This window comes from Virgibacillus dokdonensis, assembly GCF_900166595.1.
Taxonomy (GTDB): domain Bacteria; phylum Bacillota; class Bacilli; order Bacillales; family Amphibacillaceae; genus Virgibacillus; species Virgibacillus dokdonensis.
Map to the genome: position 1 here is coordinate 1211101 of NZ_LT745763.1, position 461373 is coordinate 1672473.

The 461373-nt window shown below is 36.2% G+C and carries 426 protein-coding genes, 1 tRNA gene, 3 rRNA genes, 7 pseudogenes, 3 riboswitches and 3 other annotated features (2 of these 443 cut by a window edge); of the genes and pseudogenes, 289 read left to right on the plus strand and 148 right to left on the minus strand.

All coding sequences use genetic code 11. From position 1 onward, the window contains the following. Positions 1-87, minus strand: partial view of an IS30 family transposase gene (locus tag B2C77_RS07155; RefSeq protein ID WP_077702006.1) — the start only. Its footprint begins 885 nt before the window's first position; the window shows 87 of its 972 coding nt (coding positions 1-87); it begins with the start codon at positions 85-87; its stop codon lies off the left edge, out of view. 484 nt (positions 88-571) lie between these two features. On the opposite strand from B2C77_RS07155, the gene map reads away from it, so the two are divergent. Further along, positions 572-1324: a type I methionyl aminopeptidase gene (gene map, locus B2C77_RS07160; protein ID WP_077703002.1), complete on the plus strand. Its 753-nt coding sequence runs from the start codon at positions 572-574 to the stop codon at positions 1322-1324. Between the two features lie 308 nt (positions 1325-1632). Here map and nhaC read toward each other — a convergent pair whose 3' ends face one another. Beyond that, a complete protein-coding gene (gene nhaC, locus B2C77_RS07165; RefSeq protein ID WP_077703003.1) occupies positions 1633-3009 on the minus strand; it encodes a Na+/H+ antiporter NhaC in 1377 nt (458 codons plus the stop codon). A 725-nt stretch (positions 3010-3734) separates the two neighbouring features. Between nhaC and B2C77_RS22490 the strand changes: the two genes are divergently transcribed. After that, a complete protein-coding gene (locus B2C77_RS22490; RefSeq protein WP_367112729.1) occupies positions 3735-3974 on the plus strand; it encodes an AzlC family ABC transporter permease in 240 nt (79 codons plus the stop codon). Between the two features lie 408 nt (positions 3975-4382). On the opposite strand, the gene B2C77_RS07175 is transcribed toward B2C77_RS22490, so the two are convergent. Beyond that, on the minus strand, positions 4383-5255 hold the full coding sequence (locus tag B2C77_RS07175) for a cation diffusion facilitator family transporter (protein WP_077703004.1): 873 nt from the start codon (positions 5253-5255) through the stop codon (positions 4383-4385). A gap of 317 nt (positions 5256-5572) precedes the next feature. Here B2C77_RS07175 and B2C77_RS07180 point away from each other — a divergent pair, with 317 nt between their 5' ends. Continuing rightward, positions 5573-5806, plus strand: coding sequence for an IDEAL domain-containing protein (locus B2C77_RS07180; RefSeq protein ID WP_077703005.1), 234 nt, complete (start codon positions 5573-5575; stop codon positions 5804-5806). A gap of 110 nt (positions 5807-5916) precedes the next feature. On the opposite strand, the gene B2C77_RS07185 is transcribed toward B2C77_RS07180, so the two are convergent. The 3 genes from B2C77_RS07185 to B2C77_RS07195 are packed head-to-tail and all read right to left on the minus strand — an operon-like array spanning position 5917 to position 8297. Continuing rightward, the gene (locus tag B2C77_RS07185) at positions 5917-6942 is read right to left on the minus strand and encodes an alpha/beta hydrolase family protein (protein WP_176087290.1); all 1026 of its coding nucleotides are present in this window, start codon (positions 6940-6942) and stop codon (positions 5917-5919) included. Then, positions 6939-7547, minus strand: a complete 609-nt coding sequence (locus tag B2C77_RS07190) for a GNAT family N-acetyltransferase (RefSeq protein ID WP_077703007.1) — start codon at positions 7545-7547, stop codon at positions 6939-6941. Before B2C77_RS07190 ends, B2C77_RS07185 begins: the two co-directional genes overlap by 4 nt. Before the next feature lie 21 nt (positions 7548-7568). Then, the gene (locus B2C77_RS07195; RefSeq protein ID WP_077703008.1) at positions 7569-8297 is read right to left on the minus strand and encodes a MerR family transcriptional regulator; all 729 of its coding nucleotides are present in this window, start codon (positions 8295-8297) and stop codon (positions 7569-7571) included. Positions 8298-8679: 382 nt separating this feature from the next. Between B2C77_RS07195 and B2C77_RS07200 the strand changes: the two genes are divergently transcribed. After that, on the plus strand, positions 8680-9975 hold the full coding sequence (locus tag B2C77_RS07200) for an MFS transporter (protein ID WP_077703009.1): 1296 nt from the start codon (positions 8680-8682) through the stop codon (positions 9973-9975). 26 nt (positions 9976-10001) lie between these two features. On the opposite strand, the gene B2C77_RS07205 is transcribed toward B2C77_RS07200, so the two are convergent. Beyond that, the gene (locus B2C77_RS07205) at positions 10002-10916 is read right to left on the minus strand and encodes a zinc dependent phospholipase C family protein (RefSeq protein WP_077703010.1); all 915 of its coding nucleotides are present in this window, start codon (positions 10914-10916) and stop codon (positions 10002-10004) included. A 787-nt stretch (positions 10917-11703) separates the two neighbouring features. On the opposite strand from B2C77_RS07205, the gene fumC reads away from it, so the two are divergent. Next, entirely contained in the window at positions 11704-13089 is a 1386-nt protein-coding gene (gene fumC, locus B2C77_RS07210) for a class II fumarate hydratase (protein WP_077703011.1), read from the plus strand. Between the two features lie 446 nt (positions 13090-13535). Further along, positions 13536-13733: an alpha/beta-type small acid-soluble spore protein gene (locus tag B2C77_RS07215; RefSeq protein ID WP_073006037.1), complete on the plus strand. Its 198-nt coding sequence runs from the start codon at positions 13536-13538 to the stop codon at positions 13731-13733. Between the two features lie 303 nt (positions 13734-14036). Here B2C77_RS07215 and B2C77_RS07220 read toward each other — a convergent pair whose 3' ends face one another. Both B2C77_RS07220 and B2C77_RS07225 read right to left on the minus strand, forming a co-directional pair. Then, complete coding sequence (locus B2C77_RS07220) at positions 14037-15134, minus strand: ABC transporter ATP-binding protein (protein WP_077703012.1); 1098 nt, start codon at positions 15132-15134, stop codon at positions 14037-14039. 90 nt (positions 15135-15224) lie between these two features. Beyond that, complete coding sequence (locus tag B2C77_RS07225) at positions 15225-16124, minus strand: PucR family transcriptional regulator (protein WP_077703013.1); 900 nt, start codon at positions 16122-16124, stop codon at positions 15225-15227. Between the two features lie 159 nt (positions 16125-16283). Here B2C77_RS07225 and B2C77_RS07230 point away from each other — a divergent pair, with 159 nt between their 5' ends. Together B2C77_RS07230 and B2C77_RS07235 are read left to right on the plus strand one after the other, a co-directional pair. Then, positions 16284-16637: a YlbF/YmcA family competence regulator gene (locus tag B2C77_RS07230; protein ID WP_077703014.1), complete on the plus strand. Its 354-nt coding sequence runs from the start codon at positions 16284-16286 to the stop codon at positions 16635-16637. Positions 16638-16820: 183 nt separating this feature from the next. After that, on the plus strand, positions 16821-17594 hold the full coding sequence (locus B2C77_RS07235; protein ID WP_077703015.1) for an enoyl-CoA hydratase-related protein: 774 nt from the start codon (positions 16821-16823) through the stop codon (positions 17592-17594). A gap of 97 nt (positions 17595-17691) precedes the next feature. On the opposite strand, the gene B2C77_RS07240 is transcribed toward B2C77_RS07235, so the two are convergent. Further along, entirely contained in the window at positions 17692-17877 is a 186-nt protein-coding gene (locus tag B2C77_RS07240; RefSeq protein WP_077703016.1) for a YhzD family protein, read from the minus strand. Positions 17878-18146: 269 nt separating this feature from the next. On the opposite strand from B2C77_RS07240, the gene B2C77_RS07245 reads away from it, so the two are divergent. The 7 genes from B2C77_RS07245 (at position 18147) to B2C77_RS07275 (ending at position 26227) form a co-directional block, all read left to right on the plus strand. Beyond that, entirely contained in the window at positions 18147-18356 is a 210-nt protein-coding gene (locus tag B2C77_RS07245) for a helix-turn-helix transcriptional regulator (protein WP_077703017.1), read from the plus strand. Then, a complete protein-coding gene (locus B2C77_RS07250; RefSeq protein WP_077703018.1) occupies positions 18346-18669 on the plus strand; it encodes a hypothetical protein in 324 nt (107 codons plus the stop codon). The genes B2C77_RS07245 and B2C77_RS07250 overlap by 11 nt, the downstream gene beginning before the upstream one ends. 345 nt (positions 18670-19014) lie before the next feature. Beyond that, a complete protein-coding gene (locus tag B2C77_RS07255; protein WP_077703019.1) occupies positions 19015-19911 on the plus strand; it encodes an ABC transporter ATP-binding protein in 897 nt (298 codons plus the stop codon). After that, a complete protein-coding gene (locus tag B2C77_RS07260; protein WP_077703020.1) occupies positions 19904-21154 on the plus strand; it encodes an ABC transporter permease in 1251 nt (416 codons plus the stop codon). Before B2C77_RS07255 ends, B2C77_RS07260 begins: the two co-directional genes overlap by 8 nt. A 274-nt stretch (positions 21155-21428) precedes the next feature. Beyond that, positions 21429-22652 (plus strand): metallophosphoesterase family protein, encoded by a 1224-nt coding sequence (locus B2C77_RS07265; protein WP_077703021.1) that lies wholly within the window; start codon positions 21429-21431, stop codon positions 22650-22652. Between the two features lie 9 nt (positions 22653-22661). After that, positions 22662-25622: an ATP-binding protein gene (locus tag B2C77_RS07270; protein WP_077703022.1), complete on the plus strand. Its 2961-nt coding sequence runs from the start codon at positions 22662-22664 to the stop codon at positions 25620-25622. Between the two features lie 59 nt (positions 25623-25681). Then, positions 25682-26227 (plus strand): GbsR/MarR family transcriptional regulator, encoded by a 546-nt coding sequence (locus tag B2C77_RS07275; protein WP_237342715.1) that lies wholly within the window; start codon positions 25682-25684, stop codon positions 26225-26227. Positions 26228-26511: 284 nt separating this feature from the next. Here the strand turns inward: B2C77_RS07275 and B2C77_RS07280 are convergent, their stop codons facing one another. After that, positions 26512-27732 carry an HD domain-containing protein gene (locus B2C77_RS07280; protein ID WP_077703023.1) on the minus strand — a complete coding sequence of 407 codons (1221 nt, stop codon included), beginning with the start codon at positions 27730-27732 and terminating at the stop codon, positions 26512-26514. A 309-nt stretch (positions 27733-28041) separates the two neighbouring features. On the opposite strand from B2C77_RS07280, the gene B2C77_RS07285 reads away from it, so the two are divergent. Then, positions 28042-28239 (plus strand): sporulation YhaL family protein, encoded by a 198-nt coding sequence (locus B2C77_RS07285; RefSeq protein WP_077703024.1) that lies wholly within the window; start codon positions 28042-28044, stop codon positions 28237-28239. Between the two features lie 50 nt (positions 28240-28289). On the opposite strand, the gene B2C77_RS07290 is transcribed toward B2C77_RS07285, so the two are convergent. The 3 genes from B2C77_RS07290 to B2C77_RS07300 form a co-directional block, all read right to left on the minus strand. Next, positions 28290-29180, minus strand: a complete 891-nt coding sequence (locus B2C77_RS07290) for a peptidylprolyl isomerase (protein WP_077703025.1) — start codon at positions 29178-29180, stop codon at positions 28290-28292. Between the two features lie 111 nt (positions 29181-29291). Then, complete coding sequence (locus tag B2C77_RS07295) at positions 29292-29477, minus strand: hypothetical protein (protein WP_077703026.1); 186 nt, start codon at positions 29475-29477, stop codon at positions 29292-29294. A gap of 357 nt (positions 29478-29834) precedes the next feature. Further along, complete coding sequence (locus B2C77_RS07300) at positions 29835-30386, minus strand: DUF3267 domain-containing protein (protein ID WP_077703027.1); 552 nt, start codon at positions 30384-30386, stop codon at positions 29835-29837. Positions 30387-30909: 523 nt separating this feature from the next. Between B2C77_RS07300 and B2C77_RS07305 the strand changes: the two genes are divergently transcribed. After that, a complete protein-coding gene (locus B2C77_RS07305; RefSeq protein WP_077703028.1) occupies positions 30910-31245 on the plus strand; it encodes a DUF1878 family protein in 336 nt (111 codons plus the stop codon). A gap of 100 nt (positions 31246-31345) precedes the next feature. Here the strand turns inward: B2C77_RS07305 and B2C77_RS07310 are convergent, their stop codons facing one another. Next, on the minus strand, positions 31346-31831 hold the full coding sequence (locus tag B2C77_RS07310; protein WP_077703029.1) for a GbsR/MarR family transcriptional regulator: 486 nt from the start codon (positions 31829-31831) through the stop codon (positions 31346-31348). Positions 31832-32158: 327 nt separating this feature from the next. Between B2C77_RS07310 and B2C77_RS07315 the strand changes: the two genes are divergently transcribed. The 4 genes from B2C77_RS07315 to B2C77_RS07330 all read left to right on the plus strand — a co-directional run bounded on the left by B2C77_RS07315 (position 32159) and on the right by B2C77_RS07330 (position 36250). Further along, on the plus strand, positions 32159-33388 hold the full coding sequence (locus B2C77_RS07315; RefSeq protein WP_438272957.1) for a quaternary amine ABC transporter ATP-binding protein: 1230 nt from the start codon (positions 32159-32161) through the stop codon (positions 33386-33388). Continuing rightward, positions 33381-34238 (plus strand): ABC transporter permease, encoded by an 858-nt coding sequence (locus tag B2C77_RS07320; RefSeq protein ID WP_077703031.1) that lies wholly within the window; start codon positions 33381-33383, stop codon positions 34236-34238. The genes B2C77_RS07315 and B2C77_RS07320 overlap by 8 nt, the downstream gene beginning before the upstream one ends. A 68-nt stretch (positions 34239-34306) precedes the next feature. Beyond that, positions 34307-35206 carry a glycine betaine ABC transporter substrate-binding protein gene (locus tag B2C77_RS07325; protein WP_077703032.1) on the plus strand — a complete coding sequence of 300 codons (900 nt, stop codon included), beginning with the start codon at positions 34307-34309 and terminating at the stop codon, positions 35204-35206. Positions 35207-35377: 171 nt separating this feature from the next. After that, the gene (locus B2C77_RS07330) at positions 35378-36250 is read left to right on the plus strand and encodes a glycine betaine ABC transporter substrate-binding protein (RefSeq protein ID WP_077706854.1); all 873 of its coding nucleotides are present in this window, start codon (positions 35378-35380) and stop codon (positions 36248-36250) included. Positions 36251-36496: 246 nt separating this feature from the next. Here the strand turns inward: B2C77_RS07330 and B2C77_RS07335 are convergent, their stop codons facing one another. The 7 genes from B2C77_RS07335 to rbsK all read right to left on the minus strand — a co-directional run bounded on the left by B2C77_RS07335 (position 36497) and on the right by rbsK (position 43862). Next, complete coding sequence (locus B2C77_RS07335) at positions 36497-36856, minus strand: YtxH domain-containing protein (RefSeq protein ID WP_077703033.1); 360 nt, start codon at positions 36854-36856, stop codon at positions 36497-36499. Between the two features lie 277 nt (positions 36857-37133). Then, positions 37134-37655: a tryptophan transporter gene (locus tag B2C77_RS07340; protein ID WP_077703034.1), complete on the minus strand. Its 522-nt coding sequence runs from the start codon at positions 37653-37655 to the stop codon at positions 37134-37136. Between the two features lie 256 nt (positions 37656-37911). Then, complete coding sequence (locus B2C77_RS07345; RefSeq protein WP_073006088.1) at positions 37912-38340, minus strand: HIT family protein; 429 nt, start codon at positions 38338-38340, stop codon at positions 37912-37914. Positions 38341-39182: 842 nt separating this feature from the next. After that, positions 39183-40196, minus strand: a complete 1014-nt coding sequence (locus B2C77_RS07350) for a LacI family DNA-binding transcriptional regulator (RefSeq protein ID WP_077703035.1) — start codon at positions 40194-40196, stop codon at positions 39183-39185. 366 nt (positions 40197-40562) lie between these two features. Next, positions 40563-41984 carry a C4-dicarboxylate transporter DcuC gene (gene dcuC, locus B2C77_RS07355; protein WP_077703036.1) on the minus strand — a complete coding sequence of 474 codons (1422 nt, stop codon included), beginning with the start codon at positions 41982-41984 and terminating at the stop codon, positions 40563-40565. Positions 41985-42008: 24 nt separating this feature from the next. Beyond that, positions 42009-42935: a ribonucleoside hydrolase RihC gene (rihC, locus tag B2C77_RS07360; RefSeq protein ID WP_077703037.1), complete on the minus strand. Its 927-nt coding sequence runs from the start codon at positions 42933-42935 to the stop codon at positions 42009-42011. Positions 42936-42941: 6 nt separating this feature from the next. Next, positions 42942-43862, minus strand: a complete 921-nt coding sequence (gene rbsK, locus B2C77_RS07365; RefSeq protein WP_077703038.1) for a ribokinase — start codon at positions 43860-43862, stop codon at positions 42942-42944. Positions 43863-44696: 834 nt separating this feature from the next. On the opposite strand from rbsK, the gene B2C77_RS07370 reads away from it, so the two are divergent. Together B2C77_RS07370 and B2C77_RS07375 are read left to right on the plus strand one after the other, a co-directional pair. Further along, a complete protein-coding gene (locus B2C77_RS07370; RefSeq protein WP_077703039.1) occupies positions 44697-45443 on the plus strand; it encodes an ABC transporter ATP-binding protein in 747 nt (248 codons plus the stop codon). Next, the gene (locus B2C77_RS07375) at positions 45436-46647 is read left to right on the plus strand and encodes an ABC transporter permease (RefSeq protein WP_077703040.1); all 1212 of its coding nucleotides are present in this window, start codon (positions 45436-45438) and stop codon (positions 46645-46647) included. Before B2C77_RS07370 ends, B2C77_RS07375 begins: the two co-directional genes overlap by 8 nt. Before the next feature lie 145 nt (positions 46648-46792). On the opposite strand, the gene B2C77_RS07380 is transcribed toward B2C77_RS07375, so the two are convergent. Further along, entirely contained in the window at positions 46793-47962 is a 1170-nt protein-coding gene (locus B2C77_RS07380) for an amidohydrolase (RefSeq protein ID WP_077703041.1), read from the minus strand. A 520-nt stretch (positions 47963-48482) separates the two neighbouring features. Continuing rightward, entirely contained in the window at positions 48483-48917 is a 435-nt protein-coding gene (locus B2C77_RS07385) for a ferritin-like domain-containing protein (protein WP_077703042.1), read from the minus strand. 125 nt (positions 48918-49042) lie between these two features. Between B2C77_RS07385 and B2C77_RS07390 the strand changes: the two genes are divergently transcribed. From B2C77_RS07390 to B2C77_RS07425, 8 genes are all read left to right on the plus strand, one after another. Then, positions 49043-49690 (plus strand): phosphatase PAP2 family protein, encoded by a 648-nt coding sequence (locus tag B2C77_RS07390; protein WP_237342716.1) that lies wholly within the window; start codon positions 49043-49045, stop codon positions 49688-49690. 180 nt (positions 49691-49870) lie between these two features. Continuing rightward, positions 49871-51103 carry an MFS transporter gene (locus B2C77_RS07395; RefSeq protein ID WP_077703043.1) on the plus strand — a complete coding sequence of 411 codons (1233 nt, stop codon included), beginning with the start codon at positions 49871-49873 and terminating at the stop codon, positions 51101-51103. 15 nt (positions 51104-51118) lie between these two features. Continuing rightward, positions 51119-51868, plus strand: a complete 750-nt coding sequence (liaF, locus tag B2C77_RS07400) for a cell wall-active antibiotics response protein LiaF (RefSeq protein ID WP_077703044.1) — start codon at positions 51119-51121, stop codon at positions 51866-51868. A gap of 16 nt (positions 51869-51884) precedes the next feature. Next, on the plus strand, positions 51885-52916 hold the full coding sequence (locus tag B2C77_RS07405) for a sensor histidine kinase (protein WP_077703045.1): 1032 nt from the start codon (positions 51885-51887) through the stop codon (positions 52914-52916). 14 nt (positions 52917-52930) lie between these two features. Next, positions 52931-53566 (plus strand): response regulator transcription factor, encoded by a 636-nt coding sequence (locus B2C77_RS07410; protein WP_077703046.1) that lies wholly within the window; start codon positions 52931-52933, stop codon positions 53564-53566. Between the two features lie 175 nt (positions 53567-53741). Then, positions 53742-54173, plus strand: a complete 432-nt coding sequence (locus B2C77_RS07415) for a disulfide oxidoreductase (RefSeq protein ID WP_077703047.1) — start codon at positions 53742-53744, stop codon at positions 54171-54173. Positions 54174-54198: 25 nt separating this feature from the next. Continuing rightward, positions 54199-54804, plus strand: a complete 606-nt coding sequence (locus B2C77_RS07420; protein ID WP_331805636.1) for a thioredoxin family protein — start codon at positions 54199-54201, stop codon at positions 54802-54804. Between the two features lie 144 nt (positions 54805-54948). After that, positions 54949-55233: an iron-containing alcohol dehydrogenase gene (locus B2C77_RS07425; protein ID WP_077703048.1), complete on the plus strand. Its 285-nt coding sequence runs from the start codon at positions 54949-54951 to the stop codon at positions 55231-55233. Between the two features lie 24 nt (positions 55234-55257). On the opposite strand, the pseudogene B2C77_RS22495 reads toward B2C77_RS07425, so the two are convergent. The 5 genes and pseudogenes from B2C77_RS22495 to araA all read right to left on the minus strand — a co-directional run bounded on the left by B2C77_RS22495 (position 55258) and on the right by araA (position 59683). Further along, a pseudogene (locus tag B2C77_RS22495) lies at positions 55258-56515 on the minus strand (ISL3 family transposase). Between the two features lie 203 nt (positions 56516-56718). Then, the gene (locus B2C77_RS07435; protein ID WP_077701821.1) at positions 56719-57477 is read right to left on the minus strand and encodes an HAAS domain-containing protein; all 759 of its coding nucleotides are present in this window, start codon (positions 57475-57477) and stop codon (positions 56719-56721) included. Next, positions 57467-57814, minus strand: a complete 348-nt coding sequence (locus B2C77_RS07440; protein WP_077706857.1) for a PadR family transcriptional regulator — start codon at positions 57812-57814, stop codon at positions 57467-57469. Before B2C77_RS07440 ends, B2C77_RS07435 begins: the two co-directional genes overlap by 11 nt. A gap of 190 nt (positions 57815-58004) precedes the next feature. Beyond that, entirely contained in the window at positions 58005-58136 is a 132-nt protein-coding gene (locus B2C77_RS22340; RefSeq protein ID WP_303046200.1) for a hypothetical protein, read from the minus strand. Between the two features lie 122 nt (positions 58137-58258). Then, positions 58259-59683, minus strand: coding sequence for an L-arabinose isomerase (gene araA / locus B2C77_RS07445; protein WP_077703049.1), 1425 nt, complete (start codon positions 59681-59683; stop codon positions 58259-58261). 511 nt (positions 59684-60194) lie between these two features. Between araA and B2C77_RS07450 the strand changes: the two genes are divergently transcribed. Both B2C77_RS07450 and B2C77_RS07455 read left to right on the plus strand, forming a co-directional pair. Continuing rightward, a complete protein-coding gene (locus B2C77_RS07450) occupies positions 60195-61583 on the plus strand; it encodes a sugar porter family MFS transporter (RefSeq protein WP_077703050.1) in 1389 nt (462 codons plus the stop codon). A 43-nt stretch (positions 61584-61626) separates the two neighbouring features. Further along, on the plus strand, positions 61627-63222 hold the full coding sequence (locus tag B2C77_RS07455) for a xylulokinase (RefSeq protein WP_077703051.1): 1596 nt from the start codon (positions 61627-61629) through the stop codon (positions 63220-63222). Between the two features lie 228 nt (positions 63223-63450). On the opposite strand, the gene B2C77_RS07460 is transcribed toward B2C77_RS07455, so the two are convergent. After that, positions 63451-64563: a GntR family transcriptional regulator gene (locus B2C77_RS07460; RefSeq protein WP_077703052.1), complete on the minus strand. Its 1113-nt coding sequence runs from the start codon at positions 64561-64563 to the stop codon at positions 63451-63453. A 111-nt stretch (positions 64564-64674) separates the two neighbouring features. Then, a complete protein-coding gene (locus tag B2C77_RS07465) occupies positions 64675-65373 on the minus strand; it encodes an L-ribulose-5-phosphate 4-epimerase (RefSeq protein ID WP_077703053.1) in 699 nt (232 codons plus the stop codon). Positions 65374-65508: 135 nt separating this feature from the next. Here B2C77_RS07465 and B2C77_RS07470 point away from each other — a divergent pair, with 135 nt between their 5' ends. Continuing rightward, positions 65509-66555 carry an aldose epimerase family protein gene (locus B2C77_RS07470; RefSeq protein ID WP_254844035.1) on the plus strand — a complete coding sequence of 349 codons (1047 nt, stop codon included), beginning with the start codon at positions 65509-65511 and terminating at the stop codon, positions 66553-66555. Positions 66556-66651: 96 nt separating this feature from the next. Here B2C77_RS07470 and B2C77_RS22500 read toward each other — a convergent pair. The 3 genes and pseudogenes from B2C77_RS22500 to B2C77_RS07485 all read right to left on the minus strand — a co-directional run bounded on the left by B2C77_RS22500 (position 66652) and on the right by B2C77_RS07485 (position 69208). Continuing rightward, positions 66652-67909, minus strand: a pseudogene (locus B2C77_RS22500) (ISL3 family transposase). Positions 67910-68112: 203 nt separating this feature from the next. After that, on the minus strand, positions 68113-68871 hold the full coding sequence (locus B2C77_RS07480; RefSeq protein WP_077701821.1) for an HAAS domain-containing protein: 759 nt from the start codon (positions 68869-68871) through the stop codon (positions 68113-68115). After that, entirely contained in the window at positions 68861-69208 is a 348-nt protein-coding gene (locus B2C77_RS07485; protein ID WP_077706858.1) for a PadR family transcriptional regulator, read from the minus strand. Before B2C77_RS07485 ends, B2C77_RS07480 begins: the two co-directional genes overlap by 11 nt. A 182-nt stretch (positions 69209-69390) precedes the next feature. On the opposite strand from B2C77_RS07485, the gene B2C77_RS07490 reads away from it, so the two are divergent. Beyond that, positions 69391-70374: an iron-containing alcohol dehydrogenase gene (locus B2C77_RS07490; protein WP_303046196.1), complete on the plus strand. Its 984-nt coding sequence runs from the start codon at positions 69391-69393 to the stop codon at positions 70372-70374. An 82-nt stretch (positions 70375-70456) separates the two neighbouring features. Here the strand turns inward: B2C77_RS07490 and B2C77_RS07495 are convergent, their stop codons facing one another. Then, positions 70457-70954 carry an antibiotic biosynthesis monooxygenase family protein gene (locus tag B2C77_RS07495; protein ID WP_077703056.1) on the minus strand — a complete coding sequence of 166 codons (498 nt, stop codon included), beginning with the start codon at positions 70952-70954 and terminating at the stop codon, positions 70457-70459. Between the two features lie 735 nt (positions 70955-71689). Here B2C77_RS07495 and B2C77_RS07500 point away from each other — a divergent pair. The 4 genes from B2C77_RS07500 (at position 71690) to hemY (ending at position 77387) form a co-directional block, all read left to right on the plus strand. Next, positions 71690-73867, plus strand: a complete 2178-nt coding sequence (locus B2C77_RS07500) for a transglycosylase domain-containing protein (protein WP_077703057.1) — start codon at positions 71690-71692, stop codon at positions 73865-73867. Between the two features lie 102 nt (positions 73868-73969). Then, positions 73970-75010 (plus strand): uroporphyrinogen decarboxylase, encoded by a 1041-nt coding sequence (gene hemE, locus B2C77_RS07505; RefSeq protein ID WP_077703058.1) that lies wholly within the window; start codon positions 73970-73972, stop codon positions 75008-75010. Positions 75011-75043: 33 nt separating this feature from the next. Then, entirely contained in the window at positions 75044-75985 is a 942-nt protein-coding gene (gene hemH / locus B2C77_RS07510; RefSeq protein WP_077703059.1) for a ferrochelatase, read from the plus strand. Continuing rightward, a complete protein-coding gene (hemY, locus tag B2C77_RS07515) occupies positions 75978-77387 on the plus strand; it encodes a protoporphyrinogen oxidase (RefSeq protein WP_077703060.1) in 1410 nt (469 codons plus the stop codon). Before hemH ends, hemY begins: the two co-directional genes overlap by 8 nt. 46 nt (positions 77388-77433) lie before the next feature. On the opposite strand, the gene pepF (B2C77_RS07520) is transcribed toward hemY, so the two are convergent. Both pepF (B2C77_RS07520) and yhfH read right to left on the minus strand, forming a co-directional pair. Continuing rightward, positions 77434-79245: an oligoendopeptidase F gene (gene pepF, locus B2C77_RS07520; RefSeq protein WP_077703061.1), complete on the minus strand. Its 1812-nt coding sequence runs from the start codon at positions 79243-79245 to the stop codon at positions 77434-77436. A 495-nt stretch (positions 79246-79740) separates the two neighbouring features. After that, positions 79741-79869, minus strand: coding sequence for a protein YhfH (gene yhfH, locus B2C77_RS07525; RefSeq protein ID WP_077703062.1), 129 nt, complete (start codon positions 79867-79869; stop codon positions 79741-79743). Between the two features lie 731 nt (positions 79870-80600). Here yhfH and lplA point away from each other — a divergent pair. The 3 genes from lplA (at position 80601) to B2C77_RS07540 (ending at position 84356) form a co-directional block, all read left to right on the plus strand. Beyond that, a complete protein-coding gene (lplA, locus tag B2C77_RS07530) occupies positions 80601-81596 on the plus strand; it encodes a lipoate--protein ligase (protein WP_077703063.1) in 996 nt (331 codons plus the stop codon). 331 nt (positions 81597-81927) lie between these two features. Further along, positions 81928-83463, plus strand: a complete 1536-nt coding sequence (locus B2C77_RS07535; protein ID WP_077703064.1) for a fatty acid--CoA ligase family protein — start codon at positions 81928-81930, stop codon at positions 83461-83463. Between the two features lie 362 nt (positions 83464-83825). Beyond that, complete coding sequence (locus tag B2C77_RS07540; RefSeq protein WP_077703065.1) at positions 83826-84356, plus strand: competence protein ComK; 531 nt, start codon at positions 83826-83828, stop codon at positions 84354-84356. On the opposite strand, the gene B2C77_RS07545 is transcribed toward B2C77_RS07540, so the two are convergent. Then, a complete protein-coding gene (locus B2C77_RS07545) occupies positions 84292-84687 on the minus strand; it encodes a YhjD family protein (RefSeq protein WP_077703066.1) in 396 nt (131 codons plus the stop codon). The genes B2C77_RS07540 and B2C77_RS07545 overlap by 65 nt on opposite strands. A gap of 401 nt (positions 84688-85088) precedes the next feature. Here B2C77_RS07545 and B2C77_RS07550 point away from each other — a divergent pair, with 401 nt between their 5' ends. From B2C77_RS07550 to addA, 5 genes are all read left to right on the plus strand, one after another. Next, on the plus strand, positions 85089-85745 hold the full coding sequence (locus tag B2C77_RS07550) for a TVP38/TMEM64 family protein (protein ID WP_077703067.1): 657 nt from the start codon (positions 85089-85091) through the stop codon (positions 85743-85745). 55 nt (positions 85746-85800) lie between these two features. Beyond that, complete coding sequence (lepB, locus tag B2C77_RS07555) at positions 85801-86352, plus strand: signal peptidase I (RefSeq protein ID WP_438272958.1); 552 nt, start codon at positions 85801-85803, stop codon at positions 86350-86352. 512 nt (positions 86353-86864) lie between these two features. After that, entirely contained in the window at positions 86865-87980 is a 1116-nt protein-coding gene (locus B2C77_RS07560) for an IS4 family transposase (protein WP_077703069.1), read from the plus strand. Between the two features lie 193 nt (positions 87981-88173). Beyond that, positions 88174-91671, plus strand: coding sequence for a helicase-exonuclease AddAB subunit AddB (addB, locus tag B2C77_RS07565; RefSeq protein ID WP_077703070.1), 3498 nt, complete (start codon positions 88174-88176; stop codon positions 91669-91671). Continuing rightward, a complete protein-coding gene (addA, locus tag B2C77_RS07570; RefSeq protein WP_077703071.1) occupies positions 91665-95384 on the plus strand; it encodes a helicase-exonuclease AddAB subunit AddA in 3720 nt (1239 codons plus the stop codon). The genes addB and addA overlap by 7 nt, the downstream gene beginning before the upstream one ends. 186 nt (positions 95385-95570) lie before the next feature. Here addA and B2C77_RS07575 read toward each other — a convergent pair whose 3' ends face one another. From B2C77_RS07575 to B2C77_RS07600, 6 genes are all read right to left on the minus strand, one after another. Beyond that, positions 95571-95789 carry a spore germination protein gene (locus B2C77_RS07575; protein WP_077703072.1) on the minus strand — a complete coding sequence of 73 codons (219 nt, stop codon included), beginning with the start codon at positions 95787-95789 and terminating at the stop codon, positions 95571-95573. Positions 95790-95957: 168 nt separating this feature from the next. Next, positions 95958-96341, minus strand: coding sequence for a spore germination protein GerPE (locus B2C77_RS07580; protein WP_077703073.1), 384 nt, complete (start codon positions 96339-96341; stop codon positions 95958-95960). A gap of 11 nt (positions 96342-96352) precedes the next feature. Next, positions 96353-96529 carry a spore germination protein GerPD gene (locus B2C77_RS07585; protein WP_073006137.1) on the minus strand — a complete coding sequence of 59 codons (177 nt, stop codon included), beginning with the start codon at positions 96527-96529 and terminating at the stop codon, positions 96353-96355. A gap of 2 nt (positions 96530-96531) precedes the next feature. Next, complete coding sequence (gene gerPC, locus B2C77_RS07590) at positions 96532-97110, minus strand: spore germination protein GerPC (RefSeq protein WP_077703074.1); 579 nt, start codon at positions 97108-97110, stop codon at positions 96532-96534. Positions 97111-97183: 73 nt separating this feature from the next. Continuing rightward, positions 97184-97384 (minus strand): spore germination protein GerPB, encoded by a 201-nt coding sequence (locus B2C77_RS07595; RefSeq protein ID WP_077703075.1) that lies wholly within the window; start codon positions 97382-97384, stop codon positions 97184-97186. 24 nt (positions 97385-97408) lie between these two features. After that, positions 97409-97621 carry a spore germination protein gene (locus tag B2C77_RS07600; RefSeq protein WP_077703076.1) on the minus strand — a complete coding sequence of 71 codons (213 nt, stop codon included), beginning with the start codon at positions 97619-97621 and terminating at the stop codon, positions 97409-97411. 388 nt (positions 97622-98009) lie between these two features. Between B2C77_RS07600 and B2C77_RS07605 the strand changes: the two genes are divergently transcribed. Continuing rightward, on the plus strand, positions 98010-99218 hold the full coding sequence (locus tag B2C77_RS07605) for a DUF418 domain-containing protein (protein ID WP_254843952.1): 1209 nt from the start codon (positions 98010-98012) through the stop codon (positions 99216-99218). A 257-nt stretch (positions 99219-99475) separates the two neighbouring features. Here the strand turns inward: B2C77_RS07605 and B2C77_RS07610 are convergent, their stop codons facing one another. Further along, positions 99476-100672, minus strand: coding sequence for an ornithine--oxo-acid transaminase (locus B2C77_RS07610; RefSeq protein WP_077703077.1), 1197 nt, complete (start codon positions 100670-100672; stop codon positions 99476-99478). Between the two features lie 259 nt (positions 100673-100931). On the opposite strand from B2C77_RS07610, the gene B2C77_RS07615 reads away from it, so the two are divergent. Continuing rightward, complete coding sequence (locus B2C77_RS07615) at positions 100932-101300, plus strand: YisL family protein (RefSeq protein ID WP_077703078.1); 369 nt, start codon at positions 100932-100934, stop codon at positions 101298-101300. A gap of 207 nt (positions 101301-101507) precedes the next feature. Further along, on the plus strand, positions 101508-102992 hold the full coding sequence (locus B2C77_RS07625) for an alpha-amylase family glycosyl hydrolase (RefSeq protein ID WP_077703080.1): 1485 nt from the start codon (positions 101508-101510) through the stop codon (positions 102990-102992). A 185-nt stretch (positions 102993-103177) separates the two neighbouring features. Here B2C77_RS07625 and B2C77_RS07630 read toward each other — a convergent pair whose 3' ends face one another. Next, entirely contained in the window at positions 103178-104050 is an 873-nt protein-coding gene (locus B2C77_RS07630) for a DegV family protein (RefSeq protein ID WP_077703081.1), read from the minus strand. 182 nt (positions 104051-104232) lie between these two features. Here B2C77_RS07630 and B2C77_RS07635 point away from each other — a divergent pair, with 182 nt between their 5' ends. From B2C77_RS07635 to B2C77_RS22345, 3 genes are read left to right on the plus strand one after another with little or no spacing between them, the layout of a single operon-like run. Beyond that, complete coding sequence (locus B2C77_RS07635) at positions 104233-105075, plus strand: YitT family protein (protein ID WP_077703082.1); 843 nt, start codon at positions 104233-104235, stop codon at positions 105073-105075. 21 nt (positions 105076-105096) lie between these two features. Next, positions 105097-105387, plus strand: a complete 291-nt coding sequence (locus B2C77_RS07640; protein WP_077703083.1) for a hypothetical protein — start codon at positions 105097-105099, stop codon at positions 105385-105387. Then, on the plus strand, positions 105381-105512 hold the full coding sequence (locus B2C77_RS22345; protein WP_303046176.1) for a hypothetical protein: 132 nt from the start codon (positions 105381-105383) through the stop codon (positions 105510-105512). Before B2C77_RS07640 ends, B2C77_RS22345 begins: the two co-directional genes overlap by 7 nt. 239 nt (positions 105513-105751) lie before the next feature. Here B2C77_RS22345 and B2C77_RS07645 read toward each other — a convergent pair whose 3' ends face one another. From B2C77_RS07645 to B2C77_RS07655, 4 genes are all read right to left on the minus strand, one after another. Further along, positions 105752-106015 carry a NifU N-terminal domain-containing protein gene (locus tag B2C77_RS07645; protein ID WP_077703084.1) on the minus strand — a complete coding sequence of 88 codons (264 nt, stop codon included), beginning with the start codon at positions 106013-106015 and terminating at the stop codon, positions 105752-105754. Positions 106016-106268: 253 nt separating this feature from the next. Continuing rightward, on the minus strand, positions 106269-106475 hold the full coding sequence (locus tag B2C77_RS07650; protein ID WP_077703085.1) for a DUF3813 family protein: 207 nt from the start codon (positions 106473-106475) through the stop codon (positions 106269-106271). A gap of 1 nt (position 106476) precedes the next feature. Then, complete coding sequence (locus B2C77_RS21600; RefSeq protein WP_176087292.1) at positions 106477-106626, minus strand: hypothetical protein; 150 nt, start codon at positions 106624-106626, stop codon at positions 106477-106479. 250 nt (positions 106627-106876) lie between these two features. Then, positions 106877-107698 carry a Cof-type HAD-IIB family hydrolase gene (locus tag B2C77_RS07655; protein WP_077703086.1) on the minus strand — a complete coding sequence of 274 codons (822 nt, stop codon included), beginning with the start codon at positions 107696-107698 and terminating at the stop codon, positions 106877-106879. 327 nt (positions 107699-108025) lie between these two features. Here B2C77_RS07655 and B2C77_RS07660 point away from each other — a divergent pair, with 327 nt between their 5' ends. Together B2C77_RS07660 and B2C77_RS07665 are read left to right on the plus strand one after the other, a co-directional pair. Continuing rightward, a complete protein-coding gene (locus tag B2C77_RS07660; protein WP_077703087.1) occupies positions 108026-108787 on the plus strand; it encodes a prolyl oligopeptidase family serine peptidase in 762 nt (253 codons plus the stop codon). A gap of 154 nt (positions 108788-108941) precedes the next feature. After that, positions 108942-109253: a metal-sulfur cluster assembly factor gene (locus B2C77_RS07665; protein WP_073006171.1), complete on the plus strand. Its 312-nt coding sequence runs from the start codon at positions 108942-108944 to the stop codon at positions 109251-109253. An 80-nt stretch (positions 109254-109333) separates the two neighbouring features. Here the strand turns inward: B2C77_RS07665 and B2C77_RS07670 are convergent, their stop codons facing one another. After that, entirely contained in the window at positions 109334-110158 is an 825-nt protein-coding gene (locus B2C77_RS07670; RefSeq protein WP_414930302.1) for an undecaprenyl-diphosphate phosphatase, read from the minus strand. Between the two features lie 293 nt (positions 110159-110451). Here B2C77_RS07670 and B2C77_RS07675 point away from each other — a divergent pair, with 293 nt between their 5' ends. Then, positions 110452-110790, plus strand: a complete 339-nt coding sequence (locus B2C77_RS07675; protein ID WP_077703089.1) for a hypothetical protein — start codon at positions 110452-110454, stop codon at positions 110788-110790. Between the two features lie 179 nt (positions 110791-110969). Here the strand turns inward: B2C77_RS07675 and B2C77_RS07680 are convergent, their stop codons facing one another. Next, complete coding sequence (locus B2C77_RS07680; RefSeq protein ID WP_073006176.1) at positions 110970-111143, minus strand: DUF2929 family protein; 174 nt, start codon at positions 111141-111143, stop codon at positions 110970-110972. Between the two features lie 361 nt (positions 111144-111504). Here B2C77_RS07680 and B2C77_RS07685 point away from each other — a divergent pair, with 361 nt between their 5' ends. The 6 genes from B2C77_RS07685 to B2C77_RS07710 all read left to right on the plus strand — a co-directional run bounded on the left by B2C77_RS07685 (position 111505) and on the right by B2C77_RS07710 (position 117296). Further along, positions 111505-112131, plus strand: a complete 627-nt coding sequence (locus B2C77_RS07685; protein WP_176087293.1) for a hypothetical protein — start codon at positions 111505-111507, stop codon at positions 112129-112131. 254 nt (positions 112132-112385) lie between these two features. Continuing rightward, positions 112386-113345 (plus strand): BMP family ABC transporter substrate-binding protein, encoded by a 960-nt coding sequence (locus B2C77_RS07690; protein ID WP_438272959.1) that lies wholly within the window; start codon positions 112386-112388, stop codon positions 113343-113345. Positions 113346-113754: 409 nt separating this feature from the next. Continuing rightward, positions 113755-114696, plus strand: coding sequence for a beta-ketoacyl-ACP synthase III (locus tag B2C77_RS07695; protein WP_077703092.1), 942 nt, complete (start codon positions 113755-113757; stop codon positions 114694-114696). A 26-nt stretch (positions 114697-114722) separates the two neighbouring features. Beyond that, on the plus strand, positions 114723-115964 hold the full coding sequence (fabF, locus tag B2C77_RS07700) for a beta-ketoacyl-ACP synthase II (RefSeq protein ID WP_077703093.1): 1242 nt from the start codon (positions 114723-114725) through the stop codon (positions 115962-115964). 206 nt (positions 115965-116170) lie between these two features. Continuing rightward, the gene (locus B2C77_RS07705) at positions 116171-116374 is read left to right on the plus strand and encodes a YuzI family membrane protein (protein WP_077703094.1); all 204 of its coding nucleotides are present in this window, start codon (positions 116171-116173) and stop codon (positions 116372-116374) included. 166 nt (positions 116375-116540) lie between these two features. Then, the gene (locus B2C77_RS07710) at positions 116541-117296 is read left to right on the plus strand and encodes a YjbA family protein (protein ID WP_077703095.1); all 756 of its coding nucleotides are present in this window, start codon (positions 116541-116543) and stop codon (positions 117294-117296) included. A gap of 314 nt (positions 117297-117610) precedes the next feature. Here the strand turns inward: B2C77_RS07710 and trpS are convergent, their stop codons facing one another. The 3 genes from trpS to selD all read right to left on the minus strand — a co-directional run bounded on the left by trpS (position 117611) and on the right by selD (position 121053). Further along, on the minus strand, positions 117611-118609 hold the full coding sequence (gene trpS, locus B2C77_RS07715) for a tryptophan--tRNA ligase (RefSeq protein ID WP_077706860.1): 999 nt from the start codon (positions 118607-118609) through the stop codon (positions 117611-117613). A gap of 55 nt (positions 118610-118664) precedes the next feature. Beyond that, positions 118665-118846 (minus strand) — a binding site (T-box leader). Between the two features lie 91 nt (positions 118847-118937). Beyond that, entirely contained in the window at positions 118938-119981 is a 1044-nt protein-coding gene (mnmH, locus tag B2C77_RS07720; RefSeq protein ID WP_077703096.1) for a tRNA 2-selenouridine(34) synthase MnmH, read from the minus strand. A 22-nt stretch (positions 119982-120003) separates the two neighbouring features. Next, complete coding sequence (gene selD, locus B2C77_RS07725; RefSeq protein WP_077703097.1) at positions 120004-121053, minus strand: selenide, water dikinase SelD; 1050 nt, start codon at positions 121051-121053, stop codon at positions 120004-120006. Between the two features lie 344 nt (positions 121054-121397). Here selD and B2C77_RS07730 point away from each other — a divergent pair, with 344 nt between their 5' ends. Then, on the plus strand, positions 121398-122600 hold the full coding sequence (locus tag B2C77_RS07730) for a putative glycoside hydrolase (RefSeq protein WP_077703098.1): 1203 nt from the start codon (positions 121398-121400) through the stop codon (positions 122598-122600). Between the two features lie 275 nt (positions 122601-122875). Here B2C77_RS07730 and B2C77_RS07735 read toward each other — a convergent pair whose 3' ends face one another. Beyond that, positions 122876-123706 (minus strand): IS4 family transposase, encoded by an 831-nt coding sequence (locus tag B2C77_RS07735; RefSeq protein ID WP_077703099.1) that lies wholly within the window; start codon positions 123704-123706, stop codon positions 122876-122878. After that, entirely contained in the window at positions 123607-124563 is a 957-nt protein-coding gene (locus tag B2C77_RS07740) for an IS4 family transposase (RefSeq protein ID WP_077703100.1), read from the minus strand. The genes B2C77_RS07735 and B2C77_RS07740 overlap by 100 nt, the downstream gene beginning before the upstream one ends. 523 nt (positions 124564-125086) lie before the next feature. Here B2C77_RS07740 and B2C77_RS07745 point away from each other — a divergent pair. Next, positions 125087-125671, plus strand: a complete 585-nt coding sequence (locus tag B2C77_RS07745) for a GNAT family N-acetyltransferase (RefSeq protein WP_073010764.1) — start codon at positions 125087-125089, stop codon at positions 125669-125671. Between the two features lie 85 nt (positions 125672-125756). Here the strand turns inward: B2C77_RS07745 and B2C77_RS07750 are convergent. Then, positions 125757-126723: pseudogene (locus B2C77_RS07750) on the minus strand (IS30 family transposase). A gap of 747 nt (positions 126724-127470) precedes the next feature. On the opposite strand from B2C77_RS07750, the gene spxA reads away from it, so the two are divergent. The 4 genes from spxA to pepF (B2C77_RS07770) all read left to right on the plus strand — a co-directional run bounded on the left by spxA (position 127471) and on the right by pepF (B2C77_RS07770) (position 132789). Beyond that, complete coding sequence (gene spxA, locus B2C77_RS07755) at positions 127471-127866, plus strand: transcriptional regulator SpxA (RefSeq protein ID WP_073010767.1); 396 nt, start codon at positions 127471-127473, stop codon at positions 127864-127866. A 523-nt stretch (positions 127867-128389) separates the two neighbouring features. Continuing rightward, the gene (gene mecA / locus B2C77_RS07760) at positions 128390-129073 is read left to right on the plus strand and encodes an adaptor protein MecA (RefSeq protein WP_077703101.1); all 684 of its coding nucleotides are present in this window, start codon (positions 128390-128392) and stop codon (positions 129071-129073) included. 558 nt (positions 129074-129631) lie between these two features. Continuing rightward, a complete protein-coding gene (locus B2C77_RS07765; RefSeq protein WP_077703102.1) occupies positions 129632-130822 on the plus strand; it encodes a competence protein CoiA in 1191 nt (396 codons plus the stop codon). Between the two features lie 158 nt (positions 130823-130980). Beyond that, positions 130981-132789 (plus strand): oligoendopeptidase F, encoded by a 1809-nt coding sequence (pepF, locus tag B2C77_RS07770; RefSeq protein ID WP_077703103.1) that lies wholly within the window; start codon positions 130981-130983, stop codon positions 132787-132789. 164 nt (positions 132790-132953) lie between these two features. On the opposite strand, the gene B2C77_RS07775 is transcribed toward pepF (B2C77_RS07770), so the two are convergent. The 4 genes from B2C77_RS07775 to B2C77_RS07790 all read right to left on the minus strand — a co-directional run bounded on the left by B2C77_RS07775 (position 132954) and on the right by B2C77_RS07790 (position 135837). After that, entirely contained in the window at positions 132954-133139 is a 186-nt protein-coding gene (locus B2C77_RS07775) for a hypothetical protein (RefSeq protein ID WP_077703104.1), read from the minus strand. Between the two features lie 720 nt (positions 133140-133859). Then, a complete protein-coding gene (locus B2C77_RS07780) occupies positions 133860-134750 on the minus strand; it encodes a ClpXP adapter SpxH family protein (protein WP_077703105.1) in 891 nt (296 codons plus the stop codon). Between the two features lie 17 nt (positions 134751-134767). Beyond that, complete coding sequence (locus B2C77_RS07785) at positions 134768-135151, minus strand: globin domain-containing protein (protein ID WP_073010782.1); 384 nt, start codon at positions 135149-135151, stop codon at positions 134768-134770. A 119-nt stretch (positions 135152-135270) separates the two neighbouring features. After that, on the minus strand, positions 135271-135837 hold the full coding sequence (locus B2C77_RS07790; RefSeq protein ID WP_077703106.1) for a CYTH domain-containing protein: 567 nt from the start codon (positions 135835-135837) through the stop codon (positions 135271-135273). A gap of 168 nt (positions 135838-136005) precedes the next feature. Between B2C77_RS07790 and yjbM the strand changes: the two genes are divergently transcribed. The 3 genes from yjbM to B2C77_RS07805 all read left to right on the plus strand — a co-directional run bounded on the left by yjbM (position 136006) and on the right by B2C77_RS07805 (position 138534). Then, positions 136006-136614: a GTP diphosphokinase gene (gene yjbM, locus B2C77_RS07795; protein WP_077703107.1), complete on the plus strand. Its 609-nt coding sequence runs from the start codon at positions 136006-136008 to the stop codon at positions 136612-136614. A 203-nt stretch (positions 136615-136817) separates the two neighbouring features. Further along, the gene (locus B2C77_RS07800) at positions 136818-137624 is read left to right on the plus strand and encodes an NAD kinase (protein ID WP_077703108.1); all 807 of its coding nucleotides are present in this window, start codon (positions 136818-136820) and stop codon (positions 137622-137624) included. A gap of 16 nt (positions 137625-137640) precedes the next feature. Then, positions 137641-138534 carry an RluA family pseudouridine synthase gene (locus B2C77_RS07805; protein ID WP_077703109.1) on the plus strand — a complete coding sequence of 298 codons (894 nt, stop codon included), beginning with the start codon at positions 137641-137643 and terminating at the stop codon, positions 138532-138534. Here the strand turns inward: B2C77_RS07805 and prpE are convergent. Further along, positions 138500-139246 carry a bis(5'-nucleosyl)-tetraphosphatase PrpE gene (prpE, locus tag B2C77_RS07810; protein ID WP_077703110.1) on the minus strand — a complete coding sequence of 249 codons (747 nt, stop codon included), beginning with the start codon at positions 139244-139246 and terminating at the stop codon, positions 138500-138502. The genes B2C77_RS07805 and prpE overlap by 35 nt on opposite strands. A gap of 170 nt (positions 139247-139416) precedes the next feature. On the opposite strand from prpE, the gene mgtE reads away from it, so the two are divergent. After that, the gene (gene mgtE / locus B2C77_RS07815) at positions 139417-140802 is read left to right on the plus strand and encodes a magnesium transporter (protein ID WP_077703111.1); all 1386 of its coding nucleotides are present in this window, start codon (positions 139417-139419) and stop codon (positions 140800-140802) included. A 517-nt stretch (positions 140803-141319) separates the two neighbouring features. Further along, positions 141320-141781 carry a CotO family spore coat protein gene (locus B2C77_RS07820; protein ID WP_077703112.1) on the plus strand — a complete coding sequence of 154 codons (462 nt, stop codon included), beginning with the start codon at positions 141320-141322 and terminating at the stop codon, positions 141779-141781. A gap of 103 nt (positions 141782-141884) precedes the next feature. On the opposite strand, the gene B2C77_RS07825 is transcribed toward B2C77_RS07820, so the two are convergent. Next, positions 141885-142343: a CotY/CotZ family spore coat protein gene (locus B2C77_RS07825; RefSeq protein ID WP_077703113.1), complete on the minus strand. Its 459-nt coding sequence runs from the start codon at positions 142341-142343 to the stop codon at positions 141885-141887. 473 nt (positions 142344-142816) lie between these two features. Here B2C77_RS07825 and B2C77_RS07830 point away from each other — a divergent pair, with 473 nt between their 5' ends. The 3 genes from B2C77_RS07830 (at position 142817) to B2C77_RS07840 (ending at position 143713) form a co-directional block, all read left to right on the plus strand. After that, positions 142817-143053, plus strand: a complete 237-nt coding sequence (locus B2C77_RS07830; RefSeq protein ID WP_077703114.1) for a hypothetical protein — start codon at positions 142817-142819, stop codon at positions 143051-143053. Positions 143054-143164: 111 nt separating this feature from the next. Continuing rightward, positions 143165-143368, plus strand: coding sequence for a hypothetical protein (locus B2C77_RS07835; RefSeq protein WP_077703115.1), 204 nt, complete (start codon positions 143165-143167; stop codon positions 143366-143368). 84 nt (positions 143369-143452) lie between these two features. Continuing rightward, positions 143453-143713: a hypothetical protein gene (locus B2C77_RS07840; protein WP_077703116.1), complete on the plus strand. Its 261-nt coding sequence runs from the start codon at positions 143453-143455 to the stop codon at positions 143711-143713. Between the two features lie 45 nt (positions 143714-143758). Here the strand turns inward: B2C77_RS07840 and B2C77_RS07845 are convergent, their stop codons facing one another. The 6 genes from B2C77_RS07845 to B2C77_RS07870 all read right to left on the minus strand — a co-directional run bounded on the left by B2C77_RS07845 (position 143759) and on the right by B2C77_RS07870 (position 150408). Next, positions 143759-144469, minus strand: a complete 711-nt coding sequence (locus B2C77_RS07845; protein ID WP_237342717.1) for a DUF421 domain-containing protein — start codon at positions 144467-144469, stop codon at positions 143759-143761. Positions 144470-144935: 466 nt separating this feature from the next. Next, positions 144936-145361: a GNAT family N-acetyltransferase gene (locus B2C77_RS07850; RefSeq protein ID WP_077703118.1), complete on the minus strand. Its 426-nt coding sequence runs from the start codon at positions 145359-145361 to the stop codon at positions 144936-144938. Next, entirely contained in the window at positions 145358-145876 is a 519-nt protein-coding gene (locus B2C77_RS07855) for a YjcG family protein (RefSeq protein WP_077703119.1), read from the minus strand. Before B2C77_RS07855 ends, B2C77_RS07850 begins: the two co-directional genes overlap by 4 nt. A 133-nt stretch (positions 145877-146009) precedes the next feature. Further along, complete coding sequence (locus tag B2C77_RS07860) at positions 146010-146735, minus strand: alpha/beta hydrolase (RefSeq protein ID WP_077703120.1); 726 nt, start codon at positions 146733-146735, stop codon at positions 146010-146012. 129 nt (positions 146736-146864) lie between these two features. Further along, positions 146865-148682 carry an ABC transporter ATP-binding protein gene (locus B2C77_RS07865; RefSeq protein WP_077703121.1) on the minus strand — a complete coding sequence of 606 codons (1818 nt, stop codon included), beginning with the start codon at positions 148680-148682 and terminating at the stop codon, positions 146865-146867. Further along, positions 148672-150408, minus strand: a complete 1737-nt coding sequence (locus B2C77_RS07870; protein ID WP_077703122.1) for an ABC transporter ATP-binding protein — start codon at positions 150406-150408, stop codon at positions 148672-148674. The genes B2C77_RS07865 and B2C77_RS07870 overlap by 11 nt, the downstream gene beginning before the upstream one ends. Positions 150409-150712: 304 nt before the next feature. Between B2C77_RS07870 and B2C77_RS07875 the strand changes: the two genes are divergently transcribed. The 4 genes from B2C77_RS07875 (at position 150713) to B2C77_RS07890 (ending at position 155257) form a co-directional block, all read left to right on the plus strand. Beyond that, the gene (locus B2C77_RS07875; protein ID WP_077703123.1) at positions 150713-151771 is read left to right on the plus strand and encodes an AEC family transporter; all 1059 of its coding nucleotides are present in this window, start codon (positions 150713-150715) and stop codon (positions 151769-151771) included. Between the two features lie 25 nt (positions 151772-151796). Then, the gene (locus tag B2C77_RS07880) at positions 151797-152810 is read left to right on the plus strand and encodes a 2-hydroxyacid dehydrogenase (protein WP_077703124.1); all 1014 of its coding nucleotides are present in this window, start codon (positions 151797-151799) and stop codon (positions 152808-152810) included. A 279-nt stretch (positions 152811-153089) separates the two neighbouring features. Continuing rightward, positions 153090-154145, plus strand: coding sequence for an AEC family transporter (locus B2C77_RS07885; RefSeq protein WP_077703125.1), 1056 nt, complete (start codon positions 153090-153092; stop codon positions 154143-154145). Between the two features lie 86 nt (positions 154146-154231). Further along, entirely contained in the window at positions 154232-155257 is a 1026-nt protein-coding gene (locus B2C77_RS07890) for a 2-hydroxyacid dehydrogenase (protein WP_077703126.1), read from the plus strand. A 218-nt stretch (positions 155258-155475) separates the two neighbouring features. Here the strand turns inward: B2C77_RS07890 and B2C77_RS07895 are convergent, their stop codons facing one another. Then, entirely contained in the window at positions 155476-156198 is a 723-nt protein-coding gene (locus B2C77_RS07895) for a response regulator (protein WP_077703127.1), read from the minus strand. Beyond that, positions 156176-157774 (minus strand): ATP-binding protein, encoded by a 1599-nt coding sequence (locus B2C77_RS07900; protein ID WP_077703128.1) that lies wholly within the window; start codon positions 157772-157774, stop codon positions 156176-156178. The genes B2C77_RS07895 and B2C77_RS07900 overlap by 23 nt, the downstream gene beginning before the upstream one ends. An 860-nt stretch (positions 157775-158634) precedes the next feature. Between B2C77_RS07900 and B2C77_RS07905 the strand changes: the two genes are divergently transcribed. Further along, positions 158635-159630, plus strand: coding sequence for a tyrosine-type recombinase/integrase (locus B2C77_RS07905; protein ID WP_141130702.1), 996 nt, complete (start codon positions 158635-158637; stop codon positions 159628-159630). Positions 159631-159750: 120 nt separating this feature from the next. Then, entirely contained in the window at positions 159751-160467 is a 717-nt protein-coding gene (locus B2C77_RS07910; protein WP_077703129.1) for a hypothetical protein, read from the plus strand. Positions 160468-160828: 361 nt separating this feature from the next. Here B2C77_RS07910 and B2C77_RS07915 read toward each other — a convergent pair whose 3' ends face one another. Continuing rightward, positions 160829-161404 (minus strand): site-specific integrase, encoded by a 576-nt coding sequence (locus B2C77_RS07915; protein WP_077703130.1) that lies wholly within the window; start codon positions 161402-161404, stop codon positions 160829-160831. An 869-nt stretch (positions 161405-162273) separates the two neighbouring features. Beyond that, complete coding sequence (locus B2C77_RS07920) at positions 162274-162960, minus strand: Rv1352/Rv1906c domain-containing protein (RefSeq protein WP_077703131.1); 687 nt, start codon at positions 162958-162960, stop codon at positions 162274-162276. A 96-nt stretch (positions 162961-163056) separates the two neighbouring features. Between B2C77_RS07920 and B2C77_RS07925 the strand changes: the two genes are divergently transcribed. Further along, the gene (locus tag B2C77_RS07925; protein ID WP_303046197.1) at positions 163057-163596 is read left to right on the plus strand and encodes a DUF3102 domain-containing protein; all 540 of its coding nucleotides are present in this window, start codon (positions 163057-163059) and stop codon (positions 163594-163596) included. 306 nt (positions 163597-163902) lie between these two features. On the opposite strand, the gene B2C77_RS21605 is transcribed toward B2C77_RS07925, so the two are convergent. Both B2C77_RS21605 and B2C77_RS07935 read right to left on the minus strand, forming a co-directional pair. Beyond that, positions 163903-164331 carry a hypothetical protein gene (locus tag B2C77_RS21605; protein ID WP_176087294.1) on the minus strand — a complete coding sequence of 143 codons (429 nt, stop codon included), beginning with the start codon at positions 164329-164331 and terminating at the stop codon, positions 163903-163905. A 334-nt stretch (positions 164332-164665) separates the two neighbouring features. Further along, positions 164666-164884 carry a helix-turn-helix domain-containing protein gene (locus B2C77_RS07935; protein WP_077703133.1) on the minus strand — a complete coding sequence of 73 codons (219 nt, stop codon included), beginning with the start codon at positions 164882-164884 and terminating at the stop codon, positions 164666-164668. Between the two features lie 249 nt (positions 164885-165133). Between B2C77_RS07935 and B2C77_RS21610 the strand changes: the two genes are divergently transcribed. The 16 genes from B2C77_RS21610 to B2C77_RS08010 all read left to right on the plus strand — a co-directional run bounded on the left by B2C77_RS21610 (position 165134) and on the right by B2C77_RS08010 (position 175164). Then, entirely contained in the window at positions 165134-165370 is a 237-nt protein-coding gene (locus tag B2C77_RS21610; protein ID WP_176087295.1) for a hypothetical protein, read from the plus strand. Continuing rightward, positions 165364-165660: a hypothetical protein gene (locus B2C77_RS07945; RefSeq protein WP_077703135.1), complete on the plus strand. Its 297-nt coding sequence runs from the start codon at positions 165364-165366 to the stop codon at positions 165658-165660. The genes B2C77_RS21610 and B2C77_RS07945 overlap by 7 nt, the downstream gene beginning before the upstream one ends. A gap of 2 nt (positions 165661-165662) precedes the next feature. Further along, positions 165663-165890: a hypothetical protein gene (locus B2C77_RS07950; RefSeq protein WP_077703136.1), complete on the plus strand. Its 228-nt coding sequence runs from the start codon at positions 165663-165665 to the stop codon at positions 165888-165890. A gap of 1024 nt (positions 165891-166914) precedes the next feature. Beyond that, complete coding sequence (locus B2C77_RS07955) at positions 166915-167148, plus strand: helix-turn-helix domain-containing protein (RefSeq protein ID WP_077703137.1); 234 nt, start codon at positions 166915-166917, stop codon at positions 167146-167148. Beyond that, complete coding sequence (locus B2C77_RS07960; RefSeq protein WP_077703138.1) at positions 167138-168088, plus strand: hypothetical protein; 951 nt, start codon at positions 167138-167140, stop codon at positions 168086-168088. Before B2C77_RS07955 ends, B2C77_RS07960 begins: the two co-directional genes overlap by 11 nt. A gap of 25 nt (positions 168089-168113) precedes the next feature. Beyond that, positions 168114-168527, plus strand: a complete 414-nt coding sequence (locus tag B2C77_RS07965) for a hypothetical protein (protein ID WP_237342718.1) — start codon at positions 168114-168116, stop codon at positions 168525-168527. Then, positions 168520-168744, plus strand: coding sequence for a hypothetical protein (locus tag B2C77_RS07970; RefSeq protein ID WP_077703140.1), 225 nt, complete (start codon positions 168520-168522; stop codon positions 168742-168744). The genes B2C77_RS07965 and B2C77_RS07970 overlap by 8 nt, the downstream gene beginning before the upstream one ends. Before the next feature lie 18 nt (positions 168745-168762). Then, entirely contained in the window at positions 168763-169140 is a 378-nt protein-coding gene (locus B2C77_RS07975; protein WP_077703141.1) for a hypothetical protein, read from the plus strand. A gap of 45 nt (positions 169141-169185) precedes the next feature. Then, a complete protein-coding gene (locus B2C77_RS07980) occupies positions 169186-169653 on the plus strand; it encodes a hypothetical protein (protein WP_077703142.1) in 468 nt (155 codons plus the stop codon). Then, complete coding sequence (locus B2C77_RS07985) at positions 169646-170323, plus strand: hypothetical protein (RefSeq protein WP_077703143.1); 678 nt, start codon at positions 169646-169648, stop codon at positions 170321-170323. Before B2C77_RS07980 ends, B2C77_RS07985 begins: the two co-directional genes overlap by 8 nt. A 46-nt stretch (positions 170324-170369) precedes the next feature. Continuing rightward, positions 170370-170492, plus strand: coding sequence for a hypothetical protein (locus B2C77_RS22350; RefSeq protein ID WP_257790345.1), 123 nt, complete (start codon positions 170370-170372; stop codon positions 170490-170492). Between the two features lie 21 nt (positions 170493-170513). Continuing rightward, a complete protein-coding gene (locus B2C77_RS07990; protein WP_077703144.1) occupies positions 170514-170825 on the plus strand; it encodes a hypothetical protein in 312 nt (103 codons plus the stop codon). A 98-nt stretch (positions 170826-170923) separates the two neighbouring features. Then, complete coding sequence (locus tag B2C77_RS07995) at positions 170924-173233, plus strand: phage tail tape measure protein (RefSeq protein WP_176087296.1); 2310 nt, start codon at positions 170924-170926, stop codon at positions 173231-173233. A gap of 277 nt (positions 173234-173510) precedes the next feature. Beyond that, positions 173511-174266 carry a hypothetical protein gene (locus B2C77_RS08000; protein WP_077703146.1) on the plus strand — a complete coding sequence of 252 codons (756 nt, stop codon included), beginning with the start codon at positions 173511-173513 and terminating at the stop codon, positions 174264-174266. A 147-nt stretch (positions 174267-174413) separates the two neighbouring features. Continuing rightward, positions 174414-174486 (plus strand) — tRNA-Val (locus B2C77_RS08005). A 186-nt stretch (positions 174487-174672) separates the two neighbouring features. Continuing rightward, positions 174673-175164: a MepB family protein gene (locus tag B2C77_RS08010; RefSeq protein WP_101933718.1), complete on the plus strand. Its 492-nt coding sequence runs from the start codon at positions 174673-174675 to the stop codon at positions 175162-175164. A 159-nt stretch (positions 175165-175323) separates the two neighbouring features. On the opposite strand, the gene B2C77_RS08015 is transcribed toward B2C77_RS08010, so the two are convergent. From B2C77_RS08015 to B2C77_RS08025, 3 genes are all read right to left on the minus strand, one after another. Beyond that, a complete protein-coding gene (locus B2C77_RS08015; protein ID WP_077703148.1) occupies positions 175324-177480 on the minus strand; it encodes an RNA degradosome polyphosphate kinase in 2157 nt (718 codons plus the stop codon). Positions 177481-177822: 342 nt separating this feature from the next. Next, a complete protein-coding gene (locus B2C77_RS08020; RefSeq protein ID WP_254843954.1) occupies positions 177823-179454 on the minus strand; it encodes a Ppx/GppA family phosphatase in 1632 nt (543 codons plus the stop codon). 67 nt (positions 179455-179521) lie between these two features. Beyond that, entirely contained in the window at positions 179522-180472 is a 951-nt protein-coding gene (locus B2C77_RS08025) for an L-lactate dehydrogenase (RefSeq protein WP_077703149.1), read from the minus strand. Positions 180473-181022: 550 nt separating this feature from the next. Here B2C77_RS08025 and B2C77_RS08030 point away from each other — a divergent pair. Continuing rightward, positions 181023-181637: a sterol desaturase family protein gene (locus B2C77_RS08030; RefSeq protein ID WP_077703150.1), complete on the plus strand. Its 615-nt coding sequence runs from the start codon at positions 181023-181025 to the stop codon at positions 181635-181637. Between the two features lie 225 nt (positions 181638-181862). Here B2C77_RS08030 and B2C77_RS08035 read toward each other — a convergent pair whose 3' ends face one another. Further along, a complete protein-coding gene (locus B2C77_RS08035; protein ID WP_077703151.1) occupies positions 181863-184916 on the minus strand; it encodes an ATP-binding response regulator in 3054 nt (1017 codons plus the stop codon). Between the two features lie 728 nt (positions 184917-185644). On the opposite strand from B2C77_RS08035, the gene B2C77_RS08040 reads away from it, so the two are divergent. From B2C77_RS08040 to B2C77_RS08050, 3 genes are all read left to right on the plus strand, one after another. Beyond that, positions 185645-186775, plus strand: coding sequence for a response regulator (locus B2C77_RS08040; protein ID WP_077703152.1), 1131 nt, complete (start codon positions 185645-185647; stop codon positions 186773-186775). A 323-nt stretch (positions 186776-187098) separates the two neighbouring features. Continuing rightward, complete coding sequence (locus B2C77_RS08045) at positions 187099-187683, plus strand: class D sortase (protein ID WP_077706863.1); 585 nt, start codon at positions 187099-187101, stop codon at positions 187681-187683. 150 nt (positions 187684-187833) lie between these two features. Continuing rightward, the gene (locus B2C77_RS08050) at positions 187834-188508 is read left to right on the plus strand and encodes a LuxR C-terminal-related transcriptional regulator (RefSeq protein ID WP_077703153.1); all 675 of its coding nucleotides are present in this window, start codon (positions 187834-187836) and stop codon (positions 188506-188508) included. Between the two features lie 34 nt (positions 188509-188542). On the opposite strand, the gene B2C77_RS08055 is transcribed toward B2C77_RS08050, so the two are convergent. Next, a complete protein-coding gene (locus B2C77_RS08055) occupies positions 188543-189403 on the minus strand; it encodes a DMT family transporter (protein ID WP_077703154.1) in 861 nt (286 codons plus the stop codon). 322 nt (positions 189404-189725) lie between these two features. Here B2C77_RS08055 and B2C77_RS08060 point away from each other — a divergent pair. Beyond that, positions 189726-190012, plus strand: a pseudogene (locus B2C77_RS08060) (aldehyde dehydrogenase family protein); the annotation flags it as partial. A gap of 297 nt (positions 190013-190309) precedes the next feature. On the opposite strand, the gene B2C77_RS08070 reads toward B2C77_RS08060, so the two are convergent. Next, entirely contained in the window at positions 190310-191491 is a 1182-nt protein-coding gene (locus tag B2C77_RS08070; RefSeq protein WP_331805240.1) for an MFS transporter, read from the minus strand. Positions 191492-191679: 188 nt separating this feature from the next. On the opposite strand from B2C77_RS08070, the gene B2C77_RS08075 reads away from it, so the two are divergent. The 16 genes and pseudogenes from B2C77_RS08075 (at position 191680) to B2C77_RS08150 (ending at position 211107) form a co-directional block, all read left to right on the plus strand. Continuing rightward, positions 191680-192099: a SpoIIAA family protein gene (locus B2C77_RS08075; RefSeq protein ID WP_077703157.1), complete on the plus strand. Its 420-nt coding sequence runs from the start codon at positions 191680-191682 to the stop codon at positions 192097-192099. 436 nt (positions 192100-192535) lie between these two features. Continuing rightward, on the plus strand, positions 192536-193447 hold the full coding sequence (locus B2C77_RS08080) for a peptidase U32 family protein (protein WP_414930270.1): 912 nt from the start codon (positions 192536-192538) through the stop codon (positions 193445-193447). 187 nt (positions 193448-193634) lie between these two features. After that, positions 193635-194867 (plus strand): peptidase U32 family protein, encoded by a 1233-nt coding sequence (locus B2C77_RS08085; protein ID WP_077703159.1) that lies wholly within the window; start codon positions 193635-193637, stop codon positions 194865-194867. 523 nt (positions 194868-195390) lie between these two features. Then, positions 195391-196946, plus strand: a pseudogene (locus B2C77_RS08090) (BCCT family transporter). Between the two features lie 473 nt (positions 196947-197419). Further along, positions 197420-199498, plus strand: coding sequence for a BglG family transcription antiterminator (locus B2C77_RS08095; RefSeq protein WP_077703160.1), 2079 nt, complete (start codon positions 197420-197422; stop codon positions 199496-199498). Further along, entirely contained in the window at positions 199495-199761 is a 267-nt protein-coding gene (locus B2C77_RS08100; RefSeq protein ID WP_077703161.1) for a PTS sugar transporter subunit IIB, read from the plus strand. The genes B2C77_RS08095 and B2C77_RS08100 overlap by 4 nt, the downstream gene beginning before the upstream one ends. A 272-nt stretch (positions 199762-200033) precedes the next feature. Next, positions 200034-201311, plus strand: coding sequence for a PTS ascorbate transporter subunit IIC (gene ulaA / locus B2C77_RS08105; protein WP_077703162.1), 1278 nt, complete (start codon positions 200034-200036; stop codon positions 201309-201311). A gap of 6 nt (positions 201312-201317) precedes the next feature. Beyond that, positions 201318-202013, plus strand: coding sequence for a tryptophan synthase subunit alpha (locus B2C77_RS08110; RefSeq protein ID WP_077703163.1), 696 nt, complete (start codon positions 201318-201320; stop codon positions 202011-202013). Positions 202014-202231: 218 nt separating this feature from the next. After that, positions 202232-202666 (plus strand): universal stress protein, encoded by a 435-nt coding sequence (locus tag B2C77_RS08115; RefSeq protein ID WP_077703164.1) that lies wholly within the window; start codon positions 202232-202234, stop codon positions 202664-202666. 173 nt (positions 202667-202839) lie between these two features. Beyond that, positions 202840-203766 (plus strand): c-type cytochrome, encoded by a 927-nt coding sequence (locus tag B2C77_RS08120; protein WP_077703165.1) that lies wholly within the window; start codon positions 202840-202842, stop codon positions 203764-203766. A 222-nt stretch (positions 203767-203988) separates the two neighbouring features. Further along, positions 203989-204804 (plus strand): sulfite exporter TauE/SafE family protein, encoded by an 816-nt coding sequence (locus B2C77_RS08125; RefSeq protein ID WP_077703166.1) that lies wholly within the window; start codon positions 203989-203991, stop codon positions 204802-204804. 14 nt (positions 204805-204818) lie between these two features. Next, positions 204819-206216 (plus strand): bifunctional metallophosphatase/5'-nucleotidase, encoded by a 1398-nt coding sequence (locus tag B2C77_RS08130; protein WP_077703167.1) that lies wholly within the window; start codon positions 204819-204821, stop codon positions 206214-206216. A 221-nt stretch (positions 206217-206437) separates the two neighbouring features. Continuing rightward, the gene (gene yunB, locus B2C77_RS08135; protein WP_077703168.1) at positions 206438-207211 is read left to right on the plus strand and encodes a sporulation protein YunB; all 774 of its coding nucleotides are present in this window, start codon (positions 206438-206440) and stop codon (positions 207209-207211) included. Positions 207212-207258: 47 nt separating this feature from the next. After that, a riboswitch (Lysine riboswitch) is annotated at positions 207259-207439 on the plus strand. A 161-nt stretch (positions 207440-207600) separates the two neighbouring features. After that, positions 207601-209157, plus strand: a complete 1557-nt coding sequence (locus B2C77_RS08140) for a Na+/H+ antiporter NhaC family protein (RefSeq protein WP_077703169.1) — start codon at positions 207601-207603, stop codon at positions 209155-209157. A 314-nt stretch (positions 209158-209471) separates the two neighbouring features. After that, positions 209472-211001 carry a sodium-dependent transporter gene (locus B2C77_RS08145; protein WP_077703170.1) on the plus strand — a complete coding sequence of 510 codons (1530 nt, stop codon included), beginning with the start codon at positions 209472-209474 and terminating at the stop codon, positions 210999-211001. Position 211002: 1 nt separating this feature from the next. Beyond that, a complete protein-coding gene (locus B2C77_RS08150) occupies positions 211003-211107 on the plus strand; it encodes a methionine/alanine import family NSS transporter small subunit (protein WP_077703171.1) in 105 nt (34 codons plus the stop codon). Positions 211108-211306: 199 nt separating this feature from the next. Here the strand turns inward: B2C77_RS08150 and B2C77_RS08155 are convergent, their stop codons facing one another. Together B2C77_RS08155 and B2C77_RS08160 are read right to left on the minus strand one after the other, a co-directional pair. Beyond that, positions 211307-212230 (minus strand): M23 family metallopeptidase, encoded by a 924-nt coding sequence (locus B2C77_RS08155; RefSeq protein WP_077706864.1) that lies wholly within the window; start codon positions 212228-212230, stop codon positions 211307-211309. A gap of 388 nt (positions 212231-212618) precedes the next feature. Next, complete coding sequence (locus B2C77_RS08160) at positions 212619-213152, minus strand: YhcN/YlaJ family sporulation lipoprotein (protein WP_077703172.1); 534 nt, start codon at positions 213150-213152, stop codon at positions 212619-212621. A 135-nt stretch (positions 213153-213287) separates the two neighbouring features. Here B2C77_RS08160 and B2C77_RS08165 point away from each other — a divergent pair, with 135 nt between their 5' ends. Continuing rightward, complete coding sequence (locus B2C77_RS08165; protein ID WP_073010949.1) at positions 213288-213563, plus strand: YutD family protein; 276 nt, start codon at positions 213288-213290, stop codon at positions 213561-213563. A gap of 11 nt (positions 213564-213574) precedes the next feature. On the opposite strand, the gene B2C77_RS08170 is transcribed toward B2C77_RS08165, so the two are convergent. Both B2C77_RS08170 and B2C77_RS08175 read right to left on the minus strand, forming a co-directional pair. Beyond that, positions 213575-213829 (minus strand): hypothetical protein, encoded by a 255-nt coding sequence (locus tag B2C77_RS08170; RefSeq protein ID WP_077703173.1) that lies wholly within the window; start codon positions 213827-213829, stop codon positions 213575-213577. Positions 213830-213939: 110 nt separating this feature from the next. After that, positions 213940-214209, minus strand: coding sequence for an SAV0927 family protein (locus B2C77_RS08175; RefSeq protein ID WP_077703174.1), 270 nt, complete (start codon positions 214207-214209; stop codon positions 213940-213942). Between the two features lie 109 nt (positions 214210-214318). Here B2C77_RS08175 and B2C77_RS08180 point away from each other — a divergent pair, with 109 nt between their 5' ends. Together B2C77_RS08180 and B2C77_RS08185 are read left to right on the plus strand one after the other, a co-directional pair. After that, complete coding sequence (locus tag B2C77_RS08180; RefSeq protein ID WP_077703175.1) at positions 214319-214771, plus strand: DUF86 domain-containing protein; 453 nt, start codon at positions 214319-214321, stop codon at positions 214769-214771. Between the two features lie 96 nt (positions 214772-214867). Next, on the plus strand, positions 214868-215644 hold the full coding sequence (locus tag B2C77_RS08185) for a TIGR01457 family HAD-type hydrolase (RefSeq protein ID WP_077703176.1): 777 nt from the start codon (positions 214868-214870) through the stop codon (positions 215642-215644). A gap of 159 nt (positions 215645-215803) precedes the next feature. Here the strand turns inward: B2C77_RS08185 and B2C77_RS08190 are convergent, their stop codons facing one another. Next, a complete protein-coding gene (locus tag B2C77_RS08190) occupies positions 215804-216316 on the minus strand; it encodes a phosphatidylglycerophosphatase A family protein (protein WP_077703177.1) in 513 nt (170 codons plus the stop codon). 144 nt (positions 216317-216460) lie between these two features. On the opposite strand from B2C77_RS08190, the gene B2C77_RS08195 reads away from it, so the two are divergent. Both B2C77_RS08195 and B2C77_RS08200 read left to right on the plus strand, forming a co-directional pair. Further along, positions 216461-217432, plus strand: a complete 972-nt coding sequence (locus B2C77_RS08195) for a YutH/CotS family kinase-like spore coat protein (protein ID WP_077703178.1) — start codon at positions 216461-216463, stop codon at positions 217430-217432. 266 nt (positions 217433-217698) lie between these two features. Further along, positions 217699-218670: a 2-hydroxyacid dehydrogenase gene (locus tag B2C77_RS08200; protein WP_077703179.1), complete on the plus strand. Its 972-nt coding sequence runs from the start codon at positions 217699-217701 to the stop codon at positions 218668-218670. 207 nt (positions 218671-218877) lie between these two features. On the opposite strand, the gene B2C77_RS08205 is transcribed toward B2C77_RS08200, so the two are convergent. After that, positions 218878-219102, minus strand: coding sequence for a NifU family protein (locus B2C77_RS08205; RefSeq protein ID WP_073010972.1), 225 nt, complete (start codon positions 219100-219102; stop codon positions 218878-218880). Positions 219103-219252: 150 nt separating this feature from the next. Between B2C77_RS08205 and B2C77_RS08210 the strand changes: the two genes are divergently transcribed. The 3 genes from B2C77_RS08210 (at position 219253) to B2C77_RS08220 (ending at position 221031) form a co-directional block, all read left to right on the plus strand. Further along, positions 219253-219585 (plus strand): YuzD family protein, encoded by a 333-nt coding sequence (locus tag B2C77_RS08210; protein ID WP_077703180.1) that lies wholly within the window; start codon positions 219253-219255, stop codon positions 219583-219585. A 6-nt stretch (positions 219586-219591) separates the two neighbouring features. Beyond that, entirely contained in the window at positions 219592-220464 is an 873-nt protein-coding gene (dapF, locus tag B2C77_RS08215; protein WP_141130704.1) for a diaminopimelate epimerase, read from the plus strand. Between the two features lie 210 nt (positions 220465-220674). Then, on the plus strand, positions 220675-221031 hold the full coding sequence (locus tag B2C77_RS08220) for a HesB/IscA family protein (RefSeq protein WP_077703182.1): 357 nt from the start codon (positions 220675-220677) through the stop codon (positions 221029-221031). Positions 221032-221153: 122 nt separating this feature from the next. On the opposite strand, the gene B2C77_RS08225 is transcribed toward B2C77_RS08220, so the two are convergent. Then, entirely contained in the window at positions 221154-222140 is a 987-nt protein-coding gene (locus B2C77_RS08225; protein ID WP_077703183.1) for an NAD(P)/FAD-dependent oxidoreductase, read from the minus strand. A 533-nt stretch (positions 222141-222673) separates the two neighbouring features. On the opposite strand from B2C77_RS08225, the gene B2C77_RS08230 reads away from it, so the two are divergent. The 4 genes from B2C77_RS08230 to spsC all read left to right on the plus strand — a co-directional run bounded on the left by B2C77_RS08230 (position 222674) and on the right by spsC (position 226853). Then, positions 222674-223903 carry an NAD(P)/FAD-dependent oxidoreductase gene (locus B2C77_RS08230; RefSeq protein WP_367946661.1) on the plus strand — a complete coding sequence of 410 codons (1230 nt, stop codon included), beginning with the start codon at positions 222674-222676 and terminating at the stop codon, positions 223901-223903. Positions 223904-224074: 171 nt separating this feature from the next. After that, positions 224075-225190 (plus strand): IS4 family transposase, encoded by a 1116-nt coding sequence (locus B2C77_RS08235; RefSeq protein WP_077702325.1) that lies wholly within the window; start codon positions 224075-224077, stop codon positions 225188-225190. 543 nt (positions 225191-225733) lie between these two features. Further along, positions 225734-226045 (plus strand): YuiB family protein, encoded by a 312-nt coding sequence (locus tag B2C77_RS08240; protein ID WP_077703185.1) that lies wholly within the window; start codon positions 225734-225736, stop codon positions 226043-226045. Between the two features lie 109 nt (positions 226046-226154). Next, positions 226155-226853 (plus strand): stationary phase survival protein SpsC, encoded by a 699-nt coding sequence (gene spsC / locus B2C77_RS22355; RefSeq protein WP_077703186.1) that lies wholly within the window; start codon positions 226155-226157, stop codon positions 226851-226853. Positions 226854-227066: 213 nt separating this feature from the next. On the opposite strand, the gene B2C77_RS08250 is transcribed toward spsC, so the two are convergent. Both B2C77_RS08250 and B2C77_RS08255 read right to left on the minus strand, forming a co-directional pair. Next, complete coding sequence (locus B2C77_RS08250; protein ID WP_077703187.1) at positions 227067-227543, minus strand: divergent PAP2 family protein; 477 nt, start codon at positions 227541-227543, stop codon at positions 227067-227069. Positions 227544-227822: 279 nt separating this feature from the next. After that, a complete protein-coding gene (locus tag B2C77_RS08255; protein WP_077703188.1) occupies positions 227823-228422 on the minus strand; it encodes a biotin transporter BioY in 600 nt (199 codons plus the stop codon). A 306-nt stretch (positions 228423-228728) separates the two neighbouring features. Between B2C77_RS08255 and B2C77_RS08260 the strand changes: the two genes are divergently transcribed. Then, positions 228729-229985, plus strand: coding sequence for an IS110 family RNA-guided transposase (locus B2C77_RS08260; protein ID WP_077703189.1), 1257 nt, complete (start codon positions 228729-228731; stop codon positions 229983-229985). Between the two features lie 591 nt (positions 229986-230576). Here B2C77_RS08260 and deoD read toward each other — a convergent pair. Continuing rightward, complete coding sequence (gene deoD, locus B2C77_RS08265; protein ID WP_077703190.1) at positions 230577-231284, minus strand: purine-nucleoside phosphorylase; 708 nt, start codon at positions 231282-231284, stop codon at positions 230577-230579. Positions 231285-231546: 262 nt separating this feature from the next. On the opposite strand from deoD, the gene B2C77_RS21615 reads away from it, so the two are divergent. Together B2C77_RS21615 and B2C77_RS08270 are read left to right on the plus strand one after the other, a co-directional pair. Then, positions 231547-231732 carry a hypothetical protein gene (locus B2C77_RS21615; protein WP_176087297.1) on the plus strand — a complete coding sequence of 62 codons (186 nt, stop codon included), beginning with the start codon at positions 231547-231549 and terminating at the stop codon, positions 231730-231732. A gap of 72 nt (positions 231733-231804) precedes the next feature. Then, entirely contained in the window at positions 231805-232068 is a 264-nt protein-coding gene (locus B2C77_RS08270) for a phosphocarrier protein HPr (protein WP_077703191.1), read from the plus strand. Between the two features lie 117 nt (positions 232069-232185). Here the strand turns inward: B2C77_RS08270 and kapB are convergent, their stop codons facing one another. Beyond that, entirely contained in the window at positions 232186-232563 is a 378-nt protein-coding gene (gene kapB / locus B2C77_RS08275; RefSeq protein WP_077703192.1) for a kinase-associated lipoprotein KapB, read from the minus strand. Between the two features lie 224 nt (positions 232564-232787). Between kapB and B2C77_RS08280 the strand changes: the two genes are divergently transcribed. Both B2C77_RS08280 and B2C77_RS08285 read left to right on the plus strand, forming a co-directional pair. Then, positions 232788-232967, plus strand: a complete 180-nt coding sequence (locus tag B2C77_RS08280; protein WP_073011010.1) for a hypothetical protein — start codon at positions 232788-232790, stop codon at positions 232965-232967. Positions 232968-233225: 258 nt separating this feature from the next. After that, positions 233226-233795 carry a superoxide dismutase family protein gene (locus tag B2C77_RS08285; RefSeq protein WP_077703193.1) on the plus strand — a complete coding sequence of 190 codons (570 nt, stop codon included), beginning with the start codon at positions 233226-233228 and terminating at the stop codon, positions 233793-233795. A 109-nt stretch (positions 233796-233904) separates the two neighbouring features. Here B2C77_RS08285 and B2C77_RS08290 read toward each other — a convergent pair whose 3' ends face one another. Together B2C77_RS08290 and B2C77_RS08295 are read right to left on the minus strand one after the other, a co-directional pair. Further along, positions 233905-235074 (minus strand): MalY/PatB family protein, encoded by a 1170-nt coding sequence (locus B2C77_RS08290; protein ID WP_077703194.1) that lies wholly within the window; start codon positions 235072-235074, stop codon positions 233905-233907. A gap of 549 nt (positions 235075-235623) precedes the next feature. Then, entirely contained in the window at positions 235624-236970 is a 1347-nt protein-coding gene (locus B2C77_RS08295; RefSeq protein ID WP_077703195.1) for a glucose-6-phosphate isomerase, read from the minus strand. A gap of 145 nt (positions 236971-237115) precedes the next feature. Between B2C77_RS08295 and B2C77_RS08300 the strand changes: the two genes are divergently transcribed. Then, positions 237116-237355, plus strand: coding sequence for a DUF378 domain-containing protein (locus tag B2C77_RS08300; protein ID WP_077703196.1), 240 nt, complete (start codon positions 237116-237118; stop codon positions 237353-237355). 38 nt (positions 237356-237393) lie between these two features. Here the strand turns inward: B2C77_RS08300 and yugI are convergent, their stop codons facing one another. Then, positions 237394-237759 carry a S1 domain-containing post-transcriptional regulator GSP13 gene (gene yugI / locus B2C77_RS08305; RefSeq protein ID WP_077703197.1) on the minus strand — a complete coding sequence of 122 codons (366 nt, stop codon included), beginning with the start codon at positions 237757-237759 and terminating at the stop codon, positions 237394-237396. A gap of 185 nt (positions 237760-237944) precedes the next feature. Between yugI and B2C77_RS08310 the strand changes: the two genes are divergently transcribed. Beyond that, positions 237945-238364, plus strand: a complete 420-nt coding sequence (locus B2C77_RS08310) for a YugN family protein (RefSeq protein WP_077703198.1) — start codon at positions 237945-237947, stop codon at positions 238362-238364. Here B2C77_RS08310 and B2C77_RS08315 read toward each other — a convergent pair. The 3 genes from B2C77_RS08315 to B2C77_RS08325 form a co-directional block, all read right to left on the minus strand. Beyond that, positions 238335-239348 carry a potassium channel family protein gene (locus B2C77_RS08315; RefSeq protein WP_254843955.1) on the minus strand — a complete coding sequence of 338 codons (1014 nt, stop codon included), beginning with the start codon at positions 239346-239348 and terminating at the stop codon, positions 238335-238337. The two genes, B2C77_RS08310 and B2C77_RS08315, sit on opposite strands and share 30 nt — an antisense overlap. 339 nt (positions 239349-239687) lie before the next feature. After that, the gene (locus tag B2C77_RS08320; RefSeq protein WP_077703200.1) at positions 239688-240245 is read right to left on the minus strand and encodes a thioredoxin family protein; all 558 of its coding nucleotides are present in this window, start codon (positions 240243-240245) and stop codon (positions 239688-239690) included. Between the two features lie 155 nt (positions 240246-240400). Further along, positions 240401-240622, minus strand: a complete 222-nt coding sequence (locus B2C77_RS08325; RefSeq protein WP_077703201.1) for a hypothetical protein — start codon at positions 240620-240622, stop codon at positions 240401-240403. Positions 240623-240814: 192 nt separating this feature from the next. Here B2C77_RS08325 and B2C77_RS08330 point away from each other — a divergent pair, with 192 nt between their 5' ends. The 4 genes from B2C77_RS08330 to B2C77_RS08345 all read left to right on the plus strand — a co-directional run bounded on the left by B2C77_RS08330 (position 240815) and on the right by B2C77_RS08345 (position 249290). Further along, positions 240815-241873 (plus strand): M20/M25/M40 family metallo-hydrolase, encoded by a 1059-nt coding sequence (locus B2C77_RS08330; RefSeq protein WP_077703202.1) that lies wholly within the window; start codon positions 240815-240817, stop codon positions 241871-241873. A gap of 778 nt (positions 241874-242651) precedes the next feature. Then, positions 242652-246983 carry a S8 family peptidase gene (locus tag B2C77_RS08335; RefSeq protein WP_077703203.1) on the plus strand — a complete coding sequence of 1444 codons (4332 nt, stop codon included), beginning with the start codon at positions 242652-242654 and terminating at the stop codon, positions 246981-246983. Between the two features lie 113 nt (positions 246984-247096). Next, positions 247097-247237, plus strand: a riboswitch (FMN riboswitch). Positions 247238-247403: 166 nt separating this feature from the next. After that, positions 247404-248000 (plus strand): ECF transporter S component, encoded by a 597-nt coding sequence (locus B2C77_RS08340; RefSeq protein WP_414930268.1) that lies wholly within the window; start codon positions 247404-247406, stop codon positions 247998-248000. Between the two features lie 318 nt (positions 248001-248318). Next, positions 248319-249290 carry a P1 family peptidase gene (locus B2C77_RS08345; protein ID WP_077703204.1) on the plus strand — a complete coding sequence of 324 codons (972 nt, stop codon included), beginning with the start codon at positions 248319-248321 and terminating at the stop codon, positions 249288-249290. 182 nt (positions 249291-249472) lie between these two features. Here B2C77_RS08345 and B2C77_RS08350 read toward each other — a convergent pair whose 3' ends face one another. Genes B2C77_RS08350 through B2C77_RS08360 form a run of 3 tightly spaced genes read right to left on the minus strand, consistent with a single transcriptional unit; the run spans position 249473 to position 251192 of the window. Next, the gene (locus B2C77_RS08350) at positions 249473-249826 is read right to left on the minus strand and encodes a TraR/DksA C4-type zinc finger protein (RefSeq protein ID WP_077703205.1); all 354 of its coding nucleotides are present in this window, start codon (positions 249824-249826) and stop codon (positions 249473-249475) included. Between the two features lie 25 nt (positions 249827-249851). Beyond that, a complete protein-coding gene (locus tag B2C77_RS08355) occupies positions 249852-250238 on the minus strand; it encodes a hotdog fold thioesterase (protein WP_077703206.1) in 387 nt (128 codons plus the stop codon). A 15-nt stretch (positions 250239-250253) separates the two neighbouring features. Beyond that, positions 250254-251192, minus strand: coding sequence for a 1,4-dihydroxy-2-naphthoate polyprenyltransferase (locus tag B2C77_RS08360; protein WP_077703207.1), 939 nt, complete (start codon positions 251190-251192; stop codon positions 250254-250256). A 217-nt stretch (positions 251193-251409) separates the two neighbouring features. On the opposite strand from B2C77_RS08360, the gene B2C77_RS08365 reads away from it, so the two are divergent. From B2C77_RS08365 to ytkD, 12 genes are all read left to right on the plus strand, one after another. Further along, positions 251410-252804, plus strand: coding sequence for an isochorismate synthase (locus B2C77_RS08365; RefSeq protein ID WP_077703208.1), 1395 nt, complete (start codon positions 251410-251412; stop codon positions 252802-252804). Beyond that, positions 252801-254549, plus strand: a complete 1749-nt coding sequence (gene menD / locus B2C77_RS08370) for a 2-succinyl-5-enolpyruvyl-6-hydroxy-3-cyclohexene-1-carboxylic-acid synthase (RefSeq protein WP_077703209.1) — start codon at positions 252801-252803, stop codon at positions 254547-254549. The genes B2C77_RS08365 and menD overlap by 4 nt, the downstream gene beginning before the upstream one ends. Beyond that, positions 254549-255349: a 2-succinyl-6-hydroxy-2,4-cyclohexadiene-1-carboxylate synthase gene (gene menH / locus B2C77_RS08375; protein ID WP_077703210.1), complete on the plus strand. Its 801-nt coding sequence runs from the start codon at positions 254549-254551 to the stop codon at positions 255347-255349. Before menD ends, menH begins: the two co-directional genes overlap by 1 nt. Before the next feature lies 1 nt (position 255350). Further along, the gene (menB, locus tag B2C77_RS08380; protein ID WP_176087298.1) at positions 255351-256205 is read left to right on the plus strand and encodes a 1,4-dihydroxy-2-naphthoyl-CoA synthase; all 855 of its coding nucleotides are present in this window, start codon (positions 255351-255353) and stop codon (positions 256203-256205) included. Positions 256206-256605: 400 nt separating this feature from the next. After that, entirely contained in the window at positions 256606-258054 is a 1449-nt protein-coding gene (locus B2C77_RS08385) for an o-succinylbenzoate--CoA ligase (protein ID WP_077703212.1), read from the plus strand. Positions 258055-258368: 314 nt separating this feature from the next. Next, the gene (locus B2C77_RS08390; protein ID WP_077703213.1) at positions 258369-258809 is read left to right on the plus strand and encodes an OsmC family protein; all 441 of its coding nucleotides are present in this window, start codon (positions 258369-258371) and stop codon (positions 258807-258809) included. A 285-nt stretch (positions 258810-259094) separates the two neighbouring features. Further along, positions 259095-259289 carry a helix-turn-helix transcriptional regulator gene (locus tag B2C77_RS08395; protein WP_077703214.1) on the plus strand — a complete coding sequence of 65 codons (195 nt, stop codon included), beginning with the start codon at positions 259095-259097 and terminating at the stop codon, positions 259287-259289. Then, entirely contained in the window at positions 259290-259757 is a 468-nt protein-coding gene (locus B2C77_RS08400; RefSeq protein ID WP_077703215.1) for a hypothetical protein, read from the plus strand. A 417-nt stretch (positions 259758-260174) separates the two neighbouring features. After that, positions 260175-261524 (plus strand): MATE family efflux transporter, encoded by a 1350-nt coding sequence (locus B2C77_RS08405; RefSeq protein WP_077703216.1) that lies wholly within the window; start codon positions 260175-260177, stop codon positions 261522-261524. Positions 261525-261781: 257 nt separating this feature from the next. Beyond that, a complete protein-coding gene (locus B2C77_RS08410; RefSeq protein ID WP_077703217.1) occupies positions 261782-262093 on the plus strand; it encodes a hydrolase in 312 nt (103 codons plus the stop codon). Positions 262094-262228: 135 nt separating this feature from the next. Then, positions 262229-262759 (plus strand): hypothetical protein, encoded by a 531-nt coding sequence (locus B2C77_RS08415; RefSeq protein WP_077703218.1) that lies wholly within the window; start codon positions 262229-262231, stop codon positions 262757-262759. A gap of 243 nt (positions 262760-263002) precedes the next feature. Beyond that, positions 263003-263470, plus strand: coding sequence for an RNA deprotection pyrophosphohydrolase (gene ytkD, locus B2C77_RS08420; protein ID WP_077703219.1), 468 nt, complete (start codon positions 263003-263005; stop codon positions 263468-263470). A gap of 218 nt (positions 263471-263688) precedes the next feature. Here ytkD and B2C77_RS08425 read toward each other — a convergent pair whose 3' ends face one another. The 4 genes from B2C77_RS08425 to pckA all read right to left on the minus strand — a co-directional run bounded on the left by B2C77_RS08425 (position 263689) and on the right by pckA (position 268296). Beyond that, positions 263689-264489, minus strand: coding sequence for an ABC transporter permease (locus tag B2C77_RS08425; RefSeq protein WP_077703220.1), 801 nt, complete (start codon positions 264487-264489; stop codon positions 263689-263691). A 3-nt stretch (positions 264490-264492) separates the two neighbouring features. Beyond that, positions 264493-265284, minus strand: coding sequence for an ABC transporter ATP-binding protein (locus B2C77_RS08430; RefSeq protein ID WP_077703221.1), 792 nt, complete (start codon positions 265282-265284; stop codon positions 264493-264495). Positions 265285-265296: 12 nt separating this feature from the next. Next, positions 265297-266286, minus strand: a complete 990-nt coding sequence (locus tag B2C77_RS08435) for an ABC transporter substrate-binding protein (RefSeq protein ID WP_077703222.1) — start codon at positions 266284-266286, stop codon at positions 265297-265299. A gap of 423 nt (positions 266287-266709) precedes the next feature. After that, positions 266710-268296, minus strand: coding sequence for a phosphoenolpyruvate carboxykinase (ATP) (gene pckA / locus B2C77_RS08440; RefSeq protein WP_077703223.1), 1587 nt, complete (start codon positions 268294-268296; stop codon positions 266710-266712). A gap of 326 nt (positions 268297-268622) precedes the next feature. Beyond that, a riboswitch (SAM riboswitch) is annotated at positions 268623-268735 on the plus strand. 335 nt (positions 268736-269070) lie between these two features. Between pckA and metK the strand changes: the two genes are divergently transcribed. Next, positions 269071-270276 (plus strand): methionine adenosyltransferase, encoded by a 1206-nt coding sequence (metK, locus tag B2C77_RS08445; RefSeq protein ID WP_077703224.1) that lies wholly within the window; start codon positions 269071-269073, stop codon positions 270274-270276. Positions 270277-270849: 573 nt separating this feature from the next. Next, positions 270850-272751, plus strand: a complete 1902-nt coding sequence (gene asnB, locus B2C77_RS08450) for an asparagine synthase (glutamine-hydrolyzing) (RefSeq protein ID WP_077703225.1) — start codon at positions 270850-270852, stop codon at positions 272749-272751. Between the two features lie 233 nt (positions 272752-272984). On the opposite strand, the gene B2C77_RS08455 is transcribed toward asnB, so the two are convergent. The 3 genes from B2C77_RS08455 to B2C77_RS08465 form a co-directional block, all read right to left on the minus strand. Further along, complete coding sequence (locus tag B2C77_RS08455) at positions 272985-273842, minus strand: C39 family peptidase (protein ID WP_237342721.1); 858 nt, start codon at positions 273840-273842, stop codon at positions 272985-272987. Positions 273843-274172: 330 nt separating this feature from the next. Continuing rightward, positions 274173-275390: an ISL3 family transposase gene (locus B2C77_RS08460; protein WP_077703226.1), complete on the minus strand. Its 1218-nt coding sequence runs from the start codon at positions 275388-275390 to the stop codon at positions 274173-274175. Positions 275391-275685: 295 nt separating this feature from the next. Beyond that, entirely contained in the window at positions 275686-276198 is a 513-nt protein-coding gene (locus B2C77_RS08465) for a gamma carbonic anhydrase (RefSeq protein ID WP_077703227.1), read from the minus strand. Between the two features lie 84 nt (positions 276199-276282). Here B2C77_RS08465 and B2C77_RS08470 point away from each other — a divergent pair, with 84 nt between their 5' ends. Continuing rightward, positions 276283-277374, plus strand: coding sequence for a tetraprenyl-beta-curcumene synthase family protein (locus B2C77_RS08470; protein WP_367946639.1), 1092 nt, complete (start codon positions 276283-276285; stop codon positions 277372-277374). Positions 277375-277455: 81 nt separating this feature from the next. On the opposite strand, the gene adhE is transcribed toward B2C77_RS08470, so the two are convergent. Further along, positions 277456-280053 carry a bifunctional acetaldehyde-CoA/alcohol dehydrogenase gene (gene adhE / locus B2C77_RS08475; protein ID WP_077703228.1) on the minus strand — a complete coding sequence of 866 codons (2598 nt, stop codon included), beginning with the start codon at positions 280051-280053 and terminating at the stop codon, positions 277456-277458. A gap of 565 nt (positions 280054-280618) precedes the next feature. Further along, the gene (gene mnmM / locus B2C77_RS08480) at positions 280619-281215 is read right to left on the minus strand and encodes a tRNA 5-(aminomethyl)-2-thiouridylate-methyltransferase MnmM (RefSeq protein WP_073013390.1); all 597 of its coding nucleotides are present in this window, start codon (positions 281213-281215) and stop codon (positions 280619-280621) included. A 102-nt stretch (positions 281216-281317) separates the two neighbouring features. Then, positions 281318-281537 (plus strand) — a binding site (T-box leader). Between the two features lie 127 nt (positions 281538-281664). On the opposite strand from mnmM, the gene leuS reads away from it, so the two are divergent. After that, positions 281665-284079 carry a leucine--tRNA ligase gene (gene leuS, locus B2C77_RS08485; RefSeq protein WP_077703229.1) on the plus strand — a complete coding sequence of 805 codons (2415 nt, stop codon included), beginning with the start codon at positions 281665-281667 and terminating at the stop codon, positions 284077-284079. Positions 284080-284290: 211 nt separating this feature from the next. Here the strand turns inward: leuS and B2C77_RS08490 are convergent, their stop codons facing one another. Beyond that, positions 284291-285043 carry a YybI family spore inner coat protein gene (locus B2C77_RS08490; protein ID WP_077703230.1) on the minus strand — a complete coding sequence of 251 codons (753 nt, stop codon included), beginning with the start codon at positions 285041-285043 and terminating at the stop codon, positions 284291-284293. Between the two features lie 157 nt (positions 285044-285200). Between B2C77_RS08490 and B2C77_RS08495 the strand changes: the two genes are divergently transcribed. From B2C77_RS08495 to rrf, 4 genes are all read left to right on the plus strand, one after another. Next, entirely contained in the window at positions 285201-285503 is a 303-nt protein-coding gene (locus B2C77_RS08495) for a rhodanese-like domain-containing protein (protein ID WP_303046177.1), read from the plus strand. A 378-nt stretch (positions 285504-285881) separates the two neighbouring features. Beyond that, positions 285882-287446, plus strand: a 16S ribosomal RNA gene (locus B2C77_RS08500). 408 nt (positions 287447-287854) lie between these two features. Then, positions 287855-290774 (plus strand): 23S ribosomal RNA (locus tag B2C77_RS08505). Positions 290775-290931: 157 nt separating this feature from the next. Then, positions 290932-291047 (plus strand): 5S ribosomal RNA (gene rrf / locus B2C77_RS08510). The 16S, 23S and 5S rRNA genes sit together here, the layout of an rRNA operon. Before the next feature lie 487 nt (positions 291048-291534). On the opposite strand, the gene B2C77_RS08515 is transcribed toward rrf, so the two are convergent. From B2C77_RS08515 to B2C77_RS08525, 3 genes are all read right to left on the minus strand, one after another. Then, a complete protein-coding gene (locus tag B2C77_RS08515; RefSeq protein WP_077703231.1) occupies positions 291535-292722 on the minus strand; it encodes a dicarboxylate/amino acid:cation symporter in 1188 nt (395 codons plus the stop codon). 320 nt (positions 292723-293042) lie between these two features. Continuing rightward, positions 293043-293243, minus strand: a complete 201-nt coding sequence (locus B2C77_RS08520; RefSeq protein WP_077703232.1) for a hypothetical protein — start codon at positions 293241-293243, stop codon at positions 293043-293045. A 78-nt stretch (positions 293244-293321) separates the two neighbouring features. Further along, positions 293322-294587, minus strand: coding sequence for a BaiN/RdsA family NAD(P)/FAD-dependent oxidoreductase (locus tag B2C77_RS08525; protein ID WP_077703233.1), 1266 nt, complete (start codon positions 294585-294587; stop codon positions 293322-293324). 341 nt (positions 294588-294928) lie between these two features. Here B2C77_RS08525 and B2C77_RS08530 point away from each other — a divergent pair, with 341 nt between their 5' ends. From B2C77_RS08530 to B2C77_RS08550, 5 genes are all read left to right on the plus strand, one after another. After that, complete coding sequence (locus B2C77_RS08530) at positions 294929-296539, plus strand: putative polysaccharide biosynthesis protein (RefSeq protein ID WP_077703234.1); 1611 nt, start codon at positions 294929-294931, stop codon at positions 296537-296539. Between the two features lie 14 nt (positions 296540-296553). Next, entirely contained in the window at positions 296554-297264 is a 711-nt protein-coding gene (locus tag B2C77_RS08535; RefSeq protein ID WP_077703235.1) for a pseudouridine synthase, read from the plus strand. Positions 297265-297309: 45 nt separating this feature from the next. Then, positions 297310-297867 (plus strand): RNA 2',3'-cyclic phosphodiesterase, encoded by a 558-nt coding sequence (gene thpR / locus B2C77_RS08540; RefSeq protein ID WP_077703236.1) that lies wholly within the window; start codon positions 297310-297312, stop codon positions 297865-297867. Positions 297868-297911: 44 nt separating this feature from the next. Beyond that, positions 297912-298847, plus strand: a complete 936-nt coding sequence (locus B2C77_RS08545; RefSeq protein WP_101933752.1) for a hypothetical protein — start codon at positions 297912-297914, stop codon at positions 298845-298847. A gap of 352 nt (positions 298848-299199) precedes the next feature. After that, a complete protein-coding gene (locus B2C77_RS08550) occupies positions 299200-300012 on the plus strand; it encodes a phosphotransferase family protein (RefSeq protein ID WP_077703237.1) in 813 nt (270 codons plus the stop codon). On the opposite strand, the gene B2C77_RS08555 is transcribed toward B2C77_RS08550, so the two are convergent. Further along, positions 300004-300291 carry a YtzH-like family protein gene (locus B2C77_RS08555; RefSeq protein ID WP_077703238.1) on the minus strand — a complete coding sequence of 96 codons (288 nt, stop codon included), beginning with the start codon at positions 300289-300291 and terminating at the stop codon, positions 300004-300006. The two genes, B2C77_RS08550 and B2C77_RS08555, sit on opposite strands and share 9 nt — an antisense overlap. Positions 300292-300367: 76 nt before the next feature. On the opposite strand from B2C77_RS08555, the gene trmB reads away from it, so the two are divergent. Beyond that, positions 300368-301024 (plus strand): tRNA (guanosine(46)-N7)-methyltransferase TrmB, encoded by a 657-nt coding sequence (gene trmB, locus B2C77_RS08560; protein ID WP_077703239.1) that lies wholly within the window; start codon positions 300368-300370, stop codon positions 301022-301024. A 357-nt stretch (positions 301025-301381) separates the two neighbouring features. Further along, complete coding sequence (locus B2C77_RS08565; RefSeq protein ID WP_077703240.1) at positions 301382-302224, plus strand: YtnP family quorum-quenching lactonase; 843 nt, start codon at positions 301382-301384, stop codon at positions 302222-302224. A 94-nt stretch (positions 302225-302318) separates the two neighbouring features. Here B2C77_RS08565 and B2C77_RS08570 read toward each other — a convergent pair whose 3' ends face one another. Further along, the gene (locus B2C77_RS08570; protein WP_073009893.1) at positions 302319-302633 is read right to left on the minus strand and encodes a PepSY domain-containing protein; all 315 of its coding nucleotides are present in this window, start codon (positions 302631-302633) and stop codon (positions 302319-302321) included. 457 nt (positions 302634-303090) lie between these two features. On the opposite strand from B2C77_RS08570, the gene B2C77_RS08575 reads away from it, so the two are divergent. Both B2C77_RS08575 and B2C77_RS08580 read left to right on the plus strand, forming a co-directional pair. Further along, the gene (locus B2C77_RS08575) at positions 303091-304158 is read left to right on the plus strand and encodes a M42 family metallopeptidase (RefSeq protein ID WP_077703241.1); all 1068 of its coding nucleotides are present in this window, start codon (positions 303091-303093) and stop codon (positions 304156-304158) included. A 23-nt stretch (positions 304159-304181) separates the two neighbouring features. Continuing rightward, positions 304182-304682 carry a DUF84 family protein gene (locus B2C77_RS08580; protein WP_077703242.1) on the plus strand — a complete coding sequence of 167 codons (501 nt, stop codon included), beginning with the start codon at positions 304182-304184 and terminating at the stop codon, positions 304680-304682. A 266-nt stretch (positions 304683-304948) separates the two neighbouring features. Here B2C77_RS08580 and B2C77_RS08585 read toward each other — a convergent pair whose 3' ends face one another. After that, positions 304949-305389 carry a YtoQ family protein gene (locus tag B2C77_RS08585; RefSeq protein WP_077703243.1) on the minus strand — a complete coding sequence of 147 codons (441 nt, stop codon included), beginning with the start codon at positions 305387-305389 and terminating at the stop codon, positions 304949-304951. 438 nt (positions 305390-305827) lie between these two features. On the opposite strand from B2C77_RS08585, the gene B2C77_RS08590 reads away from it, so the two are divergent. The 8 genes from B2C77_RS08590 to B2C77_RS08625 all read left to right on the plus strand — a co-directional run bounded on the left by B2C77_RS08590 (position 305828) and on the right by B2C77_RS08625 (position 314712). Continuing rightward, positions 305828-306145, plus strand: a complete 318-nt coding sequence (locus tag B2C77_RS08590; RefSeq protein ID WP_077703244.1) for a thioredoxin family protein — start codon at positions 305828-305830, stop codon at positions 306143-306145. A 30-nt stretch (positions 306146-306175) separates the two neighbouring features. Next, positions 306176-306985 (plus strand): DUF1444 domain-containing protein, encoded by an 810-nt coding sequence (locus B2C77_RS08595; RefSeq protein WP_077703245.1) that lies wholly within the window; start codon positions 306176-306178, stop codon positions 306983-306985. 21 nt (positions 306986-307006) lie between these two features. After that, positions 307007-307609 carry a YtpR family tRNA-binding protein gene (gene ytpR, locus B2C77_RS08600; RefSeq protein WP_077703246.1) on the plus strand — a complete coding sequence of 201 codons (603 nt, stop codon included), beginning with the start codon at positions 307007-307009 and terminating at the stop codon, positions 307607-307609. Between the two features lie 364 nt (positions 307610-307973). Beyond that, entirely contained in the window at positions 307974-310550 is a 2577-nt protein-coding gene (locus B2C77_RS08605; RefSeq protein WP_077703247.1) for a DNA translocase FtsK, read from the plus strand. Between the two features lie 378 nt (positions 310551-310928). After that, entirely contained in the window at positions 310929-312041 is a 1113-nt protein-coding gene (locus B2C77_RS08610) for a nicotinate phosphoribosyltransferase (RefSeq protein WP_077703248.1), read from the plus strand. 168 nt (positions 312042-312209) lie between these two features. Beyond that, positions 312210-313508 carry a UDP-N-acetylmuramate--L-alanine ligase gene (gene murC / locus B2C77_RS08615; RefSeq protein WP_077703249.1) on the plus strand — a complete coding sequence of 433 codons (1299 nt, stop codon included), beginning with the start codon at positions 312210-312212 and terminating at the stop codon, positions 313506-313508. Positions 313509-313864: 356 nt separating this feature from the next. Continuing rightward, positions 313865-314269, plus strand: coding sequence for a DUF948 domain-containing protein (locus B2C77_RS08620; protein WP_077703250.1), 405 nt, complete (start codon positions 313865-313867; stop codon positions 314267-314269). Positions 314270-314292: 23 nt separating this feature from the next. Further along, a complete protein-coding gene (locus B2C77_RS08625) occupies positions 314293-314712 on the plus strand; it encodes a YtxH domain-containing protein (protein WP_077703251.1) in 420 nt (139 codons plus the stop codon). 213 nt (positions 314713-314925) lie between these two features. Here the strand turns inward: B2C77_RS08625 and pilM are convergent, their stop codons facing one another. Next, entirely contained in the window at positions 314926-317055 is a 2130-nt protein-coding gene (gene pilM / locus B2C77_RS08630; RefSeq protein WP_077703252.1) for a pilus assembly protein PilM, read from the minus strand. 295 nt (positions 317056-317350) lie between these two features. On the opposite strand from pilM, the gene B2C77_RS08635 reads away from it, so the two are divergent. The 4 genes from B2C77_RS08635 to motS all read left to right on the plus strand — a co-directional run bounded on the left by B2C77_RS08635 (position 317351) and on the right by motS (position 321386). Then, entirely contained in the window at positions 317351-318421 is a 1071-nt protein-coding gene (locus tag B2C77_RS08635; RefSeq protein ID WP_077703253.1) for a bifunctional 3-deoxy-7-phosphoheptulonate synthase/chorismate mutase, read from the plus strand. A gap of 328 nt (positions 318422-318749) precedes the next feature. Next, positions 318750-319700 (plus strand): catabolite control protein A, encoded by a 951-nt coding sequence (ccpA, locus tag B2C77_RS08640; RefSeq protein WP_237342863.1) that lies wholly within the window; start codon positions 318750-318752, stop codon positions 319698-319700. A gap of 59 nt (positions 319701-319759) precedes the next feature. Beyond that, positions 319760-320590 carry a flagellar motor protein MotP gene (gene motP, locus B2C77_RS08645; RefSeq protein WP_077703255.1) on the plus strand — a complete coding sequence of 277 codons (831 nt, stop codon included), beginning with the start codon at positions 319760-319762 and terminating at the stop codon, positions 320588-320590. After that, a complete protein-coding gene (motS, locus tag B2C77_RS08650) occupies positions 320580-321386 on the plus strand; it encodes a flagellar motor protein MotS (protein WP_077703256.1) in 807 nt (268 codons plus the stop codon). Before motP ends, motS begins: the two co-directional genes overlap by 11 nt. Before the next feature lie 131 nt (positions 321387-321517). Here motS and B2C77_RS08655 read toward each other — a convergent pair whose 3' ends face one another. The 5 genes from B2C77_RS08655 to B2C77_RS08675 all read right to left on the minus strand — a co-directional run bounded on the left by B2C77_RS08655 (position 321518) and on the right by B2C77_RS08675 (position 328242). Then, positions 321518-322693, minus strand: coding sequence for an acetoin utilization protein AcuC (locus tag B2C77_RS08655; RefSeq protein WP_077703257.1), 1176 nt, complete (start codon positions 322691-322693; stop codon positions 321518-321520). Next, the gene (locus tag B2C77_RS08660; protein WP_077703258.1) at positions 322690-323343 is read right to left on the minus strand and encodes an acetoin utilization AcuB family protein; all 654 of its coding nucleotides are present in this window, start codon (positions 323341-323343) and stop codon (positions 322690-322692) included. The genes B2C77_RS08655 and B2C77_RS08660 overlap by 4 nt, the downstream gene beginning before the upstream one ends. Further along, positions 323343-323996, minus strand: coding sequence for a GNAT family N-acetyltransferase (locus tag B2C77_RS08665; protein ID WP_077703259.1), 654 nt, complete (start codon positions 323994-323996; stop codon positions 323343-323345). The genes B2C77_RS08660 and B2C77_RS08665 overlap by 1 nt, the downstream gene beginning before the upstream one ends. Positions 323997-324229: 233 nt before the next feature. Further along, positions 324230-327274: a transglycosylase domain-containing protein gene (locus B2C77_RS08670; protein ID WP_077703260.1), complete on the minus strand. Its 3045-nt coding sequence runs from the start codon at positions 327272-327274 to the stop codon at positions 324230-324232. Positions 327275-327810: 536 nt separating this feature from the next. Then, complete coding sequence (locus B2C77_RS08675; protein ID WP_077703261.1) at positions 327811-328242, minus strand: DUF4064 domain-containing protein; 432 nt, start codon at positions 328240-328242, stop codon at positions 327811-327813. Positions 328243-328595: 353 nt separating this feature from the next. Here B2C77_RS08675 and B2C77_RS08680 point away from each other — a divergent pair, with 353 nt between their 5' ends. Continuing rightward, positions 328596-328880: a DUF6544 family protein gene (locus B2C77_RS08680; RefSeq protein WP_367112742.1), complete on the plus strand. Its 285-nt coding sequence runs from the start codon at positions 328596-328598 to the stop codon at positions 328878-328880. Between the two features lie 322 nt (positions 328881-329202). Here B2C77_RS08680 and rpsD read toward each other — a convergent pair whose 3' ends face one another. After that, entirely contained in the window at positions 329203-329805 is a 603-nt protein-coding gene (rpsD, locus tag B2C77_RS08685; RefSeq protein ID WP_050353389.1) for a 30S ribosomal protein S4, read from the minus strand. A 388-nt stretch (positions 329806-330193) separates the two neighbouring features. Between rpsD and B2C77_RS08690 the strand changes: the two genes are divergently transcribed. Continuing rightward, positions 330194-331948 (plus strand): sensor domain-containing diguanylate cyclase, encoded by a 1755-nt coding sequence (locus B2C77_RS08690; protein WP_176087300.1) that lies wholly within the window; start codon positions 330194-330196, stop codon positions 331946-331948. Positions 331949-332059: 111 nt separating this feature from the next. Here B2C77_RS08690 and B2C77_RS08695 read toward each other — a convergent pair whose 3' ends face one another. Then, complete coding sequence (locus tag B2C77_RS08695) at positions 332060-332566, minus strand: GAF domain-containing protein (RefSeq protein ID WP_077703264.1); 507 nt, start codon at positions 332564-332566, stop codon at positions 332060-332062. Positions 332567-332681: 115 nt separating this feature from the next. On the opposite strand from B2C77_RS08695, the gene refZ reads away from it, so the two are divergent. The 5 genes from refZ to B2C77_RS08720 all read left to right on the plus strand — a co-directional run bounded on the left by refZ (position 332682) and on the right by B2C77_RS08720 (position 338506). Then, positions 332682-333302 carry a forespore capture DNA-binding protein RefZ gene (gene refZ, locus B2C77_RS08700; RefSeq protein WP_077703265.1) on the plus strand — a complete coding sequence of 207 codons (621 nt, stop codon included), beginning with the start codon at positions 332682-332684 and terminating at the stop codon, positions 333300-333302. 451 nt (positions 333303-333753) lie between these two features. Then, positions 333754-335448 carry a septation ring formation regulator EzrA gene (gene ezrA, locus B2C77_RS08705; RefSeq protein WP_077703266.1) on the plus strand — a complete coding sequence of 565 codons (1695 nt, stop codon included), beginning with the start codon at positions 333754-333756 and terminating at the stop codon, positions 335446-335448. Positions 335449-335700: 252 nt separating this feature from the next. Continuing rightward, on the plus strand, positions 335701-336840 hold the full coding sequence (locus tag B2C77_RS08710; RefSeq protein ID WP_077703267.1) for a cysteine desulfurase family protein: 1140 nt from the start codon (positions 335701-335703) through the stop codon (positions 336838-336840). Positions 336841-336847: 7 nt separating this feature from the next. After that, complete coding sequence (thiI, locus tag B2C77_RS08715) at positions 336848-338041, plus strand: tRNA uracil 4-sulfurtransferase ThiI (protein ID WP_077703268.1); 1194 nt, start codon at positions 336848-336850, stop codon at positions 338039-338041. 261 nt (positions 338042-338302) lie between these two features. After that, a complete protein-coding gene (locus B2C77_RS08720; RefSeq protein ID WP_073010034.1) occupies positions 338303-338506 on the plus strand; it encodes an alpha/beta-type small acid-soluble spore protein in 204 nt (67 codons plus the stop codon). 105 nt (positions 338507-338611) lie between these two features. Here B2C77_RS08720 and B2C77_RS08725 read toward each other — a convergent pair whose 3' ends face one another. Then, complete coding sequence (locus B2C77_RS08725) at positions 338612-339409, minus strand: NAD kinase (protein WP_077703269.1); 798 nt, start codon at positions 339407-339409, stop codon at positions 338612-338614. A 170-nt stretch (positions 339410-339579) separates the two neighbouring features. On the opposite strand from B2C77_RS08725, the gene B2C77_RS08730 reads away from it, so the two are divergent. The 5 genes from B2C77_RS08730 to B2C77_RS08750 all read left to right on the plus strand — a co-directional run bounded on the left by B2C77_RS08730 (position 339580) and on the right by B2C77_RS08750 (position 343682). Beyond that, the gene (locus B2C77_RS08730; protein WP_077703270.1) at positions 339580-340146 is read left to right on the plus strand and encodes a DUF2953 domain-containing protein; all 567 of its coding nucleotides are present in this window, start codon (positions 339580-339582) and stop codon (positions 340144-340146) included. A gap of 15 nt (positions 340147-340161) precedes the next feature. Next, positions 340162-340617 carry a GerW family sporulation protein gene (gene ytfJ, locus B2C77_RS08735; RefSeq protein ID WP_077703271.1) on the plus strand — a complete coding sequence of 152 codons (456 nt, stop codon included), beginning with the start codon at positions 340162-340164 and terminating at the stop codon, positions 340615-340617. A gap of 245 nt (positions 340618-340862) precedes the next feature. Beyond that, on the plus strand, positions 340863-341363 hold the full coding sequence (gene tpx, locus B2C77_RS08740) for a thiol peroxidase (protein WP_077703272.1): 501 nt from the start codon (positions 340863-340865) through the stop codon (positions 341361-341363). Between the two features lie 126 nt (positions 341364-341489). Then, the gene (locus B2C77_RS08745; protein WP_077703273.1) at positions 341490-342485 is read left to right on the plus strand and encodes a class I SAM-dependent methyltransferase; all 996 of its coding nucleotides are present in this window, start codon (positions 341490-341492) and stop codon (positions 342483-342485) included. A 6-nt stretch (positions 342486-342491) separates the two neighbouring features. Then, positions 342492-343682 carry an acetate kinase gene (locus B2C77_RS08750; protein ID WP_077703274.1) on the plus strand — a complete coding sequence of 397 codons (1191 nt, stop codon included), beginning with the start codon at positions 342492-342494 and terminating at the stop codon, positions 343680-343682. 116 nt (positions 343683-343798) lie between these two features. On the opposite strand, the gene B2C77_RS08755 is transcribed toward B2C77_RS08750, so the two are convergent. Continuing rightward, a complete protein-coding gene (locus tag B2C77_RS08755) occupies positions 343799-344230 on the minus strand; it encodes a universal stress protein (protein ID WP_077703275.1) in 432 nt (143 codons plus the stop codon). A gap of 178 nt (positions 344231-344408) precedes the next feature. Here B2C77_RS08755 and B2C77_RS21620 point away from each other — a divergent pair, with 178 nt between their 5' ends. Further along, positions 344409-344573, plus strand: coding sequence for a hypothetical protein (locus tag B2C77_RS21620; protein WP_164085509.1), 165 nt, complete (start codon positions 344409-344411; stop codon positions 344571-344573). Positions 344574-344855: 282 nt separating this feature from the next. Continuing rightward, positions 344856-345974, plus strand: a complete 1119-nt coding sequence (ald, locus tag B2C77_RS08760) for an alanine dehydrogenase (RefSeq protein WP_077703276.1) — start codon at positions 344856-344858, stop codon at positions 345972-345974. Between the two features lie 285 nt (positions 345975-346259). Here the strand turns inward: ald and B2C77_RS08765 are convergent, their stop codons facing one another. Beyond that, entirely contained in the window at positions 346260-347357 is a 1098-nt protein-coding gene (locus B2C77_RS08765; protein ID WP_077703277.1) for a M24 family metallopeptidase, read from the minus strand. 353 nt (positions 347358-347710) lie between these two features. Between B2C77_RS08765 and B2C77_RS08770 the strand changes: the two genes are divergently transcribed. From B2C77_RS08770 to B2C77_RS08785, 4 genes are all read left to right on the plus strand, one after another. Continuing rightward, positions 347711-348391, plus strand: a complete 681-nt coding sequence (locus B2C77_RS08770; RefSeq protein ID WP_077703278.1) for a metal-dependent hydrolase — start codon at positions 347711-347713, stop codon at positions 348389-348391. Between the two features lie 414 nt (positions 348392-348805). After that, a complete protein-coding gene (locus B2C77_RS08775) occupies positions 348806-349570 on the plus strand; it encodes a prepilin peptidase (protein ID WP_254843956.1) in 765 nt (254 codons plus the stop codon). A gap of 41 nt (positions 349571-349611) precedes the next feature. Continuing rightward, positions 349612-349842, plus strand: coding sequence for a hypothetical protein (locus B2C77_RS08780; RefSeq protein WP_077703280.1), 231 nt, complete (start codon positions 349612-349614; stop codon positions 349840-349842). A 72-nt stretch (positions 349843-349914) separates the two neighbouring features. Further along, positions 349915-351222 (plus strand): DRTGG domain-containing protein, encoded by a 1308-nt coding sequence (locus B2C77_RS08785; protein WP_077703281.1) that lies wholly within the window; start codon positions 349915-349917, stop codon positions 351220-351222. A 272-nt stretch (positions 351223-351494) separates the two neighbouring features. Here the strand turns inward: B2C77_RS08785 and B2C77_RS08790 are convergent, their stop codons facing one another. After that, on the minus strand, positions 351495-351791 hold the full coding sequence (locus B2C77_RS08790) for a YtpI family protein (RefSeq protein WP_077703282.1): 297 nt from the start codon (positions 351789-351791) through the stop codon (positions 351495-351497). Positions 351792-351942: 151 nt separating this feature from the next. On the opposite strand from B2C77_RS08790, the gene B2C77_RS08795 reads away from it, so the two are divergent. Beyond that, positions 351943-352890: a DHH family phosphoesterase gene (locus tag B2C77_RS08795; protein ID WP_077706870.1), complete on the plus strand. Its 948-nt coding sequence runs from the start codon at positions 351943-351945 to the stop codon at positions 352888-352890. A 160-nt stretch (positions 352891-353050) separates the two neighbouring features. On the opposite strand, the gene B2C77_RS08800 is transcribed toward B2C77_RS08795, so the two are convergent. Next, positions 353051-353248 (minus strand): YtzJ family protein, encoded by a 198-nt coding sequence (locus B2C77_RS08800; RefSeq protein ID WP_077703283.1) that lies wholly within the window; start codon positions 353246-353248, stop codon positions 353051-353053. Between the two features lie 342 nt (positions 353249-353590). Here B2C77_RS08800 and B2C77_RS08805 point away from each other — a divergent pair, with 342 nt between their 5' ends. After that, positions 353591-353770: a hypothetical protein gene (locus B2C77_RS08805; RefSeq protein WP_077703284.1), complete on the plus strand. Its 180-nt coding sequence runs from the start codon at positions 353591-353593 to the stop codon at positions 353768-353770. 124 nt (positions 353771-353894) lie between these two features. Here the strand turns inward: B2C77_RS08805 and ytrI are convergent, their stop codons facing one another. Together ytrI and ytrH are read right to left on the minus strand one after the other, a co-directional pair. Further along, positions 353895-354398, minus strand: a complete 504-nt coding sequence (ytrI, locus tag B2C77_RS08810; protein WP_077703285.1) for a sporulation membrane protein YtrI — start codon at positions 354396-354398, stop codon at positions 353895-353897. Next, on the minus strand, positions 354398-354730 hold the full coding sequence (gene ytrH / locus B2C77_RS08815; protein WP_073010088.1) for a sporulation membrane protein YtrH: 333 nt from the start codon (positions 354728-354730) through the stop codon (positions 354398-354400). Before ytrH ends, ytrI begins: the two co-directional genes overlap by 1 nt. Before the next feature lie 368 nt (positions 354731-355098). Here ytrH and dnaE point away from each other — a divergent pair, with 368 nt between their 5' ends. The 8 genes from dnaE (at position 355099) to B2C77_RS08860 (ending at position 366574) form a co-directional block, all read left to right on the plus strand. After that, complete coding sequence (gene dnaE, locus B2C77_RS08820; RefSeq protein WP_077703286.1) at positions 355099-358464, plus strand: DNA polymerase III subunit alpha; 3366 nt, start codon at positions 355099-355101, stop codon at positions 358462-358464. A gap of 298 nt (positions 358465-358762) precedes the next feature. After that, a complete protein-coding gene (gene ystJ / locus B2C77_RS08825; RefSeq protein WP_077703287.1) occupies positions 358763-360001 on the plus strand; it encodes an NADP-dependent malic enzyme in 1239 nt (412 codons plus the stop codon). 20 nt (positions 360002-360021) lie between these two features. Continuing rightward, entirely contained in the window at positions 360022-360645 is a 624-nt protein-coding gene (locus B2C77_RS08830) for a FadR/GntR family transcriptional regulator (protein ID WP_077703288.1), read from the plus strand. Positions 360646-360913: 268 nt separating this feature from the next. Further along, a complete protein-coding gene (accD, locus tag B2C77_RS08840) occupies positions 360914-361774 on the plus strand; it encodes an acetyl-CoA carboxylase, carboxyltransferase subunit beta (RefSeq protein WP_077703290.1) in 861 nt (286 codons plus the stop codon). After that, on the plus strand, positions 361771-362727 hold the full coding sequence (gene accA, locus B2C77_RS08845) for an acetyl-CoA carboxylase carboxyl transferase subunit alpha (protein ID WP_073010095.1): 957 nt from the start codon (positions 361771-361773) through the stop codon (positions 362725-362727). Before accD ends, accA begins: the two co-directional genes overlap by 4 nt. Positions 362728-363319: 592 nt before the next feature. Next, positions 363320-364279 carry a 6-phosphofructokinase gene (pfkA, locus tag B2C77_RS08850; protein ID WP_077703291.1) on the plus strand — a complete coding sequence of 320 codons (960 nt, stop codon included), beginning with the start codon at positions 363320-363322 and terminating at the stop codon, positions 364277-364279. Between the two features lie 37 nt (positions 364280-364316). Next, positions 364317-366077 (plus strand): pyruvate kinase, encoded by a 1761-nt coding sequence (gene pyk, locus B2C77_RS08855; protein ID WP_077703292.1) that lies wholly within the window; start codon positions 364317-364319, stop codon positions 366075-366077. A 107-nt stretch (positions 366078-366184) separates the two neighbouring features. Continuing rightward, positions 366185-366574, plus strand: a complete 390-nt coding sequence (locus tag B2C77_RS08860; protein ID WP_077703293.1) for an FxsA family protein — start codon at positions 366185-366187, stop codon at positions 366572-366574. Positions 366575-366576: 2 nt separating this feature from the next. Here the strand turns inward: B2C77_RS08860 and ytvI are convergent, their stop codons facing one another. After that, positions 366577-367683 carry a sporulation integral membrane protein YtvI gene (gene ytvI / locus B2C77_RS08865; RefSeq protein ID WP_176087301.1) on the minus strand — a complete coding sequence of 369 codons (1107 nt, stop codon included), beginning with the start codon at positions 367681-367683 and terminating at the stop codon, positions 366577-366579. Positions 367684-368275: 592 nt separating this feature from the next. Here ytvI and citZ point away from each other — a divergent pair. The 23 genes from citZ (at position 368276) to B2C77_RS08980 (ending at position 392646) form a co-directional block, all read left to right on the plus strand. Further along, a complete protein-coding gene (gene citZ, locus B2C77_RS08870; protein ID WP_077703295.1) occupies positions 368276-369394 on the plus strand; it encodes a citrate synthase in 1119 nt (372 codons plus the stop codon). Between the two features lie 152 nt (positions 369395-369546). Next, positions 369547-370818: an NADP-dependent isocitrate dehydrogenase gene (icd, locus tag B2C77_RS08875; RefSeq protein WP_077703296.1), complete on the plus strand. Its 1272-nt coding sequence runs from the start codon at positions 369547-369549 to the stop codon at positions 370816-370818. A gap of 131 nt (positions 370819-370949) precedes the next feature. Then, the gene (gene mdh / locus B2C77_RS08880) at positions 370950-371888 is read left to right on the plus strand and encodes a malate dehydrogenase (protein ID WP_073010117.1); all 939 of its coding nucleotides are present in this window, start codon (positions 370950-370952) and stop codon (positions 371886-371888) included. Positions 371889-372221: 333 nt separating this feature from the next. Beyond that, a complete protein-coding gene (locus tag B2C77_RS08885; protein ID WP_237342724.1) occupies positions 372222-372707 on the plus strand; it encodes a MaoC/PaaZ C-terminal domain-containing protein in 486 nt (161 codons plus the stop codon). A gap of 192 nt (positions 372708-372899) precedes the next feature. Then, positions 372900-373592, plus strand: a complete 693-nt coding sequence (locus B2C77_RS08890) for a response regulator transcription factor (RefSeq protein WP_077703298.1) — start codon at positions 372900-372902, stop codon at positions 373590-373592. Next, positions 373592-374977: a two-component system histidine kinase PnpS gene (pnpS, locus tag B2C77_RS08895; protein ID WP_077703299.1), complete on the plus strand. Its 1386-nt coding sequence runs from the start codon at positions 373592-373594 to the stop codon at positions 374975-374977. The genes B2C77_RS08890 and pnpS overlap by 1 nt, the downstream gene beginning before the upstream one ends. 255 nt (positions 374978-375232) lie before the next feature. Continuing rightward, positions 375233-377875 carry a DNA polymerase I gene (gene polA / locus B2C77_RS08900; RefSeq protein ID WP_077703300.1) on the plus strand — a complete coding sequence of 881 codons (2643 nt, stop codon included), beginning with the start codon at positions 375233-375235 and terminating at the stop codon, positions 377873-377875. Between the two features lie 12 nt (positions 377876-377887). Then, positions 377888-378721, plus strand: a complete 834-nt coding sequence (gene mutM, locus B2C77_RS08905) for a DNA-formamidopyrimidine glycosylase (RefSeq protein ID WP_077703301.1) — start codon at positions 377888-377890, stop codon at positions 378719-378721. A 4-nt stretch (positions 378722-378725) separates the two neighbouring features. Beyond that, positions 378726-379331, plus strand: a complete 606-nt coding sequence (gene coaE / locus B2C77_RS08910; protein ID WP_077703302.1) for a dephospho-CoA kinase — start codon at positions 378726-378728, stop codon at positions 379329-379331. A gap of 486 nt (positions 379332-379817) precedes the next feature. Beyond that, positions 379818-380849 (plus strand): glyceraldehyde-3-phosphate dehydrogenase, encoded by a 1032-nt coding sequence (locus tag B2C77_RS08915; protein ID WP_077703303.1) that lies wholly within the window; start codon positions 379818-379820, stop codon positions 380847-380849. Between the two features lie 337 nt (positions 380850-381186). After that, positions 381187-381558, plus strand: a complete 372-nt coding sequence (gene speD, locus B2C77_RS08920) for an adenosylmethionine decarboxylase (protein WP_077703304.1) — start codon at positions 381187-381189, stop codon at positions 381556-381558. A 404-nt stretch (positions 381559-381962) separates the two neighbouring features. Beyond that, complete coding sequence (locus tag B2C77_RS08925) at positions 381963-382355, plus strand: cytosolic protein (protein WP_077703305.1); 393 nt, start codon at positions 381963-381965, stop codon at positions 382353-382355. A 27-nt stretch (positions 382356-382382) separates the two neighbouring features. Next, complete coding sequence (gene nrdR, locus B2C77_RS08930; RefSeq protein ID WP_077703306.1) at positions 382383-382865, plus strand: transcriptional regulator NrdR; 483 nt, start codon at positions 382383-382385, stop codon at positions 382863-382865. Continuing rightward, positions 382866-384206 carry a replication initiation and membrane attachment family protein gene (locus B2C77_RS08935; protein WP_303046178.1) on the plus strand — a complete coding sequence of 447 codons (1341 nt, stop codon included), beginning with the start codon at positions 382866-382868 and terminating at the stop codon, positions 384204-384206. It begins immediately after the preceding gene. Between the two features lie 23 nt (positions 384207-384229). Then, positions 384230-385156 carry a primosomal protein DnaI gene (dnaI, locus tag B2C77_RS08940; protein ID WP_077703307.1) on the plus strand — a complete coding sequence of 309 codons (927 nt, stop codon included), beginning with the start codon at positions 384230-384232 and terminating at the stop codon, positions 385154-385156. Positions 385157-385823: 667 nt separating this feature from the next. Next, positions 385824-386678, plus strand: coding sequence for a putative sporulation protein YtxC (gene ytxC, locus B2C77_RS08945; RefSeq protein ID WP_237342864.1), 855 nt, complete (start codon positions 385824-385826; stop codon positions 386676-386678). 322 nt (positions 386679-387000) lie between these two features. Then, a complete protein-coding gene (gene thrS / locus B2C77_RS08950) occupies positions 387001-388947 on the plus strand; it encodes a threonine--tRNA ligase (protein WP_077703309.1) in 1947 nt (648 codons plus the stop codon). Between the two features lie 278 nt (positions 388948-389225). Continuing rightward, on the plus strand, positions 389226-389981 hold the full coding sequence (locus B2C77_RS08955) for an aminoglycoside phosphotransferase family protein (protein WP_077703310.1): 756 nt from the start codon (positions 389226-389228) through the stop codon (positions 389979-389981). 103 nt (positions 389982-390084) lie between these two features. Continuing rightward, positions 390085-390209 (plus strand) — a sequence feature (ribosomal protein L20 leader region). A 131-nt stretch (positions 390210-390340) separates the two neighbouring features. Next, on the plus strand, positions 390341-390844 hold the full coding sequence (gene infC / locus B2C77_RS08960) for a translation initiation factor IF-3 (protein WP_116278245.1): 504 nt from the start codon (positions 390341-390343) through the stop codon (positions 390842-390844). A gap of 35 nt (positions 390845-390879) precedes the next feature. Next, positions 390880-391077 carry a 50S ribosomal protein L35 gene (rpmI, locus tag B2C77_RS08965; protein ID WP_073010155.1) on the plus strand — a complete coding sequence of 66 codons (198 nt, stop codon included), beginning with the start codon at positions 390880-390882 and terminating at the stop codon, positions 391075-391077. 60 nt (positions 391078-391137) lie between these two features. After that, positions 391138-391494, plus strand: a complete 357-nt coding sequence (gene rplT / locus B2C77_RS08970; protein WP_073010158.1) for a 50S ribosomal protein L20 — start codon at positions 391138-391140, stop codon at positions 391492-391494. Between the two features lie 162 nt (positions 391495-391656). Beyond that, positions 391657-391938, plus strand: a complete 282-nt coding sequence (locus tag B2C77_RS08975; protein ID WP_077703311.1) for a DUF1294 domain-containing protein — start codon at positions 391657-391659, stop codon at positions 391936-391938. Between the two features lie 123 nt (positions 391939-392061). Beyond that, positions 392062-392646, plus strand: coding sequence for a TVP38/TMEM64 family protein (locus B2C77_RS08980; RefSeq protein WP_077703312.1), 585 nt, complete (start codon positions 392062-392064; stop codon positions 392644-392646). Between the two features lie 507 nt (positions 392647-393153). On the opposite strand, the gene B2C77_RS08985 is transcribed toward B2C77_RS08980, so the two are convergent. Then, entirely contained in the window at positions 393154-393546 is a 393-nt protein-coding gene (locus B2C77_RS08985) for a sigma-w pathway protein ysdB (RefSeq protein WP_077703313.1), read from the minus strand. A 120-nt stretch (positions 393547-393666) separates the two neighbouring features. On the opposite strand from B2C77_RS08985, the gene B2C77_RS08990 reads away from it, so the two are divergent. Together B2C77_RS08990 and B2C77_RS08995 are read left to right on the plus strand one after the other, a co-directional pair. Further along, the gene (locus tag B2C77_RS08990; protein WP_077703314.1) at positions 393667-394152 is read left to right on the plus strand and encodes a dUTP diphosphatase; all 486 of its coding nucleotides are present in this window, start codon (positions 393667-393669) and stop codon (positions 394150-394152) included. A gap of 196 nt (positions 394153-394348) precedes the next feature. Continuing rightward, entirely contained in the window at positions 394349-395434 is a 1086-nt protein-coding gene (locus tag B2C77_RS08995; protein WP_077703315.1) for a M42 family metallopeptidase, read from the plus strand. Positions 395435-395591: 157 nt separating this feature from the next. Here the strand turns inward: B2C77_RS08995 and B2C77_RS09000 are convergent, their stop codons facing one another. The 6 genes from B2C77_RS09000 to sspI form a co-directional block, all read right to left on the minus strand. Further along, on the minus strand, positions 395592-396218 hold the full coding sequence (locus B2C77_RS09000; protein WP_077703316.1) for a lytic transglycosylase domain-containing protein: 627 nt from the start codon (positions 396216-396218) through the stop codon (positions 395592-395594). A gap of 67 nt (positions 396219-396285) precedes the next feature. After that, entirely contained in the window at positions 396286-396957 is a 672-nt protein-coding gene (locus B2C77_RS09005; protein ID WP_077703317.1) for an ABC transporter ATP-binding protein, read from the minus strand. Continuing rightward, positions 396950-398080: an ABC transporter permease gene (locus tag B2C77_RS09010; RefSeq protein WP_077703318.1), complete on the minus strand. Its 1131-nt coding sequence runs from the start codon at positions 398078-398080 to the stop codon at positions 396950-396952. Before B2C77_RS09010 ends, B2C77_RS09005 begins: the two co-directional genes overlap by 8 nt. Next, positions 398077-399291, minus strand: a complete 1215-nt coding sequence (locus B2C77_RS09015; protein WP_254843957.1) for an ABC transporter permease — start codon at positions 399289-399291, stop codon at positions 398077-398079. The genes B2C77_RS09010 and B2C77_RS09015 overlap by 4 nt, the downstream gene beginning before the upstream one ends. Before the next feature lie 42 nt (positions 399292-399333). Continuing rightward, entirely contained in the window at positions 399334-400896 is a 1563-nt protein-coding gene (locus B2C77_RS09020; RefSeq protein WP_077703320.1) for a DUF6583 family protein, read from the minus strand. Positions 400897-401404: 508 nt separating this feature from the next. Continuing rightward, positions 401405-401629 (minus strand): small acid-soluble spore protein SspI, encoded by a 225-nt coding sequence (sspI, locus tag B2C77_RS09025; RefSeq protein WP_073010190.1) that lies wholly within the window; start codon positions 401627-401629, stop codon positions 401405-401407. 237 nt (positions 401630-401866) lie between these two features. Between sspI and B2C77_RS09030 the strand changes: the two genes are divergently transcribed. The 3 genes from B2C77_RS09030 to pheT all read left to right on the plus strand — a co-directional run bounded on the left by B2C77_RS09030 (position 401867) and on the right by pheT (position 406440). After that, the gene (locus B2C77_RS09030) at positions 401867-402613 is read left to right on the plus strand and encodes a TrmH family RNA methyltransferase (RefSeq protein ID WP_331805154.1); all 747 of its coding nucleotides are present in this window, start codon (positions 401867-401869) and stop codon (positions 402611-402613) included. A gap of 348 nt (positions 402614-402961) precedes the next feature. Next, positions 402962-403996 carry a phenylalanine--tRNA ligase subunit alpha gene (pheS, locus tag B2C77_RS09035; protein ID WP_077706873.1) on the plus strand — a complete coding sequence of 345 codons (1035 nt, stop codon included), beginning with the start codon at positions 402962-402964 and terminating at the stop codon, positions 403994-403996. A gap of 14 nt (positions 403997-404010) precedes the next feature. Next, the gene (gene pheT / locus B2C77_RS09040; protein ID WP_077703321.1) at positions 404011-406440 is read left to right on the plus strand and encodes a phenylalanine--tRNA ligase subunit beta; all 2430 of its coding nucleotides are present in this window, start codon (positions 404011-404013) and stop codon (positions 406438-406440) included. Positions 406441-406737: 297 nt separating this feature from the next. Here the strand turns inward: pheT and rnhC are convergent, their stop codons facing one another. Further along, a complete protein-coding gene (gene rnhC / locus B2C77_RS09045) occupies positions 406738-407676 on the minus strand; it encodes a ribonuclease HIII (RefSeq protein WP_077703322.1) in 939 nt (312 codons plus the stop codon). Positions 407677-407939: 263 nt separating this feature from the next. Between rnhC and zapA the strand changes: the two genes are divergently transcribed. The 12 genes from zapA (at position 407940) to uvrC (ending at position 421343) form a co-directional block, all read left to right on the plus strand. Then, on the plus strand, positions 407940-408200 hold the full coding sequence (gene zapA, locus B2C77_RS09050) for a cell division protein ZapA (protein ID WP_073010200.1): 261 nt from the start codon (positions 407940-407942) through the stop codon (positions 408198-408200). Between the two features lie 22 nt (positions 408201-408222). Beyond that, entirely contained in the window at positions 408223-408768 is a 546-nt protein-coding gene (locus tag B2C77_RS09055; RefSeq protein ID WP_077703323.1) for a CvpA family protein, read from the plus strand. Positions 408769-408802: 34 nt separating this feature from the next. Next, the gene (polX, locus tag B2C77_RS09060; RefSeq protein ID WP_077706874.1) at positions 408803-410521 is read left to right on the plus strand and encodes a DNA polymerase/3'-5' exonuclease PolX; all 1719 of its coding nucleotides are present in this window, start codon (positions 408803-408805) and stop codon (positions 410519-410521) included. 124 nt (positions 410522-410645) lie between these two features. Further along, positions 410646-412988 carry an endonuclease MutS2 gene (locus tag B2C77_RS09065; protein WP_077703324.1) on the plus strand — a complete coding sequence of 781 codons (2343 nt, stop codon included), beginning with the start codon at positions 410646-410648 and terminating at the stop codon, positions 412986-412988. A gap of 30 nt (positions 412989-413018) precedes the next feature. Continuing rightward, complete coding sequence (locus B2C77_RS09070; RefSeq protein WP_414930266.1) at positions 413019-413429, plus strand: DUF350 domain-containing protein; 411 nt, start codon at positions 413019-413021, stop codon at positions 413427-413429. Positions 413430-413745: 316 nt separating this feature from the next. Next, entirely contained in the window at positions 413746-415431 is a 1686-nt protein-coding gene (locus tag B2C77_RS09075; protein ID WP_077703326.1) for a long-chain-fatty-acid--CoA ligase, read from the plus strand. 119 nt (positions 415432-415550) lie between these two features. Continuing rightward, positions 415551-416135, plus strand: coding sequence for a fatty acid metabolism transcriptional regulator FadR (gene fadR / locus B2C77_RS09080; protein WP_077703327.1), 585 nt, complete (start codon positions 415551-415553; stop codon positions 416133-416135). Between the two features lie 29 nt (positions 416136-416164). Continuing rightward, a complete protein-coding gene (locus tag B2C77_RS09085) occupies positions 416165-416941 on the plus strand; it encodes an enoyl-CoA hydratase (protein ID WP_176087302.1) in 777 nt (258 codons plus the stop codon). A gap of 19 nt (positions 416942-416960) precedes the next feature. Next, positions 416961-417734 carry an electron transfer flavoprotein subunit beta/FixA family protein gene (locus tag B2C77_RS09090; RefSeq protein ID WP_077703328.1) on the plus strand — a complete coding sequence of 258 codons (774 nt, stop codon included), beginning with the start codon at positions 416961-416963 and terminating at the stop codon, positions 417732-417734. Between the two features lie 26 nt (positions 417735-417760). Further along, entirely contained in the window at positions 417761-418747 is a 987-nt protein-coding gene (locus B2C77_RS09095) for an electron transfer flavoprotein subunit alpha/FixB family protein (protein WP_077703329.1), read from the plus strand. 373 nt (positions 418748-419120) lie between these two features. Beyond that, positions 419121-419435: a thioredoxin gene (trxA, locus tag B2C77_RS09100; RefSeq protein ID WP_073010223.1), complete on the plus strand. Its 315-nt coding sequence runs from the start codon at positions 419121-419123 to the stop codon at positions 419433-419435. A 117-nt stretch (positions 419436-419552) separates the two neighbouring features. Next, complete coding sequence (gene uvrC / locus B2C77_RS09105; RefSeq protein ID WP_077703330.1) at positions 419553-421343, plus strand: excinuclease ABC subunit UvrC; 1791 nt, start codon at positions 419553-419555, stop codon at positions 421341-421343. Positions 421344-421559: 216 nt separating this feature from the next. Here uvrC and B2C77_RS09110 read toward each other — a convergent pair whose 3' ends face one another. After that, positions 421560-422003, minus strand: a complete 444-nt coding sequence (locus B2C77_RS09110; protein ID WP_073010228.1) for a YslB family protein — start codon at positions 422001-422003, stop codon at positions 421560-421562. 695 nt (positions 422004-422698) lie between these two features. Between B2C77_RS09110 and B2C77_RS09115 the strand changes: the two genes are divergently transcribed. The 8 genes from B2C77_RS09115 to B2C77_RS09150 all read left to right on the plus strand — a co-directional run bounded on the left by B2C77_RS09115 (position 422699) and on the right by B2C77_RS09150 (position 431353). Further along, positions 422699-423313, plus strand: a complete 615-nt coding sequence (locus tag B2C77_RS09115) for a succinate dehydrogenase cytochrome b558 subunit (protein WP_101933801.1) — start codon at positions 422699-422701, stop codon at positions 423311-423313. A 30-nt stretch (positions 423314-423343) separates the two neighbouring features. After that, positions 423344-425107: a succinate dehydrogenase flavoprotein subunit gene (gene sdhA, locus B2C77_RS09120; protein ID WP_077703332.1), complete on the plus strand. Its 1764-nt coding sequence runs from the start codon at positions 423344-423346 to the stop codon at positions 425105-425107. Between the two features lie 2 nt (positions 425108-425109). Continuing rightward, positions 425110-425874 (plus strand): succinate dehydrogenase iron-sulfur subunit, encoded by a 765-nt coding sequence (gene sdhB, locus B2C77_RS09125; RefSeq protein ID WP_077703333.1) that lies wholly within the window; start codon positions 425110-425112, stop codon positions 425872-425874. A 388-nt stretch (positions 425875-426262) separates the two neighbouring features. Next, the gene (locus B2C77_RS09130; RefSeq protein WP_077703334.1) at positions 426263-426703 is read left to right on the plus strand and encodes an acyl-CoA thioesterase; all 441 of its coding nucleotides are present in this window, start codon (positions 426263-426265) and stop codon (positions 426701-426703) included. A 426-nt stretch (positions 426704-427129) separates the two neighbouring features. Then, complete coding sequence (locus B2C77_RS09135; protein ID WP_077703335.1) at positions 427130-427294, plus strand: helix-turn-helix domain-containing protein; 165 nt, start codon at positions 427130-427132, stop codon at positions 427292-427294. A gap of 574 nt (positions 427295-427868) precedes the next feature. Beyond that, on the plus strand, positions 427869-429488 hold the full coding sequence (locus B2C77_RS09140) for an ABC transporter substrate-binding protein (RefSeq protein ID WP_077703336.1): 1620 nt from the start codon (positions 427869-427871) through the stop codon (positions 429486-429488). 56 nt (positions 429489-429544) lie between these two features. Continuing rightward, positions 429545-430525: an ABC transporter permease gene (locus tag B2C77_RS09145; protein ID WP_254843958.1), complete on the plus strand. Its 981-nt coding sequence runs from the start codon at positions 429545-429547 to the stop codon at positions 430523-430525. Beyond that, positions 430526-431353, plus strand: a complete 828-nt coding sequence (locus B2C77_RS09150; protein WP_077703337.1) for an ABC transporter permease — start codon at positions 430526-430528, stop codon at positions 431351-431353. A gap of 149 nt (positions 431354-431502) precedes the next feature. On the opposite strand, the gene B2C77_RS21385 is transcribed toward B2C77_RS09150, so the two are convergent. Then, a complete protein-coding gene (locus B2C77_RS21385) occupies positions 431503-431682 on the minus strand; it encodes a hypothetical protein (protein WP_141130707.1) in 180 nt (59 codons plus the stop codon). Positions 431683-432072: 390 nt separating this feature from the next. Here B2C77_RS21385 and B2C77_RS09155 point away from each other — a divergent pair, with 390 nt between their 5' ends. The 5 genes from B2C77_RS09155 to B2C77_RS09175 all read left to right on the plus strand — a co-directional run bounded on the left by B2C77_RS09155 (position 432073) and on the right by B2C77_RS09175 (position 436649). After that, complete coding sequence (locus tag B2C77_RS09155) at positions 432073-432996, plus strand: ATP-binding cassette domain-containing protein (RefSeq protein WP_217697381.1); 924 nt, start codon at positions 432073-432075, stop codon at positions 432994-432996. Continuing rightward, a complete protein-coding gene (locus B2C77_RS09160) occupies positions 432983-433603 on the plus strand; it encodes an ABC transporter ATP-binding protein (RefSeq protein WP_217697382.1) in 621 nt (206 codons plus the stop codon). The genes B2C77_RS09155 and B2C77_RS09160 overlap by 14 nt, the downstream gene beginning before the upstream one ends. Before the next feature lie 905 nt (positions 433604-434508). Further along, positions 434509-434730 carry a hypothetical protein gene (locus B2C77_RS09165; RefSeq protein ID WP_077703340.1) on the plus strand — a complete coding sequence of 74 codons (222 nt, stop codon included), beginning with the start codon at positions 434509-434511 and terminating at the stop codon, positions 434728-434730. Between the two features lie 43 nt (positions 434731-434773). Continuing rightward, positions 434774-436312 carry a DEAD/DEAH box helicase gene (locus tag B2C77_RS09170; protein ID WP_077703341.1) on the plus strand — a complete coding sequence of 513 codons (1539 nt, stop codon included), beginning with the start codon at positions 434774-434776 and terminating at the stop codon, positions 436310-436312. 151 nt (positions 436313-436463) lie between these two features. Beyond that, positions 436464-436649, plus strand: coding sequence for a hypothetical protein (locus tag B2C77_RS09175; protein WP_077703342.1), 186 nt, complete (start codon positions 436464-436466; stop codon positions 436647-436649). 73 nt (positions 436650-436722) lie between these two features. Here the strand turns inward: B2C77_RS09175 and B2C77_RS22505 are convergent. Further along, positions 436723-437013: pseudogene (locus B2C77_RS22505) on the minus strand (helix-turn-helix domain-containing protein); the annotation flags it as partial. Positions 437014-437676: 663 nt separating this feature from the next. Between B2C77_RS22505 and B2C77_RS21625 the strand changes: the two are divergent. Next, a complete protein-coding gene (locus B2C77_RS21625) occupies positions 437677-437841 on the plus strand; it encodes a hypothetical protein (protein WP_162985790.1) in 165 nt (54 codons plus the stop codon). Between the two features lie 945 nt (positions 437842-438786). On the opposite strand, the gene B2C77_RS21865 is transcribed toward B2C77_RS21625, so the two are convergent. Next, positions 438787-439035 carry a hypothetical protein gene (locus tag B2C77_RS21865; protein WP_217697383.1) on the minus strand — a complete coding sequence of 83 codons (249 nt, stop codon included), beginning with the start codon at positions 439033-439035 and terminating at the stop codon, positions 438787-438789. A 1216-nt stretch (positions 439036-440251) separates the two neighbouring features. On the opposite strand from B2C77_RS21865, the gene B2C77_RS21400 reads away from it, so the two are divergent. From B2C77_RS21400 to B2C77_RS21640, 18 genes and pseudogenes are all read left to right on the plus strand, one after another. Continuing rightward, the gene (locus B2C77_RS21400; protein WP_141130709.1) at positions 440252-440440 is read left to right on the plus strand and encodes a hypothetical protein; all 189 of its coding nucleotides are present in this window, start codon (positions 440252-440254) and stop codon (positions 440438-440440) included. A 477-nt stretch (positions 440441-440917) separates the two neighbouring features. Continuing rightward, entirely contained in the window at positions 440918-441250 is a 333-nt protein-coding gene (locus B2C77_RS21405; protein WP_141130710.1) for a hypothetical protein, read from the plus strand. 79 nt (positions 441251-441329) lie between these two features. Further along, positions 441330-443894 carry a type I restriction-modification system subunit M gene (locus B2C77_RS09195; protein ID WP_077703344.1) on the plus strand — a complete coding sequence of 855 codons (2565 nt, stop codon included), beginning with the start codon at positions 441330-441332 and terminating at the stop codon, positions 443892-443894. After that, positions 443894-445114, plus strand: a complete 1221-nt coding sequence (locus tag B2C77_RS09200) for a restriction endonuclease subunit S (RefSeq protein ID WP_077703345.1) — start codon at positions 443894-443896, stop codon at positions 445112-445114. Before B2C77_RS09195 ends, B2C77_RS09200 begins: the two co-directional genes overlap by 1 nt. A gap of 15 nt (positions 445115-445129) precedes the next feature. After that, on the plus strand, positions 445130-448213 hold the full coding sequence (locus B2C77_RS09205; protein WP_077703346.1) for a type I restriction endonuclease subunit R: 3084 nt from the start codon (positions 445130-445132) through the stop codon (positions 448211-448213). Positions 448214-448324: 111 nt separating this feature from the next. Continuing rightward, positions 448325-448495, plus strand: coding sequence for a hypothetical protein (locus B2C77_RS21630; protein WP_176087303.1), 171 nt, complete (start codon positions 448325-448327; stop codon positions 448493-448495). Between the two features lie 172 nt (positions 448496-448667). Next, positions 448668-448805 (plus strand): hypothetical protein, encoded by a 138-nt coding sequence (locus B2C77_RS22040; RefSeq protein WP_254843959.1) that lies wholly within the window; start codon positions 448668-448670, stop codon positions 448803-448805. Then, the gene (gene mobL / locus B2C77_RS22045) at positions 448802-449272 is read left to right on the plus strand and encodes a relaxase MobL (protein WP_254843960.1); all 471 of its coding nucleotides are present in this window, start codon (positions 448802-448804) and stop codon (positions 449270-449272) included. Before B2C77_RS22040 ends, mobL (B2C77_RS22045) begins: the two co-directional genes overlap by 4 nt. Positions 449273-449301: 29 nt before the next feature. Then, positions 449302-449400 (plus strand): hypothetical protein, encoded by a 99-nt coding sequence (locus B2C77_RS22510; protein ID WP_367946640.1) that lies wholly within the window; start codon positions 449302-449304, stop codon positions 449398-449400. A gap of 11 nt (positions 449401-449411) precedes the next feature. Continuing rightward, complete coding sequence (gene mobL / locus B2C77_RS22050; RefSeq protein WP_254843961.1) at positions 449412-449690, plus strand: relaxase MobL; 279 nt, start codon at positions 449412-449414, stop codon at positions 449688-449690. 196 nt (positions 449691-449886) lie between these two features. Continuing rightward, a complete protein-coding gene (locus B2C77_RS09215) occupies positions 449887-450348 on the plus strand; it encodes a restriction endonuclease (protein WP_438272961.1) in 462 nt (153 codons plus the stop codon). A 62-nt stretch (positions 450349-450410) separates the two neighbouring features. Beyond that, entirely contained in the window at positions 450411-450575 is a 165-nt protein-coding gene (locus B2C77_RS21635) for a hypothetical protein (RefSeq protein WP_176087304.1), read from the plus strand. Between the two features lie 221 nt (positions 450576-450796). Continuing rightward, positions 450797-451000 (plus strand): hypothetical protein, encoded by a 204-nt coding sequence (locus tag B2C77_RS22055; RefSeq protein ID WP_254843962.1) that lies wholly within the window; start codon positions 450797-450799, stop codon positions 450998-451000. Positions 451001-451260: 260 nt separating this feature from the next. After that, on the plus strand, positions 451261-451899 hold the full coding sequence (locus B2C77_RS09225; RefSeq protein WP_077703347.1) for a pentapeptide repeat-containing protein: 639 nt from the start codon (positions 451261-451263) through the stop codon (positions 451897-451899). Between the two features lie 103 nt (positions 451900-452002). Then, positions 452003-452635, plus strand: a complete 633-nt coding sequence (locus tag B2C77_RS09230; protein ID WP_077703348.1) for a CatA-like O-acetyltransferase — start codon at positions 452003-452005, stop codon at positions 452633-452635. Positions 452636-452995: 360 nt separating this feature from the next. Continuing rightward, positions 452996-453211, plus strand: a pseudogene (locus tag B2C77_RS09235) (JAB domain-containing protein); the annotation flags it as partial. A 25-nt stretch (positions 453212-453236) separates the two neighbouring features. Continuing rightward, a complete protein-coding gene (locus B2C77_RS09240; RefSeq protein WP_077703350.1) occupies positions 453237-455378 on the plus strand; it encodes a type IA DNA topoisomerase in 2142 nt (713 codons plus the stop codon). Positions 455379-455638: 260 nt separating this feature from the next. Then, a complete protein-coding gene (locus tag B2C77_RS21640) occupies positions 455639-455827 on the plus strand; it encodes a hypothetical protein (RefSeq protein ID WP_077703351.1) in 189 nt (62 codons plus the stop codon). A 289-nt stretch (positions 455828-456116) separates the two neighbouring features. On the opposite strand, the gene B2C77_RS09250 is transcribed toward B2C77_RS21640, so the two are convergent. Then, complete coding sequence (locus B2C77_RS09250) at positions 456117-456431, minus strand: hypothetical protein (protein ID WP_077703352.1); 315 nt, start codon at positions 456429-456431, stop codon at positions 456117-456119. A 17-nt stretch (positions 456432-456448) separates the two neighbouring features. Beyond that, entirely contained in the window at positions 456449-457711 is a 1263-nt protein-coding gene (locus tag B2C77_RS09255) for a Tle-like phospholipase domain-containing protein (protein ID WP_077703353.1), read from the minus strand. A 101-nt stretch (positions 457712-457812) separates the two neighbouring features. Between B2C77_RS09255 and B2C77_RS09260 the strand changes: the two genes are divergently transcribed. From B2C77_RS09260 to B2C77_RS09280, 5 genes are all read left to right on the plus strand, one after another. Then, positions 457813-458094 (plus strand): hypothetical protein, encoded by a 282-nt coding sequence (locus B2C77_RS09260; protein ID WP_077703354.1) that lies wholly within the window; start codon positions 457813-457815, stop codon positions 458092-458094. 392 nt (positions 458095-458486) lie between these two features. Continuing rightward, the gene (locus B2C77_RS09265) at positions 458487-458777 is read left to right on the plus strand and encodes a DUF1433 domain-containing protein (protein ID WP_176087305.1); all 291 of its coding nucleotides are present in this window, start codon (positions 458487-458489) and stop codon (positions 458775-458777) included. Between the two features lie 780 nt (positions 458778-459557). Beyond that, complete coding sequence (locus tag B2C77_RS09270) at positions 459558-459932, plus strand: HTTM domain-containing protein (protein ID WP_077703356.1); 375 nt, start codon at positions 459558-459560, stop codon at positions 459930-459932. Then, positions 459932-460375, plus strand: coding sequence for a thiol-disulfide oxidoreductase DCC family protein (locus B2C77_RS09275; RefSeq protein ID WP_077703357.1), 444 nt, complete (start codon positions 459932-459934; stop codon positions 460373-460375). The genes B2C77_RS09270 and B2C77_RS09275 overlap by 1 nt, the downstream gene beginning before the upstream one ends. A 5-nt stretch (positions 460376-460380) precedes the next feature. Further along, positions 460381-461373 carry the 5' portion of a serine hydrolase gene (locus B2C77_RS09280; RefSeq protein ID WP_077703358.1) on the plus strand. It continues 84 nt past the right edge of the window, so 993 of the gene's 1077 nt are visible here — the first part of the coding sequence; its start codon is at positions 460381-460383; its stop codon lies beyond the right edge, outside the window.

The window sequence follows — 461373 nt, forward strand, 5'->3', positions numbered from 1 at the left end:
ATTGGCAATTTTTCGACCAGAAAGGCCGAATTCATGATATTCCTCTATGAATACCAGTTCTGTTTTGGTAAGATGGGTGTAGGACATGTCAGATACACTCTCCTTAACTTTGGTTGGTTATTCGTTGAGTATATCATGACATGTCTTTTTTGGTGTCTCGCTTAATTTTACAATCTAGGGTTTAAGAAAAACTATAGCTTTTACCATAATACTTGGCAATAAGTCAAGCTACTCGTATGCATACTTATATTGCTATAATGTATCTAATTCGTTTTAGATTTTCTTCATTTATGATACACTTTTATATGGGTGAAAATCGCAAACGAAAAGTACAATCATTCACTAGTACGTTATCCTACAATTCTCTGATTGTAGACTACAAACTTGTTTATTACTGGCAGTTGGATCATCTGCAACTTCTCCTGTTTAATGAAGTAGATGTCTTACTGCCAGTTGTATGCACAAATGTAATAAAGTGACGGTGTATTTCTATTGTATACGTACCTTGAATAGTTGCTTTAAGGCAAAAAAATTGACTATCTAAAGACGAACAGGAAAGAGAGGAAATGTAATGATTACAAGAAAAAGTAAACGTGAAATAGAAAAAATGCAAAAAGCTGCTGATGTGTTAGTAAAATGCCATAAAGAAATTGCCAAAATAATAAAGCCTGGAATTACGACGATGGAGATTGATGCATTTACAGAATCATTTTTAAAGAAACATGGTGCAACTCCTGAGCAAAAAGGGTTTAATGGATACCCTTATGCTATATGTGCCTCCATTAACGATGAAATTTGTCATGGTTTTCCTCGCCACGAAAAGCTAAAGGATGGGGATATTGTAACGATTGATATGGTTGTAAACGTCGATGGAGGGCTTGCCGACTCTGCATGGACATATGCGATTGGGAATGTAGATGAGAAAGGTCTTCGATTGATGGAAGTTACAAAAACATCGCTGTATAAAGGGATAGAGCAAGCACGTGCTGGCAAGAGAATTGGCGACATCGGCCACGCCATTCAGCAATATGCAGAAGGGGAGGGCTTTTCCGTTGTGCGCGATTTCACTGGTCACGGTATTGGTCCAACCCTACATGAAGATCCACACATCCCTCATTTTGGGTTACCAAATAAAGGGTTACGTTTAAAAGAAGGGATGGTTATTACAATAGAACCGATGATTAATGAGGGAAGCTGGCATAGTCAAATGGATAGCAATAATTGGACTGCCAGAACCATTGATCAGGGTCGTTCTGCACAGTATGAGCATACGATAGTAATAACAAAAGATGAACCCATTATACTTACAGAGCAAGATAAATGATTTTTAGAAAAACTACGGCGATCGCCAAGTTGTTATGGCTGTAGCCGTATTTTTTCTTATATTATAAATTAAAAAAACGTATAATTTTCTATCCCTTTCTCCAATTATTTTATATCAAAAAATTGGTTATGATAAAGTCGATGTAGCAAATGTGAAATTTGTAAAGTCGCATTATTATAATTTCGCTTGAGTTTCATGAAAAAGTCGCTGAAGTTCACAACTATCCACGAGTTGCTACATCTTTTTATCATTGCTACTGTTTTTTATTGCTTTGGTTTCATACGGTATTGAAAGTGAAAGCATCTTGTTTATTTTTTAGAAGCTTCAAAGGACTTCCCGCTGAAAAACATCGTAATAATTGGGCTTAACAGGCAGAAAAAAGCAAATGGTAAATAGGTTAAGACAGAGACACCTAGAACATCAGCAATAAATACCCCACATACACTCCATGGTACGAGTGGATTAATAACTGTCCCAGCATCTTCTAAAGTACGTGCTAGCACTTTTTTCGGTAGTTTCGCTTTTGTGTAAATCGTTTTGTACGTTTCGCCTGTTAGCATGATCGAGAGATATTGTTCACCAATTAAAATATTAACTCCAATAGCTGTTGCTGCTGTTGAAACGACAATAGAACGGACGCGTTTTAATTTTTCTTGTAATGCTAATAGTAATGTAGGAATGATTCCAGTTACAAATAATAGCCCACCAAACCCTAAAGCCAAAATAACTAAGGAAATCGTAAACAGCATACTGTTAATTCCACCTTTTGTAAGTAGTGAATTAACTGGCTCAAAATCTGTTGTTGCAGTGTAACCATTAAACCAAATGCTCCAAATTTCATTCCACGCTAGATTGCTTGTAATGGCGGCAAAAGCCGTAGCAACTAAGCTACTCAGCGAAATAGAAATGAAAGCTGGTATCCGGAAATACGTACAAATTATTAGCACAATTAGAGGAATCCAAGAAGTCCAATGAATTAAATTCGTTGCCTCCAAAGCTTCTTGATACGCTTTTCCACTTCCGATAGATGTTGAAGTTGCTTCTGGTGAGAGAAGAGCGAATATAATAAACGAAATAATAAAGGCAGGAATTGTCGTTAAACTAATATGCTTAATATGCTCAAACAAATCTACACCTACTACAGTTGATGCAAGATTTGTCGTATCGGAAAGGGGTGACATTTTATCTCCAAAAAAAGCTCCTGAAACAATAGCACCTGCTGTAATTGCCATCGATGCTCCCATAGCATCCCCCATACCAATAAAAGCTACTCCAATTGTGGCAGTTGTTGTTAATGAACTTCCCATAGAGACGCCGATGATTGCTGTAATCGAAAATACAACAGAATAGAACCAAGTAGTGCCAATAAAAGAAAAGCCAAGGTTAATGAGTGCTGGAATAGTGCCACTAATCATCCAACTGCTAATTAGAATACCGATGACAAAAAATAGAAATACAGCACCCATTCCCGTTTTAGCACCTTCTACTAGACCATGTTGTAAATCAATAAACGATATCTTGCGAATAAGACCGTAGGCAAGTAATAGAAAAATACCTAAAATAATTGGAATATGTGGATTTGTCCCCAACTTAATAATAAAGAAGCTAATTAAACTAACAATGATAATAAAAAATGCAATGGCACCTACTAAAGTTGGTTGATGTTTTGGTTGAATTGGAAACATGATTATCATTCCTTTCTGTCTGTCTTTGAAGTTATTTTTTTGCACCATAGGCAAGCATAAGATTTTTAGTTTGTAGTATAAGAAAAAACAAGGCTATCTTCATCAAGGCTTGGCGATAGCCAAGTTTTTCAAATAATTGTTAGATGTATATAATCGTATTAATGCGAAAAAGGCATTATTTAAATACAAAAAAGCCCCATCCCTAATGAAGGGACGAAGCTTAACTCCGCGTTACCACCCAACTTGCTGGTATATACACCAGCCGCTCGATTTATTCTACCTTTTACAAGCGAATGTGTACTTCGATCAAATTCCTGCCAGAGTTTACACCAACCACTCTGTCTCTATCATAGCTGCTCAGAAAATGTCTACTAAATCATTCAAGGTTGTATTATGTTGTTTTCAGGTAAGTCATATTTGATGTTTAAAAATTCTGTGTCCATTCAAATGAAGCGTGCACGCTTATTTTTACACTATAGCCAAATTCTTCAAAAATCATTGTTGCAACAAAATAATTTTTGAAGATTATTATTGAATATAACTGTGAATTGCAATTTTGTCAATACAAAATATACAGAAGTTAATCTTTTTAATTTATTTACTTTAAGGTATAATAGCAAGAATTATATTTTGGGGGGGGAACGTATTAGGTACAAAATATACAGAAGTATATAATGAATCTCATCAGCTATGATACAAAGAGGTTTGTTAAGGGCTTTCCCATTATGGTTGGATATATTCCAATAGCAATTACATACGGTGAATTGGCAAAACAGGCAGGGGCGTCGCTAACAGAATGGACATTAGTGAGCGTGCTTGTGTTTGCTGGAGCTAGTCAATTTATGGGGGAGAATATGATAGCGGTAGGAGCCGGAGCACTTGAATTAATTGTGCTCAATTTTCATGAGTTTGTCTTTTATGATATTAAAATGGAAACTTCCCATGTCGATGGGGCTAACAGATGAAATTTTTGCAGTTACAGCTATGTATCCAAAAAAAGCAAGCATCAAGCATGGCGTTTATTTTTATGGTGCAATTTTTCTCACTGCCTTTTTCTCATGGGTTATCGGTTTTTGAATTTGGAGGTAGGTCTATTTTTGAGCTTATGTATGTGCTTGTATACATGACCTTCCTCTAAAAAATGCCATGTCTTGTGGTGAGGGTAGAAGTGCGTAACATGCAAAAACCCACCACTCAAAAATTTCTCTTACAGAACTAGACAGGGGAACAATGTGCTACTACTGACACCGTAACAAGACATAGGGGATGGGGTAAGCAATACAGAAGAACATTCCCCCCACCGTCAATTTTAAACCTTTTACTTTCTTCTGTGGAGAACCTATAAGATTTAATTTAAAAATGATCGATTTTTTCTAAAAAGTTTGGTAAGGTTCAATGTGAATTTGCGCATGAGTAATATGGTGTTCTTTATATAAATATCTTTCAATTCGTTCGGTAATAGCATGGCTTTCTTCTACATTAAGGTTTGGGTCAACCAATATTGTAATATCAATAAATGCTTGATTACCGTGAATTCTTCCTTTAATATCATACAACTGTTTTACATCAGGGTCTTTTAATACACTTAATTTTATTTTTTCTATTTGTTTCTCATCAAAACCATCTGTTAATGTATGTGTAGCATCTTTAAAAATATCCCAAGCTGTTTTACAAATAATAAAACCTACAACTAATCCTGCTATTGGGTCTAGCCAAAACAAGCCAAACTGAGCACCGATAATGCCGATAAAAGCACCAATACTAACTAATGCGTCGGAGCGGTTATCTTGAGCAGCCGCATATAATGCAGAACTTGCAACAGCTTTGGAAAGACGTAAATTGTAAAAATAAACCATAAACATGATGATAGCAGCTACTAGTGCTGTCCAAGCTGTTAGCATATCAGGCTGGACATAATGTTGCTTTAAGATAGATTGGACTGTTTCTATAATTACTTGAATTCCTACTAACATCATAATAAAAGCAGCAAATAAAGAAGCAATCGTTTCTGCTCGGAAATGCCCATAATGATGATCCTCATCTGGTGGTTTGCGAGATATTTTTAGACCGATTAAAACAGCTATGGAAGCAACAACATCTGATGCGTTGTTTAATCCATCGGCACGTAAAGCTTCAGAATTTCCAAGTGCAGCAACTACTAATTTGCTAGCAGCCAATACGATATATGCAAAGATGCTTATCCAAGCCCCTTTTTCTCCCTTTTTTAAGTTATCCGAATGATTCATTATACGGACCTCCTGTTTTCTGGCACATAACTGCACGTTTGATGTACGATTTAGTTTCAGCTGAACATATGTGAACGATACATCTTTAAACAACTTCTTTCCCTATTCGAAAGTCCCCAACTATACCTTTAAGATTCTACCAAAGGCGGTGCTGGTGAGTCTAGAGAAAAATTGAAGCATGCAACTATATGTATTGAGTGAGTGGAAGGATGTTTCATTAGGGAAAAAGAGGAAATTTTGCTTTTTCGTCACTTACCTATTGAAATTTTTCTAAAAATTTAGGATAATAGTGAAAAGGAACAAGGGGGAAGTGTTCCATGAAAAAGCAGAAGATTGTATACCAATTCTTTCGATACAATGGAAAAAAGGTAAAAGCGAAACGAGAAATTACGTTTGAACTGCGATTGTCTAGTCGTCTGCTTTTGGATGAAATATGTTTTAATTATAATAAGGCATATCTTGAGAAACAAATTAATCGTTCCATTGATGAAGGGAATAAAAATGCTTTTGTGAAATGGAGTAAAGCGTATAAAACCTTCCTTTGGGAATAATTAGTAAATGTAGCTGCCTTGCCAGTTTGGTAGGGCGGCTTTTTTGGTGATTTTTATCAGATATGAATGGAAAGGTAAATTAAACGTTGAATATGCCCTTCTTTTGAATGTTAATCTACGGTCTTTTGGATCCAATCTACTAACGTAAACAGCGCCCCATCCGCATAAATCCGATCTCCCCATAAAAGAGCGTCACGTGTCAAGTCTTCCCGTTGTGTATTATATTTAGCATCTAAAAGTTCGTGAGTAGCATTCGGTAGCATCACCAATTCATAATTTGTCTTGCCCATATCATTGAAAATCGCTTTATATGTGTTATAACTCTCTTGTGCGTCCACATTTAAGTCGTTTTCACCGAATAATCCAAGAAAAGGTACTTGAATATCTTTTATACCATCCGTTGCGTTTGCCTCGTGGTTAAGATAAGTAAATTGAAAACGCTCTTTTGACATAGATTTTCCATAAGCCATGTGGTTTACAAAATTCACGTAGTCTTCATACGCGTTTTGTGCAATTAAAGTATCTAATTTTCTAATATCCTTTAAATATGCCAGCTTTTCCTGTTTAGTAAATCCTTTTTGATTGGCGATATGACTTTCATAGTAAATGTGTTGCTCCATCCAATCGATAGCTCCACCAATAACGACCATGAAATCCATTTTCGTTTTATCTTTTGCGAGTTCAGATGTTACCCATCCGCCTTGCGAAAACCCTATAACGCCAATGGTATTAACTTGCGTTTCTTTTCGAAGCATTTGCATAGCAGATTCAATTTCCTTTGCCCTATCTTCCATAGTTTGAGAGAGCCAATCGCCTTCAGAGTCTCCTATCCCTGCTTTATCAAAAGAGAAACAAGCAATATTGTTTTTTAATAAAGCGTTCATTATAAATGCATAGTCCCCATTTGAAGTCCGATTTTGTGGTCCGTCTCCATGTATAAACACAGCAACATCATATGGTGGGGGGGACTTAGGTAAATATAACGACCCGGATAACTTTACTCCAGAAGCTTGGAACTTCATAGGAACTTCCTGTTGGGATTGAATCTCGAATTCATTAAACCGAGAAATAAGGAAAACAACAATTAAAATTACGCCAATACCTACGCCTAATGTAAGTTTTGCACGAATGTTCATTTCTTTTCCTTTTCGCGTATTGGTAATACCATTGCTGAAAATCCGCTTACACCAAATAAATCTGCCGCCCATCGAGGCATTTTTTCGTGTTTTTTTTGTACAAGTCCAAGCCGTTCGTAGAGTGCTTTAGCCCGTGGGTTTTCATCAATAACGTGCAATTTTATACTTTCATACCCTTCTGATTTTACAAAGGTGAATAACGCTTCGAAAAGTTGACTACCGATGCCTCTGCCACGATAAGTAGACTCAATAGCAACACCGTTCATTAGTAATTGTTTGGCATTGTCCGATTTGTGATTAAAAAGCAATTGTAATAAAGATGCTTTATAGATCCCTCGAATAGCACCAAATGTTTTAATGAAGCTAGAAATCTTTAATTTTATCAAAGCTTGATTGTCAATGTGAAACCCCATTAGTCCTACCAATTGGTTGTTTTCGTTGTAGGCACCAAAACAAAACTGAGAATCCATACATTGTTCAAGTAGACCTTCAATAACCTCTCTATTACCCACGACTTTGGAAAATTTTCGCTCAAAAGCTTCGCTATATAATTTTGCTGCTCTTTGTCTATTGGATTCCTCAAACCCTTTTTTAATCGTATACATTTTATAGTCTCCTTTAATAATTTAATTGTGTAATGCCAGCATAAGGCGTCCTGCTAAATGGTGCCCTAGGGAAATGGATGGTTTCGACAATACCGTCAAAAGAGCATAATCTTTCGTATTATACTTTTTATTTGCCGCATAAGCGAGCAACTTTTTTAAGGATTGTTCGATTGCTTCTTCATTATTAAATGAAAAGTAACAGCATAAATATAACTGATCTTCCAGTGAAAGGGAGTCTTCCGATTCTTGTAATGCGTTTATTTTTCCCATAACAAATTCCTCATCTTGGAGAAGCCAAGCTGTATCGTCATCCTCTAAAAAATCAGTTAGAGAAATTTCATTGTTAAAGTAAGGGTTAAACCACCCTGTAATTTTTTCCATTACAATCGAAGAGCTAGCTTTAGTATGGAAATTTTTTGAGGCAATAATTGCTTCATCCAGCTCTCTTTTTATATTTTGAAGCTCCGTAATATGACTTTCCAGCATTTTAGATGTATCTAGCATTAAATCAAGATTATTTTCAATAGAATTATCTTGATGAATTTTCAAGATATTATCTATGGACATTCCGCACGCTCTAAGCAAAACAATACCTTTTAAGCGTAATATTGATTCTGTATCAAAATAACGGTAACCATTTTCTAATCGATCTATTTTAGGAAGTAAACCAACTTTTTCATAATAGTGAATGGTATGAATCGAGATTTGAAGCAGTTTTGCTACTTCGCCAATAGAGTATGTATCTTTCATCTTGGACCTCCTCGTAGATGTGTTATTCCGTTGTCTGTTTACAATTTGTCGTATTATCGTACGTCTTTGGCTTATAGTATATACCCTAGAGTTACTCTAAGGTCAATAGCAAAAAATCGAATCGTACAAAAAATTTCCATTTATAATACGTCATTGTTAAAATATGAGTAAAAACAAAATCATTAGAATATTGTATAAATATAACTGTTCATGTATTAAAACATGGTTTACAATAAAAATAAAGTCCTGCATAAGAACAAGAAAAATATATCTATAACGTGAAAGGAGATGTTACTTTGGATAGAAGTGTTAAATTTTTGTAAATAACCGACGTTTTCATTCGTACTTTTGTTATGCTAATTGAAAAGGAGGTTGAAGCAAAATGAAGAAAAAGACCACCCTTAGTTGGGTGCTTTACGATTTTGGTAATTCTGCTTTTGCAACAACGGTTATGGCGGCGGTTTTACCGGTTTTTTATTATGATGTCGCAGCAGTTGGTGCAAATCAAGATTTAGCGGCTAGCTTTTGGGGGTATTCTCAATCTATTGCTGTGTTAATCGTAGCTATTTTAGCACCAATCTTAGGGGCAATTAGTGATTATTCAGCTGCGAAAAAGCGTTTTTTGCAGTTTTTTGCATATATGGGAATGATCGCTAGCATTTTACTTGCTTTCGTTGGTGAAGGAGACTACATATTTGCATCTATACTACTCATTATTGGAACGATTGGGTTTTCAGGGGGGAATGTTTTTTACGATGCATTTTTACCTGAAATCGCCAAAGAAGGCGATATGGACAAAGTGTCTGCTGCAGGTTTTGCTTGGGGATATATAGGTGGCGGAGTGCTCTTAGCGATTAACATACTAATGATTTTAAAGTTTGATTGGTTTGGAATTGCAAATGCTACAGCGGCGAGTCAGCTAGCTTTTGTAACCGTCGGAATATGGTGGTTTTTATTTTCACTTCCACTTTTTCGTAATATTCACGAAGAAAAGAAACAAGTTGTAAAAAGGGATAAATCGTATGTAGCTATTGGTTTTTCTAGAGTTGTTACTACATTTAAAGATATAAAACAATACAAGCAATTATTAATCTTTTTATTAGCTTTCTGGATGTATAATGATGGCATCTCTACTATTATAAAAATGGCTACCATTTATGGAAGAGACATTGGAATAGATGGAAACAGTTTAATTGTAGCTTTATTAATTACTCAATTTATAGGCATTCCTTGTACTTTTTTCTTTGGGTGGCTTGCGAGTAAAATAACTGCAAAAAAAGCCTTGTTGATTTCTTTATATGCATATACAGGTATCGTATTACTTGGATATTTCATGACATCAGCTTTGCATTTTTATTTGCTTGCTATTTGTGTAGGGGTTGTACAAGGGGGAGCACAGTCATTAAGTAGATCGATTTATGGTCGTATGGTCCCGGAACATAAGCACGCTGAGTTTTTTGGTTTTTACGGTATTTCCTCTAAGTTTGCTGCTATTTTTGGGCCGTTCTTATTTGGACTTGTGGGGCAGCTTTTAGGATCAAGCCGTTATGGAATTATCTCTTTACTCGTCTTTTTCATTGGCGGTATCCTTTTATTAAGGTTTGTGAATATAGAAAAAGGTATTGCGGACGCTGCAAGGCAAAACCCCGCTTCAGAAGCTGGGGTTATACTAAAATAGTTACATGCAAAGTGCATGATATGTACCTATACGATTGGATCAGCATATTGGTTGGCTAGTTTTAGCGCAAGACTCTTGCCTGTATCATAAGATATATTGCCAATTTGAAGAGCTAACTCATGATACAGCTCATCATGTTGTTCTTTCCAATAACTATGAACAGTAGTTAAAATTTTTACCCCTTCTGCTTTTGCCTGTTGATATAGTTCAATAAAGCTTTTGTTGCTTGGTTCTCTTGTTGCGGGGTGATACCAAGTATTTTTTTGCTCATTTAAATAATCCTTCTTATTTTCCACTGGTTGTTGATGAGAATAGGATGAAATAAGGGAAGGGAGAAGACGGTTCTTCCACCCATATGGATCTGATAATATTTTTAAGGCTAATTTCATATCTTTATATGATTTTTGAATATAGAATGGAGTTGCTTTTAATTCTGGATAGTGTTTATTAATTATTTGATAAAGTAAGTGAACAATTTGTTTATCTAATTTTCTTCCAACGTCAATTTCTTTATAAACCGGCGTTTTCCATGTCTTTAAGTTGTTGAACTTATGCAGCATCAACGTATCAATAATGATTTCTAATTTTTGGTGTTTATTCCCTTCATAACCTGCGTAGTAATGAATGTATGGATGTGTATTGCGATCCAATATATGATGTGTAATAAAGCCAAATACATAAGCTTTTACTTGGTTATCCTTTCTTTTAGCTGTGTGTATTAAATCAAGTAAAAATGGCCCACATTTTGTTTCATGTAATGCTAAGCCTATTTCTTGAGCTTTTCCTTCTTTCATCCATGGCCAAAAACGGTGATAAAAGAAAGGATCAGGCCCTTGGGCGCCTAATTTCATCATGGGTTCGTAACTTGGAAATTGATGTGTTTTTGTTACCGCATCAGCCATTTCTTCACAAAACATAATATGAGTCCAAATATTGGGCACGATTGAATCCTCCTTTAAAGTATTCTCTAACAAAAGCAAATATCCTTACTGTGCATAAAATTTATGGAAGGCATCTTTTACATATTATAAAAGATATTCTTCAAAGAAGGGAATAAAAAGCCCGTACAATTTTGTGTCCTATAGAAAAACTTGGCTTGTCACCAGAAAGTTTTGTTTTTTTAAAAGATAAGAAAAAATATAAAATTTGTTGCTTTGGCATACGGATTTAACGAAATAGCCTCGTCCGGCTCCAGCGCTCAGCAACTAGGTGACTTCACTCCATTGTCCTAAGATAAGTCATTCATCGGTTCGTTCCTCACCCTGATTCCTTTATCTCAGTTGATTCGTTCCACTCGCTACGTTGCTAACCGTGCGCTTGCGCCTTTGTTCCACTATAGGAAAGTATAAAAGTTTAAAGGTTTATAGTATAAGAAAAACTACGCCTTTCGCCATCAGGGCTTGGCGATAAGCCAAGTTTTTCTAATTTAATACTTTCCTATAAGTGTAAAAAACAAATGTATAAAGTAAACCTGTAATCAGCGCGGTTTCTTTTATTTCCAACCCTTTGTTTGTAACCAACAGGTATGACCTTTAGACCTTTTATAAAAAAGGGATTAAGGTATTGTTATTTTTTACTTACCCAGATATCTTGTAGTGGTAGTCTTACAACACTTTATATCCAGAATAAATTTAAAACCTTGTTAATGTAGGCAGGCTTTATAATTAAATTTAAGCTATTTTCTGATACAATAGAAATGGAGTATTTAACATAGGGAGGATATGTACAATGGAGTATCGTATAGAAAAAGATACGCTTGGAGAAATTCATGTACCAAAAGAAAAATATTGGGGAGCGCAAACACAAAGAAGTAAACAGAACTTTCCTATTGGTAAAGAGACAATGCCATTAGAAATAATTAAAGCGTTTGCGATTTTAAAAAAAAGTGCAGCTCTTGCAAATAAAGAACTAGGTCTTATGGAACCAAAAAAAGCGGAAGCAATTGAAGTAGCTGCAGATCAAATTGTTCGAGGGGAATTAACAGAACACTTTCCTTTGGTAGTATGGCAAACAGGTAGCGGTACACAATCAAATATGAATGTGAATGAAGTTATTGCACATGTAGGGAACAAATGGTTGAAAGAACAAGGAAGTGAATGGACTTTACATCCTAATGATGAGGTGAATAAGTCTCAAAGTTCCAATGATACATATCCTACAGCTATGCATATAGCATTTGTTTTGAAGCTGGAGGATAAAGTTCTACCTGCTTTACGTACATTAAAAGATACACTTAAAGTAAAGATGGACAACTATCAAGATATTGTGAAAATTGGCCGGACTCACTTGCAAGATGCTACGCCACTAACGTTAGGACAAGAAATTAGCGGCTGGCACCGCATGCTTGAAAAATCAGAAATGATGATCGAGCAAAGTACTACTTATTTAAAAGAATTAGCAATTGGTGGCACCGCTGTTGGTACAGGTTTAAATGCTCATCCAGAATTTTCGGAGCGAGTGTGTAAGCAGATAAATGCCGCTACCGGTAAAAACTTTATCTCCGCTCCGAATAAATTCCACGCTTTAACGAGTCATGATGAGTCTGTTTATGCACATGGCGCTTTAAAGGCATTGGCTGGTGATTTAATGAAAATAGCTAATGATGTGCGCTGGCTTGCTAGTGGACCAAGATGTGGAATTGGCGAAATTAATATTCCAGCGAATGAACCAGGAAGTTCCATCATGCCAGGCAAAGTAAACCCAACGCAAAGCGAAGCAGTTACGATGGTTGCTACCCAAGTGATGGGAAATGATGCAACTATTGGTATTGCAGCTAGTCAAGGTAATTTTGAATTAAATGTCTTCAAACCAGTAATCGCATATAATTTCTTACAATCTTGTGAGCTTCTGGCAGATAGCATATTATCATTTGATGATCGTTGTGCAAAAGGAATTGAACCGAACTTAGAGAATATTGACAAAAACTTAAAAGATTCTTTAATGTTAGTAACAGCATTAAATCCACATATTGGATATGAGAATGCAGCTAAAATAGCCAAAGCTGCTTTTGAAAATAATGCAACATTGAAAGATACAGCAGTCAAATTAGGCTTACTTACCGAAGAACAGTTCGAACAATATGTAAATCCTAAGGAAATGACTTATCCAAAGTAAATGAAAAATCGGCTGTTGCACCACAGATGTCTGATGGTGCAACAGCTTTTTTTAGTCTAGGAAATTATAAAAATTTTGCACGCTGTGGATAAACTTACTAAGTTATTTAGCCACGTCCGGCTCCAGCGCCCAGCAACTAGGCGACTTCACGAAATCGCCCTACGATAAGTCATCATCGGTTCGTTCCTCACCGTGATTCCTAAAACTTTAGTTGCTTCGTTCCACTCGCTACGTTGCTAACCGGGCGCTTGCGCCTTTGTTCTACTATAGGAAAGTCTAAAAGTTTATAGTATAAGAACAGCATTTTAGATTATACGAAACAAATACATAGCTATTGGGTCTAATTACATATCCACTTTATAAAAAACAACCCTATTATTTACCAACTCTATTTCATCATAAGTAAAGAAATTTTGCTCACACTAAAGGTACAGGAGGTGATAAATATGGCTAGAAACAGTTCAAATCAGCTAGTCGTTCCTGGTGTACAGCAGGCTCTTGATCAAATGAAGTATGAAATTGCTCAAGAATTTGGTGTGAATTTAGGTCCAGATTCTACTTCTCGTGCTAATGGATCAGTTGGAGGAGAGATTACGAAACGACTTGTGCAAACAGCACAACAACAATTAGGACCAAAAGCATAAATATGAATGGTAAAAAGGGAAAAGCCTCATAAAAGAAGCTTTTCCCTATTTTTAAAAGATAAGAAATTATAAAATGGGGTGCTTTTGTATAACGAAATAACCGAATAGCCCTCGTCCTGCTCAAATCACCCAGCAACGAGGCGACTTCACTCCATTGTCCTAAGATAAGTCATCATCGGTTCTTCCCTAAGAGGAAGGTCGCCCGACGTCGGCGTACACTGTTTTAGTGGCATGATTCCTTTATCTCCGTTAATTCGTTTCAGTAGCTACGTTCCTAAACGGGCGCCCCCCGATCATTTGTTCTTAATGAATACGCAATTCTGTTTCAATATCAAAAAAGTGCGCTTTATTCATATCAAGTGCTAAATCAATGTTGGAGCCGACATTAATATCTGTTCTTGAGTCAATGCGAGCGATGAAATCTTGCTCATTAATTTTGGAATAAAGGAAGGTTTCAGCACCCATTAAATCAGCCACTTCTATGGTAGCGGTAATTTTTGTGTCTGGAGATGATTCAATAAACACCGGCTCATCATGAATATCTTCAGGTCGAACACCTAATGTAACATCTTTATTTATATATCCTTGTTCACGTAATGGTTTTAATTTACCTTCAGGAACTGCAATTTTCGTATTACCAATTTCAAAATGTGTTTCTGATAATTTTCCAGTAAAGAAGTTCATAGAAGGTGATCCGATAAAACCACCGACGAATACATTATCAGGATTGTCATAAACGTCTTTTGGGGCACCAATTTGTTGAATAATTCCGTCCTTCATAACAACAAGTCGTGTTGCCATTGTCATCGCTTCTGTTTGATCATGTGTAACATAAATAGTAGTTGTTTGCAAGCGACGATGTAGCTTTTGAATTTCGGCACGCATTTGAACACGTAGTTTTGCATCAAGGTTGGACAAAGGCTCATCCATTAAGAATACTTTTGCATCACGAACGATAGCTCTTCCTAGCGCTACCCTTTGTCTCTGTCCCCCGGACAATGCTTTTGGCTTACGATCCAGGTAAGGTTCTAGCCCTAATATTTTTGCAGCGTTCTTTACACGCTTATCAATTTCATCTTTTTTAAATTTTCTTAGCTTTAAGCCAAATGCCATGTTGTCATAGACATTCATATGAGGGTATAGCGCATAGTTTTGAAATACCATTGCAATATCTCGATCTTTAGGTGCTACGTCATTCATTTTCTTATCGTCAATGTAGAAGTCACCATCGGAAATTTCTTCTAATCCTGCAATCATACGAAGTGTTGTTGATTTACCACAACCAGATGGACCAACAAAGACAATAAATTCTTTATCTTGGATATGAAGATTAAAATCATCAACGGCAATATTTTTTTTGTCGTAAACTTTTTGAATATGTTCTAAGCGTAGTTCAGCCATTTCTATTCCTCCAATTGAAAGCGTTTGATTAGCTAACTTAAGTATAAATAAAAGTTTTGAAATCGAAAACAGCAAACATGCACAAAGATATCATTCGTCTTTGTGCATGTTTGCTAGAAGTGCAAAATAGACAGTAACGGCCTCGTGAAATTGTCGAAGATCAATTCCAGTTTTTTCAATAAATTTATCTATTCGATATTGTAAGCTATTTCTGTGCATATATAATTTTTTGGCTGTAACGGAAATATTCAAATTACATTGTAAAAAAGTACGTATTGTTTGTAAAAAGTCTTTATCGGTCGCAAATTCCTGTAAAGCCACTTCAGACAAGTGATGTTGAAATTTGTCATCCGTTTGTTCTAACAATATGTAGGGCAATGCTTCTTGATATTTTAAAACGGCTTTAGGTGCATATTTGAACGCCGTTTTCGCGTAGGCTAATATATGCATATATTGATCACTTGCTTGTTGATAGCTATTTAAATAAGGTCCAACTAAAAATCGTATATTTACAGATAAGTCATTCATTAATACATCAATGATTTGTTCATATGGAATGCTTTCATCCTGAGCTCCCATCTTTTCTTCAATAAATACCCCTTCATTTCTGTTTTTCCATAAAATGGCTATTTCATAATTGAATAATGTTTGAACCGATTCTTTAAACATCAACGGTTCAATTTGTTTTTCCTTCATAGAAAAATAAACAAATCGGTAAGAGGTTAATGGCTCAGTTGGAACGTGTTCAATGGATTGTTGGACAATGCTTTGCCATCGTATTTCTTTTTTCGTGGGATGTGGCAGATCGGCTCGGTAAGGGGTAAGAAATGTTGCTAATAAATGTATATCTTTATCTGTTAAGTCTTGTTTAGGTATACCTACTTTCGTACCATTTTGTAATAAAAACCATTTATACACAGTTGATGTTGGCGAGGCGTCTTTTGGTTCCACAATAAGATTAGGAAATATTTTTTTCAGACGTTCGTTCATGTTGAAAACCCCTTTTTAAGAAGCTGTTTTTTTTATTATAGCAGTAAAAACAAGTTTAAAAAATAAAATACCTAATAGCCTGTCTATAAAACAAACGGTATACATGAAAGGCTTCGTTTGTTATAGTAAATGAGAAAGTGATTCGAAGGAGGAACAATTTTGCCAAATATTTATGATAGTGCATATGATTTAGAAACAGCAATCCGTGAAAGTGAAGAGTTTAAGGCTTTAAAACATGCTTATGATGAAGTGATGAACGACTCATCTGCTAAACAGATGTTTGATAACTTTCGGGAAACACAAATGACTTTACAAGAAAAACAAATGCAAGGTCAGGAAATATCGGAAGAAGAAGTAGAAAAAGCAAGGCAAGTTGTTGAAGTTGTTCAGCAACATAAAGCAATTTCTAAATTGATGGAAGAGGAACAACGGCTTAATATGGTAATTAATGATATTAGTCGGATTATTACGAAACCTTTAGAAGAGCTTTACGGCCCTGAAGCAAACGCATAGGACACCACAACAAAGGCGCTTGCGCCTTTGTTCATTTAGTGTAAGAAAAATTACTATTTCCCCCATAAAGCGTTGACAATAAGGTAAGTTTTTCTAAGAAATGAAGCAGGAATATGAAAACCTTTACCGAATAAAAGGAAGTAATGAAGTTTATTATGTAGTTAAAACAAAGGGGGAGTGGAAATGGGAACGACAGTTATTTATGAAAGTAAGGAAGGAATTTCGTATATTCATTTGAATCGTCCGGAACGTTACAATGCGCTTCATTTAGAGATGTTAGAAGAGTTATTAACGACGATTGAAAAAGTGGAGGCAAATGATGATAAAGTTGTTATTCTTTCTGGTGAAGGAAATGCATTTTGCTCAGGTGGAGATATTTCCATGATGAATCAATTAGCAGATTATAACGATTTTGCATCCATTATGGATTTAATTGGTAAGATTACGTTGAAGCTATTTATGATGCCAAAAATAGTAATCAGCGCTATTCAAGGGTCAGCTGTAGGGCTAGGGCTGAGTTATGCATTGACTGCGGACTTTGTTGTAGCACAGCAAGAAGCAAAGCTCGGTATGTTGTTTATTGGCATTGGTTTAGCTCCAGATGGAGGGGGGCATTTTCTGTTAAAGGAGCGAATTGGAGTGCAAAGGGCAAAACAATTTATTTGGAGTTTACAACAAATGGATGCTAGCAGCGCTAAAAAAATTGGATTGGTCGATGAATTAGCGCCAGAACGCGTGATGCCATATGCTATTCAATTGGCAAATAAATTAAAACAGACACCAATACTATCTATGGTGGAAACAAAGATGATGTACCATTCACACCAAAAAGAAACGCTTCTTGATTTTTTAGAAGCGGAAAAAGAGGCACAGTGGAAGTTACGACACACACAAGATCACGAAGAGGGTGTACAAGCTTTCTTAAATAAACGAAAGCCCGAATTTCAAGGGATTTAGGTGAGGTGAATAAACCGACTGTTAAATGAAAAGGTCGGTTTATTCGTGTAGTTTTATAGATTTTCGTACAGACGATACGTTTTTAGTATTCCATATGTCAACGATGAAACAAAAGAAGTTTAGCATCTGGTGTAACACAACGGTGTGTATGTTCGGAATAACCTTCCTTTTCTAATTTAGCCGTACCGATTTCTTTCGCTTCTTCATCGTTTGTAGCTGTAAAAGTTTCATCTAACAACTTTTCTCCAGACGGATCAAACACAGTCAACGTATAATGTCGCATGGTATCTTTCTCCTTTATAACATGTTAAAGTCTTAGGGGTCGGTCTAGCTGTTCTATTTCAAAACAGTGTTAACTAAAATCCTTGATGTAATGTGCTTTGGCTCTATAGTGTTAATTCGACAAAGAAAAGTAAACTCCTTCTTTCTATTTTATCCATAGAAAGTATAAAACGATGGGAGAGGTATTGGGGATGATAATCTTTTTTCTAATCTGTCTCTCTTGACACCATAATAAATGTAAAGTTTGCTTTACTAATGAGGTTGAGAAAAGTGAAAACACTTATTCGTGAAAAACGTATTCAGTTTGATATGACGCAAGAAGATTTATCACATAAGTTGAAAGTATCAAGACAAACGATCATATCCTTAGAAAAAGGAAAATATAAACCGTCGCTCATACTGGCTCATAAATTGGCACAGACATTTAACTGTACCATAGAAGATATTTTTATTTTTGAGGGGGATGAGAATGTTAAGTGACATATATCTCGAAAAACCTATTGTAATTTGGATATTTCTTGTAGGAAATTTGCTTTTACTTCCGATTGTTTATTTTATCACCCGAACTATTGGTCAAAAAAAACGTTTATTTGATGAACGACATAAAGAAATGATGAACCAAGCAAAAGCGAAGTCTTGGAATATTACTTTTTTTGTCCTTTTAATCGCCTATATTGTTATGATGCTGTTGAATTATTATTATCTGCATCTCATTGTAATGTCTATTATATTCCAATTACATTGTGGATCTTTTATGGTTGCTTCCGTTTATTTTAGATCAAAAGTAGAATGATGTGAATCTTTTGCCGTTATTTTACGTATATGCTATTAGAGGAGTGAATGAATGGTTCCAAATAATCCTAAGATCAATATTTAGGTACATCTCAGAAGTGTCAAAGGATTTGATATATCCCGTAATAGTAGGAGCAGGTAATCAATCGCTTGGAACTTAATGTGGTGACTCCTGCGGGAAAAGCATGAGCTTGGCGTTTTTTGCGAGTGAGGAGGATCAAGCCATGCCCTGAGGAAAGCAACGGGTTCAAGCACCTATACAATTACGATTAGGAAAACAAATAAACTGTTAGCAATAATAGGCGAATATTAACGCCTAAATATACGATTAGAGAGGAGAGGAAATATGTTACAACTAAAAGAAGTGACAAAGAAATTTGGGACTCATACTGCTGTTGACCAGCTGTCCTTGGAAATACCTGAAAGAGAAATGTATGGGTTTTTGGGCGGAAATGGTGCTGGGAAAACGACAACATTTCGCATGATTTTAGGATTATTAGACAAAACATCTGGAGACATATCGTGGGAGGGAAAGGCAGTTAATTATGAAAAGAGTCATTTAATTGGCTATCTTCCTGAGGAAAGGGGACTTTATCCGAAGTTAACTGTGAAAGATCAACTTACTTATTTAGCGAGGCTTCGAGGAATGGGAAAGACAGAAGCAATTAAAGAGTTAAAATCCTGGCTTGATCGATTTCAAGTTCCAGAATATCTAAATAAGAAAGTTGAGGAATTATCCAAAGGAAACCAACAAAAAATTCAGTTTATTTCAGCGGTCATCCATAAACCGAAACTATTAATTTTAGATGAACCTTTTTCCGGACTGGATCCAGTAAATGTGGAAATGCTAAAAGAAGCAGTGGTGGATTTAAAAGAAAAAGGGACATCGATTGTTTTTTCTTCTCATCGCATGGAGCATGTTGAAGAGCTTTGTGAGCATTTATGCATATTACATAAAGGCAAGCAAGTCGTTCAAGGGTCATTACGGGAGATAAAACGTTCCTTTGGTAAGAAAAACTTAAGTGTTTATGCTGACTTTTCCGTTGATTTTCTTAGAGATTTTCCTGGTGTTACGAAATATAAATCCGTTATGGATGGGTGCGAGTTACAAATTGAAAATGAAGCAGTGTCTCAAGGAATTTTTACTGCTATACAAGGTAAGGGGTTTGTAAGAAAATTTGAGTTGGAAGAGCCGTCTCTCAATGATATTTTTATTGCGAAAGTAGGTGCTTCCTATGAATAAGTTTTGGATTATTTTAGGGCATACGTATACGACTAGAGTGAAATCGAAATCATTTATCATTACAACACTCATTACACTCATCTTTATATTTGCTTTAACGAATATAAAAACGATTATCGATGTTTTTTCTGATGGGGAAAAAGATCAAATTGCTGTTATTGATGAGACAGATGAACTATTTAAGCCACTTGCCGAAAATGTGGAACAAGCCAATGAAGATATAGAACTTGCGCTTTATGAGGACACAGAAGAAAAAGCAAAACAAGCGGTAGAGGAAGAAGACTATGCAGCGCTTATCCTTTTGAGTAAAAATGAAAAGCAACTGCCAGAAGCAACTTATTACGCGAATAGTATTTCCGAATCAAGTTTACAAACGACATTAGAGCAACAGCTACAGCAGCTGAAAATAATGTATGCTACAGAGCAAGCTGGTGTTGATCCAGCGACACTAGCTATGATTAATGAACCGGTAGTGTTTGATACCATTGCTTTAGATGAATCAGCTAAAACGGAAGAAGAACTGAATCAAGCTCGCGGCATTGTATACATCATGTTATTTTTGTTATACATGACTGTTATTATGTATGGCAATATGATTGCTACAGATGTAGCAACGGAAAAGTCATCCCGAGTAATGGAAATTCTTATTTCCAGTGCACCGCCTGTAACACATATGTTTGCTAAAATTATTGGTGTTGCATTAGTCGGCTTAACACAAATAGTTCTGTTTTTAGGTGCTGGTTATGCGCTTATTACTGCCAAAGATGAAGCAACTAAAGAACTATTTGCACAGTTTGGGATTGGCTCTGCTTCTACATCGATTTATATTTATGCTATCGTATTTTTTATCTTAGGCTATCTTCTCTATGCGACACTTGCAGCCATGTTAGGGTCGTTGGTGAGTCGAATTGAAGATGCGCAACAAATCATTATGCCGATGACATTTTTGATTGTTATCGCATTTGTTATCGCAATGAGTGGCCTTTCTACACCAGATGCTGGGTTTATTAAAATCACTTCGTTTATTCCATTTTTTACACCGATGATTATGTTTCTCCGTGTAGGTATGTTAGATATTCCTGTTTGGGAAATTGCCTTATCTATCGGTCTTTTAGTTGGAACCATCATTATTTTAGCGATTCTCGGAGCTAAAGTGTACCGTGGAGGAGTTCTCCTGTATGGTCGATCTAGTTCACTAAAAGATTTAAAAAAAGCACTAGCATTATCAAAAAAAGAAAAATAAATTACTGAGAATAATACAATATGTGTCGAAGCTCTGCTTTAAGGCAGAGCTTTTTCGCACTAAAAGGAAGTATGAATGAAGAATAGGGGGTTTTAGCAAAAATTTTAAAGAGAATTTGTTGAAAAGTAGTCAACCAAACCAACGTTTTCTTAGAGTTTTTTGAACGAGATAGGAATTCTTTTAGGAATGGGAGCGACAGTGATTCTAACAAATTGACGAACGTGCATTCTGATAATGAATTTGCTAAAATAGTAAAGGAAATGGAGGTGGAAATGTGTCAGAAGAAATTACGTTTATTCATGCGGCTGATTTGCATTTAGACAGTCCATTTAAGGGGTTAGCTTCTGCACCTGAAGCTATCTTTCAAGAAATACGGAAAAGTACATTTACAGCTTTGGAACATTTGGTTCATAAGGCGATTCGATATCAAGTAGATTTTATATTACTTGTAGGAGATTTGTTTGACAATGAACAACAAAGCTTGCAAGCACAAATTCGATTAAAACGAGCTTTTGAAACGCTTCAACAATATAATATTACCGTGTTTTTATCTTATGGAAATCATGATCATGTGGAGGGGAATCCTCGTTTTGTTCCTTATCCTAATAATGTGATTGAATTTTCAAATGAAACGGTATCTTCGTATACATATGTCAAAAACGGCGAACCCGTTGCAGAAATTTACGGCTTTAGTTACGAAAAACGAGCTGTGTTAGATAATAAAGTGGCCGAATATGAGATAAAAAATCCAGCTGTAGCCTTTCATATTGCCATGTTACACGGGAGCGTGCAAAGTAATACAGAGCACGATACGTATGCCCCTTTTAAAATATCGGATCTTACAGAAATAGATATGGATTATTGGGCGCTAGGACATATTCACCAACGACAAATAGTAAAACAAACACCTCCAATCATATATCCGGGAAATATTCAAGGTCGACACCGTAAAGAAACAGGTGAAAAAGGTTGTTATCATGTTCGCCTTACAAAAAATGAAGCACAGCTGGAATTTTTGCCGCTACAAGCTATTCAAATTAAGCATGCATCCGTAGACATAACAGCATGTGACACGGTTTTTGATATGGAGAGCGTGCTATTAGCAACACTAAAAGAGATGACAGCTGTAACACCACAGTTAATCGATGTACAACTAGAAAGTAAGTATGAGCATATTTATGAATGGGAACGCGATGGACACATAGAAGATGTAATAGATGTAGTCAATGAAACGCTTCAACAATTTCATCCTTGGTCGTACATTTTTCATTTTATAATTTACGGGCAAACAAATATTGATGAAACTTTATATTATGGCAATCATTTCATTGGTGAAATGCTCCGTGAAGCTGAAAAACAGCCAGTGCAACCGTTGTTAACAGACCTTTATAAGCAACAGCAAGCACGCAAGTTTTTACCGTCGTTAACAGAGGAAGAACAACAAACAATCAAAACAGCGGCAAAACAACTTCTTGTTCATGAACTGTTAAAGGAATGAGGGAGAAATGTGATTATTCAACGAGCAACCATTTTCGGGTTTGGAAAATGGGTGAATGAGACCTTTGATTTTTCTAGTCGTGCAGTCCATTATATTTACGGAGAAAATGAATCAGGCAAGTCTACTTTGCATACATTTATCCTATTTATGTTATTTGGCTTACCACCTAAACAATGTGAATTATATCGCCCGAAAACAAGTGGACAGTTCGGAGGCAGATTACATGTTTCCCTTCATGGAGATATGTGTATGATTGAACGTTTATACAAAGGTAGGCATAGCGAAGCAGTTATTTATACATCAGATGGGGATGAAAAAGGAGAAGTTTGGCTTCAAGATAAGCTTAAAGGAATGACGTTGGCAACATATCAGTCTATATATTCTTTTTCTGCTAAAGACTTAATGGGCATTTCCGACATGCAGGCGGATGACCTAGGAGAGATTATCCTTGGAATTGGGTTAACAGGGGTGAAGAATTTATATACAGTAGAAAAACGATTGGATCAGCAACTAGGATCGTTATTTAAACCATCTGGAAAGAATCCGCTTATCAATCAACAATTGACGAAGCTTCAAGAAATTCAAACAAAGGCCAATGATTGGAAACGGATAGAATTAACGTACCAAGAAAAACAAAAGCATATAAAGGAATTAGAGCAATCGTTAAGGGATATAAAACACAGTATTAGTGATCAATATGAAGAACGATTTTCTATAGAAAAACAAAGACATGCCTTGCCAACAATTCAAGCTTTTCAATCTATCCATAAGCAATTAAAACAGATGCCAGAGAGAATTTGTTTTCCTGAAGCGGGAATAGAGCGCTGGGAGCAGTTAAAAGAGAAGCTCTTGCCTTTAAAGAGTAAACAAGCCGTTTTAGAAGCAAACCAATCGCGTTACCATAACAAAATAAAATTATTAGACGAAACACTATTACCAGTGGATTTGAATGACGATGGTAAAAAAATGATGGAAGAAATGGGCCGTTATGAACAGTTCCAGGATCAAATAGATAATTTGTCGCAATCATTACAAAAACAGCAACAACAGTTTAATACCATTTGTAATGACCTCCAATTACCGATAAATCGTGAAGAAGTAAGTAAACTAGAGTTGTCTATCTTTACGGAAAAGAATTGGAAGAAAATAAAAGAGGATTTAGACCAATTAGATGCAAAACAATTGCAACTACAGCTAGAAAAACAACAATTGGCAAAGCATCGGCAGAAACTGATGGAAGAAAAACAAGCTATTCAAGAACGGATGGCTAAAGAACATCAATTAAAGCAATGGAAAGCACAGCTACAACAAGCACAAACGTCTGATTCTTCCTTATCCATGGATCAACAAAAAAGGAACGCAGCTAATTGGCAGCAAGAAAAGCAGCGAAAACAAAAGCAAACACGATCATTCTTTCTTAGCGGGATTATTGTTGCATTCGTTTTAGCATTTGTGGGCAGTGTTACGGATTATAACAAGCTTCTATTTGTGGCTCCGTTTGTAGTGGTTTTAGCTTTCTTTCAATGGAAGATGCGAGCACAGTCGATAAAAGAGATGGACAGATGGTTTACAGCGTGGACAAGTGAGCTGCATTATTCTATAACAGATGACGAGAGAGTGCGTCTAGAGCAATCTGTGGCTCAAGAATTACAGTTTCGCACAAAGCTTGATGCAATGGAAGAACAATTGAAATCGGTCGATGTAAAAGCGTTACAACAAGAAGAACAGCAGTTACAATTATCGGAGCAAATGAGACGCATGGATGAACGTATTCTTGCTGAGCAACGTATTTATCCATTTTTAGCACAACTTGCTCCCCAATATTGGATAGATGTCTTTCATAGTTTAAAACAGTTACAGTTTATTCATAAAAGAATGGAAGAAGATGAAACAATTTACAATAAACAAGCACAACATATGCAAACAATTCACACGAAACTGAGTGCGTTTATCGAACGTATAAAAGGAGAATGGTTGGAGCAGACTGTTCAAACACAATTTCAATATGTAGAAGACTCCTTGACAAAAAATGAAGCACATCTGAACCAACGATCGTATTATGAAAATCAGTTAGCTGAAAATGAATGGGCATTGCAACAGATATACGAACAAATGAAGCCTTTAGAATTGGAAATGAATCACTTATTAAAAGCAGCTCTGGTAGAAAGTGAAGAAGTGTATTACGAGAAAGGAAAGCAGAAACAACGATTGCAATCACTCAAGAAGCAAGAGGAAGAATTAGTAGCTCAGCTTGATTTCTTGTTTCCTAAAGAAAAGTGGCAAGCATTGCTACATAAAACCCCTTCTGTTTTTGAGTTGGAACAGGAAGAGAAAAAAGTACATCAAATCATTACAGAGTTGGAGGCGCATGTAGACGAACAACAGCAAAAATTAGCAAAGTTTCATACGGAAGTAGATATATTGGAGAAAAAAGAAGATTATTCTACATTGATTCATCAAAAAGAAATGGAACAGGAAGCATTACATCAGCAAGCTAGACATTGGGCGACATTAAAAGCGGCAAAAGAAATGCTATTACAGGCGAAGCGATCTTATCAGAGTAAATATATAAGTAAGGTGATGGAAAAAACCTCATTATATTTTCGCGAATTAACCGCAGAGAACTATCGCTGTGTTTACCCACCGACTGTAGGGCGATTATTTACGGTGGAAAAAGAGGATGGTACACGTTTAAATGTGAAAGAGTTATCTCAAGGTACGATGGATCAATTATATATCGCATTACGTTTTGCGGTTAGTGTAAGTATGAGTGAAGAACATGCTTTACCGTTTATCCTTGATGATGCTTTTGTACATTTTGATTCGGTGCGAACAAAGCGTGTTGCAATGCTACTTGAACGCATTGCACAAGAGCAACAAGTGATCGTTTTCACGTGTAAACAAGACCTTATTGAAGTAGCGAAAAAAAGAAGTTTTGTTCAAATGTTAAATTCTATTCGCATTCATTAACAATAAATGATAAACTATTTGCAGATTATATGATTATAATGCATGTGGAGGGACATCCAGTGCCAGAGAAAAATGAATACAAAGACTGGGAAAAATATGATGAAACAATTGAAAAATTCATTCAAGTCATTGCTAAAAATATGAACCTTTACGGCCTTACTTCTTCAGTGGGCAGATTATATGGTGTATTATATTTCTCTAATAAGCCAATGACTTTAGACGATATGCGTGATGCACTTGAAATGAGTAAAACAAGCATGTCGACAGGTGTAAGGACGCTGTCTGAGATGAAAATGGTGGAATCCACTTTTAAACGTGGTATTCGGAAAGACCTTTATCAATCTGAAGAAGATTGGTATAAATCTTTTACTTCTTTGTTTGGCAATCGTTGGCGTCACCATACGGAAACAAATATTGAAGAAGCGGAAGAAGCGATGGCGGAGCTTCAACAGATAGCAAGAGAAACAGAAGATGAGCAATTAAAAGCAAAGATTCATGCGGATATAGAACGGTTAGAGTATGCTAAAAATTACTATGAATGGTTAATGAAATTTATCCAAGTGATTGAATCAGGTGAAATATTTAACTATATACCAAAACATTAATCATTTTTCAAGGTAAAACAAGTATCCGATGTCTCCTTACCATTGATGGAAAAAAGCCTTGCTTCTCATTTATAGCAAGGCTTTTTATACTTATAGGAAATTACTAAGTTTTTTAGGTTTAAAGTATAAGCAAAATGACGGCGTTTTTTCCGCTATAAGAATTGGTGAAAAGCCAAGTTTTCCTAAGTTTTTTTTACTGTGTACTTTAAAAAAATAGTTTTCTCCATAAAGCATTGACGGCAAGCCTAGGTTTCTCTTGATAGGAACAAATAGAAAATGAAGAATTACTTTATCTCTTCAGCATTTTCATATCGGCTGTCTAAAAAATCCACAATATGAATAATATACCCCTCAATAGATTGCGGTTTTCGAACACAGGCTCCCCATTCTGGTAGCCCGTGATGGCAGAGGATGCAATGTGACATTTGATGAATAGCTCCTAAAGATAATTCTATGCCTTCTGCTTCGATCATCTTTGTAAGGATCAGTACGCCATAAGGAATATGACCAACCATTACTCCTAATTCATCCATTGTAATTCCCGCTTGCTTTCTATTTTCTAAATCGGAATGGTCAGCTGTAGGGAAGAGAAATTTAAATGCTTCAAATGTTTTTCCAGCATGGTCATACTCTATTAACTTACCAATATCGTGAAATAGAATGCTCGTCATGATTACATCATAGTTAGGTTCTTGTTCCTTATAGGCCATCATACCTTGCAACATATCGTAGAGGTGATCTATGGTACCTTTCCAGATAAGTTGTTGATTTTCACTTGTTTGAAATTGCGACCATAATTCATTTTTAAAAGCTTTTTCTACTACATTAATTAGCTTCATGACAGCTTTATAATGATTTTCTTCTATTTTAATTATATATCTAGCAAATCTCATTAGGCCAACCGTATGTTTTAATAGGCCACCTAAATAATTATGGTGGAACCCTTTTGCGGCAGGTCTAATTCTAAACTGATCCCAAAATTGACGCATTGCCCCTAATGCGATGTCTTTATATGGTATTGCTAATTCATTTAGATAGGAAAATAATTCAATAGTTAAATCGTCTATATTTTGTTGGGTGTAAGCTAATAATGAAAATGGGTCTATCTCTTCTGTGCAAGGAGTTAATTGATGAATTGTTAAAGATTTATGTCCGCGAAAATCATCGACTATTCCTTCAATGTCAAAAACAGCGTATTTCTCTAAAATAGGTTGATGCCTATCGACAGCACCTTGATTATCCCACATTTTTGTATTTATCGTACCAGCATTATTGCTAAACAGCATTTTAAGATACTGTTTATTTGTTTTTGTTTTTTGTACATGAAATTCATTAAGAAGTACTCGAACTTTCACGTGGTTACCAGGAGATGCATCTGCTATGTTAAAAAACTCCGTAGAATCAGGTAAAACAGGCGCTGGGAATTGGTTAAGAATTTCTTTTCGTTCTGCTTCATTGCAGTTAAAGGTGATAGGAACAAAATTGTAAAAATAAGACAATGTCATTATGTATCATCACTCCATTTTACTAAGCTGATTTAAGTGTATCTTAAATCATGTTTTATCGAAAATAATTTGTTATAAAGACTTGGCTTATCGCCAAGTTTTTATAGCGGAAAACACCTAAATCAAATAAATGTATACTTTCTTATAGTGAAAAAAGCTCTTAACTTCGCTAGGAAAATCCCCTTTGCTTATGCATCCTTGTTTTTATCAGCATAGATATTAGCTTTGATAAAGTGATATTTCATATCGAAGTTATTTTTTTCTGTAGTAAACATATACTTGTACAAGAGACAAGTAGGAGGAGATAATATGATACTCGGTGTACCTTGGTGGGTGTTTGTTATGATTTTACTAATTTTTGTTAGCGGGTATATGGCTTTTCGGGGAATGGTTGCTGAAAGAAGAATGGAACAGCATTTCATTGAGCAAGAAGGGGAAGTTTACATGGAGCGTGTTAGAAAGGGGAGGGAGTTGAAAGAAAGGGGGAAACAAGCAACTGATGAATAAACAGAGGCTAGTGCCAACGAATGGCCTAGCCTCTGTTTTAAATGGGTATATTAACCTTTTGCTTCTGTATCTTCAGATTCTTTATTCTCGTCTTGTTTAAACAAATCTTTGTATTTGTCAATTTTTACTTTAACGTCTGCGTCTTTAATTAGCTTATCAATTTTTTCTTGCATTTTAGCAGGATCCATTTTCTTTGTTAATAGCTCACGACGTAAGTCTTCTTTTACATCTTCATATTTTCCAAGTTGTTCTTCTTTATCGCGAATATCATTTACTTTAATAATATGAAAACCATGTTGTGTTTTGACTGGATCACTAATTTCATCCTTTTTCATACTATAGGCAGCATCTTCAAATTCTGGCACCATTTGTCCCGCAGAGAAGTAACCTAGGTCGCCACCTTTTTCAGCACTTCCATCTGTAGAATATTCTTTTGCTAAGTCACTAAATTTTCCGCCATCGTCTAACTTCTTCTTGACTTTCTTAGCAGTCTCTTCGTCTTCTACTAAAATATGCTGTGCTTGTATTTCTTTGTTTTTACGGTCGTAAAGCTGTTTAAGTTCTTTTTCTTTAATGTCTACATCTTCAGCGATCGCTTCTTCCTGCAATAAGCTAATTTTTATCATGTTACGCAATTCGTCTTCACTACCAAATTGCTGTTCAATAGCCATATCATATTGCTCACCAAGTTGGTCTTTCATTTTTTCAACTTCTTTATCAACTTGATCGTCAGAAACTTCGTACTTATCGTTAAGTACTTCTACAGTCACCAATTCCTGTAAAATTTCTTCGCCATGGCGATCCTTTAGTACTTCATAAAACTCATCTTTCGTTATATTTCCAGCTCCAGTTTCAACGACAGCTTCGTCATCTCCAGAACTACACGCGCCTAGTGCTAATACACTAGCAGTTAACGTAGCAGCAATTGCTATTTTCTTCATACTCAAACACTCCTAATCTGCTTGTACAATAATTCTCCCCTAGCAATTAATATAACATAGAATGAAGTTAAAAATACAGTTCATTTCTAAAATAACAACAAAAAATTTTGGTTATACCATTGCGTTCATCAATCGCAAGTAGGAACTGACGAGAAGAATAGTAATCATTAGATTAATTACTCGAAACATCTTCCCTTGTTTTAGTGCTTCCATTTCCAGTTTAATACATAATTTATGCGTTAAAGAGTTAAAAATAAGAAATATTATAAATCCATAAATGAGAAAAATGATATTCATGGTACCCCCCCTATATTTAAAGAACAGATTATACTTATTGGCTCTAAAAAGGAACGACGAAGGGCTCTTAATCTCCTTGTCATTTTAAAATATCATATTCTTTACTGTACCAAAAGTTTAACCATCTGAATAGGGGTAATTGGTTTCTTTGTCCGATTAGAACATCATGGTGCCCTACCATCTAAGCATGAAACAATCCTACTAACGTAGAAAATAGGGGATGAACAAGTAAGATATAGCAAAAGCCGAACAATAAAATTGGTATTGTTCGGCTTTTTAACATTATAGAGAGTATACAATTAGCAGGTTGAAGTTTTTTAATTAGCTGTTTGGATAAAACTTAAGCACATCTTTAGGTTATGAACCTTGAATTAGTATATCTAAGCCATTACCGTCTTCATTATTCTCTATGAGTGAACATTTGGGCGCTTTCCAGAGCTGACAAATATATAGTAAATCAATGAAAGCAATACCGATATTTACGGATGTAAGTAATAAAATGTACACTGAATAGGAGTGAAAGTAATAACTGGCAACAACTCCTGGGATAGTTAATAAAGCGGTTGGTGCTATAGTTGCAAGTAAATACGCTTTTTTGGTTAAGTGATATTTTGTATAATAATAGAACACAGGAAAGCATCTATTTTTAAATTTAAATACGATTCTCATACGTTTATTCATTAGAATTAAAGGAAGTATGTGCATGGACGAATGAACCATTGGTAAAAGCATGAGAAATAGAAAGAAAGGTAAAATTCCGACCTCACTAACTTCTGCTGTTGAACCTTGTGCCATGGTTATTACTACATATAAAAGAATAAAAGAAAACAACGTAATTAAGCTTGACATAAGAAATAATCGATTACGACCAAAGTCTTTTGCAAGGTTAATGGATTTCCAACAATTCATGTGGATCCCTCCAATTCCTATAAAAAGTTACTTATCCTTCAAGAATCATAGTAAAAATGGCTGCAAAAAGCAATAGGTTTGAAGCAGATTTTTTACTTGTTAAAAAATGTTTAAATTTCTTTCCTAAAAACAGTAATTTTGTTATATAGAGCGGCTAAATTATAAAAGTTAAAATGCTGTTTATTTTTACACTATAGGAAAGTATAAAATTAGTTGCTTGTGGTGTGGATAACGAAATAATCGATTAGCCACGTCCATGCTCCATTGCCCTCGCTAAGTCATCATCGGTTTGTCCCTAAGGCCAACTAAAAACGGGTTTGCCGTCCGACGTCGGCATACCTCTGTTTTAGTGACATGATTCCTTTATGTCCGTTGGTTCGCTCCATTCGCTACGTTACTAAACGGGCGCCCCGCGCTTTTGTTCTTGAAAACATTAGACGGGAACGGCTTTTGCCATACGGGTGTGCTCCTACATATGCTATAATAGAAAAATAGGCTGGAAAGGAGAAACGAGGGAATACCTATGAAAAATGAGGCAGAAACGGTTGCTTTTCACTTGCATTTACTTTCCAAAATTATTGATAAGGAAGCACACCCGTTTATAAAGCTAATTATAGAACAAGGTGTAACAGAAGATGAATACAATCACTTAATTCGCTTACTTGATCTGCTAGAAGATCAATTAAAAAAACAAAAAGAAGCAGGATTATTAGATTTTTCTTCCTTATTGATCCATTTTGCTGGTATGCTAACTGAAAAATTAGCACCTCATCAAACTATTTATGCACTAAAAAAAGAAGGATATTATCCTTCTTTAATGAATGAGTTTTTAAAAATCATGGAAAATCTAGGGGATTAGCATACAAAATACATGTGTTTTCTTCTGAGAAGCTGGCAATCTTATTTTACGGTAAAATAATGAATTCCACTGCCTGCTTTACAGATTTATTGTCATTTTGCTAATCCTTTTTTACCTCACGAAATACATCTTCCATTTCCTGGTGAAACTGAATAATTTCCTGAAGACGTTCTTCCGTAGCTTTTAATTTTAAATTAGTATGATTCCTCTTTATTTCTTTCATCATTTGCTCCAATTCTATAAATGCGCTTTTTTGTTGATTCACTGCTTCCACCCACTTGTTCAAATAAGAAATCATAAATGCTTTAAATAATTGTGTATGCGCTTTATAAAGACTTTTACGCACTCCTTTCTTCCAAACGCGTGTGACTAAATTTTGGTCTGCGAGCGTTCGAATACTCGTACTCATCGCCGTTTTACTTTTCCCTAGTGCCTCCGCCATATCATCTAGTGTCATCGGTTTGTCAGCTAAATATAAATATGTAAATAGTCGTGACTCTAATGGTGTTAGTCCAAACATTTCGATGGTCTTTGTAAATTCAAGTAAAATTTTATTGTTTATATTCTCTTTTTGAGGTTTATTCATAAAATCCTCCTAAAACCTTGATATATAAAGGTTACACTAAATAGAAAACGATTAAAACTTTGTCATTGGGTAGTAATTTAAAGCATATTGAAGTTATATAAAGAATAACGTACATATTTTTTATTCAGTTTTAACTGTATAAAAAATATGTACAAAACTTAAAGAATTTAAAGTTTGTGTTGTAAAAACAAAATAGTTATAGTTGTAAAGTAAGTAAATGACATGTTCCGGACTGTTGGAAAACTATGAAACCTTCATGCTAGTTTTTCAGGGGGCTTGGTATGTAGTCGCAATGATCAAAAAGTAGTAGTACGATTGCACGATCATTTGCGCAAACTAAATAACGAGGTGAAAAGTGTGCCGGTAGTAATAGAGGCAAAGAATGTATCTAAAATATTTGGGAAGAACCCGAAGCAATCCATTAAGTTATTGGATCAGGGCTTATCGAAAGAAGAAATATTGAAAGAGACTGGTAATACAGTTGGAGTCAATCGAGCTTCTTTTTCGGTAGAGCAAGGTGAAGTGTTTGTGATTATGGGGCTATCTGGTAGCGGGAAATCTACTTTAGTTCGAATGCTGAACCGACTCATTGAACCGACAGAAGGTACGATTTTAATTGATGGTGAGGATTTAGTAGCAATGGATAAACAAGCGCTACGTAATGTTCGTAGACAAAAGCTAAGCATGGTTTTTCAAAACTTTGGTTTATTTCCTCATCGCACCATTTTACAAAATGCTGAATACGGTTTAGAAATTCAAAAAGTGGATAAAGAAAAACGGCAAAGCAAAGCAAAAGAAGCATTAGAATTGGTAGGATTAGGAGATTATATGCATCAAAAACCTAACCAGTTGTCAGGAGGTATGCAACAACGCGTTGGTCTCGCACGTGCGTTAGCGAATGACCCGGAAGTGCTGTTAATGGATGAGGCTTTTTCTGCTTTAGATCCGCTAATTCGCAAAGAAATGCAAGATGAATTAATGGATTTACAAAATAAAATGCAAAAAACGATAATCTTTATTACGCATGATTTAGACGAAGCATTACGTATTGGTGATCGAATTGCACTTATGAAAGACGGGTCGATTGTCCAAATTGGTACACCGGAAGAGATTTTAGTTAATCCAGAGAATGATTATGTAGAGAAATTTGTGGAGGATGTTGATCGTTCGAAAGTGTTAACAGCACAACATATCATGAAGCGACCGGAAACCGTTAATTTAGATAGACATGGACCAAGAGTTGCGCTGGAGCGAATGCGTGAAGAAGGGTTGTCAAGTATATTTGTTGTAGATAGTAAAAGAAATCTTAAGGGGTATATCACAGCAGATGATGCATCTGAAGCAAGGAAATCAGAGATCAAGGATTTAAAAGAAATATTGAAAAATGATATTCCAACTGTAGAAAAAGAAACACCGATGCATGATATTTTTGATTTAATTTATAATTCACCTATTCCAGTTGCAGTTGTAGACAATGAAAAGTTAGCAGGAGTGATCGTTAGAGGGGCAGTAATTGCCGCTTTATCCAGTGAGAATGAGGTGAATTTGCATGCTTAATAATATATTAGATGTTGTACCAAATATGCCATTAGCTAAATGGACTGATAATGCTACAGATTGGATTACAGAATCATTTTCCTTTCTATTTGATCCTGTGAAAGAACAGTTTGAAAAATTTATGGATGTTACTTCTGAAGCCTTGATGGGTGTCCCACCACTTATTATTATTCTTGTTGTAGCAATTATAGCGTTCTTTATATCAGGAAAAAAATTTGGGCTTACTACATTTTCCATTGTTGGTCTGTGGTTGATCTACAACCAAGGATTATGGGATCAGTTAATTAATACATTTACACTCGTATTGTTGGCGAGTATTTTATCCGTCATTATTGGTGTTCCTATCGGTATTCTCATGTCTAAAAGTAATATTGCAACCGCAATTATTACACCAATTCTCGATTTTATGCAAACCATGCCAGCCTTTGTCTATTTGATTCCGGCAGTAGCGTTCTTTGGCATCGGAATGGTACCGGGTGTGTTCGCTTCCTTAATTTTTGCTACACCACCTACTGTTCGTTTTACAAATTTAGGGATTCGTCAAGTTTCTGCTGAGTTAGTAGAAGCTTCAGAAGCTTTCGGTAGCACAGGTGCTCAAAAGTTGTTTAAAGTCGAACTTCCAATGGCGAAATCAACCATTATGGCAGGAATTAACCAAACGGTAATGTTAGCCTTATCTATGGTTGTCATTGCATCTATGATCGGAGCACCTGGTTTAGGTAGAGACGTTCTTTCAGCATTACAGCGTGCAGAAGCGGGAGCTGGGTTTGTTGCAGGAATTGGTATAGTGATTTTAGCGATCATTATGGATCGTTTTACGCAAAGTATGAATAATCGGAAAGAAAAATAAGCTCATTGGTATCTTTTCTTAAAGAAAAGTTTCCATATAACAATGAAGAAAAAGGGGAGTATTAGATTATGTTAAAATTTAATTGGAAACGTCTCGGCTTAGTTGCTGGGCTTTCATTAACTTTATTTGCAGCTGGTTGTGGATCAGATGATGAATCCTCTGATTCAGGAGAAGGGACATCAGGCGAAGGTGAAAGTAAAGAAATAGAATTAGTCTATGTAGAGTGGGATTCTGAAGTAGCTTCTACGCACGTAATTGGAAAAGTATTGGAAGATCAAGGCTTTGATGTTACGTTAACCCCACTAGATAATGCCGTTATGTGGGAAGCAGTAGCTAATGGAGAGGCAGATGGTATGGTAGCAGCATGGCTTCCTGGTACACATCAAAGTCAATATGAGCAATATGGCGACCAAGTAGTTGAATTAGGCGTGAATTTGGAAGGTGCAAAGATCGGCCTAGTTGTACCAGAATATATGGATGTCAATAGTATTGAGGATTTAGATAAACAAGCTGATCAAACTATTACTGGTATTGAGCCGGGAGCGGGTGTCGTAGCTGCTTCAGAAAAAGCGGTTGAGGACTATGAGAACTTAAGTGATTGGACCGTACAGACCTCTTCAAGTGGTGCTATGGCAACGGAGTTAGGATCTGCGATTGAAAATGAAGAGGAAATTGTAGTAACAGGTTGGACGCCGCATTGGAAATTTGCGAAATATGACTTGAAATATTTAGAAGATCCAAAAGGTTCATTTGGAGAGGCTGAAACCATTGAAACGATGGTGCGTGAAGGATTGGAAGAAGATATGCCAAATGCATACCAGATTTTAGATCAATTCAACTGGACGGCTGAAGATATGGAAGCTGTTATGCTTGAGATTTCAGATGGCGCTAAGCCTACAGAAGCTGCCGCGAATTGGGTAGAAGAAAATCAAGATAAAGTAGACGAATGGTTAAAAGGTGTAGAGTAAGTTGAATTATATTTTGCTTAAATAACGGCAACAAAGAAATATATATGTGAAGCTGATACTATTCTGTATCAGCTTTCTAATAAAAATTATAATAAGGGGTAAGGAGAGGATTTAGTGCAGAAAGCAAATGGCTGGAGTAAACTGTTATTATTTGGTTCAATTATTGCCGTGATGCTACTAGCGGCTTGCGGTTCTGAGGAGAAAGAAGGAGGCAATGCAGCAGGCGATTCAGGTGAGACGAATTATGGAGAAGAAATAGATTATACCATTACGGGGATTGAGCCCGGAGCGGGGATTACAGTAGCAACAGAGAAGGCGATAGAAGAATATGATAGTTTGTCAGGTTGGGAGCTTGAACAGTCTTCCACGGCAGCCATGGTAACGGAATTAGAAGAAGCGATTGCAAGTGAAAGCCCAATTATTGTAACGGGGTGGAATCCGCATTGGAAATTTGCAAAATTCGATAATCTGAAATATTTGGAAGATCCAAAAGGTATTTATGGTGACGTAGAGGTTATTAAATCACTAGCAAGAAAAGGGCTAGAAGAAGATAAACCAAATGCTTATAAGCTAATTGATCAATTTAAATGGTCTGTGGAAGATATGGAAGGAATTATGTATGAAGCTTCTGAAAGCGGGAAAGAAGTTGCTGAAGTAGCAAAACAGTGGGTTAAGGATAATCCGGATAAAGTAGAAGCGTGGACAGAAGGAGTAGAAGATGTGGATGGTGTTGAATTCGAACTTGTTTCTACACCTTGGGATTCAGAACGATCTTCGGCCAATGTTGTCGCTGAAGTCATGCGTCAAAAAGGGTTTAAGGTGACAATTACTCCTGTAGATGTCGCCGTCATGTTTGAAGCAGTTGCTAATGGGGATGGAGATGCTACATTAGCTGCTTGGATGCCAGCAACCCATAAAGATTTTTATGAGAAGTTTAAAGGTGATTTTGAAGATTTAGGAGCAAATTTAGAAGGGGCAAAGATTGGTTTAGTTGTACCTGATTATATGGATGTAGATTCTATTGAAGATATACAAGCTAAATAGATCTAGAAACAGAATGAGCTATTATGAAATGCTCGTTCTGTTTTTATGAAACAATGATGTAACCCAGTCTAGCCAAGGGAATATAAGAAAAACTAGTTTAGTAAACAAGCCTTATGGAGACAACTGTATTTTGCTTAAATCCCATGCTAGAAATTTCACCATTTTTGCATGGGAGTATAAACTATTTTGTGTACACATATAAAAAGCTTTCCCTTTTGAGAAAGCTTCTCACCAAATATATAATGTTTATTGTTTTTTTATTTTATTTTCAAGGTCATTTAGGCTGGATTCAATCTGCGCCAAATATTGATGAATATTCTCTTGATGAGGCTCTACAGTTGTTTTCCATTCCGATACGGATTTTTTCATATCTTGCGTGAGCTCTTTAATTAATATGGCGCCTTCCTGTGAAGTTTCCTTAATTTGATTCTTTAATCGAACGCCATCCTGCTTTAAATGTAAAAGCATATCTTTCCACTCAATACTTTTTTCCTTCATTTTCACCCGAAGTTGTTTTCCAGAAGCTGGTGCACTTAGCAGCGTAACAGTTGCACTTACAGCACCGCCGACTGCAATTCCTAACCATAGTGATTTCGCATTTGTCATTCATTTATCGCTCCTTTCTATTTGTTTAAGAGTTAAAAGGGACTTTTGTATATTTTGTACTGTAGAAAAGTATAAAATATAATTACTAGAGGAAAATATGAAATTTTTAGCGTCTATAGTACAAGTTTTTCTAAAGGTTTATCGTACAACAAAAATTGTGTACTTCACCGTAAAAGTTTGGCGATAGGCTTCGTTTTCTACGAACAAATATTGTTAAACTTCTTATGTTTTGATTAAAAAACCCCCTGGACAATCCAGTATGTCAGAGGATTTTAATTCATGTCATCATTAATTGCGGTGTTCTTTTTAAAATCCTTTGTACAATTGGATAAACAACAGCAATAAGAATAGAGTTTAATAATGCTGCTGGCAATACGGCTATGCTAAACATCGCTACGAATGAACCCTCCATAATCCCAATTAAAAAGAGTGCAACGCTTAAAAATATAGCACCAGAGATCATTGTCCCAATTGCAGTTAAAATAACTGCTTGTGGAAGCGGACGCAATGTTTTGGATATAATGAAGAATAAACTAAGGAAAATAATAGCTGTAATAGGTTTATCAATCATGTTAGCTATTTGACCGCCAGGTGCACTTGTTGTTAAAGCAGATATAGCTCCAGTAGCAATGGAAAGAATAATGACGTATTTCAGTTTAGGAAATAATAAAATTCCTAAAAACATCATAGAAAGCAGCATGTCTGGCTTCACTCCAAAAATAACTGGTGGTACAATAGCGTGTAATACAGCGCCAATCCCTATCAGTAGCGACAAAATCATTAAAATTCGAATATTCATTTGTAAACTCTCCTCTACTCAACTTTTCTCAAACTATCATTCCTCAATTGTACAACTCTTTGCCAATTGCAAGAACTTACGTTTATTATAACAAAGAATTTATAAAATAAAAAGCTGTAAAAAACACTTATTTCCTTATTAAAATACAATTCTTAGTATGGAAGGATAATAAATATGGTGGGAGTGCGTCTTAAATAATCTTATATACTCAGACGTTTAAAAACCAGTGAGTAGGAGGCTCACTGGTTCTACACTTTTAATCCATATGGTTTGTTATCGTTCCTGCGATTTCTTGCAAATCACTGGCACTATAATCATCTGAGTGTACTTTCCAATTAGAGGAAAAGCCGTCGTTTTTTCCGTATCGTGGAAGAAGGTGGATATGTAAGTGAAAGACGGATTGATCGGCTGGCTTTTCATTATTATTAAGTAAGTTCATCCCTATTGGCTCATAAGCTGATTTAATTGCATTTGCCACTTTTGGCACCTTTTCAAAAAGAGCAGCGGCAACGTCAGATGGAGTTTCATAAATGTTTTTAACATGTACTTTAGGAATAATTAATGTATGCCCCTTTGTAACTTGACTGATGTCTAAAAAGGCATATACATGCTCATCTTCATACACTTTAGCTGAAGGAATTTCTTGATTAATGATTTTACAAAATATACAATCTTCATGACTCATTATGATCTCACCTTTCTTTTCCATATTATTTCTATTGTATATAGGAATGGATGGGGTTGTAAAGCAAACTCCTTAACTTATTACGGAATGTTAACTAGCAAAAAATCGCTAAGAAATTTTTGTTTGAACCCCATGTAAATCCCTTATGTAAGCGAGCCTTAGTAAGAGCAAGAAGCGCTGTTGTTTTCTTACACTAAAGAAAAGTATAAGATTTTTTGTTTATAGTATAAGAAAAATAAAGGCTTGTCGTCATAAGACTTGGCGACAAGCCAAGTTTTTCTAATAGAATATACATTTATCCCGGTGCTATAAGACTCCCACAACAATTGGAAGCTGTGAGCTGAACAAGTCTAAGTGGGAATAACAGCACCTAAATCCCCATTTCGTTTATCTGAAAAATCAGTGGAGGTTTAAAAACCCCCCAGATTGAAGACTCACTTTATCATATGAAAAAAAGAAAACCCAGTCCCTAGGAGGGGACTGGGTTTGAAGGCAAGAAGGATAAAGCCTTTGCTAAAGGTAAATTGTAAAGTCAATAAGCAATTCAGCTTGGTTGATGTTTTACATTTCCTTTAATGGACTTCTCGGAAGAAGTGGCTTAACGAGTTAGTGTGGCATTTTATTGCCGTTTGCAAACACCTCATTTTGTGTTCTTTTTTTGAAACACAGTTAAATATCGATCGCAGACACCTCATTTTCATGAAGGTTAGTTCGAAACTTAGCTCATTTCTCATTAAACACGCAAATTGTTTGCTTGATAACTTTTTTAATCCTTTTGCCTACAAAGATTAGTCTGTGTAATGTGCTAAGAAATATACATAGAAGAATAAAAATTTCTTATGCTAAGCATGTATGGTTTTTACACTTGTTCTTGCGATAAGTTCAGGCTGTAAACAAGTGTTTTTGGCAACATTATCTTTTTTTTGTATTTTTTGAAACAATTGTTTGAAAGCTGTTTCACTTAATTTCTTTACATCTTGTTTAACAGATGATAATTCAACACCAAATAAGTAAGGGTAAATGGTGTTATCATAGCTGATAACAGAGTAATCGTCGGGTATTTTTTTGTTCTTCTCATAAATGCTATGAATAAAACCAAGCGCCATCATATCATTTGTAATAAATATAGCTGTTACATCCTTGTTTATTATTTTTTGGCCTGCTAGATAACCACTTTCTTTCTTATAATCACCTGTTAAAATGTTGTTATAATCAATTGGGATATTAAATTCTTTTAAAGCTCGCAAATACCCGTTTAAACGAAATTGTCCATTAATAAAACTGGAACTGGCAATGCAGGCGATTTTTCGATGGCCATTTTCCAATAAGTATTTCACAGCTATATAAGCTCCATATTCATTATCAAACCAAACTTTATCACAAGACAGGTCAGAAAATACACGATCCAGCAAAATATATGGGACAGTGAGTTGCTTTAACTTTTCGATTAGCTCTGTTTTTTTTAGCCATGATGCACTGGCTGGGATAAGAAATATACCTTCTACAGAACGCGATAATAATAAATCGAGTAATGCGATATCATTTTCAAATTGGTCATTGGAATTGACAATGATTAATGTGTAACCGTGTATACGGCATTGCATTTCGATATGTTTGGCTAAAGAAGAAAAAAATATATTTTCAATGTCAGGTATAATTAAGCCGAACGTTTTTGTTTGTTTTGTAACAAGACTTCTTGCTATTTGATTTGCAGTATAGTTTAGCTCTTTGGCAATTTGTTTAATTTCAGCTTTTTTTTGTTCGGAAATACGGCTCGGTCTATCATTTAATACTAATGAAACGGAGCTTGGAGAGACACCAGCTTTCTTGGCAATATCTTTAATAGTTACTTTCACTAAAAATACATCCCCTATAAATTTAATCGTTTAATTTTGGCTTAAACCAAAAACTATGATGGAATAACTAGATGTAAGTGAGCTTGTGAGTTCGATTCAAGGTTAATCTGTAGCATTTTTGTTGCTATCATCTTCCTGTTATACTTGTCGCATTTACAAGGAATTTGCTTCAGAGGAGATCACACGAAGAAATTTGTATTATTCATTTGAATAATCTCTGTGTGCTGCTCCCCCTTAAATCTAGTGTAATGCCATATTACCATCTGTTTAAGGACACTGCACCTTAATATCATTTTACTAAATAAAACAGGGAATATCTTATTTATAGCATAAGAAAAAACTACAGCTTCTACTATAAAAAGTTGCCTATAGAAAGATGATCATTGAAAGTACGAACATGAAAACGACGCCGGAGATCATTGGCACAGATGTACGTTTAATAATGTCTAATGGATCTACTTTTAATGTGCCGGCAATAATTAACACAACAGCTGCTACAGGAGATACTGCACGGAATAGGTTTCCAGCAAGTCCCATTGGTATGGAAATAGCGACTGGACTTATTCCTGCTGCTTCTGCTAATGGAACCATCAAAGGGATCATTGCAAAGAATAATGCAATACCACTTCCACTTAATAAGACGATAAGCGCAGTAAAAAGCACTAATATAAGTGGTAAGATAAAATCTAATCCTTGTCCGTGAAAGTTTTGCATAGCCGTCTGTAACGTGTCTAACAAGCCGATGGACTTTAAACCAGTAACAAATACGGAAGCAGCAACAATGAGCGCTACGATAGGAATAGCTTTCCCCATCCCTTCGAAAAACTTCTCTGTGTTTGATAAAACCGCCTTATTACCTTTTTTACGTATTAATTCACAAACAACAGCGAGGATGAGTGAAAAAAGCACGGAATTTTCTACGCTAAGGGAGATCGTTGCATTTGTAGTCATTTCCAAGATAAAAGAAATAAGCAAAAGGACAATTGGAAAGATAGGTAGTACTGCATATACAACTTTGAATAATTTACCACCAGTTATTTCTTCTATATTTTCTAATTCCACTTCCTCTTTCGCTTGAGAAGCTAACGTTTTTTTATCCATCCATTTTTGCCAAAAATAATGAACTATTGCTATAAAAATTAACGTTGGTATAGAGACAATAGCGTGGTATTGAAACACGTAATCGGTTACAGATAAGTCAGTAAAAGCAGCGAATTTCGCCAACTCTTCCGACACGGCGACGTTATCACTTCCTAATGGTGTCGGAATTATTGTAGCTGAAGTAGCGATAACTGCAGCTATACTTAGTACCGACATTCCAGCTCGCTTTAACACAGGATATAAAGTAGCCAATAATAAAATAGCTAATGTGGAAGCGCTTGGAATAACGAGCGATAATAAGTTTCCGAGCAAAAACACTGCTGGAACTAAAAAATAAACAGATTTGATCTTACTAATTGGTTTTGTTAGAACTTGTACAGTAACGTCGTTCGCACCAATAGAAGACATATATGCTGTATATCCGCCAAGCATGAGAATAATAAGTCCTGCTTTCGTAAAGGTTTCCTTAAATTGCTGGACAATAACTTGCAATGGGTCTAGTAATGTAGAACCGGTTGTTTCAAAGTCGGCCATTGGAATTTCATTGCCCATACTCGTCCCTATAAATATTAAAAGTATACCAATCGAAAATAAAGCGACTTTTATGTCCATTTTCTTTACTAGCATATAAATGACGATAATAACAGCTAGGATTGCTGAGCTATACATAATTAAGTTATCTGTCATGGTGTTTCCTCCTGTTTGAGTTGTTTAGTTGCATTTTTGTAAACTATCCAAAAACCATTGTTTAAATAATTTTTCATCAATGTCTAAACAAACGGTCGCATTACTTGGCATATTTAAGTATCCTTTCAAGTCAGTAACAGTACCCCCCTTTGTTAAGGAGCCATTTAGCTCAATACCTACATAAGCTTTTTGTGTAGTGAACATCTGTGGACATAGCAAGTAGGCTATAGCACAACTATCATACATTTTTAGTCCAGTTTTCATACTACCACCACGATATTTTTGGAATAAATGGTAAATCATATGACCGGTTTCGTTTAATGTTTTCAATTTTTCACTGTCTTCAGGGTAAACGAGTGCTTTCCAACCGACATCTAATCCAACCATTACAATGGGTACGCCACTGTTAAATACAATACTTGCGGCTTCGGGGTCAGCATGAATGTTAAACTCAGCCATGACTCCAGAATTCCCTCGCGTTGTAGATCCGCCCATTAATACGATTTCTTTAATATTTGTTTTCACTTCTGGATACAATCTTATAAGTAGTGCAATATTGGTTAATGGTCCAATGGGTACAAGCGTAATTGGCTTATTGCTTTGAAGAATAGTTTTGTACATCGCGTTAACAGCATGCTCTTTTAATAAGAGATTTTCGTTAGGCTCTGGAAAATTATAACCATCCATACCTGTTTCACCATGAACATTACTCGCATCTATCGGTTCTTTAATTAGCGGTTGGTCTGCACCAGCAGCAACAGGAATTTCTTTTTTGAAAAATTGTAATAGCCGTAACGTATTGTACGTTACTTTTTCGAGACTTACATTACCAGCAACTGTCGTAATCAATTTAATATCCAATTCTTTACTAAATAATGCGGCAGCAAGGGCTACAGCATCGTCAATTCCTGGATCTGTATCAATAATAATAGGTGTTTGGTTGTCATTCATCAATATCTACTCCTCTACATATTTGGAATCAATTAAATCTTGTCTAGTAGGTATGGATTTCTGTGCACCGGCTTTAGATACGGTTAACGCTGCGGCACACGTAGCATATTCCATACTTTTTTGAATTGTTTTTCCATGAGAAAGTTCACAGGCAAGCGCCCCAATATAAGTATCTCCAGCAGCGGTTGTATCTACAGTATTTACAGAGAGACCAGGCACGAAATGGATGGTTGTATCTTCACCAACTATACTCCCTTCCGCTCCTAAGGTAATCAGTACCGCATGAACTCCTTGTTGCTGAAAGTATTGTATTGCTTTTTTGTATTCGCTTTCTTCGGATGGGTATATTCCCGATAAAAATTCACACTCTGATTGATTAATGATAAGTAAATCAATATGAAGATAATTGGCTTTAGCAATATGTTTAGCTGGTGCAGGGTTTAATATAGTAAAAAGTCCCTTTTCCTTTGCAGCTTTTAGTGAGTGCAAAGTGGTTTCGTAATCGTTCTCAAATTGCGTTAAAAAAATATCTCCAGGACGACCGATATCTTGCAGCATTTTGTTGACGTCTTGGAAATCAACGTCGTCATTGGCTCCATTGTCTAAAATAATTCGATTGTCTCCATCATTTCTAATGATCATGGCAATTCCGGTCGTTACACGTCGGCGCATTTTTATATAATCACAATTCACCTTATATTTTTTTAGCGTTTCTACTAATTTGTTCCCATATAAATCTGTGCCTACTGCTCCTGCTATCCAAGCATTTGCTCCACTTTTAGCGGCAGCTACAGCTTGATTTCCCCCCTTACCTCCAGGGGATAGGAAAAAGTCTTTTCCTTGTATCGTTTCTCCGTTATTTGGAATGCGATCGGTATAAATGGAAAGGTCCATATTTAAGCTTCCAAAAATAAGTACTTTCTTCAATATATTCCCTCCTTTACGTAAAAATTGTTTTTGATAAAACGTTTTATCATAATAAATATACAACGTGCACATAAAAATAGTCAATACAAATATCGAATTTTGTCGAATGAATGTTAAAGTTTTTAATTTGAATCAATAGTTGGAATGAGTAAAAAAGGGAGGAAGACATAGAAGAGCTGGCCTTATTAAGGACCAGCTCTCTTGAAGGAGAGGGTTCTTATGCATTGTGAAGTAAACAGTACACTTCATAGAGCGGGGTTTGCTTCATAAAGTTGTTTACATGATCATTAGTTAGTTCCAGCTAGTGGAACAGCATAAAGACTGGACAACGTATCCTTCAAGAAACAAATTACTAAAAAGAATCTGTGCAGACAGTTAGGACTGTATACATTTTTCTTGTATTAATAAAATGTTTGGAGGATATTTATAAGAACTTTTTCTCCTTCGCTACTTATTATTAGCAGTAATCTACAAAATATACGTGCACAAAAAATATTTTTTGTACTATAGGAAAGTGTAAAAGCTTAAAGTAAAGGTTTATAGTATAAGAAGAACTACGCCTTCTTGGCGATAAGTCAAGTTTTTCTAAGACCCTAGGAAATGATGGAGATTACAGTACAAACAAAACGAAGAATATTCGACTAAAGGTGATAACCCAAGACCTCTAATACTATAGGAATTATTATGACAACTTGTATATAGAAGGTAACATTTTGCTGTAAAAACCTTGTGACAAAGGCAAACTTATATTTGTCGAAAAAAAGCATACTGTTTACTTTGTTTTTTATATTGAGCAAGTGCTAAAATATAAACAATAGAAGAGGAGGGGCATTTGTGGAATCTTTACTACATATTGAAAACCTTTATGGAGGATATACGCATAAGCATGTGTTACAAGGTATTTCCTTTACGGTACATACAGGTGAAATCGTTGGCTTAATTGGTTTAAATGGAGCTGGGAAAAGCACTACTATTAAACATGTTATCGGGTTAATGCAACCAAAAAAAGGGATGATTACTGTAAACGGAACAACATTTCAAGAAGATACGGAGACATACAGGAATCAAATGGCTTATATTCCTGAAATGCCTATCTTATATGATGAACTGACATTGTATGAACACTTGCGTTTAACAGCTATGGCTTATGATATTTCGCAAGATATATTTGAAAAAAGGTTAGAGCCTTTATTAAAGGAATTTAGAATGGAGAAGAAGTTGAACTGGTTCCCTGTCCATTTTTCCAAAGGTATGCGTCAAAAGGTTATGATAATGTGTGCATTTTTAATTGAACCACCATTATATATTGTAGACGAGCCTTTTGTAGGGCTTGATCCGTTAGGTATTCAATCTTATTTACAGCTAATGAATCAGATGAAAGAAAATGGATCGGGTGTGCTGATGTCTACCCATATTTTAGCAACAGCAGAGCGGTATTGTGATCGCTTTGTTATATTACATGACGGAACGATACGAGCTGATGGCAGTCTGGATCAATTAAGAGAGAGCTTTAAAATGCCCCATGCTACTTTGGATGATTTGTATGTACAATTAACAAAGGAAGAAAATAACCATGTTTAATTCTCACCATTTTTTCAAGGAACGGTTTTCAGCGCATTTAAAAGAGACAAGTCGTTATTTACGCTATATATTTAATGGTCATATAGCTATTGCAATGCTATTTTTCATCTCTGCGTTAGCTGTTTATTACCAAAAGTGGTTGCAAGAGATCCCAGATGATTTTCCTGCTGCTTGGGTTATATCCATTGTTTTTGGCTTGATAGCAAGTTATAGTCCAGTGCGCACCTTGTTAAAAGAGCCAGATCTTGTATTTTTAATTCCAGCAGAACAGAAAATGAAAGCTTATTTTCGTAATGCTATTGCATACAGCTTTACGATTCAATTGTATTTAGTATTTTTAGCTGCTGCAGCTTTGGGCCCGTTATATACAACTGTTTTCGCCAATCGTGCTGGGGTTGTATATCTCATAACCATTGCATTGTTGCTTGTATTTAAATTCGCCAACCTAATTGCGAATTGGTGGATGCTCAAAGTGAGGGAACGTGATTCTCGGTTAATTGATACAGTCGTTCGTACTGTGTTAAATATAGCTGTCTTTTATTTTTTTATATCTGGCAGCATGTTATTAGCCGGTATCACAACATTGCTTTTTGCCATTGTGTTTTTGTATGATTATCAAATAGCGAGTAAACGTCCTGGATTACTATGGGATTTACTGGTGGAAAAAGATCAAAGTCGTATGCAAGCATTTTACCGATTAGCGAATATGTTTGCAGATGTACCTCATTTAAAAAGTCGAGTGAAAAAACGGCATTGGTTGGTCCGTATCGTTAGTATAGTTCCTTTTACCCGAACAGCTACGTACGATTATTTATATCGAATTACTTTGATACGAAGTGGTGATTACCTTGGTATGTATGTGAGATTAGTCGTTATAGGTGGGGTACTTATTTATGTGATTCCACCATTATGGTTGAAAATTATCTTTGCTTTATTGTTTTTATATTTAAGTAGTTTTCAAATGATGACCTTATATCAGCATCACCGTACTATTTTGTGGCTGGATCTCTACCCAGTTTCTCTGCAAATTCGCCAACAATCATTATTAAAGTTACTATTGCAATTAAGTATCGTACAAGTGATTTTATTTACGGCAGTGTTTATCGTAATGGATATATATATAGGGGCCATGATAACATTTGCAGGTGGGATTATATTTTCTTGGTTGTTTGTAGATGGCTATGTGAAACGAAAGCTTACGTAAAAACACATGAGGGGTATGTTACCTCATGTGTTTTTTATGTGCATTAGTCTAAATTAACAGCTATAAATAGGATGATAGATGATACGGTTGAATGAGATTTTGCGTAGTATCATTATACCTTCAACATCTATTTTAAAGGGATGTATTATCTAGTTTGATAAGCTAAATAAGCAGTTATTAGTGTTTTGGCAGCTATTGGCATAGCCTGTTCATTAAAATCAAATTTTGGATGGTGGTGTGGAAATGGTTGTTTATCTTTTTGAGCGCCTGTAAAAAAGAACGCTCCAGGTTTTTTTTGCAGATAATATGCAAAGTCCTCACCAGCCATAGAAGGCTCAATCGTTTCGGTTTTTGTAATCTCTTTGATATGTTGATCCAATTGTAACAAAAGTGCTGCTTCTTCCTTGTGATTAATTAAAGGGGGATACCCTTTGATGTAATCAAATCTATAGGTGGCATCTTGACTCATACATATTCCTTTAATGACTACTTCCATTTCCTTCATAATTATTGCTTGTAAGGCAGGGTTTATATATCGTACCGTTCCTACAAGTCTTGATTTGTCAGCTATTACATTAAATGCTTTACCAGCTTCAAAAATGCCTACGGTTATAACCGCTGTATCTAACGGGTTAATTCGTCTGCTGACAATTTGTTGTAATTGCGACACGATTTGTGATCCAATAACGATGGCGTCCTTTGTTTCATGTGGATACGCGCCATGACCACCCTTGCCTTGGACTTCTATTACAAAGCGATCTGCTCCGGCCATAAAAGCCTGTTTGGATGTTTGTAACACCCCAAGTGGCGTTGTGGCCCATAAATGGGTGCCAAAAACAGCGTCAACATGATCAATGGCACCTGAATCGATAATGGGTTTTGCTCCTCCAGGTGCATATTCCTCTGCATGTTGATGTAAAAAAACAATCGTCCCAGGCAATTCTTGTTTGTACGTTATTAATGCCTTAGCTAAAGCTAGCAATGTAGCTGTATGACCGTCATGCCCACATGCGTGCATAATGCCTTTTACTTTAGAACGATAGGGGACATCTTTTTCATCTTGAATGGGAAGCGCATCAAAATCGGCTCGCAATGCAATTTTCTTTCCTGGCTTCCCACCTTTTAAAGTTGCAATGACACCATTACCTCCGATGTTTGCTTCATAAGGTATACCTAGTGTTTTGTAATAATTTGCAATATAGGCAGCTGTTTTCGTTTCTTGAAACGATAGCTCTGGATATTGGTGAAGATGTCTCCGAATATGTACCATTTCTTCATACAAAGCTTCAATGGAGTGATTTATTTGTTTTAACAAAGAACGTACCTCCAATGTTTTTAGTTGTAATTATACCATTAGCAATGTATAAAAAGAATCTATTTTTTGAAAAAATAAACAAAGGTGATGTATGTACTTGCTCGATGAAAGTACAAAAGCATGCTGAGGCATATCATCTACAGTAACTTTTGGCTAAATAAAAGTATAAGACGTGCGGAAATAGTGGATGTAGGAAAGTATACCGAAAAGACTTGGTGATAGACCAAGTCTTTTCTAAAAAGATAAGAAAGTATAAAGTGAGGTGCTTGTGTATAACGAAATAACCGAATAGCCCTTGTTCGGCTCCATCGCCCAGCGACTAGGCGACTTTACGAAATTGCCTTAAGCTAAGTCATCATCTGTTCGTCCCTAAGAGGAAAGCCGACTAAAGAAGGGCTTGCCTCCGTATGTTGGTATACCCCTGTTTTAGTGGCATGATTCCTAACTCTTTCGTTGATTCGTTTCATTCGCTACGTTGCTACACTGGCGCCCTGCACCTTTGTTTAAATATTAGGATTGACTATGCTAAGCGTGGATCAGCTAGTAGTCGCTCAATTTCTTCTTTATGATGTGTTTCATCAGCAATCATATCTTCTAATTTTACAACAAGTTCCGTGTAGCCTAATTTCTCAGCTTGCTCTTTCCTTTTTTCATAACGTTTAATTGTATCTGCTTCTGCTTGTAATGTTGCTTGTAATAGATCCTTAACGTCTGTAGGTTGTGGAACGTCAGCTGCTTTAGTTGTAGGTGTGCCACCTAAAGAGCTGATTTTTTCGGAAAGGTATAAAGCATGTCCTAATTCATCTGTCACTTCTGCTTCAAAAAAAGGTTTTAATGCAGAACGATATAGTCCGCTAACTACGGAGGCACTATACGTGTATTGAATAGCTGCGCCATATTCATTTGCTAAGTCTTCATTTAAACCATCAATTAATGTTTGTAAGTCTTGTTCCATTTGCAATCCATCCTTTCATAAACTTCTTTAAATACTCCACATATCTATTACCCTCCTCTGTTTTTTTAAAACGTAAATTCGGGTATGATGTGAAAAAAGACAAAAATTAAGGAGAGGATCTGGTTATGAGAAGAAGTATGATGTATTTGTATGCGATCGTATTTTTCATTGGGGTTGTTCTCACATTGCTGTGGGGTTATAAAGTGGCAAATCAAACAATGCCATATGTCGATCAATGGACACGTGATGTAGTAGAGAGATTAGATAATACAGCCATTTACACTGCTTTTCGCTGGATTACAGAGCTGGGTTCATCGTCTTTTACAATTCCGTTTGTCCTTGTAATGGCATTTGTTTTTTGGTGGATATACCGTAGTATAATACCTGCACTAATTTATAGCTTAGGGACACTTTCAACGCATTATTTTAACATAGCCATTAAACATTTGGTGGAAAGAGAAAGACCGAGTGTACTCGTTGCAGCAAATGCAGAAGGACATAGTTTTCCTTCTGGCCATGCTATGATTTCAATGGTTTGCTACGGCTTAGTTGCGTATTTCCTGTCCAATCGTCTAAAGCAAAAGACAAAAAAATGGCTCATCCAAGTCTTTTTTGCCGGTTTGATACTATTAATAGGCATTAGTCGATATATCATTAATGTCCATTATTTAACGGATGTTCTTGCAGGGTTCTTTATAGGTTTTTTATGCTTGGTTGGTTTGGTATATCTCTATCAGTTAACAAGCAGACAAAGTTCTCCGTCTAGAGGCTGAGAAGAAAGCAGTCCATAGATCGTTCTCCTCGCTTCCTTTTTACTGGTAGGATAAATATAACAGAGATGCTGATGCGTTTCGTGAAGGTTTTGCTAGCATTAGACTACCATAGCAACTTCCAATTGGATGAAAAGCTTCATTGTTCTGAGCATCTCGTTATTTATGAGAGGAGAAATGAATATGGAAGCAATATCTGAAACAAGTAAGACAGTACCAGTATTAAAGAATAGAAATTTTTTGTTATTATTTATTGGCTCTATTTTTTCTGCACCTGGGTACTACATTTATTTAATCGCAGCAGAGTGGTTAATGTTAACGATTAGCGAAAATAGAGTTTATTTTGGCATGTTGTTTTTCGCAGCTTCTGTTCCGCGATTGTTACTATTAGCAGTTGGTGGGGTTGTTGCTGATAGGTTTAATAAACGAACCATTTTATTTATTGCTGATTCGCTTAGGGCTTTATTCATTGCTGCGCTTTTATTATTCCTCTATCTTAATATGGTAACAGTTTGGCATTTAATCATTTTAGCTGCATTGTTTGGGATCGCTGATGCTTTTAGTTACCCGGTTACAAACTCCATGACACCATTATTATTGGAAGAGGATCAATTGCAACAAGGTAATTCATTCATTCAAATGACCATGCAAATAAGCCCTATTTTAGGTCCTGCTTTAGGAGGCGTATTATTAGCTGTATTAGGTTTTAAGGGGGTTTTTTCTGTTGCTTGTGTTATGCTATTGATAGGAGCTTTAACGGTTCTTTTTATTCAATTAAAACAAGAAAAAGAGGAAAGTGATGCACATTCCCCTTGGAAGGATTTAAAGGAAGGGTTCCTGTATGTACGTCAAAGCGATTTTATCGTATCTATTATGTTTATCGCTTTTTTTATTAACTTTTTCTTTTCAGGTCCTTTTTCCATTGGAATGCCGATCATTGTAAAAGATGTTTTTGATGGAAGTGCTATTAGTTTAGCAACAGTTCAAACAGCGATGGGGCTCGGTGCAATGCTAGGAGCGATTCTTTTAGCAGTGAAAAAAGTAACAAACTACAGAAAGGTGATATTAGTAAGTTTATTAGTGGTTGGGTGCCTCTATACGTTTATTGGAATGTCCAATCAACTGTATATGAGTGCTATTCTTGTATTATGTATGGCAGTTTTATTGCAATTCGTTAATATTCCGATCTTCACTATTTTGCAAAAAACAGTAGACAAAAGTATGTTAGGGAGAATTATGGGGCTTTTAATAACCGTAACTACAGGTTTAATTCCAATCTCTTACGTAGCAACTTCTACGCTAATCGCGTTAGGTGTAGATATACGGTATATTATGATAGGTGGTGGGATTTTTATTGTCATTATCGCTATGATTAGTTTTAATTTCAAGCGCCTTCGTAACCTTGAAATCTCATAGAGGGGATATCTATTTATGAAGAATATAATTCGTTTGTTTTCAGCAGTTTCCATTATTAGTATTGGAATTATACTTGTTCTGTTTAATCTAGGTGTGATTGCTTTTGATGTGTATGAGATATGGGTTTACCTTTACCCCATTTTCTTTGTGCTAGTAGGCATAAAATGGATTATTCAAGATTTTCGTAAAAAAGGTAAGAGCTGGGAAGTGGGGTCTTTTTTCCTTTTGTTTGGCCTTTTGCTCTTACTCGATAGGCTTGCCATATTGTCCTTTCATTTTTTTGATGTATGGAAATTATGGCCGCTATTCATTGTTTATATAGGTGTTTATTTCTTAAAACGGGATAAAAGTTATTCGGATACACATTGGAATAACATTGAACAAGAAGATAATAGTGCTACTTTTTCCAAATTTTCCATTGGAACTTATGAATATACGAAGCCGAATTGGAGAGCAGAACCAACCAAATTACATGCGTTGTTCGGAGATTTTTATTTAGATTTTTCCAAAGCTTTTATTCCGGAGCACGAAATACCATTTAGCATCCGCTCGTTAGCTGGTGATGTTACCATTTTAATACCTGAGCATGTCCCATTTCGTGTTCAAGCGGTGGTGCGAGCTGGAGAAATTGAGATCGTTGGCAAGCGTGTGGATGGAGTTCATCGAAAGCTTTCCTTTCAAAGTGATAATTACGAGCATGCTATTCGGAAAATTGATTTTATAATTAAGCTCGAAGCTGGATCCATTCGGATTGAACAAGTGTAAAAAAGGGGGGACTTCTATGCGTCAACGTTTTGCAAGTATACGGTATAGTTATATTATCTCCCATCTATACGGACTGTTTTTAACCTGTATTATTTTACTCGCCACGTTATTAACCATATACGTTTTACTCGAACCTATTTGGCTAACCATAAAAGGGATTTTCTTATTTATCGTTCTATATCTCCTTATTGCATTATTGGTTTCTATTTATGCTGGTTTTAAATCTGGTGGTAGCTTGAAGTATCGCTTTGATTATATATCTACACAGATTACTCAATTTGCACATGGAAACTATCAATCTCGCTTGCATTTCCAAGAAGGAGATGAGATTACGAGAGTGGCAAATGAAATGAATGCATTAGGAGAGGCGCTACAGGATCAAGTCAAGTCCTTGCAGCGAATGGCTGATGAAAGAGCAGATATGGCAAAAAACTCCTATAAAACAGCGGTAATGGAAGAAAGGCAGAGGATCGCACGAGATTTGCACGATGCCGTGAGCCAGCAATTATTTGCGCTCACTATGTTTTCTGAAGCGGCAATAAAGCAGTTGGATAAGGCTCCTAAATTAGCAAAAGAGCAAATGATGGAGGTATCAAAGGCAGCGTTACAATCACAAACGGAAATGCGTGCTTTGTTATTACATTTACGTCCCGTCTATTTATCTGGAGAACCATTACATAAAGGGATACTGAAATTGGTAGAAGAGTTACAACAAAAAAGCAGAATTGAGTTTCAAGTTTCAATATCGGATAACTTGGATGTTTCGGATACAATTGAAGAGCATGTATTCCGTATTGTTCAGGAGGCACTTTCTAATATATTACGTCACTCCAATGCATCCAAAGTCATTATTCATATTTCTAGTCGTTCCAATGAGTTATTGGTACATATTGGTGACAATGGTCAAGGGTTTCATGTGGAAGAAAATAAGAAAGCGTCTTATGGTTTAAAAACGATGAAGGAGCGCAGTGAGGAATTGGGGGGAACGTTTCACATTCGCTCTAGTGAACGAGAGGGGACTTATGTTGATATTCGTATACCTTGTTAGAGGAGAGGAAAATGATGATTCGTGTCGTAGTCGTTGATGATCACGAAATTGTAAGAAAAGGAATTATTGCGTATTTGCAAACCGATCAAGAAATCGATGTGGTTGGTCAAGCAAAAAGCGGAAAAGAAGGAGTGGAGGTTACTTTACAAGAACGTCCAGATGTGGTTCTAATGGATTTAATAATGGAAGATGGTAATGGAATAGAAGCAACAACACACATTACGCAGCAGTTTCCATCGTGTAAGATTATCATTTTGACAAGCTTTTATGATGATGAGCAAATTTTCCCTGCACTTGAAGCGGGCGCGTTTAGTTATTTATTAAAAACATCCTCTGCAACAGAAATTACCGAAGCAATAAAAAAGACCTATCATAACGAAGCAGTGATTGAACCGAAAGTGGCTGGTAAATGGATGAGCAATTTTCGCTCTGTAGAAAAAAAGCCTCACGAATATTTAACGGAACGAGAGTTGGAAGTTTTACTATGTATTGGAAATGGTTTGACGAATCAAGAAATTAGTGAACAACTATATATTGGTATTAAAACAGTAAAAACGCATGTGAGTAATATTCTATCAAAACTGGAAGTGAGCGATCGAACACAAGCTGCAGTTTATGTACACCGTAATCGATTGTATCAGCAAAAATAAGATCTATTTGCTATACTGACTGTACTACATAGTTTAACAACTTTTAAGCAGCCATTGGATATATGTCATTTTTTCTTTTTGCTAATTTTCTCTACTGTTTGTATAATATTATTAACACATATTGGACGAGAAAATTTAGTCGTAATAGCGATGGGGATAGGGGAAAGGATTATTTATGGTGAAACTTTCAAACAAACAAGAAAATTTATTATTATTTATTTGGGCGCCGTCTATAGTTGCTCTACTTGGAAGTCTGTTTTTTTCTGAAATAATGGGGTACCCGCCTTGTGATTTATGTTGGATACAGCGAATATTCATGTACCCACTTGTTATTATTTACGGTACAGCATTATGGAAGAAAGATATATCCATTGCGTTACCAGGTTTGTTTTTGAGTGGGATAGGAATGCTTGTATCCATATACCATTATCTAACGCAAAAACTCCCAGCCTTACAAAAGGCTGGCGATGCATGTGGTCTGATCCCATGCAATACTATCTATATTAATTGGTTTGGTTTTGTGACAATTCCCTTTTTAGCAGGTACAGCATTTATCTTTATATTTGTATTACATATAATATTAATACGATCTAGACGGATGTTATAGCTGTGAAAAATAGTAGATAAAAGAAATGGATGGTAAGGAAATGACATTTAAAGATGTCAATTGTTTTAACGGGGCAAAGAAAATAGTGATTTACGAGAATGATATTGTAGTATATAATGTCGAAGAGTCTTTCACAAAAGGAGTTGAAATTATGGCTAAAAAAATATCCATTTTTATTGGTGTTATTGTCGTTTTATTTGCAGGTCTATATTTTGTTGTTGACTACAAAAATAACCAAGCTGTTGAAGATAACAACAACCCTTATGGAGATAAAGAGCTAGAACAGGGCACAATTGATCAATTAGATGATCCAAACTATCAGAATCAGATTATGCCAGATGAGCTCAAAAAGAAAGTAGATAGTGGTGATCCTGTAACGGTTTATTTTTATAGTCCAACATGTTCACACTGTCAATCAACTACTCCGTATCTTGTGCCGTTAGCAGAAGATAATGACATCGATATGAAAAAAATGAACTTACTTGAGTTTAAAGATGAGTGGGAAGTTTACAGAATAGATTCTACACCAACTGTAGTCCATTTTGAAGATGGCAAAGAAGTTTCACGTATTGTTGGTGATCAGGGGGAAGCTAATTTTCAAACCTTCTTTGATGAATATGTAAATAGATAAAACAGTAACATGTTATAGAGTTTGACATGTAGAATCGAAAAGCCAGCTATTGAATAGTTGGCTTTTCTAAATAGTAAAGGCATGGCGATTTAATGGGATTATCTTTTTAGAGTGTGAAGTCTACTAATTATTAGGAGGGGTATCTTGTTTTATACATTATATTGCCGTATGTATCAACAAAAAATGAAGATTGCAAGTAAATGGATACATTGGCGTACACCCATATTAATTAAAGGTGAAAATAGTCTGCAACAATTACCGAAAGTGTTGGAGCAAAATAAGCAAACACGAGTACTCATTGTAACGGATAAAGGATTAAGCGAATCAGGGTTACTTGATACTTTATGTGCTGATTTACAATGTGCTAACATTGATTACGCTATTTACGATAAAACAGTCCCTAACCCAACTGTTAGAAATATTGGGTAATCGGAAAATAGTGTGGAAAGAGGATTAAAAGGTACCCTCTTCCATAGCCTTGATCAGTGTGGAAATATCAGCCCCATAGATTTCCTCATACACCCATTCATAGCCTGCTTGTTCCAAATTTGGAAATTGATCAGGCAACATTTTTCCAAAAGTAATCTCAACTTCTTTGAATTTCTTTTTCTTTTTTATTTTACGATAGCCTTGTGTAAATAAGATTTTTGCTCTGAGGGCTTCAAAAGAGTAACCACGACCAACATGGTTCATTGTCTTAATTAAACGATTCAGGGATTCTGTATAGGCGTTTGTAATTGGAGAATTGAAATAGTTGAATATCTCTTCTTCCCAATTGTTCACTGCTTTTATTAGATCACCAAAATAAGCCATCAATTCTTTAGGTATATTTGAAAACCAGTTTTGATACAGTTTATAGGCTTCGTTGATTGATTCAGCCTCATAAATGTCAAAGAATTGCTCTTTAAGCTCATATGCTTGACCAAGTAACGGGAATGTATCAGTCCATATTTGTAATTTTATTTGGTCATCAAAGTCATTAAGGTCTTTACGTCTTGTTAGAAGTACGTAACGGTCTCTCATGAGTTGCCTACGTTCTTTGGACATTCTGGCGATTAGCCTTTCGTATCTTTTCCAGGGCTTCATTGGCTAATTTAACAACATGAAACTTATCAATTACGATTTTGGCATGTGGTATCACTGATTTAACAGCACTTTTATAAGGATTCCACATATCCATTGCTACAAGTTCAATTTTATCAATGTCTTTGAGTCTTGAAAGATAACTGATAACCACATCTTTATTCCGTTTACGTAAAATATCAATTACCGACTTGTTTTCAACATCAGTGATGACACAACGATAATTTTTAAGCAAATGAACTTCATCAATACCAAGCCATTTAGGAGTTCTGAAATCTGTATGTGCTTCAAGTTCAGAAACATAATCATTGAATATGTTTCGAACAGTTTTTTCATCTACACCTATATCATCTGCAACGCTGGTAAAGGTCTTTTCGAGACTTGCTTCTTGAATCCAATCTATAAGTCTATTAGTAACCGAACGACTAACGTCCATATCGGGAAGGTTCTCAAAAAACGTTTCATTACACTCCCTACATTTATATCTTTGGCGATTGACATAAATACCAACACGTTTAGCGTGCATTGGTAGGTCGAAATATAGTTGTTGTTTCTTACCATGTTTGTATAAGTTTGCAACAGTACCACACTTTGGACAATGTGAAGGGGGGTAGTGTAGTAGACTCAACTAAGAATCTATAATCATATTCGCTTTCTTTCATATCCAGAATCTTTAAGTTTGGTAGATTGAGCATATTGGTTAACATTTACTTTTTCCTTTCAAAGTTTAGAATTAAAATAGAAAACTAATGAAAACAGCTCGTGAAAACCTAAATTAAAATAATGGTTTGACATAGGTTTCCACGAGTCTAATGTTATATTAGTTAATCTTCACTTACTTTTTTCCAATTTAGACAATATCCAGAGGTAAATGGCAATTCCTCCAAAAGTTATGATTGTACTAACGATTAGTTGTGTTTCGTATTGCAATGTGGTCAGATTTAGTAAATAATCAGGAAGTGTTAACAATGCTATTATAATGATTAAAGTCCATGATTTTGCCCAAATGGAAAAACCTATTATAAATAGTACTGTGATTACACCAATGATTAGGCTTCCAGTATTGCCGAAATAAATGACGGGAGTGTCGATGGCTCTATTTAGGTAGATTAACCCAATAAATAGAGCGATGGGCAGTATCGCTATACCAGCCAATATCAACCCCTGTCTTTTGAGAGATTGATTTGATGTAGAAATATATTTAAACCCTGTGAAAACAGAAGCAATAAATATTGCACCAATTATAATATGCCCGATAATTTCCAAGATAGAATAGGAGAGGTTGCCTTCTAATAAGTCAGGGAAAATTGTAATAGAAAATGATCCAAGAATGATTAGGCAAATGTATTTAAACCATGTTCTATAGTCAATTAACATCTCGTTAGAAACCATCTCCATATATTCTTTCGGAGATTTTCCAATAATTTTTTCAATGGATTTTCCGTTTTTTTCGGCTTCGGACAAATGGATTTCTAATTCATTCACAATTTCCTCAATTTCATCCCATTGTTTTCCACTTGAAAATAAGTATACACGTAAGTTTTCCAAGAACTCTTGGCTTTCTTTAGAAAGTTTTAACTTATTCTTCAATGATGTCATCTCCTTTTGTATATTTTGTATCTGGCTCAAAACACAACACTTTGTTAATATTAGACTGTAAATTATTCCAGCGTTCTATAAATTTATTCAATTCTAACTCCCCCTTTGGAGTTAGTGAATAATATTTTCTCCTTGGTCCTGCTGTGGATTTTTTTAAGGTAGATTTAACTAATTCTTCTTTTTGCATCCGCAATAACAATGGATAAATTGTACCCTCACTAAAAGAGTGGAAACCATAACTTTCAAGTTTTTCTGCCATTTCGTAACCATATACTTCTTTATCCTTGATAATTGCCAGCAAACAGCCATCAATGATACCCTTCAGCATTTGTGTTGTAGACAAACTTCCCCCTCCTTTCTCACTAACTTGTAATACAAGAGTTATGTTTATAAAGTATCATGCATTACATGATATATATGAAGAATAGCATTATTAGTCTTGTAATGCAAGGTATAATTCAAAGAAAATCCATATAGAAAAGATTCCACACGATTATCCGATTCACGAGGATAAAATACTATATATATAATAGAAGTTTTCCATATGATAATCCGAATACCCCTTTTTCTTTTATTTCAAAAGTAATATCTTCAAAAACCATATTTCCACCATACATTTTTGCGATATGATTCACACTGCAAATAATCATTTTCCTTCCTCCTCGTAATGGGACAAATGCTCTGCCCCCATGTCCCAGTCCGCATTAATACCTTATGTCCGTTCAACTAACAATCAGCGGGGATAAAGCGCCCCGCTGATTGAAGTTTTACTTTATCGGATTGTTACACATTCCAATCCGAACATTTTCGCTAAATCTTCTATTTGTTTAGCTGTAACTGCAAATGATAGAACTGTATGGTGACCTCCACCATATTCAACCCATTTTTCCACGCCATGCTGGAATCCGGCATTTATAGTCACCATTTGACGAGCGACCGGAAGATGCGGGGCAGGTTCCGCTGGGATACTTCCTTCTACTTCGTACATTACCATTCGGAAATGATCACCAAAGTCGGAAACAGTCAAGTTCACACCTTCTCCTTCCACTCCATCAAACACTAAGCGTGCAGGGTCTTCCTTATCACCAATACCTAGTGGGTGAACTTCCACACGTGGCTTCGTGCTTGCTAAGGTCGGATCAACTTCAAGCATATGCGAGCCTAGAATCGCTTCCTCACCTTTCACTAAGTTGTACGTATAATCTTCCATAAAGCCTGTCAACTTGTTATGAGTCATAATCTTAATTAAACGGTCAAGTGCTGCTGTTTTCCAGTCACCTTCACCAGCAAAACCAAACCCAGCTTCATTCAGACGCTGTACAGCCATACCAGGGAGCTGCTTCATACCCCATAGATCCTCGAAGTTCGTCGTGAATGCAGTATAACCACCGCGCTCTAAAAATCTCTTCAATGCGATTTCAATCCTAATTTGTTCTTTCACTTGGTTTTCGAAAAATGCTGGATCATTTTCACCTACTACAAATTCGTATTTCTCTTCACACTCTTTATAAACCTCATCAATCGCTTCATCCGTCACTTCATTCATTTCAGCGACTAAATCACCAATACCGAAGTAATCGACTGTCCAACCGAATTGAATTTGTGCTTCAATCTTATCCCCGTCCGTAACAGCCACATTACGCATATTGTCACCAAATCTAGCAACTTTAATGTTGAAGCTTTCATTATAAGCAACAGCAACATCCATCCACTGTTTAATTTCCTTCTGAACATCTTCATCTTTCCAGTGGCCGACAACAATTTTATTATTTTTCTTCAAACGAGCATTAATGTAACCATACTCTCTATCCCCGTGTGCACTTTGGTGTAGGTTCATATAGTCCATATCAATGTCTTTCCATGGAATATTATTCGCTAACTGTGTATTCAAATGGAGCAACGGCTTTTGAAGTAGCTTCGTCCCTCTGATCCAGTTTTTCGCTGGAGAGAATGTATGCATCCACGTAATAACACCAGCAACACGATCATTATAGTTAATTTCCTTCATAACCTCTGTGATGCTATCGGCAGTCGTCGCAACTGTTTTAAATACAATCGGATAAGGGAAATTACCCTTTTCATTTAATTCATTCATGATTTCTACCGCGTTTTCCTTAACGGCATTCAATGCTTCTTCCCCATATAAATGCTGACTTCCTACAATGAACCAAAATTCATATTGATTTATTTCCAACATAATAAAGACCTCCTTGAATTAAATATCTTAAGTTTCCCCTGCTCCATTCACATGGTTTGAATCTCTTTACAGTACTGTACGTTTAATATTTTGTAAATCGCTTACAACTTGTATTGTATATTAATGATACGCACAAGTCAATAATAAGTTTATTTATACGTATAAAAGATAGGTGAATCATCTCTGTAAAACAATAGAACCCTTAATAAATCCACGTGTTCCAAAGCATATGACACTACACTATTTATACGAACAAAAATATTTTAGTTGATTTGTCTGTACAATAATGATATTATTTATTTGTGAAAGCCTTTACTTCCAGCTGAAAGTAACCATATAAAAGAGGAGGTACATTAGTTATACGCAATTAATTCATATTTTTTAACATAGTTGTACTGATAAATAATTCCATTCACTTGCTAGTACTCTCATTACGTTCTTGTTTGTAAGCCTTTACGATTTTAAAGAAGTTATTTTCGAGAAATGTTCTACACCTAGGGAGGGAATTTAATTGGTAAAAGAAAAAAAGATTTCTCATAAGTTTATCTATTTCTTTGGAGCTTTTGGAGGAATATTATTCGGTTATGATATTGGTGTTATGACAGGAGCGCTTCCATTCCTGCAGCAAGATTGGGGACTGCAAAATGCGGCAACAATTGGTTTGATAACTTCTTCTATTATGTTAGGGGCAATCTTCGGTGGTGCTCTTGCAGGACAACTTTCGGACCGTTTCGGGCGCCGGAAGATGATTCTAGCTTCTGCGATTATCTTCGTTATTGGATCAATCCTTTCGGGAATTGCACCGCCTAATGGTGATATCTTCTTAATTATCGTTCGGGTCTTTCTTGGTCTTGCCGTTGGTGCAGCATCTGCACTTGTTCCGGCCTATATGTCAGAGATGGCTCCAGCCAAGTTACGGGGACGCTTATCTGGGATAAACCAGACAATGATTGTTTCCGGGATGTTACTGTCCTATGTTGTTGACTTTTTACTAAGCGGATTACCAACGACGATGGCTTGGCGCTCTATGCTTGCGATGGCAGCGGTACCAGCTATCATTCTGTTTCTCGGTGTATTAAAGTTACCGGAATCGCCTCGTTTCCTTATTAAAAATAATAAGATTGGCGAAGCTCGTCAGGTACTAAGCTATATTCGCCCAAATAAAGAAGCAATTGAAACCGAAATCAAAGAAATTCAAGAGAGCAGTAAGCAAGAAAATCAGAAAGTTTCTTGGGGTGCTTTATTAAATAGTAAATATCGCTATTTAGTTATTGCCGGTGTCGGTGTCGCAGCCTTCCAGCAGTTCCAAGGAGCTAACGCGATATTCTACTATATCCCGTTAATCGTAGAATCAGCTACTGGACAAGCAGCAAGCTCTGCATTGCTGTGGCCGATTATCCAAGGTATCATTCTAGTAATAGGTTCCTTAGTGTTCCTTGTCATTGCGGATAAATTTAAGCGTCGGACATTGTTGACCCTCGGGGGTACAGTAATGGGGCTTTCCTTTATCTTCCCGGCGATCATCAATTCCATTGTTCCAGATGTGAACCCGATGATGATTGTTGTGTTCCTAAGTATTTATGTCGCATTCTATTCCTTTACATGGGCACCTTTAACGTGGGTAATTGTCGGAGAAATCTTCCCGCTGCTCATCCGCGGACGTGCATCCGGTTTGGCTTCATCCTTTAACTGGATAGGATCTTTCCTAGTCGGATTGCTCTTTCCGATTATGACTGCATCGATGGCACAGGAAGCTGTATTCGCTATCTTTGGTATCATTTGTCTACTCGGAGTCGCCTTTATCCGTATCCGTGTACCAGAAACTCGCGGCCGCACATTAGAAGAAATTGAGAAAATCGGTGAAATGAAAGGATTGGCAAAGAATAATAAAACAGCCTAAAATGAAGAGAGAACCAGAATAATAGATTTTGGAGGTAATTTTTATGAATCTTACAGAGACGTCCACAGCGATTCAGCAAGGCGATGTATATCTCGGGATTGAATTAGGTTCTACGAGAATCAAAGCTGTCCTAATTGACAACGATTTCAATACGATTGCTGCTGGAAACTATGCCTGGGAAAATAAATTCGAAAATGGCATGTGGACCTATTCCCTTGAAGATGTTTGGAAAGGGATTCAAAGCAGTTATCTTCAACTAGCTGCTGACGTAGAAAGTAAATATCACACAACACTTTCAAATATTCGTTCCATTGGGGTAAGTGCCATGATGCACGGCTACTTACCCTTCTCAAAAAATGATGAATTACTAACACCGTTCCGTACATGGCGGAATAATACGACAGGACAGGCGGCACATGACTTGACCGAACTATTCCAATTCAATATTCCGGAGCGCTGGAGTATTGCCCATCTATATCAAGCAATCCTTGATCAAGAAGAGCATGTACGTGAGGTTGATTTCATTACAACACTTGCAGGTTATGTCCACTGGAAGTTATCTGGAGAAAAAGTGTTAGGTGTAGGTGATGCTTCCGGCATGTTCCCAATTGAAGAATCGGGTTCTTATTCCGATAAGCATATAAAGCTGTTTGAAAACCTGGAAAATGTCTCTCAATACGACTGGAACCTTCTTGATATCCTCCCAAAAGTATTACAAGCAGGGGATCATGCAGGCACATTATCAGAAGCTGGTGCCAGATTACTAGATATAAACGGAAACCTTCAAGCCGGTAGTATCATGGCTCCTCCTGAAGGGGATGCGGGAACTGGAATGGTTAGTACGAATAGTGTTCGGAGACGAACTGGAAATATTTCCGTCGGGACTTCTGCCTTTTCCATGCTTGTCCTTGATAAACCATTACAGAAAGTCTATAAAGACATCGATCTCGTGACAACACCAAATAATGAGCCTGTTGCGATGGTCCATACGAATAATTGCTCTTCCGATATTAATGCTTGGGCTGGTATCTTTCAAGAATTCGCTGAACGTCTTGGCGTTAACCTTGATGAAGGCCGCTTATTTGAAATCCTATTCCACTCAACAACAAGATCAGAACCGGATGCTGGCGGATTAGTCAATTATAGTTATTTATCTGGTGAAAATATCACGAAAATGCCAGAAGGACGCCCTCTATTCGTAAGAGATGTCAATAGTTCCTTCACACTCGCTAACTTCTTCCTTACGCAGTTGTATGCAGCATTTGCTCCACTGAAAATTGGAATGGATATTTTAATTAATGAAGAAAAAATCGAGACAAATGTTTTAATCGCACAAGGCGGCCTATTTAAAACACCTGTCATCGCCCAACAAATCCTCTCCAATGCACTAAATATACCGATTACGGTTATGAAAACGGCTAGTGAAGGCGGTGCTTGGGGTATGGCAGTACTTGCAGCTTACGTGAAGCAAGGAAATAAGGAAATCAGTTTAGAGGATTTCCTTGACCAATACGTATTTACTGACCCGCAAAGTTCTACATTAAGCCCAGAACCTGCGGGGGTGGAAGGTTACGAGCAATTCATTACGAAATATAGGGCCGGACTACCAGTTGAATTAGCGGCAATTGAACATATTTAATCCATGAAAAATCCGAATGATCTTCCCTCCTCCCTTAGAGTATAAGGTAAGGCTGAATCATTCGGACTTTTTATCACGCATTAACGGTCTGTAATACCCCCCACTTCTAAACACGAGGGAAGCCCAATATGTGAAGGTGGGGGATATACAGTCCGTAAATACCTGATTCTGTTCAACTAACATTCAGTGGGGGGTAAGGAATTCCCCACTGAATGAAGTTTCACTTTACTATCCCTTCTTTTCCTGAAGAGAACCGTTAACTACCTCTAATTCTAGAACGGAATCGCGTTCGATCAACTCCGGCTCATAAACTTTGGAACGGACTTCCTGTTTATTAATCATATCAATAATCATTTTCCCTGCATCAAATCCCATCTTTTCCTGAGGATGGCGAATCGTCGTCAAGCTTGGATTCGTGTATTTGGAAAACGGGTAATCATCCACGCCAATAATCGAAATATCTTCTGGGATTTTTAAGCCAATCTCTTTTGCGAAATTCATAATTTGAATTGCCAGCTGATCATGGTAACAAACGATTGCCGTTGGAGCATATTTAGAACGCGTCAGCATCGTGTGCAGCTTTTTGAAGATATTATCTATTTTTTCCTCTGTCTGGTACATCATCATATCGCCCATATTCGAGATTTCCGGATGGTCCTGATAAGCTTTGATAAAGCCATTCATCCGGTCAACCCCTTGCTTATCATCAACCTTGAATATTCCTACAATCTGCTGATGACCTTTAGAAATTAAGTAATTGGTCGCCATCTCCCCTGTTTTCACATCATCCATCACTAAATACGGAATATCGAGATCATCGTACGTCGCGTTGATCGATAACATCGGGATACCCATCGCTTTTATATTATCGTACATATTTTTATTGAGATTATTTCTCGCACTCTTTGTCGGCTCGATAATAAATCCTGACAATTGGTTGGCTGTCAGATTCGTTAAACTTTTCCGTTCTTTCTCTGGATTGTTCTGAGTATCGGCAATAAGTATCGAGTAACCGTATGCGGAGATATAATTATCGATGCCGCTGATGATATTCGGGAAAATATAATCCGTTATATGTGTTGATATGAGCCCTATCGTTTTATTTTGAATTTGCTGCTTCGGTTTACTTTTCCAGTCATTTACAAATATCCCGGCACCTTGAATCCGGTAAACGTAATTATCCTTCTCCAGCTCATCAATTGCCCGGCGCACCGTGAAGCGGCTTACTTCATACATTTCCATTAATTCTGATTCCGTCGGTAACTTATCACTCACCTGATAAGTACCCGATAAGATCTTCTCACTTATATCTATTTTAATTCGTTCATATTTTTTAACCATGGCTAGATCCCCTTTTATATCATGACAAATTTATTATATCACAAAGAAAAAACGCTGCCTTGAAGAAGTAATTGATACACTCTTCAAAACAGCAGCGTTTTATTCAAGTTATCATTTATTTTGTCCATAATAAGCATTTTTTCCATGTTTTCTTAAATAATGTTTATCTAATAGGTAGGAATCCATGTCGATCTGATGGGGGTTCAATTGCAATGTATGATACGCCATCTTGGATACCTCTTCTAAAACAACTGCATTATGGACCGCATCCTCTGCTGATTTACCCCATGTAAATGGACCGTGATCGTTGACGAGAACTGCTGGTACTTCTAACGGATTAATTTTTCTTTCTTCAAAAGTCTCGACAATTACGTCACCCGTCTGCTTCTCATAATCATGGACTACTTCCGATTCCTTCATTTTTCTCGTAACTGGAACCGGACCATAAAATGTATCCGCATGTGTCGTGCCAGCAGCTGGTACATCAAGGCCGGCTTGCGCAAATGTCACTGCCCATGGCGAGTGGGTATGAACGACTCCTTGGATTTCTGGAAAATGTTTATATAATACAAGATGAGTTGCTGTGTCACTCGATGGATTTAAATCACCTTCCACAATATTCCCTTCCAAATCAAGAACAACCATTTGCTCTGATGTTAGTTCCTTATAGGCCACACCGCTCGGCTTAATGACGACGAGATTTTTTTCCCGATCAATCCCGCTGACATTTCCCCATGTGAACGTTACAAGATTATATTTTGGCAGTAACATATTCGCTTCATAGACTTCTTGTTTCAATTTTTCCAACATCGAGACTCATCCCCTTACAGAATTATTAACTACCCTCATCTTACATCACTTGTCCGTATAAGTCAAAGGTAATTGACTTTCATACGTATAAGTGATACAATTGCATTGTAACCGTTTACTCAATCTAGAAAGTTGGTGCTCATAATGGTGACAATTACAAAAGAAAAATTAAACGCTCAGACAGACATTCCCTTAATGAAATATACGGTGGACAAAGGAAATGGTTATTCCTTTTCCTGTCTTAATGTCGGCGCTGCATTAACGTCGCTAACAATGCCAGATAAAGACGGCAAGACTAGTAATATTTTACTTAGCTTCAATGACCCGGAGGATTTTATAACAGATCAGACGTACTTCTTTGGTAAAGCAATCGGCAGGGTCGGCGGAAGAATTAAAGATGGAGCTTTCCAGTTTAATAATGAATATATTCAATTGCCGCAAAATGAAGGTAATAACACATTACATGGTGGCAACAATGGATTCCATAGCTTATGGTGGGACGTTTCCGAACTTGAGAATGGCATAGTTTTCACGAAAACCATTGATCCTGAGATGGACGGCTTCCCCGCTGAACTCGCTGCGTCCATTTCATACACTTGGATTTCCGGAAATCAGTTACAAATTGAGTTTACCGGTGAAAACCAATCCGAAATGGCGACCTTGTTCAATCCGACTACCCATAATTATTTTAATTTAAACGATAATAAAACAGCTGGACTCAAAAGTCATCTATTAAGCATTCCTGCGCGTGAGACGGTGGAGCTTGATAAGAACCAAATCCCAACTGGTAAACTACTAAATATTTCGGGCACAGCTTATGACTTTAACAAGGAAAGTAGTCTCTTAGAAAAATTAGAGTCTGTCAAACAAATTGGAGCATCTGGCTTTGATGACCCTTATAAGGTAACGGATTCAGAGATTGCCGTATTAAGGAATTCGGATAATGGACGATATATTCGCATCCACTCAGATCGAAATGGACTTGTTTTCTATTCTCTAAACGCGACTGAATCAAAGGAAATCGTAAATGATGGGCATGCCTTATCCCCGCATATGGCTGTTGCACTCGAGCCGCAAACATTACCTGGTGCAGTTCATCATCCGGATTTTGGTAATATTGTGCTTGATGCAGGTGATAAAAAGACATATCGGATTATTTATGAATTGTCAGTTGATGCGTGATTTTACGGGATAAACTCAATCGTTAGGAGCAGAGTCCAAACGCGCTCCCAGCCACTTATAAATAAGGGGTAATCGGAAAATAGTGTGGAAAGAGGATTAAAAGGTACCCTCTTCCATAGCCTTGATCAGTGTGGAAATATCAGCCCCATAGATTTCCTCATACACCCATTCATAGCCTGCTTGTTCCAAATTTGGAAATTGATCAGGTAACATTTTTCCAAAAGTAATCTCAACTTCTTTGAATTTCTTTTTCTTTTTTATTTTACGATAGCCTTGTGTAAATAAGATTTTTGCTCTGAGGGCTTCAAAAGAGTAACCACGACCAACATGGTTCATTGTCTTAATTAAACGATTCAGGGATTCTGTATAGGCGTTTGTAATTGGAGAATTGAAATAGTTGAATATCTCTTCTTCCCAATTGTTCACTGCTTTTATTAGATCACCAAAATAAGCCATCAATTCTTTAGGTATATTTGAAAACCAGTTTTGATACAGTTTATAGGCTTCGTTGATTGATTCAGCCTCATAAATGTCAAAGAATTGCTCTTTAAGCTCATATGCTTGACCAAGTAACGGGAATGTATCAGTCCATATTTGTAATTTTATTTGGTCATCAAAGTCATTAAGGTCTTTACGTCTTGTTAGAAGTACGTAACGGTCTCTCATGAGTTGCCTACGTTCTTTGGACATTCTGGCGATTAGCCTTTCGTATCTTTTCCAGGGCTTCATTGGCTAATTTAACAACATGAAACTTATCAATTACGATTTTGGCATGTGGTATCACTGATTTAACAGCACTTTTATAAGGATTCCACATATCCATTGCTACAAGTTCAATTTTATCAATGTCTTTGAGTCTTGAAAGATAACTGATAACCACATCTTTATTCCGTTTACGTAAAATATCAATTACCGACTTGTTTTCAACATCAGTGATGACACAACGATAATTTTTAAGCAAATGAACTTCATCAATACCAAGCCATTTAGGAGTTCTGAAATCTGTATGTGCTTCAAGTTCAGAAACATAATCATTGAATATGTTTCGAACAGTTTTTTCATCTACACCTATATCATCTGCAACGCTGGTAAAGGTCTTTTCGAGACTTGCTTCTTGAATCCAATCTATAAGTCTATTAGTAACCGAACGACTAACGTCCATATCGGGAAGGTTCTCAAAAAACGTTTCATTACACTCCCTACATTTATATCTTTGGCGATTGACATAAATACCAACACGTTTAGCGTGCATTGGTAGGTCGAAATATAGTTGTTGTTTCTTACCATGTTTGTATAAGTTTGCAACAGTACCACACTTTGGACAATGTGAAGGGGGGTAGTGTAGTAGACTCAACTAAGAATCTATAATCATATTCGCTTTCTTTCATATCCAGAATCTTTAAGTTTGGTAGATTGAGCATATTGGTTAACATTTACTTTTTCCTTTCAAAGTTTAGAATTAAAATAGAAAACTAATGAAAACAGCTCGTGAAAACCTAAATTAAAATAATGGTTTGACATAGGTTTCCACGAGTCTAATGTTATATTAGTTAATCTTCACTTACTTTTTTCCAATTTAGACAATATCCAGAGGTAAATGGCAATTCCTCCAAAAGTTATGATTGTACTAACGATTAGTTGTGTTTCGTATTGCAATGTGGTCAGATTTAGTAAATAATCAGGAAGTGTTAACAATGCTATTATAATGATTAAAGTCCATGATTTTGCCCAAATGGAAAAACCTATTATAAATAGTACTGTGATTACACCAATGATTAGGCTTCCAGTATTGCCGAAATAAATGACGGGAGTGTCGATGGCTCTATTTAGGTAGATTAACCCAATAAATAGAGCGATGGGCAGTATCGCTATACCAGCCAATATCAACCCCTGTCTTTTGAGAGATTGATTTGATGTAGAAATATATTTAAACCCTGTGAAAACAGAAGCAATAAATATTGCACCAATTATAATATGCCCGATAATTTCCAAGATAGAATAGGAGAGGTTGCCTTCTAATAAGTCAGGGAAAATTGTAATAGAAAATGATCCAAGAATGATTAGGCAAATGTATTTAAACCATGTTCTATAGTCAATTAACATCTCGTTAGAAACCATCTCCATATATTCTTTCGGAGATTTTCCAATAATTTTTTCAATGGATTTTCCGTTTTTTTCGGCTTCGGACAAATGGATTTCTAATTCATTCACAATTTCCTCAATTTCATCCCATTGTTTTCCACTTGAAAATAAGTATACACGTAAGTTTTCCAAGAACTCTTGGCTTTCTTTAGAAAGTTTTAACTTATTCTTCAATGATGTCATCTCCTTTTGTATATTTTGTATCTGGCTCAAAACACAACACTTTGTTAACATTAGACTGTAAATTATTCCAGCGTTCTATAAATTTATTCAATTCTAACTCCCCCTTTGGAGTTAGTGAATAATATTTTCTCCTTGGTCCTGCTGTGGATTTTTTTAAGGTAGATTTAACTAATTCTTCTTTTTGCATCCGCAATAACAATGGATAAATTGTACCCTCACTAAAAGAGTGGAAACCATAACTTTCAAGTTTTTCTGCCATTTCGTAACCATATACTTCTTTATCCTTGATAATTGCCAGCAAACAGCCATCAATGATACCCTTCAGCATTTGTGTTGTAGACAAACTTCCCCCTCCTTTCTCACTAACTTGTAATACAAGAGTTATGTTTATAAAGTATCATGCATTACATGATATATATGAAGAATAGCATTATTAGTCTTGTAATGCAAGGTATAATTCAAAGAAAATCCATATAGAAAAGATTCCACACGATTATCCGATTCACGAGGATAAAATACTATATATATAATAGAAGTTTTCCATATGATAATCCGAATACCCGAAATATTGAAGAAGCACTTACTTTATTTTGCGACCAACAATGTAAAGCAATGATTGCTTTAGGGGGTGGATCCGTTATAGACTGTGCAAAAGTAGTTGGGGCTAGATTTGCTTATCCAAATAAATCTATATCTAAAATGAAAGGTCAATTAAAGGTTCGTAAAGAGACACCAACATTATATGCTGTCCCGACTACTGCAGGGTCTGGGAGTGAAGCAACGTTAGCAGCTGTTGTTAGTAATCCTGCTACTTCCGAAAAGTATGCTATTAATTCCCCAGTGTTAACCCCAAATTATGCTTTGCATGATCCAAAATTGCTTGTTAATCTTCCGCCGTTTATGACGGCAACCACAGGTATGGATGCGCTAACGCATGCAATTGAAGCGTTTATCGGAAAGAGCAATACGCAAAAGACGCGTGATTGGAGTAAGCAGGCTGTGGTTTTAATTTTTGGAAATTTGGAACAAAGTTATATAGAGCCAGAAGATTTAACAGCTAGAGCAAGCATGCAAAAGGCTTCCTATCTAGCTGGAAAAGCTTTTACTCGCGCTTATGTTGGCTATGTTCATGCTATCGCTCATACATTCGGTGGTTTTTATCAGGTGCCACATGGTTACGCAAATGCTATTATATTGCCATATGTTTTGGAATTTTATGATGACGTGGTTTACGATTTATTGGCTGAACTTGCAGATACAGTACAGCCTATCAACCAATTCTCATCTAATAAAGAGAAAGCACTTTGGATGATCAGGGAAATAAAACGAATGAATAAAGCAATGGGTATCCCTGAAAAAATAGCTACAATTGATAAAGGTGTTATCCCTAAAATGGTAGAAAGGGCTCTAAAGGAAGCAAACCCATTATATCCAGTCCCTAAAATACTAACTAAACAAGATTTGTACCACCTGTATTATCAAATTACTGAATGATTATCCATACTGAGATTTTTGGCTACCGTTTCCGTTTTTTTCGATAGCTACTACACCCTGATCGCGACATAAAAAGATACGATTATTTCTCATCTGTCACCATATGATAAGATGTTATAAATGGTCGATCTGCATAATAATCGGGAGTTTTCACAGATGGATTCTTATGTGCTTGTTTAAACTGATCTGACGTTTTCCAATTCTCAAAATCTTGTACAGAGCGCCATTGGGTGAAAACAATGTAGGTATTTCCTTTTTTTGGTTTCAACAGGCGAAATGCTTGGAATCCTGGCATTTTTTCTACCTCATGTTTGCGATTTTGAAAATGATGCTCAAAAACGGGTTGCCCTTCTTCTGTTACGGGTATGTTATTCATAACAACATATCCTTCTTCTTGTATCGCTCCAATTGTAATTAAAATTACATATTCTCTTCCAGAATTGAAAATGCTTTTAGCTTTATCCTCATAATAGGCAAGCGAACTGGATTCACCATGCATAAGGGATATATGTTTTTTTGGGTGTTTATCAATGATTTTTTGTAAGAATTCAGCGGTGCCGTTTGTCATGTGAGCAAACATAATCATTACCTCCTCGTATAGTATGTTTAGGCATTACTTTCGCCTTCTCAATCTTGAGTCATTCATAAAAATTGATCTGCTAGTGCACCCGTTACTTTTTACTACAGGCGGACGCTTTCCTCAGGGCTGCTTGAGCCTCCTCGCTCACAAAAACCGTTCGCTGTGGGGTGTCAAGACTCATGCTCTCCCCGCTGGAGTCGCCGCCTTCCGTTCCAAGTAACTTGGTTTGGAATTCATGATGAGTAAAAGCCTTAAATAATATGTCAAATACCTTGGACGTTCCGTGATGTTCCTAGATAATGGGCTTAGGATCATTTGGGACAATTCTTTTTTCCTCCTGCGGGCATAACTGCATTACTAAGACTGTTTCTCCGTGTGCGTTTCGACCTTCAACCTTTCCATAAAGACTTGGCGCTAAGCTAAGTCTTTATGAAGTGAAATTAGACAGTAGATGCTTGACTTACTATAGTAAGTATCTCTTACCTACTATACTACCTTAGTGAACAGGAGCTAAGTCAAATCATTTCTCTTTTTTCCAGATATGCTGTAAAACTCTCACCTACTTCAAGAACTGAAAATAGAGTATAGGTGTTTTAAACACAGCCATTTTTGAAGCGTTCTGCATCATATTATTAAGAGAAATTGAAACAATTATTATTTAATATGAAATATAAATACTTTAAGATTATATCATTCTGTCGTATAATGTAGAAGTGACAATATAGAGGTGAACCAATGAGCAGAATAGAAAAAAGGAAGAAGAAGCGTTCACGCTTGTTGAAGAAATGGAAAATAATTTTATATAGTTGTTTGTTAATGATAATCATCGGGTTAGTTAGTTATGCTTCCATTATTTTTGGTGGTCGGTTGATTGTTGATGATGAACAATTTTTTTTGGACGCAACGACAACGGTAGAAACAAGAGATGGCAAGGTAATTGGAAGGCTTTATCATGAAAATCGCACCTTAGCTAATTTAGATGACATACCTGAGCATGTGCGAGATGCATTTATTGCTATTGAAGATCGCAGGTTTTATGACCATCAAGGGGTTGATTTTCGTTCTGTTTTTCGAGCGGTGTATAAAGATATTTTGGCTATGCAGAAAGTAGAAGGCGCTAGCACGATTACACAACAACTTGTTAAAAATTTATTTTTAAGTCATGAGAAAACATGGCTTCGTAAAACCAAAGAAGTCATGGCATCTGTTTATTTAGAACGCACATTACCGAAAGAGCGGATATTGGAATTGTATTTAAACGAAATTTACTTTGGACATGGCGTTTACGGCATAGCTACAGCTGCTAAATATTATTTTTCCAAAGATGTAGAGGATCTGTCTATAGCAGAAGGTGCATTGTTAGCTGGTCTTGCTAAAGCACCTAATGGATATTCACCCATTAACTATCCTGAAAAGGCAATAGATCGCAGGAATACAGTACTCTTGGCAATGAAAGATATTGGCGTTATAAGCGAAGAACAACAAAATAAAGCAAAAAAGCAGGAGCTTGATCTGAAAGTAAATAAATGGGATCCTGAACCATGGTGGACAGACTATAGTGATTTTGTTATGAAAGAAGCCGCTCAAGAACATCGTTTATCGTTAGAGGAATTAAAGCGAGGCGGTTATCGTTTAATTGTTAACGTTGATCCTGCTGTACAAAAAGTCGCTTATGAACAATTTAAACAGAATTCCTATTTTCCTGGGAGCACGGATGATGTACAAGGCGCTTTTACGATGATGGATCACAAAACAGGGGATATCGTAGCAGTAATTGGTGGACGTGATTTTACATTTGGTGACTTGAATCGAGCAACTGCATCGAGGCAACCAGGTTCTACCTTCAAACCACTAGCGGTTTATGGTCCAGCACTTATGAAAGAAGAAAAGTATCACCCTTATGCTTTAATACCCGATCAAAAACAAGCCTATGATGGTTATACAGCTGAAAATTACGATGACCAGTATGGTGGTTTTGTTTCCATTTATGATGCCATTCTTTATTCTAAAAACGCCCCTGCTGTATGGTTATTAAATGAAATTGGGATTACGGATGCAAAGAAGTATTTAAAAAAGCTCCATCTTCCTGTCGAGGATAAAGGATTAGCTATTGCTTTGGGTGGATTATCTAAAGGAGTAACGCCAGCTGGATTAATGGAAGCTTATACTAGTTTTGCTCAGCGTGGAAAAGTCGTTAAAGCTCAAGCTATTTATCAAATTAAGGATCGACACCACCAAAAAGTGTTTCAAGCGAATCGAAAGGCAGAAAAAGTATTTAGTCCACAAGTAGCTTGGAATATGACGGAAATGCTAGAGCAAACCGTTAAATCAGGAACAGCGTCAGCAGGAAGTTTTACAAAAGCATTAGCTGGAAAGACAGGATCTACAGAGCATCCGCAAATGGAAGGAAAGGTAAAAGATGCGTGGTTTGCAGGCTATACCCCAACGTATGCAATGGCATTATGGATGGGGTACGATCAAACGGATGAGGAGCATTATTTAACGGGCGGAAGTGCCTATCCGACGAGGTTAGTGAAATCTATTTTAACAGAGATCGATCAGCAAGAGCCATTGGCGGATTCGTTTGCGAAACCTGCAGAAGTAGATGCTTTACCGGAACCTATCATACTACCAGAAATTAAAAATGTACAAGCCAGTTATGCTTTTGGTAGTTTGTCTTTGTTTCAGGGGAAGATTACTTGGCAAGGGTCAGAGGATGACCGCGTTATCTATCGAATTTACCGAAAAAAAGAAGGTATCGATGAACGAGTTGGTCAAGTCAAAGGAGAAATGGAATTTGTAGTTGAAAACGCATTGTTGAACGCGAAAGAATATTATGTTGTCCCTTATGACCCGTTGACAAAAACGGAAGGCTCACCATCTAACACAGTAACGCTTAGCTGGGGAGCATGATTTAGACAAAATAATGACAAATAGTAGCGCTTACTGTACACAATTCCAGATGATCGTTATAGTAAGATTGGGAATATAGAACGTTGAAAAGGATGGATGGGCATGGCAAACAAATTCAATGATACGATTATTCGAGCTTATAAAGGGGAATCTACGAATTATACACCAGCTTGGTTTATGCGTCAGGCTGGGAGGTCACAACCTGAATATAGAAAATTAAAAGAGAAGTATTCTTTATTTGAAATTACACATCAACCAGAATTATGTGCCTATGTAACGAGATTACCAGTAGAAAATTACAATGTAGACGCAGCCATTCTGTATAAAGATATCATGTCTCCACTGCCAGCATTAGGGGTGGATGTGGAAATTAAATCAGGTATTGGTCCAGTGATTGATAATCCAATTGCCTCTCTTCGTGATGTAGAAAAGCTTGGAGCAATTGATCCACAATCCGATGTTCCGTATGTATTGGAGACAATTCGCCTGTTGACACAAGAACAGTTACAAGTACCCTTAATCGGTTTTAGTGGCGCTCCTTTTACATTGGCGAGCTATATGATTGAGGGAGGACCATCAAAGAACTACAGTAAAACGAAAGCATTTATGTATCAGCAACGAGAAGCATGGTTTTTATTAATGGATAAATTGGCTGATATGACCATTACGTATGTAGAAGCTCAGATTGAAGCTGGTGCACAGGCTATTCAAATTTTTGATTCTTGGGTAGGTAATTTAAATGCATCTGATTACCGTATTTTTATTAAACCAGTAATGACAAGAATTTTTTCTGAACTGCAACGACATGATGTCCCACTCATTCTATTTGGTGTCGGCGCACGGCATTTATTGATGGAGTTTAACAATTTACCTGTTGATGTGATTGGGTTAGACTGGAGGACTTCCGTGCAAGAAGCAAGGAATATGGGAGTTACGAAAGTGTTGCAAGGAAATTTAGACCCAGCTATTTTGTTAACAGAATGGGAAATGCTAGAGAAGCGAACACAAGCTATATTGGATGAAGGCTTAGCAGATGGAAACCATGTTTTTAATCTTGGTCATGGCGTGACGCCAGATATTCAACCGGCTACATTAAAAAGATTAACTACGTTTATTCATGAGTATAGTCAGCGAAATAGGTGAAAAGAAAAAATTAAATTTGCGAGGTGTTGAAGCATGGAAAAAAAGAAAATGGGATTATTAGTGATGGCTTATGGAACACCATACAAGGAAGAGGACATTGAACGGTATTATACGCATATTCGCCACGGCAGAAAGCCTGAAGCAGAAGCATTGCAAGACTTAAAAGATCGTTACAAAGCAATTGGAGGCATATCTCCATTGGCAAAAATAACGAATCAGCAAGTGGAAAAACTGGAGGCAACATTAAATGCAGTTCAAAACGAATATGACTTTAAAGCATATACTGGGTTAAAACATATTGAGCCATTTATTGAGGATGCTGTGCAACAAATGGCTGAAGATGGTATGGAAGAAGCGGTGTCAATAGTTTTAGCACCACATTTTTCTACTTTTAGCGTACAATCCTATAATAAACGAGCAAACAATGAAGCTGAAAAATATGGTATTACGATTACTTCAGTGGAAAGCTGGTATGATGAGCCTGGTTTTATTAAATATTGGGCTGATCAAATTACCGACGTTTATGCCAAGATGGCAGACGAGGAACGGGAAAAAGCAGTGCTGATTGTTTCTGCCCATAGTTTGCCTGAGAAAATTTTACAGGATGGTGACCCTTATCCACAACAGTTAGAAGAAACCGCCAAACTAATTTCAGAAGCAACTGGGATTAAGAATTATGAAATTGGTTGGCAAAGTGAAGGCAACACGCCAGATCCTTGGTTAGGACCAGATGTACAGGATCTTACAAGAGATCTTTACGAGCAAAAGGGATACCAAGCTTTTGTTTACGCACCTGTAGGTTTTATAGCCGACCATTTAGAAGTGTTATATGACAATGATTACGAATGCAAAGTAGTTTGTGATGAAATAGGTGCATCCTATTATCGACCAGAGATGCCAAACGTACATCCACAATTTATTCATACATTAAGCGATGTTGTACTAAAGCAAGTAAAGCGTGAACCGAATGAATAATTCAAAACAAATTGTCATTATAGGCGGCGGTATAACAGGTTTATCTGCTGCCTATTATTTACAAAAACAGCTCGTTGAAAAGCAACTTCCTTATAAGGTGAAGCTTGTGGAAGCAAGTAGTCATCTAGGGGGGAAAATAAGAACGTTGCACCGGGATGGATTTACGATTGAACAAGGTGCAGACTCGATGTTAATTCGTAAACAGCCGGCTATGAAATTAGTGGAAGAGCTACATCTTGAAGATCAAATTGTTCGTAATGCTACGGGAAAATCCTATATTTTGAAGGGAAATAAGTTCCACCGTATGCCACAAGATACCTATATGGGAATTCCAAAAAATGCGCGTTCTATATGGAATTCTACATTAATTTCTCCGAAAGGAAAATTAAGAGCTTTGGCAGATTTATGGAAGGGAAAACGAAAAGAAGAAACAGATGAGTCTTTAGCAGCTTTTTTTAGACGTCGCTTTGGAAATGAATTACTCCATAACCAGATTGAAACGCTGTTATCTGGAATTCATTCTGGAAATATAGAAGAAATGAGTTTAAAAGCTTCTTACCCACAATTTCGCCAATTGGAGCAAGAATATGGCAGTTTAATGAAAGGGTTAAACAAAACTATTCCCAAAGTTGCAAAAGATAAAGGGAAAGGGCCGGCACCTGGTGCTTTCTTTTCCTTTCAAAACGGTTTAGGTACTCTAGTAGATCGTTTAGCAGAAGAAATTGGAGAAGAGAATATGATGCTCCAAACAGCGGTTGATCATATTGAAAAAAAGGAACACGGCTATCATGTACTGTTAAGTGATGGAAATGTTTATAAAGCAGATGCTGTTATTATAGCTACACCACATTTTACCGTGCCGAAAATATTTAGTCAGTATGATTTCTTTCAACCTTTTGTGGAGGTACCTGCCACATCAACAGCTAATATTGTGTTGGCGTTTGATAAGGTGAAAATAAAAAAAGATATAGATGGCACAGGCTTTCTTGTTAACAAGAACAGCAATTACCATATTACTGCTTGTACATGGACACATAAGAAATGGCCGTTAACAACCCCAGAAGGGAAAGTTTTAATGCGCTGTTATGTTGGGGGACCGGATAACGAAGAAATAGTCGAGGCGTCAGATGATGCGCTAACAGACATTGTGCTAAAAGATTTACATAAAGCAATGAAATTAAAAGGTGATCCGACATTTAGTGTTGTTACACGTTGGCGAAATGGAAGACCGCAATATACACTCGGGCACTTGGAACGACTTGCTGAAATTAGAAAACAAGCTAGGCTGCAGTTACCTGGTGTTTTTTTAACAGGTTGCTCCTATGATGGTCAAGGTATTCCAGACTGCATTGAACAAGGAGAAAGAACAGCTCAAAAAGCATTACATTTTGTTTTACGTTAACCTTAACCCCCTATAATGGTTGCCATTTTAGGGGGTTATCATGTCGTTACTTTTCTTTCTGATAACTTGCTTCTAATTGATCTACAAGTGATCCTACAAAGTCGACAGCTTTCTTAATAGGTTCAGGCGAAGACATATCCACACCAGCTTTTTGAATTAAATCAAGCGGCTTTAGTGTTCCTCCAGATTTTAATACGTTAATCCAACGTTCGGCAGCTGGAGCCCCTTCTTGCTGGATAGTCTGTGCTACAGCAGTAGAGACGGTCAGACCAGCAGAGTACGTATAAGGGTAGAGTCCCATGTAGTAATGTGGCTGACGCATCCATGTGAGTCCGGCTCCTTCATCCATTGTTACTTTATCTCCCCAGAAATTCGCTAAAGCTTCTTTCTTTTGTTCAGAAAGAACTTTTGCTGTTAAAGGCGTTCCATTTTCGGCTAACGTATACACCCTTTTTTGGAATTCTGCCTCCAGTAAATGCGTCACAAAATTATGATAATATGTCCCTAATAACTGGGTGATAATCCATCTTTTCATTCGCTCATCATCTGTTTTAGCTAATAAGTGATTCGCGAGCAGTAATTCATTTAAAGTGGAAGGTGCTTCAACAAAGTACGTTGAAGGACGAGTATTAAATAAAGACTGTTCTTTTCCGGCAAAGTAAAAATGACCTGCGTGTCCCAATTCATGAGCTAATACAAATGCACCGCGCATGGTATCTGTCCATGTAATTAGGATATAGGGATGTACGCCATAAGGGCTGGAGCAAAAAGCACCTGTCCTTTTCCCAATGTTATCAGCCAAGTCGACCCAACGGTTTTGAATAGCCTGTTTTATAACTTGTTGATATTCTTCTCCCATAATACCGAGAGCGTCCACAATTGTAGCTGTCGCTTCTTCATATGTAGTTACCGGATTGAAGTCTGGATCAAGCGGCGCTTTCAAATCGCATAAGTATAACTCTTCCAATCCCAATTGTTCTTTTTTTAGTCTAGCAAATCGTTGCATATGAGGAGCGAGCTCTGCTTGAATAATATTTAGTTGATTATGATACATATCTGTCGTTACCTGTTGTGGATGCAATAGCATATCTGTGACATTATCATACTGACGTTGCCTTGCCATCACCACTTGCTTGGTAACTTCTGTTGCATAAACGGCAGCGTATGTATGTTGATATTGTCGAAGCGTTTGTACAAAAGATTTATATGCATTTCTACGAGCAGTGTTATCAGCAGTTAGCTCATAACGGTCTTCATACAATGCAGCAGACATAGGAAGTTCATTTCCATGCTCATCCGTAATGGAAGCAAACATCATATCGGATGATGTACTACGCTGATAAATCACATATGGCGCATCGTGAACTTCAGAAAGAGAAGCGAGTAGTTCTTCTATCTGCGAAGACAATGTATAAGGTTTTTTTTCTATTAAATCAGCAAGCATTTTGCGGTACGTTGCTAATTCGGGGTGCCGTTTTACAAAATCCCCAATCGTTTCTGTAGGTATTTCCAGTATTTCTGACTGAATAAAAGATAGTTTTGCTTGAATTATTGCTAGTGCTTGGGCTACTTTTGCGCTATCTTCTTGACGAGATGGGTCTGTTCCATCTGTACTGTTTCGTAAATTAGCATAGGTTGCTACCCACATAACTCTTTTTTGAAAAGCTTCGTAGGTGGCAAGGCATTGATATAATGCAGAAGCTTCTTTTCCTAATTCTCCTTTAAAAATCGCAAATTGTTCTACATCCTTTTGAATAGCCTCTAATTCGTTTTGCCAATCTTTGTGTGTAGAAAATAGATCTGATAAATCCCATGTTAAGTTTTCAGGTACTTTAGAACGAGTTGGTCGTTTCTCCATGGACGCTTCCCCTTTCATAAATTGAAAATTAGTAAACTGTAAATAGTGATGCTGTAAGTTCGATTTGACAACCTTAGTATAAGACGTCTGATTTTAATATGAATTATCTTTCTAAAGCAATCCTGTAGTTATTGGATGTATGTATTATTATATTATAATGACTTGAATAATAATAGGTGTTTTAAGAAAATTTAGTATTCATTTCAAAATATAAGACACTGTAAGAATGCTACTTCAAAAGTTGGAGATAACAGCACTTAAATTCCCAATTCGTTCGCCTAAACAATCCGTCGGAATGAAAAAACCACCTCTGATTGAAGGTTCACTTTATAATTGCAAAATAACTTTCTTTGAACCTGAAAAAAGCTGACATGTTCATTGTCAGCTTTTCTTAATAGGTCGTTCATGCTTGGTACAATTACCAATTTGAATTAAGACAATTTGAAGATGGTACTTGAACTGGTGGCGATGAAGTAGCTTTCTCATACATTTCATTTATCTTGCTGGATGATCACATTCGTCACATAAATTTCCATAGCAGTCTGCTTTTTCTAACATATCATTTCCACATTTACTACATTTTTTCTTAGGTAAATTTCTGAAAAATTCAAGAACGTTGAGCATTGGACTTCCTCCCCCTCGGTTAGTAATTACAAACTATTGTAATATAACAGTATGAAAAAAGTCAATACTGTGTTACAACAAAAAATATTTCTTTATCTCCATTTTTGGTCGTTACCGCAGAAAACCGTATGTAGTGCCGTGGAAAGGCGGCTTAGCAATGTAACAGTATCTAAATATTTTTATTGACTGTTTTAAGGTATGATAACTTGTTTATACTATAGGGAAGTATTCTTGTAATAAAGCAAAATGATGGTTGACTATTCCTTTGGGGCGATTTGCATTCAATACACTTTGAGGTGAGCGTGATAGAAAAAGCAGGCGAGCAAGTGATAGCGTGTTAGTTGTTAGATTTTTCCGTGCAAATAAAGGGCAGTTGATACTGTTAAGCTAGCGGAGGAAAAACACGGAAAGCGTAGTGTTTTTTCGCAGCGGTCACTATCTACATGTCGCTTGTGTTTTTTCGAAACGATTGTTGTATTAAAAATCAAAAAAAATTGTACATAAATAGAGTACTAGAATTATAGAAGTTATAACTATGCCAAGAAAAGCTTGGCTTACACAATTTTTGCTTCTATCTGTTTTTTTTATTAAACTAGAAAGAAGGGACAAGAAGATCAAAACGTTGTTTCTTTGCTCTGTTGTTGCTTCATTACGATATCAGGTGAATGTTTAGAGTATAAAGGATAAGCAGTTAGAAAAATTTTGTAAACTTTGGAAGGGGTATGACAAGTATGAAATTCATTGATAATCAAGGTATTTTAGACCCAGCTATGAACTTAGCATTGGAACAGTATATTGTAGAAAACTTTGGTGAAAAAGATACATTTTTATTGTTTTATGTGAATCAACCTTCCATTATTATTGGACGCAATCAAAATACGATTGAAGAAATAAATACGCATTATGTTAACGAACATGATATTAAAGTTGTACGCCGTTTATCTGGGGGCGGGGCCGTTTACCATGATGAAGGAAACTTAAACTTTAGTTTCATTACAAAAGATGATGGGAATAGCTTTCAAAATTTTGCTAAGTTCACCCAGCCTGTAGTAGAAGCATTAAATAAGTTAGGTGTGCCTGCCGAATTGAAAGGACGTAACGATTTAGTTGTCGAAGGTCGTAAAATCTCAGGGAATGCCATGTATGCGACGAAAGGAAAGATGTTCAGTCATGGGACGCTCATGCTTGACTCTGAAATTGATAAAGTTGTATCAGCGCTTAAAGTAAACAAAGAAAAAATAGCTTCCAAAGGAATTAAGTCCATCCGCAGTCGGGTAGCAAACATTTCCGAGTTTTTCAATCAAAAAATATCCATGGACGAATTTAAACACGTTATTTTACGGCATGTATTTGATGTGGAGGATATCTCTGAAGTTCCACGTTATGAATTAACAGAAGAAGATTGGAAAAATGTTAAACAAATATCACGTGACCGCTATAATAACTGGGATTGGAATTACGGCAAGTCGCCATCGTTTAATATTCAAGCTTCCCATAAATTTGATGCAGGTCTTGTTGATGTTCGTTTAGACGTCAAGAAAGGAATAATAGAGAATTGTAAAATTTATGGTGACTTTTTCGGTGTTGGAGAGATCAACGTTTTGGAAAATAGTCTTATTGGTGTCCGTCATCAACAAGAAGCAATTGAAGAAGCGTTGACCAATGTTGAAGTTCCTCGTTATTTAGGAAAGATATCGAAAGAAGACTTTATTCAGTTAATCTATTAATGTCTTTGTAATTATGGGAGAACTATATTCTAAAATTCAGGCATGAGTTCAGTTATTGAGCTTATGCCTTTTACTGTTCATTTCTTCGATAGCGCTTTCTCTTGAAATGATAAATAACCTCATATATAATTGAATTGTTCAACGATTCTTATAGTTTAGTTGGGTGTGGGAGAATGATTTTTGTTTACCAATAAAATGAATGATGATTCATTCATTTTATTGCGCTAGAGAAAAGTATGGAATTTTTTGGTTTATAGTAAAAGGAAAACGAAGGTCTGTCGCCACAATACTTGTCGACAATCCGAGTTTTTCTAAGACAAGGGGGAGTTTTATGAATATAAGTAAGCAATTGTCCTGTACTGCGCAAGAATATGCGAATAAGCCAGCATATATCTTTGAGCATCAGCCAACGAGTTATAAGGATCTCGATCAAGCTGTGACTTTATTTGCTTCTGGGTTAGCAGCAATTGGTTATAAAAAAGGTGATCACATTGCTTTAGTTGTCGGAAATAGCCCTTATTACATTATTGGTCTATATGGTGCTCTAAGGCTGGGGTTAGTGGTTATTCCAATTAATCCATTATATACACCAAGTGAACTGAGTTATATTTTACATAATGGAGATGTCAAGGCGGTAATAACGTTAGACCGATTACTAGAAAAATTTCAGGCGATAGATGGGGAACTAAGTATTTCTAATTACATTGTTTGTGATTCTGGGGCAGGAGAACAACCAATACCGATGGAAAGAGAAAGATTGCATGCTTTTTCTGAGGTGCTACAATTAGGAGATCCGTATTTCGACCAACCAGATCTGCAAAGTGATGATTTGGCCATTATTTTATATACATCTGGGACAACTGGTACACCAAAGGGAGCCATGCTTTCTCACCACAATTTGTATTCCAATGCAAAAGATGTTGCAGATTATTTAAGTATAAATGATAAAGACAAAGTAATTGCTGCTTTACCCATGTTTCATGTGTTTTGCTTAACGGTTTCCCTTAATGCGCCTTTAATGAATGGCGGGACAGTTATCGTTTTACCAAAATTTTCACCTTCTGCCGTATTTGAATTAAGTACAACCTATCAAGCAACTATTTTTGCTGGGGTACCGACGATGTATAATTATTTATTGCAAGCAAAGCGGGAAGATAAAGAAAATCCATTTGCAACGATCCGGTTCTGTATTTCTGGAGGGGCATCTATGCCAGTAGCTTTGTTAAAGGGATTTGAGCAAGCTTTTGATGTCACCATATCTGAAGGCTATGGATTATCTGAAGCTTCACCGGTAACTTGCTTTAATCCGTTAGATCGACCACGTAAACCGGGGTCGATCGGCTGCAGTATTCAAGGGGTTGAAAACAAGATTGTAGACGAATGGGGCGAAGAAGTGCCTGTTGGCGAGGTTGGGGAATTAATCGTTCGCGGTCCCAATGTAATGCTAGGCTATTATAAGCTTACGGAAGAAACAGCTGCTGCTTTAAAAAATGGCTGGTTATATACGGGAGATATGGCACGAAAGGATGACGAAGGTTATTTTTTTATCGTTGACCGGAAAAAAGATATGATTTTAGTAGGTGGCTATAATGTGTATCCTCGTGAAGTAGAAGAAGTCTTCTATAGGCATCCAAATGTAATAGAAGTAGCTGTAATAGGTACGCCTGATCCAGAAACTGGTGAGGAGGTACAATGCTTTGTTGTGACAGATGAAAATGACGTAACCGCGGAAGAATTAATTTCATTTTGCCAGACGTATTTAGCAAAATATAAAGTCCCTGCAAACATCATTTTTTTAGATGAATTACCAAAGAATACAACTGGAAAAATTTTAAGGAAAAACTTAAAGGAACAAGTACTTCAATGAAAGGCCTAAACTTAGCAGCTGTTGCCATAAAATAGGTGGCAAGCTGCTAAGTTTTTCTAAACAGATAAGAAAATATAAATGAGTTGCTTGTGGATAATAAAATAACTGAATAGTATAAACTTAGGGTTTATAGTATAAGAAAAACAAAGGTTTCGCATAAGACTTGGTAACAAGCCAAGTTTTTCTAACGACATAGCATTTTTTAATAAATTTTATTCTATTCTTGTTGATGAAGTGGTGAAAAGAAATGGCAAACAAAATAAAATAATCAGAAAGAAAATGTGTTTTTTGTTTCTTTTTTTGAAAAAGTTTGGTATTTTAGTAAAGAAGCCACTTTCTTTTCTTCTAGAAAGGATGAAAACATGTTTAACTTCTACACAGATCCTCCCGAAATCACCCCTTTTACTGCTGCCTTGGTAGCTCGACGAGACTCCAACAACAAAGCAATGACGATGGTGCTTGAAGATCAGGAAGAATATGCAGTTGGTTGCTCCCCGAGTAAGGTGATGGATCACGCTTGTAAGTATTTTGGCAGCAGTTTAAAAGGAAGACAGGATGGAACGCGTGATGTTTGCGGTATTACCCATAAAGCCCCCGTTACAATTGATCCATTAAGCGGCATGTATTTTTTTCCAACGATTTCTCCTTCGAGCTCTCAGTGTACATGGATTGCCCATTCCCATATCGAACAAGTTCAAAGAAAGCATGAATATGGGACGGAAATTATCTTTCTAAATGGAAAAAGCATTGAATTAGACATTTCCTATGGGTCGATGATAAACCAAATTCAGCGAACAGCTCAATTTCGGTATTTATTAAATAACCGACTCAAGTTTTTAAAGAAGCACATTGCTCCTTCAGAATCGACTTTCTCATCAACTCCTCAAACATAAGTTTCACTTTTTTTCGGATAGCAGGATTGAAATAATTGCGTTTTTCCTCACGCCCTCGACAAATAAACAAATAAGAGGAAAAGGAATCATTTTTCTCCAACTTTACAACTTGTATTTGTTTTTGCTGCATCGTTTTCCGTAAGTTTTTTCGCTCCTGAAATGCAAGCTGTTCCATTCTTGTTAAAACTTCTAGGTAGGATTCCTTTATTTTAAATGCTTTGAATGTACCAGTCTGTAGAAAATAAATATCTTGTTGAATTACTAAGATAGTCATGGAAAGAAACAGGAAGCGTGATGCCAATGTTAACTCATCTTCGTTTAAGTAACGCAAAAAGAATTCCTCCTTCACAAGGAACGTATGTTCCTTTGTTGCTAGTATATGCGATAAACATAAAAAAATTCAATTCATAAAGAAAAGAAAGTGGCGATATAAGTGATAGGACTTTGCACATGGCGATTTTTCTATTAAAATAGAAAGTACTAACCATTCTTCAAGGGGGTAAAGAGAACACCTCTAATTCAAGTTTTACTTTGTCTATCATTTCATTCTTTTAATTACTATAGGAATGTGTAAAGTTTTAAGTTTATCGTATAACCGACGTTTTTCTCATGTGTTTAGGGAGAAAAAGACACTAAAGTATGAAATCGTCTGTTATAGGAAAACATGGAGATATCATTATTATGTGAAAAAACTAGAAAAATAACATTCATATTATCGAGGAGATTTACTACATGCTTTTATTAGACATCCAACTATCCGATTGGGAAATGATTTTTGATAGTGAAACTTTTGATGATTACATTACGCAACTATTAAAAAATTATGAGAATCTAGGCCCTATCCCTGGTTTCCTGTTGCCATTTATTGAGGCGTTTTTTCCATTTTTGCCGCTAGTTGTATTCGTTTTTGCCAATGCTGCTGCTTATGGGCTGTTTGAAGGGTTTATTTTATCTTGGGCAGGTGCAGCAATAGGTGCTATTCTCGTCTTTTTAATTATTCGTAAGTTAGGTGATCGAAAAGTATTTAAAATAATTCGTAAAAATAAACAGGTGAGGAAAGTAACTGCATGGCTAGAAAGGCATGGTTTTGGACCACTGTTTTTATTAATGTGTTTCCCTTTTTCTCCGTCATCTGTTATTAATGTTGTTTCTGGATTGTCTAAAATTAGTACCCAACAATTTATCTTAGCCGTAATTATGGGGAAATCCGTCATGATTTTCTCCATTGCTTATGTTGGCTCAAGTATTATGGAATTTGCCAAGAATCCGGTGAAAACGATTGTTGTTGGAATATGTATCGTGTTATTTTGGATGATTGGTAAATATATTGAAAAGCGATTACAGAAAAAAGCGGAGTTGCGCGAAGAATCTGATACGAGGAAAGATTAAAACATCTGTTTCTAGGGTAAGCTATTAGTAGAACTTACTCTGGAGGAAGATGAAAATGAAAAATAAATATCGGAAAGTGGTCTTTGTTATTTTGTTTGGGGCCATGATTATAATTGCTAGCAGGTCAGCTTTATTTGCCAGCTATGTGGTAGAAGGTGAATCAATGGAGCCAACTTTGGATGATGGGAACCTGCTAATGGTAAACAAGTTTGTGTATGATTTAACGGAAGTCGATCGGTTTGATGTGATTGTCTTTCGTGCTAATGAGAAAGAAGATTACGTCAAAAGAGTAATTGGAATTCCAGGGGATACGATTTATTACCAAGATGACAAATTATATATAAATGGGAATTATGTTGAAGAAGATTTTTTACAAGAATATGCGCAAGCTACGTTAAGTAATAAACCATATACAGAAAATTTCTCGCTGGAAGAAGTAACTGGAGAGACAAAAGTGCCAAAGGGCAAGCTATTCGTTATGGGAGATAACCGTGGGGAAAGTTTGGATAGTCGTGCATTTGGATTTATTGCACAGACGCAGTTGGTCGGCAAAGTAGATGTGAAATATTGGCCTATTTCTCAAGCTAGTCTAAGTCTGGGTAACTAGTGGAAAATGGCGTCTTTGGTGAAGTTTTTCCTTACCTATCATTGGTGTCATAGGTTGTACAAGGTTTTGAGCAAATATGAATGCTAGTCACACCTTCTTCATTTTATATGCTTCTTATATTCTTCATCTACAGCAAGACGCTTCTTTTCAAACATGATATACTAGAATGATAAAGGACATAAGCAACAATTATAAAGTCAGTTCGGACGGACGATCCCGGTCTTCATATAAGGAAAGGGTCTTCTGTCCGTTTTCTATTTTGTACGTTTAGGAAACGATCGTGGACTGTAGAATAATGCTTCACGCTCTATGATGAAACATCATTGTAAGATTTAAAGCTGATCATATACCTTTTGTCATAAAGTTGTCGATCACTAGCATTGCATTAATTAAACCTGATGATTCAAAATACTAAAAATGTTCAATAATTACGTGTTCATGATACAAAAAAATCCTTTACAATGGAAGTACAGGTGGTTCCTGTCCAAATCCAAAAGTAAAGGATAATCCGTATGAACAAGAATACACTAAAATCATCATTTGGTAAATGGGTTTCACCTATAAATACGAAAAAACTATTTGAACAAGTAGAAGAAAATAAACAAGATTACTACACAAAAAAGCTAACAACTGCAGGGTATATAAAGCTCATGTTACTTGCCCAACTGCAAGGATTCGAGAGCTTGGAAGAAATGAGCGATGCCCTAATAGATGATGGACTTCAGAAAGCACTGGGGTTTGAATCGATTAGTACATCTCAGCTATCAAGGAAGAATAATGAAATGAATCCAATGATCCTTTCCCATTTATTCTTGGACCTTGTTTACAAAATAAAAGGTATCCAATTTAAAAACGGGAAATACATGCCATTGAAAATCATTGATTCTAGCACGCTTCCATTAAACTTAACGAATCATAAGTGGGCAAAGTTCCGTAAAACAAAAGCAGGAGTTAAGCTACATTTACGACTTATATTTATGAATAAAGATACCGTCTATCCTGAAAAAGCAGTGATTACAACAGCCAAAGAACATGACAGAAATCAACTGGAAGTTCTCGTAGACGACAAAGAAGCCATGTATGTGTTTGACCGTGGATACGTTGATTATGAACGATTTGATCGAATGACAGATGAAGGCTATTTTTTCGTATCAAGACTGAAGAAAAACGCCATCACTCGTGAAGTAGAATCATTTTCTATACCTAAAGATTCTACGGTTTTATCCGACAAGATGGTTTACATCGGTTCGACGCAAAATCGTACAGAGAATGTATTCCGCCTACTTGAAGTAGTGGATACAAAGGGAAACATTCTACGATTAATTACTAACCGTTTCGATCTAAATTCCGAAGAAATTAGTGAAATTTACCGTCAACGGTGGGCCATAGAGCTATTTTTCAAATGGCTCAAACAGCATGTAGAGATCAAACACTTTTATGGCATGAGCGAAACTGCCATTCAAAATCAAATCTTCCTTGCGCTCATTGCTTACTGTTTACATGTACTTATCCAGTTAGAGATGAGGAGTAAGAAGTCCTTACTCCGAATTAGCCGCTGGTTAAATAAAGCGCTGTGGAAACCTGCGTACATCTGGATTCGCAGATTTGACGATAGATCTATTCCGTAAATACATACAGTGTCGCTGTTGCTAATAGTTTAATTGTATAATTTTTCCAAATGGACAGACCACCTTTGTTTAGCCTTTGTCTTTTTGGCAAAAAATCCTGCAAAGATGTTTACTGAATTTTCAAACCATATTTATGCAATGCTAGTGGTTGTCGATAAATAAAATTTTTTATCCATGAAAGGGGAAGTGAGTGATGAGTCTCCGTTTTATAACAGGTCGCGTAGGTACAGGGAAAAGTGGTCGCATATTTGATGAAATAAAAGAAAAATTGCTAGATCAGCCACAAGGCTCAGCTATATTTTATCTTGTGCCTGATCAGATGACTTTTCAGCAAGAATATAATTTATTTAAAGATAAGGAAATTCGTGGCAGTATACGGGCGCAAGTAGTTAGCTTTTCACGTTTAGCTTGGAGGGTTTTACAAGAAACAGGGGGAGGAAATAAGCCCTTTATTAGTACAATAGGAATGCAAATGATGTTACGAAAAATCATGGAAGAAAAGCAAGGAGAATGGCATGTGTTTCAACATGCTATGGAAAAGCATGGGTTTATTGAACAATTAGAAACGATGATTACCGAATTTAAACGCTACGCTATTACACCTGAATTATTACAAGCTAAAATGGAGCATATGAATAGCTATGTACATAAGAAAACAGGAGAAGAAAGTCTCCTTCATAAATTGGAAGACTTGTTGTATATTTATGAAAAACTATTGCTTTCATTACAAGGAAAATATATAGACGGGGAAGATCAATTACAAATACTTGCAGATAAAATTGCTCATTCCAGGCTATTAGAAAATGCAGAAATCTATATTGATGGTTTTTATCGTTTTACACCTACAGAACTTATCGTAATACAAGCATTGTTAAAAAAATGTAAGCAAGTTACGGTTGCGTTAACGGTCGATAAGCCAGAAGAAGAACCTACTTCAGAAGTTGATTTGTTTTATCAAACGAAAGAAACGTTTCATGTATTAAAGCAATTAGCTGCGTCTATAGATGTAACGGTAGAAGAAACGATTAAACTAGCCCCTACATATGGTCGCTTTCGTAATCGCCCATACTTTGCTCATTTGGAGCAGTACTTTGATCATCGTCCAGCGCCAACATATGAACAACCAGTCCCTATACAAATTGCTGAGGCAGTTCATCCTCGTGCAGAGGTGGAAGGTGCTGCACAGCAAATTATTCATTTGGTGCGAGACGAGGGATATCGTTATCAAGATATGGCCATATTTATAAGGCAAACAGACATGTATCATGATCTAATCGCGACGATTTTTCATGATTACGATATCCCTGTATTTATTGATGAAAAGCGGACGATGTTAAACCATCCGTTAATGGAATTTATTCGTTCAGCATTAGATGTCGTTGAAGGAAATTGGCGTTACGACGCGGTTTTTCGTCTGTTAAAAACAGATTTTGTGTCAATTTCGGACAAGGAATACCCGCTAACAGCAGATGCGATTGATGAATTAGAAAATTATGTACTGGAATATGGAGTTCGATCCCGCACAAGCTGGTTTTCTGAGAAAGATTGGATTTTTCAGCGTTTTCGTGGATTTGATCAGATGTCACAAACAGATACAGAACGGGAAACACAATTACGTATTAACCGTTATCGAAAACAAGTAATTAAGGCCTTTGAAGGCTTTGATACGCAATTAAGAGAAGCAGAAACAGTGAAGGAAAAATGTGTTTGTTTGTATCGATTATTGGAAGAACTTCAAGTTCCTACAAAATTAGAACAATTGCGAGCTGAATACGATGAACAAGCTGAAATCGAAAAGGGGCGAGAACAGGAACAAGTTTGGGATGCCGTTATTCAACTGTTGGATGAAATGGTAGAAATGGTTGGCGAAGAAACGATGTCATTATCTGTATTTCGTAAAACATTGGAAGCTGGTTTAGAAACATTGAAGTTTGCTCATGTGCCCCCAAGTATAGATCATGTTATTGTCGGTTCTATTGATCGCTCAAGAATAAGCGATATTCGTTGTGCCTTTTTATTAGGTGTAAATGAAGGAATTTGGCCGTTGAAACCGTCCGCGGATGGGTTAATTAATGAACAAGAGCGTAATTTATTAGCTGATCATGGCGTACAGCTTGCTGAAACGAGTAAACGTCAATTACTAGACGACTGGTTTTATATGTATGTGTCTTTCACAGTAGCAAGTGATCAGTTATGGATTAGTTACCCATTAAGTGATGAAGAGGGAAATACGAAGATGCCATCACAACTTATTAAGCGAATAGAGAACTTATTCCCAAGCTGTTGTGAACATCAATTGCTGCAAGAACCCGATGAATTGTTAGAAGCAGATCGTTTTGTGACAACACCTCATAAAACAAGAGCTGCCTTAACAGCACAACTAGCAAGGTATCGTAAGGGGTATCCAATAAAACCCATTTGGTGGCATGTACTCAATTGGTATATCATGCAGGAAAAAAAGAACGGAACGACATACCGTATTTTACAGAGCCTGTATTATCAAAATAAACCTAGTAATCTATCGGCAGAAACCGTTGAGCAGCTATATCCAAAACAGATTAAAGCAAGTGTTTCTAGACTGGAGACATATTACAGATGTTCTTATCAGCATTTCGCCAAATATAGCCTTGGTTTAGAGGAAAGGCGAACATATAAGCTAGATGCACCAGATATTGGTCAGTTATTCCATGAAGCGTTAAAAACGATAACCGTATGGATTCAACAAGGAGACAAAGAATTTTCTCAACTCACACAATCTGATGCGGCTTCATACGCACATCAAGCAGTTACCAAGCTATCTCCTATATTACAGCACCAAATCTTGCACAGTTCGAATCGCTATCAGTATATTCAACAGAAATTAGAAGAAGTAATTGCAAGGGCAACGTATGTACTAAGTGAGCAAGCTAGAAGAAGCCATTTTTCTCCAGTTGGTTTGGAGTTAGGATTTGGGAACGATCAAGATCTACCGCCGTTAACTGTTCCTTTGCAAAACGGATTTGAATTGATGCTTAGAGGCAGGATAGACCGTGTCGATAAGGCTGTTAAAGATGACGAGCTATTTTTACGAATTATTGATTACAAATCAAGTGCAAAGGAATTAAATTTGCTTGAGGTGTACTACGGACTTGCATTGCAAATGTTAGCATACCTTGATGTAGTTATTACGCATTCGGAACAATGGCTAGGCGTAAAAGCAACACCAGCAGGTATTCTGTATTTCCACGTCCATAATCCGATGATTACAGGACAAGACAAGCTTGATGATGCCACGATTGAAAAAGAATTATTTAAAAAATATAAGATGCAAGGGCTATTGTTGGCAGATGAAGATATTGCTAAACTCATGGACCAAGCTTTAGAATCAGGTGCTAGCCAGATAATTCCAGCTGCAATTAAAAAGAATGGTGGATTTTACAGTTATTCTAAAGTAGCAGATGAAAGGACCATGAAGCATTTACAGCAACATGTTCATCAACTGATGACGCAGGCAGGGATAGACATGACACATGGTGCTATCGATTTAAATCCATATTATTATAAACAACAAAATGCTTGTACGCACTGCCCGTTTCAATCTGTATGTCAATTTGATCCGACGATATCAACGAACAATTACCGCAAACTAGCAGATATGAAGCAGGATGAAATACTCAAACGAATGCAAGTAGAGGAGGATTCAGAATGGTGAGCTGGACAACGGAACAAGAAGAAGCTATCTATACAAAAGGGTCTGATATTCTTGTTGCAGCAGCTGCAGGTTCGGGGAAAACAGCAGTTTTGGTGGAACGAATTATTCAAAAACTGTTGGATAAGAAGCAACCTGTAGATATTGATTCCTTACTTGTGGTTACATTTACAAATGCAGCTGCACAAGAAATGCGTAATCGAGTTGGTGATGCATTAGAAAAAGCTTTAGAAAAAAACCCAGCTTCTTTACATTTAAAAAAACAATTATCGTTATTACAACGAGCATCTATCTCCACATTACACGCATTTTGTTTAGATGTTGTTAAGCAATATGCTTATTTGTTAGATATTGACCCAGCTTTTCGGATTGCAAATAATATGGAAGCAGAACTGATGAAGCAGGAAGTATTAGACGACTTATTTGAAAGCTGGTATGGAACGGATGCAGAGGAACAAGAAGCTTTTTTTCAAGTTGTTGACCGTTTTTCAAGTGATCGAAGCGATGCCGATGTAGAGAAATTAATTTTACAATTATATGAGTTTGCAGTAAAAAACCCTTGGCCGGATAAATGGTTAGATCAATTAGCGGAAGCTTATGATATACCAAAAACGGCTCAAGAAAGTGAGTTAAGCTGGCTAAAAATTTTGAAACGCGAAGTGAAAGAACAGTTAAATGCCATGGAAGAGGAAATAGAGCAAGCAATGAAGGTAGCGAGAGAAAGTGATGGACCTTATCATTATGCCGATACACTCGAGAAGGATTTGGTACTTGTTCATGAAGCGAGTGCTCATTTGGGTGATTGGCAACAATTGCACGATTGGATAGAAGCAAGTACGTTTGCTAAGCTATCTAGTAAAAAAGTAGAGGTTAATGAGGAAAAGAAAAAACAAGTAAAAAAATTACGAGAAAGCTATAAAAAGCGCTGGACAGCCATGAAACAAGGTTGGTTTGCTAGGAATTTAGTAAGCCACCTAGAAGATATGCGTGAAATGGCTCCGATAATGAAACAGTTAGCTTCACTCGTGAAAGCATTTAAAGCGAAGTTTCAAGAAGAAAAAAAAGGACGTGCTCTCGTTGATTTCTCCGACTTAGAGCATTTATGTTTGCAAATATTGCTTGAAGATAGAAATGTGGATAAGCCAAAGCCGTCAAAAGTGGCAAAAAGTTTCCAAGAGCAATATACGGAAATACTCATTGATGAGTATCAAGATACAAACCTTGTTCAAGAGACTATTTTATCACTAATAAGCAATCAAACAGATGCGGGAAACAGATTCATGGTAGGGGATGTTAAACAAAGCATTTATCGCTTTCGCCACGCAGAGCCGTCTTTGTTTATAAAAAAGTATAATCGTTTTGCTCAATCTGAACATCTTGCTAAACGAATCGACTTATCACGGAATTTTAGAAGCCGTAGCCAAGTTTTAATGGCGACAAATTATTTATTTAGACAAATCATTGATGAATCGCTTGGAGAAATAAATTATGATGCAAATGCAGAGCTCATTTATGGAAATAAGATGTATGACAACTTCCCCCACAGAGCTCCTAGTCCAGAATTAATTATTATTGATCGAGAAACGAATGAGCGTAAAGAAACCGACTTGGATCATTCCATGGACCTAGAGAAAGCAGAATTAGAAGCACGAATGTATGCAAATAAAATAAAGCACTGGATTGGCCAAGAAGACGGGCAACCATTACAAGTAGTAGATAAAAAAACAGAGCAACAACGTGACGTGCAATATCGAGATATTGTTATCTTACTTCGTTCCATGACGGATGCACCTGTGATTACAGACGAGCTAAAAAAACAAGGAATTCCTGTTTATGCAGAACTGTCTACAGGCTATTTTGAGGCGATTGAAGTAAAAGTCATGATCAGCTTTTTAAAAGTCGTAGATAATCCGCGGCAGGATATTCCTTTAGCCTCTGTTTTGCGTTCACCAATTGTCGGTCTAAATGAAGAAGAATTAACTACCATTCGGTTAGCGAGAAAAAAACAAACCTATTATGAGGCATTACTATTCTATGCAAAAGAGCATGTCAATGCATTAGCTGATAAAATCACCATGTTTTTAGAGTCGTTACATCGATTACGTAAAGCCACAAGACAAGGAGCTTTATCGGAGTTAATTTGGCAAATTTATCGAGAAACGAAATATTATGATTATGTTGGTGGTATGCCAGGAGGTAGGCAAAGGCAGGCGAACCTCCGTGCATTGTATGATCGGGCACGAACGTATGAAGCAACCTCTTTCCGTGGCTTATTCCGTTTTCTTCGCTTTATAGAACGTATGGAAGAGAGAAAGGAAGATTTAGGCGCTGCAAGAGCTTTAAGTGAACAAGAAGATGTTGTAAGGATTATGACCATCCATAAAAGTAAAGGATTGGAATTTCCTGTAGTCTTACTAGGTGGTATGGATAAACAATTTAATTTAAGTGATTTAAATCAAAAATATTTATTGCATAAAGATTATGGTTTTGCTAGCAAGTATATTGATCCAGTTAAACGAATATCTTATCCTACGCTTTATTATCATGCATTAAGACGGGAAATGTTACGTGATCAATTAGCGGAGGAGATGCGCGTTTTATATGTCGCATTAACTCGAGCCAAAGAAAAGCTTGTTATGATTGGAAGTGTGGCATCTTTTGATAAGAAAAAGGAAAAATGGCAAGCCATTCAAAACCATCCTTACTGGGTACTACCAACTCATGGACGAATAGAAGCAAAAACATACCTTGATTGGGTTGCTCCTGCACTTGTACGGCATCATGAAAATGAAGTATTACGACTTGGAGAAATAGGAGAACAAGTAAAAGAAGAAATTCAACAAGACCCTTCTAGTTGGGAAATTAGCATCCATCACGCTAACGAGCTTGAAGAAACAGGGAAGCAAGCTGATGACGAATTAGATCAGCTTTATCAACATATTTCTGAATGGACTCCTTTTACATTATCCAGCGATAAGTTAGCAAAAACGGTGCAACAACGTTTGAGTGATACGTATCCTTATATACACGCTGCGAAATCCAGAGCGAAACAAACGGTAACCGAATTAAAGCGGCAGCAGGAATTAAAAGATGAGTACAGTAGTGATCATTTAATTACACCTAGGCAAAGACCAATTATGAAACGCCCTGTTTTTATGCAAAAGGAAAAGAAGGTATCAGCTGCTGAAAAGGGTACTTTTATGCATAAAGTAATGCAACATTTACCATTGCATCGTTCGTTGACGTATGAGGAGATTGAAACGGAATTAGAAAAAATGGTGGAAAAAGAAATGATTGGTCGAGAGGCTGTCGAAGAAATAGATATTACAGCTATTGAACATTTTTACCAAACGTCAATTGCTCAAATAATGATAACAGCTCCTTATGTGCAACGAGAAATTCCGTTTAGTTTAGCCATTCCAGCTACAGAAGTATATCATGATTGGCAAGGAAAAGAAGAAGATGTATTAATACAAGGTGTAATCGATGCGATTATTTCGACAAAGGATGGTTGGATTATACTGGACTATAAAACCGACTCCATTCATGGAGAATGGTCCGAGCTAGTAGAAGAAAAGTTGTTACGAAGATATCAAACACAAATGGATCTTTACCGCCATGCAGTTGAAACTATTTGGAGACAGCCAGTATTGGAAACATACCTTTATTTCTTTACAAAACAAGCGCTTGTTCGGGTGCCGTCCAGAAGATATTGATATTTATAACCGTTGCTCCTATTTATTCTAAGATCTTCTGTAGAATGCAGGATTACTGGACAAGCAGCAGTGAGAAATAATAGCCCTTATATGCTTTATTTTGTAATGCATACCGATTAGTACTAAAATGACCCGTGGGCGATGAAAGAGTATGCCGTGGAGTTTGCTACATCCACGGCATATTGTTTAAGCATTTGCAGTTAAATTTTGGTCGTTTATATCTGGGTCAAATGGATTGGTTGAACTTACACCATTATTTGTGCATGTGAAATCTCCAGTGTTTAAGGAACCAGAACCAGCATTTGTTTTTGTAGATTCTTTTGGAGCAATATAAAAGGAATCACCAAAATTTACGACCCCACCACTCACACTAACAATTTTAATCGGACCAACAATAGAAGGCATAGGAAACCACCTTTTGAAAGAATTCGTTTCTATAGCGTATGAATGTATTGACTATTGGTGCGTATGGTTTTATTTCGGATATAAGATGCTGTAAGTCTCCTTCAAGAATGGAAAGATTTTGCCTTGATAAATCTAAACGGGAGATAACAGTAGCTAAATCCACAATTTTCATTCAAAAGATTCACTTGTATCTTGTAGCTTACGGAAATGCTTCACACGGGACTCTGCATAGACTCTTGTTAAATTACCAATTTGGAGTAATGAAGAACTACTTACGCCGATACTTGCAACATTCGCCACATGAATGCTCCCTTTGTGGTGGGTCGTTAATTTGTTTACGAGCATTTTAGGTTCTGGCCAATTCGTATCTCGCTTAAATAGTGGGTAATTGAATGTTTCTTCATCACGTTTAGAAAAAACAGGGTTTTGTTTTTGAATAGCAAGCCCTTTAAATTTTAACGCAGCATTTTCTGTATCCCCAATGGAAAGTATACTACTTGTGGATACAGAGTTAGTAAACAAATTATCAACAATGGATGTTCTTTTTTTCATTTTACCCCCCTTTACGTAAGTGCTAATGGTACAATATTTCCTAAAGTAAATGCTTCGGGTGGTGTATCGAAAAAGGATGAAAGAAGAAATTGCTCATTGTCCCCAATTAGAAACACAGATGATGAGGATACGTTGTCAACTTGAACATTACCAATATTTAACCCCCAATTATGAACTTCCATATTCATAGCTATTCTCCTTTAGATCTTTGGGTATCCATATATTTTCGTAATGACTGTTTAATTTCATTTTTTACGTTGTCGGATATAAATCGATGGATGTCATCTCTTGTTTGTAAGTTTTTTTCGTTATATGCTTCGTTTTCGTAAAAGGCAATTCGTCCTGGTAACTGTTTGATCATATCTTGAATCAAAATGGGAGGATAACCGTCATCCATACTTACATTATATTCTGCTGCCATTTGGTTAATTATATTTGTGCCGTTTCGATGCAAATAATCATTTAATTCTGCTTGTATCGTTTGTTTTAAAGGGGCTTGATAGTTTGGAGGTTTCGGTTGATCAATAAAGCTACCGTCTAGATTAGCCAAATCTTGTGGAGATAAACCAATATGAAGCGTTCCATCTAATTGTTCAATTTTTAGTTGGTCAAAATGATATTCTACTTTTTCGATATGGTTAGATTTTTTGTTCTGTAGCTTTTCTTCTAATTCATTTACTCGTGATGTTAATTGTTCAATTAACGCTTCCTGTTGTCTCATGTATTCATGCATATCGTACATATAAGCGGACCAGTTTGAATGATTCATGGAACTCCCTCCTCTGCCATACCTAGACGAATGCCTATGTTTACTATATGCAAAAAGTCGAGAAGTGTGCAGTTTAGGGAGCTAAAGGAACCAATGGAACTGCTTCTTGAATAACTTCGGCTGTTGGCGCAGGTTCCGTATAACCACCGGTATTGTAAATGTCAGATTGGGATTGAATACTTCCCGTACTACCAATTTGTAGAACAGATGAATTCGTAATAGCTCCAACTTTAATCATATAAATACTTATGGTTTGATGCACGGTTAAAGGCATTTCCTTCACTCCTGTTTACCTTTTTTAGTTATAAGACATATCTACTTTATCTGAATCGTATATATACGTTTTAGCATTTCCTAAGTTTACGCGAATTCCGTTGCCGGTATTAAATGACCCTCCACCAGCATATGTTTTAGCAGTACTATTCGGAGACATTGAGTAAACGTCACCAATATTAAAAATACTGGAAGATGATAAGTTAACGACTTTCACTGCCCCTACTTTCGCTGGCATTTCAATACCTCCTCTTTAACGAGACGGAGCTTTTTTTCACTATAGGAAAGTGTACAACTTTCGCTTTATAGTATGAATTAAGTTTTTCTAACAATAAGGAGAAGTTTACTTTAGGTAATTTCGCTTATTATTAAGTTATGTATAAAAAATAAATTGTTGAGGAATTAAAAGAAGAAATATGTTACATTTGTTTAAAAATTTAGCTTGTGATTTGTTGTTTCTTTTCTTATAGTTAAATAAAAGGAACATTCGTAAATCCATTTCAAGGCTTATTGTGATAAGAATACATAAAATTGTTTCTGATTTGCCCACAAGCAATTTTTACTTTAGGAAAGCCTAAGGTATTATAGGTGTTTTTTACCATAAAGAATGATCGTTTTTTCTAATAATGATTGAACTAACAAAGGAAAGGAATGTGTTTATGAATCAACAAGCTTCACCTGTGCAAGCAAAAGAGAGACTTCATTGGATAGATGCTGCAAGGGGATTTGCCATTTTTGGCATACTAATTGTTAATATGCTGTCATTTAGCTCTCCTTACTTTACATACAGAGGAGAAGGGTTAGTTTGGAATAATCCTGAAGATGAGGTAACGCTTGCTGTTATTGATATCGTTTTTCAAGCGAGCTTTTACAGTTTATTTTCTTTTTTATTTGGATTTGGCCTCCAATTAATGACGGATCGTCTCCAATTAAAAAAATTAGAAGCTGTTCCGCTTCTAACTCGAAGACTTTTATTTTTATTATTATTTGGAGTGATTCATGCATTTGTAATTTGGTATGGCGATATCTTAATTACCTATGCTCTTGTCGGTTTACTTGCATTGTTATTTTTGAGAGTAAAGGAGAGGACTTTAATTTATTGGGCTGTGGGGCTGTTAGGAGGGTTTGTTGGCTTTATTACATTTATTTCCTATTTGGCGAGAACATGGATAGCTATGTATGGACAAGAGCCATTAAAGCCAGTTGAACCTATTATTGCAAATTATCAAAGTAACTCCTTTACTACTATTTGGTCACAAAATGCGCAAGATTGGCTGTTTGGGAGTGGATTAGGTCTCTTCTTTCTTCCCTTTTTACTCTTGCCGTTATTTTTAGTGGGTATGTATTTTGCAAGAAAACGTTGGTTACATCATCCAATGCAACATAAATCACTACTAAAAAAGTTATGGGTGTATTCGCTTATTTTGTTTTTAGTGTTTAAATTAGGGCCATATTTCTTTGGTAACCCATTGTGGTTTGAAATTGCCCAAGATAGTATTGGAGGCTTGTTTTCTGCCCTGTTTTATATTTTGTCCATTACACTATTGGGACAAACAGAATTAGGTGCTAAATTGATGCAACCATTTAACTATGTTGGGAGAATGGCATTTACCAACTATATTATGCAGTCTATCCTTTGTGTTCTCTTGTTTTATGGGATTGGATTAGGTTGGTATGGTCAAACTTCCCCGTTACAAGGTGTAGGTATAGCCATTATTATTTATGGTTTGCAAATGATATATAGTAGTATATGGTTAAGGAAGTTCCGTTATGGGCCTTTGGAGTGGTTATGGAGAAGTCTTACTTATGGAAAGATGCAACTTATGGGCAAATAAATCATGCAAACACTGAAAAAGCAGCTTGGAACAGTGCCAAGCTGCTTTTTTATGGTCTGGGATATAAATTTTACATATGTGGATAAACTTACTAAGTTATTTAGCCACGTCCGGCTCCAGCGCCTAGCAACTAGGCGACTTCACGAAATTGCCCTAAGCTAAGTCATCATCGGTTCGTTCCTCACCGTGATTCCTAAAACTTTCGTTGCTTCGCTCCACTCGCTACGTTGCTAACCGGGCGCCCCGAGCATTTGTTCTTATGGTGTTAATACTTCTTTAATATGAGAAACAGCCCATTTTAAATCTTCTTGTTTAATAATTAATGGAGGTGCAAATCGAATGACGTTTTCATGTGTTTCTTTACAAAGCAGTCCTTTTTCCTTTAACGCTTCACAATATGGACGGGCTGGTTCGGTAAGCTCCACGCCGATAAACAACCCTTTACCACGAACTTCTTTTATTTTTGGATTAGGGATGGACTTTAATTCATTCATCATGTACGTTCCTAATTCTAAAGAGCGATCTGCTAAATTCTCTTCTTCTAAAACATCTAATGCAGCAATAGAGACAGCACATGCTAGTGGATTACCTCCAAATGTGGATCCGTGAGAACCAGGATTGAATACACCGAGAATATCTTTGTTAGCAACTACACATGAGATTGGAAAGACGCCTCCACCTAAGGCTTTTCCAAGAATTTGTACGTCAGGTGTTACATTCTCCCAGTCACATGCAAACATTTTTCCTGTGCGAGCTAGTCCAGACTGAATTTCGTCCGCAATATATAGTACATTGTTTTCTTTACAAATCTGGTATGCTTCTTGTAAAAAACCATCTGGTGGGATGACAATACCAGCTTCTCCTTGAATTGGTTCAAATAAAAAGCCTGCGGTATTTTCATTGATTGCAGCCTTTAGAGCTTCTGCATCTCCGTAAGGGATAATTTTAATACCTGGTAACATTGGTCCGAAGCCACGTTTGTATTCGGCTTCAGATGATAAAGAGACAGCGGTCATTGTTCGACCGTGGAAGTTACCTTCACAAGCAATAATTTCAGCTTTGTTTTCCGCCACTCCTTTTACGTCATAAGCCCACCTTCTAGCTGCTTTAATAGCCGTTTCTACTGCTTCTGCGCCTGTATTCATCGGCAATACCATTTCTTTATTCGTAAGCTTACAAATTTTTTCAAACCAAGGCCCAAGCTGATCATTATGAAACGCTCGGGATGTTAAAGTTAAACGATCCGCTTGATCTTTTAGTGCTTTAATAATTTGTGGGTGGCGATGTCCCTGATTAACAGCTGAATAAGCACTGAGCATGTCCATGTAGCGGTTTCCTTCAGGATCTTCTACCCATACTCCATCTGCCTTAGAGATGACCACAGGCAGAGGGTGGTAATTTTTAGCACCGTACTCCTGTGTTTGATCAATAATTTGTTGACTTGTTTGTCCCATATGATCCCTCCGAATTTTAAAAATAATCTACAAATACAGTATAACAGTTTTTATTGCAACTGCCAGCTATAAAAAATATGAATCTATTAAATTTAAACCTAGCTCATAGATGGAAAGCTTTCCTAATTAGAAAGTAATTTCTATCATAATAGAGTAGCTGTTACATATTTGCCAAACGATAGAGTGTTAAAAATGAAAAGTTACTAGGATCATGATATGATAGCATTAGTTGAATTGGAAATAGGAGGTAGATTGTTTCATGACACATTTGCATATAACGGGATGGGTATTAGGGTTTATTTTATTAGCAATCTCTTATGCTATGTATAAGAAAGGTAATACGAAAGCAGGGAAAATCGTACATATGATTTTGCGCTTGGATTATTTACTTATCTTATATTCTGGAGGAGACTTAATTACCCCTTACTTTAATGGTGGATCGTTAATGGCAGAAGCAATTGTTAAAGGGGTTGCGGGTATATGGATGATTGCTATTATGGAAATGATACTCGTTCGCTTACCAAAGGAGAAACCATTAAAAGGACTGTGGACACAGTTTGTCATTGCGCTTATTATTCTGCTTGTATTAGGATTCGTTCGGTTACCTATGGGAATTCAATTAGGTTAAGAATGAATAAAAATAAAAGGTTGTCCTTATGTACGTAGGACAGCCTTTTTTATACTATAATGGCTTTAGAATAGGCGAAACTATAATTTTTCGTCATAACGTTTTGTTGATAAGCCACGTTTTACTTATTCCTTGGTGTGGCTGGATTATAGATAACAGTGAAAAAATAATCGGACAAGAAAAAGATGGACGGGGGAAAGAGAAGTGATGAAGAAAGTAATTGCTTTTTTAATAGTTAGTTTCATGTTTTTTATTTATGTACCAACTATGGTTCAAGCTGATGAAACAAGCATTCAAGATGAAGTTTTTTATCGTATCTTAGTTGACCGCTATAATAATTTAAATGTTGAACGTGATAAACAAATTGATCTTGATAATCCAAAAGCATATCATGGTGGTGATTTGGAAGGGATTACAGATAGGTTGGATACTTTTGAGGAATTGGGGTATACTTCCATCATCCTGTCACCTATTATGGCAAACGCACCAGACGGTTATCATGGTTATTGGATAGAAGACTTTTATAACGTAGAACAGCAATTTGGTGATATGGAAAGTTTGCAAAAGTTAATTGATGAAGCTCATGAAAGAGAGATAAAAGTTGTTTTGGAGCTTGTCACGAAATATGTTGCTAAAAGCCATCCGATTGTTACTAATCCATCTAAAGCGGATTGGATTGATCGAGATGCACAAGTAAACACAGCTTGGGGAGAAAATGTTGTTGCATTGAATCAAGAAAATGAAGCAGTACAAGATTATTTAGTCAATGTAGCAAAGTATTGGAAAGAAGAAACGGATGTTGACGGTTTCCAATTACACGCTGCAGACCAAGCCTCACCATCGTTTTTAACTCTACTTTCAAATGAAATAAAACAATCTGATGAAAATTTTTATTTGTTAGCAGATGTACTAGAGGGAAAATCTGATGTAACTACTTTACAGGAAAATCAACATATTGATGCTGTTGAGAACCATAATGCACAGCAAGCAATGCGTGATGTTTTTTCTAAACCTGGTGTCTCACCGGAAAATATATATGAAGCAACAATGCAAGATAGCGCTGTTGATATGCTATTTATGGATGACCAATCCATGGAGCGTTTTACACAAACTTTAGCGGAGAATGGCAGAAATCCATTGACAGCTTGGAAATTAGCTTTAACCTTTTTATATTCTATGCCAGATGTTCCAATGATCTATCAAGGTTCCCATCTGCCGATGTATGGTTCCACATTGGATGAAGTACAACGGATGGTAGAGTTTAACAGTGGAGATAAAGAATTAACGGAGTTTTTTAATAGGATATCTTCCTTACGTCAAGAGTTTCCTGCCTTACGAAGAGGAAACTACGAAATGGTAGGGACAGATGGAGCAATGAGTGTGTTTAAACGTACTTATGATGGGCAAACGATGTATATTGCTATTAATAACGATGTAAAGACACGTTCTGTTACCATTTCAGATGTAGAAGAAGGAAAAGAATTGCGAGGATATTTAAGTGATCAAACCTTTCGAGCTAATGGCAACGGAGAATATCGGGTGGGTTTAGATAGAGAGATGGTAGAAATATTCTCTGTAGAAGAAGATACAGGGCTTAACTGGTGGTTTATTGGTTTTATAATCGGTATATTTTTATTATTTATCGTTGGTATCGTGGTGTTATCTAGAAAACAAAAGAAAAATGAGGGGTGAAGGAGACTGCAAAGCAGACGAGCCTTGGCAACGGTTTCTTGTATTTGAAGAAACCCGAATAAGAACATTATTTTATTAACAATGGATGGTTCTATTTGCACATTTCCACAAAGGGATTTTGCCCTCTTCGTATTGTTACTTTGCGAAGAGGGATGTAAAGTCCCTTTTCTGCTTGGTGCTTCCATTTATGCAGGGCGATCAAAATCGGTATCATTTAAAAAGAAGAGTGCAATCGTTCCAGGCCCTGAATGCGCACCTATAACCGAACCAACCATCTCAATAATAACATCTTTCACGTGAAATTTTTCCTTAATCATGGAAGCAAGTTGTTCTGCTCGCTCGAAGTCATCGCCATGGGAAATTGCAATGGTTTGGTTTGATAAATCATCACCGCGTTCTTCCATGATTTCTAGCATACGGAGGAACAATTTTTTTGAACCGCGTATCTTTTCTAATGGAATTAACTTGCCATCTTCTACGTGAAGAATTGGTTTAATCTTTAACAAAGAACCAACAAACGCTGCTGTTCTGCTTACACGGCCACCTCGATATAGATATTCTAGGTTATCAACAGTAAAGATGTGTTCCATATGAAGAGCGCAGGACTTACTTGATTCTACGATTCTTTGTAACGCCGCTCCTTGCTTGGCAAGCTTTGCTGCATGAAGTACAACAAGCCCATACCCTAGTGAAGCACATTTCGTATCAATTACGTGAATAGGTGCATCGGGATAGCTTTCTTTTACTTCTTGTTCCATCATTTTTGCTGCTTGATATGTACCAGATAGTTGAGAAGAAAAAGCAAGGTAAACTAAAGGTTGATTTGCTTCAGCATGAGATGTAAAAATAGACTTAAAACGTTGAGCTGAAGCTTGCGATGTTTTTGGGGTTTTCCCATCACGCATTGCGTGGTAAACTGTTTTAGGATCTATTGTTTTGACATCTTCGTAATCCTTATCATCAAGCCGGACGGTTAATGGTATAAATGCTATGTCGTATTTATTATAATAATCTGCTGTTAAATCACAAGCTGAATCGGCAAGGATTTTAATATCCATCGTTTATTCACCTACATTCCTTTTAGTAATCTTTCTTTTAGTTTATAGTTGTTTATGTAGTTAGTCAAAAAAAAGAAATGTTTAATTTTAATAATTTTCAAATAAAAAAGTTAATGACATCTAGCGTTTGGGTGTGTGTATGATGACGGACTAATTATCTGTAAACGAAGAAGGAGGCCTCCATGTTCATTTTTGAAGCAAAACGAATTGCAGTAGTCATTTTTGGAGCGTTGCTTAATGCAATATCTCTGAACTTTTTCTTAATTGAAGCAAATGTGTATGCTAGTGGGTTTACTGGTGCTGCTCAATTAGCATCTAGCGTTTTTAATGATTTCGTTGGCATCGGAATTAGTACGGGAATTTTATTAGCTCTATTTAATATCCCTGTTGCTATATTGGGTTGGCTTAAAGTAGGTAAAGGGTTTACGATTTATAGTGTCGTTTCTGTATTTTGCACGACTCTTTTTCTAGAATTTATTCCTATGGTTCAAATATCAGAAGACATTATTTTAAATGCTGTCTTTGGTGGTGTTGTTGGTGGTACTGGTGTAGGGATTACACTTAAAGTCGGTGCTTCCACTGGAGGAATGGACATTGTGGCGATGGTTTTATCGAGAATGAAAGATAAACCGATAGGTACGTATTTTTTAATGTTAAATGCGATTATTATAGCATTCGCTGGTATTTTATATGAACCAGAAAATGCTTTGTATACCTTACTTACTTTATACGTAACGACACGTGTAATTGACGCTCTTCATACACGTCATGAAAAGGTTACAGCTATGATCATTACTCGTAAAGCAGACGAACTGCAGGCTGCTATTCACCAAACTATGGTACGTGGTATTACGATTCTTCCAGCTAAAGGAGCTTATACAAAAACAGATAAGGATATGCTTTATTTGGTCATCACTCGGTATGAATTATATGATTTAGAGCGAATTATTAATGAAGTAGATCCGAACGCATTTACAAATATCGTTCAAACGACAGGTATATTTGGTTTTTTTCGCAGAGATTAAAGAAGAGAGGAAGCGGGAGCTATGTGGAAAAAAGTTTTCTTGTTAATAGCTATAGCATTAGTACTTTTTGGATGTAGTACGAAGAATGAAAAGGGCGACCCCACAGCCAAAGACACTTCAACACGAGAAGCACAGACAAACGGCGTCCGTTTTGAAAACTTGGAAATGGAAGTGACCGATGGAATAGCTGTTTTACAAGGTGAAGCGCATGCGAATGAAACGGATGTATTTTACCAATTGGAACATGAAGGAGAGCCCCTTAGTGACGAAACGGCTTTACCTTTAGAGAAGAATGGGAGAAGTTTATGGTAGAGGTTAAACTGCCAGAGGAAACATTGCATGCGGAGGAACCTCCAGTAATTGTGATATATGGAAAGAATCATGATGGTGAAAAAATAAACCCGAATTATTTCCCTGTAGATGTTGAAAACAAATAACCAAAAGGGAGTGTACCTAAGGTTTTTTACGGAACAAAGGGGCGGGGGGCCCATTTTTAGTCGGCCTTCCTCTTGGGGACGAACCGATGATGACTTAGCTTAGGGCCATTTCGTGAAGTCGTCTCGTTGCTGGGTGATGGAGCAGGACGTGGCTATTGAGTTATTTCGTTATACACAAGCACCTCATTTTATCTTTCCTATAATGTAAGAAAAGGCCAAGCAATAAGCATGCTGGCCTTTTAAAATCCATATTTTTCTATTACTTCTGTTACCTTTGGTATTAAATCATCCCATTCTGTATCGAATTGCTTATTTACGGTAATAAAGTTTTGATATCCAAAAACATTATCTACACCTTCTACTTGCATTAAATCATTTAAAATGTCATATTCACTCGTATCTCCAGGCATTACGGATATACTGTTTGTTCCTTCAAATATTAGTTTATCTGCAGTAAATTTCATTGCATTTGGATTCGGGGTGGCTTCAGCACGAATACTCAAATTTCATCCCTCCTAAATCATACTTATTCTCAATAATAGCAGATATAAGAAGGATTAAAAAGTATTTTGTCGCTAAGCGTATGTGTTAAAGGCGTACTTTTTAGCATTTCGTTCGTAACACCAATGTATGTTAGGAAGTTTTCGAAGCTAGAATTCGTAATAGGGGTTTTAATTTATCCATAAGAAAGTCCCTGTTAAGAGACTTTCTAGAGGGGGTAAGGGTTAATCAAATACAAGTTACTAATTGCAGAGGTTACTGTATTTGATTATGTTGCCTTAATTGATTTTCCAATTGCTGTAATTGCTGTTTTTCTTCAGGTGTAGCCTCCTGATAAGCAGCTTGAATAGCAGTTTGTGCAGCTTGTTTATCTTCTGCATTAGAAGCATTGTTTTGCTGACTCATAAAGTTCATCACAGCATTTCTTGCTTGTTGAAATAAATTATTTTGATTGTTTTCCAACCTAAAACCCTCCTACTGTATGGTTATCAGCTTCATCTTGTTTTCTCTGCACCTCAGAGAATCTGCTTCGATAAGGGAAGCGTTCAGCATGCCTTTTTACAGAATCTGCGCTCTGTTGGGCAAAACGCTTTGATTTACTTGCTTTACTCACGATATTTCCTCCCTTGTGCATATGCACACTTTTTGAAAAATCATGATCGAAGTTATCCTAGGCGTTTTAATCAGGTCTCCTGTTATTCGAAAGCAAAAAAGGTGAACACATGAATTGTGCTCACCCTTAGTGTGATCTTTTTATCCATAATTATAAATGGAAATAATTGAATTTTAGTGGTGATAAGATATTTTTTTAGCAGTAAAAGCGCGACTGTAAAAGAATAACAACACCATAAGAAAATAGATTTTCAGCCTATTTTTAAATAGGTTTGTAAGAAATTTGCTATTCCGTTTTCTTCATTAGAATCTGTCACGTATTTACTTATGGATTTTAATTCATCAATTGCATTGCCCATAGCTACACCTACCCCTGCGTAATCAATCATTTCTAAATCATTATCTTCGTCACCAAAAGCGATAATGCGATCCGCGGGGATATGGAAATAATGAGCAATCTTCTGTAAACCAACAGCCTTATTCATTCCTTTGCGAACAATTTCAATAATGTTCCAAGGTGCTCCCCAATTACGGTGTTCAATAAGGTCAGCATGAAAGTCATCAAGATGTTTTCGTAATGTGGAAATATGTTCATCTTTCGGATGAATTAAGATGGAAGTAGGGTCTTCTGTTAATTTATTTCTCAGACTCCCTATTGTAAAAGGGGGGTCATTTTTTGACATATGAAATATATCAATAATGGCTTGATCATATTGATCTAAATACACATCATCCATAACTTCAGCCAATATATTTCGTACATTTAGCTCATAACACGTTCCGATAATTTTATGAGCTGTTCGTATAGACATCGGACTGTGCAGAGCATCCCATTTCTTATCATTTGGATGGTGAATAAGTGCACCATTAAAATTTACCATCGGAGTAGTTAACCCTAAATTTTTATAATAACCAATACTTGCCCGATGTGGTCTGCCTGTTGCAATAACAACGATATGACCTTCGTCCATTGCTTTTAAAACTACTTGTTTTGTTTTAGGGCTTATTTCTTTTTTATCGGTTAACAGTGTTCCATCAAGATCTAATGCTATTAAGTGTCTGTTTGTTTGCATATTTACAATCACCTCATCTGTTCATAGTGTATAGTCGAAACGAAGGAATGTAAAGTAAAACTTGTACTAACATCTACTTACCCTGCTGTATCCTGCACATAAATTGCTGTTAGATTGAAAAAACAAAATATATTTAGATGGCTTATTCGGCGATCCGAACAATTAGTGGGGAGGAAAGAAGCTTTATAATTAAAATCAAATATCCAATAATAATGTAGGTTTTTCAGATATAGGATGAACGGTGTCGATGATGAAAAAGTTGATAGGCATTCTTTGTGATAGTAGAATGAAAAATATACGAATACGTACATAAGGGGACAGTGTAGCATGATCGGAATATATGAAGAAAAAATTGATACCATTCCAAGCTTAATTATAGTGGATGCAGAAAAAAATGGCGTCGCTTTGCCCGTAGTTACTTATTTCCACGGGTTTACCAGCGCAAAAGAGCATAATTTGCCGCTAGCATTTTTACTTGCTCAAAAAGGATACCGGGTTATCTTGCCAGATAGTAAGTATCATGGCAACCGTGAAAATGGCATTCATGTGGAGAAAAGACAACTATCCTTTTGGGATATTGTAGTGCAAAATGTAACTGAATTACAATATATAAAGGATTATGTGGATGAAGCTGGATTATTATTAGATGATCGCTTTGGCGTAGCGGGAACAAGCATGGGAGGGATAACTACTTCTGCTGCAATTACCCAATATGAATGGGTTAAAGCAGCCGCTATCTTAATGGGTACACCGAAGATTACAACCTTTGCACAGGAAATTATTGATGCGTTTAAAAAAACGGGCGATCTGCCTGTAAAACAACAAGAAATTACGAACTTATTGGATCGGTTAGCTAAGTATGATTTGTCTCAGCAACCAGAGAAGTTAAATGAACGCCCGTTGTTTTTTTGGCATGGGGAAGCAGATGAGATTGTACCGTTTAATCATGCTTACTCTTTTTATAAACAAGTAGCACCAACTTATGCTAACTCTAAAGATATTGTTTTTCTAGGAGAAGCAAATCGTGGTCATAAAGTAGGGAGATTTGCCACACTTGAAACAGTAAAGTGGTTTGTAAATCATTTATAATCAAGTTATACGCTACTACACATAAATATCCAAGCTTACAAGCATAGGAATTCATTCAAACCGTTTTCAAACTGTTTGTAACAAGCGTTGTTTTCTTTAAATATAAACAAAAATATGTTTAAATAGTAATAACATATTGGAGGAGGGAAATTGTATGGATGAGGCATTAAAGGAGAATCTTTTTGGTGCATTAGAAAATGTTATTGATCCTGAATTAGGCATAGATATTGTTAATTTAGGTTTAGTATATGATGTAGAATTAGATGAAGAGGGGATATGTAAGGTTACAATGACACTAACTTCTATGGGATGTCCGCTTGCTGGACATATTGAGCAAGACGTCAAACACGCATTATCTGATATTCCAGAAGTGAAAGAAACGGAAGTTAGCATTGTATGGAACCCTCCATGGGGCAAGGAAAGAATGTCACGTTATGCTAAAATTGCACTAGGTATTCCAGATTAATTTATTACCTTAGAAAATGAATCAAAAGCAGTTGCCTGTAATAGACAACTGCTTTTTTTATTCCATGGAATCCATTGGTTTTATCGTGTAAAGATAATAATTGCTAGGATCCCAACTATGAAACAATAAAAACTAAAATACTTTAGGTTGCCTTTAGCCATGATGTTAGCGAACCATTTAAGGGCAAAATATGTAGCAATAATGGAAGCTAAAAAGGCAATAGCATAAGGGATCATTAATTCATTAAACCTTTCATCTTTGACAATATCACTTATTCCTAAAATCGTAACACCAAGGCTAACGGGAATATAAAGTAAAAAAGAAAAACGAAAAGCTGTTTCCCGCTTCATGCCGACAAGCATGGCAGCAACAATGGTAGCACCTGAACGGCTAATTCCAGGAACTAATGAGACGGCTTGCGCTGCACCGACAATAAGTACGTCTTTTATCGTTAAATCTCCGTCATTTTTCTTCCCGTGAAGATTACGAATTATCCATAAAGCTGCCCCAGTAATCAGCAAGGTGTATCCGACAGTAACTGCTTTAATGTCACTTATATAGTCGTTTAATAAGAAGCCTAAAACTCCCGTAGGAATGGTTGCTACAATTAGAAATACGATAAATTGAAAGTCAGCCGTTGCTTCATTATCTCTATCTTTTTGTAAAATAAATCGAAGCCCATTTTTTGTTAACCGAATTAAATCTTCACGGAAAACGACCAGCACAGCGATTAGTGACCCAAAATTCACTAAAATTTCAAATGACAATCCTGTTAATTCGACTTGTAAATGAAGGAGATCACGAAGCATAACCAAATGCCCGCTTGATGAAATAGGTATTGGTTCCGTGAAACCTTGAAATAAACCGAGTAGTAAATATTTTAAAATGATACTTAAGCTAGATATAGCGTCCATGAAAAAATCCTCTCCAATATCTCTCTATTGTAAGATTAAACTGAAATGGAAAATCAAGGTATTTATTTACCTTACAGAAGCTTACAATTTTGTAAGCTCTTTAGTTGTATTATAAAAAACAAAATTTAAGAAGGATGACTTACATGCATATACTTTTAAGAAACCTAAGAGCCTTGCGATAAAACAGCGTTTTTAACTATTTACTGCAATAGTAGATTTTCGCACTATACAAGTCACCAACCTATGGGCAAATGAATAGGCTGAGTGGTGAGGAGGCAGATAATATGAGTCACGGTCATCAACATATATACGATGTTTGTAAGGATCATATGCATGCTTATGTGCTTATTGAGTTAGTAGATGGTTCTAGCGTTGACGGGATAATAACAGGTTTGGATCATGAATCTGTATATTTAGCAGTACCAATAGAAGCGCATGAACAACATCACTCACATATGCAGCAAGGGCATAGCCAACATCACAGACAATTTGGTTATGGCTATCCAGGATACGGCGGGCCTGGTTATGGTTACGGAGGATATGGGTACCCTCCTAACCGTTTTCGAAGGCTTATTTTACCACTAACTGCTTTAGCTGCACTCAGCATTTTACCATGGTATTAATTGAAGCAAGAAAAAACCCTTGCCTTATACGTTAAAAGGAGGCAAGGGCTTTCCCTTTTCTTCAATTAGGCAACTGTGGGTACGGTATGAACGTACGATCCTGAAACTAGCTATGTATGGAGAATAAACTAAAGCAACGGTGTGGGCTTCCACACGGTTGCAGTGTCATTATAAATGACTTAGTTATCTTCTTTTAAAATACCGTCACCTAGTACGGATACCATCACAAAAAAGACGACTGATAATCCGATGGTTGCTGTTAAGTTGAATGGTTCACTTCCCATACTTGATAAAACATAGGAAACTACTGCGCCGATTAAACATGACCAGAAAAGTGTAACAATGTATCGCATGATAACACCTCGTTTTTTACAGTAACTTTTATTAGAATATCTCTTTCTAGTTTACCAAAACAAAGATGAAAAAAAAAGTATAACTTGCATTTACTGAAAATCATAACATAAATGTAACGAATGGAAGAGTCTTATTCTCCATAGGAATATGATGGAAACATAAAGACTTGTTCTATATCCAGTAATGTAATCTGAAAGAAAGCTAATGTAAATCAGGAAGACATATGATAGAGAAGTTCCCTCAGAGATAAAAGGGCTTAAATGTATTATTTGCGCAAGGAACTTGAAGTATGCCCTTGCTAACCAACCGCTCAAATGTTGCGTAGGGCTCTTTGCTTGAAGATTCACTGCATACCGTATTATGAAAAAATTACGAACAGGAGTGGTGTCTTTGGTTACGGTGGTTGCAAATTGTAATCATTGGATTGGTTTTCATATCACGAATCAATTATTGGAACAAGGCTTGAAAGTAAAGGGGATTGTAGACTGTAAAAAAGATGATTCTCTGTCTCTTTTTTTTGAGAGAAATAGTAATTTTTCCTTTTATTCAGGTGATACAAACGAAATATATGAACAATTCATTTGTATTGGTTCCATTCAAGAAGATGTCAATATTTCTGCGGAATTATGTGTAACACTAGCACATCCAAGTACAGTACATCCATTTACAAGCCTAAATGGCGTAATTATTGAATTACCTCTTTTATTTGGTGAATGGATGCCTATGTCAGAGAATGGTATGTATTTTCAAGGAGAATTTGTTCCTTTTTCATCGGATTATTTTCTTCAACATGCCATATATATTCATGATTTTATAGACGTTTTTCTTAAATGGTTAGAAATGTACGAGGTAGGTGAAGAGAAGCAAAACGTAAACAAAATAAAACTTGATAATTATATAGATATTAAGGACAATAGACCTAAAGAGGCGACAGTTAATCAGGTCATTCAACACTTTCGAAATCAACGATTAGGGAAGATGTTCTGATCAAAAGGATGTAGATTAACGGACTTGTAAGCGAACGGTAAATGTTTGAGTACGTGTGGTTGAATTTTTGTGCCATAGCCTGCGCTAGGTGAGCTACCCTTTTAAGTACATGTATTTGTAAAAGTGATTTTATGAAAACTTGGCTTAACGCCAAATCTTTATCGTGGAAGCTGTCGTTTTTCTTATACTATAAACCTTTAAACTTTCCCATAGTATAAAAAAGACAGTTGTCTTATACGGAAATAGAGTAGGAGGTGTTTCTATTGCGGAATGTCTTTGCAATTATTAGCATGTTAATGATACTAGGTAGCTGTAGTAGCCCCATGCAAACAGAACAGCGAATACAGAGTGTGGGTATGTTATTAAACGGAAACATCTCTGATCACATATGGAATGAAAAAGGGTACCAAGGACTTGTTTCATTAGGAGAAAAGTACGGAATGGATGTTTATTATAAAGAAAATGTTGCAACTGAGAAGGAAATTATTGAAGCGATAGAGGAATTTTCCAATCAAGGAGTAAATTTTATATTTGGCCATAGTTCTTTTTATGGAAAACACTTTACAGACGTTGCTGAGAATTATTCTCATATACAGTTTGTTTATTTTAATGGTTCTTATGTTGCAAAAAATGTAACTAGTTTTACATTTGATACGTATGCGGCTGGATATTTTGCTGGTATGTTATCTGGTAAAATGACAGCTGTAAATAAAGTGGGCATCATTGCCACTAATGAATGGCAGCCAGAGATTGAAGGCTTCTTTGAGGGCGTTAAAAATGTAAACCCGAAAGCGGAAATAGAATTAGCTTTTTTAAATGACTGGAATGAGGTGCAAACGGCACAAGGGATTTACCAACAAATGAAATCAACCGGCGTAGATGTATTTTATCCAATAGGTGATGCTTTTAGTGAAGAGATTATTAAGCAAGCAAAAAGAGATGAGGTTTATGCCATTGGGTATAGGACTAATCAAGCAGAGTTAGCAGAGCATACAGTTTTAACTTCGACTGTCCACCATGTAGAGAAACTGTATGAATATGCAGTGGAACATGTAAATGATCGTAATTTAGCCGGACAGTTAAAAAGCTTTGATTTTCAAGATGGTGTTATTTCTTTAGCGCCTTTTAATGACCAAGTTCCCCACTCTTATCAATATGAGATGAACCAAGCAATGGAACATTATACAAATACGGGTTTACTCCCTGAAATGTAATGTAGTCTTGTTATTTCATATCGATTACTATTCGGTATTGAAAGTTTCCTCTCTCCCTTTTTAAACTGAATATAAGCTACTATAAGTTTTACGCTTGACTGAACAAGTATGCAGCAAATTAAAGCTTTTCGCATAAACTTCTATTTTGTACAAGCCTTCATGTTACACCATTAAACGATAGAAAAATAGTCAAAGCGTTTGATGTTATAAAGAATGGACGATAAGCTAATTTTCGCTAATGCTGTGAACAAGTAGTAAGAATAAAAGAAACCTCCCTACGAACCATCATTTAAAAGCTAGGTAAGATTATCAGCCTGTAACTTGCAAAAAAAATTACAATACATTAAAATTAGTACCAAGTAATAATAATAGATAATAATTATTTTAGATTTTTTAAGGAGATGGAAATATGGATGTTGGTGTTTTAGGCTTAGGTCATTATGTTCCTGAAAAAGTCGTTACGAATCATGATTTAGAGAAGATCGTCGATACAAATGATGAGTGGATTCGTACGAGAACAGGTATTGAAGAAAGAAGAATAGCAGAAGAGGACATGGATACTTCAGATATGGCATTTTTAGCAGCAGAAAAAGCTATCAACAATGCGAATCTAGAACCTAATGATATAGACCTTATTTTAGTCGCAACAGTAACTCCTGACACACCATTTCCCTCTGTTAGCTGTACGATTCAAGAACGTTTAGGTGCAAGGAATGCAGCAGCCATGGATATTAGTGCAGCTTGTTCAGGTTTTATGTATGGGATGGTAACAGCAAAGCAATTTATTGAAAACAACACATATAAACATGTATTAGTTGTAGGAGTAGAAAAGCTGTCAAAGATTACTGATTGGTCAGATCGTAGCACATGCGTATTGTTTGGTGATGGTGCTGGTGCAGCCGTAATGGGCCAAGTATCGGATGGTAAAGGGATTCTTTCGTTCGAATTAGGTGCTAATGGTGCAGGCGGAAAAGAATTAAAGCAGGAAAAAGATACTGGTTATTTATATATGAATGGTCGTGAAGTATTTAAATTTGCTGTCAGACAAATGCCAGAATCATCTGTTAATGTAATTAAAGCTGCTGGATATAAAGAAGATGATGTAGATTATTTAGTGCCACATCAAGCAAATATACGCATCATGGAGGCGGCTCGGCAGCGATTAGGTATCTCCGAAGATAAGATGGCCCAAACAGTAAAGAAGTATGGCAATAACTCTGCAGCTTCTATACCAATTGCTTTGTCGGAATCAGTCGCAGATGGTAAAATAAATGATAATGATTTGATCGTTTTAGTTGGCTTTGGCGGCGGTTTAACATGGGGCGCCTTAGCCATAAAATGGGGAAGATAACTGGATGGAGCTAGGAGGAAAACCATATGAAACAAAGAAGAGTTGTAGTAACAGGAGTTGGTGCTGTTACGCCTGTTGGAAATCATGTTAGTACCATGTGGGAAAACATAATTTCAGGGAAATCAGGGATTGATTTTGTGACCAAAGTGGATAAAGAACTATTTCCGGCTAAGGTAGCTGGAGAAGTGAAAGATTTTGATCCAAGTGCCTATATCGAGAAGAAAGACGTTCGTAAAATGGACTTGTTTACACAATATGCTGTTGTGGCGTCCAAAATGGCGGTTGAAGATGCCGACCTTACTATTGATGATGATAATCGGAATCGTGTAGGCGTTTGGATTGGCTGTGGTATCGGTGGTATGCAAACTTGGGAAGATCAGCATCGAAAACTGTTAGAAAAAGGACCTAAGCGAGTTAGTCCATTTTTTGTACCAATGATGATCCCAGATATGGCTGCGGGTCAAGTTTCTATTCAATTAGGTGCAAAAGGGATAAATTCATGTTCTGTTACAGCTTGTGCTTCAGGTGCAAGTTCCATAGGTGATGCTTTTAAAGCCGTGCAGCGTGGTGATGCCGATGCCATTGTTACCGGTGGAACAGAAGCGCCGATATCTAACATGGCGTTTGCTGGCTTTTCTTCTGCCAAAGCACTCTCTCTTAATGAAGATCCACAAAAAGCAAGTCGCCCATTTGACAAATATCGTGATGGGTTTGTAATGGGAGAAGGTTGCGGTGTTTTAGTGTTAGAAGACTTAGAAACGGCGTTAGATCGTGGGGCACATATTTACGCAGAAATTGTTGGTTACGGTGCTACTGGTGATGCTTATCATATTACTGCGCCAGCAGAAAACGGCGAAGGTGCAGCACGTGCGATGGATATGGCGTTAAATGATGCAACAATTGCACCAAATGAGGTTGATTATATTAATGCACATGGTACGAGCACAGCCCTTAATGATAAATTTGAAACTGCTGCTATAAAGACAGTATTGGGCGACCATGCGAATGATGTTGCCATTTCTTCAACAAAATCAATGACAGGACATTTACTAGGTGCTGCTGGCGGTGTAGAATCGGTGATTTCTGTTAAAGCAATTGAAGAAGGAATCGTTCCGCCTACCATTAATCTTGAACATCCTGACCCAGATTGCGACTTGGATTATGTTCCAAACAAGGCAAGAAAACAGCATGTTCAAGTTGTATTAAGTAATTCGCTTGGATTTGGCGGTCATAATGTTGCACTACTATTTAAAAAATACCAAGCATAGTTGGAAAGCGAGAAGGAAGAATTCTTCATAGTTATGAAACGTCATAAAATCAATTTAAAGCCGATCAAATTTGATCGGCTTTTTTCTTTATTAATAAGCAAAGTGGTGTCTTTCGTTATGGAGAGTTGGAAAAGGGACAGTTTTTCTAACATGTATAGTTTGGGACAAGCATAGTCTATTAAAAAGGACAAGGCAGGAGAGAGAAAATGGGATACGTGTTTTTATTTTTAATGGGCTTTGGTTTTTCTATTATGGGTGGCGTCACCATTATTGCATATATGAATTTTCTTCCAGCAGGTCTATCATGGGGAGAGTATATGAGTTTTATAACTAGTAGAGTAGAATGTTATTTTTTGCCAGTTGGGCTGATTCTCATGCATATTGCTTTAAAACGTTACCCAAACAGTTAGCCATCTATTTCACAAATACTTCGTCGTAGTTATCTTAAAAATTTTTGTTGAAAACATATAGTTTAAAACGCTCATTTGAAAAATAATATGTTGTAACTAGAATATTTTGTCTGCTAGATGGTCATAATGTATGTTAAATTCAGTTTGAAAAAGTGAGGGTTGTTTTATGCTATATATGCATGATGTTTGGGTGAATTGGTTTGAAGGAGAAGAGAATGGTTATAATGTATGTTATTTTCATGAGTGGCGTAAAGATGATGGTATTGAATTATTAGATCAAATACCATTATTATACATAACGAAAGAACTGTTCTCTTATATTGAAAATGATATGCAGGAAATCCCAAAACCGCTTTTAGATGCTATCTATAAGCGTGCTTATATGCGCAAAGGGCATGATAGAACAGTTCTAGAATATGCTAGCATTATAACAGATGGCAAGGAAATCCTTATCTTTGACACTATTGGTTATCGGATCCCAGTTCGAAAAAGCAGATTAATTCCAAGGCAGGAACAGCTCGTCTACGATATGATAAAAAATGCCAAAGTGCAATCGTTTAAATATGACGGGAACAATTATAAAAAAGAATACCATATGCTTTCTATGCCACCAGAACTCGTTTTTGGATTAACTAGAAGAGAGCGTCAACTAAAACAATTAATGATGATGGGGTTAGATCAGTTATGGACGACAAATAATTTGGAAGAGTTACGTTATTGGTTAACAGAATGGAACCCAAAACGTTATCCATATATTCGTTTTATGGATGAGAAAGCAGTTTGGACTGCCCTATATGAAGGCGTGAAAAAAGGGTGGAGTGATCGGCATGAGGATTTCTGTCACAAACTTATTAAAGGACAGCCTTTCTTGGAAAAAATGTGGGAAATAGAAAATGGGCAAGAACAAAACGCTTCGCAATAATGGATGTTTAGAAAAACTTGGCTTACCGCCAAATCTTTATGGCGGAAGCTGTAGTTTTTCTTATACTACAATCCTTAAAACTTATACTTTTCTATAGTGTTAAAGTAACGGGTTAAGCAACTACGCTTTACCCAATTTTTTTCATTATAGGAATGTCGTAATAATGAGAAAGTTTTTTATCTCTTTATATAAGTGTTGGACAAAACAAATCGGGTAATAATAGCACCTAAATCAAGAGGCCTATAGGTCATCCCCCCTAGGGTTACTAAACAATGAATGGGGATAACAGAAAAGCCCCACTCATTGATTTTACATTATTTTTTCTTTTTTATTCTTCCTAAGCCCATTGCTTTTTTGGCTTTTGCAACTGTTCGATTTGCGGTGAGGGCAGCTTTTTCGGCACCAGAATCTAAAATTGAATCTAATTGTTCAGAATCCAAGAGTGAATAATAGTTGTCTTGAATTGGTTTTAACACCTCAATGATAGCATTAGCTGTTCCTTGCTTAAATTCTCCATAACCTTTGTGCGCATATTTTTGCTCAAGGGATGCAATAGATTCACCAGAGCAGATGGAATGAATAGATAATAGGTTAGATACACCCGGTTTGTTTTCTTTATCGTATTTCACGATTCCTTCAGAATCAGTGACAGCACTCTTAATTTTCTTTTCGATTTTTTTTGGTTCATCAAGCATAGAAATAAATCCTTTTTCATTCTCATCGGACTTACTCATTTTCTTTAATGGGTTTTGCAATGACATAATACGAGCTCCAACCTTAGGTATACTTACCTCTGGAACAGTAAAGATATCGTTATATCGATTGTTGAATCGTTGTGCTAAATTTCTCGTTAATTCTAAATGTTGTTTCTGATCTTCTCCTACAGGAACGAGATCGGTTTGATATAGTAAAATATCAGCCGCCATTAAGGCAGGATAGGTGAGCAAATTCGACGGAATAGCAGCTTCTCTATCTGCAGATTTATCTTTATATTGGGTCATTCGTTCTAACTCACCCATATAACTGATGGATTGTAGCATCCATCCTAATTGCGTGTGTGCAGGGACTTCTGATTGGATAAATAGCGTTGATTTTTCTGGATCAATACCGGCTGCTAAATATAAGGCTGCAAGCGAACGGATGTTATTTCGAAGTTTTAATCGATCTTGCGGAACAGTAATAGCATGTTCATCCACAATACAAAAATAGCATGTATGGTCATCTTGAAGTTCCGTAAAATGTTTTAATGCACCGAGGTAATTTCCTAAAGTTAACGTACCACTTGGTTGAATTCCTGAAAAAATTGTTGTCATTTTGTTCACTCCATTTTCATTATTTTCCATATAAAAAGGTTCAATTATCCCCTGTTACAGGGACGATTGAACCGCGTTGCCACCCTAATTACCTTCCATAGAAAGGTCACTTCATTAATTCATGTTAACAAGCTCTAAAGCCCAATTCCAATAAACCATGGTGCTTGTTTTCACCTGCCACAAGCTCTCTTAAAAACCAGCGGGGATATTGTACTATATCTTTGTCATCGCTAATGGTATTTGTTTTGTATTATTATATAAAGCTTTGTTAAAGATTGCAAGGCAGGAGTTTGGCGTCTACGCCATTTCTTGTCATCTGCTGATTAGGTCATTTCGCATAATAGTGGTTATCTATCTGCTCCTTTAATAATTGATAGGCTTCCGATATATTTTTCGCTTTAATTCTTATTTTTTTCTCATCGGGTATTTGTTTCGTCGTATAGTCGTATAAAGGATCATAATAATATTTGAGCAATAGCATGACTGCTAATTCGTAGTGTCCTGCTTTTAATTCCGTTTCAATTTTTTTAGCAATAGGTGTATGAATGCGCTTTTTGATACGTTTAAATGCTTCTAAACATGATTCTTTATACTTCCAAGGTTCGTATTCTTTTATAATTTCTGCGGTTCGTTCTTCAATGGGAAGTTCAATGATAAATTGCGTGCCCTCCGTCTTCTTTTTTAAGAGAAAGTTTGGTAAAATCACTCTACCTACTCGCTTACTTTCACCTTCAATAAGCATAAATGGCGTTTGTTTTATGCTTTCTATTTGTTCGATGAGCAACGCATCAAATGTTTTTTGGTTATGTGGTTGTAAGCCAATTTGACCAAATATGGAACCACGGTGATTAGCCATTCCTTCTAAATCAATAACAGGGTAATTTAGCTTTGCTAATCTTCTAAGTATGGTTGTTTTTCCTGATCCGGTATGACCGTTTAGTACGACTGCTTTCGTATCCCAATTTAAATTTTCTAACGTGTTCACAACCCAGTTGCGATAACTGCGATAGCCTCCATCTAACCGATAAACTTCAATTCCCATTAAGTCTAAAACAGTAGCTGTCGTTTTACTCCGCATGCCACCGCGCCAACAGAATACAATCTTTTCTCCATCTGTATTTGAAAAACTTTTCACAAAATCAGGTAGTTTTGCAGACATTATTTTTAAGCCATGCTCTTTAGCTATTTCAGGACTTTTTTGTTTGTACAATGTACCTACTTCTGCTCTTTCTTCGTCATTAAAAAAGGGAATATTGATACTGTTTGGAATCGTGGCGGTGTTAAATTCAGAAGGAGATCTTACATCAATAAGCGTAAGTTTCTTTTTTTCCTTCATTGATCTAAGTGCTTCAATAGTAATATTTTGCAACAATGTTTTGCCACCTCTTCCTATCTTACTCCTGTACGTAAATATGTGATTTTGTATCTTCCGTAGCCTCGCCAATAATTGCGGCATGTATACCTTCAGCTTGTAATTCAGATAGTAGTTGAGCAGCTTCTTTATCCTTTACAGCCATTAACAGACCACCTGAAGTAACCGCATCACATAAAATCCACTGGTCTATTTGGTCCATGCTACTTGGAAAAGAAACTTTTCCTTGTACGTGTTGAAAATTATTCTTTGTACCACCAGGAATAGCACCTAATTCTGCTAGCTCCTTAACCCTAGGTAGTTTAGGGACTTTATGGTCGTATATAGTAAGACTGACTTCACTACCTATGGCCATTTCGGATGCATGGCCTAACAATCCAAAACCTGTGATGTCTGTACAGGCGTGTATTTCATAACTTTGCATAATATGAGCAGCTACTTTATTTAATGTAGCCATTACCTTCGTAACATGTTCAATCTCTATATCTGTAAGTAAATTGCGTTTAATAGATGTTGTTAGTACACCTACACCAATAGGTTTTGTCAGAATTAACTTATCATTCGGTTTCACTCCACTGTTTGTCCGCACTTTTGCAGGGTGTATGATTCCGGTTACGGCAAGTCCAAACTTTGGTTCTTTGTCATCAATGGAATGTCCGCCTACTAATGCAACGCCCGCTTCAGTCAATTTATCACCAGCACCACGTAGTATATCGGCTAAAATTTCCTTATCTAAGGTGTGGACTGGGAAAGCAACGATGTTCAATGCCGTTATTGGTGTACCGCCCATAGCGTAAATATCACTAATGGCGTTAGCTGCAGCAATTTGTCCAAATGAATATGGATCATCTACAATTGGTGTAAAGAAATCTAACGTTTGCACAATAGCTGTATCTTCATTAATTTGGTATACTCCAGCATCATCGCTTGTATCTAAACCGACAAGGACGTTTGGGTTTGGAGTGGGTGAAGGGAGTTGTTTTATAATGTCAGCTAAATCAGCGGGGCCAATTTTACAACCGCATCCCCCTTTTGTGGTGAGCGTTGTTAGTTTTACATTGTTCTTCGTCATTAAGAAGACTTCCTTTCTTATACTATAGGAAAGTATAATTGTTAGGTTTTATAGTTGAGAAAAACTACCGCTTCCGCCATGAAGTTTTGGCGGTAAGTCAAGTTTTTCTAATATATCTAACCCTTATTATAGAACAAACTTTTTAAATTTGCATATGTAAAAAAGGAATTAATGAAAATTGGATCTATCTTCTATATAAATACAATCTAGCACGTCCTATTAACAAATAACGAGTGATCTAGGAAATGTTAATCATTTTCAACATAAATTGATATTTTTCATTCAAAATTGACAGGTTTTCCTTTATACTAGAACTACAATTATGAAAATGGAGATTGATAAGCATGAGAAAAACACGAAATCTACTAATCTCAGGGATTAGTATTGCTTTATTAAATCTTCCTATGGTTGCACATGGGGAAGAGACAGCTACTGCTAGCTTACACCAAGAACGTGAACTTAGCCTACAGCCGTTAAAAGATAGTATGAAACGATTTGTACATACCTCAGACTATAAATTTGAATATCCAGATGCGGTGCGTGGTATTTATGTGACTGGAAATTCAGCGGGAGGAAGCAGATTCAACAATCTTGTTGATTTTGTTGATCAGACGGAATTGAATTCAATGGTCATTGATGTAAAAGAAGATAATGGCAATTTAACATTCACTCCTGAAGAAGGTTCTCCTTATGAAGATATGGCTTCAAATATGATACAGAATCCTGAGAAAATGATGGAAACTCTGGAAGAAAAAGAAATCTATCCGATTGCTAGAGTGGTAGTTTTTAAAGACTCCGTTCTAGCTAAAAAACGCCCTGACCTGTCATTTAAAAAGAATGGACAAGTGTGGGTTAATAATAAAGGGGAAGCGTTTGTTAATCCGTTTCAAAAGGAAGTATGGGAATACAATGTAGAAGTGGCTAAGATGGCTGCGCAGATGGGCTTTCAAGAAATTCAATTTGATTATGTTCGTTTTCCGGAAGGATTTGAAACGAGAGACCAAGAATTGGATTATAGTTTAGGTGATTATAAGGACAGTGAAATGGACGATGTGCAAAAGCGTGTTCAAGCAGTTACTGATTTCGTAGAATATGCGCGAAATGAATTATCAAACTACGATGTTGATGTTTCTGTAGATATTTTTGGTTATGCAGCTACGATAGAAGAAGCGCCTGGAATTGGACAGAACTTTTCTAAAATATCAGAGAACGTAGATATTATTTCGTCCATGATTTATCCTAGTCATTGGACATCTCATTTCGGTATTGAAAAGCCAGATACCGAGCCTTATAAATTAGTGGATGAGTATGCGAAGATGGAAAATAAAGTATTAGGTGCTTTAGAAGAACCGCCAGTTTCAAGACCTTGGCTTCAAGACTTTGAAGCACCTTGGTTGTATTCTGGAGCAACGAAGCAATACGGCAAAGCCGAAGTAGAGGCGCAGATTAAGGCGTTGTATGAAAATGAAATAAATGAGTTCTTGCTTTGGAATGCTGGTAACACGTATTCAGAAAATGTTGATTACACAATTGGATTAGACGAATAATAAAAATGGAGAAGTTGCTGTTTATTGAAACGGTAAAACTTCTCCATTTTTATATAAAATGTATTAATTTTGTAAATCCTATAAGTATATTTTTGTGCTGGTCTAGGAAATTATCACTAGCGTTGCATAAAAAGTAATGCTTCAAGTCAAGCGTTAATTTTCCATTTGAGACATAGGTAACAGAATTTTCTGATATATGTTATTTGTACACAATGAAAAAAAGACAACAGGTATGAGAGGTAGCCCTTCATCCATTTTTTGAATAGTATATACTTTTAAACGAATGGATCGTATGTTAAATCATCTAAGTGTAACACGTCTCCTGTCTCATATTGTGCTAGGGTCTCTGCAAAAATTCGCTCATTGTCCCACCTTCGTCGTCCACTGGACTCTCGCTCTGGTTCTTTACGTACTTTCAAAATAAAGGTTGCCATGGATTGATCGTAACCATCCTTTATCCAACGCAACATTTCCAGCAAGGTTCCTTTGAAACCTATTTTATTTTTCATTAGGATGATCAGGCAAAAGGTAATCATTGCAAGATAGACTTGATTATAAACGGCATTTTCACTCTTACCATATAATGTTGTAATGACCAAGTGTTGCTTGATCCATTTGAAAAACAACTCTATTTTCCAGCGGTTTCGGTAGATATCGCTGATTTCTTGCGCACTGCGCTTGGCGTCGTTACACACAATCCGAATAGGCTTGCCATTACTATCTGTTGTCTCTATCAATTGTAATGGATGTTTCATGTTTCCGATTGTCACCATGGCATGGCGTGTGATGGGAGAAGATGGATCCACGAGTAACTCTTCCACGACGTGTACCACTGTATTGGCTTTGATACGCGTTGCAAATTTTATTCCTTTTTCCGAATAGGCATCGAACTTCGCAAAGTTGAAGTACCCGCGATCGAATACATGAAGCACATCTAACTGATAAACAATTAATTCATCCAGCTGTGTCTCATCCGCTGGTCGGGCTGGCGTTAGAATCATCTTATCTAGCGAGAGCGTATCATTGCACAACCTAATTGAAGTGTGCATTTTAATCCCGGCTTTTGTTTCTCGAAAATCAGCCCATTCATAGCCACTAAGACACATGGAAATNTGCTGATTTCTTGCGCACTGCGCTTGGCGTCGTTACACACAATCCGAATAGGCTTGCCATTACTATCTGTTGTCTCTATCAATTGTAATGGATGTTTCATGTTTCCGATTGTCACCATGGCATGGCGTGTGATGGGAGAAGATGGATCCACGAGTAACTCTTCCACGACGTGTACCACTGTATTGGCTTTGATACGCGTTGCAAATTTTATTCCTTTTTCCGAATAGGCATCGAACTTCGCAAAGTTGAAGTACCCGCGATCGAATACATGAAGCACATCTAACTGATAAACAATTAATTCATCCAGCTGTGTCTCATCCGCTGGTCGGGCTGGCGTTAGAATCATCTTATCTAGCGAGAGCGTATCATTGCACAACCTAATTGAAGTGTGCATTTTAATCCCGGCTTTTGTTTCTCGAAAATCAGCCCATTCATAGCCACTAAGACACATGGAAATAGTCGATGAATCAATCAAATGCAGCTGAAGCAATGCCTTTCCTGCTTTCACAGGTCCTAGTGTATACTGTACCTTTTGAATGAGATGACGAAGAATAGCTTCTGGTATTTCATGTGGGATTTGTCTATTCTTACGCGAGAGTTGTGACTTACTGATACTGTCTATACCTACTAATCGCTGCACCGTTTTTTTGCGTGAAACAGACTGACTGATTACTGCAAGATTTTCTGATTTTTTAAGTTGTGCGTAAATAAATAAGCGAATATAGGCAATGGTATCTAGCTTTTTCACATACTTGTCTACCCCTTCTATATCAATCATTTTTTGAATAACTTTTGTATCTAATGGATGAATGTATTCCTTGAATACCATTTTTATGGTATGATTGTCCATGAAAGACTCCTTATAATTTGGGATTTGGACAGGACTACCATTCCCTTATTATAAGGTTTTTTTATGCGTTTTTGTATTGATAATTCCTATTATTCTTAGTATTGACACGAGTTGTTTTTTCTTGACTACTTTATAAAAAGTTTATGCAACGCTAGTGAGGAAATTATAAAATTTTGCAGCTGTGGATAAACTAACTAAGTTATTTAGCCACGTCCGGCTCCAGCGCCCAGCAACTAGGCGACTTCACGAATCGCCTTACGATAAGTCATCATCGGTTCGTTCCTCACCGTGATTCCTAAAACTTTAGTTGATTCGTTCCACTCGCTACGTTGCTAACCGGGCGCTTGCGCCTTTGTTCATTAGTAATTTAACAAATATTCTTTTTTTCGTTATACTATAGAAAAGTTTAACGTTTTAAGGTTTATAGTATTAGGCAAACTACCGTTTATGCTGTTTTAATGGCAAGCAAATCTTCCTAATACTTATACTTATAAAGCGTACTAAAAAATAAGGGAGTGGATCAATGAATTGGTATGAAAAGTTAAATAATTATTTTTCTGTAGAAGAGATGAAGTCGAAGGAGCATATGGAGAAGCTTTTGGATGAGAAAGGTAATGTCTATTACAAAGATGAAAGTGACTTGCACGTAATGATGTATGCAGAATTTGATACTTTCATCTTTATTGATTATTTATGGGTGTCATCTAAAGCTAGGGGTAAAGGGATAGGACATTCATTACTTGAGAAGTTGAAAGAAAAGAATAAGCCAATAATTCTAGAGGTTGAGCCAGTTGATTATGAAGATACGGATACAGCAAAAAGATTACATTTTTACCGAAGAGAAGGTTTTGCACATGCGCAATCGATTGGTTATAGTAGGAGATCGCTTGCTACCAACGAAGACACCGAATTGGAGATACTATACTGGTCGCCAAGTAATGAATCAGAAGGTTTTATATATGAGCAGATGAAACAAATGTATGAAGTAATTCATACGTATAAAGATAAAGAGGTCTATGGTCGAAGTTATCAGCATGTAGACGAGGTTTTAAAATATGATGAGGACCGAGAAAATAACATTTTTGACAATTTACAAGCAGATAAATAAAGGGTGTATTACGTCAATGGAGAAACCCTGTACTTATCGGCAATTCTTTATGGTGATAGGTAAGTTTTTCTAATAATTTGATTTGTCAAATTAAGCGAGACAACATGCTTTTATCAAAATCCTGACCGACATAATCTATGAAACACTCCATTGGTGTTTTGTATTTCAATGATTTCCTTGGTATGTTATTCCGTCGGAGTGCAACCTCAGAAATATACTCTTGTGACACAGGATTAAAGTCCATTTCTTTTGGTAGCCCATTCTTTCTCAGAAGACCGTTGGAATGCTCATTTAGCCCCCTTTGGGATGGCGTTCCAGGATCTGCAAAATAAATATCAACATCTTGTTCATTGCTGATGGATTTCCAATTGGAAAACTCTTTTCCGCAGTCAAAGATAATGGACTTAAATAAGTGTTTAGGTAATCGCTCAAACCATTGATTGAGCGATGTTTCAATATTGGTTGCCTGTCTACCAGCTGGTTTAATTGCGATGATGCATTTTGTTAAACGCTCAACAAGCGTGATGACAGCGCTCTTGTGATGACGTCCCACAATGGTATCTCCTTCTAGATGACCAAATTCTTTCTTGTAATTTGGGTGATCGTGATCACGATCAAGGATGGTGCGGCGAAATTTTTGTTTTCCTCTTCTTTCTTGGTGACCATTTGGTTTGCGTTTGCCTTGCATAGGTAAATCATTTTGGTTAAATTCGCCTGATGAAAACTTTCGATAAAGCGTGCGCATGCTGCAGGAGATAGTCTTTTCGTTTCGTCCGATTATTACATCAGGCGACATCGCGGACTTTTTCATGAATATAGGCTTTTTCGTTAGGTGTTAATTGAATCTTTTTACGACCACATATCGCTTTATTCGCTTGATATTGTAGATAAACGTCTATCGCAGTAAGTCCTTCTTTCAGTTGTCTAATAACACGATAAACAGCTTCATGGCCACGCTTTAATTTATTGGCAATTTTTCGACCAGAAAGGCCGAATTCATGATATTCCTCTATGAATACCAGTTCTGTTTTGGTAAGATGGGTGTAGGACATGTCAGATACACTCTCCTTAACTTTGGTTGGTTATTCGTTGAGTATATCATGACATGTCTTTTTTGGTGTCTCGCTTAATTTTACAATCTAGGTAATATAAAAAACAAAATCCGCAAAGGTGCAGTTATTTCTTGTTTAGCCTTGTAAAATGCACATTGTCCTATTCTTGAAGTGGGTGACTAATAGCACCTAGAAAAGCCTTTTTACTTATTTAGTAAAAAGGCTTTTCTATGGTGGTTTAGACGTAATTAATGACAAATGTAGAACGATCGTCTAATGGTATATAACAAGTTGTTCCAATTATCATAGGAACTAAAGAAGGGTCTGCGGTTAATGAATTTCCACCGTTAAATCAGTCTTCCTTAAATTATTTAACCAATTGTTATCCTTTTTCCCTAGTTCGAATTTCAATAGCCTCTTCAAAAGGTGGAAACGGTGATTTGTAATTTTTAATCCATTTTGAGGCATTTATATACTATAAAACAATTTTTAATTTCTTAGTGAAAAAAGTGGATTTTATCAAATAACAGGTTTAAATAAAAACAATTATGGGTAACTTACAATTAAGCGGTAAAATAAAAGTAATAAAAAAGTACAAAATCTAATAATTTCTCAAAAATCCTCTACCTTTCGCTTGACATTTGTAGTATAATCTACATATAAGGTAATTTAAACTTATTTTTATTTGATAAAACATTCAAAGTTTATAAAGGAATAAACTATTTAGAATGAGGAGTGAAGTTTTTGATGGTTACACTTTATACCTCACCAAGTTGTACATCGTGTAGGAAAGCTAAAGCATGGTTGGAAGAACACAATATCCCATTTACGGAGCGTAATATATTTTCTGAACCGTTAACATTGGATGAAATAAAGGAAATCTTGCGTATGACTGAAAATGGTACGGATGAAATTATTTCAACTCGGTCAAAAGTATTTCAAAAATTAGAAGTAAATATTGATCAACTACCAATGAAGGATCTCTTTAATTTGATTCAAAAGAACCCTGGGCTTTTAAGAAGGCCAATTATTTTAGACGAAAAACGTCTACAAGTTGGTTATAATGAAGACGAAATCCGTCGTTTTCTTCCAAGAACTGTTCGTACCTTTCAATTACGTGAAGCGCAAAAAATGGTTAACTAATCTTGAAGTAACAAGATAATAATGACAGAACACAGAGTTATATGGATAATAACTTTGAGCAAATATAAAAAACACAGACCAGACGAGTGGTGCTGTGTTTTTTACGTTGGACCTGGATATGAAGGGCTGTAAGAAACCCGTATCAAGCATTGTAATCTGTCTTGGGTTACAACAGTTTAGTGGGGATGAAGAAAATCCCACTAATAAAATTCAATTTAACTAATGTATTTGATAACGATTTTTATTTCCTAATATCGTCAAAAAAAATAGCGTGACAAATCTTTAATTATAGGTTAAAATATGTTACTAATTAAATAGGCATATATGTTTCCAAATCCCTTCTTCATATCATACAATATGATTAAGTGAATGTACCTTATTTAGAATTCGGTGAACAAATAAAGGCGAGATTCTTAATGCTGAAAACAAGGTTAAGAATGAACAAAGAAGGGTATTGTGCAAGTAAGTTACAAGTGGTGAGACTGTATCTTCCACCTACCAAAAAAAGAAGGGGGAGAAAAAAATGGAAATAGAAAGAATAAATGAGAATACAGTTAAGTTTTACATTTCATATATGGATATTGAAGATCGTGGTTTTGAACGCGAGGAGATTTGGTACAACAGAGAACGAAGCGAACAACTGTTTTGGCAAATGATGGATGAAGTGAATTTTAAAGAAGATTTTAATGTTGATGGTCCATTATGGATTCAAGTTCAAGCTTTGGAAAAGGGACTTGAAATCATTGTTACGAAGGCTCATATTTCCAAAAATGGTGATAATATTGAATTACAAACAGATGATGGAAATGCGGTAGATTTTCCGGTGGACAAGAAAATCGAAAATATGCTTGAGGACAAATTTAGCAAAGAAGATGAAGAAGATAACGAGCAATACAATGATGAGAACCTTTGGATTATTGCTAGCTTCAAAGATTTTGAAGATGTTATCCAGTTAAGTCACTATTTTATAAATGACAATTTAGGGACTGTAGAAACCTTATACCATTATAACGATACCTATTATTTATATATGGAATTTTTGGAAGATGAAATTGAAGAAGAAGAACAAGAGAACATGATTAGTAAAGTTTTTGAATTTGGTAATGATACAGATATTACGAATCATGTGCTGTCTGAATATGGAAAAATTATTTTTGAACAAAACACATTCTCGAATATTAGAGCTTATTTCCCTGCAAACATATAGGCACTCTGTATAGGGTGCCTGCGTTTTACTTATTCATATCCTCCGCCCTTCACTTTCCTTTTGTACATTCTTTCATTAAACGAGGACTTATTCCATTAGTGCTTTCGATTATAACAATGCTATCAGAATTATTTTGTTTACGAGTTACATGTTATCTTGACGCGTGATTATGATAACATCTTATATATCACTTTTAACCATCGACTTGGGATAAGTGTCCAATAAATAAGCTATCCAATATTAATAAGCAGTTGAAAATCCCGTCGCCCCTAAAGGACTGGTCTTTCTTTCAACTGCCTCTTTGTGGGGAAAGCATAAGTCTGTGTTTCTTGCACTATAGGAAAGTATAAAATTTTTTAGTTTAAGTATAAGAAGAACAAAGGCTTTTGCCATAAGACTTGCCGACAAGCCAAGTTTTTCTAACAAGGGAGGAGATTCAATTCCACGTATGGACAAAGATTTCATATGTGTAACAGACGCTTTCAACGCACCTATACATTTTCAAGCAAATAAATAAATAAGCAACAATAACATACCAACTAGACAAGGAGGTTTTTCATGCTACAAGCTATGGACAAGTATGGTAACAAAATAACATTATTTACAAATACTTACCGAGAAATAGTTAATATGAAAAAAAACGAGCAATCTTTTTTTTGCCCTATATGCAAAGGCGCCGTTTTTATACGTTCTGGTAAAAAGGTAATTCCTCATTTTGCGCACTATCCTAATCCAGATTGTCACGCAGCAGAAGAGGGAGAGGGTGTGTATCATGAACGGGGAAAAATGTTGCTTTTTAACTGGTTGACTAAACAGAATCTAGCAGTTGAATTAGAATCGTATATTAAAGAAATTAAACAACGTCCAGATTTACTTCTCCATATTGGAAAAAAGCGGATAGCAATCGAGTATCAATGTGCAACTATTTCTAGGGAACTTCTAAAAGCTCGAACAGAAGGTTATCGTTCGGTTGGCATTTACCCATTATGGATATTAGGGGCAAACCAGTTAAAACGAAAAAGCGCCCATAAATTACGAATAAATACTTTCGTTCAGTCTTTTATCCACCAGTTTTCCGCTCAGCTTTCACCACGAATTTTCTTCTTTTGTCCAGTAGCAAATCAATTCATTATTGCCCACGATATATATATGACTTCCAAACAATTAGCTGTTACCACCTTAATAAATTCCAAATTAAATCAAATTTCATTTTTAAATTTGTTTGATCATAAATTATTTACTAGCGAAAAATTGTATACGCTATGGGAGCAAGAAAAATTAATCTTTCGTACAAAACAACGTCATAAACTTTCTATTCAACAGCTTCAATGGCACAAATGGCTCTACAGCAAAAACGTATATCTTCATAACCTTCCTTCTATTATTTATCTTCCAATTCAATCCCAGCTTTTCATGAACAGGCCGCTATGGGAGTGGCAAAGTCGCTTTGTATTAGAAAAATTGGCTTTACTCCAAATTGGTGAGACGATAAACATCGCTTCTTATAAAAGAATCTCTAAGGTGAATACAACAAGTGAATTTCCTTTAACCTGTAATACATTCAATCCATTATATGAATATATGCTACTCCTCAAGCAACTGCAAATGTTTAGCCAACAGTCTGCAATCACTTTTAGGAAACAAACGGATGTTTATTTTCCTAAAACAATAGATGAAGCAATTATTGCTGATAGACATCTTCTCCACAGATTGAAACAGCAAAAAATAAGCATGTTTTTTCCAAAATAATGTATACTAAATAACAGATATTTTTTTCCTATAGAAAAAATCGTATAATCGTTCTGAAAAAGAAATATGGAACAGGAAAAAGCTATTGAAAAGCGAAAATCTTTATAGTGGGAACAATTTAATGTATCCTATTAAGGAACAATGAGGAGGTTAAGGAAATGGCAAAAGCTAATAAAGAACTACCTAAAAGAAAAGAACTCCCTGTTGAATTAACATGGAGGTTAGAGGACATTTTTGAAACGGATGAAGCATGGGAACAGGAATTAACAGATTTGCAGAAAGCTATTCCAGAAATTGAAAATTACCAAGGCACATTAGGTTCCTCAGCGAAAAACCTTTATGATGTGTTAAAGCTTCAGGATCAATTATCGGAACGGTTAGGCAAGCTCTTTACATATGCACATATGCGTTATGATCAGGATACGACAAATTCATTTTATCAGCGGATAAATGCACAAGCAGAAAACGTTATCACGGTTGCATCTAGTAAAATGAGCTATATTGTACCAGAGATTTTAGAAATTAACGAAGCTACATTAAAGCAGTTTTTGCAAGAAGAAGAAGGTTTGCAAGTTTATCAAAAAACATTGGATGAAATCACTCGTCAGCGACCGCATATTTTAAATAAGCGCGAAGAGGCCATTTTAGCTGAAGCTTCAGAGCCGTTAGGAACTGCTTCTCAGACGTTTGGTATGTTAAACAATGCAGATTTAACGTTTCCATCAATTAAGGATGAAAACGGAGAAGAAGTAGATGTTACACATGGTAGATATATTCGCTTTATGGAATCACAAGATCGTTCTGTACGGAAGGCAGCTTTTCAAGCGATGTATGAAACTTACGGTGCATTTAAAAACACATTTGCGTCGACATTGAGTGGAAATATCAAAAAAGATAACTTTGTTGCAAAAGTAAGAAATTACGAATCTGCTAGACAAGCCGCACTTGATAATAATCATATTCCGGAGAAAGTGTATGATAATTTAGTTGAAGCAGTTAATGAACGTCTTCCGTTACTGCATCGATATATTCAATTGCGTAAAAAAGTATTGGAATTAGATGAATTGCATATGTACGATATTTATACACCGCTTGTTCGTGATGTTGATATGGAAATAACCTATGAAAAAGCGCAGCAATATGTGCTTGAAGGCCTTGCTCCATTAGGAGAGGGGTATTTAAATATCGTGAAAGAAGCGTACGATAATCGATGGATTGATGTAGAAGAAAATAAAGGAAAACGCAGTGGGGCTTATTCTTCAGGTGCTTATGGAACGAATCCTTACATTTTGCTGAATTGGCAGGATAATGTAAATGATATGTTTACTTTAGCTCATGAACTAGGGCATTCTGTTCATAGCTACTATACGCGAAATAACCAACCTTATCGTTATGGAAACTACTCTATTTTTGTTGCAGAAGTTGCTTCTACATGCAATGAAGCATTGTTAAATGATTACTTATTAAAAAATCTAACAGATGAAAAACAAAAGCTATACGTATTAAATCATTTTCTAGAAGGATTTAGAGGAACTGTATTTCGTCAAACGATGTTTGCTGAGTTTGAACATATGATCCATGTAAAGCAACAGCAAGGAGAAGCTCTAACTGCAGAAAAGCTTACTGAATTGTATTATGATTTGAATAAAAAATATTATGGTGATGATGTTATTTCTGATGAAGAAATTGGTCTGGAATGGGCGCGAATCCCTCACTTCTATTACAATTATTATGTATATCAGTATGCAACAGGATATTCAGCAGCAACGGCCTTAGCGCAGCAAATTTTAACAGAAGGCGATGGAGCTGTGGAACGTTATACGGATTTTCTAAAAGCAGGTAGTAGCGAGTACCCGATTGAAGTATTGCAAAAAGCTGGCGTAGATATGAATAGTAAACAAACGATTTTGGATGCATTAGATGTGTTTGCTGAAAAACTGGAGCAATTAGAAGGTCTGCTTAAGTAATCTGTTTATCTCATTAAGATCACGGCTTGTCGCCAATTCTTATGGCGAAAGCCTCATTTTGCTTATACGATAAAGCCTAAAAACTATATGTTTTTTTATAGTGTAACAAAAAAGCAAGATGCTAAAAACATCCTGCTTTTTTGTTTATTAAAACATAGGGCATTCTAGCGTATACCTCGTCCGCGATACGTTCGTTTATAAACGAAGGAATAAATGGTTAGATAAATGGAAATAAACAATAATGGTAATGTTATATAAAGAGGCATAACTTGCATGAGCCCTAAAATATTTAAAATAAAAGCAACAGCAGTTAAAATTAAAAAAAGAATAGGTTGAACGAATGTTTTCATATAATCACCTCTCTCTACAAAATATTAACTATTTGTTTGCATTATTCCTATTTTGTTAAACTTTTATTTTACACTATAGGAAAGTATAAAGATTTTTTTGGTTCATAGTATAAGAACAACAAAGGATTTCGCCATAAGATCTCGCAAAAAGCCAAGTTTTTCTAAAAAATGTGAGGAAGATATTTGCAACGCACTTGTCTTTGTAGGGCTTGCACGGGAAACGATTTAAGAAAACGCTTTTATTATTGACATTTTTGTGAATCAATGCACATAACTATTGCATCTAAGCGTATTACTTGGTATATTTAGAATGTAAGTTAGATACAAACAAAACCCCTTTGTTTGATCATGAAACTTTCTCCCATCCCCCTTTGTTATTACAAAGAGAAAAGAAGGATATGCGCTGCCCCGCATATCCTTCTTTCTTTGTATAAAAATTTATAAAATTAGGTGCAAGATTGGTGGTAAGCGAAGTTTATCTATAAAATTTTTTACATGATAGGGAAAGTATTTGGTTTATACTATAGGGGGAAGGACGACTGTTCTCAGAGTAAAAAAATAAAAGCCCTATAATAAGGCTTTTTTGCACTATAGAAAAGTATAAGATTTTTTTGGTTTATAGTATAAGAGAAACTACAGTTTTCGTCATAAAGATTTTGTGATAGCCAATTTTTGCTAAATAGTCATGCAATAAGTGTGACATGCAATGCGGAAAAAGTACTATTCTTGGTAGACCCAAAAATTCCCATGTTTCACTGGTATACATTTGACCTTTTGTCTTAATTGCAATTTTTTCATTTCTCGCTCTGTTTTAGCCTGTGACCAGTCATAAACGACTGCAATTTCTGTGGTGCTTACGGTTTTGTAGTAAGAAAGGAAATCTTCCAACATCGGTTTTTCAGAAGGAATTGCTTGTTTTTGCAATATTTCTCTTAGAACACGTAAATAAATATCATATGGATAAAGTCCAGAAATTTTAATTCCTTGTTCTTCTGTAAATTGATTAAAAAAAACAATCGTTGGAATATATTCAACTTGCATTTCTTGTGTTAGCTTTACGTCTGATTGAAGTGCTTTTTTTGCTGACTTGGAATAAAGATCAGATATAAACTCATTCACATCTAAATTAGCTTCCTCTGCACAGGTTAAAAGAGCAGACTCTTTCGAAATATCTTGTTTATATAAGAATGCATTTTCACGAATTTTACGTAAAAACATTTTTCCAGCTTTTTTTCCTTGTAATTCTGCCGCTTTAATAGCTAAAGAAGCAATCCATGGACTGGAGACAGGATTCTCTTCCCATAGATCTCCATCACAGCACATGCCAGTCCGTTTTGCTGTTTTTTCCCACAATTCCTTTATGTTACGTGGACGTTCAAAAGATTCTTGGTTTAATAAATTTAAATAACCACTAATGATTGGACGAATAGTGAAAAAACGTCCATATTCTGTAGAAAGTTTCTTTAAAAAAGGTTCAAGCGCCCAACATTCAGGACATAATGGGTCGATAAAGACGTAGATTTCTATAGGTTTCTGAACAAAATCAAAATAGCTATATTTTTCCGATGTGTTTTGATACAAGGAATCTGCTCCAGAATATTCCCAACTCACACCGATTCTCCTTTCTCCTAATCTGGCGTGTTCATCATGTGGTTTGCAGTTAAGGTTAGTTTTTCAAATATAGCTGTACGATATGGTTCTTCGATTTCTGCTTCGATAAGCGCATTTGCCATACATGTAAGCCAAGCATCCTTTCGTGTTGGTGTAATTGCAAAAGGTAAATGTCTTCTGCGTAACATTGGATGGCCTCTTTCTTCTGCGTACAAAGGCGGTCCGCCAAAAAATTGCGTGAGGAACAATTTCTGTTTATGAATCGTTTCTGTTAAATCTTCTGGAAATATAGGAATTAAATCGGGATGCTTGCTCACTCTTGTATAGAAAGCTTCGACAAGCTTTTCTACAACAGGTAATCCGCCAATTGCTTCAAAGATAGAATTTGTCTGGTTCCTCATGTGTACTCCCCTTACCAGTTTCTATATATTGTAGCAACGGAAGGCTTGTTGGGCAAATAATCTGATTATCCAAGCTCTAAAAATAGTAAAAACAATAATAATAGAGAAGTTGATTGTATTTAGTTACTTTTAAAAAACCGCTCAATTTTATTTGGTGTATGGCGTTTTGGGATTGAAAACTTATTTAATACATGGTTGAAAAAAATATGCCCTGATTCATAAGATGTTGCTTCTAATTCCAGTTCGTAGTCTGATATTCCGTTATACTTACTGAAGTCTAAAACAAGAAGAACATCTTGAAATTGAAATTCTCTTCGTTCAGTAGTTAAACTACCAAGGCACATGAGGGAACCAATGTCTACACCTAGTTCATTTAACTGTTTTGCAGTTTCATCTTTTGCAACCATTTTTCCCTGCATACACGCTTCCGCTTCTTTCCTTGTTAGCTTATCATGTGTCTCTAATAAACCATTAGGATGCGGTTGTTTTAACGTTAGTTGATATTGGTTGTCTTTTTGCCTGATACGTAATGCACTTCCTAATCCTTGCAAAGTGCGATCCTTTGTTTCAAAATAATAATTGGTTTGAGTCACAGCTTCGTTAGGGAATGGAAGTTCGGTTAACAATGTATGATACTCATCGGAAGTTAATAAATTTTTAAATTCAATTTCTATTTCTTGTGTCATGCCTGTCCCCCTCTTGTAATAACCAAGTTCTGCTATCATTGATTATCGCTAATCTGAAATGAATTTGCAAAGATTATTGTCTTCTATTTTATGGTACAATAGTAGAGTCTTGACGTAACGTATTGTAAACTATATAACTTGATTTTAACTTATCAGGTGGTGTTTAATGTGAAATGGCAATCTATACTTGCGCCATATGCCCAAGTTGTAGAAGAATTAAAAGTTAAATTAAAAGGAATACGTAAGCAATTTGAATACGAGTCTGAACATTCACCAATAGAATTTATAACTGGTCGTGTGAAGCCAGTCCCAAGCATTATAGAAAAAGCCGAAAACCGAAAAATCCCATTAGAGCATATAGAAAGTGAAATTCAAGATATTGCTGGAGTAAGAGTTGTTTGTCAATTTGTGGATGACATATACACCGTAGTAGAAATGATCCGTGCAAGAAATGATTTAACAATCGTTGAAGAAAAAGATTACGTTTCTCAGAAAAAAGAAAGTGGCTACCGCTCCTATCACCTCATTATTGAATACCCAGTAGAAACCGTGTCTGGGATGAAAAAACTGTTAGCAGAAATTCAAATTCGAACGTTAGCAATGAACTTTTGGGCGACAAATGAGCATTCTCTAAACTATAAATATAGAGGTAGTATACCAGCAAATATAAAAGTACGATTACAAAACGCTGCAGAAGCTGCTTTTAAGCTAGACGAAGAAATGTCAAAAATCAAACATGAAGTTCAAGAAGCTCAAAAGATGTTTCATCGAAAATAGTCTAGTTAAGGTAACGTTTTGAACAACCCCTTAGTAGAACTGCATTCATCTTTTCATCTTCTAAACTGAAAATGTTTTAACCTAACAAAATTCTTTTATAGATAACTTTTTCATACAAAACGCTTTCGAGTTATAAAAACTCATAGCTTCCGTATCTAGCACAATAATTTTCTAACATAGAGAAATGAAAGGAGGAGGCAATCATGAAATTTGCTATCGTATCTAAAGGCGATGAGCGTTCTGAACAAATAAAGTCAACAATAAAGCAATATTTAACGGATTTTCAATTAGAATATAATCAAAATGAGCCTGATTTAGTCATATCTGTTGGTGGGGATGGTACATTTTTAGAAGCTTTTCACACTTATTTACAGCGGTTAAATGAAACAGCGTTTATTGGAATACATACTGGTCATCTGGGGTTTTATGCTGACTGGGTTCCGGATGAAGTAGAGAAGCTAATCATAGAGATTGCGAAAACGCCATTTCAAATTGTTGAATATCCGTTATTAGAAGTGATTATTCGAGGAAAATCAGGAGGAATTGAAGATCGTTTTTTAGCTTTAAACGAAGCTACAATTAAAACAGCTGATGGTTCTGTTGTGTTTGATGTTGAAATTAAAGGTGAACATTTTGAAACATTTCGTGGTGATGGTTTATGTATCTCCACACCGTCGGGTAGTACGGCATATAATAAAGCACTAGGCGGTGGCATTATTCACCCTTCTATTGATGCCATTCAATTAACCGAGATGGCTTCAATTAATAATCGAGTTTTTCGGACCATCGGATCACCACTCATCTTACCAAAGCACCACACATGTTTATTGAAGCCAGTTGTTGATCGAAGTTTTCTTATAGCGATTGATCATTTTACTACAAACTATGCTAATGTGAAATCAATTCAATGTCGTGTTGCTGAAGAACGTATTCGCTTTGCTCGTTTTCGCCAATTTCCTTTTTGGAAAAGAGTACGTGAATCATTTATTGCAGATGAAAATAACAGATAACAGGAAAGTGAATATCATGAAATGGATTATTGAGAAACAGCATGAAGGAATGCTTCTTCGTGATTACATTCGCCAAGTTCAAGGGGTATCTAGACGAATTTTAAAAGCAATTAAATTTGAGGGCGGTCTCATTTTAGTAAATGATGTTGAGCAATCCGTTCGTTATGTATTAAAAGAAGGAGACGAAGTGGAAATTAAATTGCCGATAGAAAAAAAGGGGAATTTTATGGTTCCAGGAGAAGTCCCCCTTTCGATTATCTATGAAGACAAAGATATTATTGTACTCGATAAACAGGCAGGCGTAGCAGTTCTTCCATCTTATCATTATCCTAAAGGTACGATAGCTAATGGGTTACTAGCCCATTATGAGCAGCAAAATAGTGCTTCTACGGTTCATATCGTGACAAGGCTAGATAAGGATACTTCTGGACTAATGCTAGTTGCTAAGCATCGATACAGCCACTCCGTTTTATCCACATCTCAGCAAGCGGGTGAATTAAAGCGAAAATACCAAGCGATTGTAGATGGGGCTTTAAGCAAGACTTCGGGTACAATCGATGCGCCAATCGGGAGAAAAGAAGATTCCATTATTGAACGGGAAATACGAGAAAATGGAAAACGAGCCGTTACCCATTATCGTGTAGAACGTAATTTAACAGGCTGCTCTTTTGTTACTGTTCAGTTAGAAACAGGCAGAACGCATCAAATTCGTGTTCATTTTTCTAGTATAGGACACCCGCTTTATGGCGATTCATTATACGGAGGTGATGTTAGCGTCATACAGCGTCAAGCTTTGCACTGCTATGCGTTAACATTTCCGCATCCTATTACAAAACAAACATTGCGTTTTTCAGTAAATTTGCCATTGGATATGGTTAATGCGCTTCGTAAGTTGCAAACTTCTCTTTGACAAATGGCTGTTTGGAAGAAACAGCCGTTATCTTTTCCTCAGGGAGAGAAAACGCAGTCAATTGATTTCCGAATACACAGCCAGTGTCAATGTTGACTGTTTTATTTAAGAATCTTGGCTGCAACACGGGTGTATGGCCATAAATTATCCATTTATCTCCTTGATAATATGCCGCCCAATCACGACGTACTGGTCTTCCATCAGCATGAAATTCACCAGTTGTATCTCCATATAAAACAAATGATGTTACTTTTTTATCGGCTCTTCCAACGTAGCTTTCTTTGATACCTGCATGCGCAATAATTGCATTACATTCTGGAATTTGCAAATATAATGGTGCTTGCTCATATAACGTCATGAATCGCTGGCGAATAATAGCTTGCTCTTCTTTAGAGCAACGCTTATACTCGGCAACGGTTGTTTCCAAACCATGTCGTAACTGTACTTTATTACCTAAAAAATAACGATATAATTTATTACAGTGGTTTCCGGGAACGTATCGTGCTTTTTTATGGGTAATAACCATATGGTATACAAGTGTAATTACGTTTAGGGAATGTGGCCCCCGGTCGGTTATATCACCTACAAATACTGGCACACGCTGTTGTGGGTGAATATAAATAATTTGTTCTTTTTTGTAGCCTAATTTGGAAAATAATTGCTCTAATTCTTCGAAGCAACCGTGAACATCACCAATTACGTCTATTTTCATAGAAACACTCCTTGATTTGTTGTCTGTTTTTGGATATGATATGTGCGTGATTAAACAACATGGATGGTATTAGTTGCTCTATATTATAGACAACCCTTGCCACTCATCCAAGTAAAAGGGTTTACCTGCTTTAAAAAGCGTAATGGAATAGGGTAGAAGGAAGTGATTGTATGGAAACCAACCATCGTTATGACAAAGATTATGAAAAGCAGTATGAACAGCATTGGAAAAAATTACAACAGCAATTAAAACGAGAAAATATGGAAGGGTTTCGCAACGAATTCCTTGATATGCATTCCTATGACCAAGCTATGTTTTTCATTGAACAGAAAAAATCAATTCGTTTACAAATCTATACTTATTTATCTCCAGAAGAGATTGCAGATATTATGGAGAGTATCGATGAAGAGGAACAGACTCGCGATTTAATTAGTGAAATGGATCCTCGCTTTGCGTCTATGGTGCTAGCGGAAATGTCCGCAGATAACGCTGTCGATATTTTGAACGAAATGGATAAAGATCATATTGCTAGCTTTTTAACAATTATGGATACATCCGCAGCAGATGAGATAAAGCACTTATTACATTATGAAGAAAAAACTGCCGGAAGTATTATGACAACAGAATTTATCGCTACTTATAAAACAAACACTGCCAAGCAGACGATGCAACAATTAAAGGAGCAAGCGCCTGATGCAGAAACAATTTATTATTTATATGTATTAGATGAAGATAAGCGTTTAGTCGGTGTGTTATCTTTAAGAGATTTAATTGTAGCACCAGAAGATACAAAAATAGAAAGTATCATGATGGAAAAAGTCGTCGCCGTATCAGCTGGAAAAGACCAAGAAGAAATTGCTCAAATGATGCGAGACTATGATTTCTTGGCATTACCGGTTGTTGATTTTCAAGATCATTTATTAGGAATTATTACTGTTGATGACATTATGGATGTTATGGAAGAAGAAGCAAGCGATGATTATTCGAAGCTTGCAGGGGTATCAGATATCGATAAACCTAATGATACAGCATTAATTTCCGTGAAAAAACGTTTACCTTGGCTAGTCATTTTATTGTTTTTAGGAATGTTTACTGCAAGCCTCATTGGTCGATTTGAAGAAACATTAAATCAAGTAGCAGTCTTGGCTATTTTTATACCTTTAATTGCTGGAATGGCAGGTAATACTGGTACACAAGCATTAGCTGTTGCAGTTCGAGGTTTGGCAAGTGGAGATTATGGCAAGCAAGGGAAAATGAAACTAGTCTTACGGGAAGCAAGTACAGGCATTATCAATGGGGTTATTTGTGGCCTGCTTATTACCCTAGTAATTTATGTATGGAAACATGAGATTTATTTAGGAGTGCTTGTAGGGATTTCCATAGCTGCAACTTTATTTGTAGCTACAATTACAGGTGCATTAGTACCTATTTTTATGGATCGATTAAAAATTGATCCTGCTGTTGCTTCAGGTCCATTTATTACAACAATTAATGATATCATTTCTATTCTCATTTATTTTAGTATGGCAACACTATTTATGAAGTATTTAATCTAGAACATAAAATGCTTTTTGTACTATGAGGCTAATAATATAGCATAATATTTAGGAGTTATCATGTAAGCAAAAACTCTTGTCATAAGACGTAATTACCAGCTTGTAGAGAAAACTCATTGTTTTTCTGCAAGCTTTTTTTCTGTCTAATAAATTATAAAATGAGGTGCTTGTGAATAAGGGAATAACCGAATAGTCACGTCCAGCTTGATTGCCCAGCACGAGGCGACTTCACGAAATCTCCTTTGATAAGTCATCATCGGTTCATCCTAAAAGGAAGGACGACTAAAAGCGGGAGACCCGGGTCTTTGTTCCGCTAGAGGGAAATATAAGCCTTTTTTGGTTTATAGTATAAGATTTTAGGCTTTATCGTATAAGTAAAACAACGCTTTTTTTCTACAGAAATTTTGCAATAGCCAAATATTTCTAAATCATAAACCTTATCTCAGATGCAGAAAATGAACAACACATTTTTCTGGGCATTTTCATATAATGAAGAGAAAGGAAGGGGGAAGTAAGAATGGGGAAGAAGTATGCAAAAAAACCATTACTTTTCATCCATCAACCGAATGAAGGGCAAATGCATGTCCCAATGCAGCATATGTATGTAACTCCGAAAAAGGAGCAAAATGAAACATCAACAAATGGCGGGGAGGAAAAAAAGGGGATGAGGCATCCATCTTTTAACAAAAATTATAATAGTAAAGAAGAATATGGGCACGAAGAAAAATTGAAGCAAAATCAAACGGAGGAAAAGCAAAAATTTAAAGACATGTCGATCGAAGAAAAAGTAGATTATTTTATTAATTCCCCTAGCTACGCTCCAAAGCTAAAATGTGAAATTAAAACGGATCAACGAACATATCGTGGTGTCATTACTGGAGCTGAAGGGAACGATGTATACATTCGAGTCGGTAATCGTTCCGCCAGTACAAAAGTAAGTTTGGATGATATTAAGCATATTAAGCTTTTGGGGTTTTAAAAATACAGGTGGGGCTACTTCATAGTCCCACTTGCCATGTATTACATACAATGGATGTAAGTTGAACACTGAGACCTTTATCGTCTCAGTGTTCATTTGGAAATTAGTTTAAAGCATTAATTGCTGGAAGACATGTTACATGGCAGAAGCAGTTTAGGTCTACTGTAATACAAATGCCTGTAGCACGTAAAGGTTTTGTGTCTTGTTCTACTGGGTTGTCAGGATTTTCTTTATCATCACGAGGATCTCTTAATAATTCAATTACTGCACAGCAATCATTGGTTACTTTCTTCACTCTAAAATAGAAACTTGCAACAATATCACCGATATTACTTGGATGAGCTCCAAAACCTTTAAATGGCTTACAAGTTCCTTTGCAGTACAAAATCACTGGAACTGTATCAAGTCCGTTGCCTTGATCTGTCTCCCCCAGAAGATCGTTGATTGATTGTTCACAGCTGGAATCACAGCAATTTTCTATAACGTCATTTTGTGCATCAGCGATTTCTTTTAAAATATCGCATACACAATTTCCTGTATCAAAATCTTTTCCACAGCCCATGAATGATTTCTCCTTTCGACTTTTGATTGACTCATTTGTCCTTACTAGGATATGTACGGATGTATAGATTGTGTGGGCATTACCACCAATTATGCGTAGAGAAATTAAACGCTTTGTTTATCTCAGGTATAAGGTGTTGAAAGACTCCTACTTTAAGAATGACAAATAATGAATTGAACAAGCCAAAGGGAGAGATAACAGCATTAAAATCCATAGTTACAAATTGCTATATAATGTTCAATGGTTTATCCTGCAAAGCAAAACGGAATCTTTGGAGGAGTGGGTTTCTAATGAATCGTTTTTTATCACTATAGAAAAGTATAATATTTTTGGTTTATGATATAAAAAACAAAGGCTTTCTCCATAAGACTTGGCGACAAGCCAAGTTTTTCTAAAAAGCGGGCGAATGTCTATACTGATTTTCAAAATGAAACATAGACTAATAACGATTATATTGAAGAGGAGTGAACAAAATGTCGGAAAGAAAAAAGCAAGTAATTCATGTGAAGGATCTCGTCATTAAAGCAGATAACGTTTTTATTGAACCTCAGCGACCACCCCGTCCACCGCACAGAAGAGATCCTTTTGCTTCAAGAAGACGTCCTTTCGATGAAAATGAAAAAGAGGATCACGAAAAAGAAGATTCTTATGACAGAGAAGATGATGAACATAGAGAAGATGAGCGTAGATCGCCATTTTCTTGGCTTTGATTAAATAAATCCTTAATTAGATAATTTTGGTTACTAGTGTAAGATGCACCTATTACGACAATATTGCCAGAAGAAAAAACAATACAATTGGCATCGTCGGAGGTAAAAAGTATGCGTTTTATTGAACCTAAATGGTTATACAATATGGATATTATTGATAAGCATTTGCAGAAAAATGAAAATTGGCTTCAATATCCAGATAAAAAAGCGGAACAATGGGAAATGGAGATAGGTAATTGGAATGAAGCTTTTTTAAAGCAAATGGCTCAAATCGAAAATGCTTTATTAGAAATTGGAGCTAAATTAGAAGAGTAAAAATGCATGGATTATTTTGAAATAGGGTATATAATAGTAGAAAGATAAAAAAAGCTTTCCATATCTATAAAGGAGTGGTGGTACATGGGATATATATTGCCAATAAAGCAATACCAATATCAGCAATATCACCAAAGAATAAGCGTAAAGAAACAGGATACAATGCCAGTTCAACGACCATTTAAAAGCGTACTTGATCGCAGGCATCAACAATTATCCAAACAATATGAACGACTCCATGTAGCTGGATATGATCGGTATGTGTTAACAAACCAAGAAGCTTTGGTATCATCGAAGTTTCGTGGAATGTATAAAAAAGGAGATCGGTTCAGCGTAGAGGTATGATAAGTTTTTTGACTTACTATTGAATATGATGAGAAGTAATCCTAATTACTTCTCATCATATTTTTTATGCTCTCTATTCACATAAGGAAGAATAAATAACCCTTCGCCTTTTTTATATTCGGCATAAAAAACATCGCTTATATGTTTATATTGTTGTTCTTCTAATTGGTCCATTAACCATTCCTCCGTCAAATTTTTCTCTTTTAAATTGTCATAGATAATTTCTCCATCATTGATTAGCGTAGTGGCTAAATACGTTTTCTCAGTTGAAACTTGAAGCTCTTGCTTATTCGGTGTTTGATAGGCAGGCTTTAGAATAACAGATACGGTTCCGTTTGTTTCCATAAAAGCAAATTCTACTTCTCGTATTGAAAAAACATCTTTAGCCCGTAAGAGGCTTTGTAATTGATTAATATCCAAATTATTTTTTTTCATTACATCTCTAATTAACTTGCCACGATAAATAATAAAATCGGGTGCTCCTTCTAACAAGCTGCGCGTACGTTTGAATTTTTGTGTAGTTATCTCTGTTATATATAGCAAACTTCCCCAAAGAATAATCACAAAGGCTATTTCAATGACACCTGCTTCTTTGTCGAATAAAGCATTTCCTACTAATTCTCCGAGAATTAAAGCAGATATGAAGTCAAACGGCGTTAATTGAGTAATTTGTGTTTTCCCTAATAATTTTGTGAGCAAGAACAAGGCGAAAAATCCGAAAATGGTATCTATGAGCATTAGCCAATAGTGATTCAAATGAATGACCTCCTTGAAGCAAATCAGTTTTAGGTTTACCTGATGGAGGGAATTCATTCACATAAATATTAGAAAAACATGGCTTATACTATAAACCTTATAACTTTATACTTTCCTATAGTAAGAACAAAGGCGCAAGCGCCCGGTTAGCAACGTAGCGAGTGGATGAAGCAACTAAAGTTTTATGGATCATGGTGAGCCGGTGTTGACGAATCAATGATGACTTATCGTAGGGCGATTCGTGAAGTCGCCTAGTTGCTGGGCGCTGGAGCCGGACGTGGCTAAATAATTTAGTAAGTTTATCAACAGCTGCAAAATTTTGTAATTTCCTAGACCGAAATAAAACAGAAGCAGGATAAAAGTGCCTGCTTCTGTTGAAAAAGGAAATGTAAAAATAGGAAACTTTTGGGATTGCAGCATAGCAAAACTACAACTTGTGTGAATAAGCCAAATTTTAGATGAATGTTCAAGATAACTGTTTTACCATTGTAACATGAGGTATACCAGCATCTAGAAACTCATCAGATACAGTCTCATACCCTAATTGCTGGTAAAATTTCTCAGCATGGGTTTGCCCATTTAACTTTGCTTTTTGATAGTCATTTTCAAGAATGGCCTGTTCCATATGGTGAATTAATTGTTTTCCAATAGATTTTCCACGATATTCTTTTAATACACAAATTCTTTCAAGTTTCCCGTAAGACTCTACAAAACGGAGACGGCTAGTAGCAATAGGAATTTCGCCATCGTAAGCTATGAAGTGGATTGCCTCGTCATCATATTTATCCATTTCTTCTTCAGGTGATACATTTTGTTCCTGAATAAAGACGACTGTACGGATATGATAGGCGTCATCCTGTTCTTTATGTGTTGTGACTTCTTTTATAATCATACGTACTCCTTTCCAAACACAAATGTTTCGTAAACGGTCCAAGACCCATTTTCTAGCTGATACATTAATTGGAAACGATCAATTTGGTCTTCTAGTTGGGTTTTCTTCATGCTTAAACTGCTATATACATCGGAGTATTCATCATCTGGAAGCTTTTGAGCAATCGTTATATGTGGTACAAAAGCATACTCGTGATTATCAGGAAATTTACCTGCATGCATTCTCTCGTATAAGTCAACGAGCTCTTGCCTTGGTTCGACTTTAAAATAGATGGTGTTCGTTATCGGAGCGAAAGTACTAACTTTGTTCATATAAATGGTAAAAGGATCTATTTCATTAGCAATATGTTTTAATTCAATAATTAATTCATTAATCAGTTGATCATCTGCTTCAAAAGATTCCTTCAACGTAATGTGCGGAGGAATTAAAGCGTAGTGTGGATCATACCTTTTTCGATAAGAGTTTGCTTCATCTTGAATTTCCTTTGTTGGAAAAATAACAATACCATATTTCATCTCATAAAACCTCCTAGTAGAATCAATGATTTATGCCTAATTCATTCAACCCTGTGCAATGATTTTACCTTAACCTTTATTATATCAAATATACTAATTAAATAAGAGAGTATTTTGTACTATCTGAAAAATATTATGGAAACATGGAAGTAAGGGTGCGCTTCATATCCTGTTGCCAATACTTCCATGTATGTTCTCCAGCCTCTAATTCGTAATAATCATAACTGGAGGCGGTACTTTGTAAAATGTCATGAAGCTTTCGATTAGGTGTTAGGAAGTCCATCCTTTCGCCATTGGTCATCTGTACATCTGTTTCAGCTTTTCCGATTGTATGGTAAATGGCAACCCGATCCAAGTTTTTGGCTGTTTTTACTGCATTTAAAACGGTTTCGTTTACAAAAGGAGATTGCATGATGACTTTTCCAAACGTATTTGGATAACGAATGGCAGTCATAAGGGCAAGCGTTCCTGCTAAAGAGTCGCCTAATAAGGCTCTAGATTGCCCCATGTAATAAGTAGGAAATAAATGATCTAAAAAAGGTACAACCTCATGTCCTAGAAATTTTATATAGGCTTCATTTTGTTTACCGTCCGGATGATACTTTTCACGGCGGTCAAACTTATCTTTGTATTGAATGCCAACAAATATCGTATTGGTAATTTCTTGATTATCATGTAGCTTATCACTTAAAGTAGCTACTCTTCCAAGCTGATAATAATCATTGCCATCTTGCATAATGCAAAGTTGATATTTGTATAATGGAGAGAAATCTTCCGGTTGATAAATTGTTAATGTCATATTTTCTTGTAAGTACTTGCTATTGATTTGTTTCTCAATCATAGAACCTTTTCTTCCCAAGTTTTTCACTCCTTTTACTCGAATATAAATGTGCCTTATACTTTCACATTGGATTTAAAAAACCTGACAAATGCAAGGTCCTGATTTCACATGTGTAAAGTTTGTAGGGATAAAAGGCATGGGTATGAATTAAAGCTCTTCCCTTACCTGCCCTTTATTTAAATGATAATACTGTCCTTGCATGGCAAACAGCTCCTCATGGCTACCTTGTTCTTTGATTTCCCCATTTTCTAGCATAATAATCTTATCGGCTTCTTTAATTGTGTTCAGTCGATGAGCAATGACGAAACTCGTTCTCCCATTCATTAACCGTTTTAAAGCATCTTGGATCTTAAGCTCTGTTATAGTGTCAATATTACTTGTCGCCTCATCAAGAATCAAGATTTTCGGTTTCGCTAATAGTGCGCGTGCAATCGTCAGTAATTGCTTTTGTCCTTGACTAATGCCGCTTCCTTCTTGGTCAAGCATTGTGTCATATGCATTCGGTAGGAGTTGAATAAATGCATGCGCATTAGCATCTTTTGCAGCTTGAATGACTTCATCATCCGTCGCATCTAGACGTCCATATCTAATGTTTTCACGAATAGTTGCTCTGAATAAAAAGGCATCTTGTAAAACAAATGCCATATGCTGTCTTAAACTCGAACGTTGAATGGTTTTTAATGGTATACCATCCAAATATATTTCCCCTGCATCGTAATTATAAAATCTAGAGATTAAATTAATTATGGTTGTTTTTCCTGCACCTGTATGCCCGACAAAAGCAATTGTTTCACCTGGTTTTGCTTCAAAGCTAATATTCTTTAAAATATAGCTATTTTCATATCCAAAAGAAACTTTATTAAAAACGAAATGTCCATTTGTAGTGGTAAGCTTTTGAGCCGTCTTTTCATCTGCTTCTTCCTGTTCTTTATCCAATACACGAAATACACGTTCGGCACCTGCTACAGCAGATAATAATATATTAAATTGATTGGACAATTCATTTAACGGTCGTGTAAATTGTCTAGCATATTCTGTGAATATTACAATAACTCCTACTGTTACAACATTATTTATAGCTAAAATACCTCCTGCTAATGCGATGAGTCCAAAGCTTAAAAAATTGAGCATGTTCATTACTTTGGGGATAAACCCAGAAATGGTCAGAGCCCAAAACCCTGCATGATTTAATTGCTTATTACGTGTTTCAAATTCTTTTATAACACGCTTTTCTTGAGAAAAAGCTTTGACAATATGCTGACCAGATAAAATTTCTTCAACATAGCCATTCACTTCGCCTAAATTTTTCTGCTGTAATTTATATAAAGGGCCTGTTCGCTTTGTTATCCAGCGAATGGCAAGAAACATAATTGGTACTATTACCATAGTAATAGCTGTTAGTATCGGGCTAAGATAGAGCATAACACCTATCGTTCCTGTTAGAGTTAGAACGCTCGAAAATATTTGGATAACGGATTGATTCAACGTGTTATTCACATTGTCAATATCGTTTGTAATCCGACTCATTAATTCCCCGTGTTGTCGCTTATCAAAATAAGCAATTGGCAACCGATGAAATTGATAAAACAAGTGTTTTCTTAGCGCGAAAACGGTGTTTTGGGCAATGCCAATCATCCAAAAATTTTGCAGGAAAATGGCTAAAGCATGAAAGAGATAGATGACTACAAGCCAAATCAATAACGTAACTAATCCGGTTGTTTCTTTAGTAACAATGAAATCATCAATTGCCATACCAATCATAAACGGTCCTAAAAGACCGAGTGCAGAACTAGCGACAACCATTAAAATGACGAGTGTTAACTTTCCCTTTTCATTAGCTAAATAAGTCCAAATACGCTTGATGGTTCCTTTCGTATCTTGAGCACGTTTTTGATTATGGCTTGAATTTGATGATATGGGTATTTTTTTATATTGAAAAGGCTGTTTCAATTGTTTACTTAGCATGGGAAACTTCCTTTCCAAATTGAGATTCTACAATACGCTGATATAGCTTAGAAGATTTAAGAAGGGATTGATGTGTGCCAAGTGCTAGTATTTCTCCTCTATCCAAAAGAAGAATACGGTCGGCACGCATTGCTGTACTTATCTTCTGTGTAATAATTAATGTAGTGCAATGATAGGTTTCAATAGCTTCTAACAATCGAGATTCTGTAGCTAAATCCAGTGCGCTTGTACTATCATCCAACATTAGGATTTTTGGTTTTCGAATAAGTGCTCTGGCGATAGAAATTCGTTGTTTTTGTCCTCCGGAAAGATTAACTCCTTTTTGCCCGACTTTAGTTTCATAACGCTCATTTAACTGCATAATTGTTTCATGAATTTGTGCATCTTTTGCTGCTTGTATAATTTCTCCCATGGTAGCCCTAGCTTTTCCCCAAGCGATATTTTCCTTTATCATACCAGTAAATAGCAAAGGAGATTGAGGTACGTAGCCTATACTATCGCGAAGCTGGTTCAAAGGATACGACGTAACGTCTTGATCATCAATAGTAATGATCCCATGATTAGCCTTATACAGTCGAGGGATTAATTGAAATAAAGATGTCTTCCCTGCACCAGTAGCGCCCATTACAGCAATTCTTTCGCCACTATTCACGTTAAAGGTGATATCGTGCAAGACCGATTCTTTATGAGTAGGATAGGAAAAATATACGTGTTGGAAAGATATTGCCCCACGTTGAACATGATTGGCGGTAGTGTCATTCCATTCTACTTTTTGCGCTTCCTCTGTATGGATATGCAAAATGTCGTTCACACGTTTGGTAGAAGCTTGCATTCGTGAAAACGCCATAATAATAAACGTAAACATAGAAATAGACATGGAAACCCTTAATGCATAATTAATCATTGCAACAACATCGCCAACATTCGTTGTCCCGGCTACTACTTGTGCATTGCCTAACCAAATAATAAATAATAGGCTCATATTCATAACAAATAACAAAACGGGCATCGAAGCTTCAACGAAACGAAAGGTCGCCCTCGTTCTCTCGGCTAACGATTGGTTGGCTTTTTTAAATCGTGCTTCTTCGTGTTTTCTACGAGAAAAAGCTTTGATTAAGCGCATACCAATCAAATTTTCTTGCATCACCTGATTTAATGTATCGACGCTTTTTTGTACGTTTTGAAATAACTTGCTAGCAATTTTAAGCACCCAAAGAACAAAACCAACTAATAGTGGAACGGTAATGAGAAAAATAATAGCAAGCTTAGCGTTTACGATAAAGGCCATTACAACACCACCAATAACGATTAGTGGTGCTTTTGACATAATTCGAAGGATCATATAGATGGTATTTTGCATTTGTCGAATATCATTGGAGAATCGAGTCATTAAAGCGGATGTTGGATATTGATTCAAATGTGAAAATGAAAAGGCTTGTATTTTAGCAAATAGCTCTTCACGTAGATCGTAAGCAAATCCCCAGCTTACATGTGAAGCGTAAAATGAGTTAATCAGACCAGCTATGAATGCGATGAAAGCAAGCGTAATCATAATGCTTCCCCATTTCAAGATGGTTGATAAATCTTGATTCACCACTCCTTCGTTAATCATTTTCCCTAATAAAAAGGGAAGCGCAAGCTCCACAGCCAGTTCAACAAGCATAAGTGCAAATGCAACGGCCGCCGGTAGCTTATATGGTTTCAAAAATGATAAAACAGTCTTCAAGGATGACTCCTCCCCATGATGCTACACAATTTCTATCTATTATAAATGGATTTTATGGATTTATCCAATATCCTAACCACAAAGAGATTAATGATAAATAATTCACAAACGATATACAAATCCCGGCAGACCACTTCAAGTAAAAGATAGAGAAGGTTTTAAGCTTCCATTTTATTAATAAAAATAACTTATTCCTTATAGATGCGCTTTGTATAAAAAGCAGACTATAGGGGAAAATTTGTTTGAGTCAATTCAAGCTTTCTTAAAAAATATTAAGGATATTTAAAAACTTTGGAGGGAAATCATGACGATACTTCAAGAGATTCAACAGACATTTACGGATATGAAAATTGTTAGTGCCATTTCTTCTACGTTGTTCATTATATTGTTGGGATTTTTTCTACGTAAAAGAGAAATATTTAACGATCAAGTAGGAAAGGTACTATCAAAAGTAGTTCTTATTGTTGCATTACCAGCGTTAGCATTTAAAGCATTTATGAAAGATATTGATGCTGAATCATTAGCAGAAGGAATAGAGGTGCTTATCTGGGGAATAGCTATCTATATTATATTGATCCTGATATCCAAACCAATGTACTTAAAATATAAAGGGGATCGTCAGGACACATTACGTGTATTAACTATATTTGGATCTACTACGTTTTTTGGAATACCGATTGTTGGCGCAATTTATGGAGCAGAAGGAATTTTATATGCTTCTATTTTCAATATTGGGTACCGTATTTTTCTATACTCCTATGGATATATCAAAATGAGTGGATTGAAAATGGAAGTAGGGAATGTAAAAGAGATGTTCCTTAATCCTATCATTATTGCCACTTTTTTAGGATTATTTATCTGGATATTTCAAGGGTATTTGCCCCAAGTTAGTGTCGTGGCAGAAGATGGAACAAAAGCAGACGTGGCATTTTTACGCATTGACCAAACAGCACCTTGGTTATTTCAGCCGATGGAATATCTTGCTCGATTAGCTTCACCACTTGCATGGTTAGCAATTGGGGCTACTTTAGGGGCGATTAAGTTTAGAACAGCTTTAACCGATCGCACATCCTTGTTCTATAGCTTTAATAAAGTAATTATTGTTCCTCTTTTAAATATTGCTTTCCTTTCTTTGCTTGCAGTAACAAATGTTCTTGTTGTAAGTGATGTTTCTTTAGGAACAATAGTGATTATGATGGCAACCCCAACAGCTACAGTGGCAGCAGCGTATGCAATCAGCTTCGATCGAGATGCTTTGTTAGCTTCAAACGCATCGCTACTATCAACCATTACAGCAGTTATATTTATTCCAGTATGGATTATTGTAATTAATATAATAGCTGGATTACCTATATTTGGATAATGAAGCATAAAAGGAGAATGAAATCATGAATTTTAAAATAGTATGTTATGGAGTTCGTGAAAATGAAACTGCCTTCTTCCATAAACTTAATCTATATCAATTTCAATTAAAGCTAATAAAACCTTTGTTAACCCATGAAAACATAGAAACAGCAGAGGGCGCAGATGGTGTCTTATTAAGGGCTAACTGTACGGCTGATAGAAAAAACTTGAAGAAATTGCAGGAGTACGGTGTGAAGTATGTTTTCACTCGCACAGTAGGCTACAATCATATTGATTTAGAGGCCGCTAAAGATTATAACATATATGTAGCAAGAGTTCCTTCTTATTCTCCGAATGCAATTGCAGAATTAGCCTTAACTTTGGCAATGTCTTTGTTAAGGCATACAGCTTATACGACAGCAAAAACAGCTAATAAAGATTTTACCGTTGACCCAGTCATGTTTAGTAAAGAAGTGAGAAATTGTAAAGTAGGGATTATAGGTACAGGAAAAATTGGACTTACGGAAGCAAAATTGTTCAAAGGTTTAGGTGCAACAGTGTTAGGCTATGATATTTACCAAAGTGAAGCAGCTAAACGAGTGGTTACTTTTAAGGAATTGGACGAACTGTTAAAAGAAAGCGACATTGTTAGCATTCATGTTCCATACTTACCAGGTGAAAACGAAAAGATGATTAATAAATCATTTATTTCTAAGATGAAAGATGGGGCTATTTTAATTAATACTGCTCGTGGTGAACTGCAAGATAATGAAGCAATACTTGAAGCTTTGCTAACGAAAAAAATGGAAGGATTTGCTACGGATGTATTCGCTAATGAAAAAGAGATCTTTTTCCAAAAGTTTACTAACAACGATGAACTTGATCCAACAGTCAAGGGTTTGATTGAACTGTATCCAAGAGTGTTAATTACTCCTCATATCGGTTCCAATACAGATGAGGCACTTAAAAATATGATTGAAACTAGCTACCAAAATTTTTACGATGTACTAACAAATGGAAGAACTTCGAATGCCGTTTCTCTAACGAAAAATAGCTAAGTTACATTTTCAATAGTGGGGAGAGGATAACCGTTTGTTATATCCCCGCTGTATTTATTATGGAAAAACTTCTATCTATTATTATAATTTACCCTCCTGTTGGTGGAAAATCCATATGCTCAATATTTCACTTATTTTAATTACAAAAGTTAGTTTAGTTAGATTATATTTTAAAAGCGAAGCGACTGTACTATTATAAGCATGTAAGAGATAGCGCGCTAGATTATCTATAAATCAATATGTGAAAATATTCACAATATCATTTTGGAGGAAAAGACGATGGAAATACTAGAAATTTTTAAAACCACATTTACAGATATGAATATTATCAGTGCGATTACGTCAACGATGTTCATTATTTTATTAGGGTATTATTGTCGAAAGAAAAATATCTTTAGTGATCAAGTAGGAAAAATGTTATCCAGAGTGGTATTGTCTGTAGCGTTACCAGCTTTAGCACTAAAAGCTTTTATGAAAGACATTGACCAACAATCGTTAGCTGAGGGAATGGGTATTTTAATTTGGGGAATTGCTATTTATATTATTTTAATTATTGTCTCAAAACCAATGTATGCGAAGTTTAAAGGGGATAAAGAAGATACATTACGTGTACTAACTATTTTTGGTTCCACTACGTTCTTTGGTATTCCAATTGTTGGAGCAATCTATGGTGCTGAAGGTGTTCTATACGCTTCCATCTTTAATATTGGCTATCGGATCTTCCTTTATTCTTACGGCTATATTAAAATGAGTGGATTGAAAATGGAAGCAAAAAATATTAAAGAAATGTTTCTAAATCCAATAGTTATTGCTACCTTTGTAGGATTGTTTATCTGGATATTTCAAGATTCCTTACCACAAATGAGTGTTGTAGCAGCAGATGGTACTGCTTCAACAGTAGCATTTTTAAGAATTGACCAAACTGCTCCATGGTTATTTAAGCCAATGACATATTTAGCAAGCTTAGCTTCACCTTTAGCATGGTTAGCAATTGGCGCAACATTAGGATCTGTTGATTTTAAAACAGCTATTTCTGATCGGACATCCTTAATATACAGTGCGAACAAAGTTGTGCTGGTTCCAATTATTAACATTGTTATTTTGGCGATTCTTTCATTAACGGGCATATTGACGATGAGTGCAGTATCTGTAGGAACCATCGTTATTATGATGGCGGCCCCTACCGCAACAGTAGCAGCTGCATATGCAATTAGCTTTGATAAGGATGCGTTACTTGCTTCGAATGCTTCTTTATTATCAACGATTAGTGCAGTTGTCATGATTCCGATCTGGATTATTGTCATTAATATGATTACTTCAACAAATTTATTTTAAAAAAATAGGATTTGAGAGCCCGTACAAATGAAATGCAAGATTTGATATCTGATGATTAATAATATTCAATAAAGGAGAGGGTAAGAATGACGATTAAAGTAGTCTGTTACGGCGTAAGAGAGAATGAAGAGCCATTTTTTAACAAATTAAATAAATACGGTTTTGACTTAACTTTAGTGGAGGATTTATTAACACATGATAATATAGATACAGCAAAAGGAATGGATGCTGTGTTACTACGAGGGAATTGTGTTGCCGATAGAATAAATATTGGAAAAATGTGTAGCTTTGGGGTTAAATATGTATTTACTAGAACCGTAGGCTATAATCATATTGATTTACAAGCAGCAGCAGATTACGACATGTATGTAGCGCGTGTACCATCTTATTCACCAAATGCTATTGCTGAGTTAGCTTTAACGCTTGCTATGTCGTTATTACGTCATACTGCTTACACAACCGTTAAAACGGCGAACAAAGATTTTACTGTTGATTCCGTTATGTTTAGTAAAGAAATTCGTAACTGTAAGGTAGGGATTATCGGGACAGGGAAAATTGGTTTAACAGAAGCAAAGCTTTTTAAGGGACTTGGTGCAGAAGTGCTCGGTTATGATGTTTACCAAAGTGAAGAAGCAAAGCAAACAGTTACTTTTATGGAATTAGATGATCTATTAAAAGAAAGTGATATTGTGAGCTTACATGTTCCTTATTTCCCAGGAAAAAATGATAAAATGGTCAACGATGAATTTATTGCCAAAATGAAGGATGGAGCCATTTTTATTAATACTGCTAGAGGGGAACTTCAAGATAATGAGGCGATCCTTAAAGCGCTTCGTACACATAAATTAGCTGGTTTTGCCACGGATGTCTTTGCGAATGAAAAGGAGATCTTCTTCAAACAGTTTAATGATGGTAAAAAGCTAGATTCAACTGTACAAGCACTCGTTGATTTATATCCACGTGTGCTGATTACACCGCACATCGGTTCAAATACAGACGAAGCTCTAACGAATATGATTGAGACAAGCTTTGAAAACTTACATGATACGATTACAAAAGGGAGCACGACAAATGTCGTAGAACTTCCTGAAAAAAGTCAAGCTGTATCATAGATTGGTAAAAAAACGTATGATTCCCCCTAAAAGTCTATATACTTTTCTATAGTAAAAAAAGAGGAAGCATCTTTGAAGATGCTTCCTCTTTTTTACAGTAAGATACAAGGGCATCTTGAGTCGAGTTATTTTTTGCAGGTGAGTGATTACCTATCATGTTTGAAAGCAAGAAAAATGGTGGGTTTTGCAACAGACTTTCTTTTATCTAAAGGGTAAATTCACTTATAATCTACAATTAAATGCTCTTTGTTTGGCACGACATGGTAAATCATAATAGGACGACCAACGGATAAATATTTTAATTCTGATTCTAAAAAACCAATGTCATTTAAATGCTGCAAGTATTTTCTTGTAGAAATTCGTGATAAGTCTATACTTGAAGCAATATCCTCGGTAGAGAAGGCATGAGTCTGTTTTTCAATAGCTTGAAGCACCTTTTTTAAGGTTAGTTTGGATAAACCTTTAGGGAGAGGTGTTAAGACATTATTATTTCTGGATGATATTGGTGTTTTTTCTTTAATAAGCAGTTGATCTAACGTTTCTTGATCCGTTTTTTCCATGCTCGTTGTCAATTTATGATATTGCATAAAGTTATCGATGGCTACTTTAAATCGTTGGTAGGTAAAAGGTTTAATTAGAAAGTCAATGACTCCGTACTCTAAGGACGTTTTAATTGTTCCAATATCATCCGCAGCTGTAATCATGATGACGGGGATCGAATACTGTTTTTGTCTTAATTCTTGCAAAAATTCTAAGCCTGTTTGGCCGGGTAAATAAACATCAAGCAAGATTAAATTGGGTATGTCCATTGTTAAGGCTTCCCAAACTTCCGTAATTGTTCCTACTGCGGCAATGGTATGAAATCCTTCTGATCGTTCGATATATTGTTGGTTAATGGTAGCTACCATTGGATCGTCTTCAACGATCATTACTTTCATCATTTTTGTTCCTCCATTTGAACGGAAATTCGATACGAAAAGTACTTCCTCGTCCAGTTTTTGCTTGGACATCGACAAGTCCATGATACTGCTTTACAATGGATTGAATGGCGTCCAATCCATAGCCTCTGTTCTCTCCTTTTGTAGAATAACCGCGTTCGAATATTTTAGGTAATACATGTTTTTCAATACCCGGTCCTGTGTCTTGTACTTCAAACATGATTACTTCTTCAGCCTCATCATATTTCAGAAAAAGGATTACTTGCTTTTTAGAGCTATTTATGACAGCTTCTTTTGCATTGTCAATAAGAATACCCATAGAGAGTAGTAAGTCATGAAGCATATCGCCGATTTTTATCGCTGGAAAATAGGAGTCTTCATCAATGATTAATGTAACACCTTGTTCGTCGAGCTCACTTGTTTTCCCAAGTAAAAAACCTGCTATTGCTGAGCTTTTAATTTTATCCGTCACAAAGCCCATTTCACGATGATAATTATGATTAAGGACACGAACAAAATGGTGCACATCTTCATACTTTTCTAGTTCAATTAAACCTAAAATAGTGTGGAGTTGATTCATAAACTTATGGTTTTGCGCACGTAAAGAATCAATGTATTGTTCCGTCCCGCTTAACTCTCGAATTAGATGCTGTAGCTCAGATTGATCATATAAAGTCGCCACCGCTCCATAGATGTTCTTATCAATATAGATCAGTTGCACATTGACGATAAATTCAAAATGGTTAATGACTGTTACTCGGTTAGCGATCGGTTTCTCTGTTTTAAATACATCGTCAAATATTAAGGAAAAAAGCGTATCATTAAGGTATCCATTGGAATTTGCTTTTGTTGCAACTTCTGTTTTATTGAGTAGCTTATTAAAATTAACATTTTGTAATAATACCTTCCGCTTAGGAGAAACAGCAATAATTGCTTCACTAACAGAGTCAATAATAATTTCTTTCTCTTTCATATGAGCAACAATTTGTTTAGGTTCAAGTCCTAATAGCACTTTTTTCAAATATCTTGCTAAGTAAAGCGCACCTATGATACCTACTAATAGACCAACACCGAGGCCGACATATAAATTTTTCCGCGCATTCCATAATTCATCATTAATAGTTTGTTGCACATACCCTACGCAAACAATTCCAATCTGTTCCCCTTCGTCATTCCAAATCGGTGTAAAAAAGCGTGTTCCTTCTCCAAGGATTCCTACATGCCTAGAATAATGCTCTGTACCATTCAATGATCTACTTGCATCGTCAATATTAGAAAATGTGCCACCAATTACACTTTCATCTGGATGTGACTTTCGAGTAAGGTCATTATCTAAAACAACAACAAAGCTGACGCCAGTTGCATTCATCACTTCATTTGCATAGTTTTGAATAGCAGCGTCTGACGGAGAACCTTCCACTTTGTCTATCACACGCGTATCTTTAGCGACCATTCTAGCAACATTTTTAATTTTATTTTGCACTGCTCGATGTTCTCTCTCCAATACATAGTCATCTAAAAGAATGGCAGAAGCAATAAGCGAGGCTATGACAGAGATTAAAACGAGCAAGGTAGTCATTTTCTTCAATGAAAGTTTTGCCAGCCATTTATCTTTAATGTTGTCCAGATCCCTTCTGTTTTTTCTGTTCTTTATTGTAGCAGGATTGCATCCTCACTTCCAATAGTATGTGAGGAAATGAGCCTGAAAAGTACTTAAGAATTTTTTGCACAAATTAAGTATTAGTACAAATGTGGTTCGTTAAGAGTTGGTGACATGAACAATAATGAGAGAGTTGGTAACATTTGTTAGTCTCTGTAAGGAGATTAGTAAACAAGTGCTCCATATAAAAAGGGAAGGGAATATGCTTTTCATCTAGTTCATGCACCTGATCATAAGTGGTTAAATCATAAAGATAGTTGAGACTAAGGAGTGTGTTATACAGATTATTGGACTTGGTTGAAGATCAGATCCCATTGCTTGTTGTTTAATTGATGCAAAACTTAATCTAAAAGAAGATACTATGGTGTGATATGTATAAAAATGTTGGTTTTAACTACGTAGCGATATTCGTTCATAGAAATGGTGATACAGAAACTGTGTATATTGTCATGACCAAAGAAATATGGAGAAATTGACAAGTATTATATCGATTACGATTTCCTACGAATACTTGCAATATCACACGTTCTTATGTATAATAATAATTGTCGCTTTTAATTGATTCTATGATTCCGTAGCTCAGCTGGGAGAGCGCCACCTTGACAGAGGCTGACGGAAATTAAACGGATTACATACGCGCTGAAACGTTGTTAAATCAATGTTTTGGCGCTTTTTTGTGCGTTGATATAACGATGACATAGCGGTGACTTAGACGTAAGGTAAAGGAACTAATTCGGTACGTTGCACGCCATTCCAAACAGGGAGGTGTGCTTTTTTTTGTGGGCAAAATTAAAGAGGATTTACCTATATTATTTCGAACATTCCTATCAATTAAAATTGCCGAGGGTAAGGCAGAATCAACTATAAAACAATACGAAGATAATTACGCATATTTTGAGAGATTCCTTGAATTGCGAGAGATGCCTAAATCTTTTAGTGAGTTAAATCGAACGTTATTTCGGGACTATATCACGTATATGCAAAAAGAGATTATTACTTTTGACGGACACCACTATAAAAGTAAAAAGCAACGTAAAAAAGGGCTAGCATCAGGAACTATCAATACTAGATTAAAAACGCTTAGGGTGATGTTTAGGTGTCTGTACGAGGAAGAAATAACATCAAATAATCCAATGGCGGGTATAAAGAACATTCCCGACCCAGTAGATAATATCGAAGTATTGTCAATTGACGAAATGAGGGGGTTGCTACAAGCACCGGATAAAACAAGTTACGCAGGAATGCGTGATGTTTCACTTTTATATCTTTCAATTGATTCTATGGCTCGAATTGGCGAGTTAACGCAATTAAAGAGTAACGATTTTGACTTTGACCATAACACCGTAACTATAAGAGCGGGAGTTGCTAAAAACAGAAAACCACGTACTTTGCCACTAAGACCGGCTACGACGAAACTTGTTAAGCGATTGGTTCTAGCAAATGAGGATTTTGATACAGAATACGTGTTTTTAACTAACTATGGAGAGCCAATAGATAGGGATTTATTTAGAAAGAGACTTTACGAGTATGGAGATAAAGCGAAAATTAAAAAGAAGGTACACCCTCATTTGTTGAGACACTCCGCAGCTACTGCTTTTTTAGAAGATGGAGGTTCAATAAGGCATCTGCAAATGCTACTCGGTCACTCCGACTTGCGGATGGTTTTGCGATACACTCACTTATCAAACAAAGCGGTTGAGGGACAGCATACGTTGCACTCGCCGATAAATAAAATTGCTGATAAAAGGAACCGTCCGAGGAAAACAAAGATATAAAACAAAAAAAAGAGCGCGCACCACACCGGGCAGAACCCGATACACTACGCACCTCACCTATCGTTAGTGTATCGCAAAAAACGGTAATTGTCAAGCGCCTCTTTACGAGGAGGAATCGCAATGCATTACTTATCGAAATATCAAGTATTTACCGACATTAACGAATTAAACCACCACGTTAAACAGCATACTAATCGCAGAAAATACGACATGAACGACACCCAGCGCAACGTATTACAATTTATATCGCAATATTCCGTTAAGTACCCCGGAGCAAGCCACTTAAAAACGCAAACGATCGCAGACGGGGTTAACAAGTCTCGTCGTACAGTAGAGCGAGCAGTCAAGGCGTTGGTTTCGTTAGGAGTCATCGAAAAGTTAAGCACAACTAGAGCAATTAGAGGCGGAAAAGGTGCTAACATTTATCGTATTTTGCCGTATGTTGGCGAGTCGAAAATGTCGCATGGCAAAGAGCCGAAGAAAGCACGTCCAGCAGCGGAAAGCGAGCCGATTGTCGAAAAGCAAACCGACAATTTTATAAGCGAATATAATTACGTGTTAGAACCGTCGGCAGAGTCAACGAACATACCTGCGCCTTTATACGCTGTGTTAAAGCCGTTCTTTTTCGGCAAGGAGTTACGTAAATACGTCGGTATAGTGTTTCGTGCTAAGTCATCTAAAGTACGCTTAGAAGCTCATACAGAGGCGTTTCAAGCGTGTATCTTAGATTGCATACAAAGGTATAAACGTGGGCAAATACGTAACTTAAGCGGGTATATGTACGCCAGTGTGCGCAAGTTAAGCAGGCGTTTATTTTTAGGAGAGGGGTGCGTATAAATGCGACTAAAATACTGGATAGGCTGCCGGTTGTTCCGCAAACACAGATACAGCTATTTCAACGGAAAATGTATCGTTTGTGGACGTAGGCATAAAACATAAAAGATGAAAGGGCTGTAAACGAGACATTCGCTCTTAGTACTAGGTACTAAGAGCAGACATAAGAAGAAACTCGGAGTAACTGCGGGGTTTTCGTCAACCTAACGTTGCAATGCGTTTACAGTTACCGCGATACTATATGTGGTTTAATTTACGTTTTCGTGTACATATATAGTTAATTCCGCCGAATTGTCGGGCAAAGCGTTCACGACGGACGACCTTCCGAAATTTTCGGGAGCCGTCAATTTGTCGCTAATTTGTTTTACAACCGGAAATCCCGAAGTGAGTTGGCGATCTCCTGCTCGCGTATCCCGATGTATCGTTTAGTTGTCGCTTGGTCTGCGTGGTTAAAAATCTCCATTAAGGTAGCAACATCTTTAGTCCGCTGGTAGTAATGATAACCGAATGTTTTGCGGAGTGTATGCGTTCCTATATCGTTCCTTCCGATCAAGTCTGCCGCCTTGTTAAGTATCCGATAAGCCTGTGTAGTCGTTATATGACCGTTTCCTTTGCGGCTAGGGAACAGCCAAGATTCGGCAGGCTTGTCGGCTACATATTCGGCTATGTCCGCCATGATTGCGTTTAAGTGAACAGTCCGCTTTTTCTGCGTTTTACCTTCTCGAATAGTAAAGTTTGTTCGTCCTTTTACATCGGCTATTTTTAACGTTACTATATCGCTAATTCTCAATCCGGTATTAATTCCGATATTAAACAAAGTTAGATTACGTAGGGATTGATCCATTTGTCCGACGCCTTTTCCGGCTATCTTTAAAGCTTCGCGGAACTCCGCTATTTCCTCCGTCGTTCTCAACGGTTGTACATCTATTGTGTTCGTCATTTTATCTCCGTCCTTCTATCGTTTTATAGTGAATCGTATGTATTGTTGTATTGTATATAAACATAATACCGTACATTCAATCGATAGTCAAGCACATAACCTTTATGATACAATGAATCGTATGTAAGGAAATATGTATAAGATTACATTCAGTAATGACAGGACGAGCAGGGCGAGACGGAACGCACAACGGCGACCACGTAATGCGAGCGGAGTGAGGACGAGGAAACCACGACGTAAACAGGCGGAAGCAAGCCGACGGAAGCAAGCGGAGTGAGGACGAGACAGAACAGCCAAAAAACAAATCGAAAATACATGCCGGATTTATTCGAGGGAAACGGGCTGGACGAGATAACCCCGGGGGGTGGTCGTTTTAGTTTCGCTTTGCCTGACCTGCGCAATTTTCTTACAAAATTTTAAACTTTGGGAATGGTCGGGAAGTCGTGGCGATGTATCACAAACGTTCATTTTCGCGCGCTCACCTTAAACTGCTCTCTTTTATACCTACATACAGATATAAATAAGTACTTGTGACCGATTTTGTACATCCCTGAAACGTGACAAAAAGCGGCAATAGTAATTCGGCTGTTCTATGAGGAAGAACGGAGGAAGTCGGAGAATAAAAGAAACTCTACGTTAAAACAAAATACCGTTTTGCCAGATTTGGAAAAACGAGAACAATCGCAAGTACACGTAGAACTCGCAAAGAAAGCCGGAATAGGTAAATCGTCAATGGCTTATTAAAAGCCGACCGGACTTGTTCGAATTAGTCTTTGACGGAAACTACACGCAGATGAAGAAAGACGAGGAGCCGGAAGTTGACGACGAGACATAATAAAACCCCATCCGACTAAGGACAGGGCTATACTTTATTTGGTTAATGTAACGCCTTGCAATTTTATATATTGTCCATCTTCTATTGTAATATAAGTATCAGCCTGTACGTTTTCATTAGTAATGATGTTGTTTACTCCGCCTGCACTATTTTTAGCTACCTCATAATATCCCATACCACTTTCTAGCGTGACTTTATATTCGCCGGGGTCGATGTCTTTTCCCACCTTGTACATACCGTCTTTGTAAACTCCGTCATCCGGTTTAACATTAGGTGCTTTATCTACCGGGTACATTTCAGCGCCTTGCATTTTAAAATAGTTTCCGTCGTTTAAAGTGACATAATGGTGTGATCCGCTAGTTAAATTAGCGTTAAATATGATGCTTTCTACTTGACCTTTACTGTCCTTTGCATTTTCTATGTATCCCATGCTGTCGGCAAACACTAAGTATTCGCCCGGGTCGATGTCGCTGCCTACTTTATATGTGCCTGCTTCTATAGCTTTAGTTTTCGGATTTTCTTCTTTTTTAGGTTTTTCTTTTTCTTTCTTCTCTGCTTTTGGTTCTTCCTTTGTGTCTTTTTCTGCATTAACTTCTTGGTCGTCGTCCGCTTTCTCTGGTGTTTCTTCAACCAAAGATCCTATTCCCCCTAGAATTATTATTACCGCTAATACCCAAAACCACCATCTTTTAAATATCGGTTTCTTCACTTTTTCTGACATAATTAACTCCCCTTATTAATCTGAATTTACTAAGACAATGTTATCATTTTATGGATAATATTTCTATAGAAAGAACTTTCATCCGACATCAATATAATAACTGCTGAAATAAACGCCTATAAACAGGTGGCAGGCGAAGCAATTTTCGAGATTGGTAGGCGGTTGAAACACGTAAAAGAAAACGACTTGGCACACGGGGAATGGTCGAAATGGTGTAAAAACGAGATAGGTATTACTAGACAGCAAGCAGATAGGTTCATAGTAGTTTTCGAGGAATTAGGGACAAATGACACGACGTCGTGTCAAATCGGTGTATCGCGGCTATACGAAATAGCCACGCTCCCACCCGAACAACGAGAATCCGAACACACCACGTCAAAAGGCGAACAGAAAACCCCCGCCGAAATGACGGTGCGCGAGTTACGACAACTCAAGGCGGACTTAAAGAAAGCGGAGGAACGAGCCGAACTCGAACGCAAGGAACGGGAACGACTCGAGGAATACGCAAACAAGAAGCCCGAAGTGCGGACGGAATATATCGAAGTACAAAAAGAATCGCCTGAGCTCCGCGATCGGTCATTCGACACACCTTATGCGTGGGCATATGTCCTAACGTTAGGACATTTAGGACGGTAAATTTGCGACGTCGCAAAATAAGGAGGTGGGGACTTGCTAATCCGAAATTCGGAATACCAGCCCGTCTCACGGAGATTGCGGAGACAGGGAAGTACTGACGGTGTATTTATGTCGTGGTACCAGTCAATCGGATTCACTCCAAAACAGGTTAGCCGGTTGATCCAACGATTCGAGTTATTGACAAATTGTCAAGAACCGGAGCAGGCGCTAATCGAAGACCTACCCGTCTCATTAACGTACGAAATCGCAAAACCATCCGCAGATTCCACGCCAGCCGACGAGAAATGGTTGTCCGCAACTCCGCCTTTAATGAGGCGTCGAAAAGGGCAACGTTGCACCATTTAGGAACGCCGCTGATTGTGGATAGGAGCAACGCAAATAAATCCATTCAGTAAGTGATGCGAGCGTGGGAACGTACCCACATGGGTAAGCTATTTGCTTGCGTGTGTGTGGTTTGATTCGACCCGAATCATTTCCGGTAGGGTTGTGATAAGATAGAGTGCGTTTATTCCAATATGTCGGAAAGACGTCTTTCCGACGTCGGGAACTTACCGTCATTTCATCAACCGTTTTAGCATCCCCACTTGAAAGAGTATGTTCTTTTTCTCGTTCTTTTACAGGAATTTGAGCTATCTCATACAAAGCTTTTATTCCTAAATTGCGTCCCGAGACGTAATTTGAGTTACCTAATTCCTCGTATATACGAATAAACCTTCCTGCATAATCTCTGGTCATATCTATGCTTTCCAACCACTTGCCGATCTATCTCCTTAGGTAGCGACAACATTTCAAATATTTTACCGCTAGTCAAAAGCGACGACGTCGTCGTATTTGTGTACGTACCCAACTTTTTGAGCGTCATCGTTCTCCCAAAATAGGAGGACTAGCTTCGTAATCACCTCCAATTTGGCGCTTACAACCGATTAAAGTATACCAACGTACAAAAACGTGTGTAACTGACAGCTTTTTAACGAAATAAAAGGCGCACAGACGTTTCTTTTTCATTCGAATGTATTAATACCCACGACAAACAAAACGCCTTAAATGCGCTTATTTTAACGAAAATCTGCTACTCGTTTTCCGCTTTTTCCAACGACATTATTTCGTTTATATCCTCTATATCAAACATTTCTGCAATTTTAGCAATAGTTTCAGTATTAACTCTTTTTATGTCCTTCTTGCACATGTCATTAACAGTCGACGGACTGAGTTCTAACCTTTTAGCAAGTTCCAGTTGAGTTACACCTTCTCTTTTCAATATTTCCTGAATATGTAATTTCACTCTCATTTATAATACTCTCCTTATTATGTTCTTTAATGAAATTATATATTAATTCGGTTAAACCGTAAAATTTATGTTGACATTCGGTTAAACCGAATTTATAATTGAGTTATCGATTCGGATAAACCGAATATATCGTAATCAAGAAAGGGCGATTCAAATATGAAAACTATAAACAACAGCAACAAAGGTACAGTAACAATTACGGCGGACTATAACGAAGTAGCCATTCTACAACTCGCATTAAAAAAGCTGATGACTCAATCCACCGAAAAGGAGTTAGCGTCGGAAGCAAGTCGGTTGTTGCATGACGTAAGCAACCCCGTTAGCACATCGCCGACTGTTCATTGTTCTTATTGCAACGCAGAAATACCAGACGTTAATAAGGCTTGGCACGAAATTAGCGAAGTTGAGTCGCAAGGGTATATCGTCTGTTCACTCGATTGTTTAAAGGAATACGCTAAACGTTTAGGGGGCGGATACACATGCTAAATTATTACAATCAGTTAAACAAATTACGCGAGAAAATAAACGAAGATTTTGATTACTATCGCAAGCAAAACAGCTTGATTGATCGCAGGCTAAACGGACTAGGAAAACGTGGGGACATTCGCCGGACAGCCGAGGAAATGCAGGAGTTACTAGAGCAACGGCAGAAAGTAAAGGATGCCTCTTTACAGTTAATGCCATTATGGGATTTATTTCGGCACGGTTGGACTGAAGCAGAAGAACGTTTTTACAAAGCGTTAAGTCACTCAAAAAATTCGGAAGGGGAGAATTAAAAATGAAAAAAGAAACGGCGCAAGTAGTGGTTAAAAAGACGGTGGTAGGCTGGTTCAACGTGTATTTATTCGAGGGGGAGGGCGCAGAACAAGTCGGATGGATTAATATGTCACCGCAGCAGTTTACGGAGTTTTTCCCGGGGAAATCGACCGACTTTAAGCTAATGGCGCAGGAAGTTACGCAAGAACAAGTCGATAGGATATTAAGTGCGGGCGTGTTGGTTGCGTAAGTCTAAAATAATTGTATCACTTTTGGAGATTAATGCGGCAATAAGTAATAGTGAGGGGCTTACGCACTCGTTTGTAAAGTTTTTGTGACAATTTTAATTTTATTAGTTACTTTTTACCGTTTAGTTGTCTTAATAAACGCAGAAAAGGTTGAGTCCGGTCGGGCGAGTGCGTAAGCAATGATATCGGAAATTACGTGTAGTTATGGGGCATTTCCACTACGTTTCATTTGCCCCCAAGTCTTTTTTGCAAAAGCCTTGTATCGTCCAGTACTTATATTACTTTATCGGAGTTACTTATTTTCGGAAACAGATTAAATAATATATAGCCCGGCTTGTAAGTGATTTTCTTACAAGACGTAGGTTTTTAGATAACGTATATACATGACGCAAATACATGGCGGACATATAAAACGCATGTTGTTGCCAACCTTTTTCGGCGGTATATGTACTATGTATTTTTCGGAGTATCTTTTAACGTAAGTGGGACTGATATAGAAGATGAGTAAGCAAATACGAAAATCGAAGTAAAACAGAGAAAAACATTGATATAGGGGTGTTTTTTGAAGGTGATCAGGATTTTAATTTGCACACAAAATGGTACCTATTTTTTCGATAATGCACACAAAATGGTACCTATTTTTTAATGTAATAAAAACAAATTACTGGAATGTAAAGTTTTTGTGACAATTTTAGTTTTATTAGATACTTTTTCCGTTTAGTTGGCTTAGAGGGTGTTAGAGGATTTAATTATTAGTAAATGGTCACTTTTAACAATTTAGTCACTTTAATAGGTGTAATTTTTTACGCCATTTTTGCCGTTTACTTGGTCTATAGGGTGGTAGAGGATTTAGTTTATTTTTACGCCATTTTTAGCTTTTAGTTGTCTATATAAATGCCGAAAGGGTAGATAAAAGGAAGGTTTTAGGTTTGGAGGTTGCCTATTACTTTCCTATATTTTTTATATTTTGAGAAGTTTTTTACAACAAATTAAAAAAAGATACTAAATTTAAAGGAGGTTTTATAGATGACTAACAGACAATTAAAGTTATTGCGTATGTACTCCGGCTTAACCCAACGAGAATTTGCGGAATTAATCGGAGTTGCCCCATCTACCGTTGCCAAGATTGAGGCCGGATTTACTTACGTTACCGACGCAACTAAGGCAAAGATTCTACGTAAGTTTGATCTCACTTGCCCCGAATTTACATATTTTTGCATACAAATGGACACAGAAAGGATAATGGCGAATGACAACTAATAATTATCGCGATTTTAAAGCTGAACAGCAGGCGTATAAGGACTTACATCCTAATACGAGGAAACAAATCGTAAAAATGACGCAAGATTTTATCATGCAAGACGGAGTTGCAATTGATTCAGAAACTGGCGAAATAATTACCGATAAATTACATGTCGAGCCTAAAATTAACGGCGAAGTAATTAAAGGCAAGCAGACGGTTGACCACTTAGCCGAACATCAAACAGCACACGGTGGATTTGTGTTTGCGTTTTTTGAAGCATATAGATCAATGAATGATAGATTTCCGTTTTTAAGTAAGTCAGACTTAGCTAGGTTAATGTTTATTGGTACATACGTAAGCTGGCAAACTAATCACCTTGTATACGATAACGGCAGACCGATAAATAAGAAAAAACTAGGGGAGTTGTTAGGAATGAGCCGCAATGCTTATGCAACTTTTTATAAGACGTTAATAAAAAATGGAATATTGACGGAATCTGAAACAGGTTTAATGGTCGATCCTTCATTGTTTTACCGAGGTGATCTTAGTAACGCACCGGAACAAACTAAAAATTTACAGTACACGCGAATATTTCGAAAAACAATCCGGGACTTGTATAACATGTTCAATGGTCGAAGTATTAAAAAACTAAGTGTAGTCTATGAAATTTTACCGTATGTGAATTTTAACTATAACATCATTTGCCATAATCCAGACGAGGTACAGCAAGAAAAAATTATACCTATGACATTAGCAGAATTAGCACAAAAACTAGGGTATGCAGACCACAGAAAATTAATCCGAGCGTTGCGTGAGATAAAACTAGACAATGTATCTGTATTCGGTTTTTTCTCGGTTGAAAGAGACTCCCGGAAAAAGAAAGTAGTTGTTAATCCAGCGGTAATTTATGCAGGGAATGGCAAGCATTTGGATGCGATAAAAATATTATTTAGATAATAAACGCTAGTTACTTAGTAAGCAGGTGGTAACGGCGTTTTTTATATTCAATTTTACAAAAGAGAGGATTTTTACAATGACAAACGAAAACAATTGGACAGAAAAACGGAAAGAACTAGAACGTAACCTATTAGACGCAAAGGAAAAGGTAATGCACTACGACAGTACTTTTCGCCCTTATCGCAAGGTAACGGATAGCGAATATCACGAAGCTAAACGAGATGTAATCCGGTTAGCAACCGAAATTAGAAACGGAGACCACGAAGCAACCAAGCCCGCCGATCCCTACGAAGGCATGTCCGTCGCTCAATTACAGCAACTTTACGACGACAAAAAAGCCGAATACAAAGGCGGAGCAGGTAGCGGACGGCAAGCAGCGGAGTTATTGACGATTAACACACGTATTCAAGCATTAGAAGCAGGCGAGGCGAGTGAGTAACAGCAGTAATGAGTTATGGCGACAGGAACCGGGCTGGCTTGCGGGGTATACGGAAGATCGTGATTTGATACGGAGGATTAAGCGATACAAGCATGACTGGCGTATCACTGCCGACTACTTCAAAAACGGCAGATTAATCGGCGTCCATTTTAAGATACCAAGCGAGCAACGACGCCCAGCAGAACGAATGTTTGAATGTAAGGTAAAGCCATATTAAGTCGGAGGGGGTAAGCGAATGTACTGCATATCCAAGCAACATACGTATGTAAAAAACTACCCGCCGTTTGAGTCGTTAATCAAAACGGATAAAAACGGGAACAGCACGCCATTAATTGATAACGACGTAGTTTTAACGGTGCTGGACGAAAACAAGTACGAGATTACTTGCGGAAATAAGCTGCTAGCGCAAGGCATTTACGACAATATATTCCAGACCGTGGATAGTTTACGGCGATTCGGCGTGCCTAGACCGGACATTGCGGTGTATACGCATGAGCGCCGACGCGTTAGACGGAAGTACGATTTGTTCGAGGAAGAAATCGAATGGCAGGCTACGGAGTTACAAAGACCTGAACGGCAGAAAAAAGATGAATGGCAAGAAGAACTGGGCTAATAAATTGCTGGCGGAGTTGCAAGACAAAGCGAAGGAGGTCAATTAGTGCTGTATAATGTTTTTATCCACAAAGCAAGCGACGGTAAGAGGTCGATATATGCTTATTTAATCCAAAACGCCCGCACGGGGAGTTACACCGAGCATGTTATTGACAAAAAAATTAAACGTAACGACAGCGAGAACGACTTTAAAGCGTTTCAAGCAATTATCCGACATACTGCCAAGCAAACCGATATACATAAAGCTAATTTCATTTTTGTTAAAAATATGACCGAGTTTTTATATCAACTCGTAGGCATTGAAGAAACGGAGCATACATATTTACGTGATTCCACAAATTGGCTCTTGCAGAGATTTATCGATTACAAATTTGAAGGCTCAAACGGGGAAGAACACCAAGCCGTAGCTGTTATCGATAATGGAATGCAGGAATTGGAACGACACAAAAGCGCATTATACAGGTTCCAACGCTTAATTAAAAAACTAAAGGGAGAGGATTTAACGTATGAGTAAAGACGTAAGAACTGTAAAAGTTGAAAAATCGCAGGAACTAAAGGACTTAATCGCAAAGTACCATCACCAACAGCGGAAAATCGAAGAACGCCGCAAGCAAGCGCAAGAACAGGCGGAAAAAGTGCAAGCGGAGTTATCGCAAGCCCATCAGCAATTAGAGCGCGCAATGGACGATACCCTTGCTGATCCAAGCGAAGCAAACGAAGAAAAGGAACGGCAGTTGCGTCGTAAAATTGCCGATCTACAACTCGATTTACAAGGCGCACAGGGTCGTAAAGATAGGGCGTTTAGATCGGGTTCATCTGACGCCAATGCAACGGCAAGGCAAGCGGTTCACCTCGCAAAACAAGAAGCGCAAGACGCGATAGCACAGCACTTTGACACCGTTAAAAAGCGAATTGAGGACGCTAAGTACGAGTATTTAAAGGCGCTTGTTGGTTATCGACAATTTGAACTAGACGTAGAGGGAGGGATATTTTTTGATACGGTGCAGGCAGTGAGGCAGGAAAATACAAACGTGCAACGACCAAGCGTGCCGATTTTATACCCCTTTAGGTTCCCGTCGGATGGTGATAATTTTTATGGAGTGGTTGATGTAGAGGTTAGCAGAGCATATAAACGCGGTATAATTACGCGCGGGAGTGTGCGACCGGAAAGAGAAATTAACTAACGGAGGGGCTGATGCCTCTCTTTTTTATTTAAGGAGGTGGTAAAAGTTGAAAAATAAGTTTGCTAAGGTATTTAGCTACACATTTGCAACCGTCATTTTAGTAGGCATGTTGTTAGCAGCAGTAGGATTAATGGCAATTGGATTAAACTTTATTTACAGCTTTTTATAAGCGATTGGGGGAGGGGTCAATTTGAACAACAAAAAAGACATACAAGATATAGTGGTTAGTTGCAATAATAAGGTTGAACATATGATAACTACTAAGCCAAGTCGCCTCACATATGAGAGAGCGGCTTTTTTAGTTGTGCAAGCTGAGTTAAAGCTTAAAAACTTAAAACTAAGCGCAGAGGATCGACAGCACTTCTCAATGTTACGTGAAGCAATGCAGGAACTACGGAAAGCCCTACAAGCGGGCGCTAAGGGTGACCGCAAAAAACATGATACACATTTACAAAAGTCGCAGGACCTCGCCAATGAGTACGCAAGGCGCGTTGATAGCTAATGGTCGGAGATGTACTGGTAAAAATAGGAGCAGATATATCGGACTTTACTTCCGGGCTAAACCGAGCCGCTCGAGATATGAGTTCGTTCGGCGATAGGATGAGTACGATAGGCACAACGGCAGCTACAGCGTTTGGAGCAATTGCAACAGGCGGAGTGGTGGCAATCGGTGCGACAGTAAAGGCGGCAAGTGACTTTGAGTCGGCGTTCGCCGGAGTTGAGAAGGTGCTATCAGGTTCGGAACAAGACTTTGCGAAGTTAGCCAAAGGAATTCGTGACATGGCGAAAGAACTTCCAGCAAGTACAGAAGAAATCGCAAAAGTAGCGGAGGTATCGGGACAACTAGGTGTAAGCAAGAAAGACTTGCTCGACTTTACGCGAACAATGGTAGATTTAGGAAATACGACGAACTTATCTGCAGAAGAAGCGGCGACTTCAATCGCTAGGTTTTCGAACATTATGGGAACGTCATTAAGCGATGCTGACCGTTTAGGTTCGGTTATTGTGGACCTCGGTAATAATTTTGCCGTAACTGAAAGCGAGGTTACCGCTATGGGTATGCGATTAGCTGGAGCAGGTAAGCAAATCGGATTATCAGAGTCGGAGGTACTTTCGTTTGCCGCGTCTCTATCGAGTTTGGGACTTACGGCAGAAGCCGGAGGTAGCGCATTTTCTCGAGTTTTCCTAAACATGAAAACGGCGACTATGGAAGGCGGCGAGTCATTAGAAAACTTCGCTAAAGTTGCGGGAATGTCTACAGACGAATTTACAAAATCATTCGAAAAGGACGCAGCGGGGGCAGTATTATCGTTTTTAAAGGGATTAGACTCAATGAACCAAGAAGGCGGTAACACAGTCGGCATGTTAAAAGACCTCGGTCTAAACGAAATTATCGTTAGAGACTCGCTATTAAGGGCGTCAGAGGCTACTAACGTCTTTAGTGACGCATTAAAAACGGGAACATCAGCTTGGCAGGAAAACAGTGCGTTAACAGAAGAAGCGGCTAAGAGATACGAAACATTTGCCTCAAAAGCTGAGGTTTTGTGGAACAAGATACAAGATATTGCTATTTTAATCGGAACGCCGTTAATGGAAGCACTATCTCTTATGATTGAGGGTATAACTCCGGTAATTGACGCAATGGGGCGATTAGCCGAATGGTTTGCAAACACAAATCAGACGTTTCAAATGTTTATTTCGTTTGGCGTTATCATCGGAACTGTTCTCGCTGCACTTGCCGCGGGAATTGGAATAGTAATCGCTGTAGTCGGTCAAATGATGATCGGGTTTACGGCTGTAGCTACTGCCGTTGGTCTTACGTCAGTAGCACTAGCGAAGATAATAGCGATAGTAGGCGGAGTGATAGCAGCAGTAACCGCCATAATCGGAATTGTAGTGTGGGCTTATAATGAGTTCGACTGGTTTAAGAATTTAGTCAATTCGACATGGGAGGCGATTAAGACAGGCGTACAAATTGCGTTTGAGTTTGTGCGGGAAATCATTACGACGATAGTTAACGAGGTGGTTTCGTTTGCGGGCGAACAACTAGCTAAGTTTCAAGGTTTATGGGATAAACATGGCGAGGCGATTGCGGCTGGTATTTCCACATCGTTTGAAATCGTGAAGGGCGTAGTGTCCGTGGGCATGTCATTTATTAAAGGGTTGTTTGAAACGGTTTGGCCTGTAATATCAGGTGTTGTTAAGGTAGCATGGGGAGTTATAGAGACGGTAGTAGGTTCTGCGATTGATATTGTAGTAGGTCTTATTGACGCCGGAATGTCAATAATGAAAGGAGATTGGGAAGGTGCTTGGGAAGCGATAAAAGGTATTGGGGAAGATATTTGGCACAATATTGAGGATTTCTTCAAAAATATTGATTTAATGGAAATAGGTAAAGACATACTTAAAGGATTAATAAAAGGGTTCACAAGTATGAAAAAACAAGTAACAGATACAGTCGAGTCGATAGGTGAAAGCGTTAAAAGGACTTTCAAAAAGTTTTTCAAAGTAGCTTCCCCATCCCGCGTCATGCGCGACGAAGTCGGAAAAATGATCGGCAAAGGTTTAATCGTCGGAATGGACGCAGAAATAGCGAATATCCAAAAAATGGCGTCAAGATTATCCGAAGCAGCAACGCCAGCCCAGCCAAAACTAGCCGGCTTTGACACGTCAAACCTACGCAACTACTCACGCCAAGCTACGTCACGCTTACAGGCGGAAATGCAGGCGTCTGGTACGTTTGAGAGAGACGGCGAGCAAAACGCACTATTGGCGGAGATACGGGACGAACTCCGCAGGCAGAAGCAGATGATCGTCAAATTAGACGGACATACAGTCGGTGAATTAGTAGAGCCTTACGCATCGGAATTTAAGTCTCGTAAAGAAAGAATAGGCAGGGTTTCCTTGTAGTAAGAAAGGAGGCGGTATATTGATCAAAAGTCCAGAAAACATGACGTTTAATGGCGTCAACCTTGCGGAGTCCTTTACGGATTCCGCGAAGGGTACGTATTTTATCGTAAATAACGTAGATGGGCGCGGAGTTTTAGGGGAAGTTTTATGTAAAAGTAAGTATGTGAGGGCGTTCCTATAATGAGGGGGGCGTCCTCTTTTTTTTTTTGCCAAAAATAGGTTATTATGCGAAAATACTTATAAATTAAGCAAATGGTGGCAAATAGGGGGATGTTGAATGAAGAAAATAAGAGAGTGGTTTAAAAATCTGACAAGTATAAAAAAGATAGGAGTAGTTTTTGTCGGTGTTACTGTAGTACCTTCCGTAATTATTGTTGTGCTATCTATATTAGTAACGTCTGTCGGTCTAGCTACTGGTGCGGTGGATATGGACGACATAATGTCCGAGGAAAAGGAAAATGTCGAGGGAGAAACCAGCAAAAATGAAGGAAAAGAAGTAGAGAAAAACACGGATACTAAAAAGGGAGAAAAGGAATTAAAGGAAAAAGATATACCCCAAAAAGATAGTAAAACAGAAGAAACTAAGAAAAAACCTTCTACAGACGATTTAGAGAAGTGGGTTATCAAGACAGTAAATGACGAGATAGGTGAAGAATCAAATACAGATAAAAAGCGTATAGACAAAGTTAGTTTAATTGATTACGTGTATACTGAGAATAACGACAAAGACAGAGTCGTCAACTTATATTTAAACGCGGACGATAATTTCACGTTAAAAATGATCGGTAGAGGTATTTTAATGAAGTCGTCTGACGTATTTCAAAGTCTTTTTAAAGACGATAGAGTCGCAGAGGTCGGTTTATTTTGGCAGTTAGGGACGATAGACAAGTACGGCAACACTTCGGACGACGTTATCACTAAAGTTATTTTAAAGCGCAAAACGTTTGAAAAAATAAACTACGATAATTTCCTCGACCAAGATTATGAAATCGTTGCAGACTCATTCTTCATGCGCGATGAGTTTTCGGAGTAATTTCCGGGCTGTCCGTTTTTTTATGTCGAAAACTCTTGCAAGGTTGCGGAACTACTGATATAATACGAGATATGATCGTGTGACATACCGAATGACTTACCGCTAAGGAAGTTCGTTATAACAACGTTTATACCGTATTGATTCTATGATTCCGTAGCTCAGCTGGGAGAGCGCCACCTTGACAGGGTGGAGGTCGTTGGTTCGAGCCCAATCGGAATCATACCTCAGAACGCTTGGTACGAAGGTATCGAGCGTTTTTTGTATGCTATAGTTTATCTTTTTTCCATAGAATTAAATATTAATCTGCCTTGATCTTATCACTTTGTAAGTTTTAACTAAATGGCATGATTAGGTTAAACAAACATCGGGAAAGAGATTTTCAAATATGAAATCATGGAGGTAAGTGATGGAGAAATCAATAAAATTAACTAACACCTTACTGTCGTGTATGGGAGAGCATGAAATTACATCCATAACGGAGGAAAAACAGAATTCTGAATATAAAGGGTGTAGTTTTAGTGTGTTTGAACATACATATCGGAGTCGTTTGGCTAAATTAACCCCAAAGAAAAAGGGGTATTTTGTAGCGTTTTGGGAAAAAGATATAAATAATCACAATCAAGCTTATTCTTATGATGAAAGTCCTAACAAGATCGTTATTTCGGTAATAGATAATGAACGGAAGGGTCAATTCATTTTTCCGAAATTAGTATTACTTCAAAAAGGCGTGTTGCGTAGTGAAACGTCCAAAGGAAAAATGGCAATGCGAGTTTATCCTTCTTGGGAGCAGGAGCTAAATAGCTCTGCGGAAAAATCTCAAAAATGGCAAATGAAATATTTTATTGATGTTTCAAAAGCAGTGGATATTGCAAGACTAACAGATTTGTATTTCTCTTAAAATGTTAGTAAATTAATTGCTCCGTCACGTATTGTATTTTAAAAAAATTTAGCGGAATGACCGCGACAAGCAACGTAAACAAATATAAAACACTACCACTTAGACATAAATAGCAATCAGAGGGGATAGAATATGTATTCCCTCTGATTGAATTGCTCGTTATTCCTCGTCTTCTTTAACCATGTAAGCTCTTTTGAATAGCTCCATTTGACTATCTATTTTCGGGGCTTCGTCTGCCTTTTCTACATAATGATATATGCCATTTTGATCTTGCATGCGAGCTTTTACATTGTCATTACTTATAATTTGCAATATTTCGTATAATCTTTGTTTTATGTTGCCATCAATAATTGGAAAAAGTAGCTCCACACGTTTCTCCATATTTCTCGTCATCAAATCGGCAGAAGAAAGATACATTTTGCTATTTTGATGATGACGAAAATAATATATGCGAGTATGTTCCAGGAAACGACCTACAATACTAATGACGCGTATATTTTCGCTGACACCTGGTATTTGTGGGCGTAAGCAACAAATACCACGAACGATTAGATCAATGTTAACTCCAGCACAGGAAGCTTCATACATTTTCATAATCAAATCTTTATCCGTTAAAGAATTCATTTTAAAAATAATATATCCATCCCCGTATTTCTTATGGTTCTCCATTTCTATATCTATATCGGACAAAAAATCTGTTTTCATATCAAATGGGGCCATGGATAATTGATGAAACAATGGTTTTTCTGCATAGCCACTTAAGTAATTGAAGAAGTTAGTTGCATCAATACCAAATTCGCGCTTGGACGTAATAATCCCCATATCTGTATAAATTTTAGCGGTTTGATCATTATAATTTCCTGTGCCCAAATGAACAAATTGTTCAATTTGATTATTTCTTCTTCTCACCACGAGTGTAATTTTACTATGTGTTTTTAAATAAGTCATACCGTAAATAACATGACATCCGGCTTTTTCCAATTCCTTTGCCCACTGGACATTATTTTCTTCATCAAAGCGCGCTTTTAATTCAACGAGCACGGTTACTTGCTTTCCTTGTTCTGCAGCTCTTTTTAAACCCTCTATAACAGGTGAATCTCCGCTTACTCTATACAATGTTTGTTTAATTGCTAATACGTCAGGGTCATCAGCTGCATCGGATACAAAATCAACGATTGGTTCGAAGGATTCATAAGGATGGTGAAAAAATAAATCCCGTTCTTTTGCTAGCTCATACAAATCTTCAGAATCTCCCATATCCTGCGGTGGTTGGGGGATTAATGTTTCATACACTAAATGCTCATGCGTAGGTTCAAGGGACTTGTGAAAACTGAATAAAAAGGTCAAATCGATGGGACCATCCATTTCGTACACATCTTTATAATGAATCTCCAATACGGACAACAGAAAATTTAACATGTTAGGGTCATATTGTTTTCGTTTCACTTCTAGTCGAACAGCGGCTCCCCATTTTCGCTTTTTCAATTCTTTTTCAATTTCTTTTAATAAATCTCGAGCTCCTTCTTCATGAATTGTCATATCAGCGTTCCGGGTAATTCGAAATTCTGTTACAGAGATAACTTTATAACCGGCAAATAATTTGTAAATGAAATGGCTAATAATGTCTTCAAGCATAATAAAATAGGTGATGTTAGAATCTGGAATATCTACCTTAATAAAACGTTTTAATACGGAAGGCACTTGAACAATAGCAGTTTTAACAACTTCTTCAAGTTCCACAATATCATTTTTAGCACGTTCATCTTCTAATAATACGGCAAGATTAATGCTTTTATTTGCCAACATAGGGAATGGGCGATAGGCATCCACTGCCATAGGGGTTAACACAGGGAAGACTTGATCATCAAAGTATCGTTCCATGTTTAACTTCATTTGTTGATCGAGGTCATCCATGGTTAGGAATGTAATGTTTTCATCCGCTAACATTGGCAATAGCACATGCTTGAAAGTAGAGGATTGCATGTCAACTAGCTGGTGGTTTTTCTTGGAAATAGCTGCCAGCTGTTCTTTTGGTGTTAAGCCTGCTTTATTTTCAGGTTTGTTAAATCCAGCTTCTACTTGATCTTTTAGTCCTGCAACACGAACCATAAAAAACTCATCTAAATTGGAACTGAATATAGCTAAAAATTTACATCGTTCTAGCAAGGGGTTTCGCTGATCCAACGCTTCTTGTAACACACGCTCATTAAATGCTAGCCAACTAAGTTCGCGGTTGTTATAATATTTAGGATCTCCTAGGCGTTTTCTGTTTTCGCTCAATTGCAATCTCTCCTTACCCCTATACGATTTCTTCATTTTCCATGCTACATTATAAGTATTAAGGACTTGTAAATTTATATTCAAGTTTCTTTAAAGATTTTCGTTTTGCGACGTACGATATTGGAAAAGTTTCAAATAATAGACGTTGTTTTTGGAGCAACAGATGTTAATATCTGTATGAATGTGGGTGAAGTTTTTTGTTGTATTATAGGGTAAGCATAGTTATTAGGGTATAGATTAAGTATAATGATGCGTTCTATCGTCATAAAGACTTGGCGACAAGCCGAGTTTTTCTAAAGTGTAATTAAAACAATCGTGGGAGTATTTCTCCCACGATTGTTTTAACTTGTAAACGATACCTGTCTTCCAATTCATTTATTATTGCTGATAGCAAAAGCAAACGTTAATGTTTCTGTGAAGTGCTTTTTCTAAGTGTTTTTTTTGCTTTTCAACTTGATAGGCTTCTGGCATCCAATCTCTGTCACAGTAAACATGAATAGTAATCACTTCTTCATCAACAAGCATATCCATGTCTTTTACAATATTTCTCTTCGTCGAGTCAAAGCAGTACGCCAGTTTTAGTAGAGCACCTATGGTCTGCAATTTTTTCTTTTCTTCCTTTACAAACCATTCTTTAAACGGTTTCAAATATTGTTTGAATTTATGCTTACTTTTAAAAGAAGCGACAAGTGCAATCTTTAATCGTTCTGTATGCATAAGTCCATCTATGGTTCGATTCGCTAGAAGATAAAAGGTGTGCTGGGAAGAAGACTCTGAATCAATGTACTTGCCAAGGTTGAATACATAGGCACCACGCTTTAATAATTCATAATCGATTTTTCCTACATAACCAAGCCCACTATTGCGTAAGGCGTCAAAAATTTTTGTTGCAATGGTAATAACTTGGTGAACTTGCTTATAATTTATATTAAAATCAACAATTAATTCATTAAAACTCTCTTCACGTACATTTGGAAATTTGGTGATACCGAAATCATGCATAATTTGCTCATAAAATATTCCATCACGTAACCCTTTTCTACTTAGCATGAAACTTGTAGCCCCTGTATGCTCGTATAAAGTATGGAATACTTCAATGGCAGGCAAAATAATGTCTGCTCTGTCTTTACTTAACCCTTCTACTTTTTGTAATTCTTTGAAAGGGAACTTACGTAGGTGATTTTTAACATAGCCCATGTTATTTTCTTGAATCCGATACTGATGTACGCCAGCTAATGGATATTTTTTTAATGCTTGGTCAATTTGAATCATATTCCGGGCACTACCGCCAATACCGATTAAATGGACCTGCTTATTGTATAACCATGGAATGGAAGTGAATTGCTGTTGTAGATAGGTTTTAATCTGTTCCATTTCTCTTTCTGTTGGTACGTCGTGTTCTACAAACATTTGCTTCAGAGTCAAAGCACCAAAAGGCATACTTTTAAAGTAAACTAATTGTCTATCTTTAAAATAAGTAAGTTCTGTACTCCCGCCACCAATATCTATGGTTATACCTTCAGAAACGGTCGTTGAATTGACAACGGCTAAATATCCGTAATAAGCTTCTTCTTCTTCTGAGAGAATTCTTGTATCGTAACCGCTTTCTTGTGCAATTTTTTGTATGATTTCTGCTTTATTTTCAGCTTGCCTAATTGTTGCTGTAGCGACGCATATTATTCCATTTAATTCATATGTATCCGTTACTTCTTTAAAGCTACGTACAATGTTAGCTAGTATTCCCATTCCTTCTTGGTTAAGATAATGATTTTCTTCTAAGTAATTTTTAAGTCTAGCGACTGCCTTTACATTTTCAATTTCCTGAAAGCGGCCGCTCTTTTCTTTAAGATAGATTACGAGACGAATGGTATTCGAACCAATATCAATAATTGCATACTTTTCTTCATTCAATGGGAACACACCTTTTGTCGTTAATGGTTTATTGCGTTCATTATAGCACAAGCTTTCCCATTTTGGATTTACATGAAACATAATTTCTAAATACAGCATCTTTTGTTATGAAACAAGATGCTGTATTGCCACTTCCTAGTCTTGATTTGTCAACTGTTGTAGGTAATTAATAACCTATTCTTCGCATATAATCTCTTAAAACGGTGTTAGAGCGCCTAAATAATTGCTTTTCTTGTTCTGATAAGTTTAGCTCAACAATGTCTTGGATACCATTTCGGCTAATTTTTCCAGGCACGCCAGTAGCGATGTTTGTTTCTTCGTATTCACCGTCTAATATGCAAGAAGCGGGTAAAATTTGTTGGCTATCATTTAATATTTGGGTTGCAAAGTACGCTAACGCATTGCCTATTCCATAATATGTTGTCCCTTTTCGTTTTAAGATTTCAAAACCAACGCGTTTCACTTTTTCTACTGTATCATCTAAATCAAGTTTGGTAGCTAGATGTGGCTTTTCATGCAATATTTCTAATAATGGTTTACCACCAATTGTGCAATGTGACCAAACAGCAAATTGGGAATCACCATGCTCGCCCATTGTATAAGCTTGTATACTCCGAACATCAATATCAAGTAACTGTGCTAGATATGATTTGAGGCGGGAAGAGTCGATCGATGTACCTGTTCCAATCACTTGATGACGTGGTAGGCCAGATAATTGCCAGATGTGATATGTAATAATATCCACAGGGTTTGTAGCAATTAAAAAAATGCCATTAAACCCAGTTTTCATTATTCCGGGAATGGTATCATTCATTATTTGCGTTCCGGTTTCCAATGTATCGAGTCGAGTTTGATTCTCATTTGGTGGAGGGCCAGCACTAACAATAATAATGTCCACATCAGCTGTATCTTGAATAGAACCTGTATAAACTTTCGTCCGTGAAGGAAGAAAATCCATACAATGAATGAGGTCTAGTGATTCACCAACTGCTTTTTCTTGTTTCATATCGATCAATAGCAATTCGTCGCAAATCCCTTGGTTTATAAGGGCATATGCCGTACTTGAACCGACAAAGCCAGTTCCTAAAATAGCAACTTTACGTAATGGTTTGTTCATCAGACCATCTCCTATACATAGTTTTCAATACGGATTTCACCATAAGAATTGGCGAAAGCCAAGTTTATCTAATAAAATATAGTTTCGGCTCTTTACTGCACTAGTAGCAAGTAAATAGATTTTTTAATAAAGAAAGCTTATTCACATAGTTAAGAAGCAAAATAATTGTGTCACTAAAAAATGCTTCAGTAAATGCTATTCTTCTACAAACGGAAAAGTATAGTTAATAAATGGAAATGATTAAGTTTGATTATATAAGTAATCTACTATAATCGCAAATTGTGGAACTATTAAAAAGGTTTACTGAAAAATCCGAGATGTAAGAGGCTATAAAAACTTTTACTTCAAAGTGGTGCTATATACATCTAGAAAGGAGGTAATTCATCCCAATCTTTAGCCTTTCATCTAACAATCAGTGGAGGGTGAAAAGCATTGATTTTTTAAGGAGCGAGAATGTATATGAGAATCGACAAACAAAAAAATAGGTGATAAAATATAGAAAAGTCAGAATAAAAACACAAAGTTGTTTAATGAAGCTTTAAGGGGGAAAATGATGAAGAAATATGGCAGGGAATTTATTACGTTTCCAGACGTGACAGTAATGGTTATTATTTTTGCGGTAATGTTAGGGTTTACTATTCCGAATTTATACGATTGGAGGGTTTGGGCTGCAATTGGTGTAGGTATGATGACATATGCAATTAGTGAATACATGATACACCGGTTTTTATTTCATATTAAAAAACCGAAGAATCCATTTTTATTAAAATTAATTAAGCGCTTACATTATGATCACCACGTTGATCCTGATAATGTAAAATTGCTTTTCTTGCCACTCTGGTTTAGTTTCCCTAACTTTATAATTTTAGTAGGGATTTGCTATGCTATTACTGGCAATTTGAATTTGACAATGGGCTTTGCAACAGGTGTCATCGGGTATTTTTTGTATTACGAATGGAAGCATTTTGTAGCTCACAAGCCAATTCAACCAGTAACAAAAATGGGGAAACAAATTAAAAAATCACATCTTTGGCACCATTATAAAAACGAAAATTACTGGTTTGGTGTGACGCATCGTGCGGTTGATAAAACAATGGGAACATATCGTGACCATAAAGAAGTAGAAAAAAGTGATACAGCAAGGGATTTAGAAAAGCGCGCATAACAACGAGAGCTATTTTTAAAGTTTACAGAGAAGAGCGATTTCTACAGCTATTGAAATTAAACTAATGCAGAAAATGGGTCAGAAAAGCTTATAATAATTATCTATGAAAATAGTAAGTAGAGAAACTCTTCCATAGTCTATGTAGTTGTCACTCTTTAAGGTTATACAACGTCATTAATAAATGAAAAGGACTCAAAACATAGGTTTAAGTCCTGTTACAGTAAGTTAGGAGAAAGGTATTTCCATGATGACTGTAGTGCCTTCGTCTGGCTCGCTAATTATGATTAATCCTTTACCAAACATCTGTTTAAAACGGCGATTTGTATTTGCTAACCCGATCCCTTTACTTTTACTACTTGAATCTTCTAGCAACCTTTCGATCTTATCCTCTCTCATGCCAACACCGTCATCAATAATAGCTATTTCATAATGGGTTTCAAGTTCGGTGATTCGAATAATGATCTTCCCACCATCAATTCGTTGTAAAACGCCATGTTTTACTGCGTTCTCAACAATTGGTTGAATTGAAAGAGGTAAAATTTGAAAATTGCTATCTTCTGTAATTTCCCATTCAATTTTTAACCTATCACCGAATCGCTCTTGTTCGATATAAAGATAAGAACGGGTAAGTTTTAGCTCATCTTCAACATGGATAAGTGTCTGTGTATTATGAATGCCAAAGCTTAATCGTAAATAATTTCCAAATTCATGAAGCAAAGCAACCATTCTTGATGTATCAATGGAACCTAAGGAAGCAATCGTATTTAATGTGTTGAACAAAAAATGTGGTTGAATTTGAGCTTGAAGCCAAGCAGCTTCCGTTTTTAACTGATCATTAATCGATTTTTTTAAATCAGTTAAAGCGCGAACTCTAGCACGTAACTCTAAAATTTGTGCTGGTTTAGCTATATAATCATTTGCTCCTGCTAAAAATCCTGCATAAATATCCTCAAACTGTTGCCGTGCAGTTAATAATAGGATTGGTAGCTCTGATAGGCTGTATCGTTGTCTTACTTTTTGCGTTAATTCATACCCAGACATGTTTGGCATCATCACATCACAAATGATAAGATCAAATTTGCCAATTTCGATGCATTGTAATGCTGTTTCTCCACTATACGCTGTTGCCACTTCATAATCGGTAGATAAGATATTATATAATACTTTAAGGTTTACAGAGTCATCGTCAATAATAAGAATTCTTTGACGCTCGTTATCAATGGAGCTTGCTATAGCTGATCCACAATCGCTTTGATTAATGGATGGAGCAGGATAAAAGGTTTGTCCAATATTTTCATAATCATCTTTATCAAATGTATGGGCAATAGGGATGGTGAAAGAGAAAGTAGATCCTTCATAAAGTTTGGAAATTACACGAATGGTTCCTCCGTGTAATTCTATTAATTTCTTACATATGCTTAATCCAATGCCAATTCCACCGTTATTAGTTTCATATCTATTTTCTTGTACATAGGGTTGAAAAACCTTTTCCATTGTTTGTTCACTCATACCTATGCCGGTGTCTTTTACTTGAATCATCGCCATTTTTCCTTTTTGTTTAGCTTCAATTGTTATTTCCCCTTCATTAGTAAATTTAACAGCATTATGCAGGAGATTAAATAATATTTGCAATAGACGAATTTCATCTGCATAAAGCTTTGGAAAAGAAGGAGAAATATAAACGTTAATCTGTATTTTTTTCCCTTCTATTAAGAATGCAATCATGTCAATTAAACCAGAAATAATTGCATGTAAATCGATTTCTTTTGGTTTTAATGTGATCCGTTCCTCTTTTAATCTTGTTAAGTCAACAAGATCATGAAGCATATAAGACATTTGTTGTCCAACACGTACAAGTAGTTTTAGATGATATTTATTATCTGCAGATAAAGTTGCACTGTCTTTATCAAGGATAGATTGCCCAATATTTATCATTGCGTGTAATGGGTTTCGTAATTCATGAGATGTATTCATTAAAAAGACATCTTTTTGTTTATTTGCTGTTTGTAAATCTTTCGTTTGTTGTTTATTTAGATTTAGCAAATGAACATAACGTTGCAATAAAACAAACGCAATTAGAATATTCATTAATAGAAAATCAAATGGGTAATATGGCATTTCGATAATGTTATCATTTAATAACATTCCCCATACTACATTAATTCCATAACTAACAATAAAAAGGAGGATAATAATAGATCCCTGATCTCTTCTTTGCGTAATAGGAGCCAATAGTTTTAACATAAAGATAACAGTTATGATCACAAAAATATTTGCTAACCAAGCTAAAGTACGAAATTGGGAAATTGGAACAATGATAAAAGATATACTAAAAAGACCGTATATAAGTAAGAAATAAGCAAAGAAACGATGACGTAAAATATACAGCGACTTGATAAAATACAACATACAAATTAATGTAGTTAGAAAAAATAAATAGAGTAGGCGGTAATACCATTCGATTGGGATAGGTAAGTGTATGATAACATTATCGTCAATCAGATTTGTAAATCCTACGGTTGCAAGCATAAACCCAAAATATAAAAGCGTTTTTTTATGCTGCCCTTTACCGAAATAAACAAGACTAAATACATATATGACATGTAAAAAATAGATGACACTTACTATCATTTGTAATACTGAAAACAAAGAAGTTTCCTTTTGAATAGCGTTTGTTGAACCAAACCATACGGAGTCAGTTATACCACCCATAAAAGGTAATTCGTGGTTGGATACATGTAGCGTCAATTCTACTTCATCTTGCTCTGGGGAAAAAGGAACAGAAAAAGTTCCGTACTTTTCTGTCATACTATTTTTCTTGTGTGGCTGATTCAATTGAGAAACAAGTTTTCCATCTATATAAACAGCAACTGATGAAAGAATTTCTGAAAAACGAAAGGAAAGGAGTTCTGGCCGGTTTTCAGGTAACAATATTTTTAATTGGTATGTACCGAAACCATATGCTACGCTTTTTTCATTACTATTTACATCATTGATCCAGTTATGGGGGAGTTGAACAGCCTTTGCTGTTTCATTACTCATGGAAGGAGCTTGGATAAATGAATGTGGAAAAAAATTCCACGTACCATCTAATAGATATGTCTCTTCTGCTGTTAAGTTAACATCTTGAAAATTAATGATGCCATTTTTTGCAACTGGTTCTTTAGGAGCTTGATGGACAAGTATCCAACTAATACGAAATAAAATTAATAGTAAAGCGAATAAACTAATGATTAAAAAAATTTGGGTTTTCGATATTTGTTCTGTCTTTGGTAACAAAGCTGTTCATTCCTTTATCCTAAATGTAAGAAATTTACTTTAAATAACATTATTCAATTTAGATTAAGTTAATTTAATTTAGTATGGATTGCTGTAATCATTCTTGTCCTGTTCTATAGATAACATTAGCGTTTTAAAAGCACCAATTGCGATTGTCGCTTCTATGAATATAGTACTAAATAGTATTGATTGCAAGGTTAATCTGTTTATTGAAATGTTAAAAAATGTATATTTTTAGTATATTTCATTCACGTCTAATTGTACTGTCGTTCTTCATGTAAGTTGTCAAGATCATTTTTCGATGGCAACTACGGTAATACACCAGCAAATTCCACGTACAAAAAATTTGAACATCGAGGTACTTTAACACGTTTTGTCATATTATAAAGAGAACATCTTACATTCTAGACATATTCCGTAATTTACTAATAAAAGATAATGTAGATTTTTTCCATCCTATGCTATGCTAAAAGTATATGAAAAAAGGTTGAATACAATGCATCAAGATACATATAAAATCGTCTTTTTGTCTTGAAAGCATTGTATATTAAATGTAAAGCACTCTGATTTTTTATCTACATATAGGATGTTGTAAGGGTCCAGGATAAAGAATTTATGATCTTATACTACAACAAGTGTACATAGTAGATAAAATGACCTAAAAGCCCAATTCGTTTTAAGTATGTTTTTACTATAACGTAGGTTGGTTTGAAAGGGAGGCTACCGAATTGAAAGCCATTCTCGTAGATGATGAACAAATGGCATTGGATTTTTTAGAACATTTATTAAAGGAACTTGATGGAATAGAAATTGTCGATAAACTTACTAATCCATTTTTTGTAAAAACAAGCTTAAGTCAACATAATCCAGAGGTTGTATTTTTAGATATTAATATGCCACAAGTAAATGGACTGGAATTAGCTGAACAAATTTTGGAACTAGATTCTAGCATCCATATTGTATTTGTGACGGCGTATGACGAATTTGCTATTAAGGCATTTGAAATTAATGCATTAGATTATTTGTTAAAGCCTATTCAAAAAGACCGTTTAAAGAAAACTATCCAACGCTTGGAGGGGGATATTTTATTTCATAATGAAAAGAGTATGGTGCAGCAGGATCGTTTACGCCTGAATGTTTGCGGTAGTTTTTCCATCACAAAGGCAAATGGAGAAGTGGACTTGATCTCTTGGCGAACTTCAAAAGTTAGAGAATTGTTTCATTATTTGCTTCATAACAGAGGGAAACTGGTAAGGAAATCATTACTAATTGAATTGCTTTGGGGTGAGTTGGATCCAGAAAAAGCTTATGCACAACTTTATACAGCTATCTATCATGTTAGAAAAACATTAAAGGAATATCCAGACAATTTTCAACTGGAAAATACGACAGAAGGATATATTTTATCTACTCAAGCTGTCGATATCGATATTGAATTATGGCAAAAAAAACTGGCTAATTATGCATCTATTGAAAAGAATAACATTGACCAATATGTTGAAGCAATGGAATATTACACAGCTCCTTATTTTGATGACTATGATTATTGGTGGGCAGAAAACGAAAAAATTAGATTTGAAAGAGTATGGTATAGAACAGCGATGAAAATAGCTAAAGTTTTTACATCTATTTCGTCCTATGATAGAGCAATAGATTGGTATAAACGCATTTATGAGCGCTACCCAGAACAAGAAGAAGTACATTTTGCAATAATGAAGCTGTATTCTTTCAGGAACGAAACAGAAAAAGTGGAAAGACAATATGCTTATTTAAAAAAATTACTACAAACTGAATTAGGGACTAGCCCAAATGCAGAAATTACGAGTTGGTACCGTCAGTGGAAAAAATACCATATGTAGAAGTGAACGTATAGACATTTGTATATTTTAAATAAGTGTAATTAATTACTCATTATAAACTGTAAAGAATTTGTAAAGGAAGGAAAGGTATAATGTATTGGTATAAATTACTAATTTATCGGTATGTTTGTACAAAATAGGTTAAATTTAGTTGGGCTCGAAACGTGAAATCGGTCATGAAACCAATTTATCATAGAGGTCATATACCTTTTTATACGATAAGGGGCTCATGACTTCTATGGAGCGGAAATTTGTTGGGGGAAAATTTTAAAGCAGAATGATGCAGACAAGTTTTAATATGGAGGAAGAAGAAAGCAATGAAAATTACTAAACGTAGCATAGGTATTTGCTTCATGATTGCTGGAGTAATATTCGTGTCAATCCCGTTTTATTATGAATGGAAACAAGCAAAACAAGTTGCAGCACTAGAAGAAGCTTTAGCGATGGTGGCGGAATCGGATGAGAATGCTGTTGATTTATCGTCGATAGAAGATCTCCCGTTTTCAGAAGAAGAGCTAAAGGGGGTAATTGAATTAGAGATCCCTTCCATTGACCTCAAACAAAAAATCCTAACCCAAACTACGGAAGAAAATTTAAGCATTGCTTTAACACAAATTAAATCAAATCAAATACCGGGAGAGGGTAATTTTACCGTTGCTGGTCATAGAGGATATCGAGGCGATCGACATTTTAGACAACTACCTAATGTAAAACCAGGCTCTAAAGCTTTTTTGCACACAGCGAAGCAAACTTTTATTTATGAAATTAAAACATCAGAAGTAATTGAACCAACAGCTGTGGAAGTTTTGGATGATCGTGCAGGTCAAGATGAGCTTACTCTTATCACATGCACCCTCGATGGTAAGGAGCGAATTGCAATTAAAGGAACGTTAGTAGGAAAAGAATAATTCATGATCATGTTAATAAAAAACGAGCAAATAAGGAATACAGCTATGTCATTTTTAGTGTGCTTATATAAAACCTCTAGCCTAACACCTGTAGAAACATAGTTCTATAGGATTTTACCATAATAGTTATCTATTGGAGGTGAGTAGAAAATGATAAATGTGCTTATGATGAATACAAGCGACATTTTTACACAGGGATTAAAAATTTTATTAGAAGGCGAAGACGATCTGGAAGTTCTAGAAGTCTCCGATCGGGAATCCAATTTTATTGAACAGATAAGTGATTTTGAACCAGATATACTGCTAGTCCATTTAGTTCATGGAGTAAGTGATACATTAAAAAAACAAATAAATGAAATAAGAGAAAAATATAAACAAATTAGGGTTATATGTATTTTTGTATCCTATGATAGGAAGTTGATTAAGGAAGCTTTAACTTTAGGGGTAAAAGGATTTTTACTAAGTCACAGTAGTGGAGAGGGGCTTATTCATTCCATTCGAAGCGTGTGGCAGCATCAATATGTGTTTGCAGATGAAATTGTTATGGAAATGATTGACTTTTTGGGTACAGAGTGTATGAACAAAAAAGAAAAACTTAGTCGTTTTTTTTCTTCGCAAAATATGGATATGAATGATAGAGATATTGATATATTATTTTTGATTTATAAAGGGTATAAAAATTTAGAAATAGCTAATGAACTGAATTTGTCAGAAAAAACAGTTCGGGACTATGTGAGCAAGGTGTATAAAAAATTACAAATAAATCATCGTCATAAAGTAAAAGCGTATTTGACGTCTATTATACACGAAAAAACGAAAGAATAAAACAGACAAACTTCTAAAAAGAAGTTTGTCTGTTTTATTCGAGTCGACTTTGTTGATTGTTCTTCATAAACATATACAAAGAAGCGCTGAAAATGGTGAGATAACCGATGATACTTAGTACATCTGGTATTTGTCCAAAGAGGGCTATACTGATTAATGCAGAATAGACAACTGTGGAATAGAAAAAGATAGATATTTCTTTCGCTGGTGCGTATTTGTAAGCAATCGTTATTCCGAATTGCCCTACAGTAGCAAAAATACCCGCTAATAAAAGGTACACCCATTGTTGCCAAGACATAGGTTCATAAAACGCAATGACAAACGGTAATAGAATCACAGTTGTAAAAAATGAGAAATAAAAAACAACAGTGTAAAATTGTTCTTTTCTACCTAACACACGTAAAACGGTATAAGCTCCTGCTGCAAATACTGCTGAGAGAAAACCTGCAATATAGGGGATAATTTCTGATGAAAATGTTGGTTTAATAATGAACAGAGTTCCAGCAAAAGCAATGATAATCGATATTACTTGAAATAATCGTGTTTTCTCTTTTAAAAAGAGAGCTGCGAAGATGATGGTGAGAAAAGGACTCATTTTATTAAGCATATCTGCATCCGACAGAACTAAATGGTCAATAGCGTAAAAGTTAAGCAAAATCCCTACTGCTCCTAAACTTGAGCGAAGCAGTAAATATTTTTGACTGTCTTTTTTGCCAAATAAACTTGCACCATAATATTTTACGAATCCAAATGCAATGACCATAGAAATTGCATTTCGAAAAAGTGTTTTTTGTACTGTTGGAACATCGCCTGAAAGCTTAATAAAAGCTCCCATCATAGAAAAGCCAAACGCGGACAATAGTAATAAAATAATACCTTTATTACGGTTACTCATAGTTGTCATCTCCAAAATAGTGAATTTATTAAAAAACGACAGCTTTGTCATAAAAACTTGGCGAAAAGCCAAGTTTTTTCTAAAGTACTCCAACAAAGACATATTCTTTCATAAATGTGATTGAATGTCTAGAGAAAACAACTCATCTTACATGCTTAAAAAGCTGGTAACAAAATTGTAGCGATTTCATGTCGCAAAAGGCTCAAACAGAAGATGGTTTTGAAATTTCTATGTTCTACTATAGGATAGTATAAGAAAAACAGGCTTCCGTCACCAAAATTTAGTGTGAATCCAGTTTTTTATACTAAAAAGAGTATGAGGCAAGAGACTTATTTTTGGTCCTGTTGTTGCCGTCTTCCCGTTTGATACGACAGAAGAAGCGGTTAAAAGAGCAAATGATAGTGATTATGTGCTAGCAGCTGCCGTATGGACTGAAAATATCCGAAAAGGATATCAAATTGCAAGAAGGTTAAAAGCGGGTACCGTATGGATTAATGATTGTAATCAAGAAAATCCTGCTGCTTGATTTGGGGGATATAAGCAATCAGGTACCGTGAGATAGGAAAGTATGCACTCGACAATTATACGGAAGTAAAAAGCGTTTGGTAAATTTACAATAAAGTAAGTATTGCTGAGTAAAGTCATTTCATGATCGATTCATTTTCTGTGCTTGTTATTTGTATGAAAAAAGGGAGTAGTTTGAGTGAAACACAAGCTATAAGCAAATGCAACATAGCGCAGGGCTAACAATCAATTTTATCATAATTGTTCGACTTGTTCATCCTATAAAAACGTTCGAAATTACACTCTTTCTGAGGAAACAACCATATTTTATATATGTAGATATTAGTGCATTCTTTGAACCATTTGTTGATTTCAGTATCATTAAGCTAATAGTAAATCTTTTTATCCTTTTTTTAAAATAGCAAAGACAAAAAGGCAGGATGAAAGGAACATAAGAAGAGCGAGGATAATGATTGTAAGCCGCATTGAAACGATATCAGCTGCAATGCCTATCACTAAAATAAAAAAGACTTGCAGAGCACTTTGAATTAACTGGTAAATACTAGTTACCCTCCCCATAATATCTACTGGTACATTATTTTGATAAAATGTCATGATGCCGGCATTAAGAAATACTAGAAAAAAACCTAAGATTAAAAATCCAACTACAATGGACGTAAAAGACCAAGAGAAAGCGTAAATGACATAACCAATTGCGGTCATAATGATGCCAACACTTATCATGTTTCTTATGGAGAATTGATTTGAAAATATAGATAGTAAAATAGCACCTGAAACAGAACCAAGTCCTGTTAAGCTAATTAACATACTGTATTCCAATTCAGAGAGCCCTATTACTTGTTGTGTAAAAACGACTTCTTGTGCATCCATAGCAAAGGTAAACAGCATAATTAAATTAAAGCCGAGGTAGATAAAGCTTACATACTTGTTTTCTTTCATAAAGCTTTGAACGACAGTGAAATCTTTTATGATTTGCGAAACAGTCAATGTAGGGATTGCTTCTTTTACAATATTTTCTGTCTGGGAAATAAATAACAATAAAATGGATGCTATTAAAAAGGATATGGCGTTGAGCCAAAGTGTTATTTCTACACTTGTTGATAAAATAAGTGTACCACCGATGGCTGGGCCAATGATAAAGGCGCCAGAACTAGCAAATGAATAAAAAGAGTTGAAGCGCTTTCTTTTTTCTATTGGAACGAGGATAGTAATGTAAGTAGATGATGCTGGGTGAAAAAAAGCGTTCGCTATACTCAGAACGACAAGAATAATATAAATGACTATCATGTTCGGCGCAAAGGGGATGAGACTGATAAAAACAGCTCGAAACATATATGTTAGGATCATTACGCTGCGCTTACTCCGATAATCGATAAAACTTCCTGTCCAGAACTTTGTGAATATATTTGTTAATGGTCCGATAATCCAAAGTCCTGCAACTGCGGCTGCTGATCCAGTAAGTTGGTAAACAATGATGTTAATAGCAACTAAATGTATAAAGTTTCCAATACTTGAAATGCCAATGGATAACAGTAGTAATATTGGATTTTTCCAACTATTCACTCTAATAATTCTCTCCCCGCTTTTTATGTGAAAGAAAGTATAGCATAAATAAATTTTACCCTATTTTAATAGAAATTGTAAGGAAACACACTTTTCCCTTAAAGAAATGGATAAAACCTGAAAACGCATCCAAAACAACAGCGTTTCCTGCTATAAATAGTTGTTGATAAGCCATGTTTTTCTAATAAATGATGTTTGAAGAAAAACTGCACTGGGAACAGATACATAAAACCGCAGTAAAAGGAGTGGATAAAATGATTAAAATAACCCCAGCAAAAATGGATAATGCAATTGAAGTTGAAGTGCAAGGAAAAGTAGAAAAAGAGGATTTGAATCTTTTTGAAGAATTTTTTACGATGAAAAAACAAGAATATAATAAAGTTAATATACTTCTACTACTTGATAAAATGGAAGGCATGTCTTTAAAATGTGTTTTAGAAGATTTGAAAATGGTGCAACATTTAAAATATATTCAAAAACTGGCAATTGTAAGTGATAAGAAATGGATAGAAATAGGGGTGAAACTTGAAAGGCTGCTCCCAGAAACAAACGTGGAGCATTTTATACCAGAAAATAAAGTTCAAGCGCAACATTGGTTAGGTGAATAAGATTTTGTGTATTGTTGTGTAGTAAACGGCCTTGTTCTCAATTCCTACGCTGTTATTGACAGTGTGGGATTTTTTGCAATATAGGGCGGTATAACATTAATGATTCGTAGTAAATCTTTAATAAGTCAATAATGTGCGCATATATCAAGCTATTTAGCTGAATGTATGATGCATGTAATCAAAGAAAAAAGAATCCTTTTCTGTTAAAGCTAAATAACTGCAGTAAGGATTTTTATATTGGCTACTTGCTTCACTCTAGATTTCAACCGTCAATTTAAAAAAGTAATTGACGGATTTATTACATGTTTGTTTATGAACGTCGTCTCACCATGTTTTATGTTATTATAACGGAAGGGTGTGGATTGTGAAACACTTACACAGTTTGTAATGAAAAGATATACATGAATAAATATACATTTAAGGATGATTGTGAATGATTGAACTTATAGCGACAGCAGAATCAGTGCACCAAGCAAAGTCATTATTAAATGCTGGTGTTGATACATTATATGTTGGAGAGGATACATTTGGTCTCCGTTTACCAGCAAGTCTATCGAGAGAAGAAGTGAAGGAAATATGTTATATAGCGCATGAAAATAATAAAAAAGTCTGTGTCGCAATGAATGCTATTATTCATAACGACCGGATTAAGTTAATTCCTGGCTATTTTGAGTTTTTACAAGAACTAATGGTTGATTCGATAACTATTGGTGATCCGGGAGTTATCCATTTATTGCACAAGCATCAAGTGCAATTACCATATGTGTATGACCCTCATACGATGGTTACGAGTGCAAAACAAGTGAATTTCTGGGCACAACGCGGAGCCAAAGGTGCAGTACTTGCAAGGGAGTTAACGTATCAAGAATTAACATCTATAGCTACAAATGCGACAATTCCTGTGGAAGTGCTTGTCTATGGAGCAACTTGTATTCACCATTCAAAGCGACCTCTACTTACGAATTATTTTAGTTACACAAAACAACAAAACGAAAATAACAAAAATTTATTTATGGCAGAACCGAAAAAATCAGAAACACATTACTCCATCTATGAAGATATAAATGGCACACATATTTTTGATACAAATGATATTAACTTATTACCTTATTTAGAAAAATTAGTGCATGCACGGATATTAAAATGGAAACTAGATGGTATCTATACAAATGGACAAGCATTCGTGGAGATTGCAAAGCTTTTTGCTGAAGCCAAACAAGCATGTTTAGATGATGCTTGGTCTAAGCAGTTACAGGAAAATTTAACAACAAAATTAATAGAATATCATCCTCATAAACGAACACTGGATACTGGATTCTTTTTAAAAGACCCAGCAGATGTGCAGTAAAGCGTCGTTTGCATTGTAGGGGAGAGTCTAACAATTAGTTTTAACTTAAAAACAAAGGCTTTTACCATGGGGATAGATATAAGCTAAAGTATATGACTCCAAAAATATTGAGCTTTAATTTGGTTTCAAATGTTCTTTATGAAATTGAATTTAACTTGATGAACGAGTGAAGGAAGGTTTGTAAATCATGCGAATTTTAAAGAAAAAGCCAGAAGTATTAGCGCCAGCTGGTACATTAGAAAAATTAAAAACAGCTATTTACTACGGTGCAGATGCTGTTTATATTGGTGGAAGCGCATACGGATTACGAAGTCGTGCAGGTAATTTTTCATATGAAGAAATGCAGGAAGGAGTTGCCTTTGCCAAAAAACATGAAGCGCACGTGTATGTCGCTGCAAATATGGTAGCTCATGAAGGAGATATGAAAGGAGCTGGCGACTTCTTTCGAACGATAAGAGATATCGGGGTGCGCGCAGTTATTGTTTCAGACCCAGCTTTAATTGAAACGTGTATGATGGAAGCGCCGGGACTTCCGATTCACTTATCGACACAATCCTCTGCAACGAATTATGAGACGTTGAATTTTTGGAAACAAGAGGGTTTGGAGCGTGTTGTATTAGCAAGAGAAGTTGGAATGGATGAGATTAAAGAAATACGAAATCATACAGATGTAGAGATTGAGGCATTTATTCATGGTGCAATGTGTATTTCATATTCTGGGCGTTGTACGTTATCTAACCATATGTCTGCTAGAGATGCAAATCGAGGCGGTTGTTCCCAATCTTGTCGTTGGAAATACGATTTATTCGAGTTGGATCATCAAGGCGTGCGTCAAAGTTATTCAGCTGAGGAAACTGATGAACCATTCTCCATGAGTGCTGTAGATATGTCTATGATTCACAACATTCCTGATTTTATTGAAAACGGCGTAGATAGTTTAAAAATTGAAGGAAGAATGAAATCAATTCACTATGTTTCTACGGTAGCAAATGTGTACCGCAAAGCTGTTGACAGTTATTGTGAAGATCCTGCTCATTTTACATTCCAGCAAGCTTGGGAAGATGAGCTTTGGAAAGTGGCACAACGTGAATTATCAACTGGTTTTTATTACGGAACGCCGAATGAACAGCAGCAATTATTTGGACGTCGGAGAAAGATTCCGGTATATAAATTTGTTGGTCAAGTATTGGAATATAATGATTCTTCTAAAATAGCTACTGTACAACAACGAAATAGTTTTTCTGTCGGAGATAAAGTAGAGTTTTACGGTCCTGGCTTTACACACGTCTATCAAACAATAAATCAGATGTGGAACGAAAATGGTGAGCCAATTGAACGAGCTGCTCACCCAATGATGAAAGTCCGTGTGCAAATGGATGCACCTGTAAAGCCATTCGATATGATGAGAAAAGCCAAGTAGGTAATCTGAATTTAAAATTACAAAGCATGATGACCCGTTCCATGAGAGAAGCAATGTCTATCATGAGAATGGGTCTCTTTTTATATTATAGGAAACCATCTTGGCTCTCCCAAGGTCGCAAGTCACCATCTATCATGGAAAGCACTTGAAGGCGGTTTTTTCATACAAAGTATAAAATTAGTGGCTTGTGTATAACAACATAACCGAATAAGCCACGTCCCGCTCCAGCACCCAGCAACTAGACGACTTACTTCATGAATCGCCCTACGGTAAGTCATCATCGTTTCGTCACTAAGAGAAAGCCGACTAAAAACGGGCTTGCCGCCTAACGTAGGTATACTCCTGCTTTAGTGACATGATTCCTAAATCTTTAGTTGATTCGTTCCATTCGCTACGTTGCTAAAGACGCCCCCATCCTTTGTTCGATCAAGTTTTATTATGTTAAAAATGTAGCCAACGTTTACAAACTTCTCCCAAGTGGTATTACAAAAAGTAAAATTTATCATATTTGGAGGTTGTTTGTGTGAGTACAAAGCGTAAAGGAAGGCAGCAAAAAAAATTAATTGATTATAAAATTTTTTTACCGGCACTTTTTATCATTGTTGCCATTAGTATTCCCTTATCGTTGTATGAAGCTGAATCGCTAGGAATTTTAAATACGATATTTAATAAATTAGTAGATGTGTTTAGTTGGGGCTATCTATGGTATGCAATCATCTTAGTAGGCGTAGCGTTTTATTTATCTTTTTCAAAATACGGTAAAGTGGTGTTAGGAAATCCTGCTGATAAACCACGGTTTACATTATTTGAATATGCGTCTATTTTAATTGTTATGGGTTTAGGCTCAACGATTATGCGTACAAGCATGACGGAGTGGGCAAATGTTGCGGTCAACCCACCATTTGGAGTCGATCCTCAGTCAGTGGAAGCTATACTGTGGGGGAATTCATATAGTATGTTTTTATGGAGCTTTCAAACATTTGCTATCTTTGTTATGGCTGCTCCAGCAATGGGGTATATTTTACATGTGAGAAAGAGTCCAGTCATGCGGATATCTGAAGCTTGTCGTGTTATTTTCGGGGACCAATTTACAGATGGTGTCGGGGGAAAAATTTTAGATATTATCTTTCTAATAAGCATTCTAGCAGGGCCGCCGTAACATTAGGATTGGGCGCGCCGATTGTTACTTATAATCTTGCTGAACTATTAAACATAGAAATAAACTTTACCCTGACGTTTATTGTTACAGTTGTATGGGTGCTTTTATTTTCGGTGAGTGCTTATTTAGGAATAGAGAGAGGAATAAAAAAGTTAAGTACACTTAATATGTATCTTGCTGGTGCATTTGCTTTAATCATTATGTTAATAGGACCTGGTATTTTTATCCTTAATTACTTTACGGACAGTGTTGGATTTTTAGTGTCTAATTATGTCGATATGTCTTTTCATACAAACTCCTTAAGCATCGGTGGAACTTCGCATATAGAAAGTCAGACTATATTTTGGTTTGCTTATAATGCTACTTGGGCCATGTTGCACAGCGTATTTGCAGCAAAGATTTCTTATGGTCGTACGATTAAAGAAATGATATTAACGTATTTAACGGCTCCAACTTTTATTTCTTGGGTAGCAACAGGTGTACTTGGTGGTTTAGGTGTGAACAGTTATTTGTCAGGTGAGGTTTCCGTCTTAGATACGGTAGCAAATAATGAAGCCATGCAAGCTATTCCAGATATATTATCGTCGCTACCATTTTCAACGATCGTACTTATCATGTTTATTACGATTGCAATGATTTTCTTAACGACTACATTAGATTCTACTACGTATACTATCGCGTCTTATACGAGTACCGAAAACATGAGCAAAGTGGAACCTTCCAAATATTTACGAATAATTGTCGCTGCTGTTATTACAGTAATGGCGTTAATTTTAATGCGAATAGGTGGTTTGCCACCGTTAGAAGTTGTTTCAGGATTATTGGGGATCCCAATAATTGTTGTTCAATTTCTAACGATATATGCTATTAAAAAAATGATCGATGAAGATAAAGCTTGGAAAACAAATGTACGTGATTAAGAATAAGTTGTTTAAATTGATATGGAGTGAAGAATCTCTAGTAGCTTAGATTGAAAAGTTGCTAGAGGTTTTTGATTTTCTATAGGAAAGCATAAAATGTAAAGGTTTATAATTCTTACCTGATTATATTTCATTTGTAAGGAAAATATGAAATAAATTCAGAAACAAGGGATAGTATTAGACTTAATAACAAATATTAACATGGTTAATATTGATGTTCTACTATTTTCGAATAAAATATTTTACCTTATACTTGTACTATAGGAAAGACTATAGAGGAAGTAAAAAATTTTGGGGTTTATAGGAAAAGAAAAAGAGGCTTTCGCCAAAACTTGGCCACAAGCCAAGTCTTTCATAATCAATTGCAAGTTTAAATTGCAATTGCTAAACCAAAGATTGCAATTTAAACTGCAATGATTTGGTCTTGGTAGCTAAACTAGGGACTTTGTATAATATAAATGAGGTGAAGATAGATGAATAATCGCGCGCGTGATATTGTTTTATTATTTATTGAAAATGATCATTTTTTTACGGTCCATGCACTTACGCAACACTTTTCTGTAAGTCAACGTACTATTTACAATGACTTAATGGACATTGATGCATTTTTGGCAGAACATGATCTTCCCTCTTTACTACGTCAAAAAAGAAACGGCATAAAATTACAGCTTCGGAAATCGGATCAAAAAAAACTAAAAGATCTATTGGATCAAGAAGAACTAGGGGTCTATTCACCTGAAGAACGAAAAAATGCTGCTTTACATTACATGTTAACTCGCCATGAATATGTAACTATTGATCAAGTATCTAACTTTTTAAAGGTATCGAGAAATACGGTAATTAACGATATGAAGCAATGGAAGCTTTGGTTACAGGATCAATCATTATCGTTAACATCCTATCCTTATAAAGGCTTGAAAATAGAGGGTACAGAATTAGCAATGAGAAAAGCACTCTTAACAATTTATAAAAATGAAAAAAGAGAACGTGTACAAATTACAAGCGTAGAACAGTCTATTCTAAATGAGTTTCTTTCGGTTGAAGAGATTAACCACCTTACTCGTATGGTTAGAAAGGCTGAAGATGATCTGCAAATAATTATTTCAGATCATTCCTACTTTAGAGTTATTCTTCACCTTGGATTGGCTATTACTCGCGTGAAGATGCGACGTACACTTAACGATGAAGCGATTTCTGCAAGTGTTCTAGAAACTCGTGAGTATGAAGTAGCTTGTATAATCAAAAAAGAAATAGAACGAGCTTTTAGCATCGTGTTTCCAGAAAACGAAGTAATGTATTTTGCTTCACAACTTGTTAGTAGTAGTCTGCAGGGGGCGAAACAATACGGAAATACGAACGACCAATGGCTTCCCTTACAAATGGTAACTCGTACTTTTGTTGAAAAGCTAGAAACGGTATTTCATATGTCGTTTATGGAGGATGCGCAACTATTTAACGGTTTAATGGCTCATTTACGGCCAGCCATTTACCGGCTTAAAAATGATACGCACATTGAAAATCCTGTTTTAAATGCTATAAAGGAAAACTACCAATATGTGCATCATCAAGTAATGCAGACAATCCCTGTTATTGAAACGCAGTTGGATGTTAACTTTAATGAACATGAAGCTTCTTTTATAACGATGTATGTTACTGCAGCTATAGAAAGACAAAAGAAAAAAATCCGTAGAAAGCCTGTTGTCATTATTGTTTGCGATACAGGAATGAGCACATCACAAATGCTAGCAACACAATTAAAAAATTTGTTTCATATCCGTGTACTAGGTGCATTTCCAGCCAGACAGGCTGCTGAAATTGTTCAACAAGAGTTCATTGATTTAGTCATAACGACCGTTTCAATAGAGATTAAAGGGACAGAAGTTATTAATGTGAATCCTGTATTATCAAAAGAAGATATTCAGAAATTAGCTTTGTTATTAGAAAAGTTTGAGGGGCAAGAGTTGCTTGTGTTGGATATTTTGCAAATTATGGAGCCTTACTGTACTGTTCATAATTCATTGGAGCTTAGAAATAAGCTACAGCAGTATTTTCAGCATGATGCAACAAAAACGCGTCAACTAGAGAGGAGAGCAAATCCTGTGTTAATTGAAGTATTGAATGAAAATCTGATTATTACACAATCAGATGTACAAGATAGAGATAGTGCTGTAAAACTAAGTGGTGAATTGCTCTTGAAAAATGACTTAATTAAACGAGATTACATTGAAGCAATGGTTAACAATGTTCATGAAAATGGTACTTATATCGTCATTGCACCGGGGATAGCCATGCCTCATGCAAGACCAGAATATGGAGCAAAAGATATTGGTTTTAGCATTGTTACATTGAAAGATCCAATTGCTTTTGGGCACAGAACGAATGATCCTGTGAGAATTGTTATTGGTTTTTGTGCAATAGATCACGAAACACATTTAACTGCATTGTCAGAACTAGTGGGTGTTTTAAATCAAGAAGAAAAGCTAACGGCGATTTTAAATGCTGAATCATCAAAAGAAATTATGGATATTTTTCAAAAGGAGGAAAAACAATGATTAAAATTGTTACCGTTTGTGGTGCTGGTGTAGGGAGTAGTATGATGTTACGGGTATATGCGCAGCAAGTGCTGTCTGAAGAAGGAATTCAAGCTACTGTGGAGGCATCAGATATTAGCTCAGTAAGTGCGGATGAATATGATATTGTTATAACAACTTCTGATTTCGCTGATATTTTACGCAATTCAAAAGCAAAGGTTGTAAGAATCGATAACATGATGGATAAAGAGTTGCTCAGAACGGAATTAATGAAAGTAATTTAGCGATGGTGTTATTTCTTTTAAAGGTTGCTCAGTTGGATCCAATAAGTTATTTGAGCAACCTAGAAATATAATTACTCAACTTTAAGCGGGTATCATTATAAAACCATCAAGGTGACAAGAATAACCTTTGTAAAAGGACTTGTAGTTATCTAGTAGTTGTAGAATAGAAAAAATAATCTTTAAACAATTTGCCAAATTATAGCTATAAATCGTAATTCCCAGTACTTTCAAGTTAATAATTTCACAAATACAAACGAAGGAGAGATCAGCTAATGGATTTCATTATGTATCTAATTGACAATATATTCAGTCAGGCAGTGTTTGTAATTGGAATTGTTGTGTTAATCGGGTTATTGGTGCAAAAGAAAAGCTTTGATAACATTGTTTCCAGTACAGCTAAAACAATGATCGGCTTTTTGCTTATTAATACTGGAGCACAATCACTAGGAATATCTTTATTACCTTTACAGCCAATGCTTAGTAAAGTATTTCATTTAAATGCAGAAGTACCAACACTTGCTGAAGCTCAAATGGAAAGCTTTGTTGCAATTGGTACTGAAATGGCACTTATTTTTGCGTTAGGATTCATTATTCATATTTTATTTGCACGAATGACCCCATTTAAATACGTACATTTGTCTGCTCATGTGTCTTTTTTCTATGCTGGTTTAATCGCAGCTTTGTTAAAGTTCGGTACGAATATGGGATTTGTCCCACTTGTATTAACTGGTTCACTTATACTCGGATTTTATTTAACGTTTACTTGTTCTTATGTAGCGCCGCTTATGAAAAATATTAAAGGTGGAGAAGGATTCACGTTGGGGCATTCTAGTTCTAGTGGTGTTTGGATTGCAGCAAAGCTAGGCGGGGTGTTTGGTAATAAAAAACGTGATTTAGAAGATATTAAGATTCCAAAAATGTTAAATTTCTTGCGTGAAATGACGATAGCGCTAACAGTTATTATGTTTTTATTATTCCTTGTTGTATCCATTATCTCTGGTCCAACTTGGGTTATGAAAAATATAAGTGATGGGAGAGATGTTTTTTCTTTCTCTTTATTAAATGGCTTGCAATTTGGATTGTGGATTACTGTTATTTTAGCTGGTGTAAGAATGTTATTAGCTGAAATCATACCTGCATTTCACGGAATTGCTGATAAAGTTATTCCGAATGCAAAACCTGGCTTAGATGTACCACTTTTATTCCCAAATTACCCGACCTCAGTTATTGTAGGCTTTTTAACGAGCTTAGTTGCGGGATTTGTTGGGATGATCATCTTGGCTTTGATCGATTATCCAATTGCTGTTTTTCCAGCATTAATACCAACATTCTTTACTGGTGCTGCTACGGCAATATTTGGGAATTCAACAGGGGGAGTTAGAGGTGCATTGATTGGTTCGTTTGCCAATGGTTTAATTTTAATTCTTGGTCAAGCATTTCTTCTTCCACAAGTAGGGTCCTATGCATCTATTATGCGCATACTTAGTGAAACTGACTATGCTTTGTATGGGCCATTACTAGGTTTGTTACTTAAGTTGATTGGAGGCTAATATATTATGAAACAACTTGCATTGTATCTGCCGTGCTGTTTTCCAAATGAAACAAAATTTTTTGATGTTTTAAATCTTATGGAGAAATATAAAGTTGACATTTTAGAGTTGGGTGTTCCAGTCACCAATCCTCATATGGATGGGGCAGTTATTAGGGAAAGCCATCAACAAGTGTTAAATCAAGGGTTTAATAAAGCCGATTTTAAACAAATATTAGCTAGAATAAAGGAACAATATTCTTTTAAAGTAGTGGTTATGACTTATGCGGAAGGGCTTATGGAGTACGATTTATTAACTTCCTGTAAAAATAAAATGGACGGTTTACTATGTGTTGATAGAACTGTTACTATAGAAGATTTTCATTCACCTATACAGATTTATAATGAGGAAATGACTGACGAAGTACTAAAAGAACAGTTGGAACATAATCGTTTATTCGCTTATTGTATGAGTGGCATTGGTAAAACGGGTAGCTTTAATCATGTGCCAAATAATTATATGGATACAATGAAGCGGATAAAGACGTTTAGCTCGATTCCTGTTTATATTGGATTTGGCATCAAAGATCAAAGAGACGTAGCTAGTGTGTTTGCAAACGGTGCAGATGGAGCAATTATTGGTTCTTATTTTGTGAACTTGGTAGCAACTTCTACAATGGAGCACATTGAAAACTATCTCAGCGAACTAAAGTATATTCGATAAATAAATGGGTATTGGTATGTTATTTTACAGCTTGTAGATTGCTTATATAGTATTCTGCGAGCTTTTTTATATTGTATACAATCGTCATAATTCATAAGGCGTTTAGTGTTTACTTTTGAATACTTATAGGTTTCGACAATGATTTTGTTAAAGATAACCATTATATATGTTATGATGAAACTAGGTAGAAAATGTTAGCTAAGGGGGAGTAGCATAGTATGAGTGCAAATATTCTAGTAGCTTATGACGGTTCGGAACTAAGTAGAAAAGCAGTAGAGGAAGCGAAAAAGCAGGCTAAACTTGTTGATGATGCAACAGTACATGCGGTAACTGTCATTACTCACGCTGGGCCAACAGCTAATGCGGCACTTGCTCGCAGTTTTATGGGTGAAATGGCAGAAGAAATTCGTCCATCAATGGAAAGGATACGAGAAGAATTTGAAGAAGAAGGTATTCATTGTAAATCGGAAGTGTTGTTAGATTATTCTTTTCGTAATCCAAGCTCTCAAATTGTAGAGTATGCAAAAGAAAATAATATAGAATTGATTATTTTAGGTAGTAGAGGACTAGGTGGAGTAGGTCGACTTCTGTTAGGAAGTGTCAGTAGTCAAATTGTTCAACATGCAGCGTGTAAAGTACTTATTGTGAAATAGAGCAAATGGTGGAGCAAGGGATTATTCCCTTGCTTTTTAAATTTACAATGTCAATATTTTTGCTCACCAAATTAGGGAAATGTTAATTTTGTGGAAACGTTTTCTGAAATGGCGCTATGTATCCTACATATATGTTACGCTTAAAGTGACTAGATGAACAAGGGGGATGCATAATGAAGAGAAGTAGAATAAAATGGCTATTGTTCATGTCACTTGGAATGTTTTTAATCTTATTTACAGCGTGTAGTAATAGTGAGACAGAAAGCAATGAGAAAACAGGAGAACGAGAGGGGGAGTTAGCGTATAATCCTCCTTCTATGGAGGAGTTAGATGCGGATGATCCGATGACTTCTTACATTCAAAAAGGTGAAAAAATATTTAACGAGACGAACACTGTATTATCCGAAAGAGTAGGGAATGAATTATCCTGTGCAAGCTGTCACGCGGATGGGGGGGTAGCCCCTTCCTCTTCTATGGTAGGTGTGACGACACAATTTCCGCAGTATCGACCAAGAGAAGGCGTAGCATTTACAATTGAAGACAGAATTAATGGATGTATGATAAGAAGTATGAATGGGCAGAAAATGGATTATGATAGTGAAGAAATGCGTGCGCTTACAGCTTACTTAACGTATATTTCAGAAGGAATTGAAACCGGTGAAGATATCCCGTGGCGAATGCAAAATACGATGGAGGAAATTCCAGAGCCTAATGTAACTAGGGGAGAAGGATTATACGAGCAGAAAAATTGCTTGAGTTGTCATGCCACTGATGGTTCTGGAACCGGAGCAACAACTGGACCAGCCTTGTGGGGAGATAATTCATTCAATGATGGAGCGGGTATGAGTAGGCTGAGTAAAATGTCTGGGTATTTAAAAAATAATATGCCTCCAAATGAAGACGACACGTTAACAGATCAAGAAGCAGCTGATATCGCAGCTTTTCTGTTATCAAAAGAGCGACCAGAGTGGAAAGGACATGACTCAGATTGGCCAAATGGAGGAAGACCTTCAGATATCATAGATAAAGAACGTAGAGAAAAAATTCGTGAAGGCACATTTAATTGGGCTGATATTGAGAATGTTATTCCTGCTAAATAATGCATGAGAGCTGTATTTACTTTATCCCAAAGTATAAATACAGCTCTTTTAAATGCGTTTATATTTATCCCAGATAAGCTATTATAGACCGTAATCCCATTATGAGAAGGGCATACCCGAGCTAATTATACGAGATGAAAGTTTATCTTTCTAAAAATCAGTGCTAGGATAGAGAAAGAGAAAAACTTTTACACTGGCTTTCGCTAGAAGAAGGGGGCAAAGATGGTATTCATTCTTTGTTTAGCAATAGGGATAATAACAGCGCTGGTTGGTGCTCTGATGGGGTTAGGTGGAGGACTTGTTCTGATTCCAAGCTTACTATGGTTACATCAATTTTTAGATGCATTCGCGTGGGCAACGCCACAAACTGTAGTTGGAATTTCCCTTGTAGCAATGGTATTCACGGCATTATCTTCAACAATTGCTTATGTAAAAACAAAACGGATTGATTATAAAGCAGGTTTGTGGCTTATTTCAGGGAGTATTCCTGGAAGTGTTTTTGGCTCTTGGCTCAACAAGTTTATGGATACAGAGCCGTTTTTATTTTACTTTGGAATCGTTATGATCGCAGTGTCCATGTTGTTTTTTATGAAACGAAAGATAACCTCGCAAGTTGAACCTAAAAATCAAAGTTTACGGAGTTTTTATATAGACGGTAAAACGTATTATTATCATTTTTCGGCTTGGATAGCCTTTGTGTTGTCGCTAGTTGTAGGGATTCTTTCCGGCTTGTTTGGTATTGGTGGTGGATCAATCATGGTTCCCGCTATGATCCTTTTATTTGGTATACCTACGCATGTAGCTACAGCGACATCTATGTTTATGATTTTATTTATTAGTCTAATTGGAGCTAGCACGCATATTTCACTTGGTCATTTGGAATGGCAATATGCGCTATTCTTTATTCCAGGAGCATGGATTGGTGGAAAATTAGGTGCCATGATCAATCAACGTTTGACTGGAAAAGCGCTTGAATGGATTTTGCGCATTTTATTAATTATAATTGGTATTCGAATGATTTTCCAAGGGCTGTCATAAGGAGTATTTGTAAAATGGAAGAACAAATCTATTTTTATTATACGAACGATTTACATAGTAAGTTTGATCATTGGTCCCAAGTATCGTATTTTTTAAAGCAATCGAAACGTCGTTGTGAAAGAATAGGCGATTCGTGCTGGACGGTAGATATTGGTGATCATATGGATAGAGTACATCCAATAGCAGAAGCATTTAAGGGGCAAGCAAATACTGCTTTATTAAATGAAGCTGGTTACGATATCGTTACACTTGGTAACAATGAGGGCATTACTATTTCTCATGATGAGCTCCATGCATTATACGGTGAGGCGAAATTTACAGTAGTTTGTGGGAATCTACATAATACGATTGGAAAAGCACCAAGCTGGCTACAGTCTTATAAAATAGTAACTTCAAAACAAGGGGTCAAAATTGCTGTGTTAGGACTCACGGCGCCTTTTAATGCGTATTATGAGTTGCTGGGCTGGCATGTTTCTCCGCCTTTAGAACAGTTGGAGCACTTGTTAGATACTGTGAACCGTGAAGCGAACATCATTATCGTTTTATCTCACTTAGGATATAGTGAGGATTGTGAAATAGCCCGTCGATTTCCAAATGTTGATGTAATTATAGGTGGACATACACATCATTTGTTAAAAAGTGGTGAACGTGTGAATAATAGCCTTCTTACTGCTGCAGGAAAAAATTGTTACTATGTTGGTGAAGTCAGTTTAACATGGGATCATAAGCAAGGTAAATTAAAAAACAAACAGGCACACACGACAAATATTAGCCATTTGCCAAAAGACCTAGATACAGAAGAATTGCTAGTAGCGTATGAAGAGCAAGCAAAAATTAGATTGTCGGAACCAGTTGTTCAATTATCCAGCTGTTTAAAAGTGAATTGGCGCAAAGTAACTCCAATTTTACAAGCTTTAACAGCAGCGCTAAAAGAGCAAACAGATGCTGATTTTGCTATGCTAAATGCGGGTGTATTACTAGAAAGCTTGCCTAAAGGAGTTGTCACATACGGGGACATTCACCGTATTTGTCCACATCCGATAAATACATGTGTCGTTGAATTAACTGGAAGTGAAATAGTAGAAGCTATCCGTTCTTCTTTAACAGAAGAATTTATGGAATTTCAGTTAAAAGGGTTTGGTTTTCGCGGGAAAATGATAGGTAGAATGGCTTTTTCAGGTTTAACACCGCAATTAGAGAAATTAAAAGATGGAGCAGTATTTGTTAAACAAGTATGTCAAACAGAGGGCGTTCCATTACAACCGAATCAAATGTATACATTGGCTACCGCTGATACGTTTACGTTTGGAAGATTAATTCCGGAAATTGCACGTTCGGAAATGAAAAAATACTATTTGCCAGCATTTCTGCGGGATATATTGGCACAAACTTTAAGACGTATGTATGGGTGATGTTTTTTAGCATTCCACCAGTCTGTGAAGCTCCTGCTTTAAGAAAGCCTGTATAGTAAGAGATAACACTATTTAAATTTTATTTCTTCTTTAAAAATTCGTGGGGCAGAAAAGAAACGCTCATGAATGAAAGATACACTTTATATGAAACATGGAATGATAGAATTTTTCATTCTAATCCTCCTTTAGCATACATAGACTTGCTTTGAGGAGGTTTTTTGATGAAAAAGCGACCAAGAAGGAAATTACGAACAGACTCCCCTTTGAAAATAATATTATTGTTGACGACAATTGCTTTTGTTCTTTTGACCTCCCTTAGTATTTTAATTGTTGATAAAGGGATAACTCCTCCTTTGATGGAGATAGCAAATCAAAAAACAAGAGAATTTGCTACGAGAACGATTAATGAAGCAGTGAAATCGACTGAAAATATTAGCTTTGATGATTTAATGGAAGTTAATTCGGAAAATGATGTATCTATTGTCGGGTGGAAATCCGCTGCTGTAAATCGTGCGCTTCGAGCGGCTACCAAACGAGCAGAATACTTTTTGTACGGTATGAATAAAGGGCAAACATTGGATACAGAAGATCCCGACATGCCACCACAGGATTATGGAGATACAGCAAATGAGTTAGCGGATAAAGACCCTACAGTTGTTGAGATTCCAATAGGTCAAGCTACTGGGAGCACGATTTTAGCAAATCTAGGACCTAAAATACCGGTTCATTTTGAAATTGTTGGTAGTATTCAATCAGATGTGGAATATATTATGAAAGACTTTGGGATCAATGCTGCTTTAATAGAAATATATATACCAGTGACAGTAAATGCACAAATTGTTGTACCGTTTAGTACGGAGTCAGCAGAAATTCGTACGAAGGTATATGTAGATTCTCGTGTAATTATGGGCGATGTTCCACAATTTTACGGAGGTGATGGTGAAAACGCACCTAACATTTCCGTTCCCAAAGATGACTTGAATCGAGACAATTAAAATGTTATAATTACTTTTATAAATAGAATATTTAAACCTTATCAGATCGGTGAGGTAGAGGTGCAGTATATAAGAGTAGTCTATTGGAGGATGACAACGATGAAGGTAGATGAAAGGATATATTGCCGAAGCAGTATGTAAGGGTCGCACTTCGTATTGCTGGTATGCTTTTGAATAAGAGGTATACTGTCATGCAGCAAGCAACATGCATGGAGAACTACTGATCGAAATGGAGGATAACGTATATTGTAAAGACAATGGTAGGTTATTTTCTATCATTGTCTTTTTCTATGTTTTAACTTAAAAAACTTCAATTCACTTATCCCCTCTCTCCTTGAACAGTATGTTTCCTTGCTCGATTGCAACCAATTTTTATGGAGGTAACCGGAATGGAAGGAACAATTTTTTCACTTATCCCAGCAGTTTTGATGCTGGTACTAGTTCTCTTAACGAGAAATGTTTTATTATCTTTAGGAACTGGAATTGTAGTAGGCGCGCTGCTTATCCATAATTTTTCTGTTTTAGATTCATTCCACGAGATTTGGACACAGTTTTATACCATTTTTGTCTCTGATGGAGCACTAAATACTGGGAATATTCTATTGCTATCATTTTTAATATTATTAGGGATGATGACTGCTTTTTTACAAGCGTCTGGAGGAAGCAAAGCCTTTGGTGATTGGATGATAAAAAAAGTAAAAACTCGCTCTGGAGCTCAGGGAATGAGTGCATTCTTAGGGTTAATTATATTTATAGATGATTATTTTAACAGTTTGGCCGTTGGTCAGATTGCCCGCCCACTTACAGATCGACATAAAGTTTCCCGAGCTAAATTGGCCTATATCATTGACTCGACATCTGCACCTGTCACAGTTATATCTCCTATTTCTAGCTGGGGAGCATATATCATTGGAATTATGGGTGGCTTATTTGCTGCCAACGGAATTACATCATTGGAGCCTTTGGAAGCTTTTGTTAAAATGATCCCCTATAATTTATATGCAATCGCAGCAGTTTTAGCGGTTTTTTTAGTTGCTTATTTAAAAGTAGATATTGGTCCAATGCGAAAACATGAAAAACGTGCAATGGAAACAGGTGAATTAATTGATCCAAAACAGGATAGTGTACCAGGAGATTTAAGTGACACGTTTACAGCACATCAAAATGGGAGAATTTATCATCTTTTATTACCTATTGGTGTACTAATTGTAGCAACAGTGTCTTCAATGATTATTACTGGCGCAATGGCTACAGAAGGTAACATCAATTTACTTACTATATTTGCAAACACTAACGTAAACTTATCCTTGTTTACTGGTGGTGTAATTGCAGTATTAACCTCCTTTTTGTTCCATCTTAGCCAGCAAAAACCGAGAAATTCAAGCTTAAAGATTGTTTTAGAAGGTGCCAAAACAATGATGCCAGCAATTTATATTCTACTCTTGGCTTGGATGATAGGTTCTATTATTGGGGTTTTGGAAACGGGTGAATATTTAGCTGGTATCGTAAACGATGCCTCGTTAAACCCTGCTTTATTGCCATTTTTGTTTTTCATTATTGCTGGTTTTATGGCACTTGCAACAGGAACATCTTGGGGAACGTTTGGAATCATGTTACCGATTGCTGCGGAAGTAACAAGTATTACAGATATGGAAATGCTATTACCATCTATGGCGGCGGTATTAGCTGGTGCTGTCTTTGGAGATCATTGTACACCGATATCGGATACAACTATTCTGTCAGCTACGGGAGCAGGAGCGAATCATATTGATCATGTGATGACACAACTTCCTTACGCTTTAATTGCAGCTTTAGCTGCATCTATTGGTTACATTTTAGTTGGACTTACAAATCAAGTGTTACTGCCTCTACTAGTGTCACTATCCATTATTATTGCCTTTGCTACCATTATTCATTTTGTGAGAAAAACAAAAACGGTCCAATAAGTGTATGGAAGTGAAAAGCCTCTAAGGTTTCGACGCTAAGAAATCAAAAACTTCTTAGCGTAAAGCCGAAGGAGGTTTTTTGCATTATAGGAAAGCATAAAAGCTTAAAGGTTTATGGCTAGTATTATCTCTCAACATATCGACTGGTCATTTTTAGTGTGTTTTTTAGTATTCCATATAATGGGCATAAATATTTTTTGACATATGCATGAAGTGCCGTTATAATACAAACATAAATATCTGAAAAAACCAAACTTTTAAAAGATTTCTTCTTTCTAAATTTTTTAGACAGAAGAATAAAGGGGGAAAAAGATATGGAAACACGTTCGCAGTGGGGAACAAGAGCAGGATTTATTCTGGCAGCCATTGGTTCAGCTGTGGGATTAGGGAATATTTGGCGTTTTCCTGCTGAAGCTTATGGCAATGGTGGAGGTGCCTTCTTTATTCCGTATTTATTTGCCTTATTAACAGCTGGTATTCCTATTTTAATCATGGAATTTACGATGGGGCAAAAATACCGCGGTTCTGCTCCATTAACGTTTCGAAAAATGAATAGGAAAACCGAATTTATTGGCTGGTGGGCAGTGCTGGTGGCGTTTGTGATTTCTACTTATTATTCTGTTATTATTGCCTGGGCAATATCTTATGCCTATTTTTCTATTAATTTATCCTGGGGGGCGGATACAGAAGGTTTTTTATTTAATGATTATTTAAAAACAGTTGACCCAGGACAGATAGGGAATTTGGTTCCTGGGGTATTTATTCCACTAATTTTAGTCTGGATTGTTGTCTTGTTTATCTTGTTCCGCGGTGTGAAAAAAGGAATTGAAATTGCGAATCGCATTTTCATTCCTACATTAGCTATTATATTTTTAATTATTGTTATTCGCGCGGTAACATTGGATGGAGCACTCCAAGGTTTGCAAGCCTTTTTCGAACCAGATTTTAGTAGTATTTTTTCAGGTGAAGTATGGGTCGCTGCCTACGGGCAAATATTTTTTAGTCTATCGATCGCATTTGCAATTATGATTACGTATTCAAGTTATTTACCTAAGAATTCAGATATAACAAACAATGCATTTATTACTGGGTTTGGAAACTCTAGTTTTGAATTACTTGCAGGAATAGGCGTCTTTTCGGTACTTGGATTTATGGCAGGTCAATCCGGTGTAGCTGTAGATGAAGTTGTTTCGGATGGTGTTGGTCTTGCATTTGTTGTTTTTCCAGCCATTATTAATGAGTTTCCTGGCTTAAATGGATTGTTCGGTTTCTTGTTTTTTGCATCTTTGGTTTTAGCTGGGTTAACATCGTTAATGTCCATTTCGGAAACATACATTGCTGGTATATCTGATAAGTTTAATATATCCCGTGGAAAAGCAGTCCTGTTTGGAGGGGGGATAGCTGCACTTATTTCGCTCATTTATGCAACACAAGGTGGCTTGTTCTTCCTTGATACGGCAGATTATTTTATTAATCAATTTGGTGTAGCAATGCTTGGTTTAGTAGAAGTTGTATTAATTGCTTGGTTACTTCGCCAAGTGAAAAATTTGAAAAACCATGCGGATGAATTATCTGATATTAAGTTAGGCTGGTGGTTCCCGGTTAGTTTAAATGTTATTACACCAATTGTATTAGGATATATGATGTTCGATATATTACGGTTAAATATATTGAAGTTATTTGATACACCAACAGGTAATTATGAAGGTTATTCTGATACATTTATTTTATTTGGAGGTTGGTCAGTTGCTGCCGCAGCACTAATTATAGGTGTCTTTATGGCTGCTACAAAATGGCGTTCCAAAGAGGCTAAAGGTTATTCGGATCAAAGGGAGGCTAAATAATATGAGTTCCAGTGCTATCTTTGTCATGATCTTAGGAATGGTAATTATTTGGGGGGGACTTGCAGCAAGTATTACTTATGCAGTAAGAAAATCAAGACAAAAATAAAAGCGGATGGGATAAAATAAGAAAGTATGCAATTGAATAAAGACTTGTTTTGAAGCAAGTGCTTTATAAAACCCTCTATTTAAAAAGATGAAAATGAAGTGATCAGAATGATCATGTGAATATAAAAAAAAGATGTTATTGGGAAATGCCAACAATACAAGGCGATGTAGCTTTGTATTGTTGGCATTTTAAAAGCATATCATTTATCCTTTTGTTTTGTCATGCGTTCCCACTTTTTCAAGTACGGATATGGATCAAAAGACCATTCGCTATACCCATTATCTTTATACATACCATAGTGTAAATGTGGTGGGAATTTTCCCGAAGTACCAGGTGGCCCATAACCAGTAGAACCGACTCCTCCAAGCACATCACCTGGCTTCACAACTTTCCCTACTTCAATATCATCTTCATAGCCACTCATGTGACCATAGTAATGGTAAATATTATATATATCTCTTATTCCAATGCGCCAACCACCGTATAAGTTCCAACCCATCATTTCCACTACCCCATAAGTGGTTGACTTCACAGGAGTACCATAATCGGCAAAAATATCTGTCCCCTCATGAATTCTTAAGCCACCAAACCCTCTTCGATCTCCCCATGTACTGCGATAACTATAATTATAAGATGTAGACACAGGGAAATCTCGTTGAAGTAACTCAATGTCTTGAAATTTTTTAAAGACTTTAGCTGTATTCATAATGGTTTGGACAGTTAAATCTCGATTATAGTAATTCCATAGAGCAATCTTAATATCATCTTTTGTTTGTCCGTGCTGCAAAATATAGTTTCCCATTGTATAGAGAACATCTTCAGGATTGGTCGGGTCAGCTATTTGATCGCCGTTGCCATCTTTTCCATAACCATTAAAAAAACGTATGAGTCGTTCATCATTAATCATTGCTGCATTACCGAGGCCAAACCAAGCTTCTGTAGGCATTTCAATAGAAATCACTTGTTCATCATCAGCATCTTTTTTTGCGTTTCGTTCATAGTTATCAATGGCAGCAAAATAATACCATGGAATTTGTGTTACTGCTTCTGTTTTTTTAAATAATGCCATTCTTTTTTTATAAATAGAATCACTATCTGCTTTTGCAAGCGTAGGCGTAAGCATAATGGAAAGTGTAAATAATAAAAACGTTATAACAATACGGTTGATAGACAATTTTTTCACCCTTTTGATCCACGATAGGAAGTATAAAAATTTTATGTATTGTAGTAGTGTTTCATCACTATAAAGACTTAGAATAAGTCAATCTTTTTGCATTTTGAACTATAAATTGTATTGGGTTTAACTTTTCCTACAATCTTCTTTTATATACAAAATTAGCTGAAAAAATATTTTTATCCTTCCGAGTGTTTTAGCAGAGAAAATTTTTGGGATTCGAAAATTTGATGGATGGTATATAAAAAGCTAGCCATCATCTTGAAAGCAATGATGTGGCTTTCTATAGTGTGCAATAAGGACAAACGGTTTGACGTTTGTCCCATTCTACAAAAGTTTATTTTGAATTTTTCATTTCTTTAATGATGTTATTAATGGTGTTGTCGTAGTCGTCTTCAGAAGTTGTTGAATTATGCAAGCTTTGAATGTCATTAATTAAGTTTGTGTTATCAGTAGAATAGATATCAAAGTATCTTGGCAAGATGGAAGCGGCAGTTTTCTCTGCCATTTGTGATGCTCTTTCTTTATCGAAATCATCTGCCTTTTCATAGGCGATGAGTACTTCTTCATCCGTTACTAACGTAGCAGCTTCCTTAAAAGCATCTGACCTTAACATGTTACGAGTAATCATATCAGCCATCTTTGTACGGTCAATACGCATGGAGTGCTGTTTTTCTTTATCATTATCAATTTGTTCTTTTGAATAACGAACATAGCCCAGTCTGTTATCTGAGTCATTATCTGCAGGAGCTTCTTTATTTGGGTCAAGTTGGTTTTGTATACGTTCTCTTTCATTTGTGGCAGTATTATTATCCATACAACCAGTGGCTAAAAAGAGAACGGATAGACTGATTGGAATTATCCTTTTCATTGTTTACCCTCCATTCTTTTAAAAGATCATTATTAGTTTGTTTATTCGAAACTGAAATCATAACTGTTTTTTTCTGGAGCGTTTAGGTAAAAGGTGTTAAACTGAAAAGATACCGATGTTAAAGGGGAATCGAGTATGGTTGAACTTTTTGGAAAAACGTATGAGTTAATTGAAGATCATAAAGCTGGGTTTCAGGAAAGTGTTGTAAAGGAGAGGTATTCTGATATTTTAGCTAAATATGATTATATTGTTGGTGATTGGGGATATGATCAATTACGGCTAAAAGGTTTTTATGATAATAGGCACGTGAAAGTTCCAGTAGATACTAAAATTGATACATTGGATGATTACCTATATGAGTATTGTAATTTTGGTTGCGCTTATTTTGTATTAAAAAAAATGGAGCAGTAGTGAAAGCATCTCTACTGCTCTTTTTCATCATGAATAATATGAGAGCCTGGCGCCCTTCTGGGAACGTTTTCATGCTGTTTGCGATCTGGATAAACAAAGGCGCTATCTCTATGCTGTCCTTCTTCCCATGAAGTTGATTTCCCTTCGACAGCTGTATCGCTATGAATAGAAGAGCCAAAAGCTCCTTCTGGAAATTCTTCGGGTATTAAACGATCATGGGAATGTTTTACATTTGAAAAGTCACTATAGTCTTTTTTCTTAACCACGTTTTTTCACCTTCTTTATTCTAAACGAAAGTTATTATTAGGTTATCCTATGTTTATAGCTTTACGCTTAACAATTTAAGGTAAAAACATATTGTAGTTATACTTTTGCTTCAAAGAATATCTTGTAAAAAGTGACGAATTTCATCCGCCTCCATGTTGGCTTCGTTAAATGTATGTTCGATCACACCTTTATTGTGCAAATCTTGTTTATCAATGGATAAGCATCGATTTTTTCGCATGTTTATAATTAGCTTTTTGTTTACGTCTTCATGATCATCTAAAATAGCTAAATCATAACGTTGTAACTGCCCCATAAAGCTGACATACCGCACATTTTTTCCTACTGTCTCATCCTTAATTACTTCATAATTTTTGCCCATCATATCCCCCATTTTAAAAATAATATTTTCCCAACTATATCATGTTTTACTTCATATTCCTACAGAATATGGTATGATAAAATTGTAATTCTTGATGGAGGGGTGACCAATGTATTTTGTTGATCGAGAGAAGCTGGAGTCGATTTTACAGTATATGGATCAGTTAAATGGTATATTGGAAATGGACCGTCTACACTCTTTAGAAGAAAAGTTAAGCTTGGAACGAGCAGTACATGTTTACATTGAGTCTGTACTTGATGTAGGGAATATGATGATTGACGGATTTATCATGCGTGATCCAGGTAGTTACCACGATATTATTGACATTTTATTGGACGAAAAGGTACTGCCATCTGAACAGGAGCGTGCATATAAAGAATTAATTACGCTAAGGAGAATGTTAATTTCCGACTATGCACAAGTGGATCATAAAAAAATGATTCAAGTAATGCAAACCTATCTTAAAGATTACGAACAGTTTGCAACATATATTCGTAAATATATTAACGAAGAGCATCAGCAAGTTACTCACGCGTTTTCAAATGATACTTCAAAACAATAAACTTTACAGCTAGTAGTTGTTTATTAGCACGATGGAAAAGTAAAAAATTAGTATAAAGATAGCGTCTATTTCAGAATGAGGAGAGTACTAACTACCATGACTAAAGCATATCAAGGCTATTTAATCGATTTAGACGGAACGATGTATCAAGGAGATGAAGCTATCCCGTTTGCGTCTGATTTTGTAAAAGCATTACAGGAAAAACAACTCCCTTATGTTTTTGTAACGAATAATTCTTCCAAAACACAGCAAGATGTAGCGATGAAACTTAAAAAATTAAATATTCCAGCAGAACCTAAGCAAATTGTTACTACTAGTTTAGCAACTGCTTCTTATATTACAGAAAATTACGGACAATCTCGCTGTTACGTTATTGGTGAAGAAGGGATACATAAAGCATTACAAGAAGAAGGGCATACCATTACAGAAACGGAAAATTGCGACGTCGTTGTTATAGGAATTGACCGTAATATTACGTACGAAAAGCTGGCTAAAGCTAGCATAGCCGTTCGTAACGGTGCAACATTCATTTCGACAAATGGCGACAAGTCTATTCCTAACGAACGTGGTTTATTACCAGGAAATGGGTCCTTAACGGCTGTTATTTCTATTTGTACTGGCGTTGACCCTGTTTTCATCGGCAAGCCTGAAGCAGTTATTATGGAAGAAGCATTGCACGTGCTCGGTTTAAAAGCAGATGAGACATTAATGGTTGGAGATAATTATGCAACAGACATTCACGCGGGCATTCAAGCAGGTATAGATACCTTAATGGTTTTTACAGGGGTGACGCCATTTTTAGAGTATGAACAACTACCTGTTAAACCTACTTATTATGTACACAATCTCAAAGAATGGTTGGAAAAACTATAATCGTATTGAAAAAGCTTGTTTAATAAATCTCAGCTATTCTTCGAATAGAAATATGGCGAGCCTTCGAAACGCTGTTAGCTTGTAGGCTCGCTAATCTCCATGTTTACGTCGGTAAAAATACTACTTTTACTATATTTAATACTGCAATGTGATTATGACTTAATCATCAAGCAGTATATCTTCACCTGTTCCATGCGCCAAACGGCTGGAGGCAGCTGCTGCAATAGCCCCTACAATATCATCTAAAAAAGTATGGCATTCTCCAGTAGATTTATCATTTAATTTTTTTAAGATACCAGGCTTTTGTTTATCAATATACCCATAATTAGTAAATCCAATGGAACCATAAACATTGACAATAGATAATGCAATTACTTCGTCAACGCCATATAAACTTTCATCTGTATCAATGGTCTTTTGTAAAGGCTGTTGCAACTGTTTTTTCTCTGCTAGAACATCTAATTGAATTCCAGTTAAAATGGCATTTTGTACTTCTCGTTTTTTAAGTACGCGGTCAACATTATGCCTACATACATCAAGTGTTAAATTTTCGTGATATTTAGATTGTAAGTAATATACCAGTTCAGCAATATCATCTAAAGATACACCTCGTTCCGTTAACCACTGTCTAGCTTTCTTTTCTAACTCACTTCGATCTGTATTTGCATCCATTTTTATATCATCCTTTCTAATTTTAGTTAAAATTAACTAACCTATATCATAAACTGTTATAAAAAGCATATGCCTTTCTTATACTATAGAAAAAATTTGAACGAATAAATGCTTTATAGAAAGTCCAGTGAAGGAGGTATACACGTGCAGGTTAGTGATTGGCTTTATGAAAACTATAAAATTCATCCAGAAACGAAACGATGGATTGCGGGTAAGGAATGTTATCAAGCGAGTCAATATGTTTATTTTATCACTTCTACCGATAACAATGAAATTATACATATGGAACAAGCGGTAGTTGCTTACTATTTAGCAGAAAACGGCTATTCACATATGGCTATTCCAATCCCTAATCAACAAGGGGATTGGCTGACGCCTTACGAAGATGTAAACTATATGGTCGTTAAAGGGCTTGATTCAAGAACTGATTCCCAAGCAACAAACGGTTCTTTATTAGCGCAATTTCATCAAATTGGCAGCCTGTATCATTATGAACCACAAGCAATTTCCAGTTATGGGCAGTGGAAGCAATTATGGATTGATAAATTAAGCTGGATAGAAAGCAATGTTGAAAAAGCAGCTCAAGCAGGAGCAACGAATTATTATCGTTTAGTTATGGATATCCTCCCGTATCTTATTGGCATTAGTGAAAATGCAATTCAATATATTGGTGAAAGTGAGCAAGAATTACGTTATCATGAATCAGATCAAGGCACGATAGCCTTTCGTCGGTATATGAATCAATTGCAACAACCTCTAATGTGGCCGATGGAATTAGTATATGACCATCCAGCACGGGATATTGCTGAGTATTTACGACAACTATTTCTTCAACCTCATCCAGATGAAGCTGTTATCCATTTTTTGCAAGAATATCAAAAAAATCGTCCTGTTTCTATTTTTTTCTGGAGGTTAGTGTATGCAAGATTGTTGTTTCCAATCCATATTTACGATTGTTTAGAACAAAATTTATCTACAATTCAGGATAAAGGGTACGAACAATTAAAAGATTTAGTACAGCTTCAAGATAGGTATGAAGCAAATGTTAGTCAGTTTTTTGAGTGGGCAGACCTTGACTGTGATTTTTTACAGGTACCTATGCTACACTGGTTGTGACAGATTCATGATAAATGTATCCCGTATATTATGTGCTGCAAGATTTCCTCTATGTGTTCACAAGACGACAATGGAGATGAGAATATCCCCATTGTTTGATTTTATCAACTTAGCCGAGAATACTTTCGGCTTCGTGGTGCTACGGGATAGCTTGGTACATAAGAGAAACGAAACCGGTGTATTTAGCGTACACCACCAAATATCCAGTATGCTTTAGTCGAGAGGTTCAAGAGAGAAGATGTTCCAGATGTATTGGAGGGGGAAGAGTGAGAAAGCCATATGTATACGTAACCAGAAAAATTCCGGCTGCATTGTTAGCGCCATATAAGGATGATTTTACCTTTAACTATTGGGAAAGAGAAGAAACTTCGGTGCCTAGAGAAGAATTAACTAAACAAATAAAGAAAGCTGATGCTCTTATTTGCATGGTGGGCGATGCTATTGATAAATCCACATTAGAAGAAGCGAATCAACTCAAAATCATCGCTAATTTAGCTGTAGGATACGATAACATTGATTTAGAAGCGGCTAAGTCAAGAGGCATCTTTGTGACCAACACACCGGATGTTTTGACGGAGACAACTGCCGATTTAGGGTTTGCTTTACTATTAGCTACCGCAAGACGGTTAATGGAGGCTAACAACTATATTAGGCAAGGGAAATGGAAGGAATGGTCCCCTTATTTATTAGCCGGTGCTGATGTACATCAAAAAACAATTGGTATTGTCGGAATGGGAAGGATTGGCAGAGCATTAGCTAGAAGAGCGCAAGGTTTTGGAATGAAAATTATGTACCACAACCGTTCTAGAAATCTGGTAGCAGAAAGCGAGTTAGGAGCGACATATGTTGGCTTTTCTGATTTATTGAAAACGGCCGATTTTGTTGTGTCTGTTGTACCATTATCAAGTGAAACGGAAAATATGTTCGACAGTCATGCTTTTCAATTAATGAAAAAAGATGCTCTGTTTATTAATATTTCTAGAGGGGGCGTGGTGAATGAAGAAGCATTATTTCAAGCTCTGCAAAATGGAGAGATTCAAGCGGCTGGCTTAGACGTTTTTAAAGAGGAACCAATTTCAAAAGATCATCCTCTGTTACAATTACCAAATGTTGTTGCATTGCCACATATCGGTTCAGCTAGTGTGGAAACGAGAACAAGCATGTGGAACCTCAGCTTAGAAAATGTTGCTGCTGTACTGCATGGGAGTGCCCCTAAAACGCCTGTATCTTTGCAATAAACAATGGCGTAAATCTAACGCTTGGACCTTCGTATCCAAGCGTTAGGTTTATTATACAAAAGTATAAAGCGATGCACGTTATAGTATAAGACCATAAAGTCTTTGCAAAGTCGAGTTTTTCTAATGGTTTACACTTATCATTATAGCACTTGTTACGATTTAAGAAATAAGAAAGCTAAAGCTTCTTTTTTTACGTTATCGAAGTGTTTAAAATACTTGTTCGATCTCAGTGACACCGGGAACTTCCGCCATAAGTGCCCGTTCAATTCCTGCTTTTAAAGTAATGGTTGAGCTAGGGCAATTTCCGCAAGCACCCATGAGACGAAGAAGCACAATGCCATTTTCATCAACATCAATTAGTTCCACATCGCCACCATCACGCAGCAAGAATGGACGTAATTTATTTAATACTTCCTGTACTTGTTCATGCATTATCCATCTTCTCCTTTCTTACTATCTATTATAAAACGATTATGGTAAAAAATCTATGAACACTTAACGAAGCGATAATCAATATTATTTTAACTTTGATTCGACTTTTTGTAAAATAAAAGATATCAAAGTATAGAACGGAGGGAAGGGATGAGTAAAATCCATATTACAGTTTACGGAGCAGAGCAGATTTGTGCTAGTTGTGTTGGTGCTCCCAGCTCTAAAGATACGTATGAATGGCTACAAGCAGCATTAGGGCGTAAATATGATACAGAGGTTATCACATATGAGTATGTAGATATTAAAAATCCGCCACCTGTAGAGAAACATCAACAATTTGCGGAACGTATTATAGAGAAAGATTTATTTTATCCCATCGTTTTTATTAATGATGAGTTGGTAGCTGAAGGAATCCCAAGGTTAAAAACAATTTACCAAGCGTTGGAACAATATGAATTGCCTTTACAACCAGCAAAGAAATGAGGACAGATGATGCAAATACCATTTATTAAAATGCATGGCTTAGGAAATAATTATATATACCTTGATTTTTTTCAACATACTGTAGCGGAAGAAAAATTATCAGAATTAGCAAAAACTATCTCCAATGTGCATACAGGAATTGGTTCGGATGGGCTAATTATTATTCATCCAAGTGAAGTAGCTGATGTTGGTATGCGTATATTTAATAAGGATGGTTCTGAAGGGAAAAGCTGTGGAAATGGTTTAAGATGTACAGCGAAGTATGCGTATGAACAAGGAATAGTAGCAGAAAAGCAATTTCAAATTGAAACGAAAGCAAATAACGTTGTAGCTGAAGTACAAGTGACAAATGGGAAAGTTGACCAAGTTACGATAAATATGGGGAAACCACATCTAAAGCGTGAACTTATTCCCATGCAAGGGGAACCAAAAACAAAAGTCATTGCGGAGCAGTTTGAAATTCAAGGAGAAGTGTTAGAGTTAACCGCACTTTCTATGGGGAACCCACATGCGGTATTTATAGTAGAGCAAGTCGCTATGAAGCAAGTGTCTCATCTTGGCCCATTAGTAGAAAAGGATCAGCGCTTTCCGCAAGGGGTCAATGTAGAATTTATTGAAATCCTTTCTCCAAACGAAATAAATTTCAGTGTCTGGGAAAGAGGTTCTGGTATAACACAAGCTTGTGGCACAGGAGCATGTGCTGCTGTTGTGGCAGGGATATTGAATGATCGTTTAGAACGAAATGAATCTGTGAAAGTTCATTTATCAGGAGGAGATTTAGATATTACGTGGGATAATGACGGTGATGTTTGGATGACAGGTGGCGCTGAGTTAATTGCTACAGGCTTTTATGAAGCAGCACATTTATCCAAGGTATAAGTCGCTTTAAAGCCCTGCCTCTTACTTGATGGAGAAGAGTTCCCATCATTATAATGTGGATTTTCATCATAGTAATCAGTAATATTGAATGGTTAATAATATAAATGTATAATGAAAATACGCAGTATGCTTAGAAAGATTTCGTTTTTCTTATCCATAAACCAAAAAATTTTATACTTTCCTATAGTGAAAAAAGGAGTGAATAGTGCAATGACATTGACAATTACAGACAATGCTAAACAGCAAATTGTAAAGATGATGAAAGAAGAATCCGAAGGAGTCTATCTTCGCTTTGGTGTGCAAGGCGGAGGCTGTAGCGGTCTATCTTATGCCCTTGGTTTTGAATATGATATTAATAATGAGTTAGATACAACAGAAGAAATAAATGGTATTTCCGTGGTGATTAATAGTCAAGATATACCGATCATAGAAGGCACAACGATAGATTTTAAACAGAATATGATGGGTGGGGGCTTCAGTATAGATAACCCAAATGCTATCGTATCTTGTGGTTGTGGTTCTTCATTTAGAACAAAAGATAAGGTTGGTACCCCTGGTGATTGTTAATATAAAAGCTGAAACCGTGTATGAAGGTTTCAGCTTCTATGTTTTTGTTTTGTTATAAATGCTGGGTTACATAAGTCAGTAAAAAAGATAATTCTAATTAGGGGTAGGTTGTTTTACCCCCATTAAAACATGCTTGTTGAATGTTTTGGCTGAATTCTAGCTTTAGGATCAATGTAATGTTTAGCATTATTAACAGCAGTTGGTCCTTCTCCAAATCCAGTGGCAATTAAGTTCACTTTCCCATCGTAAGTGCAAATATCTCCCGCTGCATAAATGCCAGGGATATTCGTCTCCATTTTCGAATTTACTACAATACTATTTTTCTCTATCTCAAGTCCCCAGTTTTTAATGGGTCCAAGTGAAGAAATAAAGCCATAATTACATAACACTGCATCCACTTCTAATTCCACCTTGCGTTCTCCTTTAACCTCTTCCAAAATAACTTGGTTAATTCGATCGTCTGCAACAATGCTACTTGGAACAAAAGGGGTCAGAATATCAACGTTAGAAGCGTGTAATTTTTCAACACTATGTTCATGGGCGCGAAATTTATCACGGCGATGAGCGAGGGTGACTTTCTTAGCGATCGGTTCGAGCATTAACGCCCAGTCAACAGCAGAATCTCCCCCACCAAGTAATAGCACATCCTGGTCTTTATATTGATTCATATCTTTGACATGATAATGTAAGTTAATCCCCTCATATTGTTCACAATGATCTATATTAAGTTTACGCGGCTGAAATGCACCATTACCAGCAGTGATAATCATAGTCTTTGTGTAATGAATATCATTTTTATCTGAAGTTAATTTTAATGTTCCATCATCAAGTCTTTCCACTTGTTCAATTGCTTGCTCCAATACAATTTCAGGATGAAATAAGTTAGCTTGTTCTTCTAAGTTATCAATGAGCTCTTGAGCTCTTATTTTGGGGAAGCCAGCAATATCATATATATATTTTTCTGGATAAAGAGCAGTTAACTGTCCTCCAGTATGTGGTAAACTTTCAATGATTTTTACAGTTGCTTGGCGCATTCCGCCGTAAAAAGCGGTAAATAATCCTACAGGCCCTGCACCAATGATGGTTACATCGTATATATCATTTGTCATTATAATCCCTCCGTTCAAAATAAGCATGACGACATCTTTTATAGTACCATATCTTCATTAAAATAGAATACAAATGTACTCAAACCGTATAATCCTGATATTGTATTTTGAATAATATGTTTATTATGTATTTTTAGTGTAAGGTTGAAAAGGATACATAAACAGGCTACTATAACAAAGGGACTATTTTACGATTGTGTGACAATGAAATGAAAATTTGTTTACACTAGTATACCATCACGGCCCATAAAGGCTCATCGAGCTTCAAAAATCCATTTTAAATGAGAGTAAGTTTTTCGTTTATAGAATAAGTAAAATGAGTTTCGCTATAAAATTTGCAGATAAGCTAAGTTTTACTAAGCAATTTATCTACAACAGGAAAGAATATGATAGACTAAGAATAAAGCTTTATGATTGCTTAGGGCTGTGTACTATATTGATACATTACGGATAGTATTGTGGAATAATTAGTTAAGTTATTCGTTCTCAAGTGAAACAGGTCACAATTTTCAGCTAGGGAGTAAATGGAAGTGATGAATATGGAAAAAAAAAGCATAGTTATTCTAGGTGCTGGTTATGGTGGAATGATGACTGTGACCAAAATACAAAAATCTTTACGCATTGAAGAGGCAGAAATAACTTTAGTAAACATAAATGAATATCATTATCAAACAACATGGCTTCACCAGAATGCTGTTGGAACAGTGAGTGATGATCGAACGAAAATACCTATTAAAGATGTTATTAATCCCCAAAAGGTAACGTTTATTCAAGATAAGGTTTTATCAATTCAACCAAAAGATAAAAAAGTGATTTTAGAAAAAAGAATACTTCATTACGATGTACTAGTTATTGCTCTTGGATTTGAAGTAGAAACTTTTGATGTACCTGGCTTAGAAGCATATGCTTATACGATAAATAATATAGAGAAAGCCCGTGAACTTCGGAGACACATTGAACATAATTTTTCCTTGTTTGTAAAGGAAGAAAAGAAAAACCTTTCACGATTAACCTTTGTTATTGGTGGCGGCGGTTTTACAGGCGTAGAGTTTTTAGGTGAGCTTGCAGATCGTGTATCCGAACTTTGTAAAAAATATAACGTTGACAAGCAATTGGTGCGAATCATTAATATTGAAGCTACTCCGACAATTTTACCTGGATTTGATGAACAGTTAGTAGAATATGCTATGAACTCTCTTGAAGCACGTGGTGTTGAATTTATTACTGGGGCAACCTTTAAAGAATGTACCCCAACAAGTGTGTTATTTGAGAAATATGGTATGCAAACAAAGATATCTACGCATACGATAGTATGGGCTGCTGGAGTAAAGGCGAATTCAATTATAAAAGAATCAGATTTCACAACAAATAAAGGTAAAATAGAAGTGAATAATGATATGCGATCACCAGAATATGACAATGTATTTGTCATCGGAGATTGTGCATTAATTATGGATTTTGAAAAAGGCAAGCCATACCCACCTACTGCTCAAATAGCTATTCAAGAATCAGAAGCTGTAGCTTATAATATAAGAGCATATATACGAAATGAAGAAATGGAAGGCTTTAAACCGAATATTCTCGGTACTGTTGCTTCTTTAGGAAATCGTGATGCGATTGGAATTATATTTAAGAATAAGAAGGTTTTAGGTTGGAAAGCTACAATATTGAAAAAAATAATTGATAACCGTTATTTGTTTAAGCTTGGTGGGCTCCGTCTATTGGTAAAAAAAAGGAAAATTCGCTATATTTCCGCGTGTTAAATAGTAATTATTTCCATTATATATATTTCATCACTAGCATTGCATTAATTAAACCTGATGATTCAAAATACTGAAAATGTTCAATAATTACGTTTTCATGATACAAAAAAATCCTTTACAATGGAAGTACAGGTGGTTCCTGTCCAAATCCAAAAGTAAAGGATAATCCGTATGGACAAGAATACACTAAAATCATCATTTGGTAAATGGGTTTCACCTATAAATACGAAAAAACTATTTGAACAAGTAGAAGAAAATAAACAAGATTACTACACAAAAAAGCTAACAACTGCAGGGTATATAAAGCTCATGTTACTTGCCCAACTGCAAGGATTCGAGAGCTTGGAAGAAATGAGCGATGCCCTAATAGATGATGGACTTCAGAAAGCACTGGGGTTTGAATCGATTAGTACATCTCAGCTATCAAGGAAGAATAATGAAATGAATCCAATGATCCTTTCCCATTTATTCTTGGACCTTGTTTACAAAATAAAAGGTATCCAATTTAAAAACGGGAAATACATGCCATTGAAAATCATTGATTCTAGCACGCTTCCATTAAACTTAACGAATCATAAGTGGGCAAAGTTCCGTAAAACAAAAGCAGGAGTTAAGCTACATTTACGACTTATATTTATGAATAAAGATACCGTCTATCCTGAAAAAGCAGTGATTACAACAGCCAAAGAACATGACAGAAATCAACTGGAAGTTCTCGTAGACGACAAAGAAGCCATGTATGTGTTTGACCGTGGATACGTTGATTATGAACGATTTGATCGAATGACAGATGAAGGCTATTTTTTCGTATCAAGACTGAAGAAAAACGCCATCACTCGTGAAGTAGAATCATTTTCTATACCTAAAGATTCTACGGTTTTATCCGACAAGATGGTTTACATCGGTTCGACGCAAAATCGTACAGAGAATGTATTCCGCCTACTTGAAGTAGTGGATACAAAGGGAAACATTCTACGATTAATTACTAACCGTTTCGATCTAAATTCCGAAGAGATTAGTGAAATTTACCGTCAACGGTGGGCCATAGAGCTATTTTTCAAATGGCTCAAACAGCATGTAGAGATCAAACACTTTTATGGCATGAGCGAAACTGCCATTCAAAATCAAATCTTCCTTGCGCTCATTGCTTACTGTTTACATGTACTTATCCAGTTAGAGATGAGGAGTAAGAAGTCCTTACTCCGAATTAGCCGCTGGTTAAATAAAGCGCTGTGGAAACCTGCGTACATCTGGATTCGCAGATTTGACGATAGATCTATTCCGTAAATACATACAGTGTCGTTGTTGCTAATAGTTTAATTGTATAATTTTTCCAAATGGACAGACCACCTTTGTTTAGCCTTTGTCTTTTTGGCAAAAAATCCTGCAAAGATGCTTACTGAATTTTCAAACCATATTTATGCAATGCTAGTGATATTTCATCTTTTATACTAAAGTTTTATAGTATAAGATGGTGTCAGGCTCCCGCTTCAAAAATTGAGAAGGTTCGTTGCTTTGCCAGGCGAAGTGGGGGTAACAGCACCTATTGTAAGATGCCTTTAGGCATCCTTTTCATATAAGGAAGTATGATATTTTAAAGGTTTATAGTATAAGAGAATCGATAGCGTTTTCCTAATATTAAAAATAGGGTTGGCTTATTTTTAATTACTTTTCTTTGTGCTAGAAAAAATTGAAAGTGATATACGTTATAGATTCTTTTGTCTTCATTAAAGAATGTTAGCTTTGCTTTTTTTTCTATATCCTTTAAAATGATGAGGAAGATATGATTAGGTAAAGATAAAAAAGGGGATTGGAAGGGAGAAACAAAGTTTGATTCAATTAGTAGTGTCTATCTTATTATATTTCGTTATATTCTTTGGTATCGCTTTTATTTTAAATATGCTTCTTCGAACGACTTGGTTAATGGCGTTTATTTATCCATTTGTCGTTATTATTATTGTGGATAATACTGCAACATGGAATTATTTCACAAATATGAGTGAGACGTTTACCAAGTTGATTGCTCGACTCACAGAACTTACTGCAGTAGATATTTCTATTTTGGCTGCTGGTTTTGTAGGGACAATGGTGTCCGGTCTTGTGATACGTTTACTTAGAAAGAGTGGATATCAAATGTTTTAAGGTTAGCTAGAAATCATTTCCGTAGTAAAGAAAACAAGCTAGTAATTTAATAGAATAATGTATAAAATTTTTTAGATTGGACATGATGACATCCAAAGAGGTGTTATTCATGAAAATCAAAAAAATCATTAAAAAAACAGTTTTAAGTTTCATGTTTGTGACTATCATGCTCCTGGGAATAGTGGGTTTAAAAGAAGGAGCTTCTGCTAAACTCTGGCCATATACTCCTTCTTCTATAGACAGATTAGCGGACAATATTGATACAATGAAAGGCAAAGATGTTTATACGAGACAAACAAATTTGAAACAAAAAGAGCTTAATCATGTGAAAGAAGTAGACCGTCAAATATCAAGCAATCGAATGGATCATGTGAAAACGTTAGAAGAAGCTGTAAATTATGAACAATATCCAAGCAAAACAGTGATTGCTACTGGGTACACGGCGGGTGTAGAATCTACCGGTAAAACTCCAGACCACCCAGAATATGGAATTACCTATTCGGGAGTCCAAGTGAAAAGAGACTTGTATTCTACTATTGCTGCAGATCTATCTGTTTATCCAATAGGAACCATTTTGTTTATACCAAATTATGGATTTGGTGTCGTAGCTGATAAAGGTAGTGCTATTACAGGAAACAAAATTGACTTGTATTATGAGACGGTAGAAGATGTTTACGATAAATGGGGTAAACAGCAAGTCGATGTGTATATGATCGAAAAGGGAAATGGAGAATTAACAGAAAAACAGCTGCAACAATTAAATGAGAATGAGGCATTACAGGTGTTCAGGCAGGACATAACAGGTTAATGCTGTGGTAGTTAAAATGGCAGGTACGATGTAGGTGCCTGTCATTTTAACATGTATATCACTCTTTTGCCCTATAGGAAAACATAAGATTTTTGGTTTATAGGATAAGAAAAACAAAGGCTTTCGCCATAAGATTTGAGTGGCCATCCAAGTTTTTCTAATTAAGACGTGAGACTTTCGGGGGTGAGTCAAGTTTGTTTTCAATAACCTTTTTCAGTAAAATAAATGGTACACTGTAAAAGCAATGATAATTCCAGCAAGACCGCCAAAAAACACTTCGATTGGTTGGTGACCTAGCAACTCTTTTAATTCCTGTCTTTTCTCATCATCTTCTTTTTTTGGCCAGCCTTTTGCTCCATCAATAAAAACTTGAAAATCGCGAATTAGTTTGTTCAACACAATTGCTTGTTCCCCCGCTTGTCTTCTAACGCCAGTAGCATCAAACATAATGATGACACTGAATACACAAGAGATAGCGAACATGGTAGACGTTACACCTTCTATAATACCTACGCTGGTAGTTAATGCCGCCACCGCTGCAGAATGGCTACTTGGCATCCCGCCAGTGCTAAATGCTAAACTAGGATTTAGCTCCTTTGTAACTACTAGCCCGATTGGGATTTTAATTACTTGCGCAAAAAAAATAGCTGTTAATGCTGCCCACAAGGGATAATTTAAAAATAATTCCATGCTGTTAAAACACCCTCTCTAAAACAAGTGTATCCTGTGTTGTAAGAAGATATGCGTTAATATGCGTTAAATTACATACTGTTATCTTACCATAAGGAAGAAGGATACGCATGAAATATTTCAACTAAATGATAATTAGATTATCCGTTGCTTTCTATTCCCATATTCTACGCGGATGTCGTAGAGTGAGGAAATGTTTTTACCTATATTTTCCGTCTTTAGAACATAACAGGTGCTATAAAAGGACACACTACAGCTATATTAGAATCAAATTAATCTTTAGCCACCTAGGTTAGCGCGACTTAAGACAGGAATTCTTTTAATGACACGGACCATAAATAAAGCCGCTAACCCGGCAAAAGCAATATCTTTAATTAGAAATGGTATCATTCCGCTCCAGGCTAGTGTGTAGCTAAGAGGAAAGTCTAACCACATATTGGAAGCAGCATACATATATGTCACGCCAATTATATAATTTATTGCCGTTCCCAAAAGCGCTGCTGAACAATAACGAACAAAGGAATAATTTTGTTTAGGATGATTTACAATCCAACCAGTAACTAGAGCTACAAAAATAAATGATATAATAAATCCGCCAGTTGGACTGATGAACATTCGGGGTCCGGCTGATAGCCCAGCAAATACAGGAACACCTGCTATCCCCACAAGCATATATGCGAGCATTGAAAAACTTCCAAGTTTACGACCTAACATTAATCCTGCTAGAACTGCAAAAAATGTTTGCAAGGAAAGTGGAACATCAGCTCCGCCAATGGGTATCGTTAGCATCGGGAACCATACGGTAATATTAGCTCCAATTGCCATTAGTACAACAAAAACCGCTCCATATGTAAGGTCTATCGTTCTCATTTGATTCATGTTTATAACCATTCCTTTCGCTTCGCTCAAGGCACAAAATGCTATGAAATGTATTTGTGCGGAGCGATTTTTGTATTATTCTAGAATTATAGGGACGAGCAATTAACTACAAATCACGTGGGGGTGAGTGGGCCATTCCGATAGCGGAGTGACCGAATGTTTATATGTGTAGATTGTCTTTCCAAGCACAAATAAGTGTGTCTTCGAACACGCAGACTTATCTTTGTATAAACACTTACTCGTTTATTGCTGGACAATCAGTCAATGCTGTTTGATCCCTATACATTTTAGAAAGGAGACGCCTCTATGAGTTTAAAAATTGTTTATCCAATTTGTTGTGGAATTGATGTCCACAAAACTTTTGTTGTTGCGTGCATTGCTGCTACGAACAATAAAGGAGCGACTACTTACAAACGCCATCGTTTTTCTACCTTCACAAAAGGATTAAGAGAGCTGTCACAATGGCTTTGTAAAAATAACTGTAAAGATGTTTGTATGGAATCTACCGGGAAATACTGGATTCCCGTGTTTAATGTATTAGAGGATTCTTGCAACATCACGCTAGCACACCCTAAATATGTGAAGGCGATCCGTGGTAAAAAAACGGATAAGAAAGACGCCAAATGGATTGCAGATTTATTCAAACATGAGCTTGTAGCTGGAAGCTTTATGCCTCCTTTAGCTATTCGACAATTACGCGACCTCATGCGTTATCGATTTAAACTGACTAATTTTACATCTAGTGAAAAAAATCGATTTCAAAACAGCTTAACTGTTTCCAATATCCAGATTGCATCCGTTGTTTCGGATACCTTTGGAAAAAGTTCCATGAAGATCATTGACAAATTTCTGGAAGATCCAACCAATACTACATTTGACATTAAACCACTTATTCATGGTTCGATGAAAGACAAGGTGACAGATTTAGAACTTGCCATTGGTGGTTTTATTACACCAGAACAAGCTGGAAAGTTATCTGTTATTAAGCATCATTATGAAAACCTAAACGCACGAAAATCGGATCTTGAACAATGGATACTTTCTCTTGCCGAGCCCTACACAGAAGAAATTAATTTAATCTTAACTGTTCCGTCATTTAAGAACATCTTTTCAGCCATTGCCGTGGTTTCTGAAATAGGTGTTACTATGGACGTGTTTCCGACAGCTAAGCATTTATGTTCCTGGGCAGGGCTAACACCTACGAATAATGAAAGTGCTGGCAAGAAAAAATCTGTACGGGTTTCAAGAGCTGGTGTTTATATTAAGCCTCTTTTAGTACAGTGTGCAACTGCTGTAGTCAAAAGTGAAAAGCACCCTGAAATCCGAACCCGCTATCTACGTCTCAAAAAACGTCGCGGTCACAAACGTGCGATTATCGCTATTGCACGAATGCTGTTAATTGCAATTTATCACATTTTAAAGAAAAAAGAACCTTATAACCCAGAGTTATATCAAAAATCAGATGTTTTTCCATTTTCTCGAGAAATTACAGTAGACCAAGCAATTTTATTAGCTAAATCCCAAGGTTTTAAAATTATGATGCCAGAAACTTCAGTAACATAGCCTTTAAACCAAACAATTTTTTGAAAAGTCATCTAGGATGGCTTATTTGGCATGCTCAAGTATCTGTTCTACACATTAATGGTTTATTTCAGACTTTTCCCCCTCTGTGTATAATGGTTTATACTAGTTGAATATTTATTATGATAGAAATATAGTATCGATTAATAGCCTGTTTGTCAACCTTTATATTAACGAGTTAACGATTGTTAGAGGAGAGAGAACATGCATCTGTTAAGTGATATAGCATGAGGGAGAGGGATGCTATTATTAAGATTTAAACGGCATTTATATTGTTCTTTATATATTGTTCATATAGGAAAGCATAAAATTTCAATGGTTTATAGAATAAGCAAAACGACGGCGTTTCATCGCCATAAGGTCTTGATGGTAAGCCAAGTTTTTCTAAGGTTTAAGGTGTTATGCATAGCATTTACTAAGTTGGCTTATAGCCTTAATACTAAATACAAAAGGGAGCAAAAATATAATTCGCGCACCAATTATAGGTACGCGAATGCGCTTTTTTAACTGACTGAAAGTTTTAAAATAGTAGGTTTAGCTATAATCTAGTAGGGAAGTCCTAAATGTAAAAGTTTACTTAATAGCTGCTTCTAGGGCCACTTCCATCATTTCATGGAAAGTAGTTTGTCTTTCTTCAGCTGATGTTTCTTCTCCAGTTAAGATGTGGTCGGATACGGTTAGCACGGATAATGCTTGACGATCAAATTTTGCAGCTAATGTATAAAGAGCAGTTGTTTCCATTTCTACTGCTAACACTTTGTAGGCAGCTAATTTTTCATTTACTTCCTTTGCATTGTCTCTGTAAAAGGTGTCACTTGTAAATACATTACCGACTTTTAGGTTTAGCCCTTTCGCAACACCGGCATCGTATGCGTTCTTTAATAAATCGAAGTCTGCAATTGGCGCATAATCAATACCACCAAAAACCATTCGATTCATTTGAGAATCTGTTGTTGATCCTTGAGCGAGAATAACATCTCTCACCTGAACATCCTTTTGAATTGCACCACATGTACCTACACGAATTAATTTTTGAACATCATAGCTTTGCATTAACTCATTGATATAAATAGAAATAGAAGGGACTCCCATACCTGTTCCTTGAACAGAAACCTTTTCCCCTTTATATGTTCCAGTATATCCTAGCATCCCTCTTACTTCGTTATACTGTTTTGGATTTTCAAGAAATGTTTCTGCGATAAATTTAGCGCGGAGAGGATCACCAGGTAATAAGATTTTATCAGCAATTTCTCCATATTTTGCACCAATATGTACACTCATCATGTTAGCCTCCTTATAATATTGAGTAGGTTTCAAAATAACGTTATCATAGGCTAAAATGAAAAACAACTACAAAGAAAGGATAAATATGAATATTATGTGGTCGAAAAATGCAAGTTATATAAAAAGGCTTAGATAAGTATGATGGCTAGTGCTAGTAGAGAGAAAATTAGATGATTACTTAATAGAACAGCTTATTTACTTCTTGGGTTTCGTAACTTTTAAATAGAAAAATAAAACATTTTATTAAAAAAACACTTTTTTGTTTCAAAATATCGTTTTTTTGTATATAATAGGTTTAGCTCAGTTTTTCACTTGGATGAAGTGTATACCTATACAAAAAGCTTGTGCTTGTCCTGTTGGAAAAAACAAGGTTAAGGGAGCAGGGGCTATCTTCATTGAGATTTGCTTGGAAGATGAGGAGAATGTAATCGATTTAAAAAGATAAAGAAAATCCTATGCTTGCTGAGCCATTTTATAATTACATTACATGATTATTTCTTTGGAAGGATGAAGGAAAATGACAGAAAAAACTTTCACAATTACTGCAGAAACTGGAGTACATGCTCGTCCTGCTACACTTTTAGTAAACAAAGCAGGTCAGTTTGAATCTGAAGTGGAAATTGCTTACAATGACAAAACAGTAAACTTGAAGTCCATTATGGGTGTTATGTCGTTAGGTATTCCTAAAGGAGCACAAATTAAAATTACTGCTAATGGTTCAGATGAAGCAGAAGCTATTAGTGGTATTGAAGAAGTTATTAAAGAACATCTTGGTGAGTAAATAAATAAACAAGCTGTCAGTCTGCGATACTGGTAGCTTGTTTATTTTTAGGCTCTATACTAATATGTGGGTACGCCTTATTGTATCATTGCGCAGAAAGAGGGAAAATAGTACACATTAGTAATAATCTTTTTCCAAATTAGCTAAGCATTGAAGTGCAGCTTGGTTGTAATCTGAATGTTCTTGTAACAGTTTATTTCGGTATGATTCTATGGCTTCTTTTAATGAATTATTATAATTTGGAATCGTTTCATTAAAAGGGTGTACAGCTGCTTTTTTAACGTTAGTTTTTTCACCAAAAGCTAAAGCTTTTCGTTCATGAAAGAAAACGCCTTCTGTCTGCTGGGGGTTGTGTAAATCACCTTGCATTGGGTGTTTTTTTACTGCAAGTACTTCAACCACGTAACGATCTCCCTTATCATCGACCACTTTTCCAATATAGGTACCTGATCGATAATGTGCTTTTACAATATGCCCTATAGCTACGTCCGCCATAATAATAAGCCTCCCTTCTGTTAAAAAAATGCACTTAGTTCCATTTTGCCAAAGAAAAAAAGAAACTGCAAATAGTTGTAGCATAGTGATACTTTTAAAAAAAGTATCACTATGCATTAAAAGAGAATCCAAACAATACGTTTTCTGAAAATAAACAAATTCCTTTATGCTTGTAGCAAATAATGATAAGTTTGTTATAATAACATGGGAGGATGTGAGGAAAAATGATGCCTTTTCTTTATTTTCCAGAGGATAAATCGGAATATATCCCTGCCATTATAACATTACTTATTTTTATGATTGCTGCAGGGGTGGCCATGTACTTTATTTATAAGAAATCGAAGAAGGATGAGCGAAAATTTAAGCAACAATACCACAAGGAATTGCATGAACCTCATGATTAGAAAAACTTGGCTTCTAGCCAAGTTTTTATGTGAAAGGCGAAGTCCAAGTAATAAAATTTCAGTGGGAGAAAGTAACAGCCGAATGCTATACTTTGCTTCTATGTTAACGCACAATTGAATCCCCCTCCATGGTGGAGGGGTTTTTAAATGATAAAATTTTTGGTTTCTTTTTTGTATAATAATTGTATTCTATAAATAAACGAGTAGCAGTATAGTTAATGGGCAAGCTAATTTTTAAAAAAGGGTGGATGTATAATTATGAGAATGGTGATGGTCATTTCTCTATTATTAATAGCTGTAGCTTGCCAGCCAAAAGATGAAAAAACAAAAGAAGTTGAAATGTACAATTCATCAGGTGATATGGTTGGTACAGCCAGTTTTCATGAACAATCTGATGGGGTAAAGGTGAAAGTGGAATTAGAAGGGCTGGAACCAGGGTTTCATGGAATACATGTACACGAATACGCCAAATGTGAAGCACCTGATTTCACATCAGCTGGCAATCATTTTAACCCGACTGGTGCAGAACATGGTCTCATGCATCCAGAAGGAAACCATTTAGGGGACATGCCGAACATAGAAGCGGATGCTAACGGAGTTATTAACGCTGAACTAATGATGCCAGAGACGACGTTATTAGATGGAAAAAATTCGCTAATTAAGGGTGAAGGAACATCCGTTATTGTTACTAAAAATAAAGATGACGGAGTAAGCCAACCTGGTGGAGATTCAGGAGAGAGAATAATTTGTGGCACGTTAACAAAAACAAATGGTGATAATGAAAAACAACCATCAGACCCAACACAAAATAATGAAGATGAAAAGTAGGCCGAATGTACTAGAAATGTTCGCTTTGGATGGTAAAGTAGCTAAAGCATTAAAAAAAGCAGGTCTGGCTAAACGTAACGCTTATGCCACCCTGCTTTTATGAATGAAATTATCTGTTTTGAATTGCTTGGATGATTCTTCTTACGCCCTCTTCCAATGTTGCTTTTGGACAAGCTATATTCATCCGCATAAAGGTTGATCCTTCTTCTCCGTAATCTTTCCCTGTATTTAAACCTACTTTTGCCTTGTGAATCATAAATTCACGTAATTCTTTTGGATCCATATTTAAAGCACTGCAGTCAATCCAAAGTAAGTAAGTTCCCTCTGAATGTGTTACAGTTATTTCTGGAATATGCGTTTCTAACATTTCTTCAACATACTGTTTATGACTTAGCAAAACTTCGCGAAGTTCGTCAAGCCAACTGTCTCCATGCAAATAAGCTGCCTCTAAAGCGGTGTTTCCCATTATGTTTAAACCATGTACGCCTTGTTTTGATAAGTGTGCTTCAATTTTTTTTCTTCGTTCTTGGTTAGGAGTAATGATATAGGAAGCCTGTAAACCAGCTAAATTAAATGTTTTCGATGGAGCCATACATGTTACTGTTTGGTCATTCATGTCTTCAGAAAGAGAAGCGATAGGGATATGTCGCTCATTGGGAAACGTTAAATCACAATGAATTTCATCCGAAATAATAATTACATTATAATCTAAGCATAATTTCGCCATTTTTTCTAGTTCTTCCCTTTTCCACACACGTCCTACTGGATTATGTGGGGAGCAAAGAATGAACGCCTTTACGCCTTGCTTTAATTTAGCTTCAAAATCGTCAAAATCAATTTGATAGTAGTTATCTTCATAGCGCAATGGATTTTTTACAATTTGTCGATCGTGGCTTTCGATCACATTGTAAAAAGGGGTATATACGGGTGTTTGAATAAGTATCTTATCATTAGGCTCTGTTAAAGCTTGCACTGCCATATGTAAACTAGTGACAACACCAGGACTAAATGATAACCAATTAGAATCAATGTGCCAATTATGCCTACGATGAATCCACTTTACAACCGAATCTTTAACTACATCATCCACCATTGTATAGCCGTAAATACCGTGTTTAGCGCGCTCGATAAGTGCTTCGTTTACCTGTTCAGGAGCTCTAAAGTCCATATCTGCTACCCACATTGGTAAGACATCGTCTGTTTGGAATACAGGCTTTAACATATCCCATTTTACAGATCGCGTATTTTTTCTGCTATGTTGCTCTTCAAATAAATTCATTTATAGCCTCCTTAATAATACCATTCTGACATATTCTGTTGGAGACATAGTTGTCATCCAGCTTTGTTATTGAAACTGTCTACCTACGACCAGTGCTCAAACGCATATGTTTAGTATAACATGATATGAAATGAAAGCGCAGAATTTTTGATCTTGTGCTTAGAGGCTTTACGTTATATGAGTTTCTTAAATTTTACTCTGGATATAAAGTGCAGTGAGATTGCCACTTAAAAATGGCAGATATGAGCAGATCAAGCCTAAGTGGTGGATTACTGTACTAACGCTTAATTTGTAATATCCTTTTGGTCAAACCTTTGAGCTAGGGGATGAAAAAATCCTCATTGTTTGGACTCGAGAGAATGATGTTTATTAAAAAGAAAAAAGCAAAGCGTTTTTAGCGCTTTGCCTACAGGGGGAATACGAGAAAGTCTTACATTTCTTAGTATACCCAATGAGAATTATTTTAAACATGCTCATTTCATTTTTATTATTTTACGCTCATCGCTACGCTGCATGAAGAGGTATTGAGGGATGGTTCCCCTAAAAAAATTACAACCTGTCTTCTAATTCTTTTTTTGCATCTTCAAAGCCTGGTTTACCTAAAAGCGCAAACATGTTCTTTTTATATGCTTCAACACCTGGTTGGTCAAACGGGTTAACACCTAATAAATAACCGCTCACCGCACAAGCTTTCTCAAAAAAGTAAACAAGATAGCCAAAAGTATAAGCATCTAGTTTAGGTACTTCTACTACAAGATTTGGTACGCCACCATCTGTATGAGCTAAAAGCGTTCCTTGGAAGGCTTTATCGTTTATTTCGTGAATGGTTTTGCCAGCCAAATAATTTAATCCGTCTGCATCAACAGGGTCACTTTCTACAGTTAATTGACGCTTTGGCTCTTGAACGCGAAGCACAGTTTCGAAAATGTTACGGCGCCCTTCTTGAATATATTGCCCTAATGAGTGTAAATCAGTCGAAAAATTAGCTGAAGAAGGGTAAAGGCCTTTATGATCTTTTCCTTCGCTTTCGCCAAATAACTGTTTCCACCATTCTGCAAAATACTGTAAACTTGGTTCATAATTAATAAGCAGTTCAGTTGTTTTCCCTTTATTGTAAAGAATGTTACGAACCGCAGCGTATTGATAACTTACGTTGTTTTTTAAGCTAGGTTCAGAAAAATCATTCATAGCATCGCGTGCACCTTGCATCATTTCATCGATGGAAGCGCCACTTACTGCAATTGGGAGCAACCCTACAGCTGTCAAAACAGAATAACGTCCCCCAACACCGTCAGGAATTACAAATGTTTCATAACCAGCTTGATCGGCAGAAGATTTTAATGCACCTTTTTCTTTATCAGTTGTTGCAAAAATACGTTCTTTTGCACCTTCTACTCCATATCTGTCTTCTAACATTTGCTTGAAAATACGGAACGCAATTGCTGGCTCAGTTGTTGTACCGCTTTTAGAAATCACGTTAATGGAAAAATCTTTATCCTTTAACACGTCCATTAAATCATGCATATAGTTTGAACTCATATGGTGTCCAACAAAAATAATATGCGGAGCTTTTCGCTCTTCTTTTGTTATATAAGCTTGGAAGGAGTGGTTAAGCATTTCCAATGCAGCTCTAGCACCTAAATAAGAGCCCCCTATACCGATAACTAATAGCACATCCGAATGATCGCGAATTTTTTCTGCTGCTTTTTTTATGCGATTAAATTCCTCTTTATCATAATTTTCGGGTAAGTCAATCCAATCAAGAAAATCACTACCAGCGCCTGTTCGATTGTGTAGGGCGTGATGGGCAGTTTCTACTGCATTTTCAAGATGATCTAATTCTTGTTCATTCATAAAGGGAAGAGCTTTTTTATACGTGAATGTTACGTGAGTCATGTGTATCCTCCTTTAAAGAGTTAGAAATAAGTTTGTTACATTATTCACTTTACCCAAGAGACGGAGGGAAATCAAGAAAGAAACTGCATAATCTCTATCATTTTACAAAAACTATGTTAGATACGAAAGGAAGGAGGTTGTAAAAATGAATGGAATACAACGGACAGCTTTAGCATTAACAATTATTGGCGCAGTGAATTGGGGCTTAATTGGTTTATTTCAGTTTGACTTAGTGGCTGCAATATTTGGCGGTGAGCAGAGTGCAGCTTTTGCTCGAATTATCTACACAGTAGTAGGGATTAGCGGGCTAGTATTAATCCCACTGTTGTTTAAAACCGATGAAGCTTTTGCAGATCAGCACGAACCAGAAGGTGTAGATCGATAAATCATAAGGCAAACTCCGAATGCGAGTTTGCCTTATCATTATTTCTTATTGTAGTTAGATTGTTTCATCCACTCTTCTAGTTTATCTTTTAACGTATTAAATCCAGAAGGTTCTACTTCTACTTGCTTTGGCTTAACTTGTTTTGGTTTAGCTTGTGGTGTTTCTTGTGTAGCCCGGATAGATAAAGAAACTTTGTTTTTTTCTTCATCAATTTGCAATACTTTTACTTTTACGTCATCGCCAATTGTTAAATGATCATTAATATCTTTAACGTAGCCATGAGTAACTTCGGAAATATGAACGAGTCCTTGTGTTTCTTCATCAAGTGCAACAAATGCACCGTATGGTTGAATTCCAGTAACCTTACCATCTAAAATTTGCCCAATCTCAAAATTGCTTGTCATGCTGAACAACTCCTATTTCTTTTCGTTTCTTTTTACACAATAAAATATTTTAGCATAATAATCTCTAGGTAGCAAAACATACGGGTAGTATTTTAAATGAAAAGAATATTTTTAACGGGTTCAGATAGGAAGTACGAATATGTAATTTTAACACTATTATTATCATTATGTGAGGAGACAGGTAAATGGTACCAATACAAACAAGTTTGGAAGATGAAACATATGCTTTATTTAAATTAGAGGAAGTGTTAAAACCTATAGGATTTGTTATAGGTTCGAGTTGGGAGTATGATCATGGATACTTAGATATTAAGTTGGATGATCGAGGTACGTATTATTTTTTACGAATTCCGTTTAAAGCTATTGCAGGGGCGTTAGATTCCCCAGGTGTTATCGTTCGTCTACAACAACCATTCGTATTGGGGCACCAATATGAGTCTGGAAATGATATAGATAGTCGAAATGGTGCTGTTCAAGGACTAGTTAACCAATTCCAGACGCCGACAGATCCAGATACGGATATACCAAAAGAATATATTGATATGGGAAAAGATTATATAAAGGAAGTGGAAGCGTTACTTATTCCAAGGCAAGAGTATGATTAACAGGTCACCTTTTTGTAAACGAAATTGGGGTGAAGGGTTCACATAATAGCGCTCATTACGAATAATACCAAGAGGGATTTGCTGTTTATTGCTTAATAAAACAATCGTTTCCTGAAAGGTTAAATCTCCCAACTCCCCCTCCACTTCTTTATGGTAAAATTGTTGCTTCGTTAATAAGTGAAGGATATCTTCAAATGGTTGCGATGCTTTATGACGAAATATTTCATGGAAAAATAATATACTTGTAAAGTCGTTAGAGCGTATGATGGTGGTAGCTCCTGCACGACGTGCGTTTTCGATTTGTGTGAGTGAAACAATTTCGGCAATAATGGGGGCGTTTGCATTATTTCCTCGAATAGCTACAGCTGTGAGAATGGTGACATTGTCAGCATCTCGTTCATTTTTGGCTGTATCTGTAGTAATTAATACACGATCGGCTAAGTGTATATTTGCTTTTTTTAAAACCATGTCTTCTGTAGGGTCACCTTGAATAAAGTGGACAGGGTAATCAGAAAACGAGACGTGCTCTAGCGTCGTATCGATAAGTACCATTCGAGTATGTGAATTAGACTGAGCAATAGATTCGATTAGCTGTCGGCTTCTTTCATTCCAACCAATCAGTACAAGGTGATTGCTTCCTTTAAACGCTACCCTTCCTTCCTCTATAGCTTGTTCTTGTCTAAAAGTAGAAGCAGCTAAGGAGGTTATGTAGAAAGCAATTAAACTCCCACCTGTTAAGATTAACAATATGGTTATTAATTTACCGATTGGGGTTAAAGGAACAAAATCTCCGTAACCGACAGTTGCTCCAGTAATGAATGCCCACCAAATACCATCAAAAATGGAAGGGAATTGGTTAGGTTCTGCTAAATGAATGAAAAATCCAAAAACGAGCATAAATAAAAAAATGCTCATTAGTAGTTTGAATAATAAAGGCAGTTTAAAATAAATTTGTTTAATTAATCGAATACTCAAATTGCTCACCTTTTACATTTGCTTTTTTACATGTTCTTTTGATTATAGTATAAGAAAACAATAGCTATTTCATTGTTAAGTCGGGCTTTTCTATGCATAACGAAGAAATGAGAGATTCACCATTTTGAGCATAAGCAACTAACGCTGCTGTATGCTCAAAACGCTACATGTTTTTCATATAGTATAGACAAGTTATGGTCTTTATAATCACAGGGTTTTTTGATTATACGAAAGATGATCTCCGTAGCTATGAGTAATTTTAATATACCAGTATGAATTTAGGCGAGTGTTAGCGTCCTAACAGGTTGTCGTTTGTTATTCCATAGAGGCTTTAACAAGGCAGTTTCTCTAACTAATTTGCTTTAACGTGTGTTCTAAACTTTTGTATACATGCTCCCAAAACTGGGAGTTATCCCGGAAGCTCTTATTCATAAATAATATCATTTCTTTAAATTTATCTTGATAATCGGCTTCCTCTTTATTTGGTAATTTCGCTTGAGCTTTATCCACAAAATCTTGTATGCTCTTTGCTCGTGGTCCCCATGTAGCTTTTTCATTTCCATTTGCATCAATAAAAATAAAAATAGGAATGGATCGAGATGTTTCATTTGTTAAATATTGATCCATTAGTTCTAGATTTTGATCACGATATAGTATACGCACGTCCATGTTAGTAGCTTCAGCAAGTTTTAACAAGATAGGAATATTGAGCATGGCATCACCACACCAGTCCTCTGTTAAAACAATCACTTTTAATTGTTTTTCTTGTACTTGCGCATAAAGCGTATAATTATCTGGCAGTTGGAAGTGATCATAAATGGCAAGTAAGTTCTCCTTATGCTTTTTCATTGATTCAATATAAACATCTGGTTCTATTCCTTTTTCATACCATTGTAGAAGGTCCATTCGCTTCAACTCCTTGTATAGTATATATAGGTGTTCATATTCGCCTATTATTTCTAACCTATTATTTGCTTTCCTGATTGAAATTGTATACCCTCTTGAAGCCGTCGCTTTTCACTACAAGCGGACACTCCTCAGGGCTGCTTGAGCCTCCTCACTCACAAAAAACGCCAAGCATATGCTTTTCCTGCAGGAGTCGCCACCTTGCATTCCAAGCGACCGATTACCTGTTTTACACGCCCAAAGGAGCGTAGATAAATAAAGCTTAAAATAACTTTCAAATCCTTCATGTAATTCCGGTAATTTACATTTTGTTTTGCGAAGGTACTGCTGCAGTCGTAAATCAGTCCACCACAAATTTTAATTTCAGCCTCTCTCACACAAATACCTACCTATTTGGCACAGAATAACCGCCAAAGAAATGGTATATTGTCATACGGTATACTCTCATTCATGTCACAGGCACTTTTAATTAGTCTACCTATATATGCAAGATTGGTAAACAAAAGTGCTTGTGCGGTAATTTTTTGCTATGATAACAATAGAACTTATCAACGTTAGGAGGAAATAAGATGCAATTAGCAAACCAAAAATTTTTGTTAGAGTTATTACAAACCCCTTCTCCATCCAGTTTAGAAATGGAAATCCAAAAGAAGTGGTTGGAATATGTCAAACCTTTTGTAGATGAAATAAGAACAGATCATGCTGGAAATGCTATCGGTGTTTTAAACCCTGAGGCACCATTCAAAGTGTTGTTAGCCGGTCATTGTGATGAAATAGCACTAGTTATTAATCGAATTGACGAGCATGGTTTCTTACATTTTGATAAAATGGGTGGCATTAATCCTAAAGCTGCGGTTGGAATGAAGGTGATGGTGCTAGGTGCAAATGATTGTTTAACAGGTGTTATTGGCGTCAATGCTCAACATCATGGTGGCTTAAAGAATGACTTTAGTTTGGAAGATTTGTTTATCGATTGCGGTTTTAAAACGAAAGAAGAGGCAGAGGAACAAATACATATTGGTGATCTAGCGGTATATAAGACCGAACCGGAATTTCTGTCGGACCGTTATGTTGCTGGTCGCGGTCTAGACAATCGGACAGGCGCTTTTATTGTAGCAGAGGTGCTAAGAAAATTGAAAGAGACGGGCTGTCAAGTAGGTGTCTATGCAGCTAGTACAGTAAATGAAGAAACGAATATGGGCGGCGCTTATTTTGCAGCGGCAGGTGTAGCACCAGATATGGCGATTGCTTGCGACGTTACATTTGCGACAGATTATCCTGGAGTTAATACAAATAAATATGGTGATGTTCGATTAGAAAAAGGCCCTGTATTAGCAAAAGGCGCCCCTATCAATATCAAGATCAATCAACTACTTGAAAAGGCGGCAAAATCTTTAGATATCTCTATTCAGTATGAGCTTACGCCACGTATGACTGGAACTGATGCTGATAAAATGCGGCTGACAGGAAAAGGAGTTCCTGTATCGCTCGTGTCCCTTCCGCTTAGATATATGCATTCTCCTGTTGAAACAGCAAGTATCAAAGATATAGCCGAAGAAATTGATTTGTTAGTGGCAATGATCTCTGCGTTAACAGGAGAAGAAAGCTTAAACCCACTTGATTTATAATAGTGTAAAATTTAATTTTGACGCTATTAGGAAGAGTATAAGATTTTTTTGGTGGTTATATAGTAGAAAAAAACGAAGGCTTTCTAAATAGACAAGACTTTCTTTTAAAATGAATCTTTGAGTTTTAATGACAGCAGGATCAGCCTTTTCTAGGTAAATAGAAGCTATGAGCAAAGGTAGGTAGGTTTTTATCCTGAATTTCAAGTGAAAAATTAGGTAGAAGGTCGTTCGTTTTCTTTATATAAGCAAATTGCTTAAACTAAATTTTGGAGTTGTAGGTAAACTTAATCATTTTTATACTAAATAAAAGAGAAACGTTAGTAGTTTTTAGAGCAAAAAGCGTGATTTTAAATTTTCTTAACGGTTATTTTTCATCCCCGTAACAAAGCTATATTTGAAGCTAGTTTTCCTGAGTAGGAGGAAACTAGCTTATTTTTTTGCACTACAGAAAGATATAAGATTTTTTGGTTTATAGTTTAAGCTTTCGCCATAAAAACGCTTGGCGATAAGCCAAGTGTTACTAAGAGAATGAGCATGCATAGGTTACAAATAGGATGAATAAAAGCAAGAAAAAATGAGACTATTTTATTAATTTAGAATATTGAGATGGAAAACGACTTATATCGACACCTTTCTTCATGATTACTCTACTATACTTAGTTTAACAACAAAGAGTGACCTAGTAGCTACAAAAGAACGCAGAAAATGAAAGGGGGGGAAGATGCATCTGTTGTTCTTTTACTTGTAGCAGCTTTGAAAAATGGAGGGAGGAATAGCTTTGAAAAGAAGAAGAAGGCGACAAACCAAAATGCTAAGCATTGCCGCAACATGTTTTATTGCATTTTCTTTATTCACGCCTGGGATAGCTGGTGCGCAAGAGACGCAGAAATTGCATCAATCTGTAAGTGATTCTAGTAAGGTAGAAAATAAGCTAAGTAGCAAATTAACAAAGCAATTCAAAAATGATGATAAGGTAACTTTTCTTGTTAAATTTGCTGAAAAGGCAGATGTGAAAAAGGCGGCTGATAATGCAAAAAAAACAGCAAAAAAAGCTAGCTTGACAGCACAAAAGGTAGAACATGTTCAACGTTCTGCAGTTATTTCAGAGTTGAAGGCTACAGCTTTAGAATCGCAAACGAATGTAAAAGATTATATTCAAAAGCAAAAAGAGAAAGGAAATGTAGAGACATTTCAATCTTTTCATATTGTGAATGGGATGTCGGTAACAGCTACCAAAAAGATAGCTGAAAAAATTGCTTCTTATCCTGAAGTAGAGAAAATATTACCGAATGAGGAACGTAAACTATTTGAAGTAACTGTTGATAAAGAAGAAAAGCAAATAAAAGCTGAGAACGAAAATCTAGAATGGAATGTGGAGCGTGTGGGGGCTCCGTCTGTATGGGATATGGGCTTTGACGGCTCGGGTATTGTAGTAGCAAGTATTGATAGCGGAGTACAATGGGATCATCCAGCTTTGCAGGAGCAGTATCGTGGATATAATTCTGAAACTGGAGAAGTAGATCACGCTGCAAGTTTCTTCGATGCAACAGCTGGCGAAGAGGAAGCTTATGATGATCACTCACACGGTACACATGTTACGGGAACAATGGTTGGAGCAGAGGCTGACGGTTCCAATCAAATCGGGGTAGCACCCGGAGCAAAATGGATTGCAGCAAAAGGATTAAATGCCTCAGGTGTCGGCTATGACAATTGGTTATTATCAGCTGCAGAATGGATGCTAGCTCCAAATGGAGACGCTTCCATGGCTCCGGATATTGTAAATAACTCCTGGGGTGGTGGCTCAGGGCTTGATGAATGGTATCGAGATGTAGTAACTGCATGGAGAGAAGCAGGTATTTTCCCAGCATTTGCCGCTGGTAATACTACTCTAACTAATCCAGGTGGGCCAGGTTCAGTAGCGGTGCCAGCCAATTATCCAGAGTCTTTTGCCATTGGTGCAACGGATGTTAACGATGTGTTAGGAAGTTTCTCTTTACTGGGACCTTCGCCATATGACGAAATAAAACCAGAAGTAACAGCACCTGGTGTTAATATTCGTTCAAGTGTGCCGGGAAGCGGTTATGAAGGAGGATGGAATGGTACATCCATGGCTAGTCCAGCGCTTTCTGGGGTTTTAGCATTAATGAAGCAAGCAGATGGAAGCCTTACTGTGAATGAAATGGAAGAAATCGCTATGTCAACTGCTAATCCGCTCACAGACAGTGACTACCCTGAATCACCGAATAACGGATATGGGCATGGACTAGTTAACGCTTATGACGCTGTTTCTTCTTTAGTATCTGGTTTAGGAACTTTAGAAGGGCAAGTAACAAAAGCTGGTGAAGATAAAGAAGCACCTGTTTTCGAGCATGAGCCATTAACAGAAGCATATATGGGGATGGATTTAGATTTAAATATTCAAGTGTCTGATAATATTAGCGTAAGTTCAGTTGATTTACAGTATACGAACGCAGCTGGGGAGGAAGAAACAATTGAAGCAGAACGTGTCTCTGGTGATTATAAGGATGGAAGCTATATAGCTTCCATCCCTGGAGATCAATTAACTGGGGAAAGTTTATCTTACACATGGTATATGAACGATTTTGGCAACAATGAAGCGAGAAGTGAAACGTATGAGGTAGCTTTACGACCGGGAATTACGGTCGGTTATGAGGAAGATTTTGAAGCAGCATCGGCTGGTTGGACGGTATTTGGAGAAAACAATAGTTGGGAGCGTGGAGTGCCAACTTCCGGACCTGAAACTGCTGCTTCTGGAGAGAATGTATATGCTACTAATTTAGCTGGTGCGTATGAGAGTGATTCAAATACGACACTTGTGATGCCGCCAATTGATCTTCCGAAAGAGGGGGACGCTTTTTTACAATTTAATCAATGGTATAACTTAGAAAACAATTACGACTATGGTCATGTGTTTATTTCCACGGACCAAGAGGATTGGACACAGCTTGAGGAAATTTCCAATGTATCTGACGGATGGGGAAATATGACAGTTGATTTATCCGACTATCTCGGCCAGCGAGTTTATATAGGCTTTAATTTAGATACAGACGGTAGTGTTACACGTGATGGCTGGTATATTGATGACGTTGCTTTAACAGATACACCAAGTACAGAAAATGTTTCTTTAACAGCAGAAGTGTCAAACCCTGGTTTATTAGGATTTATTGATACGGTAAGTTTGGCTTCCAAAGACAAACAAGATAAACAATCAGCCAAAAAGGAAAAAGTAGACCCGGAAAAAATAAAACCTATTCAACCAAAGGAAAAATCAAAACCAAAACAAGATACAGTGAATCCGACATTATTACCAATGCAAGCGCAAGTAAGTGTCATAGAAAGTGGACGTACGGTAACTACAGACCCTGCTACAGGTAGCTACTCATTATTACATGCAGCGGGAGATTTTACGGTAAAAGCTGAAGCATATGGCTTTCAATCACAAGAGCAGTCTGTAACCGTTGATCCGGATGGTACTTCGAAGGCTGATTTTACGTTAGAAGAAGTGGATCAATACACGATAAGCGGAACCATTACGGATGAACAAACAGGCAAACCTATACCAGATGCAACGATTTTAGTAGTGGAGGATGCCAATATTGAACCAGTAACGACAGATGAGGAAGGTAATTATTCACTCACCGCTTATCAGGGGGCATATACGTTAAAAGTACTTGCGAGCGGTTATCATGGTGCAGAAATGAAAATTAATCTAGAGGATAACGATAGTACTCAAAATGTGGAATTAGAGCCATTCTACACGGTGCCTGGTGGAGAAATTGCTTATGATGATGGAACACCAGAAAATGCTCGCGCATTCTATGATGCTGGAAATGGTTGGGGCGTAAAGATGACATTACCAGAAGGAAAGGAAACTGGTGTTGTTGATGCCGCTGTCTTTAAATTTTGGAATGAAGAGTTTCCACAACCAGGTGGTACTGCATTTCAAGTGGAGGTTTGGGATGCAAATGGACCAGATGGTACACCAGGTGAAAAGATAGCAGGCCCAGTTGATGCTGAAGCCATTCGCGATGAAAATGAATGGACAGTCGTCGATTTAGAAGAACATGGCATTGTGGTAGAAGAAGAATTTTATGTGGTGTATGTGCAAACAGCGCCAAATACAGAAGCACCTGGACTTGCTACAGATGAAAGCAGTCCAAATGAAGATAGAAGTTATCAACTAGTTGGTGGATCTTGGTCTAAATCACCAGCAGAAGAAGGAAACTATATGATTCGCGCTCACGTTAATTACGAAGTAGAGGAACCTGAAATTACCTCGCCAAAAGATGGCGCTATTACGAATAAGCAAAAGGTTACTGTAGAAGGAACTGCTTCACCAACGACTACGATCCAAATAATGAACAATGGAGAAGAAATTGGCTCGGCTGAAATAGGGGAGGATGGTACGTTTGCTATTCCAGCGGAACTATCAGAAGGGGAAAATGAACTAACAGCAGTCTCTCAGCTAGATGGAAATCCAACAGGCGATTCAGAGCCCGTTAAATTAACACTAGATACCGAAAAACCTGAGCTAACCATCGATTCACCAAAAAATGAGGAAAAACTGAATCGAGAGACTGTTACTGTAGCAGGTTCTGTCTCTGATAATAATTTGGACACCGTAAAAGTGAACGGTAAGAAAGCAAAAGTACAAGATGGCAAATATTCCAAACGAATTTTGTTAGACAATGGTGAAAATGAAATTAAAGTGGTAGCTCAAGATGCAGCAGGAAATAAAACGAAGGAAAAAATTACAGTGGATGTCGATTTCACAGCGCCTAAGGTTGAGAATTTAACCCCAGAAGAAGATGCTACACTAGCAGCTGGTGAGTCCATCAAAATTGAGTTTGAAAGTGAACCAGGGCTAAATGCAACCTATGCTATTCATATGCCACTAACGAATACAGCTACGAATGCTACAGAACTACCAATGATGGAAACATCAGAAGGCCATTACGTCGGCTATTGGACAGCAACAAGCAGTGTCGTTGCAGAAGGTGCCGTTATTGAGGTAAAGGTAGAAGATAATTATGGCAATAAGACACGTAAGCAAGCAACAGGAAAGTTATGGATTAACGCTGAGAAGTAATTGCCATTATAAAACCTCGCATTTTATTGGAATGCGAGGTTTTAATTTGAAATATTATTTTCTTGCAAAACTAAAAAATCTCATGTAAAATAATCGTAACAATAAAATATCGATTCCATCTTCGGGGCAGGGTGAAATTCCCGACCGACGGTAAAAAGCATGTGTGCTTAAGTCCGTGACCCGCAATTTTTATTGTGGTTGATCTGGTGCAAGTCCAGAACCGACAGTTACAGTCTGGATGGGAGAAGATGTCGAGCCAAATTTTAGGTACATATATGTGCCTGTTTTTTCCCTATGTTTGTTTACGTTTCCCCTAAAGCCCCGATTAGGCGCTTTAGGGGTTTTTATGTAGGAAGCAAACTGGCTCTAAACCTTCATCACGAGATTGGAATCGATACATGATGAAGGGAGAAATAGAAAATGCAACCGATGAATAAACAATCATCCAAACTGATGAAAGTCATTGTCTTAGCTTTATTAGGTACAATTTCATTATTATTATTTTTCTTAAACTTTCCTCTGCCGTTATTACCAGCTTTTTTGAAAATTGACTTCAGTGATGTTCCGGCTTTAATGGCATCATTCATCTTTTCACCAGTTGCTGGGGTCCTTGTGGTCGCAATTAAAAACCTCTTATATTTAGCTGTATCTGGTGCCGCTGACCCAATTGGTGTACTTGCTAATTTTATAGCTGGAATGATGTTTGTTGTACCAGTGTCTATGCTCTATCACAAATTTAAAGGTGTGAAAAGTATAGTTTCTGGTTTAGTTACGGGAACAATCGTAATGGCAGTTGGAATGAGTGTTTTAAATTATTTTGTTTTCTTACCAGCATATGCATGGTTTATGGGGTGGGAAGACATGTCAAATACTGCAATTAAATGGGGGATAGTCTCTGCGGGGATACTACCATTTAATATTATAAAAGGAATAATTGTTGGCTTGTTATTTGTCCCATTGTATGTAAAGCTACGCGCTTGGGTAGAAGAAAAGCAAGCTAAATTTGCATCCTCGTAATCCAATTCTATTGGAAATTAAAATAACAGGAGCAGTGCAGTCTATTATTTTGAATGGCTCGCACTGCTTCTTTCTTTCCTTATATGGAACTAGCGCAAGAGTTGCTATGTGCCAAAGAGCCGGCTTTAAAAATGTTCTACAATTCACGAAATAAAGCGAATTTTTTTGCTTCGTATACGTTATCTAGTAAATAATGTTTTATACTATATAAAAGTTTAAAGGTTTAAAGTAGAAGAAAAACTACAGCTTTCCCAATAAGACTTGGCGACAAGAAGCCAGGTTTTTCTAATAAAAATAATAGAAACAGAGGTGTTTTAGGTGGCTTATGGGAACATAACGGATGTACCAGGGATAAAGGTAGGAAATGTTGAAAATATGGAAGCGATAACAGGGTGCTCTGTCGTTGTGGCAGAAAATGGTGCGGTTTGTGGTGTAGATGTTCGAGGATCAGCGCCAGGAACAAGAGAAACAGCATTATTAGATCCTGTAAATACTGTGAATCAAGTACATGCAATTACGCTTTCTGGTGGTAGCGCGTTTGGCTTAGCCACAGCTGATGGAGTAATGCGCTATTTAGAAGAGCAAGGAATAGGTTTAGATGTTCGTGTTGCTAAGGTCCCGATTGTTCCTGCAGCAATTTTATTTGATTTAGCTGTTGGTGATAGCAAGGTTCGTCCAGATAAAGAAATGGGTTACCAAGCAGCCAAACAAGCTAAAAAAGGATATTTTTCTTTTGGGAATGTTGGTGCAGGATGTGGTGCAACGGTCGGAAAAGTAGCGGGCTTCAAACATTGTATGAAGGGAGGATTAGGAAGTGCGTCAGTAGAACTTGATAATGGCATAGTTGTCGGAGCATTCGTAGCTGTAAATGCAGTTGGAGATATTAGACACCCAGACACAGGAGAAATATTAGCAGGACCAATAGATTTGGACACCCAAGAAATGATGGACAGTATTACTTATATGCAAAAACACCAAAGTCAAAAGTCTGCTGGTATGAACACGACAATTGGTGTGATAGCTACGAATGCTTTGCTTACGAAAGCAGAGGCTACCAAGATTTCACAAATAGCTCATAATGCTTTGGCAAAGACAATCTATCCTGCACATACGCAAATGGACGGTGATACGATCTTTACTTTAAGTACAGGGCAACGAAAACAATCCATTGATTTAATAGGAGCTATGGCTGTAGAAACATTGGAAGAATCCATTGTCCAAGCAATTCTAGCAGCAGAGTCCGTTGGAGGTATTCCTGCTTATCAAACATATAAGCTGAGAAATAGGTAGGCTACTCCAAATAACTTGGGCTACTAATAATCAGTGGGGAATAAAAAAACCCACTGATTGTAGGTTCACTATTCTTCATGTGTTAAAATTTTTCAAGAGTATAGAGTTAGGGCACTAGCAATTCGTGTGTAAAAGAAGCCCACACGGATTGTTAGTGCCCACTAGAAAAATGAGAGTTAACGTCATTTTTCTCCTACTAAAAAACGTGCTGTCGGTTGTGCTTCTAGACGTTCAATTGAGATTGGTTTTCCAGACTTTTCACTTAAACCAAATGTACCCATTTCGATTTTCTGTAGCGCATCATCAATATCTTGTAATTGTTTTTCTAGCATTTGTTGTATTCCTGCTTGTTTTTCCTGTTCAAATTGTTCCGAACTCATATCTGCTGGGTGATTATCGTAATCTGCCAGCTTCTCCAAAGATTCATTTGGTACTTTCGTAACTTTGGCTTCTATTGCTTCTTCTGTTTCTTTTTTCAACTTTAAGAGTCGTTCTTTAAACTCAAATAACTTGTCTTCAGTAAGATGTGTTTTCATTGGCGAACCCCTTTCAAGCCTTGGATTATTTTTCTTTGGTAATAACACCAATGGTGCATCGAGAAACGCATAAGAGCCAATTTTCTGCATCGGTAATTTTTATTTCCCAGACCATCGTTGACTTGCCAATGTGTATCGGAAGTGCTGTAGCTGTAACCTCCCCATTTTTAATGCTTCGAATATGGTTAGCGTTAATTTCTATTCCGAAAACGGCTTGCGTTTGGAGGTCAGCATGCAAACTCGCCCCAATACTAGCAGCTGATTCTGCTAATGCAACGGAGGCACCTCCGTGTAAATATCCAAATGGTTGGCGTGTTCGCTTATCGACTGGCATGGTAAGCTGTACTTTTTCCTTCGTCATTGTTACTGTCTCAATTCCAAGTGCTTCCATTAGTGTATTCGGGTAAGCCATGTATTTTAGTACCTCCTAATTCACAAACGTACTGATAAATAATGAAATTCCTAATAAAATCCCATAAATGGAATTAGTTTTACCCGTTGCAGCCATTGCTGGCATCATTTCAAGTGGTTGCGTTTTACCTTTAAATTTTAGGATAACATCTACAGCTTTAATTGCCCCAATAAAGGTAATCAATGACCATATTGGAAAAATGTTTTCGATAATAAGCCATGCGGTTATTACGAAGGCAACTATAAACATCATTCCTAGAAACACGATAGCATTCTTTCTCCCTAATAAAATTGCTAATGTTTTGCGTCCGTTTTCCTTATCATTTTCTAGGTCTCTAATGTTGTTAGAAAGTAAGATAGCGCCGATGAAAATCGCAATTGGAATGGAAGCAAACAACACTTCTGCAGTAATGGTTTTTGTTTGAATGTAATAACTAATTCCGATAATCACAGTTCCCATCAAGAATCCTGAAAATAATTCACCTAATGGAGTATAGGCAATGGGTAAAGGACCTCCTGTATATAAATATCCGAAAAGCATACATATTAAACCAATAACTGCAATCCACCAGCTTGAAGTTGCACTAATATAAAGACCAAGTAGCATTGCCATTCCAAAAAAGGTTAATGCCAAGCTTAGTACTGTTCTCGGTTTAATACCATCTCGTACGATTGTACCCCCAATACCAACGGAACCTTCATTATCAAGACCTTTTACAAAGTCATAATACTCATTAAACATGTTTGTCGCCGCTTGAATAAGCATAGAAGCAATTAGCATGGCGAAGAAAAGTAGTAGATTCATATGCCCTTCATGAAAAGCAAGCATTGAGCCAACAAATACTGGTACGAATGAAGCAGTTAATGTGTGAGGACGTAATAACCTCCACCATATTTGTAAACCATCCCTTTCATTGAGCGCTTGTTTTACGGTTACTTTATTAGATGCATGCATATATTTTTCCCCCTCCCTTTATTTGATGCAATATATTGGTAGTATCATAGACCTAACACTCGTTTTGTTAAGACGCCTGGAACATGAATCATATTAATTCTATGGAAATTACGATATAGTGTCAACGCTTGCGATTGATTTCCTTGAGAATAACCGAAAAAGAGAATAAAATGAAGTAGAAAGTTTGTCATTGTGAGTGTAACGGAGGTTAATTGAAATGATAGAAGTACAGGGTCAGCAAGTTGAAGAACTTTTGCGTGAGGCTATTAACCAGATGGGATTAAAGCAAAGGACACAACTTGTAAGTATTACGAAACGAGTAGAAGCACAAGATCCCGTTCTCTTCTTTGCATCTGCTGCAAAGTTAAATAAAGAGCGTTGTTTTTGGATGAGTACAAAGGATGCATTTTCCATTGTCGGTGTTGGAAATGTGTTTGAAATAAATGCGAACGAAGATCGTTTTCAATATATAGAAGAAACATGGAAAAAATTATTAGATGATGTATGGGTTTATAATCCATTTAAAGCTCCAGGAACAGGGTTAGTGACTCTAGGTGGGCTAGACTTTGACCCAAAGAAACCTAGAACGGATCTGTGGAATGATTTTCCAAGACTTCAATTTAAAATCCCAGAATATATATTGACGAAAAATAATAGTGATTTCTATTTAACGATAAACATAAAAGTATGCAAAGACGATCATCCGATTCAGCTATTGAAAGCGATAGAAGCTGTGGAGACAAAGTTGTTTCAAACTGTAAAAGAGCAGCTTGACTTACCCAAAATTATTCATAAAAAGGTGATTGCTCCAGAACAATGGAAAAAAACGGTTCAAAGAGCGAAGCAAGAGATTCAACAAAAGCAAATGGATAAAATTGTACTTGCAAGAGAAATGCGACTTACGTTTAGTAAGCAAGTTGATATTAGTCAAATGCTAAGTGATTTAATTGATAAACAATCTAATAGTTATATTTTTGCTTTTGAACAAAGTGATAAAAGTTGCTTTGTAGGCGCTACTCCCGAACGACTTGTAAGGATAGAGAAAAAGGAGTTGTTATCCACCTGTTTAGCAGGAACTGCTCCAAGAGGCGCTACAGTGGAGGAAGATCAACGAATTGCTGCTACGCTTTTCCACGATCCTAAAAATAGAGAAGAACATGACTTTGTTGTGCAGATGATAAAGCAAGGCATTAATAAGTATTGTACAGATGTGCAAATACCAGATATACCAGTAGTTTATCCATTAAAAAATTTACAGCACTTATATACACCTGTTACGGGAATACTTAAAGATGGTTATACTATTTTTAATGTCATTAAAGAATTGCACCCCACTCCTGCATTAGGGGGAGTTCCCAGAGATTTGTCTATGACTTTTATCCGAAATAATGAGCGGCTAGATCGTGGTTGGTATGGCGCACCAGTCGGTTGGTTAGACAGTAATGAATATGGGGAATTTGCTGTAGCTATTCGTTCAGCATTAATCCAAGATGATGAAGCTTCTTTATTTGCTGGCTGTGGAATCGTGAAGGACTCAGATCCAGAAGAAGAATTTGCGGAAACTGAAATAAAATTTTCACCAATGCTGACTGTTTTAGGAGGACAAGCATGAACCATACAGAAGTTTTGACGCGATACGTGACGAATTTTGTAAATGAATTAGTTGTTAATGGTTTGACAGACGCTGTTATTTCTCCTGGATCTAGATCCACGCCATTAGCGTTAACACTGGCTGAGCATAAAGAAATAAAGGATTGGGTTATTATTGATGAAAGGTCGGCTGCTTTTTTTGCGTTAGGACTTGCGAAAAAAACGAAACGTCCTGTTGTACTTGTTTGTACTTCTGGAACAGCGACAGCCAATTATTATCCTGCAATTGTGGAAGCCTATCATAGTCGAGTTCCACTCATCGTGTTAACTGCTGACAGGCCACATGAATTAAGAGGAATAGGCGCGCCTCAAGCAATTGATCAAATAAAAATGTATGGAGATTTTGTGAAATGGTTTCACGAAATGGCACTTCCAGAAGCAGGAACTGCCATGCTACATTATGTGCGAAATAAAGCGGCAAGCGCTTACCATATCGCGAAGGAAGGAAATCAGGGAGTTGTTCACTTGAATTTTCCTTTTCGTGAACCATTAATGGTGGATTTTAGTCTTAATGATGTATGGGAAATAAATGATATTTCCTGTACAAGTCCCATATTACCGACGTTTGAAGGGAAAAAGCATTTGTCTAAACAGCAAGTGGAAGAAATTTTGCGTCAATTAGCAGGTAAACAAAGAGGGGTTATTGTATGCGGACCGCAAACAGATTTGCATTTTCCAGTTGCGGTTACGAAGCTTGCTGAGAAGTGGGGACTTCCTATTTTAGCTGACCCTTTATCGCAAGTTCGATCTGGGGCTCATGTTTCTGATGTAATTATTGAAGGATATGATGCGCTACTGCGTAATAAAACCATTCGGGAAAAACTAAAGCCTGATTTTATTATTCGTTTTGGAGCCATGCCTGTTTCGAAAGCCTATTCTTTCTATGTGAAGCAACACCAGGATGCACTTCAAATGGTCGTTGAAAATGATGAAGGTTTCCGCGAACCAACCAATAATCCGACGACGTTTATTTTTGCAGAACCAACTACTTATTGTGAGGCTTTAGCAGATGCAGGGACTGAAACTACATCAAAAGAATGGTTGCAATTGTGGAAGCAATTTAACGACATTGCGAAGATGCATTTAAATGACCAATCAGATATTGAAATTAGAGAAGGGGAAGCGATTCGTGCTGTCATGGATTCAACTCCAAACCAGAGCACAATTTTTGTAGGCAACAGTATGGCAATTCGTGATTTAGATTCGTTCTTTTGGAAAACAGATAAACAAATAGAAGTGCTTGCCAATCGAGGGGCAAATGGTATTGATGGTGTTGTATCTTCTGGTTTAGGCGCTTGTGCGGCTGGGGTAAGAGTTACGCTTGTATTAGGCGATTTATCTTTTTTTCATGATATGAATGGGCTGCATGCGGCGATGCATTACCAATTGCCATTGACTATTTTATTAATTAATAATAATGGTGGTGGAATATTTTCCTTTTTATCGCAGGCTGATGATAAAAAACATTTTGAAGCTTTATTCGGTACACCTTTACATATCGATTTCAAGTATGTTGTTCATATGTATGGAGGTTATTATGTGCATGCAAAAACAGAAGCGGATGTGAAGCAGAAACTCATTGAAAGTTACAACAGAGAAGGTCTGTCCGTAATTGAAGTGAAAACAAATAGAGACATGAATGCCAACTGGCACAAAACGAAATGGCAGGCCATTGAACAGGAAATTTTGGAGGAGAGGAATAGATAGTGTACTTTTCCACAAATGATGCTACGTATTGGTATGAAATAGATGGCGAAGGATATCCCCTTGTTTTATTACATGGATTTACGGGTAGTAGTGAAACGTGGCAACCATTTATAACGAAATGGAAGCAAGAATGGCAAGTTATCACGATTGACCTTCCAGGACATGGAAAGACGAACGCGAAACATAAATCCATGGAAGCATGCTGTAGAGATATTGCTTCACTATTGCAATATTTACAGCTTGAACCTGTTCATCTGCTTGGTTATTCTATGGGCGGAAGAACAGCCATTGCATTTGCAATAAGTTATCCTGAATGGGTCAATGGTATTATATTAGAAAGTACTTCTCCAGGTCTTGAAGATTTACTAGAGCGGCAAAAACGAAAACAAGCAGATGATGAATTAGCAAAGAAAATAGAACAAAAAGGTCTAGCATGGTTTGTTTCCTATTGGGAAAACATCCCCCTATTTTCTACGCAACAAAAAATGTCCACCAATAATCAAACCAGAATTCGAAAAGAACGCATGCGTCAATCTGCTGTTGGTCTTGCTGATTCCCTCCGCTTTATGGGGACAGGTACACAGCGGTCCTATTGGAATGAATTAGCTTCCATGGATAAGCCTGCTTTTCTAATAACTGGTGAGTTAGATCAAAAGTATTGTGTTATTATGGAGAAAATGTCTCGCATCTTGCCAAATGCAGTGCATCATATGGTTCCTGATGCTGGACATGCAATTCACGTGGAGAAACCGAATATTTTTGGTAAAATAGTAAGTAGACATTTAGAAAGTTTAACATAAAATGTCTGCTTACATACATTTTAAAGGAGGAAGTATCGTGGCAGTACAATGGGAAAAAGTAAGAGATTATGAAGAAATTTTTTATGAAAAATATAATGGCATCGCTAAGGTAACGATCAATCGCCCTGAAAAGCGAAATGCGTTTACTCCATTAACTGTAAATGAAATGATTGATGCATTTGCGGATGCGAGAGATGATTCTGACATTGGTGCAATTATTTTAGCAGGAGAAGGGGACAAGGCGTTTTGTTCAGGTGGTGACCAATCAGTACGTGGGCATGGTGGTTATGTAGGTAGTGACCAAGTGCCAAGATTGAATGTATTAGACTTGCAACGCTTAATTCGTACAATTCCAAAACCGGTAGTTGCTATGGTGTCTGGGTATGCTATTGGCGGTGGACATGTCTTGCACGTCGTGTGTGATTTAACGATTGCTGCAGACAATGCTATTTTTGGACAAACTGGTCCGAAAGTAGGTAGTTTTGACGCTGGTTATGGCGCTGGCTTGCTTGCTAGAATGGTCGGTCATAAGCGTGCAAGAGAAATTTGGTACTTATGCCGTCAATACAATGCTGAGGAAGCTTATGAGATGGGTTTAGTTAATACAGTTGTATCATTGGAAAAATTAGAAGAAGAGACGATTCAATGGTGTGAGGAAATGTTATCCAAATCTCCAACTGCATTGCGTTTCCTAAAAGCTTCCTTTAATGCAGATACAGATGGGCTAGCTGGACTCCAACAAATGGGCGGCGATGCAACGCTGCTTTACTACACAACAGAAGAAGCAAAAGAAGGAAGAGATGCTTTTAAAGAAAAAAGGCAGCCAAACTTTAAAAAGTTTCCTCGCTTTCCTTAATTTAAAAACTGTTTTAAAGGAAGTAGCTGAAGTAAATGTATAATTCTAAGCTTCTTACATATGTTCGCCATGTAAAATGTGCTGTAAGGCTCTACTTTTAGAATAGATAACAAGATTTATATAACACTTTAAGTAGGAGCTAACAGAGCGCACAAAAAGTTTTTAATTAACTCTTGCGGTATTCAATAGCATGAAGTAATGGTCGGAATTACCGAAGGTAGGTTCGTTTTCTACTGCTATACAAAAAGTCTTTGCTCCAATCCTAAGCAAAGGCTTTTTGTACTATCAGGAAACTGGTTATGGCTTACAGATATGAACCAGTTACTATGAAAGTAACTATCTATTTGAATAATAATTTTGTAGCCGTTTCTCTAATGCAAAATGAAAAGAGGTGTTAAATATGCAAACAGTAATACCGCATTGGCTTACTAAGCAGGCGGAGATATCACCTGAGCAAATAGCAATTCAAAATGGTAATGGAAGTACACTTACATTTCAACAGCTAAAGGAAAGTAGTCAGAATTATGCTAGAAAATTGGCTGCTTTAGGCGTGTCAAGCGGAACTCATGTTGCGGTGCTTTCAACGAATAAACAGGAGATGGTAGTTGCCATTCATGCATTAAGTTATTTGCAGGCAGTAGTTGTTTTACTAAATAGTAGATTAACAAGTGAGGAATTGACTTATCAATTGAAAGACGCTGAAGTGTCATTCTTACTTTATGATGGATCATTAGCTCCTCTGTCCGAAGAAATACCTTTCTCACAAAGCCTATCTTTTACTGCTGTTAATCATTTACAGCCAAAAGATGTGAAATTAGCAACAGAAATAAATTTGCAGACGCCGTTTACGATGATGTATACATCTGGCACAACAGGTTTTCCTAAAGGAGTGGTACATACATATGGAAATCATTGGTGGAGTGCGGTAGGGAGTGCACTAAATCTAGGAATTCAAAAAGAAGATAAGTGGTTAGCTGTATTGCCTTTATTCCATGTTAGTGGTCTGTCCATTCTGATACGTAGTGTTATCTATGGGATGACTGTCTATTTATTAGAAAAGTTTAACAGAAAAAAGGTGCATCATGTGATTTTAACAAAAAAAATAACAATGATTTCCGTAGTAACCGTTATGCTGCAGCAATTGTTAGACGAGTTAGGGGAAGATTCATATCCTGCATATTTACGCTGTATGTTATTAGGCGGAGGGCCAGCTCCAAAACCTTTGTTGGAACAAGCGAAAGAAAAAAACGTACCAGTTTTCCAATCTTTTGGGATGACTGAAACGGCTTCACAGATTGTTACATTAAGTGCTAAAGATGCTTTAAAGAAAATTGGTTCTGCGGGAAAACCTTTATTTCCGGCGCAATTAAAAATTAATACACCGGATGAAAACGGAGTTGGTGAAATATTTGTTAAGGGACCGATGGTTACAAACGGCTATTATAATAATGAATCTGCAACAGTAAATGCCATTCACAATGGTTGGCTAGCTACAGGGGATTTAGGTTATTTGGATAAGGAAGGTTACTTATATGTGGTTGACAGGCGGAGTGATTTAATTATTTCTGGTGGAGAAAATGTATATCCTTCCGAAGTAGAAAGCACAATGGCACGTTTTCCGGGTATCAAAGAAGTTGGTGTGACAGGTAAAGCTGACCCGAAATGGGGGGAGGTTCCAGTTGCTTTTATTGTAACGGATCAAACCTACAACCATGGGGAACTACAATGTTTTTTAACCGAACATTTAGCTGCTTATAAACGCCCCAAAGAAATACATGAGGTAGATTACTTACCACGTAATGCTTCTAATAAGCTAGTTCGTCTAGAGTTGAAGAAATTAATAAAGTGAATTATTACTCTGTTTAAATAGATGGGAGCGATCTAGCAGGTAAATTAGATCAGCTCCTATTTTTTAAAATTAATAAGAGTGGTGGTTTTTCTATCATTTAGAACATCGTGTAGACTTTTTCTTTATACCTAATGAAGCTTTAGTTCAACAAAGGATCTTAATAAAAATATATTGTCAATATTTTAGCTCAAAAAGAGCCGAATTTACCTATAAATATGTTCATTATTTCACAATTAATCTATAGAATATTTGAAGATTACGTTGTATAATTAATCTATCCTAGTAAATAATATCTAGAAAAGGTGGTTATTATTATGGCTAAATCTACATTTCGAGCCGCTGCTCAACTGCAGGATGGTGTTCAAGTTAAAGTTAAATCAAGAAATTTTGAAATTACAGTCGATGAACCTAAGAACTTAGGTGGTACAGATACGGGAATGAACCCAGTGGAATTAGTGCTTGGTGCTCTTGGAGCTTGTCAAGCAATTGTTGCACGAGTTTTTGCTAAAAAATTTAATATTGAATTTAGTGACTTTTGGATTGAATTGGAAGGTGACTTAGATCCAGATGGTTTTATGCACAAAGCGGATGTGAGAAAAGGTTATTCGGAAATCCGTTACAACGTGCATATAAAAACCGACGCACCTCAAGAAAAAGTAAAAGAGTTTGTTGCATTTATTGAAGATACTTGCCCAGTAGGGGATACATTGGCAAATCCAGTTAATACAAAGTTAAATAACATTGTTATCGAATAATGCTGTTTTACTTCAGCAAGGATAGGGGATGCTCCCTATCCTTGTTTTTATGTTTTTGACAATCGCACGTTTTTCGCTTTAGAACGAACATGTTTTTATTGAAAAGTGTATATTAGCTAAAAAAAATGATATTGCCCTTTTTGTCATCTTAGTTCGTTTAATTGTAAATATTAGAGTAACTACAATAGAACAATTAGTTTTCACAAAGAAGTTGACTTACATGGGTTATTAATGTAATATATAAATTGCATTAAGTTATATATATATTACTTTTGGTGGTGGATCATGGCAAATAAAATAAAATTGGCACGAGTTGAGAAAGGGTTAACACAGGCTCAACTTGCCAAAAGAGTTCATGCGACAAGACAAACGATAGGCCTTATTGAAAAAAGTAAATATAACCCAAGTTTAAACTTATGTATTGCAATAGCGAAGGAGTTAGGAAAGTCATTAGATGATTTATTTTGGGAGGAATCATAAATGAAACGTTCTTTTATACATGTTTTTTTACCGGAAGATGAATATAAGCAGATGCGAATAGTAACCATTTTAGTTGAAGTAGCTGTTATTGTCTCAGCCCTACTGATGCTATGTTTATTCGCCGGTAGCTGGTTCAATTGGCATATGGGTGGATATTTGACCGCATTTTTTATCTTTGGTTTTATTTTATTTTACACTTATGTACGCTATATTCTGTCAGGTATGGAATATGCAGAGATAGCAGGTGAGATTAATTACAACAAAGCTAAAAGGAAAGTGTATAGTCAATCGATTCGTTTTGGAATTATTTTCAGTATAGTAATGTTTGTTACAAGAGGTATTCCAAATAATTGGATAGGTGTTTTAGATATCATAGGTCCATCGATACTTGCTACAATTTTTTACTTTATTTTTGATCGTCTTTCATTAAAAAAATCATACAAGAAAAATAAAGACTTATTGGATTAATCCAATGTATATGTGTAAACCAATTAATGAATAGAATGACTTAATTAAAAAGTGACATAAATAAACGTCGCTTTTTTGTACTATAGGAGATAGCTTCGGGATAAGAAAATAACTGATTAACTACGTCCGCTGCAGCAACTAGGCAACTTCACTCCATCGCCCTAAGTTAAGACTTCAATCCGTGCCTAAGAGGAAGGTCGAATAAACAGGGGCTTACCGCCCGACATGGCATACCCCTGTTTTAGTGGGAGGATTCCTAAATCTTTAGTTGATGCTTCCTAGTCGCCACGTTGTTAAACGGGCGTTCCGATCGTTTGTTCTCTCACATGTGCTTCTTTTTTAATCAGTCATTTAAAATGGACTTTTTATGAATACGAAATTAGAATAAGAGTAGTAGCTTTGAATTGGGGTGATGTAATGAGCATAGTTGAACAAAAATTAGGGAGTCAGCCTGTTAAAAAGAGCTTTTTTCAGTATTTTCTCCCTACTATTCTAGGTATGATGCTTATGTCCGTAAATATCGTCATTGATGGTATATTTGTTGGTAATGGTGTAGGCTCCCTTGCTTTAGCAAGTGTAAATATAGCAGTTCCTGTTTTTTCAATTATTATTTCCATTTCTTTATTAATTGGTGTTGGTGGTGGGACGTTATACTCCATTGCAGTTGGGTCTGGCGATAAAGAGAGAGCAAAGCGTTTATACACCATTTCTATCGTGCTTGTAACGATAATAAGCCTATGTATTAGTGTTTTTGGGCTCCTATTTATGGAGCCTTTAGCAAGGCTCTTTGGAGCAAATGCTGAAACATTGCCCTATGCTTTAGACTATATGCGTATTTTGTTTCTGTTTTCATTAGTCTTAGCTTTGGAAGTATGTTTAAGTATTTTCGTGCGAAATGATGGTGACCCACAATTAGCGATGATCGGTTTAATTGTGGCAGCCATTGTTAATGTTATTTTAAACTACGTAATGATATTTATCCTTGAATGGGAAGTTACTGGAGCTGCGATTGCTACTTCAGTGGCAACACTTATTGGTTTAATCATTTATTCGTTGCATTTCTTTAAAAAAGGCTCTGGTCTAAAATTGACAAAAATAGTCTGGAAGAAGGCCGATTTGAAACAAATAAGCGCCATTGGTCTACCTAGCTTTTTATCCGAAGCAGGTATTGGTGTTTTTGTAATGGGGTACAATATTGCCATTGCTTATTATGCTGGTACAAATGGGCTGGCAGCTTTTTCAGTAATTAACTATTTGCATACTTTTATGTTACTCGCATTTATCGGTATAGGTTCATCCATTCAACCTATGATTAGTTATTATTATGGGGCCAAAAAATTTACTTCTATTAAAGAAACAGTGAAAATTGCAGAAATAACCGGTTTTCTGCTTGGTGGTTTATTTCTAGTTATTGGTTACTTAGGTGCGGATTTGCTTGTATCTATTTTTGGGGTCGATTCCAATGAAATTAAAGACCTGGCTGTAAGAGGGATTAAATTGTTTTTCTTAGGGTACTTGTTTATGGGAGTGAATTTTATTTATATGACATACTATCAATCTATTGGCTACGTTCGTCCATCAGTGGGCATAACGCTGTTCCGAGGATTTATTTTATTAATTGCTATGCTTCTTATCTTGCCAATGTTATTAGGAACTACAGGTGTCTGGCTTGCACTACCAGTGTCGGAGACGATCGTTGCTCTTGTACTTTTATTGGTAGCCAGAAAAGGAGTTATGCATAATCAATTAGAGATAAGAGGCTTTTAATAGATGAAGATTGATCAACATTATTTACTCGCTAATTATAGCGAGTTTTTTTACGCTCTAGGAAAGGATGAATTTTGGTGTAAACAACAGCTTGTTTTGTCGATCAACCAAGTTTTTAACTTCTTAAATAGGTAATAAGTTGTCTAAAAAGGCGCTATTAACGATTAAGATTGGCAAATGATATGTACGTATCGTATTGGTTTTCCATACATGCTTTTTAATGAAAAAGAAACACTATACGATAGGAGGTGTTTGAAATGGAAAAGCAAAAATATTACGTTCAAATGGGATCAGGAGAAATATCAAGGGTGAAGTATCACAATAATGATGAATTTGTTATTTACGCAACGGAGCAAGAAATTATACAATTACGTGAAGCCTTTGATGAAGCAAATGCTTCTGGAATACGTTCATTCTTTCGGGCACATATTCCAGCAGTTCCTTACCATAATGATGCAGCAAATGATGAGTATGACAGTGATATGATCAAGGCGTTCAAACTTGTACATGATTTAGGAGATGAAAAAACGAGAGCGCATATTCAAGAAATGGGCATTTTAGATACGTAATTACAAGACAAAAGAAGAACCGTTAAAATTTAATTTATTATGCCATTTGTGTGAGTGAAGGTTTATCTATTGGTATAGACAGGAATAGAATAGTAAGGGAAATGAATCTTGCTCACACAAGGAGGTATATTGGAGATGAATAAACGACGCATCGTTTATAGCACGACCCTGCTTATCATTATCATGTTGTTATCGCTTGTAGTATTGCATATACAAACGCCAACTGCTTCAGGAGATGCGCTAAAAGAAACAGCGCAAGCTACTGTTAATGCAGAAGTCAACCCGTTAACGGAAGAAAAAATAACGAACATAACAGAACAATTTATGGATATTTTACTGCAACCTATTCATAGAGATTATCGTGTGAAGAAATTAGGTTCTAAACAAGATCTGTATGAAGAGTTTAGCTCCGTTGCTACATATTCAGTTGCTAAACCTTTTGTAGAGTATTATTATAGGGAAAAGAGTGGTGGTCTGTACCTTCGTCCAACGAGTAAGCCAGCTTGGTTTTTAAAAGGGGAGCCTTATGAAATCACTGAGCAAAGTGATAATCAAGTTATTGTAACACAAACAAACGAAACAACTTTTTATGGAGATTACACAATAAAATTCGCATTTTCCTTTGATAAACAATGGAAAATAACAAATATTGAATATCCTAAATGAATCTTATGCCATCAAAATGGTAAAATGGACCAATATTGTAGTAACTGTATAGGCATATTTTTATATGGGGACATTTCATCCATATAAGACTAGGGATAGAGGCTTGTCTACTACAGCTTACAGTTTTTATAGAAATGTTAGGGATTTTACCGGAATGGGTTGTCAGATAAATAGTGTTTGTGATGAAACACGAAAATGAAATTCATTTAAAGGTAATGAAGTACTAGAGAAGGCGTTGAAAAAATGTATACATTTAAAGATTATTACCATAATGAAGTAAAATTATCCTTTGCAGATCAACCCTATTCTAATTCTCCGCTTCATGTTTGGGTCATATGCGTATATAAAGATAAATGGCTGTTGACGAAGCATAAAGAAAGGGGATTGGAATTTCCAGGAGGGAAAGTAGAAAGAGGGGAAAGTGCAAAAGAAGCAGCTATTAGAGAAATTAAAGAAGAAACTGGAGGCATTGTTGAAAAAATAAGCTATGTTGGTCAATATTTTGTTTCTGGTAAGTTTGAAAATGTCATTAAAAATGTCTATTTCGCAACAATTTGTTCATTGGAGAAACAAAAGACATATTATGAAACTTGTGGACCTGTTCTACTAGAACACATCCCTGTAGATGTGAAGCAACGTGAAGAGTACAGTTTTATGATGAAAGACGGTGTGTTAACGTATTGTTTATCACATTTGAACTTACAGTTGTGAAATAAGTATGTTAAACGCACTAGGAGCTCGCTGTATCGCCATATATGGTTTTATAGTCCATCGTTGTTTTGGTAAGGTTTTCCAAACATGCAATTGCCTTTTCTATTAAAGATCTATACGGCAGTAATTTCTGCCGTATAGATCTTTAATAGTATCTAGTGTACGAGAAACCACAGCTTTTACGGGGTTACAAGTCGATGCTGCATTTCAAGCCTGTTTTATTTGATTAACCAGCTTTCTATTTTTTCTACAAGCTTATACATGATAGCTGCAAAAATAGCTATTAATACTAAACTCATCATAACAAGCGAGAAGTCAAACACTTGAAAGCCATAAATAATTAAATAACCTAACCCTTGTTTTGAAACAAGAAATTCACCCACAATGACGCCAACCCAGGAAAGCCCAACATTTACTTTTAGTGTAGAAATCATCGTTGGTAATGTGGCAGGGAAAATGGCGTGCTGAAAAATTTGCCGTTTAGTTGCTCCAAAACTTTGCAGTACTTTTGCGTAATTAGGGTCTACTTCATTAAATGCTGAATAGACGACAAGTGTTGTAATGATTACGGATATAATGGCTCCCATTGCAATAATGGATACATATCCCGGCCCTAATGCAACAATGATTATCGGACCTAATGCTACTTTAGGCATAGCATTTAAGATAACAAGATAAGGATCTAATATGTTAGATAAACGCTTGGAAAACCATAGGGAGGTGGCAAGGAAAATACCTACAATAGTTCCAATCAAAAATCCAGCGACTGTTTCTAATAAAGTGACTTGCATATGTGCAAGAAGTGACCCATCTTTCATCTTATCTACAATGACTTGATATATCGTAGAAGGAGAGCTAAACAATAGTGGGTCGATCCAGTAAAATCGACTAGCGATCTCCCAAAGGAATACAAAACTGATTAGGATTAAAAGTTGCCAAATAAGCACATGCTTTTTTTCTTTTTGGACAGAGGATAAATATTGTTGAAATAATTGTTCTTCGGCATTGCTTTGAGCCATCCCTTATTTACCTCCTCCTAAGAATGCGACATTTTTGCGATTATCCAATTCATCCCATACTTTATCAAATAATAGCTGATATTTAGGATGCCTTCTTGCTAGAAATGGTTGTTCATTACGTAGCTCGATAGGTACGTCAAATACTTTTGATATGGTTCCAGGGTTTGTATCCATGACAAAGATACGGTCACTCATAGCAATGGCCTCGCCAATATCATGAGTAACAAGTACGGTTGTTTTACGGTATGTTTTTAACAGTATTGCGACTAAATCCTCTAACTTTAACTTTGTTTGGTAGTCTAAAGCAGAGAAAGGTTCATCAAACAGTAAAATCATCGGGTCATTGATCAAAGTTCGTACGAGGGCTGCTCGTTGCCGCATCCCTCCTGATAATGCATCAGGATATGCAGCAGCTACATGCTCTATTCCCACTTCTTGTAATAGCTCCATACCTTTTTCTTTTATTTTATTCGTAGCTGTCTGATTTATTTTCGGCCCTAAAAGGATATTATCTAATATGCTTTTCCATGGAAATAAATAGTCTTGTTGCAGCATATAGCCTATTTCTGAAGAAGGGGATTGGATTGCTTTTTCTTTTAAGCTAGCATTTCCTTCTGTAGGCTGGATAATACCTGCCATAATAGAAAGAATCGTCGATTTCCCACAACCACTTGGTCCTAATAATGAAATAAACTCCCCTTCTTGAATAGATATAGAAATATCCTTTAATGCTTTTGTAGCTCCTTGCTTAGAAAAGTAGTAATGAGTAATATTTTCTAATGTTAAAAGTGTCATCACACACTCCCCTTAATCTTGTAATACATCCTTTGCAAATGTTGTATTGACGAGTTCTTCATAAGCTACATCTTCTGGTAATTCTCCCGCTTCTTCCATAATGTTTTTCAAGTTATTCCATGGATCTTTTTGTAATAATGGCTCCGTTGCAAAGGAACCTTGACTTTTATAGCGTTCTATAGATGAGGTTAGCATTTCTAACTCTGTATCTTCAAAATAAGGTTGAATCGTTTGAGCAATTTCTTCTGCAGGCTGCTCTGCAACCCATTGTTGTGCGCGGTAAATAGCCTTCGTGAAACCCTTCATCTCTGTTTCGTGTTCATCCATATAGGTTTGTTTTGCCATATAAACGGTATATGGAACAATTCCTGATTCTTCTCCGAAAGAAGCAATAATATGGCCTTTTCCTTCTTTTTCAAATGCACTGGCAGTTGGTTCAAATAATTGTACATATTCAGCATCTCCAGACACAAATGCACTAGGAATATGAGCAAACTCAATATTTTGTTGTAAGTTTAAGTCCTCATGTGGATCAATTCCTTGCTGTTTAAGTACGTATTCTCCAACCATTTGTGGCATGCCGCCTTTACGTTGTCCTAAAAATGATGTTCCCTTTAATTCATCCCAACTGAAATTTGATTTTTCTTCTTTTGCTACTAAAAAAGTTCCGTCTGTTTGCGTTAGTTGAGCAAAGTTAATAGCAATATCTTTTGAATCTTGAGCATAGACGTAAATAGACGTTTCCGCTCCAACTAAAGCGATATCCGATCCATCTGATAATAGGGAAGTCATCGTTTTATCACCACCCCATGTGGTTTGCAATTCTACATCTAACCCCTCATCTTTAAAAAATCCTTTTTCTAAAGCGACATATTGCGGTGCATAAAAAATGGAACGAGTAACTTCAGCTAATTGAATTTTCTTATTGGAGTTTTCATTATTACAACTTGTTAAAAACAAGAGTATGCTGCTGAAGAGCAGGAAAAATAGAATTTTTTTCATCCTATTTGCTCCTTTCTATAATTTCATTCGTCAAAACAGTTTATGATTGGATAGAAAAATGTGTGAATGCCTAGTTAATTAGAAAAACTTGGCTTGTCGCCAAGTTTTAAGGCGAAAGCCTTTGTTTTTCCTATAAGGAGCAAGCGCCCGTTTAGCAACGTAGCGAATGGAACAAATTAACGGAGATAAAGGAATTACGGTGAGGGGATGATTCGATGATGACTTATCGAGCAATGGAGTGAAGTCGCCTAATTGCTAGACGATGGAGCAGACGTGACTATTCGGTTTTTTCATTATCCACAACACCTCATTTTATAAATTTCTATACAATAAAAAAATCGACCTCCTATTGAGGTCGATATGCAGCAGTAACTGCTAGGTAATACTTTATATAAAATTCCTTTTGGGATGAGGAAACATGAGTTAACCCTTAAAAATAGGGCCAGCATTAGCAATATCTTCACGAGCTTCCGTAAATTGTTTGAAATTCTCATGAAATTTCATTGCAAGCTGTTTTGCTGTTTGGTCATAAGCGGCTTTATCTTGCCACGTGTTTTTCGGAATTAATACTTCATCAGGGACTCCAGGCACATGCATTGGAATTTCCAATCCGAAAACTTGATCTTTTGTTGTTTCTACGCCATGTAATTCTCCTTCTAGAGCAGCATGAATCATAGCCCGTGTATAAGATAGCTTCATACGCTTTCCTACACCGTAGGATCCTCCTGTCCAACCAGTATTAACGAGGAAGACATTTGATTGATAGGCGTCAATTTTCTCCCCCAGCATAGCGGCATATTTAGATGGTGCTAACGGGAGGAACGGAGAACCGAAACAAGCTGAAAAGGTCGCCTGTGGTTCTGTTACACCTCTTTCTGTACCTGCTAGTTTACTCGTATAGCCACTTAGAAAGTGATACATAGCCTGTTCTTTTGTTAATTTACTAATTGGAGGCAATGTTCCGGACGCATCTGCAGTTAGAAAAATAATTGTATTTGGGTGTCCTGCCATACTAGGAATTGCAATATTATCCATGTTCTCTAACGGATATGCTGCGCGTGTGTTTTCTGTTAAGATTGTGTTATCATAATCAGGAATTCTAGATTGTTCATCCAATACGACGTTTTCTAATACTGTACCAAATTTAATGGCATCATAAATTTGTGGTTCCTTTTCCTGCGATAGATTGATACATTTAGCGTAACATCCGCCCTCTATATTAAATACACCATTAGGCCCCCAACCGTGCTCATCATCACCAATTAGACGACGATATGGGTCAGCGGATAACGTAGTTTTTCCTGTTCCTGACAAACCAAAAAATAAGGCAACGTCACCTTCATTACCTACGTTAGCAGAGCAATGCATCGATAATACATTACGTTGTGGCAATAAATAGTTCATAACGGAAAAAATAGATTTTTTAATTTCACCAGCATACTCGGTTCCGCCTATTAATACAATACGTTGTTTAAATGATACAAGAATAAATGCTTCTGAATTTGTACCGTCTACTTTTGGGTTAGCTTTAAATGTTGGTGCAGATATAACAGTAAATTCTGGCTGATGCTTTTCTAGTTCTTCCTTCGTAGGTGTGATAAATAATTGTCTGGCAAAGAGATTGTGCCATGCATATTCATTAATCACTTGCAAAGGAAGACGGTATTCATGGTCTGCTCCAGCATATCCTTTAAAATGAAAGATTTCCGACTTGTTTTTTAAATAGGCAACGACTTTTTGATAAAGCTTATTGAAAGTCTCTTCGCTAACAGAACGATTTACCGTTCCCCAATCAACATACTTTTCGCTCATTTCATCTTTTACAATAAATTTATCTTTAGGAGAGCGACCAGTATAAGCTCCTGTTTCAGATTGAACAGCTCCAGTTGCTGATAACTTTCCTTCTTTTCTAGCTAAAATTTTTTCTACAAGTTGTGGTACAGATAAATTCGACAACAAATAAGGATGTGCATATAATTCGGTTACAAATGATTTTTCTACCGTTTTCATTAAAAATACCTGCCTTTTAACTCAAATTTATTCATGTTCATGTGTTTAATCTGTAAATAGTATAACACATTTATTCAAATAGTCCATACTAAATATGATAAAATATAAAAAATTAAAGAAGAATTAGTATGCCTCTCTGGTGTTTCTTATACTATAGGAAAGTATAAATTTTTAGGGTTTATATAATAAAAGAAAACAAAGGCTTTCTTCATAAGACTGGGTGACGAGCTAAGTTTTTCTAATAGTATGTGGGTAAAGTGATTGAAAATACACCCAAATTAATTGACAGGAACCTACTATTTAGGTAAGCTGAATTGCGAACGGATCTCTTATTCAGAGTTGGTGGAGGGACAGTCCCTAAGAAACCCAGCAACCATCACACATTTGTGAAAAGGTGCTAACCTGATGCAAGGTCATACGAAACCTTGAACAATAAGAGCGAAAGGATCGCTATTCCCTTTCCTCATGATAAGCAGGAAGGGATTTTTTATACTGTAGAAAAGTATAAAATTAGGGCTTATAGTATAAGGAAGACTACCGCTTTCGCCATAGGAACTTGGCGTTTAAGCCAAGCTTTTCTATTGTTAAATGTATACAGGTAATCTAGCGCAGGATAACTAGAAGTGTTTGTTCTTGTCATTATATATGCATATCTTATAATAATGATCATTTTAGATTTCTTTTGTTTATCGTGTGTCAGAGAAAACATCCAGTTAAGTAAATTTTCACGTTATATAGAGTTCCGTATCTGATTTTAAAGGAGGAAGTAGCAAAATGGCTACGAATCGACGTTTATTTACTTCTGAATCTGTAACAGAAGGTCATCCTGATAAAATATCAGATCAAATTTCTGATGCTATCTTAGATGAAATATTACAATCGGACCCTTATGCTCGTGTTGCATGCGAGACAACCGTTACGACAGGTCTTGTATTAGTGGCAGGTGAAATATCTACGACTACTTATGTTGACATCCCAGCAGTCGTACGAAAAACGGTTGAGGAGATAGGTTATACGCGAGCAAAGTTTGGTTTTGATGCTAAAACTTGTGCTGTATTAACGGCAATAGATGAGCAATCTCCAGACATTGCTGGAGGCGTAAATAAGGCATTGGAAGCAAGACAGGGACGAATGAGCGAGGAAGAAATTGATGCTATTGGAGCTGGTGACCAAGGTTTAATGTTTGGATTTGCTTGCGATCAAACGGAAGAATTAATGCCACTACCGATTTCTTTAGCACATAAGTTAGCTAAACGATTGTCAGATGTCCGTAAAAGGCGTATCTTGGATTACTTGAGACCAGATGGAAAAACACAAGTAACCGTAGAATATGGAGAAGATGGGCAGCCTATTCGAGTTGATACCATCGTTATTTCCACGCAACACCATCAAGATGCAACTGTGGAACAAATTGAAAAAGATTTATTAAAGCATGTTATTTTTCCAGTAGTCCCAGCACATTTGTTAGATGAAACAACAAAATACTTTATCAATCCAACTGGGCGATTTGTAATAGGTGGCCCACAAGGTGATGCAGGTTTAACTGGAAGAAAAATTATCGTGGATACGTATGGTGGTTATGCACGACATGGCGGGGGGGCATTTAGTGGTAAGGATGCAACGAAAGTAGATCGTTCTGCCGCTTATGCAGCAAGGTATGTTGCAAAAAACATTGTCGCTGCAAAATTAGCTAAGAGTTGTGAAGTTCAACTTGCTTATGCGATTGGTGTAGCAGAACCGGTGTCAATTGCTATTGATACGTTCGGAACAGGAATCGTTCGTGAAGAAGTATTGGTTCAAGCTGTGAGGAAGTTGTTCGACCTTCGTCCTGCTGGGATTATTCATATGCTTGATTTACAAAAGCCAATATTTAGAAATACAGCTGCATATGGTCACTTTGGGCGTACAGATGTTGTATTTCCTTGGGAAAAAACGGACAAAGTAGAAGAATTAATTGCATTAGTAAAAGAACAGCAGTAGAGTGAGCAAGGGCATGACTTTTCGGTCGCTGGAGAGGTCATGTTTTTGTTTTACTGTAAGGAAAGGTAAGAAAGAGTTTTCGATAATACCCTGCTTTATTCTCAGGTTCTTGGTTTGTAAAAGGTGACAGAAATGAGCAGACCAGCAAGCGATAGTGGGGTAGTTGTAAGATTTTCCATCCCGTTAAGTGGAAGTTTGGGGAATGATAGTTGATGCTGTTAAGCTAGCGGAGGATAACACGGGAGACTCCTCGAAAATGATTGCAATGTTTCGCTGACGTAACTTTCCTTGTCCTGTGGGAAAGCGCAGCGGGAAGCCCCCATAGAAAAAAAGCAATCTTTTTAGGAGGCTGAGCGCCAGCCCAAGGAAAGCGTAGTGTTTTTTCGTAGCGGTCACTAAAAGTGTACATAAATAGAGTGCTGGAAAGATAGAGGTTATAATTATGTCGAGAAAAATTTGACACATACCAAGTTTTTCTAAAAGTTTTTAACGAACGTTTGGTGTGGTATGATAGTAATGAAAAAATGATTCGTACCATACGTTACTATATTTAATGAGAGAAGGTAGACAGCTATGTGTGGTTTTATCGGAATGTTATTTGATAATCCTGTAGAACGAACAGAACAAGAAGTAGAACTATTTAAACAGCAAAATAATTTGATCACTCATCGAGGACCAGATGATGAAGGATACTATTTCGATTCTTATATTTCCTTGGGGTTCCGACGTTTGAGTATTATAGATATTGAAAGTGGCTCCCAGCCATTAAGTTATAATGATGAACAAATATGGTTAGTTTTTAATGGTGAAATTTATAATTATATTGAATTGCGTAAACAATTACTTGCAGAAGGTTATGCATTTCAAACGGATTCAGATACAGAAGTAATTGCAGCTTTATTTGCAAAACATAAAGAGGAGGCTTTTCAGCATTTAAGAGGCATGTTCTCCATTCTTGTGTGGGATAAAGAGACGGAGCAATTGTATGGAGCTCGTGATCCTTTTGGAATTAAGCCGCTCTTTTATTATGAAAATTCCTTCGGGACCACATTTGCTTCTGAGAAAAAAAGCATCACACTTATGATGGAACAAGAAAAAGTAGACAAAGATGCGCTACAGCATTATTTGAGCTTTCAATACGTACCTGAACCAATGACGATGACTGCTGGCATAAAAAAAGTAGAACCAGGGCATTATTTTATTAAAAAACCTGGACAGCCTATCCAATTTACGCGTTATTGGCATGCAACTTTCCATCCTGTACTTCGTGAAAAGCAGGACTGGATTAAAAAAATTCAAGACGTCATGTATGATTCAGTAAATGTGCATATGCGCAGTGATGTTCCAGTAGGTTCATTTTTATCTGGAGGAATCGATTCAACGTTAATTGTCTCCATTGCAAAAGAATTTAATCCAGCAATAAAAACATTTTCTGTCGGTTTTGAACGCGATGGATATTCTGAAGTTGATGTGGCCAAAGAAACAGCAGATAAATTAAATGTAGAGAACATTTCCTACATGATTTCCCCTCAAGAATATATAGATCATTTACCAAAGATTATGTGGCATATGGACGATCCATTGGCTGATCCATCTTGTGTACCGTTATATTTTGTTTCTAGAGAAGCTAGAAAGCATGTAACAGTGGTTTTATCTGGAGAAGGCTCTGATGAACTCTTTGGCGGCTACAATATTTATCGTGAACCGGATTCATTAAAGTATTTTGATAAAATGCCTTCTTTCATGAAAGGGTTGCTGAAACGAGTTTCTGCTGTACTACCTGAAGGAGTGAAAGGTAAAAGTTTTCTCGACCGTGGAACAACCCCATTGCGTGAACGTTATATTGGAAACGCAAAAATGTTTGAAGAAGAAGAGAAGAGGGAGCTATTAAAAACATATGATGAACAGTTATCTTATCAACAAGTAACTGGTAAGTTATTTGATGATCAAGTAAAAGATTATCCATATGTAAATCAGATGCAGTATGTGGACATCCATACTTGGATGCGTGGAGATATTTTATTAAAAGCAGACCGAGTAACAATGGCGCACTCTCTTGAATTACGAGTTCCATTTTTAGATAAAGAAGTATTTCGCATAGCGAATGAGATTCCAGTTGATTTAAAAATTGCCAATGGTACTACGAAAAGCTTGTTGCGTGAAGCTTCCAGAGGCATTGTCCCGGACCATGTATTAGATCGTAAAAAATTAGGGTTTCCTGTTCCTATTCGTCATTGGTTGAAAAATGAGTTAAATGGCTGGGCAAAACAACTCATTCATGAAAGTGAAACCGACCATTTATTACACAAAAACTATATCCTTCAACTTCTAGACGCTCATTGTCAAGGAAAAGGGGATTACAGTAGAAAAATTTGGACCGTGCTTATGTTTATGCTTTGGCATAAAAACTTTGTTGAGAAAAAGTTTGATGTATCAACATTGAATGAAAACACAGGAGAATTAATCTTTTCTTAGCACTATTAAATATAAAAGTTTAAAGGTTTATAGTTAAGTAAAACTTGGCTTCCGCTATAAAGATTGGCGTCAAGCCGAGTTTTTCTAATTATGTAATATTTAGGTGGTGTAGTAGAGGGAGCGGCTTTCGCCTTAAAGAGATAAACCAAGTATTCCTAACATTATCTTCCAAAGATGAGGTTATTCTAATGCGAGATTAAAATTATATATTTAAAAAACAGGCGATCTTCCATTTATTTTGCAATGGTGATCGCCTGTTTTCCCATTTGTATCCAAGCAGCTTTGAACTCTTCAATAGGAGCCTTATCCGCTTTGTTTAATGGGTCGTTAAAGTAAATGTAGTTTTCATCATATCCAGTAATTAAAACAGAGTGTTGCTTCATCGTAATGTCAATCTGACCGTCTTTTGTGTGCCATGTAGTAAATTTATCTTTTGGTAGTTTATCATAAGTTGTGTTTATAATGACCCATACTGGCCGTTTGTGATTCAATTCTTCAATAACTGCTTGGAAGTCATTTCCTGTTAAATCATTTACGACATCACCTACGTATTGTTTTGCTAATTCAGCAATTGGTTTATGGTATACGCCCATCCCTGGGGTTTCAAAAGAGTACATATCGCCAACAAACCCATTATAAGGGTTACCAAAGTGGATTTTGCCATCTTTTTTTCTGTATGGCGTAGGGTCTTTTTTCACTTGTTCAGCTAATTTCATTTTATCAACACGTATATCATAATGGTTTAGCAGCATGGATAAGGTTGTGACTTCACAACCTCTTGGTAGCTCAGGAAGTTGCTCTATCATTGGAGCTTTAATATTGACCGCTTTTTTTATCTTGTGCTTTGATAATTTACTGTCCTCAGGAGAATAGTGATTGTCTTCATGCACCGGGATAGTACTTTCTATTAATTGTTTAAATGTTGTTTTATGTTGCATAAAAAACATAGATAAAAGAGAAATAGCCGTTATAGAAAAAATAAAACCGTATAGGATAAACGATTTTTTCACCCAGGTAATTTTTTGCTTAGAACTAACATAAAATAAGAAGGTAGCTAGCATACAACAAACACTAAATAAAATAATGTTCATTTTTACAATCTCCCCGTAGAATAAGTCCTAACTGCTATGCTGTGAAAATGTAATGTCACCTTAGTTGAATAGTTGACATCACAAAGCACTCGTCAAAATGAGAGGGCTTGTTGCCACTTTTATGCTAAAAGAAAGCTTGATTAAACTTCATTTTCTTTTCACACTTACCCAATGACGAAGGAACTATTGCAATAAAGTGAATGATTAAATGGTTTGTTTTGTTTTCTTTCATCGCATATACTAAATAAAGCAGTATTTTTTGTGCTATAGAAAAGTATAAAATTTTGGTTCTATGTCAAATGTTGGGGTGGAGTGAGATGCAATCTCACCCTACCCAACATGACTTCCAATTTTTTTATACTTATGTAAAAGAAGTATTCTTGCTCTTGCCCTTAGGAAGTTCCTGAATCCAAAGGCGTTCCTCTTCATGACTTTCGTTAGGTTATTAATTCCCTCCAAAAAACCATTTGAGTAATCAAATAAAAAGCTGTTTAATACCTCTGTCTGCCAGTTCTTGAATGTACGGATAGCCTTCTCAAATTCAGGGAGACCCTCTTGTTCTACCTTCCTGTAAAAATCCAATAATCCTTGTTTCGTTTCTTTGATCTTAACCTGTCCATTTTCCTTGGCTTGCTTGAACCAAAAGCAGTAGGACTCTTTCAATTCGTAAGCCCTGCGAAGTTCTTCATCCATCCCAAGATACCTGTCCAAATACCAGCGTTCCTTTTCGGTTAGCTTTGCACTGTCTTTATAAAACACATAGCGCATCCTTTTACATTTTTTACGGTCATAATCATTCCATTCAGATTGGATTCTTCTTCTGACTCCGTCAAGAGCCCAATAGATATAACGACAAAAATGAAAACGATCGGCTACAATAACCGGTTTCCCCAATGCCTTTTGGACAGCTGCCTTAAAAGAAGGACTCATGTCCATAATGACTACATCCACATTGGTTCCATGTTTTTGGAGATAATCCTTGAGGGTCTTCTTTTTTCGGTTTGGCAAAATATCAATCGGTTCCTTGGTCTCTCCATCAGCAATAATCAATTGATATTTTCCTGCCTTTGTATCTCCCTTGTATTCATCGATGGCAATCACCTTTGGCAATTCTTGAACCTCTGACATTTCCTTTACGGCCAAACGGTCAAATCTGCGCATGACGGTCGATACGGAGACGCCAAACTGCTTGGCTGTTTCCTTAAAAGTCTTCGCTTGCACTATCCGAACGGATACCGCCCGATTCCATTCCATAGAAAGCCGTTGATATCGATGAACAAAAGGATTCTCCTCCGCAAATCGTTTCCCGCAGCACGAACAGGCATAGCGGCGTTTTTTGTAGAAGAGATAAGTTAATCGTTCAAACCACTTTAAATGTTTGATCTTTTGGATCCGATAATCATGAACTTTCTTGGTTCTCTTTCCACAGCTGGGACACTTGTGTACCTTGACAGGCATTTCTACATGAAGCGCAATACCACCTTCCATTTCCTCCACTTTTGTAATCCATACATCTTCAAGACCAGGCATTTTTATGGTAAAATTCATTTGCACGCAACTCCAATCTTTTCTTGTTTCTAGTCAATTCAAGTATAAAAGAATTGGATGTTTGCGTGTATATTTTTATGCGCAAATTGTGGGGAAACCCCAACATTTAGTATAGAGCCAAAATTTTTTGGTTTATAGTATAAGAAAAAATACAGTTTCCGCCACAAGCCAAGTTTTCTAGAAAGATTGGACAATGTTGCTATCTCTCCTTATTTAATTAAGAGATAAAATGGCAAAGCGTATTCTCCCTATATATCGGTTGGTTGTAATGAAAGTTAAACTAAAAATGTATATATTACCTGTTTTGTTGTTTGTAAATAGCTCCCTTTTCAACATAGGATTGGCAAATACGTTGCATTTCTGCATAATCAGTTTCTGTTAGTTCCCGAACGACTTTTGCTGGTCTGCCTAGTGCTAATGTAAAAGGCGGAATCTTTTTATTAGGTGGGACAAGACTTCCTGCTCCTATAAATGCGTATTCTCCTATTTCTGAGCCATCAAGTAAAATAGAACCCATACCAATTAGAGCATGTTTTTGTATCGTTGTAGAGTGCAGCGTAGTTTGATGACCGACAGTAACATCACTTTCGATCGTTAATGGCATACCTGGGCTTTGGTGTAGAACGGATAAGTCCTGAATACTAGTGCGTTCTCCTATATTGACAGGTGCAACATCACCGCGTATGACTGTTTTAAACCAGATACTTGATTGTGCACCAATTGTGACATCACCGATGATGCTTGCATCATTTGCTATAAATACAGAGTCATGAATACTTGGAAATATTCCTTTATAAGGATGTATCATTTGAAACCTCCTAAAAAATATGCTGATAATAGTAATAGAAATAAACAAGGTAAAAGTGTTTGAAATTGGAACGGAGGCAAGACGTTGAGTATTGAAGTCCCAAGTACACCTATTCCTTTAATGATAACAGTTTATCGTAAGATCTTTCCAGCAGTAAGAGAGGAACTTGCTTTTTGGAAACAGCGAGCGAATGAAATCCCTGATCAAGAATTACGTTATCAAGCACTTGCAAGTATGTCTGAAAAAGAATTTCATTGTCAAGGTGGAGCAGTGTATGCGCTATTAGCAGGGAAAAGATGGAGAGATTGTGTACGTTTTATTGTAGCTTATCAAACAATAAGTGATTATTTAGATAATTTATGTGATCGAAGTACATCGCTAGACGCTAAATCTTTCGCGTTGTTACATACTTCCATGATAGATGCGCATTGTCCTAAGTCATTACCGAAAGATTATTATGCGTTATTTGAGCATAAGCAAGACAATGGTTATTTGCAACAGCTCGTAAAAACCTGTAATGATATCGTTAGAAAATTGGATGATATTCCAACATATCAAGAACAAGCAATAAAGCTGGCAGGTTTATATAGCGATTTACAAGTACATAAACACGTTATTCATGAGGAAAGAGTGCCGCGTTTAACAAAATGGTCTAATGTGAAAAATGTCTATCCGCTAGCTTGGTATGAATTTTCCGCTGCAGCTGGATCCACTTTAGGCGTTTTTTGTTTAATGGCGTACAGTTTAGCAGGCAGGTTGTATCGAAAGTTGGCTGATGAAATTGTAACAGCTTACTTTCCTTATATTCAAGGATTACACATTTTATTGGATTATTATATTGATCAGCAGGAAGATAAAGAGGAAGCTGATTTAAATTTCTGTTCATATTACAAAAACGAGTCAATCATGCATGAACGATTCAAATACTTTTGTGAGCAAGCAAAATTATATGCAGTTACTATACCTAACTCGAAATTCCATGTAATGGTTGTACAAGGATTAATCGGATTATACTTAGGGGACAATAAAGTGGGACATATCCCTAATTCCAAACGTTTGAAGCGACTACTTTTTCAAACGGCTGGATATCCTTCTATTTTTTTTCATCGCAATACAAGAATGTATTATTTTCTTAAACTGTTTAAACTACAAAGAACCGCTGTTACACATAAGTAACAACGGTTCTGTACAGTTTTACTGATCTTGGGTAGGGTAGAACAGTAAATCAATATAAACGGAAATCATGTTATAAGGTTTTTATATTCCTTTATATGCGTCACGGTATATAGTTGCCAGTTCAGTAATTAAAGGCAATTTCGGGTTTGCTGTTGTACATTGGTCTTCAAAAGCTAATTCAGCAAGTTTATCTACTTTTGCTTCAAATGCTTGTTTGTTTACACCTGTGTCTTTAATGCTCATTGGGATATTTAGTTCTTTAGCAAGTTTAATAATAGCTTGTACTAAACTTTCTACTCCTTCTTCCACCGTTCTTGCTGGAAGCCCTAGCGCTTTTGCGATTTCTGCATAACGCTCATCTGCTATAAAGTATGCGTATTTAGGGAACGTAGCAAATTTTTCTGGTTTTTTAGCATTGTAACGGATAACATGTGGTAGTAATATCGTATTAGCTCTACCATGTGCAATGTTGAACGCTGCACCTAGTTTATGAGCTAAAGAGTGATTAATGCCTAAGAACGCATTGGAGAATGCCATTCCAGCAATTGTTGAAGCATTATGCATTTTTTCTCTAGCTAACTCATCATTTCCGTTATGATATGCTTTTGGCAAGTATTCAAAAACTAATTGAACTGCTTTAATTGCAAGCGCGTCAGTATAATCGTTTGCCAAATTGGACACATAAGCTTCAATGGCGTGTGTTAATACGTCCATACCAGTATCAGCTGTTACTTGTTTTGGCACAGACATGACAAATTGTGGATCAACTATAGCAACATTTGGTGTCATTTCATAATCTGCTAGCGGGTATTTTGTATCTGATTTTTTATCGGTAACCACTGTAAATGATGTTACTTCAGAACCTGTTCCTGACGTTGTTGGCACACATACCAATTGAGCTAGTCTTCCTAATTTCGGGTATTTTACGATACGTTTACGAATGTCCATGAATTTCTGTTTTAGAGCGTTAAAATCAGCATCTGGATGCTCGTAGAATAACCACATGGCTTTAGCAGCATCCATTGGAGATCCACCACCAATAGCGATAATAACATCTGGTTCAAACTTTTGCATTAACGCAGTACCTTTGCGAATGGTTTCAATAGATGGATCAGCTTCGACATCTGAAAAAATTTCACAATGGACATAATCAGCACGTTTACGTAAATAGTAGAGAGCTTTATCTACATAACCTAATTCTACCATCATCGGATCAGTTACAATAAATGCTTTAGAGATGTCAGGCATTTTTTCTAAATATTGAATTGCATTTTTTTCAAAATAGATTTTAGGAGGTAGTTTAAACCATTGCATATTATTTCTCCTCCGAGCCACTTTTTTAATATTCATTAAATTGATTGTTCCGACGTTTGTTGATACGGAGTTTCCGCCATAAGTTCCACATCCTAATGTAAGGGAAGGCATATGGTTGTTATAAATATCGCCGATTCCCCCTTGAGAAGATGGTGAATTTACAATTAGTCTCCCTGCTTTCATCTTTAGAGAAAAGGCTTCTATAACCTCTTGGTCAGTAGAATGAATGACTGCTGAATGTCCTAGACCCCCAAAGTGTAGCATTTCATCAGCACGCTTAAACCCTTCTTCTGTGCTATTTACTTTATAACAAGCTAATACAGGACTTAATTTTTCTCGAGATAACGGATATTCTGGTCCAACGCCTTCAATTTCAGCAAGTAAAATTTTAGTGTTTTTGGCCACATTTACTCCTGCCATCTTAGCAATTTCATATGCTGGTTTACCAACAATATCCGCATTTACTGCACAAGTTGTAGGATTTATAACCAGTTTTTCCACTTTTTTTCTTTCTGCTTCTGTTAGGAAATGACAATTATTAGCTACCATTTCATGTTTTACCGTGTCATATATTTCTTTATCAATAATAACCGCTTGTTCAGAGGCACAAATCATTCCGTTATCAAATGTTTTGGATAAAATGAGATCATTGACAGCGCGCTTTATTTGTGCGGTTTTTTCTATATAACATGGTACATTTCCTGGACCAACACCGAGGGCTGGCTTTCCAGAACTATACGCTGATTTCACCATTCCTGAACCACCAGTAGCAAGTATAAGTGATACGCCGTCATGATTCATTAATGTTTTCGTTGCTTCAACAGAAGGTGTTTCTATCCACTGAATACAGTTTTTAGGTGCACCTGCTTTTACCGCGGCATCAAGTAATACTTTTGCTGCCTGACTGCTACATTTTTGAGCAGAAGGGTGGAAAGCGAAAATAATTGGGTTTCTCGTTTTAATGGAAATAAGTGATTTAAACATGGTTGTTGATGTTGGGTTTGTAACTGGTGTTATACCACAGATTACCCCAGCTGGTTCAGCAATTTCAACCATTCCTTCTTGCTCATCCTCATGAATAATTCCAACAGTTTTATCGTATTTAATGTTATGATAAATATATTCTGTTGCAAAGATGTTTTTAATAGCTTTATCTTCAAAGACGCCACGACCTGTTTCTTCAATGGCCAGTTTAGCTAAAGGCATATGCTGATCAAGACCTGCTAACGCCATTTCTTTTACAATCGTATTAATCGCTTCTTGATCTAGCTGTTTTAAACCTTCCAAGGACTCTTCTGCTTGGGAGATTAGTTGATTAATTTTAGTGGAAACTAGCTCTACAGTTCCTTTTGTTTTCTCAGTCATAATAGGACCCTCCTTGGTTTGTGAAATACTGAGCAATCTTTTTACACCTTCATTATATAACGGTTTTTTATAAATTTCCATACCTTTTGTGAAATAATGAGCAAACTTTTTTTGTTGGAAACGTTGTACTATAACAAGTAAACGATTACAAGGTTGGTTTGTTAGTATTATGTATTTTTTGTGAACAGAGGGCTTTTTATTGTGCAATTAAAAGTGTTGATATTTTCAATAAGAGGAGACTTCATTTAATCTAATATCAAAGTAAATCTTATTAGCGAGTTCTTTTATTCCAAAGACTTGTTTGTACCTAAAGGCTCTTGCGAGTTAGGGGGGCTGTGTCTCCCGCTTCAAACTTTTTTCTAATTTGGCTTTCAAAATTTGAAGTAGGAGTCTTACAGCCATTCGTTTTCGTTATATATTTCAAACCTAAATGGGGTTTACAGGTGTATTTTTATATTATAGGAAAGCATAGAGTTTTAAAGTTTAAAATAAGCAAAATGAAGGATTGATTCTCCATAATGACTTGACAATAACCCAAGTTTTTATTTTCTTTTAAATAAGCAAACTAAAATGACAATTTTCTTTTAGTGAAGCCATTCCCTTTTTTTTCGATAGCGATAATAAATGGTGGATTATTTCTTTGATTAATAAACCGATATTGCAACACATGATAGGAGCGTTGGCTCAACTGCATTACATGTTTTAAAACAGCTTCTTTTTCTTCATGTCCTCCTTCATGACCGTAATAGACAACGATGACAATCAAGCCGTTTGGTTTTAGAAAATGTAATATTTTGTTGATGGCCATAATGGTGGAATTAGCATTGGTGATAATGGTTTTATCGCTTCTAGGCAGGTAACCAAGGTTAAATACTGCTCCTCCAACTAACATTTCTTTTGTAGGTAAGTATTTTTCTAAATGTTCATGGCTATCATGAATAATAGATACATTCTGTTTTTGATTCTCTTGCATTAACTGTCTAGTTGTTTGAATTGCTTGCTCTTGAATATCAAATGCTAAAACGTGGCCATTTTTACCAACGACATTACTTAAAAACAGCGTATCTTGACCGTTTCCGCAAGTTGCGTCAATGACAGTTTCGTTTTTTTCAATAGTGGATTCTAATAAATAATGCGCATAGTGCAAAATTCCGTGTAACATGATTATCTCCTTTGCCAAAATTATTACTACTTATTTTAGCAGATGAAGTTACATGTTGTCTTGACAAAGATAAAATAATTCATTACAATTCGATATAACAAGATAATGACAATGCCAAGGAATAGTAGTAAATCACTTCAGGAATAGAGAGGCAATGGTAGGTGGAAATTGTCCCTGGTTTATTTATGAACTCACCTTGAGCTGTTGCAGGAGCGAAAATTGCAGAGTAGTTTCTGACGTATGTCCTCGTTACGGATTTCAAGTGAATGCTGATGAGCATTAAAATGGGTGGTACCGCGGGTGAAAGCATCTCGTCCCTTCTATAAAATTAGGAGGGAACGTGATGCTTTTTTTATTTTTATATAAATAGTACCTTTTGAAATGGCTATGTTCAGTTTAAGCTGAAATGTAATGTATCTAGATATTTTAAAATAATAGGAGGAAAAAACATGAGTTACCATCATCAGCAAATGGAGAAAAAATGGCAAACATACTGGTTGGAAAATAAAACATTTAAAACAAATACGTTTTCAGAAAAAGAAAAGTTTTACGCGTTGGATATGTTCCCGTATCCATCTGGGGCTGGCTTACATGTGGGGCATCCAGAAGGATACACAGCTACAGATATTATATCGAGAATGAAGCGAATGCAAGGTTATGAGGTGTTGCATCCAATGGGGTGGGATGCGTTTGGACTCCCTGCTGAACAGTATGCAATTGATACGGGAAATAGCCCGGCAGCATTTACGGATAAAAATATAAATATATTTAAGCGACAAATTCAAGCTCTCGGCTTTTCTTATGATTGGGATCGGGAAGTTAATACTACAGATCCTAACTATTATAAGTGGACACAATGGATATTTATAAAAATGTATGAACACGGGTTAGCATATATGGATGAAGTACCTGTAAATTGGTGCCCTGCTTTAGGCACGGTATTAGCGAATGAAGAAGTAATTGATGGAAAAAGCGAGCGTGGAGGGCACCCTGTTATTCGTAAGCCAATGAAACAATGGATGCTACGAATCACTGCCTATGCAGATCGTCTTTTAGAAGATTTGGAAGAATTGGATTGGCCAGAGAGTTTAAAGGATATGCAACGAAATTGGATCGGCAGATCAGAAGGTGCTGAAGTTAGCTTTGAAATTGAGTCATTGAATGAAGCGTTTACTGTTTTTACAACTAGACCAGATACACTATTTGGCGCAACCTATGCTGTTTTAGCACCTGAGCACCCTTTGGTAAAGAAAATTGTAACAGACAAGCAAAAAGATAATGTTGAAAAGTATATTCATGAGATCGCAACGAAGTCAGACTTAGAAAGAACAGAATTATCGAAAGAAAAAACAGGTGTTTTTACAGGGTCATATGCTATTAATCCTGTGAATGGAGAGAAAATGCCAATCTGGATTGCGGATTATGTATTAATGAGTTACGGTTCAGGTGCAATTATGGCTGTTCCAGCACATGATGAAAGAGACTACGAATTTGCTACTAAATTTGAACTCCCTATTGTTGAGGTTGTTGCAGGCGGAGACATTACAAAAGGAGCTTATACCGGGGAAGGCAAGCATATTAATTCTGGATTTTTAAATGGTTTAGGTAAAGACGAAGCGATTAGGAAAATGATTGCGTGGTTAGAGGAACACGGAAAAGGTGCAAAAAAAATCACCTACCGTCTTCGCGATTGGTTGTTCGCTAGACAACGTTATTGGGGTGAGCCTATTCCTATAATTCATTGGGAAGACGGAACGATGACAACTGTCCCAGAAGAAGAATTGCCATTAGAATTACCGTCTATGAATAATATTCAACCATCAGGGACGGGAGAATCGCCACTAGCAAATGCCGAGGAATGGGTAAATGTCATTGATCCTAAAACGGGTATGAAAGGAAGGAGAGAAACGAACACTATGCCGCAGTGGGCAGGAAGTTGCTGGTATTTCTTACGCTATATTGACCCGGTAAATTCTAAGCAGTTAGCTGCCCCTGAGGCACTTCAGCAATGGTTGCCTGTTGATCTATATATTGGTGGTGCTGAGCATGCTGTTCTTCATCTTCTATATGCACGTTTTTGGCATAAATTTTTATACGATATTGGGGTTGTTCCTACGAAAGAGCCGTTTACAAAGTTGTTCAATCAAGGAATGATCTTGGGAGAAGGAAATGAGAAAATGAGTAAATCTAAAGGTAATGTCGTCAATCCTGACGATGTTATAGAATCTCATGGTGCAGATACTTTACGACTTTATGAAATGTTCATGGGTCCGCTAGATGCTTCTGTTGCTTGGTCAGAAAATGGGCTGGATGGCTCACGCCGCTTCCTCGATCGTGTTTGGCGCTTAACTATTGAGGATGATGGGCAACTTTCTAGAAAAATTATTGAAGAAAATGATGGCACTTTAGATAAAACATACCATGAAACAGTAAAGAAAGTGACGGAGGATTTTAATAATTTGCATTTTAATACAGCTATCTCTCAAATGATGGTGTTTGTGAATGAATGTAATAAAGCGGAATATATTCCTAAAAAGTATGTGGAAGGATTTATAAAAATGCTCTCCCCAATTGCGCCACATATTGCAGAGGAGATATGGCTAAAGTTAGGTCATTCGGATACGATCACCTATGAACCTTGGCCTGTATATGATGAAGAAAAGCTGATAGAAAATGAAGTGGAAATTGTTTTGCAAGTGATGGGGAAAGTTCGTGCTAAAGTAAATGTTTCTAAAGATGCTTCAAAAGAAGAATTAGAAAAAATAGCTTTAGAAAATGAAAAGATTAAAGATTTAATTACAGATAAAACAATTCGAAAAGTCGTTGTTGTACCAGGGAAACTAGTTAATATCGTTGCCAATTAATCAAATGTTGCTGTCATTACCAAGGATACTTCTAAAAGTAGCGGGGCTGTTGCGCAATCAGATAACTGATTGTGCAACAGCTCCTTTTGCTTAGAAATAAAGTGATGCAGAACTCTAACTTCCACAGTCGTTTGCAAGAAGTGAGAAAGAGGGGGGGCTGTGTGGCACAACTATATGTCGAACGTAAAGAAAAATCTATTTTAATGGGCCTTCATTTAGATGGAACCCATTTAGTTTTTAAAATAATCCAATTACCGTCTTCGAAATACCATATAGTCTCTACAGTTCCTAATTGGTCGGCATGGTATGCGCCACTAATTTGTTGATAACTTTTTAGACCATATCCTTTACTATCGCTTATTTTAAAGACTTCAAAAAAGGCGATTGGATCAATCATAACAGATTGATTTTGCGAATGTAAGCTGCCGTCTTTATTATAAATACCAAGTCGAATATAATCTTGTGCACGATTTTTAACATCTATTGTGATTGGTTTACTCGTAGCGGTTAATGTTATATTAACTTTAAAATCAGGTTGGAAATTACCGCTTAAATATGTTTGCTTAGGTAATGGTATTTTTTCCATTTGGGTGTGAATGATGGTATTTAGTTGGTAATTATAAAGCCCGCCACTTCCCCCAGTGGCACTTTGATAAAATATATCTTTTATTCCATCGTGATTCAAATCGACAAACTGTAAATAAGGGTCATAACCGCCATTGTAAGAGATTTTCCATTGATTATTATTATTAGAAATCTCTGCCCATATTTCACGATAATATGTTGAATCCGCAGAAAAAAACGTACCCATTAATTTAATTGTTTCTGGATGATTATCGCCAGTTACATCAGCGCGATATGTCTTAATTAAAGATGGCTTTGCCTCTTCTGCAATAATTGAACTAGAAACAAAAACAAGAAGCAACACACTACATAGAATAAAAAAAGTATGCTTGCCTTTCATGATTACACTCACCCTTCTACGTTGTTAGCTTTAGATTGTGTTGCAAACTTGAAAGTTATCCATTGAAAAATTATTATGTAATTATCCACAGTTGAAGTGATTTTGATATTATGGTTGTTAAATAACATTTTAAATTGGAAAGGCTTGAGGTGATAAAGTGAAAGAGTTAACCCCAAAACAAGTGGAGAAGAAGTTAGAAAATAACGATGATATGTTAGAACTTATTGATGTACGTGAAGAAGAAGAGGTAGCGCAAGGTAAAATCCCTCACATAACGCATATTCCTTTAGAGCAGATACCTGAGAAAGCAGAAAAACTAGATAAGTCTAAGCAATATATTATGGTTTGTAGGTCGGGGAGAAGGAGTGAAAGAGCAGCTGCCTATTTACAGAAACAAGGATTTGATGTAGCAAATATGGTTGGTGGCATGCTAGAATGGCGTGGAGAAATCATGAACTAAAAATATATAGGAGAAGGGCTTGACTTTTCTCCTATAATCCTTTATCATTATTTTTGCTGTCAAAAACAAGCAGTTCTATTTCATTATTAGACAGCAATGTGTTGACTATGATTGCTTTACATGATATACTTAAAATCCGCACTAAACACATTTTGGTTTGGTGTGATGATCATTTTGGTTATGTAGTTGACAAATATAATGAGACAGGTTATACTTGTTAAGTTGCTGAAAAAACATTACATTATTTGCTCTTTGAAAACTGAACAAAACAACCAGTATGTCAAAGAAAAACAAACCCTGTTTTTCTTAAGAAATAAACTGAGAGAAATCTCAGAAGAAGCTAAGAATGATGGAGAACGGTGTTCATCATCACAAACTTTTATGGAGAGTTTGATCTTGGCTCAGGACGAACGCTGGCGGCGTGCCTAATACATGCAAGTCGAGCGCGGGAAGCAAGCAGATCTTCTTCGGGAGTGACGCTTGTGGAACGAGCGGCGGACGGGTGAGTAACACGTGGGCAACCTACCTGTAAGACTGGGATAACTCCGGGAAACCGGGGCTAATACCGGATGAAACAAAGCGTCGCATGACGCAATGTTAAAAGGCGGCATATGCTGTCACTTACAGATGGGCCCGCGGCGCATTAGCTAGTTGGTGAGGTAAAGGCTCACCAAGGCAACGATGCGTAGCCGACCTGAGAGGGTGATCGGCCACACTGGGACTGAGACACGGCCCAGACTCCTACGGGAGGCAGCAGTAGGGAATCTTCCGCAATGGACGAAAGTCTGACGGAGCAACGCCGCGTGAGTGATGAAGGTTTTCGGATCGTAAAACTCTGTTGTTAGGGAAGAACAAGTGCCATTCGAATAGGTTGGCACCTTGACGGTACCTAACCAGAAAGCCCCGGCTAACTACGTGCCAGCAGCCGCGGTAATACGTAGGGGGCAAGCGTTGTCCGGAATTATTGGGCGTAAAGCGCGCGCAGGCGGTCCTTTAAGTCTGATGTGAAAGCCCACGGCTTAACCGTGGAGGGCCATTGGAAACTGGAGGACTTGAGTACAGAAGAGGAGAGTGGAATTCCACGTGTAGCGGTGAAATGCGTAGAGATGTGGAGGAACACCAGTGGCGAAGGCGACTCTCTGGTCTGTAACTGACGCTGAGGTGCGAAAGCGTGGGTAGCGAACAGGATTAGATACCCTGGTAGTCCACGCCGTAAACGATGAGTGCTAGGTGTTAGGGGGTTTCCGCCCCTTAGTGCTGAAGTTAACGCATTAAGCACTCCGCCTGGGGAGTACGGCCGCAAGGCTGAAACTCAAAAGAATTGACGGGGACCCGCACAAGCGGTGGAGCATGTGGTTTAATTCGAAGCAACGCGAAGAACCTTACCAGGTCTTGACATCCTCTGACACCCCTAGAGATAGGGCATTCCCTTCGGGGACAGAGTGACAGGTGGTGCATGGTTGTCGTCAGCTCGTGTCGTGAGATGTTGGGTTAAGTCCCGCAACGAGCGCAACCCTTGATCTTAGTTGCCAGCATTTAGTTGGGCACTCTAAGGTGACTGCCGGTGACAAACCGGAGGAAGGTGGGGATGACGTCAAATCATCATGCCCCTTATGACCTGGGCTACACACGTGCTACAATGGATGGAACAAAGGGCAGCGAAGCCGCGAGGCCAAGCAAATCCCATAAAACCATTCTCAGTTCGGATTGCAGGCTGCAACTCGCCTGCATGAAGCCGGAATCGCTAGTAATCGCGGATCAGCATGCCGCGGTGAATACGTTCCCGGGTCTTGTACACACCGCCCGTCACACCACGAGAGTTGGTAACACCCGAAGTCGGTGAGGTAACCTTTTGGAGCCAGCCGCCGAAGGTGGGACCAATGATTGGGGTGAAGTCGTAACAAGGTAGCCGTATCGGAAGGTGCGGCTGGATCACCTCCTTTCTAAGGAATTATACGGAAACCGACTAAATTCGCCACGTCCTGTGGCGACGTCGGCATGACCTGCATCATGCAGGCCCAACATACTTGGTTGTTTGGTTCAGTTTTGAGAGAGTAAATCTCTTGATAGGATGCAAGTGTCTTCATAATAAGATTTGACATCCTTTTATAGATTGTACCTTGAAAACTAAATAAGAGTAACAACGACATCAAACCAAAAGCGGAAGCGAATGTTTAGCGATGTACAGACGACTGACTCGCAGGAGATAAAGGAAACACGATGAACGTAAGTGAATTGATGTTGACTTATCGTACGAAGAGGAAGGAAGTCATGCTAATCGCTATGAGCTGAAGCTAGAAAACCAAAAGCTGAAAAGCAATATGCTTATTCATAGATAAAATTGTAAGATTAGTTAAGTGAATAAGGGCGCACGGTGGATGCCTTGGTACTAGGAGCCGAAGAAGGACGGGACTAACACCGATATGTCCTGGGGAGTCGTAAGTAGACATCGATCCAGGAATTTCCGAATGGGGGAACCCGCTGCTCGTAATGGAGCAGTACTTCTATCTGAATTCATAGGGTAGAAGAGGCATACCCGGGGAACTGAAACATCTCAGTACCCGGAGGAAGAGAAAGCAAACGCGATTTCCCGAGTAGCGGCGAGCGAAACGGAATTAGCCCAAACCAGAAGGCTTGCCTTCTGGGGTTGTAGGACACTCCATTGGAGTTATCAAGAGATTCTTTAGATGAAGCGATCTGGAAAGGTCGGCCAAAGAAGGTAACAGCCCTGTAATCGAAAAAGAATCTCCTCCGGAGTGGATCCTGAGTACGGCGGAACACGAGGAATTCCGTCGGAATCCGGGAGGACCATCTCCCAAGGCTAAATACTCCCTAGTGACCGATAGTGAACCAGTACCGTGAGGGAAAGGTGAAAAGCACCCCGGGAGGGGAGTGAAATAGAACCTGAAACCGTGTGCCTACAAGTAGTCGAAGCCCGTTAATGGGTGACGGCGTACCTTTTGTAGAATGGACCGGCGAGTTACGATCGTATGCAAGGTTAAGTGGAAGACACGGAGCCGTAGCGAAAGCGAGTCTGAACAGGGCGAATATAGTATGCGGTCGTAGACCCGAAACCGTGTGATCTACCCATGTCCAGGGTGAAGGTCAGGTAACACTGACTGGAGGCCCGAACCCACGTATGTTGAAAAATGCGGGGATGAGGTGTGGGTAGGGGTGAAATGCCAATCGAACACGGAGATAGCTGGTTCTCTCCGAAATAGCTTTAGGGCTAGCCTCAAGGAAAGAGTACTGGAGGTAGAGCACTGATTGAACTAGGGGCCCTCATCGGGTTACCGAATTCAGTCAAACTCCGAATGCCAGCTACTTATCCTTGGGAGTCAGACTATGGGTGATAAGGTTCATAGTCGAAAGGGAAACAGCCCAGACCGCCAGCTAAGGTCCCAAAGTATACGTTAAGTGGAAAAGGATGTGGAGTTGCCCAGACAACCAGGATGTTGGCTTAGAAGCAGCCACCATTTAAAGAGTGCGTAATAGCTCACTGGTCGAGTGACTCTGCGCCGAAAATGTACCGGGGCTAAACGTATCACCGAAGCTGCGGATTGTTCTTACGAACAATGGTAGGAGAGCGTTCTAAGTGCTGAGAAGTCAGATCGTGAGGACTGGTGGAGCGCTTAGAAGTGAGAATGCCGGTATGAGTAGCGAAAAAAGAGTGAGAATCTCTTTCACCGAAAGCCTAAGGTTTCCTGAGGAAGGCTCGTCCTCTCAGGGTTAGTCGGGACCTAAGCCGAGGCCGAAAGGCGTAGGCGATGGACAACAGGTAGATATTCCTGTACCACCTCATGAACGTTTGAACGATGGGGGGACGCAGTAGGATAAGGAATGCGCACCGATGGACGTGTGCGCCCAAGCAGTGAGAAAGTCGGATAGGCAAATCCGTTCGACAATTTCAAGCTGTGATGGGGAGGGAAATAGAGTACCGAAGTTCCGGATTTCACACTGCCAAGAAAAGCCTCTAGTGAGTTCATAGGTGCCCGTACCGCAAACCGACACAGGTAGGCGAGGAGAGAATCCTAAGGTGAGCGGGAGAACTCTCGTTAAGGAACTCGGCAAAATGACCCCGTAACTTCGGGAGAAGGGGTGCTCCTTTAAGGAGGAGCCGCAGTGAATAGGCCCAAGCGACTGTTTAGCAAAAACACAGGTCTCTGCGAAGCCGAAAGGCGAAGTATAGGGGCTGACACCTGCCCGGTGCTGGAAGGTTAAGGGGAAGCGTTAGCACTTCGGTGCGAAGCGTAGAACCGAAGCCCCAGTAAACGGCGGCCGTAACTATAACGGTCCTAAGGTAGCGAAATTCCTTGTCGGGTAAGTTCCGACCCGCACGAAAGGTGCAACGACTTGGGCACTGTCTCAACGAGAGACCCGGTGAAATTATACTATGCGTGAAGATGCGCATTACCCGCGACAGGACGGAAAGACCCCGTGGAGCTTTACTGTAGCCTGATATTGAATGTTGGTACAGCTTGTACAGGATAGGTGGGAGCCATCGAAGCGTGAGCGCTAGCTTACGTGGAGGCAACCGTGGGATACCACCCTGGCTGTACGAACCTTCTAACCCAGGGCCGTAATCCGGTCCGGAGACAGTGTCAGGCGGGCAGTTTGACTGGGGCGGTCGCCTCCCAAAAGGTAACGGAGGCGCCCAAAGGTTCCCTCAGAATGGTTGGAAATCATTCGCAGAGTGTAAAGGCAGAAGGGAGCTTGACTGCGAGACCTACAAGTCGAGCAGGGACGAAAGTCGGGCTTAGTGATCCGGTGGTTCCGCATGGAAGGGCCATCGCTCAACGGATAAAAGCTACCCCGGGGATAACAGGCTTATCTCCCCCAAGAGTTCACATCGACGGGGAGGTTTGGCACCTCGATGTCGGCTCATCGCATCCTGGGGCTGTAGTCGGTCCCAAGGGTTGGGCTGTTCGCCCATTAAAGCGGTACGCGAGCTGGGTTCAGAACGTCGTGAGACAGTTCGGTCCCTATCCGTCGTGGGCGCAGGAGGTTTGAGAGGAGCTGTCCTTAGTACGAGAGGACCGGGATGGACACACCGCTGGTGTACCAGTTGTTCCGCCAGGAGCATAGCTGGGTAGCTACGTGTGGCAGGGATAAGTGCTGAAAGCATCTAAGCATGAAGCCCCCCTCAAGATGAGACTTCCCATCACTATAAGTGAGTAAGATCCCTCAGAGATGATGAGGTTGATAGGTTCGAGGTGGAAGCGTGGTGACACGTGGAGCTGACGAATACTAATCGATCGAGGACTTAACTAACCTTTTTGGTAGATGTACGTTGAATGATCTCTTATTTAGTTTTCAAGGTGACAAGGAAAAAATGACTTTTTTCAACAAAGATCTTGATTTTTTCACAAAAACGATTATAATAAGATTTGTGCCTCTTTGAAGCACAACATAACAGATAGCAACTTTGCCTGGTAGTAATGGCGGAGAGGTCACACCTGTTCCCATGCCGAACACAGTAGTTAAGCTCTCCAGCGCCGATGGTAGTTGGGACTTTGTCCCTGCAAGAGTAGGACGCCGCCAGGCAACTTATATTAAAAAAACTGACTCATTTTCTCACGAGTCAGTTTTTTTAATATGTAAGGTAAATAATGAAATATCATCTTATCATAGATTTATTGGGTAAAAGATAAACAAGTAGAAGTATGGAATATAAAATAAGCAATATGATATTTTTGATAAAGCTTTATATCAAGGAGTATTTACAAACACGTGATATGAGTGAAGTTCAAATAATCGTGATGGATTTGTCTAAATCCTTTAAACAAGCTGTAAAAAAGCATTCGGCAATCCATTGATGATTGCAAATCGATTTCAATATTTGTGGCAAAAGTATTGGGCATTCGATAAAGTGCGCCGAGAAGTTTAAAAGGAGTTAGAAAAAATTTATAGCAAAAAAAGTTCTTTTGCCCATTATAAAAGGAGCTGTTTTTCCTTTCTTAAAGTTCATTACTATGTAACTTAAGTAAGGAAAAACGGCACCTTAAAGTATTTTGGTTTTATTACGTTAAGATTAAACTACGCCTTCTTTATTGTTTAATGCCTTACTATTTTTGCTTAGACTGTCCGTTATAGATGTTATTGCTCCATCTCCCGTAACATTACAAGCCGTCCCTAAACTATCCTGAGCTAAATAAAGGGCAATCATAAGTGAGACCATTACGGAATCAAAGCCTAACATACTTTCTAAAAGGCCAATTGCTGCCATTACTGCACCTCCTGGCACTCCAGGAGCTGCAATCATTGTTACACCTAGCATTAAAATAAACGGAAATATACTTCCAAAAGTAGCAACTTCACCTTGTAAGAACAATACAGCTAATGCACAGCTTACAAGTGTAATAGTACTTCCAGATAAATGAATATTAGCTAGCAAAGGTACCGTGAAATCCGCAATACTTTCCCGCACTTTTAGTTTTTTAGAGTGTTTTAAAGTGACAGGGATGGTAGCCGCTGATGATTGAGTTCCTAGCGCAGTAAAATAGGCTGGAGCCATTGTTTTTAACATAGATACAGGATTTTGCTTGCTTAAAGTTCCCGCAAGTGTATATTGTACTAGTAAGTAAAGTAAGTGCAAAATAATGATCATTACAAAGACTTTAGCAAAAACGGATAATATAGTACTCACCTGTCCAGCAGCAGTCATATTAGCAAAGATACCAAAAATATGAAATGGTAATAGTGGAATAATAACTTTTTCAATTACTAAATGAATAATGTCTCTAACATCTAGTGACAATTGGTAAAGCGTGTCCCCTTTAATCGCGGCAATTCCTAGACCAAGAACAAAAGCTAGTAATAAAGCAGTCATAACCCCCATAGGTGGTGGCATTTCAATCTCTATAAATCCACTACTTAAAGCTTTAGTTGGATCAGAAAATGATTGTAATGATTGCTGACTTAATAAGTTAGGGTAAATGGTCTTTGCAGAGAAAAAGGCAACAATACCAGCAATAACTGTGGAAGAATATGCAATAAATGCTGTTAGACCTAATAGTTTCCCTGCGCCCTTACCTAGTGATCCGATACCAGGGATAATGAAACCGAGAATAATTAACGGGATAATAAAACCTAAAAAGTTTCCGAACAGATCATTGAATGTTGCGAAAACACGGATAAACCAGTCATTTGCAAACGATCCAATTGTAATACCTAACGCAATAGCGATAACAATACGTATTAGTAATCCAAAACCTTTCAACTGTAGTAACCTCCTTGATATAATACACTCTATTTTACACAAAACATATAAATTAGTCTATTATATATAATCAGAAAAAAAATACCATTCTGTTGTATTATATTTTGTTAAGTTTGTCAATATATATAGTTAACGGTCATATCTTGTGCTTTTAACGCAGATTTTTTAGAGAATACTTTTGAGACAAACCATTGTATTTAGCCTTTTAATCGAACTGGGGACGGTTTACACTTGATTAGAAAAAATAAGGTAAGGTGAGGATATCTAAATAGTCCACAACAAATTAAAAGCGCGCCTCATTTAGCGCGCTCTGCCTATTTTTAGCTCATTCCATAAGGGCCCATTTGTTGTGAACCTCCACTGCTTCCAGCATTGGAATTCGACATTTGTGATACAAAAGGAATCATTTTTTGCATGGTTTGACCAAAATTTTGATTGTTTTTCGTCATTGTATAAAATGTTGCAGCACCGACACCTACCGAAGCGATAATTGGTATCCACATTCCATTTTTTTGCACCATTATCCGTCCTTTCTTTGCCCTTAGAAATGATTATAGACATTATTAGATTCGGCGAAACATAATATTTAATACAAGGTATCAATTGCCAGCTTGTAGTTCCAGAGCTGCGTTTATACCAGCTAACCTACCAGTAACAAGTGCTGATGTAATATTATAACCACCAGTATAACCATGAATATCTAAAATCTCTCCACAGAAATATAATCGTTCTGTTTTTTTTGATTGCATGGTATTTGGAACTATTTCTTTAATGGAAACACCGCCTCCAGTAACAAAAGCTTTTTCTAAGGGAAGTGAACCATGTACGTAAAATGTAAAATGCTTGCATTCATGAATAAATTGCATAATCCATTGCTTGGATAAATTTCCAGCTTTTTGTTCTTCGTACATGTTGTGATGGTTCAATAAAAAGATAATTAATTTTTCGGGGGCGAACCCTTTTAATAAGTTTTTGACTGTTTTTTTAGGAGCTTGGTCAATCATATCCAAAAGTTTATCCATAAGTTCTTTCTCCGTAGAATTTGGAAAAATATCTAATACCATAGGCACTTCGCTTCGCCCTTTTCTTAGCTCCTTTACTACAAATTGCGAGCACCGTAATACAGCTGGCCCTGATATTCCAAAATGAGTGAAAATCATGTCCATTTGATGGGAAATAATTGTTTTTCCTTTTTTGTTAAGAACAGATAAACAAATATTACGTAATGAAATACCTTGTAATGATTTATTTCGAATAAATGCTTCTTCAGATACTAATGCAACCTCTGTAGGGTATAGCTCTGTAATTGTATGACCTGCTTTTTTTGCCCATGCATATCCATCCCCAGTAGATCCTGTGTAAGGGACCGCTTTGCCTCCTACTGCGACAATAATAGCTTTAGATTGCATTTTTTTACCATGTGGAAGGATAACAGTATGGTGTTTTTCATCGTAATGGATTGCTTCTACAGCAGTTTCCAATTTCACATTAACATTTAGCTCGTCTAAACGTCTTAACAACGCATTCACTACAGTTTTAGATTGATTGGATACTGGAAACATTCTTCCGTGATCCTCTTCTTTTAGAGGTACTTGTAATGTAGTGAAAAAATCAATAATGTCGTAATTGTTGAAAACAGAAAAAGCACTATATAGAAATTTTCCATTACCTGGAATGTTTTTTATAATTTCTTCCTGAGGAAGTCGATTTGTGACATTACATCTCCCGCCACCAGAAATCGCCAGTTTTTTCCCTAACTTCTTTCCTTTTTCAATCAATAATGTGTTGGCACCATGCTCAGCAGCAGCTATTGCTGCCATCAATCCTGAAGGCCCTCCACCTATAATTGTTACGTCATAGGACATTGATATTCATTCCTTTCCGCTAGGTATCGTACCATGAACTAGAAAAAGAAACAATTTTTTATTACACTATAGGAAGTAAAAAGGGAATCTATCCACGCAAAGGAAAAAACGGCTACAACGTAGGTTTTATAGTATAAAAGTCATTACAACCATTCTCATATAAAAACTGCCGATAAACAAAAACAACATTTTAATGCACAATATAAGTTAATTTGTAATATAATGTTGTTATTTATACGGAAGAAATAAATAAAAATATGATAGAATAGTGCATATGTGTAATTTGAAATACAAATTACATCGTAAAGATTTTATTAAATGTAGATAATGCAGGTGAAAAAATGTCGAATATTGTACGTGGAACGATGTTGCTAACGGGAGCAACATTTCTCTCTAAACTATTAGGAATGATTTATGTCATTCCATTTAATGCTTTAGTTGGAGCAACAGGAGGTACGTTGTTTTCACTAGCTTACACTCCTTATAACATATTTATTAGTCTCTCAACTGTTGGAGTACCATTAGCTGTATCAAAATTTGTTTCCAAATATAATGCAGTCGGAGATTATGAAACAGGAATGCGCATGTTCCGTACTGGAATGACTTTAATGGTTACTACTGGAATCATAGCCTTTTTGGTCCTCTTTTTTAGTGCGGATTTATTAGCAACGGGAATGATTACGAGTGAAAATGCAGACGAGCTCTCGAGATCTGATGTCGCTTTTGTTATTAAAATGGTAAGTTTTGCTTTGATTTTAATTCCGGCTATGAGCATTGTGAGAGGCTTTTTCCAAGGGTACAATTCCATGGGGCCTACAGCTATATCTCAAGTCATCGAACAAATTGTACGGATCTTTTTTATTTTGGCAGGATCATTCGTTATTGTAAATATCTTAAATGGATCAGTCATTGCTGCTGTCGGTTTTTCTACTTTTGCTGCGTTTCTTGGGGCAGTAGCTTCTTGTCTTGTCTTATACATTTATTGGCAAAAAAGAAAGCCGTATATTGATAAACAACGCAAGCAACAAATATATATGTACGATATCAGCACAAGCGATATGTTTAAAGAATTATTTCGTTACGCAGGACCATTTGTATTAGTTGGATTAGCTACTCCGTTATATCAATTAATTGATCAGTTCACGTTTGAAAGAGCAATGGTTGCTAATGGGGAGGGAGATATTTGGTCTTTTTCCTATTCCGTCGTGAATTTCTATGGACATAAGCTAGTTATTATCCCTGTAACTATAGCAATAGGTTTATCATTAGCTATTCTCCCTGCAATGACCAAAGCATATACACAAAATAATAAGCAACTGCTAAAAAATCAAATAAGCCAAGCACTACAAATTGTTATGTTTTTAATTTTGCCTGCAGTTAGTGGACTATCATTATTATCCACGGAAGCTTATGGAGCGTTATTTGGATTAGAAAAAATTGCTATTTCTGGTGAGTTATTAGCTTGGTATGCACCTGTTGGTCTATTTTTCGGGCTATTCACCGTTACCTCTTCCATATTACAAGGTGTTAACCAACAGCGATTTGCTGTAGTTAGCTTATCTGCGGGTGTACTCGTAAAAGTGTTATTAAACATACAGCTTATTTATATGTTTGGTGCTAAAGGAGCTATCTTTGGGACAGCATTAGCAGCAGGTATTGCTACTATCCTCAATCTATGGCGCATTCGTTTAGCTGCTCAATTTTCTTATAAACCATTAGTAAAACAAACGACATTAATTATCATTTTTATTGCAATTATGAGTGGGGCGATTATTTTAGGAAAATATTTATTAGGTATGGTCGTTCCAAATAATCGAGTAGGTATGATAATTACATTAATTGGCTGCGTGAGTGTTGGTGGGCTCGTTTACTTGTGGTTAGCTTATGCATCTACATTATTAGAGCGGGTGCTTGGAAATCGGGTTCGGTTTTTAGATAAAATCTTTAAGTGATAGGGGGTATTATTATGCGCCTTGACAAATTTTTGGCCAATGCTGGATTGGGAAGTAGGAAAGAAGTAAAAGCTTTGTTGAAAAAACGATGCGTTATGGTAAATGGTCAATTAGCCAAAGATAGTTCCGTTCACGTTGATGAAATCAATGATAGTATTGCAGTAAATGGAAAGCCGATTTATTACCAAAAATACACATATATTATGTTGCATAAGCCTTCTGGTGTGATTTCTGCTACAGCAGATAAGCAAGATAAAACGGTTATTGAATTACTATCTCACGAATTACAAAAGTTTAAGCCGTTTCCAGTGGGGCGACTGGATAAGGATACAGAAGGCCTGCTTATATTAACGAATGATGGTCAATTAGCACATGAGTTATTGTCTCCCAAAAAGCATGTAACGAAAACGTATTTTGCAAAAATTAAAGGGGAGGTAACAGAAGCTGACTGCATGGCTTTTGCCAACGGTGTGACATTGGATGATGGCTATAGAACAAAACCTGCAACATTACGTATTTTGAAGCAAGCTGCACAATCAGAAGTTGAAATTATGATAACTGAAGGGAAGTATCATCAGATTAAGCGAATGTTTCGAGCTGTTGATAAACAGGTAGCATATTTAAAACGGACAACAATGGGGAAATTACACCTTGATAAGGCTCTTAAAAAAGGAGAATATAGGCAGTTGCGTGTTGAAGAAGTGAAGTTATTACAGAATTCATAAACTTTACGTATGTTTCTATAGGGGATTTTATTAAGGAGGCTCATAATGGCAAGGTTACCACATTATTTTATCGCCATTCCGTTAACTAAAGAAGTTCAAGTTATGTGTAGCGATATGCAGACATTCTTAAAACAGAAGCTACCTTATAGGGAGTGGACAAATAAGCTTGACTTTCATATTACTTTAAAGTTTTTAGGGCCTGTATCCGATAGTAAAGTATGCCACCTGATCAACAGACTACAACGAGTTCATTTTTTACCTTTTTATTTAACAGTAGGTGGAGTAGATACTTTTGGCTCTTTTGAAAGACCAAGGGTAATTTATTCGAAAGTACAATTAAATGATACGTTAACAAAGCTAGTAAATCAGGTTGAGTTTGAAGCAAAAGCAGAAGGTTTTTTAGCGGAAAAACGGTCGTATATTCCTCACATTACATTAGCTAAAAAATGGGATGGATCAGCTCATGTAGGCAATGAGATGTTAACCGAAGTGAAAAATAAGGATTACCCAGTAATGTTATTGTATGTGGATCATTTCGTATTATATCAAACATTTCCAAATCAACAGCCGAAGTATAAAGTAAAAGCTCATTTTACACTATAGAAAAGTAATATACGAAAGGTTATTGTATAAGCTAAAAGCAAGGGGTGAAAACACTGGCACAATTAATTAAATTACAAGATTATATTTCTAGATACGAATGGAATCCTTATCGCTACCCAAGTCAATTTATTCGCTTAAAGAAAGAAAACTGGCGTCATTTGAAAGAGATGTGGGAAAAAGAAAAAAGCTTGCCACCATTACATGAGACAGAAATAGTAGATCAGGTCGAGCAATATTCAAGATGGAAAGTGTGGAAGCGCAAATCAAAAAAAGAGGAAGTTTCTCATGAAGAAGATGAGAAACTGACCCTCCCAGAAACGGAACAAGGCCTAAAGCAGTATTATTTAAATAAATTATTACACTTACAAATGAAATGGGCTACGTCTACGGTAACAGAGGTTTCTTTTGTTGATAAACACTGGCACAATGACATGGAAATCAAGTATTTCTTACAACGGTTCCCTGATACTTATTTAATTTTGTATTATCCGATATTCGAGATTAAAAAAGCGCCGGTTGAATGTGAGATAATTTTAATAACACCAATAGGAATTGAAATAATTAGTCAGATAAAAGAAGAAATCGGTGCGACATTTATAGCGCAGGATACACGAACATGGATAGTAGAAAAGGGAGATCATAGGGAAACATTATTAAATCCACATATCGCTTTAAAGCGGACGGAAAATATTATAAAAGGAATTCTTTCTCATTATGATTTAAACTTTCCCATTACAAAAGTTATTCTAGCTAAATCAAACCCTGTCCAGTTTGTAACGGAACCATTCCAAACTAAAATTATCGGTAGTCACCAATATCAAGATTGGTTTGCGCAAAAAAGAAAGATTACTTCTCCATTAAAAAATGAGCAGTTAAAAGTAGCAGAACGTTTATTAAAACATGTGCAAACCACCGCGGTTAAAAGGCCAGAATGGGAAGAAGAGCGAGATTCGTTTGAGTTTGTTGGCGAAGAATTTTAAAAATAATAGTTGCTGACACTATAGGAAAGTAAGGCTTATAGATATGCCAAATTTTACTAATCATGAAAAGAGCATACATAACTTTTTATTTATTTACTGGTAAGGTTTATTTTTAAATAGTTCTGATGCATTGAACAGAAACGTGTTATAACAGTATCTTTAATGATGTAACATTCTTTATAATTATAAAGGATAATGTTAGACCACCTAATTGGATAACAGTGAGTTGGGTGCTATTTCTAAAAGAAGTTGATTTGTTGAAAAGCAAATAATAGATTCAGATTTGTATTTTTGTACAAATATAGATAAAATATATTATTGAACGCTAAAATTTGAAAGATGTGAGGAATTTATGGTGAACTGGCTGAAGCGAGTTCTAGGTAGTGAGTGGGAAATAGCTCCAGCAGGTGGGCTTACAGGAGACGCTTATCTGGCAACGAAAGGTAACCAGCGATTATTTTTAAAACGTAACTCATCTCCGTTTTTAGCCGTCTTATCGGCGGAGGGAATTGTTCCAAAATTAATCTGGACAAAAAGAATGGAAAATGGTGACGTCATTACAGCTCAGGAGTGGCTAGAGGGAAGAGAGTTAAAACCAGTTGAAATGCAACATTTACGCGTTGCTGATTTATTACGAAAAATTCACCAGTCCTCTGAATTGTTACATATGCTCATGCGTTTAGGGAAAAAACCTATTACATCAGACGAAAGCTATGATATTATAAAGGAACGTTTGCAACGCACGAATTTACATCATACACATGAACAAGTGGTTATTGCGTTACAATACTTAGAAAAACTGCTCCCTATTACAAGGAAGCGAAAACTTGTTGTCTGTCATGGAGATTTGAATCATAATAATTTACTACTGACAGAGGAAGGGCATTTATATCTTATCGATTGGGACAGTGCATTGATTGCTGATCCAGTTGTAGATTATGGAATGATTCTCAATTGGTATATTCCCCAAGAAAATTGGAATGAGTGGTTGCGACAATACGGTATTGCAACAGATAATCATTTGTTTGGGCGTATGCATTGGTATCTATTACTGGATTCTCTACATTACTTATGCTGGCATAAAGAACGTGATGAAGATGCTAAGTTTGTAGACCGTTTAAACGAGTTAGATATTTTGAATAAACAAATAGAAAGATTAATGTAAATTTGTTTGATGAAGCGCATCAATCCATGCAGCTAACTGTGTATTGTTGGCCACAATATGTGCTTCCATATTTTGTGAAGATTCACCGTTCTTCCCGTAGTCGTAAATTTCAGGAAGTAACTCCTGTATCTCTTGATTGGAAATAGAACTATTTTGCATAAGAGACTTCACAAGTCTGGTTATTTGTTGATATTCAGAGACACTACCACAAAGGTCGGTTCGATGTTCGTCTAATAAATCTATAAGCAAAGTTAGTTGATTATTTGTATTTAATTCCATATCAAATCACCTCTAAATATAGTATGATTCACATTTATTTTTCTATACTTGAAAACAGAAAGAGAGGATTTTATATATGCGTCAGCGACATAAGCCGTGGGCGGATGATTTTTTACAAAAACATGCAGACACGGTTATTTCCAATCCTTACAACTATAACGGTAGGTGGCAGGAAGTGTTTACGAATCATGATGCTCCTATTCACCTTGAAATAGGAACAGGTAAAGGGCAATTTATCGTTGAAATGGCTAGACAATACCCAGATGTTAATTTTATCGGTATTGAAGTAGCAAAAAGTATTATTGTAACGGCTGCTCAAAAAGTTGTTGATGCAGAAATGCCGAATATTCGCTTAATCCATGTTAACGCTGAAAACTTAACGGATTTGTTTGCAAGAGACGAATTATCCTTGATTTATTTAAATTTTTCAGACCCTTGGCCAAAAAATCGGCACGAAAAACGAAGATTAACCTATTATACTTTCTTAGAAAAATATCAACAAATTTTAAAACCAAACGGTGAAATTGTATTAAAAACCGATAATATGGGATTGTTTGAATATTCATTAGAAAGTTTTTCACAAAATGGACTGCAAATAGAAGAAGTGAATCTAGATTTGCATGGAATAGATGATCCTACAAATCGGATGACGGAATATGAAGAAAAATTTACAGCAAAAGGGCAACCCATATATCGTTGTCGCGTAAAGAATACGGAGTCTGTAAACCTGTAACAGTTTGGCGAGTTTGTTGTACACTCGCTAAGCTGTTTTTGCATTTGGGAAAATATACAATTGAAGGTTTATGGTATAAGGAAATGGTGTTTTTAGACTTGGAGATAATCCAGTTATTTCTAATAAAAAAACCATTTCTATTACTTATAAGTATGTTTATCATTTAAGACACTGTAAGTGAAAAGTATTTTACGAAATCATTAAGGTTCTGATAAGATGTATAATAAAATGAATGCGTTTTCTTTTTTGCTTTATAGGAAAGTACAAAAGTTTAAAGTATAGCATAAGCAAAACTACAGCTACCGCTAAAAAGATTTGATGGTAGGCCAAGTTTTCTTGCTTTTAGGGAGGGATTGGATGGAGAAGTTAAAGGTAGGAAGAGCAACTTTGACATGGCTTCAAGGAGGAGTAATCCATTTAGATGGAGGGGCGATGTTTGGAGTAGTACCTAAAGTACTATGGCAGTCAAAGTACCCGACAAACGAGTGGAATCAAATTGAGTTACGAACAGATCCGATACTATTACAACTGGATGGAAGAAATTATTTGATTGATAGCGGAATTGGGCAAAATAAATTGACAGAGAAGCAACAGCGAAACTTTGGGGTTACAGAGCAGTCAAAGGTTGTTTATGATTTGGCTGTCCTTGGATTAGCACCAAATGATATCCATGGTATTTTAATGACGCATATGCACTTTGATCATGCATCGGGTTTAACTTTTCCTGTGGCGGCGGATGCATATGAATCTGTATTTAAAAAAGCTGTCATTTATGTAACAGATATAGAATGGAAGGAAATGAGAAACCCAAATATTAGATCTAAAAATACTTATTGGAAGAGCAATTGGGAAGCAATAAAAAAACAAGTTCAACCATTTTCACACGAAATTGAAATTACAGATGGGTTAAAAATGATTCATAGCGGCGGTCATAGTGATGGTCATAGCGTTATTGTTTTTGAAGAAGGAGATACATGTTGGATTCATATGGCGGACATTATGCCAACCTATGCACATCAAAATAAATTATGGGTACTAGCTTATGATGATTATCCGGTAACTTCTGTTTATCAAAAGGAAAAATGGATGGCTTATGGATATCAAAGGCAGGCATGGTATACATTTTATCACGATGTGTATTATCGAGCGATAAAATTTAATGGACTGGGAAATTGCGTGGATCAATTAGTACGTAAGTAGTATATGGAGCAGAGTCGTAACTTCTGTATGTATCAAAGCCAAATAAGTGAAATAGGTTAACCTATTTCACTTATTTGATAAGTACTAAACCTGTTTATGTTGTTTGTACGGCGTCAATCACCGCACCAGTTTCAACATCTACATAAAATTCATACTGCTTGTTTTCCCCGTCTAAATTCCGTGTAACTCCACCACGATAAGCATCGTAGAGAAGGCCGTTTTTCTCTACTTCTTGTGGTTGCATATAAATCCAAGAACCGCTAATTGGCCCTTGCTTCTTAAATGTTTCTTTTGCATGGTTTAATGCTTTCTCAGGAGTAACTTTTTGCATTTGATCCAGTTGTTGCTTTGCAAGGTAGCCTACAGCAACGCCAAGCCCTGCAGCAATAACTGCTTTTTTTACACCCATTATTACTCACCTCTTACTATCAATTTAAGTAATCGCTTTACAGTTTCTTATCTGCTAGTATACCGTATTTAGAATAAAATAGAAAATAAAAAATGCTCCGTTTAATATATGGAAGACTGCTGGTTAAAGCCTCTGATTAGCAGTAACTATATTCTATAGTCAATAGCATCGGTTTATAAACACTAGATATACCTATATCATCAAGGAAAATTAAGGTATTGATATATATAAGTTTGCTAAGCTAAGTAGATGTTTTCAAAGTATAATTTATATGGATGATATGTAGTAGGCTCTTTAGTGAGACAGGGGCAAATTCCTTGAAATGAAAAAAGAAACGTGCATATGTAATATGAAAATAATATGGATATATCTTTTTACGCAAAGAAGAATACTGGAAATCCAAGCATTCCTTCAAGTATACTTAATACTATACATAAATTGAAGGTGGGATACAGGAATGAATCAAGAAACATTGTCCTTATTTAAACAATTGACAGAGCTTCAAGGTGCGTCAGGCAATGAACATGCTGTGCGTTCATTTATGAAACAAGAGTTATCCAAATATGCCGATGAAATCATGCAAGATAATTTAGGCGGAATATTTGGTGTAAAAAAAGGATCAGGACCTAAAGTTATGGTAGCAGGTCATATGGATGAAGTTGGTTTTATGGTGACACAAATAACAGATAATGGCATGTTACGTTTTCAGCCATTAGGTGGTTGGTGGAATCAAGTATTACTTGCTCAGCGAGTACAAGTTATAACAGATAATGGGCCAGTTGTTGGTGTAATTGGTTCAATTCCACCTCATAATTTAACAGATGAGCAACGCAAAAAGCCGATGGAAATAAAACATATGCTCATCGATATTGGTGCTGATGATAGAGCGGATGTTGAAAAAATAGGTGTTAAACCAGGGCAACAGATTGTCCCTTTAACGCCATTTACGCCGATGGCAAATAGTAACAAAATTTTAGCTAAGGCATGGGATAACCGTTATGGTTGTGGATTAGCGATTGAATTGTTAAAAGAAGTGCAAAAAGATGCCTTACCGAATGAATTGTATGCAGGTGCGACAGTACAAGAGGAAGTTGGCTTGCGCGGTGCACAAGTTGCAGCTAATAAAATTCAACCAGACATATTTTTTGCATTGGATGCGTCTCCTGCTAATGATATGTCAGGGAAAAAAGATGAATTTGGGCAATTAGGTAAGGGTGCATTATTGCGTATTTTTGACCGAACAATGATTACACATCAAGGCATGAAAAATTTTGTTCTCGATACAGCAGAGAGCAACAATATACCTTATCAATATTTTATCTCGCAAGGTGGAACAGATGCAGGTAGAGTCCATGTAGCAAACCAAGGCGTTCCTTCTGCAGTCATCGGTATATGCTCGCGCTACATTCATACATCATCTTCTATTATACATGTGGACGATTATGCAGCTGCTAAAGAATTACTAATCAAGCTTGTCAAATCAACAGATCAAACAACGCTGGATAACATCCATCGTTCCGTTTAATGGATATAAAGGTAATAAAGCAAATGAGGATTATAATTGGTTCAAAGAATAAAGCAAAAATTAAAGCTGTCGAAAAAGTTTTTCCAAATGCTTCTATTACATCCAAAGGCGCTTCATCAGGAGTGTCAGCACAGCCCTTCTCTGATGAAGAGACGAAGCAGGGCGCGATTCATCGTGCCCTTCACTGTATTCAAGGGGAAACAAATACATTTGGGATCGGACTAGAAGGTGGCGTCATGTTTATTGGTAATAAATTATACCTTTGTAATTGGGGAGCGCTAGCGTTACCGGATCAACTCTATACAGCTAGCGGTGCTCGCATTCTTTTGCCACAAGAAATTACCAAAGAACTTCTAAAAGGCAGAGAACTTGGTGAACTTATGGATGCATTCGCCCATCGAAAGCAAGTTAGACAAAAAGAAGGAGCAATTGGTATTTTTACAGCAGAGCGAATATCTAGGATAGACATGTTTTCTCATGTGATAGAATTATTGCGTGGACAATGGGAATATAATCAGCTCTAAAATACTACATATGTTGCATTATAAAAAGCCTGTAGTTATCTACGGGCTTATACGCTGTTATTCTAATTTGTAAACTGATTTAACCGTGTCGACGTTATTATTTATTAGTAGATAATGTAGAGCACCGATGGATTTACTGTGAACGTATAGAAAGAAGTTTATATCAATAGAGGTTAGAGCAACGTAACGCCAAGCCTTGTAAGTTAGAAAAATGAATTGATTATTGGGCAACCAGTGGGAGAAAATCCCACTGGTTATAAATCCGTTTATTCAAAAATGTATGCAATGACGTCTAAAGCCTGCTCCACAGTTTCAACGGTCACATTTGCTTTTTCCGACAGTTCCTTGAGAGGATGAATTAAAGATTTCGGTCGAATAATTATTGTAGGTTTATTTAACGTAATTGCCTGACTTGCATCCATTGCTGTATTCCATTGTTTATAGCTTTCCCCAAAGAGTGCGATAACAATATCAGCTTTTTCCATTAATACTTGCGTACGAAAATTATTAATGCTTGAGGCAGCCTCATCTTTGTAGAGAGAATCAGGTTGTTTTCCTAAAATAGCTTCTCCGATATTGTCAGATCTTTCATGATTGGTTTGCGGGGCAACGAATTGTAACGGCAGTTCTTTTGTTTCTGCCAACTTTTTTACTTCACCGCGCCAGTTATCATGTATTTGACCAGCTAAATAGACAGTAAGTTCCATCATATCTCCTCCTTGTATAATTACATCTATCGTAACTGAAAACAGTGCGTTTGAGAAGTTCCGTCGTTTTTAGTCCGGACATAATTGCTTGAAAGAAGCGAGTTGACAAAGTTAACTGAATAACAAGCGATACCTTTACCTCGCTATAGAGGGGGTAATGTTAGGGTTATCGTGTTAGCTTCTAAGTACAATGGTTGAAAGAAACCATGCTTGCAAAACTTATTTAAAAGAGTATTCAAGTTCAAGTCGTTTTAATTTTATCCTAATTCATAGTAAGATAGATGTTGAAAAACTAGAACGTTGGTGGAGACGGAGGATAGTGTGTGTGAGACAAGTATTGCCTGTAGTTAGCATACAGATAAAACGTCCTGTGAATGGAAACAAAGTTACATGTGTTTTCAATATAACTTAATATATACATTGAAGGAGTAGATAACCGTGAAAACGTTGACGAAACAAGAATCATTTACACAAGTAATAAATCAAGGGAAGGTTGTGCTTTATTTTACAGCAGGATGGTGTCCAGATTGTACGGTAATTGAGCCCATATTGCCAGAAATTGAAGTAGCTTATCCTGATTATTTGTTTATAAAAGTAGATAGAGATGAATTTATGGATATTTGTCAAGATTATTCTATTTTTGGCATTCCTAGTTTTCTTGCGTTTCAAGATGGAGAAGAAGTAGGGAGATTTGTAAGTAAAGATCGAAAAACAAAAGAAGAGATTATCCAATTTATGGACGGTCTTCCGAGCTAAAATCCTAGCTTAAAGTAAGGAGCGAGCAATATGCAAATGACAAGTATCAAATTAAAAATGCTATTAGATGAACGGTTTCAAAATGACAATTGGCAAACGACGTATAATCGCGATAAAGATACTTTTCGGGTAGAATGGAAAGCATCGAAACAAGGAATTACTATTACTTTACCAAATGTTGTAGCGAAATATAATCAAAAAGGCGAATCAGTCATTGATGATTTAGAGGATCATGTAAAAGAAGCATTACGAATTATGAACGAAGAACAACAATTGGAAGGTATGGAAAAACAGATATTTCCAGTTATCCGGTCTACCTCATTTCCAACTAAAACGAATGTCAATAATAAGCTTATTTATAAAGAACATACGGCTGAAACACGTATTTTCTATGCTATTGATCTAGGGAAATCGTACCGTTTAATTGACCAATCGCTAATTGAAAAAGAAGGTTGGTCAGAGGAGCGAATTGATGAGATTGCATCATTTAATTTACGTTCTTTGCCAGTAGATTATAAGCATGATCAAGTAGCAGATAATGATTTCTATTTTCTTGCTTCCCAAGATGGCTATGACGCTAGTAGAATTTTGAACGAAGCGTTTTTGGAGGAAATGAAAGCAAATAGTAAAGGGGAAATGGCAGTTGCCGTCCCACACCAAGATGTATTTATTATTGCAGATGTGCAAAATAAAATGGGGTACGATGTTTTAGCGCAAATGACGATGAAATTTTTCGCTGAAGGTAGAATTCCCATTACTTCTTTGCCAATGATTTACGAAGATAAACATCTTGAACCAATATTTATACTTGCTAAGAATAGACCAGAAAAAGACAATTAAAGTAAAAAAAGGATGAGAAGGATGAACATATTTTATAACGTTGATGGTATTGGTGATGTATTGATTATACCGTTGAAAGAAGGAAATCGTTACCAAATTCAGCATGATAGAATAGGTGACATTGTACGAATAACGAATGAGCATAATAAAGTTATAGGCTATAATATTTTTCAAGCTTCTAAGCATTTTTCCTTTCTACAAGCAGGAAAAATGGCGTTAACAGAAGATATACTAAGAGAAATACAACAGCTTTTTGAAACGCATCAATTAAATGATGACTTTGATTTTGACTTAAGCGCTAAATTTGTGGTTGGCTATGTTCAAGAAAAAAAACAACATGAAAACGCAGATAAGTTGAGCGTTTGCCAAGTGGATGTAGGTGATGAAGTATTGCAAATTGTTTGTGGGGCGCCAAATGTAGAAGCTGGTCAACATGTTGTCGTGGCAAAAGTAGGTGCAACGATGCCAAGTGGGTTGAAAATCAAGCCAACTAAATTAAGAGGGGTGCCTTCTAATGGCATGATCTGCTCGCAAAAGGAATTAGGCTTACCAAATCCACCAAAGGAAAAAGGTATATATGTTTTAAATAATTCCTATGAAGTTGGATCAGCATTTAACATTTAATCTAACAAAGAAAACAACCTGTGCATAAAGGTTGTTTTTTCTCACTATAGGGAGTATAAAGTTTTATTGGAATATCTGTGTTGTAAGCTCTTCATTTTAAGAAATGAAAGATGCGGTCTGGACAAGTCTACAACGTTCGAGCATAGGAAAGTATAGCTTTTGGCTATAAATGAAACGAAGGCTTTGATCATAGAGCCTTTCGTAATAAGTTTTTTCTGAAAGTGTTTTGAAAATGGTTATTCATTGTTGAGATACCAGTTTGACTTTATTGTTTCTATCATTTATGAAAATAATTTTCAATATGGACTAAAAAACTGCTACAATGGATAAAGACAGTTTTAATATAAAGAAAGAGTGAGTAGAAATGTGGGATAATTGGAAGAAAAAAATAAAGCGCCTTTTTATAAGTGATGAAGAAAATCATCGAGATGAAGATATGCAGCAACCAGATAGACATCATCCTGAGGCCAAAATGATGTATCAATATCCTGCAAAAAAATCATTTCGCTTTCCTGTAGTTCCGGATAAAGGAAATGAAACGAGTCAGCATCGTAGTTATTCTGACAAAAATGAAGCAGTTGAAAATAGAAGTAATCCAAAAATACAACAATCAAGCATACAAGGTCACACATTTTCCAAATCAACAGGAGATGACGTATCTAAATATGATACACCAGCATTTCGAAGAAGGGATGTGAATCATTCTAATCCGAGACATACAACGGTGCAAGGCTATAAAGATGAACATTCGAAGCATAAAGTATATAAAAAAAATCCGGACCAACCATTTCGGCCAACAGAAGTTCCTTCACCTATATATGGTTTTCACCCACGAAATGAAAACAAGGCGAAAGTAATAGAGGAAGTTCCTGCCTATAAGCGTAAGCAGGAGGCTGATCCATTTAAAGATTTGGAAGCATTGAAGGAGGAGTCATCTAGAACGGAAATTAAATCTGTAGATACTGAAGTTCCTGCTTATCTACGTAAACAAGCAATAGAAGATGTAAAGCAATTGGCAAACAGTAAATTACAAAATGAGAGTTATTCTAAGCGGAACACGAAAGAAACAAACTTTGAACAGAAGGAAACAATAAATGACCTAAAAGAAGAAGAAACGTATCAAAGTGCAATATTGGAAAAGCAAGAAAAGCATACAGATGCAAGTATAGCTAATGAACAAAACCAGAGCGCATCTGAGGCTTTTGATCAAGAAGATACACAAGAACAAGTAGAAGCTAAGCAAGAATCCGCTGCAACGGTAATGAAAGAAGAACGGAGCGATGATGACCAACAGAAAGAAGATAAACGAACGAATCAAACAAAAACAGAACCAAAACGGGAAAATCGTTTATCACAAAGACGAAGACAACAGCAAATGGGAAAAAATAATGTTCCATTTAATGTCATGATGACACCGAGAGATAAGAAAAACTTATGGGATCGAACAAAGCAAAAACAGAATAGAAATGCTGAGGAAACACGGTCTAGCCAATCGACAAATGAGTTAGCTGATACGATAACGGAGCACAGCGCTGTGAAGGAAATACCTTTGCATTTATTAAATGATATAGAGGATCATTCCTCAGATGATAAGGCATGGTTGGATGAACAACAGCAGCTTCTTGAACAAACGCTAAAGTATTTTAATGTCCAAGCAAAAGTAGTAAATGTTACCCAAGGCCCTTCCGTTACAAGATTTGAGGTTCAACCGCAGCTTGGGGTTAAAGTTAGCAAAGTGAGAAACTTAAGTGATGATTTAAAACTAAATATGGCTGCAAAAGATATTCGAATTGAAGCGCCCATTCCGGGTAAGAATACTATTGGGATAGAAATACCGAATAGAAAACCACAAATGGTAGGGTTACAAGGCGTGTTTGCAACAGAAGCCTTTAAAAAAAGCGAATCACCCTTAACCATTGCTTTAGGCCTAAGTATAGAAGGAGAACCTTTAATTACCAATATTCAAAAAATGCCTCATGGTTTAATCGCGGGTGCCACGGGGTCTGGGAAAAGTGTCTGTATTAACACAATTTTAATTAGTTTATTGTATAAAGCCCACCATGAAGAAGTGAAATTTTTACTTATTGACCCTAAAATGGTGGAATTGGCTCCTTATAACGGAATCCCTCATCTTGTTTCACCGGTTATTACAGATGTGAAAGCTGCTACCGCTGCTTTAAAATGGGCTGTTGCTGAAATGGAAGAACGCTATGAAAAATTCGTTCACGAAGGCGTCCGTGATATAGAGAGATATAATGAAAAAATGGTCAAACAGCAACAGATGGAGAATAAGCTTCCTTTTATTGTTATTGTCATTGATGAACTGGCAGACTTAATGATGGTCTCCCCACAAGATGTAGAAGATGCGATAAGTAGAATTGCACAAAAAGCAAGGGCTTGTGGAATTCATCTAATATTAGCAACTCAGAGGCCTTCTGTGGACGTGATCACTGGATTAATAAAGGCTAACATACCTACAAGGATTGCCTTTAGTGTGTCTTCTCAAGTTGATTCTAGAACTATACTTGATACAAGCGGGGCAGAGAAGCTACTAGGAAAAGGGGATATGCTGTTTATAGAGAATGGTTCTGGAAAAACGGTTCGTCTACAAGGACCATTTGTATCTGATGATGAAATCGACAGAGTGGCAAGTTACGCAAGAAGTATTGCCCCTGCTAATTATTTATTTGAACAAGAACAGTTACTAGAACAAATCCATACAGAAGAGGAAGAAGATGATCTTTTAAAAGATGCTATTTTATTTGTGCTAGAGCAAAATGGAGCCAGCACATCTTTGTTGCAACGTCATTTTAAAATAGGTTACAATCGAGCTGCTAGATTAATTGATACGCTCGAACAGCGGGGGATTATATCGGGGCCAAACGGTAGTAAGCCGAGAGAAGTTTTAGTTACGTCAACACAAGTGGAGGACATGATATAGGACAACTTCATGCCAAAAGTAAATTTGTTGCAGCTTGCCTATTCATTGGCATATCCTCTTGCTAGTATTACCAAAGTTACCAAGTACGTGCAAGTTACTGCATTGAATTAAAGTAATCATCTCCATATTAAAAGCTTACGTAATACCCTTGTTGTAGAAATATTCAGTAGAAGAACAGTAACTTCTACTGAATGGGATTTTTGTATTACGATTTGCAAAAAATACGCTGAGCTATAACATAAAACAGTATCTTTTTCTAACACATTTGTCTTTTTTGGGATAGCTATGTTTTTGTAGTGGACACTAATTCTTGTTTCCGGCACGATTTTTTTATATGATATGTTTAATGATCACATATAAAGGGAGAAAACTGACACTATGAAGGAAATTGAACAAAAGCTAAATGGGAAAATTGAACGTTTGACAAACAAAACCTTCAAATTTGATGAGCGCATTAAGGAAGGCTGGTTCTCGGCAGTATATTTTTTGAAAACAAGAGAGATAGCTGCAAAAAAATTACCTAACAACCAAGTGACAATGCAATTTTTTCAAAAAAACGATGCGGTATTATGTGGGTCGGATGAAGCAATAGCTTTATTACATAAATTTGCGGATAATGCGGAGACACTGGAAATCCATTCATTAAAAGATGGAGACAAGATTAGACCGTATGAATCTGTGTTAACTGTATCTGGGGCTTATCATCAATTTGGCTTTTTAGAGGGCATTATTGATGGGATTTTGTCTAGAAGAACATCTGTCGCAACCAATGTATATAATGTGGTAAAAGCGGCCCGGACATCAGGGAAACAAAAGCCAGTCATTTTTATGGGAGACCGTGATGATCATTATACACAACAAGCTGGAGATGGTTATGCAGCATTCATTGGTGGATCAACAGCGCAAGCTACACACGCGATGAATGAATGGTGGGGAAAAGAAGGAATGGGAACCATGCCTCATGCGTTAATCCAGATGTTCCGCGGGGATATTGTCGCAGCTTGTAAAGCATATCATGAATTATTCCCTGAGGATGATCTAGCAGCACTTGTTGACTATAATAATGATGTAATCACAGATTCTCTGAAAGTGGCACATGCATTTGGCAATGAATTAAAGTCTGTTCGTCTAGATACGTCACGTACATTAGTTGACAAATACTTTCTACGCAACCATCATTTAATGGGGACATTTGACCCAAGGGGAGTTAATCCAAAGCTCATTTTTGCGCTAAGAAACGCATTGGATGAAGAAGGGTTCTCACACGTGAAAATTATGGTTAGTGGTGGATTTACAGAAGATCGTATTGTAGAATTTGAAAAGCTAGGCGTTCCTGTGGATATGTATGGTGTAGGTAGAAGCTTACTTAAATTGAATATTGGCTTCACAGGCGACAATGTACTTTTGAATGGTACACAAGAAGCAAAAGAAGGAAGACGATATAGACCAAATCCACGGTTAGAAAAAGTTCCTTATACCGAACAAACGTAATTCTATTCCTAATCGCTTTGGTAGAGGTTAAAGATACAAGGGCTTGTAAGTAAACTTTAAAAAACAGGTTTTCTTTTCTCATCTGGAAAAGAATTTGCTATAATAAGAAACTGTGCAAAATAGTTAAAAGAGGATTGAATCTTTTTACAACAATTTGGAGGTTCATTTATGACAACTTACCATTTTATTGGTATAAAGGGAACAGGAATGAGTGCTCTTGCTCAAATCCTGCATGATTCTGGAGAGAATGTGCAAGGGTCAGATGTGGAGAAACGATTTTTTACGCAAGAAGCATTGGAAGAAAAGAATATTCCCATTTTTCCTTTTGCAGAAAGTAACATCAAAGAAAATTATACGGTTATCGCTGGGAATGCATTTTCTGATAACCATCTAGAAATAAAAGAAGCAAGAAGGTTAGGCGTAACCTTCTATCGTTATCATGAATTTCTTGGAGAATGGCTAAAGCAATATACAAGCATTGCAGTTACTGGCGCACATGGTAAAACATCAACGACTGGTCTGCTCAGTCATGTCTTGAGTAGTTCTTTTCCCATTTCTTATTTAATTGGAGATGGCACAGGTAAGGGGCATGTGAATAGCAAGTATTTTGTGTTTGAGGCTTGTGAGTATCGCCGTCATTTTTTACGTTATGAACCCGATTATGCGATTATGACAAATATTGATTTTGATCACCCAGATTATTTTACAAGTATTGATGACGTTTTTAGCGCTTTTCAATCTATGGTAGAACGTGTAAAAAAAGGTATTATTGCTTGTGGTGATGATGAACAATTACAACGGATACAAGCAAAAGTTCCTGTTGTTTATTATGGGTTTACTGATACGAACGATTTTCAAGCTCAAAATGTAATGGAAACGGAGAACGGAACAACGTTTGATGTATTTGTCAGGAATACGTATTATGAAACTTTCTCTATTCCAATGTATGGAAATCATAACGTATTGAATGCATTAGCAGTAATTGCTATATGCCATTATGAAGGAATAAACGCTGAGTGCATGAAGCATTTGGCTAGTTTCGGCGGTGTTAAGCGGAGATTCACTGAAAAACGAATAGGAAATCAGGTACTTATTGATGACTATGCGCATCATCCAAAGGAAATAAACGCTACTATTGATTCAGCCCGAAAGAAATATCCAAATAAATCTATTGTAGCGATTTTTCAACCACATACATTTACAAGAACAAAAACATTTTTGCAAGAATTTGCTGATAGCTTATCACAAGCAGACCATGTTTATTTATGTGATATATTTGGTTCAGCAAGGGAAGAAAGTGGTCAATTAACCATTCATGATTTACAAAAACTAGTGGATAATAGTTCACTATTAGAATTAACAGATACCAAAGGTTTACAGAAATTTTCCGATAGCGTACTTATTTTTATGGGGGCAGGCGACATTCAAAAATTTCAAGAGGCATATGAAAAAATATTGACCACATAAATAATAAAGGAGAGTCTGATGAAAAAGCAGACTCTTTCATTTTATTACACTATAGGAAAGTATAAAGTTTTTAGGGTTTATAGTATAAGAAAAACTACAGATTTTGCCATAAGACTTGGGGACGAGCCAAGTTTTTCTAGAATAAATAAAGGAATTATGGTTTTTGTTGTCGAATAATAATACTATAGGAAAAGAATAAGAAAAACGATAAGCTATCTACACATGTTTTATTTGTAACACAATTGGGTAACTTAATTTATGTACAATCTTTGTTTAATACGTTAGATAATATTAAGGGAATTATTTAAAGCTATGTTGACAACATGATAAAGTTAGTAAGGGAGTGAAGAAGTAATATGGAAATTTTAGCATATATTGCCGCGGTGATTGCAGCCATCGCATTTGTGGTTTTAGTTGTATACTTGGTTATTACGTTAAAAGCAGCAAGGGAAACTTTACATAATGTATCTAAAACATTATCTAGTCTTGAACAACAAGTGCAAGGAGTCACGGAAGAAACAACACAATTATTAACAAAAACAAATCAGTTAGCAGATGATATGAATCAAAAATCAAGTAAATTAAATAGTCTATTTGATGGTTTTAAAGGTGTTGGTAATACAATAACAGAATTTAATCATTCGTTAAGAGAGTTAACAAATAGTGTTTCAAGAGCAGCAAAAAAGAACCCTGAGAAAACGTCACAAGCAATCAAATGGGGAACTACTTTAATGGAACTATGGAAGAAAAAAAATAAATAAGTACAGTGTAGGAGGAATAATAAATGGCAGATAATCAGTTCAATAGTAAAGATTTTATTTTAGGAACATTTATAGGTGCAGCTGTCGGTGCATTGACTGCTCTATTAATGACACCGAAAACCGGAAAGGAATTCCGTGATGACATTAATACGGGGGCTAATCAAGTAAAGAAGAAAGCATATGATTGGAAAGAAGTAGCTCAAGAAAAAGGAACTAATTGGAAAGACAAAGCTTATACCACTGGTTCTGATTTAAAGAAAAAAGCAATGGAATCTACATCACAGGTAACAAAAACAGCAGCAGAAAAAACAAAAGATGTAACACAAGGTGTACAATCCAAACTAAAAGAAAAGCGTAAAAAAGAAGATGAAGCATTAGAAAAAGCAGAGGACGTTGCAGAAGCAATGGAGGAAGCAGCCGAAGAATTAGAAAAGAAAAATTAATAAATGTTGCCTCCTCGTATAGAAAAACGTGGCTTCATCGCTATGTGAAAACATATAGTGTAAACGAAAACAAGCACCTCGCTTTGTAGGTGCTTGTTTTTTTAAGCGTTATAGTTAAAGTATAAATCCATAAATTTTTGCGAATAAGCCACGTTTTTCTTAACATAATAGTACCTTGTATGCTATTCGTGCCGTAAAACTTGTGAAAATCTTTTATTCTGACCAAATAATTTCTAGCTCATCACCAGGTTGTATGCTTTCATGAAATTGAGCTGGTTGCTTGTTTTTGTAAACTTGGAATTTCCCGCTTGCTGAAGATAGGTCTAAATCTACATGTTGAAATACATCTTGATAAATAAAGCCATTATTCTGAGTAGATATTTGCAACTTATCTCCACGATCAAGTAAACTATCTCCCTTTAATCGCTCGTCTTTTCTTTTTACTATATATGCTGGTTGGTTTAATTGAATTTTTTTTCCGTTAAAGAATACAGTTATAGATCGCCAATAATTTTTTCCTTCTTGAGCTAATAAATCCTGCACGTTTGGTTGCTTGCCTTGGATAATTTCAATATGATCACCGTCATAAAGAAGGTGGGAGGGATCTACTTTTTGTTGATTAATGAAAAATTGTGCCTCTCCAATAGAAAGTTGAACTTCCTTTCCATTCACAAAGATGGAAAAAGGCTTGATTCTATCATATTCGATACTAGACAATTGTTTGATTACATCTTGAAGTCGCTTGGGCTGAAACCAATCGATAATGTCATTATCTTGAATTACATCATCTTTTTTCGCTGGTTGCTGATTAACGAAAAACGTAGGAGAAATTGTATGCTGATGATTTTCAAACCAAACGGTCATTGGTTTTACTTCACCAATCAATTCATAAAGGGTAATGGTAGCAGATTGTCCATCTTTCCCTCTTTCAATTTGAATATAGTCACCATTTTTTACTGGTTTATCGACGGTAGTCACAGTTCCGTTTAACATTATTTGTGGTGGCTCTCCTAACTCCCCAGGTAAAGTGATTTTTCTTCCGTTTACAGTAATAATCGAAGCAGCACCTGGCCTTCCATACCACTTATGAACATCTATCCCTGCTTGGATAAAGCAATCTCCAACTGTTAATGTACGCATTTCAAATAGTCTTAGTGTAAGTTCATTTAGGTAGACGCTAATATAATGAACAGGATTCCGTTTTGCAGCAATGGCTATACCAATAGGTGTGACGAAATCTGGTTGGATAGGTAAATTCTCATTAAGAGTAAGTTGTTTAATGGCACTAATATCTCTTACAGCAACTCTATTTTCGGGGAGTTCAAGTTTTTTGGCAATCATTTTTGTTATCTTCGGTGTGAGGCTTCCTCCACCAATTAACATAACAGCCTTTGGAGGCTTGCCATTTAATTTTAAAATTTCTTCCGTGATTTTTGCAGCCAAAAAGTCAATAGCAGAAGTGATATCTTTGGTTAATTGCTTATAAGATATGGTCGTTTCAAAGCCAAGAATATCTTGCGCTTTTGCTTCTTTATGTTGCACAATAGCCCTTTTAAAAGTTTCGGCGTCGGGGAAGTCTAATAAATATGTATCACTGATAGCTTCCGTAATTTCATCACCTGCGACTGCGACCATTCCATAAGCCGCAACCGTTCCATGGTTTGTAATCGCGATGTCACTAGTGCCTGCACCTATATCAACCAAAGCAACATTTAATCTTCGCATTGATTCAGGTATTAGTACATCCATTGCTGCAATTGGTTCAAGTGTCAAAGCTTCCATTTCTAGTTCAGCTCTGGAAAGGGCAGCTAAGAGGGACTCAACAACTACTTTAGGTAAAAATGTAGCAATAATTTTAGTGCTTGCTACCTCACCACGCTGATCAATGAGGGAACCTATTTGCTGTTCATCGATATAATAGTGGAGAACAGAATAACCGACGCAATAATATGGATAGGTATTCGCAACCTGTTCTTGTTGGCTCACTTTTTCTAGAGCATCTTGCACGGCGCTTAGTTCTAAATGCTGAACGATTTCAGAATCTTTAATAGGCTGATTTTGCAGGGATAACGTGGCTGTGCCATTCATGGTAATTAGTGAGCGTCCTGCAGCTGCAACGCAGACTTTAGTTAATGTCCCATGTGATTGTTCAAGCTTTTCTTTCACTTGGTTAATTGTGTTAGCAACAGCAACAACATCATGTATTTGACCGTCACACATAGAACGGTGATTGTGCTCGATCATACAGAAGTCGATAACTTCAAAACCTTCCTTGTCTTGATTTAAAATAATTCCAGTAACGGAACGTGTACCAATATCCAGGGCAAATATCTGTTCTTTCATTAAGCATAATCCTTTCATACAACGAATATGAATCCATTCTTATCATATCATCTACCACATGTAGTCTAAAGTGGTAAGCCTCTCTTTTTATGGTTAAGTATATCGTATTTCATTACATTTTAAATCGAAGCGGTTAAGTACACCAAATAATGTGCCGTTGTTTCTAAAAATAGAGACAAATTACAATGAATACGCTTCATTATACATGAATTTTAAAAATTAATCGACAAAGGGTATATAATTAGCTATAATATTCACTAATTATTAAAAAACCTAAGCATAGGGGGAATATAAAATGAGCGAATTAGATCAAGTAAGAGATAGGTTAGATAAAGTAAACCTAGAAATCTTGCAATTAATTAATGAGCGAGCAAAACTAGTTCAGCAAATCGGGGACATCAAAGCAAAGCAAAGTATGAAGCGGTTTGACCCTGTGCGGGAAAGAGATATGTTAGATCAAATTACTTCTAGTAATGACGGGCCGTTTGAAAATGCGACGATTGAGCATATTTTTAAAGAAATATTCAAGGCCAGTTTAGAACTGCAAGAAGATGATCATCGTAAAGCATTGCTCGTATCACGAAAGAAAAAGCCTGAAGATACCATTATTGATATTAATGGTGCAACAATTGGAGATGGTAATGTTCATTTTATTATGGGTCCTTGTGCTGTCGAAGGGTATGAACAAGTTGCGACAGTTGCCAAAGCAATTAAACAGCATGGCGTAAAGCTTTTGCGAGGAGGAGCATTTAAACCAAGGACATCTCCTTACGATTTTCAAGGTTTGGGTGTCGAAGGGTTAGAAATCTTAAAAAAAGCTGCTAAAGAGCATGATTTAGCAGTAGTTAGTGAAATTGTAAATCCAGCACATATTGAAGAAGCACTTGATTACTTGGATGTCATTCAAATTGGAGCAAGAAACATGCAGAACTTTGAATTGCTCAAGGCTGCTGGTGACGTCGATAAACCAGTTCTATTGAAACGTGGTTTATCAGCAACGATTTCTGAATTTATTAATGCTGCTGAATATATTATATCCCGTGGTAACAAAAACATTATCTTATGTGAGCGAGGAATTCGGACATATGAAAAAGCAACTCGAAATACATTAGACATTTCTGCTGTTCCTATTTTAAAACAGGAAACACATTTACCAGTTATGGTCGATGTTACACATTCAACTGGTCGGAGAGACTTACTATTACCTGCAGCTAAAGCGGCTATTGCTATCGGAGCTGATGGTGTAATGGCTGAAGTACATCCAGACCCTGCAGTTGCACTGTCAGATTCCGCGCAACAGATGGATGTTCCGACATTTCACCGTTTTATGGAAGAAATGAAAGATATGGCAGAAAGAATGAAGTAAAATAAAAATAGGAATATTACTTGGTAAATATGTGAAGAATGTGTATAATAGAATAGATAACACCTCTTCTTAACAAGCTAATCGTACCTAGTATTATAATATTGCGAACTAGGAGGCTTCGAGTTACTTGCCTTTCTATAATAAAACCAGTAGAATATGCTGAATAAAAAAGGTTGAAGGACAATCAGAAGCCTTCAACCTTTTTTGCTTTGAAAAATTTTTCATAGTAGAGTATGATATAGAAAAAAGAGAACGATAATTAGTATAGGAGGAAAAAACATTGAATAACATTACTATATATGATGTGGCAAGAGAAGCAAATGTGTCTATGGCTACGGTTTCTCGTGTCGTTAATGGAAATCCAAATGTGAAACCTACAACAAGAAAGAAAGTACTAGCTACGATTGAGCGTTTAGGATACCGACCAAATGCTGTGGCAAGAGGTTTAGCAAGTAAGAAGACAACAACTGTTGGAGCGATTATTCCTGATATATCAAGTATTTTCTTTGCGGAACTTGCAAGAGGAATTGAGGATATCGCGACGATGTATAAGTACAATATGATTTTAAGTAACTCGGACCAAAATGAAGAAAAAGAAATTCAATTAATAAACACGATGTTGGAAAAACAAGTTGACGGCATTATTTTTATGGGAGGAAATATTTCTGATCAGCATGTACAGCAATTCAAAAGCTCTTCTGTGCCTGTTGTGTTGGCGGCAACATACGATGAAAATAACGAAATTCCTTCTGTAAACATTGATTATGAACAAGCGGCGTATGAAGCTACGCAATTTCTTATTGAGCAAAATAAATCAGTGCCTGCGTTTGTATCAGGGTTAGAAGAAACACATATCAATCAGCTGAAATATAAGGGTTATGCCCGTGCTATAAATGAAGCAGGTTTATCTGTAAACGAGTCACTCATTGTAAAAGGAGATTACTCTTATAATTCAGGTATTGAAGCAGTAAATCAATTATTAGATGAAAATGAAAAACCAGCAGCTGTTTTCGTTGCTTCTGATGAAATGGCTCTTGGCGTTATTCATGGAATTCAAGATAAAGGATATCGTGTTCCAGAAGATATTGAGGTATTTGGCTTTGATAATACTCGATTAGCAACGATGGTTCGCCCAACACTATCCACTATTGTACAGCCTATGTATGATATTGGAGCAGTTGCAATGCGCTTATTAACAAAGTATATGAACAAAGAAGAAGTTCAGGAACAAAGGGTAGTTTTACCTCATCGAATTGAAAAAAGAAATTCAACAAAATAACTAGGGTGCCGATATAAGGAATAGAGATGATTCAACTTCTATTCTGAGGAGAGAGAACTATGAGAAAACGCGATATATTAACTCCTTTTGGCATTACTATGGGTTTCATCATGATTATGTTAGCGATTGTTTCCAAAAGTGGATCGTCTGAAGGAGCAGGTTTGTTTTTGGATATTTCTTCTATTTTCATTGTAATTGGTGGTTTAGTTGCTTCGATGCTCATTACGTTTAAATTCGAACAAATTAAGCTGACAAAAAAAGTATTGAGTGAAGCTTTTCATAAACATGATCAGCGCCTACCAGAATTAATTACATTATTTGTCCATTTATCTGAAAGGGCTAGACGAGAAGGGCTTCTAGCTTTAGAAAATGAACTAGAGGAAGTAGAAGATCCGTTTATAAAAAAAGGCATTTTGCTTGCTGTGGATGGAATTGAACCTGAAGTTATTAAGGACATTCTAGAGGCGGAAATTATTGCTGTAGAAGATAGGCATTTCCGAGGGAGGGCTTTAATTGAAAAAGCAGGTGAATATGCTCCTTCCTGGGGAATGATTGGGACACTTGTAGGTCTTGTATTGATGCTTAATAATCTTCAAGATCCTACTGCGCTCGGACCAAGTATGGCTGTAGCACTACTTACAACACTTTACGGAACTGTACTTGCAAATTTAGTCTTTATTCCAATGGCAGCTAAATTAGAGAGTAAGACAGAAGAAGAAGTGTTTATGAAGCAAATTACGATCGAAGGTGTTATTGGTGTTCAATCTGGTCAAAACCCGCGAATTTTAGAAGAAAAACTAAGCGCTTTTTTATCTAATGAGGATCGGAAAAAGCAACAACAACTTGATGAACAACCTGGTTTCATGGAGGAAAGTATTCATGAAGCGTAGGCAAATCAAGAAAACAGCCAACAAGGGTGCCCCGAAATGGATGGTTACTTATTCAGATATGGTAACACTTATATTAGTGTTTTTTGTGTTGCTTTTTTCCATGTCACAAATTGATTTGGTTAAGTTCGAAGCTATTTCTGAATCATTTCGTAATCGCATGATTTTTGATTTTTATCCTTCTGCGGTCCCAATGGAAAATCCAACTGAGCAATCAAGCAATAAAGAAAATGGCGAGCAGTCTAATGAGTTTGACTCACCAACACAACTACCTGACACAACAGATAAGGACGCTAGTAAAGATGATGGAGGGTCCTCTTTAGATCAACTGTTGCAAGAAGTAGAAACATACTTGGATAAAAATGATTTAAATAATGTGATAACTGCCACACGAACAGATCAAGGCGTAGAACTGGTTTTGCAGGACAGTCTTTTGTTTAATACAGGGGAAGCAGTTATTTTAGAATCAGGAAAGCCATTTTTAAATAAGGTGAGTTCTTTACTACATAATATTCCAAATCCTGTACTTGTTGAAGGTCATACAGATAGTAGGCCGATCTCTAATTTTAGATACCCTTCGAATTGGGAATTATCAGGAGCAAGAGCTGGAAGTGTGATCCGCTATCTACTAAATGAAAACCAATTTGATAAATCACGGTTTTCTTCTGTTGGCTATGCGGATACAAAGCCAGTTGCGCCAAATAATTCATCAGCTAATTGGAGTAAGAACCGTCGGGTAGAAATTGTTATTTTGGAAGAAAATAATTTGCAAAAAATGCAAGAAGGAGAAACTGACTAAAGTTTCTTCTTCTTCTTTTACTATAGGAAAGGTTTTTTTAACTAAAAAATGGGCTCATTCTTAGCTAGAATGTATATTATATTTGTCTTAGAGTTAGAGTCTGTAAGTTAGATGAAAGAGCCCTTATAGTTTCAGTATAGCTTCAGCTGGTCTGAAGGTTTAGCAGTATATTTCAATAACTGTTGTAAAGCAAGATTGTTTTTCTCAGAAATTTCTTCTTTTCTAGGAATGACAGGAACAATAGAAGGGTCATCTTCCCAATGAGTTGGAAGGGTAACAGGGCTCTCTTTTTGCCATTTTTCTAACCAGGATGTCGGCAATTCGCCTTTCGCAGGCTTCATATTGTGCATGACATTCCAAACTTGCGCCCAAGCACGGGGAACAACTCGCCACATATCATAGCCCCCTCCGCCTAATGCAACCCACCTCCCGTTACAATACTCATGTGCTAATTGATGTGCTAATAAAGGTATTTGCTCGTAAATAGCCATTGTACTACATAAATGGGTTAATGGATCGTAACAGTGCGCATCCGCGCCGTTTTGCGTTATAATTATATCTGGTTTAAAAAATGCTGTAATTTGAGTTAACGCTGTTGTATACGCATTCAAAAACGATTCATCTTCTGTGAATGCATCAATAGGCAGATTGAAGCTATACCCATGGCCCTCCTTTATACCACGCTCATTAACATTCCCTGTACCTGGAAATAAATATCTTCCTGTTTCATGAATGGAAAAGGTGCACACATTGGGGTCATCATAAAATGCCCATTGCACACCGTCACCATGATGCGCATCCGTATCGACATAAAGAACACGTAAATTATAAACTTCCCTTATATAACGAATAGCAATTGCACCGTCATTATAAATGCAAAATCCCGATGCTTTTCGTTTAAATCCATGGTGCAGACCGCCACCAAGATTCAATGCGTGAGTCGCTTTGCCTAATAGCACTTCATCAACAGCTGTAAGGGAACCTCCTACAAGATAGGAAGACGCTTCATGCATTGCTGGGAATATAGGCGTATCTTCTGTTCCAAGGCCATATTCAGTAGCTCTTGGTTCTGGAAGCATACGTTTACTTGCTTGTTTAACTGCTTCAATGTATGCATGATCGTGAAATAATTTTAATTCTTCTTCCGTTGCCATTCTGGGTGAGATGATTCGGCCTTCTGGTAAAGTGCCTGTTGCTTGTAGCAATTCCGTTGCCAACAGTACTCGTTTTTGGTTGAAAGGGTGGTCTTCGTGAAAGTGGTATTGCAATAAGTTATCAGAGAACACAAATTTAGCCGTACACGTCATCGATTTGGCCCCGCAATATGATTCGGAGCAAGTAGTTCGTAACCAGCCTCACGAAGATCTTCAATAACAGGGAGTGGATTCATAGTTTGTATACGAAAGACCAAAATTTTATAATTTGGATCATCTTTAGAAGGATAAACGAGTACAGAGACAATATTTGTTTTGCGTTTGCCAAGGATAGCCGTCACTTCAGGTAAGATACCAGGCCGATGAGGTACTTTTATTTCAATATGAGAGCTTTGTACATGAGTGCCAGTTAATTGAATCATCGTGTATAGCATGTCTTTTTCTGTAACAATACCAACTAGCCTATTTCCTTCTCTAACAACTGGCAAGCATGCTATTTCTTTATCGTAAAATATTTTAGCTATTTCCTCCACGAAATCTAATGGATGGATCGTAATTACTGGTTGACTCATAATGGATTGTATTTCGTGTTGTAAATTATGTTTATCTGTAGCGGATTCGAAAATGGAAGGACTGGCATCCCGAACATCTCGATCAGAAACGATGCCTGTGACCTGATTATCATTTTCAATAATTGGAATGTGGCGTATCTTATGTTGATTTAATAGATCCAGTGCTTCTTGTATAGTCGCTGTAGGAGGTAGTGTGATAACCTCTGTTTTCATAATTTCTTCGACTAGCATTATAATCCCCCCTGCATATTTCGGTATTTATGTCTTTGTAGAAATCGTAACGTATTGAAACGTTTGATGGAGTGCTCAGAAACATTTTTACCAATTCGAACCATCAAACAATTGGCTGGGTGGGAGATAATTTCTGGGTCATCTGTTGAAGCAGGGACTAATCCACCAGCAGCCATCATTTTCTCCATTACTTTTCGATAATCCCAGATACTAAGCTTTGTACCATTTAAATCCCAATGCCAATAGTATTCTGTTGAAATAATTATATAGTTTTCCATGAATGCATCCATCATAGATACTTCAAGTAACGCAGATGCAATTCTTGCACCACGAAAAGCAGGAATAACTTCAATAGCGCCTAGCTCAATTAATTCATCCATCTTAAATTCAGACCAACGTTCTAAAGGGTCTGGATGTAAATAAGTAACATAACCAATAATTGTGTCATTTGTCCTTGCTATGATAATGCGCCCTTCAGGAAAAGTAGAGATATTCAAAATAGCTTCAAATTGTTTTGAGGGCGGTCGAAATGCAATTAAATCTTCATGGAATTTATATTGCTGTAATTCTTCTTTCTCTAATGGTCCTTCAATGGTGATTGTTTCTGTTGGTGTTTCTCTTGTTAGCGCATAATGCTTTTTTTCATGTTTCATTAGCCCACCACCTAATTATATAATCCGCTTACATATCATTATACAACAGTACGATCAGAATTTTTAGTGAAATCTATAAATAAATGTATTGTCAATATTACTTAGAAAAAAAGAGAGAGGCACGTCTATTAGATTAATCCTGGCTTTCCAATAATATATGGAAAAACAAAAACCCCGTAGGTACGAGATTTTTGTTTTTGGTAGAGAATCGTATCTTTTCTTCTGCAAAAAAGTCATTCTTCGGTTGTTTCTTCTGGTGTATCGTCACCTTCTGTATCTTGATTTTCTTCTGTATTGTCTTTGTCATCATCATCTTCTGGGGTTTCGGGTTGCTTATCTGTCTCATCCGTTGTTTCAGCTTGCTGTTCTTCTTGGTCAGCATTTGATGGATTTTCAGCTTCTTTATTGCTTTCTTTATCTGGTGTTTCTGGTTCTTCTTTTTTTGTATCGCCAACGATTAACTCTGCAGAAGCTGTAGATTCCTTCCCGAAATAGTCGACTGCTTTTACATAATAACGTGCGTTTCCGCTGTTAATATTGTAAGAAGTAGATGTTGTATGACCAATTTGGGAGAAGCTGTTACCTGGTCCAGTAGCTTGGTAAATGCGGTACCCGACCACGTCTTTGCTTGAAGACTTGCCCCAAGTAAGTTTTCCGCCGCTTTTTCTTAATGCGCTCGGCGCATTTGGCGCTTTGCCATCATTTTTAATGGCACCTTCAGAACTGCTTCCAACACCACTAATCTTCTCCCATTTTTCCCGCTCTGTTCGTGGGAATAAGATACTGAGATCACTTAATTTATCGTAGCCTTTTCGTTTTAAAAATGCCGGGTTAAATGCTAAACCATCTCCAATGGTAAATTCACTAGGCGTATTTGGACCTGCAGCAATTGTTTTTCCATTGACGACAACCATACTTCCACCAGATACGAGGCTGTCATCTACTTTAGTAGGAACGTATTTACTGTTATAAATATCACTTTTCACCAAACCAGCTTTTTCACAAAGCTCTGAAGGTAGTAAACCTGATATAGCGCAATAACTTCTTGAAACAATCCCATTAGGTCGCTGAAAGTTTTTAGATGGTGCCAACAATTTTGGGTTTACATCTGTTGCGCTGTTAATTAATTCCGCCCATAACTTAATATTTCGCTGTCCATAGCTTAAGCTCATTCCTGCATCATTTAAGGAATATGCAGTTTTATATCCAATCCATGTACCAAATGTAACATTAGGGTTTGTTGCTACGAACCAGGAATCCTTATATTCTTGAGAGGTCCCAGTTTTACCTGCCCAATCAACACCGCGGTGTTTTAATTGTGAATTAGCGTATACCCCGGTACCATTTGTGAGTACATCTCGCATCATATCTACAGTTAAATAAGTTGTTTGTGGAGAGAAAACATCAACAGCATCTGCTTTATGCTCATAAACTACATCTCCACTTTGTGTCGTTATTTTTTCAATCATATAGGCATCAACAAATTTTCCGTTATTACCAAACGTTGTAAAGGCGTTCACATTTTCCTCCACGGATACACCATGCTCCATCCCTCCGATGGATAAGGAAGGATGCACATGATCTCCTTCAGTTAGTGATGTGAAACCCATTTTTTCCAAATATTTGGAGGCGGGGTCGTTGTTAATTATTTTCGAGTAAATTTCAGCTACAGGAAAGTTATGCGATTTTGCTAAGGCTTCTCTCGCGGAAATAAGTCCGTAATGTCCTCCACTGTAGTTTCCTGGCTTACCAAATTCCCAACCTGGTATCTGTTTTGGGTAGTCAGCAATTACGCTACCTGGTTGAATGACCCCTTCCTCCATAGCGGGAGCGTATGCTAATAATGGTTTCATTGTACTTCCATTAGATCTTTTGCCTTGAAATGCATGGTTCCAATTATCGTCTTTATAGCCACGGCCACCAACAAAGCTGAGAATCTTTCCAGAACTATTTTCAATTAAAACACTAGCTGTTTGCACTTTTTCTGTAATTTTTTCTACTTCACCAGTATTTGGATTTTTCTTCGTGTAAGTACGGTCCGGTCCATAGTAAGCAAATTCTTGCGTAGTTTTTTGCATAGCATCATACATTTTTTTGTCAATGGTAGTATGGATTTCATAACCATTAACCCGTAAATCGCGTTTAGCAAGCTCTAAATAATCAGCTTGCAAATCTTTGTCCGTTTCCAAATCTTTCTCGCTATGCCCGTCTTTTTTTGCCAACTGTTTTGCTAAAATCTTTTCCGCTCTATCTTCAATGGTAAAAGTTAAATACGGATATTTATCAATAGAAGAAGGTGAACCTTCTATAAAATCTTTCGTAACATGATAAGCTGAGGCTTCTTTATATTCTTTTTTCGTAATATAATCAGATTCATACATCCTTTTTAGGACAGATTTCATGCGATCAATGCCATATTGTAGCATGTCTTTATCCTTCAGAGTACCATCATTTTGAAACGGTGTATACATGGACGGGCTTTGCGGTAACCCAGCTAAATAAGCTGATTGAGCAAGGTTTAATTCTTTTGCTGAAACACCAAATACTCCTTGGGCAGCGGTTTCTATTCCCGCAATATTATCGCCTGACGCATTTCTCCCGTATGGAACGACGTTGAGATACGCTTCTAATATTTCTTCTTTTTCAAAGAACCGTTCTAGACGTAAAGCGAGTAACATCTCTTTTGCTTTCCGCTCAAAAGAAACTTCATTGGTTAAAATTTGGTTTTTGATGAGTTGTTGTGTTAGTGTGCTTCCACCTGTTTTCGTCTTGGCGTTGGTTACTTCTTGAAAAATAGCCCGAACAATCGCTTTTGGGACAATACCTTTATGTTCTTGAAAATACTCATCTTCCGTTGCAATAACCGCATCAATTAAATGCGGGGATATGTTTTTCAAGGTTGTTTCTTCCCTGTAAAGATCCGATTGCAATTCACCTAAGTAAGTTTCATTCGCAAAATACAATTTGGACGTTTCATCGTAATTGTATATGTCTTGCTTCATCACCTGATACGGTAGGACAGGTTCGTCCTTGACCAGCGAAGCGAAATATCCAGCACCTACACCACCAGCAAAAAACACACCGATTAAACCTATGATAAGAAAAAATAGAATAACATTCCAAACTACATGATAGGAAATGCGTGAAGTTCGCTGGATTTTGCCTGTTTTCCATAATTCCTTCCATTCTTGAAGCAATGGTCGGGAAGATGTACTTGTTTGGCTTAATTTAGATTTCCATTTATCGATTAAAGCTTGACATTTTTCTTTAAAATTCATGTACTACCCTCCTAAATCCTTTCTTATTATAGCACATTCCTATCAAAGGCAATAACAAAATTTTTCCTGCTATTGCATATTCAATGGCTTTGTAATTAAGATACATATACAAATGCCGAGTTGCCGACAGGGGGGATTCAGAAAGATAGACATCTTGCAGAAAAATGAAGTAACACTGTATTGTAATTTCGATTGTACAGCAGATTGGACATTTAGCTTCAATAATTAAGTTGAAAAGATTTTTTAAGTAGGTCGTAAACGAATTGCCCTTTTTGAGGGGCAGGTATGCTTGGGGGACTTTTAAATGAAAAAGAGGATCAAAGACAGTAGGTTACGCGTTATGTTTTACAAGCAGATATCGAATTGAGGACAAATTTAAATGAATTTGAAAAGGGAACGAGTAGTATTTTAATTATATGTTAAACAATTGATGTAAGTTGTGGACATAAGTGCTTTTTCTTTTGCAAAAATAATAGCCAGTACCCATTTTAAGTGGGTACCAACCATACTAATATAAACCATAAAGACAATAACATCTATTCGATCATTTTTTTAGGTCTACGAACGAGGGCAATAATACCTGCGATTAGGTAAGCGGCGCCTCCGAAAATACCAAAGAAAAGGCTGGCAACGGTACCTACAATAGCGGTAACAATGAGTAATATTCCTGCAGCTTTCGGTTTTTTGTCTCCTATTAAGAAGAATAATGCAAGGGTGCCCAACGCTATTTGAACTAAAAACACAAAGAATAAATAGTTTGTTCCTGTTTCAAGCACGGTTTTAAACTCTTGTTCATTTAATTCTTCAACTCCAGGTTCTGAAGTCTCTTCTTGAAGTTGCATGAATTCTTCAACCATTGATTCCATCGTATCATTATTAGTAAACGCAACGACGCCAACACTAACTGTCATTAACAAGAAAATCACTAATCCAATACTAGTGAAAATCATTTCAACTGTACGCTTCATCTTTATACCTCCTATAAATCGATTAACTCAATATCCGTTAAAATGAGTTGTGAAATTTACCTTTGAGGAAAATATATGTATGCAAATAAAGGAAACATGCTAATAAGATATCACATTTTTTCATAGGACGCTATAGAAAAACAGTAAGGCACTTTTTATCTTGAATAACAAGAAAATTCTAACGAATATGTATTAGAATATGTATTATATGAGGGAAGAGGAGAAGGAAAAACTTAGTTAAGTGTTGCATGAAAAACAGACGACCTAAGCTACTTTTAAATTGTTTATCTGCTACTTTCGATTGGGGAAAATAGACCAAATGGATATGAATTTTCCCCTCATCACCCGAAGAAATAGATGATTTGAATTGCAAAGCTACTATAACTTACAATGGAACAACTGCAACTGGAATATTCAAATTTAATAAAGATGGAGAGATGATTTCTTTTACAACGGATGATAGATGGGTTGATAGTGGAGATGGAATTTATGAAAAAAGAAGTTGGTCTGCTATATGTAGTGACTATAAAGAGAACAAAGGTTTCATGCAACCTACACAATTTAAAGCTGTGTGGCATTATGATGATGGTGATTTAGTTTATTTTGATAGTGATAATATGAAGATTGAATTTAAATAGAAGATAATTACATTTAAAAAAAGTCAGAAAATGTGTAAGTCGGTCATACCAATAGATTCAAATCTAAGTGGCCGATTTTCACACGTATTTCGTCCTCCACCTAATAAAAAAATTAGACAAATGACAGGTACAACTTCTTATTAAAGAAATAAAGTCTGATGGTGTAACAGTAACTGGTTATGGTGCAGGTACAAAATATACTTTTGATCAATAGATAGAGAATAAAGACATTACAAGTCAAAAATGTTAGAATTAAAAACCCCTGAAACGTTGATATAACAACATTTCAAGGGATTGTGTGTTATCTTGCAAACTACAAAGATTAACGAGAGTAGAATTCAACGATTAAGGATTCGTTAATTTCTGCTGGTAACTCTTCACGCTCTGCATAGCGTGTGAATGTTCCTTCTAACTTTTCCTCATCAAGTGATAAGTAATCAGGAACAAAGTTGTTTACTTCAATTGCTTCTTTTACGATATCTAGGTTTTTAGATTTTTCACGTAAACCAATAACTTGGCCAGGTTTGACCATGTAAGATGGAATATCTACGCGAGAACCATCAACTGTAATATGACCATGGTTAACAAGCTGGCGAGCTTGTCTGCGTGTACGAGCAAAACCTAAGCGGTAAACTAAGTTATCAAGACGAGAATCAAGTAATAGCATGAAATTCTCACCGTGAACACCTTTCATTTTTCCTGCTTTGTTAAACAATGTACGGAATTGACGTTCATTTAAACCATACATAAAACGAAGCTTTTGCTTTTCTTGTTGCTGTAAACCATATTCAGACATTTTCTTACGTTGATTCGGTCCATGTTGACCTGGTGCGTAAGGACGTTTATCTAATTCCTTACCAGTTCCTGTTAATGAAATGCCAAGACGACGTGATTTTTTCCATACTGGTCCAGTATATCGAGCCATAAGACATTTCCTCCTTTTTCTTTTATTTGTATAAAATAAAAGAGCGTGTTCTATTCACTTGCTCATGATGTTTTCATGTACCATCGCTCCAGCAGCTAAGAGTTACGCGATACACCTCTTTATATGGAGGAACAACATGACAACAGGTGCCAGATCACTAAGGCTACTTTATTATTTTACACAACGAATAGTATATAGTTTTTTTGTTTATAAGTCAACTATTTGAGGTGAATTAAATATTGTGTTTTATTGTAGGAAAAAAGTCCTATATAGTTTATAATAGAGATAACAAAATGATGTACAGTCAAGTGTTATTTCAAGTATCTGATCTGAATGTGTCTTGGCATGCTTTGGGATTTTAAAACATTTTATTAAGATGGTGAGAATAATGGATTTACAACATGTAAGGGATCATCTACAACATGCATATAATGAATTACTCTGTAGTATATGGGATTGCAAGCGTATGGACCACTTATCATTCATTGTAAATCAAATATATGCTTTAAATGATGTTTATGTTGTAGCTGTTTATCAATGGCATGGTACCTACTACAAACGCCTTCTTTTACACCAGCTAAAAAACAGTACGTATGCTACTCCTGAGAAGATGACAATAGAAGAGCAAAAGCTTTACGAACGAACAAATGAAAAGGGATACCCGATACAGATAACGGAGGATTATTTGTTATTAATTACAACAAGGAAGCCTATGCAAGCTTCCATTCGTTCTTTTATACGTTCTGAAGTTATAAATATGTTGGATTTGATGCAAGGACAAATGAATGAAAGAACACAATATCAATTCCTTTACCATTTAACGGTTACTTTGTTTGTGCAAAAACAGAAATCAACCATCGTAGAAATAATATTGCATGCGTTCAAGCACTTTTATCCCACCAATAAAATTCAGTTATTGTTATCACAAGACACGGAAATAGATGTTGATTATCCAATAGAGCCAATTGAATATAATGATAAACAGTCAGTAAGTTTGAGTACCAAGGCATTTATATCTGGAGAGGTGCAAGTTGAAAAACAATTAGAAACTGTATCCAGCATTTTCTTGCCGTTAACAGGAAACCAAGGCGTTTATGGTGTCATTCAATTATTTGGGAAAGGTGGGCATAATTTTTCAAACCAAGATATTTTATTTGTGACTAATGTAGCGAAAACGGCAGGGAAGGCAATTGAAAATGCTAGTCTAATGGAGCATAACAAACGACTCATTTCAGAATTAAAATTAATTAATGACGTCACGCATCACCTTAATTCCAACTTAGATTTGAAGGATATTGCGGAGTACATACGAGACACCATTCTAGAAATATGTGAAGCGCAGGAAATTGGCTTTATTTTTTATACAGAAACTGGAGAGATGACAATTTTACAAGCAAGCACAGATTATTTTCATGGTTCTGATAGCTTTACTACGTTTTTAATGGAGCAAGAGATGCGAGCAACCTTTCATGGAAATTACAATGCCTTTCCTGATTTGCCATATCGCTCTTTAATATGTATTCCTTTGCAGCAAGGAGTAAAAGTTTATGGCATGGTAGTACTTATGCATTCTTCTTCTTATTTCTTTTCCTTTGAGATGTTTAAATTTATGCAATCACTTATTCAGCATTGTTCTTTAGCGTTCTTTAACACTATTTTAAAAGAAGAACTTCAAAAAGCAGTGATTACAGATGATTTAACGAAACTTTATTCGAGGAATTACTTAGAAGGAAAAATTAGTCAACAGCGACAAATAACACGAAATGGTTCTTTAATTCTTTTTGATATTGATGATTTTAAGAAAGTAAACGATACATATGGACACCATATTGGTGATAATGTGTTAAAACAAGTAGCGAAAATTATTCGGCAATTTTCGAATCATCACGCAATCCCAGCGAGATGGGGTGGGGAAGAGTTAGCGATTTACACACCGGATAAGGAAATTAACGAAGCGGTAGTATTGGCAGAAGAAATTTGCAACTATGTGGAAAATAATACGGATCCGCCGGTAACGCTATCTTGTGGTGTGTCTACTTGGAAAAACAACTGCAATGATTCTATTAGTGAGTTATTTGTTCGTGCAGATCGTGCACTTTACAAGGCAAAGCATAGAGGTAAAAATAGTGTTGTAAGAGGGTAGGTGTAATAAAAGAAGTACTTAACTTGAAAAAAATGGTGCAAGCCCCACCCTATGACAGTGTAAAAAACTACAGCTTCCGCTATAGAGCGTTGGCGGTAAGCCAAGATTTTTCTAATAAGTCGTCTCAGACATTTTTAAATAGTACTGCAACGTTTGAACGAATTTCTCCAAATAAATTCGATCTGTTTCATCAAATCGATCATGTATAGGGCTATCAATATCTAGCACGCCAAATATTTTATCATCTAGTATAATAGGTACGACTATTTCCGAATTAGTGTCCCCGTCGCAAGCAATATGACCAGGGAATTGGTGGACATCTGCAAGAAGTTGCGTCTTTTTTTCCGCAATAGCTGTACCACAAACGCCTTTTCCATAACCAATTCGAATACAAGCTGGTAAACCTTGAAAAGGTCCTAGTACTAATTCATTTTCTTCTTCTTTCCAAATATAAAATCCAACCCAGTTTGTGTTATCTAGAAATTGGTTTAAAAGCGCAGATGTATTAGAAAGAATGGCTATTTCATCTTGTTCACCATCGCTTAACGCTTGAAGCTGTCGAATTAACAAATCATAATCTCTCTGTTTATCTCCCGAATAATAAATAGTTTGAAACATAAAAAACGTCCCCTTTATTAAAGTTGATTTCGACAAAGGTGTTATTTTTGTCGAGTAAAAAATGCAGGATAAGTGATTCCGTTTGTCGTAAAGTTGATATAAGGAGTTGAATAAGATGAAAATGAATCCCTCGAAACAAAAGGTTATTGAAGCGGCTACTGAACTCTTTTTTCAAAAAGGGTTTCATGGTACATCTGTACGTGATATTGCAGATAAAGCAAGAGTCAATGTATCCTTAATCAGCTATTATTTCAAAGGAAAACAAGGTTTACTTGAATTCGCTGTTACAGACTATTATGAAAAATACCTTGAAACAGTAGAAGCTACCATTGAACAGAATCAACATCTAAACAAATTGCATCAATTAAAAGAATTAATTTTTTTTATTATACAGTATAAACAAACAAAGCATCAATTCTCTTGTTTTATCCACAGAGAGTTGTCATTAGATTCCGTTTTTGTAAGAGAAATTTCTGTTACATACTTAGCGAAGGAAAATCATCTATTGACTCAAGCGTTTTACGGAGTGCTAGATGAGCAACGGACATCAATTAATGATCGAACCTATTTGTTTATGCAATTGAAAGGTATGTTAGTAACACCATATATGATGCCGAATGAATGGAAACATCAAATAATTGGAGAATACTCGCACCAAATCTTTGTTCGGAATTATGTGAAAACAATTCATGACTGGCTTGATTGTTTAGTTATGAAGCAAAAAAATTATGTATAAAGGATAGGTTTGATAGCCAAATAAAGTTATCTCGTATAAGGTTTACTGATTGTATAATGAGAGAAATACTTGCTAGGGGTTATTTTTGTTTATCAAACGTAATATTTTTAACGATTATGCAATTAATTTGTATTTTTTTAGCAAAAGGTACGTGGAACATGGTATTATAATAGGTAGATTTATTATGATTCGCTGAATATAATGTTAAAAAACCATTCTCTAATTTTGTTATTATAAATATACCTATACGAACTACAGTCGAAAGTTGTGTGTATTTCCAACTTCCCTGGTTTAAGAGAATGTTTGTTATATATAAGAGTTACGTGATACCTTGACACCGCGTGAGTAGCGGTTTCAATTAAATACAGAAGGCGCACCGTTTTGATTATCGAAGCGTTGTAATTGAAAAATTAGGAATAGGTTCTTAGGAGATTTAGTTGGGAGGCATTTTATGGCATACATCATTGGCATTATACTTGTAGTTATCGCACTTGTTATTACAGGACTAATTTTACGTAAAAGGGTATATGATGTTGTCGATCGCAATGAAGCTTGGAAAATGGATATCATGGGTCGAAACATCAATGCCGAGCTCTCCCGTATAAAAATACTTAACTTATCTGGAGAAACGCAAGATAAGTTTGAGGCGTGGAAAGAGCGTTGGGAACATATTGTTACAAAGGAATTAACAGATATTGAGGAGCATTTGTTTGATGCGGAGGAAGCGGCAGACCGTTATCGCTTTTCAAAAGCAAAAAAAACTTTAGTAGAAGTGGAAAAAATACTTCAAAAAGTAGAAATGGAAATTGAACAAATTATTAAAGAAGTGGATGAGTTACTCAATTCTGAGGCAGAGAGTCGAAAAGAAATGGAATATGTTGAACCAGCGCTAAAAGATTTGCGGAAGAAACTATCGCAAAATCGTTATCAATATGGGAAAGCAGAGAGTTATTTTGAAACAAAATTAGATGAACTGTTTAAAGAGCTTGCTTCTTACTATGAACTAATAGAAGAAGGGAATTACATAGAGGCAAAACAATTGGTTGATAATCTAAAACTTTCTCTTGATCATTTGCAAATACAGCTTGAGGAATTTCCACATGTATATAAAATGTGTAAACAAGAGCTTCCTTCTCAATTAGATGATCTACTTTCGGGAATTAAGGAAATGAAAAGTGAAGGGTACCGCGTTGAGCACCTTGCGTTTGAAAAAGAAATTCGCAACTATCAGCAAAAGCTTACACAGATCGTGGATAAACTGGATAAAGGTGACATGGCTAATGGCGAGACATTAATTGAAGAGATCGAAACACGTTCCAAAGAAATGTATCAATTATTGGAAAAAGAGGCAATTGCTAAAAATTATGTGGAAACAAAATTACCCACTTATCAACAAACGATGCAAGAAGTTACAGCTACTTTTAATGACACAAAGCAAGAGGTAGAGCAGCTACAAAAGGCTTATTATTTTGAAGATAGTGATATGGAAAAATATATATCTTTGGAAAAATTAATTTCGAAATTAAATTCACAAATGGAAACAGTCGTCTCTGATATGGAAGAAGAAAAATCGCCGCATACAAAGCTTCGTAAAGAAATAGAAGAAGCACTTGAAGAAATTGAGACATTAAAAGAAAGCCATAAAGCATTCAAAAAACGAATTCAAAATCTACGCAAAGATGAGCTAGAGGCTAAGGAAATGTTGACAGAAATGCGGAATGAGTTGTATTCTGTACAACGAAAGCTTAAAAAGAGTAATGTTCCTGGAGTTCCTACATTTATTTGGAATCTTATAGAAACAGCTAATGATAAAAATCAACGTGTTGTAAAAGCATTAGAAAATCAGCCTTTAGAGATGGCAGAAGTGCAACAAGCATTAAATGATGCGAAAAACGCTGTGACCTATTGTGTAGAACAAACAGAATTGATGTTAGAACAAGCCTATTTGACTGAGCAGGTCATTCAATATGCGAACCGATACCGGAGCCAATACCCGCTGTTAGCGGAAAAATTGGCGGAGTCGGAGCGTTTATTTAGGAATTATGAATATGAATTAGCACTTGAGAATGCGGCTAAAGCAATTGAAGAGGTAGAGCCGGGAGCCCTAAAGCGCATTGAGGCTTACCAATCTGCTGTTGAGGAATAAGTATATACAAGGTCGTATGGAAAAAGGATATGCATTCGATGGTATCCTTTTTTTACTTTAAAATAGGTAATTAGAAGAACTTGAGTTATCGCCAAAAGCTGTAGTTTTTCTTACTATAAACCTTTGTTTTTATATTTATCCATAGATAACATGGCTTGTCGCCATAAAAATTTAGCGACAAGCCAAGTTTTTTGTAACACGTTTTAACTTGGGTATGAAACATAAAAAAAGAGAGGTATGGCAATATAGAAAATGATTTATTTAGATAATAGTGCAACTACTAAACCAGAAGCATCTGTGTTAAAAAGCTATGAAAAAGTGTCCATGAATTTTTTTGCGAATCCTTCCTCTATCCATTCACTAGGGGGAGAATCGGAGAAGTTGTTGCATCAAGCAAAAGGCGAGGCAGCTAAGTTATTAGAAGTTGCTCCTTCCGAAATTGTATTTACTTCTGGTGGAACGGAAGGGAATAATCTTGCAATTAAAGGAATTGCTTTTGAACATCAGCATAGAGGAAAGCATATAATTACAACTGCTATTGAGCATGCATCTGTATACGAGGCGTGCAAAGGCCTAGAAACATTAGGTTTTGATGTCACCTATTTACCTGTTAATCAAGAGGGTGTTATTAATTTAAATGATTTACAGGCGGCCATTCAAGATGACACAATTTTAATAAGTATCATGCACGTAAATAGCGAGATTGGATCGATACAACCTATTGAGGGAATTGCAAAAATTGCCGAACATTATCCAAAATTATTCTTCCATGTTGACTATGTGCAGGGGTTAGGCAAAGTGCCTTTGACTCTCACAGATAGTGGAATAGATCTGTGTACAATGTCAGGCCATAAAATTCATGGTTTAAAAGGAACTGGTATTTTATATGTGAAAGATCGAACCACACTCTATCCATTATTTCATGGAGGGTCTCAGGAACAAGGAATACGTTCTGGAACAGAAAACCTGCCAGGAGCAGTTTCATTCATAAAAGCATTACGATTGATTTTGGAAAAAGAAAAAAATCAAAGAGACGACCTAATACAAATGCAACAATACATTCGTAAGGAGCTAGAGGAACTGCCGGATGTTTTTATTAATACACCGTTACATGCAGCACCACACATTATCAATTTTTCTGTTCCTGATATAAAGCCAGAGGTTCTCATTCACACACTAGCCAATCATGGTATTTATATTTCAACAAAGTCCGCTTGTTCTTCTAAGCAATCCGAGGAAAGTAGGATTCTTATAGGTTGCGGTTTACCTAAGTCAAGGGCAACATCTGCACTTCGTATTAGCCTTTCCTATATGAATACAATGGAAGAGTTACAAAGATTTATTAATATATTAAGCAAGAGTATACAGCAATTAAAAAATGTACTGGGGTAGATATATTATGCAATACGATCATATATTAATTCGTTACGGAGAAATGGCTTTAAAAGGAAAAAATATGAAAGCATTTGTTCTTCGTTTACAAGAGAATATTCAAAGTAAGTTGCAGGATTATAAAAATGTAAAGGTAAAACGCACGCAAGGAAGAATGTTTATTTTATTAAATGGTCATGATCCAGAACCGATCATAGCGAAGTGTAAATATATTTTTGGTATTCAGAGTTTAAGCTTGGCCATTAAAGAAGAAAATGAACCTGAAAATATTAAAGTAGCAGCGTTATATGCACTAAAGAAAAATACTGCTGCTAAGACATTTAAAGTGACAGTAAAGCGCATAAACAAAGCCTTTCCAGTCCGATCGCAAGAATTTAACCATGTAGTAGGACGATATTTGTTATTGAATACAAATGGTATTACAGTAGATGTTCATCACCCAGATATAGAAATTAAAATTGAAATTCGCCATGAAGCAACGTATATTACGTCCAGTGTTGTCCAAGGAGCTGGTGGGTTACCAGTTGGCACTTCGGGTAAATCGTTATTGCTATTATCCGGCGGAATTGATAGTCCTGTAGCTGGTTATCTAGCAATGAAACGAGGTGTTCAATTGGAGGCTATACACTTCCATTCCCCGCCATTTACGAGCGAGCGAGCAAAGCAAAAAGTGCTTGATTTGGCTAAACAATTGACACATTTTGGGAAATCTATTCAAGTTCATCTGGTGCCATTTACGAAGTTACAACAGGAAATATTTCGGCAAGTGCCCGATGGTTATGCAATGACGATTATGCGTCGAGTAATGATGCAAATTAGTGAAAAAATTTGTCAAGATCATTCCATTTTATCCTTAACTACAGGAGAAAATTTAGGTCAAGTTGCTAGTCAAACGATGGAAAGCATGCATGTTATTAATGAAGTTACAAACTTGCCTATACTGAGGCCATTGGTTGCAATGGATAAAACAGAAATTATTGACATAGCTAAAAGAATTGGCACATATGAGACCTCCATTCTCCCTTATGAAGATTGCTGTACGGTCTTTGTGCCAAAATCTCCAAAAACCAAACCAAAAAGAGATAAAGCTAACCATTTTGAAGCAAAAGCAGATTTCACGAAGTTAATGGATGACGCTATAATGGAAGTGGAGACAATTAAAATTACTTCTAACGAAAATGCTTACGTTGATTTATTTTAAGACAAAATGAATGGCTTGACATAATTGACGTTTTGTCGGTGATGTTTTTGTTTCTGGCCACTTATTCTAAGAATTTTTAGTGGAATATACGCTGTTTAGTTAGACGTGGCATCTTCTTGTGAAAGGTCTTATGGTACTTTGTTGTGTTTGGGTTATTTTTATGTAACATCTATTCAATTATTTACAGTAACTACCAAACAAAATTATGAATGGATTTTCTTCTTGGTACACATTCTATAAGTACCAAGGAGGTGATTTAATATGGCAACTAACAATTCAAATCAATTAGTAGTCCCTGGTGTACAACAAGCTCTAGATCAAATGAAGTATGAAATTGCTCAAGAATTTGGTGTTCAATTAGGACCGGATTCAACTTCTCGCTCTAACGGATCTGTTGGTGGGGAAATTACGAAACGTCTAGTACAAATGGCAGAGCAACAATTTGGTGGTCAACAAACTTACTAAAATAATATGTATGGTAGAAGAGGACTATCCGTTAAAGGGTAGTCCTTTTATTTGCTTTAAAAACTAAATTTCGCAATGCGTAGAAGAAGCAGGGTATAAACTAACTTACAGAAAGGTTCGTTTGACACGATCCCAGAAAGAGTTATTCTTTAATTTTACAGTTTTTACAACTTTGTCGCTTAAAGTAACAGTGATATCCTGAATGTTTTTAATGGAATATGCTTCATTATCAAGGCCAATAATTGGGTAATCATTTCCATCTTGACGCACAGACAAACGTAAAGTTCTGTCTTTGTTAAGTATAAAAGAAGAACCAAGTGTACGATAATGGTTATTGTTAATGGATGCCAGTTCTGTTACTTGGAAACAAGGAATGCGAGGGTCTATAACAGCACCATTTGTAGATTTATTATATCCTGTACTCCCAGTAGGAGTAGCAACAATTAAACCATCTCCGCGAAATGTTTCAAAATGTTGCTCATCAATGAATACATCCATCACAATGGACTTAATAATGGTAGAGCGAACACTTAGTTCGTTAAGGCAAAAGAAGCTAGTTTCATCGTTAATATTTGCTTTAATAATAGGAAAACGTCGTATTTCAAGTTCTTCATGCTGCATAGTATGCATCATTTTATCAAAATTGTCCAAATGAAAATCACAATATAAACTGGATTCTCCTGAGCGATTAATTCCAATATAAATGCAATCTTGGCGGTATTGTGTTTTTCTAGCTGCCTGCAGAAAAGCACCATCGCCACCGATACTCACAATTATATTTGCGTGTTTAGCATCTTCTACAACTTTAAAACCGTTTTCAATTGCGGCATGATGAAGAGTTGCTATCTTTTCTTCTATACCGGTTGGATTTAAGTAGTAAAAAAACAAGTTATTTCGTTCCATCCTATTATACCCTCCGTCTATGTAAGCTTCTATGTCGTTTTAATATGAAAGATTGTTTCACTTCATTCTACCATGTTTATCAAAAGTTTTAAAAATAAATACCGTTTGTAGTTAATTTTGGATAAAAATAGAATTGCAGTAGAATAATACCTTGTAATGGGGTGAAAAGCGTGTGGATTACATTTTGGGTTTTATTTATTTTGTTAATAACTATGATCATGATTTGTTCAATTAATTGGAAGATGAGTATTCGCATTGAATATTCTTCAACACAATTTATGTTACATATAAAAATAAGTTGGCTTTTTATTCAAATAGTAAATAAGACAATTCAACTTCAGCAACTGGAAACGTATGAAGAGCGTTCTTTTGATTCTTTATCTGACCAGTTACAAAAAATGTATCGTCTTCTAAAAGAGATCAATGCCATAGCCAAAGCTACTTTACAACATATAGTTATTCAGCAATGGCAATGGTATACGAAAGGAGGGACAGGAGATGCTGCTGTAACAGGCACACTTTCTGGTTTCGTTTGGGGAATTAAAGGTGTCATAACTAGCTGGATTATGGGGAAAAGTAAGCAAAGTTGCAAATCAGACTTGCAAGTGCAACCTTTATTTCAACAAAGATATTTAGAGGTGTATTTTTCTTGTATGGTATCCATTAAAATCACACAAGCTATAACTAGTTTTATACAAGTGTTACGAATAGTAGATATGCAAACAAAGCAAAGTTAAAGGAGTGTAAAGTATATGGAAGATCATCCAATACAAGGTTTAATGACAACAGCAATGGAAAACTTAAAGGATATGGTGGAGGCAAATACCATTATAGGTAATCCTGTACAATCTCCAGACGGTAGTATAATTATTCCTGTATCTAAGGTTGGGTTTGGTTTTGCAGCAGGCGGCAGCGAATTTCAATCAACAAGTAACCTTTCATCAGACAGTGAAGCGACATTGCCTTTTGGCGGTGGTAGTGGAGGTGGTGTATCCATTACACCTGTAGCCTTTTTAATCGCAAGTAATCAAGGAATTAAGATGGTGCATTTGGATGAGCAAACACATATTTATGAAAAAATGTTGCATTTTGCTCCTCAAGTTGTCGAAAAAGTACAAGAGATTATTCAATCTGCTGATAAAAAACAGTCATCGAAGAAAGATACCGAAAAAAAAGATAAACAAGCTCCGACGCAATATGATGTTTGATTTAGGAGCAAGGATTACTTTCTTTTGGGGTGATTCTGTAAAAAGGAAAATTATTATTTTCCTATAAAATGGCAATTGGAGTGGTTTTTACACAGAATAGACGAAACAAAGTTGAATGCAAGTAAACAAAAATGAAAGCGGTTGTTATTTTGTTCACAAATTATTCCTCGTAAAATAGTGGACATGGATCATGAATCAATTCATAATAGTAGGGGAATACAATTATTTAGGAAGGAATGATTCTTATGGCAAATGTGACATTCCAACATAAACCAGTTACCCTGTTAGGTACAGAGGTGCAAGTTGGTGATCAAGCACCAAATTTCAGGGTATTGACGACTGATTTACAAGATGCAACGTTGGATGATTACAAGGGAAAAATAAAGCTAATCAGTGTTGTTCCTTCGATTGATACTGGTGTATGTGCTGATCAAACAAAGCGGTTTAATGAAGAAGCATCCGCAATAGGTAACGTTCAAGTACTAACAGTGAGTATGGATTTGCCTTTTGCACAAAAGCGTTGGGTAACCGAGCATAATATCGATAAATTAGAAATGTTATCCGACCACCGTAATGCAAATTTTGGTCATCAATACGGAGTTCTTATAAAAGAATTACGCTTACTGACGCGAGCTATTTTTATCATCGATCGTAACGACAAAGTTCAATACGTCGAATATGTGAGTGAAGTGAGCAATCATCCAGATTATGAAGCTGCTCTGGAGGCTGCGAAAAAAGCAATTTAACATCTCTCTCCATTGGGAGGGGGATTTTTACTGTCCAATCGGGTGAAAGCACAATTCATTGTATTCATTTAATCCTTTTGATACAATAGATGACGCTTTATAGCAACCGAATGGAGGCTGCAATGAATGAAGAATTCAAAATCAAATGTAGAGACACTTTATAGTTGGATAGATGAGATTACTACAACTATCCAAGAATATGTGAATGAAACTTATTTAGACAGCTTGATATATGCACAAGAATGTATTTTTCACTGCACACCTACGATAAATCATGACGAACAACTAACTCATAAGCTGGAAACATTATTACAAACCACATCCATAGCTGACTATACAGTTGAAGAGATTAGAAAGGCAAATCAGCTAGCAATATTAAAAGGAATGAAAGGCTCAATTCAAGCACAGCATATGATGACTCCTGAAACAATTGCTTTAATTATTGCTTATCTAAGCAACAAACTAATGGAAGGGCAAAAATCAATTCGTATTTTTGATCCAGCAAGCGGTACTGGAAACTTGTTGACAACTGTGTATAGCCAACTTCCTCAAGATAAAGAAGCGTATGCAAGTGAAGTCGATCCAACATTAATTCAACTAGGTGTATGGAATGCCAATCTACAAAAGCAGCAAATTGAATTTTTTCACCAAGATAGTTTGCAACCTTTTTTACTAGACCCGGTTGATTTAGTTGTAGCAGATTTACCAGTGGGCTATTATCCTGACGACATGCAGGCGTCACGCTTTGAATTACAAGCAAAAGAAGGACATTCCTATGCACATCATTTATTTATGGAGCAAAGTCTTAAATATACTGTAGATGGAGCATATCTTTTATTTGTTATTCCTGAGTTTTTGTTTGAAAGTGATCAAGCAGATCAATTAAAGAAATTTTTACATGAACATGCACATATTGTAGGACTACTAGGTTTACCTGATACAGCATTCCAAACAGATAAACAAAAAAAGAGTATTTTAATTTTACAAAAAAAAGGTCACCATACCACCACTCCTAAACAACCATTATTGGTGAAAATGCCTTCTTTTTCAAATACCAATGCAATGGGAGATATTTTAGGTCAAATAAATAATTGGTTCCAAACGTATAAAAAGAGGAGTTGAACAGCAATGAGTAACGTATTGGCTATTAATGCCGGTAGTTCATCTTTGAAATTCCAACTAATAAAAATGCCAGAAGAAACGGTTCTTGCTAAAGGGCTTGTAGAAAGAATTGGTCTTCATGAAGCTATCTTTGAAATGAAAGCACAAGAGAAAAAAGAGAAATTCGTAGGTGATATTCCTAATCATGAAGAAGCTGTAAGGAAATTATTAGAAGGTTTGAAAAAATCAGGCGTCATTACGTCACTTGATCAAATTAATGCAGTAGGTCATCGTATTGTTCATGGAGGAGAAAAATTTAGCGATTCTGTGTTAATAACTGAACATGTTATTCAAGGAATTGAAGAAATTTCTGAATTGGCTCCTTTGCACAATCCAGCACATTTAACAGGCATTCATGCATTTCGCCATATCTTGCCAGAAGTGCCTATGGTTGCTGTGTTTGATACTGCATTTCATCAAACAATGCCGCCTTCATCTTACTTATATAGTTTGCCATATAATTATTATGAAGATTATGGTATTCGTAAATATGGTTTCCATGGAACATCGCATAAATACGTTTCCCAGCGTGCAGCAGAATTGTTAGGTGCGCCACTTGAAAATTTAAGGTTAATCTCTTGTCACTTAGGAAATGGGTCTAGTATCGCTGCTATTCAAGGTGGAAAATCACTTGATACGTCAATGGGATTCACACCACTAGCTGGTTTAACAATGGGGACTCGCTCTGGAGACATTGATCCAGCACTTATACCATATATTATGGAAAAAACAGGGAAATCAGCTTCAGAAGTCGTTCATGTGCTAAATAAAGAAAGTGGTATGTTAGCTCTATCTGGTTTTTCTAGTGATTTAAGGGACATTGAGCAAAAGGCTGAAGAGGATACTAGAGCTAAGCTAGCATTAGATGTATTTGCTGAACGTATCCATAAATACTTAGGTTCTTATGCAGCTAAAATGAGTGGCGTCGATGCCATCATTTTCACAGCTGGTGTTGGAGAAAACAGTGTATTAATTCGAGAAAAAGTTTTACGCGGCTTAGAGTTTATGGGTGTATACTGGGACCCTACATTGAATAACACACGAGGAAAAGAACAATTTGTTAATTATCCTCATTCCCCTGTAAAAGTAATCATTATTCCTACAAATGAAGAAGTAATGATTGCAAGGGATACAGTTCGACTAACAGAATCAATTTAATTAAAAAGGTTTTGCGTGGTTTAGCCATGACAAAACCTTTTTAAAAACTTGTTGCTATAGTAAAAACAGTTCAGACAGCGCTTCGCTAACGGAAGCGCTGTGTACGGTTAAAGCCTTTATCGAACGACAAGAACGTCACATGTAGCGTAACGAGTAATGTTTTCGGATACGCTTCCAATTAAAAATCTTTCTACCGCGTTCATACCTGTTGCTCCACAAATAATTAAATCTGCTTCAAATTGTTTGGCAATATCTTTTGCGATTTTTACTTTCGGAGATCCATATTCCACACAACGTACTAAATCGTCCACTCCCGCTCCTTTAGCGTTATCAACATAAGTATCTAGTAGCTCTTTTGCATACTCATCTGCTCTTTCTGCTAAAGTACGATCGTATGCTTCTGCAGTAGCAAATGTTCGAGAATCAACAACATGTGCTAGAATGAGCCTTGCATCGTTATTCCTTTTGGCGATAGCGAGTGATTTCTTAAATGCTTTTTCAGATGCTTCAGATCCATCTACAGCAACAACAATATTTTTATATTCCACTTTTCATCTCCCCTTCCTATTTCCACTATATACCCATTTTACTTTTACAACAATCAATTTATGGTGTTTTTGTTAAAATAATATTATAATATCGCTACATATCAAGGCAATACTATAAGTAAGTTCAAAAGCAATTTCGCTTTTGCTACAATCTCTATTCAGTGAAAGAGGGATATATTTGGCGAAAAATAATCAGCAAAATCATGGTTCTAAGAAATTGTTTACAGATGAAAAAGGTGTAGAGGCAGTTCGAAATCAGTTAAATGAAAGCTATCAAAGTGGGGTTGTGGAACAACTGCATAATAATAAGGGGATCTATACTTTTAATAATCGAAAAAATTAATTCTTCTTAATAGAGACTCTCGTCGCTACGGTTTTCCGTTAAAGACTAGTGAGTCTCTTTTCCTGTAGGCAAAGAAACGGTCGTTCATCATAATTTTTCTTCCTATCCCCTTCATTCCAATTGTTAATGATCACTTATCCCCATTTTAAACATTTTCATAAGCTGTTAGGAAATTTTTTCAAAAAAATGTATGTTTCAGTTTCTTTCTACTTCCTATTTTTTTAAATATTTGATACTGTTAGATTATAAATGAATTATATTTATGAAGGAGGTATTTACAAAATGAATATCGGAGTACCAAAAGAGATAAAAAACAATGAAAATAGGGTGGCCATGGCTCCGTCTGGTGTATTAACATTAACAAAGGCTGGTCATCAAATTTTCATGGAAACAAATGCAGGTTTAGGCTCAGGTTTTTCTGATGAGCAATACGTAAATGCTGGGGCTACCATTGTTTCAAGCCCGAAAGAAGCATGGTCACAAGAAATGGTAATGAAAGTAAAAGAGCCTTTACCAGAAGAATATAGTTATTTTTATGAAGGTCAAATTTTATTTACATATTTGCATTTAGCTGCAGAAGCAGAATTAACGAAGGAACTAGTTAATAAAAAAGTAACTGCAATTGCTTATGAGACAGTGCAATTACCAAATAATACATTGCCGCTTTTAACACCTATGAGTGAAGTAGCTGGGAAGATGGCTTCACAAATCGGCGCTCAGTTTCTAGAGAAAACAAAAGGTGGAAAAGGTATTCTGTTAAGCGGAATTCCTGGCGTCAGACGTGCCAAAATCACTATTATTGGTGGTGGAGTTGTTGGAACAAACGCGGCCAAAATAGCTGTCGGTTTAGGAGCAGATGTAACTCTAATTGATTTAAATCCAGAACGTTTACGACAGCTTGATGATATTTTTGGTTTCTCGATTAATACGATGATGTCGAATCCAATGAATATAAGTCTTGCTTTAGCTGAGTCGGATCTTGTCATAGGAGCCGTGCTAATCCCTGGAGCGAAAGCACCAAAATTAGTAACGGAAGAAATGGTACAAAATATGTCTGATGGGTCTGTCATTGTAGATGTAGCTATTGATCAAGGAGGAATATTTGAGACGAGTGATCATGTGACTACGCATGATGACCCAACTTATACGAAGCATGGTGTCTTACATTACTCGGTAGCTAATATGCCAGGAGCTGTTCCTAGAACGTCTACTATTGGGTTGACGAATGTCACTGTGCCATATGCTTTGCAATTGGCTAACTTTGGAGTCGAGACCGCTTTTCAAAATAACGAATCACTCTTAAAAGGGGTAAATACATGGAAAGGAATTGTAACTCATCAAGGTGTCGCAAATGCTCATGAAATGAACTATGTCGACCCACACACATTACTTGAGTTGTAATAATATATGAACCCAACATAAATAAGGTTTCTTGGTTTTTATCAAAGACCAAAGTCGCGGGGCGCCTGTTTTTAGTCGGCCTTCCTCTTAGCGACGAACCGATGATGCCTTAGCTTAGGATGATTTCGTGAAGTCGCCTAGTTGCTAGGCGATGGAGCTAGACGTGACTATTTGGTGATTTCTTTATCCATTTTATAATTTCCTGGACAATAAAAAAGCAGCGTGGCTACCCACCGCTGCTTCTTGTTACATTCATTGCTACACTTTCGATCATTTTTCAATTAACTAATCAACAATTATTAATTCCTTTGGAAATTGCGTTAAAACTTTTGGATCACTTTCTTTGATAAACAGCATATCTTCTATCCGTACACCTCCAATATTAGGTACGTAGATTCCTGGCTCAACAGTAAAGCACATATTTTCCTGCAATGGTAACGTGTTATCACTATGCATAGATGGATATTCGTGAGTTTGAATACCTAAACCGTGCCCAATTCGATGTGTGAAATAGTCCCCATATCCATTTGAGTTTATTTCGTTTCGTGCGACTTGATCTAATTTCCCTACAGCAACACCTGCTTTTGCTGTTTCTATCGTTTTTTGTTGTGCATGTAACACATTGTTATAGATACGATCTTGTTCCTTGGTAATCGATTTAAAGGCAACTGTTCTTGTAATATCAGAACAATAACCTTCATATACAACGCCTAAGTCAAATAAAACCAAATCACCTTTAGTTATTTTTTTCAACGATGGGTTCCCATGAGGAGAGGCTGTTTTTGTACCTGATAGAACGATCGTGGAAAACGACATCGCTTGCACACCTTGTTTTTTTAGTTCAAATTCAATTTTAGCGACAATTTCTAATTCCGTTATCCCTTCCTTTATTGCCTCAACCCCTGTTTTTATACCAAAATCGGCAAGTTCTGCTGCTGTTTTAAGCCTTTTGTATTCATATTCGTTTTTAATAAGCCTTAATTGAGCTAATAACGCTTCAGCTTGTCTAATTTCTGTTTGTGGTAAAATCTGTTGCAGCATAGTTTGACGGTCTAATGTAAAATGATTAAACTCCACACCAATTGTTTTCGGAATAGTTTCGTTTTGCTTTATTACTTTAGATAACATTTCCCAAGGGTTTTCGTGATCTTGATACGAAATAATAGAGTGTTTCCAACCTGCGTTTTTAGCATCTGCTTCCTCCATTGCAGGAAGGACGAGAATAGGGTCATCATGCTTACGTAAATATACAGCAACTAGACGTTCATGTGGGTCAGTAAAGTAATTCGTTATGTAATATACATTTGCTGGTGACGTGATTAAAATACTTTCCATATGCTGCTGATCCATATGGTGTAAAAGTGTTTCGACTCTTTGTTCCATGATTATAACACTCCTTTATTGTTTGTGTACTATTATAACAAAGATGGTTTTAAGAAAGGTGTGAAATGAATGGAGAATGTAACGTGTCACAAAATGTTCTCTATTAGAAAGGATAAGAATTTTTGGTTTAACGTCTAGGAAAAATAAAAGCTTGGCGACAAGCCAAGTTTTACTAAAAATTATTGCTCAAAGAAAAATTTATCGGATAGGAAGCTGTTTTAATTTACTTTAGGTCACACTTAGTTACCTAACAAAAGCTCCAGTTCAAATGTGTAAAATATAATCCCTTAGGGTATAAAACATATAGACAGGTTTGCTATAATGAATCAAAATACTTGAAAGGAGAGGTTGTTGTGAAAATATCTTATCATGGTCATTCTGTTGTACAAGTTGAAACCGATGAGCACAACATATTGATTGACCCATTCATTTCAGGAAATGAGGCATGTGATTTAGATGCTGAAACCGTTTCTCCAGATTACATTTTATTAACACATGGTCATAACGATCATGTGGGTGATACGATTTCGATTGCTAAGCGAACAAATGCAATGGTTATTGCGCCAAATGAATTAGCTGAATTTTTAGGAATAAAAGGTTTGCAAGTGCATCCAATGCATATCGGTGGGAAAAATAGCTTTGATTTCGGTACGGTAAAGTTTACACAAGCCTTCCACGGGTCAGCTTATACAGAAGAAGATGGCTCCATTGTTTATACTGGAATGCCCGCTGGTATATTACTTACTGTTGAAGGAAAAACCATTTACCATGCTGGAGATACAGGACTTTTCTCTGATTTAAAATTAATTGGTGAAATGAACGATATAGAGCTAGCATTTATTCCAATTGGGGATAATTTTACGATGGGTCCAGAAGACGCTCTCATTGCTGCGAAATGGGTGGGGGCTAAAACAGTTGTGCCAATTCATTACAATACTTTCCCCGTTATTGAACAAGATGCAGCTGCTTTTGCAAAGCAAGTCGAGCCTGGTAATGGAAAGGTAATGAAGATTGGTGAAGCTTTACATCTGTAATCGTTACAAGTCAACAGCCGTGGGTCCTCTACCCACGGTCTTTATAACTCCCTTTGGTCAAGACCTCGTCTTAAACCTCTTTACACTCAACATAAGATTTCTGTAAAGTCTTTATAACCCACTCAAATGTATAGTCAAAATGAAATAAAAATCCCCCGCTTAGTTATTGGTTTTAACTCCAGTGAAAAAACAATCTCATGTTTTGGTAGAAGTTTTTCTAAAAGCCCGACGTTCTTGAAGAAAACTCTTATATCAACTATAAATTTCAACAAATCTACGCCAAATTGTACGCTATGTTTAAAAGTGGTTCGTATAAAGTGCGTATTTCTTCTTAAGAAAAAATACCACTTTTTACATAAAATACACGAAAAATATAGGCGGAAAACTTGGTTTATTATTCAAGGAGATGATGTAGTGGAAATAGTTCGACTGTTATTTTTCTCATTAAGCGGTTTTATATTTGGATCTTTCTTTGTTGTTGTTGGTCTTCGTTTGCCGAAGCAGCAGCCGTTTACAACAGAGCGATCATGCTGTCCCAATTGTTGTATAAGGCTAAGCTGGTTTGAATTAATTCCTGTTTTATCCTATGCTTTTTTAAAACGTAGTTGCAGACATTGTAAAAATAAAATTTCCTCCATATATCCTATCATTGAAATATTGACTGCAGCCATGTTTACGATAAGCTATTCTATCATTGGTTGGAACCCGGAATTAGTTGTTGCTTTATTAGTTAGCTCATTACTTATCATTTGCCTCGTATCTGATATTTTCTACATGGTTATTCCCAATCAGTTACTATTATTTTTTCTTCCAGTGTTTATGTTGTTGCGTGTCCTAGAGCCGCTAGATCCTTGGTGGGATACATTTCAAGGTGGGCTAGTAGGTTTGCTTATCCCGTTATTGGTGGTTATTGTAAGCCACGGCGGGATGGGAATGGGGGATGTGAAATTATTTGGATTACTTGGCATCGTGTTAGGTACTACCAACCTTGTTCTCAGTTTCGTCCTTGCAAGTATTATTGGATCAATCATTGGTTTAGTGTTACTAGCATATAATCAAATAAGCTTAGGTAAGCCAACACCATTTGCTCCTTATATAGTAATCGGGACATGGATTGCTTATTTCTATGGAGATGCGATGATACATTGGTATATGACACGTTTTTTTACGCTACATTAAACGGTAGCTAAAGGTCTAAAACGATGAAAGGAGGAAAATAAATGAAAGGACAGTATGCGCTTTTAAGAATCTTGATTGCTGGATTTTTGTTATACGTAGCTTGGCCATTTATACCACAAAGTGTCACTTCTATTGAGCAATTGTTTTGGGGGAGTTGGCTATTCTTATTTTTGCTTGTAATTGGTGCAAATAGCGCTTCTTTATTACAAATAATTCAGCCTCCAATAATGGAACAGAAAAGAGAAAAACAGCGAAAAACCTATAATCATTGAGTTTCTATAAGATCAACTGTATAATAAATGGTAAATAATTTATTAGTACAGTTGAAAGATGGTGTATGTGCCATGAAAAGTAAACATGAACAAATTATCGAGCATATTCATTCTTTAGACGTAGGTCATAAAATTTCAGTTAGACAAATTGCTAAAGATTTGCACGTGAGTGATGGAACAGCTTATCGTGCCATTAAAGATGCAGAAAATAAAGGACTCGTTAGTACGATAGAACGTGTAGGCACAATCCGAATTGAACAAAAGAAAAAAGATAATTTTGAACAATTGACTTTTGCTGAATTGATCAATATTGTAGAAGGGCATGTTCTAGGCGGAAGAGAAGGGTTACACAAAACTTTAAATAAATTTGTTATAGGAGCCATGCAGCTAGAAGACATGATGCGATATACAGAGGCAGATGCCTTGTTAATTGTAGGTAACCGTACAAAAGCACATGAACTAGCTATTAAAGAAGGAGCCGCAGTCTTAATTACGGGAGGCTTTGATACGACAGAAGACATAAAAAGGTTGGCCGATGAAAGAAAATTGCCTATCATTTCAACCAGTTATGATACATTTACGGTAGCTGCAATGATAAATAGAGCGATCTATGACCAATTAATAAAAAAGGAAATTGTGTTGGTAGAGGATATTTATACACCTTATGAAAAAGCTTTTTACCTAAAAGAAGGTAACGAGGTAGAGGATTGGTATGCCTTAAATAATTATTCAAAGCATACGCGTTTTCCGGTTGTAGACGATCGGAGGAGGGTTTTAGGTATCGTCACGTCAAAGGATGTGGTTGGGAAATCGAATGATACTTCCATTAGTAAGGTGATGAGTAAACAGCCTAAAACCGTCCAAACGAATATTTCTTTAGCTTCTGTCGCTCACCTAATGGTATGGGAAGGAATTGAAGTGATCCCTGTAACAGATGAGCAAAATCATTTACAGGGAATAATATCTAGGCAAGACGTATTAAAAGCGCTTCAACAAAATCAACGTCAACCCCAGATTGGTGAGACGATTGATGATATTGTGTCGCGAAACATAGTAGAATCAGAGAGTGAACCCGGTGTTTTTGAAACGAAAGTTGCCCCGCAAATGACTAATCAACTCGGAACATTGTCAAGTGGTGTTTGTACAGCTTTAATGACAGAAGCGAGCAGGAGATTATTGCTACAGGATAAAAAAGGAGACTTAGTAGCCGAAAATTTAACGATTTATTTTATTAAGCCCCTGCAAATTGATAGCACGTTACGTATCAAGCCTAAATTATTAGAAATTGGTAGAGTGTATGCTAAGATTGATATTGAAGTATATGAGGAACAGCAACTTGCCAGTAAAGGATTATTAATGGCTCAATTAATGAATCGTTAACTTTATAACATACTGCAAGTCTTCTGATCCAAACAATAATATGTATATTGGACAAGTTTAAATCATGCAGCAGCACCAAACGCCTCTTTTTGGAACAAGCTTTTCGGTCATAAATATGGACTACGAACAACCAGTGTGGTTAAAAAAGAGAGAGATTCTCACTTTAAGCTAGATAATAAAAGTGGATGAGGCAATAAATACTTTCTGCCTCATCCAAAATTTACATAGACTAGTGTAAAGTCGCAACAGTAGCTAACGATGGTTAACGTAAATCATTGGGACATGTTTAATCGCTTCCATTCACTTTTATAATGTTTAACTTCTTTGATTCCTCGACTAATAAGGGGAATAGCAAAAACAAGAAATACAATTCCAACGAATAGTGAAATACGTGTTTCGTAATAAATGTATTGATTAATCGTAAAGGCTACGAGGAAGCTACCTAAACAAATACGTGATTTTGCGTTAAAATAAGCTTGTTTTAAGCCGTCTTTGGTGTTTAAAATAGCTACTTTGTAATAAATCCAAAGCACAAATGCTGTGACGGTAATTACTGCAAAAATAAACATATAACTTCTCCCTTCATTCATGTTCAACAAATCTTATTGTGGTTTGTAATGTATATGTAGTGCAGTTGAATCTAAGATTAGATTCTTTGTCCATTTTACCTTTTATAAAAAAAAATTTCTACAGATAGACAAAATCATTTTCTAGTAGGTGATCTTTTTGAAGAATATATTAGCGTTAATTCAACAATATTCTACCGTTATCATTCATCGACATGTGCGACCAGACCCTGATGCAATTGGCTCTCAAGTGGGGTTAAAGGAATTAGTTAAGCATTCTTTTCCTGATAAAGAAGTTTATGCAGTCGGAGAAGAAGAAGCTTCTTTATCCTTTTTGGCAAAAATGGATATAATCTCTGATGAACAATATGAAGGTGCGCTTGTTGTTGTATGTGATACAGCAAATAGGGAACGGATTTCTGATCAGCGATTTACTTTAGGAGACAAGATTATTAAAATTGATCACCATCCGAATGTCGATGAATATGGAGACATACAATGGGTGGATACAAAAGCAAGCTCTACAAGCGAAATGATTTACGAACTTTATACATCTTCTGAAAATAACAGATTTACACTTACGGATGATGTTGCCCGTCTGTTGTATGCTGGCATTGTAGGAGATACAGGAAGATTTTTATATCCAAGTACTACGGAGAAGACATTTAAAGCTGCTGCGGAGCTGATTACGCATCACTTTGACCGTTCTGTTATATACGACAATTTGTATAGCATGCAACACAATTTAGTCAAATTGAAAGGATACATATACCAACAATTTTATATAGATGACACTGGAATGGCTTATGTAAAATTAACCAAAGAGTTATTGCGACAATACGGTATTGATCCAAATGAAACGAGTCAGTTGGTTAGTACTTTGGGAGATGTGAAGGGGATTGTTGCATGGGTTGTTTTTGTTGAAGAAGAAAAAAGCATTCGCGTTCGATTAAGGTCTAAAGGGCCAAGCATTAATGAATTAGCAACCAAGTACAATGGTGGCGGTCATCCAATGGCCTCTGGTGCGACTGTAATAACGTGGGAAGAGGCAGATCAAGTAATTGCTGATTTACAGATGATAGTGGAAGCTTACGAAGCGTAGCATTATTAGGAAGAGAAGTGTTAGTAAGGCACTGGAAATAAAGAAACAGAAGGGGGAGTTGCATCCCCTTCTCAAATATCCCGCTTGCGAAGCGCATGTAATGCGATATTAGAGTGGGTTTTTATGAATACCAAGTTTTGAGAGGGTTATACATTCTAATTTAGGAAGTTTTACTCCTGTTCTTTGGTATAAACCAGCAACCAGAAGCAGTTTCTTCACAGATTACTTCTAAATGCTCTTTTTCAATATCTCGCTTTATTAATCGAATTAATTCTTGAGATTCTGCAAATGCAGAATCACCTTGTTTCAAACGTGCTATTTTTTCATCTCTTTGTTGTCTGCGGCTTATTACCCACATGTTTCATCAACTCCTTTCTATACTCATTAGCTAGAAACGACAGATGGCTCTGTAATATATAATTTTTGAATATAAACGGGAATAAAAATGTTTACTTACTATAAGTATAAACGATTATTATGTTAAACATGAACAATTTTCCGATATTTCATAAAACGTTCAAAAAATGCATATGATGTAGTTCTAGTGATTACTACATACTTCGTATAAGGTTGACGCTTTTTTTGCATGAAACAAATAGCCAAGTTTTTCGGAACAAGCGCGCGAAGATAAAAGAAATCCTCAAGCCTTTTATTGAATTCTAAAAATAGCTATTTTCCAATAGCTAGAAGGAGGATGATTATGAATTTTAAAGTGTATGGTGGAGCGTCTGTTTTTGCTTTTGCAATTATCATTATTTACAGTTTAGTTTCTTGCTTATTTTATGATAAAGTAAATTGGATACAGGTCATATTATCTGGTATCGTTGCTTTTTGCTTATTTACAATCAGTTTATACATTGTGCAAAAATTGCATGAATAAAAGCAATTTCCTTTTTGAAAGGGATTCTTTTGATCATATCGTCCATGTTTTATGGAAGCCGTTTCTTATAAAGAGTAATATTCCTTCAATTTCACATACTTTATAAGAGGTACTATTAGTCTAGCTATGCTGAACGTTTGGCATTAGCCATTATTTTGATATTATTAGAGATAATGAGTTTGTTAACGGAAAGAGTGTAATCAAACTCTTCAACAGTAAATGTTTTATTTTCTAATGAAGCTACAATTAAGCTATCACTTTCAGCAATTATAGATAAATCTTTCCCTATAATATGTTTTAATTCCTCTTGTACCAGTTCTTCTAATTTACCTGCAATTAAGCGATCTATTCGTAATTCTTCTGTATTTTCGACCGTAAATGAGATGGATTCAATAGCAACTTGCTTTACTGATTTTTCATTAAGTTCGTCATTATCGGCAAGAAGTGATTCATTTTGATTCCTTAATTGACTTATTTCACTTTGCATATGATTCGTTCGGATAATTAGATCTTCATACATTGTTCCGTACATATAAAGCAAGATACAATAGGCTATTACCCCTCCAACCATTACTCCTACAAAAAAACGTTGCCATGTCACTTTTTTATGATATGGAGGAATGTGCATTATGCTATATCCTCCTGTGTTAACCAATTCAGAAGTAAAATAGCTGTTTTTACTCCTCCCATTGCAGATAGGATAAATAACGCTTGTTTAAATAAGTCCATGGTAGAGCCGTCATAAATGCCTCTTTCAAAATTTGCTATTGCATCAAATGTTCCTCCAATAGCTGCTACGATAGCCCATATTCTTAACTGCACTGCGATTCGCCCGATCTCTGTTAACGGCGCGTTTCCTGTAATAAATGCACCTACACTTCCGAGGATGGATCCGCCAATAACTACGCCAAAAGCTATAAAATAACAATGAATAAATGTTTCAAAAAAGCGTTCTTCCATGTTTATCATTTCCCCCTCTTTGTTTCTCCTCCATATAACGTAACGCGATTTTTTTATAAAAAATGAATAGATAGTAAAGCATATGCTTATAGATTGTGGATAAATCATGAAAATTGTAAAAGGTTGTCTTTTTTGCACTATAGGAACGTATAAGGTTTTTTGGTTTATAGCTGATGCTTGTCAAAGAGCTAAGTTAGTGCTTGTAACCAAAACGCTAATGTCTGTTGTTTTCTACTTATAGGAATGGTATATTTGCTACTATATATTTATGAAACAATAGAACAAGTTATGCTAACCGCGGCTTTTCCTTATGCACGTTCTTCATTGATTGATATAATATGGGATAGAGCATGTGAAGGTGGGATACAATGGTTTTTACACATTTACAAATACGCAGTAGCTATAGCTTGTTAAACAGTACAATTACCATTGAAGAATTGGTGCAACGAGCGGCAGAACTTGGTTATACTGCTTTAGCACTAACAGATGAACAAGTGCTTCATGGGGCGATCAAGTTTTATAAAGCTGCAAAGAATAACGGTTTGAAGCCAATTATTGGTTTGACTATTTTAGTAGGCGATAGCCAAGAAGAAGCTCACGAAATGGTTATTTTAGCGAAATCAAATCAAGGTTTTCAAGAACTAATTAAATTAAGTACCTGGCTAAGAACTGAAGAACTGTCTTTCATAGAAGTGGAACAGCTCTTAACATATACTGCAGATTGTGTCGGCATTCTCTCTTTCAATCATGGCAATATAGTAAAACAATTGCGAAATAAATCCTTTGTTGAACTGAATGAATATATATCCGCATATAGACAAGCTTTTGGTGAGAACGACTTTTATATAGCATTAGAGTCTTATGGCGATGGAAGTAATCACCCATCTTTTTTTGCAGAGGTAAAACAGTTTCAAGAAATGTATCATGATTCCGTTGTGGCTATGCATGATGTTCGATATTTGAATAAAAAAGATGTGCTTGCGTATGATTGTTTACGGGCGATGAAAGTACAGCGAATTTGGGATGGCACTTATGTTGATGATAAATGGCGTAATCATCATTTGTGTTCAGAAAAGGAAATGCAACAGTATTTTTCTGAGTGGCCTGAGGCGGTTGAAGAAACTGCAAGCATTGTAGAAAAATGTAATTTAAATATTAATTTTGAACAACAACATCTGCCTTCATTTCCGCTTCCAGAAAACCAACAGCCTCATTGTTATTTAACAGAGAAATGTTTTGCAGTTTTATCACAAAAATATACAAAAGTAACAGATGAGATCCGAGAACGTTTACATCATGAACTTAATATTATTGAACAAATGGGGTTTAGTGATTATTTCTTAATTGTTGCAGATATGGTTGATTTTGCAAAAACAAATAACATTGTCGTTGGGCCTGGAAGAGGATCAGCAGCTGGTTCTTTGGTGGCTTATTTATTAGGAATTACAGATATTGACCCTATCAAATATGAGTTGTTATTTGAACGTTTTCTTAACCCAAATCGAATGACAATGCCTGATATTGATATCGACTTCTCGGATACACGTAGAGAGGAAGTTGTGGATTATGTACAAAGGAAATATGGCTCAGAGCACGTAGCGCAAATCATTACATTTGGAACGTTTGCTGCCCGCTCTTTAATGCGCGAGCTTATAAAAACGATGGATATTAATAAACAAGATGCTGCTTTTGTGTTACGGCACATTCCAGTGCAGTCGAAAAAAAATCTTGTGCAAATTGTTCAAGATTCAAGTGCATTAAAAGATTATATAAAGCATTCGGAAGTGCTACGTCGTTTGTTTAAGGTAGCTACGGTGCTAGAAGGTATCCCTAGACATATTTCTACTCATGCAGCTGGAATTGTTATCTCTAAAGAACCGCTTATGGAATATGCACCTTTAACTTCTGGTGCTGGTACAATGTATTTAACACAATATGCAATGAATGATGTCGAAGCTATAGGTTTATTAAAAATTGACTTATTAGGCTTACGAAATTTAACTCTCATAGAACAAATACTGCAAAAAATACGTTACGAATATAAAAAGGCTGTCTCATTAGAAGAAATTCCTCAAGAAGATCGGAAAACCTTTTTATTGTTGCAACAAGGAAGAACAAACGGTGTGTTTCAATTGGAATCACAGGGAATGAAGCAAGTATTACAAGATTTAAAGCCAACTCATTTTGAAGATATAGTTGCAGTTAACGCATTATATCGTCCTGGACCAATGGATTTCATTAAAACTTATATAAACCGGAAGCATGGTGTAGAAAAGATTTCTTATCCACATCCAGATCTCGCAACTATTTTAGAAAAAACCTATGGTGTGTTAATTTACCAGGAACAACTTATGCAAATTGCTCATCGCATTGCTGGTTTCTCCCTTGGACAGGCTGACTTACTTCGAAGGGCAGTAAGTAAAAAACAAGAAGAGGTCATGGAAGAACAAAAATCCGCGTTTATTAATGGATGCATACAGCAAGGGTATAGTCAATCGGTAGCAAATGAATTATTTGCTTGGATTGTCCGATTTTCGAATTACGGATTTAATCGGAGTCATGCTGTGGCTTATAGTCGTATTTCTTATCAGCTAGCATACTTAAAATGTCATTATCCGCAAGTTTTTTTCGCTGAATTATTAAGTGCTTCGATGCAACAACATCAGAAAATTACCTTGTATCGGAGAGAAATAAAGGAACTGCATATAAAATTACTTGGTCCATCGATCAATAATAGTTTTGGAAAATATGCAGTCGAAGGAAAACACATCCGAATGGGTTTGTTACAAATTAAAGGGGTAGGAAATCAGGCAGTTTCCGAAATTATTCGAGCACGTAAAGAGCGACCTTTTCAAAATTTATTCGACTTCTGCTTACGTACTTCCTTAAAAGTAATTAACCGAACAATCATTGAGCTATTAGTTCTATCAGGAGCTTTTGATGAGCTGCATAAAAATCGTGCTAGCTTATTAGCAACTATTGACCAAGCAATCGAGCAAGGTGAGTTGTTTGGTGAGTTCCAAGAGCAGGTAAGCTTACTAACGAACAACCTTGAATTGGAAGGCGATTATGTAGAAATAGAGGATTTCTCGGTAATAAAAAAACTATCTGATGAAAAAGAATTACTCGGTATATATATATCTAGTCATCCTGTTACAGTTTATCGAAAACAACTACAGCGAGCAGGGTATATTACCATAGATGCAGCTAGAAAAAGAGGGCATGGTTTTAAACATAGAAGTGCATGTGTTATTCAATCTATCAAAACTATCCGTACAAAACGTGGCGACCCAATGGCCTTTATTACCATTAGTGATGAAACAGATGAAATGGAGGCAGTTGTCTTTCCTGAATTATATCGACAAGTCCATCGTTGGTGGGAAGAAGGTATGCTAGTAGTAGCAAAAGGTAAGCTGGAGGCTAGAAGCAATGGACTACAAACATTATTATCTGCTATCCAAAGTTTTGAAGAGTCTGTTTTAGAAGATAAAACAAGCACAGATCGGCTGTTTATAAAATTAACAGGAAAAGATATTAAAGCAGACTTAGCTAAAATTAGCGAGGTAGCTCGTTATTTCCCTGGAAATACTCCAGTAATTGTTTTTCAAGAAAGTCTACAACAAACGTACCAATTATCCAAGGAATACAACCTTGCACCGAATTTACTTTGCATCCAGCGTTTACAAGACTACTTCGGTATCCATCAAGTTGTATATGACAAAGTGACTATTTAGCCTGCTCTAAAAGTTAGTGGGCATATAGGTATCTAATATCAACCCATAAGGTAATCTTTTGTTCATTGCTCTAACGTTGGATGAAAGTTTTCGAAGGATGATTGAGATGAAAAAGTAACTTTAGGAGGAAAAGGCATTTGTTTGTTAATTCAAATATAGATGTACTAAGTATCCTGATTAGAAAACAGCATTGTTTTACAGAAACGGAGCATCTGTTATAATGTAGTAGTTACTGGTGGTCAGACCACTGATGGATGGAAGAAATTATTTTTTCTATGAAAGGGAGCGAAGATGAAAAATGGCAAGCTTACGAGATAAAGCGCTACATGTTCATAAAGTTAATAAAGGGAAATTAACGACGGATTCCAAAATGCCTGTTACGAATGCGGATGAGTTAAGTCTAGCATACTCTCCAGGAGTAGCTGAACCATGTAAAGAAATTCACGATCGTGTAGACACAGTTTATGACTATACCATGAAAGGAAATATGGTTGCCGTTGTTAGTGACGGATCAGCAGTGTTAGGTCTTGGTAATATCGGGGCAGAGGCTGCACTTCCTGTAATGGAAGGAAAGTCTGTGTTATTTAAAAGCTTTGCCGGTGTAGACTCCTTTCCTATTTGTTTAGGCACCCAAGACGTGGAAGAAATTGTACAAGCAGTTAAAGTAATAGAACCGACATTTGGTGGCGTGAATTTAGAAGATATTGCTGCACCAAAATGCTTTACTATTGAAGAACGATTAAAAAAAGAGACAAACATTCCGATTTTCCATGATGATCAACATGGAACAGCTATTGTTACTGTTGCTGGATTAATTAATGCATTAAAGTTAGTTGGGAAATCATTTTCAGATATTAAAGTAGTTGCTAACGGAGCAGGGGCAGCTGGAATCGCTATTATTAAATTGCTTTATTTCTTCGGTGTTCGCGACATGATAATGTGTGATTCAAGGGGAGCCATTTATGAGGGTCGTGCAGAAGGTATGAATGATGTGAAGGAACGCGTAGCAACGTTCACGAATCAAGACAAGAAATCAGGCAGTCTAGAAGAAATGCTTGAGGGAGCAGATGTGTTTATTGGTGTATCTGTTGGAGGGGCGTTATCCAAGGATATGGTTGCAAAAATGAAAGATAATTCAATAATTTTCGCAATGGCTAATCCTGAACCTGAGATAATGCCTGAAGATGCAAAAGAAGCTGGTGCGAAAGTTATTGGAACAGGCAGATCTGATTTTCCAAACCAAGTAAATAATGTACTTGCCTTCCCAGGTATTTTTCGAGGAGCGCTTGATGTTCGGGCAACAAGAATTAATGAAAAAATGAAAGTTGCAGCTGCCGAAGCAATTGCATCACTAATTACCGAAAGTGAATTAGACGAAAATTATGTTATTCCAGCTCCGTTTGATCCAAGAGTAGCACCTATTGTAGCTAAAAGCGTAGCTAAAGCTGCTATGGAATCCGGAGTGGCTAGAATGGAAATAGATCCTGAAGAGATAGCTGAAAAAACAAGAAAGCTCTCGCAAATTGAGAATAAGTAATCTGTTAAAAGGAGTGAATCATGGCTGTGTCCATGTCTCATAAACAGAAAGCATACCAAGGAATTCTCCAAAAAATCCGTCAATACATGGATGCGCAACATTTACAGCCTGGTGACAAGCTCCCCTCCGAAAGGGAGCTTGCGCATACGCTTGGTGCTGGCCGATCTTCTATTCGAGAAGCGTTACGTGCAATGGAATTTTTAGGATTAATAGAAACCAGACGTGGTGAAGGAACATTTTTAAGTACATATCAGTCTTTTCAAACTGTGGAATTACTTGCTTCCTTTATCTTACAAGAGAAACAAACGAGGTTGAATTTAGCAGATGTCATTACAATTTTGGAAAAAGAAGCTGCGAAACTAGCTTTTTGGAATATAACAAAGCAAGATGTAGCTTATTTACAAGCTATTATTTATCAAGAAGCAGACTCGCTAAAAGATATGCATGCTATTTTTTTTCAATGTATTTTTAAGAAATCCAACAATAAACTATTAGCAAAAGTATGGAGCTTAATGTATGAATTTTTGGCAGTTGAACAAGAAATCAGCAATCATAATTTTTTTTATAAAGAGTTAATTCATATGTATGAAACACAGAATTATCAAGGGATTGAAACGTTGTTTGAAAAAATGATTCAAAAATAAAATATAACATTTGACGTTTTTTGACAGTATTCTTCATGATTTTTTTGTATAATGGCTAAAAGTGCGTGTTCAAAAAGATGCCATATTAAGTGTACTATGTAAATAATCTTTAAAAGCACTTTTAACTTTTCTGAGACAACAGAAGACTTATAAGTAAGAATTTTCTTTTGTTGTTTCTCTAAACGAACATAATACATTTCTGAGCGTATATAAGCCATAGCTTCATCATACGTATTAGGGGTCGTTTTGAAAAAAAGGAGGAATTGTCTTGCTTAAAGATTTTTTTGGCAAGCGAAAAAGATACGCATCTATTCCAAGTGAACAAGCAAAAACGGATGTGCCTGAAGGTTTAATGCAAAAATGTAGTGGGTGTCATAAGATTTATTATCGCAAAGAGATGAACAAAAATTTACAAGTATGCCCTCATTGTGATTATCATCATCCATTACAGGCCTGGCAACGAATTGAAACATTATTTGATGAAGCAAGTTTTGAGGAGTGGGACAAGCAATTATCAACTGGCAACCCTTTAGATTTTCCTGGATATGAAGAAAAAATAAAGAAAGATCAGGAAAAAACAGGTCTTCGTGAAGGCGTAGTTACTGGGAAAGGTACTATCGATGGTAAAGAAACAGCTTTTGCCGTAATGGACTCTTCATTTCGTATGGGAAGTATGGGATCGGTAATTGGTGAGAAAATAGCTCGTGCCATTGAACAAGCAAAAGAAGAAAAGATCCCATTTATTATTTTTACGGCTTCAGGAGGCGCGAGAATGCAAGAAGGATTGCTAAGTTTAATGCAAATGGCTAAAACTTCTGTAGCTGTAAAACTTTTTAGTGATGCAGGGGGGCTAATGATATCAGTTATGACTCACCCTACTACAGGCGGCGTTTCGGCAAGCTTTGCTTCTATTGGAGATTATCATCTTGCAGAACCGGGCGCGTTAATTGGTTTTGCTGGTAGAAGGATTATAGAACAAACGATTAGGGAGAAACTGCCGGATGACTTTCAAACGGCTGAGTTCCAGTTAAAGCATGGTCAATTGGATAAAGTTGTTCATCGATCAGATATGAAGAGTACCTTAGCACTATTGTTATCGTTTCATCAAAAAGGTGGGAAAGAATCATGAAGCAAGTGTTGGATTTTGAGAAGCCCATTGTAAACTTAAAAGAAAAAATTGCAGAATTAAAACGATTCACCTCCGATAGTGATATAGATTTAACAGAGGAAATTAGAACATTAGAAAAGCGTCTTGCTGTATTGGAAGAAGATATTTATGGCAATTTACAGCCATGGGATCGAGTCCAATTAGCCAGGCACCCTGAACGACCAACTACTTTAGATTATATTGAGCAATTATTTACTGATTTTATCGAATTTCATGGGGATCGTTCATTTGGAGATGATGCTGCTATTGTTACAGGGCTGGCTTTTTATAAAGAAAAACCTGTAACCGTAATCGGTCATCAACGTGGTAAGGATACAAAAGAAAATATTCGCCGTAATTTTGGGATGCCACACCCGGAAGGTTATCGGAAAGCATTACGTCACATGAAACAAGCGGAAAAATTTTCAAGACCAATTATCTGCTTTATCGATACAAAAGGAGCTTATCCAGGAAAAGCAGCAGAAGAAAGGGGTCAAAGTGAAGCTATTGCAAGAAATTTAATAGAAATGGCGGGACTAACCGTCCCTATTATTTGTGTTGTTATAGGTGAAGGTGGCAGTGGTGGTGCATTAGGACTTGGAGTTGGTGATGAAATTCTTATGTTAGAAAATAGCACTTACTCCGTTATTTCTCCAGAAGGGGCAGCTTCTATATTATGGAAAGATGCTAGCTATGCGCAACAAGCAGCAGAATCTATGCAAATAACTGCTTATGATTTGAAAAAACTTGGGTTAATTGATCAAATTATACCAGAGCCTAAGGGCGGAGCGCACCGTGATTTAAACCAACAAGCAAGTTATTTAAACGAAGTAATCGATCATTCGTTACGTACATTAGAAAAGTATTCTATAGAAGAATTACTTGAAAAAAGATGGGAAAAGTATAAGAAAATGGGTTCCTATCAGATCCTTTAATTACGAACAATATGATAAATAAACATATGTTTTATACTCGAAAACTTTAAGGGATGAATTTCAGAAGAGCAACAAATTCGTGTAACTATGCTATTTAAAAGAAGGCTCATGGGAGAAATATGTTTGTGATGATAAGGGGGTAGGCAGAATTTTTGTCTCCCTCTATTCTCAATTCTCATTGTCTTGCGTACAAAGTGTTGCATTATTTTTTACATTATAGGGAAGTATAAAGTGAATCTTCAATTAGTGCAAGTAACAACGTTTGTAAAAAAACGTTCAAAAAAAGGGCTTACATTTTAAAATGTGCATTATTTTACAAGCTTTCGATTGCTATTTTAAGCATTTCCCATTATCTTTTAAGAGAGGACCTTTTTTATACTATAAGAAAGTATAAAAGTTTAAAGGTCTATAGTATAAGAAAACTACAGCTTTCGCCATAAAACTTGGCGACAAGCCAAGTTTTTCTAATACGATAGGAAAGTTATAAATGTTAGAAGTTGTAGCCTAAGAAAAACGGAAGCATTCGCTAAAGGCTGGTGATAAGCTGAGTTTTTCTAAATTAAACTTGTAAGACCAGAGGTGGAATGTAACAATGAAAAAAATAGGTGTATTAACAAGTGGTGGAGACGCACCAGGGATGAATGCTGCTATTCGAGCAGTAGTTAGAAAAGCTATTTACCATAACGTTGAAGTCTATGGCATTAAATACGGCTATCAAGGTTTAATGGAAGGTAATATAGAACGAATGGAAATTGGTTCTGTTGGTGATATCATTCATCGTGGAGGTACAATTCTATATTCTGCAAGAAGTGAAGAATTTAAAACAGATGCCGGCCAAGAGAAAGCCATTGAACAGCTAAATAAATTTGGCATTGAAGGCTTGATTGTAATCGGAGGCGATGGTAGCTTTCGTGGAGCGCAAAAGCTAACAGAAAAAGGCTATCCTTGCATTGGCGTACCAGGAACGATTGACAATGATATTGCAGGTACAGATTTTACAATTGGATTCGATACAGCATTAAATACAGTAATTGAAGCAATTGATAAAGTTCGCGATACAGCAACTTCTCATGAAAGAACATACATCATTGAAGTTATGGGGAGAAATGCTGGCGATTTAGCATTATGGGCAGGATTAGCCGATGGTGCAGAGAGTATCCTTATTCCAGAAAGAGAAGAAGATTTTGCAACAGTTGTAAATAAATTGAAGCGCGGTCGTAAACGTGGTAAAAAACATAGTATTATTGTTTTAGCTGAGGGAGTAGGCAGTGGGTTTGATTACGGAAAACAAATTGAAGAATCTACTGATTTAGAAACGAGAGTTACTGTTTTAGGACATATACAAAGAGGTGGATCTCCAAGTGCTTCTGATCGAGTGCTTGCAAGTAGACTTGGTGCACAAGCTGTTGACTTAATATTAGAGGGTCAAGCAGGTAGAATGGTAGGAATTGAAAAAAATGTATTAGTTGATCATGATATTTCAAAAGTCCTTCATGATAAGCACATGATAAACGATGATATGTATAAACTTTCTCAAGAGTTATCGATTTAAAAATGCAGCTGTACGGACTATGTAAGGAGGATCTATAATGAGAAATACTAAAATTGTATGTACGATTGGCCCAGCTTCAGAGTCAATTGAGAAATTAGAAAATTTGATGGAATGTGGCATGAATGTTGCTCGACTTAATTTTTCACATGGAAACTATGAGGAGCACGCAGATCGCATCAAAAACATCCGTGCTGCGGCGGAGAAAACGGGGAAAACGGTAGCTGTTCTCTTGGATACAAAAGGTCCTGAAATCAGAACGCATGATTTTGTTGATGGACAAGCAGAACTCATGCAAGGTAAAACTGTTTACGTATCTATGAAAGAAGTGGAAGGTACTGCAGAACGTTTTTCTGTCACTTATCCTGGCTTAATTGATGATGTCCATGAAGGCTCGAAGATTTTGTTAGATGATGGTTTAATTGAATTAGAAGTAAAAGAAGTAAATAAGGCTAATCAAGAATTAAAGACAGTTGCACTGAATAGTGGGGTAATTAAAAACAAAAAAGGCGTTAACGTCCCTAATGTATCTGTGAATTTACCAGGTATTACAGAAAAAGATGCAAATGATATTCTTTTCGGTATAGGGCAGGATATCGATTTTATTGCAGCTTCTTTTGTAAGACGCGCATCAGACGTATTGGAAATAAAAGAGCTTTTGGAAAACCATAATGCAACACATATACAGATCATCCCTAAGATTGAAAATCAAGAGGGTGTCGATAATATTGATAGTATTTTAGAAGTAAGTGATGGGCTAATGGTTGCACGTGGTGATTTGGGGGTTGAAATACCTGCTGAAGATGTACCTTTAGTACAGAAACAATTAATTAGAAAGTGCAATACAGTTGGTAAGCCTGTTATTACGGCAACACAAATGCTTGATTCAATGCAGCGTAACCCTCGCCCAACAAGAGCAGAAGCTTCAGATGTAGCTAACGCTATTTTTGATGGTACAGATGCAATTATGCTCTCAGGCGAAACAGCAGCAGGTGATTATCCAGTTGAATCGGTGCAAACGATGAGCAATATTGCAGTTAAAGCGGAGACAGCAATTGATCATTCTTCTATATTGAAAGATCGATCTAGAAATGTTGATATGACAATTACTGACGCAATTAGTCAATCCGTTACGCATACAGCTATGAATTTAGCAGTAAGTGCTATTATAACTCCGACAGAAAGTGGACATACCGCAAGAATGATATCTAAATATCGTCCGCATTCACCAATCCTTGCTGTTACTTTTTCTGAAAGAATAAATCGAAGGCTTTCCTTAGTATGGGGAGTTCATGCCGTTATGTGTAGACGGGCTGAATCGACGGATGAAATGCTCGATATTGCAGTAGAACGTGGGTTGCGTTCTGGCATGGTCGAACATGGTAATCGCGTTATCATCACAGCCGGAGTTCCAGTCGGTCAAAGTGGAACTACAAATTTGTTAAAAGTGCACGTAATTGGTAATGTGATTGCTAGTGGACAAGGAATCGGTCGAAAAAGTGCTTTTGGTAAAGCTGTTGTTGTTAAATCAGCAGAAGAAGCAGTAAGCAAAGTAAGTGAAGGAGACATTGTAGTAACATATGGCTCAGATCGCGAAATGATGCCTGCGATTGAAAAGGCTGCTGGGATCGTTACAGAAGAAGGTGGCTTAACTTCCCATGCTGCTGTGGTAGGATTAAGCCTAGGTATCCCTGTTATTGTTGGTGTTAAAAACGTGTTTAAAGACATTAAAGATGGGGAAATTATTACAATTGATGGAGCAAATGGTGATATTTATCAAGGACATACGAAAGTTCTATAACATAAAAAAGGGGCGTTTCGCCCTCTTTTTTTATGTTATAGGCTATGAAAGTTTAAGCTGTTTTATACGGATAGCGTATGATATAGTTTGATCAGGAGGTGTGCAGTATGAAAATATTTTTACTTGTTGCATTTATCTTATCTGCTCTAGAGATAGGTGTTTTTATTTGGATAGGAGGTTGGATAGGTCCATGGTGGGTTGTAGGCTTTGTTCTCCTTACTGGAGCGGTGGGCTTTTATTTAGCAAAACAACAAGGGATAGAAACTTGGAACCGCGCGCAGCTTTCGATGCAACGTGGCGAAGCCCCAACAGGCTATATTATTGATGGAATTTGTATTCTAATAGGTGCTGTATTATTAGTAACTCCAGGCTTTATTTCAGATATAGTTGGATTTTTACTAGTTATTCCAACGACTCGAAAGCTGTTCAACCAAAGAATAGAAAAATTTTTAAAATATCTAATCAATAAACGAACTATTATATATCGGAGGTGGTAGCACTAACCTTTAATAAATTTCCATACATCTTGAAATATACCTGCTTGATAAAAAGCTTGTATGGAAATAAGTATAAGGGGAGCAATAATAAATCCAATGATTCCCCAAATTTGTAGCCCGATAAACAGTATAATAAGCGCTACTAGTGGGTGTGTCCCCATACTAGAAGATAAAATTTTTGGTTCAATTATTTGTCTAACAATGACAATAGAACCGTATAGAATCGCTAATTGAATCGTTAAAGCATGATCACCAACTATAAATAAATAAATCATCCACGGAAAGAAAATAATGCCAGATCCGACATACGGAATAAGGTCAACGAAAGCAACATATAGCGAAATGGTAAACGCATGATTAACATGTAAGAGTTTTAAACCTATATATACTAAAACAGCAGAAATGATTACTAAAATAAGCTGAGCCTTTACATATGCGATGACAGTTTTCTTAAATTGCATTTGTACACTATTTATTTTAGTTTGCAGTGAATGAGGGATTATTTTTTGACTGAACAAGGAAATTTGTTGGTAATCATTTGCTATTAGAAAAGCTGCTAATAAGATAAAAACCGTTACAGTAAAGGAACTTGGAAGCGCAGTAAATAAAGAAGGAATTTGCAATAAAATGAATTGGAGCGATTCCGAAAGTTTCGCACTAATATGTTCTGTAATATGTTTGACGGAATTGTTTATCGCTTCTTGTTGGGAAGTGTCCAATGCTTGTAAGTACGTCGTCATTTTCTCATATAGTGGCATGATTTTTTGATCCAAAATACTTGTTACATAATTGCTAAACGTTTGCACATAGTCTGGGAGGTGTGTTGCTAAAAAAGTAGTGCCTTGCATAAATTCAGAAAATAGAATAAATACGATGCTACTTAGAAAAGCAAACGTAAATAACATGGTTCCACTTACTGCCATCATCCGAGGAAGTTTCCATTTTTCCTCAAAAAAATTAGCAACTGGGTTTATTGCCATCGCTAAAATACTAGCTATAAGTAATGGATATAAATAGGAGAAACCTACAGTTAGTAACAGATAGCCTAAAATAGTAAGTGTTATTACAATTATAAAACGCAATAATTGGTATAATCTTGGCTTGTACATCTTTAAAACCTCAATCCCTTTTCTTATAAATTCCTTTCTGTTAGTTAAACAGAGAAGTACTCCTCGCTTGAACAATCTAACATGTAGTATGAAAATAAACCCTTTTAAAATAGGAGAAAACTTGGCTATCGCCAAGTCTTTATAGGAATGGAACGCCGTCGGTTTACTTATATGATAAAGCATAAAAATTTGATGCTTTCCTATAAAAATTAAAGCGTCGTTTAAGTATAAAGACAACTTCCCCCACTCATTAAAACTTACTTGATATTTATGCAAGTCCAAATAAAATTAGAATAAAATTTTTGAGTCTTTTATTTTCTTAGTTTTTTAGTTTATAGTCTTATTTTAGTGGGTAAATACTACTGTCTTTTTTGCTGTAACTTAGCCTTTCTTATCACCAAAGTTGAAGCTAAGGAAACTCTTTTTTGCAAAATATGCAAGCTTCTAGTAAAATTTAATAGTAAGTTTAATCGGTTTCAATTCACATTAGATTCATAATACTTTATAATTATCATTGGGGGATATTATTTAGTTCTTAGATTGTATGTCGAAAGATAGTACACTGAATAATTTACAAAGGAGAGGGTTTGTTATGACAACAACAACGAAGGGGCTTGAGGGAGTTGTAGCAACTCAATCGTCAATTAGTTCTATAATAGATGATCAGCTTACATATGTAGGCTATAAGATTGATGATTTAGCTAAAAATTCCAGTTTTGAAGAAGTGATTTTTTTACTATGGAATCAAAGACTTCCGAAACAAGATGAGCTAGACGAATTAAAAAAAGAGCTTGCTTCAAATATGGTAGTACCAGAAGCAATTATTAAACATCTACATTCTTATGATTTGTCAACTGTACATCCAATGACTGCTCTACGCACCGCCGTTTCTATGTTAGGTTTGTACGATGAAGAAGCAGAAGTAATGGAAGCGCAAGCAAACAAGCGAAAAGCTATTCGTATTCAAGCAAAAATAGCCTCTATCGTAACCGCTTTTGCACGAATCCGTAAAGGAAAGGACCCTGTTCAGCCTAAGCTAAGTTATAATTATGCTGAAAATCTACTATTCATGTTAAATGGTAAAGAGCCGAAAGAAATTGAAGTAGAAGCTATGAACAAAGCACTTGTTCTTCACGCAGACCATGAACTTAATGCTTCCACCTTTACAGCAAGAGTATGTGTTGCAACACTGTCTGATATTTATTCAGGTGTTACAGCTGCAATTGGTGCATTAAAAGGTCCGCTACATGGTGGAGCCAATGAGGGCGTTATGAAGATGCTTACAGAAATTGGAGAAGAAGAAAATGCGATCCCTTACATTCAAGAAAAGTTAGACAATAAAGAGAAAATCATGGGAATGGGTCATCGTGTCTATAAAGGTGGAGACCCAAGGGCGAAGTTTTTAAAAGAAATGTCGAAACAATTAACAGAATTAATTGGCGAACCTAAATGGTATAAAATGTCAGTTAAAATTGAAGATTATATAAAAGATCACAAAGGTTTGCCGGCAAATGTCGACTTTTATTCTGCTTCTGTATATCACAGCCTAGGAATTGATCATGATTTATTCACACCGATTTTTGCAGTAAGTAGAACATCGGGATGGCTAGCTCATATTCTTGAGCAATACGCTAATAATCGTTTAATCCGTCCACGTGCAGAATATACAGGGCCTATCTCACCAGAATATAGTACAATTGATAAACGATAGTATGTAGCTAATTGTAGATTAACCGATTATTTTCTACTATAGCAACGAAGAGAAAATGATCCTTATAAATAAGGGCAGTGTGCAAAAGATGTTCATTGGGACTTATTTTTGCTAAACTATATACAGAATGAATTTAGGAGGTAATCATTGTTATGACAAAGGGAGAAAAAATTGTTGTAGAAAATGGAAAAATGGATGTACCAAACCATCCGATTATACCATTTATTGAAGGTGATGGAACAGGACCAGATATTTGGTCAGCTGCGCGTGAAGTAATCGAAGCTGCTGTGGAGAAAGCGTATAATGGGGAGAAAGCAATTGATTGGCTGGAAGTATACGCTGGAAAAAAAGCTTACGATAAAACAGGCGAATGGCTACCTCAAGATACATTAGATAAAATTAACCAATATAAAATTGCTATTAAAGGGCCGTTAACGACCCCTGTTGGCGGCGGGTTCCGCTCATTAAACGTGGCACTTCGTCAAGAACTTGATTTATTTACGTGCTTACGTCCGGTACGATATTTCGACGGTGTTCCATCTCCAGTTAAACGCCCTGAAGATGTGGACATGGTCATTTTCCGTGAGAACACAGAAGATATTTATGCAGGAATTGAATGGCAAAAAGGTTCAGAAGAAGTAGATAAAGTTATTAATTTTTTACAAGAAGAAATGAACGTTTCCAATATTCGTTTCCCTGAAACTTCTGGAATTGGTGTTAAACCAGTATCTGAAGAGGGAACGAAACGTTTGGTGCGTGCTAGTATCCAATATGCACTCAATGAAGGACGCAAAAGTGTTACTTTAGTACATAAAGGTAACATCATGAAGTTCACAGAAGGCGCTTTTAAAAATTGGGGATATGAAGTAGCAGAACAAGAATTTGCTGATCAAGTATTCACTTGGGCAGAATACGATCGCATTGTTGAAAAAGAAGGTAAGGATGCTGCTAACAAAGCGCAAGACGAAGCAGTTGCTGCAGGGAAAATTATTGTTAAAGATGCGATTGCAGATATTTTCTTACAACAAATTCTCACGCGTCCAAAAGAGTTTGATGTAGTAGCAACAATGAATTTAAATGGAGATTATATTTCTGATGCTCTTGCTGCACAAGTAGGAGGAATTGGCATAGCTCCAGGGGCAAACATTAACTATGATACAGGGCATGCTATTTTCGAAGCGACACATGGGACAGCTCCTAAATATGCAGGCATGGATAAAGTAAATCCTTCATCTGTTATTCTGTCTGCTGTTTTAATGCTTGAACATCTGGAGTGGAGAGAGGCAGCTAACTTGATTACGAAAGCGATGGATAAAACAATCGCTTCTAAGGTCGTTACGTATGATTTTGCACGTTTAATGGACGGTGCTAAAGAAGTGAAATGTTCCGAGTTTGGAAAAGAATTAATTAAAAACATGGACTAATAACGGATTTGCTGCACAATAGACGTAAAACTTACGTCTATTGTGTGATGAATGCACACATAGATATTGTTAAGTTTTTGCCGAACTAATCGACTAACTTTATACCAAATAGAACAAAGGGGTTTTTTATAATGGCAATAAAGAGAAGTAAAATTTCTGTAATCGGTTCCGGATTCACTGGTGCGACGACTGCATTAATGCTTGCGCAAAAAGAATTAGGTGATGTTGTGCTTGTTGATATACCTAATATGGAAGATCCAACCAAAGGTAAAGCTTTAGATATGCTAGAGGCTAGTCCTGTTCAGGGTTTTGATGCGTCTATTATTGGTACCTCGAATTATGAAGATACAAAAGACTCGGACTTGGTAATTATTACAGCGGGGATTGCTCGTAAGCCAGGAATGAGTCGTGACGACTTAGTAAATACAAATGCTAAGATTATGAAGTCTGTAACACAAGAAATTATGAAATACTCTCCGGAAACGTATATCGTCGTATTAACAAATCCAGTTGATGCTATGACATACACAGTATTTAAAGAATCTGGTTTGCCAAAAGAGCGGGTGATTGGGCAGTCAGGTGTACTAGATACAGCTCGTTTTCGAACTTTTGTTGCCCAAGAATTAAATGTTTCTGTTAAAGATGTAACAGGATTTGTACTAGGCGGACATGGGGATGATATGGTGCCTTTAATTCGCTACTCGTATGCGGGAGGAATTCCACTCGAAACATTAATATCTAAAGAACGTTTAGATGCTATTGTAGAAAGAACAAGAAAAGGCGGTGGAGAAATAGTAGGGTTACTTGGTAATGGAAGTGCTTACTATGCTCCTGCTGCTTCTCTTACAGTAATGGCCGAAGCAATTTTAAAGGATCAGCGTCGAGTTCTACCTGCTATTGCTTACCTTGAAGGAGAATATGGCTATTCAAACATTTATCTTGGAGTGCCAACTGTATTAGGTGGAAATGGTATAGAAAAGGTCATCGAGCTTGAATTAACGGAAGAGGAGAAAGCTGCACTTGATAAATCGGCAGATTCTGTTAAAAAAGTGTTAGATGTCTTAAATTAAAGGCTTATAGCATAACGAAAAACACATGAAACAAATTGTCGTTTCATGTGTTTTTTGTACCATAGGAAAGCAAACACTTTTTATGATTTATCCCGAACATAAGGTGCTGTAAGACTCCCACTTCAAGATTTGGAGATGTGAAATTGATCAAGTCTAAGTTGGAGATAACAGTACTTAAATCGCTACGTTGCTAAATGGGCGCTTGTACCCTTTTTCTACTATCCCTGAATTTCGTGAAGTACTACAAAAGCAATAGTTTAGTAGATGACCTCGTATGGATTGGCAAATGACTGAATTTTTGCTATAATAGAAAGCGTTTACATGGATAGGGGGATGAAAGGATTGATTGGAAAAAGACGACCGTTAGGCAAATCCTTATATGATATCAAAATTGGTGATACGTGCAGCCGAACGACTCGAATGAATGATCGAGATTTATTGTTGTACTTAGGATTAACGGATGATGCAAACCCGTTATATTTACAACATGACTATGCTTCATTAACACCTTATAAACAACCAATCGTGCCATCTGTCATGCTTTATGGCATGGTATCTTCTTTAGTATCTATGGAATTGCCAGGGCCAGGAAGCCATATTATTCATCACGAAATGGTTTTCCCTAGAGCAGTCTATCATAATTCCGAAGTAGATATTTCTCTAGAAGTAATTGCCATTGATGAGAGCAATCAGTGTCTAGCTATGAATGTACTTGCAAAGGATGAGGAAGGAGAAGTCGTTTTAAACGGTAAGTTGTATGTGACACCAGCTCATAAACCAAATACGTTAACTGCGCAATCTTTAGAAAACTTCTTTTAAAACTACTCTAAAACTTGTTCATAACTTATCCCTTATTAGCATAAAATGTATTATCGTTCAATAAACATTCCTTTTCATACATTGATACTGTGTAAAAATAAATTTACAAATTCTTATCGTATTCACATTCTTAACAATTCAGTGTAAGATGTAGATGGAACCTATTAAAGTATGTAGAAACGGGGACTGGATATGAACGAGAAAATTTTAATTGTAGATGACGAGAAATCTATTGTAACATTGCTTAACTTTAATATCGAAAAAGCGGGCTTTGTGACAGATGTTGCTTATGATGGTTATGAAGCAGTACAAAAAGCACAAAGCAACAGTTATGATTTGATTGTTTTAGATCTTATGCTCCCTGAGATGGATGGCATGGATGTTTGTAGGTATTTAAGAAATAACCAAATAAACACACCAATTCTTATGCTTACTGCTAAAGATGAGGAATTTGATAAAGTGCTTGGATTGGAATTAGGTGCAGATGATTATTTAACGAAGCCTTTTAGCCCAAAAGAAGTGGTAGCTAGAATTAAAGCTATTTTACGGAGAGCAAAGAGAGTAGAAAAATCTAATTTTTCATTTATACAAGTTGGTGATTTAACGGTGTTCCCTGAAAGATATGAAGCAGAAATGGCAGGGAAAGTGATTACCTTTACGAGAAAAGAATTTGAACTGTTATATTATCTAGCAAAGAATAAAGGAAAGGTTATTTCACGTGACCAACTTCTTAGCGGTGTATGGGATTATGATTTTGTTGGTGATACCCGTATTGTGGATGTTCACGTTTCTCATTTACGGGATAAAATAGAACCAGATTCTAAAAAACCTGTTTATATTAAAACGGTACGAGGTCTTGGTTATAAATTGGAGGACCCTAGTTAATGCGATTTTTGTTTGAAAAACCTATATTCGGTTACACAGTAGGTGTTTTTTTAGTTGTTTTAGTAACCGGTATTTTGTTAAGTGTTTTAATTGGAGATTATCTAGTATTAGCTGCAGTACTAGTAATTCAATTTATCGTTTTATTGTTATTTATCATACATTTATATGAAACAGTCTTAAAGCCTATTAAAAAAGCAACGAAGACAGTGGATGAGATTGTAAAAGGTAATTATCGAGCTAGATTTCATCATCCAAGTACAGACAGTATTGGGCAGTTAAGTACGAAGATTAATGCTTTAGCGCGAAATTTAAATGAATTAACTATTCAAGAGCAAATGCAGGCAGAACAATTATCTACGATTATAGAAAATACACAAAGTGGACTTGTTTTAATTGATGCAAAAGGGTATATCCACTTCGTTAACCGTAAATTTCTTGTTATGTTTGGGCAAACAACGAATGATTTTCAAGGCCATCTTTATTATGATGTTCTGCACAATGAAGTTATTCATGAAACGGTTCAAAAAACTTTCTTGTACGAGCGAAATATTAAAGAGGAGTTTACGCATTATAAAGGCTTGGATAAATACTATATTGAGATAGTTGGCGCCCCTATTTTTGATGAACGTAATTTATTAAAAGGGGCGGTGCTCGTTCTTTATGATATAACGGAGTTAAAAAAGCTGGAATTAATGCGAAAAGACTTTGTTGCGAATGTTTCGCATGAGTTAAAAACTCCAATTACGTCTATTAAGGGATTTGCTGAAACATTATTAGATAATCCGATGAAAGATTTGGAGAAAAACAAAGAATTCTTAGAAATAATTTATAATGAGAGTCACCGGATACAATTATTAATTCAGGATTTGTTGATTCTTTCTCGACTAGAAAAAGAAAATCACCAACTAGTTCTTTCCACCTTTTCTATGCGTGAATTGGTAGATGAAGTAATTCCAGTCATTCATCAAAAGTTTGCTGATAAAGGATTGACATTTGATAAATCTATTCAGCAAAGTTTACAACTTACAGCGGATAAAGAAAAAGTGAAGCAAATTATTATTAATCTTATCGATAACGCTATAAACTATACACCAGAGCATGGACATATTTATTTACGGATTATGAATCAAGGCAGTAACGTGCTTATTGAAGTGGAGGATACAGGGATAGGTATTGAGAAGGAAGCTCTGCCTCGTATATTCGAACGTTTTTACAGAGTGGATAAAGCTAGAAGTCGTAATACCGGAGGAACAGGACTCGGCTTAGCGATTGTCAAACATATTGTAGAAGTACATGATGGTACGATTGATATAGAAAGTGAAATTAATAAAGGGACAAAGATAGTGGTTAGTCTCCCAATGAATAAGGACGGTAAGATACAATAACGAATAAAAGGGATAGGAGCTGAAACCTAAGGGTCTCCTATCCCTTTTTTCTTGAATGATAGAAAATTAGGGGTAAGTAGTAGAGAAGACGAGCTACAGCTAAGTTTTAATAAAACAGTGAGCTTGGCTTATTTTATTAATATACATTTAGAATATTGTAGTATAAACAAATAAGACGTGACGCATACGGCGTTTCACTTTATAGGGATAGAATGATAAAATATGCTTAATGATGAAATAATCGGAGGCGAAACTATGAGCAATAAATTGGTATTAATTGATGGTAACAGTATTATTTACCGTGCATTCTTCGCGTTGCCGCTTTTAAATAATGATAAAGGCGTATATACAAATGCTGTATATGGCTTTACAACCATGCTATTAAGAATGATAGAGGAAGAAAAGCCTACACATATGTTGGTTGCATTTGATGCCGGTAAAACAACTTTTAGACATGATACATATAAGGAATATAAAGGAGGAAGACAAAAAACACCTCCAGAACTATCGGAACAATTCCCTTTATTAAAAGAAGTATTAGATGCATTTTCTATCCCACATTATGAACTGGATAATTATGAGGCAGATGATATAATCGGTACACTATCCAAGCAAGTAGAAGAAAATGGATGGGAAGTAACCGTTATATCTGGTGATAAAGACTTGCTTCAATTAGTTTCTGATCACGTGACTGTAAGTTTGACTAAAAAAGGAATTAGCGATGTTGAGCGTTATACACCTGCTTTTTTAAAGGAAAAAATGGAAATTACGCAAGAACAAATTATTGATTTGAAAGCATTGATGGGAGATAATTCAGATAATATCCCAGGTGTCCCTGGGGTGGGGGAGAAAACGGCAGTCAAATTACTAAAACAATTTCATACATTAGAAAATGTGTATGACCATTTGGAAGATGTTAGTGGGAAAAAGCTGAAAGAGAAGCTAGCAACTCATAAAAAAGAAGCCTTTATGAGTAAAGAACTTGTAACCATTAACCGATCTTCACCAATTACAATTAAACCTGACGATGTTATCTATAGCGGATATGCGCAAGATAAAGTCAGAGCGATTTTTACCGAACTCGGCTTTCAATCGTTATTAACTCGTATGCAAGGGTCTGACGAAGATAAGCCAATGGAAACAGCGGAACAACATCCTCCAATTGAATTTTCCATATTAGATGAAGTAAACCATGATTTGTTTACTGGAGAAGAAGCACTTATTGTTGAAATGTTAGAAGAAAATTATCATCAAGCATCCATTCAAGGCTTTTCCATCGTTAATGAGGAAGCGGCTTACTTTTTACCAAAAGATATAGCCATGCAATCCGAACAATTTCAATCATGGTTACGGGATTCTTCTATGAAAAAATATGTATTTGATGCCAAAAAAACATTTGTTTCTTTATCACGAGTTAATATGCACATTGAAGGTATCGCGTTTGATATGCTCTTAGCTTCTTATTTAATTAACCCATCGGAAAACAATCATGATATACCAGCTATTAGCCACAGATTAGGAAGAACGGATGTATATCTAGATGACGAGGTGTATGGGAAGGGAGCAAAGCGGAAGCTCCCAGAACAGTCGATTTTTAGAGAACATGTGGTAAGGAAAGCAAGCATGCTGTACGAGCTGAAACCACAGATGGAAAAGCAACTTAAAGAAAATGAACAGTACGAATTGTTTAAGGAGTTAGAAATGCCATTGGCGCTTATCCTTGGAGAGATGGAGCATACGGGCGTGCTTGTTGATACAAAACGTTTAGAAGAAATGCGCACCGACTTGAAAAATCGTTTAGCAGAATTAGAGAAAGAGGTTCATGAATTGGCTGGTGAGGAGTTTAATTTAAACTCTCCAAAACAGCTGGGTCCAATTCTGTTTGAAAAACTAGGTCTCCCAGTTATTAAGAAGACTAAAACGGGTTATTCCACTGCTGCTGATGTGTTAGAACAACTTCAGGATGAGCATGAAATCATTCCGAAGCTGTTATTATATCGCCAATTGGGTAAATTGCAGTCCACTTATATTGAAGGGTTATTAAAAGTAGTAGATGAAAAAACAAATAAAATTCACACTCGTTTTAATCAAGCACTAACGCAAACAGGTCGTTTAAGCTCCATCGAACCAAACTTACAAAATATCCCTATACGTTTGGAAGAAGGTAGGAAAATACGTCAAGCCTTTATTCCTGCTCAAAAGGATTGGGTTATGTTTGCTGCTGATTACTCTCAAATTGAGTTGAGAGTATTAGCACATATTGCACGCGATGAAAAATTAATGACGGCATTTAAACAAGAAAAAGATATTCATACGCAGACAGCGATGGATGTCTTTCATGTGAATAAAGAAGAAGTTTCCGCAAATATGCGTAGACAAGCAAAAGCAGTTAACTTCGGTATTGTATACGGCATTAGTGATTACGGATTATCGCAGAACCTAGGTATTACTCGAAAAGAAGCGAAACAGTTTATTGATCGATATTTTGAGAGTTACCCAGGGGTAAAAACATACATGGAAGAGATCGTTCAAGAAGCAAAACATAAGGGGTACGTAAGCACGATTATGAATCGTAGAAGATATTTGCCGGATATTACCAGTCGTAACTTTAATCAAAGAAGTTTTGCTGAACGAACTGCTATGAATACGCCAATTCAAGGAAGTGCAGCGGACATTATTAAAAAAGCGATGATTGATTTGCATGGTAAGCTAGAGGAACAACAGTTGCAAGCACGAATTTTATTACAAGTACACGATGAGTTAATTTTAGAAGCACCGCAGTCTGAAGTAGAGACATTAAAAGAAATAGTGCCAGCTATTATGGAACATACAGTGGATTTAAATGTACCTTTAAAGGTTGATTATGCTTATGGAGATAGTTGGTTTGATGCTAAGTAAGGAGTTAAGGAGATGCCGGAATTACCAGAAGTAGAAACCATTCGCAACACGTTAAAACGATTTGTAATCAACAGAACGATTGATCAAATAGATATTTATTGGCCAAAAATAATTAAGCAACCTGATGATATAAAGCAATTTCAGTCAGAGATTATAGGGCAAAAAATTTTAGACATTCATCGAAAAGGGAAATTTTTATTGTTTGAATTAAACGATTATGTTCTCGTTTCACATCTTCGAATGGAAGGGAAATATAGCGTTCATCAAGAAGGAGAACCGGTAAAGAAACATACGCATATTATCTTTCGATTTTCTACCGGAGAAGAATTACGTTATAATGACGTCCGAAAATTTGGCACGATGCATTTGTTTCATCGGGGAGAGGTAATGAATCAAAAGCCGTTATGTTTGTTAGGTCCTGACCCATTCGATGATGCATTTACGGCAGAATACTTTATTGAGAAGCTGAAAAAAACAAAGCGCGTTATTAAATCCGCTTTATTAGATCAAACGATTGTAGCTGGATTAGGAAACATCTATGTGGATGAAACATTGTTCAAGGCACGTATTCATCCTTTAGTACCAGCAAACAAATTAACGCAGAAAGAAATAAAAGAAGTTCGCAAGCAAGCCATTGCTACTTTAGAAGAGGCTGTATTGCAGGGCGGTACAACGATACGCTCTTATGTCAATAGCCAAGGTGAAATGGGGATGTTTCAACAAAAACTTTATGTATATGGTCAAGAAAATAAAGCTTGTAAAACATGTGGTAATACCATTGCCAAATTAAAAGTTGGTGGACGTGGGACACATATTTGTACAAGCTGTCAGCCAATAAAGAGGTGATATAATGAGTGTAATTATTGGTCTAACTGGTAGCATTGCAACGGGAAAAAGTACTATTTCTTTAATGTTTGATGATTTTCGTATTCCTGTAATTGATGCGGATAAACTTGCTAGGGAAGTTGTAAAACCCGGGGAGAGAGCGTATGAAGAAATTATTCGACATTTTGGCCTGGAAATCTTGAGAAAGGATAAAACATTAAACCGAGAGTTGCTAGGTGAAATTATATTTGCAGATGAACAGAAGCGAGAGCAATTAAATCATATTGTTCATCCTGCTGTAAGAGAAAAAATGGTTGAAAAAAGAGACGCTTATCTTCAATCAGGATATACATGTGTTGTGCTTGATATTCCTTTATTGTTTGAGAATAATTTGACTTCGCTCGTTGATAAAACAATTGTTGTTTATGTTGATGAAGCTACGCAATTACAGCGTTTAATGGAGAGGGACGACTATTCTGAAGCGGAAGCGAAGCAGCGAATAAAAGCGCAAATGTCTATAACAGAAAAAGTCAAAAAAGCTGACGGCGTTATTGATAATACTGGATCAAAGCTTGAATCTTTTGAGCAACTGGAAAAGTTGCTATTAGCATGGAATATACTCCCTGGTTAAATCAAAAAAACATTCGCATCCATTCTTGGTGCGAATGTTTTTTATAAGAAAGCATAGAACTACGGGTTTCTCGCATAAGCAAAAAGAAAGCCCTAAGCAAATTTTTTCTAAAAAGATATTAAATTATAAAGTGAGGTGTTTGTAGATAAGGAATCATCCAACAGCTAGGCGATGTCAGGAAGTAGCCCTAGGATAAGTCGCCATCGTTCCGGCCACTTACTGTGATGCCTTTATCTTCGTTGATTTGTTCCATTCGCCACGTTGCTAAACAGACGACCGACGCTTCGTTCTTATAAAAATTATGATATGAAAAACCTTCTATAAGCCATTAAAACGAACTGAGTATGTCAAAATACTATAGTTCGAAATCATAAGAAAACTGAAATATATTCGAAATCGAATTTTATAGTCACATATTTCTTTAAATGTGTTATACTAATTAATAAATAAATTAAAAAAGTATAACTCATAATAGGAGGAAGTCGTATGAGAAAAACGAGAATTGCAATAAATGGATTTGGCCGTATTGGGCGAATGGTTTTTCGACAAGCGATAAAAGATAAAAATTTAAATGTGGTAGCGATTAATGCTAGTTATCCAGCTGAAACGTTAGCACATTTAATTAAATATGACAGCGTACATGGAATTTTAGACGAGGAAGTGAAATCGCTTCACAAAGGAATTATGGTAGGAGAAAGCCATGTTGAATTAGTTAATTCTCGAGTTCCAGAACAATTACCTTGGGAGGAACTAGCAATTGATGTCGTAATTGAAGCTACTGGAAAATTCAAAACGAAAGAAAGCGCTGGTGGGCATCTTCGTGCAGGAGCTAAAAAAGTAGTCATTACTGCACCAGGTAAAGAAGTAGATCAAACGATAGTAATGGGAGTTAACGAAGATGCTTATGATCCACAAAAGCATGATGTTGTTTCCAATGCTTCCTGTACTACAAACTGTCTTGCACCTGTTGTAAAAATTATTGATGATTATTTCGGTATTGAAAATGGGTTAATGACGACTGTACATGCTTTTACAAATGACCAAAAAAACATTGATAATCCACATAAAGACTTAAGAAGAGCTAGAGGTTGCACCCAATCTATTATCCCAACTTCTACTGGTGCAGCTAAAGCTTTGGGAGAAGTGCTCCCTCATTTAAATGGCAAACTTCATGGCATGGCTTTACGTGTACCAACACCTAACGTTTCATTAGTAGATCTTGTAGTGGATGTAAAAAAAGAAGTTACAGCTAGACAAGTTAATGAAGTATTTAAAAAAGCTGCCGATGCTGACTATAGCGGCATTATTCAGTATAGTGATGAGCCACTAGTGTCTATTGATTATACAACTACTGAATATTCCGCTATTATAGATGGTCTGTCAACGATAGTCATGGAGGGGCGCAAAATCAAAGTATTAGCATGGTATGATAATGAATGGGGCTACTCTAAGCGTGTATTGGATTTAACGAAACTTGTAGGTCATTATCTTGTTGAAAAGCATATGCAAATGAGCTAATTAACATCAAATGAACAAGTAGCAAAACTTTTTACGTTTGACACTTCTACAATATTATAATGTTCTTATCCCAAGTCGGTCTTGTAGGTAAAAATGATGGCGCTGACAATCAGTGGGGATAGTGAATGGCCCTACTGATTGAAGATTCACTTTATGGAAAATAAATTACATTTCAAGAACGGGCCTATGCAAAGTTCACTTTGAACGGAATGAAAATATTGCAATCCATATAGAAAACGTTTATACTTTTCGTTGTATTCAAATGAAACAATCATGCTATAATTATAGTTATGAGCTTTTCAGTTAAATGAAGAACACTATAAGGATGAAGTAGTGAATGGATACAAAGGGAAGGCATATCATTGTTGAACTTTGGAAATGCAATAAAGATGTATTAAATAACATAATAGAAATGGAACGGTTTTTCGTTGAAGCTGCTTTAAAGGCTGGAGCAGAAATAAGAGAAGTTACGTTTCATAAGTTTGCACCAATTGGAATAAGTGGTGTCATTATTATTTCTGAATCTCATCTTACAGTACATAGTTTCCCAGAACATGGCTATGCCAGTGTTGATGTATATACATGTGGATACAATATTGATCCTTACATAGCGGTAGAATGTATATCACAACACTTGCAGGCAGGCAAAGTAGAAAAAATGGAAATTACAAGAGGAATGGGAACATTAAGTTTCAGCACAAAAAAATAAGTAATTAATATCCTTTTTCTATAGTTATTGTGTAAGTAGAAGAAAACAGAGCGTGAGGTACTTAACGTGCTGAATCAGAGTTTATATGGGGTTAGTGTTAAGCCAAGTTTTCTAAGCTGAGGGAAACAGATATTATGCGAAAATTGTAACATAATGAAAAAAGTGGGTTGATAGACATAACATAGTCTATCAACCCATTCTTGTCTATGTTTATAGTTTATTAGAAGAATTAGTTCTGAAGTAATTTACTAGTATGCTTTATGTACGTAAGGTCTGTTATGTCAAAGGCTTTTGTTATGTATGCGCTATTTGCTTTTGTTGTGATATAGAGGTTTTATGAAAAACATGTTAAAATGAAACTACTATACAATAGAATATCTATGTTATGAAGGTGGCTTTTTAAAATGGGTTTTCGGAATACCATTTCCAAATATTTTAGTAATCATGCTGAAACACAAGATAATCATTGGAATGCCAGTTTACAAACACATTATTATAAAACAACGAAAGAAAAAGCAATGCAAGCACTTGAAAATTTATTTGAACAGTCTTCAAAATATGACATTCATGCTATATCTAAAGAGCATGGAGAATTAAGTATACAAGTTAAAAAAGGGAAAAAAGCATTTATTATTGCAACAGTAATTATGGTACGACCGTATCAAACCGCTATTGATTTTTCTGTTACAACAGAATCTCAACTACCAATAGATTTTGGTTATAGTACAAAAGTCATTCAACAATTATATAGAGAAATAAATAAAGCATTACCTTTCATCACGAAACAAGACAGGTAACGGTTGAAATGAGGAGTGGGCAGAACGATGAGATGTTCAAATTGCCAAAATAAAAGCACAAAAGTACTCGATTCCAGACCAATAGAAGAAGGACAAGCAATTCGGCGAAGAAGAGAGTGTGAACGTTGTGGCTTCCGGTTTACAACATTCGAACGGATTGAAGATGTACCGTTGATCGTAGTGAAAAAAGACGGCGCGAGGCAAGAATTTAGTCGGGATAAGTTAGTTCGTGGCTTAATTAAAGCTTGTGAAAAACGCCCTGTACCGTTAGAAACCATTGAAGAGATTGCTTTAAATGTAGAAAAAGAATTACGAAATGAAGGTATTTCAGAAGTTCATAGTAAAGATGTAGGGGAACAAATTATGGACCGCCTTTCTGAGGTCGATGAAGTTGCATATGTACGTTTTGCTTCAGTATATAGACAGTTTAAGGATATAAATGTTTTCCTAGACGAGCTAAAGGATATTATGAATAATAATAAAGAATATAACACGGATGGAAAGGGTTAGATGGGGATGAACAGGATAGGCAAAATTTTACCCATTGAAGGATACTGGGTGGAATTTCAAGGAAATCTGCCAACGGATTATGCAAAATCATTAACTCATTTATACCAACCTTTAATTGGAATGGCTGCTATTATCCTGTATCAAACATTACTCCATGAACGAGAATTACAAGCTGATAAGCAAATTCCTCAGACGCATCACACTTTAATGAATTACTTAAATCTTCCTTTAGACGGGATTTACGTTGCCAGACGCAAATTAGAAGGCATTGGTTTACTTAAAACTTATGAGTTGAATAGCAATGATAATCGAGTGTTTACGTATGTGTTAAAGCCTGCTTTTTCGCCTGGGCAATTTTTTAAAGATCCAATGCTTTCTCAGCTTTTATACCATCATATTGGTAGAGAAAAATATGCCCATTTAGAGCAACATTATGCTGTAAACAAACAGTCAGTAGATGGTAATAATATAACTGCTTCCTTCCAAGATGTATTTCAAACGATTATTCCTGATTCCTTGCCAAAGGAGGAGCAGAAGCAAATACAGCAAGGCGTGAATTTAGATAATGTAGATTTTACTTCTGTTGAACATAGCTTGAAGCAACGTATGATTCCAACTAAAAAGGTACTTACAGCTTACAATCGTAAAGTAATAACCCAGATGATGTTACTATATGAGTTGGAAACATATGAAATAGAAAAAGCAATTTTGTGGGCTTTAACGGAAGAAAATAGATTGCATATAAATGAATTCAAAGCAGCTTGCTTTGATTTATTTCAGTCGAAAAATCAGGAAAAGTCTGTCCGTCTCGTAGAAAAAGCGACTAAAGAAGTGCATAAGGGAGAAGAACCAGTAGGAAGTACGAAAGAAGAACAGCTCATTTATCATTTGGAGCATATTTCGCCTAAACAATTGTTGGAAGATTTGTCAAGTGGCCATCATGCTTCTGAACAAGACCTACGATTAATCGGCGACATTATGACATCACAAGGATTGCCAGCACCTGTTATGAATGTTTTAATACATTATGTACTTTTGCAAACAAATATGAAGTTATCTAAAAATTATTTATCTAAGATTGCTAGTCATTGGTCTAGGGCTAATTTAAAAACTGCGAAAGAAGCAATGGCTTTTGCGAAAAAAGAAGTAACTAATTATAAAAATTCAAAAAAGCCAACTAGAAAAACGCAATCGAAAGAAGTCGTTCCCGATTGGTTTAAACAACAAAAAAAGCAACAAAAACAGGAAGTTGCTGCTACGAAGGAAGACAAAGTGGATGAAGTGCAAGAGCAGAAAGAAATTGAAATGCTGTTAAAGCAGTATTCAAGCTATAACAAATAAACGCATTATCAAGGATGATGGATATGAAACCAGTACAATCGACGTTGCAAAAATGGATGAGACAAAACCAAAATTTTCAGGAGCACTATGCTAAAATTCGCCAAGAAATATTAAGTGACCCGGAAATAAAAGCACTTATAGCTGAGCATCCAGAGTTAACTAAGAAAGAAATAGATAAAAACTTAATTAAACTACATGAGTTTAAGACACAGTCTAAACAATGTAGTCACTGTACATGTTTTAATGATTGCATGAATATGATTCGAGGGTACTCCCCCGTGTTAAACGTCGAAGGTGGAGAGATCCATTTGTCCTATGAAAAATGTTATCGGCGAATTGATTATGAAAAGCAGCGAGAACAACAGCAATTAGTTCAAAGCTTATATATGCCTAAACAGATATTGGAAGCTAAAATTGATCATATTGATGCTGATCCAAAACGTAGCCAAGCTGTTCGAGAAATTGTGAAGTTTATAAGTGGTTGTGAACAAGAAATTCCTTCTAAGGGATTGTATTTATACGGTCCTTTCGGTGTAGGAAAAACTTATTTCCTCGGGGCGCTTGCTAATAAATTAAAAGAAATGTATATCTCTTCAGCATTAATTTATATGCCTGAATTTGTAAGAGAAATGAAGGCTTCGATGAAAGATGACTCGTTGAATAAAAAATTGGCGTATTTTAAAAAGACGGATGTTCTTATGCTTGATGATATAGGTGCGGAGATGCAATCCCCGTGGTTTCGCGATGAAATTCTAGGGTCTTTATTGCAGTATCGTATGATGGAAGGGTTACCCGTATTTTTCACTTCCAATTACAGCATGGAAGAACTTGAAACACACTTAGCTTCTACTAGAAATGGTGTGGAAGAAGTGAAAGCAGGTCGTATCATTGAGCGAATGAAACAAGTGAGCCAACCAGTAGCCGTTTTTGCTGAAAACAGGCGAACGTAATAATCCATTGATATTTCTAGTAAACTTGTTTCTTTCTTTTTGGAATAATGGTGATTGATATGGACCGTTCCTCTATCATGGAAATGAATCTCTAACCTAAGAGAGAACATAAATCCAAGTGAAAATTTCACTTGGATTTTCCAATTACACTATAAGAAAGTATAAAAATTTAAAGATTTATAGTATAAGAAAAACTACAGCTCCCACTATAAATAAAGATAAGCCAATTTTTTTCTAATAAGTTAAGAAAGCACAAATTAGGTGCTTGTGTATAAAGAAAAAACCGAATAGCCACGTCCTTCTCCATCGCCCAGCAACTAGGCGACTTCACGAAAACGCCTATGATAAGTCATCATTGGTTCTTAGCTAAGAGGAAGACCGACTAAAAAGGGGCTTGCCACCCTGAGCCTTTGTTCCACTATAAGAAAGTATAAAAGTTTTAAGGGTTATAGTATAAGAAAAACTATGCCATTCGCCATAAGACTTGGCGACGACAAGTCAAGTTTTTCTAATAAGAGGTAGGATTTAAATACCTCTATTATAATAAAAAAGCATTATTAACATTTCTATTTTTATCGATCTTTACTAGTTTTTACTGATTACTCATTATTTTCACCCTTTGTCCATATAATGTAACAGTTTGGTTGGATGAGGGTGATATGTATTGGTGGAATTATTTATCGAGTCAGATAAAGAAGTCATTCGTTTCTGTGAAAAGATGCGCCAGCATAATAAACAGATTAACCTGTATTGGAAAACACATAAAGAATGGGGGAATCATTTACAATTTGATGCAAATATTCCAAATCAAGTACTTATCCCAGCGATTGCGAAATCTTTAACGAATGTATTTATTACACACCGTATGGGAAAATGGATAACGTCGGTTATAGAAGATTATTATTTTTATACAGATACAAATGAAAAGGAAAAGATCTTAGAGTTAACGAATTGGGTAATGACTGGTACGGATAAAGATAGCCTATTTGTAAGAAAAAATGAAAACCCACAGCAGCTACTTGAATCACTCTTCATTGCAAACATAAAAGATACATCGACCATTCACTATGACTCATTAGTGAAATTTCGACTAAAAGTATTTCAGGATAATGTTGTTCATTATGTCGGTCTTGCAATTGATGAGTATAAAAGAGAAGAAGAGCACCAAGAATTCATTAATATGCTAAGAGGTTTCGTCTTAAATCGTAAATCTTCTGTACCTCATATTTATATGGTACAAGGTGAAACATTTTCTTTTTACAATGGCAACGGTAAACCTCTTTCACGGCTAGAATTACGAATGTTGATGCAAAAAGAACCATTGTATTTAGTAGGTTTGGATGATAATGAGTTTAATTTAGCTCCACTTATTGCGATGGCACCTGAGCATATTTATATTTATGGAGATGAGCCGTCAGAACCAAAAACGTTAACAGTGATTAATGTATTTCAGGAAAGAGTGACTTTTGAACCACTTCGCAAGTTTCCATTCTCTCACTATATGCAGAAAGAACAACAATAGGCTTGCTTTTTCTATAATCAAGCGCTATAATACAAATTATATTATTATTAACTTAACAATCGGCGATGAAAAGGACAAGAATCATTTACGAGGTAGGATAGAGAAGGGAATCATTGGCTGGAAGTTCCCGCTTACTAGGAATGGTTTACCACCTTCGAGCCCTGTTGCGATAGCAAAGCAACAGCGTACCATCTACGTTATAGATGAATGAAGCCGTAATGATTTACGGGAATTAGGGTGGAACCACGACGTGACCAACGCTCGTCCCTTTGCAAATAAGCAAAGGGATGGGCGTTTTTTAATTTGACGAGGAGTGATGATAATGGCAGAAGAATTAACTTTTGTATTTCCAGACGGAGCAGAAAAAGCTTTTCAAAAAGGCGTAACTGGCGAAGAGGTTGCCGGTTCCATTTCCTCTGGATTAAAAAAACAGGCATTAGCTATTAAGTTAGATGGTATACCGTTTGATTTAAGACGTAAATTAGACCATGGTGGATCCATAGAAATTATTACGAACAAAGATGATGCGGGTATAGAAATTATGCGTCATTCGACAGCTCATTTAATGGCTCAAGCGATTAAGCGATTGTATAAAGATGTGAACTTTGGTGTCGGTCCAGTAATTGAAGAAGGTTTTTATTATGATATGGACATGGAGCATTCGATTACACCTGAAGATCTGCCGAAAATTGAAAAAGAAATGAAAAAAATAATAGACGAAGCTCTAGAAATAGAACGTTTAGAAGTATCAAGAGAAAATGCTATAGAAATGTTTCAAGACGACCCCTTGAAGCTAGAGCTAATTGATGCCATCCCAGAAGATGAACAAGTTACGATTTATAAACAAGGAGAGTTTTTTGATTTATGTCGCGGAATTCACGTACCTTCTACAAATAAAATTAAGGCTTTTAAGCTGTTAAGTATTTCAGGTGCTTATTGGCGTGGGGATAGTAATAATAAACAATTACAACGCATTTATGGAACGGCGTTTGCAAAACAAAGTCAAGTGGAAGCTTATTTAAAGTTGTTGGAAGAACGTAAAGAACGTGACCATCGGAAACTAGGTAAGGAATTAGATATTTTTACTATCTCGCAAAAGGTAGGACAAGGTCTACCGCTTTGGCTTCCAAAAGGTGCGACAATCCGTAGAATTATTGAACGCTATATTGTTGATTTAGAGGAACGTCTTGGTTATGACCATGTCTATACGCCTGTATTGGGAAGTGTCGAGTTATATAAGACGAGCGGGCATTGGGATCACTATCATGAAGATATGTTCCCAGAGATGAAGATGGACAACGAAGAATTAGTACTAAGACCAATGAATTGCCCACATCATATGATGGTATACAAAAATCAGCTGTACAGCTATCGGAGTCTTCCTGTACGTATTGCTGAGCTTGGAACAATGCATCGTTATGAGATGTCTGGAGCATTAGCTGGGTTACAGCGTGTGAGAGCCATGACTTTAAATGATGCCCATATTTTTGCTCGTCCAGATCAATTAAAAGATGAATTTATTCGTGTTGTTGAGCTTGTGCAAAAAGTATATGAGGATTTTGGTATTAAGGATTATTATTTCCGCTTATCCTATCGTGATCCTGAAGATAAAGAGAAATATGTGGACAACGATGCGATGTGGGAAAAAGCACAAGCAATGCTTAAAGAGACCATGGAAGAACTACAAGTAGATTATGTAGAAGCTGAAGGTGAAGCAGCGTTTTATGGTCCAAAGCTGGATGTACAAGTGAAAACAGCATTAGGAAAAGACGAAACATTATCAACCGTTCAACTTGATTTTCATCTTCCTGAACGATTTGATTTAACATATATTGGTGAAGATGGTCAACATCACCGCCCGGTAGTTATTCATCGCGGTGTCGTTTCTACAATGGAACGTTTCGTTGCATTCCTCATTGAAGAATATAAAGGTGCGTTCCCTGTATGGCTTGCTCCTGTTCAGGTAAAAGTGATTCCAGTGTCTCCAAAGGCGCATTTGAATTATGCGAAACAGGTTGCTGATAAATTAAGGTTAGAAGGAGTAAGGGTTGCAGTAGATGAGCGTGATGAAAAGATTGGTTATAAAATTCGAGAGGCCCAAACGCAAAAAATACCATTTGCGCTTGTTCTAGGTGATAATGAAGTGAACGAACATGCTGTAAATATTCGCCGTTACGGGGAAAAAGAAACAGAAACGGTTTTGCTTGATGCGTTTATCGCTATGATTAAGCAGGAAATTGACAATAAAGTTTTGCACAAAGCTAAATAATAGTAGCTAATTTCGCTTATCGCTGGTATTTTATGGCGAAAGCTCTCGTTCATTATCTCATAATATAAACCTTTATATTGTATGCATTCCATAGCATAAAACAGCTTTTCCTTGTTCAAGGTGAGGCTGTTTTTGGTTTCTTTATACTATAGAAAAACTTAGCTTGTTACCAAGCCTTATGGCGAAAGCTTTTGTTTTTCTTATACTTTTCCTATAGTGCAAAAAAGGATTTATGTGGCAAATAGAGAAATATATAATAGAAAAAGGGAGGGAGCTTATTGGAGTTTGGAAGCCCAATTGCAAGAGGAAATACCGCTGATATTTATATATGCAACGATATCATTGTGAAGCTATTTCATGAAAAATCCGCTCCTAATGAGGCGTTACGAGAAGCAAAAAAACAAGCTTTTGTTTATTCATGTGGTATCAATGTCCCGAAAGTTTGGGGAGTAAGAAAAATGGATAATCGGCAAGCGATTATAATGGAATATATCCAAGGGAAAACGTTAGGGCAAATGTATCAAGAGGAAATCCGTTCCTTAGATGACATTCTTACCTTATCTGTGGCTGTGCAGCAGCAAATACATTATAAAAAGACAGTTCATTCGAGCGGCATGGAGCGGATGAAACAAAAGCTAGAGCGTCAAATTGCTGCTGTTGATCAGTTGGAAAGATCGGAAAAAGTACACCTTATGCAGTTGTTAGACGTGTTATCTGAGGACGCTAGCTTATGCCATGGAGATTACCATTTTTTTAACCTAATTGCATCTAATAATCGTGTGACAATTATTGATTGGGTAGATGCTAGTATCGGTAATATTGGCGCCGATGTATATCGAACGTATTTGTTGTACTCTCAATTCTCGTTAGAAATAGCGGAAAAATATCTTTTTTATTACTGCAAGATGAGTGAATTAAAACGAAAAGAGATATTTCAGTGGGCTCCAATCATCGCAGCTGCAAGACTATCAGAAGGTGTAACTACAGAAAACGAACAGCGACTTATGGAAATAATTCACGATGGTAAGAAATGAGAAAGGGTAACGAAAAGCAATATGGTTTGGTGCTTTTTATAAAATCTCTTTGACATGATACGATACATATGCTATTATAATGTAGTTGATAATTAAATGATCTGAAGACAAGAAGAAGCACCCGCTTCTCACCTGCTCGACGCCTGATGGCAGTTGACTGGTTCTACCGATTCATATAGACGATTGGAGAAGTGTGGGTGCCCGTGTTGCCCACGCTTTTTAGACGTTGGAATAAATATATCGTTTATAAGCTAGCGTCTAAAATTTAGCTTTTGCTAAGTTAGTTGTTTGAAACGAATGCAACTTGTCAAAAAGATCGCAGTGAAAATATTTGGAGGTGGATGATAATTAGCAAGGAAATGAATGTTAATGAGAAAATTCGTGCTCGTGAAGTGCGTTTAATTGATGCCAATGGCGATCAGTTAGGTGTTAAACCTCGTCAAGAAGCTCTAGAAATTGCTCGAAAACGCAATCTTGATTTAGTGCTTGTTGCTCCCAACGCAAAACCACCTGTATGTCGAATTATGGATTACGGGAAATATCGTTTTGAACAGCAGAAAAAAGAGAAAGAAGCACGTAAAAAACAAAAAGTTATTAACGTAAAAGAGGTTCGATTTACCCCTGGAATTGGCGATCACGATTTTGAAACGAAGCTAAAAAATGCTCGTAAGTTCTTAGAAAAAGGCGACAAAGTAAAAGCGGCTGTTCGTTTCCGTGGACGTGCTATTACGCATAAAGAATTAGGACGAGAAGTACTTGATCGATTTGCTGAGGAAGTAAAAGATATTGCGACTGTTGAGACAAAGCCTAAAATGGAAGGTCGTAATATGTTTATGATGCTTGCTCCAGTAAATGAGAAGTAGATTTAGATAGTTAGTTATAAGGAGGAAAAAATACTATGCCAAAAATGAAGACCCATAAAGGTTCTCAGAAACGTTTTCAAAAAACAGGTACTGGAAAATTAAAACGTGGCCATGCATACACTAGCCACATGTTTGCAAATAAATCTCAAAAGCAAAAGCGTAAACTTCGTAAAACAACCACAGTATCAGCTGGTGATTACAGAAGAATTAAAACAATGCTTCCTTATAAATAAGCAAGCATTTGAAAAAGAACGGTAAAATATATTTTTGATTTGTACTAGGAGGGAATTATTATGCCACGTGTTAAAGGTGGAACAGTAACGCGTCAACGTCGTAAACGCGTCCTTAAATTAGCTAAAGGTTATTATGGTTCAAAAAGAACGTTATTTAAAACAGCAAAGCAACAAGTAATGAAATCAGGTCAGTATGCGTATCGTGACCGTAAACAGAAAAAACGTGATTTCCGTAAACTTTGGATTTCTCGTATTAATGCAGCAGCACGTTTAAATGACATGTCCTATAATAAATTAATGCATGGTTTAAAAGTAGCTGGAATCGATATTAATCGTAAAATGCTATCCGACTTAGCAATTAATGATGAAAAAGCTTTTACGCAATTAGTAACGAAAGCAAAAGAAGCATTGAAATAAAAAAAGTAAGGACCAAATATTTGCGATTGCAAAGTTATTTGGTCCTTTTTATTTGTAATGTACGGAAAGCTAGAGGATTCGCAGGAAAGACTTGGCGATAAGCCAAGTCTTTCTAATCGCAAAAGAATACTTATGTAGAATAGAAGCGGGAGGAATGAACAGATGAATCAGTGGAATACTATCTTATTTTATTTGCTCGGTGTTAATAGTATAGCTTTTGTGTTGATGGGAATGGATAAGCGTAAAGCAGAACAGAAACAATATCGAATTCCAGAAAGGACGCTATGGATGTTGGCGATTTTAGGAGGTGCGTTGGGAATTTGGTTAGGAATGAAATTATATCGCCACAAAACGAGACATAGGCGATTCGTTTTTGGTATCCCGGTAATATTCTTTGGTCATTGCGTATTTTTGATATACTACTTGTTTAATGGCTTGGTGTAACGTACTATTTCTTCTGGAACCTGTGTTTATTATTTTCTTGTCATAAAGGCTCGTCTCCTGTCATATACATGTACTAGTAAGTACTTTTGTGTCTGTAATAGTTCAACAAGGAGGAGGCTTAAGATGGAAGTATTGGGGAATTATTTACTTGCTTTCATTGAAGGAGGAGGCTTATTCGCCCCTATATTATTTATCAGTTTTCATTTATTAAGGCCTTTGCTCTTTTTACCGGTCATATTTATTTGTATATCAGGAGGTATATTATTTGGAGCTATTGCAGGGACAGTATATTCCCTTATAGGTATTACATTATCAAGTATTATATTTTACTTTTTTGTATATAAGATGCCGAAGTCTATGCAACGATTTCAAAAGGTAAAAGGAAAGATAATTGGTAAGCAAACAGCTTTAACAACATCGCAAATAGCGTTGCTTCGACTGATACCATTTATCCATTTCCACTTACTTTCGTTATGTTTGTTAGAGATATCATCGAGCTTAAAAGATTATACAAAATCATCTTTTTTGACTAACATTCCGATAGCATTTATTTATACATCTATTGGTCAATGGATTTCAAATTTGACACCACTTTACATTGGTTTAAGCTTACTCATACTTTTGCCATTTGTTTATTTGTTGCGCCGAAAAGAAATTTATATTAAATGGCAAAAATTTTTTCATGTTCAAACAAGGGAAAGTACATAGGGGAGGAGATAGGAAACGATGCAGAAAATGAAATGAGAGTGGAGAGGTAGCACATATACGAACAAAAGCATTTATTCATACCTGGAATTATTTTTCATACCCTTAAAAAACTTGGCTAATCCGCAATTCTTAAGGGCAATAAACCAAGTTTTTACATAAGGATGACTTAAAATCTTCTGTCAATAGATCTGTTATCTCCCGCTTCGTATTTTTCAATGCTTTTAAAGGGTTGCTTTATAGTACCTTACATCTATCCTGATTAAGCTTGCACTCTCATCAATGAACCAAACGCGTGCTATAGCACTGCAAATAACAGTAGAGGTTCTCTTAAATACGTTGCTCCACATTAGATTACCATAACATGATGGACAAGCTATAGCAGATGAAAACTTTACTATAAAAGGGATGGTCAGAAAGTGCGTTCAAAAGTAACACATCGATCATTCATCTCTTGTTGAAAGGCCAAAATTTTCTACTAATCGTAGTACCCCATCTCTCGATAATAATTTAATCCAAAGAGCCTATTAGCAATTGATTAATCGGATGTTTCCATTCAATTTTTGAATGGGGATAACGAATGAGGATTTCTTCCTCAAGAAAATATAAGTCGTCCCTTCGCAAACCACTAAGTTCAAGAGGATCTTTGGCTGTAACGTGTATATTAACTACTTCAAAAGAATCTTCTGTAGCTCCAACATATTTTTCACCTTCAAACAAGCATCCTTTATAAACAAATTGAAGATTTTTTTTACTATTTCCAGGTTCGTCTAAAAAATAATATGTTCCTTCTGCTTTAGCTATTTGCAATTTTCGTTGGGGATTACGATAATATTGAATCCAAGTATATATAAGCAATGCCAAAGCTAGCACAATCAGTACGCGAAATAAAATGACTATCATACTATCGTCTCCCTGATCATTATTCCTTTGTAATACGGAATGACATATATAAAGGTTTCACTATTTTTTATTTTTATATGTTACAATCATAGAAAAAGATGTAGTGAGGAAGGTCTTATCATGAATTGGGATAAATTATATCAATTACAGAACGAATTAGATACATATATTGAAACGAACCAAGGTATAAAGAAACAAGATGTATTCGAAAAGAAGTATTTGGCATTACTTGTGGAGTTGGGAGAATTAGCCAATGAGACAAGGTGCTTTAAATTTTGGAGTAATAAGCCGAGAAGTGAAAGAGAGACAATATTAGAAGAATATGTTGATGGCGTTCACTTTTTACTCTCATTAGGAATTACAAAGGGTCATTATTTTAGCGGGAACGTTTCTAGAAATAAAATGGAGGATGAAACAAAGTTATTTCTAAACGTGTACACAGCCTGTCATCAATTTTTTCAACATCCAACGTCGGTTAATTATGATCATTTATGGGAAACATACTTGCATCTAGGTCAAGCTTTAGGATTTTCGGAAGAAGATGTTCATAGAGCTTATCTAGAAAAGAATGAAGTGAATTTCGTACGTCAAGACGAAGGATATTAGAAGAACGTAAAAAAATAGCTTATTGCCAAATTGTTATGGCAAAAAAAGTTGTTTCGCTTATATAAACCCAAAAGTTTTATACATTTCTATACTGAAATAACAATTTTTTTATAAATCATGTGCATGCTTTAAAAAATTTTAAAATTTGATTAAAAGAGGTATAATAGATAATAGTTTAATGAAGAGGTGAATACATATGACGAAGATGGATGAAACATTAACCATGTTTAAAGATTTGACAGATGCAAAAGGGATACCAGGCAATGAAAAAGAAGCCCGTGACGTCATGAACAATTACATTACTCCATATGCAGATGAAGTCATGTATGATAATTTAGGTAGTTTAATCGCTAAAAAAACTGGCGACAAGGATGGTCCTAAAATAATGGTTGCTGGACATTTGGATGAAATTGGTTTTATGGTTACAAGAATTGATGATAAAGGTTTTCTTTACTTTCAAACGGCTGGTGGTTGGTGGAGCCAAGTAATGCTTGCCCAGCGTGTTACGATTATGGGAAGTCATGGAGAGGTAACAGGTGTTATTGGATCGAAACCCCCTCATATTCTTTCTGCTGAAGCAAGGAAAAAGCCAGTAGAAATTAAAAATATGTTCATCGATATTGGTGCTTCTAGCAAAGAAGAAGCGGAAGAATTTGGTGTAAAACCTGGAGATTCCGTTGTTCCATATTTTGAGTTTACACCTTTAAAAAATGAAAAACTATTGTTGGCTAAGGCTTGGGACAACCGTATCGGCTGTGCAATTGCTATTGAGGTTTTAAAACAACTAAAAGGACAAAAGCATCCTAACACCGTTTATGGTGTTGGAACTGTACAAGAAGAAGTCGGACTTCGCGGTGCTAAAACTGCTGCCAACACGATAAAACCAGATATTGGTTTTGGTGTTGATGTAGGAATAGCTGGTGACATGCCAGGAGTTTCAGATCATGAAGCAGATAGCAAAATTGGTAAAGGGCCACAAATCGTGTTATACGATGCCTCTATGATATCTCATAAAGGAGTACGTGACCTTGTTGTTAAAACGGCTGAAGAAAATGACATTCCGTATCAATTTGCGACGATGGCTGGCGGGGGTACCGATTCTGGTTCTATTCATTTAACAGCAAACGGTGTGCCGTCTTTATCTATTACAATTGCCACACGCTATATCCATACGCATGCTGGTATTTTACATCGAGATGATTTTGAGCATGCAGTAAAATTAATTGTGGAGACGATTAAAAAGCTGGATCGTGATACTGTAAATGAACTAATTCTTGCTTAAGAAAGACTTACTTGTATACAAGTTTATTGGTGAAAAAATCCGAACTCATATTTAAAATTCTATTAAGAATTTAAATAAGTTCGGATTTTAGTCTTATTTTTAAAAGAAAACCATGAAGTATGAAGGCTACAAACGGGCGTTCAAGTAAATTTAATTTTTAAGCTAAATATTGATGCATTACTTTTTGTACATAGTTTTGAGTTTCTTTAAATGGTGGAACTCCTTGATGTTTATCTACATTTCCAGGCCCGGCATTATAAGCAGCCAAAGCTAATTCTGTATGACCGTTATATCTGTCCATCATTTGCTTTAAATATTTGACACCGCCTTGAATGTTTTGCTGCGGGTCATATGGATTTGTTACACCTAAGCCTCTTGCGGTGGCAGGCATTAATTGCATTAAACCTTGAGCCCCGGCGCTACTTTTAGCTAGCGGATTAAAATTGGATTCTGTCTGGATAACAGAGCGAATGAGACGCTCGTCTACTTGGTACTTCCTTGCGGCATCCTGAATGAGCGTATCTATCTCTTTAGTAGTTGTATCACTTGTCTGTGTCATCTTTGAATACGTAGTTGCTAACGTATTATTTAATGGATATGTATGGTTCTTAGGTGGTAAAGAATGAGTAGCTTGTAGTGTGTTTGCTTTGTTTAACTGTTCCTGTAACAATTGCTTAAAGGCAAGTTCCATCATTGGTGAATGACTGGAAAACCCATTTGAGCCAGATGTAAGGATAGACATCGCTTCATACTGCATCATTTTTTGCAACTCTCTTATTTCCATACTGTGTTCTCCTTCCTAACGGTCATATACTATTTTACTATAAGTTTATAATTTAGGGAATGAGTTATTAAAGTGAGACAACTTTTTTGCCAGCATGTTGTAATAAATTTTTATAAAAAGGATCTTCACCAATACAAATAACTTTGGAGCATAAAGCTTTGATTTCATCCATATCATGAGAAGTGTAAAGGACCATTTTTCGTTGATTACGCGCTAACTTTTGCAAGTAAGTAGCAATTTCCTTTTTTGATTTTAAATCTATTCCGACTGTCGGTTCGTCTAATAAAATCAGAGCTGGGTCGTGAATAAGGCTAATGGCTAGATTGAGTTTTCGTTTCATGCCACCAGACAGCGTATGAACTTTATCGTGCCAACGATCTAAATTCATATCAAGACATAATTCTTTCAACTCTTTTTCTGATTTGTTTTTCCATGCTAGTTTTTCAAAAAAAACCATATTTTCACGAACGGTAAAATTATCCCATATAGCGATATCTTGCGGTACAAATCCGATATGGCGTCGTACATGCTTACGATGTTTTTGGTAGTACCAGTTGTATAATTGAATGGACCCTGTTGTAGGCATCTGTAAAGTTGCTAATACATGTAATAAAGTCGATTTCCCTGCCCCATTTTCACCGACCAAACCGATAATTTCACCAGGATGTATGGAAAAGGATAAGTCAGTGAAAATAGGCTGTTTATTGTACGTTTTAGATATACGTTCTACGTTAAGCATATGTATCTTCCCTTCTTGCATACCAAATAATAATCAGTAAGCCTACAATATAAAGCCAAATATTATGTAATGCCCCTTCGAGAAATGGAATAAACGGGTGAATTACAGATATAGTTGGCAGGTTATTAACTAGATGATCAATAGGGACAATTGCTCCGCTAGTTAAAGCAAGTAATAATGTAATAATGAAAGATAGGCTATAATACGTAACTAAACGTTTCATTTTAAGAGCGAATAAAAAAGAAAAACCATTCAATATCATTCTTATGGTGACGATGGCAATAATTTGTGAGAAATGGGTTGGTATCTCAAGAATATAGTGAAAAACAAAAATTGTAATAACATCTATGAAAAGTAATAAACATGTATATAATGTAAGATTGAGTAACGCATATTTCTTAAAAGAAAACCGAATAAATACAAATCGTGGTTTAACGGTTGCATTGTTTTCTTTAATCACCCAATCAAAAAGAAAGAAAGTGGCCAAACTTGCAAATAAGATCCATATCCCCCAGGGGTTCCATAATGATACTTGTTTTTCCCTTTTGTTTACTTGGTCTCGATATTGAAATTGAGTTGATAATAAATTCTGATTTGTCTCGATCTCTTTACTTGTAGTAATAATTTCATCTTTTGTCCAATCCTGCCTGTTGGTCAACTGCTTCTCCAATTGTAATACAGTATGAGCTGTTTTAATCCGTCCTGTATTTTTTTGCACAAAAGAGGCTACCATTTCCGAAACAGAAGTATAAGCGAACGATAAATCTGATTGATAACTAGTAATTAGCCGATTTCGACTACCTCTATGCATCTTTTCTTCATACCCATCTTTAATAATAAAAACACTATCCAACTCATGTTTTTTCAATTGTTGAAGCGCTTTGTCTTCATCTAACTCGTAGATACGAAGAAGAGAGGATTGTTTCAATTCTTTTACCAATTCAAAAGCGGTGTTTGTTTGATCTTCTATAACAAGACCCACCGGGACTTTGCTTTCTGTCTGAACGTCTATTAGCAAATAATGAAGAAAAATCACACTAGCAAGAGGGAAAAACAGCCAAAAAACAAAGGAATAGAAATGATGTTTCCAATGCAAGAAGCGGGTTTGGATAATGGATTTCATCGATGTAGGCGCTCCTTTCCAATGGTAATACTAGAAAGAACAAAAAAACCAATGGCAGTCATTAGTAACAATGGAATGTAGTCTACATACAAGCGTTTATGTAGTAATAATTCTTGCAGCCAGTAGAATGCTTCCGAAGAAAAAGTAAAGGGAAGCATTTGCTGAAATAAAAGCGGCAAATAAATCGTTGGAACGATAGAGCCACTTAATAAAAGAATTGCCAAAGTAAGGCTAATTTGTACGACGAGTCGCATCCGATGAGAACGAATGAAAGCTTCTACGATAGAAATGGCTAATAAGAAGCAAAAGCTATATAAAATAGTAACAAGCATAATCCTCACTGCGTCTACGAGTTGAATATCCCAACCTAATAATATATGAAGTACAAATAACAGACCTAAACCAGGCATACAAACGAAGCCCAATGTTACAGCTAGTTTAGCAAATATCGATTGAATTTGTCGTACATTGTAGAGCATCATTCTTTGTTCCATTTTTGCTGTTACATCACGGTGTAATCCTGTGTATATAAGTAGTAACCATGTTGTGAATATGATAAACCAGCCACCAAGACTATAGTAAGAAGCGGGATTGGCGGTAGCCTGATTAATTAATTGCTCCTCTTGAATAAGCTGCTTTCTTCCTAAAGTGTAAAATACAAACTCCTTAAATTGTTCAAAGACAAACTCATTTCGTTCTTGATCATCTAAGGGGAGTTTTTTGGCGTATTGATTTAACGTGAGCACATTTGCTTGAGACGCCCTTATATGTGTTGTCACACTCTCCATTATTGTATAAACCATTTGGCTTTGAATAGGTTGATTTGGGTTGCCTATCATTGATAAAGTAACTGGATTTCCTTGATATAAATTATACGTGAATTTCTCTGGGAATAGTATGTAGGAGCTGACCTCATCATTCTCCATTTTTTGTTTCGCTACTGTTTCACTCATTTTATGTACATGTATAAAGCTGCCAAGTTCAGATGTTTCATCCAACATATCAATGAATAGCTTCGTTTCCTTTGATTGATCTAAATCAACTAGTCCAACTTGTATAGGATTTTGTTCATCTGGAGTAACAAATGTTATGGTAATATACGCTAGTAAGCCGACGATAAAAATGGGGAGAAGCAAAACAAGAGGAAGTGCATACCACTTCCTCTTTAATTGCAGTGCATTATATCTTATAAACAATAATGTTATTTTCATGAAATGCATAATGGGCACTTCCGTTCGTTCTTGTATTTATCGTTAGAATTCCATGTTTCCGGTAGCTGATAGCATTTCTACCATCCAGCCTTGGAATTTAGGTTTAACTTCCGTTTCGAAATATTCCATAAGCTCTTGTTCATTCATTGTTCCAATTTCTGTAGTTTTATCTTTACTCGGAATTTCTACACTGTCTACTGTTTTTCCTTCAACATTAGCATGAAGTGAGAATAAATTTTGATCAACATTTGGATCAGTAAAAGCAAAGCTGTGTTCCTCGTTCATTTGGTCATTTTTATAATTAGATGTACCGTTCCAAATGAGTTGTGTGTCACCTGTATATGGATCTTGAAAACTAATCGTACGTTTAAAATCGCGTTTTCCATCTTTTAACGTTTCTTTACCGTCATAAGTAAATGCTTGTTCGTCAAACGCTAGTTTCAGAGAATCCTCCGCCTTTTTATCTTTCCATGACAAATCACCGGAGAGGCTTACTTTACCGCCTTCTATATTTAAAGCGAGATTAAATTGCTGCCTTTCTTCTTGGAGAAGTTGTGTACCTTTAAACTCGATTGTAGTAAGTCGTTCTTTGTTTTGACCGAGTTGAATATTAAAATCTCGTTGGGCAATTAAATCATCGTGCACCCAAATGGTAGATGTTAAACCTTCTGGAATTTGAAATCCATCTATATTTTCTTTTGCTTTTTCTAAAGAAGTATCATAATCTTCCATTGTTTGGTCCATCTCTTTTTTTATTTCAGGCATGCCTGCCAATCCCATTAATTGTTCTTCTAACAATTGACGGAAAAGCTCTTTCATTTTATCATCTTTTCGTAATTTTTCTAAAGTTTTACTTAAAATTTCTTTTACTTTTTCTTCACTTAATTGCATCGTAATTTTGTCAGTTTCTAATGATTTATCATGGACTTTAATCGTCTCGCTTTCTGTTTTGAAAGCTTCGTCTGGTAATTGGTCATAAATAAACTTGCCGTATTCTTCTTGGATATACTCTTTATCATCTTCAGATAGTGTTTCTTCAAATAATATATTAAAATCAATCTTTTCTTCGCCTGTAAAAGTAGCTGAATCGATTTCTTGCAATAAATTGCCAACATTTTCACCTTTTAACGAGATGAACTGTTCCAGAAACGGTAAACCTACCATAAATTGTTTGGAATTTAAATGAAAAGTAATGTTATCCACTTTAATTTCTCCAATATTCGCTGATAGATTTCCAGATATTTTTTTATTTTTCATATCAGCAGCATGTGTGTAAGAAATAGTAGAATTATTGATTAGTTGAGCAGGATCTATCCCCATACCACCTTGAATAATAGGAATATCGGATTCCGCTGACAATTCATAATTTGTTTCCGTCGGCTTTTCTCTAGTAGTTTCTAACCAATCAAATTCTGATTCATATCGTTGTTCAATTTGTTCATTCATAAACTCTATTGATTCTTTTTCTGCTAAAAAGTACTTCTGCTTATCCGATAAATTTGCGAAAATATAAGCCGCAACAGTTCCGCCAATTAGTATTACTGCCCCTATAGTAATACCAATCAATGTTTTGGGTGACAACTTACGTTTCTTTGTTTCCTCCATTACTTTTCCCCTCTCTGTAAATACTTCCGATTTAATTGTATTACATAATCCTGTAATAATGACAATGAAGTATCTGTTTATGTTTATATCACTTTGTAAATATATAGTCAAATTGTGCCAATTCTTGTCCAAGTAGGGAAAAATTAAAAATAAGGTGTGTGATTAAAAAATCATAGTAAAAAAGGTAATAATACCTCTTCATTTAGAGGGACAAATTGTCTGTTTGCTATACTAATCATACCATTTGGCTCTTAATGTATAAGGTTTTAGGTAGATTCGACTAATTTTTAATAGTCATTGTTTCTGTTTTGTGAACGTATACCGAGACAGTTTGTACAATAGCACAAGAAGCTCAATTAGAAAAAATTCTAATACAGAGCCGCCATAAGAGCCGTATAAAATTTTTTGGTTTATAGTACAAAACAGACTTGTCAATAAACAAATTTTTCTTATTATCGTGCAAAAGAGCAGCACTTGACTAATTTTTTAAGTGCTACTCTTTAAAGGTTTAGGACTGTGTTGTAGCTTGCTTTACACCTTGTTCTAAAGCTTCTAACATATGGTCTTTATCTTGTTCTTCCGCATTCTCCCAGATTAATTCGAATAATACACCTAGTCCAGGAAGCATTTTTTCTTCTCCACTCTGGACAGCATCAACAATAGTTGCTTCCAATTGGGATTGGTCATTGGAAGCAATATTGCTAAGTATTGCTTCGCGTAAATTTAAATCCAAGACAATTCCTCCTTTGCAAATTTAAAGCCTAAGAGATTACGTTGCACGGCTAAAGTTTTCTGTAGAATAGGGCAGATTATTTAATATAGAATGAAGGACTACAGGATGTGCTAATGGATTTCCTACTATATAGGTGAAATTATCGGCAACATAATTTTAACCTTTGCACGCTAAAATTAGTTTGACCGAATAAGGATAAAATATGTATACTATGTAAGATGAATGAGGGTGATACGTATGGAGTCAATAATTACATCTGTTAAAAATACAAAAGTGAAAAATTGGAAAAAGTTACACACTCGAAAAGAGCGAGAAAACACAAATACGTTTCTCGTTGAAGGTTTTCACATAGTTGAAGAAGCCTTTCTAAGTGGATGGACGATGAAAGAGTTAATTATTCAAGAAGGTATATCTGTACCTACGTGGGTAAAAGACATTCCCGTAACTGTGGTGAAAGAACCTATTTTTTCAACCATATCTCAAACGGATGCACCACAAGGAATTGCAGCTGTAGTGGCTATGAGAGAATTATATGACATAAAGCAAAGTCCTGTACTTATCGTCGATGCAGTGCAAGATCCTGGTAATCTTGGAACAATGATTAGGACGGCAGATGCAGCAGGTTTTTCAGAAGTAATTTTAGGAGAAGGAACGGTAGATGCTTTTAACCATAAAGTCATTCGGGCTACGCAAGGTTCTTTGTTCCATATTCCTATTAGGAAAGCCAGGTTAAAAGAGGAAATTGCTTCGCTTAAAAAAGCAGGTTTTGAAATATGGGTAACGGCTTTAGAGGATGCGTTCAATTATACAGAAGTAAGACCAACGCTGAAGACAGGACTTATTGTAGGAAATGAAGGAAGCGGTGTAAGAACACAAATAATGGAGTTAGCAGATAAATGGGTCACTATCCCAATTTATGGAAAAGCTGAATCACTAAATGTCAGTGTAGCTTCTGGAATATTAATGTACTATTTACGCTCATAATGTTGCAAACCTTGTTGTAATTATCTATAATATATATAACATAATAGCAAAAGCGTTGAAGGAGCGGAGAATTTGCCTCTATTACGTATACAGGGAGAAATGTCATAGACTGAAAACATTTCATCGTAGCAAAGTTCATCCTTTCACTCTGGAGCAGATACTTGGACCTCATTCTTAATGAGTAAAGGTATTCCGGGTTATTCCCGTTATCGGAATGAAGTGGATACTTTGGAAACATTGTATGAACTAGGGTGGTACCGCGAAAATATGCCTCGTCCCTTGCTGGGAGGAGGCTTTTTATATTGCTTTTTAAGCTATGTAAGAATGAATAAAGGAGGAAATAAGAAGATGAAAGAGCAGTTGAAAATGATTGAACAAGAAGCTTTGGAAAAGATTTTACAAGCTAAGACTACGAAAGAACTGCAAGATATTAAAGTAACCTACTTAGGTAAGAAAGGTTCACTTACAAGTGTGTTGCGAGAGATGGGGAAACTTTCTAAAGAAGAGCGCCCGGTTATTGGAGAACTTGCTAACAAAGTGCGTGAACGTTTAACCTTAAGCCTTGAGAAGCAACTGGAGAAATTGGAAGAAATTGCTTTAGAAGAACAATTAGAAAAAGAAACGATTGATGTAACACTTCCTGGCAGACCAGTGAGATTCGGAGGTCCGCATTTATTAACTAGAGTAATTGAAGAAATTGAAGATTTATTTATTGGAATGGGTTTTGAAATCAGAGAAGGACCTGAGGTAGAAACGGATTATTTTAATTTTGAAGCATTAAACTTACCGAAAAATCATCCAGCAAGGGAAATGCAGGACACCTTTTTTATTACGAAAGAGTTATTAATGCGTACACAAACGTCTCCTGTACAGGCACGTACGATGCTTGAATATGGTGGTAACAAGCCAGTAAAAATGATATCTCCTGGAAAAGTTTATCGTCGTGATACAGATGATGCCACTCATTCCCATCAGTTTACACAAATTGAAGGTCTATATGTAGATAAAGATGTGAAAATGAGTGATTTAAAAGGTGTGCTAGATGTCTTTACCAAAAAAATGTATGGCAATGATCGAGAAATTCGTTTTCGCCCAAGTTTTTTCCCGTTTACAGAGCCATCTGTAGAAATTGATATTTCTTGTAAAGCATGTGCAGGAAAAGGTTGCTCTATTTGTAAAGGCTCCGGATGGATTGAAATCTTAGGCGCGGGTATGGTACATCCAAATGTATTATCAATGGCTGGTTATGATCCAAAGGTTTACAGTGGATTTGCCTTCGGTATGGGACCTGAACGAATTGCGATGTTGAAATATGGAATTAAGGATATAAGGCAGTTTTACACGAATGACATTCGGTTTTTAACGCAATACCATAATGCTTAGGGAGGAAAGTTTGCATGTTAGTATCATTAAATTGGTTAAAAAATTACGTAGATATAACAGATATAAGTCCAGAAGAGTTAGCTAGTAAAATTACAAAATCAGGAATCGAAGTCGATGGCATTGAATATGTAGCAGAGAAAAGCGAACATGTCGTCGTAGGCTACGTTGTATCCTGTGAGAAACACCCAAACGCTGATAAGCTTAACTTATGCCAAGTAGATGTTGGGGAGGAAGAACCGTTACAAATTATTTGTGGAGCTCCTAATGTAGCACAAGGGCAAAAAGTGGCTGTTGCCAAACCAGGAGCTGTCCTACCAAATAATTTCAAAATTAAACGGGTTAAGCTACGTGGGATTGAATCAAATGGAATGATTTGTTCTCTACAAGAACTCGGTATAGAAGAAAAATATGTACCAAAAGATGTGGCTGATGGCATCTATGTGTTTCCTGATGATGTGACAATTGGTGAGTCAGTGGAGCCACTATTAAACTTAAATGATGCTGTTTTAGAATTTGATTTAACTCCAAATCGTGCTGACTGCCTATCTATGTTAGGAGTTGCGTATGAAGTAGGGGCTATTTTAAACAGAAAGGTAAAACTGCCGAGTTCAAACCCAAAAGAGGGGACGGAAGAGGCAAAAGACTATATTGCTGTTGAAGTAGAAGCGAAGGAAGCTAATCCGTATTATGGTGCTTTTGTTATTCGTGATGTAGAGATCCAACAATCACCATTATGGATGCGAAATTATTTAATAGCAGCTGGGATTCGTCCAATTAATAACGTGGTGGATATAACGAATTATGTATTGCTGGAATACGGCCAGCCCCTACATGCGTTTGATTATGATAAATTAGGGGCGAAGAAAATCGTTGTTCGCCACGCTAAAACCAATGAAAAACTCGTTACATTGGATGAGCAAGAACGCGTATTATCACAAGATCATTTAGTTATCACGGATGGGAAAGATCCGATTGCTCTAGCAGGAGTAATGGGAGGTTTATCGACTGAAGTCACAGATACAACGAAAAATGTTTTACTTGAAGCAGCATATTTTGATTCTAGTACGGTAATGAAAGCAGTGAAGGCAACGGGTCTCTATAGTGATTCAAGTACACGATTTACGAAAGGCGTTGATCCAAATCGAGTAAAAGAAGCGGGACTTCGAGCGTGCGAGTTAATGGAAAAATACGCCAATGCGACAATTACAAAAGGAGTAGTAGCGTATGATGCATTAAACCGTGAGCAAAAACAGGTTAAAGTGAATGTAACTGAAATCAACAAGCGTCTGGGTACATTATTACAGCCTGCTGATGTAGAAGATGCTTTGCAACGCTTGCAATTTAAATTTGAAAAAAGAAGTCAAGAATATCTTGTATACATTCCAACGCGTAGAGGGGACATTAGCATTTTTGAAGATATGTTGGAAGAAGTAGCGCGTATTTACGGCTACGATAAATTGCCATACACATTGCCAGTTGGAGCTGGGCAAGCTGGGGGCCTTACAGAAAGACAAATATTAATTCGCAAAATAAAAAGCCTTATGGAAGCATCAGGGTTGATGGAGAGTCGCACATATACTTTAATTAGTGAAAATGCAGCTAATACGTTAATTAGCCCTGAGTTAACAGAAGCAAATTATGTTCCAATTGAATTAGCTTTACCGATGAGTGAAGAACATAAATATTTGCGCCTAAGTTTTTTACCTGAGATTTTGCGTATCCTAACTCATAACAGAGCACGTAATGAATTTGATCTAGGTTATTATGAGATTGGCAAAACATTTTTGACAGCAGAAAGCACTTTAACAAAACAACCACAAGAAAGACTTCGATTAGCTGGCGCTGTAACAGGAAATTGGGTTCATCATCCGTGGCAACAAGAAAATAAACTAGTTGATTTTTATGTTGTAAAAGGAATTTTAGAGAAACTTTTTAATTACTTAAATGTAGCAGTCGTTTTCAAGCCTTGTAAGCATAAAGACATGCACCCTGGAAGAACAGCATCTCTTCATTTGGAAGGCGAGACAATTGGGTTTATCGGTCAACTACACCCACACCTACAAAAGCAATTTGATCTAAAAGAAACATATGTATTTGATGTCGATGTCGAAGGGTTATTAGAGGCGTATAAAAACGAACCTACTTATGAGGAAATACCTAAATATCCATCTATTGGACGCGATATTGCTTTTGTTCTTGATCATACTGTGCTTGCAGCTGAAGTAAAACAAGTCATTATGGATGTCGGAGCACCGCTTGTGAAACATGTATCTGTATTTGATGTTTATGAAGGAGAGCATTTAGAAGCAGGCAAGAAGTCTGTAGCGTTTCATTTAGTATATCAGCATGCTGAGAAAACATTAACAGATGATGAGGTTCAAGCGTCTTACGAACAAATAATAGAAGCAGTCAAGCAGAAGTTTAACGCATATATTCGATCTTAAGCAATAGGGAAAGCTTATCTGAAAAGTGAGTAAAAATCTTCAGTTGAAATATACTTTTGTTAATAACTTGAATTCCCACTTGTTCAAGCATGAATTGCTAAACAGGTGGGAGCTTTTTTACACTCAAGGCAGCCCTAATAGCTTCAAAAGAGCAAGCAAAATGTATGAAGAAAAAATTTCTTGCAAAGTTCTGCAAGATTATGAAACCTTAAGCTTTATCATATAAGATAAGCGGCTAACTCTTAGCATCATGTTGGTAATGCGTTAAGTTTGCTTACAGAGAAAAAGGGGGATGTTCTAATTTAGGTAAGCGTGTGCTTTTTTTGTGTTTGCAAAATGAACCTTTGCGATTTGAGTTAAGCAATGTTCTCCGTACTTTTTCATAATAACAGCTGCAGTTTGATCCACTTTTCGAGAAGCTCCCTTTGGCAATTCAATGCCTGTTTGCTCTGATAATATATCCATCTGTTTTAGAAAACTAGTTCTTGCAAGGATAGAAGCTGCGGCAACGGAGGTAGAGTAACTCTCTGCTTTTGTCATGAAAAAAGTGGATGGTGATAGCACTTCTTTTTCAGAGGCTAAATGTTTTTTATACACAACAGGTTCACAAAATTGGTCAATAAGAATTCCATCTAATGGGCTTTGATCGATTTTTTTGATTAAGCGTTGAATGGCATGATGATGGAGCATCGTCTTCATTTTACCTTGTGTCCACCCTTTTTTCTGTAATTGATTGTATTTTTCATTACGTAAAGCAATCAGGGAATATGGGATGTTTAATTGGATGATATCCCTTGCCAGATGACGGATCTTTAAATCTGTCAATGCTTTGGAGTCTGTTACGCCCATGCTTTTTAATTCACTAATTTGGGCTTTCGTCAAATAGACTGCAGCCACAGTAATAGGGCCGAAATAGTCCCCTGTCCCTGCTTCATCACTACCGATATGATTACTAGAGAACAGTTGGGAACTCGGCGTATAGGAATTTGTTTTCACTTTGTTGGAATAAGTAGCTTGGGCGGAGGCAGTTTTAGCATCTTTTGTCCACAGACTAGCTGCTTTTTCTGGAGAAGCGCCCTGGAATAATACTTTTCCTGATTTATATGCCGTAATAACGGCTTCGTTTGTTTTTGCTCGAAACAGAGCACCTTGGGGTGGCGTAATTAAAAAACTTGCATAATAAGCTTTCATTTTGTCTATGACTGTGTTAGAAAATTGGTATACTTGTTGTGACATTTGGTTCTCTCCAGTTCATCCTGATTTATTTCGCATATATGATGTTGTAGGCTCTCACTTCAAGGGTTTGGTGTATACAAAATATGCCGAAGTGTAAGATAAGTACCTACGATTGTATAGAAGTTTTCTTTTATACTAAAGGAAAATTTATATTTCCGCAAACCATTGACAAAATCAGTTGTGAAGGAGTGGATCGTTTCCTTAATCACCTTCTTCATGTTAAGATAAAATGGACAATTTTCTTTATCAGGGAGGATTTAAACGTGGCCAATGAGGAAAAAACTCGAACAACTGTAGAGATACATAATCGTACCTATACAATTATAGGAACAGAGCCACAAAATCATATTAAATTGGTTGCCAGTTTAGTGGATCAAAAAATGAATGAAATCCAAGAAGCAAATAGGCAGCTTGATACGACAAGATTAGCTGTACTAACTGCTGTAAATACGATGAATGATTATTTGAAATTAAAAGAAGAGTATGCTTCTTTATTAGGTTCGATGAAGAAAAAGGAAGACTAACTAGAAAGAGGAACATGAACATATGGTTACTATTTTATTATTGTTGTTATTAGTGATGGGTTTTTTTATTGGGTTAAAAAGAGGATTCATATTACAGCTATTCCATCTCATTGGGTTTATAGCATCTTTTGTTGTAGCAGCTTTGTATTACGATGAGTTAGGGCCTAAGTTGGAATTATGGATCCCTTATCCTAATTTAGAGGAAGATGGTAAATGGGCGACGTTTTTACAAGACTTGCCTCTTGAAGCGGGTTTTTATAATGCTATTGCATTTTTGGTTATTTTTTTAGCGGTAAAAATCATTCTACAAATTATAGCTTCTATGCTTGATTTTGTTGCTTCTTTACCGATTTTAAATTCTGTAAACAAATTATTAGGAGCCATTCTGGGCTTTGTAGAAACATATTTGTTACTTTTTATTTTCCTATATATTGCAGCTTTAATACCGATTGCTCAAATACAAACATGGATAAACGATTCTTCAGTTGCGTTATTTATTATTGAACGTACTCCTTATTTCTCAGATGAAATTAGAGAGCTTTGGTTCACATATGTAGCCAATAAATAATGATTTTCATTGTGGGGGGAGATTGGTGAATAGTATGAAGATTAATAAAAAAGATGTTATAAAATTAATGGAAACGATAGCGACGTATTTAGAATTACAAGCAGAGAACCCTTTTAAAATTAGTGCCTATCGTAAAGCAGCTCAAGCGTTGGAAAGAGATGATCGATCTTTAGAAGAAATCGATGATTTTTCTAAAATCAAGGGGATTGGCAAAGGAACAAGTGCTGTTATTCAAGCGTACATACAAACAGGACAATCTAAGACCTTGCAAGATTTAGAAGAGCAAGTTCCAAAAGGTTTGCTCTCATTACTACAGCTTCCAGGGCTTGGTGGTAAGAAAATTGCTAAACTTTATCATGAATTAGGTGTTACAGATGCTGAAGGATTAAGGGAAGCATGCGAAGCTGGGCGAGTAGAAAGGTTAGCGGGATTTGGTAAAAAAACAGTTGAAAAAATAGTAGCAGCACTAGAAGAAGCAAATAAACGCCCAGAACGTTTACCAATTGCGATGATGCTGCCTTTAGCTGAAAAATTGGAAGACTACTTGAACCAAATAAAAGAAGTTGATCGTTTTTCAAGAGCAGGAAGCTTGCGGCGGATGAGAGAAACTGTCAAAGATATCGACTTTATCATTGCAACAGAACAACCAGCTATCGTGAGAGACCATTTATTAGCAATGGATGGGGTAAAAAACGTAATTGCTAAAGGGGAAACGAAAGTATCTATTGTCATGGAAGATGTATATGATGTAAATGTGGATTTTCGTATGGTTCAGAAGGATGCATTTGCTTCTACGCTACACCATTTTACTGGCTCAAAGGAACATAATGTTGCTATGCGTCAAATAGCAAAGTCTCGTGGTGAAAAGATTAACGAGTATGGTGTAGAAGTTGAAGAAACGGGAGAAAATCTTACCTTTCATTCAGAAAAAGCTTTTTTTAATCATTTTGATCTGCACTATATTCCTCCTGAATTAAGGGAAAATACTGGAGAAACAGAGGTATTTCAATCCCCTTATCCACTTTTAGAGCTGTCGGATATAAATGGGGATTTACACATGCATACGACGTGGAGTGATGGAGCACAATCATTAGAAGAAATGGTCTTACGAGCGATAGAAAAGTCGTATCAATTTATCGCCATTACAGATCACTCCAAATTCTTAAAAGTTGCTAACGGACTAACTGAACAGCGATTACGTAAACAGCATGAAGAAATAGTACGTTTAAATGAAAAATATCCTGATATTCATATTTTTTCAGGTGTAGAAATGGATATACTACCTGATGGAAATCTTGATTTTTCGAATGAATTTCTGCGTGAACTCGACTTTGTTATTGCGTCCATACACTCAAGTTTTAACCAACCCGAAGATAAAATTATGTATCGATTAGAAGCAGCATTAGAAAATCCTTACGTTTCACTTATTGCTCATCCTACAGGTAGATTAATTGGTAAGCGAGATGGTTATCAAGTTAATGTTAGTGCTTTAATTGACAGAGCGAAAGAAACAAATACAGCATTAGAAATGAATGCAAACCCCAACCGTCTAGATTTATCTTACCAGTGGGCTCGAGAAGCTCAAGAGAAAGGCGTTATATTAGCGATCAATACGGATGCTCATAATTATCAAATGTTAGAGCATATGACATACGGAGTTGGCGTCGCTAGAAAAGGATGGATTAAACCAGAAACGGTTATGAACACGTGGTCTACGCAAGAGCTGATTGCCTATTTTAAACGAAATAAATAATGATCCTATAGATATACTCCGATAACTGGTGTATGTTGTACAACACGAAGATCGAAAAAGCAAAATAGGAGGTTATGAAGAAGCTCCTATTTATCTTGAACAATCTGTAAAAGGAGTTATTGACATGAACGAGCGCATGTTACGCGTACTCGAGTTTGATAAGATTATTGAACAAGTAACCAATTATGCAGCAACATCTATTGGGAAACAAGCATTGCAGCAAACGCATCCTTCTACAGATATGGACACAGTGGTTCGCTTGCAAGATGAAACGGATGAGGCAACGCATATAGAGAGGTTAAACAAAACGCTACCTTTGGGAGGGGTTTTTGATATACGCCCAAGTTTAAAACGCGTTTCCATTGGAGGAGTGCTATCCGCAGGCGAGTGTATTGAGGTTTCTAGCACTATATATGGCGCAAGGATGGCAAAAGACTTTGTCGATCGATTAGAGGAAGATTTTCCTATTCTTAGTGCAATGGCAAAGGAGATTACTCCGTTAAGACAATTAGAACAAGCAATCAATCGTTGTATTAATGATGACGGTCATATGCTAGATAGCGCTTCTGAAAAGTTACGAGGAATACGCTCTTCCATTCGTACGTTAGAAAGTAGGGTCAGAGAGAAATTAAGCAACTTTACGAAAACACATAGCAACAAATTGTCAGATGTTATCATCACAATACGAAATGATCGCTATGTTCTCCCGGTAAAGCAGGAATATCGCAGTGCTATCGGAGGAATTGTTCACGATCAATCCGCTTCAGGTCAAACGCTATTTATGGAGCCAAAAGCTGTTGTTGATATAAATAATCAATTACAAGAAGCGTTTGTTAATGAAAAGAGAGAAATGGACAGGATATTAGTTTCACTTAGCAACTTGATTGCAGAAGAAGTAAATGCTTTAGAGCATAATGTTCATTTACTTGGAAAAATGGATGTTATATTTGCCCGTGCAAAATACGGTCAGGCAATGAAAGGTACGAAACCAATAATGAATGACCGCGGTTTTATTAAAATGAACCAAGCTAGACATCCATTAATTGATCCACAAGACGTTGTTGCGAATGATATTAAGTTAGGCAAGGATTATACAGCAATTGTAATTACAGGACCGAATACAGGGGGGAAAACGGTCACCTTAAAAATGGTCGGACTCTGTTGTTTAATGGCTCAATCTGGTTTGCAAATTCCGGCATTGGATGGATGCGAGCTTGCTGTGTTCTCTCATGTTTTTGCAGATATTGGTGACGAGCAGTCAATAGAGCAAAATTTAAGTACGTTTTCATCACATATGACTACAATTGTAGACATTTTAAAGTATATTGATGAAAAAACACTTGTATTGTTTGACGAGCTTGGTGCTGGTACTGATCCTCAAGAAGGAGCAGCTTTAGCAATGGCAATCCTCGATGAAGTGATTGAAAGACAAGCTAGAGTAATAGCAACGACTCACTATCCAGAATTAAAAGCTTACGGATTTAATCGACGACAAGTTTTAAATGCTTCTGTAGAATTTGATGTTGAGACGTTACGTCCTACGTATCGTTTGTTATTAGGCATACCTGGACGAAGTAATGCCTTTGATATATCTCGGCGCTTAGGGCTTTCCACAGTAATTATTGATCATGCAAAGTCCTACGTCGGCATGGATTCCAAAAATGTTGAAAATATGATTGCTTCTTTAGAGCAATCGCAATTGAAGGCAGAAAAGGATTACGAGCAAGCTCATGACTTGCTACAACAAGCAGAAAACTTCTATGAAGATGTAAAGAATATTTGGCATGAATGGCAAGAGAAGAAAGAAAAACTGTACCGAAAAGCTGAAGAGAAAGCTGATAAAGCCATTCAAAAAGCACGGGAAGAAGCAGAGCTTATCGTTCAAGAAATTCGCAACATGCGTAGTGAAGCGGAGTGGAAAGAGCATGAATGGATTGAAGCTAAGAAAATGCTTGATGATGCTAAACCGGAGTTATCGGCAAAACAAGACACCTCTACTCCCTCCAAAAAACGAGAAGAAAAAGTACTAGAACCTGGTGATGATATTAAATTACTTACGATTAATCAGAAGGGGACAGTGTTAGAAAGAATAAGCGATTATGAGTATTTGGTTCAAGTTGGCATTATGAAAGTGAAAGTGAATCGAAAAGATTTACACTACATGGGTAAAACAAAAGAGAAATATGAGCAGCCAATTACAACCATTAAAGGAAGCAACTACCATGTGAAAACAGAATTGGATATTCGAGGGGAAAGGTTAGAAGATGCGCTGTTAAAATTAGAAAAGTATGTGGATGATGCGCTACTTGCTGGTTATCCAAGGGTTTCCATTATACATGGAAAGGGAACTGGAGCACTTCGAAAAGGTGTTCAGCAGTTTGTACAACAACATCCGAGAATAGCTAACTTCAGGGCAGGTGAAGCTGGAGAAGGCGGTAGTGGAGTAACGGTCATTAATTTGAAATAAGAGTGAGTATTCGAGGTGAATAGGATGGAAATGGGAGTAGCCTTTTGGGAAAATGTAGTCGTACAAACTGCAGCCAGATACAGTGTGGTGATTTTATGCACGTTAGTGTTCTTAGCAATTTTAGAAATAGTCACGTCATATAAAAATTGGGAAGAAATTAAAAAAGGAAATTTTGCAGTTGCCATGGCAACAGGTGGGAAAATATTTGGTATTGCGATTATTTTTCGTTACTCTATTGAACATAATGATACATTGGTTCAAAGTATTGGGTGGGGTGTATATGGTTTTATCTTGTTATTACTAAGTTATTTTGTATTTGAGTTTTTGACACCAGTACTGAAAGTCGATGAAGAGATAGGGAATGGTAACAAAGCAGTAGGATTTATTTCAATGATTATTTCAGTAGGTTTGGCTTTTGTTATTGGTGCTAGCATAGGGTAAGAGGGGGAGAAACCTATGGTGTTAGATCGTTTAGCAAAGATATTAATTGTTGTAGCTATCTTATTTATTGGTGTAGGGATCGTATGGTTAATGGTCTAACGTTAAGTTGTATGCTATTAGGAGGTATTATTAAACTTGGCAATGATTGCCAAGTTTTTTTATAGGAAAAGGTTTTATCGTATTAGGCAAACTAGGGTTTTCACCATAAAGATTTAGAGGTAATCAAGTTTTTCTGAAAAATAATTAAATAATATTTCAAAAAATAACGATTAATCGGTATAATGTAAATAAGCATAAAGCAAAGGGAGGAAAAAACATGGGAGAAACGAAAAGTTGGTTTCAGCACTATCCACCTGAAATAAAAACATCACTCCACTATGACGAAAAGCCGCTCCATCGATTTTTACTCGAAAGTGCTGAAACATTCCCCAAAAAGAAAGCGCTTCATTTTATGGGGAAGGATTTGACGTATGAAGAACTTTATAATCAAGCAACCCAAATGGCAAACTATTTACAACAACTAGGTATGGAAAAAGGAGATCGAATTGCTATCATGCTGCCAAACTGTCCACAATCTGTTGTCACGTATTACGGGGCTTTAATGGCAGGTGGTATCGTTGTACAAACAAATCCACTGTATAAAGAAAGGGAGTTGGAATACCAGCTGAAGGATTCTGGCGCGACTTTTATTGTATGTCTAGATATTTTACTACCCCGTGTTACAAATGTAAAAAATAATACAGATATCCAACATACTATTGTTGCAAGCATCAAAGATTATTTGCCATTTCCTAAAAACTTAATTTACCCTTATATACAAAAGAAACAGTACAATATGGTTGTAAAAGTAGAACAATCCGACAATATACATGTATGGGATTATATGATGGATGTCGCTCAGTCTGCTTATGAAAAGGTTGCTGTTAATCCAAAAGAAGATTTGGCTTTATTGCAGTATACCGGTGGAACAACTGGAAATCCAAAAGGAGTGATGCTTACCCACCATAATTTAGTTTCTAATGTCCAAATGTGTCAAGCTTGGATTTATAAAACGAATCCTGGTGAGGAAATCGTATTAGGAGTATTACCGTTTTTTCATGTTTATGGAATGACAGCAGTTATGAATAATGCGATTATGATGGGTGCTAAAATGATCTTGTTACCTAAATTTGATGCAACAGAAGTATTGAAAACGATTGATAAGCATAAACCAACGCTTTTCCCAGGAGCACCTACAATTTATGTGGCTTTATTAAATCATCCTAAATTAGAGCAGTATGATTTATCATCGATTAAAGCTTGTATAAGTGGTTCTGCACCATTACCTACAGAGGTTCAAGAACAATTTGAAAAGGTGACAGGAGGTAAACTTGTAGAAGGTTATGGCTTAACAGAAACATCACCTGTTACTCATGCAAATTTTGTTTGGCATGAGCGGAGAAATGGTAGTATTGGGGTGCCGTGGCCAGATACAGATGCTAAAATAATTGATGAAGAAACGATGGAAGAAGCGCCGATCGGAGAGATTGGAGAGATTGCTGTTAAAGGTCCCCAAATCATGAAAGGATATTGGAACAATCCTGAAGAAACAGCCCAAGTACTAAAAGACGGATGGTTATTTACAGGTGATTTAGGATACCAAACAGAAGATGGTTACTTTTATGTCGTAGATCGAAAAAAAGATATGATTATTGCTGGTGGATACAATATATATCCTCGTGAAGTAGAGGAAGTGTTATATGAACATGAAGCGATTCAAGAAGCTGTTGTGGCTGGTATTCCCGATCCGTATCGAGGGGAAACAGTAAAAGCTTATGTAGTTTTAAAGCCAGGTTATGCAATAACAGAAGACGATCTTAATACGTATTGCCGAAAACACTTAGCAGCATTTAAAGTACCTCGCATTTATGAATTTCGTGAAGAACTTCCTAAAACAGCGGTTGGTAAAATTCTAAGGAGACAACTTATTGATGAAGAAAAAGAAAATTTACAAGTAAATTGAGCTTTCCGGCTCTTTTTTATCTAGCATTGTACAAGCAATGGCATTGACAGTTCTCTTAGAAAGAGATACAATAATGAATGAACAATCATTCATTATTGTATGGAATTTAGGAGAGAATCATGAAGAAAAATAAACCGAAATACAATCAAATTATTGAGGCGGCAGTAAAGGTTATCGCAGAGAATGGTTACCATGCCTCTCAAGTATCAAAAATTGCCAAACAGGCAGGAGTAGCAGATGGAACAATTTATCTGTACTTTAAAAACAAAGAAGATATATTAATCTCTGTTTTTGAAGAAAAAATGGGGCAATTCATTACGCATATTACAGATGCCATTCAGAAGAAGGAAAATGCAAATGAAAAGCTTTACGAACTAATTAAACTACATTTTCGCCAGTTAAGTGAAGATCACCATTTAGCTATTGTTACGCAGTTGGAGTTGAGGCAATCGAACCCTTCCTTGCGTTTACAAATCAATAATGTGTTAAAACCTTATTTAAATGTCATCGATACCATCATTACAGAAGGGATGGAAGAAAAAGTTTTTCGGAAAAATTTGAATTTACGACTTGTTCGTCAGATGATTTTTGGTACACTAGATGAAACGGTTACAAATTGGGTGATGAAAGATAGAAAGTACAATCTTGTTGATTTAGCAACGGAAGTTCATACATTATTAACAGAAGGACTTCAATCAAAGTAGTAGAACAATAAAACAAAGGGGGATGAAGTTTGACGAACACACTATTTTTGGAAGCGAATCATTCTATTGCTTATGTAACGATCCAAAGTCCGCCAGCAAACGCTTTATCTAGTATTCTATTAAAAGATTTGGAAGCAGTGTTGAATAAGATAGAGGGAGATTCAAGTATAAAGGCGATTGTTTTAAAAGGAGAAGGGAAATTTTTTTCAGCAGGAGCAGACATAAAAGAATTTACAGCTTTGCAACAAGCATCTGACTATGAATCTATGGCAAAACGAGGGCAAGATTTGTTTGCTCGCATGGAAACGTTCCACATTCCCATTATTGCCGCTATTCATGGTGCTGCTCTAGGCGGAGGACTGGAGCTTGCTATGGCTTGCCATATGAGAATTATAACGAAGGAGGCAAAACTTGGTTTACCTGAAATAACATTAGGTATTATACCAGGTTTTGCTGGTACACAACGTTTGCCGCACTTTGTTGGTTCGGCTAAAGCGTATGAAATGATATTGACTGGAGAGCCAATCAATGGGGAAGAAGCATATTCTTATGGCTTGGCAAATAAAGTAGTGGAAGAAGACGCATTGGAAGAAGAAGTAAAACAGTTAGCTGAAAAAATAGTTTCTAAGAGCAAATTAACTATTCAGCAAATCATGCGTTTAATTCCCTATGCAAAGACTAGTTTATTTGCAGAAGGAGTATCAGAAGAAGCAAAAGCATTTGGCGAAATTTTTGGATCTGAGGATGCGAAAGAAGGCGTGCAAGCATTCATTGAAAAACGGAAACCGAACTTCCAGGATAACTAAACAAAAAGGAGGAGCAATAATGGAAATTTATGTGTTACTCAAGAAAACATTTGATACAGAAGAAAAAATTAACGTATCAAACGGGCAAATTGAAGATGAAGGTGCTGAATTTATTATTAATCCATACGACGAGTATGCCGTTGAGGAAGCCATTAAACAACGGGATGAGCATGGAGGTGAAGTCACCGTTGTAACAATTGGAGATGAAGATTCAGAAAAACAATTACGTACTGCTTTAGCAATGGGGGCAGATAAAGCAGTGTTAATAAATACAGAAGATGATGTAGAAGATGGTGATCAATATACAACAGCAAAAATTTTGGAAGCGTTTTTTGAGGATAAAGAACCTGACTTAATCCTTGCTGGAAATGTAGCTATTGATGAAGCAAGTGGGCAAGTAGGTCCGCGACTTGCAGATGCACTAGATATCCCATATGTGACAACGATTACAGACTTAAAGGTTAGTGGAGATACAGCTACCGTGGAAAAAGATGTGGAAGGAGATGTGGAAATAGTAGAAACAACTCTGCCACTATTGGTGACCTGCCAACAAGGGCTAAACGAACCAAGGTATCCTTCACTTCCAGGAATAATGAAAGCAAAAAAGAAGCCATTAGAAGAACTGGAAATAGACGATTTAGACTTAGATGAAGATGACGTAGAAGCGAAAACGAAAACAGTAGATATCTTCTTACCGCCGGAGAAGGAAGCTGGCAAGGTACTAGAAGGTGAACCACAAGAGCAAGTAAAAGAACTTGTTACATTATTGAAAACGGAAGCGAAAGTACTGTAATTTTAAGACAGAGAGGAGTAATGAACTTGAGTGAAAAAATAGTAGTAATTGGAGAAGTGAAAGATGGTGTATTACGAAATGTTTCTTTTGAAGCGATAGCAGCAGCAAAAAAGGTTACCGCTGATGGTGAAGTAGTTGGTGTAGTATGCGGTAATGGTGAAATGTCTTCATTAGGAAAAGAAATGATTCATTATGGAGCAGACCGTGTAATAACAGTAACACATGAAAACTTAAAAAATTACACCTCGGAAGGATATGGTCAAGCAGTAATGGCTGTTGTCGAGGAAGAATCTCCACAAGTAATTGTGATGGGGCATACATCCATAGGAAAAGACCTTACGCCAAAGCTAGCGAGTAAGCTAAATACTGGACTCATTTCAGATGCAGTAGACATTGAAATAGCTGATGATCAAGTTCAATTTGTCCGTCCTATCTATTCTGGAAAAGCATTTGAGAAGAAAGTTATTACGGATGGTTTAACATTTTTCACTATTCGCCCTAATAATATTGCAGCCCTAGATAAAGATACATCCAGATCGGGAGAGGTAACTGACAAAGCAGTTGAAATTACTAGTATTCGCACGGTTATTAAAGATGTAATAAGAAAGGCTTCTGAGGGGGTTGATTTATCTGAAGCAAATGTAATTGTAGCTGGTGGTCGCGGTGTGAAAAGTGAAGAAGGATTTAAACCTCTCTATGAATTAGCCGAAGTATTAGGTGGTGCAGTAGGAGCTTCACGAGGTGCTTGTGATGCAGAATATTGTGATTACTCCTTGCAAATTGGGCAAACAGGAAAAGTTGTTACACCAGATTTATACATTGCAGTTGGTATCTCTGGTGCCATTCAACATTTGGCGGGCATGTCAAATTCCAAAGTAATTGTAGCTATTAATAAAGACCCAGAAGCGACCATCTTTAATATAGCAGACTACGGTATGGTTGGAGATTTGTTTGACATCATTCCACTTTTGATTGAGGAAGTGAAGAAAGCAAAAGTAGGAACAGGAGCTTAGAAGAAAAAGGTGCTAACGATACTAAAATAAGGATAGCAAATGCTCCGGAAACTCTCCCTATCGAAGTGAAAGAACTGTTTGCTTTCCACATGCTGTGGCAAAGCAAACACATCTTTTCCTGGAAATATAGAATTTCATTTTCTCTCCATAGAGCCTTGCCGTTAGGTCCAACTTTTAAGAGGGGGAGATTTCCGGAGCAATCATTAGGTGTGCTTACATATAAGGAAAACAAAAGAAACAAATGTATTGATTTTTAGGCTTTAGAAATGATATAAACAATGCATAAGCAAATAATTAGGATGCTTATTTAAACGATGATATACTCAACGTAATAAGCGGTAAAGCTTTATCTAAGTCGAGGAGGAATGAAAGAATGGCAATTATTAATGCTACTGATCAGACGTTTGCCAAAGAGACTGCAGAAGGTTTAGTACTAGCAGATTTTTGGGCGCCATGGTGTGGACCATGTAAAATGATTGCACCAGTATTGGAAGAAATTGATGGTGAAATGTCTGAAAAAGTTCAGATTGTAAAATTAGATGTTGACGAAAACCAAGAAACAGCAGGTAAATTTGGTGTGATGAGTATTCCAACATTGTTGTTATTTAAAGATGGTCAAGTCGTTGACCAAGTAATCGGTTTTCAGCCGAAAGAAGCATTAGTTGATTTAATTAACAAACATGCTTAACAAATGGTATACTATTCTTTAGAATAGAAGATGAAGAATCCCTTGTTGCTAAATAGTGACAAGGGATTTTCTAGAGTCTTACATGGTAGAACATGTCTGTTAAAGGAATGAATGTAGATGAACCAAAGTATAAAAGATAAACTAGCGGTTTTACCAGCAAAGCCAGGCTGTTACTTGATGAAGGATAAATATGAAAGCGTCATTTATGTTGGAAAGTCAAAAGTATTAAAGAATCGGGTGCGTTCTTACTTTACTGGAGCACATGATCGAAAAACGCAACGTTTAGTGCAAGAGATTGAAAGTTTTGAGTATATTGTAACTTCTTCCGAGATAGAAGCACTTATTTTAGAAATGAATTTAATTAAAAAATATGATCCTAAATATAATGTTATGCTCAAAGACGATAAGTCTTACCCCTACTTAAAAATTACATCTGAACGCCATCCAAGGTTGCTAATTACGAGGAAAATAAAGAAAGATAAAGGCAAATACTTTGGTCCTTATCCAAATGTTATCGCGGCGAGAGAAACAAAAAAGTTATTGGATCGACTTTACCCTCTTAGAAAATGCAATAACCTTCCTGGGCGACCTTGCTTGTACTATCATATGGGCCAATGTTACGCCTGTAGTAACAATCCGCCTACAAAAGAAGAATATGCAGCAATTGTCCAAAATGTATCATCTTTTTTACATGGTGGATATAAAGCAATAAAAAAAGACTTAACGAAGAAAATGCAGCAAGCGAGTGAAGCGTTGAATTTTGAAAGAGCGAAGGAATTAAGAGATCAAATTCATCACATTGAGTCTGTCATGAAACAACAGAAGATGACGTTAAACGACCAAGCAGATAGGGATATTTTTGCATATAGTTATGACAAAGGATGGATGTGCATCCAAGTATTTTTTATTCGTCAAGGGAATTTGATTGAACGAGATATAGCTGTTTTTCCTTTTTTCGATGAAGCTGAAGAAACATTTATTAGTTATGTTGGCCGTTTTTATCTCCATCAAAACCATCCGAAGCCAAAACAGATTCTTGTTCCTCTTGGTACCAATACAGAACTATTGAAAGATTTACTTGAGGTGGATGTGCATACGCCATATCGTGGAAGAAAAAAAGAATTAGTGAAGCTAGCGGAAGAAAATGCACGCATTTCGTTAAATGAGAAATTCTCTATTATTGAGCGAGACGAAGAAAGAACAATTGTAGCTGTAGAGCGCTTAGGAGAAACTCTTAATATTGAAACACCGCATCGAATAGAAGCATTTGATAATTCCAACATTCAAGGGACTGATCCAGTTTCTGCGATGGTTGTTTTTATAGACGGTAAGCCAGCTAAGAATGAGTATCGTAAATACAAAATTCGCAATGTTGATCGACCGGATGATTATGAAACAATGAGAGAAGTTATTAGAAGGCGTTACACGAGAGTTTTAAAAGATAAACTTCCATTACCAGGTTTAATTATTGTAGACGGTGGAAAAGGTCAAATGAGTGCCGCGTTGGATGTGCTAGAAAATGAGTTAGGGCTAGACATTCCTTTATGTGGTTTAGCAAAAGATGATCGTCATAAAACAAGTGAGCTTTTATATGGTTTTCCACCTCAAATTATAGATTTAGATCGCAAATCGAATGAATTTTATCTTGTCCAAAGGGTGCAGGAAGAAGTGCATCGTTTTGCCATTACCTTTCATCGTCAATTACGTGGGAAAAACGTTGTACAATCTGAATTAGATAATATTTCAGGTATTGGTCAAAAAAGAAGAAGACTGTTGCTAACACATTTTAAAACAATTACGGAAATAAAACAAGCTAGTATGGACGACCTGATAAAATTGGGTATTCCACGTGACGTCGCTGAAAATATTATTACCCATTTTCAAGCAGCTAACATAGAAAAGCAGTAGCGCCATGATCTGGCAATCTACTGCTTTTTTACTGGCGGACATTTAAGGTGCGTGTCCAAAGGGTATTAAAAGATCAAGGATATCGGTCGGATCTTGCTTTTTTGCACCAACGAAATGTTTCTATAACAATGTATAGTAAAAAATTTGTAGTATAGGGGGTTAAGAGCTCTTGTTTCAAGCAGGCTAATGAAAGCTGCTATTTTTGTATTATTTCTATTAATCCACCGAAAACATGGCTTTAAACTCAACTTGATGAATTCTTTTATTAATTGTTTCTACGCACTCGCAATCTCTGTTTTCAATTATATGTAGAGCTTCTGCTAAAAAACCAGCTTCTAGACGAAAATCAGTAGAAAATGAAGCTTGTAATCGTGACGCAACTGCATCAGACATCAATTGAAAGGTCATTGATTTACGTTTATCTTTTACAACTTCTAATCGCCCGAAGCCTAAAAGTGTGAAAATATGTATGACATCATCTACGGTTTGTATATCAAACTTTCTGGCAAGTTTTCTCCCCATGAAATATAACAGGGTTGGAGATTCTTCACCTAGTAATTCTGGTAAACTAACATATCGTAAAATATCAAAGCCGACACCTTCTGTATGTAATGCTTCTAAATCGTGAACGGATATAACCGTTGTTTGTTGGTTTGTCATTCCATGTCATCCTCTCTGAAATACCCGTAAAGTAAGGGTAAATAAACATCTTCCTACAATGAACATTTTTTCTTCATAATGAATACTTTAAAAGTTAAAGCTTGCAGCTCTCTCTTAATAGTAAACGACGAGTGGTTATAGAGCGTACTTTTAGTTTACACTATAGAAAAGTATAAAAAGTTGTAAGGTATATAGAATAAGAAAAACTACAGCTTTCGTCATAAAAATTGGCGACAAGCCAAGTTTTTCTAATACTTTTTCCTTTTGTAGTAGTACTTAATAATTACATCATTCCATGATTTGAAGACCATCATTTACGTTGATTTCACTACCATATGTATGTAGCTTGTTATATTATCTTAAATAATTTTAGTACGTGCAAGTCACAAATCTTTGAGCTTCTACTAGTTTATCATACTTAAGATGCTTCCTAAATGCTAGAAAATATATAAATGGGCAAGGTGTATGCATTAAAATAATTTTTTTGAAAAAGTACAAGTAATGGGAATACTTTTAACGCATGCAAAAATAGAAATAAAGGTACCGTTTTCTTGACGCTTGCAATAGTTAGAAGTACAATAAACATGTCACAATTGTACAACGTCAACTCGCCGTACTTCCTTTAAGAGTTGAACTTTTAAATATGTACAACACTATGAAACTAATTAATGATCAAATTAAAGGGGGGGAACACATTGACAGAGCATCGTGAGTTTCTAACAAGAAGAGTGCACTCGTTATTAGGTGTAATTCCAATAGGTCTTTTTTTGGTTCAACATTTAGTGGTGAATCATTTTGCTGTTTATGGAGAAGAGAATTTTAATAAAGCAGCCGATTTTATGCACAGTCTACCATTTAGACTCGTATTGGAATTCGGGGTTATTTTTATTCCAATTTTGTTTCATGCTATTTTAGGGGTATATATTGTATTTGTAGCACGAAGCAACACGAAAAGATATAATTTTTTCCGTAATTGGATGTTCTTATTACAGCGAATAACGGGTATTATTACGTTTGTCTTTGTTGTTTGGCATGTGTGGGAGACAAGAATACAGTTAGGATCACAAGGAGCCGACTATAGCCTAATGGAAGGGATTCTTTCCAATCCATTTATGTTCTGGTTCTATATGATTGGTGTCCTATCTACTATTTTCCATTTTGCCAATGGATTATGGAGCTTCTGTGTGACTTGGGGTATTACACAAACACCTAAATCACAAAAAGTAGTTACATATGCAACTGTAGTTGTTTTCTTAGCACTAAGTTATGTCGGTGTAAGAACAATTCTTACATTTGCTTACGGTATTTAATTCAAAGGAACAGGGAGTGGGTGACAAGTTATGAGTAAACGGAAAATTGCCATAGTTGGCGGAGGTTTAGCTGGCTTAATGGCAACAATAAAAGCAGCAGAAGCAGGAGTAAGTGTTGATTTATTTTCCATTGTTCCTGTAAAGCGCTCTCACTCTGTATGTGCTCAAGGTGGAATAAATGGTGCAGTTAATACTAAGGGAGAAGGGGATTCTCCTTGGCTTCACTTTGATGATACAGTGTACGGTGGAGATTTCTTAGCAAACCAACCGCAAGTAAAAGCGATGTGTGATGCAGCGCCTGGAATTATTCATATGTTTGATCGGATGGGTGTTATGTTTAACCGCACACCTGAAGGATTGCTAGATTTTCGTCGTTTTGGTGGAACGCAAATGCATAGAACAGCTTATGCTGGAGCAACAACAGGACAACAATTACTTTATGCGGTGGATGAGCAAGTTCGTCGTTATGAGGTAGAAGGTCTTGTGACAAAATATGAAAACTGGGAATTTGCGCGGGCAGTTATTGATGAAGAAGGTGTTGGTAGAGGGATTGTAGCTCAAAATGTGAAAACGCATGAGATAAAAGCATTTCCATCTGATGCAACCATTTTTGCTACTGGTGGTCCTGGAATTATCTTTGGTAAATCTACTAATTCTATGATTAATACTGGATCTGCTGCAAGTAAGTTGTACCAGCAAGGTGCAAAATATGCCAATGGTGAATTTATTCAAATTCATCCTACAGCTATTCCTGGTGATGATAAATTACGATTAATGAGTGAGTCTGCCCGTGGTGAAGGGGGCAGAATTTGGACATATAAAGATGGAGAACCTTGGTATTTCTTAGAGGAAAAATATCCAGCTTATGGTAACCTCGTACCAAGAGATATCGCCACACGTGAAATTTTTGACGTATGTGTGAACCAAAAACTTGGTATAAATGGCGAGAATATGGTGTATTTGGATCTATCACATAAAGATCCAAAAGAGCTTGATATAAAACTAGGCGGAATTATTGAGATATATGAGAAATTTGTTGGCGAAGATCCTCGAAAAGTGCCGATGAAAATCTTCCCTGCTGTCCATTATTCCATGGGCGGACTGTGGGTCGATATTAATCAAATGACTAATATCCCTGGTATTTTTGCTGCAGGAGAATGTGATTATTCGCAGCATGGTGCTAACCGTCTTGGTGCTAATTCATTATTGTCTGCTATTTATGGAGGAGCTGTTGCTGGTCCAAAGGCAATGGAATATATAAAAGGTTTAGAGAAGCATGTCGATGATTTGCCATCTCATTTATTTGAAGAGAATGTAAAAGTGGAACAAGACCACTTTGAAAAATTAATGAACATGGATGGCGAAGAAAATGCTTATCACCTTCATAAGGAACTTGGTCAGTGGATGACTGATAACGTAACCGTAGTGCGTGATAATAAAAAATTATTGCAAACAGATGAAAAGATTCAAGAACTACTGCAACGTTTTGAAAACATTAATATTAATGATACCTCTCGTTGGAGTAACCAAGGTGTTATGTTTACACGTCAGTTGGAAAACATGCTTCATTTAGCACGTGTTATTACACAAGGCGCTTATAATCGGAATGAGAGCCGTGGTGCTCATTATAAACCTGAATTCCCAGATCGAAATGATGAAGAGTGGTTGAAAACAACGATTGCAGAATTTGACGTGGAAGAAAAAGCACCTAAATTTTCTTATGAGGATGTAGATATTTCATTAATCAAACCTCGTAAGCGTGACTACACGAAAAAAAGTGAAGGGAGTAAGTAAGAATGGCTGATAATAAAACAGTTACTTTTATTATAACTCGACAAGACAGCCCTGATTCTAACTCCTATACAGAAACGTTTAAAATACCTTATAAGCCAAATATGAACGTTATTTCTGCATTGATGGAAATTAGACAAAATCCGGTTAATGCAAATGGAGAGAAAACAACACCAGTTCAGTGGGATATGAACTGTCTTGAGGAAGTATGTGGTGCATGTTCCATGGTGATTAATGGGGTAGCAAGACAGTCTTGTGCAGCACTTGTAGATCAGCTTGAACAGCCGATCCGACTAGAACCAATGTCAACATTTCCAGTTGTTCGCGATCTAATTATCGATCGTAACCGCATGTTCGATGCGTTAAAGCAAGTGAAAGCTTGGATACCACTTGATGGTACACATGATTTAGGAGCAGGTCCACGTATGCCTGAAAAGAAACGGCAATGGGCATATGAATTATCGAAATGTATGACTTGCGGTGTTTGTCTAGAAGCTTGCCCAAATGTCAATGATAAATCCAATTTCATTGGTCCAGCAGCTATTTCGCAGGCTCGTTTGTTTAATGCACATCCAACTGGAGAAATGAATGCAAGTGAACGTTTAAATGGGTTGATGGAAGATGGAGGTATAGATGGTTGTGGAAACTCGCAAAACTGTGTACAAGTTTGCCCTAAAGGCATTCCACTGACGACTTCTATTGCTGCCATGAACCGAGCAACAAATATCCAAGCGTTTAAAAACTTTTTTGGAAGTGACAACGCACATTAATTTAATTAGCTATACTAACGACCCTCTGCCTCTAAGAAGGCTGAGGGCTGTTTTTCACTAATAATTATGAGAAATTTTAGAATGATGATTATATTTACTTTGAATAGAAGTGGGTTAAGAGCTGACTTTAAAAATTAAAATTTGTACTGCAAAAAAAGCAATTTGAAGGTTTTAGTGTAGGAAAAATGACAACGTTCATCGCTACGAATAAGTTCTAAGACTACGTGAAGATTCTTTTATAGCTAAATGTTTGTGTGCGTGTTACGTTAAATTTTTTAGCAATCAAACTAGCGGCATGTTGCGGCGGAGGTAGTAGATTAAATGAATTGACTGTGACAAGCTTATATTTGTCCAATCCCATACATTATTTTTTTAAAGAGGTGAAAATGTGCGAATATCTTATATTGACAATTTAAATGAGTGGAGTAAAACTTTTTCCTTTTCTATACCAGTTACGATTCGTTTTTCTGAGACAGACTTATTTGGTCATATGAACAATACTACTGCGTTTATTTATTTTGAGCAGGCAAGAATTGAATTTTTGAAGGCTACAGGTGTTTTTGATGGGAATACGAATACAGAGGGAATACCAGTAGTATCTGATTTACAATGCGATTTTTTAAAGCAACTGTACTTTGATCAAACTATCCAAGTGTATGTGAAAGCACATCATGTTGGTAGATCTTCTGTAGATATACATTATATGGTTTTAGATGATAAACAAGAAATTGCTTTGACTGGAAGAGGAAGACTTGTATACATTCATGCAAAAACAGGCAAGCCAATATCATTAGGAGAATCAATGAGAATAGCTTTGGCGCAAAAGTAAACAGAAATAGTATACGTTATATTAGAGAGAGTCGATTTTACAAGTTGCAGAACGTTGTAATCGATCTCTTTTTTAAATTTAGAGAATAAAGTGGTGGCATTAATCTTGTTAATAAAAAACCCCTCATTTTCTAAATATACAGTTAAATTTGTTTCGGGAAGTAGTGTTCTTCTTCCAGCATGTGAATGGTAGCCTAGATGCTTTTCATTTGTCTTTTCCTTTTCGTCAGTTACTAAAAGTGGCGATTACTTAAGAAACCTCCACTTCAAGCAATCTACAAGGTGGTAAGTAAAGGGATTAGTTCACAAGATTTCTGTGACCCCTCATAAATGTACGCACCGTTTAATTGCTTTTACATAAGCTATTATTGACTAAATAATTTCCCTTCATTTTGCAGCTCTATTGACAGCAAGGAGGGGTTACCATTTGAAGGACAACGAGTATAAACCGAAGCAATTATTAACTAAACGGGAAAAAGAAGTATTTGAACTATTAGTTCAGGATAAAACCACAAAAGAAATTGCCCAGGAATTATTCATATCAGAAAAAACTGTCCGAAACCATATTTCAAATGCTATGCATACCAATTGAAAATGTGATTCCCTGTTTTATTGCTAAATGTTTTACCAAAGTAGGCGTTAAATACTCTCCGCCTATAGGCGCCGGATGTTTGACGCTTTTTAATGGATAGACTTTAATTTTTGATACCGCACTATTTAAAGATATTTTACCGCTTTGCTTCCATTTCTTCTACCGTATTTCCTACTCTATTTTTTTATTTCAAAGTTATATTAAATAGTCTGCTGTGCTACTTCTGTTCCTAAAAAGATTATATAAGAAAAAACAGCTAATATTACGAATATAAAATTAAAATAGTTTGCTTGACTTTTAACTGTAAAGTTAATACAACGCTACTAATATATAAATGAAATATAAGATATCATCGTTAAATCGCTATTAAAGTTCGAACGAAACTATTATATATAAAGTTTTAAAAAAACCGAAAATACTTAAAACAATTGCTTCTTTGCTGATTTGCTTTTTTGACTAAACTTCACTATAATTGATTATGATAATCATTATCAATTATAGTGAATGATGAGGTGAACTTTTTAATTTAAGGGAAATAATATATCAAAATACAGTTTAGGAGAGTCGAATTGTCATGCGATATGATAATCAAAAGCTATGGTTAATGTTGTTTGCGTTGCTTATTACATTAGTCTTAGCAGCTTGTAGTAGTGATAATGTTGCTAAGAATCAAACGGAAAAGGATAAGAGAGAGTTAGTAGTATCAATGGGAGAGCGTATCCCTCACGAATTCGACCCTAAGAAACGCTGGGGAATGTATAACGAGGCTCGTATTATTCATAGTACATTGTTAAAGAAAACACCAGATTTAGAAGTAGAAGGAGATTTTGCCAAGGATTACACGATTTCTGAAGATGGTAAGCAATGGACGTTTGACTTACATAATAATTTTAAGTTTTCTAATGGCGATCCTGTGACAGCAGAAGATGTGAAGTTTTCATACGAAACGTTAATAGAAGACGGTAAGCATTGGGATTTATCATTTGTCGATAAGATTGAAATCCCTGATAAGAATAAAGTTATATTTTACTTAAGTGAGCCACGTTCAACTTTTTGGGCGCAATTAACAGAAGTTCCTATATTGCCTAGAAAACATTATGACGAAAACTATTCTCAAAATCCAATTGGTTCGGGGCCATATATGGTTACTCAGTATGATAAAGATGAGCAAGCTATATTTGAAGTGAACCCACATTGGCATGGCAAGGAACCATACTTTAAAAAATGGACGTGGGTCACATTAGATGAAAACACTGCTTTAGCTGCTGCAAAATCAGGTGAAGTGGATATGATTTATGCACTTCCAGAATTTGCTGATACTAAAATTCCTGGGTGGAAACTTTTTGAGTATGAGTCTAATGACGTGCGAGGCTTGTCTCTGCCGTATGTGAAGCCAGGAGAAGTTGAGTCTGCTGATGGTTATCCTGTTGGTAATGAAGTAACGAGTGATGCTGCTATTCGCAAAGCGTTGAATATTGGATTGAATCGACAAGAAATTGTGGACACGGTCTTAAATGGTCATGGAGCACCAGCTTATTCGATTGTTGATGGTATGCCATGGTGGCATGAAGAAACTGCAATTGAAGACAATCGAGTCGAAGAAGCAAGTGAGCTATTAGAGAAAGCAGGTTGGAAGCTAAATAAAGATGGAACTCGCGTAAAAGGAGATACCAAAGCGCAATTTGATTTGTATTATCCTACAAATGACAAATTACGGACTAATGTAGCTATTGTTGCAGCAGAACAGGCTAAAGCATTAGGTATTACAATTAATTTAATAGGGAGTAATTGGGATGAAATGGTGACTAAATCACATAGTGACTCTTTATTATATGCTGGAGGACGTCATCACCCTAACCAATTTTATACGTCACATGATTTAAAGTTAGCAGGTCACGGATGGACAAATATTACTTTTTATCATAATCCTGTTGTATTAGATTATATGGATAAAGCAATCAGTTCAACGGACTTAGAAGAAGCTAATAAATATTGGAAGCTAGCACAATGGGATGGCAAAGAAGGTGCAAGTGTATTAGGCGATTTACCAAATGCATGGTTAGTTCGTATTAATCATACGTATTTAGGTGATAAGCGTATTAATGTTGGTAAACAACCGATTCATAGTCATGGTCATGACTGGGCATTATTGCATAATATTGCTGAGTGGACTTGGGATGAAGACGCTAAATAGTAATGGTAGGGGATGTATATACATCCCTTACTTAAAAGTTTAAGGAGTAGTTTATTGTGAATCCTAGAATAAAGCAAGTAGTGCAAGTTGTTTTAAGAGGCATTTCGTTACTTATAGGGCTATCAATACTGACCTTTATTTTAATGAAAAACTCCCCAGTAGATCCTGTTATGGCAAGTGTTGATTATGACACTTCAATAACTCCGGAGCAGTATGCAGCAATTGAACAGCATCTTGGTTTGGATAAGCCTGTGACGATTCAATATTTTATGTGGTTGGAACGCCTACTTTCAGGTGATATGGGAAATTCTTTAATTCATCATGCACCCGTTAGTACAATTATTAAAGATAAAGCGAGAGCTTCAGCTGCATTGATGTTGATATCTTGGTTTCTTTCGGGTGTGCTAGGCATTATTTTAGGTACTATTGCAGCACTATATCGTGGTAGATTAATAGATAAAATGATTCGGTGGTTATCGTACTTACAAGTTTCTGTTCCTACATTTTGGTTAGGGTTAATTATCTTATTAGTGTTTTCTGTAGGGTTAGGTTGGTTCCCCATAGGTATATCAGCACCTATAGGTGTCGTCGCTGAAGATGTTTCGCTTATTGAAAAAATACATCATTTGATATTGCCTGTATTAACACTGAGTATTTTAGGTATCGCTAATGTTGCTTTACACACAAGAGAAAAAATGATACTCGCATTAAACAGTGAGTATGTACTATTTGCGCATGCTAGAGGAGAAAGTAAGTGGCAAATTCTAAAAAATCATGCATTTCGTAATGCCATAGTGCCAGCTATTACGATTCAATTTGCTTCTTTTGGTGAGTTATTCGGAGGCTCGGTGCTTGCAGAGCAGGTATTTTCATATCCTGGTTTAGGATCAGCTTTAACAGAAGCAGGGTTAAAAAGTGATACGCCATTATTATTAGGTATTGTCATTGTTGGTGCATTATTTGTGTTCTTCGGTAACTTGATTGCAGATATTATTAATGCAGCAATTAATCCGCAATTAAAAAGAGGAGGGATATAAATGGAGGCGGCAACAAATTTAAAACAAAAGCTGATTATTAGCGTAGCCTTTTCTAGTGGTATGATTGTATGTATTCTTTTTTTGAGTATGCTATTGGATGGTACCAACTTGCTGACAGATGCCACACAAAAAAGTCAGCCTCCGAGTCTACACCATATATTTGGTACGGATTGGCTAGGAAGAGATATGTTTATTAGAACGATTGAAGGGCTTAGCTTTTCCATGTTAGTGGGTGTTATTGGCTCATTGGTGGGTGTAGTGCTTGCAATTGGACTTGGTGTTTCAGCTGCGATGTTCGGAAAAAAGGTAGATAGTTTTATTTCGTGGTTAATTGATTTATTTATCGGTATGCCACATTTAATTTTTATGATATTAATTTCGTTTGCTGTTGGTAAGGGAGCCTTAGGCGTAATTGTAGCTGTAGGTTTAACTCATTGGCCTACTTTAGCCCGTGTTATACGAAATGAAGTAGATGCAATTAAAAGTGCTGATTATATTAAAATATCCAAAAATATAGGTAAGACACGCTTTTATATTTTACATAAGCATATTTTGCCAGTTATTTTCCCACAAATCATGATAGGTTTTTTATTGCTTTTCCCACATGCGATTATACATGAAGCATCCATGACATTTTTAGGTTTTGGATTATCTGCACAGGTACCATCTATAGGTTTAATTTTGTCAGAAGCTGTTAAGCATATTTCATTAGGCGACTGGTGGTTAGCTGTATTTCCAGGCGTACTGCTTATATTGCTGGTAAAAAGCTTTGATAATATTGGTGAATCCTTAAAACTTATATGGATGCCTCCAACAACCAAGTTATAGAAAGGTGTAGTTTGAAAGAATGTAAACATCTTTATAAATAAAAAAGCGCATAGACAAACAAGCCTGTACAAGAGGCTGGAAGTTGGTAACGATAAGCGAGTTCTTTTTCTCGCTTAATTTTAAATTGATTAATTTAAATTGATACCAAATCACTCACGAATTTGATGAATCTCTAAAGACGGTGTAATACTAACTTGAATTAAACTGTGCTTGTGCAAATTACAAAGCCAAATGGAATCTTTTATATCGTTTTTCTTACTACGGATACCATTAACGTATTTTACGTTAGCGACGACAATATCACAATCGTTTTCCAATAAATTAAACACAGGGTGTCAGCTTTTTTCTGTAGATTTTATATAGACATGGGCGCAAGATAGAGATTTTAACGAATTTCGAAGATGAAGTGAATCTCCTGTAAACGTCTTTGGTACTCATTAACCATCCTTTGGTTATGTAGTACCTACCGTTATGACAACAAATTTTTTTGGTCATTAATTCCATAGCAAATTTGATAAACAATCTTTAGCATAAACAAATTCTCACCTAATTTAATAGTGAATAATAAAGACAAGACATTGACTGTTGGCCACGTAATAAACTGGAATTGTTTATAAAAGGATTAATTTACGTGCTCATTGCCATACTTATTTGCACCTAAAAATGGAAAATGGCTAGTATACGGGCGCGAAGTAAAAAACTGTACCACTCAACTCCCTGTGCTCAGTAGTGTAGCTGCCTATCAGTTATATTATAGCAACTTTTTCGGGGGAGGAAGAATTACTTTCATTAATTTTTGTGCCTTAAGTACAGTGAAAGGAATGATACTTAGTATGAACGAACCATTTTTATCAATACGTGATTTACATATTTCATTTTCGCGATATACACCTAAACTAACTATTGAGCAGATTACACCAGTCCGCTCATTGAATATAGAGATTTATAGAGGTGAGATTTTAGCTGTAGTGGGTGCTAGTGGTTCAGGAAAAAGTTTGTTAGCACATGCTATTATGGGGATCTTACCCTCAAATGCTAAGATGTCTGGAGAGATCTATTATGATGGTCAACCACTTATGCCAAAAAAGATTAAACAGTTGCAAGGTGAAAAAATAGCTTTCATTCCACAATCTATTAACTATTTAGATCCCTTAATGAAAGTGAAGAAACAGGTGCAAATTGGTTTGCCTAAGAAGGGTAAGAAAAAAATTCAAGAATCGTTGTTTGAGGCATATGATTTACAAAAGCAAGACGGTGATTTATACCCTTTTCAACTATCAGGGGGTATGCTCCGCCGTGTGCTGTTTGCAACTAGTGTTAGAGATAGCGTAAAGTTAGTAATCGCAGACGAACCTACACCTGGTATCCATGTTGAAGCTTTAGATAAGGTGCTAAAGCAACTACGTGTATTTGCTGATAACGGTATGGCAGTACTACTCATTACACATGATATTCTATCTGCGCTATCTATTAGTGATCGAGTAACTATAATGAAGGATGGTACTGCGCTTGAAACAGCATCTGCTAATAAGTTTGAAGGAAGAGGGGAGCAGTTAAAAACATCCTATGCGAAGGCGTTGTGGCGAGCATTGCCTACTAATGATTTTTTGCATGCGGAGGGCTTAGATAATGTTACAATGTGAAAATATTGGATTTTCATATGATAACCAAAGCTGGCTTTTTGAGGGTGTATATTTAACTGTTAAACCAGGAAAAGTTGTAGGTATCTCTGGGATGAGTGGCTGCGGTAAAACAACGTTAGCTAAAGTGCTTGCAGGCCATTTACCTTATCAAAAAGGAAGAATTTTGATTAACCAAGATATAGTAGACAAAAAAGATTTTAATCCAGTACAGCTTATATTGCAACATTCGGAAAAATCTGTGAACCCATATTGGAAAATGAAAGATATTTTAGCTGAAAGTTATATCCCATCAATGGAGCTGTTAGAGCAATTTGGTATAAAGGAAGAGTGGTTATCGCGTTGGCCGATAGAGCTATCAGGTGGTGAGCTTCAACGATTTTCGATTGTACGAGCGCTACACTTAAAAACTAAATATATTATTGCAGATGAAATCACAACGATGTTTGATAGTATAACGCAAGTGCAGATTTGGAGAGCTCTATTAAATATTTGCCAAAAGAGAAAGCTGGGGTTAATTGTTATTAGTCATGAAATGGATATTTTAACTAAAATTTGTGATGAAATATACACTATGCAGGAGTTGAAGAAAAGTATAATAGATAGATGAGACCCTCTAATCTCGATTTACAAAAAACTTATTGACACATCCTGTTAAACCGACTATGATTCTATCATTAATAGCTTCTTCAATACTAAATAGCGAAGAGTCAATGTTCTTTATATAAAAGATAACTAATAAAAATTAACTGAAAAACAAGTAAAAAATCAAGCCATCTAAAATATAAGATTGGCTTGATTTTATAATATTTGTTTGTAAATGTGCCTGATTGGTTAATTGTGTTTTTATCCTGTTTTTGACGACAACTAGCTATCTATATATAACGTCACATACAACTCGAGCGATTGTTTTTATTCCGAGTCTGATATTAATTAGCAAAATGAATCCGGAAACAGTTGTTTTCTTAAGTTTAATAGGAATGAATTTCTGTTTAACGTTCCCTGTAAGTTCTAAAGCTTTATTAATTTATTATGAAGACGTAGAAGTATCTTTTAATTCTATTAAGCTATATAAAATCAGTGCATACTTCTGCCCATATACTTGTTGACAGCTATGGCTTTCTACTTCACCTATTGGAAGTGGATAGGAATGCATTTGTAAATAGTGTGAAAATGAAAAAGTATAAATTGTGTCGTCAGGTTAGGTAAAGCCGAGTTAGAAATCATATATTCAGTAGAAATTTGTCTTTTCTTTATTTGTTGACATTCGTTAATAAGGCATGAATATTTGATTGATTTTATTTATTAATGAATGTATTTATTCATTTTCTGTTTAATTATAATAGTTATGAAGAAAGACTTAATGTGTTATGCGAATAAATTGAAAATTAAAATGTTATAAATTCGGATTCACTTTTATTTAAAGCTCATAGTACTTTTGACCACGATATTGCATTTAAGTTATGAAGTAAACTAATCTTCAATTGGTAAGGAAGAATATTTAGGAGTGAAACAATGCGGAAAGAAGATGTGAAATCTGTTTTAGAGGCTTGGAAACTAGTTGAATCTCTGTCTCCAAGCGAGGTAAAGGGTATTGGAGAGGTGATACAAATTAGTTTATCAGAAAAGCCGTGGGAGCAGGTGAAATTAAAAGAGTCTAGTAAAGAAAAACTACATTTTCGCTATTATTTGGGTTGCTTTCAACAATATAAACTAAGAACTACAATTCCTATGTGAGCAGCTTAAAGATATTGATAAGTTACCAAGAGCATTAGATAGATTGGAGACAACTTTAATATTTATTGAAGAAGAGAAGAAAAGAGTAGAAGAGACACTAGAACATTACCAAGAGAGAAAAACATTATTAGAAGAAGAATTTGAAACAGCTTCAAGAGAAGGGCTTTTAAAGAGAGTAATTAGAAAAGTGCTTTGTAAAAAGAATGAACAAATATTACAATTAGAAGCTGAATTAGTAGAAATTAATGCAAAAATTGAGACAGAAGCAGATACTTTACATCAATTGAACTTAAAAAAGTATGCAACACAAGAAGTTATGAAGGAAGAAAAAAATAAAATAGATTACTATGATCGTGTAATGGAAAAATATGAAGATCAAAATTTAGTGCTACCTGATGAGAAATATTGGAGTAGTTCTGCATACGATTATAGGCAAGAAAAAGCAATTTGGATCACAGATGAATTAAACCATGAAAGAGGATTGTTATTTTTAAAAGCAATGAAGATTCATAAGTTGATATTAATATTCAACTACAAAGCGGTAAGATCTAACCTTCGTTTATTAAATTACCGAAATCAGTTAGATTTAAACCAGAGTGAACATAGACGATACTTGGAATATGCTTGGCAAGCTGTTCATTTGATAACTCCATTAATAAGTACTACTTTTGCAAGTTTTAGTTTGATGTATAAAGGGGTAAGCAAAGATTTTATTGATTATTTGTTTATTGATGAAGCTGGGCAAGCTAGTCCACAGCAAGCAGCAGGAGCATTATGGCGTTCCAAAAATGCTATTGTAGTTGGAGATCCACTTCAAATAGAACCAGTCGTAACTATTGATCAAACAATTCTAGGAGACATTAAAAAATACTATAATGTGGATTCTATTTATATTGATAAAGGATCCTCTGTACAATCTATTGCTGATAATGCAAATAGATTTGGAGTATATAATAAGTATGGACAGTGGATTGGAATTCCTTTATGGGTTCATAGAAGGTGTTCAAGTCCAATGTTTACCATTTCTAATGAAATTGCTTATGATAATAAAATGGTCTTAGCTAAAAAGGAAAAGCTTGGAGAAAGCGCATGGTTTCATTGTATAGGTAGTGCAATTAATCGCCAATTTGTAAAAGAACAAGCATACTTTGTTGCGGAAAAGATCTCCTCACAATGGAAAAATGGTATAGAGCCACCAGATATATATGTAATCACTCCTTTTACCGCTGTTAAAGACGGTATTAAGAACATTGTAAGAGCACGCTTAAAGCAAGAAGGTATTCCAATTCGAGATATAAGTAGCTGGATTATTAAATCAATAGGAACCGTTCATACATTTCAGGGCAGGGAGGCAGATATTGTTTATTTTGTAGCTGGAACAGATGAAAAAAGCGATAGCGCTGCCGATTGGTCATGCTCTAAGCCTAATCTAATTAACGTGGCTGTGACAAGAGCAAAAGAAGAATTTTACATGGTAGGGGATTATAAACGTCTTTCAAAAAAAGAATATTATAAAACTATTGCAGGAAATATTGGTGAAGTTTACAATCTTGAAAATAGCAGGTATGTAATAAAGAAATAGAAAACGTTCTTATTGTGATAACATGAAATTATAGAAAAGAAGCTTGTTTTATAAAATAAGAATATTAAATCCCCACACGCTATAAGTGGGATTTAATAGCTATATACGTCTTGTTCAATAGACTTTTGAAATCTTTGAGAGGGGTTTTTGGATGAAGGAAAGCAGCATAAAAAAAGGCATGCTATATGCAAAGAAAACTCTTGAAATGGAGAACTTAAAGGTAAGTGAAGAACAGACTAATTTAGTCAGAGAAAGCTTAAATGGAGAAATTTCTCACGATCAATTTATTAAAAAAGCTTTAGAGTTAGCAAATGAAAGTATAACCCAATCAAAATAATACTATGAAGGTGACAGATATGTTTTATTGAACCTCTCGTGACTTTGGTTATAAGGGGTTTAAAACTAGCTAGTTACAAAACCTCAAATACCGTTTCTATGTTTTTAGGAATATAATTCTTATTAATTTTCTGTGTTTGACAAACAGCATATTCCATAGCTTCTAACAAGGATTCAACAGCTTCCTTGCTAATTGGTTCCCCAGAAAAATTTAATCCATCAGCGTTTTGCAAATCCTCTTTAGTCTTTTCCATTTTTTTAGCAATATATCTCCCGTCTTTTTCGGTTAGTTCATTCCGATTATCATTTCTTTTGTCTGTCCTACCTAGTAAGTAGTCTACAGATACATCGTAGAAATCAGCTAAATTGTTTTAGTGTATCGTATCAGGTCGTCAAGTCCCTTGTTCATAATTCGCTAATTTACCTCTAGAAGCAGTTTAATATTGGATTATATTTTTTTGTTTTCTTAAATAAACAAGTCGTTTTTTTAACGTTTTTTCACCTTTAATTATCATTATAGGAAATAAAGTGTTTCTAGTCTATAAAGGACGCAAGATGTTTCTGTTGTTGGAGGTTGAAGCTAGTATACATCAAAAATAATGGATTGTAGAGGAGACAAATCTCGTCAAAAAGTATCTAAATGGTATTACACCATAAATGCTTGTCTCTATTGAAGAGGAGATAGAACCCCTTCTTTACATTTAGCGAAAAACATCGCTGCGTATTATGGTTTATCAATTGATGAAAATTTTTTTGAAAAAAAGCAAACGATTCGTTTCCTTGATCAAAAGCTATCTATTTACCTAATACCCAAATTTTGTTTTAAGTATTTAGGTTCTGTTGTCGAACCGAATTTACCGTGTGCTTAAAGGAAAAAAGCAAGATCAAATATTCAAAAATTGTATTAAAATATGTGCATTTATGAGATTACCCCAAACGGAGTTTTTAATGCAGAAAAGCAAGTAACTAAAAATGATAGGGCAGTCCATCTATTCATTTTGCATATGTTAAGAAGAGGGGGGGATTTCATGACGAAGCAAAATGAAAAGAAGCGTCCAAAGAGAAAAAGTCATTTAAAGCTTGGAAAGGAAACGTTTGGCGACATGCCAATGGAAGAATGTTTCCGAAAAGCATTTGAACCCTATTTCAATCCAGATAAAGCAAAGAGCACTTATTTAAGCAGGCTTGAATAAGCCTCCTTTTTTTCAGATGGACAAGTACATATCTACTTCACTGTTCATTATAAATCAAAAATTATACGAATAAAGCAAATATTTAACGAGGCGGTGTTTGAAAATGCAACATGTGCATTAATAAGAATACCTAGGAGTGTATACTGCCCCACTTTACCAAAAGATGAAACGTTTACAGGTTGGAGAAAGCCTTCAATGTGGTGAAGCATGTATTACGTATACAAAGTTCAATTTGTACGAACTTACGTCCTAGGAAAATTCATGGATGCTATTCCACTTTAGACAAGTGTTATAAAAGAGTGTGTGAGGTGTAACGAATGGGTGGAGGAAACATTAAAAGATATAGTTGTAAAGGCTATAAATTATGCTACAGGACAGGGATAAATTGAGCTTGGAATTTATTTGGCCTGCTTGCAAATCTTATATCTATGCCTGATTCCTGTGAAATTAAAAAACTGCTGAAAACCTAGCGACTTACATGAATAAATGCATCATGATTGGAATAGGTGGTCGAATTCAAACTCGCCGATTTAAAGGTAAAGACAAAAAACCGTTTTGTTACTGAAGTTTTAGTGGGAGTGTTCAATTCATAGAAAGCAAAATAAAAATTCAGAGCGCTTTAACATCCCACAACTAAGCCAAATCACAACAGAAAGTTTCATCAAAATGATTTTAATCCCCTCTTAAGGAAGAATACAACCTACCGATAAATTACAGCAATTTAATTTAATTGAATTATTTACAAAGATGGGGAAATAGACATACATATGAAGATGAGGTTATTTATCCAAAATTGAATATCTCACGAGCCAAATATTATCAAATGAAGAAAAAGGCATTGGAAGAGCATTGTTTGGTCATGAATTTTGATTGAGCAATCCATAAATTCTAAGAATGCACTTTAAATCTAGCTTGAACTAGACAATGTAAGAAGCAAACTGTTTCTTAATTTCTTAATATTTCCAATGGGTGGTTTGAACTGATTTTAAATTTTATAAAGACAATTTGGTTCGTTTCATTAGGACTATAATAGGTATACTTCTTTTGCAAGGTATAAGTTGGTTGTTGCATACCGACTTTGTTACCAATTTTTTTATTTCTGATTTGAGTGATAGTCTCTAATGATTTTTGATATAACTCTGGATTATAAGGTTCTTTTTTCTTTAAAAAGTGATAAATTGCAGTTAACAACATTCGTGCAAGCGGTTTCGGATTTTAGGATATTTTTCACTTTTGGCTATAGCAGTTTGCACACTGTACCAAAAGGGCTTGATATAAACACCAGTTTTTGAAACCCGTACTAGTTTTTTCTTGCCAGCACGTTCATATTCGTAGGTGTTAGTCCTGCTCAGGAACATAAAAGCTTAACTGTAGGAAACACATCCATATTAACGCCTATTTCGGAAACCAAGAAACCACGGCAATGGCTGAAAAGATGTTCTTAAAAAACGGAACAGTTAGATTAAATTAATTTCTTCTCTACAGGGCTCGACAAGAGAAAGTATCAACCATACTACTAATCGGTATCAGTTCATTCTTTCTACTGAGAAGAAAAAAGTTTAATAGATAAAAGGAGAGTTTCAAACTAGCTCTCCTTTTATCATGATATGCACTTTTCTATAAGTTATATTTGATTAATCAAATATATAGTAGATTTCCATAGCTACAATGTTATAATATCCCTAAGTGTATAAGGCTTTCATGGTTGGTGGCTCACCCCTTTAATAAGAAAGGGGGTGAGTTTATGACAGTATTTGAAACGTTAATGTTTTCCGTCGCTCTTTCTTCACTTATTGTTGCGGTGCTATCGTTTCATCAAAAAAAATAACCACCCATAGCGCCTTAGCAAGCATGTGGAAGTGGTTATTTTATCCTTTTTACATTGTGAGCTGCACCCTTGAAGGGCTATACACTATACCGTTTGGTGTCACAGCACCAGACGGTCTTTTTTATTGTATGTCTTTCTATCTATAATTATACCTGATTTTGACACAAAATGAAAACTTTTTGGATAAATACTTTTCGTGTACTTTTTTTGTACGATTTTAGCTATAATCCGTATTACGTTATTAGTATCAAACAAATGTTCATATACGTTGTAGGAAGCGCTCCATGTGTGAGATGGAGCGCTTTTTCTTTGTATAAAAATAAGGAGGGATAAAACTGCTGTATACTGGCTAAAACAAAATTAAAACTGGTCGCTATAAAAAAATATAGATCAAAGAATAGAACTAGATTCATTTCCTCATCCTGATAACTATGTATCTTTAGGCCAACTTAATTCGAAACAACTGTTTAAGAACAGGGAAGGGAACAGAAAAGAAAGTTAAGCGGTGATTTTTTAAGTATGTATAAACCTTGAAGTGGAATAATATGTTATGATAAAACTAGTTTATATGAGAACAGTTTTATGAATAAAAGAGGTGTTATGATGGATCGAATAGCACTTACTATATCGCTTATTCTATCTGTTATTGTAACCTTTTTAAATGTTAATGCTGACGATTATGTGGACGCCACATTTATGGGGATTATTTCTTTGCTTGTGCTAATAGAATTAATAAAATCAACGAAAAGCAAAGGTGATACTTCAGTTTAATAAATTGCATTTTTTTTCTAATGACGATGCTTCACAATAATTTCTCGTAAGTATATAGCTTCATTCGAGCAACACAGCAAAAAACATGTAGAAAACAAGATGCTTCCGAGTGAAATGTAATAGAAGGAAACCTGAGGCATGTGTTCGATTTTATTTCAAGTACGCCTTCGTCAAAAATGTAAAACAACTATTTCACTTTCATCTTCTATATAATTTTCAAACCAAAGAGAAAATGATACGTTGGGTTGCTGGATATTCACAGCCCTTATGTTTTAAAAAAAGTAAAAATATAAAATACTAATCTATAATATTTCTATTATTGGGGGGAAAGTATGTGAAAGTATTAAACTTAGAAGATAAAATTTCATCTAAGCAAAAAGGATATATAACAGAAAGTAGAGTTGCAGAGGCCCACAAGGACAATTAACATGCTATACCCCAGATTCGGATGATGACGGAATTGATATCATTGTAAATTTGAAACGTGCGTTTAGACCTGTTTATGTGCAAGTGAAGAGCCGATTCATATTAAATAAAAACAAGCACTTTGTTCAGAATGTAGGATTACACACTTTCAAGAGTCATCCGTCATTTTACATTATTTTTATGTATTTTACTCCTGATGATTTAGAAGTGGCTAAAGTATGGTTAATACCATCAGAGAAATTTGAAGAATTAGCGTATCCTATATCTGAAGGTAAATCCTATCGTTTTAGCGCTAATCCTAAATCCGACATTGATAAATGGGCACAATTTAAAGTGAACAAAGCATCTTTAGGTGAAGAGCTGCTGAGAATTTGTCCAAACTAATAATGCTGTAGGAAGAATCATTGCTTTTATAGAAAGGTCAAAATCATACTAGTTAACATGCAAAAAGGAGAATGCATCAATGATTACATCAGAGGAAATAAAGAAAAGGCTTTGGGATGGTGCCAATGAATTAAGAGGTTCTATGGATGCCAGCCGATACAAAGATTATATGTTAGGCTTAATGTTTTATAAGTTTTTAAGTGATAAAACATTAGACACATTTAAAAAGAGCAGCGGTATGAAGCAAAGTGACGAGAAAGAAATCGTACAAGCCTATCACGAAGCGTATGAACAATACGGTGAACAATTGATAACGATGATTCGAGATGTACTTGGTTATTACGTATTACCTGATAATTTATATCAAACTTGGATAGAAGATATACAGGCAGGAGAATTTGAAGTTCAAAAAGTAACGGATAGTTTAAATAGCTTTGAACGAACGGTAGCTGTGACTGGTGATGCGGATGACTTTAAAGGGATATTTTCAAATTCGACAATTGACTTTACAGACACTGCTTTGGGTAGTAATTTGAATGAACGTAGCAAAAATATAAAATCGCTTATTTTGCTTTTTGCTGACTTAAATATGGTTGCCTTACAAAAAGGAGATGTCTTAGGTGATGCGTATGAATATCTCATTGGACAATTTGCAATGGAGTCAGGAAAAAAAGCGGGGGAATTCTACACGCCCCACCAAGTAAGCGAAGTAATGGCGCAAATTGTAGCTAAAACATCAGGGATTGAGTCCATTTATGATCCTACTGTTGGGTCGGGTTCCCTATTATTAACTGTTAGGAAACAATTGAATGAAGATGCACAGAAAAGTTTAATTTATTACGGTCAAGAAAAAAATACTGCAACATATAACTTAACCCGAATGAACTTATTACTACATGGTGTGCGTCCTGATAGAATGACCATTCGAAATGGCGATACGTTAGCAGAAGATTGGCCTGAAGACCCACAGCGACCAAATGAAGGTGTGCAGTTTGATGCGGTTGTGATGAATCCACCTTATTCCGCAAAAAACTGGAATAAATCAGACTTAAAAGTAAGTGATCCACGATTTGAAATTGCTGGAGTGTTACCTCCAGATTCGAAAGGAGACTATGCATTCCTTTTACATGGACTATTTCATCTAGGACAGCATGGTACGATGGCAATTGTTTTACCTCATGGCGTATTATTCAGAGGTGGAACAGAAGGTGAAATTCGTAAACGTTTAGTAGATAAAAATTATATTGATACAATTATCGGATTACCAGATAAATTGTTTACAAATACAGGCATTCCAGTTACTGTAATCATCTTAAAAAAGAATCGAAACATCGGTGATCCAGTGTTAATTATTGATGCGTCAAAAGATTTTATGAAACTAGGAAAGCAGAACGTCTTACAAGAAAAAGATATTGCAAAAATTGCCGATACGTATACAGAGCGTAGAGAAGAAAAAGGTTATAGCCATTTAGCAACAAGAGAAGAAATCATAAAAAATGAATATAACTTAAACATTCCACGTTATATTGAATCAATTGCAGACGATGTCCCTCAAGATGTTGATGCGCATTTATTTGGTGGCATACCACGTTCAAATATAGCAGAATTAAACGTTTTAACATCAACAGTTCCTAACATTTTGGAACAATCTTTGAAAGAAATTCGTAATGGCTATTTCGTCTTATCAAGTTCGATCGATGAGATGACGGAGAATATATTAAAAGATCCTTATGTCATAGAGAAATCAAATGAAATGGAAGTTAAAATAACAGCTTACATGAATAAGTATTGGGAACTACTTAAAAATATAGATAATGTAAATCAAATAACAGATTTGAAAAATGAAATGCTTATCGAAATTAAAAACATTCTATCCGAATTTAATCATGTTAATATCTATGATGGGTATCAGATTATTGCGGAAATTTGGCAACACACATTGACAGATGATACTGAAATTATTGCATCTAATGGTTTTTATACATCAGGTCGTACACGTGTCCCGCGTATGGTAACAAAAGGAACAGGAAAGAAAAAACGTCTAGAGCAAGATGGTTGGATGGGAAGCATTGTGCCTAATGCCTTAATTACAAAGCATTTATATAGGGATGAGTTAGCAGCAATTGAAGCTAAGAAAATGAGATTACAAGAAATTGAAACAGAATTAGCTGACTTAGTAGAAGCTACCAAAGTAGAAGATAGTGAAGAAGAACTAGCATTAGGGGAAACGTTAAATGAAAAAGAAGATGCATTTCTTGTTGGAGCTGTTAGAGCGGAAATAAAAAAAGTAAAAAAGGATACAACAGAGTATGCATTATTAAAAAATGTAGAGTCATTGTTAAACGAAAAAGCAACGTTAAATACAAAAGTGAAGAAATTAGAAAAAGAATTAAAAGAAGCAACAGAAGAACGTATCTTAACATTAACAAATGCTGAAATTGATATGTTAATGTATGAAAAATGGTTTGGGAATGTTGTGGATAAAATGGTGATTCTAATTGAAAATCCTTTAAAAGAGGAGCTACATATACTTGAAATGTTGCAGGAACGTTATTCTGAGACGTTATCTACAATAGAAGAAAAAAGTGAACAATTAGAAAAACAACTTGAAGCAATGATGCATGAATTGATGGTGAATGAGTGATGGAGCAAAAAAAACGAGTGCCCAAAAGAAGATTTAATGGGTTTGTAGATGAGTGGAAAACAATAAATTGGAGAGATGCAGTAGAAATATCCACAAATATGGTAAATCCTAGGAAGAGTGACTACGCTGATTTATATCATATAGGTCCAGGAAATATAGAATCTTTTACGGGAAGATTGTTAAATAATATTATAAAGGTGAAAGACAGTAATTTAATTAGCGGTAAGTTTCATTTTTTTAAAAATGACATAATTTATGGGAAAATAAATCCGCAATTAGCCAAATACACAATGGCAAAATCAGAAGGGCTGGCTAGTGCCGATGCATACATTTTAAACGGAAAAAATGGAATTGAACAACAATTTCTTTACTATATCATACAAACTAATGATTTTTATAAATACACTGTATCTGTATCATCTAGAACAGGAATGCCTAAAGTAAATCGTGAAGAACTAAATGTTTATAATTTCAATGTACCTGAGAGAAAAGAACAGCAAAAAATAGGTGATTTCTTCAAAAAACTTGATGATATGATCACTATCCAACAACGTAAGTTAGAAAAAACAAAAGCGTTAAAATCTGCCTATCTTGCTGAAATGTTTCCTGCTGAAGGCGAGCGATTGCCAAAAAGAAGATTTGCAGGATTTACTGATGAATGGGAAAAGTGGAAGTTGGGAAATTTGGCAGAGATTGTTAGGGGAGCATCCCCAAGACCAATTCAAGAACCAAAATGGTTTGATAAGAAATCTAATATTGGGTGGTTACGAATTTCTGACGTAACTGAACAAAACGGTCGAATTAATTATTTGGAACAACGCTTATCAAAATTAGGTCAAGAAAAAACTCGTGTTTTAAATGAACCACATTTGTTATTGAGTATTGCAGCAACCGTAGGAAAGCCAGTTGTTAATTATGTGAAAACAGGAGTACATGATGGATTCTTAATTTTTATGAATCCAAAATTTGACCGTGAGTTTATGTTTCAATGGTTAGAGATGTTTCGACCAATGTGGAATAAATATGGACAACCTGGGAGTCAGATTAATCTTAATTCTGAAATAGTAAAGGGACAAATAATTGTTGTGCCAAACCTAGAAGAACAAAAAAAAATAGGAGCATTCTTCAAAAGTATTGACACCATGATCACGAATCACCACCGTAAATTAGAAAAGTTACAAGCGTTAAAACAAGCATATCTACATGAGATGTTTGTGTAAAAGGGAGTGAACTCGATGAGCAATGCACCGAAAAACGCTACTGAGAAGACGTTTCAAGAAAGTTTTATTAAGAGACTACAGAAGTATAAATGGGAAGCGCCTGAGGAACTGAATGGAAATAAACAAAAGGTAACCGTTCAACATTTAATTAACCATTGGCGTAGTGAGTTAAATCGTATCAATGTGGACCAATTAGAAGGTGTTCCACTAACAGATAATGAGTTTGGTCAAGTGATGACAAAAGTTAACCAAATCGCTAATAGTTTTGAAGCAGCAAAACTATTAGCGATGGAGGGATCAAAAGGCAAGATTGATGGGATTTATCGTGATAATCACCCTGATGTGACGAGAAAACAAATTACATTAACTATTTTTAAAAAGGCGGAAGTACGTGGTGGGGATTCAAGTTATCGTATTGCCAGAGAAGTAGAGTCAGAGAATGGTAATCGTTTTGATATCACTTTGCTTATTAATGGATTGCCTTTAATCAATATTGAGCAAAAGCGTACAGATAAAACATTAGACGAAGCTTTTCGACAATTTAAAAGGTATTACCAAGATGGAGAGTATACATATAACTTCATGGCATTTTCGCAAATGATGGTGATTACATCAGAAATTGCCACACGCTATTTTGCGACACCTAAAACGGTGCACGATTTTAACCCAAGTTTTGTTTTCCATTGGGCAGATAAAAACAATCGACCCGTTAATAATTGGGAAGAAGTCATTAGCCAATTTCTAATGATTCCCATGGCGCACCAAATGGTTGGAGATTATCTAGTCATTGATGAAGCGCGTGAAGAAGAGAATAGACGTCATATGCTGATGCGTTCGTATCAAGTTCATGCATTACAAGCAGTTGAAGCTGCTGCTTTTGGTTGGGATAATAAAGATAGAATCCCACATGGAGGATTTGTTTGGCATACGACAGGTTCTGGAAAAACGATTACAAGTTTTAAAACAGCTCTATTCTTATCAACTCGTGTAGGATTCGATAAGGTCGTTTTTCTCGTTGATAGAAAAGAATTGGATAACCGCACAAGTGAAAATTTTAAAGCGTACGCAGCATACGAGTCCGTTTCAGTTGATGATACAAAACACACGTATCAACTAAGGAAAAAGTTAACATCAGTCAATAATGGAATTGTCGTTACAACAACATTTAAACTAAATACTTTAGTTAAAGAATTAGAAGAAGCGCAAGATAATAATTTAGCCGAGAAACGAATGGTTTTTATTATCGACGAAGCCCATCGGACGACAATGGGACAAATGATGGGAACAATCAAGCGATATTTTAAGAAAAATAGTTTGTTTTTTGGTTATACTGGAACACCCTTGTTTGATGAAAATAAAGTAAAAGGAAAAATCAATGAAAAAAGTGAAGTTATTAATACAACGGAGAAGTTATTTGGACCATTATTACATCAATATACCATTGATGAAGCAATTGCTGATAAGAACGTATTAGGTTTTCATGTCGATTATATTAACACAGGTGAATTTGAAAGCTATGATAGTTTAAGAGAACAAATCATATCTGAGATGAAAGAAGAGCAACCTGATGTAGTTGAAAGAGAAGTCGAGCGACTTGTATACAGCTGGTCTGAATTAGAAGTTGAAAAACAGGCAAAACAAAGAAATATCCTTAATTATCATGATGAAACGCATATTCCACGTGTTGTCGAAGAAATATTGAGTAATTGGGAATCTCAATCACAAGGTAGAAAGTTTAATGCAATTTTAACCGTTGCTTATAAGAAACGAGTCATTGCTTATTATCATGAATTCAAGAAACAGATGAAAAAAAAGGGAAAATCATTGAATGTGGCGATGACGTTTAGTTTCGGTAATGAAGATGATCCTGAGCCGCTAGATCCACTTATTGTAGAAGAAATGTTTAAAGATTATGCTGCATTTACTGGAATCGAATTTGTCGCAGGAGATAAAAAGCATGGTGAAGAAGCTTACTTTGAAGATGTTGTAGTGAGAGCGACACGTGGTGGTAGTGGACGTCATCCAAAAAATATCGACCTTGTCATAGTAGCAGATCAACTCTTGACAGGCTATGATTCAAAGCGTTTAAATACACTGTATGTTGATCGTTCACTCGAATTACAAGGCTTAATTCAAGCGTACTCGAGAACGAATCGTGTATATGGCTGGAACAAAGAATTTGGCTCTATTATAAATTTTCAGTACCCTAGAATAACTGAAGAAATCGTAAATCAAGCATTGAGGTTATATGGAAGTGGCGGAAAGAGTAGTAAAGCAATTGTAGAACCATATCAAACAGCAGTGGAAAAACTAGCACTAAACATAAGTGAAATGATTCCAACTCTACCTGACCCAACGAGTTGGCAAACAATTATACACGATGAAGAGAAGAAAGAAGCATTTATTCTTGCTTATAAAGATGCGGCTGAGCAACTTCATTTAGTTCAACAGTATTATGAATATAAATGGGATGACGTTGCTTTTGGACTTGATGAGCATACGTGGATGCGCTATGTAGGCGCATATAAAAATATTACGTGGGAACCGGGGAAAGCAGCGCCTTCTACACCTGGAAATGTGCTAGTTGGAAAAACGAAATTAGCAGGTACACAAGTAATTGATGCAAGCCATATACTAAATTTAATTGGTTCCAAGACCACCTCATCTAACGGAAAGCAGACGGTAGATACGGAAACATTACGAATTATTTACCAGCAAATTGAAGAGCTAAGTAATATGGGGGATCATGAACAGGCGGAATTATTAAAAGAATTTGTGATGGAAGAACTTGAGCCTGGTAACATATCAAGTGAGATCAACTTTGACGAAGCATTTGAAAATTGGAAAAACGATAAAAAGAGAAGTGATATATACAAAATCGCACAAGATTGGGGGTTAAATTCGACGATTTTTGAAAAGTCAGTAGAGGCATATTCAAGCACAAGCCCTAATGACATTCCTTTTATTGATGATTTAATGGATAGCTTAGACTTTGATTCAGCAAAAAATAAAATAGCCAATAATCAATTACAACATAATTTAGCTTTAACACCATTTCTTTATAAAGTCATTCCAAAAATAAAATCGAAATATAATTAAATATTATGGGTGATTAAATTCGGTATTCAGTAGTCTATAAGTAGTAGAAAATAATAGTTCATAATAAAACCTTAAAGAAGAGTTCACAAAGTTCGGTGTAAGGAGATGAACATGAAAATAAGAAATAGAAAAGATACTTATGTTATATTGATGTCTACATTAGGTATTTTATTAAGTGTTATTATTCCACAGTTAGATTTACCATCTTATATAATATATCCATCATTAATAACTGGTATAGCTATCATGGTTTTAGGAATACCAGCAATGTTTATAAGATAATTAAAATGAATGAAAGGAGATTTCTACACTAAAGTGTGGAAGTCTTTTTTTGAGGTGATTATTTGTCCAGTCCAGGTATTGTTTTAGTCAGTAAATTTGTGATGGCCGAATCCAAAGAGTATCAAGATTATATTAAAATATCGATAGAGATGAAGCGAAAGTAAAACAGCAATTGAACTTTAAGCGTGATCATGAGGATGACTTTCAGATATTTCACCACTATATGGAATACATGGGGGAGGAAGAAAAGCAAGGAGAACTGTTTACGCAGCATCATAATATATTAGATGATAAACAAAAAAAGAAATGAAGCAACAGTTTCAACTGGGTCAGAAAAAAGGCTCCCCTATGTGGCAGGATGTCCTTTCGTTTGATAATGCTTTTTTAGAAGAACAAGGTTTATATAATTCGAAAACAAAACAGTTAGATGAACGGCGCATGAAGAATATTGTCAGAGGTGCAGTAAAGGAAATGCTCCAGGCCGAAAAGATGAATGATACAACTGTTTGGGCAGCTGCCATTCATCATAATACTGATAATATTCACGTGCATATTGCAATGATTGAGCCGAAGCCAACGAGAGAAACTGTGCGCTTTTATGATGAAGAAAATGATATGTGGATAGAACAGTTTCGTGGCAACAGAAAGCAAAGTTCTTTAAACAAAATGAAATCCAAGGTTGCCAACCAAATGTTAGATCGTAGTAAAGAATACAATCGAATCGATGCGTTAATTCGTGGTGCTGTTCATTCTAAAAAAGAACAGCTAATGCACTAGCAACCTTTAAACGCCCAAAGAAATTGTACATGCAAGCATTGACTCATTTGCCAAAAGATTTACGGCAATGGAGGTATGGCTATGAGTCTGTTAATGATGCAAGGCCATACATTGATGAGATGGTTTAATTTATTTAGAAATGAATCATGCAACAGAAATGCAGGAATTGAACCAACTATTAGATGAGCAAGTGGAAATTTCTAAACGATTATACGGAGAAGATAGCAAGCATGAAGCATATAAACAGACAAAAATAAACGATTTAAAAAAGCGCATGGGAAATGCTGTTTTAACAGAAATGAGAGAACAGATAAAAGAAGATCGTGCTAAGCGTTTTTATCAAAAAAAGCAAGGTCGTCCATATTCTAATTTTACGTATGTCCCGCATGCTTGGGAACAAATATTAACTATTCTTTGATGAGGTTAAACAACAGTCTAAGGAAAACTTATCATGACTATAAACGTGAACGAAACATTGAAGAATTTGACAGAATGATGGAACAAAAATAACTAAGGGGGAAACAACATGTTGGAATGGTTTCAGCAAAATGAACTACTTGCTATAATGATGGTTTTTTTGTATTTTAACTATACTTGCTGTAAAGTGTAGTTCATTGTTCTATAAACAGTTTTTAAAGTGGAAAGTAACAAAGCGAATGGCGCAGTTAGGAATAAAAGATATTGATCGTATGGATGGATTTCAATTTGAAGCGTATCTCAAAGTATTGTTTAAAAAGTTGGGTTATTGTCCTTTAGTTACGCAAGAATCTGGAGATTATGGGGCGGATGTCATTTTACAAGGGAAGAATAAAGTTGTCATACAAGCAAAACGATACGGCTATAAGAATCGTGTTAGTATGGATGCTGTAAGAGAAGTGTATGCAGCACAAGCGTTTTATCAAGCAGATGAGGCTTGGGTAATTACCAATTCTTTTTATACAAAGCAGGCAAAAGAGCTTGCTAAAGCGTGTGGAGTAAAACTATTGAATAGATACGAACTAGAACAGTTTATTATCAAGATTAATCCTGAACAATCTCCAAAGGAAGTACTAAGAAAAAAAGCGTTTATTAAATAAAGCAAATCATAAAAGATAAATATAAATGCCTCGAAATGGTTTCGTAAAAAAATGGGAAAGGAATGGTTGGAGTGAGAAACAAAGAACAGAGTATTTTAGATTATTTTGGAGTGGCTAGTCATAAGGAATTACTGGAGTTTATGCAAGAGCATCCAGAAGATAAAGATGTTCTTATGTTAAAGGAACTGCTTATTCGTATAGAGTACGGTGGTAATACGGATGAATAACAACTAATAAACTTTTTAAGATTAAATTAGAGCAAATTTTTCATTCGTTAAAGGAGACAAATTAAGATGACTAGAAAGAGTAAAACAATTGCCATAATTCAACTATCAAAAGAAAAGTCCTAGAACAAGAATATGGATTGAAAGGACTATTTTAGAGATAGCATTGAAAAAAAGAGAGAATTAATTTTAATCCTGTTGCACAAAAAGACATCAGAACTAGGGTGGAGACCTTAATAGGGGTGCAAATAAGTGAAGTATCTCCAAGCAAACCAAGTAAAAAACGCCGTTCAGAGGATGTATTAATAAAGAACTTAAAAAACCGTATTAAAGTCATTAGAAGAAGAAAACGAACATTTAAAGAACAAGTTCATTTGGGAGTTTATGAGACATGGCAAACTGTTTTAGCGTTATTGTATGTCTTATAACTATTATTTCGTCGAATTAGTGTAAACTTTCGCTATGGGTATGTGTTAAAATAAACTTAAGAAATATAATTTACGAGATCTATTTTCAACAAAAGGTATTTATAGAATTCAAAACAATTTCAGTTAAGGTATGCTTCTTGATCTCTATATATCAGAAAATACATAGAAGTCAAGTCTTGAAATAGAACGCTAGTTCCTTTATATTTGTATCCAGACATCTTTTAAATGAATTAAATACCTTGAAAGCAGGTGAGTATACAGTGAAAATTGACACACCCAAGATACCTGAAGATCTAAGAGACAGGAGATTTACAGATATTTTTTATGAAGAAGATCCGGAATTTGAAATGTGTATGGTTACGGATTCTAATTTTTCCAACGAAGCACTGGATCGAGTGCGACTATATAAAACAGTGATTAGGAATTGTAATTTCACAAATACGGATTTTAACCGAATTGATCTTACCGATGTGGTTTTTGAGAATTGTGATTTATCTAATGCTGATTTGAGTCATGCATCCATGAATCGAGTTGAGTTTCTTAATTGTAAGTTGCTAGGCAGCAACCTAACAGAGTCTTATATCGGTAATACAAGATTTAGGGAATCAATTCTTAATATGGTTACGTTCGGTAGCTCAAAACTTGAAAAGGTGATTTTTGATGATGTTGCGTTAGAAAGCGCTGACCTTTATAAGTGTAAGCTTAAAAAAGTAGAATTTCTTTCATGCAATCTTAATGGCGCGAGTTTTGAAGAGACACCATTAAAAGGAATTGATATAAGTTCATCCAATTTTGATTCTTTAACTGTTTCAATAGAGAACTTAAAAGGATGTATAGTATCATCCTCTCAAGCGATACAATTTGCTTTGTTATTAGGACTAAAAATTCGACAGCATTGATACCGGTTAACCCATTTAACTTCGTACTTTTGATTTTAATGCTAATATCAACAATGCATTGATATTACAATAATTAAATATATTAAATGAAAGGTTGGAATAGATGACAACTTATCAAGTCATTGATTTAGAAAGTTTTCCAAGAAGAAACTATTATGATTATTTTATGGCGATAGATACAATGTTTGAAATGACAGTAAAAATAGATGTTACCCAAGCAGTTAAAAAATGCAAAGACGAATCTATAAGTTTTTATGCTTACTCTATTTTTAATTTAACTAGATCGGTTAACGAAATTCCGAATTTGAGGTATGCCCACATAGATAAGCAATTAGTAGAATGGCAAGAATTAGTGCCAACGTTTACGGCTTTTAATCAAGAAACTAAGTTATTTTATAGTTTATGGTTGGAAGGATTAACGGATTATAAATCTGTTAACCGTGAGTACAGAAAGCTTATAAAATACTATGCAAATACAACAGATATCGCACCAATGGGAGATGCTCCCCCCAACGTGATGAATATTTCATCAATTCCTTGGATGCATTTTGAACATTTTTCATCTCATTCAGGAGCTATCAAAAATAATTTAACACCAATGATTACCAGTGGAAAGTACGAAAAAGTTGGTTCACAGTTGTTAATGCCAGTGAATATTAAGGTTCATCACGCAACAGTAGATGGTTACCATGTGACGTTATTTTTTGAAATACTGCAACGTGAAATGAACCGTTAACTTTTAGGAGAAAGGGATGTAGAGCAAGCGTAAGAGGTGTACTCTTGCTCTAATCGTTTTTATAATATACTTCTTGAACCTTCTAGCAGAATATTAAAAAGCATTTAATTTCAAGCTAGAACTATTCAACTAAAGGGTGCGATTGTAGCAGACTAAAAGCCTAATTCCTCGATAAAATATAAAACAGGAGTTAGGTTTTTTATTTATGGTATATTTTTATTGGCTGTAGTCAATTGTCTTCTAACAATTATATTGTATTTTTCTGTTTAATTTAATGCGTTAAATATATGTTCTTAGAGTAAAAGTATTGATGTTAAAGTATTTTTAGTATTTTACTCCTGATGAGCTCCTGAACCAAGTCCTGAAGATAAACAAATTACCAAAGGTCTGAAAGAGGTATTGGAAAAACTGAATATACAGTTTTTAGATCATTTTATTGTCGGAAAAGAAAGTGTTTATTCATTTGCAAAATATATTCCTGAATATGTATGTAGAAATGAAGATTATAGCAGTTTTGTTCAAAAACAGGCTAAGATAAAAAGAGGTAAACAAATGGCATTTGAGCTGGAATTATGAGTGAGAAAGAGGGAGAAATATCTAAATGGGAAACATACTAATCTTAGCCGAAAAACCAAGTCAAGGAAAAGCTTATGGCAATGTGTTTCAAAATGTAAGCAAACGAGACGGGTATCTGGAAGTGCAAGATAGTCGTTTTTTTAATGGAGAAAAAGCATATATTACTTGGGGATTTGGTCACTTAGTGGAGCTTGTGCCTCCTGAAGCATATAATCAGAGTTGGAAGAAATGGGATTTGAATAAGTTGCCTATTATGCCTGAGGCGTTTCAGTTTCAAGTAGCTAAAGATAAGCAGAAACAATTTCAAGTGGTGAAGCGTTTATGCAACCAAGTGAAAGGAATTATTATCGCTACAGATAGTGACAGGGAAGGAGAAAATATTGCAAGAAGTATTTTGCAACAAGCTGGTGCAAACCATAAACCGATAAAACGATTGTGGATCAATTCTTTGGAAGTCGAAGAGATTGAAAAAGGATTGCAACGCTTACAAGATGGCAATAACTACATTGCTTTGTATAAAGAAGCACAAACAAGACAGTATAGTGATTGGTTAGTTGGCATGAATGCTTCTCGTTTATACACGTTGCTTTTACAAAAGAAAGGGTTACAAGGGGTATTTAGTGTTGGGCGCGTACAAACACCAACGCTCTATTTGATTTATAAACGTCAAGAAGAAATTGCAAACTTTACGTCCCAGCCATTTTTTGAGCTCGCAGGAAATTTGACGGTGCATGAGCAAAGCTTTGAAGCTAAACATAATCAGCGCTATGATACCAAACAAAAAGCGATGGATATTTTACAGTCCCATGGTATTCAAGAAGGTGAGCAGGATGGGAAAGTAAAAGAACTAGAAAAGGCACAAAAGAAAACGAGAGCTCCGAAGCTGCACTCTTTATCTACGTTACAAACAAAGATGAACAAACAACGGAAGTATAGTCCATCTATGGTACTGGAGATTGTTCAAGGCTTGTATGAAAAGAAATTGGTCACTTATCCTCGAACGGACTGTCACTTTATTACAGAGAATGAATTTATTTATGTGAAGCAAAACTTGACTGCCTATCAAGAGTCTTTAGGTATTTCTTTTTCTGTGAAGTATCCAGCAGCAAGAAAAGCGTACGTGGATAGCTCGAAGGTACAAGAGCACTACGCCATCATTCCAACCAAACAAGTTCCACAGCTGGAACGTTTGACAGAAAAAGAAAGGGATGTGTATCGAGAAATTTTAGCAACAACCTTGGCCATGTTTGCACCCGATTATGAATATGAAGAAACAAAAGTAATCATTGATGTGCAAGGGTTAAGCTTTTATAAAACTGGGAAAGTAGAAACGAATCGAGGATGGAAGGTGTTATTTCCACAGGAGAAGCAACAGAAGCAAAAGGAACAACCTGCGCAGCTTCCTGCCATGAAGCAAGGAGATGCTTGCATGGTCGATGTATTTATAAAAGAAGGAAAAACGCAACCTCCTAAACCGTATACGGAGGGTAATTTAATTCAGGTGATGAAACATGCGGGAAAGGACGTTGAGGATGAAGAAGCAAAGCATATTTTAAAACAAAAGGAAGGCATTGGAACAGAGGCTACTAGGGCAAGTATTATTGAAACGTTAAAACACCAGCAGTATATTGAAATAAAGAAAAATGTGGTGTACGTAACATCAAAAGGGAAAATCCTTTGCCAAGCTGTAGATGGGACATTACTAGCTAGTCCAGAAATGACAGCAAAATGGGAAACTTATCTAGCGAAAATAGGGAGAAAGGAAGGATCTCAAGATAAATTTGTAGCTAATATAAAGAAATTCGTTACTTATTTATTGGAACAAGCACCTAATCAATTAGCAACGCTAAAAGGTGAAATCAACCAGGTATCAGAGCAATCCTATGTTGGCGATTGTCCCATGTGTCAAACCGGTAAACTGCAAGATAAGGGGAAATTTTACGGATGTAGTGGCTACCAAGAGGGATGTACATTTAGCCTGCCTAAAACAATATTAACGAAGAAGTTGCCGCAAACAGCTGTTCAATCTCTTTTAAAAGGAAAGCGAACGAATTTGATTAAGGGATTTAAAAGTAAGAAAAGGAAGAAGTTTGATGCGTATTTAATGTTGGATTTAGGAGGGAAAATAACCTTTGAATTCCCGAAGAGGAACAGGGGGAAATCGTAGTTTTCTATTTTTTGTGAAATTAGAGCTGTAACTTAAATTTAGATTTAACTACAGCTCATTGTATACTAATGGATCCAATTGTTATTTATTTAATCTAGTAATCTCTGAGTAGTTGAATTTAATTTTAATTAAATGATCATAAATTATAGTTTGGATTAATTTATAATACACTCTATCTGAAAATTCGAACGTAAATTTATAATGTACAAAAAATACCTTTATACATTATAATCCCGACTAAAAATAAAACAAGGGCTATCATGCCGTATGCAGAAAAAATCATATTCATAACAGTACCTATCCCATCTTTCCAGGAATCTGTATCTTTAAGGGAAAGCGTAAATAAAAAAGCTAAAAATGCTATAGGGATAGAAACAATTGTAGAAGGAATAACGGACTTTAAAAAATGTTTAATAGAGTATGACTCTAGTTCATCTATTTTTATTTGAATGTAAGAGTAAATGGTTTTCTAATTTAGAATCGCTTAATTTATATCTGTTTTTCCATTCTAAAAAAATTTGTTGGCTTTTAATAAATTGAGCATTTTTTCTTTTGTATTTTGTTTCCTTTTTAATGTCTTTTACCAACTCTTTAATAATTGTGTCAATGTTAATAATGTGTAACCCTCCTGATACCAGTTAAATATGACAGACCAAGTATATAATTGTATATATTTTCTGTGCTTTTGTTCAAAGCTTTTTCTTTTCAATGAATGGATTCACTTATTAAGATTGATTCCTACCAAAACCATTGTTTAAGTTGAATATTTTCATAGTTTTCCTTGTAAATACGATTCATTTCTTTGAGTTGAGTTATATTATCTATAAAGCGTTCCATTAAGGCGTGATTTGCTTTTCCGTCAAAATATTGGTTGATTTTGCTTAAAATAACCTGATGTTTTTGTAAAAGTGACAAAACAGCGTAACTGTGCTCTAATTGCATCTTTGTAATGTCCACATTTTCTTCTAAGTTCTGTTTAATTTGCTTCTCTAACGCTTCTTTCTGTGCTTTAGTTTCTAGGTAATCTTTCCACCAATCACTTCTACTACTCATTGTTTCACCATCCCTTATTAACGTATATGTAGCCATTGAGCAAGTATTTGATCGATTTGTTTAAAATTTTTACTCATTTTAACCATATGGTAAGCTATTTCTCCTGTATCATTTTGATTCTTTCGAAGCTTTTCCAAAAGATGTTCAAACTCATTTATATCGATCAAAGAAGGAATTCCATCTGTTCCAATATTTGTTAATTCACGAAATATTTCATCCACATGAGAGGTATTTAATTTATCGTAGTTTCCTAAACCAACTATGTTTCTATATGTATTTCTTAATTGTTTCATTGAATCTAGATGATCGTCCAGTAATCGAATTAGCGCAGCTCTTGTAGTTGCAATTAGTTCTTCGCTTTCCTCCATTTCCATGGCTAATTGATGCATAAGCTCTGTTTGAATACGGATATGAAAGTCATGAACGCCCCTATTTTTCAATTCCAGTGGCGAGGATTGTAACTGCCCTTTAATTTTTTCACCATATAATAAGTGGGGAAGGAAATATCCTTCTTCATTATACATATCCTCACTTACGTAGTTCTTGATACGATGTGTCTTAAGAGTTTTTCCGTTGTTCACTGCTGGATCACCGACATAATATACAGAACCAACAGAGTGCTCGTAAAACGTTCCCACGAAGTCGTCATGGTATGTGTAAGAAATAATATTATCTTTAAATTCCCCATTTAAAGCCCGTTCTTGATCTTCTTTGGATAACAGATCAAACACGTCAGCTGAAGCAAACGTAACCGCGTTTGAGTCATGTTTGACAGCGAAATATTGGGCAAGACCTCCCCCTAAAGAATGTCCGGTAAAAACGATATTGTTTGCACCATGCTTTTTAACATATTTTTCAACAATGGGCGCAGCTTCTGTAAATTGGTTTTTATTTGTATACGTGAGGGTTTTATCTTTGGAGTTAAGTTTTGCCTTCCCCGTTGTTAAAGCAGCGTCTTGAGATGGGGTTCCTAAATAAGGTGTTTTTCCATGTTCTTTTTTGGTATAATCGTAATCACCAAGAATAATTCCATGAAGATCCTCTTCATAATCTTTAAGAGAATCTGGCTCTGTGCCCCTGAAACTGATAACGATTTCATTTGTGGCGGGGTTTTTGAGCACATAACCGTCTAATCCAGTATCAGCGCTTTTAATGGTTTCGATAGGATACCAAGAAGTTTTTACGTCATCACTTATCTTTATTTTTATTTGTAGAACGTCATCTTGATATGTATTTTCAGATATAGTAGCAGCCTCTAAATCTTTAATGTGATTATTCAATTTATCCTGCCCCTTATTATTTTAATTAGATGAGGTGAACCGCTTTGAAAATATTTAATATTGTTTTAATTATATTTATTATACTATTAGGAGGTTGTAATGTGAACTCTAGTCAAAAAACTTATGATGATGAAACATCAGAAAAAGCAAAGTCAATTGTTAAGAGTTATTTAATCAATAATTATCATGGCGTCGAAGATATTGAATTAGGTGAGCTATATCAATCGCCTATGGGAAGTATGACAGTTGATGGTAAAGTTAATGGTAATGAAGAATTTTCTATAACCTTTACTGATAAATTAAAGGTTAGAAGTCTTGTGGTAAAAAGCAAGAATTTTCCGGAAGAAAAAGAGCAATGTAAAGAAAAAGACTGTAATTATTGAAATCTACCCAAAATGCTATAAAATCTTGCTGTTGATAGTTGCTTGGAAACATATGTAGTTTTTACAGATTACTCTAAAACGTGAAGGAAAGGTTTGCGACTATTAGAAGAAGATATGATACATATAAAATAAAACTCCTAGTATATTATTGATATAAGGTCATCTGTTCTATCTCTCAAAAGCTTTGAGCAATGCATTTTTTTGTTCCAAGCTTTTTTATTTTTAATTTGTTGAAATAAGGTAGATAACTCGAGTTATCAAGAATCACTCTGGCTTTTGCTGTAATAATTAACCATTTTTTGTTATTAGTTAATTTGTTAGGAAGTGATACGATGAAAAAACTTTTCATTTCAACAATTTTTATTATCACTACACTATTAGGAGGTTGTGTTGTGAACTCAAATAAAGAAACCTTGGATGAAAATACCATTCGAAAAGCAAAAAATACAGCGGAAAGTTACCTTAAAAACAACTATAAAAATATTGATAAAATAGAGTTTAGTGATAATTATAGTAGTCCAATGGCAGGATTTATGATCAGAGGCATAGTTAATAATAACAAAGAAGCGAACTTTTCCATTGATATGGATGTTAACAACAACTTTGAAATTGGGAGTGTTGGAACAGGCGAAAAATTTCCAGATATGAAAGAAGAGTGTAAAGATGAAGATTGTGACTATTAAGATAGCAAAACAATGATCAAGGATATAATAATTATACTTTTTGAATACGAATTCTATACGAAAATCAATGATTTACATGGTAAGGTAATAATATAGGTTATCCCCCTAAAAAAGCTTTGAGCAAGTTTTTATATGAAACAGTCCCTTTTTCTAAAAGAAATGATAAAAATTATGAAAGAAAGATAGAATATAATAAAACCTTTGATTGGACAGAAATTAGTGACGTTTCTCAAATGTATTAAGGAAGTGTAATAGCAATGAATGCTGAAAGAGTAATTGACTATTTTTCTAAAGAAAGATTTACTATAGGGACGAGTATCTTACGAATTATTTTTGGTATTATTATCTTATACAACTACGTGATATTATATAGCCAACGCCATTTACTTTTCACCAATAATGGTTATGCTACATTTGGAAATAGTGGAGTATCCCTTTATGATATCTCCAATTCAACAATGTACTTTGATGTAGTTTACAACGTTGGGATAGTAGTTGCTATTTTATATACCTTAGGAGTAAAGGGAAGGTTAAGCAGTATATTAAATTTTATCTTTTATTATTCTCTATATATCCGTTTTAACCATATTGGAGATGGTGGAGACAATTTAATGATAATCGCATTGTTTTTCTTGATATTTACTGATTGTACAAAGTACTTTTCTTTCGAACAGAACATTAAGAATAGAAAGTCAAAACACCCAAATTTGAAAAATCTAACCTTCATTTTGCATGAATTTTCAGTGTTTTTTTATAGTTGCTCAAGTTATAATAGTTTATATGGTTTCGGCAACTTATCAGTTAATGGGCGAAACTTGGTTATCAGGGACGGCTTTATATTATATTTCGCAAGTTCAAACAATGTCCTCTCCTATTTTTGAAAAACTAGCTACAGGCTCCCTTGTTTATTTAGGAGTAATACTTACTTATGCAAGTATTTTCGTAAAATACGCATTTGCATTCATGATATTTAATAATAAAACAAAAATATTTATTGTTTCTTGTATTTGTATGTTTCATATAGGGATTGGAATCAGTATACAGTTATATACTTTCTCTCTAATTATGATTGCCGTTGAAGCATTGCTATTTACAAATGAAGAATACTATTCGTTTTATAACAAACTCCAAAAAACAGGCATTAAGATCAAATAATGGTTGCTTACTTATACAAACGATTTTTCAAAAGGCATCTACAGAACTATAAGCTTATCGTATTTTATGACGGATGGTGTGTACTGTGCTTAACTACTGTATCAAATTTACAACGACTTGACTGGTTTGGCTTAATTACATATGTTGATTTTAGAGATAACAGTAACATTAAAAATGAGAGCCTTAATTTAAATGAATTAGAAAAACGTATGCATAGTCTAAAGGTTAAGAATAGCAAGATACAAAATGGAGTAGATTCTTTTACAGAACTTACTAAGAGAATTATTCCACTATGGTTTTTAACTCCTATTCTTTACTTATCAAAATGGCTAGGAATTGGTAATGTGATTTATGATTTCATAGCCAAAAGAAGGAATTTAGTACCAGTAAATAAGTGTATAAATAATGTGTGTTTGAGAGAAGACACAAAGGTAGGTGACTAGAAACTATGGTCGTTATAATATTATCGTTAATAGTAATTGTTATGGTTTTTATAAGTTTTCTTGTTGGTATAAAACAGTATAAACGAAATTTAAAGAATAATGAATATGATTTGCTAGAATATTTAGAGAAACATAAAGATAACTTATCAATCACTATAAAAGAAGATGGACATGACACTTTAACATTTAATCAAAATGTTAAATTCCCACTGGCAAGTACAGTAAAGATAATAATTGCTTTTAATTTTGTCAGATTGGTTACAACCTGTAAACTTTCTTTATCTGAAAAAGTGAGTCTCAGCTATATTGACAAGTTTTATGTTGTAAATACTGATGGTGGGGCACATCCTGAATGGAAAAAATCCATAGATAATTCTAGTGAAGTATCATTGTTAGACGTAGCTAAAGGAATGATGCAATTTAGTTCAAATGCTTGTACAGATTATCTAATGAATAGAATTGGGTTAGATGTTATTAATGAGAGCTTAAGTGATTTGCAAATTAATACACACGATAAAATCATTTATCTAACGCCTTCCGTATTAATGCCGGGATATTTATCAGATAAGAAGAAAATAGCAACTACAAAGATGGAAACTATGAAGTCCGCTTCCTACCAATCATTATCAGAAGAACTATTTAAGAAAACGGAACAAGGAGAATGTGAAGATTTAAAAGAAAAAACATCACGAATGTTAAGTCGGAAAATTCAGTATTTAATAACTGAGAAGCTTCCATCTTCTACTACAAAGGATTACGTAGACCTTATGTATAAACTTGGAAAAGAGATTCTTAGTGATGAAGAGAAAAAATTATTTAGTGAAATATTAATTGGGGAAAATATAAAAGGAAATCAAGATAATTATTTCTGGTATAAAGGAGGAGCAACTCCATTTGTGTTAACTTCTTCTTTGTATAAAGAAAACGCAGAGCACTCTATTGTTATTTCGCTATTCATGCGTGATGAAAAAGCCGAAGATTCATATTGGATACAAAAT

Excerpts from the sequence above, each read along its gene's own strand:
- B2C77_RS08220 (WP_077703182.1), top strand. The coding sequence starts at position 220,675 with ATGACATTGACAATTACAGACAATGCTAAACAGCAAATTGTAAAGATG.
- B2C77_RS08205 (WP_073010972.1), bottom strand. The coding sequence starts at position 219,102 with ATGCATGAACAAGTACAGGAAGTATTAAATAAATTACGTCCATTCTTG.
- prpE (WP_077703110.1), bottom strand. The coding sequence starts at position 139,246 with ATGAAAATAGACGTAATTGGTGATGTTCACGGTTGCTTCGAAGAATTA.
- B2C77_RS08030 (WP_077703150.1), top strand. The coding sequence starts at position 181,023 with ATGATGAAGAAATATGGCAGGGAATTTATTACGTTTCCAGACGTGACA.
- B2C77_RS07485 (WP_077706858.1), bottom strand. The coding sequence starts at position 69,208 with ATGCTGAAGGGTATCATTGATGGCTGTTTGCTGGCAATTATCAAGGAT.
- B2C77_RS07575 (WP_077703072.1), bottom strand. The coding sequence starts at position 95,789 with ATGCCTTCTATTGTTGGTCCGATTAAAATTGTTAGTGTGAGTGGTGGG.
- B2C77_RS08015 (WP_077703148.1), bottom strand. The coding sequence starts at position 177,480 with ATGAAGAAATCGTATAGGGGTAAGGAGAGATTGCAATTGAGCGAAAAC.
- B2C77_RS07910 (WP_077703129.1), top strand. The coding sequence starts at position 159,751 with ATGCATTACTTATCGAAATATCAAGTATTTACCGACATTAACGAATTA.
- accA (WP_073010095.1), top strand. The coding sequence starts at position 361,771 with ATGAAGCAAGTGTTGGATTTTGAGAAGCCCATTGTAAACTTAAAAGAA.
- lplA (WP_077703063.1), top strand. The coding sequence starts at position 80,601 with ATGAAATTCATTGATAATCAAGGTATTTTAGACCCAGCTATGAACTTA.
- B2C77_RS08655 (WP_077703257.1), bottom strand. The coding sequence starts at position 322,693 with ATGACGTGTACGGCTAAATTTGTGTTCTCTGATAACTTATTGCAATAC.
- B2C77_RS09070 (WP_414930266.1), top strand. The coding sequence starts at position 413,019 with ATGGGAGTAGCCTTTTGGGAAAATGTAGTCGTACAAACTGCAGCCAGA.
- B2C77_RS08230 (WP_367946661.1), top strand. The coding sequence starts at position 222,674 with ATGAATATGGAAAAAAAAAGCATAGTTATTCTAGGTGCTGGTTATGGT.
- B2C77_RS07820 (WP_077703112.1), top strand. The coding sequence starts at position 141,320 with ATGGGGAAGAAGTATGCAAAAAAACCATTACTTTTCATCCATCAACCG.
- B2C77_RS07550 (WP_077703067.1), top strand. The coding sequence starts at position 85,089 with ATGCTTTTATTAGACATCCAACTATCCGATTGGGAAATGATTTTTGAT.
- B2C77_RS07215 (WP_073006037.1), top strand. The coding sequence starts at position 13,536 with ATGGCTAGAAACAGTTCAAATCAGCTAGTCGTTCCTGGTGTACAGCAG.
- dapF (WP_141130704.1), top strand. The coding sequence starts at position 219,592 with ATGATGCAAATACCATTTATTAAAATGCATGGCTTAGGAAATAATTAT.
- B2C77_RS08460 (WP_077703226.1), bottom strand. The coding sequence starts at position 275,390 with ATGAATTTTACCATAAAAATGCCTGGTCTTGAAGATGTATGGATTACA.
- B2C77_RS07675 (WP_077703089.1), top strand. The coding sequence starts at position 110,452 with ATGAGTCACGGTCATCAACATATATACGATGTTTGTAAGGATCATATG.
- hemH (WP_077703059.1), top strand. The coding sequence starts at position 75,044 with ATGGAAAAAAAGAAAATGGGATTATTAGTGATGGCTTATGGAACACCA.
- B2C77_RS07240 (WP_077703016.1), bottom strand. The coding sequence starts at position 17,877 with ATGCGACATTATACGTTGACTGTGTTTGATCCGTCTGGAGAAAAGTTG.
- B2C77_RS07330 (WP_077706854.1), top strand. The coding sequence starts at position 35,378 with ATGCTACTAGCGGCTTGCGGTTCTGAGGAGAAAGAAGGAGGCAATGCA.
- B2C77_RS07785 (WP_073010782.1), bottom strand. The coding sequence starts at position 135,151 with ATGAGGAACCAGACAAATTCTATCTTTGAAGCAATTGGCGGATTACCT.
- B2C77_RS08455 (WP_237342721.1), bottom strand. The coding sequence starts at position 273,842 with ATGAACATTATTTTATTTAGTGTTTGTTGTATGCTAGCTACCTTCTTA.
- B2C77_RS07465 (WP_077703053.1), bottom strand. The coding sequence starts at position 65,373 with ATGTTGGAAAAATTGAAACAAGAAGTCTATGAAGCGAATATGTTACTG.
- B2C77_RS08310 (WP_077703198.1), top strand. The coding sequence starts at position 237,945 with ATGGTACCAATACAAACAAGTTTGGAAGATGAAACATATGCTTTATTT.
- yugI (WP_077703197.1), bottom strand. The coding sequence starts at position 237,759 with ATGACAAGCAATTTTGAGATTGGGCAAATTTTAGATGGTAAGGTTACT.
- B2C77_RS07495 (WP_077703056.1), bottom strand. The coding sequence starts at position 70,954 with ATGTTTGCTCACATGACAAACGGCACCGCTGAATTCTTACAAAAAATC.
- B2C77_RS07655 (WP_077703086.1), bottom strand. The coding sequence starts at position 107,698 with ATGCAAACAAACAGACACTTAATAGCATTAGATCTTGATGGAACACTG.
- B2C77_RS08575 (WP_077703241.1), top strand. The coding sequence starts at position 303,091 with ATGAATCAAGAAACATTGTCCTTATTTAAACAATTGACAGAGCTTCAA.
- B2C77_RS07960 (WP_077703138.1), top strand. The coding sequence starts at position 167,138 with ATGACAACTAATAATTATCGCGATTTTAAAGCTGAACAGCAGGCGTAT.
- B2C77_RS07375 (WP_077703040.1), top strand. The coding sequence starts at position 45,436 with ATGTTTAATTCTCACCATTTTTTCAAGGAACGGTTTTCAGCGCATTTA.
- B2C77_RS09075 (WP_077703326.1), top strand. The coding sequence starts at position 413,746 with ATGGGAGAAACGAAAAGTTGGTTTCAGCACTATCCACCTGAAATAAAA.
- B2C77_RS08175 (WP_077703174.1), bottom strand. The coding sequence starts at position 214,209 with ATGGGCAAAAATTATGAAGTAATTAAGGATGAGACAGTAGGAAAAAAT.
- B2C77_RS07975 (WP_077703141.1), top strand. The coding sequence starts at position 168,763 with ATGTACTGCATATCCAAGCAACATACGTATGTAAAAAACTACCCGCCG.
- rpmI (WP_073010155.1), top strand. The coding sequence starts at position 390,880 with ATGCCAAAAATGAAGACCCATAAAGGTTCTCAGAAACGTTTTCAAAAA.
- B2C77_RS09150 (WP_077703337.1), top strand. The coding sequence starts at position 430,526 with ATGGAGGCGGCAACAAATTTAAAACAAAAGCTGATTATTAGCGTAGCC.
- B2C77_RS07605 (WP_254843952.1), top strand. The coding sequence starts at position 98,010 with ATGATTGAACTAACAAAGGAAAGGAATGTGTTTATGAATCAACAAGCT.
- B2C77_RS08665 (WP_077703259.1), bottom strand. The coding sequence starts at position 323,996 with ATGAAACATGAAAAAAAGCATTATGCGCTAACAAGAGAAACACCAACA.
- B2C77_RS08180 (WP_077703175.1), top strand. The coding sequence starts at position 214,319 with ATGTATTTTGTTGATCGAGAGAAGCTGGAGTCGATTTTACAGTATATG.
- B2C77_RS07765 (WP_077703102.1), top strand. The coding sequence starts at position 129,632 with ATGCTACAAGCTATGGACAAGTATGGTAACAAAATAACATTATTTACA.
- B2C77_RS08550 (WP_077703237.1), top strand. The coding sequence starts at position 299,200 with ATGGTGAACTGGCTGAAGCGAGTTCTAGGTAGTGAGTGGGAAATAGCT.
- B2C77_RS07710 (WP_077703095.1), top strand. The coding sequence starts at position 116,541 with ATGCTATATATGCATGATGTTTGGGTGAATTGGTTTGAAGGAGAAGAG.
- B2C77_RS08415 (WP_077703218.1), top strand. The coding sequence starts at position 262,229 with ATGAATAAACGACGCATCGTTTATAGCACGACCCTGCTTATCATTATC.
- asnB (WP_077703225.1), top strand. The coding sequence starts at position 270,850 with ATGTGTGGTTTTATCGGAATGTTATTTGATAATCCTGTAGAACGAACA.
- B2C77_RS08255 (WP_077703188.1), bottom strand. The coding sequence starts at position 228,422 with ATGAATCAAATGAGAACGATAGACCTTACATATGGAGCGGTTTTTGTT.
- polA (WP_077703300.1), top strand. The coding sequence starts at position 375,233 with ATGAGCAATAAATTGGTATTAATTGATGGTAACAGTATTATTTACCGT.
- B2C77_RS07220 (WP_077703012.1), bottom strand. The coding sequence starts at position 15,134 with ATGGCTGAACTACGCTTAGAACATATTCAAAAAGTTTACGACAAAAAA.
- B2C77_RS07200 (WP_077703009.1), top strand. The coding sequence starts at position 8,680 with ATGAAGAAAAAGACCACCCTTAGTTGGGTGCTTTACGATTTTGGTAAT.
- B2C77_RS08360 (WP_077703207.1), bottom strand. The coding sequence starts at position 251,192 with ATGCATGCATCTAATAAAGTAACCGTAAAACAAGCGCTCAATGAAAGG.
- B2C77_RS08365 (WP_077703208.1), top strand. The coding sequence starts at position 251,410 with ATGATAGAAGTACAGGGTCAGCAAGTTGAAGAACTTTTGCGTGAGGCT.
- B2C77_RS08695 (WP_077703264.1), bottom strand. The coding sequence starts at position 332,566 with ATGTTTCAAACTATTTATTATTCGGGAGATAAACAGAGAGATTATGAT.
- B2C77_RS08745 (WP_077703273.1), top strand. The coding sequence starts at position 341,490 with ATGAAGAATTCAAAATCAAATGTAGAGACACTTTATAGTTGGATAGAT.
- B2C77_RS09175 (WP_077703342.1), top strand. The coding sequence starts at position 436,464 with ATGAAGGAAAGCAGCATAAAAAAAGGCATGCTATATGCAAAGAAAACT.
- B2C77_RS08320 (WP_077703200.1), bottom strand. The coding sequence starts at position 240,245 with ATGGACCTTCTACAATGGTATGAAAAAGGAATAGAACCAGATGTTTAT.
- B2C77_RS08430 (WP_077703221.1), bottom strand. The coding sequence starts at position 265,284 with ATGACACTTTTAACATTAGAAAATATTACTCATTACTACTTTTCTAAG.
- B2C77_RS08530 (WP_077703234.1), top strand. The coding sequence starts at position 294,929 with ATGTCGAATATTGTACGTGGAACGATGTTGCTAACGGGAGCAACATTT.
- B2C77_RS07985 (WP_077703143.1), top strand. The coding sequence starts at position 169,646 with ATGAGTAAAGACGTAAGAACTGTAAAAGTTGAAAAATCGCAGGAACTA.
- pilM (WP_077703252.1), bottom strand. The coding sequence starts at position 317,055 with ATGAAAGAACAGATATTTGCCCTGGATATTGGTACACGTTCCGTTACT.
- dcuC (WP_077703036.1), bottom strand. The coding sequence starts at position 41,984 with ATGACAGATAACTTAATTATGTATAGCTCAGCAATCCTAGCTGTTATT.
- fadR (WP_077703327.1), top strand. The coding sequence starts at position 415,551 with ATGAAGAAAAATAAACCGAAATACAATCAAATTATTGAGGCGGCAGTA.
- B2C77_RS08635 (WP_077703253.1), top strand. The coding sequence starts at position 317,351 with ATGAGCGAATTAGATCAAGTAAGAGATAGGTTAGATAAAGTAAACCTA.
- B2C77_RS08980 (WP_077703312.1), top strand. The coding sequence starts at position 392,062 with ATGGAAGTATTGGGGAATTATTTACTTGCTTTCATTGAAGGAGGAGGC.
- B2C77_RS07410 (WP_077703046.1), top strand. The coding sequence starts at position 52,931 with ATGATTCGTGTCGTAGTCGTTGATGATCACGAAATTGTAAGAAAAGGA.
- B2C77_RS07665 (WP_073006171.1), top strand. The coding sequence starts at position 108,942 with ATGGATGAGGCATTAAAGGAGAATCTTTTTGGTGCATTAGAAAATGTT.
- B2C77_RS08020 (WP_254843954.1), bottom strand. The coding sequence starts at position 179,454 with ATGCTGTATTTAGAAATTATGTTTCATGTAAATCCAAAATGGGAAAGC.
- B2C77_RS07935 (WP_077703133.1), bottom strand. The coding sequence starts at position 164,884 with ATGAGAGTGAAATTACATATTCAGGAAATATTGAAAAGAGAAGGTGTA.
- B2C77_RS07850 (WP_077703118.1), bottom strand. The coding sequence starts at position 145,361 with ATGATTATAAAAGAAGTCACAACACATAAAGAACAGGATGACGCCTAT.
- B2C77_RS07660 (WP_077703087.1), top strand. The coding sequence starts at position 108,026 with ATGATCGGAATATATGAAGAAAAAATTGATACCATTCCAAGCTTAATT.
- B2C77_RS08595 (WP_077703245.1), top strand. The coding sequence starts at position 306,176 with ATGCAAATGACAAGTATCAAATTAAAAATGCTATTAGATGAACGGTTT.
- B2C77_RS09205 (WP_077703346.1), top strand. The coding sequence starts at position 445,130 with ATGAGCAATGCACCGAAAAACGCTACTGAGAAGACGTTTCAAGAAAGT.
- B2C77_RS07600 (WP_077703076.1), bottom strand. The coding sequence starts at position 97,621 with ATGCCAGCGAAAGTAGGGGCAGTGAAAGTCGTTAACTTATCATCTTCC.
- B2C77_RS07840 (WP_077703116.1), top strand. The coding sequence starts at position 143,453 with ATGGGATATATATTGCCAATAAAGCAATACCAATATCAGCAATATCAC.
- B2C77_RS07950 (WP_077703136.1), top strand. The coding sequence starts at position 165,663 with ATGAAAAAAGAAACGGCGCAAGTAGTGGTTAAAAAGACGGTGGTAGGC.
- B2C77_RS08050 (WP_077703153.1), top strand. The coding sequence starts at position 187,834 with ATGATAAATGTGCTTATGATGAATACAAGCGACATTTTTACACAGGGA.
- B2C77_RS22340 (WP_303046200.1), bottom strand. The coding sequence starts at position 58,136 with ATGATTATTTGCAGTGTGAATCATATCGCAAAAATGTATGGTGGAAAT.
- B2C77_RS07800 (WP_077703108.1), top strand. The coding sequence starts at position 136,818 with ATGAAATTTGCTATCGTATCTAAAGGCGATGAGCGTTCTGAACAAATA.
- B2C77_RS09065 (WP_077703324.1), top strand. The coding sequence starts at position 410,646 with ATGAACGAGCGCATGTTACGCGTACTCGAGTTTGATAAGATTATTGAA.
- B2C77_RS08675 (WP_077703261.1), bottom strand. The coding sequence starts at position 328,242 with ATGAAGCGTACAGTTGAAATGATTTTCACTAGTATTGGATTAGTGATT.
- polX (WP_077706874.1), top strand. The coding sequence starts at position 408,803 with ATGAAGATTAATAAAAAAGATGTTATAAAATTAATGGAAACGATAGCG.
- B2C77_RS09005 (WP_077703317.1), bottom strand. The coding sequence starts at position 396,957 with ATGCTTAACGTAGAACGTATATCTAAAACGTACAATAAACAGCCTATT.
- B2C77_RS22510 (WP_367946640.1), top strand. The coding sequence starts at position 449,302 with ATGCAAGCATTGACTCATTTGCCAAAAGATTTACGGCAATGGAGGTAT.
- B2C77_RS08000 (WP_077703146.1), top strand. The coding sequence starts at position 173,511 with ATGAAGAAAATAAGAGAGTGGTTTAAAAATCTGACAAGTATAAAAAAG.
- B2C77_RS08130 (WP_077703167.1), top strand. The coding sequence starts at position 204,819 with ATGGAAGAACAAATCTATTTTTATTATACGAACGATTTACATAGTAAG.
- B2C77_RS07915 (WP_077703130.1), bottom strand. The coding sequence starts at position 161,404 with ATGACGAACACAATAGATGTACAACCGTTGAGAACGACGGAGGAAATA.
- B2C77_RS08410 (WP_077703217.1), top strand. The coding sequence starts at position 261,782 with ATGGAAAAGCAAAAATATTACGTTCAAATGGGATCAGGAGAAATATCA.
- B2C77_RS08620 (WP_077703250.1), top strand. The coding sequence starts at position 313,865 with ATGGAAATTTTAGCATATATTGCCGCGGTGATTGCAGCCATCGCATTT.
- B2C77_RS08225 (WP_077703183.1), bottom strand. The coding sequence starts at position 222,140 with ATGACAAATGATATATACGATGTAACCATCATTGGTGCAGGGCCTGTA.
- B2C77_RS09165 (WP_077703340.1), top strand. The coding sequence starts at position 434,509 with ATGCGGAAAGAAGATGTGAAATCTGTTTTAGAGGCTTGGAAACTAGTT.
- B2C77_RS07255 (WP_077703019.1), top strand. The coding sequence starts at position 19,015 with ATGTTACAACTAAAAGAAGTGACAAAGAAATTTGGGACTCATACTGCT.
- B2C77_RS08990 (WP_077703314.1), top strand. The coding sequence starts at position 393,667 with ATGAATTGGGATAAATTATATCAATTACAGAACGAATTAGATACATAT.
- menB (WP_176087298.1), top strand. The coding sequence starts at position 255,351 with ATGTCTGCTTACATACATTTTAAAGGAGGAAGTATCGTGGCAGTACAA.
- B2C77_RS07295 (WP_077703026.1), bottom strand. The coding sequence starts at position 29,477 with ATGAATATCATTTTTCTCATTTATGGATTTATAATATTTCTTATTTTT.
- deoD (WP_077703190.1), bottom strand. The coding sequence starts at position 231,284 with ATGAGTGTACATATTGGTGCAAAATATGGAGAAATTGCTGATAAAATC.
- B2C77_RS08160 (WP_077703172.1), bottom strand. The coding sequence starts at position 213,152 with ATGAAAAGGATAATTCCAATCAGTCTATCCGTTCTCTTTTTAGCCACT.
- B2C77_RS08985 (WP_077703313.1), bottom strand. The coding sequence starts at position 393,546 with ATGATAGTCATTTTATTTCGCGTACTGATTGTGCTAGCTTTGGCATTG.
- ald (WP_077703276.1), top strand. The coding sequence starts at position 344,856 with ATGAATATCGGAGTACCAAAAGAGATAAAAAACAATGAAAATAGGGTG.
- B2C77_RS09000 (WP_077703316.1), bottom strand. The coding sequence starts at position 396,218 with ATGGAAATAAGAGAGTTGCAAAAAATGATGCAGTATGAAGCGATGTCT.
- B2C77_RS08145 (WP_077703170.1), top strand. The coding sequence starts at position 209,472 with ATGGAAACACGTTCGCAGTGGGGAACAAGAGCAGGATTTATTCTGGCA.
- ystJ (WP_077703287.1), top strand. The coding sequence starts at position 358,763 with ATGGCAAGCTTACGAGATAAAGCGCTACATGTTCATAAAGTTAATAAA.
- B2C77_RS07945 (WP_077703135.1), top strand. The coding sequence starts at position 165,364 with ATGCTAAATTATTACAATCAGTTAAACAAATTACGCGAGAAAATAAAC.
- B2C77_RS08085 (WP_077703159.1), top strand. The coding sequence starts at position 193,635 with ATGCGAATTTTAAAGAAAAAGCCAGAAGTATTAGCGCCAGCTGGTACA.
- metK (WP_077703224.1), top strand. The coding sequence starts at position 269,071 with ATGGCTACGAATCGACGTTTATTTACTTCTGAATCTGTAACAGAAGGT.
- B2C77_RS08235 (WP_077702325.1), top strand. The coding sequence starts at position 224,075 with ATGGACAAGAATACACTAAAATCATCATTTGGTAAATGGGTTTCACCT.
- mgtE (WP_077703111.1), top strand. The coding sequence starts at position 139,417 with ATGGAAACCAACCATCGTTATGACAAAGATTATGAAAAGCAGTATGAA.
- B2C77_RS07680 (WP_073006176.1), bottom strand. The coding sequence starts at position 111,143 with ATGCGATACATTGTTACACTTTTCTGGTCATGTTTAATCGGCGCAGTA.
- B2C77_RS08250 (WP_077703187.1), bottom strand. The coding sequence starts at position 227,543 with ATGGAATTATTTTTAAATTATCCCTTGTGGGCAGCATTAACAGCTATT.
- B2C77_RS08790 (WP_077703282.1), bottom strand. The coding sequence starts at position 351,791 with ATGTTTATTTTTGCAGTAATTACCGTCACAGCATTTGTGCTTTGGATT.
- B2C77_RS08165 (WP_073010949.1), top strand. The coding sequence starts at position 213,288 with ATGGTTGAACTTTTTGGAAAAACGTATGAGTTAATTGAAGATCATAAA.
- B2C77_RS08720 (WP_073010034.1), top strand. The coding sequence starts at position 338,303 with ATGGCAACTAACAATTCAAATCAATTAGTAGTCCCTGGTGTACAACAA.
- uvrC (WP_077703330.1), top strand. The coding sequence starts at position 419,553 with ATGAACCAAAGTATAAAAGATAAACTAGCGGTTTTACCAGCAAAGCCA.
- B2C77_RS08400 (WP_077703215.1), top strand. The coding sequence starts at position 259,290 with ATGAAACGTTCTTTTATACATGTTTTTTTACCGGAAGATGAATATAAG.
- tpx (WP_077703272.1), top strand. The coding sequence starts at position 340,863 with ATGGCAAATGTGACATTCCAACATAAACCAGTTACCCTGTTAGGTACA.
- B2C77_RS07790 (WP_077703106.1), bottom strand. The coding sequence starts at position 135,837 with ATGACACAAGAAATAGAAATTGAATTTAAAAATTTATTAACTTCCGAT.
- B2C77_RS08890 (WP_077703298.1), top strand. The coding sequence starts at position 372,900 with ATGAACGAGAAAATTTTAATTGTAGATGACGAGAAATCTATTGTAACA.
- B2C77_RS08935 (WP_303046178.1), top strand. The coding sequence starts at position 382,866 with ATGGGGATGAACAGGATAGGCAAAATTTTACCCATTGAAGGATACTGG.
- B2C77_RS07995 (WP_176087296.1), top strand. The coding sequence starts at position 170,924 with ATGAGTACGATAGGCACAACGGCAGCTACAGCGTTTGGAGCAATTGCA.
- B2C77_RS21635 (WP_176087304.1), top strand. The coding sequence starts at position 450,411 with ATGGTTGGAGTGAGAAACAAAGAACAGAGTATTTTAGATTATTTTGGA.
- B2C77_RS08095 (WP_077703160.1), top strand. The coding sequence starts at position 197,420 with ATGAATAATCGCGCGCGTGATATTGTTTTATTATTTATTGAAAATGAT.
- B2C77_RS09160 (WP_217697382.1), top strand. The coding sequence starts at position 432,983 with ATGTTACAATGTGAAAATATTGGATTTTCATATGATAACCAAAGCTGG.
- B2C77_RS08535 (WP_077703235.1), top strand. The coding sequence starts at position 296,554 with ATGCGCCTTGACAAATTTTTGGCCAATGCTGGATTGGGAAGTAGGAAA.
- B2C77_RS07290 (WP_077703025.1), bottom strand. The coding sequence starts at position 29,180 with ATGAAGAAAATAGCAATTGCTGCTACGTTAACTGCTAGTGTATTAGCA.
- B2C77_RS07250 (WP_077703018.1), top strand. The coding sequence starts at position 18,346 with ATGTTAAGTGACATATATCTCGAAAAACCTATTGTAATTTGGATATTT.
- motS (WP_077703256.1), top strand. The coding sequence starts at position 320,580 with ATGAAGCGTAGGCAAATCAAGAAAACAGCCAACAAGGGTGCCCCGAAA.
- B2C77_RS08765 (WP_077703277.1), bottom strand. The coding sequence starts at position 347,357 with ATGGAACAAAGAGTCGAAACACTTTTACACCATATGGATCAGCAGCAT.
- ytkD (WP_077703219.1), top strand. The coding sequence starts at position 263,003 with ATGTATACATTTAAAGATTATTACCATAATGAAGTAAAATTATCCTTT.
- B2C77_RS08520 (WP_077703232.1), bottom strand. The coding sequence starts at position 293,243 with ATGGTGCAAAAAAATGGAATGTGGATACCAATTATCGCTTCGGTAGGT.
- B2C77_RS08290 (WP_077703194.1), bottom strand. The coding sequence starts at position 235,074 with ATGAATTTATTTGAAGAGCAACATAGCAGAAAAAATACGCGATCTGTA.
- B2C77_RS07805 (WP_077703109.1), top strand. The coding sequence starts at position 137,641 with ATGAAATGGATTATTGAGAAACAGCATGAAGGAATGCTTCTTCGTGAT.
- B2C77_RS21630 (WP_176087303.1), top strand. The coding sequence starts at position 448,325 with ATGAAAATAAGAAATAGAAAAGATACTTATGTTATATTGATGTCTACA.
- B2C77_RS08555 (WP_077703238.1), bottom strand. The coding sequence starts at position 300,291 with ATGGAATTAAATACAAATAATCAACTAACTTTGCTTATAGATTTATTA.
- yhfH (WP_077703062.1), bottom strand. The coding sequence starts at position 79,869 with ATGCTCAACGTTCTTGAATTTTTCAGAAATTTACCTAAGAAAAAATGT.
- B2C77_RS08750 (WP_077703274.1), top strand. The coding sequence starts at position 342,492 with ATGAGTAACGTATTGGCTATTAATGCCGGTAGTTCATCTTTGAAATTC.
- B2C77_RS09195 (WP_077703344.1), top strand. The coding sequence starts at position 441,330 with ATGATTACATCAGAGGAAATAAAGAAAAGGCTTTGGGATGGTGCCAAT.
- B2C77_RS07285 (WP_077703024.1), top strand. The coding sequence starts at position 28,042 with ATGATACTCGGTGTACCTTGGTGGGTGTTTGTTATGATTTTACTAATT.
- B2C77_RS07890 (WP_077703126.1), top strand. The coding sequence starts at position 154,232 with ATGACGATTAAAGTAGTCTGTTACGGCGTAAGAGAGAATGAAGAGCCA.
- B2C77_RS07345 (WP_073006088.1), bottom strand. The coding sequence starts at position 38,340 with ATGAGTCATGAAGATTGTATATTTTGTAAAATCATTAATCAAGAAATT.
- spsC (WP_077703186.1), top strand. The coding sequence starts at position 226,155 with ATGAAAATCAAAAAAATCATTAAAAAAACAGTTTTAAGTTTCATGTTT.
- pheS (WP_077706873.1), top strand. The coding sequence starts at position 402,962 with ATGAAAGAGCAGTTGAAAATGATTGAACAAGAAGCTTTGGAAAAGATT.
- coaE (WP_077703302.1), top strand. The coding sequence starts at position 378,726 with ATGAGTGTAATTATTGGTCTAACTGGTAGCATTGCAACGGGAAAAAGT.
- B2C77_RS09020 (WP_077703320.1), bottom strand. The coding sequence starts at position 400,896 with ATGGAGGAAACAAAGAAACGTAAGTTGTCACCCAAAACATTGATTGGT.
- fabF (WP_077703093.1), top strand. The coding sequence starts at position 114,723 with ATGAAACAAAGAAGAGTTGTAGTAACAGGAGTTGGTGCTGTTACGCCT.
- B2C77_RS08690 (WP_176087300.1), top strand. The coding sequence starts at position 330,194 with ATGGATTTACAACATGTAAGGGATCATCTACAACATGCATATAATGAA.
- B2C77_RS08025 (WP_077703149.1), bottom strand. The coding sequence starts at position 180,472 with ATGAACAAACCATTACGTAAAGTTGCTATTTTAGGAACTGGCTTTGTC.
- addA (WP_077703071.1), top strand. The coding sequence starts at position 91,665 with ATGGTGAGCTGGACAACGGAACAAGAAGAAGCTATCTATACAAAAGGG.
- B2C77_RS08355 (WP_077703206.1), bottom strand. The coding sequence starts at position 250,238 with ATGGCTTACCCGAATACACTAATGGAAGCACTTGGAATTGAGACAGTA.
- rpsD (WP_050353389.1), bottom strand. The coding sequence starts at position 329,805 with ATGGCTCGATATACTGGACCAGTATGGAAAAAATCACGTCGTCTTGGC.
- pnpS (WP_077703299.1), top strand. The coding sequence starts at position 373,592 with ATGCGATTTTTGTTTGAAAAACCTATATTCGGTTACACAGTAGGTGTT.
- rplT (WP_073010158.1), top strand. The coding sequence starts at position 391,138 with ATGCCACGTGTTAAAGGTGGAACAGTAACGCGTCAACGTCGTAAACGC.
- B2C77_RS08350 (WP_077703205.1), bottom strand. The coding sequence starts at position 249,826 with ATGAAAACACATCTTACTGAAGACAAGTTATTTGAGTTTAAAGAACGA.
- B2C77_RS07630 (WP_077703081.1), bottom strand. The coding sequence starts at position 104,050 with ATGGATATTAAAATCCTTGCCGATTCAGCTTGTGATTTAACAGCAGAT.
- B2C77_RS07385 (WP_077703042.1), bottom strand. The coding sequence starts at position 48,917 with ATGGAACAAGACTTACAAACATTAATTGATGGTTTAAATGAAGACTTA.
- B2C77_RS07875 (WP_077703123.1), top strand. The coding sequence starts at position 150,713 with ATGACGATACTTCAAGAGATTCAACAGACATTTACGGATATGAAAATT.
- B2C77_RS07310 (WP_077703029.1), bottom strand. The coding sequence starts at position 31,831 with ATGAATAAACCTCAAAAAGAGAATATAAACAATAAAATTTTACTTGAA.
- B2C77_RS08830 (WP_077703288.1), top strand. The coding sequence starts at position 360,022 with ATGGCTGTGTCCATGTCTCATAAACAGAAAGCATACCAAGGAATTCTC.
- B2C77_RS08140 (WP_077703169.1), top strand. The coding sequence starts at position 207,601 with ATGGAAGGAACAATTTTTTCACTTATCCCAGCAGTTTTGATGCTGGTA.
- B2C77_RS08270 (WP_077703191.1), top strand. The coding sequence starts at position 231,805 with ATGACAGAAAAAACTTTCACAATTACTGCAGAAACTGGAGTACATGCT.
- B2C77_RS07195 (WP_077703008.1), bottom strand. The coding sequence starts at position 8,297 with ATGAAAGATACATACTCTATTGGCGAAGTAGCAAAACTGCTTCAAATC.
- B2C77_RS21625 (WP_162985790.1), top strand. The coding sequence starts at position 437,677 with ATGACGAAGCAAAATGAAAAGAAGCGTCCAAAGAGAAAAAGTCATTTA.
- ytrH (WP_073010088.1), bottom strand. The coding sequence starts at position 354,730 with ATGGAAGAACGCTTTTTTGAAACATTTATTCATTGTTATTTTATAGCT.
- B2C77_RS07775 (WP_077703104.1), bottom strand. The coding sequence starts at position 133,139 with ATGAAAACATTCGTTCAACCTATTCTTTTTTTAATTTTAACTGCTGTT.
- sdhA (WP_077703332.1), top strand. The coding sequence starts at position 423,344 with ATGAGTAAACGGAAAATTGCCATAGTTGGCGGAGGTTTAGCTGGCTTA.
- B2C77_RS07420 (WP_331805636.1), top strand. The coding sequence starts at position 54,199 with ATGGATGGTAAGGAAATGACATTTAAAGATGTCAATTGTTTTAACGGG.
- B2C77_RS08780 (WP_077703280.1), top strand. The coding sequence starts at position 349,612 with ATGAAAGGACAGTATGCGCTTTTAAGAATCTTGATTGCTGGATTTTTG.
- B2C77_RS07320 (WP_077703031.1), top strand. The coding sequence starts at position 33,381 with ATGCTTAATAATATATTAGATGTTGTACCAAATATGCCATTAGCTAAA.
- selD (WP_077703097.1), bottom strand. The coding sequence starts at position 121,053 with ATGACGAAGAACAATGTAAAACTAACAACGCTCACCACAAAAGGGGGA.
- mobL (WP_254843960.1), top strand. The coding sequence starts at position 448,802 with ATGAAGCAACAGTTTCAACTGGGTCAGAAAAAAGGCTCCCCTATGTGG.
- B2C77_RS09240 (WP_077703350.1), top strand. The coding sequence starts at position 453,237 with ATGGGAAACATACTAATCTTAGCCGAAAAACCAAGTCAAGGAAAAGCT.
- hemE (WP_077703058.1), top strand. The coding sequence starts at position 73,970 with ATGGCAAACAAATTCAATGATACGATTATTCGAGCTTATAAAGGGGAA.
- B2C77_RS08610 (WP_077703248.1), top strand. The coding sequence starts at position 310,929 with ATGAAGGAAATTGAACAAAAGCTAAATGGGAAAATTGAACGTTTGACA.
- B2C77_RS07685 (WP_176087293.1), top strand. The coding sequence starts at position 111,505 with ATGAAAAAATTACGAACAGGAGTGGTGTCTTTGGTTACGGTGGTTGCA.
- mutM (WP_077703301.1), top strand. The coding sequence starts at position 377,888 with ATGCCGGAATTACCAGAAGTAGAAACCATTCGCAACACGTTAAAACGA.
- B2C77_RS07460 (WP_077703052.1), bottom strand. The coding sequence starts at position 64,563 with ATGGTTAAAAAATATGAACGAATTAAAATAGATATAAGTGAGAAGATC.
- ytrI (WP_077703285.1), bottom strand. The coding sequence starts at position 354,398 with ATGCACATTCCTCCATATCATAAAAAAGTGACATGGCAACGTTTTTTT.
- liaF (WP_077703044.1), top strand. The coding sequence starts at position 51,119 with ATGAAGAATATAATTCGTTTGTTTTCAGCAGTTTCCATTATTAGTATT.
- B2C77_RS08385 (WP_077703212.1), top strand. The coding sequence starts at position 256,606 with ATGCAAACAGTAATACCGCATTGGCTTACTAAGCAGGCGGAGATATCA.
- B2C77_RS08660 (WP_077703258.1), bottom strand. The coding sequence starts at position 323,343 with ATGCTAGTCGAAGAAATTATGAAAACAGAGGTTATCACACTACCTCCT.
- B2C77_RS07855 (WP_077703119.1), bottom strand. The coding sequence starts at position 145,876 with ATGAAATATGGTATTGTTATTTTTCCAACAAAGGAAATTCAAGATGAA.
- B2C77_RS07745 (WP_073010764.1), top strand. The coding sequence starts at position 125,087 with ATGAATTGGTATGAAAAGTTAAATAATTATTTTTCTGTAGAAGAGATG.
- B2C77_RS08155 (WP_077706864.1), bottom strand. The coding sequence starts at position 212,230 with ATGCTTACGCCTACGCTTGCAAAAGCAGATAGTGATTCTATTTATAAA.
- icd (WP_077703296.1), top strand. The coding sequence starts at position 369,547 with ATGACAAAGGGAGAAAAAATTGTTGTAGAAAATGGAAAAATGGATGTA.
- ccpA (WP_237342863.1), top strand. The coding sequence starts at position 318,750 with ATGGCTACGGTTTCTCGTGTCGTTAATGGAAATCCAAATGTGAAACCT.
- B2C77_RS08340 (WP_414930268.1), top strand. The coding sequence starts at position 247,404 with ATGCAACCGATGAATAAACAATCATCCAAACTGATGAAAGTCATTGTC.
- B2C77_RS09015 (WP_254843957.1), bottom strand. The coding sequence starts at position 399,291 with ATGAAAATAACATTATTGTTTATAAGATATAATGCACTGCAATTAAAG.
- ytpR (WP_077703246.1), top strand. The coding sequence starts at position 307,007 with ATGAACATATTTTATAACGTTGATGGTATTGGTGATGTATTGATTATA.
- B2C77_RS07825 (WP_077703113.1), bottom strand. The coding sequence starts at position 142,343 with ATGGGCTGTGGAAAAGATTTTGATACAGGAAATTGTGTATGCGATATT.
- speD (WP_077703304.1), top strand. The coding sequence starts at position 381,187 with ATGGATACAAAGGGAAGGCATATCATTGTTGAACTTTGGAAATGCAAT.
- B2C77_RS09110 (WP_073010228.1), bottom strand. The coding sequence starts at position 422,003 with ATGACAAACCAACAAACAACGGTTATATCCGTTCACGATTTAGAAGCA.
- sdhB (WP_077703333.1), top strand. The coding sequence starts at position 425,110 with ATGGCTGATAATAAAACAGTTACTTTTATTATAACTCGACAAGACAGC.
- B2C77_RS07595 (WP_077703075.1), bottom strand. The coding sequence starts at position 97,384 with ATGCCTTTAACCGTGCATCAAACCATAAGTATTTATATGATTAAAGTT.
- B2C77_RS07885 (WP_077703125.1), top strand. The coding sequence starts at position 153,090 with ATGGAAATACTAGAAATTTTTAAAACCACATTTACAGATATGAATATT.
- pepF (WP_077703061.1), bottom strand. The coding sequence starts at position 79,245 with ATGGAGAAACGACCAACTCGTTCTAAAGTACCTGAAAACTTAACATGG.
- nhaC (WP_077703003.1), bottom strand. The coding sequence starts at position 3,009 with ATGTTTCCAATTCAACCAAAACATCAACCAACTTTAGTAGGTGCCATT.
- map (WP_077703002.1), top strand. The coding sequence starts at position 572 with ATGATTACAAGAAAAAGTAAACGTGAAATAGAAAAAATGCAAAAAGCT.
- mdh (WP_073010117.1), top strand. The coding sequence starts at position 370,950 with ATGGCAATAAAGAGAAGTAAAATTTCTGTAATCGGTTCCGGATTCACT.
- B2C77_RS07580 (WP_077703073.1), bottom strand. The coding sequence starts at position 96,341 with ATGAAAAAAAGAACATCCATTGTTGATAATTTGTTTACTAACTCTGTA.
- B2C77_RS07895 (WP_077703127.1), bottom strand. The coding sequence starts at position 156,198 with ATGATGAAAGTAATGATCGTTGAAGACGATCCAATGGTAGCTACCATT.
- gerPC (WP_077703074.1), bottom strand. The coding sequence starts at position 97,110 with ATGAATCATTCAAACTGGTCCGCTTATATGTACGATATGCATGAATAC.
- rnhC (WP_077703322.1), bottom strand. The coding sequence starts at position 407,676 with ATGTCACAACAAGTATACCAATTTTCTAACACAGTCATAGACAAAATG.
- B2C77_RS09230 (WP_077703348.1), top strand. The coding sequence starts at position 452,003 with ATGACAACTTATCAAGTCATTGATTTAGAAAGTTTTCCAAGAAGAAAC.
- motP (WP_077703255.1), top strand. The coding sequence starts at position 319,760 with ATGAGAAAACGCGATATATTAACTCCTTTTGGCATTACTATGGGTTTC.
- thpR (WP_077703236.1), top strand. The coding sequence starts at position 297,310 with ATGGCAAGGTTACCACATTATTTTATCGCCATTCCGTTAACTAAAGAA.
- B2C77_RS07635 (WP_077703082.1), top strand. The coding sequence starts at position 104,233 with ATGTTCATTTTTGAAGCAAAACGAATTGCAGTAGTCATTTTTGGAGCG.
- B2C77_RS08425 (WP_077703220.1), bottom strand. The coding sequence starts at position 264,489 with ATGGCTCAAAGCAATGCCGAAGAACAATTATTTCAACAATATTTATCC.
- B2C77_RS07235 (WP_077703015.1), top strand. The coding sequence starts at position 16,821 with ATGGGAACGACAGTTATTTATGAAAGTAAGGAAGGAATTTCGTATATT.
- B2C77_RS08525 (WP_077703233.1), bottom strand. The coding sequence starts at position 294,587 with ATGTCCTATGACGTAACAATTATAGGTGGAGGGCCTTCAGGATTGATG.
- B2C77_RS08585 (WP_077703243.1), bottom strand. The coding sequence starts at position 305,389 with ATGGAACTTACTGTCTATTTAGCTGGTCAAATACATGATAACTGGCGC.
- B2C77_RS08925 (WP_077703305.1), top strand. The coding sequence starts at position 381,963 with ATGGGTTTTCGGAATACCATTTCCAAATATTTTAGTAATCATGCTGAA.
- B2C77_RS09275 (WP_077703357.1), top strand. The coding sequence starts at position 459,932 with ATGGTTGCTTACTTATACAAACGATTTTTCAAAAGGCATCTACAGAAC.
- B2C77_RS07175 (WP_077703004.1), bottom strand. The coding sequence starts at position 5,255 with ATGAATCATTCGGATAACTTAAAAAAGGGAGAAAAAGGGGCTTGGATA.
- B2C77_RS07335 (WP_077703033.1), bottom strand. The coding sequence starts at position 36,856 with ATGACAAATGCGAAATCACTATGGTTAGGAATTGCAGTCGGCGGTGCT.
- B2C77_RS08395 (WP_077703214.1), top strand. The coding sequence starts at position 259,095 with ATGGCAAATAAAATAAAATTGGCACGAGTTGAGAAAGGGTTAACACAG.
- B2C77_RS07540 (WP_077703065.1), top strand. The coding sequence starts at position 83,826 with ATGTTTAACTTCTACACAGATCCTCCCGAAATCACCCCTTTTACTGCT.
- B2C77_RS08565 (WP_077703240.1), top strand. The coding sequence starts at position 301,382 with ATGGAGAAGTTAAAGGTAGGAAGAGCAACTTTGACATGGCTTCAAGGA.
- B2C77_RS08785 (WP_077703281.1), top strand. The coding sequence starts at position 349,915 with ATGAAAAGTAAACATGAACAAATTATCGAGCATATTCATTCTTTAGAC.
- B2C77_RS08975 (WP_077703311.1), top strand. The coding sequence starts at position 391,657 with ATGAATCAGTGGAATACTATCTTATTTTATTTGCTCGGTGTTAATAGT.
- hemY (WP_077703060.1), top strand. The coding sequence starts at position 75,978 with ATGAATAATTCAAAACAAATTGTCATTATAGGCGGCGGTATAACAGGT.
- B2C77_RS07500 (WP_077703057.1), top strand. The coding sequence starts at position 71,690 with ATGAGCAGAATAGAAAAAAGGAAGAAGAAGCGTTCACGCTTGTTGAAG.
- B2C77_RS07640 (WP_077703083.1), top strand. The coding sequence starts at position 105,097 with ATGTGGAAAAAAGTTTTCTTGTTAATAGCTATAGCATTAGTACTTTTT.
- pfkA (WP_077703291.1), top strand. The coding sequence starts at position 363,320 with ATGAAAAAAATAGGTGTATTAACAAGTGGTGGAGACGCACCAGGGATG.
- B2C77_RS07835 (WP_077703115.1), top strand. The coding sequence starts at position 143,165 with ATGCGTTTTATTGAACCTAAATGGTTATACAATATGGATATTATTGAT.
- B2C77_RS08390 (WP_077703213.1), top strand. The coding sequence starts at position 258,369 with ATGGCTAAATCTACATTTCGAGCCGCTGCTCAACTGCAGGATGGTGTT.
- B2C77_RS09270 (WP_077703356.1), top strand. The coding sequence starts at position 459,558 with ATGGTTTCGGCAACTTATCAGTTAATGGGCGAAACTTGGTTATCAGGG.
- B2C77_RS08800 (WP_077703283.1), bottom strand. The coding sequence starts at position 353,248 with ATGTGGGTAATAAGCCGCAGACAACAAAGAGATGAAAAAATAGCACGT.
- B2C77_RS07880 (WP_077703124.1), top strand. The coding sequence starts at position 151,797 with ATGAATTTTAAAATAGTATGTTATGGAGTTCGTGAAAATGAAACTGCC.
- B2C77_RS07405 (WP_077703045.1), top strand. The coding sequence starts at position 51,885 with ATGCGTCAACGTTTTGCAAGTATACGGTATAGTTATATTATCTCCCAT.
- addB (WP_077703070.1), top strand. The coding sequence starts at position 88,174 with ATGAGTCTCCGTTTTATAACAGGTCGCGTAGGTACAGGGAAAAGTGGT.
- B2C77_RS07695 (WP_077703092.1), top strand. The coding sequence starts at position 113,755 with ATGGATGTTGGTGTTTTAGGCTTAGGTCATTATGTTCCTGAAAAAGTC.
- B2C77_RS07730 (WP_077703098.1), top strand. The coding sequence starts at position 121,398 with ATGAGAAAAACACGAAATCTACTAATCTCAGGGATTAGTATTGCTTTA.
- B2C77_RS07865 (WP_077703121.1), bottom strand. The coding sequence starts at position 148,682 with ATGCTAAGTAAACAATTGAAACAGCCTTTTCAATATAAAAAAATACCC.
- B2C77_RS08625 (WP_077703251.1), top strand. The coding sequence starts at position 314,293 with ATGGCAGATAATCAGTTCAATAGTAAAGATTTTATTTTAGGAACATTT.
- citZ (WP_077703295.1), top strand. The coding sequence starts at position 368,276 with ATGACAACAACAACGAAGGGGCTTGAGGGAGTTGTAGCAACTCAATCG.
- B2C77_RS07390 (WP_237342716.1), top strand. The coding sequence starts at position 49,043 with ATGAGAAGAAGTATGATGTATTTGTATGCGATCGTATTTTTCATTGGG.
- B2C77_RS07585 (WP_073006137.1), bottom strand. The coding sequence starts at position 96,529 with ATGAATATGGAAGTTCATAATTGGGGGTTAAATATTGGTAATGTTCAA.
- B2C77_RS07325 (WP_077703032.1), top strand. The coding sequence starts at position 34,307 with ATGTTAAAATTTAATTGGAAACGTCTCGGCTTAGTTGCTGGGCTTTCA.
- trpS (WP_077706860.1), bottom strand. The coding sequence starts at position 118,609 with ATGACAACAATTTTTTCAGGAATTCAACCAAGTGGTACGTTAACTTTA.
- B2C77_RS07185 (WP_176087290.1), bottom strand. The coding sequence starts at position 6,942 with ATGAACATTCGTGCAAAACTTACATTAGGCGTAGGTATTGGCGTAATT.
- B2C77_RS08465 (WP_077703227.1), bottom strand. The coding sequence starts at position 276,198 with ATGATACATCCTTATAAAGGAATATTTCCAAGTATTCATGACTCTGTA.
- lepB (WP_438272958.1), top strand. The coding sequence starts at position 85,801 with ATGAAAAATAAATATCGGAAAGTGGTCTTTGTTATTTTGTTTGGGGCC.
- B2C77_RS07920 (WP_077703131.1), bottom strand. The coding sequence starts at position 162,960 with ATGTCAGAAAAAGTGAAGAAACCGATATTTAAAAGATGGTGGTTTTGG.
- B2C77_RS08330 (WP_077703202.1), top strand. The coding sequence starts at position 240,815 with ATGCAATTAGCAAACCAAAAATTTTTGTTAGAGTTATTACAAACCCCT.
- infC (WP_116278245.1), top strand. The coding sequence starts at position 390,341 with ATGAATGTTAATGAGAAAATTCGTGCTCGTGAAGTGCGTTTAATTGAT.
- B2C77_RS08860 (WP_077703293.1), top strand. The coding sequence starts at position 366,185 with ATGAAAATATTTTTACTTGTTGCATTTATCTTATCTGCTCTAGAGATA.
- B2C77_RS09250 (WP_077703352.1), bottom strand. The coding sequence starts at position 456,431 with ATGAGTAGTAGAAGTGATTGGTGGAAAGATTACCTAGAAACTAAAGCA.
- B2C77_RS08435 (WP_077703222.1), bottom strand. The coding sequence starts at position 266,286 with ATGAAAAAAATTCTATTTTTCCTGCTCTTCAGCAGCATACTCTTGTTT.
- kapB (WP_077703192.1), bottom strand. The coding sequence starts at position 232,563 with ATGGCGGACGTAGCTATAGGGCATATTGTAAAAGCACATTATCGATCA.
- B2C77_RS08405 (WP_077703216.1), top strand. The coding sequence starts at position 260,175 with ATGAGCATAGTTGAACAAAAATTAGGGAGTCAGCCTGTTAAAAAGAGC.
- mecA (WP_077703101.1), top strand. The coding sequence starts at position 128,390 with ATGGAAATAGAAAGAATAAATGAGAATACAGTTAAGTTTTACATTTCA.
- B2C77_RS09055 (WP_077703323.1), top strand. The coding sequence starts at position 408,223 with ATGGTTACTATTTTATTATTGTTGTTATTAGTGATGGGTTTTTTTATT.
- nrdR (WP_077703306.1), top strand. The coding sequence starts at position 382,383 with ATGAGATGTTCAAATTGCCAAAATAAAAGCACAAAAGTACTCGATTCC.
- B2C77_RS21400 (WP_141130709.1), top strand. The coding sequence starts at position 440,252 with ATGAATAAAAGAGGTGTTATGATGGATCGAATAGCACTTACTATATCG.
- B2C77_RS08995 (WP_077703315.1), top strand. The coding sequence starts at position 394,349 with ATGACGAAGATGGATGAAACATTAACCATGTTTAAAGATTTGACAGAT.
- B2C77_RS08670 (WP_077703260.1), bottom strand. The coding sequence starts at position 327,274 with ATGAATTTTAAAGAAAAATGTCAAGCTTTAATCGATAAATGGAAATCT.
- pyk (WP_077703292.1), top strand. The coding sequence starts at position 364,317 with ATGAGAAATACTAAAATTGTATGTACGATTGGCCCAGCTTCAGAGTCA.
- B2C77_RS07830 (WP_077703114.1), top strand. The coding sequence starts at position 142,817 with ATGTCGGAAAGAAAAAAGCAAGTAATTCATGTGAAGGATCTCGTCATT.
- pheT (WP_077703321.1), top strand. The coding sequence starts at position 404,011 with ATGTTAGTATCATTAAATTGGTTAAAAAATTACGTAGATATAACAGAT.
- B2C77_RS08150 (WP_077703171.1), top strand. The coding sequence starts at position 211,003 with ATGAGTTCCAGTGCTATCTTTGTCATGATCTTAGGAATGGTAATTATT.
- B2C77_RS08110 (WP_077703163.1), top strand. The coding sequence starts at position 201,318 with ATGAAACAACTTGCATTGTATCTGCCGTGCTGTTTTCCAAATGAAACA.
- refZ (WP_077703265.1), top strand. The coding sequence starts at position 332,682 with ATGAAAATGAATCCCTCGAAACAAAAGGTTATTGAAGCGGCTACTGAA.
- B2C77_RS08725 (WP_077703269.1), bottom strand. The coding sequence starts at position 339,409 with ATGGAACGAAATAACTTGTTTTTTTACTACTTAAATCCAACCGGTATA.
- B2C77_RS07610 (WP_077703077.1), bottom strand. The coding sequence starts at position 100,672 with ATGGGACAAACAAGTCAACAAATTATTGATCAAACACAGGAGTACGGT.
- B2C77_RS21865 (WP_217697383.1), bottom strand. The coding sequence starts at position 439,035 with ATGTTGTTAACTGCAATTTATCACTTTTTAAAGAAAAAAGAACCTTAT.
- pckA (WP_077703223.1), bottom strand. The coding sequence starts at position 268,296 with ATGAAAACGGTAGAAAAATCATTTGTAACCGAATTATATGCACATCCT.
- mnmM (WP_073013390.1), bottom strand. The coding sequence starts at position 281,215 with ATGTTACACGGAATTTTGCACTATGCGCATTATTTATTAGAATCCACT.
- B2C77_RS08710 (WP_077703267.1), top strand. The coding sequence starts at position 335,701 with ATGATTTATTTAGATAATAGTGCAACTACTAAACCAGAAGCATCTGTG.
- B2C77_RS07900 (WP_077703128.1), bottom strand. The coding sequence starts at position 157,774 with ATGACTACCTTGCTCGTTTTAATCTCTGTCATAGCCTCGCTTATTGCT.
- B2C77_RS08260 (WP_077703189.1), top strand. The coding sequence starts at position 228,729 with ATGAGTTTAAAAATTGTTTATCCAATTTGTTGTGGAATTGATGTCCAC.
- B2C77_RS07615 (WP_077703078.1), top strand. The coding sequence starts at position 100,932 with ATGACACATTTGCATATAACGGGATGGGTATTAGGGTTTATTTTATTA.
- B2C77_RS09200 (WP_077703345.1), top strand. The coding sequence starts at position 443,894 with ATGGAGCAAAAAAAACGAGTGCCCAAAAGAAGATTTAATGGGTTTGTA.
- B2C77_RS08570 (WP_073009893.1), bottom strand. The coding sequence starts at position 302,633 with ATGGGTGTAAAAAAAGCAGTTATTGCTGCAGGGCTTGGCGTTGCTGTA.
- B2C77_RS21605 (WP_176087294.1), bottom strand. The coding sequence starts at position 164,331 with ATGACCAGAGATTATGCAGGAAGGTTTATTCGTATATACGAGGAATTA.
- B2C77_RS08100 (WP_077703161.1), top strand. The coding sequence starts at position 199,495 with ATGATTAAAATTGTTACCGTTTGTGGTGCTGGTGTAGGGAGTAGTATG.
- B2C77_RS07340 (WP_077703034.1), bottom strand. The coding sequence starts at position 37,655 with ATGAATATTCGAATTTTAATGATTTTGTCGCTACTGATAGGGATTGGC.
- B2C77_RS08490 (WP_077703230.1), bottom strand. The coding sequence starts at position 285,043 with ATGAAAGGCAAGCATACTTTTTTTATTCTATGTAGTGTGTTGCTTCTT.
- B2C77_RS08120 (WP_077703165.1), top strand. The coding sequence starts at position 202,840 with ATGAAGAGAAGTAGAATAAAATGGCTATTGTTCATGTCACTTGGAATG.
- trmB (WP_077703239.1), top strand. The coding sequence starts at position 300,368 with ATGCGTCAGCGACATAAGCCGTGGGCGGATGATTTTTTACAAAAACAT.
- B2C77_RS07705 (WP_077703094.1), top strand. The coding sequence starts at position 116,171 with ATGGGATACGTGTTTTTATTTTTAATGGGCTTTGGTTTTTCTATTATG.
- B2C77_RS08210 (WP_077703180.1), top strand. The coding sequence starts at position 219,253 with ATGAGTAAAATCCATATTACAGTTTACGGAGCAGAGCAGATTTGTGCT.
- leuS (WP_077703229.1), top strand. The coding sequence starts at position 281,665 with ATGAGTTACCATCATCAGCAAATGGAGAAAAAATGGCAAACATACTGG.
- menD (WP_077703209.1), top strand. The coding sequence starts at position 252,801 with ATGAACCATACAGAAGTTTTGACGCGATACGTGACGAATTTTGTAAAT.
- thrS (WP_077703309.1), top strand. The coding sequence starts at position 387,001 with ATGGCAGAAGAATTAACTTTTGTATTTCCAGACGGAGCAGAAAAAGCT.
- B2C77_RS22345 (WP_303046176.1), top strand. The coding sequence starts at position 105,381 with ATGGTAGAGGTTAAACTGCCAGAGGAAACATTGCATGCGGAGGAACCT.
- B2C77_RS08580 (WP_077703242.1), top strand. The coding sequence starts at position 304,182 with ATGAGGATTATAATTGGTTCAAAGAATAAAGCAAAAATTAAAGCTGTC.
- B2C77_RS08185 (WP_077703176.1), top strand. The coding sequence starts at position 214,868 with ATGACTAAAGCATATCAAGGCTATTTAATCGATTTAGACGGAACGATG.
- yunB (WP_077703168.1), top strand. The coding sequence starts at position 206,438 with ATGAAAAAGCGACCAAGAAGGAAATTACGAACAGACTCCCCTTTGAAA.
- B2C77_RS07455 (WP_077703051.1), top strand. The coding sequence starts at position 61,627 with ATGAATCTTACAGAGACGTCCACAGCGATTCAGCAAGGCGATGTATAT.
- B2C77_RS07440 (WP_077706857.1), bottom strand. The coding sequence starts at position 57,814 with ATGCTGAAGGGTATCATTGATGGCTGTTTGCTGGCAATTATCAAGGAT.
- B2C77_RS07395 (WP_077703043.1), top strand. The coding sequence starts at position 49,871 with ATGGAAGCAATATCTGAAACAAGTAAGACAGTACCAGTATTAAAGAAT.
- B2C77_RS09030 (WP_331805154.1), top strand. The coding sequence starts at position 401,867 with ATGGAGTCAATAATTACATCTGTTAAAAATACAAAAGTGAAAAATTGG.
- B2C77_RS07225 (WP_077703013.1), bottom strand. The coding sequence starts at position 16,124 with ATGAACGAACGTCTGAAAAAAATATTTCCTAATCTTATTGTGGAACCA.
- B2C77_RS08280 (WP_073011010.1), top strand. The coding sequence starts at position 232,788 with ATGATGCCTTTTCTTTATTTTCCAGAGGATAAATCGGAATATATCCCT.
- dnaI (WP_077703307.1), top strand. The coding sequence starts at position 384,230 with ATGAAACCAGTACAATCGACGTTGCAAAAATGGATGAGACAAAACCAA.
- B2C77_RS08300 (WP_077703196.1), top strand. The coding sequence starts at position 237,116 with ATGAATGGAATACAACGGACAGCTTTAGCATTAACAATTATTGGCGCA.
- B2C77_RS08605 (WP_077703247.1), top strand. The coding sequence starts at position 307,974 with ATGTGGGATAATTGGAAGAAAAAAATAAAGCGCCTTTTTATAAGTGAT.
- B2C77_RS08115 (WP_077703164.1), top strand. The coding sequence starts at position 202,232 with ATGAGTGCAAATATTCTAGTAGCTTATGACGGTTCGGAACTAAGTAGA.
- B2C77_RS07625 (WP_077703080.1), top strand. The coding sequence starts at position 101,508 with ATGAAGAAAGTAATTGCTTTTTTAATAGTTAGTTTCATGTTTTTTATT.
- spxA (WP_073010767.1), top strand. The coding sequence starts at position 127,471 with ATGGTTACACTTTATACCTCACCAAGTTGTACATCGTGTAGGAAAGCT.
- B2C77_RS09090 (WP_077703328.1), top strand. The coding sequence starts at position 416,961 with ATGGAAATTTATGTGTTACTCAAGAAAACATTTGATACAGAAGAAAAA.
- adhE (WP_077703228.1), bottom strand. The coding sequence starts at position 280,053 with ATGACTGAGAAAACAAAAGGAACTGTAGAGCTAGTTTCCACTAAAATT.
- B2C77_RS07190 (WP_077703007.1), bottom strand. The coding sequence starts at position 7,547 with ATGTATACGATTAAAAAAGGGTTTGAGGAATCCAATAGACAAAGAGCA.
- pepF (WP_077703103.1), top strand. The coding sequence starts at position 130,981 with ATGGCAAAAGCTAATAAAGAACTACCTAAAAGAAAAGAACTCCCTGTT.
- B2C77_RS07300 (WP_077703027.1), bottom strand. The coding sequence starts at position 30,386 with ATGAATTGTTGGAAATCCATTAACCTTGCAAAAGACTTTGGTCGTAAT.
- ytfJ (WP_077703271.1), top strand. The coding sequence starts at position 340,162 with ATGGAAGATCATCCAATACAAGGTTTAATGACAACAGCAATGGAAAAC.
- ezrA (WP_077703266.1), top strand. The coding sequence starts at position 333,754 with ATGGCATACATCATTGGCATTATACTTGTAGTTATCGCACTTGTTATT.
- B2C77_RS07535 (WP_077703064.1), top strand. The coding sequence starts at position 81,928 with ATGAATATAAGTAAGCAATTGTCCTGTACTGCGCAAGAATATGCGAAT.
- ytvI (WP_176087301.1), bottom strand. The coding sequence starts at position 367,683 with ATGTACAAGCCAAGATTATACCAATTATTGCGTTTTATAATTGTAATA.
- B2C77_RS21640 (WP_077703351.1), top strand. The coding sequence starts at position 455,639 with ATGCCGTATGCAGAAAAAATCATATTCATAACAGTACCTATCCCATCT.
- B2C77_RS08285 (WP_077703193.1), top strand. The coding sequence starts at position 233,226 with ATGAGAATGGTGATGGTCATTTCTCTATTATTAATAGCTGTAGCTTGC.
- rihC (WP_077703037.1), bottom strand. The coding sequence starts at position 42,935 with ATGAATGACAACCAAACACCTATTATTATTGATACAGATCCAGGAATT.
- B2C77_RS07560 (WP_077703069.1), top strand. The coding sequence starts at position 86,865 with ATGAACAAGAATACACTAAAATCATCATTTGGTAAATGGGTTTCACCT.
- B2C77_RS07280 (WP_077703023.1), bottom strand. The coding sequence starts at position 27,732 with ATGACATTGTCTTATTTTTACAATTTTGTTCCTATCACCTTTAACTGC.
- dnaE (WP_077703286.1), top strand. The coding sequence starts at position 355,099 with ATGGTTTTTACACATTTACAAATACGCAGTAGCTATAGCTTGTTAAAC.
- B2C77_RS08125 (WP_077703166.1), top strand. The coding sequence starts at position 203,989 with ATGGTATTCATTCTTTGTTTAGCAATAGGGATAATAACAGCGCTGGTT.
- thiI (WP_077703268.1), top strand. The coding sequence starts at position 336,848 with ATGCAATACGATCATATATTAATTCGTTACGGAGAAATGGCTTTAAAA.
- fumC (WP_077703011.1), top strand. The coding sequence starts at position 11,704 with ATGGAGTATCGTATAGAAAAAGATACGCTTGGAGAAATTCATGTACCA.
- B2C77_RS07735 (WP_077703099.1), bottom strand. The coding sequence starts at position 123,706 with ATGTGTCTTAGTGGCTATGAATGGGCTGATTTTCGAGAAACAAAAGCC.
- B2C77_RS09010 (WP_077703318.1), bottom strand. The coding sequence starts at position 398,080 with ATGAAATCCATTATCCAAACCCGCTTCTTGCATTGGAAACATCATTTC.
- murC (WP_077703249.1), top strand. The coding sequence starts at position 312,210 with ATGACAACTTACCATTTTATTGGTATAAAGGGAACAGGAATGAGTGCT.
- B2C77_RS08805 (WP_077703284.1), top strand. The coding sequence starts at position 353,591 with ATGAATTTTAAAGTGTATGGTGGAGCGTCTGTTTTTGCTTTTGCAATT.
- B2C77_RS08055 (WP_077703154.1), bottom strand. The coding sequence starts at position 189,403 with ATGAGTAACCGTAATAAAGGTATTATTTTATTACTATTGTCCGCGTTT.
- B2C77_RS07305 (WP_077703028.1), top strand. The coding sequence starts at position 30,910 with ATGAAAAATGAGGCAGAAACGGTTGCTTTTCACTTGCATTTACTTTCC.
- trxA (WP_073010223.1), top strand. The coding sequence starts at position 419,121 with ATGGCAATTATTAATGCTACTGATCAGACGTTTGCCAAAGAGACTGCA.
- mobL (WP_254843961.1), top strand. The coding sequence starts at position 449,412 with ATGAATCATGCAACAGAAATGCAGGAATTGAACCAACTATTAGATGAG.
- B2C77_RS08190 (WP_077703177.1), bottom strand. The coding sequence starts at position 216,316 with ATGGATGCAAATACAGATCGAAGTGAGTTAGAAAAGAAAGCTAGACAG.
- B2C77_RS08075 (WP_077703157.1), top strand. The coding sequence starts at position 191,680 with ATGATGTTTGAAGAAAAACTGCACTGGGAACAGATACATAAAACCGCA.
- B2C77_RS08915 (WP_077703303.1), top strand. The coding sequence starts at position 379,818 with ATGAGAAAAACGAGAATTGCAATAAATGGATTTGGCCGTATTGGGCGA.
- B2C77_RS07415 (WP_077703047.1), top strand. The coding sequence starts at position 53,742 with ATGGTGAAACTTTCAAACAAACAAGAAAATTTATTATTATTTATTTGG.
- B2C77_RS07180 (WP_077703005.1), top strand. The coding sequence starts at position 5,573 with ATGAAAAAGCAGAAGATTGTATACCAATTCTTTCGATACAATGGAAAA.
- ulaA (WP_077703162.1), top strand. The coding sequence starts at position 200,034 with ATGGATTTCATTATGTATCTAATTGACAATATATTCAGTCAGGCAGTG.
- B2C77_RS08295 (WP_077703195.1), bottom strand. The coding sequence starts at position 236,970 with ATGACTCACGTAACATTCACGTATAAAAAAGCTCTTCCCTTTATGAAT.
- B2C77_RS08885 (WP_237342724.1), top strand. The coding sequence starts at position 372,222 with ATGAAAGGATTGATTGGAAAAAGACGACCGTTAGGCAAATCCTTATAT.
- B2C77_RS22490 (WP_367112729.1), top strand. The coding sequence starts at position 3,735 with ATGGTTGGATATATTCCAATAGCAATTACATACGGTGAATTGGCAAAA.
- B2C77_RS08010 (WP_101933718.1), top strand. The coding sequence starts at position 174,673 with ATGGAGAAATCAATAAAATTAACTAACACCTTACTGTCGTGTATGGGA.
- B2C77_RS21610 (WP_176087295.1), top strand. The coding sequence starts at position 165,134 with ATGACTCAATCCACCGAAAAGGAGTTAGCGTCGGAAGCAAGTCGGTTG.
- B2C77_RS07955 (WP_077703137.1), top strand. The coding sequence starts at position 166,915 with ATGACTAACAGACAATTAAAGTTATTGCGTATGTACTCCGGCTTAACC.
- B2C77_RS07260 (WP_077703020.1), top strand. The coding sequence starts at position 19,904 with ATGAATAAGTTTTGGATTATTTTAGGGCATACGTATACGACTAGAGTG.
- araA (WP_077703049.1), bottom strand. The coding sequence starts at position 59,683 with ATGTTGGAAATAAATCAATATGAATTTTGGTTCATTGTAGGAAGTCAG.
- B2C77_RS09140 (WP_077703336.1), top strand. The coding sequence starts at position 427,869 with ATGCGATATGATAATCAAAAGCTATGGTTAATGTTGTTTGCGTTGCTT.